This is a genomic window from Rhodanobacter sp. Soil772 (assembly GCF_001428385.1).
Taxonomy (GTDB): domain Bacteria; phylum Pseudomonadota; class Gammaproteobacteria; order Xanthomonadales; family Rhodanobacteraceae; genus Rhodanobacter.
The window spans coordinates 904,163-1,355,673 of sequence record NZ_LMSK01000001.1 but is presented as its reverse complement, the minus strand read 5'-3'; the positions used below and the strand labels follow the sequence as shown (position 1 = coordinate 1,355,673).

General features: G+C 67.1%; 421 protein-coding genes, 5 tRNA genes, 1 other RNA gene and 4 pseudogenes (2 of these 431 running past the window's edge). 259 read left to right on the top strand and 172 right to left on the bottom strand.

Features of this window, described 5'->3' with window-relative positions; all coding sequences use genetic code 11:
- From ASG75_RS16230 to rpsB, 16 genes are all read right to left on the bottom strand, one after another.
- Positions 1 to 130, bottom strand: the 5' portion of a protein-coding gene (locus ASG75_RS16230; RefSeq protein ID WP_157616903.1) for a hypothetical protein. It extends 47 nt beyond the left edge of the window; only the first 130 of its 177 coding nucleotides appear in the window; the start codon lies at positions 128 to 130; the stop codon falls past the left edge of the window.
- Positions 131 to 334: 204 nt separating this feature from the next.
- Entirely contained in the window at positions 335 to 535 is a 201-nt protein-coding gene (locus tag ASG75_RS06375; RefSeq protein WP_056386757.1) for a hypothetical protein, read from the bottom strand.
- 221 nt (positions 536 to 756) lie between these two features.
- The gene (gene rnhB, locus ASG75_RS06370; protein WP_200935609.1) at positions 757 to 1,362 is read right to left on the bottom strand and encodes a ribonuclease HII; all 606 of its coding nucleotides are present in this window, start codon (positions 1,360 to 1,362) and stop codon (positions 757 to 759) included.
- A gap of 43 nt (positions 1,363 to 1,405) precedes the next feature.
- The gene (lpxB, locus tag ASG75_RS06365; RefSeq protein WP_056386755.1) at positions 1,406 to 2,623 is read right to left on the bottom strand and encodes a lipid-A-disaccharide synthase; all 1,218 of its coding nucleotides are present in this window, start codon (positions 2,621 to 2,623) and stop codon (positions 1,406 to 1,408) included.
- Positions 2,624 to 2,686: 63 nt separating this feature from the next.
- Positions 2,687 to 3,460 carry an acyl-ACP--UDP-N-acetylglucosamine O-acyltransferase gene (gene lpxA / locus ASG75_RS06360; protein WP_056386753.1) on the bottom strand — a complete coding sequence of 258 codons (774 nt, stop codon included), beginning with the start codon at positions 3,458 to 3,460 and terminating at the stop codon, positions 2,687 to 2,689.
- The gene (fabZ, locus tag ASG75_RS06355) at positions 3,457 to 3,930 is read right to left on the bottom strand and encodes a 3-hydroxyacyl-ACP dehydratase FabZ (RefSeq protein ID WP_056386751.1); all 474 of its coding nucleotides are present in this window, start codon (positions 3,928 to 3,930) and stop codon (positions 3,457 to 3,459) included. The genes lpxA and fabZ overlap by 4 nt, the downstream gene beginning before the upstream one ends.
- Complete coding sequence (gene lpxD / locus ASG75_RS06350) at positions 3,923 to 4,951, bottom strand: UDP-3-O-(3-hydroxymyristoyl)glucosamine N-acyltransferase (RefSeq protein WP_056386749.1); 1,029 nt, start codon at positions 4,949 to 4,951, stop codon at positions 3,923 to 3,925. Before lpxD ends, fabZ begins: the two co-directional genes overlap by 8 nt.
- A 135-nt stretch (positions 4,952 to 5,086) precedes the next feature.
- A complete protein-coding gene (gene bamA, locus ASG75_RS06345; RefSeq protein ID WP_056386747.1) occupies positions 5,087 to 7,513 on the bottom strand; it encodes an outer membrane protein assembly factor BamA in 2,427 nt (808 codons plus the stop codon).
- Positions 7,514 to 7,711: 198 nt separating this feature from the next.
- Positions 7,712 to 9,058: an RIP metalloprotease RseP gene (gene rseP, locus ASG75_RS06340; RefSeq protein WP_056386745.1), complete on the bottom strand. Its 1,347-nt coding sequence runs from the start codon at positions 9,056 to 9,058 to the stop codon at positions 7,712 to 7,714.
- A 36-nt stretch (positions 9,059 to 9,094) separates the two neighbouring features.
- Positions 9,095 to 10,270: a 1-deoxy-D-xylulose-5-phosphate reductoisomerase gene (locus ASG75_RS06335; RefSeq protein WP_056386740.1), complete on the bottom strand. Its 1,176-nt coding sequence runs from the start codon at positions 10,268 to 10,270 to the stop codon at positions 9,095 to 9,097.
- A gap of 2 nt (positions 10,271 to 10,272) precedes the next feature.
- Entirely contained in the window at positions 10,273 to 11,091 is an 819-nt protein-coding gene (locus tag ASG75_RS06330; protein WP_056386738.1) for a phosphatidate cytidylyltransferase, read from the bottom strand.
- A gap of 9 nt (positions 11,092 to 11,100) precedes the next feature.
- Positions 11,101 to 11,835 (bottom strand): polyprenyl diphosphate synthase, encoded by a 735-nt coding sequence (uppS, locus tag ASG75_RS06325; protein ID WP_056386736.1) that lies wholly within the window; start codon positions 11,833 to 11,835, stop codon positions 11,101 to 11,103.
- A gap of 17 nt (positions 11,836 to 11,852) precedes the next feature.
- A complete protein-coding gene (gene frr, locus ASG75_RS06320) occupies positions 11,853 to 12,410 on the bottom strand; it encodes a ribosome recycling factor (RefSeq protein ID WP_056386734.1) in 558 nt (185 codons plus the stop codon).
- Positions 12,411 to 12,482: 72 nt separating this feature from the next.
- Positions 12,483 to 13,205 (bottom strand): UMP kinase, encoded by a 723-nt coding sequence (gene pyrH, locus ASG75_RS06315; protein WP_056386732.1) that lies wholly within the window; start codon positions 13,203 to 13,205, stop codon positions 12,483 to 12,485.
- Between the two features lie 218 nt (positions 13,206 to 13,423).
- Positions 13,424 to 14,305: a translation elongation factor Ts gene (tsf, locus tag ASG75_RS06310; protein ID WP_056386729.1), complete on the bottom strand. Its 882-nt coding sequence runs from the start codon at positions 14,303 to 14,305 to the stop codon at positions 13,424 to 13,426.
- A gap of 100 nt (positions 14,306 to 14,405) precedes the next feature.
- Complete coding sequence (gene rpsB / locus ASG75_RS06305) at positions 14,406 to 15,278, bottom strand: 30S ribosomal protein S2 (protein WP_056386728.1); 873 nt, start codon at positions 15,276 to 15,278, stop codon at positions 14,406 to 14,408.
- Positions 15,279 to 15,587: 309 nt separating this feature from the next.
- On the opposite strand from rpsB, the gene map reads away from it, so the two are divergent.
- The 3 genes from map (at position 15,588) to ASG75_RS06290 (ending at position 19,577) form a co-directional block, all read left to right on the top strand.
- On the top strand, positions 15,588 to 16,352 hold the full coding sequence (gene map / locus ASG75_RS06300) for a type I methionyl aminopeptidase (protein ID WP_056386726.1): 765 nt from the start codon (positions 15,588 to 15,590) through the stop codon (positions 16,350 to 16,352).
- Positions 16,353 to 16,420: 68 nt separating this feature from the next.
- Positions 16,421 to 19,066, top strand: a complete 2,646-nt coding sequence (gene glnD / locus ASG75_RS06295) for a [protein-PII] uridylyltransferase (protein WP_056386724.1) — start codon at positions 16,421 to 16,423, stop codon at positions 19,064 to 19,066.
- A 61-nt stretch (positions 19,067 to 19,127) separates the two neighbouring features.
- The gene (locus ASG75_RS06290; protein WP_056386722.1) at positions 19,128 to 19,577 is read left to right on the top strand and encodes a CopD family protein; all 450 of its coding nucleotides are present in this window, start codon (positions 19,128 to 19,130) and stop codon (positions 19,575 to 19,577) included.
- A gap of 1 nt (position 19,578) precedes the next feature.
- On the opposite strand, the gene ASG75_RS06285 is transcribed toward ASG75_RS06290, so the two are convergent.
- Complete coding sequence (locus ASG75_RS06285) at positions 19,579 to 20,586, bottom strand: NAD-dependent epimerase (protein ID WP_056386720.1); 1,008 nt, start codon at positions 20,584 to 20,586, stop codon at positions 19,579 to 19,581.
- A gap of 248 nt (positions 20,587 to 20,834) precedes the next feature.
- Here ASG75_RS06285 and thrS point away from each other — a divergent pair, with 248 nt between their 5' ends.
- The 9 genes from thrS (at position 20,835) to ASG75_RS06240 (ending at position 28,511) form a co-directional block, all read left to right on the top strand.
- Positions 20,835 to 22,736, top strand: a complete 1,902-nt coding sequence (thrS, locus tag ASG75_RS06280) for a threonine--tRNA ligase (RefSeq protein WP_056386718.1) — start codon at positions 20,835 to 20,837, stop codon at positions 22,734 to 22,736.
- A gap of 44 nt (positions 22,737 to 22,780) precedes the next feature.
- Positions 22,781 to 23,305, top strand: a complete 525-nt coding sequence (gene infC / locus ASG75_RS06275; protein ID WP_327213305.1) for a translation initiation factor IF-3 — start codon at positions 22,781 to 22,783, stop codon at positions 23,303 to 23,305.
- Between the two features lie 281 nt (positions 23,306 to 23,586).
- On the top strand, positions 23,587 to 23,784 hold the full coding sequence (rpmI, locus tag ASG75_RS06270; protein WP_056386713.1) for a 50S ribosomal protein L35: 198 nt from the start codon (positions 23,587 to 23,589) through the stop codon (positions 23,782 to 23,784).
- A 16-nt stretch (positions 23,785 to 23,800) separates the two neighbouring features.
- Positions 23,801 to 24,160 (top strand): 50S ribosomal protein L20, encoded by a 360-nt coding sequence (gene rplT, locus ASG75_RS06265; protein ID WP_056386711.1) that lies wholly within the window; start codon positions 23,801 to 23,803, stop codon positions 24,158 to 24,160.
- A gap of 110 nt (positions 24,161 to 24,270) precedes the next feature.
- Positions 24,271 to 25,266: a phenylalanine--tRNA ligase subunit alpha gene (pheS, locus tag ASG75_RS06260; protein ID WP_056386709.1), complete on the top strand. Its 996-nt coding sequence runs from the start codon at positions 24,271 to 24,273 to the stop codon at positions 25,264 to 25,266.
- 99 nt (positions 25,267 to 25,365) lie between these two features.
- Positions 25,366 to 27,744, top strand: coding sequence for a phenylalanine--tRNA ligase subunit beta (gene pheT / locus ASG75_RS06255; protein WP_056386706.1), 2,379 nt, complete (start codon positions 25,366 to 25,368; stop codon positions 27,742 to 27,744).
- A 1-nt stretch (position 27,745) separates the two neighbouring features.
- On the top strand, positions 27,746 to 28,045 hold the full coding sequence (gene ihfA / locus ASG75_RS06250; protein WP_007804491.1) for an integration host factor subunit alpha: 300 nt from the start codon (positions 27,746 to 27,748) through the stop codon (positions 28,043 to 28,045).
- Positions 28,026 to 28,382 carry a MerR family transcriptional regulator gene (locus ASG75_RS06245; RefSeq protein ID WP_056386704.1) on the top strand — a complete coding sequence of 119 codons (357 nt, stop codon included), beginning with the start codon at positions 28,026 to 28,028 and terminating at the stop codon, positions 28,380 to 28,382. The genes ihfA and ASG75_RS06245 overlap by 20 nt, the downstream gene beginning before the upstream one ends.
- A 52-nt stretch (positions 28,383 to 28,434) precedes the next feature.
- Positions 28,435 to 28,511, top strand: a tRNA-Pro gene (locus ASG75_RS06240).
- A 145-nt stretch (positions 28,512 to 28,656) separates the two neighbouring features.
- Here the strand turns inward: ASG75_RS06240 and serA are convergent.
- On the bottom strand, positions 28,657 to 29,889 hold the full coding sequence (gene serA / locus ASG75_RS06235) for a phosphoglycerate dehydrogenase (RefSeq protein ID WP_056386702.1): 1,233 nt from the start codon (positions 29,887 to 29,889) through the stop codon (positions 28,657 to 28,659).
- A 122-nt stretch (positions 29,890 to 30,011) separates the two neighbouring features.
- Here serA and ASG75_RS06230 point away from each other — a divergent pair, with 122 nt between their 5' ends.
- Together ASG75_RS06230 and pip are read left to right on the top strand one after the other, a co-directional pair.
- A complete protein-coding gene (locus tag ASG75_RS06230) occupies positions 30,012 to 31,403 on the top strand; it encodes an FAD-binding oxidoreductase (RefSeq protein WP_056386700.1) in 1,392 nt (463 codons plus the stop codon).
- A 63-nt stretch (positions 31,404 to 31,466) separates the two neighbouring features.
- Complete coding sequence (gene pip, locus ASG75_RS06225) at positions 31,467 to 32,426, top strand: prolyl aminopeptidase (protein WP_056386698.1); 960 nt, start codon at positions 31,467 to 31,469, stop codon at positions 32,424 to 32,426.
- 25 nt (positions 32,427 to 32,451) lie between these two features.
- Here the strand turns inward: pip and upp are convergent, their stop codons facing one another.
- From upp to ASG75_RS06210, 3 genes are all read right to left on the bottom strand, one after another.
- Positions 32,452 to 33,096, bottom strand: a complete 645-nt coding sequence (gene upp / locus ASG75_RS06220; protein WP_056386696.1) for a uracil phosphoribosyltransferase — start codon at positions 33,094 to 33,096, stop codon at positions 32,452 to 32,454.
- A 90-nt stretch (positions 33,097 to 33,186) separates the two neighbouring features.
- Positions 33,187 to 33,543, bottom strand: coding sequence for a PsiF family protein (locus tag ASG75_RS06215; protein WP_056386694.1), 357 nt, complete (start codon positions 33,541 to 33,543; stop codon positions 33,187 to 33,189).
- Positions 33,544 to 33,856: 313 nt separating this feature from the next.
- A complete protein-coding gene (locus tag ASG75_RS06210; RefSeq protein ID WP_056386692.1) occupies positions 33,857 to 35,353 on the bottom strand; it encodes an aminotransferase class III-fold pyridoxal phosphate-dependent enzyme in 1,497 nt (498 codons plus the stop codon).
- A 287-nt stretch (positions 35,354 to 35,640) separates the two neighbouring features.
- Here ASG75_RS06210 and ASG75_RS06205 point away from each other — a divergent pair, with 287 nt between their 5' ends.
- The 9 genes from ASG75_RS06205 (at position 35,641) to secF (ending at position 45,029) form a co-directional block, all read left to right on the top strand.
- Positions 35,641 to 36,570: an ABC transporter ATP-binding protein gene (locus ASG75_RS06205; RefSeq protein WP_056386690.1), complete on the top strand. Its 930-nt coding sequence runs from the start codon at positions 35,641 to 35,643 to the stop codon at positions 36,568 to 36,570.
- A gap of 1 nt (position 36,571) precedes the next feature.
- Positions 36,572 to 37,351, top strand: coding sequence for an ABC transporter permease (locus ASG75_RS06200; protein ID WP_056386689.1), 780 nt, complete (start codon positions 36,572 to 36,574; stop codon positions 37,349 to 37,351).
- Between the two features lie 44 nt (positions 37,352 to 37,395).
- Positions 37,396 to 38,616: a sensor histidine kinase gene (locus ASG75_RS06195; protein ID WP_056386688.1), complete on the top strand. Its 1,221-nt coding sequence runs from the start codon at positions 37,396 to 37,398 to the stop codon at positions 38,614 to 38,616.
- Positions 38,617 to 38,671: 55 nt separating this feature from the next.
- Positions 38,672 to 39,274: a response regulator transcription factor gene (locus ASG75_RS06190; protein ID WP_056386687.1), complete on the top strand. Its 603-nt coding sequence runs from the start codon at positions 38,672 to 38,674 to the stop codon at positions 39,272 to 39,274.
- Between the two features lie 50 nt (positions 39,275 to 39,324).
- Positions 39,325 to 40,356 (top strand): tRNA preQ1(34) S-adenosylmethionine ribosyltransferase-isomerase QueA, encoded by a 1,032-nt coding sequence (queA, locus tag ASG75_RS06185; protein WP_056386685.1) that lies wholly within the window; start codon positions 39,325 to 39,327, stop codon positions 40,354 to 40,356.
- A gap of 60 nt (positions 40,357 to 40,416) precedes the next feature.
- A complete protein-coding gene (gene tgt, locus ASG75_RS06180) occupies positions 40,417 to 41,544 on the top strand; it encodes a tRNA guanosine(34) transglycosylase Tgt (protein WP_056386683.1) in 1,128 nt (375 codons plus the stop codon).
- A gap of 184 nt (positions 41,545 to 41,728) precedes the next feature.
- Entirely contained in the window at positions 41,729 to 42,061 is a 333-nt protein-coding gene (gene yajC, locus ASG75_RS06175) for a preprotein translocase subunit YajC (protein WP_056386681.1), read from the top strand.
- Positions 42,062 to 42,173: 112 nt separating this feature from the next.
- Complete coding sequence (gene secD, locus ASG75_RS06170) at positions 42,174 to 44,057, top strand: protein translocase subunit SecD (protein ID WP_056386679.1); 1,884 nt, start codon at positions 42,174 to 42,176, stop codon at positions 44,055 to 44,057.
- 9 nt (positions 44,058 to 44,066) lie between these two features.
- Entirely contained in the window at positions 44,067 to 45,029 is a 963-nt protein-coding gene (gene secF / locus ASG75_RS06165) for a protein translocase subunit SecF (RefSeq protein WP_056386677.1), read from the top strand.
- Positions 45,030 to 45,175: 146 nt separating this feature from the next.
- Here the strand turns inward: secF and murU are convergent, their stop codons facing one another.
- Together murU and ASG75_RS06155 are read right to left on the bottom strand one after the other, a co-directional pair.
- Complete coding sequence (gene murU, locus ASG75_RS06160) at positions 45,176 to 45,880, bottom strand: N-acetylmuramate alpha-1-phosphate uridylyltransferase MurU (protein ID WP_056386675.1); 705 nt, start codon at positions 45,878 to 45,880, stop codon at positions 45,176 to 45,178.
- Entirely contained in the window at positions 45,877 to 46,920 is a 1,044-nt protein-coding gene (locus ASG75_RS06155) for a phosphotransferase (RefSeq protein ID WP_056386673.1), read from the bottom strand. Before ASG75_RS06155 ends, murU begins: the two co-directional genes overlap by 4 nt.
- A gap of 141 nt (positions 46,921 to 47,061) precedes the next feature.
- Here ASG75_RS06155 and ASG75_RS06150 point away from each other — a divergent pair, with 141 nt between their 5' ends.
- From ASG75_RS06150 to panE, 7 genes are all read left to right on the top strand, one after another.
- Complete coding sequence (locus ASG75_RS06150; RefSeq protein WP_056386671.1) at positions 47,062 to 47,550, top strand: SUF system Fe-S cluster assembly regulator; 489 nt, start codon at positions 47,062 to 47,064, stop codon at positions 47,548 to 47,550.
- Positions 47,551 to 47,558: 8 nt separating this feature from the next.
- Positions 47,559 to 49,025, top strand: coding sequence for a Fe-S cluster assembly protein SufB (sufB, locus tag ASG75_RS06145; protein ID WP_200935607.1), 1,467 nt, complete (start codon positions 47,559 to 47,561; stop codon positions 49,023 to 49,025).
- A gap of 134 nt (positions 49,026 to 49,159) precedes the next feature.
- Complete coding sequence (gene sufC, locus ASG75_RS06140) at positions 49,160 to 49,939, top strand: Fe-S cluster assembly ATPase SufC (protein ID WP_056386667.1); 780 nt, start codon at positions 49,160 to 49,162, stop codon at positions 49,937 to 49,939.
- Positions 49,936 to 51,255 carry a Fe-S cluster assembly protein SufD gene (gene sufD / locus ASG75_RS06135; RefSeq protein ID WP_056386665.1) on the top strand — a complete coding sequence of 440 codons (1,320 nt, stop codon included), beginning with the start codon at positions 49,936 to 49,938 and terminating at the stop codon, positions 51,253 to 51,255. Before sufC ends, sufD begins: the two co-directional genes overlap by 4 nt.
- 132 nt (positions 51,256 to 51,387) lie before the next feature.
- The gene (locus ASG75_RS06130) at positions 51,388 to 52,632 is read left to right on the top strand and encodes a cysteine desulfurase (RefSeq protein WP_056386660.1); all 1,245 of its coding nucleotides are present in this window, start codon (positions 51,388 to 51,390) and stop codon (positions 52,630 to 52,632) included.
- Positions 52,633 to 52,707: 75 nt separating this feature from the next.
- On the top strand, positions 52,708 to 53,622 hold the full coding sequence (locus ASG75_RS06125) for an acyltransferase (RefSeq protein ID WP_056386658.1): 915 nt from the start codon (positions 52,708 to 52,710) through the stop codon (positions 53,620 to 53,622).
- Between the two features lies 1 nt (position 53,623).
- Positions 53,624 to 54,556 carry a 2-dehydropantoate 2-reductase gene (panE, locus tag ASG75_RS06120; RefSeq protein WP_056386657.1) on the top strand — a complete coding sequence of 311 codons (933 nt, stop codon included), beginning with the start codon at positions 53,624 to 53,626 and terminating at the stop codon, positions 54,554 to 54,556.
- A gap of 64 nt (positions 54,557 to 54,620) precedes the next feature.
- Here panE and ASG75_RS06115 read toward each other — a convergent pair whose 3' ends face one another.
- Complete coding sequence (locus ASG75_RS06115) at positions 54,621 to 56,657, bottom strand: M13-type metalloendopeptidase (protein WP_082547504.1); 2,037 nt, start codon at positions 56,655 to 56,657, stop codon at positions 54,621 to 54,623.
- Between the two features lie 176 nt (positions 56,658 to 56,833).
- Between ASG75_RS06115 and ASG75_RS06110 the strand changes: the two genes are divergently transcribed.
- Both ASG75_RS06110 and ASG75_RS06105 read left to right on the top strand, forming a co-directional pair.
- Positions 56,834 to 57,382 (top strand): GNAT family N-acetyltransferase, encoded by a 549-nt coding sequence (locus ASG75_RS06110; protein WP_056386652.1) that lies wholly within the window; start codon positions 56,834 to 56,836, stop codon positions 57,380 to 57,382.
- Positions 57,379 to 57,693: a non-heme iron oxygenase ferredoxin subunit gene (locus tag ASG75_RS06105; protein ID WP_056386650.1), complete on the top strand. Its 315-nt coding sequence runs from the start codon at positions 57,379 to 57,381 to the stop codon at positions 57,691 to 57,693. The genes ASG75_RS06110 and ASG75_RS06105 overlap by 4 nt, the downstream gene beginning before the upstream one ends.
- 94 nt (positions 57,694 to 57,787) lie before the next feature.
- Here ASG75_RS06105 and ASG75_RS06100 read toward each other — a convergent pair whose 3' ends face one another.
- Positions 57,788 to 58,570 (bottom strand): MipA/OmpV family protein, encoded by a 783-nt coding sequence (locus ASG75_RS06100; RefSeq protein ID WP_056386649.1) that lies wholly within the window; start codon positions 58,568 to 58,570, stop codon positions 57,788 to 57,790.
- Between the two features lie 139 nt (positions 58,571 to 58,709).
- Here ASG75_RS06100 and ASG75_RS06095 point away from each other — a divergent pair, with 139 nt between their 5' ends.
- The gene (locus tag ASG75_RS06095) at positions 58,710 to 59,462 is read left to right on the top strand and encodes an MtnX-like HAD-IB family phosphatase (protein WP_235580150.1); all 753 of its coding nucleotides are present in this window, start codon (positions 58,710 to 58,712) and stop codon (positions 59,460 to 59,462) included.
- On the top strand, positions 59,459 to 60,862 hold the full coding sequence (locus ASG75_RS06090; protein WP_056386647.1) for an aminotransferase class III-fold pyridoxal phosphate-dependent enzyme: 1,404 nt from the start codon (positions 59,459 to 59,461) through the stop codon (positions 60,860 to 60,862). The genes ASG75_RS06095 and ASG75_RS06090 overlap by 4 nt, the downstream gene beginning before the upstream one ends.
- A 116-nt stretch (positions 60,863 to 60,978) precedes the next feature.
- Here the strand turns inward: ASG75_RS06090 and ASG75_RS06085 are convergent, their stop codons facing one another.
- Together ASG75_RS06085 and ASG75_RS06080 are read right to left on the bottom strand one after the other, a co-directional pair.
- Positions 60,979 to 62,211, bottom strand: a complete 1,233-nt coding sequence (locus ASG75_RS06085; RefSeq protein ID WP_056386645.1) for a beta-ketoacyl-[acyl-carrier-protein] synthase family protein — start codon at positions 62,209 to 62,211, stop codon at positions 60,979 to 60,981.
- A complete protein-coding gene (locus tag ASG75_RS06080; RefSeq protein WP_056386643.1) occupies positions 62,211 to 62,483 on the bottom strand; it encodes an acyl carrier protein in 273 nt (90 codons plus the stop codon). The genes ASG75_RS06085 and ASG75_RS06080 overlap by 1 nt, the downstream gene beginning before the upstream one ends.
- 68 nt (positions 62,484 to 62,551) lie before the next feature.
- Between ASG75_RS06080 and ASG75_RS06075 the strand changes: the two genes are divergently transcribed.
- Together ASG75_RS06075 and ASG75_RS06070 are read left to right on the top strand one after the other, a co-directional pair.
- Positions 62,552 to 63,622: a GNAT family N-acetyltransferase gene (locus tag ASG75_RS06075; RefSeq protein WP_056386640.1), complete on the top strand. Its 1,071-nt coding sequence runs from the start codon at positions 62,552 to 62,554 to the stop codon at positions 63,620 to 63,622.
- Complete coding sequence (locus ASG75_RS06070; protein ID WP_056386638.1) at positions 63,615 to 64,496, top strand: arginase family protein; 882 nt, start codon at positions 63,615 to 63,617, stop codon at positions 64,494 to 64,496. Before ASG75_RS06075 ends, ASG75_RS06070 begins: the two co-directional genes overlap by 8 nt.
- Positions 64,497 to 64,498: 2 nt before the next feature.
- On the opposite strand, the gene ASG75_RS06065 is transcribed toward ASG75_RS06070, so the two are convergent.
- The 10 genes from ASG75_RS06065 to ASG75_RS06020 all read right to left on the bottom strand — a co-directional run bounded on the left by ASG75_RS06065 (position 64,499) and on the right by ASG75_RS06020 (position 73,930).
- Entirely contained in the window at positions 64,499 to 65,710 is a 1,212-nt protein-coding gene (locus ASG75_RS06065) for a DegT/DnrJ/EryC1/StrS family aminotransferase (protein ID WP_056386636.1), read from the bottom strand.
- Positions 65,711 to 65,730: 20 nt separating this feature from the next.
- On the bottom strand, positions 65,731 to 66,129 hold the full coding sequence (locus tag ASG75_RS06060) for an EamA family transporter (RefSeq protein WP_056386634.1): 399 nt from the start codon (positions 66,127 to 66,129) through the stop codon (positions 65,731 to 65,733).
- Positions 66,126 to 66,503: an EamA family transporter gene (locus ASG75_RS06055; RefSeq protein WP_056386632.1), complete on the bottom strand. Its 378-nt coding sequence runs from the start codon at positions 66,501 to 66,503 to the stop codon at positions 66,126 to 66,128. The genes ASG75_RS06060 and ASG75_RS06055 overlap by 4 nt, the downstream gene beginning before the upstream one ends.
- Before the next feature lie 2 nt (positions 66,504 to 66,505).
- On the bottom strand, positions 66,506 to 67,342 hold the full coding sequence (locus tag ASG75_RS06050; protein ID WP_056386630.1) for an alpha/beta fold hydrolase: 837 nt from the start codon (positions 67,340 to 67,342) through the stop codon (positions 66,506 to 66,508).
- Between the two features lie 66 nt (positions 67,343 to 67,408).
- Complete coding sequence (locus tag ASG75_RS06045) at positions 67,409 to 68,386, bottom strand: HlyD family efflux transporter periplasmic adaptor subunit (RefSeq protein WP_056386628.1); 978 nt, start codon at positions 68,384 to 68,386, stop codon at positions 67,409 to 67,411.
- Positions 68,383 to 69,135 (bottom strand): ABC transporter ATP-binding protein, encoded by a 753-nt coding sequence (locus tag ASG75_RS06040; protein ID WP_056386626.1) that lies wholly within the window; start codon positions 69,133 to 69,135, stop codon positions 68,383 to 68,385. The genes ASG75_RS06045 and ASG75_RS06040 overlap by 4 nt, the downstream gene beginning before the upstream one ends.
- Before the next feature lie 5 nt (positions 69,136 to 69,140).
- Positions 69,141 to 70,271 carry an ABC transporter permease gene (locus tag ASG75_RS06035; protein WP_056386624.1) on the bottom strand — a complete coding sequence of 377 codons (1,131 nt, stop codon included), beginning with the start codon at positions 70,269 to 70,271 and terminating at the stop codon, positions 69,141 to 69,143.
- Entirely contained in the window at positions 70,271 to 71,725 is a 1,455-nt protein-coding gene (locus tag ASG75_RS06030; RefSeq protein WP_056386620.1) for a TolC family protein, read from the bottom strand. The genes ASG75_RS06035 and ASG75_RS06030 overlap by 1 nt, the downstream gene beginning before the upstream one ends.
- 94 nt (positions 71,726 to 71,819) lie before the next feature.
- Positions 71,820 to 73,244 (bottom strand): sensor histidine kinase, encoded by a 1,425-nt coding sequence (locus tag ASG75_RS06025; protein ID WP_056386618.1) that lies wholly within the window; start codon positions 73,242 to 73,244, stop codon positions 71,820 to 71,822.
- Entirely contained in the window at positions 73,241 to 73,930 is a 690-nt protein-coding gene (locus tag ASG75_RS06020) for a response regulator transcription factor (RefSeq protein WP_056386616.1), read from the bottom strand. The genes ASG75_RS06025 and ASG75_RS06020 overlap by 4 nt, the downstream gene beginning before the upstream one ends.
- Positions 73,931 to 74,352: 422 nt before the next feature.
- On the opposite strand from ASG75_RS06020, the gene ASG75_RS06015 reads away from it, so the two are divergent.
- On the top strand, positions 74,353 to 76,536 hold the full coding sequence (locus ASG75_RS06015) for a M1 family metallopeptidase (protein WP_056386614.1): 2,184 nt from the start codon (positions 74,353 to 74,355) through the stop codon (positions 76,534 to 76,536).
- Positions 76,536 to 77,456: a hypothetical protein gene (locus ASG75_RS06010; RefSeq protein WP_056386612.1), complete on the top strand. Its 921-nt coding sequence runs from the start codon at positions 76,536 to 76,538 to the stop codon at positions 77,454 to 77,456. Before ASG75_RS06015 ends, ASG75_RS06010 begins: the two co-directional genes overlap by 1 nt.
- Positions 77,457 to 77,500: 44 nt before the next feature.
- Here the strand turns inward: ASG75_RS06010 and ASG75_RS06005 are convergent, their stop codons facing one another.
- The 3 genes from ASG75_RS06005 to ASG75_RS05995 all read right to left on the bottom strand — a co-directional run bounded on the left by ASG75_RS06005 (position 77,501) and on the right by ASG75_RS05995 (position 78,985).
- Positions 77,501 to 78,040: a GNAT family N-acetyltransferase gene (locus ASG75_RS06005; RefSeq protein WP_056386609.1), complete on the bottom strand. Its 540-nt coding sequence runs from the start codon at positions 78,038 to 78,040 to the stop codon at positions 77,501 to 77,503.
- A 5-nt stretch (positions 78,041 to 78,045) separates the two neighbouring features.
- Positions 78,046 to 78,519 carry an SET domain-containing protein gene (locus tag ASG75_RS06000; RefSeq protein ID WP_056386608.1) on the bottom strand — a complete coding sequence of 158 codons (474 nt, stop codon included), beginning with the start codon at positions 78,517 to 78,519 and terminating at the stop codon, positions 78,046 to 78,048.
- A gap of 103 nt (positions 78,520 to 78,622) precedes the next feature.
- Positions 78,623 to 78,985: a helix-hairpin-helix domain-containing protein gene (locus tag ASG75_RS05995; RefSeq protein WP_056386607.1), complete on the bottom strand. Its 363-nt coding sequence runs from the start codon at positions 78,983 to 78,985 to the stop codon at positions 78,623 to 78,625.
- A 206-nt stretch (positions 78,986 to 79,191) separates the two neighbouring features.
- On the opposite strand from ASG75_RS05995, the gene ASG75_RS05990 reads away from it, so the two are divergent.
- The 4 genes from ASG75_RS05990 (at position 79,192) to ASG75_RS05975 (ending at position 83,014) form a co-directional block, all read left to right on the top strand.
- Positions 79,192 to 80,616: a M20 family metallopeptidase gene (locus ASG75_RS05990; RefSeq protein ID WP_056386605.1), complete on the top strand. Its 1,425-nt coding sequence runs from the start codon at positions 79,192 to 79,194 to the stop codon at positions 80,614 to 80,616.
- A 22-nt stretch (positions 80,617 to 80,638) separates the two neighbouring features.
- Positions 80,639 to 81,370 carry a YggS family pyridoxal phosphate-dependent enzyme gene (locus tag ASG75_RS05985; RefSeq protein WP_056386603.1) on the top strand — a complete coding sequence of 244 codons (732 nt, stop codon included), beginning with the start codon at positions 80,639 to 80,641 and terminating at the stop codon, positions 81,368 to 81,370.
- A gap of 182 nt (positions 81,371 to 81,552) precedes the next feature.
- Positions 81,553 to 82,260 (top strand): C40 family peptidase, encoded by a 708-nt coding sequence (locus ASG75_RS05980; protein WP_056386601.1) that lies wholly within the window; start codon positions 81,553 to 81,555, stop codon positions 82,258 to 82,260.
- A gap of 136 nt (positions 82,261 to 82,396) precedes the next feature.
- Complete coding sequence (locus tag ASG75_RS05975; protein WP_056386599.1) at positions 82,397 to 83,014, top strand: rhomboid family intramembrane serine protease; 618 nt, start codon at positions 82,397 to 82,399, stop codon at positions 83,012 to 83,014.
- A 4-nt stretch (positions 83,015 to 83,018) separates the two neighbouring features.
- Here the strand turns inward: ASG75_RS05975 and rapA are convergent, their stop codons facing one another.
- The 6 genes from rapA to ASG75_RS05945 all read right to left on the bottom strand — a co-directional run bounded on the left by rapA (position 83,019) and on the right by ASG75_RS05945 (position 94,122).
- Positions 83,019 to 85,853 carry an RNA polymerase-associated protein RapA gene (gene rapA, locus ASG75_RS05970; protein ID WP_056386597.1) on the bottom strand — a complete coding sequence of 945 codons (2,835 nt, stop codon included), beginning with the start codon at positions 85,851 to 85,853 and terminating at the stop codon, positions 83,019 to 83,021.
- Positions 85,854 to 85,956: 103 nt separating this feature from the next.
- Positions 85,957 to 86,634, bottom strand: coding sequence for a Fe2+-dependent dioxygenase (locus ASG75_RS05965; RefSeq protein WP_056386595.1), 678 nt, complete (start codon positions 86,632 to 86,634; stop codon positions 85,957 to 85,959).
- 38 nt (positions 86,635 to 86,672) lie between these two features.
- Positions 86,673 to 89,006, bottom strand: coding sequence for a catecholate siderophore receptor Fiu (locus ASG75_RS05960; RefSeq protein ID WP_056386593.1), 2,334 nt, complete (start codon positions 89,004 to 89,006; stop codon positions 86,673 to 86,675).
- A 368-nt stretch (positions 89,007 to 89,374) separates the two neighbouring features.
- Positions 89,375 to 91,495, bottom strand: coding sequence for a M13 family metallopeptidase (locus ASG75_RS05955; protein ID WP_056386591.1), 2,121 nt, complete (start codon positions 91,493 to 91,495; stop codon positions 89,375 to 89,377).
- 111 nt (positions 91,496 to 91,606) lie between these two features.
- On the bottom strand, positions 91,607 to 93,448 hold the full coding sequence (locus ASG75_RS05950; protein WP_157616902.1) for a M14 family metallopeptidase: 1,842 nt from the start codon (positions 93,446 to 93,448) through the stop codon (positions 91,607 to 91,609).
- Positions 93,445 to 94,122, bottom strand: a complete 678-nt coding sequence (locus tag ASG75_RS05945) for a DUF502 domain-containing protein (protein ID WP_056386589.1) — start codon at positions 94,120 to 94,122, stop codon at positions 93,445 to 93,447. The genes ASG75_RS05950 and ASG75_RS05945 overlap by 4 nt, the downstream gene beginning before the upstream one ends.
- Before the next feature lie 187 nt (positions 94,123 to 94,309).
- On the opposite strand from ASG75_RS05945, the gene ASG75_RS05940 reads away from it, so the two are divergent.
- The 6 genes from ASG75_RS05940 to ASG75_RS05915 all read left to right on the top strand — a co-directional run bounded on the left by ASG75_RS05940 (position 94,310) and on the right by ASG75_RS05915 (position 97,310).
- A complete protein-coding gene (locus ASG75_RS05940; RefSeq protein ID WP_056387070.1) occupies positions 94,310 to 94,510 on the top strand; it encodes a type II toxin-antitoxin system HicA family toxin in 201 nt (66 codons plus the stop codon).
- 5 nt (positions 94,511 to 94,515) lie between these two features.
- Positions 94,516 to 94,974, top strand: coding sequence for an XRE family transcriptional regulator (locus ASG75_RS05935; protein ID WP_157616901.1), 459 nt, complete (start codon positions 94,516 to 94,518; stop codon positions 94,972 to 94,974).
- A 295-nt stretch (positions 94,975 to 95,269) separates the two neighbouring features.
- A complete protein-coding gene (locus ASG75_RS05930) occupies positions 95,270 to 95,755 on the top strand; it encodes a hypothetical protein (RefSeq protein WP_056386587.1) in 486 nt (161 codons plus the stop codon).
- Between the two features lie 3 nt (positions 95,756 to 95,758).
- Positions 95,759 to 96,067: a hypothetical protein gene (locus ASG75_RS05925; protein ID WP_056386585.1), complete on the top strand. Its 309-nt coding sequence runs from the start codon at positions 95,759 to 95,761 to the stop codon at positions 96,065 to 96,067.
- Between the two features lie 53 nt (positions 96,068 to 96,120).
- The gene (locus tag ASG75_RS05920; protein WP_056386583.1) at positions 96,121 to 96,642 is read left to right on the top strand and encodes a sigma-70 family RNA polymerase sigma factor; all 522 of its coding nucleotides are present in this window, start codon (positions 96,121 to 96,123) and stop codon (positions 96,640 to 96,642) included.
- Between the two features lie 2 nt (positions 96,643 to 96,644).
- Positions 96,645 to 97,310 carry a hypothetical protein gene (locus ASG75_RS05915; RefSeq protein WP_056386582.1) on the top strand — a complete coding sequence of 222 codons (666 nt, stop codon included), beginning with the start codon at positions 96,645 to 96,647 and terminating at the stop codon, positions 97,308 to 97,310.
- 78 nt (positions 97,311 to 97,388) lie between these two features.
- Here the strand turns inward: ASG75_RS05915 and ASG75_RS05910 are convergent, their stop codons facing one another.
- Both ASG75_RS05910 and trxA read right to left on the bottom strand, forming a co-directional pair.
- Positions 97,389 to 97,841: a DUF4442 domain-containing protein gene (locus ASG75_RS05910; protein ID WP_056386580.1), complete on the bottom strand. Its 453-nt coding sequence runs from the start codon at positions 97,839 to 97,841 to the stop codon at positions 97,389 to 97,391.
- A 156-nt stretch (positions 97,842 to 97,997) separates the two neighbouring features.
- Positions 97,998 to 98,864: a thioredoxin gene (gene trxA, locus ASG75_RS05905; protein ID WP_056386578.1), complete on the bottom strand. Its 867-nt coding sequence runs from the start codon at positions 98,862 to 98,864 to the stop codon at positions 97,998 to 98,000.
- Positions 98,865 to 98,987: 123 nt separating this feature from the next.
- On the opposite strand from trxA, the gene ASG75_RS05900 reads away from it, so the two are divergent.
- The 9 genes and pseudogenes from ASG75_RS05900 to nadD all read left to right on the top strand — a co-directional run bounded on the left by ASG75_RS05900 (position 98,988) and on the right by nadD (position 107,775).
- On the top strand, positions 98,988 to 99,605 hold the full coding sequence (locus tag ASG75_RS05900; RefSeq protein WP_056386576.1) for a paraquat-inducible protein A: 618 nt from the start codon (positions 98,988 to 98,990) through the stop codon (positions 99,603 to 99,605).
- Positions 99,602 to 100,255, top strand: coding sequence for a paraquat-inducible protein A (locus ASG75_RS05895; RefSeq protein ID WP_056386574.1), 654 nt, complete (start codon positions 99,602 to 99,604; stop codon positions 100,253 to 100,255). The genes ASG75_RS05900 and ASG75_RS05895 overlap by 4 nt, the downstream gene beginning before the upstream one ends.
- Positions 100,248 to 101,948 (top strand): MlaD family protein, encoded by a 1,701-nt coding sequence (locus tag ASG75_RS05890; protein WP_056386572.1) that lies wholly within the window; start codon positions 100,248 to 100,250, stop codon positions 101,946 to 101,948. Before ASG75_RS05895 ends, ASG75_RS05890 begins: the two co-directional genes overlap by 8 nt.
- Positions 101,945 to 102,568, top strand: a complete 624-nt coding sequence (locus ASG75_RS05885; protein ID WP_056386571.1) for a PqiC family protein — start codon at positions 101,945 to 101,947, stop codon at positions 102,566 to 102,568. Before ASG75_RS05890 ends, ASG75_RS05885 begins: the two co-directional genes overlap by 4 nt.
- A gap of 100 nt (positions 102,569 to 102,668) precedes the next feature.
- Positions 102,669 to 104,768: pseudogene (gene leuS, locus ASG75_RS05880) on the top strand (leucine--tRNA ligase); the annotation flags it as partial.
- 174 nt (positions 104,769 to 104,942) lie between these two features.
- Positions 104,943 to 105,476, top strand: a pseudogene (locus ASG75_RS16755) (class I tRNA ligase family protein); the annotation flags it as partial.
- A gap of 5 nt (positions 105,477 to 105,481) precedes the next feature.
- On the top strand, positions 105,482 to 106,030 hold the full coding sequence (lptE, locus tag ASG75_RS05875; protein WP_056386567.1) for an LPS assembly lipoprotein LptE: 549 nt from the start codon (positions 105,482 to 105,484) through the stop codon (positions 106,028 to 106,030).
- Positions 106,030 to 107,040: a DNA polymerase III subunit delta gene (gene holA, locus ASG75_RS05870; RefSeq protein WP_056386565.1), complete on the top strand. Its 1,011-nt coding sequence runs from the start codon at positions 106,030 to 106,032 to the stop codon at positions 107,038 to 107,040. The genes lptE and holA overlap by 1 nt, the downstream gene beginning before the upstream one ends.
- A gap of 93 nt (positions 107,041 to 107,133) precedes the next feature.
- A complete protein-coding gene (nadD, locus tag ASG75_RS05865; RefSeq protein ID WP_056386563.1) occupies positions 107,134 to 107,775 on the top strand; it encodes a nicotinate-nucleotide adenylyltransferase in 642 nt (213 codons plus the stop codon).
- 9 nt (positions 107,776 to 107,784) lie between these two features.
- Here the strand turns inward: nadD and ASG75_RS05860 are convergent, their stop codons facing one another.
- Together ASG75_RS05860 and ASG75_RS05855 are read right to left on the bottom strand one after the other, a co-directional pair.
- Positions 107,785 to 109,626, bottom strand: coding sequence for a 3'-5' exonuclease (locus ASG75_RS05860; RefSeq protein ID WP_056386561.1), 1,842 nt, complete (start codon positions 109,624 to 109,626; stop codon positions 107,785 to 107,787).
- Between the two features lie 114 nt (positions 109,627 to 109,740).
- Entirely contained in the window at positions 109,741 to 110,664 is a 924-nt protein-coding gene (locus ASG75_RS05855) for an oxygenase MpaB family protein (protein WP_056386559.1), read from the bottom strand.
- 235 nt (positions 110,665 to 110,899) lie between these two features.
- Between ASG75_RS05855 and ASG75_RS05850 the strand changes: the two genes are divergently transcribed.
- Complete coding sequence (locus ASG75_RS05850) at positions 110,900 to 111,985, top strand: 3-deoxy-7-phosphoheptulonate synthase (protein WP_056386557.1); 1,086 nt, start codon at positions 110,900 to 110,902, stop codon at positions 111,983 to 111,985.
- Between the two features lies 1 nt (position 111,986).
- Here the strand turns inward: ASG75_RS05850 and ASG75_RS05845 are convergent, their stop codons facing one another.
- Positions 111,987 to 112,412: an OsmC family protein gene (locus ASG75_RS05845; protein WP_056386555.1), complete on the bottom strand. Its 426-nt coding sequence runs from the start codon at positions 112,410 to 112,412 to the stop codon at positions 111,987 to 111,989.
- A gap of 147 nt (positions 112,413 to 112,559) precedes the next feature.
- On the opposite strand from ASG75_RS05845, the gene ASG75_RS05840 reads away from it, so the two are divergent.
- The 7 genes from ASG75_RS05840 (at position 112,560) to ASG75_RS05810 (ending at position 116,784) form a co-directional block, all read left to right on the top strand.
- Positions 112,560 to 112,835 (top strand): GNAT family N-acetyltransferase, encoded by a 276-nt coding sequence (locus tag ASG75_RS05840; RefSeq protein WP_056386553.1) that lies wholly within the window; start codon positions 112,560 to 112,562, stop codon positions 112,833 to 112,835.
- 21 nt (positions 112,836 to 112,856) lie between these two features.
- Entirely contained in the window at positions 112,857 to 113,549 is a 693-nt protein-coding gene (locus tag ASG75_RS05835; RefSeq protein WP_056386551.1) for a DUF1345 domain-containing protein, read from the top strand.
- 10 nt (positions 113,550 to 113,559) lie between these two features.
- Positions 113,560 to 114,642, top strand: coding sequence for a nitronate monooxygenase (locus tag ASG75_RS05830; protein WP_056386549.1), 1,083 nt, complete (start codon positions 113,560 to 113,562; stop codon positions 114,640 to 114,642).
- A 106-nt stretch (positions 114,643 to 114,748) separates the two neighbouring features.
- The gene (rsfS, locus tag ASG75_RS05825; RefSeq protein ID WP_082547502.1) at positions 114,749 to 115,135 is read left to right on the top strand and encodes a ribosome silencing factor; all 387 of its coding nucleotides are present in this window, start codon (positions 114,749 to 114,751) and stop codon (positions 115,133 to 115,135) included.
- Positions 115,136 to 115,244: 109 nt separating this feature from the next.
- Positions 115,245 to 115,715 (top strand): 23S rRNA (pseudouridine(1915)-N(3))-methyltransferase RlmH, encoded by a 471-nt coding sequence (rlmH, locus tag ASG75_RS05820; RefSeq protein ID WP_056386545.1) that lies wholly within the window; start codon positions 115,245 to 115,247, stop codon positions 115,713 to 115,715.
- A 20-nt stretch (positions 115,716 to 115,735) separates the two neighbouring features.
- A complete protein-coding gene (locus ASG75_RS05815) occupies positions 115,736 to 116,185 on the top strand; it encodes a GNAT family N-acetyltransferase (RefSeq protein ID WP_056386543.1) in 450 nt (149 codons plus the stop codon).
- Positions 116,186 to 116,208: 23 nt separating this feature from the next.
- Positions 116,209 to 116,784 carry a Maf family protein gene (locus tag ASG75_RS05810; RefSeq protein ID WP_056386541.1) on the top strand — a complete coding sequence of 192 codons (576 nt, stop codon included), beginning with the start codon at positions 116,209 to 116,211 and terminating at the stop codon, positions 116,782 to 116,784.
- Here the strand turns inward: ASG75_RS05810 and ASG75_RS05805 are convergent.
- The gene (locus ASG75_RS05805) at positions 116,768 to 117,589 is read right to left on the bottom strand and encodes a type II CAAX endopeptidase family protein (RefSeq protein WP_056386539.1); all 822 of its coding nucleotides are present in this window, start codon (positions 117,587 to 117,589) and stop codon (positions 116,768 to 116,770) included. The two genes, ASG75_RS05810 and ASG75_RS05805, sit on opposite strands and share 17 nt — an antisense overlap.
- 185 nt (positions 117,590 to 117,774) lie before the next feature.
- Between ASG75_RS05805 and ASG75_RS05800 the strand changes: the two genes are divergently transcribed.
- On the top strand, positions 117,775 to 118,551 hold the full coding sequence (locus ASG75_RS05800) for a class I SAM-dependent methyltransferase (RefSeq protein WP_056386537.1): 777 nt from the start codon (positions 117,775 to 117,777) through the stop codon (positions 118,549 to 118,551).
- Positions 118,552 to 118,575: 24 nt separating this feature from the next.
- On the opposite strand, the gene ASG75_RS05795 is transcribed toward ASG75_RS05800, so the two are convergent.
- On the bottom strand, positions 118,576 to 118,968 hold the full coding sequence (locus ASG75_RS05795; RefSeq protein WP_056386534.1) for an MAPEG family protein: 393 nt from the start codon (positions 118,966 to 118,968) through the stop codon (positions 118,576 to 118,578).
- A gap of 120 nt (positions 118,969 to 119,088) precedes the next feature.
- On the opposite strand from ASG75_RS05795, the gene ASG75_RS05790 reads away from it, so the two are divergent.
- Positions 119,089 to 119,949: a neutral zinc metallopeptidase gene (locus ASG75_RS05790; RefSeq protein WP_056386532.1), complete on the top strand. Its 861-nt coding sequence runs from the start codon at positions 119,089 to 119,091 to the stop codon at positions 119,947 to 119,949.
- 166 nt (positions 119,950 to 120,115) lie between these two features.
- Positions 120,116 to 120,502, top strand: a complete 387-nt coding sequence (locus tag ASG75_RS05785) for a YkgJ family cysteine cluster protein (RefSeq protein WP_056386530.1) — start codon at positions 120,116 to 120,118, stop codon at positions 120,500 to 120,502.
- Positions 120,503 to 120,520: 18 nt separating this feature from the next.
- On the opposite strand, the gene ASG75_RS05780 is transcribed toward ASG75_RS05785, so the two are convergent.
- The 3 genes from ASG75_RS05780 to ASG75_RS05770 all read right to left on the bottom strand — a co-directional run bounded on the left by ASG75_RS05780 (position 120,521) and on the right by ASG75_RS05770 (position 124,957).
- A complete protein-coding gene (locus tag ASG75_RS05780) occupies positions 120,521 to 121,303 on the bottom strand; it encodes a class III extradiol ring-cleavage dioxygenase (protein WP_056387068.1) in 783 nt (260 codons plus the stop codon).
- A gap of 111 nt (positions 121,304 to 121,414) precedes the next feature.
- A complete protein-coding gene (locus ASG75_RS05775; RefSeq protein ID WP_056386529.1) occupies positions 121,415 to 123,031 on the bottom strand; it encodes a sulfotransferase in 1,617 nt (538 codons plus the stop codon).
- 81 nt (positions 123,032 to 123,112) lie between these two features.
- Positions 123,113 to 124,957 carry a DEAD/DEAH box helicase gene (locus ASG75_RS05770; protein WP_056386527.1) on the bottom strand — a complete coding sequence of 615 codons (1,845 nt, stop codon included), beginning with the start codon at positions 124,955 to 124,957 and terminating at the stop codon, positions 123,113 to 123,115.
- Between the two features lie 156 nt (positions 124,958 to 125,113).
- Between ASG75_RS05770 and fghA the strand changes: the two genes are divergently transcribed.
- On the top strand, positions 125,114 to 125,962 hold the full coding sequence (fghA, locus tag ASG75_RS05765) for an S-formylglutathione hydrolase (RefSeq protein ID WP_056386525.1): 849 nt from the start codon (positions 125,114 to 125,116) through the stop codon (positions 125,960 to 125,962).
- 69 nt (positions 125,963 to 126,031) lie between these two features.
- Here fghA and ASG75_RS05760 read toward each other — a convergent pair whose 3' ends face one another.
- Positions 126,032 to 127,357: a DEAD/DEAH box helicase gene (locus tag ASG75_RS05760; protein ID WP_056386523.1), complete on the bottom strand. Its 1,326-nt coding sequence runs from the start codon at positions 127,355 to 127,357 to the stop codon at positions 126,032 to 126,034.
- A gap of 168 nt (positions 127,358 to 127,525) precedes the next feature.
- Positions 127,526 to 128,182: a class I SAM-dependent methyltransferase gene (locus ASG75_RS05755; RefSeq protein WP_056386521.1), complete on the bottom strand. Its 657-nt coding sequence runs from the start codon at positions 128,180 to 128,182 to the stop codon at positions 127,526 to 127,528.
- Positions 128,183 to 128,287: 105 nt separating this feature from the next.
- Between ASG75_RS05755 and ASG75_RS05750 the strand changes: the two genes are divergently transcribed.
- Both ASG75_RS05750 and ASG75_RS05745 read left to right on the top strand, forming a co-directional pair.
- Positions 128,288 to 129,517 (top strand): MFS transporter, encoded by a 1,230-nt coding sequence (locus tag ASG75_RS05750; RefSeq protein ID WP_056386520.1) that lies wholly within the window; start codon positions 128,288 to 128,290, stop codon positions 129,515 to 129,517.
- Between the two features lie 53 nt (positions 129,518 to 129,570).
- Positions 129,571 to 130,056, top strand: coding sequence for a peptidylprolyl isomerase (locus ASG75_RS05745; protein ID WP_056386519.1), 486 nt, complete (start codon positions 129,571 to 129,573; stop codon positions 130,054 to 130,056).
- A gap of 185 nt (positions 130,057 to 130,241) precedes the next feature.
- On the opposite strand, the gene ASG75_RS05740 is transcribed toward ASG75_RS05745, so the two are convergent.
- The 4 genes from ASG75_RS05740 to ASG75_RS05730 form a co-directional block, all read right to left on the bottom strand.
- On the bottom strand, positions 130,242 to 130,787 hold the full coding sequence (locus ASG75_RS05740) for a C40 family peptidase (RefSeq protein WP_056387067.1): 546 nt from the start codon (positions 130,785 to 130,787) through the stop codon (positions 130,242 to 130,244).
- A 126-nt stretch (positions 130,788 to 130,913) separates the two neighbouring features.
- Positions 130,914 to 131,153 (bottom strand): energy transducer TonB, encoded by a 240-nt coding sequence (locus ASG75_RS15915; protein ID WP_235580149.1) that lies wholly within the window; start codon positions 131,151 to 131,153, stop codon positions 130,914 to 130,916.
- A 26-nt stretch (positions 131,154 to 131,179) separates the two neighbouring features.
- Positions 131,180 to 132,520: a hypothetical protein gene (locus ASG75_RS05735; RefSeq protein WP_056386516.1), complete on the bottom strand. Its 1,341-nt coding sequence runs from the start codon at positions 132,518 to 132,520 to the stop codon at positions 131,180 to 131,182.
- Between the two features lie 225 nt (positions 132,521 to 132,745).
- Entirely contained in the window at positions 132,746 to 134,098 is a 1,353-nt protein-coding gene (locus ASG75_RS05730) for a hypothetical protein (protein ID WP_056386514.1), read from the bottom strand.
- Between the two features lie 114 nt (positions 134,099 to 134,212).
- On the opposite strand from ASG75_RS05730, the gene hutG reads away from it, so the two are divergent.
- Positions 134,213 to 134,992 (top strand): N-formylglutamate deformylase, encoded by a 780-nt coding sequence (gene hutG, locus ASG75_RS05725; protein ID WP_056386512.1) that lies wholly within the window; start codon positions 134,213 to 134,215, stop codon positions 134,990 to 134,992.
- A 188-nt stretch (positions 134,993 to 135,180) separates the two neighbouring features.
- Positions 135,181 to 135,450, top strand: a complete 270-nt coding sequence (locus ASG75_RS05720; RefSeq protein WP_056386511.1) for a hypothetical protein — start codon at positions 135,181 to 135,183, stop codon at positions 135,448 to 135,450.
- Positions 135,451 to 135,537: 87 nt separating this feature from the next.
- On the opposite strand, the gene ASG75_RS05715 is transcribed toward ASG75_RS05720, so the two are convergent.
- From ASG75_RS05715 to asnS, 7 genes are all read right to left on the bottom strand, one after another.
- The gene (locus ASG75_RS05715) at positions 135,538 to 135,969 is read right to left on the bottom strand and encodes a Rid family hydrolase (protein WP_056386508.1); all 432 of its coding nucleotides are present in this window, start codon (positions 135,967 to 135,969) and stop codon (positions 135,538 to 135,540) included.
- The gene (gene can, locus ASG75_RS05710; protein ID WP_056386506.1) at positions 135,966 to 136,631 is read right to left on the bottom strand and encodes a carbonate dehydratase; all 666 of its coding nucleotides are present in this window, start codon (positions 136,629 to 136,631) and stop codon (positions 135,966 to 135,968) included. The genes ASG75_RS05715 and can overlap by 4 nt, the downstream gene beginning before the upstream one ends.
- 40 nt (positions 136,632 to 136,671) lie before the next feature.
- Positions 136,672 to 138,159, bottom strand: a complete 1,488-nt coding sequence (locus tag ASG75_RS05705; RefSeq protein WP_200935603.1) for an aldehyde dehydrogenase — start codon at positions 138,157 to 138,159, stop codon at positions 136,672 to 136,674.
- 103 nt (positions 138,160 to 138,262) lie between these two features.
- Positions 138,263 to 139,054 (bottom strand): SDR family oxidoreductase, encoded by a 792-nt coding sequence (locus ASG75_RS05700; RefSeq protein ID WP_056386504.1) that lies wholly within the window; start codon positions 139,052 to 139,054, stop codon positions 138,263 to 138,265.
- 11 nt (positions 139,055 to 139,065) lie between these two features.
- Positions 139,066 to 139,380 (bottom strand): hypothetical protein, encoded by a 315-nt coding sequence (locus tag ASG75_RS05695; RefSeq protein ID WP_056386502.1) that lies wholly within the window; start codon positions 139,378 to 139,380, stop codon positions 139,066 to 139,068.
- Positions 139,377 to 140,204: a MalM family protein gene (locus ASG75_RS05690; RefSeq protein WP_056386500.1), complete on the bottom strand. Its 828-nt coding sequence runs from the start codon at positions 140,202 to 140,204 to the stop codon at positions 139,377 to 139,379. Before ASG75_RS05690 ends, ASG75_RS05695 begins: the two co-directional genes overlap by 4 nt.
- A 14-nt stretch (positions 140,205 to 140,218) precedes the next feature.
- Entirely contained in the window at positions 140,219 to 141,634 is a 1,416-nt protein-coding gene (gene asnS, locus ASG75_RS05685) for an asparagine--tRNA ligase (protein ID WP_056386498.1), read from the bottom strand.
- 150 nt (positions 141,635 to 141,784) lie between these two features.
- Between asnS and ASG75_RS05680 the strand changes: the two genes are divergently transcribed.
- The 6 genes from ASG75_RS05680 to radA all read left to right on the top strand — a co-directional run bounded on the left by ASG75_RS05680 (position 141,785) and on the right by radA (position 146,841).
- A complete protein-coding gene (locus ASG75_RS05680) occupies positions 141,785 to 142,111 on the top strand; it encodes an iron-sulfur cluster assembly accessory protein (RefSeq protein ID WP_056386495.1) in 327 nt (108 codons plus the stop codon).
- A 244-nt stretch (positions 142,112 to 142,355) separates the two neighbouring features.
- Positions 142,356 to 142,787 (top strand): 30S ribosomal protein S6, encoded by a 432-nt coding sequence (rpsF, locus tag ASG75_RS05675; RefSeq protein ID WP_056386493.1) that lies wholly within the window; start codon positions 142,356 to 142,358, stop codon positions 142,785 to 142,787.
- 13 nt (positions 142,788 to 142,800) lie between these two features.
- A complete protein-coding gene (rpsR, locus tag ASG75_RS05670; protein WP_007081973.1) occupies positions 142,801 to 143,031 on the top strand; it encodes a 30S ribosomal protein S18 in 231 nt (76 codons plus the stop codon).
- 169 nt (positions 143,032 to 143,200) lie between these two features.
- On the top strand, positions 143,201 to 143,650 hold the full coding sequence (gene rplI / locus ASG75_RS05665) for a 50S ribosomal protein L9 (RefSeq protein WP_056386490.1): 450 nt from the start codon (positions 143,201 to 143,203) through the stop codon (positions 143,648 to 143,650).
- A 291-nt stretch (positions 143,651 to 143,941) separates the two neighbouring features.
- Positions 143,942 to 145,336 carry a replicative DNA helicase gene (locus ASG75_RS05660; protein WP_056386488.1) on the top strand — a complete coding sequence of 465 codons (1,395 nt, stop codon included), beginning with the start codon at positions 143,942 to 143,944 and terminating at the stop codon, positions 145,334 to 145,336.
- Between the two features lie 119 nt (positions 145,337 to 145,455).
- Complete coding sequence (gene radA / locus ASG75_RS05655) at positions 145,456 to 146,841, top strand: DNA repair protein RadA (protein WP_056386486.1); 1,386 nt, start codon at positions 145,456 to 145,458, stop codon at positions 146,839 to 146,841.
- A gap of 8 nt (positions 146,842 to 146,849) precedes the next feature.
- Here radA and ccsA read toward each other — a convergent pair whose 3' ends face one another.
- Positions 146,850 to 147,647 carry a cytochrome c biogenesis protein CcsA gene (gene ccsA, locus ASG75_RS05650; RefSeq protein ID WP_056386485.1) on the bottom strand — a complete coding sequence of 266 codons (798 nt, stop codon included), beginning with the start codon at positions 147,645 to 147,647 and terminating at the stop codon, positions 146,850 to 146,852.
- 97 nt (positions 147,648 to 147,744) lie between these two features.
- Here ccsA and ffh point away from each other — a divergent pair, with 97 nt between their 5' ends.
- From ffh to rplS, 5 genes are all read left to right on the top strand, one after another.
- Positions 147,745 to 149,124, top strand: coding sequence for a signal recognition particle protein (ffh, locus tag ASG75_RS05645; RefSeq protein ID WP_056386483.1), 1,380 nt, complete (start codon positions 147,745 to 147,747; stop codon positions 149,122 to 149,124).
- A 232-nt stretch (positions 149,125 to 149,356) separates the two neighbouring features.
- Positions 149,357 to 149,611, top strand: coding sequence for a 30S ribosomal protein S16 (rpsP, locus tag ASG75_RS05640; protein WP_056386481.1), 255 nt, complete (start codon positions 149,357 to 149,359; stop codon positions 149,609 to 149,611).
- Between the two features lie 3 nt (positions 149,612 to 149,614).
- Complete coding sequence (rimM, locus tag ASG75_RS05635; RefSeq protein ID WP_056386478.1) at positions 149,615 to 150,130, top strand: ribosome maturation factor RimM; 516 nt, start codon at positions 149,615 to 149,617, stop codon at positions 150,128 to 150,130.
- A 34-nt stretch (positions 150,131 to 150,164) separates the two neighbouring features.
- Positions 150,165 to 150,938 (top strand): tRNA (guanosine(37)-N1)-methyltransferase TrmD, encoded by a 774-nt coding sequence (gene trmD, locus ASG75_RS05630; protein ID WP_056386476.1) that lies wholly within the window; start codon positions 150,165 to 150,167, stop codon positions 150,936 to 150,938.
- 46 nt (positions 150,939 to 150,984) lie between these two features.
- Positions 150,985 to 151,386, top strand: coding sequence for a 50S ribosomal protein L19 (gene rplS / locus ASG75_RS05625; RefSeq protein ID WP_056386474.1), 402 nt, complete (start codon positions 150,985 to 150,987; stop codon positions 151,384 to 151,386).
- Positions 151,387 to 151,484: 98 nt separating this feature from the next.
- On the opposite strand, the gene ASG75_RS05620 is transcribed toward rplS, so the two are convergent.
- Positions 151,485 to 153,527 carry a GGDEF domain-containing phosphodiesterase gene (locus ASG75_RS05620; protein WP_056386472.1) on the bottom strand — a complete coding sequence of 681 codons (2,043 nt, stop codon included), beginning with the start codon at positions 153,525 to 153,527 and terminating at the stop codon, positions 151,485 to 151,487.
- 135 nt (positions 153,528 to 153,662) lie between these two features.
- Positions 153,663 to 154,673, bottom strand: coding sequence for an EF-P beta-lysylation protein EpmB (epmB, locus tag ASG75_RS05615; RefSeq protein ID WP_056386470.1), 1,011 nt, complete (start codon positions 154,671 to 154,673; stop codon positions 153,663 to 153,665).
- 87 nt (positions 154,674 to 154,760) lie between these two features.
- Here epmB and efp point away from each other — a divergent pair, with 87 nt between their 5' ends.
- The 7 genes from efp to folE2 all read left to right on the top strand — a co-directional run bounded on the left by efp (position 154,761) and on the right by folE2 (position 160,547).
- A complete protein-coding gene (gene efp, locus ASG75_RS05610) occupies positions 154,761 to 155,339 on the top strand; it encodes an elongation factor P (RefSeq protein WP_056386468.1) in 579 nt (192 codons plus the stop codon).
- 220 nt (positions 155,340 to 155,559) lie between these two features.
- Positions 155,560 to 156,897: a TRZ/ATZ family hydrolase gene (locus tag ASG75_RS05605; RefSeq protein ID WP_056386466.1), complete on the top strand. Its 1,338-nt coding sequence runs from the start codon at positions 155,560 to 155,562 to the stop codon at positions 156,895 to 156,897.
- 13 nt (positions 156,898 to 156,910) lie between these two features.
- Positions 156,911 to 157,165, top strand: coding sequence for a YciI family protein (locus ASG75_RS05600; RefSeq protein ID WP_056386463.1), 255 nt, complete (start codon positions 156,911 to 156,913; stop codon positions 157,163 to 157,165).
- Between the two features lie 92 nt (positions 157,166 to 157,257).
- Positions 157,258 to 157,962, top strand: coding sequence for a bifunctional 2-polyprenyl-6-hydroxyphenol methylase/3-demethylubiquinol 3-O-methyltransferase UbiG (gene ubiG / locus ASG75_RS05595; RefSeq protein ID WP_056387063.1), 705 nt, complete (start codon positions 157,258 to 157,260; stop codon positions 157,960 to 157,962).
- Positions 157,959 to 158,639 (top strand): phosphoglycolate phosphatase, encoded by a 681-nt coding sequence (gene gph, locus ASG75_RS05590; RefSeq protein ID WP_056386462.1) that lies wholly within the window; start codon positions 157,959 to 157,961, stop codon positions 158,637 to 158,639. Before ubiG ends, gph begins: the two co-directional genes overlap by 4 nt.
- Positions 158,636 to 159,490, top strand: a complete 855-nt coding sequence (locus ASG75_RS05585) for a squalene/phytoene synthase family protein (RefSeq protein WP_056386460.1) — start codon at positions 158,636 to 158,638, stop codon at positions 159,488 to 159,490. The genes gph and ASG75_RS05585 overlap by 4 nt, the downstream gene beginning before the upstream one ends.
- A gap of 109 nt (positions 159,491 to 159,599) precedes the next feature.
- Complete coding sequence (gene folE2, locus ASG75_RS05580; RefSeq protein ID WP_056386458.1) at positions 159,600 to 160,547, top strand: GTP cyclohydrolase FolE2; 948 nt, start codon at positions 159,600 to 159,602, stop codon at positions 160,545 to 160,547.
- A gap of 138 nt (positions 160,548 to 160,685) precedes the next feature.
- On the opposite strand, the gene yidD is transcribed toward folE2, so the two are convergent.
- On the bottom strand, positions 160,686 to 160,928 hold the full coding sequence (gene yidD / locus ASG75_RS05575; protein WP_235580148.1) for a membrane protein insertion efficiency factor YidD: 243 nt from the start codon (positions 160,926 to 160,928) through the stop codon (positions 160,686 to 160,688).
- A gap of 145 nt (positions 160,929 to 161,073) precedes the next feature.
- Here yidD and dksA point away from each other — a divergent pair, with 145 nt between their 5' ends.
- Positions 161,074 to 162,294, top strand: a complete 1,221-nt coding sequence (gene dksA / locus ASG75_RS16460) for an RNA polymerase-binding protein DksA (protein WP_162253093.1) — start codon at positions 161,074 to 161,076, stop codon at positions 162,292 to 162,294.
- A gap of 121 nt (positions 162,295 to 162,415) precedes the next feature.
- Here dksA and ASG75_RS05565 read toward each other — a convergent pair whose 3' ends face one another.
- Positions 162,416 to 162,847 (bottom strand): SufE family protein, encoded by a 432-nt coding sequence (locus ASG75_RS05565; protein WP_056386454.1) that lies wholly within the window; start codon positions 162,845 to 162,847, stop codon positions 162,416 to 162,418.
- A gap of 52 nt (positions 162,848 to 162,899) precedes the next feature.
- Complete coding sequence (gene cysS, locus ASG75_RS05560; protein WP_056386449.1) at positions 162,900 to 164,270, bottom strand: cysteine--tRNA ligase; 1,371 nt, start codon at positions 164,268 to 164,270, stop codon at positions 162,900 to 162,902.
- 190 nt (positions 164,271 to 164,460) lie between these two features.
- Here cysS and ASG75_RS05555 point away from each other — a divergent pair, with 190 nt between their 5' ends.
- The 12 genes from ASG75_RS05555 to ASG75_RS05500 all read left to right on the top strand — a co-directional run bounded on the left by ASG75_RS05555 (position 164,461) and on the right by ASG75_RS05500 (position 177,782).
- A complete protein-coding gene (locus ASG75_RS05555) occupies positions 164,461 to 164,988 on the top strand; it encodes a glycine zipper 2TM domain-containing protein (RefSeq protein ID WP_056386447.1) in 528 nt (175 codons plus the stop codon).
- A gap of 316 nt (positions 164,989 to 165,304) precedes the next feature.
- Positions 165,305 to 166,312 carry an N-acetylornithine carbamoyltransferase gene (locus ASG75_RS05550; RefSeq protein ID WP_056386444.1) on the top strand — a complete coding sequence of 336 codons (1,008 nt, stop codon included), beginning with the start codon at positions 165,305 to 165,307 and terminating at the stop codon, positions 166,310 to 166,312.
- A gap of 6 nt (positions 166,313 to 166,318) precedes the next feature.
- Positions 166,319 to 166,942, top strand: coding sequence for an FMN-binding negative transcriptional regulator (locus tag ASG75_RS05545; protein ID WP_056386442.1), 624 nt, complete (start codon positions 166,319 to 166,321; stop codon positions 166,940 to 166,942).
- The gene (locus ASG75_RS05540; protein ID WP_157616900.1) at positions 166,939 to 167,427 is read left to right on the top strand and encodes an OsmC family protein; all 489 of its coding nucleotides are present in this window, start codon (positions 166,939 to 166,941) and stop codon (positions 167,425 to 167,427) included. The genes ASG75_RS05545 and ASG75_RS05540 overlap by 4 nt, the downstream gene beginning before the upstream one ends.
- A 59-nt stretch (positions 167,428 to 167,486) precedes the next feature.
- Positions 167,487 to 168,740 (top strand): argininosuccinate synthase, encoded by a 1,254-nt coding sequence (locus tag ASG75_RS05535; protein ID WP_082547500.1) that lies wholly within the window; start codon positions 167,487 to 167,489, stop codon positions 168,738 to 168,740.
- Positions 168,741 to 168,876: 136 nt separating this feature from the next.
- Positions 168,877 to 170,010 carry an acetylornithine deacetylase gene (locus ASG75_RS05530; RefSeq protein WP_056386438.1) on the top strand — a complete coding sequence of 378 codons (1,134 nt, stop codon included), beginning with the start codon at positions 168,877 to 168,879 and terminating at the stop codon, positions 170,008 to 170,010.
- 15 nt (positions 170,011 to 170,025) lie between these two features.
- A complete protein-coding gene (locus ASG75_RS05525) occupies positions 170,026 to 171,342 on the top strand; it encodes an acetylglutamate kinase (protein ID WP_056386437.1) in 1,317 nt (438 codons plus the stop codon).
- Between the two features lie 3 nt (positions 171,343 to 171,345).
- A complete protein-coding gene (argC, locus tag ASG75_RS05520; protein WP_056386436.1) occupies positions 171,346 to 172,299 on the top strand; it encodes an N-acetyl-gamma-glutamyl-phosphate reductase in 954 nt (317 codons plus the stop codon).
- Between the two features lie 19 nt (positions 172,300 to 172,318).
- Positions 172,319 to 173,614 carry an argininosuccinate lyase gene (argH, locus tag ASG75_RS05515; protein ID WP_056386435.1) on the top strand — a complete coding sequence of 432 codons (1,296 nt, stop codon included), beginning with the start codon at positions 172,319 to 172,321 and terminating at the stop codon, positions 173,612 to 173,614.
- A gap of 15 nt (positions 173,615 to 173,629) precedes the next feature.
- Positions 173,630 to 174,814, top strand: coding sequence for a glutamate 5-kinase (gene proB, locus ASG75_RS05510; RefSeq protein WP_082547499.1), 1,185 nt, complete (start codon positions 173,630 to 173,632; stop codon positions 174,812 to 174,814).
- Positions 174,811 to 176,073, top strand: coding sequence for a glutamate-5-semialdehyde dehydrogenase (locus ASG75_RS05505; RefSeq protein ID WP_056386434.1), 1,263 nt, complete (start codon positions 174,811 to 174,813; stop codon positions 176,071 to 176,073). The genes proB and ASG75_RS05505 overlap by 4 nt, the downstream gene beginning before the upstream one ends.
- 830 nt (positions 176,074 to 176,903) lie before the next feature.
- The gene (locus ASG75_RS05500; protein ID WP_162253092.1) at positions 176,904 to 177,782 is read left to right on the top strand and encodes a DUF2971 domain-containing protein; all 879 of its coding nucleotides are present in this window, start codon (positions 176,904 to 176,906) and stop codon (positions 177,780 to 177,782) included.
- A gap of 122 nt (positions 177,783 to 177,904) precedes the next feature.
- On the opposite strand, the gene ASG75_RS16220 is transcribed toward ASG75_RS05500, so the two are convergent.
- The 5 genes from ASG75_RS16220 to ASG75_RS05480 all read right to left on the bottom strand — a co-directional run bounded on the left by ASG75_RS16220 (position 177,905) and on the right by ASG75_RS05480 (position 181,879).
- On the bottom strand, positions 177,905 to 178,201 hold the full coding sequence (locus tag ASG75_RS16220) for a hypothetical protein (protein ID WP_327213302.1): 297 nt from the start codon (positions 178,199 to 178,201) through the stop codon (positions 177,905 to 177,907).
- 127 nt (positions 178,202 to 178,328) lie between these two features.
- A complete protein-coding gene (locus ASG75_RS05495; protein ID WP_056386430.1) occupies positions 178,329 to 179,462 on the bottom strand; it encodes an acyltransferase in 1,134 nt (377 codons plus the stop codon).
- A 27-nt stretch (positions 179,463 to 179,489) separates the two neighbouring features.
- Entirely contained in the window at positions 179,490 to 180,221 is a 732-nt protein-coding gene (locus ASG75_RS05490; protein ID WP_056386428.1) for a LytTR family DNA-binding domain-containing protein, read from the bottom strand.
- A complete protein-coding gene (locus ASG75_RS05485; RefSeq protein ID WP_082547498.1) occupies positions 180,218 to 181,312 on the bottom strand; it encodes a histidine kinase in 1,095 nt (364 codons plus the stop codon). The genes ASG75_RS05490 and ASG75_RS05485 overlap by 4 nt, the downstream gene beginning before the upstream one ends.
- A 63-nt stretch (positions 181,313 to 181,375) precedes the next feature.
- Positions 181,376 to 181,879, bottom strand: coding sequence for a nuclear transport factor 2 family protein (locus tag ASG75_RS05480; protein WP_162253091.1), 504 nt, complete (start codon positions 181,877 to 181,879; stop codon positions 181,376 to 181,378).
- A gap of 545 nt (positions 181,880 to 182,424) precedes the next feature.
- On the opposite strand from ASG75_RS05480, the gene ASG75_RS05475 reads away from it, so the two are divergent.
- Positions 182,425 to 182,907 (top strand): hypothetical protein, encoded by a 483-nt coding sequence (locus ASG75_RS05475; RefSeq protein WP_157616898.1) that lies wholly within the window; start codon positions 182,425 to 182,427, stop codon positions 182,905 to 182,907.
- Positions 182,908 to 182,953: 46 nt separating this feature from the next.
- Here the strand turns inward: ASG75_RS05475 and kynU are convergent, their stop codons facing one another.
- The 6 genes from kynU to ASG75_RS05445 form a co-directional block, all read right to left on the bottom strand.
- The gene (gene kynU, locus ASG75_RS05470; RefSeq protein WP_056386421.1) at positions 182,954 to 184,237 is read right to left on the bottom strand and encodes a kynureninase; all 1,284 of its coding nucleotides are present in this window, start codon (positions 184,235 to 184,237) and stop codon (positions 182,954 to 182,956) included.
- 61 nt (positions 184,238 to 184,298) lie between these two features.
- On the bottom strand, positions 184,299 to 184,817 hold the full coding sequence (locus ASG75_RS05465) for a hypothetical protein (protein WP_056386419.1): 519 nt from the start codon (positions 184,815 to 184,817) through the stop codon (positions 184,299 to 184,301).
- Positions 184,814 to 185,848, bottom strand: coding sequence for an amidohydrolase family protein (locus ASG75_RS05460; protein ID WP_056386417.1), 1,035 nt, complete (start codon positions 185,846 to 185,848; stop codon positions 184,814 to 184,816). The genes ASG75_RS05465 and ASG75_RS05460 overlap by 4 nt, the downstream gene beginning before the upstream one ends.
- A gap of 62 nt (positions 185,849 to 185,910) precedes the next feature.
- Positions 185,911 to 188,010 carry an FUSC family protein gene (locus ASG75_RS05455; RefSeq protein WP_056386415.1) on the bottom strand — a complete coding sequence of 700 codons (2,100 nt, stop codon included), beginning with the start codon at positions 188,008 to 188,010 and terminating at the stop codon, positions 185,911 to 185,913.
- A gap of 172 nt (positions 188,011 to 188,182) precedes the next feature.
- Positions 188,183 to 188,746, bottom strand: a complete 564-nt coding sequence (gene yeiP, locus ASG75_RS05450; protein ID WP_056386413.1) for an elongation factor P-like protein YeiP — start codon at positions 188,744 to 188,746, stop codon at positions 188,183 to 188,185.
- Between the two features lie 159 nt (positions 188,747 to 188,905).
- The gene (locus ASG75_RS05445; RefSeq protein WP_056386411.1) at positions 188,906 to 189,673 is read right to left on the bottom strand and encodes an SDR family NAD(P)-dependent oxidoreductase; all 768 of its coding nucleotides are present in this window, start codon (positions 189,671 to 189,673) and stop codon (positions 188,906 to 188,908) included.
- Positions 189,674 to 189,881: 208 nt separating this feature from the next.
- Here ASG75_RS05445 and ASG75_RS05440 point away from each other — a divergent pair, with 208 nt between their 5' ends.
- A complete protein-coding gene (locus ASG75_RS05440; protein WP_056386409.1) occupies positions 189,882 to 190,307 on the top strand; it encodes an RcnB family protein in 426 nt (141 codons plus the stop codon).
- A gap of 48 nt (positions 190,308 to 190,355) precedes the next feature.
- Here ASG75_RS05440 and ASG75_RS05435 read toward each other — a convergent pair whose 3' ends face one another.
- The 10 genes from ASG75_RS05435 to ASG75_RS05390 form a co-directional block, all read right to left on the bottom strand.
- Complete coding sequence (locus ASG75_RS05435) at positions 190,356 to 190,937, bottom strand: GNAT family N-acetyltransferase (protein ID WP_056386407.1); 582 nt, start codon at positions 190,935 to 190,937, stop codon at positions 190,356 to 190,358.
- Positions 190,938 to 190,950: 13 nt separating this feature from the next.
- Positions 190,951 to 191,553: a YdeI/OmpD-associated family protein gene (locus ASG75_RS05430; RefSeq protein ID WP_056386406.1), complete on the bottom strand. Its 603-nt coding sequence runs from the start codon at positions 191,551 to 191,553 to the stop codon at positions 190,951 to 190,953.
- Between the two features lie 9 nt (positions 191,554 to 191,562).
- A complete protein-coding gene (locus ASG75_RS05425) occupies positions 191,563 to 192,051 on the bottom strand; it encodes a GNAT family N-acetyltransferase (protein ID WP_056386405.1) in 489 nt (162 codons plus the stop codon).
- Complete coding sequence (locus ASG75_RS05420; protein WP_235580161.1) at positions 192,048 to 193,310, bottom strand: amidohydrolase family protein; 1,263 nt, start codon at positions 193,308 to 193,310, stop codon at positions 192,048 to 192,050. The genes ASG75_RS05425 and ASG75_RS05420 overlap by 4 nt, the downstream gene beginning before the upstream one ends.
- Before the next feature lie 135 nt (positions 193,311 to 193,445).
- Entirely contained in the window at positions 193,446 to 194,492 is a 1,047-nt protein-coding gene (locus tag ASG75_RS05415; protein ID WP_082547520.1) for a hypothetical protein, read from the bottom strand.
- Positions 194,492 to 195,298 carry an SDR family oxidoreductase gene (locus tag ASG75_RS05410; protein WP_162253090.1) on the bottom strand — a complete coding sequence of 269 codons (807 nt, stop codon included), beginning with the start codon at positions 195,296 to 195,298 and terminating at the stop codon, positions 194,492 to 194,494. The genes ASG75_RS05415 and ASG75_RS05410 overlap by 1 nt, the downstream gene beginning before the upstream one ends.
- 62 nt (positions 195,299 to 195,360) lie before the next feature.
- Entirely contained in the window at positions 195,361 to 196,260 is a 900-nt protein-coding gene (locus tag ASG75_RS05405; RefSeq protein ID WP_056386398.1) for a hydroxymethylglutaryl-CoA lyase, read from the bottom strand.
- A 12-nt stretch (positions 196,261 to 196,272) separates the two neighbouring features.
- Entirely contained in the window at positions 196,273 to 198,261 is a 1,989-nt protein-coding gene (locus tag ASG75_RS05400; RefSeq protein WP_056386396.1) for an acetyl/propionyl/methylcrotonyl-CoA carboxylase subunit alpha, read from the bottom strand.
- 213 nt (positions 198,262 to 198,474) lie between these two features.
- Complete coding sequence (locus ASG75_RS05395; protein WP_056387053.1) at positions 198,475 to 198,993, bottom strand: cupin domain-containing protein; 519 nt, start codon at positions 198,991 to 198,993, stop codon at positions 198,475 to 198,477.
- Positions 198,990 to 199,796, bottom strand: a complete 807-nt coding sequence (locus tag ASG75_RS05390) for an enoyl-CoA hydratase/isomerase family protein (RefSeq protein ID WP_056386394.1) — start codon at positions 199,794 to 199,796, stop codon at positions 198,990 to 198,992. Before ASG75_RS05390 ends, ASG75_RS05395 begins: the two co-directional genes overlap by 4 nt.
- Before the next feature lie 102 nt (positions 199,797 to 199,898).
- On the opposite strand from ASG75_RS05390, the gene ASG75_RS05385 reads away from it, so the two are divergent.
- The 3 genes from ASG75_RS05385 to ASG75_RS05375 are packed head-to-tail and all read left to right on the top strand — an operon-like array spanning position 199,899 to position 202,278.
- A complete protein-coding gene (locus ASG75_RS05385) occupies positions 199,899 to 200,144 on the top strand; it encodes a FeoA family protein (RefSeq protein WP_056386392.1) in 246 nt (81 codons plus the stop codon).
- Positions 200,141 to 201,979, top strand: coding sequence for a ferrous iron transporter B (locus tag ASG75_RS05380; protein ID WP_056386390.1), 1,839 nt, complete (start codon positions 200,141 to 200,143; stop codon positions 201,977 to 201,979). The genes ASG75_RS05385 and ASG75_RS05380 overlap by 4 nt, the downstream gene beginning before the upstream one ends.
- Complete coding sequence (locus tag ASG75_RS05375) at positions 201,976 to 202,278, top strand: DUF6587 family protein (protein ID WP_056386388.1); 303 nt, start codon at positions 201,976 to 201,978, stop codon at positions 202,276 to 202,278. The genes ASG75_RS05380 and ASG75_RS05375 overlap by 4 nt, the downstream gene beginning before the upstream one ends.
- Before the next feature lie 79 nt (positions 202,279 to 202,357).
- On the opposite strand, the gene rpsT is transcribed toward ASG75_RS05375, so the two are convergent.
- Positions 202,358 to 202,621, bottom strand: a complete 264-nt coding sequence (gene rpsT, locus ASG75_RS05370) for a 30S ribosomal protein S20 (RefSeq protein WP_008435251.1) — start codon at positions 202,619 to 202,621, stop codon at positions 202,358 to 202,360.
- Between the two features lie 220 nt (positions 202,622 to 202,841).
- Here rpsT and murJ point away from each other — a divergent pair, with 220 nt between their 5' ends.
- From murJ to ispH, 5 genes are all read left to right on the top strand, one after another.
- Entirely contained in the window at positions 202,842 to 204,452 is a 1,611-nt protein-coding gene (gene murJ / locus ASG75_RS05365; RefSeq protein ID WP_056386385.1) for a murein biosynthesis integral membrane protein MurJ, read from the top strand.
- A 49-nt stretch (positions 204,453 to 204,501) separates the two neighbouring features.
- On the top strand, positions 204,502 to 205,455 hold the full coding sequence (locus ASG75_RS05360) for a bifunctional riboflavin kinase/FAD synthetase (protein ID WP_056386383.1): 954 nt from the start codon (positions 204,502 to 204,504) through the stop codon (positions 205,453 to 205,455).
- Between the two features lie 100 nt (positions 205,456 to 205,555).
- A complete protein-coding gene (gene ileS / locus ASG75_RS05355) occupies positions 205,556 to 208,417 on the top strand; it encodes an isoleucine--tRNA ligase (protein ID WP_056386380.1) in 2,862 nt (953 codons plus the stop codon).
- A gap of 140 nt (positions 208,418 to 208,557) precedes the next feature.
- Entirely contained in the window at positions 208,558 to 209,058 is a 501-nt protein-coding gene (gene lspA / locus ASG75_RS05350) for a signal peptidase II (protein ID WP_056386378.1), read from the top strand.
- A 105-nt stretch (positions 209,059 to 209,163) separates the two neighbouring features.
- Positions 209,164 to 210,126: a 4-hydroxy-3-methylbut-2-enyl diphosphate reductase gene (ispH, locus tag ASG75_RS05345; RefSeq protein WP_056386377.1), complete on the top strand. Its 963-nt coding sequence runs from the start codon at positions 209,164 to 209,166 to the stop codon at positions 210,124 to 210,126.
- Positions 210,127 to 210,278: 152 nt separating this feature from the next.
- On the opposite strand, the gene ASG75_RS05340 is transcribed toward ispH, so the two are convergent.
- Positions 210,279 to 210,354, bottom strand: a tRNA-Thr gene (locus ASG75_RS05340).
- 271 nt (positions 210,355 to 210,625) lie between these two features.
- Between ASG75_RS05340 and ASG75_RS05335 the strand changes: the two genes are divergently transcribed.
- The 7 genes from ASG75_RS05335 (at position 210,626) to ASG75_RS05305 (ending at position 219,868) form a co-directional block, all read left to right on the top strand.
- Entirely contained in the window at positions 210,626 to 212,491 is a 1,866-nt protein-coding gene (locus ASG75_RS05335; RefSeq protein ID WP_235580147.1) for a GGDEF domain-containing protein, read from the top strand.
- A 179-nt stretch (positions 212,492 to 212,670) separates the two neighbouring features.
- Positions 212,671 to 213,309: a GspH/FimT family pseudopilin gene (locus ASG75_RS05330; protein ID WP_056386374.1), complete on the top strand. Its 639-nt coding sequence runs from the start codon at positions 212,671 to 212,673 to the stop codon at positions 213,307 to 213,309.
- Positions 213,306 to 213,839, top strand: coding sequence for a type IV pilus modification protein PilV (gene pilV, locus ASG75_RS05325; RefSeq protein ID WP_082547497.1), 534 nt, complete (start codon positions 213,306 to 213,308; stop codon positions 213,837 to 213,839). The genes ASG75_RS05330 and pilV overlap by 4 nt, the downstream gene beginning before the upstream one ends.
- Positions 213,840 to 213,850: 11 nt before the next feature.
- Entirely contained in the window at positions 213,851 to 214,891 is a 1,041-nt protein-coding gene (locus ASG75_RS05320; protein WP_157616897.1) for a prepilin-type N-terminal cleavage/methylation domain-containing protein, read from the top strand.
- A gap of 94 nt (positions 214,892 to 214,985) precedes the next feature.
- The gene (locus tag ASG75_RS05315) at positions 214,986 to 215,519 is read left to right on the top strand and encodes a PilX N-terminal domain-containing pilus assembly protein (protein ID WP_056386373.1); all 534 of its coding nucleotides are present in this window, start codon (positions 214,986 to 214,988) and stop codon (positions 215,517 to 215,519) included.
- 71 nt (positions 215,520 to 215,590) lie between these two features.
- Positions 215,591 to 219,394 carry a PilC/PilY family type IV pilus protein gene (locus ASG75_RS05310; protein ID WP_056386371.1) on the top strand — a complete coding sequence of 1,268 codons (3,804 nt, stop codon included), beginning with the start codon at positions 215,591 to 215,593 and terminating at the stop codon, positions 219,392 to 219,394.
- 12 nt (positions 219,395 to 219,406) lie between these two features.
- The gene (locus tag ASG75_RS05305; protein WP_082547495.1) at positions 219,407 to 219,868 is read left to right on the top strand and encodes a type IV pilin protein; all 462 of its coding nucleotides are present in this window, start codon (positions 219,407 to 219,409) and stop codon (positions 219,866 to 219,868) included.
- Positions 219,869 to 219,986: 118 nt separating this feature from the next.
- Here ASG75_RS05305 and recD read toward each other — a convergent pair whose 3' ends face one another.
- The 3 genes from recD to recC are packed head-to-tail and all read right to left on the bottom strand — an operon-like array spanning position 219,987 to position 228,858.
- The gene (recD, locus tag ASG75_RS05300; protein ID WP_056386369.1) at positions 219,987 to 221,861 is read right to left on the bottom strand and encodes an exodeoxyribonuclease V subunit alpha; all 1,875 of its coding nucleotides are present in this window, start codon (positions 221,859 to 221,861) and stop codon (positions 219,987 to 219,989) included.
- Positions 221,858 to 225,433: a UvrD-helicase domain-containing protein gene (locus ASG75_RS05295; RefSeq protein WP_056386367.1), complete on the bottom strand. Its 3,576-nt coding sequence runs from the start codon at positions 225,431 to 225,433 to the stop codon at positions 221,858 to 221,860. The genes recD and ASG75_RS05295 overlap by 4 nt, the downstream gene beginning before the upstream one ends.
- Positions 225,430 to 228,858 (bottom strand): exodeoxyribonuclease V subunit gamma, encoded by a 3,429-nt coding sequence (gene recC, locus ASG75_RS05290; RefSeq protein ID WP_056386365.1) that lies wholly within the window; start codon positions 228,856 to 228,858, stop codon positions 225,430 to 225,432. Before recC ends, ASG75_RS05295 begins: the two co-directional genes overlap by 4 nt.
- A 177-nt stretch (positions 228,859 to 229,035) precedes the next feature.
- Between recC and ASG75_RS05285 the strand changes: the two genes are divergently transcribed.
- From ASG75_RS05285 to ASG75_RS05270, 4 genes are all read left to right on the top strand, one after another.
- Entirely contained in the window at positions 229,036 to 229,455 is a 420-nt protein-coding gene (locus ASG75_RS05285; protein WP_056386363.1) for a YciI family protein, read from the top strand.
- Between the two features lie 58 nt (positions 229,456 to 229,513).
- Positions 229,514 to 229,957 (top strand): YciI family protein, encoded by a 444-nt coding sequence (locus ASG75_RS05280; RefSeq protein WP_200935599.1) that lies wholly within the window; start codon positions 229,514 to 229,516, stop codon positions 229,955 to 229,957.
- Between the two features lie 89 nt (positions 229,958 to 230,046).
- Positions 230,047 to 231,324, top strand: a complete 1,278-nt coding sequence (locus ASG75_RS05275; RefSeq protein ID WP_056386360.1) for an RNA polymerase sigma factor — start codon at positions 230,047 to 230,049, stop codon at positions 231,322 to 231,324.
- Between the two features lie 122 nt (positions 231,325 to 231,446).
- A complete protein-coding gene (locus tag ASG75_RS05270; RefSeq protein ID WP_056386358.1) occupies positions 231,447 to 235,178 on the top strand; it encodes an EAL domain-containing protein in 3,732 nt (1,243 codons plus the stop codon).
- 317 nt (positions 235,179 to 235,495) lie between these two features.
- On the opposite strand, the gene ASG75_RS05265 is transcribed toward ASG75_RS05270, so the two are convergent.
- Positions 235,496 to 235,570, bottom strand: a tRNA-Val gene (locus ASG75_RS05265).
- 125 nt (positions 235,571 to 235,695) lie between these two features.
- On the opposite strand from ASG75_RS05265, the gene ASG75_RS05260 reads away from it, so the two are divergent.
- Positions 235,696 to 236,037 carry a lipid-A-disaccharide synthase N-terminal domain-containing protein gene (locus tag ASG75_RS05260; RefSeq protein WP_056386356.1) on the top strand — a complete coding sequence of 114 codons (342 nt, stop codon included), beginning with the start codon at positions 235,696 to 235,698 and terminating at the stop codon, positions 236,035 to 236,037.
- Between the two features lie 21 nt (positions 236,038 to 236,058).
- On the opposite strand, the gene metH is transcribed toward ASG75_RS05260, so the two are convergent.
- Genes metH through ASG75_RS05245 form a run of 3 tightly spaced genes read right to left on the bottom strand, consistent with a single transcriptional unit; the run spans position 236,059 to position 240,796 of the window.
- Positions 236,059 to 238,749, bottom strand: coding sequence for a methionine synthase (gene metH, locus ASG75_RS05255; RefSeq protein WP_056386354.1), 2,691 nt, complete (start codon positions 238,747 to 238,749; stop codon positions 236,059 to 236,061).
- 1 nt (position 238,750) lies between these two features.
- Positions 238,751 to 239,833 carry a homocysteine S-methyltransferase family protein gene (locus tag ASG75_RS05250; protein WP_056386352.1) on the bottom strand — a complete coding sequence of 361 codons (1,083 nt, stop codon included), beginning with the start codon at positions 239,831 to 239,833 and terminating at the stop codon, positions 238,751 to 238,753.
- Between the two features lie 33 nt (positions 239,834 to 239,866).
- The gene (locus tag ASG75_RS05245; RefSeq protein WP_056386350.1) at positions 239,867 to 240,796 is read right to left on the bottom strand and encodes a metalloregulator ArsR/SmtB family transcription factor; all 930 of its coding nucleotides are present in this window, start codon (positions 240,794 to 240,796) and stop codon (positions 239,867 to 239,869) included.
- A gap of 256 nt (positions 240,797 to 241,052) precedes the next feature.
- Here ASG75_RS05245 and ASG75_RS05240 point away from each other — a divergent pair, with 256 nt between their 5' ends.
- Positions 241,053 to 242,213, top strand: a complete 1,161-nt coding sequence (locus ASG75_RS05240; protein WP_056386348.1) for an acyl-CoA dehydrogenase family protein — start codon at positions 241,053 to 241,055, stop codon at positions 242,211 to 242,213.
- A gap of 187 nt (positions 242,214 to 242,400) precedes the next feature.
- Here the strand turns inward: ASG75_RS05240 and ASG75_RS05235 are convergent, their stop codons facing one another.
- Entirely contained in the window at positions 242,401 to 245,580 is a 3,180-nt protein-coding gene (locus ASG75_RS05235; RefSeq protein WP_056386345.1) for a multidrug efflux RND transporter permease subunit, read from the bottom strand.
- A gap of 12 nt (positions 245,581 to 245,592) precedes the next feature.
- Positions 245,593 to 246,780: an efflux RND transporter periplasmic adaptor subunit gene (locus ASG75_RS05230; RefSeq protein ID WP_056386344.1), complete on the bottom strand. Its 1,188-nt coding sequence runs from the start codon at positions 246,778 to 246,780 to the stop codon at positions 245,593 to 245,595.
- A gap of 518 nt (positions 246,781 to 247,298) precedes the next feature.
- On the opposite strand from ASG75_RS05230, the gene ASG75_RS05225 reads away from it, so the two are divergent.
- The 3 genes from ASG75_RS05225 to ASG75_RS05215 all read left to right on the top strand — a co-directional run bounded on the left by ASG75_RS05225 (position 247,299) and on the right by ASG75_RS05215 (position 254,183).
- The gene (locus ASG75_RS05225) at positions 247,299 to 252,224 is read left to right on the top strand and encodes an NAD-glutamate dehydrogenase domain-containing protein (protein WP_056386343.1); all 4,926 of its coding nucleotides are present in this window, start codon (positions 247,299 to 247,301) and stop codon (positions 252,222 to 252,224) included.
- A gap of 199 nt (positions 252,225 to 252,423) precedes the next feature.
- Positions 252,424 to 253,185: an NAD kinase gene (locus ASG75_RS05220; RefSeq protein WP_056386342.1), complete on the top strand. Its 762-nt coding sequence runs from the start codon at positions 252,424 to 252,426 to the stop codon at positions 253,183 to 253,185.
- 74 nt (positions 253,186 to 253,259) lie between these two features.
- A complete protein-coding gene (locus ASG75_RS05215) occupies positions 253,260 to 254,183 on the top strand; it encodes a 5'-nucleotidase (protein WP_056387047.1) in 924 nt (307 codons plus the stop codon).
- A 42-nt stretch (positions 254,184 to 254,225) separates the two neighbouring features.
- Here ASG75_RS05215 and ASG75_RS05210 read toward each other — a convergent pair whose 3' ends face one another.
- The gene (locus ASG75_RS05210) at positions 254,226 to 254,597 is read right to left on the bottom strand and encodes a hypothetical protein (protein ID WP_056386340.1); all 372 of its coding nucleotides are present in this window, start codon (positions 254,595 to 254,597) and stop codon (positions 254,226 to 254,228) included.
- 206 nt (positions 254,598 to 254,803) lie between these two features.
- Positions 254,804 to 255,679 (bottom strand): DMT family transporter, encoded by an 876-nt coding sequence (locus tag ASG75_RS05205; RefSeq protein ID WP_056386338.1) that lies wholly within the window; start codon positions 255,677 to 255,679, stop codon positions 254,804 to 254,806.
- 99 nt (positions 255,680 to 255,778) lie between these two features.
- Between ASG75_RS05205 and ASG75_RS05200 the strand changes: the two genes are divergently transcribed.
- Genes ASG75_RS05200 through ASG75_RS05180 form a run of 5 tightly spaced genes read left to right on the top strand, consistent with a single transcriptional unit; the run spans position 255,779 to position 260,918 of the window.
- Complete coding sequence (locus tag ASG75_RS05200) at positions 255,779 to 256,948, top strand: acyl-CoA dehydrogenase family protein (RefSeq protein ID WP_056386336.1); 1,170 nt, start codon at positions 255,779 to 255,781, stop codon at positions 256,946 to 256,948.
- Positions 256,949 to 256,964: 16 nt separating this feature from the next.
- Positions 256,965 to 257,513, top strand: coding sequence for a GNAT family N-acetyltransferase (locus ASG75_RS05195; RefSeq protein ID WP_056386334.1), 549 nt, complete (start codon positions 256,965 to 256,967; stop codon positions 257,511 to 257,513).
- Positions 257,510 to 258,007, top strand: coding sequence for a hypothetical protein (locus ASG75_RS05190; protein WP_056387045.1), 498 nt, complete (start codon positions 257,510 to 257,512; stop codon positions 258,005 to 258,007). The genes ASG75_RS05195 and ASG75_RS05190 overlap by 4 nt, the downstream gene beginning before the upstream one ends.
- Positions 258,004 to 258,606 carry a glutathione S-transferase family protein gene (locus ASG75_RS05185; RefSeq protein WP_056386332.1) on the top strand — a complete coding sequence of 201 codons (603 nt, stop codon included), beginning with the start codon at positions 258,004 to 258,006 and terminating at the stop codon, positions 258,604 to 258,606. Before ASG75_RS05190 ends, ASG75_RS05185 begins: the two co-directional genes overlap by 4 nt.
- A 41-nt stretch (positions 258,607 to 258,647) precedes the next feature.
- On the top strand, positions 258,648 to 260,918 hold the full coding sequence (locus ASG75_RS05180) for a thiamine pyrophosphate-dependent enzyme (RefSeq protein ID WP_056386330.1): 2,271 nt from the start codon (positions 258,648 to 258,650) through the stop codon (positions 260,916 to 260,918).
- Between the two features lie 9 nt (positions 260,919 to 260,927).
- Here the strand turns inward: ASG75_RS05180 and ASG75_RS05175 are convergent, their stop codons facing one another.
- From ASG75_RS05175 to ASG75_RS05160, 4 genes are all read right to left on the bottom strand, one after another.
- The gene (locus tag ASG75_RS05175) at positions 260,928 to 262,670 is read right to left on the bottom strand and encodes a diguanylate cyclase (protein WP_056386328.1); all 1,743 of its coding nucleotides are present in this window, start codon (positions 262,668 to 262,670) and stop codon (positions 260,928 to 260,930) included.
- 410 nt (positions 262,671 to 263,080) lie between these two features.
- Positions 263,081 to 263,797: a hypothetical protein gene (locus tag ASG75_RS05170; protein WP_056386326.1), complete on the bottom strand. Its 717-nt coding sequence runs from the start codon at positions 263,795 to 263,797 to the stop codon at positions 263,081 to 263,083.
- Positions 263,798 to 263,940: 143 nt separating this feature from the next.
- Positions 263,941 to 267,399, bottom strand: coding sequence for a transcription-repair coupling factor (gene mfd / locus ASG75_RS05165; RefSeq protein WP_056386324.1), 3,459 nt, complete (start codon positions 267,397 to 267,399; stop codon positions 263,941 to 263,943).
- A gap of 97 nt (positions 267,400 to 267,496) precedes the next feature.
- Entirely contained in the window at positions 267,497 to 268,102 is a 606-nt protein-coding gene (locus ASG75_RS05160; protein ID WP_056386322.1) for a GNAT family N-acetyltransferase, read from the bottom strand.
- 198 nt (positions 268,103 to 268,300) lie between these two features.
- Between ASG75_RS05160 and ASG75_RS05155 the strand changes: the two genes are divergently transcribed.
- Complete coding sequence (locus ASG75_RS05155; RefSeq protein WP_056386320.1) at positions 268,301 to 268,699, top strand: MmcQ/YjbR family DNA-binding protein; 399 nt, start codon at positions 268,301 to 268,303, stop codon at positions 268,697 to 268,699.
- The gene (locus ASG75_RS05150; RefSeq protein WP_056386317.1) at positions 268,696 to 269,088 is read left to right on the top strand and encodes a VOC family protein; all 393 of its coding nucleotides are present in this window, start codon (positions 268,696 to 268,698) and stop codon (positions 269,086 to 269,088) included. Before ASG75_RS05155 ends, ASG75_RS05150 begins: the two co-directional genes overlap by 4 nt.
- Before the next feature lie 4 nt (positions 269,089 to 269,092).
- Here the strand turns inward: ASG75_RS05150 and ASG75_RS05145 are convergent, their stop codons facing one another.
- Positions 269,093 to 269,632, bottom strand: a complete 540-nt coding sequence (locus ASG75_RS05145) for a DUF2058 domain-containing protein (protein WP_056386315.1) — start codon at positions 269,630 to 269,632, stop codon at positions 269,093 to 269,095.
- 216 nt (positions 269,633 to 269,848) lie between these two features.
- On the opposite strand from ASG75_RS05145, the gene ASG75_RS05140 reads away from it, so the two are divergent.
- Complete coding sequence (locus ASG75_RS05140) at positions 269,849 to 270,202, top strand: hypothetical protein (protein WP_157616896.1); 354 nt, start codon at positions 269,849 to 269,851, stop codon at positions 270,200 to 270,202.
- A gap of 123 nt (positions 270,203 to 270,325) precedes the next feature.
- Here the strand turns inward: ASG75_RS05140 and ASG75_RS05135 are convergent, their stop codons facing one another.
- From ASG75_RS05135 to rlmJ, 3 genes are all read right to left on the bottom strand, one after another.
- Complete coding sequence (locus tag ASG75_RS05135; RefSeq protein ID WP_056386311.1) at positions 270,326 to 271,237, bottom strand: cation diffusion facilitator family transporter; 912 nt, start codon at positions 271,235 to 271,237, stop codon at positions 270,326 to 270,328.
- 63 nt (positions 271,238 to 271,300) lie between these two features.
- Positions 271,301 to 271,816, bottom strand: coding sequence for a Slp family lipoprotein (locus ASG75_RS05130; RefSeq protein ID WP_056386309.1), 516 nt, complete (start codon positions 271,814 to 271,816; stop codon positions 271,301 to 271,303).
- A gap of 38 nt (positions 271,817 to 271,854) precedes the next feature.
- Entirely contained in the window at positions 271,855 to 272,769 is a 915-nt protein-coding gene (gene rlmJ, locus ASG75_RS05125) for a 23S rRNA (adenine(2030)-N(6))-methyltransferase RlmJ (RefSeq protein ID WP_056386308.1), read from the bottom strand.
- A gap of 186 nt (positions 272,770 to 272,955) precedes the next feature.
- Between rlmJ and ASG75_RS05120 the strand changes: the two genes are divergently transcribed.
- The 11 genes from ASG75_RS05120 (at position 272,956) to ASG75_RS16610 (ending at position 284,828) form a co-directional block, all read left to right on the top strand.
- A complete protein-coding gene (locus ASG75_RS05120) occupies positions 272,956 to 273,300 on the top strand; it encodes a hypothetical protein (protein WP_056386307.1) in 345 nt (114 codons plus the stop codon).
- A 59-nt stretch (positions 273,301 to 273,359) separates the two neighbouring features.
- Complete coding sequence (locus tag ASG75_RS05115) at positions 273,360 to 273,770, top strand: hypothetical protein (RefSeq protein WP_056386305.1); 411 nt, start codon at positions 273,360 to 273,362, stop codon at positions 273,768 to 273,770.
- 112 nt (positions 273,771 to 273,882) lie between these two features.
- Entirely contained in the window at positions 273,883 to 275,631 is a 1,749-nt protein-coding gene (locus ASG75_RS05110) for a copper resistance system multicopper oxidase (RefSeq protein ID WP_056386302.1), read from the top strand.
- Entirely contained in the window at positions 275,628 to 276,779 is a 1,152-nt protein-coding gene (locus ASG75_RS05105; RefSeq protein WP_200935597.1) for a copper resistance protein B, read from the top strand. Before ASG75_RS05110 ends, ASG75_RS05105 begins: the two co-directional genes overlap by 4 nt.
- Before the next feature lie 12 nt (positions 276,780 to 276,791).
- Complete coding sequence (locus tag ASG75_RS05100) at positions 276,792 to 277,829, top strand: c-type cytochrome (RefSeq protein WP_056386300.1); 1,038 nt, start codon at positions 276,792 to 276,794, stop codon at positions 277,827 to 277,829.
- Positions 277,830 to 277,843: 14 nt separating this feature from the next.
- Complete coding sequence (locus ASG75_RS05095; protein WP_056387042.1) at positions 277,844 to 278,296, top strand: DUF411 domain-containing protein; 453 nt, start codon at positions 277,844 to 277,846, stop codon at positions 278,294 to 278,296.
- An 86-nt stretch (positions 278,297 to 278,382) separates the two neighbouring features.
- The gene (locus tag ASG75_RS05090; RefSeq protein WP_056386298.1) at positions 278,383 to 278,805 is read left to right on the top strand and encodes a hypothetical protein; all 423 of its coding nucleotides are present in this window, start codon (positions 278,383 to 278,385) and stop codon (positions 278,803 to 278,805) included.
- An 82-nt stretch (positions 278,806 to 278,887) separates the two neighbouring features.
- Complete coding sequence (locus ASG75_RS05085; protein ID WP_056386296.1) at positions 278,888 to 280,159, top strand: TolC family protein; 1,272 nt, start codon at positions 278,888 to 278,890, stop codon at positions 280,157 to 280,159.
- Positions 280,156 to 281,457, top strand: a complete 1,302-nt coding sequence (locus ASG75_RS05080) for an efflux RND transporter periplasmic adaptor subunit (protein ID WP_056386294.1) — start codon at positions 280,156 to 280,158, stop codon at positions 281,455 to 281,457. Before ASG75_RS05085 ends, ASG75_RS05080 begins: the two co-directional genes overlap by 4 nt.
- Positions 281,454 to 284,630, top strand: coding sequence for a CusA/CzcA family heavy metal efflux RND transporter (locus ASG75_RS05075; RefSeq protein ID WP_056386293.1), 3,177 nt, complete (start codon positions 281,454 to 281,456; stop codon positions 284,628 to 284,630). Before ASG75_RS05080 ends, ASG75_RS05075 begins: the two co-directional genes overlap by 4 nt.
- 3 nt (positions 284,631 to 284,633) lie before the next feature.
- Positions 284,634 to 284,828 (top strand): copper-binding protein, encoded by a 195-nt coding sequence (locus ASG75_RS16610; protein WP_056386291.1) that lies wholly within the window; start codon positions 284,634 to 284,636, stop codon positions 284,826 to 284,828.
- 35 nt (positions 284,829 to 284,863) lie between these two features.
- Here the strand turns inward: ASG75_RS16610 and ASG75_RS05065 are convergent, their stop codons facing one another.
- Complete coding sequence (locus tag ASG75_RS05065; RefSeq protein ID WP_056386289.1) at positions 284,864 to 285,262, bottom strand: MerR family DNA-binding protein; 399 nt, start codon at positions 285,260 to 285,262, stop codon at positions 284,864 to 284,866.
- A gap of 40 nt (positions 285,263 to 285,302) precedes the next feature.
- Here ASG75_RS05065 and ASG75_RS05060 point away from each other — a divergent pair, with 40 nt between their 5' ends.
- The 7 genes from ASG75_RS05060 to ASG75_RS05030 all read left to right on the top strand — a co-directional run bounded on the left by ASG75_RS05060 (position 285,303) and on the right by ASG75_RS05030 (position 292,363).
- Positions 285,303 to 285,659, top strand: a complete 357-nt coding sequence (locus ASG75_RS05060) for a mercuric transporter MerT family protein (protein WP_056386287.1) — start codon at positions 285,303 to 285,305, stop codon at positions 285,657 to 285,659.
- A gap of 31 nt (positions 285,660 to 285,690) precedes the next feature.
- Positions 285,691 to 285,957: a heavy-metal-associated domain-containing protein gene (locus ASG75_RS05055; protein ID WP_056386286.1), complete on the top strand. Its 267-nt coding sequence runs from the start codon at positions 285,691 to 285,693 to the stop codon at positions 285,955 to 285,957.
- Positions 285,947 to 286,162, top strand: coding sequence for a GDCCVxC domain-containing (seleno)protein (locus tag ASG75_RS05050; protein WP_056386283.1), 216 nt, complete (start codon positions 285,947 to 285,949; stop codon positions 286,160 to 286,162). The genes ASG75_RS05055 and ASG75_RS05050 overlap by 11 nt, the downstream gene beginning before the upstream one ends.
- Positions 286,163 to 286,252: 90 nt before the next feature.
- Complete coding sequence (locus tag ASG75_RS05045; protein WP_157616895.1) at positions 286,253 to 286,642, top strand: hypothetical protein; 390 nt, start codon at positions 286,253 to 286,255, stop codon at positions 286,640 to 286,642.
- Between the two features lie 117 nt (positions 286,643 to 286,759).
- Positions 286,760 to 287,956 carry a TolC family protein gene (locus tag ASG75_RS05040; RefSeq protein WP_056386279.1) on the top strand — a complete coding sequence of 399 codons (1,197 nt, stop codon included), beginning with the start codon at positions 286,760 to 286,762 and terminating at the stop codon, positions 287,954 to 287,956.
- Positions 287,953 to 289,203, top strand: a complete 1,251-nt coding sequence (locus tag ASG75_RS05035; RefSeq protein WP_056386277.1) for an efflux RND transporter periplasmic adaptor subunit — start codon at positions 287,953 to 287,955, stop codon at positions 289,201 to 289,203. Before ASG75_RS05040 ends, ASG75_RS05035 begins: the two co-directional genes overlap by 4 nt.
- A gap of 10 nt (positions 289,204 to 289,213) precedes the next feature.
- On the top strand, positions 289,214 to 292,363 hold the full coding sequence (locus ASG75_RS05030; RefSeq protein ID WP_056386275.1) for a CusA/CzcA family heavy metal efflux RND transporter: 3,150 nt from the start codon (positions 289,214 to 289,216) through the stop codon (positions 292,361 to 292,363).
- Between the two features lie 47 nt (positions 292,364 to 292,410).
- On the opposite strand, the gene ASG75_RS05025 is transcribed toward ASG75_RS05030, so the two are convergent.
- The 7 genes from ASG75_RS05025 to ASG75_RS04995 all read right to left on the bottom strand — a co-directional run bounded on the left by ASG75_RS05025 (position 292,411) and on the right by ASG75_RS04995 (position 299,742).
- Positions 292,411 to 293,019, bottom strand: a complete 609-nt coding sequence (locus tag ASG75_RS05025) for a cation transporter (protein WP_056386273.1) — start codon at positions 293,017 to 293,019, stop codon at positions 292,411 to 292,413.
- The gene (locus ASG75_RS05020; RefSeq protein WP_056386271.1) at positions 293,019 to 293,663 is read right to left on the bottom strand and encodes a class I SAM-dependent methyltransferase; all 645 of its coding nucleotides are present in this window, start codon (positions 293,661 to 293,663) and stop codon (positions 293,019 to 293,021) included. Before ASG75_RS05020 ends, ASG75_RS05025 begins: the two co-directional genes overlap by 1 nt.
- A gap of 9 nt (positions 293,664 to 293,672) precedes the next feature.
- Positions 293,673 to 294,743 (bottom strand): DMT family transporter, encoded by a 1,071-nt coding sequence (locus ASG75_RS05015; RefSeq protein WP_056387040.1) that lies wholly within the window; start codon positions 294,741 to 294,743, stop codon positions 293,673 to 293,675.
- A 68-nt stretch (positions 294,744 to 294,811) separates the two neighbouring features.
- The gene (locus ASG75_RS05010) at positions 294,812 to 295,741 is read right to left on the bottom strand and encodes a DMT family transporter (RefSeq protein WP_056386269.1); all 930 of its coding nucleotides are present in this window, start codon (positions 295,739 to 295,741) and stop codon (positions 294,812 to 294,814) included.
- 67 nt (positions 295,742 to 295,808) lie between these two features.
- The gene (locus tag ASG75_RS05005; protein WP_056386268.1) at positions 295,809 to 297,959 is read right to left on the bottom strand and encodes an AsmA family protein; all 2,151 of its coding nucleotides are present in this window, start codon (positions 297,957 to 297,959) and stop codon (positions 295,809 to 295,811) included.
- 175 nt (positions 297,960 to 298,134) lie between these two features.
- Positions 298,135 to 298,728 (bottom strand): phospholipid methyltransferase, encoded by a 594-nt coding sequence (locus ASG75_RS05000; RefSeq protein ID WP_056386266.1) that lies wholly within the window; start codon positions 298,726 to 298,728, stop codon positions 298,135 to 298,137.
- Positions 298,729 to 298,806: 78 nt separating this feature from the next.
- The gene (locus ASG75_RS04995) at positions 298,807 to 299,742 is read right to left on the bottom strand and encodes a peptidylprolyl isomerase (RefSeq protein ID WP_056386264.1); all 936 of its coding nucleotides are present in this window, start codon (positions 299,740 to 299,742) and stop codon (positions 298,807 to 298,809) included.
- Between the two features lie 51 nt (positions 299,743 to 299,793).
- Here ASG75_RS04995 and ASG75_RS04990 point away from each other — a divergent pair, with 51 nt between their 5' ends.
- On the top strand, positions 299,794 to 301,197 hold the full coding sequence (locus ASG75_RS04990) for an ABC transporter permease (protein WP_327213299.1): 1,404 nt from the start codon (positions 299,794 to 299,796) through the stop codon (positions 301,195 to 301,197).
- A gap of 11 nt (positions 301,198 to 301,208) precedes the next feature.
- Positions 301,209 to 302,459 carry an FtsX-like permease family protein gene (locus tag ASG75_RS04985; RefSeq protein WP_056386262.1) on the top strand — a complete coding sequence of 417 codons (1,251 nt, stop codon included), beginning with the start codon at positions 301,209 to 301,211 and terminating at the stop codon, positions 302,457 to 302,459.
- Positions 302,460 to 302,867: 408 nt separating this feature from the next.
- Here ASG75_RS04985 and ASG75_RS16215 read toward each other — a convergent pair whose 3' ends face one another.
- From ASG75_RS16215 to ASG75_RS04980, 3 genes are all read right to left on the bottom strand, one after another.
- Positions 302,868 to 303,455 carry a hypothetical protein gene (locus ASG75_RS16215; protein ID WP_157616894.1) on the bottom strand — a complete coding sequence of 196 codons (588 nt, stop codon included), beginning with the start codon at positions 303,453 to 303,455 and terminating at the stop codon, positions 302,868 to 302,870.
- Positions 303,452 to 304,360, bottom strand: coding sequence for an RHS repeat-associated core domain-containing protein (locus tag ASG75_RS15900; protein WP_162253089.1), 909 nt, complete (start codon positions 304,358 to 304,360; stop codon positions 303,452 to 303,454). Before ASG75_RS15900 ends, ASG75_RS16215 begins: the two co-directional genes overlap by 4 nt.
- A gap of 190 nt (positions 304,361 to 304,550) precedes the next feature.
- The gene (locus ASG75_RS04980; RefSeq protein ID WP_056386260.1) at positions 304,551 to 310,124 is read right to left on the bottom strand and encodes a hypothetical protein; all 5,574 of its coding nucleotides are present in this window, start codon (positions 310,122 to 310,124) and stop codon (positions 304,551 to 304,553) included.
- 835 nt (positions 310,125 to 310,959) lie between these two features.
- On the opposite strand from ASG75_RS04980, the gene ASG75_RS04975 reads away from it, so the two are divergent.
- Genes ASG75_RS04975 through ASG75_RS04965 form a run of 3 tightly spaced genes read left to right on the top strand, consistent with a single transcriptional unit; the run spans position 310,960 to position 312,897 of the window.
- Positions 310,960 to 311,322 carry a PadR family transcriptional regulator gene (locus ASG75_RS04975; RefSeq protein ID WP_056387036.1) on the top strand — a complete coding sequence of 121 codons (363 nt, stop codon included), beginning with the start codon at positions 310,960 to 310,962 and terminating at the stop codon, positions 311,320 to 311,322.
- Positions 311,322 to 312,245: a sensor domain-containing protein gene (locus ASG75_RS04970; protein ID WP_056386258.1), complete on the top strand. Its 924-nt coding sequence runs from the start codon at positions 311,322 to 311,324 to the stop codon at positions 312,243 to 312,245. Before ASG75_RS04975 ends, ASG75_RS04970 begins: the two co-directional genes overlap by 1 nt.
- 43 nt (positions 312,246 to 312,288) lie before the next feature.
- Complete coding sequence (locus ASG75_RS04965) at positions 312,289 to 312,897, top strand: class I SAM-dependent methyltransferase (RefSeq protein WP_056386256.1); 609 nt, start codon at positions 312,289 to 312,291, stop codon at positions 312,895 to 312,897.
- A gap of 6 nt (positions 312,898 to 312,903) precedes the next feature.
- Here the strand turns inward: ASG75_RS04965 and nth are convergent, their stop codons facing one another.
- Positions 312,904 to 313,542, bottom strand: a complete 639-nt coding sequence (gene nth / locus ASG75_RS04960) for an endonuclease III (protein WP_056386255.1) — start codon at positions 313,540 to 313,542, stop codon at positions 312,904 to 312,906.
- A complete protein-coding gene (locus ASG75_RS04955; RefSeq protein ID WP_056386253.1) occupies positions 313,539 to 314,159 on the bottom strand; it encodes an RnfABCDGE type electron transport complex subunit B in 621 nt (206 codons plus the stop codon). Before ASG75_RS04955 ends, nth begins: the two co-directional genes overlap by 4 nt.
- A gap of 72 nt (positions 314,160 to 314,231) precedes the next feature.
- Here ASG75_RS04955 and ASG75_RS04950 point away from each other — a divergent pair, with 72 nt between their 5' ends.
- Entirely contained in the window at positions 314,232 to 314,522 is a 291-nt protein-coding gene (locus tag ASG75_RS04950) for a hypothetical protein (protein WP_056386251.1), read from the top strand.
- A gap of 49 nt (positions 314,523 to 314,571) precedes the next feature.
- On the opposite strand, the gene metG is transcribed toward ASG75_RS04950, so the two are convergent.
- Entirely contained in the window at positions 314,572 to 316,674 is a 2,103-nt protein-coding gene (gene metG, locus ASG75_RS04945) for a methionine--tRNA ligase (RefSeq protein WP_056386249.1), read from the bottom strand.
- A gap of 272 nt (positions 316,675 to 316,946) precedes the next feature.
- Positions 316,947 to 317,411: a DUF2147 domain-containing protein gene (locus ASG75_RS04940; RefSeq protein ID WP_056386247.1), complete on the bottom strand. Its 465-nt coding sequence runs from the start codon at positions 317,409 to 317,411 to the stop codon at positions 316,947 to 316,949.
- A 156-nt stretch (positions 317,412 to 317,567) separates the two neighbouring features.
- Here ASG75_RS04940 and apbC point away from each other — a divergent pair, with 156 nt between their 5' ends.
- From apbC to ASG75_RS04920, 4 genes are all read left to right on the top strand, one after another.
- Positions 317,568 to 318,662, top strand: a complete 1,095-nt coding sequence (gene apbC, locus ASG75_RS04935) for an iron-sulfur cluster carrier protein ApbC (protein ID WP_056386245.1) — start codon at positions 317,568 to 317,570, stop codon at positions 318,660 to 318,662.
- Positions 318,659 to 319,204 carry an NADPH-dependent FMN reductase gene (locus ASG75_RS04930; protein WP_056386243.1) on the top strand — a complete coding sequence of 182 codons (546 nt, stop codon included), beginning with the start codon at positions 318,659 to 318,661 and terminating at the stop codon, positions 319,202 to 319,204. The genes apbC and ASG75_RS04930 overlap by 4 nt, the downstream gene beginning before the upstream one ends.
- A 94-nt stretch (positions 319,205 to 319,298) precedes the next feature.
- Positions 319,299 to 319,865, top strand: a complete 567-nt coding sequence (dcd, locus tag ASG75_RS04925) for a dCTP deaminase (RefSeq protein WP_056386241.1) — start codon at positions 319,299 to 319,301, stop codon at positions 319,863 to 319,865.
- A gap of 96 nt (positions 319,866 to 319,961) precedes the next feature.
- Positions 319,962 to 320,462, top strand: a complete 501-nt coding sequence (locus ASG75_RS04920; RefSeq protein ID WP_056386239.1) for a hypothetical protein — start codon at positions 319,962 to 319,964, stop codon at positions 320,460 to 320,462.
- Positions 320,463 to 320,518: 56 nt separating this feature from the next.
- Here the strand turns inward: ASG75_RS04920 and ASG75_RS04915 are convergent, their stop codons facing one another.
- Together ASG75_RS04915 and ASG75_RS04910 are read right to left on the bottom strand one after the other, a co-directional pair.
- A complete protein-coding gene (locus ASG75_RS04915) occupies positions 320,519 to 320,947 on the bottom strand; it encodes an HIT family protein (RefSeq protein WP_056386238.1) in 429 nt (142 codons plus the stop codon).
- Entirely contained in the window at positions 320,944 to 321,612 is a 669-nt protein-coding gene (locus ASG75_RS04910) for a dienelactone hydrolase family protein (RefSeq protein ID WP_056386235.1), read from the bottom strand. Before ASG75_RS04910 ends, ASG75_RS04915 begins: the two co-directional genes overlap by 4 nt.
- Before the next feature lie 105 nt (positions 321,613 to 321,717).
- Between ASG75_RS04910 and rimO the strand changes: the two genes are divergently transcribed.
- The 3 genes from rimO (at position 321,718) to phnD (ending at position 325,005) form a co-directional block, all read left to right on the top strand.
- Positions 321,718 to 323,070, top strand: a complete 1,353-nt coding sequence (gene rimO, locus ASG75_RS04905) for a 30S ribosomal protein S12 methylthiotransferase RimO (protein ID WP_056386233.1) — start codon at positions 321,718 to 321,720, stop codon at positions 323,068 to 323,070.
- Between the two features lie 6 nt (positions 323,071 to 323,076).
- Positions 323,077 to 323,880 (top strand): DUF3025 domain-containing protein, encoded by an 804-nt coding sequence (locus tag ASG75_RS04900; protein ID WP_056386232.1) that lies wholly within the window; start codon positions 323,077 to 323,079, stop codon positions 323,878 to 323,880.
- A 132-nt stretch (positions 323,881 to 324,012) separates the two neighbouring features.
- A complete protein-coding gene (gene phnD / locus ASG75_RS04895; protein WP_268793527.1) occupies positions 324,013 to 325,005 on the top strand; it encodes a phosphate/phosphite/phosphonate ABC transporter substrate-binding protein in 993 nt (330 codons plus the stop codon).
- 68 nt (positions 325,006 to 325,073) lie between these two features.
- Here the strand turns inward: phnD and ASG75_RS04890 are convergent, their stop codons facing one another.
- From ASG75_RS04890 to ASG75_RS04880, 3 genes and pseudogenes are all read right to left on the bottom strand, one after another.
- Positions 325,074 to 325,505, bottom strand: a complete 432-nt coding sequence (locus ASG75_RS04890; protein WP_056386229.1) for a hypothetical protein — start codon at positions 325,503 to 325,505, stop codon at positions 325,074 to 325,076.
- A gap of 182 nt (positions 325,506 to 325,687) precedes the next feature.
- Positions 325,688 to 325,909: pseudogene (locus tag ASG75_RS04885) on the bottom strand (GreA/GreB family elongation factor); the annotation flags it as partial.
- Positions 325,910 to 326,050: 141 nt separating this feature from the next.
- On the bottom strand, positions 326,051 to 327,343 hold the full coding sequence (locus ASG75_RS04880) for a hypothetical protein (RefSeq protein WP_082547491.1): 1,293 nt from the start codon (positions 327,341 to 327,343) through the stop codon (positions 326,051 to 326,053).
- A gap of 221 nt (positions 327,344 to 327,564) precedes the next feature.
- Here ASG75_RS04880 and ASG75_RS04875 point away from each other — a divergent pair, with 221 nt between their 5' ends.
- Complete coding sequence (locus tag ASG75_RS04875; protein ID WP_162253088.1) at positions 327,565 to 329,889, top strand: winged helix-turn-helix domain-containing protein; 2,325 nt, start codon at positions 327,565 to 327,567, stop codon at positions 329,887 to 329,889.
- Positions 329,890 to 330,054: 165 nt separating this feature from the next.
- Here the strand turns inward: ASG75_RS04875 and greB are convergent, their stop codons facing one another.
- From greB to ASG75_RS04860, 3 genes are read right to left on the bottom strand one after another with little or no spacing between them, the layout of a single operon-like run.
- The gene (greB, locus tag ASG75_RS04870; protein ID WP_056386225.1) at positions 330,055 to 330,555 is read right to left on the bottom strand and encodes a transcription elongation factor GreB; all 501 of its coding nucleotides are present in this window, start codon (positions 330,553 to 330,555) and stop codon (positions 330,055 to 330,057) included.
- Complete coding sequence (locus ASG75_RS04865; protein WP_056386223.1) at positions 330,552 to 331,802, bottom strand: hypothetical protein; 1,251 nt, start codon at positions 331,800 to 331,802, stop codon at positions 330,552 to 330,554. Before ASG75_RS04865 ends, greB begins: the two co-directional genes overlap by 4 nt.
- 12 nt (positions 331,803 to 331,814) lie before the next feature.
- Positions 331,815 to 333,311, bottom strand: a complete 1,497-nt coding sequence (locus ASG75_RS04860) for a helicase HerA-like domain-containing protein (protein ID WP_056386222.1) — start codon at positions 333,309 to 333,311, stop codon at positions 331,815 to 331,817.
- 127 nt (positions 333,312 to 333,438) lie between these two features.
- Here ASG75_RS04860 and ASG75_RS04855 point away from each other — a divergent pair, with 127 nt between their 5' ends.
- Entirely contained in the window at positions 333,439 to 334,917 is a 1,479-nt protein-coding gene (locus ASG75_RS04855) for a transglycosylase SLT domain-containing protein (protein WP_056387034.1), read from the top strand.
- A 23-nt stretch (positions 334,918 to 334,940) separates the two neighbouring features.
- Here the strand turns inward: ASG75_RS04855 and ASG75_RS04850 are convergent, their stop codons facing one another.
- Positions 334,941 to 335,378, bottom strand: a complete 438-nt coding sequence (locus ASG75_RS04850; protein WP_056386220.1) for a hypothetical protein — start codon at positions 335,376 to 335,378, stop codon at positions 334,941 to 334,943.
- A gap of 145 nt (positions 335,379 to 335,523) precedes the next feature.
- A complete protein-coding gene (gene asd, locus ASG75_RS04845) occupies positions 335,524 to 336,363 on the bottom strand; it encodes an archaetidylserine decarboxylase (RefSeq protein ID WP_056386218.1) in 840 nt (279 codons plus the stop codon).
- 39 nt (positions 336,364 to 336,402) lie between these two features.
- On the opposite strand from asd, the gene prmB reads away from it, so the two are divergent.
- The 13 genes from prmB (at position 336,403) to accD (ending at position 349,507) form a co-directional block, all read left to right on the top strand.
- A complete protein-coding gene (gene prmB, locus ASG75_RS04840) occupies positions 336,403 to 337,362 on the top strand; it encodes a 50S ribosomal protein L3 N(5)-glutamine methyltransferase (protein ID WP_056386217.1) in 960 nt (319 codons plus the stop codon).
- 3 nt (positions 337,363 to 337,365) lie between these two features.
- Positions 337,366 to 337,911 carry a GNAT family protein gene (locus tag ASG75_RS04835; protein WP_056386216.1) on the top strand — a complete coding sequence of 182 codons (546 nt, stop codon included), beginning with the start codon at positions 337,366 to 337,368 and terminating at the stop codon, positions 337,909 to 337,911.
- A gap of 34 nt (positions 337,912 to 337,945) precedes the next feature.
- Positions 337,946 to 339,034, top strand: a complete 1,089-nt coding sequence (aroC, locus tag ASG75_RS04830) for a chorismate synthase (RefSeq protein ID WP_056386214.1) — start codon at positions 337,946 to 337,948, stop codon at positions 339,032 to 339,034.
- A gap of 31 nt (positions 339,035 to 339,065) precedes the next feature.
- Positions 339,066 to 340,058 carry a D-glycerate dehydrogenase gene (locus ASG75_RS04825; protein WP_056386212.1) on the top strand — a complete coding sequence of 331 codons (993 nt, stop codon included), beginning with the start codon at positions 339,066 to 339,068 and terminating at the stop codon, positions 340,056 to 340,058.
- 42 nt (positions 340,059 to 340,100) lie between these two features.
- Positions 340,101 to 341,132, top strand: a complete 1,032-nt coding sequence (locus ASG75_RS04820) for an aspartate-semialdehyde dehydrogenase (RefSeq protein ID WP_056386210.1) — start codon at positions 340,101 to 340,103, stop codon at positions 341,130 to 341,132.
- Between the two features lies 1 nt (position 341,133).
- Positions 341,134 to 341,430 carry a hypothetical protein gene (locus ASG75_RS04815; protein WP_056386207.1) on the top strand — a complete coding sequence of 99 codons (297 nt, stop codon included), beginning with the start codon at positions 341,134 to 341,136 and terminating at the stop codon, positions 341,428 to 341,430.
- A gap of 175 nt (positions 341,431 to 341,605) precedes the next feature.
- On the top strand, positions 341,606 to 343,978 hold the full coding sequence (locus ASG75_RS04810) for a FimV/HubP family polar landmark protein (RefSeq protein ID WP_056386206.1): 2,373 nt from the start codon (positions 341,606 to 341,608) through the stop codon (positions 343,976 to 343,978).
- A gap of 107 nt (positions 343,979 to 344,085) precedes the next feature.
- Positions 344,086 to 344,868, top strand: coding sequence for a tRNA pseudouridine(38-40) synthase TruA (gene truA, locus ASG75_RS04805; protein WP_056386204.1), 783 nt, complete (start codon positions 344,086 to 344,088; stop codon positions 344,866 to 344,868).
- Positions 344,865 to 345,488 carry a phosphoribosylanthranilate isomerase gene (locus ASG75_RS04800; RefSeq protein WP_056386202.1) on the top strand — a complete coding sequence of 208 codons (624 nt, stop codon included), beginning with the start codon at positions 344,865 to 344,867 and terminating at the stop codon, positions 345,486 to 345,488. Before truA ends, ASG75_RS04800 begins: the two co-directional genes overlap by 4 nt.
- 5 nt (positions 345,489 to 345,493) lie before the next feature.
- Positions 345,494 to 346,498: a cupin-like domain-containing protein gene (locus tag ASG75_RS04795; RefSeq protein ID WP_235580145.1), complete on the top strand. Its 1,005-nt coding sequence runs from the start codon at positions 345,494 to 345,496 to the stop codon at positions 346,496 to 346,498.
- Between the two features lie 67 nt (positions 346,499 to 346,565).
- Complete coding sequence (trpB, locus tag ASG75_RS04790) at positions 346,566 to 347,777, top strand: tryptophan synthase subunit beta (RefSeq protein WP_056386197.1); 1,212 nt, start codon at positions 346,566 to 346,568, stop codon at positions 347,775 to 347,777.
- The gene (gene trpA / locus ASG75_RS04785) at positions 347,774 to 348,586 is read left to right on the top strand and encodes a tryptophan synthase subunit alpha (protein ID WP_056386195.1); all 813 of its coding nucleotides are present in this window, start codon (positions 347,774 to 347,776) and stop codon (positions 348,584 to 348,586) included. The genes trpB and trpA overlap by 4 nt, the downstream gene beginning before the upstream one ends.
- 51 nt (positions 348,587 to 348,637) lie before the next feature.
- Positions 348,638 to 349,507 (top strand): acetyl-CoA carboxylase, carboxyltransferase subunit beta, encoded by an 870-nt coding sequence (gene accD / locus ASG75_RS04780; protein WP_056386194.1) that lies wholly within the window; start codon positions 348,638 to 348,640, stop codon positions 349,505 to 349,507.
- A 291-nt stretch (positions 349,508 to 349,798) separates the two neighbouring features.
- Here accD and ASG75_RS04775 read toward each other — a convergent pair whose 3' ends face one another.
- Positions 349,799 to 350,362, bottom strand: a complete 564-nt coding sequence (locus ASG75_RS04775; RefSeq protein ID WP_056386192.1) for a phosphatase PAP2 family protein — start codon at positions 350,360 to 350,362, stop codon at positions 349,799 to 349,801.
- Entirely contained in the window at positions 350,331 to 351,491 is a 1,161-nt protein-coding gene (locus ASG75_RS04770) for a glycosyltransferase family 1 protein (RefSeq protein ID WP_056386189.1), read from the bottom strand. Before ASG75_RS04770 ends, ASG75_RS04775 begins: the two co-directional genes overlap by 32 nt.
- A gap of 145 nt (positions 351,492 to 351,636) precedes the next feature.
- Here ASG75_RS04770 and ASG75_RS04765 point away from each other — a divergent pair, with 145 nt between their 5' ends.
- From ASG75_RS04765 to hisIE, 16 genes are all read left to right on the top strand, one after another.
- Positions 351,637 to 352,068, top strand: coding sequence for a DUF4399 domain-containing protein (locus ASG75_RS04765; RefSeq protein ID WP_056386187.1), 432 nt, complete (start codon positions 351,637 to 351,639; stop codon positions 352,066 to 352,068).
- Positions 352,069 to 352,153: 85 nt separating this feature from the next.
- A complete protein-coding gene (gltX, locus tag ASG75_RS04760) occupies positions 352,154 to 353,554 on the top strand; it encodes a glutamate--tRNA ligase (protein ID WP_056386185.1) in 1,401 nt (466 codons plus the stop codon).
- 35 nt (positions 353,555 to 353,589) lie between these two features.
- Positions 353,590 to 353,868 (top strand): hypothetical protein, encoded by a 279-nt coding sequence (locus tag ASG75_RS04755; protein ID WP_056386184.1) that lies wholly within the window; start codon positions 353,590 to 353,592, stop codon positions 353,866 to 353,868.
- Between the two features lie 31 nt (positions 353,869 to 353,899).
- Positions 353,900 to 354,415 (top strand): transcriptional repressor, encoded by a 516-nt coding sequence (locus tag ASG75_RS04750; RefSeq protein WP_056386181.1) that lies wholly within the window; start codon positions 353,900 to 353,902, stop codon positions 354,413 to 354,415.
- A 98-nt stretch (positions 354,416 to 354,513) separates the two neighbouring features.
- Positions 354,514 to 354,948, top strand: a complete 435-nt coding sequence (locus tag ASG75_RS04745) for a MerC domain-containing protein (RefSeq protein WP_056386179.1) — start codon at positions 354,514 to 354,516, stop codon at positions 354,946 to 354,948.
- 45 nt (positions 354,949 to 354,993) lie between these two features.
- Positions 354,994 to 355,950, top strand: coding sequence for a cation diffusion facilitator family transporter (locus ASG75_RS04740; RefSeq protein WP_056386178.1), 957 nt, complete (start codon positions 354,994 to 354,996; stop codon positions 355,948 to 355,950).
- Positions 355,951 to 356,017: 67 nt separating this feature from the next.
- A complete protein-coding gene (locus ASG75_RS15895; protein WP_015447337.1) occupies positions 356,018 to 356,179 on the top strand; it encodes a 30S ribosomal protein THX in 162 nt (53 codons plus the stop codon).
- Between the two features lie 203 nt (positions 356,180 to 356,382).
- Positions 356,383 to 356,721, top strand: coding sequence for a YerC/YecD family TrpR-related protein (locus tag ASG75_RS04735; RefSeq protein WP_056386175.1), 339 nt, complete (start codon positions 356,383 to 356,385; stop codon positions 356,719 to 356,721).
- Complete coding sequence (hisG, locus tag ASG75_RS04730; protein WP_056386174.1) at positions 356,718 to 357,611, top strand: ATP phosphoribosyltransferase; 894 nt, start codon at positions 356,718 to 356,720, stop codon at positions 357,609 to 357,611. The genes ASG75_RS04735 and hisG overlap by 4 nt, the downstream gene beginning before the upstream one ends.
- 13 nt (positions 357,612 to 357,624) lie before the next feature.
- Entirely contained in the window at positions 357,625 to 358,932 is a 1,308-nt protein-coding gene (gene hisD / locus ASG75_RS04725) for a histidinol dehydrogenase (protein WP_056386172.1), read from the top strand.
- Positions 358,929 to 359,996: a histidinol-phosphate transaminase gene (gene hisC / locus ASG75_RS04720; protein WP_056386170.1), complete on the top strand. Its 1,068-nt coding sequence runs from the start codon at positions 358,929 to 358,931 to the stop codon at positions 359,994 to 359,996. Before hisD ends, hisC begins: the two co-directional genes overlap by 4 nt.
- The gene (gene hisB, locus ASG75_RS04715; RefSeq protein ID WP_056386168.1) at positions 359,993 to 361,063 is read left to right on the top strand and encodes a bifunctional histidinol-phosphatase/imidazoleglycerol-phosphate dehydratase HisB; all 1,071 of its coding nucleotides are present in this window, start codon (positions 359,993 to 359,995) and stop codon (positions 361,061 to 361,063) included. Before hisC ends, hisB begins: the two co-directional genes overlap by 4 nt.
- Positions 361,063 to 361,653, top strand: a complete 591-nt coding sequence (hisH, locus tag ASG75_RS04710; RefSeq protein WP_056386165.1) for an imidazole glycerol phosphate synthase subunit HisH — start codon at positions 361,063 to 361,065, stop codon at positions 361,651 to 361,653. Before hisB ends, hisH begins: the two co-directional genes overlap by 1 nt.
- Positions 361,650 to 362,378 (top strand): 1-(5-phosphoribosyl)-5-[(5-phosphoribosylamino)methylideneamino]imidazole-4-carboxamide isomerase, encoded by a 729-nt coding sequence (gene hisA, locus ASG75_RS04705; protein ID WP_056386163.1) that lies wholly within the window; start codon positions 361,650 to 361,652, stop codon positions 362,376 to 362,378. The genes hisH and hisA overlap by 4 nt, the downstream gene beginning before the upstream one ends.
- Complete coding sequence (hisF, locus tag ASG75_RS04700; protein WP_056386161.1) at positions 362,372 to 363,142, top strand: imidazole glycerol phosphate synthase subunit HisF; 771 nt, start codon at positions 362,372 to 362,374, stop codon at positions 363,140 to 363,142. The genes hisA and hisF overlap by 7 nt, the downstream gene beginning before the upstream one ends.
- Before the next feature lie 16 nt (positions 363,143 to 363,158).
- Entirely contained in the window at positions 363,159 to 363,794 is a 636-nt protein-coding gene (hisIE, locus tag ASG75_RS04695; protein WP_056386160.1) for a bifunctional phosphoribosyl-AMP cyclohydrolase/phosphoribosyl-ATP diphosphatase HisIE, read from the top strand.
- Positions 363,795 to 364,164: 370 nt separating this feature from the next.
- Here the strand turns inward: hisIE and ASG75_RS16450 are convergent, their stop codons facing one another.
- The gene (locus ASG75_RS16450; RefSeq protein ID WP_162253086.1) at positions 364,165 to 364,839 is read right to left on the bottom strand and encodes a hypothetical protein; all 675 of its coding nucleotides are present in this window, start codon (positions 364,837 to 364,839) and stop codon (positions 364,165 to 364,167) included.
- Between the two features lie 142 nt (positions 364,840 to 364,981).
- Here ASG75_RS16450 and ASG75_RS04685 point away from each other — a divergent pair.
- Positions 364,982 to 366,745, top strand: a pseudogene (locus ASG75_RS04685) (carboxylesterase family protein).
- 95 nt (positions 366,746 to 366,840) lie between these two features.
- Here the strand turns inward: ASG75_RS04685 and ASG75_RS04680 are convergent.
- From ASG75_RS04680 to ASG75_RS04665, 4 genes are read right to left on the bottom strand one after another with little or no spacing between them, the layout of a single operon-like run.
- Positions 366,841 to 367,851, bottom strand: a complete 1,011-nt coding sequence (locus ASG75_RS04680) for a C13 family peptidase (protein WP_056386155.1) — start codon at positions 367,849 to 367,851, stop codon at positions 366,841 to 366,843.
- Between the two features lie 20 nt (positions 367,852 to 367,871).
- The gene (mtnC, locus tag ASG75_RS04675) at positions 367,872 to 368,558 is read right to left on the bottom strand and encodes an acireductone synthase (RefSeq protein ID WP_056386153.1); all 687 of its coding nucleotides are present in this window, start codon (positions 368,556 to 368,558) and stop codon (positions 367,872 to 367,874) included.
- Positions 368,559 to 368,617: 59 nt separating this feature from the next.
- Complete coding sequence (locus ASG75_RS04670) at positions 368,618 to 369,181, bottom strand: acireductone dioxygenase (RefSeq protein WP_056386151.1); 564 nt, start codon at positions 369,179 to 369,181, stop codon at positions 368,618 to 368,620.
- Positions 369,178 to 369,828 (bottom strand): methylthioribulose 1-phosphate dehydratase, encoded by a 651-nt coding sequence (locus ASG75_RS04665; protein ID WP_056386149.1) that lies wholly within the window; start codon positions 369,826 to 369,828, stop codon positions 369,178 to 369,180. The genes ASG75_RS04670 and ASG75_RS04665 overlap by 4 nt, the downstream gene beginning before the upstream one ends.
- Before the next feature lie 165 nt (positions 369,829 to 369,993).
- On the opposite strand from ASG75_RS04665, the gene ASG75_RS04660 reads away from it, so the two are divergent.
- Positions 369,994 to 370,326: a high-potential iron-sulfur protein gene (locus ASG75_RS04660; RefSeq protein ID WP_056386147.1), complete on the top strand. Its 333-nt coding sequence runs from the start codon at positions 369,994 to 369,996 to the stop codon at positions 370,324 to 370,326.
- A 407-nt stretch (positions 370,327 to 370,733) separates the two neighbouring features.
- Here the strand turns inward: ASG75_RS04660 and ASG75_RS04655 are convergent, their stop codons facing one another.
- Together ASG75_RS04655 and ASG75_RS04650 are read right to left on the bottom strand one after the other, a co-directional pair.
- On the bottom strand, positions 370,734 to 372,212 hold the full coding sequence (locus tag ASG75_RS04655) for an amino acid permease (protein ID WP_056386145.1): 1,479 nt from the start codon (positions 372,210 to 372,212) through the stop codon (positions 370,734 to 370,736).
- 91 nt (positions 372,213 to 372,303) lie between these two features.
- On the bottom strand, positions 372,304 to 373,833 hold the full coding sequence (locus ASG75_RS04650; RefSeq protein ID WP_056386143.1) for an amino acid permease: 1,530 nt from the start codon (positions 373,831 to 373,833) through the stop codon (positions 372,304 to 372,306).
- 169 nt (positions 373,834 to 374,002) lie between these two features.
- On the opposite strand from ASG75_RS04650, the gene ASG75_RS04645 reads away from it, so the two are divergent.
- Entirely contained in the window at positions 374,003 to 374,551 is a 549-nt protein-coding gene (locus ASG75_RS04645; RefSeq protein ID WP_056386141.1) for an NUDIX hydrolase, read from the top strand.
- A 60-nt stretch (positions 374,552 to 374,611) separates the two neighbouring features.
- Here the strand turns inward: ASG75_RS04645 and ASG75_RS04640 are convergent, their stop codons facing one another.
- The 4 genes from ASG75_RS04640 to msrA all read right to left on the bottom strand — a co-directional run bounded on the left by ASG75_RS04640 (position 374,612) and on the right by msrA (position 379,817).
- Entirely contained in the window at positions 374,612 to 375,133 is a 522-nt protein-coding gene (locus tag ASG75_RS04640; protein ID WP_056386140.1) for a 3-hydroxyanthranilate 3,4-dioxygenase, read from the bottom strand.
- A 68-nt stretch (positions 375,134 to 375,201) separates the two neighbouring features.
- Positions 375,202 to 377,091, bottom strand: coding sequence for a DNA topoisomerase IV subunit B (gene parE, locus ASG75_RS04635; RefSeq protein WP_056386138.1), 1,890 nt, complete (start codon positions 377,089 to 377,091; stop codon positions 375,202 to 375,204).
- A gap of 74 nt (positions 377,092 to 377,165) precedes the next feature.
- Positions 377,166 to 379,013, bottom strand: coding sequence for an ABC transporter ATP-binding protein (locus tag ASG75_RS04630; RefSeq protein WP_235580144.1), 1,848 nt, complete (start codon positions 379,011 to 379,013; stop codon positions 377,166 to 377,168).
- Positions 379,014 to 379,112: 99 nt separating this feature from the next.
- Positions 379,113 to 379,817 carry a peptide-methionine (S)-S-oxide reductase MsrA gene (msrA, locus tag ASG75_RS04625; RefSeq protein WP_056386137.1) on the bottom strand — a complete coding sequence of 235 codons (705 nt, stop codon included), beginning with the start codon at positions 379,815 to 379,817 and terminating at the stop codon, positions 379,113 to 379,115.
- Between the two features lie 130 nt (positions 379,818 to 379,947).
- Here msrA and ASG75_RS04620 point away from each other — a divergent pair, with 130 nt between their 5' ends.
- The gene (locus ASG75_RS04620) at positions 379,948 to 380,772 is read left to right on the top strand and encodes an arylamine N-acetyltransferase (protein WP_056386135.1); all 825 of its coding nucleotides are present in this window, start codon (positions 379,948 to 379,950) and stop codon (positions 380,770 to 380,772) included.
- A 74-nt stretch (positions 380,773 to 380,846) separates the two neighbouring features.
- On the opposite strand, the gene ASG75_RS04615 is transcribed toward ASG75_RS04620, so the two are convergent.
- Genes ASG75_RS04615 through ASG75_RS04605 form a run of 3 tightly spaced genes read right to left on the bottom strand, consistent with a single transcriptional unit; the run spans position 380,847 to position 381,968 of the window.
- Positions 380,847 to 381,083, bottom strand: a complete 237-nt coding sequence (locus ASG75_RS04615; protein WP_056386133.1) for an RNA-binding S4 domain-containing protein — start codon at positions 381,081 to 381,083, stop codon at positions 380,847 to 380,849.
- Positions 381,084 to 381,114: 31 nt separating this feature from the next.
- Entirely contained in the window at positions 381,115 to 381,558 is a 444-nt protein-coding gene (locus ASG75_RS04610) for a barstar family protein (protein ID WP_056386132.1), read from the bottom strand.
- On the bottom strand, positions 381,555 to 381,968 hold the full coding sequence (locus tag ASG75_RS04605) for a ribonuclease domain-containing protein (protein WP_056386129.1): 414 nt from the start codon (positions 381,966 to 381,968) through the stop codon (positions 381,555 to 381,557). Before ASG75_RS04605 ends, ASG75_RS04610 begins: the two co-directional genes overlap by 4 nt.
- Before the next feature lie 168 nt (positions 381,969 to 382,136).
- Between ASG75_RS04605 and ASG75_RS04600 the strand changes: the two genes are divergently transcribed.
- On the top strand, positions 382,137 to 382,505 hold the full coding sequence (locus ASG75_RS04600) for a VOC family protein (RefSeq protein ID WP_056386128.1): 369 nt from the start codon (positions 382,137 to 382,139) through the stop codon (positions 382,503 to 382,505).
- A gap of 138 nt (positions 382,506 to 382,643) precedes the next feature.
- Positions 382,644 to 384,203, top strand: coding sequence for an oligopeptide:H+ symporter (locus tag ASG75_RS04595; RefSeq protein WP_056386126.1), 1,560 nt, complete (start codon positions 382,644 to 382,646; stop codon positions 384,201 to 384,203).
- Here ASG75_RS04595 and ASG75_RS04590 read toward each other — a convergent pair whose 3' ends face one another.
- Complete coding sequence (locus ASG75_RS04590) at positions 384,204 to 385,037, bottom strand: DUF72 domain-containing protein (RefSeq protein ID WP_056386124.1); 834 nt, start codon at positions 385,035 to 385,037, stop codon at positions 384,204 to 384,206.
- On the bottom strand, positions 385,034 to 385,828 hold the full coding sequence (locus ASG75_RS04585) for a phosphatase PAP2 family protein (protein WP_056386122.1): 795 nt from the start codon (positions 385,826 to 385,828) through the stop codon (positions 385,034 to 385,036). Before ASG75_RS04585 ends, ASG75_RS04590 begins: the two co-directional genes overlap by 4 nt.
- A 154-nt stretch (positions 385,829 to 385,982) precedes the next feature.
- Between ASG75_RS04585 and ASG75_RS04580 the strand changes: the two genes are divergently transcribed.
- Together ASG75_RS04580 and ASG75_RS04575 are read left to right on the top strand one after the other, a co-directional pair.
- Positions 385,983 to 387,662 carry a serine hydrolase gene (locus ASG75_RS04580; protein ID WP_056386120.1) on the top strand — a complete coding sequence of 560 codons (1,680 nt, stop codon included), beginning with the start codon at positions 385,983 to 385,985 and terminating at the stop codon, positions 387,660 to 387,662.
- A 61-nt stretch (positions 387,663 to 387,723) separates the two neighbouring features.
- Positions 387,724 to 389,352: an alpha/beta hydrolase-fold protein gene (locus ASG75_RS04575; protein WP_056386117.1), complete on the top strand. Its 1,629-nt coding sequence runs from the start codon at positions 387,724 to 387,726 to the stop codon at positions 389,350 to 389,352.
- A gap of 9 nt (positions 389,353 to 389,361) precedes the next feature.
- Here ASG75_RS04575 and ASG75_RS04570 read toward each other — a convergent pair whose 3' ends face one another.
- From ASG75_RS04570 to ASG75_RS04560, 3 genes are all read right to left on the bottom strand, one after another.
- A complete protein-coding gene (locus ASG75_RS04570; protein WP_056386115.1) occupies positions 389,362 to 389,790 on the bottom strand; it encodes a VOC family protein in 429 nt (142 codons plus the stop codon).
- A 91-nt stretch (positions 389,791 to 389,881) separates the two neighbouring features.
- Positions 389,882 to 392,290 carry a DUF3772 domain-containing protein gene (locus tag ASG75_RS04565; protein WP_056386114.1) on the bottom strand — a complete coding sequence of 803 codons (2,409 nt, stop codon included), beginning with the start codon at positions 392,288 to 392,290 and terminating at the stop codon, positions 389,882 to 389,884.
- Between the two features lie 31 nt (positions 392,291 to 392,321).
- Positions 392,322 to 392,858, bottom strand: coding sequence for a GFA family protein (locus ASG75_RS04560; RefSeq protein ID WP_056387032.1), 537 nt, complete (start codon positions 392,856 to 392,858; stop codon positions 392,322 to 392,324).
- Positions 392,859 to 392,960: 102 nt separating this feature from the next.
- Between ASG75_RS04560 and ASG75_RS04555 the strand changes: the two genes are divergently transcribed.
- Positions 392,961 to 394,802 carry an ABC transporter ATP-binding protein gene (locus ASG75_RS04555; protein WP_056387030.1) on the top strand — a complete coding sequence of 614 codons (1,842 nt, stop codon included), beginning with the start codon at positions 392,961 to 392,963 and terminating at the stop codon, positions 394,800 to 394,802.
- 29 nt (positions 394,803 to 394,831) lie between these two features.
- Here ASG75_RS04555 and arsH read toward each other — a convergent pair whose 3' ends face one another.
- Positions 394,832 to 395,563, bottom strand: coding sequence for an arsenical resistance protein ArsH (gene arsH, locus ASG75_RS04550; RefSeq protein WP_235580143.1), 732 nt, complete (start codon positions 395,561 to 395,563; stop codon positions 394,832 to 394,834).
- 111 nt (positions 395,564 to 395,674) lie between these two features.
- On the opposite strand from arsH, the gene ASG75_RS04545 reads away from it, so the two are divergent.
- The 10 genes from ASG75_RS04545 to ASG75_RS04500 all read left to right on the top strand — a co-directional run bounded on the left by ASG75_RS04545 (position 395,675) and on the right by ASG75_RS04500 (position 406,264).
- Complete coding sequence (locus ASG75_RS04545) at positions 395,675 to 396,181, top strand: arsenate reductase ArsC (protein WP_056386112.1); 507 nt, start codon at positions 395,675 to 395,677, stop codon at positions 396,179 to 396,181.
- The gene (arsB, locus tag ASG75_RS04540; protein WP_056386111.1) at positions 396,178 to 397,257 is read left to right on the top strand and encodes an ACR3 family arsenite efflux transporter; all 1,080 of its coding nucleotides are present in this window, start codon (positions 396,178 to 396,180) and stop codon (positions 397,255 to 397,257) included. Before ASG75_RS04545 ends, arsB begins: the two co-directional genes overlap by 4 nt.
- A gap of 16 nt (positions 397,258 to 397,273) precedes the next feature.
- On the top strand, positions 397,274 to 397,645 hold the full coding sequence (locus tag ASG75_RS04535; protein ID WP_056386110.1) for a metalloregulator ArsR/SmtB family transcription factor: 372 nt from the start codon (positions 397,274 to 397,276) through the stop codon (positions 397,643 to 397,645).
- Between the two features lie 112 nt (positions 397,646 to 397,757).
- On the top strand, positions 397,758 to 398,183 hold the full coding sequence (locus ASG75_RS04530) for a heavy metal-responsive transcriptional regulator (protein WP_056386108.1): 426 nt from the start codon (positions 397,758 to 397,760) through the stop codon (positions 398,181 to 398,183).
- Positions 398,180 to 400,753, top strand: coding sequence for a heavy metal translocating P-type ATPase (locus ASG75_RS04525; protein WP_056386106.1), 2,574 nt, complete (start codon positions 398,180 to 398,182; stop codon positions 400,751 to 400,753). Before ASG75_RS04530 ends, ASG75_RS04525 begins: the two co-directional genes overlap by 4 nt.
- Positions 400,754 to 400,857: 104 nt before the next feature.
- On the top strand, positions 400,858 to 402,147 hold the full coding sequence (gene folC / locus ASG75_RS04520; RefSeq protein ID WP_056386104.1) for a bifunctional tetrahydrofolate synthase/dihydrofolate synthase: 1,290 nt from the start codon (positions 400,858 to 400,860) through the stop codon (positions 402,145 to 402,147).
- A 77-nt stretch (positions 402,148 to 402,224) separates the two neighbouring features.
- Positions 402,225 to 403,250: an SPOR domain-containing protein gene (locus ASG75_RS04515; RefSeq protein WP_056387027.1), complete on the top strand. Its 1,026-nt coding sequence runs from the start codon at positions 402,225 to 402,227 to the stop codon at positions 403,248 to 403,250.
- 39 nt (positions 403,251 to 403,289) lie between these two features.
- Entirely contained in the window at positions 403,290 to 403,913 is a 624-nt protein-coding gene (locus tag ASG75_RS04510; RefSeq protein WP_056386103.1) for a CvpA family protein, read from the top strand.
- Between the two features lie 28 nt (positions 403,914 to 403,941).
- Positions 403,942 to 405,417 carry an amidophosphoribosyltransferase gene (purF, locus tag ASG75_RS04505; RefSeq protein WP_056386101.1) on the top strand — a complete coding sequence of 492 codons (1,476 nt, stop codon included), beginning with the start codon at positions 403,942 to 403,944 and terminating at the stop codon, positions 405,415 to 405,417.
- 40 nt (positions 405,418 to 405,457) lie between these two features.
- Complete coding sequence (locus ASG75_RS04500; RefSeq protein WP_056386099.1) at positions 405,458 to 406,264, top strand: ferritin-like domain-containing protein; 807 nt, start codon at positions 405,458 to 405,460, stop codon at positions 406,262 to 406,264.
- A gap of 57 nt (positions 406,265 to 406,321) precedes the next feature.
- Here the strand turns inward: ASG75_RS04500 and ASG75_RS04495 are convergent.
- Positions 406,322 to 406,398 (bottom strand) — tRNA-Pro (locus tag ASG75_RS04495).
- 166 nt (positions 406,399 to 406,564) lie between these two features.
- Between ASG75_RS04495 and hisS the strand changes: the two genes are divergently transcribed.
- The 3 genes from hisS to ASG75_RS04480 all read left to right on the top strand — a co-directional run bounded on the left by hisS (position 406,565) and on the right by ASG75_RS04480 (position 410,402).
- Positions 406,565 to 407,938 carry a histidine--tRNA ligase gene (hisS, locus tag ASG75_RS04490; RefSeq protein ID WP_056386097.1) on the top strand — a complete coding sequence of 458 codons (1,374 nt, stop codon included), beginning with the start codon at positions 406,565 to 406,567 and terminating at the stop codon, positions 407,936 to 407,938.
- Between the two features lie 141 nt (positions 407,939 to 408,079).
- On the top strand, positions 408,080 to 409,975 hold the full coding sequence (locus ASG75_RS04485) for an aromatic amino acid ammonia-lyase (protein ID WP_056386095.1): 1,896 nt from the start codon (positions 408,080 to 408,082) through the stop codon (positions 409,973 to 409,975).
- A gap of 28 nt (positions 409,976 to 410,003) precedes the next feature.
- Positions 410,004 to 410,402, top strand: a complete 399-nt coding sequence (locus ASG75_RS04480; protein ID WP_056386094.1) for a DUF6165 family protein — start codon at positions 410,004 to 410,006, stop codon at positions 410,400 to 410,402.
- Positions 410,403 to 410,409: 7 nt separating this feature from the next.
- Here ASG75_RS04480 and ASG75_RS04475 read toward each other — a convergent pair whose 3' ends face one another.
- A complete protein-coding gene (locus tag ASG75_RS04475) occupies positions 410,410 to 411,453 on the bottom strand; it encodes a glycosyltransferase family 9 protein (RefSeq protein WP_056387023.1) in 1,044 nt (347 codons plus the stop codon).
- Positions 411,454 to 411,503: 50 nt separating this feature from the next.
- Between ASG75_RS04475 and ASG75_RS04470 the strand changes: the two genes are divergently transcribed.
- The 8 genes from ASG75_RS04470 (at position 411,504) to ASG75_RS04440 (ending at position 416,717) form a co-directional block, all read left to right on the top strand.
- The gene (locus tag ASG75_RS04470; RefSeq protein ID WP_056386092.1) at positions 411,504 to 412,235 is read left to right on the top strand and encodes a 3-deoxy-D-manno-octulosonic acid kinase; all 732 of its coding nucleotides are present in this window, start codon (positions 411,504 to 411,506) and stop codon (positions 412,233 to 412,235) included.
- Positions 412,232 to 412,990, top strand: coding sequence for an MBL fold metallo-hydrolase (locus ASG75_RS04465; RefSeq protein WP_056386089.1), 759 nt, complete (start codon positions 412,232 to 412,234; stop codon positions 412,988 to 412,990). Before ASG75_RS04470 ends, ASG75_RS04465 begins: the two co-directional genes overlap by 4 nt.
- A gap of 285 nt (positions 412,991 to 413,275) precedes the next feature.
- Positions 413,276 to 413,365: transfer RNA gene (locus ASG75_RS04460), tRNA-Ser, on the top strand.
- 82 nt (positions 413,366 to 413,447) lie between these two features.
- Positions 413,448 to 413,544, top strand: an RNA gene (gene ffs / locus ASG75_RS15885) — signal recognition particle sRNA small type.
- An 81-nt stretch (positions 413,545 to 413,625) separates the two neighbouring features.
- Positions 413,626 to 415,317, top strand: coding sequence for a DNA polymerase III subunit gamma/tau (dnaX, locus tag ASG75_RS04455; protein WP_056386087.1), 1,692 nt, complete (start codon positions 413,626 to 413,628; stop codon positions 415,315 to 415,317).
- Positions 415,317 to 415,640 (top strand): YbaB/EbfC family nucleoid-associated protein, encoded by a 324-nt coding sequence (locus tag ASG75_RS04450; RefSeq protein ID WP_056386085.1) that lies wholly within the window; start codon positions 415,317 to 415,319, stop codon positions 415,638 to 415,640. The genes dnaX and ASG75_RS04450 overlap by 1 nt, the downstream gene beginning before the upstream one ends.
- Before the next feature lie 108 nt (positions 415,641 to 415,748).
- Positions 415,749 to 416,348, top strand: a complete 600-nt coding sequence (gene recR, locus ASG75_RS04445; RefSeq protein ID WP_056386082.1) for a recombination mediator RecR — start codon at positions 415,749 to 415,751, stop codon at positions 416,346 to 416,348.
- A gap of 24 nt (positions 416,349 to 416,372) precedes the next feature.
- On the top strand, positions 416,373 to 416,717 hold the full coding sequence (locus tag ASG75_RS04440; RefSeq protein WP_056386080.1) for a histidine triad nucleotide-binding protein: 345 nt from the start codon (positions 416,373 to 416,375) through the stop codon (positions 416,715 to 416,717).
- Positions 416,718 to 416,780: 63 nt separating this feature from the next.
- On the opposite strand, the gene ASG75_RS04435 is transcribed toward ASG75_RS04440, so the two are convergent.
- From ASG75_RS04435 to ASG75_RS04410, 6 genes are read right to left on the bottom strand one after another with little or no spacing between them, the layout of a single operon-like run.
- Positions 416,781 to 417,368: a Slp family lipoprotein gene (locus ASG75_RS04435; RefSeq protein WP_056386078.1), complete on the bottom strand. Its 588-nt coding sequence runs from the start codon at positions 417,366 to 417,368 to the stop codon at positions 416,781 to 416,783.
- Positions 417,369 to 417,416: 48 nt separating this feature from the next.
- Positions 417,417 to 419,396 carry a DUF3488 and transglutaminase-like domain-containing protein gene (locus tag ASG75_RS04430; protein WP_056386076.1) on the bottom strand — a complete coding sequence of 660 codons (1,980 nt, stop codon included), beginning with the start codon at positions 419,394 to 419,396 and terminating at the stop codon, positions 417,417 to 417,419.
- Positions 419,393 to 420,346 (bottom strand): DUF58 domain-containing protein, encoded by a 954-nt coding sequence (locus tag ASG75_RS04425; protein WP_056387021.1) that lies wholly within the window; start codon positions 420,344 to 420,346, stop codon positions 419,393 to 419,395. The genes ASG75_RS04430 and ASG75_RS04425 overlap by 4 nt, the downstream gene beginning before the upstream one ends.
- Positions 420,346 to 421,287 carry a MoxR family ATPase gene (locus tag ASG75_RS04420; protein WP_056386074.1) on the bottom strand — a complete coding sequence of 314 codons (942 nt, stop codon included), beginning with the start codon at positions 421,285 to 421,287 and terminating at the stop codon, positions 420,346 to 420,348. The genes ASG75_RS04425 and ASG75_RS04420 overlap by 1 nt, the downstream gene beginning before the upstream one ends.
- A gap of 50 nt (positions 421,288 to 421,337) precedes the next feature.
- Positions 421,338 to 421,934 (bottom strand): Maf family nucleotide pyrophosphatase, encoded by a 597-nt coding sequence (locus tag ASG75_RS04415; RefSeq protein WP_056386072.1) that lies wholly within the window; start codon positions 421,932 to 421,934, stop codon positions 421,338 to 421,340.
- Positions 421,931 to 422,386 (bottom strand): hypothetical protein, encoded by a 456-nt coding sequence (locus ASG75_RS04410; RefSeq protein ID WP_056386069.1) that lies wholly within the window; start codon positions 422,384 to 422,386, stop codon positions 421,931 to 421,933. Before ASG75_RS04410 ends, ASG75_RS04415 begins: the two co-directional genes overlap by 4 nt.
- A gap of 184 nt (positions 422,387 to 422,570) precedes the next feature.
- On the opposite strand from ASG75_RS04410, the gene ASG75_RS04405 reads away from it, so the two are divergent.
- The 29 genes from ASG75_RS04405 to nuoN all read left to right on the top strand — a co-directional run.
- Entirely contained in the window at positions 422,571 to 423,044 is a 474-nt protein-coding gene (locus ASG75_RS04405) for a YceD family protein (protein ID WP_056386067.1), read from the top strand.
- A gap of 69 nt (positions 423,045 to 423,113) precedes the next feature.
- Complete coding sequence (gene rpmF / locus ASG75_RS04400) at positions 423,114 to 423,308, top strand: 50S ribosomal protein L32 (RefSeq protein WP_056386066.1); 195 nt, start codon at positions 423,114 to 423,116, stop codon at positions 423,306 to 423,308.
- A 161-nt stretch (positions 423,309 to 423,469) separates the two neighbouring features.
- The gene (locus tag ASG75_RS04395) at positions 423,470 to 424,444 is read left to right on the top strand and encodes a beta-ketoacyl-ACP synthase III (RefSeq protein WP_056386063.1); all 975 of its coding nucleotides are present in this window, start codon (positions 423,470 to 423,472) and stop codon (positions 424,442 to 424,444) included.
- 144 nt (positions 424,445 to 424,588) lie between these two features.
- Entirely contained in the window at positions 424,589 to 425,536 is a 948-nt protein-coding gene (gene fabD, locus ASG75_RS04390; protein ID WP_056387018.1) for an ACP S-malonyltransferase, read from the top strand.
- A 39-nt stretch (positions 425,537 to 425,575) separates the two neighbouring features.
- Positions 425,576 to 426,319: a 3-oxoacyl-ACP reductase FabG gene (gene fabG / locus ASG75_RS04385; RefSeq protein WP_056386061.1), complete on the top strand. Its 744-nt coding sequence runs from the start codon at positions 425,576 to 425,578 to the stop codon at positions 426,317 to 426,319.
- Positions 426,320 to 426,516: 197 nt separating this feature from the next.
- Positions 426,517 to 426,756 carry an acyl carrier protein gene (gene acpP, locus ASG75_RS04380; RefSeq protein ID WP_007805185.1) on the top strand — a complete coding sequence of 80 codons (240 nt, stop codon included), beginning with the start codon at positions 426,517 to 426,519 and terminating at the stop codon, positions 426,754 to 426,756.
- 241 nt (positions 426,757 to 426,997) lie between these two features.
- Positions 426,998 to 428,236, top strand: a complete 1,239-nt coding sequence (gene fabF / locus ASG75_RS04375) for a beta-ketoacyl-ACP synthase II (RefSeq protein ID WP_056386059.1) — start codon at positions 426,998 to 427,000, stop codon at positions 428,234 to 428,236.
- A gap of 13 nt (positions 428,237 to 428,249) precedes the next feature.
- Entirely contained in the window at positions 428,250 to 429,596 is a 1,347-nt protein-coding gene (locus ASG75_RS04370) for an aminodeoxychorismate synthase component I (protein WP_056386058.1), read from the top strand.
- On the top strand, positions 429,596 to 430,423 hold the full coding sequence (gene pabC, locus ASG75_RS04365; protein WP_056386056.1) for an aminodeoxychorismate lyase: 828 nt from the start codon (positions 429,596 to 429,598) through the stop codon (positions 430,421 to 430,423). The genes ASG75_RS04370 and pabC overlap by 1 nt, the downstream gene beginning before the upstream one ends.
- Complete coding sequence (gene mltG, locus ASG75_RS04360; protein ID WP_056386054.1) at positions 430,420 to 431,457, top strand: endolytic transglycosylase MltG; 1,038 nt, start codon at positions 430,420 to 430,422, stop codon at positions 431,455 to 431,457. Before pabC ends, mltG begins: the two co-directional genes overlap by 4 nt.
- Complete coding sequence (gene tmk / locus ASG75_RS04355) at positions 431,454 to 432,095, top strand: dTMP kinase (protein ID WP_056386053.1); 642 nt, start codon at positions 431,454 to 431,456, stop codon at positions 432,093 to 432,095. Before mltG ends, tmk begins: the two co-directional genes overlap by 4 nt.
- Positions 432,092 to 433,027 carry a DNA polymerase III subunit delta' gene (gene holB, locus ASG75_RS04350; RefSeq protein WP_056386051.1) on the top strand — a complete coding sequence of 312 codons (936 nt, stop codon included), beginning with the start codon at positions 432,092 to 432,094 and terminating at the stop codon, positions 433,025 to 433,027. The genes tmk and holB overlap by 4 nt, the downstream gene beginning before the upstream one ends.
- On the top strand, positions 433,018 to 434,010 hold the full coding sequence (locus ASG75_RS04345; protein WP_056386049.1) for a PIG-L family deacetylase: 993 nt from the start codon (positions 433,018 to 433,020) through the stop codon (positions 434,008 to 434,010). The genes holB and ASG75_RS04345 overlap by 10 nt, the downstream gene beginning before the upstream one ends.
- Positions 434,011 to 434,184: 174 nt before the next feature.
- Entirely contained in the window at positions 434,185 to 437,037 is a 2,853-nt protein-coding gene (locus ASG75_RS04340; RefSeq protein ID WP_056386047.1) for an EAL domain-containing protein, read from the top strand.
- Positions 437,038 to 437,155: 118 nt separating this feature from the next.
- Entirely contained in the window at positions 437,156 to 437,509 is a 354-nt protein-coding gene (locus ASG75_RS04335) for a PilZ domain-containing protein (protein WP_056386045.1), read from the top strand.
- A 273-nt stretch (positions 437,510 to 437,782) separates the two neighbouring features.
- Complete coding sequence (gene ndhC / locus ASG75_RS04330) at positions 437,783 to 438,139, top strand: NADH-quinone oxidoreductase subunit A (protein WP_056386043.1); 357 nt, start codon at positions 437,783 to 437,785, stop codon at positions 438,137 to 438,139.
- Positions 438,130 to 438,687 carry an NADH-quinone oxidoreductase subunit B gene (locus ASG75_RS04325; RefSeq protein ID WP_056386041.1) on the top strand — a complete coding sequence of 186 codons (558 nt, stop codon included), beginning with the start codon at positions 438,130 to 438,132 and terminating at the stop codon, positions 438,685 to 438,687. The genes ndhC and ASG75_RS04325 overlap by 10 nt, the downstream gene beginning before the upstream one ends.
- 24 nt (positions 438,688 to 438,711) lie before the next feature.
- Positions 438,712 to 439,446 carry an NADH-quinone oxidoreductase subunit C gene (locus ASG75_RS04320; protein WP_056386039.1) on the top strand — a complete coding sequence of 245 codons (735 nt, stop codon included), beginning with the start codon at positions 438,712 to 438,714 and terminating at the stop codon, positions 439,444 to 439,446.
- 2 nt (positions 439,447 to 439,448) lie between these two features.
- Positions 439,449 to 440,702 carry an NADH-quinone oxidoreductase subunit D gene (locus ASG75_RS04315; protein WP_056386037.1) on the top strand — a complete coding sequence of 418 codons (1,254 nt, stop codon included), beginning with the start codon at positions 439,449 to 439,451 and terminating at the stop codon, positions 440,700 to 440,702.
- A gap of 21 nt (positions 440,703 to 440,723) precedes the next feature.
- Complete coding sequence (nuoE, locus tag ASG75_RS04310; RefSeq protein ID WP_056386035.1) at positions 440,724 to 441,293, top strand: NADH-quinone oxidoreductase subunit NuoE; 570 nt, start codon at positions 440,724 to 440,726, stop codon at positions 441,291 to 441,293.
- A complete protein-coding gene (nuoF, locus tag ASG75_RS04305; RefSeq protein ID WP_056386033.1) occupies positions 441,293 to 442,603 on the top strand; it encodes an NADH-quinone oxidoreductase subunit NuoF in 1,311 nt (436 codons plus the stop codon). Before nuoE ends, nuoF begins: the two co-directional genes overlap by 1 nt.
- Positions 442,604 to 442,730: 127 nt before the next feature.
- A complete protein-coding gene (nuoG, locus tag ASG75_RS04300; protein ID WP_056386031.1) occupies positions 442,731 to 445,055 on the top strand; it encodes an NADH-quinone oxidoreductase subunit NuoG in 2,325 nt (774 codons plus the stop codon).
- Between the two features lie 5 nt (positions 445,056 to 445,060).
- A complete protein-coding gene (gene nuoH, locus ASG75_RS04295; protein ID WP_056386029.1) occupies positions 445,061 to 446,089 on the top strand; it encodes an NADH-quinone oxidoreductase subunit NuoH in 1,029 nt (342 codons plus the stop codon).
- Positions 446,090 to 446,097: 8 nt separating this feature from the next.
- Positions 446,098 to 446,589, top strand: coding sequence for an NADH-quinone oxidoreductase subunit NuoI (nuoI, locus tag ASG75_RS04290; RefSeq protein ID WP_056386027.1), 492 nt, complete (start codon positions 446,098 to 446,100; stop codon positions 446,587 to 446,589).
- Between the two features lie 9 nt (positions 446,590 to 446,598).
- Complete coding sequence (locus ASG75_RS04285) at positions 446,599 to 447,243, top strand: NADH-quinone oxidoreductase subunit J (RefSeq protein ID WP_056386024.1); 645 nt, start codon at positions 446,599 to 446,601, stop codon at positions 447,241 to 447,243.
- Complete coding sequence (gene nuoK, locus ASG75_RS04280; protein ID WP_007513213.1) at positions 447,240 to 447,545, top strand: NADH-quinone oxidoreductase subunit NuoK; 306 nt, start codon at positions 447,240 to 447,242, stop codon at positions 447,543 to 447,545. The genes ASG75_RS04285 and nuoK overlap by 4 nt, the downstream gene beginning before the upstream one ends.
- A 4-nt stretch (positions 447,546 to 447,549) precedes the next feature.
- Positions 447,550 to 449,583: an NADH-quinone oxidoreductase subunit L gene (gene nuoL, locus ASG75_RS04275; RefSeq protein ID WP_056386022.1), complete on the top strand. Its 2,034-nt coding sequence runs from the start codon at positions 447,550 to 447,552 to the stop codon at positions 449,581 to 449,583.
- A 13-nt stretch (positions 449,584 to 449,596) separates the two neighbouring features.
- Entirely contained in the window at positions 449,597 to 451,105 is a 1,509-nt protein-coding gene (locus ASG75_RS04270) for an NADH-quinone oxidoreductase subunit M (RefSeq protein WP_056386020.1), read from the top strand.
- Between the two features lie 12 nt (positions 451,106 to 451,117).
- Positions 451,118 to 451,511 carry the beginning of an NADH-quinone oxidoreductase subunit NuoN gene (gene nuoN / locus ASG75_RS04265; RefSeq protein ID WP_056386018.1) on the top strand. 1,061 nt of this gene lie beyond the right edge of the window, so the window shows 394 of its 1,455 coding nt (coding positions 1-394); it begins with the start codon at positions 451,118 to 451,120; its stop codon lies off the right edge, out of view.

The window sequence follows — 451,511 nt, the reverse complement described above, 5'->3', positions numbered from 1 at the left end:
CCTTCCCCCTTGTGTCGATGATCACGTAGTAATCAGGCCCGTGCAGCGGCAGCGGATGCAGGTTGCAGTCGACGGGCGAGGGGCGATTTTCGTCGGTGCCGGCCGGCGCGAAGATGACCGGTTTCGGCATGGGCGGGATGGTCTGATGAGCGGTACGGGCGGGCGCTTCCGTTGCGGCATCACGGCACGACTCCTGCGGGCTTGCGTGCGCTTGTGACCGTCGAATCGACTCCCGCACCCGACCCCGGCCCGCGCCGGACGCGCCGTGTCGATGGCGGCACCGGCTGCTGCCGCTGCTGCGTGGCGATCTCATCCATGAGGCGGCCGGCCGCCATCAGACCACGTGGAACCGTTCGTATTCATCGAGACGGATGACGTAGTGGTCGAGGCTGTCCACCGCCAGTGGACGGAGGTTGTAGTCGGCGTGCGGCGGCGTCACGGTGTCGTTGACGGCGTCGCACGCGTCGACCGCCAGCGGCATGAAGGCGGTGGTCGGCATCGGTGGCGCGATGGGACGATTGGTGGAAGGCATCATGGCACGACTCCTGCTGCTGTGAGTGCGCTTGTGACGGTGCCCGGCGAGCCTCGTCCGGACGGCAGGCCGGTGTTGCCGGTGCGTCCGTGCTGATCGCGATTCCTGTAGTGAATGATGCGCCCGCGCGGGGAAAAGTTGCATAGACGAATGGGCTATGCGGATCAATCTCAGCGGGCCCGCGACCAAGCTGTTCGGGTACGGGAATCCCCCGCGCAGATCGGTCAGAACAACCGCGCCTGGTCCAGCAGCAGGCGTACCGGCGCGAAGCTGCGGCGGTGTTGCGCGCACGGTCCAAGCTGCCGCAACGCAGCCAGGTGCGCCGGGGTCGGGTAGCCCTTGTGCACGGCAAAGCCGTAGCCGGGATGCACGCCGTCCAGCGTGACCATCACGCGGTCGCGGCTGACCTTGGCCAGGATCGACGCCGCGCTGATCGCCGGTTCCAGCGCGTCGCCGCCGACGATCGCGCGACCCGGACAGGGCAGGTCTTTCGGCAACCGGTTGCCGTCGATCAGGGCCTCGTGGGCGACCGGTACGAGGCCGGCCACGGCACGGCTCATCCCGGCCATGGTGGCCTGGAAGATATTCAGGCGGTCGATCTCGTCCGTTTCGATCAGCACGATGCAGTACGCCAGCGCGCGTTCGATGATCAGCGGATACAGCGCCTCGCGCTTCGCCGCGCTGAGTTTCTTCGAGTCGTTCAGCCCGACGATCGGGCGGGCCGGATCGAGGATCACCGCAGCCACCGCCAGCGGCCCGGCCAGCGGGCCGCGGCCGGCCTCGTCCACGCCGGCAATGAAGATGCTCTTTGCGTCCGCCGCTTCTTCCATGCGAAGAGAAGGCCGGGATGGGTGCGCGGTACCTGCCGGAAGGCTATCCATCGGCGCGCTTCGCGTCGATCAATTCGGCAATCGCCGCCGCCGCGCGATCCCCCGCATGGCCTTCCAGGCCGCCGCGCAGGGCCTGGTGCAACTGCTCGAACGCGGCGACGATCGCACCGCGCCGCTCGCTGTCCTTGAACAGCGCCAGCGTGGCGGCGGCCAGCTTGTCGGCGGTGCAGTCGTCCTGCATCAGTTCGGGCACCAGCAGGCCGTCGCCAAGTCCGGCGGCACGCGCCAGGATGTTCGGCAGCGCGTAGACGTCGGTCTTCAGCATCTTCAGCGCGCGGGCGATGCGGTAGCTCAGCGGCGCGACGCGGTAACCCACCACCATCGGCCGCTTGGCCAGCATTGCTTCCAGCGTGGCGGTGCCGGAGGCCAGCAGCACCACGTCGGCGGCCAGCATCGCTTCGTGCGCGTGGCCGTCCAGCAGCAACGGGGCGGTTTCATCGTGCGGCCCGCCGGCGAGCAGTTCGCCGAGCCTGGCGCGCACCTGCGGGTTGGCGGCGGGAATCACCACGCGCAGTCCCGGCACGGCGGCGGCCACGCGCTTCGCCGCGTCGATGAAGGCCTGGCCCAGCCGGCCGACTTCGGACAGCCGGCTGCCGGGCAGCACGGCCAGCACCGGCGCCTGCTGCGGCAGCTGCAGGATTTCGCGCGCGCCGACGCGGTCGGACACCAGTGCGAAACGGTCGGCCAGCGGGTGGCCGACGAAGCGGGCGTCGATGCCGTGCTTCGCGTAGATCGCCGGTTCCATCGGGAACAGGCACAGCACGCGGCTGGCGCTGCGGCCGATCTTCTCCGCGCGCTTCTCGCGCCAGGCCCACACCGACGGGCTGACATAGTGCACGGTGAGCACGCCGGCCTGTTTCAGGCGCTGCTCCACGCCGAGGTTGAAGTCGGGCGCGTCGATGCCGACCACCACGGCCGGCTGCGCCTGCAGCAGGCGTGCGACCAGCGCCTTGCGCAGCCGCAGCAGGCGGGGCAGGTGGCGGATCACCTCGCTGAAGCCGAACAGCGACAGCTCGCGGATGTCGTACCAGGAGTCGAAGCCTTCGCGCTGCATGCGCGCGCCGCCGATGCCGACGAAGCGCGCCTGCGGGTAGCGCTGGCGCAGCGCCACGATCAGGTCGGCGCCGAGCTGGTCGCCGGAGTCTTCGCCGGCGAGGATGGCGATCAAGGGGGGCTGCGTGGAGACGTCGATGTTTTGCATTTCGTCTCCTTCGTGAAGCAAGAGCCAGAGCGCGTATTTGATTTTGCGATAAGCGCGATGCGCTTATCGCGCCAGCGCTCGCTCGCTGTGGTCGATGAATTCCAGCATGGCGCGCACGTCGTCGCTTTCGCGCGCCTGCTCGACCAGCTTCTCGCGGGCCTCGGGCAGCGGCAGGCCGGCCATGTACAGCGTGCGGTAGGCGCGCTTGATCGCGGCGATGCGCGTGGCATCGAAGCCGCGGCGCTTCAGGCCCTCGCTATTGATGCCGCGCGGGCGGCCCTGCTGCTCGTTCGCCATCATCACGAACGGCGGCACGTCGTGGCCGACCAGGCAGCCCATGCCGATGAACGCGTGGGCGCCGACCTTGCAGAATTGATGCACGCCGGAGTAGCCGGAAAGGATCGTCCAGTCGCCGATCTCCACGTGCCCGGCCAGTGCCGAGTAATTGGAGAACACCACGTTGTTGCCGATCTTGCAGTCGTGCGCAACGTGCACGTAGCCGAGCACCCAGTTGTCGTTGCCGATGCGGGTGATGCCGCCGCCGTGGCCGGTGCCGCGGTTGATGGTGGCGAATTCGCGGATCAGGTTGCGGTCGCCGATCACCAGTTCGGTGCGTTCGCCCTGCCATTTCTTGTCTTGCGGCGCGCCGCCCAGCGAAGCGAACTGGGTGATGCGGTTGTCGCGGCCGATCTTGGTGGGACCTTCGATCACCACGTGCGGACCGATTTGCGTGCCGTCGCCGATCTCGACCTCGGCGCCGATCACGCTGTACGCGCCGACACTGACGTTGGCGCCGATGATGGCGGAAGGGTCGATCAGCGCAGTGGGATGGATCATTTGTGGGCCCTCGCGGCGCACATCAGTTCACAACTGGCCACTTCCTTGCCATCGACCAGGCTGCGTGCCACGAACAGGCCCATGCCGCGCACCAGGCGCTTCTGGCTGACTTCGAAGCGCAGCTGGTCGCCGGGAACCACCGGTGCGCTGAAGCGCGCGTTGTCGACCTTGACCAGGTAGAACAGCGGGCTGCCCTTGTCGCCCTTGAAGCGGCGGCTCAGCTGGGTCAGCAGGCCGGCGGCCTGCGCCATCGCCTCGATGATCAGCACGCCGGGCATCACCGGGTGGCCGGGGAAGTGGCCCTGAAAGAACGGCTCGTTGATGGTCACGTTCTTCAGCGCGACCACGCTGATGTCGGGCACGATCTCGACCACGCGGTCCACCAGCAGGAACGGGTAGCGGTGCGGCAGCAGTTCCTGGATCTGCTCCACGTTGATCGGCAGTGCCATGAAGTCGCTTTTTTCACTCATTGTTGCTGTCCTTCTCCAGCGCCGACAACCGGCGCGCGTACTCGTCCAGATGTTTGAAGCGCGCCGCGTTCTTCCGCCACTGGCGGTTGTCCTGCAGCGGCACGCCGGATGAATATTCGCCGGGCTCGCGGATCGAATGCGTGACCAGGCTCTTGGCGGTAATGGTAACCCGGTCGGCCAGTTCGAGATGGCCGAGCACGCCGGCGTTGCCGCCGATCATGCAGTAGCGGCCGATCTTCGCGCTGCCGGCCACCGCCGCACAGCCGGCCATCGCGGTGTGCGCGCCGACGTGCACGTTGTGGGCGATCTGGATCTGGTTGTCCAGCCGCACGTCCTCTTCCAGCACGGTGTCGTCCAGCGCGCCGCGGTCGATCGTGGTGTTCGCGCCGATCTCGCAGTCGTCGCCGATGCGCACCCCGCCGAGCTGCGGCAGCTTGACCCAATGATCCTTGTCGAAGGCGAGGCCGAAGCCGTCCGAGCCGATCACCGCGCCGGGATGCACCAGTACGCGCTGGCCAAGCGTGACCCGGGTGACCAGGGTGACCCGCGCCACCAGCCGCGACTGTGCGCCGACCGTGCAGTCCTCGCCGATGATGCAGTGCGGGCCGAGCACGACGCCGTCGCCGATCACCGCGCCGTCCGCGATCACGCAGCCGGGGCCGATACTGGCGCTGGCACTGACCTGCGCCCCGGCGGCGACCACGGCGCTGGGATGGATGCCCGCCGGCGCGGCCGGCAGCCGTTCGAACAACGCGGCGATGCGCGCATAGGCGACATACGGATCCCGCGCGACCAGTGCCGCCGTCGGGCAGTCGGCGAGGTTTTCCTCGCGCAGCACCACAACGCCGGCGCGGGCGGCGGCCAGCTGGGCGGTGTACTTGCTGTTGGAGAGGAAGCTCAACTGGCTGGGGCCGGCGCCGGCCAGCGTGCCGACGCCGTCGATGACCCGCGCGCCATCGCCGCTGAAGCTGAGGCCGAACCGTTCGGCCAGCTCGGCCACCGTGAAGTTGATTGCGCTCATGCTTGCTCCGGAACCTGCCGGCCATTGTAGGGGGTGGCGCCACGGCGTGCAGTGCGCCAGGCCGGCAAAAGCAGGCCGGCAAAAGAAAGCGCGGCGTGGCCGCGCTTTCTTCGGTCCCCCGACCTTCGGGTCAGGTCAGAACTGGCTGCCGAAGGTGAACTGGATGCGCTCCTCGTAGTGGCGGTCGGCTTCCTTCGAGCGAAGCGGGATGGCGAAGCTGATGATCAGCGGGCCGATCGGCGCCTGCCATTGCAGCGACAGGCCGGTGGAGGCGCGCAGCTCCTTGGCATCGAAGCTCTTGTAGTCCTTGTAGACGTTGCCGACGTCCATGAACCAGGACACGCGTGCGGTGTTGACGTCCTTCAGGAACGGCAGCGGCAGGAATACCTGCGCGGTGCCGAGCACCTTGAACGAGCCACCGATGGGTTGCGCGTAGTAGGCGCCGTTGTTGCACATGCCGTTGGCGCCGGGAGCGCTGCCGTCGATGCAGACCCGCGGCCCCAGCGTGTTGTCCTGGTAGCCGCGCACGTCGCGCACGCCGCCGGCGTAGTAGTTCTGCCAGAACGGCAGGTCCTGGCGCATGTCGGTGATGATGTGGCTCTGACTGGGGTTGTCGGCCTTGCTGGCCGCCGCCAGGGCATCGTAGGCATCGTCGGTGATGCCGTTCTTGCCGTAGGTCTTGCCGTAGCCGACCTGGCCATCGAGATACAGCACGAAGCCCTTGCCGATCGGCCAGTAGTGGTTGAGCTCGGTGGAAAGCTTCCAGTACTGCACGGTCGAGCCGGGCAGGGCGACGTCGGTCGAGGCCGAGATCAGGCCGCCGCGGGTCGGTGCCCAGTAGCCGTTGCGGGTGTCGTGGTTCCAGCCCAGCGTGCCGGTCCAGGTATGGATGGTCTTGTTGCCGATCTCGTTCTGGTAGTCGATCAGCACCAGCGGGCTGTAGCCCGGGAACAGGTTGACCTTGTTGCTGCTGATGCCCAGGCCCACGCGCACGCCGTCGGTCTCGCTGATCGGAATGCCGAGGTAGGTGGAGAAACTCTTCGCGCTGGTGGCGTAGTTCGCGAAATCGGTATTGCCGTAGTCGGTCTTCGAGTACGAGGCGCTGTAGCCGATACCGATGCCGCTGTCGGTCAGGTAAGGGTTGTAGTAGTTGAGGCCGAGGCGGGTGTAGTAGCTACTGCGCTCGCCGCTGATCGAGAAGCTGTCGCCGCTGCCGAACAGGTTGTTCTGCGACACCGAGGCATTCAGGATGATGCCGGAGTACTGCGAATAGCCGACGCCGAACTGCATGCTGCCGGCGGACTGTTCCTCGACCTTGACCGTGACGTCCACCTTGTCCTGCGTGCCCGGCACCAGTTTCTTGTCGACGTCGACCGTCTTGAAGTAGCCAAGCTTCTGCAGGCGGATCTTGGAGCGGTCGATCGCCGCCTGCGAGTACCAGGAACCCTCGAGCTGGCGCATCTCGCGGCGCAGTACGCCGTCCTCGGTGCGCGTGTTGCCCTGGAACACCACCCGCCGCACGTACACGCGCTGGCCGGGCTCGACGTACAGGGTCAGGTCGACCGTGCGCTTTTCCTTGTCCAGCTTCGGGATCGGGGTGACCTTGGCGTAGGCGTAGCCGATATTGGCCAGCACCGCCTTGATCGCCTTGCTGCTGGCTTCGACCGCGGCGCGGTTGAAGGTCTCGCCCGCCTTGACGAAGACCAGCTGGCGCATGGTCTTCTCCGGCAGGATCAGCTCGCCGAGCAGCTTGACGTCGGCGACCTTGTAGATTTCGCCTTCCTTGATGCTGGCGTCGATGTACATCGCGCGCTTGTCCGGCGCGATCGCCACCTGGGTGGAGTCGACGCCGAAATCGGCGTAGCCGCGGTCCATGTAGTAGGACTGCAACTTCTCCAGGTCGCCGGAGAGCTTTTCGCGCGAATACTGGTCGTCCTTCGAATACCACGACATCCAGTTGCTGGTGTCCGATTCGAAACCGTCGCGGATCTGCTTGTCGGTGAACGCGTGGTTGCCGAGGATGTTCAGTTCCTTGATCTTGGCCGCCTTGCCCTCGCGGATCTCGATCTCGACGGCGACGCGGTTGCGGTCCAGCCGGGTCACGTGCGGGTCGACCGACACGTTGTACTTGCCGCGGTTGTAGTACTGCCGGATCAGTTCCTGCTGCACGTTGTCCAGCGCCAGCCGGTCGAAGGTCTCGCCTTCGGTGAGGCCGATTTCCTTCAGGCCCTTCTTCAGGTCGTCGGTCTTGATGTCCTTGTTGCCGCGCAGGGTCAGCTTGGCGATCGACGGCCGTTCGACCACCTTGATCACCAGGATGCTGCCTTCGCGGTCGAACTCGACGTCGCTGAAGAACTTGGTCCGGTACAACGCGCGAATGGCCCGCTGGGCCCCGTCGTTGGTCAACTGGTCGCCCTTGTTGATCGGCAGGTAGTTGTACACGGTACCGGCGGAAATCCGGCTGAGGCCGTCGATGCGGATGTCCGACACCACGAACGGGTCGAACGCGAACGCATTGGCGGAGAGGGAGGCAAGCAGGATCAGCGCGGCGATACGCTTCATCGTCGATTCCGTTGGGTTATTTCGATGGAGCGGCCAGCGCGGCCGCCCCGATCAACGCATGAGGCAGGGACGAGCCCTGCCTCGAAAGAGAGTCCGCATTCCGCGGCAGGAATGCATCGCTTGACACGCCGCCGCGCCGTACTGCGGCTGGCGCGGGCTGGCGTGTCGTCGACATGCTGCAGTCACCGGACATCGGTGTCACGACAGCAGCATGCGGTGGATGTCGTTGTAGAACGCCAGCCCCATCAGGGTGAACAGCAACGCCAAGCCGATGTACTGACCGACAATCATCGCCTGTTCGCTGACCGGACTGCCTTTGATCAACTCCACAAGATAATACAGCAGGTGTCCGCCATCCAGGACCGGGATCGGCAACAGGTTGAGGATCGCCAGGCTCAGCGAGATCAGCGCGAGGAACTGCAGGAACCAGGGCAGGCCCATGCTGGCCGAGGCGTTTGCCACTTCGGCGATGCCGATGACGCCGGACAGGTTCCGGGTCGAAGCCTCGCCGGTGAGCATCTTGCCGAGCATGCTGAAGGTCTGCGTGGTGTTGCGCCAGGTGGTGTCGAATGAAGCGGCCAGCGCCTTGACCGGGCCGTAACTCACGGTAGCCGCTTCGGCCGGCGGGGCGCCGACGCCCATCACCCACTTCTGCGGCTGGCCTTCCAGCGATTCCCACTTGGCGGTGACGTCGAGTTGCTGCGGCCGGCCGGCGCGCTCGATGCCGATCGCCAGTTTGGGCGACTTGACGGCTTCGGCCTGGACCAGCTTGCCTAACGCGATGAAGTCGCTCACCGGCTGGCCGTTGACGCTGACGATGCGGTCGCCGCCCTGCATGCCGGCCAGCGCGGCCGGCTGGCCGGGCATCACGGTGGCGGCGATCGCCGGTGGCGGCGCCAGCTTCAGGCCGAGCTTGCCCAGGTATTGGTCCACGGCCTGGCCCGGCGGCAATTCGTCCAGCGGCAGCACCAGCTCGCGCGAGCGTCCATCCTGGCCGCGCACGGTAAACGGCAGCGGTGCCCGCCCGAGCAGGGCGTTGGCCACCGCGTCCATCGAATCGGTCCAGGTGGTGACGGCGCGGCCATCGATGCTGAGGATGCGGTCGCCCGGCTGGATACCGGCGCTGGCGGCGAGGCTCTGCGGCGTCGCGGTCACCACCGGTGCCACGTCCGGGCGGCCCAGCATGAACATCAGCCAGAACGCGGCGATGGTGAAGATCAGGTTGAAACCCGGTCCGGCGGCGACGATGGCGATGCGCTTCCACACCGACTTGCCGGTGAATTCCTGCCCGCGCAGCGCAGGGTCGACCTCGCCCTCGCGCGCGTCCAGCATCTTGACGTAGCCGCCCAGCGGGATCGCGGCGATCTGGTACTCGGTGCCGTCGCGGCCGACACGCTTCCAGATCGCGTTGCCGAAACCGACCGAGAAGCGCAGCACCTTGACCCCACAGCGGCGCGCGACCCAGTAGTGGCCGAATTCATGGAAGGTCACCAGCACGCCGAGCGTGACCAGCAACCAGAACACCGAGCCGAAGAAGGAAGTCATCAAGTACCGTGGCGAAAAGTCATCGAAGCAAGAATATCAGCAAGCATTGCGCAGAACGCGGCGAGCCGCCTCCCGGGCCGTGCGGTCGCGTTCACAAAGAGTTTCAACATCGACCACGGCTTGCGCCGGCAGTTCCGCAAGCACGGCCTCGACCACGTCGGCGATCGACAGGAACGGCAGCGCGCCGGCCAGGAAGGCTTCCACCGCCACTTCGTTGGCGGCGTTGAGCACGGCCGGAGCATCGCCGCCGGCACGCAATGCCTGGAACGCCAGCGCCAGGCAGCGGAAGGTGGCCAGGTCAGGCGGCTCGAACTGCAGCGGGGCGCAGGCGGCCAGGTCCAGCGACGGTACGCCGGATTCGACCCGCTCCGGCCACGCCAGCGCGTGCGCGATCGCGGTGCGCATGTCCGGGTTGCCGAGCTGGGCCAGTACCGAGCCGTCGACGTACTCGACCATCGAGTGCACCAGGCTCTGCGGGTGCACCACCACGTCGATCGCCGCCGCCGGTGCGCCGAACAGGTGGTGCGCCTCGATCACCTCCAGGCCCTTGTTCATCAGGGTGGCCGAGTCGACCGAGATCTTGCGCCCCATCACCCAGTTCGGATGCTTGCAGGCCTGGTCCGGCGTGATGTCGGCCAGCTCGGCGCGCGTGCGGCCGCGGAACGGGCCGCCGGAAGCGGTCAGGATCAACCGGCGCACGCCGCTGCGGTGCAGGCCGGGGCGCCCGCCCGGCAGGCACTGGAAGATCGCGTTGTGTTCGGAGTCGACCGGGATCAGCGCGCCGCCACCGGCAGCGACCGCTTCCAGCAGCAGCGGGCCGGCCATCACGATGGATTCCTTGTTCGCCAGCAGCAGGCGCTTGCCGGCGCGCGCGGCGGCCAGGGTGGATTCCAGCCCGGCGGCGCCAACGATGGCGGCGACCACGGTGTCGCACAGGTGGCCGGCGGCAGCTGCGGTCAGCGCGGCGTGGCCGCTGGCTACTTCGCAGCGCACGCCGGCGGCGGCCAGTCGGCGCGACAGGTCCGCTTCCAGCGCCGGGTCGGCGATCACCGCCAGGTCCGGCCGATGCTGCACGCACAGGGCCACCAGCGCCTCGACCTGGCGATGCGCCGTCAGCACGCTGGCGCGAAAGCGCTCCGGGTGACGCGCGATGACGTCAAGCGTATTGCCGCCGATCGAACCGGTGGCGCCGAGAACGGCGATGTTGCGCATCTTCAGATGTCCAGCAGGAGCAGGCCGGCGGCGAACACCGGCAGCGCGGCGAACACGCTGTCCAGCCGGTCCATCAGGCCACCATGGCCGGGGAAAATGGTGCCCGAATCCTTCACCTGGGCATGCCGCTTCATCAGGCTCTCGATCAGGTCGCCGACGATCGACACTGCCACCGTCACCGCGGCCAGCAACGCCAGCGCGAGCAGTGCGGCACCGCGCACGCCGAGCAGCCAGCCGCCGGCCTCGGCGACCAGCACGCCGGCCACCATCGCGCCGTACGCGCCGGCCCAGGTTTTGCCGGGGCTGATCTGCGGTGCCAGCTTGCGCTTGCCGAATGTACGGCCGCTGAAATACGCGCCGATATCGGACGCCCACACGATCACCAGCGCCAGCAAGGTCCACCAGTGGCCGTGCGGCGCGCGCGCGTGGATGCTGACCAGGGCGACCCAGGTCGGGAAGATCACGAACGCGCCGGCGAGCAGCTTCAACGCGAGATTCTCGCGGGTCGGCGCCGCGGCGAACGCGAAATGGCGCAGCCACAGGCAGGCCAGCAGCCACCAGGCTACGCCGGCTATCAGCAGCAGCGGGGTCAACGCCGTGGCATGGGCGCGCCACAGCAAGGCGAACACGGCCGCCGCCACGACGAGCAGGGCGATGCGCCATGGGCGGCTGCTCAGGCCGCTCAGCTGCGCCCATTCCCACCAGGCAGCCAGGAACGCCAGCGCAACGATGGTCGCGAAGATGCCGGTCGGCGGCAGCAGGATGATCAGGATCGCCAGCGGCGCGAGCACCAGGGCGGTGAGAATGCGCTGAAGCAGCATGGAAATCCTCTACGAAGCGGTGGCGACCTGCTCGCCGGTACGGCCATAACGGCGCTCCCGGCGGGCATAGTCTTCGATGGCCCGACGCAGGCAGGCCTGGTCGAAATCGGGCCACAAGGTGTCGGTAAAGTACAGTTCGGCGTACGCAACCTGCCACAACAGGAAGTTGCTGATGCGGCATTCGCCGCCGGTGCGGATGAACAGGTCCAGCGGCGGCAGTTCGGCCAGGCTCATCCACCGGGCCAGCCGGGCCTCGTTGATCTCGTCCGCGCGCAGTTCGCCGCGCGCCACTGCGGCGGCGGCCTGGCGGCTGGCCTGCACGATGTCCCAGCGGCCGCCGTAGCTCACCGCGATGTTCACCTGCAGCTTATCGTTGCCGGCGGTGCGGAGCATCGCGGCCTGCATGCGTTCGCGCAGCGCCTCGTCGAACGCGGCCAGATCGCCGATGAAGCGCAGGCGCACGCCGTGGCCGTGCAGTTCGTCCACTTCCTTGTCCAGCGCGCGCACGAACAACCCCATCAGCGCGCCGACTTCGTCCTGCGGGCGCTGCCAGTTTTCGCTGGAGAAGGCGAACAGGGTTAGTGCCTGCACACCCTCGCGCAGGCATGCCTCGATCACTTCGCGCACGGCCTTGCGGCCGGCGTTGTGGCCGAAACTGCGCGGACGGTGACGGGCCTTGGCCCAGCGGCCGTTGCCGTCCATCACGATGGCGATATGGCGCGGAACGGCCTCGGCGCCGGGCATGATGGGCGCGATGGCGCTCAGAGCGCCATCAGCTCCTCTTCCTTCGCCTTGACCACGGCGTCGACGTCCTTCACCGCGCGATCGGTGAGCTTCTGGATATCGTCGTCGATGCGGCGATCGTCGTCCTCGGTGATGAGCTTTTCCTTGAGCAGGTCCTTGACCTGCTGCAGGGCGTCGCGGCGCACGTTGCGGATCGCGATCTTGGCGTTCTCGCCCTCGTGGCCGACGTGCTTGGCCAGCTCCTTGCGGCGCTCCTCGGTGAGCGCAGGCATGTTCAGGCGGATCACGGTGCCGGCGGTGGTCGGCGTGATGCCCAGGTCGGAGGCCATCAGCGCCTTCTCGATCGGCGCCACCATGGTCTTTTCCCACGGCGTGATGAGGATCGTGCGCGAGTCGGACAGCGCCACCGAGGCGACCTGGGTCAGCGGCATGTCCGAACCGTAGTAGGCGACCTTGATGCCGTCCACCAGCGCCGTGCTGGCACGGCCGGTGCGGATGCGGGTGAGGTCGTGCTTGAGTGATTCGATGCTCTTGCCCATGCGGGTCTGGGCGTCGTTCTTGATGTCGTTGAGCATGTGGCGCTTCCCGGTGAATCTGGCAACGTTCGATTATAGCAGTGGCGGGGAACGGGGCTTGCTGCGGCGCGGTCAGCCGCCGTCGACCAGGGTGCCGATCGACTCGCCGCGCATGATCCGCATCAGGTTGCCGGGCGCGGTCATGTCGTAGATGCGCAGCGGCATCTGCTGGTCGCGGCACAGCGCGATCGCGGCGGTATCCATCACCGCCAGCTTGCGCTCGATCACGTCGTCGTAGCCGAGCCGGTCGTAACGGGTGGCGTTGGCGTGCTTGGCCGGGTCGGCGGTGTATACACCGTCGACCTTGGTCGCCTTCAGCAGCAGGTCGGCGCCGATCTCCACCGCGCGCAGCGCGGCGGCCGAATCGGTGGTGAAGAACGGGTTGCCGGTGCCTGCGGCGAACAGCACGATGCGGCCCTTCTCGATGTGGCGGATCGCGCGGCGACGGATGTAATCCTCGGCCACGTCGTGGATCTGGATCGCGCTGGTCACGCGCGCAAAGCCGCCGCGTTTCTCGATCGCATCCTGCATCGCCAGCGCATTCATCACGGTGGCCAGCATGCCCATGTGATCGCCGGTGACCCGGTCCATGCCGGCAGCGGCGAGGCCGGCGCCGCGGAAGATGTTGCCGCCGCCGATCACGATGCCGATCTGCACGCCGGCCTTCTGCACCTCGATGATCTCGTCGGCGAGTCGGCCGATCACCTTCGGGTCGATGCCGTAATCGGCCTCGCCCATCAGCGCTTCACCGGAGAGCTTGAGCAGGATGCGGCGGTACTTGGGCTGGTCGCTCATGGATTCTCCGGATTGTGTGGGGCAAACCGCCATATTGTAGCGGAGTGCTAGGGGGGGGGACGAGGAGTGAGTGGAAGGGAGTGAGAAATGAGAGTGTGCGCCGTCAGGCTCCGGTCATAAAAGAAAAGGACCGTGGTTTCCCACGGTCCTTGGTTCGAAGCGTTGCTTTTTCCAACAGTCCGGCCACGGATGGCCGGTTTGCCAGTCAGGGACGACTGTTACCTCAGACCGGCCTGCTTCATCACTTCGGCGGCGAAGTCCTCTTCCACCTTCTCGATGCCTTCGCCGACGGCCAGGCGGGCCACCGAGACGACGTCGGCGCCTTCCTTCTTCAGCGCCTCGGCCACCGTCACGTTGGTGTCCAGTACGTAGGGCTGGCCGAGCAGGGTCACTTCGGACACGATCTTGTGGATCTTGCCGGAGATGATCTTCTCCAGGATCTCGGCCGGCTTGGCCTTTTCCTTGTCGGACATCAGGCTCAGCGCGATCTCTTTTTCCTTGGCCAGGAATTCGGCCGGCACGTCTTCGGCGCGGATGTGCGCCGGGTTCATCGCCGCCACGTGCATCGCGATGCCCTTGGCCAGCTCCTCGGAGCCGCCCTTGAGCGCCACCAGCACGCCGATGCGGCCGCCGTGGATGTAGCTGCCGATCACGCCGTTGCTCTCGACGCGGGCCAGGCGGCGCACGTCGATCTTCTCGCCGATGGTGGCGATCAGCGTCTTGGCGGCCTCTTCCACGTTGGCGGCGCCCGGATAGGCGGCAGCCTTCAGCGCGTCGATGTCGGCGGCGCCGGAGTTCAGCGCGACGTCGGCGACGGTGTCGCTGAACTTCAGGAAGCTGGCGTCCTTGGCGACGAAGTCGGTCTCGCAGTTGATCTCGACCAGCACGGCCTTGCCGGCGGCCTGGGCGGTCACGATGCGGCCTTCGGCGGCGACGCGGCTGGCCTTCTTGTCAGCCTTGGCCAGGCCGGACTTGCGCAGCCATTCCATCGCGGCGTCGATGTCGCCGTTGTTCTCGACCAGCGCCTTCTTGCATTCCATCATGCCGGCGCCGGACCGCTCGCGCAGCTCCTTGACCAGTTGGGCGGAAATATTGCTCATCGGTAGTCCTCTAATGCTTGGATGCGCGGTGACGGCTGGGCGTCACCGCGCGGTTATCGCGTGCGGATGCGACGGCGGTGGTGAACCGCCGTCGTCGCGCTTACTTGGCGGCAGGCGCGCCGTCGTTGCGCGGGCCGCGGCCGCCGTCACGGCCGCCGTCGCGGCGCGGGGCGCTCTTGCGCGGGGCAGCGTCGCGGCGCGGGGCCGGCTTGCGATCGATCTTGGCGACCGGGTTGCCTTCCTCGTCCAGCTCGACGAAGTCGTTCGCGTCGCCCTGGGCGGCGGCCGGCGCGGCAGCCTTGCCTTCGAGGATCGAGTCGGCGGCGGCACGGGCGTACAGCTGGATCGCGCGGATCGCGTCGTCGTTGCCCGGGATGGCGTAGTCGACCAGTTCTGGGTTGTAGTTGGTGTCGACCACGGCGATCACCGGGATGCCGAGCTTCTTGGCTTCCTGCACGGCGATGTCTTCGTGGCCGATGTCGATCACGAACAGCGCGTCGGGCAGACGGTTCATGTCCTTGATGCCGCCCAGCGAGGCCTGCAGCTTGTCGCGCTCGCGGCGACGGGCCAGCACTTCGTGCTTGACCAGCTTCTCGAAGCTGCCGTCGGTCTCGGCCGCTTCCAGCTCCTTCAGGCGCGACACCGACTGCTTCACGGTGCGGAAGTTGGTCAGCATGCCGCCGAGCCAGCGCGAGGTGACGAACGGCATGCCGGCGCGGGCGGCCTCTTCGGCGAGCGGCTCGCGGGCCGAACGCTTGGTGCCGACGAACAGGATGGTGCCGCGCTTCTGCGCCAGCGCCGACAGAAAATTCATCGCGTCGGTGAACAGCGGCAGGGTCTTTTCAAGGTTGATGATGTGGATCTTGCCGCGGGCGCCGAAGATGTACGGGGCCATCTTGGGGTTCCAGTAACGGGTCTGGTGACCGAAATGGACGCCGGCTTCGAGCATCTGACGCATGGTGACTTGTGCCATGGGTGTAACTCCTTGCATGGGCCTTTGAAAGGCCTGGGGGTTGGGACCTCCACGCATCCCCGGCTTCGACCGCGACTGGCCCGATTCTTTTGGTGGGCAAGCCGCAGCACCCCGAAGGCGGTGCCGATACGTGTGTGGCGTTGGTTTGGGTGTTGTACCGCTGAGGGTTACAATCCCGGTTCGCTTTGCGCCGGCCGACACCGAAACGGATACGTCAGCCCTGCAAAACTCCGAAATTGTAGCCGGTACGCCGGCGGTGCGGCAAGTTGCTGGATTTCAAGGACTTCTGCCGCCCTATGAGTGGAACACATGGCCATTACCCTGAAATCCCCCGAAGACCTCGAAGGCATGCGCGTCGCCGGCAAGCTGGCCGCCGAAGTGCTGGCGATGCTCAAGGAGTACGTCAAGCCCGGCGTCACCACCGAGGAGTTGGACCGGCGCGCCTACGAGCACATCGTCAACGTGCAGAAGGCGATCCCCGCCAACGTCGGCTACCACGGCTTCCCCAAGACCCTGTGCACCTCGGTCAACCACGTGATCTGCCATGGCATTCCGAACGAAGGCAAGGTGCTCAAGGACGGCGACATCGTCAACCTCGACGTCACCGTGATCAAGGACGGCTGGCACGGCGACACCAGCCGCATGTACATCGCCGGCACGCCGTCGGTGCTGGCCAAGCGGCTGGTCGACACCACCTTCGAGGCGATGATGTGCGGCATCCAGGCGGTGCGCCCGGGCGCCACCCTGGGCGACGTCGGCCATGCGATCCAGCAGCACGCCGAGGCGGCCGGTTTCTCGGTGGTGCGCGAGTACTGCGGCCACGGCATCGGCAAGGTCTACCACGACGAACCGCAGGTGCTGCACTACGGCAAGCCCGGCACCGGCATCGAGCTGAAGAAGGGCATGACCTTCACCGTCGAGCCGATGATCAACGCCGGCAAGCCGCAGACCCGCCAATTGCCGGACGGCTGGACCGTGGTGACCAAGGACCACTCGCTGTCGGCGCAATGGGAGCACACGCTGGTGGTGACCGACGACGGCTTCGAGATCCTCACGCCCTGGCCTGACGTGTGATCGTGTGAGGATAGGGCGCGTCTGGCGCATCACCTCAAGCTTTCGCTAGTTAGGAGAGTCGCCCAGTCATGTCGTTGACCCATCCTGTCGCCTTGCCGCCGTTGCCGCGACTGCCGGTGGCGGTGCCGCGTTCGGGTGTCTCCGTCGAGGCACGACAGGCCTTGCGGCAGTTGTTGGGCGACGTCGACCGCGCGCTGGCCACCGCGTTTCGCGATGGCGCCGACGCCAGCGCGCTGGCGCGGCGCCGGGGCGAGTCGGTGGCGCGCATCGTGGCGCACGTATGGATGGCCTGCCTCGGCGACGTGGTCGGAGCGGCGCTGTTCGCGGTCGGCGGCTTCGGCCGCGGCCTGCTGTTTCCGTACTCGGACGTGGATCTGCTGGCCCTGGTGCAGGCGCCGGAGCCGGCGCGCCTGCGCGCGCTGGAGCAGTTCTTCGCCACGCTGTGGGACGTCGGCCTGAAGGTCGGCCATGCGGTGCGCGATCCCGCGCAGTGCCGCGCGCTGGCCGCGCAGGACGCCAGCGTGTTCACCAGCCTGCTGGACGCGCACCGGCTGGCCGGCGACCCGGCGTCCGATGCGCGGCTGCGGGCCATCGTCGAAGATCCGGCGCTGTGGCCGCCACAGGCATACCTGGCCGCCCGGTTGGCCGAGCGCAACGCGCGGCATGCCCGCTTCGACGACACCGCCTATAACCTCGAACCGAACCTCAAGGATGGCCCTGGCGGTCTGCGCACACTCGATTCGCTGCGCTGGATGGGGCGGCGGCTGGCGCATGCGAACGACTTGCCCGACATGGTGGTCGAGGGTTTGCTCGACCCCGCCGAGCAAGCCGCGCTGGAGCAGTCCGAGGCCGTCCTGCGCCGCTACCGCTACGCGTTGCACCTGGAGGCGGGCCGGGCCGAGGAACGGCTGCTGTTCGACTACCAGCGCGCGCTGGCCGCGCGGCTGGGCTTTGAGGACGAGCACGAGAAAAACCTCGGCGTCGAACAGTTCATGCAGGGCTATTACCGCGCCGCCAGCCAGGTCGAGCGGCTCGGCGTGCAGGTGGCCGAACGCTTCGAGGAGATGCTGGAGTTGCCCGGCGAAGCGGTGCCCGTAGGCGCCGACTTCATCCGCTATGGCAAGCGTCTGGCGGCGCGCGACCCGCAGCTGTTCATGCATCGGCCGGCGGCCCTGGTGGAGATCTTCATGGTCCGGATGGACCAGCCCGGCGTGCTCGGCTTCAGCGCCGACACCATGCGCCGCATCCACCAGGCCACCGCCGTGCATGGCGATGCGCTGGCCGACGACCGCGAGGTGCTGACCGTCTTCCTGCAACTGCTGCGTCGTGGCGCGCCGGCAGTGGAGGCGCTGTGGCGGATGAACCGGCACGGCCTGCTGGCGGCGATCCTGCCTGCGTTCGGTCAGGTGTTCGGGCGCATGCAGTACGACCTGTTCCATGTCTACACGGTCGACGAACACACCTTGCGCGTGCTGCGCAATCTGGCCCGTTTTGCCGACCCGGCGGCGCAGCGCGAATTTCCGCTGGGTTGCGAAATCTGGGCCGGCCTGCCCGCGCCGGAGGTGCTGCTGCTGGCGGGGTTGTTCCACGACATCGCCAAGGGCCGCGGCGGCGACCACTCGGTGCTGGGCGAGCAAGATGCGCGCGCCTTCTGCACCCGGCTGGGCCTGCCGCCCGGCGATGTCGAGCGGGTGGCCTGGCTGGTGCGCTGGCACCTGCTGATGAGCACCACCGCGCAGCGCCAGGACATCACCGACCCGGACGTGGTGCACCGGTTTGCGGAAGTCGTCGGCAATCGCGAGCGGCTCGGCCAGCTGTACCTGCTGACCATCGCCGACATCATCGGCACCAGCCCGCGGCTGTGGAACGGCTGGAAGGACCGCTTGCTGGCCGATCTGTACACCAGCACCCGTTACGCCTTGCGCAGCGACGTGGAACTGCCGCGCGACATCGGCGTGCGCGTGCACGAGTGTTCCGAATACGCGCTGGCGCTGCTGCTGAACGAAGGCCATGCCGAGGCCGACGTGATGCGCGTGTGGGCCGACTTTCCCCAACTCAGCTTCCTGCGGCATCGGCCCGAGCAGATCGCCTGGCAGACCACGGCGATCCTGCGCGCGCAGGGGGCGCTGCCGCTGGTGGCGGTGCATCCGCTGTCGGTGCGTGGCAGCACCGAGCTGTTCGTCTACACGCCCGATCGCGACGGCCTGTTCGCCACGGTGACTGCGGTACTGGACCGGCTGCGCTTCTCGGTGATGGAGTCGCGCATCCTCAGCTCACCGACCGGGATGGCGCTGGACACCTTCCTGCTGCTCGACGCGGACAGCCAGCAGCCGGTGAGCGCGGCGCGTGCGGAGGAACTGCAGCAGCGGTTGCAGCGCGCGCTGGCGCAATCGGCCGGCGTGCAGCCGAGCAAACGCGGCATGTCGCGCCACCAGAAGCATTTCCAGATGACCCCGAAGATCAGCTTCCACGCCGCCGGCGACCGCACCCAACTGGCCCTGGTCGGCACCGACCGCCCCGGCTTGCTGGCCGCGGTGGCGCAGGTGATGCTGGCCACCGAGGTGCGCGTGCACGACGCACGCATCGCCACCTTCGGCGAGCGGGTGGAGGATTTTTTCCAGCTCACCGACCGCCACGACGCGCCGCTCGACGCGGATCGGCAGGAGCGGTTGCTGCAGGCCTTGCTGGAGCGGATCGGGCCGGCGCGGGATTGACCGCCGGCCCCCGCGCTATCATCGCGACCGCTGCGTGCCGCAGCGGCCACATGTCTTTGCCATGACCTATCTGCTGATCAAGTCGCTGCACCTGCTGTTCGTCATCGCCTGGATGGCCACGGTGTTCTACCTGCCGCGGATCCTGGTGAACCTGGCTGAAGCGGCGAACGAGCCGGCGGTGCTGGCGCGGCTGCAATTGATGGGGCGGCGGCTGTACAAGTTCGGCCACAACATGTTCGGCATCGCGTTCCTGTTCGGGCTGACCCTGTGGCAAGGCTGGCGGGTATTTCCGCAGACGTTGCCGAACGTCACCGCCGGCACGCACTGGATCGATGCCAAGCTGACCTTTGTGGCCGTGCTGCTGGCCTACTTCATCTGGGCCGGGCGCATGCTCAAGCGCAGCGGGAAGGGCGGCGCGCTGCCATCCTCGCGCACGCTGCGCTGGCTCAACGAGCTGCCGGTGCTGCTGTTGCTGGGGGTGATCTGGCTGGTGATCGCCAAGCCGTTTTGAGTCAGTTGTGGTGGTACCCGCGGTACCACTCGACGAAGCGCGCCACCCCATCCTCGATTGAGGTATGCGGCGCGTAGCCCACGTCGCGGCGCAGTGCCGACACGTCGGCCCAGGTGTCCGGCACGTCGCCCGGTTGCATCGGCAGCAGGCGTTTCTCGACCGTGCGGCCGAAGTTCTGTTCCAGCAGTTCGATGAAGCGCAGCAGTTGCACCGGCTGGTCGTTGCCGAGGTTGTAGACGCGGTACGGCGCGTTCGAGGTGCCGGGGTTCGGCCGCTCAGCGTCGTACGCCGGATCGGCTTCGGCCGGATGGTCGAGCGCGCGGATCACGCCTTCGACGATGTCGTCGATATAGGTGAAGTCGCGGCTGTGGTGACCGAAGTTGAACACGTCGATCGGTTCGCCGCGGCTGATCCGGTCGGCGAACAGCATTGGCGACATGTCCGGCCGGCCCCACGGCCCGTACACGGTGAAGAAGCGCAGGCCGGTGGTGGGCAGGCCGTATAGATGGCTGTAGGTATGCGCCATCAACTCGTTCGCCTTCTTGCTGGCGGCGTATAGGCTGACCGGGTGGTCGACCGCGTCCTCCACCGCGAACGGCAGCTTGCGGTTGGCGCCGTAGACCGAGCTGGACGAGGCGTAGACCAGATGCTCCACGCCGCCGTGGCGGCAGGCCTCGAGGATGTTGACGAAGCCGACCAGGTTGCTCGCCACGTAGGCCTGCGGGTTTTGCAGCGAATAACGCACGCCGGCCTGTGCAGCGAGGTTCACCACGCGCTGCGGCTTGAACGTGGCGAATGCGCGATTCACTGCGTCGGCGTCGGCCAAGTCGGCGCGCTGATGGGTGTAGTTCGGATGATCGGCGAAGCGCGCCAGGCGGGCTTCCTTCAACGCCGGATCGTAGTAGCTGTTGTGGTTGTCGTAGCCATGGACCACGTCGCCGCGCGCCAGCAGGCGCTGCGCCAGGGCGGCGCCGATGAAGCCGGCGGTGCCGGTAACCAGGATGCGCATGGAGTGTCCTCGGAAGATCGCGGGCATTCTACCGCCCGAGCACCGCCGGTAAGGCCGCACCGGGTGAGGATTGACAGGCAATCTGGGCTAAACTAGCGTTTCGATATCGCCCAAGACCAAGGTGGCCCGCGCTTGCGCCGGCCGAGTGTGCGACATGGCAACTACCCGCTTCCACGACTGACCGCCACCACGCCTTCGTTTACAAAAAAAGGGCGTCATGCCCTTTTTTGCTTTCCAGAGAAGCTCCCATGATTGAAGTTACACTACCCGACGGCAGCAAGCGGCCGTTCGATCATCCCGTCACCGTGCAGGACGTGGCCGCCTCGATTGGCGCCGGCCTGGCCAAGGCAACGCTGGCCGGCAAGGTCGACGGCAAGCTGGTCGACGCCAGCTTCCCGATCGAGCACGACGCCAGCCTGCAGATCGTCACCGAGAAAAGCCCCGAGGCGCTGGAAATCCTGCGCCACTCCACTGCGCACTTGATGGGCCAGGCGGTGCAACGGCTGTTTCCGGGCGCGCAGGTCACGATCGGCCCGGTGATCGAGAACGGCTTCTACTACGACTTCGCCTACGAGCGTCCGTTCACTCCGGACGACCTGCCGAAGATCGAGGCGGAGATGCACAAGCTGGTCGCCGAGCAATTGCCGGTGACGCGCAGCGTGAAGTCGCGCGACGAGGCGGTGGCGTTCTTCCGCGGCCTGGGCGAGAGCTACAAGGCCGAGATCATCGAGGGCATTCCGGCCAACGAGGATCTGTCGCTGTACTCGCAAGGCGAGTTCACCGACCTGTGCCGCGGCCCGCACGTGCCGAACACCGGCAAGCTGCACTCCTTCAAGCTGATGAAGGTGGCCGGCGCGTATTGGCGCGGCGATTCCAACAACGCGATGCTCAGCCGCATCTACGGCACTGCCTGGCTCAACGACAAGGATCTGAAGGCTTACCTGTACCAACTGGAGGAGGCCGAGAAGCGCGACCACCGCAAGATCGGCAAGCAGCTCGACCTGTTCCACCAGCAGGAAGAAAGCCCCGGCATGGTGTTCTGGCACCCGAACGGCTGGGCGATCTGGCAGCAGGTCGAGCAGTACATGCGCGGCGTGTACAAGAAGAGCGGCTACCAGGAAGTGCGCTGCCCGATGGTGCTGGACGTGTCGCTGTGGAAGAAGTCCGGGCACTGGGACAACTACGCCGAGAACATGTTCTTTACCGAGTCGGAGAAGCATACCTTCGCGCTGAAGCCGATGAATTGCCCGGGCCACGTGCAGGTGTTCAATACCGGCCTGCGCAGCTACCGCGAGCTGCCGATCCGCTACGGCGAGTTCGGCGGCTGCCACCGCAACGAACCGTCCGGTGCGCTGCACGGCATCATGCGCGTGCGTGCGTTCACCCAGGACGACGGCCACATCTTCTGCACGCCGGAGCAGGTCGAGGAGGAAGTCACCGCGTTCCACCTGCAGGCGATGAAGGTGTATGCCGACTTCGGCTTCACCGACCTGGCGATCAAGCTGGCACTGCGACCGGACAAGCGCATCGGTTCCGACGAATTCTGGGATCGCACCGAGGAAATGCTGCGCCGCGCGCTGCGCGCCGCCGGCGTGGAATGGGAGGAATTGCCGGGCGAGGGCGCGTTCTACGCTCCCAAGATCGAGTACCACCTGAAGGATTCGATCGGCCGCGCCTGGCAGGTCGGCACCATGCAGGTCGATTTCATGATGCCCGAGCGCCTGGGCGCCGAGTACGTGGACGAGCACTCGCAGAAGCAGCATCCGGTGATGCTGCACCGGGCCATCGTGGGCTCGATGGAGCGTTTCATCGGCATCCTGATCGAGCACCACGCCGGCCTGCTGCCGGCCTGGCTGGCCCCGGTGCAGGCAGTGGTGCTCAATATCACCGATGCGCAGGCCGATTACGTTCGTGAAGTGACGCAAGCCCTTGTCGACAAAGGTTTCCGGGTACAATCGGATTTGCGCAACGAGAAAGTCGGCTATAAAATCCGCGAACATACGATGCAGAAAGTGCCTTATCTTCTCGTGATCGGTGATCGCGAGAAGGAAACGGGTGCCGTTTCTGTGCGTACCCGTTCCGGCGAGGACCTGGGCAGCATGCCGCTGGCCAGCTTCGTCGAACGACTGGAGACCGAAATCCGGCGCTGAGCGCCGGGCGGTCTGTTTCATTACTTCTTCTGGAGGATCGTGGTATCGCTACCACCGACAACAAGGGCAATCGTCGTAACCTGGAAATCCGCGTGCCGCGTGTGCGCGTGATTGGCGCTGACTCGGAACAGCTGGGCATTCTCAGTCGTGACGAGGCGCTCAGCCTGGCGCAGGAAGCAGGCATGGATCTGGTCGAGATCCAGCCGAACGGCGACCCGCCGGTCTGCCGCATCATGGATTACGGCAAGTTCAAGTTCGAAGCCCAGAAGAAGGCGCAGGCCGCCAAGAAGAAGCAGAAGCAGGTCGAGATCAAGGAAGTGAAGTTCCGCCCGGTCACGGACGTGGGCGACTACCAGATCAAGCTGCGCAACATGCTCCGCTTCCTGGAAGAGGGCGACAAGGTCAAGGTCACCATCCGCTTCCGCGGCCGCGAGATGTCGCATCAGGACCTGGGCCAGAACCTGGCCAAGAAGATCCAGGAAGACGTCGGCGAGAACGGCCAGATCGAGTCGTTCCCGCGGCTGGAAGGGCGCCAGATGGTCATGATGATCGGCCCCAAGAAGAAATAAGCCGCCACGACACCTTCGGGTGTCGTTGTGTAGGGGCGCACCCTGTGTGCGATGGCTCCGGGGCTTCAATCCAGGAGCCATCGCGCACAGGGTGCGCCCCTACTGGCATCAGCGCCATGAACTCCGTATAATCGCCGGTTCGACCCGCCTGGATGGGTCGTGCACCGATCGTGGCAGGACGGAAAGCGTGGCCGGATCCCTTCGGGGGTGCCGCCACCGCCAGATCAGTCAGAAACCGGGGCTGCCCGCGCAGGGCGAGCCCCCATACAAGGAGCATTCCCATGCCCAAGATCAAGACCAACCGGGCGGCTGCGAAGCGTTTTCGCAAGACCGCGTCGGGCAAGATCAAGTGCGGTCACGCCTTCCGGTCACACATCCTGACCAAGAAGTCGACCAAGCTGAAGCGCGGCTTGCGTTCCAAGAACCACCTCAAGGCGTGTGACGCCCCGGGTGTGGCCCGCATGCTGCCGTACTTGTAAGACGAGGAGATAAACCATGGCTCGTGTAAAGCGTGGCGTTACCGCCCGTCGTCGTCACAAGAAAATCATCGGCCGCGCCAAGGGCTACTACAACGCCCGCCGCAAGGTCTTCCGCGTTGCCAACCAGGCCGTCATCAAGGCCGGCCAGTACGCCTATATCGGCCGCAAGCAGCGCAAGCGCCAGTTCCGTGCGCTGTGGATCGTCCGCATCAACGCCGCCGCGCGCATGTTCGGGCTGTCCTACAGCCGCCTGATCAATGGCCTGAGCAAGGCCGGCATCACCGTCGACCGCAAGGTCCTCGCTGATATCGCCGTGCACGACATCAAGGCGTTTGAAGTGATCGCCGAGAAAGCGAAGGCCAGTCTGGCCGCTTGATCGTCGGACGCTCCTGCGTCAGCGCGATATGATGTAAAGCAAGCGGGGAGGAGGCCAACGCCTCCTCCCCGTTTTCGTTTCTGTGGGGTCCTCAAGTGGGAATCGTATCGATGGACGACCTGGACAGCCGCGCCGCGCAGGCGCTGGCCGATATCGACAAGGCCGACACGCTGGAGGCGCTCGATGCGCTGCGCGTCGGACTGCTGGGCAAGAGTGGCATCGTCACCGCCGCGCTGAAGACGCTTGGTGCGCTGGCGCCGGATGAGCGCAAGGCGCGCGGCGCCGAAGTGAACCGCGTGAAGGATCGACTCGCCGACGCGCTGGCCGCGCGCAAGCAAGTGCTGGAACAGGCCGAGCTCGATCGCCGCATCGCCTCCGAGAAACTCGACATCAGCCTGCCGGGGCGCGATGGCGAGCGCGGCGGCATCCATCCGATCACCCGTGCGCTGGAACGCATCGCGTCGATCTTCGCGCGGCTCGGCTACCAGCGCGCCGATGGTCCGGAGATCGAGGACGACTGGCACAACTTCGAGGCGCTGAACTTCCCGCCGCACCATCCGGCGCGCGCCATGCACGACACTTTCTACTTCGGCGACGGCCGCCTGCTGCGCACGCATACGTCGCCGGTGCAGATCCGCAGCATGGCCGGCCGCCAGCCGCCGATCCGCATCATCGCGCCGGGCAAGGTCTACCGCAGCGATTCGGATCAGACCCATTCGCCGATGTTCCACCAGATCGAAGGCCTGCTGGTCGACGAGACCTCCAGCTTCGCCGACCTGAAGGGCACCCTGGCCGAGTTCATCCGCGCGTTCTTCGAGCGCGATTTCGAGATGCGCTTCCGCCCAAGCTACTTCCCGTTCACCGAGCCTTCGGCCGAGGTGGACATCCGCTGGGATGCCGAAGACGGCTCCACCCGCTGGCTGGAAGTGCTGGGCTGCGGCATGGTCCATCCGAACGTGCTGAAGAACTGCGGCATCGACCCGGAGCGCTACACCGGCTTCGCCTTCGGCCTCGGTGTGGAACGCTTCGCGATGCTGCGCTACGGCGTTTCCGACCTGCGCGCGTTCTTCGAGAACGACCTGCGGTTCCTCAGGCAGTTCGCCTGAGGAGCGGGATTCGGGAATGGGGATTCGGGATTCGCAAGAGCCTCGATTCCACGCTTTCCGAATCCCGAATATTTAATCCCGAATTCCGGATTCCAAACCATGAAATTCTCCGAGAACTGGCTGCGCGAGCTGGTCGAGATCAAGGCCGACCGCGCCGAACTGGCCCATGCGCTGACCATGGCCGGGCTGGAAGTGGAAGAACTCACGCCGCTGGGCGACGACCTGGCCGGCGTGGTGGTGGCCGAGATCATCGCTGCCGAAAAGCACCCGGAAGCGGATCGGCTGCAGGTATGCAGGGTGAACGCGGGGCCGGGCGAACCGCTGCAGATCGTCTGCGGCGCACCGAACGCGCGCGTCGGTATCAAAGTGCCGCTGGCCATGGTCGGGGCGAAGCTGCCGGGTGGTGTCGCGATCAAGGCGGCGAAGCTGCGTGGCGTGGAATCGTTCGGCATGCTGTGCTCGGCGAAGGAACTGGGTATCGACGCCGACGCGTCCGGCCTGCTGGAACTGCCGCTGGATGCGCCGGTCGGCCAGTCGCTGGCCGACTACCTCGGCCTGCCCGACGCCAGCTTCGAGCTCAAGCTCACTCCGAACCGGCCCGACTGCCTCGGCCTGGTCGGCCTGGCGCACGACGTGGCCGCGTTGTTCGGCAGCACGGTGAAAGTGCCGATACAGGCGCCGGCGCCGGTCACCGGCGCCGCGCGTCGCGGCATCCGGCTGGAAGCGGGCAAGGATGCGCCGCGCTATCTCGGCCGTATCGTCGAGGGCATCGATCCGGCCGCACGCACGCCGCTGTGGCTGGCCGAACGTCTGCACCGCGCCGGCCTGCGCCCGATCAGCGCGGTGGTCGACGTCACCAACTACGTGATGCTCGAACTGGGCCAGCCGCTGCACGCGTTCGACAACGACACGCTCGAAGGCGACATCGTGGTGCGCCACGCGCGTGCCGGCGAGACGCTGAAGCTGCTCGACGGCAACGAGGCGAAGCTGGATGACGGCTTCGTGCTGATCGCTGACGAGAAGAAACCGCTCGCGGTCGCCGGCGTGATGGGCGGCTTCGACTCGCGCGTCACCGATGCCACGCACGACATCTTCCTGGAATCCGCGCACTTCGCGCCGGCCGCGATCATGGGCCGCGCGCGCAAGCTCGGCCTGCACACCGATGCCTCGCACCGCTTCGAGCGTGGCGTCGATCCGGAACTGCCGCGCCGCGCGCTGGAGCGCGCCACCGAACTGCTGCTGGCGATCGCCGGCGGCGAGGCCGGGCCGGTGCTGGTGGCGGAGAACCTGGCCGACCTGCCGCTGCCGGCGGCGGTGGCATTGCGCCGCGCGCGCCTGAAGCGCGTGCTCGGCGTGGACGTGGCGGATGCCGAAGTGGCGCGCATCTTCACCGCGCTCGGCATGCAGGTGGCAACGACAACCGACGGCTGGCAGGTCATCGCGCCGAGCAGCCGCTTCGACATCGAGCGCGAGGAAGACCTGATCGAGGAAGTTGCGCGGATCTTCGGCTACGACAACATCCCCACCGCGACGCCGGCTGGCGCGCTGACCCTGGCGATCGAACCGGAGGCACGCATCGGCGAGCTGGCGCTGCGCGAACAGCTGGCCGCGCGCGGCTACTACGAGGCGGTGAATCTGTCCTTCGTGGCGGCCGACCTGCTGGCGGACTGGGGCTTCACCGAGCGCCTGGTGGCGCTGGCCAATCCGCTGTCGGCCGATCTGGCGGTGATGCGGCCATCGCTGCTGCCGGGGTTGATCGAGGCGCTGCGCCACAACCGCGCGCGCCAGCAGGAGCGGGTGCGCCTGTTCGAGGTCGCGCGGGTGTTTGGTGAAGGCGATCCCCCGGTGGAGACGCCGAGCCTGGCCATCGTCGCCTGCGGCAATGCCCGTGCCGAGCAGTGGGGCGAGCCGGCAAGGGCGCTGGATTTCCACGACCTCAAGGGCGACCTGGATGCCTTGATCGCCTGGGGCGGCGAGCCGCAGCGCTGGTCGGTGCATGCCGATGGCCTGCCGGGCTGGCTGCACCCGGGACGTGGCGCGCGGGTGGTACGCGATGGCGCGACCGTGGGCTATCTCGGTGCGCTGCATCCGCAGTTGGCCAAGGCGCTGGACCTGGCCGCCGACGTACACGTGCTGGAGTTGGCCCTGGAGCCGCTGCTGGCGCGTCGCCTGCCGCAGGCACGGGCGGTGCCAAGGTTCCCCACGGTACGCCGTGACATCGCGGTGGACCTGCCGGAAACGGTCAGCTGGTCACAGATCGAGCAGACGGTTCGCCACACGCTGGGCGAACGGCTGAAGGAATTGCGCCTGTTCGACCGTTACAGCGGCAAGGGAGTCGAAGCGGGCCGAAAAAGTCTCGCTATGGGCTTGATTTTACAGGACGCTTCACGCACGCTTACCGACGACGACGCGGACCGTTGTGTACGAGAAGCGCTAGCTGCGTTGGAGCAATCATGCAAGGCAAAGCTGCGAGGATGAGATGGCGCTGACCAAGGCGGAAATGGCCGAGCGGCTTTTCCTCGACGTGGGCCTCAACAAGCGTGAGGCGAAGGAATTCGTGGACGCCTATTTCGAGGTGGTCCGCGGGGCACTGGAAAATGGCGAACAGGTGAAGTTGTCCGGTTTCGGCAATTTCGACCTGCGGCTGAAGAACCAGCGGCCTGGACGCAACCCGAAAACCGGCGAGGAGATTCCGATCTCCGCCCGGCGCGTGGTGACGTTCCGACCGGGACAGAAACTCAAGGTAAGAGTCGAGGGCTATGCTGGATCAAGGGAATAACACCGAACTGCCTGCCATCCCGGCCAAGCGCTACTTCACCATCGGTGAGGTCGGCGAGTTGTGCGGTGTGAAGCCCCACGTGCTGCGCTACTGGGAGCAGGAGTTTCCTGCGCTCAATCCGGTCAAGCGCCGCGGCAACCGCCGTTACTACCAGCGCCACGACGTGCTGATGATCCGCCAGATCCGCTCGCTGCTGTACGACGAGGGTTTCACCATTACCGGCGCGCGCGCACGGCTGGAAGGCCCGCAGGCACGGATGGAGGCGAGCATCTCGCACCAGATCGTGCGCCAGGTGCGGATGGAACTGGAAGAAGTGCTGACTCTGCTGCGCCGCTGAAGGCTTCCGGACGCGCCGCACAAGCTGCTAGACTTGCCAGCTTGCCGTATGTCGGGGCGTAGCGCAGCCTGGTAGCGCATCTGCCTGGGGGGCAGAGGGTCGTCGGTTCAAATCCGGCCGCCCCGACCAATTCGGCTTGGACATGAAAAAAGCGCCCCTCGGGCGCTTTTTTCATGTCGGGATTTGGCATTCGGGATTCGGGATTCGGAAGAGCTGAGTTGCGGCTTCGCTGTTGCTTTTCCGAATCCCTAATCCCTAATCCCGAATCCCCGCCTCAATACAGCACGCGGCTGCGCAAGGTTCCGGGAATCGCCGCCAGCTTGGTCTTCAGTTCGTTCGCCTGGGCTTCGTCGGCGCTGACGTCGATCACCACGTAGCCCACTTCGCCATCGGTCTGCAGGAACTGCGCGTCGATGTTGATGTTGCCGGCCGAGAACAATTCGTTGATGCGCGACAGCGTGCCTGGCACGTTGCGGTGGATGTGCAGCAGGCGGCGGCTGTGCGGGTGCTCGGGCAGGGCGACTTCGGGGAAATTCACCGCCGACAGGGTGGAGCCGTTGTCGCTGTAGCGAACCAGCTTGCTGGCCACCTCGATGCCGATGTTGTCCTGCGCCTCCAGCGTGCTGCCGCCGATGTGCGGGGTCAGGATCACGTTGTCCAGGCCGATCAGCGGCGAGACGAAGGGGTCGTCGTTGCCTTTCGGTTCGAGCGGAAACACATCGACTGCGGCGCCGGCCAGGTGGCCTGCGCGCAGCACCGCGGCCAGCGCGTCGATGTCCACCACGCTGCCGCGCGAGGCGTTGATCAGCATGGCGCCGGCGCGCATCTTCGCCAGTTGCTCGCGGCGGATCATCAACTGCGTGGCGGGGGTTTCCGGCACGTGCAGGGTGACCACGTCGGCGCGTTCCAGCAGTTCGTCCAGGCTGGACACGGCGCGTGCATTGCCCAGCGCCAGCTTGGTCTCGATGTCGTGGAAGATCACCCGCATGCCCAGGCTCTCGGCCAGCACGCCGACCTGGGTGCCGATGTGACCGTAGCCGACGATGCCGAGCACCTTGTCGCGCGTCTCGTAGCTGCCGCTGGCCGACTTGGTCCAGCCGCCACGGTGGCACAGCGCGTTCTTCTGCGGGATGCCGCGCAGCAGCATGATCGCCTCGGCGATCACCAGCTCGGCCACGCTGCGGGTGTTGGAATAAGGCGCGTTGAACACCGGCACGCCGAGCTTGCGCGCCGCGCCCAGGTCCACCTGGTTGGTGCCGATGCAGAAGCAGCCCACCGCGATCAGCCGCTTGGCCTGTGCCAGCACCTCGGCGGTGAGCTGGGTACGCGAGCGGATGCCGACGATGTGCGCGTCGCTGATGCGCCGCTTGAGCTCATCCTCCGGCAACGATTTCGCATGCAACTCGACCTGGCTGTAGCCGGCGCGGCGGAAGTTCTCGACCGCACTGGCACTGACGCCCTCCAGCAGCAATACCTTGATGTCCTGGCGGGGGTAGGAGGTCTGCATGCGTCGGTCCTGGCTGGGGTGGAGCGCCTACTATGCCAGAGCCGGCGACAGATTGCGGCACTGCAACACTGGACGCGGCACGACGCGGCTGGCAGGCTGTGGGGATGATCCCGGAGCCCCGCATGTCCGATCCCCGTCTCGCCGATTTGTCCCGCCGTTTGCCCGAGCTGCGCCTGCTCACCGCGCCTGCCGATCTGGAGCATTACGGCCGCGACTGGACCCGCCGCTGGGTCCCGGCGCCGCTGGCGATCGCGCTGCCGACCAGTGCGGACGAGGTGCAGGCCATCGTGCGCTGGGCGAACGAACAGCGCGTGGCGATCGTGCCGTCCGGCGGCCGCACCGGTCTGTCCGGCGGCGCCGTGGCGGCCAATGGCGAGCTGGTGCTGAGCCTGGAGCGGATGAACCGGGTGCTGGATTTCAATGCGGTCGACCGCACGCTCACCGTGCAACCCGGGATGATCCTGCAACACGTGCATGAAGCCGCACGCCAGCACGGTCTGGTCTATCCGGTCGATTTCGCCGCGCGCGGCTCCTGCTCGATCGGCGGCAACATCGCCACCAATGCCGGCGGCATCCGGGTGATCCGCTACGGCAACACGCGCGAATGGATCGCCGGGCTGAAGGTGGTCACCGGCAACGGCGAGCTGCTCGAACTCAACCGCGGCCTGATCAAGAACTCCAGCGGCTACGACTTCCGCCAGTTGCTGATCGGCTCGGAGGGGACGCTGGGCATCGTGGTCGAAGCCACGCTGAGGCTGACCGATCCGCCGTCGCCGTCGCAGGTGATGCTGCTGGCGCTGCCGGACATGGATGCGCTGATGCAGGTGTTCGCACTGTTTCGCGCGCGGCTGGCGTTGCAGGCGTTCGAGTTCTTCACCGATCATGCCTTGCGGCACGTGCTGGCGCACGGCGCGCAGCGCGCTATCGATGGCGACTACCCGTACTACGTGGTGACCGAGTTCGACGCGGCCGACGAGCGGCAGCAGGAGGCGGCGCTGGCCGCGTTCGAGCAGGGTATGGCGGAAGGCTGGATCGGCGATGGCGTGATCGCGCAGAGCGAGGCGCAGGCCGCCGCGTTGTGGCGGCTGCGCGAAGGCATCACCGAAAGCCTGGCGCCGCGGCGGCCGTACAAGAACGACGTGTCGGTGCGGGTCAGCGCGGTGCCGGCGTTTCTGCACGAGATGCAGGCGCTGCTGGCGCGCGAGTATCCACAGGCCGAAGTGGTCTGGTTCGGGCATATCGGCGACGGCAACCTGCACATCAACGTGCTGCGCCCGGATGGTCTGGCCGAGGACGCGTTCATCGCCCAGTGCGAACACGTCACCAAACTGCTGGCCGCGACTCTGCAGCATCACGGCGGCAGCATTTCGGCCGAGCACGGCATCGGCCTGGTCAAGCGGGCATACCTGGAAAGCACCCGCAGCGCGGCGGAAATCGCGCTGATGCACGGCGTGCGCAAGGTGTTCGATCCCAACGGCATCCTCAATCCCGGCAAGCTGTTCGTGGCTGATTGAGAGCCCGCAAAGCCGCGCCCGTGCTAGGCTTGGCGGCTTGTCTGTTGGTTCGAAGGAGCCGTCATGCCGTCGTCGCCGCTGCGTTCGCTGTATCCCGAAATCGAGCCGTTCGACAGCGGGTTCCTGCCGGTGTCCCCGCTGCACACGCTGTACTACGAGCAGAGCGGCAACCCGAACGGCAAGCCGGTGGTGTTCCTGCATGGCGGCCCGGGTGGCGGCACCAATGCGAAGTGCCGGCGCTTCTTCGATCCGGCGGTCTACCGCATCGTGCTGTTCGACCAGCGCGGCTGCGGCAAGTCCACGCCGCACGCGGAATTGACCGACAACACCACCTGGGATCTGGTCGCCGACATCGAGCGCGTACGCGAGCACCTGGGCGTCGACCGCTGGCAGGTGTTCGGCGGTTCGTGGGGTTCCACGCTGGCGCTGGCGTACGCGCAGACGCACCCGGACAAGGTCAGCGAACTGGTGTTGCGCGGCATCTTCATGCTGCGCCGCTGGGAACTGGAGTGGTTCTACCAGAAGGGCTGCGACGCGCTGTATCCGGATGCGTGGGAGACCTATCTCAACGCGATCCCCGAAGTCGAGCGCGGCGACCTGATGAGCGCCTACCACCGCCGCCTGACCAGCACCGATGCGAAGACGCGTACCGACGCGGCGCGCGCCTGGTCGGTGTGGGAAGGCGCCACCAGTTTCCTGTGGCAGGACAAGTCGCACATCGAATCCAGCGCCGAGGACGAGTTCGCGCTGGCGTTCGCGCGCATCGAGTGCCACTACTTCGTCAACGGCGGCTTCTTCGAACACGACGACCAGTTGCTGCGCAACGTCGGGCGCATCCGCAACATCCCGGCGGTGATCGTGCAGGGCCGCTACGACGTGGTTTGCCCGCTGCGCAGCGCGTGGGACCTGCATCGCGCCTGGCCCGAGGCCGACCTGCACATCGTGCAGGACGCCGGCCATTCCGCGTTCGAGCCGGGCATCGTGCACGAGCTGGTGGAGGCGACCGACCGCTTCGGCCGCTGAACCTCCGGCGGCTGCCGGAATCGCTTCAGTCGCTCGCCGGCAGCTGCTTGGTGCCGAAGATCTTGTCGCCGGCGTCGCCGAGGCCGGGCAGGATGTAGCCGCGTTCGTTCAGGCGTTCGTCGATCGCGGCGGTGTAGATCTCGATGTCGGGGTGGACCGCCTCGACGCGCTCGAGGCCTTCCGGCGCGGCAACGAGAAACAGGCCCTTGATGCGCTTGCAGCCGGCCGCCTTGAGCATGTCGACGGTGGCGATCAGGGTGCCGGCAGTGGCCAGCATCGGGTCGACGATCAGCGCGATGCGTTCGTCCATGCGGCCGCTGAGTTTCTCGTAGTAGGTCGTCGGCTTCAGCGTGTGCTCGTCGCGCTGCAGGCCGACCACGCTGACCTTGGCAGCGGGGATCAGGTCCAGCACGCCGGGCAGCATGCCCAGGCCGGCACGCAGGATCGGCACGATGGTGATCTTCTTGCCCTTGATCCGCTGCACCTGCAGCGGACCGGCCCAGCCCTGGATCTGTTCCTCGACGGTCTCCAGGTCCTTGGTGGCCTCGTAGGTGAGCAGGGCGGCGACCTCGGAGGCCAGCTCGCGGAACTCCTTGGTGCTGATGCCGGCGCGGCGCATCAGGCCGAGCTTGTGCTGGATCAGCGGGTGGCGCACTTCGACGATCTTCATGGGTGACTGTCTTCAGGGGCGGCGCAGGGCGCGCGAGAAGCGGCTTCACCCGCGCACGCACAGGCGTGCGTGCGCGGGCTGGCTGGTGGATCAGGCGGCGGCGTGGCCTTTCAGGCATTCGCTCATGAAGGCCTTGCGCTCGGCACCCTTGAGCGCCTTGGTCTTGGCGTCGGCATTGCAGGTTGCCATCTTGCCCTGCTGGGTGGGCTTGGCCGCTGGCGCGGCTGCGGTGCTTGCACCTTTCAGGCAGGAGCTCATGAAGGTCTTGCGCTCGGCGCCTTTCTTGCCGGTCGCCTGCTTGTTGCAGTCGATCATGCGCTGCTGCTGGGCGGTATGCGGCTTGGCAGCCGGTGCGGTGGCGGGGGTGGCGGCCGGGCTGGCCGCGAAGGCGGCGCCGGCAAAGGCGAAGGCAGCGCTGACGGCGAGCAGACGTAATGACAGTGACATTGTGAGTCCTCCCTGGGTGACCGGCAGCTGCCGGCCGGATCAGTCTATGCAGGGGGCAACCCTCACGGGAGTCGGCAAGATCTTACGTGCATGAAGTATTCAGCTGCGGCGACGTGTCGTGCATCGCCGCGGCCGGTGTGGGCCAGGAGCGTGGGCGGTAGAAGCCGTTCGGGCTGCAAAGCCCTCTGCACGGTCCATTTTTCCGTCGCTTCTTGGCCCATAGAACCACTATGGGCCGGCAAATCGCCGAAAAACTGTCCTCGCGCAGAGGACTTTTCGCCGCGAACGTTTCTACCGCCCACGCTCCCGCCGCTCAGGCGGCCTCGGCCTTGGCTTTGCGCGGGCCTTCGAGCAGCGCCTTGCGCACGTGGGCGATGATCAGGTCGACCTCGGCGCTGGTGACGTTGAAGTGCGGGGTGAAGCGCAGCGAGTTGGCGCCGCCATGGATCACGCCGACGCCATGCTCGCGCATGTATTCCTCGGTGGAGTCGGCGCCGTAGCACTTGTACTCAGCGGCCAGTTCGCAGGAGAACAGCAGGCCGGTGCCCTGCACCTTGGTGATCAGGCCGCCCAGTTCGTTCTTCAGCGTGTTGAGCTTGTCGACGAATTCCTTGCCGCGCTCGCGGATGTTGTTGCGCACCTCGTCGCTGAGTTCGCCCAGCGTGGCCAGGGCCACGTCCAGCGCGCGCGGGTTGGCGGTCATGGTGTTGCCGTAGATGCCTTTGCGGTACAGCCCGGCGGCGCGTTCGCTGACGGCCAGCACCGACAGCGGATACTGGCCGGCGTTGAGCGCCTTGGAGAAGGTTTCCATGTCCGGCGGCGGCAGTTGCTCGAAGCCGGGGTAGTCGACGAACGACAGTACGCCGTGTGCGCGCAGGCCGGCCTGGATCGAGTCGACCAGCAGCAGGGTGCCGTGCGATTCGGTGAGCGCGCGCGCGGCCTTGTAGAACTCCGGCGTCACCGCGCGGCCCGGGTCGCCTTCGCCCATCACCGGCTCCAGGAACATCGCCTCGATGAACCAGCCGTGCTTGTCGGCGTCGGCGAACGCCGCCTCCAGCTGCGCCACGTCGTACGGCGCCACGGTGATCAGGGTGTCCTCGTGGCGATAGCTGGCGAGGTTCTGCTGATAGGTCTTGCGGCTGGAATCGGAATACAGCGCCGGCGCCTCGGTGCGGCCGTGGAACGCGCCTTTCACCGCCAGACGCTTGATCGTGCGGCCGGCGTAGCGGGCGCCGGCATCGGTCATCGCCTTGGCGTTGACGTCGGCGATGCGGCAGGCCAGCGAGACCGACTCGGAACCGGAGTTCAGGCACAGGTAGCGCGCGTACGGGCTGCCGCCGCGGCGGCGGCCCAGTTCCTTGTCCAGCGCCGCGGTGAAGCGCAACTGCGACACGCTGGGCGACATCACGTTCGCCATCACCTGCGGGCGCGCCAGCGCGGCCAGGATCGCCGGGTCGTTGTGGCCGAAGCCGAGCATGCCGTAGCCGCCGTTGTCATGCACCACGGCACCCTTCAGGGTGACGACCCACGGGCCGCGAGCGGCGGCCGGCAGGTACGGGTTGATCGCGTCGTCCGGGTAGAAATTGACGAAGCCGGCCTGCACCCGGGTGAGCTGTTCGGCTTCGTCCAGTTTCAGGAAGTCGCCCAGTTCGGCGCGCAATTCATGGTGGCGTGCCACCGCTTCGGTGATCGCCTGACCCAGCAGGGGATCGTTCGCCGCCATCCGCTCGATGCTGGCGTCGTCCAGGCCGGTGGTCCGCGGCTTGCCGCCGAATTCGCGCAGTTCGCGCAGCTGGTTGATCACACCCATGATGAATCCTCCGTAGCTCCGCCGGTCGGCATGCCGTGCCTGTGCGGAATTGGTGAATGCGTGGCGGGAAGCGCGAAAGCCGGCGCTTCCTCAATGTTTTCAGGCGTTTCACGCCGCTGGACGGGCGCTTCCGGTGCGCCTTTATCCCTCACAGGATACCTTGCGGCGGCGATGGCCGTAACCCCGTGCCGGGGCCATGGGTGACGGCTGTCACTCCGGATGGCTGACGCCGGCGACTGCCGGCCGCGGCTGGCCACGCGCACGATGCACGGCACCGGAGGATTCCCATGCCGCATTCCCACGATCTCATTGCCAGCCTCGATGGCGCCATCAAGCGCTACGGCCGGCTCACCGCGCTGGATGGCGCCGACCTGCAACTGCACCGCGGCGAACTGCTGGCGCTGCTCGGCCCCAACGGCGCCGGCAAGACCACCGCGATCGGCCTGCTGCTCGGTCTGATCCGGGCCGAGGCCGGCACGGTCGAATTGTTCGGCCAGGACCCGCAGCGGATCGAGGCGCGCCGCCGCATCGGCGTGATGCTGCAGAGCGCCGAGCTGCCGCCCACGCTGCGGGTCGGTGAACTGCTGCGGCTGACCGCCAGTTATTACCCGGCGCCACGGGCTCTGGCTGAAAGCGCCGAACTGGCTGGTGTCACCGATCTGCTCAAGCGGCCCTACGCGAAACTTTCCGGCGGCCAGCAGCGGCGCGTGCAGTTCGCGTTGGCGCTGTGCGGCCGGCCCGAGCTGCTGTTCCTGGACGAACCCACTGTGGGCATGGACATCGAGGCGCGGCGGAAGCTGTGGGCGGCGATTCGCCAGTTGATTGCCGAGGGCTGCTCGGTGCTGCTGACCACGCATTACCTGGAAGAGGCCGAGGCGCTGGCCGATCGCGTCTGCGTGATGTCGCATGGCCGGATGGTCCATGAAGGCACGGTCGACGAGCTGCGCGCGCGGGTGGCGCTGAAGCGCATCCGCTGCCGCAGCAGCTTGCCGCTCGACACGGTGCGCGGTTGGCCCGAAATCAATGAGGCACGCTTGGAAAACGAACGGCTGCACATCACCGCGGCCGAAGCCGAAGTCGTGGTGCGTCACCTGCTCGCTGCCGACCCGTACCTGCGCGAACTGGAGGTGCACCGCGCCGGCCTGGCCGAGGCCTTCACCGAACTCACCCGCGACGCCGACGAGGTTGCGGATACCGATCAGCGCGAGGCTGCCTGAAATGAATACCGTCATGCTTTCCGCCGCACCCGCGATGCCGCGTGGCCGCCTCATCGGCGCTTATCTTGAGGAGGCGCGCAGCGAATGCCTGCGCTACATGCGCGCCCCCGGCTTCATGCTGCCGATCATGCTGTTCCCGGCGATGTTCTACCTGCTGTTCGGCGTGCTGATGGCGAAGTCCAATGGTGCCGAGGCGGCGCGTTACCTGCTGGCCAGCTACGGCGTGTTCGGCGTGATGAGCCCGGGCCTGTTCGGCTTCGGCGTGTCGCTGGCGCTGGAGCGCGACGGCGGGTTGCTGACATTTAAGCGCGCGCTGCCGATGCCGCCCGGTGCCTACCTGCTGGGCAAGATGCTGATGGCGATGGCCGCCGCTGGCGTGGTGATCCTGTTGCTGCTGACGATGGCGCTGACCCTGGGCCACGTGAGCTTGAGCCTGAGCCAGGCCGCCGCCTTGCTGCTCACCGGCATGCTCGGCGTATTGCCGTTCTGCGCACTGGGCATGTTCGTCGGCACCCTGATCAAGGGCCAGGGCGCACCCGGCATGCTGCAGCTGATCTATCTGCCGATGTCGTTCCTGTCCGGCCTGTGGTTTCCGCTGCCGATGCTGCCGAAGTTCCTGCAGCAGATCGCGCCGGTGTGGCCGAGTTATCACCTGGACATGCTGGCGCTGGCGGCGGTGGGCATGAACAAGGGGCCACTGCTGGGCCATGTGCTGGTGCTGATCGGCTTTGCCGCGGTATTTCTTCTGATGGCGGCGCGGCGCTTGCGCAGGCACGGTTGAAGTAGCATGTCCTGCAGACCGAACCTTCAGCGGCAAACCACGCCATGACTCCCGCTTTCATTGCCCGATGGTTTGTGCCGGCCCCCGATTCCGCGGTGGCCGACGACCTGCGCCGCGGCAAGTCGCCATGGGCCGACAGCGTGCACTTGCTGTGGTCGTTGTGGATCTTCATCACGCCGCTGTTCGACAACGGCCTGCGCGGCTACACCCTGACCTGGCTGCTGTGCACGCTGGGCTCGTATCCGGTATTCCTGCTGCTGTTCGCCAAGCTGCGGTTGGCTCCGCGGCGGAGCGCGCATCTTTATGCGTGGGGCATGGCGGCGCTGTGTTTCGGCCTGATGCGCTGGTATCCCAGTGGCCTCAGCTATTTCGTGTATGCCTGCGTGATGCTGAGCCATGGCGACATACGGCACTTCCGCAGCTATGTGATCCAGATATTGCTGCTCAACGTCGTCTACGTGGCGCTGGCCTGGTGGATCGGCTACCCGCAGTCGTTGCTGGTGATCATGCCGGTCACGGTGTTCGTCATCTGCACCATCGTCACGGTCGAGCAGATTCACCATGAAAAGGACGCGGCCCTCAGCCTCTCGCACGACGAGGTGCGCCGGCTCGCCGCCACGGCGGAGCGCGAACGGATCGGACGCGATCTGCACGACTTGCTCGGCCACACCTTGTCGCTGATCACGCTGAAGCTGGAGTTGTCGCGCAAGCTGTTCGACCGCGATGTCGCCGCGGCCAAACGTGAAGTGGAGGAGGCCGAGAAGGTCGCGCGCCACGCGTTGGCCGAGGTGCGCAGCGCGGTCACCGGCATCCGCGCCACCGATCTGGCCGCCGAACTGGCGGCGGCGCGCCTGCTGCTGGAATCCTCCCACGTGCATCTGGAGTACGGCTCGCCGCCGCTCGACATGCCCGGCGAGATCGAGCGCGGCCTGTCGCTGGTGCTGCGCGAGGCGGTCACCAATGTCGCCCGTCATGCCGATGCCAGCCGCGTGCGGATCGAGCTGGTGCGGGAGCAAGCCGCCGTCTGCATGCAGATCAGCGACAACGGCCGCGGCGGCATCGCCGGCGACGGCAACGGCATGAGCGGCATGCGCGAGCGCGTGCGAGCCATGGGCGGCAGCCTGAGCGTCGAGTCGCCGCGGGGAAACGGCACGCGTTTGCGGGTGGTCGTGCCGGTGCCGGTGCTGCGCCTGGTGGAGACCCCGCGGCATCCGCAGGCAGCCGCATCGTCGGCACAGGCCACACCCGGATATCCTGCGGCTTGATCGGCGCGGCGCTGTCCTCCGGCCCGCCTTCCTTTTTCGACGAGCAGGTGATGGCATGATTCGCGTATTGCTGGCCGAAGACCAGGCGATGGTGCGGGGCGCACTCTCGGCCCTGCTCAAGCTTGAATCCGACATCGAGGTGCTCGGTTCGTCCGCGGACGGCGAAGCGGCGTGGCGGGATATTCAAAGGCTCCAGCCCGACGTGCTGGTCACCGACATCGAGATGCCCGGCCTGACCGGCCTGGAGCTGGCGCAGCGCATCCAGCGCCAGGAACTGCCGATCAAGGTGGTCATCGTCACCACCTTCGCGCGCCCCGGGTTCCTGCGCCGCGCGCTGGATGCCGGCGTGTCCGGCTACCTGCTGAAGGACGCCCCCGCCGAGAACCTCGCCGAAGCATTGCGCGCGGTGCATCGCGGCGGCCGCGCGATCGATCCACAGCTGGCGCTGGAGGCGTGGTCCGAAGCCGATCCGCTAAACGACCGCGAGCGCCAGGTGTTGCGTCTGGCTGGCGAAGGACAGTCTGCCGGTGACATCGCCGCGCAACTGAACCTGTCGCACGGCACCGTGCGCAATTATCTTTCCGAGGCGATCGGCAAGCTCGGCGTCGCCAATCGCATCGAGGCGTATCGGTTGGCGCGACAGAAAGGCTGGCTGTAGGCCGCCGCTGCAGGATAATGGTCCGCTTACGTGCGCTGGCCGAATCCCCCTTGAAGAAATCCGATTTCGATTTTGAACTGCCGCCCGAGCTGATCGCGCAGGCCCCGCTGCCCGAGCGTTCGGCCAGCCGCATGCTGCTGCTCGACGTGGCGGCGCAGTCGCGCCAGGACCGCATGTTCCGCGAGCTGCCCGACTTCCTGCGTCCCGGCGACCTGCTGGTGTTCAACGACACCCGTGTGCTGCCGGCGCGGCTGTACGGGCGCAAGGACACCGGCGGCGCGGTGGAGATCCTGATCGAGCGGGTTACCGGCGCGCACGAGGCCACCGTGCAGCTCGGGGTCAGCAAGAAGCCGAAGGAGGGCGGCCGGATCGAGCTGGCCGACGGCAGCCATGCAGTGGTGCTGGGCCGCGACGAAGGTTTCTTCCGGCTGCGTTTCGAGGCGCCGGAGCCGCTGGAAAAACTGCTTCTGAAGCTGGGCGAAATGCCGTTGCCGCCGTATATCGAGCGGCACGCCGACGCCAGCGACATGGAGCGCTACCAGACCGTGTTCGCACGCGAACCCGGTGCGGTCGCCGCGCCCACCGCCGGCCTGCACTTCGACGAGGCAATCCTGGCCAAACTGCGCGAGCGCGGCGTCGAGTTCGGCTACGTCACCCTGCATGTCGGCGCCGGCACCTTCCAGCCGGTGCGCGTGGATGACCTGAAGGATCATCACATGCATACGGAGTGGCTCAACGTCGGCGCCCATCTGATCGGGCAGATCCGCCGCACCCGCGCTGCGGGAGGTCGGGTGATCGCGGTCGGCACTACCGTGGTGCGTGCGCTGGAAAGCGCGAGCAAGGACGGCGAGCTGCATCCGTTCGCCGGCGAGACGCAGATCTTCATCTTCCCCGGCTACCGTTTCACCAGCGTCGACGGCCTGCTCACCAACTTCCACCTGCCGCAGTCGACCCTGCTGATGCTGGTGTCCGCGCTGGCCGGGCGCGAATACATGCTTGACGCGTACCGGCATGCGGTCGAGCAGCGTTACCGGTTCTTCTCGTATGGCGACGCGATGCTGATCCTGCCCAAAGGCCTTTGATCCCCCCGCGGGCTCCTACGGGTGGTGGGCGGAGTTTGGCAAACCCGCGATAATAGCTGGATGACTTCCCTTCAGTTCGATCTGCACGCCACCGACGGCGCCGCCCGCCGTGGCCGCCTCACGTTTGCCCGCGGCACGGTGGAGACGCCGGCGTTCATGCCGGTGGGCACCTATGGCTCGGTCAAGGCGATGACCCCGCGCGACGTCGTCGACGTCGGCGCCGAGATCATCCTGGGCAATACGTTCCACCTGTTCCTGCGGCCGGGGCTGGAGATCGTCGAGCAGTTCGGCGGACTGCACAAGTTCATCGGCTGGGACAAACCCATTCTCACCGACTCGGGCGGCTTCCAGGTGTTCTCACTGGCGCACAAGCGCAAGATCACCGAGGAAGGCGTGACCTTCGCCTCGCCGGTGGACGGCTCGAAGGTGTTCCTGTCGCCGGAAGTGTCGATGCGGATCCAGAAGACGCTGGATTCGGACATCGCGATGATCTTCGACGAGTGCACGCCGTATCCGGCCACCGAGAAGGTGGCGTCGGACTCGATGGAACTGTCGCTGCGCTGGGCCGGGCGCTCGCGTCAGGCCTTTGACGATCTGAAGAATCCCAATGCGCTGTTCGGTATCGTGCAGGGCAGCGTGTACGAGAACCTGCGCCGGCGTTCGGCAGCGGGTCTGGTGGACATCGGTTTCGACGGCTATGCGGTGGGCGGCCTCGCCGTCGGCGAGCCGGAGGCCGAGCGCAACCACACGCTGGACTTCACCGTGTCGCTGCTGCCGGCTGACAAGCCGCGCTACCTGATGGGCGTGGGCCGGCCGGAGGACATCGTCGAGGCGGTGCGTCGCGGCGTCGACATGTTCGACTGCGTGATGCCCACCCGCAACGCGCGCAACGGCTTCCTGTTCACCGCTGCGGGTACGCTGCGCATCCGCAACGCGAAGTACGCCGCCGATACCGGCGTGATCGAAGAAGGTTGCGACTGCTACGCCTGCAGCCACGGTTTCAGCCGGGCCTACCTGCGCCACCTCGACCGCTGCAACGAAATCCTCGGCAGCCAGCTCGCCACCATGCACAACCTGCGCTACTACCAGCGCCTGATGACCGGCCTGCGCGAGGCGATCGCCCGCCGCACGCTGGAGGCGTTCGTGGCGGAGTTCTACGCCCGCCGCCAGGGCGCCTTGATTTCGTAGGGGCCGGGCCCGCCGGGGGTGGCCTTGCAACGGGCGTTGCCCGCCCTCAGTAGTGATCGGCCGGCCGGCTGCGATGGAACTGATGGCGCCGTGCACGGCCCGGAGGTGCATGGCATAATCGGGAATCTTTTATCAGGCGTCCGGCCGAAATCCTCGGTGGCGTCATAACTTGCGAGACAAATCCATGAGTTTTCCGATCTCTCCCGTGATCGCCCAGGCCGCTGCTCCGCAGCCCGCCGGTGGCGGCATGTCCATGATCATCATGATGGTGGTGCTGTTCGGCCTGATGTATTTCATGATGATCCGCCCGCAGATGAAGCGGCAGAAGGAGCATCGCGCGCTGATCGCCGGCCTGGCCAAGGGCGACGAGGTGGTCACCAACGGCGGCATCGCCGGGCGCGTGGAAGAAGTGGGCGAGACGTTCATCACGGTCGAGATCGCGGCCAACGTGAAGGTCAAGGTGCAGAAGGGTTCTGTCCAGCAGGTATTGCCCAAGGGTTCGCTGAAATCCGTCTGAGGACGGGTGTGAGGCGCCGCCCGGCAGCTTGCGGCGGTGCCCTCCCACGCGGCCATTTCCCGATTGTTGCTACCGCCGCGGCCTGCTGCCGCGACTTTGATGGATGCAAGGCATGAGTGATTTTCCTCGCTGGAAGTACGCGCTGGTCGCGTTGGTGATGTTGTTCGGCATCATCTACGCGTTGCCGAATGCATTCCCGCCGGTGCCGGCCGTGCAGGTTACGGCCAACCGCGACGCGCCGCCGATCAACCAGGCGGTGCAGCAGAAGGTGACGGCGGCGCTGACGGCGAAGAAGATCGCGGTCACCGACGTGTTCGTGGAAGGCGACCACCTGCTGGCGACGTTCGCCAACTCCGACGTGCAGAAGAGCGGCGCCGACGAGATCAAGGCGGTACTGGGCGACGGCTACACCGTGGCGTTCAAGCTGCAGTCCAACGTGCCGGGCTGGCTGGGCGCGATCGGCGCCCGCTCGATGCCGCTGGGCCTGGACTTGCAGGGCGGCGTGCACTTCCTGATGCAGGTCGACCAGAAGGACTCGATCGAGAAGCAGGAAAACAGCTACGCGGACGATATCCGTTCCCTGCTGCGGGACAGGAACATCCGCTATGAGTCGGTCACGCGCAGCCCGGTAAGCGGCCAGGGCATCGCGGTGATCCTGCGTTCGGACGCCGACCGCAAGACCGCGTCCGACGCGATCGGCAACGAATACACCGACCTCAACGTGGCCGATGGCGCCAGCACCGGCGATCGCTTCGTGCTGAACGTGGTGATCAAGCCGGAAAAGCTGCGCGAGCTGTCGCGCAGCGCGATCACCCAGAACCTGGGCACGCTGCGCAACCGCATCAATGCGCTGGGCGTGTCCGAGCCGCTGATCCAGCAGCAGGGCGACAGCCGCATCGTGGTCGAGCTGGCCGGCGTGCAGGATCCGACCGAGGCGAAGAAGCTGATCGGCGCGGTAGCCACCCTGCAGTATCGCCCCGGTATCGGCCAGCCCGGCGATCCCCGCGCGGTGGAGGCGGCGCGCACCGGCAACATCCCGCCGGAGGCGAACCTGTACTACATGCGCGGCGACAACCGGCCGGTGCTGGTGAGCAAGCAGATCATCGTGACCGGCAACCAGCTGGTGGACGCCTCGTCGGGCATCGACCAGCAGAGCGGCACGCCGAAGGTCGACGTCACCCTGAACGCCGCCGGCGCCAAGAAGATGGGCGACTTCACCAACGCCAACGTCGGCAAGCCGATGGCGGTGCTGTACGTTGAGCAGGTCTACGAGACCAAGGTGATCGACGGCAAGGAAGTGCGCGTGCCCAAGGTCACCGAAACGGTGATCAACGACGCGACCATCCAGAGCCCCTTCAGCAAGCAGTTTCAGACCACCGGCCTGGGCAGCGCGAAGGAAGCCTCCGACCTCGCCCTGCTGCTCAAGGGCGGCGCACTGGCGGCGCCGATGGACATCGTCGAGGAAGGCGTGATCGGCGCCAGCCTCGGCCAGGACAACATCGACAAGGGCTTCAAGGCGGTGCTGCTGGGTCTGGCCCTGGTGCTGCTGGCGGCGGCGATCTACTACAAACTGTTCGGCCTGGTCGCGGATATCGCGCTGTTCTTCAACCTGGTGGTCCTGGTGGCGGTGATGTCGCTGATCGGCGTCACCCTGACCATGCCGGGCGTGGCCGGCATCGTGCTGACCCTGGGCATGGCGATCGACGCGAACGTGCTGATCTGCGAACGCGTGCGCGAGGAATTGCGTAACGGTTCAAGCCCGCACGCCTCGATCCGCGCCGGCTACGAGAAGGCCTGGTCGACCATTCTCGATGCCAACGTCACCCACCTGATCGCCGCCCTGGCGCTGACCACGATGGGTACCGGTGCGATCAAGGGCTTCGGCGTGACCCTGATGATCGGCATCCTGACCTCGTTGTTCACCTCGGTGACGCTGACCCATGCGTTCACTGCGGCGATCCACGGCCATCGCAAGCTCAAGACGCTGTCGGTCTAAGGAACCCCCATGGAAATTTTCAATCACGACAGCAACATCCACTTCCTGGGGATGCGCAAGTACACCGTGACGCTGGCCATCCTGCTGATGCTCGCGTCGATCGGACTGATCGCGTTCAAGGGCCTCAACTACGGCCTGGATTTCACCGGCGGCGTGTCGATGGTGATCGACTACGAGCGGTCGGTGGAAATCTCCGAGGTGCGCGGCGCGCTCGAGAAGGGCGGCATCCACAACGCGATGGTGCAGAGCCTGGGCGGTACCCGTGAGGTATCGATCCGCCTGCAACCCAAGGACGATCCCGGCGCCGTCGATGCCGTCGGCAAGTTCAATCTCGACCGCATCGCCGCCGACGTCATCAAGGTGCTGCACGTGTCCCGTCCGGACGCGAAGCTGAAGAGTCGCGACTACGTGAGCGCCCAGGTGGGTCAGGAATTGCGCAGCGACGGTACCGTCGCTGCGGTGTTCGTGATCCTCGGCATCATGGCCTACCTGTGGATCCGCTTCGAGCGCCGTTTCGCGATCGCCGCAGTGGCCACCGAAATCCATGACACGCTGGTGACGCTGGGTATCCTGGCACTGGTGCAGCGCGAGTTCGACATGACCGTGCTGGCCTCGGTGCTGGCGGTGATCGGTTACTCGATCAACGACAAGGTGGTGGTGTTCGACCGTATCCGCGAGCTGTTCCGGCTGGCGCGCAAGGCCGAGCCGGAGGAAATCCTCAACCGCTCGATCAACAACACGCTGTCGCGAACCATCATCACCTCGCTGTTCACCGGCATCACCATGGGCGCGCTGTACTTCTACGGCGGTACCGCGGTGCACGGCTTCGCCGTCACCATGCTGATCGGCATCGTGGTCGGCACGCTGTCCTCGATCTTCGTGGCCAGCCCGATCCTGCTGTGGCTGGGCGTGTCGAAGAAGGACCTGATGCCGGTCACCAAGGAAAATCCGGAACTGGCAAGAAGGCCATAAGTCATCATCGCCCGCTCCGCGGGCGATTCCGATGATCTCTCCCCCTGCAGGCAGGGGGAGATGCCCGCAGGGCAGAAGGGGTAATCCCCACAAAAAGAAACGGCCCGGTTTGTACCGGGCCTTTTTATTCAGACCATCCGCGCGCGCTATCCGCGCAGTTCCGCTTCCAGCTCCGCCAGTCGCGCCGGTGTCCCGACGTCGGTCCATGCGCCACGATGATGCGAGCCATCGACCCTTCCGCACGCGATCGCCGCTTCCAGCAGTGGCCGCAGCTTGAAGCGCGGTGGTTTCGCGTCGGCGCCCGGCGCGTCACCGACAGCCTCGGGCCAGCCGTCCAGCAGCTCGCGGCGGAACACGCCGATACCGCTGTAGGTGAGCCGAGGTTCGCCGTCGTCGTGCAATCGGCCTAGTGCGTCCAGCCGGAAATCGCCATGGGGATGATGCACGGGATTGTCCGTCATCAGCAGATGCGCCAGGCCCCGAGGCTCGGTGGGCAGGATGGTGAAATCTGCATCGCACCACACGTCGCCACTCACCACGAGGAACGGTTCTGAACCGAGCAGCGGCAGCGCGTTCAACATGCCTCCGCCGGTTTCCAGCGGCGTCGGGCCTTCGTAGGCGTAGCGGATGCGCAGGCCCCAGCGTGAACCGTCGCCGAGCGCATCGGGAAACTGTTCGGCCAGGTGCGAGGTGTTGATCACCACGTAATGCACGCCGGCTGCGGCGAGTTTCTCCAGGTGCCACACGATCAGCGGCTTGCCGCCCACGTTCAGCAGCGGCTTGGGCGTGCGGTCGGTCAGCGGACGCATGCGCTCGCCGAGGCCGGCGGCGAAGATCAGCGCGTGCCTCATGCGGTCACCGGCAAGCGCAGATCGCGCGCGCCGACGTGGCGCCGCAGCAGCGCCACGAAATCGGCCAGCTCGGGGTAGCGCCCGGCCACGTCGACCACGTAGTCGTACACGCGGGGCAGGTCGTCGAGATAGCCGTGCTTGCCGTCGCGGTAGCACAGCCGGCAGAAGATGCCGAGCACCTTGATGTGGCGCTGCAGGCCGATCAGGTCGAACCAGCGCAGGAAGCGTTCGCGGCCGACGTCCGCGGCGATCAGCCGTGCGGCCTGCAGGCGCTGCCGATAACTTTCGGCCCAGGCTTCCACGCGGGCACGATCCCACACGATGTAGCAGTCGCGCAGCAAGGAGGCGAGGTCGTAGGTGATCGGGCCGAGCAAGGCTCCCTGAAAATCGATAATGCCGGGGCTCAAGAGCCCCGGCGCGATGATTCCGGGGTTGTTGCTCGCGACGATCAGCAGGTTGCGGCTGTGGTAGTCGCGATGCACGAAGCAGCGTGGCTGCTCCAGCGCGTTCTTCAGCAGCACGGTGAACGCCGATTCCAGCACGTCCCATTCCTCGCACTCGGGCGTGTAACCCAGGTGCCGCCGCAGAAACCACTCCGGCATGATCTCCAGCTCGCGTTGCAGGAAGGCGTGGTCGTAGGGCTGCATGCCGGCGGTGTCCACGTCGCGCTGCATGCGCAGCAGGGCGTCCATCGCGTCGTCGTACAGCGCATCCACCGTGTGGTCGTTCAGGGCGGGCAGGTACAACCTCGAACCGAGATCCTCGATCAGCAGGAAACCCTGTTCGAGGTCCTGTGCCTGCACCGCCGGCACGTGCAGGCCGGCGGCGGACAGCCGGGTCCCAATTTCCAGCCAAGGCCGCGGATCCTCCTGCGCCGGCGGCGAGTCCATCACCACCCAGCTGCGCCCGGCATGCCGGGTGCGCCAATAGCTGCGGAAACTGGCGTCGGCCGAGGCGGATTCCAGGGTCAGGCTGGCGTCGTCCAGCACGTGGCGGGTCCAGGCGAGGCGGGCGGCGGCGCGGTCGGGAATCGGGGTCATGGCAACCATGGGCAAAGGGATGGCGCCAGCTTAGCGATCCGTCGGCGTCGTGACGAGGCGGTGAACACCGCGGCATTGACCGCGCGGTGTCGAATCAGTACCATTTTAGTCCCGATTCAAGTATCCAGCCCGAGCGCCCCCATGCTCCGCGTCAGCCGACTGACCGATTACGCCACCGTGGTGATGACCTGCATCGCTGCGCACCCGACCGAGGTGCTCAGCACAGTGCAGATCGCCGACGAGGCGCGGCTGGAACTGCCCACGGTAAGCAAGCTCCTGAAGGCGCTCAGCCATGCCGCGCTGGTCGAGTCGTTCCGCGGCGTCAACGGCGGCTACCGGCTGGCCCGGCCGGCCAGCGAGATCTCGCTGGCCGAGATCGTCGAGGCGCTGGAAGGCCCGATTGGCATGACCGAGTGCAGCGTGGCCGAAGGCCAGTGCGACCGCGAGTCGCAGTGCGGCGTGCGCGGCAGCTGGCAGCTGGTCAACAACGTGCTGGACAACGCGCTGCGCGCAGTCAGCCTGGCCGACATGCTCAAGCCGCAACCGCCACGGCCATCGCGCAGGATCGCCGCCGTACCCGTGAGCGAGATCGCCATGCCGGCGAAAGCCCGCCGGGTCACCACCGAATGAACGAGATCATGAACAACCAGAGCAGCACCGCCGCCACGCTGCGCGACAACGCGGGCGTGGCCGAGGTCCTTGGCCGCAGCTACAGCGCCGGCTTCACCACCGAGATCGAGATGACCGGCCTGCCGCCGGGTCTGGACGAAGGCACCGTCCGTGCCATCTCCGCCATCAAGCACGAGCCCGAATGGATGACCGAGTGGCGGCTGGAAGCCTACCGCCACTGGCTGACCATGCCCAAACCCGACTGGGCCAAGCTCAACATCGACCCGATCGACTACCAGGCGATCAGCTACTACGCCGCACCCAAGGTGGCGCCGAAGTCGCTGGCCGAAGTGGATCCGGCGCTGCTGGAAACCTACGAGAAGCTGGGCGTGCCGCTGCACGAGCGCGCCGCGCTGGCCGGTGTGGCGGTGGATGCGGTGTTCGACTCGGTCTCGGTCGGCACCACCTTCCGCAAGCAGCTGGCCGAGGCCGGCGTGCTGTTCTGCTCGATGAGCGAGGCGATCCGCGAGTACCCGGACATCGTGCGCAAATACTTGGGCAGCGTGGTGCCGACCGGCGACAACTTCTTCGCCGCGCTGAACTCGGCGGTGTTCTCCGACGGCAGCTTCGTGTTCATCCCCAGGGGCGTGCGCTGCCCGATGGAGCTGAGCACGTATTTCCGCATCAACGCGCAGAACACCGGCCAGTTCGAGCGCACCCTGATCGTGGCCGAGGAAGGCGCCCACGTCTCCTACCTCGAAGGTTGCACCGCGCCCAAGCGCGACGAGAACCAGCTGCATGCGGCGGTGGTGGAATTGGTCGCGCTGGAAAAGGCGCAGATCAAGTACTCCACCGTGCAGAACTGGTATCCCGGCGACGAGAACGGTGTCGGCGGCATCTACAACTTCGTCACCAAGCGCGGCGACTGCCGCGGCGACGATTCCAAGATCAGCTGGACCCAGGTGGAAACCGGCTCGGCGATCACCTGGAAATATCCCAGCGTGGTGTTGCGCGGCGACCGCTCGGTGGGCGAGTTCTACTCGGTGGCGCTGACTCATCATTTCCAGCAGGCCGACACCGGCACCAAGATGATCCATCTCGGCAAGTACACCAAGTCGAAGATCGTCTCCAAGGGCATCAGCGCCGGGCGCAGCTCCAACAGCTACCGCGGCCTGGTGAAGATGGAGAAGGGCGCCGAAGGCGCGCGCAACTACACCCAGTGCGACAGCCTGCTGATCGGCAAGAAGTGCGGCGCACACACCTTCCCGTACATGGAAGTGAAGAACCCCACCGCGATCGTCGAGCACGAGGCCACCACCTCGAAGATCTCGGACGACCAGATGTTCTACTGCCGCGCGCGCGGCATCCCGGAAGAGGACGCCGTGTCGATGATCGTCGACGGCTTCTGCAAGCAGGTCTTCCGCGAACTGCCGATGGAGTTCGCGGTGGAGGCGAAGAAATTGCTTGAGGTGTCGCTGGAAGGCGCGGTGGGCTGATCTGTACCAACAACGCACCGGAAGGCGTCATTCCCGCGAAAGCGGGAACCCATTTTGACTTTGTCGCAAGGGTGCCCATGGATTCCCGCGTTCGCGGGAATGACGGCAGTCAAGGCAGTAAAAGGCACGAAACCATGCTGAAAATCGAAAACCTGCACGCCCGCGTCGAGGGCAAGGAAATCCTCAAGGGGCTCAGCCTCACCGTCAACGCGGGCGAGGTGCACGCGATCATGGGGCCGAACGGCGCCGGCAAGTCGACGCTGGGCCATGTGCTGTCCGGCCGCGACGGTTACGAGGTAACCGCCGGCACGGTGACCTACAACGGCATCGACCTGCTCGCACTGGCGCCGGAAGAACGTGCCGCGACCGGCGTGTTCCTGGCGTTCCAGTACCCGGTGGAAATTCCCGGCGTCAACAACACCTATTTCCTGCGCGCGGCCTTGAATGCGCAGCGCAAGGTGCGCGGCGAGAAGGAACTCGATTCCATGCAGTTCCTCAAGCTGGTGCGCGAGAAGCTCAAGGTGATGCAGATTTCCGACGAGCTGCTGCATCGCGCGGTCAACGAGGGCTTTTCCGGCGGCGAGAAGAAGCGCAACGAGATCTTCCAGATGGCCGTGCTGGAGCCGCAGCTGGCGATCCTCGACGAGACCGATTCGGGCCTGGACATCGACGCGCTGAAGCAGGTCGCGCAAGGCGTCAACACGCTGCGCTCGCCCGAGCGCGCGTTCCTGATGATCACCCACTACCAGCGCCTGCTCGACTACGTGGTGCCGGATTTCGTGCACGTGCTGGCCGATGGCCGCATCGTCGAGAGCGGCGACAAGTCGCTGGCGCTGAAGCTGGAAGAGCACGGTTATGCCGGCATCGCCGCAAGCCATCCGGCGGGCTCGCATCAAGCCGGAGCGGTGGCATGAGCCAGCCGGCATCCCTGCCGTTGGTCGCGTCGCTGCTCGACGCGCCGCTGCCGGCCAGCGGCATTGCCTGGCTGGACGCGTCGCGGCGCGAGAACCGCGCGGCGTTCGCCGCCGGCGGCCTGCCCGACGCGCGGGTCGAGGCGTGGAAGTACACCGCGCTGCGCGGACTCGGCCAGCGCAGCTTCGCCGGTGGCGATGCGGCGGCTGCAACGCGTGTCGTCGATGCGGCGGCGTTCGCGTTGCCCGGCGTCGACGGGCCGCGGCTGGTCTTCGTCAACGGCGTGTTCCGCGCCGACCTGTCGGCTTCCGATGCGCTGCCCGACGGTCTTTCGCTGCAGCCGCTGTCGCAGGCGTTGCGCGGCGATGCGGAGCCGCTGCGCTTCGCGCTGTCGCGGCCGGCTCTGGTCGGGCATGTCCGCGAAGCCGCCGATGCATTCGTGCGGATCAACGCCGCCAGCGCCGGCGACGGCGTGGTGCTGCGGGTCGCTGCCCGCGCGCAAATCAGTGCGCCGGTGCACCTGGTCTTCGTCGGTGCCGCAGCCGAAGCCGAACTGGCCTGGCATGCACGCAACGTGATCGAGCTGGGCGAGGGCGCCTCGCTGAGCCTGGTCGAGCACTACGTGAGCAGCGGCGAGCAGGCCCAGCTGGCCACCCTGGTCAGCGACATCGAACTGCGCGAGGGTGCTCGGCTTCATCACACCGTGCTGCAGAACGCCGCGCTCGGCGCCAACCTGATTCGCCGCAGCGGCCTGCGCCTGCACGCGCGCGCGCAGGCGCTGCTGCACGTGCTGGAACTGGGCGGCGCGCTGGTGCGGCACGACCTGCAGGCCGAGCTGATCGGCGACGAGGCGCAGCTGCATACCCGTGGCGCGTTCATGCCGCACGGCCGCCAGCATGTCGATACCCAGCTGGCGATCCGCCACCAGGCGCTGAACACCACTTCCACGTCCAACTGGCGCGGCGTCGCCAACGACCGCGCGCGCGGGGTATTCCGCGGCGCGATCGTGGTGGCCCCCGGCGCCGACGGCAGCGATGCCAGCCTCAACAACAAGAACCTGCTGCTGTCGCCGACCGCCGAGATCGACACCAAGCCGGAACTGGAAATCTACGCCGACGAGGTGAAGGCCGCGCACGGCGCCACCGTGGGCCAGCTCGACGAACGCTCGCTGTTCTACCTGCGTTCGCGCGGCATCCCGTTGACCGAGGCCCGCGCGCTGCTGACCGCCGCGTTCTGCCGCGCGGTGCTGGACGATCTGCCGAACAAGGCGCTGCGCGAACATCTGTCGGGTTTGCTGATCGCGCAATTGCCTGCTTGATGCTTTCTCCTCCCCCTGCTTGCAGGGGGAGGCTGGGAGAGGGTAAGGCTTTCGCCTTTCAGATCAAGAGCGAACCCCTCCCCAACCCTCCCCTGCGAGCAGGGGAGGGAGCCACCTACGGAACCGTCAACGATGAATGCACAAGCCAGCACGCCCACCGTCTTCGACGTCCAGCGTATCCGCGCGGATTTCCCGCTGCTGGCGCGCCGCGTGCACGACAAGCCGCTGGTGTACCTCGATAACGCGAATACCAGCCAGAAGCCGTTGTCGGTGATCGAGGCGGTGGACAACCACTATCGCGAGCACAACGCGAACGTGTCGCGTGCGGTGCATCAACTCGGCGAAGAGGCCACCGCCGCCTACGAGGGTGCGCGCGACAAGCTGGCGCGCTTCATCAACGCGCCGTCGCGCAACGAGGTGATCCTCACTTCCGGCACCACCCATGCGATCAACCTGGTCGCCTACAGCTACGCGCTGCCGCAGTTGAAGCCCGGCGACAGCATCCTCACCACGGTGATGGAGCACCACGCCAACATCGTGCCGTGGCAACTGGTGGCCGCGCGCAGCGGCGCCACGGTCAAGGCCGCGCCGATCGACGAGCGCGGCGAGCTGATCGTCGAGAAGTACGTCGAGATGCTGACGCCGGAGGTGAAGCTGGCCTGCGTCACCCACGTCTCCAACGTGCTGGGCACGGTCAACCCGGTGCGCGAGATCGCGCGCGAATGCAGGAAGCGCGGCATCGCGCTGCTGGTCGACGGCTCGCAGGCGGTGCCGCACCGGCCGGTCGACGTGCAGGCGCTGGGCTGCGATTTCTACGCGCTCACCGGGCACAAGATGCTCAGCCCCACCGGCACCGGCGCGCTGTGGGCGAAGCGCGAACGTCTGCAGGCGATGCCGCCGTTCTTCGGCGGTGGCGACATGATCCGCGAGGTGCGTTTCGACGGAACCACCTTCGCCGACGTGCCGCACAAGTTCGAGGCCGGCACGCCGAACATCGCCGGCTTCGTGGGCCTGGGCGCGGCGATCGACTATTACGAATCGGTGGGTTTCGCGGCGATCCACGCGTGGGAGCAGCAGTTGCTGGCCTACGCCACCGAGCGCCTGCGCGCGATTCCCGGTCTGCGCATCGTCGGCGAGGCGGCGGAGAAGGAGCCGGTGATCTCGTTCCTGCTGGAAGGTGCGCAAGCCAGCGACATGGCCACCCTGCTTGATCTGCAGGGCGTGGCCGTGCGTTCGGGCCACCACTGCGCGCATCCGTTGATGCAGTTCTACGGCGTGCCCGCCACGCTGCGCGCCTCGCTGGCGTTCTACAACACGCGCGAGGAGATCGACGCGTTCATCGTGGCCCTGCTCAAGGTGCGCAAGCTGCTGATGTGAGGCGGCGCAAGGTCGCATGGCCTTGTCGCTGCCGCCGGCATTATGCTTCCCGTTCCTTCCGCCACGACCGACCCTATGTTCGCCAAGCTTCCCGGCCTGATCCGCATCCCGCTGGCGCTGCTGCTGCTCGCCCTCAACATCCTGCTGCACGTGACGCTGCTGTTCGCGTTCACCCTGGTCAAGGTGATCGTACCGCTGCGCGTGGCGCGGCTGGCCTGTTCGCGCGTGCTGGTGGTGATCGCGGAGAGCTGGATCGGGGTCAACAACATCCTGTTCGGCGTGTTCACCCGCATCCGCTGGCAGGTCGAGGGGCTGGACGGCCTGCGCCGCGACGGCAATTACCTGGTGCTGAGCAACCACCAGAGCTGGGTGGACATCCCGGTGCTGCAGAAGGTGTTCAACCGGCGCATCCCGTTCCTGCGCTTCTTCCTCAAGAGCCAGCTGATCTGGGTGCCGTTGCTGGGGCCGGCGTGGTGGGCGCTGGATTTTCCCTTCATGAAACGCTATTCGAAGGAAGCCCTGGCCAGGCACCCCGAGCTGCAGGGCAAGGACCGGGAAGCCACCCGACGTGCCTGCGAGAAATTCCGCCACATGCCGGTGTCGGTGATGAACTTTGTCGAAGGCACCCGTTTCACGCCGGCCAAGCACGATGCGCAGTCTTCGCCCTACCGCCACCTGTTGCGGCCGAAGGCCGGCGGCCTGGCGTTCGTGTTCGACGCGATGGGCGAGGCGCTGCATGCGGCCCTCGACGTCACCATCGTTTACCCGCAGGGCCGCCCCACGATGATGGATCTCATCGCCGGCCGCGTGCGCGATATCCGCGTGCACGTGCGCGAGCTTCCGATCGACGCGGCACTCGTGGGCAGCTACGACGAAGACACGGCGTTTCGCGGGCGCGTCAAGCTGTGGGTGAATACGCTGTGGAGCGAGAAGGACGCCCAGGCCGAACGCATGCTGATGGCGGCGGATGCCGCACCGACTGGAGATTGATATGCGCATTCTGATCGTTGGCGCCGGCGCCACCGGTGGTTACTTCGGCGGCCGCCTGCTGCAGCACGGGCGCGACGTGACGTTTCTGGTGCGCGAAAAGCGAGCGGCGCAACTGGCGCAGCAGGGCCTGCTGATCCGCAGCGCCACCGGCGACGCCGACCTGCCGTCGCCGCCCACCGTGCTGGCGAGCGGCTTGCGTACTCCCTACGACCTGATCCTGCTGAGCTGCAAGGCGTATGGCCTGGAGCAGGCGATGGCCGACATCGCGCCGGCGGTGGGACCGCAGACCGCGATCCTGCCGCTGCTCAACGGCATGCGCCAGCTGGATCTGCTGGACGCGCGCTTCGGTGCGCAACACGTGCTGGGCGGGCAGTGCGTGATCGCCGCCACGCTGGATGCGCAGGGTGTCGTCCGGCATCTCAACACGTCGCACAGCCTCACCTTCGGCGAGCGCGACGGCGGCGCGTCCGGGCGCATGCAGCAGATCACGCAGGCGCTTTCCGATGCGGGCTTCGACGCGCGCCCCAGCAGCACGGTCCTGCAGGACATGTGGGACAAGTGGATCTTCCTGGCCACGCTGGCCGGGATCACCTGCCTGATGCGCGGCTCGGTCGGCGAGATCGTGGCTGCGCCCGGCGGCACCGCCGCGGCGCTGGACCTGCTGGAGGACTGCCGCGCGGTGGCGGAGCGATCCGGCCATGCGCCGGGCGAGAAGACCCTGCAACGCGCCCGCAGCGTGCTGACCGAGGCCGGTTCCACGCTGACCGCCTCGATGCTGCGCGACCTGCAACATGGGCATCCGATCGAGGCCGACCATGTGGTCGGCGACATGCTGGCGCGCGCAGACCGGTCGCGCGACGAGCGTTCGCTGCTGGCCGTGGTCTACACCCACCTGAAGGTCTACGAGGCAAGCCGGACATCCCCGCCGGCGTGATGCGGCATGCACGAAAAAGCCGCGGCCTTGCAGCCGCGGCTTGGGGTGACTCGGGTGCCTGGGCTTACCAGATCTTCACTTGCGTCTCGCTGTCGCGCACCATCGCGTCGCCGCCCTTGCACTGGAACGCCCTGGCGAATTCCGGCATGTTCGACGGCGCACCGATCGCGCGGAATTTCGCCGGTGCGTGCGGGTCGGTGTTGAGCAGGGTCAGCTGCGCTTCGGGACGGATGCTGCCGCGCCAGACGCGGGCCCAGTTCAAGAAGAAGCGCTGATCCTGGGTATAGCCGTCGATCTTGCGGCTCGCTTCGGCCGGGTTCTTCGACAGCGCCATCTGCAGCGCGGTGTACGCCGCGTTCAGGCCACCCAGGTCGCCGATGTTCTCGCCCATGGTGAGCTGGCCGTTGACGTGCTTGCCGGGCAGCGCCGCGTAGCCGTCGAACTGCGCGCCGAGCTTCGCGGTGCGCGCCTCGAACGCCGTGCGGTCGGCCTCAGTCCACCAGTTGACGTTGTTGCCGTGGGCGTCGAACTTGCTGCCCTGGTCGTCGTAGCCGTGGCCCATCTCGTGACCGATCACCGCGCCGATGCCGCCGTAGTTGATCGCGTCATCCGCGCTGGCGTCGAAGAACGGCGGCTGCAGGATCGCTGCCGGGAACACGATCTCGTTCTTCTGCGCGTTGTAGTAGGCATTCACCGTCTGCGGGGTCATGCCCCATTCGGTGCGGTCGACCGGCTTGCCGATCTTGGCGACCGTGTAGTCGTAGTTGAACTTGTTCGCCGCCTGCACGTTGGCGAAGTAGTTGTCCGGTGCCAGCGTGAGGCCGGACCAGTCGCGCCACTTGTCGGGGTAGCCGATCTTCGGCACGAAGGTGGCCCATTTCTGCAGCGCCTTCTGCTTGGTCGCGTCGCTCATCCACTCAAGCTGCTCGATACGCGTGCGGAAGGCCGCGCTGAGGTTGGCGACCAGTTCCTCGGCACGCTGCTTCGAGGTCGGCGAGAAATTGTCGGCCACGTACAACTGGCCCAGCGCCATGCCCATGCTGTCGTTGGTGCTGTCGAGCACACGTTTCCACAGCGGCTTCATCTCCTTCTGGCCGTTCAGGGTCTGCGCATTGAACGCGAAGTCTTCCTGCTGGAACGGCGTGGACAGGTACGGCGCCGCGTTGGCGATCGCGTGGTAGCGCAGGTAGGCCTGCCACTGCGCCAGTGGCACGTCGTGCAGCATCTTCTGCGCCTCGGCGAAGAACTTCGGCTGCGACAGCGAGAAGCCGTCCCGCACGTCGGCTTTCTGCGCCTTGAAGAAGGCCGCCCAGTCGAAGTTCGGCGTCACCTTGTCGGCGTCGGCGATGCTGACGTAGTGGTAGCGGTTTTCCGGCTTGCGCATCTGCACCGGCGGCAGCGAGGCTGCGGCGAGGCGCGTCTCGAATGCCAGCACCGCCTTGGCCTGCTGCTGCGCGTGGGCAGCGCCAACGCCAGTCAGCTCCAGCAGCTTGGCGATGTGCGCCACGTAGGCGGTGCGGATCTTCGCGTAGTCGGGCTTGCTGTAGTAGTCGACGGTGGGCAGGCCGAGGCCGCCCTGGCCGGCGTAGGCGATCTGCCGGTTGGAGTCCTTGAAGTCGGCGTTGCCGTAGAAGCGGAACAGTACCGGTTCGCCGCGGGCGTAGCTGTCGCGGATGTAGCCAACCACGTCGGTACGGTTCTTCAGCCCGTCGATGCGCGCCAGCTGCGGCTTGATCGGATCGAAGCCGGCCTTGTCGATGGCCGCCGCGTCCATGCCGGAGGCGTACAGGTAGCCGATCTTCTGCTCGATCGAACCCGGCGCGGCGGCAGCCGCTTCGCGCGCGGCCTTCTCGACGATCTTGCGCTGCACGTCGAGGCTGTCCTCGCGCAGCGCGTCGAACGAACCCCAGCGCGTGCGGTCGGCGGGGATCGGATGGGCGGCCACCCACTTCGCGTTGACGAAGCCGTTGAAGTCGGTGCAGGCGTTGATGCTGCCGTCGATCTCGCTCACGTCGAACGCGGTGGTGGATGCGGCCAAGGCGCTGGTGCCCAGCGTCATCGCCACGGCGAACGCCAGTGGCTTCACAAAACGGTGCTTCATGGGTGGGTTCCTTCGGTGGGCACGCGGGCACGCCCGGCCGTCCGGGCATCGCAGAATTTTGCGTAAACGGCAGGCTAGGCAAGCCGGTCGCGTGCTGCCCAGTGTCGAAAGTCACACGCGGGCGCGACTGTTCCAGGTCATGGTGGGCGAAACGGGCGAGGCTTTATCATCCGCCCATGACTGCACAACCCTTAACCGTGTTCCGCGCGGCGACCCTCGCCGACGTCGATGCCATCGTGGCCCTGGTCGAGTCGGCCTATCGCGGCGAATCCGGCCTGCGCGGCTGGACCACCGAGTCGCACCTGCTCGACGGCCGACGCACCGACGCGGCCGATGTGCGCGCGCTGATCGAACGCCCCGACAGCCGCGTGCTGCTGGCCGAGTCCGCCGGCCGGCTCAAGGCCGGCTGCCATGTCGAGCGCCAGGGCGACGCCGGCTACTTCGGCATGTTCGCCGTCGACCCGGCCGAGCAGGGTAGTGGCCTGGGCAAACAGGTGCTGGCCGAGGCGGAGCGGATCGCGCGCGAGGAGTGGCGTTGCCGCGCGATGCGCATGACGGTGATCGTGCAGCGCGAGGAACTGATTGCCTGGTACGGCCGTCGCGGCTACCGGCGCACCGGCGAATACCAGCCGTTCCCGTACGGCGACGAGCGCTTCGGCATTCCCCGCCGCGACGACCTGCGCTTCGAGGTGCTGCTGAAAGACTTCGACGGGGCCGCGGCATGAATGGCTGGGTCCGGGTCGGCACCCGCAGCGACTTCCTGCCGGGCGAATACAAGGTGGTGTGGGACGGCGACACGCCGATCGCGGTGTACAACATCGACGGTGCGCTGTACGCGGTCGAGGACACCTGCACCCACGACGGCGGCGACCTGGCTGGTGGCGAGGTGTTCGGCTTCGAAGTGGAATGCCCGCGCCACGGCGCGCGCTTTGACCTGCGCACCGGCGCAGTGACGAAACCGCCGGCGTACGAGCCGATCGCGAGTTTCCCCGTGTGCGAGGAAGACGGCGCGATCTGGACGCGCGACGATCGCTGAAATCCGTCGGGCTTCGCCGTACGACGCTACGGCAACAGAAGGCAGAATGACTTGTCCGTGGCTGGTGCCTGCCTTGCCGAAATCGCGCGCGGCCTCACAGGTGGTACATGAACGCCAGTGATTCGGACAGCTGCGTGCGCGAGCCGTAGCGGCTGACCAGCGGGCTGTCGGCGGCACCGCCGAGCAGGCGTCCGTAGACCAGCACCAGCGCCACGCCAGTGTGCTTGCTGGTGGGCATGAACAGGTCGTACTCCAGCGAGGCCAACTGGCTGCCGGCGCCGGGCTGCCACGCCGGCGCCGACAAGGCGCGCGCGGCTTGCGGGCCGATGCCGAAGAAGCGATTCATCGCCGGCGCGTTCATCGCCTGCCAGTGCAGCGCGACGGCCTGTTCGAGCAGGCCGGCCGGCGGCAGATCCCATTCGGCATACAGCTCGAGATAAGCGCCGGCGCCGTTGATGTCGTGGCCGAGGTTGCCGCCCACGTCGATCTGTCGGGTGAGCTGCCACTCCAGGTAACCGCCCAGGTTGATGCGCGGCGGCAGCGACGCGATTTTTCCGCGCAGGCTGCCGAGGTCGTCGCGCGAACGCCCCCACTGGTAATCGCCATGGATGCCGCCGTGCCACGCAGTGCCGCGGATCAGGTCGATCTGCAGACCGTCCAGCGTGGAGAAACTGCCGCGACCGGGCAGTTCGATGTCGAGGTACGGTACCGGCTCGCTGTGCTGGTTCTTTGCACCGGGCCAGCTGGGCATGCGCTGCATGCCGGCGCCGACGGCAAACACCGCAGGGTCGGTCGCCGCGATGCAGCCCAGCGGCCACAGCAGGCATGCCGCCAGCAGCGGGCGAAGTCGCAACGGAGTGAGGCGGTGGTCGCGCATGGGACAGCAGCATAGGTGCTGCCGACGTGCTTCGGCAGACGCCACGGCGCGTGTACTCAGCATCCGTTCGGAAAGGGGAAAGGGCGCCGAAAGACAGCCTTCCTACGCTGCGCCCTATTGTCATTCGAGCGCGCCATCGATGCCCGTTTCCGGCTGGACCATCCTGTGTGATTTCGACGGCACCATTTCCGTCGAGGACGTGATCGACTCGCTGCTCGACCGTTTCGGCCGCCCCGGCTGGGAAGTGCTGGAGCGGGATTGGCGCGCCGGCCGGATCGGTTCGCGCGAGTGCATGGCCGGGCAGGTCGGCCTGCTGCAGATGAGCCGCGCCGAACTCGACGCGCACCTGGCCGAGGTATGGATCGACCACGCGTTTCCGGGCTTCGTGGCAAAGGCGCGCGAGCTCGGCGTGCCGATCCGCGTGGTCAGCGACGGTCTCGACTACGCGATCCGCCGGATTCTCGATCGCTATGGCTTGAACGACCTGCCGCTGGCGGCGAACCACCTGGCGCCCGGCACGCCGCCGAAGCAGTGGCAGTTGACCTCGCCGTTCCAGGCCGAGGGTTGCCGCAGCGGTACCTGCAAGTGCGCGTGCGTGGCGCAGGCCCGCGACAGCGGTGCGAAGACCTTGCTGATCGGCGACGGCGCCTCGGATTTCTGCGCTGCCGACCGCGTCGACTTCGTGTTCGCCAGGCATCGCCTGATCGAGCATTGCCGCGCCACCGGCATTCCCTACGTGCCGATCACCGGCTTCGAGGATGCGCTCGAGTTCCTGCCGCAACTGCTCGACGGCAGCCTGTTCGACCGTCCCCCCCGTGCCTGCGCTGGCGACGTCGGCCTGACCGGCGCCGGCCTGCGCGATCCCTCTTCCCCGACTCCGGACTTCCGATGAATGTTTTCGACAAGAACGCTTCCGTCGTGATCGACGACGCCCAGCTGCTCGCCGACGAGGCGAAGTACAGCTCGTTCGGCGACACCGTGCACTACGTGGATCCGCCGAAGATCTTCCGCACCTGCGAAGGCAGCTACATGTATGACACGGCCGGCGTGCCGTTCCTCGACCTGCAGATGTGGTACTCCGCGGTGAATTTCGGCTACCGCAATCCGCGCCTGGACAACGTGCTGAAGCGGCAGATCGACATCCTGCCGCAGGTGGCCAGCCAGTACCTGCACCAGACCCGCATCGAGCTGGCCAAGACGGTGGCGCTGGACGCGAAGAAGAAGTTCGGCCTGGACGGCCGCGTGCACTTCAACGTGGGCGGCGCGCAGGCGATCGAGGATTCGCTGAAGATCGTGCGCAACGCGCGCAACGGCAAGAGCCTGATGTTCGCGTTCGAAGGCGGCTACCACGGCCGCACGCTGGGCGCCTCGTCGATCACCTCCAGCTACCGCTATCGCCGCCGCTTCGGTCACTTCGGCGAGCGCGCGATGTTCATCCCGTTCCCGTACCCGTTTCGCCGCCCGAAGGGCATGACTCCCGAAGAGTATTCCGACGACTGCGTGCGCCACTTCGCGCGCCTGTTCGAGACCGAGTACAACGGCGTGTGGGACCCGAAGGTGAAGCAGGCCGAATACGCCGCGTTCTACGTCGAGCCGATCCAGGGCACCGGCGGCTACGTGATCCCGCCGATGAATTTCTTCAAGGACCTGAAGAAGGTGCTCGACCAGTACGGCATCCTGCTGGTGGTCGACGAAATCCAGATGGGCTTCTGGCGTACCGGCAAGCTGTGGTCGATCGAGCATTTCGGCGTCAAGCCCGATGTGCTGGTATTCGGCAAGGCGCTCACCAATGGCCTCAATCCGCTGTCCGGCCTGTGGGCGTGCGAGGAGCTGATCAACCCGACGATCTTCCCGCCGGGCTCGACCCATTCCACCTTCAACTCCAACCCGCTGGGCACCGCGCTGGGCCTGGAAGTGATCAAGATGGGTTATGAACTGGACTACGAGACCAGCGTGCCGAAGAAAGGTGCGCACTTCCTCGAAGGTCTGCGTGACCTGCAGAAGCGCCACAAGGAAATCGGCGACGTCGACGGCCTCGGCCTGGCGCTGCGTGCGGAGATCTGCACCGACGATGGCTTCACGCCGAACAAGGCGCTGCTCGACCGGATGGTCGACATCGGCCTGGCCGGCGACCTCGAGCACAACGGCAGGAAGATGGGCCTCGTGCTCGACGTGGGCGGCTGGTACAAGAACGTGATCACGTTCGCACCGTCGCTTGAGATCACCCATGAGGAGATCGACCTGGCGATCGCGCTGCTGGACCAGTTGCTGACCAAGGCCAAGAAGGGCTGATGCTGAAGAGCGGCTGGGACGATCGCCCTTTTGTAGGAGCGCACCCTGTGCGCGATGCTTTTCCGTCACGTGACGAAGGGCTATCGCGCACAGGGTGCGCTCCTACGGGTGCAGAGCTACGGCGCGCGCCTGAGCGCCAGCACCGCGTTGAGTCCGCCGAACGCGAACGAGTTGGAGAGCGCGGCACGCACCGGCATCGGCCGGGCGACATTCGGCACGTAGTCCAGGTCGCAGGCCGGATCGACCTGGTCGAGATTGGCGGTGGGCGGCACCACGCTGTCGCGCAGCGCGCCGATCACCGCCACCAGTTCCAGCGCGCCGGAGGCGCCCAGCGCATGGCCGTGCATCGACTTGGTCGAGGACACCGCGAGGCGTTCGGCGTGCGCGCCGAAGGCGAGCCGGATCGCGCGGGTCTCGGTCACGTCGTTGGCCTGGGTGCCGGTGCCGTGGGCGTTGACGTAGTCGACGTCCTGCGGTGCGAGGCCGGCATCGTCCAGTGCCTGGCGCATCGCGGCGGCGGCACCGTCGGCGCTGGGCATCACGATGTCGGTGGCGTCGGCGGTCATGCCGCTGCCGGCCAGCTCGGCCAGGATGGTGGCGCCGCGCGCCTGCGCGTGTTCCATGGATTCCAGCACGAAAATGCCGGCGCCCTCGCCGAGCACCAGGCCACGCCGGTTCACGCTGAACGGACGGCAGGTGTCGTCGGCGAGCACGCGCATGGCTTCCCAGGCGCGCAGCGCGCCATAGGTGAGGCAGGCCTCGGTGCCGCCGGTAATGGCGGCGTCGGCGAGGCCCCAGCGGATCATCTGCGCCGCCTGGATGATCGCGTGGTTGGCCGAGGCGCAGGCGCTGGCCACGGCGAACGTAGGGCCGCGCAGGCCCCAGGCGATGCTGATCTGGCTGGCCGAGGCGTTTGTCATCAGCCGCACGATGGTCAGCGGGTGCGCGCGGGCGGCATTTTCCCCGTACAGGCGCCGGCTCTGTTCGTCCTGGGTGGTCTCGCCGCCCACGCCGGTGCCCACGATCACCGCGGTGCGCAGGCCGAGCTGGTCCTGGCGGAAGTCCAGTCCGGATTGTGCGACCGCTTCGCGTGCCGCATGCAGCGCGAATTCCGAAGTGCGGTCGAGCATCGGCAGGGTGCGCTCGTCGATGTTTGTCGCCGGGTCGAAGCTGTCGGGCACCTGCGCGGCGACCTTCACGCGCAACCGTTCGGCATCGGGGTGGCGCAGCGGGCCGATCGCGCTGCGGCCTTCGCGCAGGCCCTGCCACAGCGCCTCGGCACCGACGCCGAGCGGACTGATCGCGCCCATGCCGGTGATCGCCACGCGGCGCAACGGAAGGCCCTGCATCAGTTCGACCCTGCGTCGGCGGCGACCTTGTCGGCCAGCGCCTTTTGCACCGCGTCGACCAGGTTCTGTACGGTGTCGCTATCGAAGTTGGCGCCCTGCTGGTCGGGGAAGTTGATGTTGAAGTGTTCCTCGATGTCGAAGATCAACTCGATCGCTTCCAGCGAAGCCACGCCCAGATCCTTCAGGGTGGACTCGGGCTTCACATTGGCCACGTCGGTCTTGGCCTGTTTGGCGATGATCTCGAACACTTGCTGCTGGGTGGTGTCGTTCATGGCGGAGAGATCCCTGGCGGCTGGCGGCAATGTCATGTCCCATGCAGTCTAGGCAGGCTGGCTTACGCATGCCTTTCATCGCCCAACTCGAACCCGATGCCCTGCTCGGTGCCTTCATGGCGCACCCGCCGGCCGGCTTCGCGGCCGGCCATTCGGTGCAGGGCATGCCGGTGTTCGTGGCGCCGTTCGACCTGCTGACCACAGCCGACGACGCGCTGCGCCGGCGCATGGTTGGCCTGCCGGGCTACCGTTGGTGGGGCCGCCTGCTGCGCTGGCGCACGCGCTTCGCCGGCAGCACCGTGTCCGAATACGCGCCCTTGCCGTCGGCGCTGGCACCCGCTGACCTGGCGCAGGGATTGAAGGCGGCGTACGGGCGCGAATGCCGGCTGCTGATCGTGAAGGACATCGCCCGGGATTCGCCATTGCTGAGCGACGCCGACAATGCGTATGCGTGCGCTTTCGCCAGCGCCTGTGCGGTGGCCGGTTTCGTGCTGCTGGAGGGCCAGGCGCTGGCGTGGGTGCCGATCGACTTCGGCTCGAACGACGAGTATCTGGCGCGGCTGTCGTCCGGGCGTCGGAAGAACATCCGGCGCAAGCTGCGCTCGCTGACCGACCTGCAGATCGAGTCGATGCCAACCGGCGATGCGCGTTTCCGCGACGAGGCGACGCTGGCCGCGTTCCAGGCACTGTTCGACAACGTGTACGCGCAGAGTGAAATCCATTTCGACCGACCGGCCGCGGCGTTCTTCCGCGCCTTGTTGCAAGATGGCGGGAGCGGCGGCGTGGTGTTCGTCTATCGCCATGCTGGCGAGATGATCGGCTGGAACCTCTGCTACGAGTACGCCGGCAAGCTGGTCGACAAGTACGTCGGCTTCGCCTACCCGCAGGCGCGCGAACACAACCTGTACTTCGTCAGCTGGATGCACAACCTCGACTACGCGCGACGGCGCGGGCTCAGCCATTACGTGGCCGGCTGGACCGACCCGCAAGTGAAGGCCTTCCTCGGCGCGCGCATGACCCTCACCCACCACGCGGTGTATGCGCGCAACCCGCTGCTGCGCGCGCTGCTGCGCCGGCTGGGCCGCCATTTCGAAAGCGATCGCAGCTGGCAGGCAGCCACGGAGGCGAACGATGAGTAATCTGGCCCATCGCCCGGTCGTACTCGACATCGACCACTCGGTCGGGCCGCTGCCGAATCGCCTGGTACTGCCGCTGGAACACTGGCAGGAATCGATCCGCTTCGGCTGCTCGCTGGCGGCCATCCGGCGTTTCGGTGCGATGCTCGACGAATTGCTGCCTGCCGACTACGGCACCGTCTTCACCGGCAGCGGCGACTTCCATCACCTCAGCTGGCCGCTGATCGCGCGCCTGCAGGCGCAGGCGCCGTTCCAGGTCGTGGTGCTGGACAACCACCCGGACAACATGCGTTTTCCGTTCGGCGTGCATTGCGGTTCATGGGTGCGCCGGGTGGCGACGCTGCCGCAGGTCAGCCACGTACACGTGCTCGGCATCACTTCGTCCGACATCGGCGCTGGCCATGCGTGGGAGAACTATCTAACCCCGTTGCGGCGCGGCAGGTTGAGCTACTGGAGCATCGGCGTGGACACCGGCTGGTCGCGCCGGCTCGGCCTGGCGCAGGCCTTCCGCAGCTTCGACACACCGGCAGCGATGGTCGACGCGTTCGTGGAGTCGCAGCGCACGCAGGTCACGCCAAGCTACCTGTCGATCGACAAGGACGTGTTCGCCCCCGTCGTGGCGCATACCAACTGGGACCAGGGCCGGCTGCTCACCGACCACGCCCTGGAACTGATCGGCAGCTTGCGCCACGGGCTGATCGGCAGCGACATCAACGGCGAGGTGTCGCACTACCGCTACCGCAGCTGGTGGAAGCGCCGGCTGTCCGCGCTGGATGCGCAACCGGACATCGATACGGCGCGACTGAACGACTGGCAGGCGCAACAGCATGCGCTGAACCTGCAGCTTCTGGCCGCCGTCGCGCGGCGCTCCGGTTGAGTTCAGCGCAGTACGGCTTCCAGCGCACCGCAGACTGCCTCGAAATCCGCGTCGGTCATCCATGGACTGTTGCCGATGGTGAGGCTGCGTGCGGCGAAATCACGGGCGCGCGGCACGTCCTGTGCAGGCACGACGCCGGCAAGATAGGCGTAGTCGGGCAGGGCGTGGATGAACAGGCGGCTGACGCCGTAGCCGGATGACCAAAGTTCATCCAGCGCGGCATCACGGTGTTTTTGATCCGGCAGCAACAGCAGTAAAAACGGCCAGATGCCGCTGGCGCCGGCGGGATCATCGAGCAGCTCGACGCCATCGATCTGGTGCAGCCGCGGCAATCGCCGTTGCGCCTGCGCCGACAGCCGGTCGAGAAACGCCGGCAGGCGGGCGGCGGCGTGTGCGCCGACGCCTTGGCGCCAGCGGCCGACACGGTGCAGCGGAATCGTCAGCGGGAAGTCGTCGCCCACGGCGGCCACCGGATCGCCACGGCGCAGGGCACGACGAAGGGGGTTGCCATACGCCAGTCGCAAGCCTCGCGGTTGGTACAGCGCGGCGTAGCCGAGCAGTTCGAGGCTGCGTTTGCATTCCCAGCTGAGATTGCGCGGCACGAGGCGTGCGGCGGTGCGCGCCAGTTGTTCGCGCAGTTGCGGATCGTGCGCCAGCAGCAGGCCGCCTTCGTAGATCGATAAACCCTTGCCGGCGGCCAGGCTGAAAAATCCCACGTCGCCGGCCAGCCCCACGCTGACGCCGTTGCGGCGTGCGCCCAGCGCCTGGGCGGCGTCCTCGATCACGTACGCGCCGACCTGGCGTGCGACGGCAAGCGCATCGTCGACGTCGGCGACACGGCCGGCGAGGTGGGTGGGAATGATCGCCAGCGTGCGTTCATCGCAGGCGGCGCGCAGTGCGACGGAGTCCATGTCGTAATGGCCGTGGCGCAGGTCGCACAGTTCCAGTTCCAACCCGGCCTGCTGTACGGCGATCGCCACCAGCGGACAGGTGAAAGCCGGCACCACCACGCGACGGCGCTGCGGCTGCAGTTCGCGCAGCGTGGTCAGTGCGATCAGCAGTGCAGCGGTGCCGGAGCATTCCAGCTGCAGCGGTGGCGTGCCCAGCAGCGCGGCGAGGTCGGCGGCCAGGGTCGGCGCGCCCGGGCGCAGATCGCCCAGCCGCAGCGGCAGGCCGGCGGTGGGCGGCAGTTCGTGAGGGCGGCGGGGCAGCATGAGCGCAGCTTAGCGGGTGCTCAGGTAGCGACGGTTTGCGCCGCATGATGCTCGCGGTCCTCGGCCACGCCCAGGCAGACGATGCCGGCGATGATCGCGATGGCACCCACGACGCGAGCAAGGTCGAGGTGCTCGTCGAACAACCAGATCGACAGCAGCATCACCGACACCACTTCCAGGTGCGAGGCGGCGAAGGCGGGGCCGATCGGCGCGTGTTTCAGCAGGGCTATCCAGGTGAAGAACGCGCCGACGTAGCCGATCACGGCGCCGTAGACCCATGGCTGGCCGAACACGCGCAGCAGCCACGCCAGGTTGGCTTCCACCGGCAGCGCCTGGCTACCGGCGTATTTGAAACTGATCTGGGCGAGGGTGTCGAAGCCCATCAGCAGCAGGAAGCCGAACAGGTAGAAGCGCTTCATCCGCCGACTCCCACGATCACCACGCCAAGCGTGACCAGCAGGATGCCGGCGACCCGCAACCGGGTCAGCTTCTCGCCGAACAGGAAACGCCCGGCGAGCATGATCGCCACGATGTTGATCGAACCCAGCAGCACGCCTTCGGACAGCGGAATCAACGACAGGAACGCGATCCACACCAGGAATTCGACCACGTAGCTGCCGATGCCGAGCCACAACCATGGCCTGGAAGCCATGTATTTCCAGCGCGCCAGGCCGTCGCCGGCGGCCCGATCACCGGCGGCCGCCTTGAACGCCAGCTGGCCACCGGTGTCGAGCACGATGTTGAGCAGCCACAGGCCCGCAACGAGAGTGGAGATGGAGCCTCCCGCCGGCATCGTCAGGCCGCGGCGCGCTGCGTGCCGTTCGACGCGACGATGCTGTCGAAGAACGCGGCCGAGCGATCGATCAGGGTGCGCCGTTCCTTGTCGATGGTGATCATGTGGTAACTGTCGTCGAGCAGCAGCAGTTCGGCCGGCGCATTGACTTCGCGCATCACCAGCTCGGCGTTCTTCAGGCTGGCGACGTCGTCGTCGCTGGCGTGCGCGACCAGGCAGGGCGAGGTGACCTGGCGCAGCTGGCGGCGCACGCTGGCGGCGAGGCCGTACATCTCGGCCAGCGAGTACCACGGGTTGCCGGGCAGGCCGGCGGCGGCGCTGTCGCCGCTGAGCATCGCCGTGCTGACTTGTGCGCGCAGGCGTTCGTCGCGGATGCCGTAGGGCGGTTGTTCCATGAAACTGCGAGTGCGGCCGATGCCGAATTTCTTCAACAGCGGCAGCAGGAACGACAGCCGCGCCAGCGGCGGAATGCTCCAGCCGTCGTAGCGGAAGGTGGCGCCGTACACGCCCACGCCGGCGATCTGCCGCGGCCGGTCCGCGGCCAGTTTCAGCGCCAGCAGCGCGCCCATCGACAGGCCGCCGACGAACAGCTGGTCGACCTTGCCGAGCATCGCGTCGGCGGCCTGTTCGACGCTGGCATACCAGTCGCGCCAGCCGGTGGCGAGCAGGTCGTCGACGTCGCCGCAATGGCCGGCCAACTGCATACCGTGCACAGTGAAGCCGGCGCGGTTCAGGCCCTTGCCGAGCAGGCGCATTTCCATCGGCGTGCCGGTGAGGCCGTGGATCAGCAACACGCCGCTGCGTCCGCCCTCGAAGAAAAAGTCAGTCTGCTGGATCACGCGGTTGCCCTGTGGGATGGATCGCGGCGGCTTTCATGCGAACGATGTTCGCAGCCGGCGGTTTCCTCAGTCTTTCGACACGGCGGCGGCCGGCGCCGCGGCATGGCCGAAGCGCACCATCACGCGCTGGCCGATGCGCAGGTCGCGGGTCTGGTCGGGCTGGTCGAACGCCAGCACGCATTCCACCGTGCGCGCGTTGGCGCGTACCTGCGGGTCGTTCTCCAGCGTGGCCGGCCCGTAGACTTCGCCGATGCGCAGCACGTGCGCGTTCCAGTGGACATGACCGCCATCGCTGTCGGCGACCACTTCGGCCGGCATGCCCGGGCGGATCACCCCGACGAAGCTGTCGTTGAGTTCGGCGCGGACGATTCGCGGTTTCTGTGGCAGCAGGGTGAACAGGGGGCCGGATGCGGGCGACACGCTGGCGCCGGGTTGGGCCGATACCTGCACCACGTCGGCGTCGAACGGGGCGAGCAGGCTGCGCTGCTTCAGCTCGTAGCGGGCCTCGTCCAGCTTCTGGTCGGCCATGTTCAGCGCCGCGTGGGCGGACTGCTGCTCGGCGTCGACCTGTGCCGCCGCTTCGCGTGCATCGTCGGCGCTCTGGCCGTCGCCGGCACCGGCGGCGGCGGCGGCGGTCAGGCGCCGGGCGCGCTGTTTCGCCGCGACCTGTTTGATCGCGAGCAACTTCAGCTGCGCTTGTGCCTGTTCCAGTTGCGCCTGGGCGGCCTCGACCGCCAGCGTGGCCGGCCGAGTGTCCAGTTCGGCGAGCAGCTGACCTTGCCTGACGTGGTCGCCTTCATGCACGGCGACCCTGGCGAGCGTGCCTTCGCGCGGCATCGCCAGGTTCAGCAGGCCGCCTTCGATGTCGACCTTGCCGCGTGCGACGGCGGCATAGGCGGTTGCGGGTTGCGCGGTGGCGCCGCTCGGCGCATCGGCGGAGCGGGAGCAGGCAGCCAGCCATGCCAGCGTCAGCGCAAGACAGCTGCACCCGAGCAGCCGCATGCCGATCGAATGCCGTGACGGATGGGCGGCGGGCAGCTTCATGACGGTATTTCCTTGCTGTCGATGCGCGGCGCATGGGTACGCCGGTCGCTGAGGATGCGGCCGTCTTCCATCGCCAGCACGCGGTCGGCGTGGACGACCAGACGCGGGTCGTGGCTGACGCACAGCACGGTGGTGCCGTGGGCGTGGGCGATTCGGTGCAGGATGTCGATGATGATCTGGCCGTTGGCGGCGTCCAGTGCGCTGGTTGGTTCGTCGGCGAACAGCAGCTCGGGCTGCTTGGCCAGCGCGCGGGCGATCGCCACGCGCTGCTTCTCGCCGCCGGACAGCTCGGACGGGCGCAGCCGCATGCGGTGCGCCAGGCCGACTTCCTCCAGCGATTGCTGCGCGCGCCGACGCGCCTCGTCGCGCGACAGGCCCATGTGGTTCAGCGGCAGCTCGACCTGCTCGAACGCGGAGAGCGCGGGGAACAGGTTGAAGCCCTGGAACACGAAGCCGGTATGCTGCAGGCGGAAGCGCTCCAGCGCGCGCAGGTCGAGCTGACCCAGCTCGCTGCCGAGCGCCCGCACGCGGCCGCTGTCGACCTTTTGCAGGCCGCTGAGGATCGCCAGCAGGGTGCTCTTGCCGCAGCCGGACGGGCCGGAGATCAAGGTCAGTTCGCCGGCGTCGATGCTCAGCGAGAAGCCGTCCAGCACCTGCGTGCGCTGGTGGCCGGAGACGAATGCCTTGCTGACGTTGTCGGCCTGCAGGGCAGGCGCGGGCACCGGTTCGCTGGCGGGGGCGGGAGGCATCGTGACTATCTCAGCAAGGTGGCGGGGTCGGCGCGGCGCAGGCTGCGCATCGCGGCCAGGCCGGAGACGGCGGCGAGGCCGAGCACCAGGACAATGCACGCCAGTGCCGCCGGAACATTCAGAACCACCGGCACGTCCTGGCTGCGCGCCAGCAGCATCAGCACGATGCCGAGCACGCTGGCGCCGAGCAGGCCCAGCGCGCCGACCCAGAACGCCTGCTCCAGCACCACCTTGCGCAGTGCGCCCACGCCCACGCCGAGCGCGTTGAGGGTGGCGTACTCGCGCACCGAGCCGTTGACTGCGGCGATCAGGGTCTGGCTGGTGATCACCGCGCCGACCAGGAACACGATGCCGGCCAGGAACAGCACGCCGGCGCCGGCGCCGGTATCGAACAGCCAGTAGCGCACCGAGAGCTTGGCGAAATCGCCGGCGCTCCAGGTCGTGTACGGACCGAAGGCGGTGTCGCCGCGCAGGCGCATGGCCACCGCTTCGGCCTGGGCCGGGTCGCGCAGTTTCGCCACCAGGTAGGTCGGGCCGGTGTCGGTCGGGTCGTTGTCCAGCCGGCGCGCGGTGTCCAGCGAGCACAGCACGTTGACCCCGCCGAGCGCGCGCAGGCCGCTGCTGATGCCGACCACGCGCACCTGCTGGCCGTTGATGGTGGCGGTCTGGCCGATGTCGACGCCAAGCTGATCCTGCGCGGAGCGGTCGATCACGATCGCATCCGGTTCGGCCAGCCGCGCGCGCAGCGCCGGCGAAAGTGCCTTGGCGAACATCAGCCCGTCGGCGGCCGGATCGATGCCGGAGACGAACACCGAGACGCCGCCGGTCTCGCGCGGCCCGCGCCAGTCGCCATCGACCCACAGATACGGCTCGACCCGCTGCACCGCCGGGTCCATCAGCAGGCGCGATTCCACGTCGGCGTCGATCGCGCGGCCCAGGCCCACGCTCTGCGTGCCGGGGTAACCCACCCATACGTCGGCCGACGAGCCGGTGATGTACAGACTGGTGCTGCCGAAAATGCCCAGCACCAGCGCGATCTGCAGCAACTGCAGCAGGCCGGCGAAACCGACCGCCAGCATCGCCGGCAGGAAGCGCCGCCATTCGTAGACCAGCGTCTTGCGCGCGAGGGCAACCATCAGCGCGGCATTCCGTGCGTGTCGGCGGACGCCTGCGGCGCGGCCGGTTCCGTTTCCGGCATGGGCAGCGGTGCGCCGCCCAGTGCCTTGAACAACGCCACGTAGGCGAGGCTGTGCGCGGCGCGGGCATCGGCCAGTTCGAGCGCGGCCTGGTCGGTGGCGACCTGGCTTTCGACGCGGTCGAGCGGGCTGTCCAGCTGCAGCCCGGCGCGCACCTGCACGGCCTGGTCGGCGTGCTTCAGCGCCTGCCACGCCAGCGTGTCCTGCTGCTCGCGCTGGCGTTGCTGCTGCAGGCTGCCCAGTGCGGTTTCCACCTCGGCCACGCCTTGCAGCACGGCTTGCCGGTAAGCCAGCACGCTGGCCTTCAGCTCATGCGCCTTGGCGTGCGTGGCGGCCAGCCGCATGCCCCAGTCGAACAATGGAATGTCGATCACCGGGCCCAGCGACGCGATGCCGTTCGGGGTGGTGGAAAAGCGGTGGTTGTTGTTGATGTCGGTGGCCCAGACCATCGAGGCGCCGAGGCCGATGCTGGGGAACAGGTCGGCGTGGGTCAGCGCCAGTTCGCCGGCGGTGCGCAGCACGTCTGCCTCGGCGCGGCCGATCTCGGGGCGCGTGCGCAACAGCTCGGCCGGGGTGCCGTCGAGCCGCCAGGCGCCCAGCTCGGGCGGCGTGCCCGCTTGCAACCACGCCGGGTCGGGATGGTTCTGCCCGAGCAGGACGGCCAGGCGTTGCGCGCTGGCGTCGATCGCCTGGCGTGGCGCGGCCAGCGCGGCTTCAGCCTGCGCCCAGGCGGCCTGCGCCTGGTCCACCGCCCCGGGTGCCGCCAGCTGCAGGCGTTGCTGCGTCCGCTGCAGTTCCCATGCGTGCCGGCGCAACTGGCTGATCCGCTGCAGCAACTGTTCCTGCTGCTGCGCGGTGCGCAGGTCGATCCACTCGCGCACCACTTCGGCGACCAGGGTGACCCGGGCGGCGTGCAGGTCGGCGACGCCGGCGTCCAGTGCGCCCTGCGATTCGCGTCGGGTACCTTCGGCGCGGCCGAACAGGCCCAGTTCCCAGCTGGCGTCGAAACCGGCCACGAAGAACGAGGCGCTGGCGTCCGGGTCGATCGCGTCGTTGGTGCGTGCGTCCAGCGCCGGCAGGTAGCGGGCGTGGGCGCGTTCGTGCAGGGTGCGCACGGCGCGCAGCCGTTCGACCGCCTGCGCCACGTCGAGGTTGTTGGTCAGCGCACGATCGACCAGCGCGTCGAGATTGGGGTCGGCGAACGCGTGCCACCAGCCGTGCAGGTCGGTCGGCCGGGCCGGGTCCTCAGCGACTGCGTGCTGCCATTGCGCGGGCACCGGTGGCGCCAGCTTGGGCAGCGGTGCGGCACAGCCGGTCAGCCCGGACAAGACGACACCCAACACGCACAGGCGCAGCCAGCGGTCGTCAGTTGTCTTGCTCAGTCGAAGGGGCACGGTGCGCGGTTTTCCATGGCGACGGTCCGAGGCAGTGGCGCAGTCGGCATTGCGAGGTGGTCATCCCGCGTCATTGTCGTGGCGGAATCTTTCTTTACCCTGAGACGGGAAGTGGCCGGCCGGTCGAGGAAGGCGCGGGGAAGCGCACTTCCACGCACAGTCCGCGCACTTCGCCAAGCCGATAGATCACTTCGGCGTGATGTCGCTCGGCGATGCGCTGGACGATCGCCAGCCCCAGCCCGCTGCCTTCCTCGTTGCTGCCGGCGGCGCGGAAGAAACGCTCGCTCAGCCGCGGCAGCAATTCGGGCGGCACGCCGGGACCGTTGTCCTCGACGCCGAGGCTGGCGCCGCCGTCGACGCGCGCCTGCAGCCTGACGGTGACGGTGCTGCCGCGGCCGGCATAGCGCACGGCGTTATCGATCAGGTTGTCCAGCAGGTCCTGCACGCTGGCGGCGTCGCCAAGCACGGGCAGTGCCCGCTCGGTGCCTTCGTAGCCCAGGTCCACGCCGGCCCGGATCGCCTCGTGAACGCGTTCGGCGACCGCCTCGGGGATGAACCGGCTCAGGTCGAGCAGCCTGCGTTCCCCGGCGTCCAGCGACGGTGCCTGCGCGCGCGTCAGCGCCAGCAGCTGGGTAGAGGTGCGTGCGGCGCGCTGGGTCAGCCGCCGGATGTGGACCAGGGCGTCGGCTACGGTCTCCGGCCGCGGGTCGGCCATGGCGTGCTCGACGTGCAGGCTCAGTCCAGTCAGTGGCGTGCGCAGCTGATGCGCGGCATCGGCGATGAAGCGGTCGTGCAGGGCCAGCATGCTGCGCAGTCGACCGAACAGCGCGTCGATGGTGTGTGTCAGCGGCCGGATCTCCAGCGGTACATCGGGGCCGTCGATCGGCGTCAATTCATCGGTGCGTGCGGCGAGCCGCGCGGTCAGTGGGTCGAGCACGCGCAGGCCGCGACCGACGCCGAACCAGACCAGCGAAAGCACGCCGATGATCAGCAGCGTCTGCGTCACGCTGGCCAGCAGCAGGATTTCCCGCGCCTGGCGGTGCCGGTCGTGCAGGGTTTCGGCGACGGTGACGACCAGGCTGTCGCCGGGGTCGCTGCGCATGGCGATATGCACCGTGGCGGCGCGCAGGGCGCGCTTCGCCAACTGCGCGTCGTACAGCACCGGGCGGGCGCCGATCGCCGGTACCTGCGCGGGCTGCGGCAATTGCCCGTTGCTGGTCAGCAAGCCATGCCTGGTACTGCTCACGGTGAAGTAGCTGTGGCCGTCCGGGTCGTATTCGAGCAGGAAGCGCGCTTGCGGGGTCAGTTCGCCATCGAGCTGGTCGTTGCCGAGCATCGTCGCCAGGGTCAGCGCATCGTCGCTGAGATCGCGGTCGTGCACCCGGTTGGCATAGGTCAGCGCCACGCCATAGGTCAGCAGCGCGTCCAGCAGCAGCAACACACTCACCGGGATCAACAGGACCAGCAGCAGGCGCCGGCGCAGGCTGGGGCGCAGCGAATGCGCGCGCGGCGGGTTCATGCGTGGCCGTTCCCGGTGTCGTCCATTTCCTCCAGCAGGTAACCCAGCCCGCGGATCGTGCGCACGCCGGTGCCGCTGCCGTGCAGTTTGCGGCGCAGGCGGTGGATGGCGATGTCCAGGCCGTTGTCGGTCAGTTCCTGGTCCCAGTCGCACAGCGCCGCGATCAGCTGGGCGCGGCTGGTGACGCGGTCCACGCGCAGGGCCAGCGCTTCGAGCAGGCCGAATTCGCGCGCGGTCAGTTCCAGCGGTGCCTGGTCGATCCACGCACGATGCCCGGGCAGGTCCAGCCGCAATCGGCCCAGCAGCAGTTCCGGCTTGCCCTGGCTGCTGGCCCGGCGCAGCAGCGCCCGCACGCGCGCCTCGAACTCGGCCAGTGCGAAGGGCTTCACCAGATAATCGTCGGCGCCCAGGTCGAGCACGCGGATGCGCTCGGCCAGGCCATCGCGGGCCGTCACCACCAGCACCGGCATACCCGTGCCGCGACGGCGCAGGCGGCGCAGCACTTCGCTGCCGTCGAGCGAGGGCAGGCCCAGATCCAGTACCAGCAGATCGTAGTCGTGATCGCGCAGCGCCGTGTCGGCCAGGTTGCCCTTGGCGGCATGGTCCACCGCGTGGCCACCGTGCCGCAGCGACGCGCAGATGCCCTCGGCGATGGAGGGGTCGTCCTCGGCCAGAAGAATACGCATTTGCAGGGTACTCCCGGGGTGCATGGAGGGTGGTCGGTCGCCAAGCCAAGTGGCGATTCGTTATCGACCAGTGATGCTTGTTTGCTGCCTGATGGATCGTCGGTGCCGCCCGGAACCCGGACCCTGCGCTCATCCAGACCATCCGTGCCTGCCACAGTTCCCCGGGGTGGCACGTGGGCGCGATTCACGGGCAACCAGGGGTCAGTCGCCGCCACGGCGCGGTGCCTTCCGGACGAGGCAGTTGCGCCAGTGGCACTGATCGGCAGCGCAATCGCTGCAACGTCTACTGAGCTGGCGGACAAGCTTGCCGGCATGACCTATGGCCTATGCCGGCGATGGCCGCTTGGGTGCACTCTGCGGGGATTGCTCAGGGGAGTAGCAAGATGCGGCGAATCGTACGCAAGTGGGGATGTCTGTGCGCCATGGCCGCGTTCTGGCCCTGGCTGGCGATGGCGCAGCAGGCCGCTCCGGCGGCGGCAGCCTCGGTACCGGCCAGCGCTGCCAGCGCGGCGCTTCCCGACATTCCCTTCGCGGCCGCCGATGCCGCCGCGGTCACCGTGCCCAGCGCCGCGAATGCGTGGGGCGGCGAGCGCAGCGGCAGCGAGCCGACCTTGTCCGATCGCGTGGCGAGCTATCGCATCGACGCCGAGCTGGACGCGGCGAAACACACGGTGAGCGGCAAGCAGCACATGACCTGGCGCAACCGCAGCGATCGCCCGGTAAGCAAGGTCTACTTCCATCTGTACCTCAACGCGTTCCAGAACGAGGGCAGCACCTGGTTCACCGAGCGCAAGGTGCTCACCGCGCACGGTCGTTCGCGCGGCGCGGCGGCCTTGAAGAAAGGCGAGTGGGGCTGGATCGAGCTGACGCAGGTGAAGCAGGGCGACGCCGCGTTGAAGTGGCAGTTCGTGCAGCCCGACGGCGGTCCGGCCACCGACCAGACCGTGGTGCGCATCGACCTGGCCGAGCCGGTGCCGGCCGGCGGCACGCTGACCCTGGACATCGACTTCCTCAGCCAGCTGCCGCGGGTGGTCGAGCGCACCGGCTGGTTCGGCGACTTCAACCTGGTGGCGCAGTGGTTCCCGAAGATCGGCGTGCTGGAACTTCCCGGCGAGCGCGGTGCCACCGCGCCGCGCTGGAACGTGCACGAGTTCCATTTCAACAGCGAGTTCTACGCCGACTTCGGCCTGTACGACGTGCGCCTCACCGTGCCCGGCGACTACACCGTCGGCGCGGTCGGCAAGCTGCAGGGCCCGCCCGAGACGGCGAACGGCAAGAGCACGTACCACTTCGTGCAGGGCGACGTGCACGATTTCGCTTGGGTCGCGGCCAAGGGCTACAAGACGCTGGACGGCAGCTGGCAGGGGCCGGACAGCCCGAAGGTCGACGTGCGGGTGATCTATCCCGACGAATACGTGGCCAGCGCGAAGCCGGCGCTGCAGGCCACGATCGACTCGCTGACGTTCTTCTCGAACTCGCTGGGTGCCTACCCGTACGAGACGGTGACGGTGGTGGTGCCGCCGTACAACGCGTCGGAGGCGGGCGGCATGGAGTACCCGACGTTCTTCACCGCCGAGGGTTACGCCAAGGTCGAGCCGGGCACGCTCACGCAGTACATGCTCGATTTCGTCACCATCCACGAATTCGGCCATGGCTATTTCTACGGGCTGCTGGCCTCGAACGAATTCGAGGAGCCGATGCTCGACGAGGGCATGAACGAGTATTGGGACGGCCGCATGACGCGCGACAGCGGCGAGAAGATCGTGCTGGCGTCGGGCTGGATGAAGCGCCTCGGCATGACGCCGGCAATGACCGGCTTCGAAGCGGCGCGGCGCGGCGCCGGCCTGCATCAGCCGCCCGACCCGCTGGGCGCGAATGCGTGGAACCGCTTGTCCAGCAGCAGCTACGGCACGGTGTATTCGCGCACCGCCACCGCCATGCACGACCTGGAGGAGCGCCTCGGCAAACCGGTGCTGGAGCGTGCGATGCACGAGTACTACCGGCGCTGGCGTTTCCGCCACCCGTCGTCGGCCGACCTGCGCGCCACCCTGGCCGAGGTCTCCGGCAACCCGCAGGTGGTCGACGCAATTTTCGACCAGTACGTCTACGGCACCGCGCAGATCGACGACCGGGTCGCCAGCATCGACACCGCCGAAGTACTGCCGCAGGCCGGCAGCACGCTGAAGGACGGCAAGCGCAGCGAGCTCGACAGCGACGCTCTCGACAAGCAGGTCGACAGACAGCGCGAGGACTGGGACAAGGCCCATCCGAACGCGAAGCCGGGCGGCGGGCCGTTCCCGTGGCACAGTACCGTCACCGTGCGCCGCGACGGCGTGCCGGTGCCGCAACTGCTGCGGGTGAAGTTCGCCGACGGCAGTAGCGAGGACGTGCACTGGAACGATGACCGCCGCTGGGCCCGCTTCGACTTCACCAAGCCGGCCAAGGTGGTCTCGGCCACGCTCGATCCCGAGCAGAAGATCTACCTGGATGCGAACAAGCTCAACGACAGCCGGACGAGCAAGGCCGACGGCAGCGCCTCGCGCCGCTGGAGCGCGGATGCCGCGTCCTTGTTGCAGGCCTTCTATGCCTTGGTGGGGTCGCTGTGATGATGAACAAACATGCTTCCCGTCCGGTGGACCTTGGCGCCGCCATGCGCGCCCCGCTGGCGGCCATGCAATGGCGCCTGCTGCTGCTGTGGACGCTGTTGCTGTTGCTGCCGACCGCGGTGGTCAGCCTGCCGTTGTGGCGCAGCCTGAGCGGGTTGCTCGACCACTCGGTGCATGCGCAGGCATGGGCTGCGCAGTTCAGCCCGCTGATGTTCGGCGACACCATGTCGGCGCTCGGCGACGATACCGGCTGGATCAGCGGCGTAGCGATCCTCGGCCTGCTACTGACCTTGCTGCTGTCGCCGTTCCTCAACGGCATGCTGGTCGGCAGCGGACGCGCCAGCCGCGTGCTGGGTTTCGGCCACCTGCTCCAGTGCGGCATCGTCGAATATGGCCGCATGTTCCGCCTGATGCTGTGGTCGATCGTGCCGTATGCGGCGATGGTGGCGCTGATCGGCGTGGCCTTCGACGCGGTGGACCGGGTCGACGCCAGGGCCGTGTTGGAGTCGCAGGCGGACCGCACGTCGTACCTGGCGATCGGGCTGGCCGTGCTGCTGTTCGTGCTGGCGCAGGCCATCGTGGAGTCGGGGCGTGCCGCATTCATCGCCGACGGCAACCTGCGTTCGTCCACCCGCGCGTTCGGTCGCGGCTTCATGCAGTTGCTGCGGCGGCCGTTCAGCACGCTGCTGTGCTATTTGCTGATCAGCGCGATCGGTTATGCGCTGGCACTGGCGCTTGGCGTGGGCCGCGTGCACACCCCGGCGCTCGGCGTGACCGGCCTGGTGCTGGCGATACTGCTGGCGCAGCTGGTGGTGCTGGTGCTGGGCTGGGTGCGCGTGGCCCGCGTGTTCGCCCTGGCCGAAGTGGCGCGCTCGCTGTCGTCGTCGCGACGCGGCAGCGGTCTACCGCAGGCGTTGTAGGCCGCTCTTCATCGTCTTGCCGGCAGCTGCCGGCGGGCGATGGATCAGCCGTAGGCGCGGCGGTGTTCGCGGTGCGGCGGGTAGTAGGCGAACACGTGGCTGTGGCTGCCGTAGAAATCCATATCCTCGATGTGCTCGCCGCCGAGTCGCTCGGCGACCCGGTCGGAGGCTTCGTTGCCGATCCGCACCAGGCTGATCACGCGCTGGGCGTGCAATTGGTTCCAGGCGAAGTCGAGCACGGCATTGCCCGCCTCGGTGGCGTAGCCGTGGTGGCGATGCTCGGGCTTCAGCATCCAGCCCATTTCCAGGTCCGGCCAGCCGTCGGGGTACATCAGGCCGGCGCGGCCGATGAACTCGCCGCTGCCTTTCAGTTCCAGCGCCCACATGCCGAAGCCGCGCAGCTGCCAGTGGCCCAGCAGCATCGCCAGCGAACGCCAGGCGTTGGTGCGGTCCAGCGGTTCGCCGTCGCCGACCCAGCGCGTGCTGTCCGGGTCGGCCAGCATCGCGGCGTAGTCGTCGAAGTGCCGCTCGGTCAGTGCGGTGAGGCGCAGGCGCGCCGTTTCAATGGTTGGAATATCGAACATCACGATCAACGGTGGGCGGCAGCCAGCAGTTCGGCCAGTGCACGGGTGCTGCTGGCAAGACTCTCTTGCCAGGACAACCCAGTGATTGTCTCACCTGTGACCGAATCGACAAAATCCTCGGCCTGGCCGGGCGGCAACAGGTGCCGGTAGTCCACGGTGATCTCGCTGCCGGCGGGCAGTTCGGCCAGGGCAAACACGAAACCCAGGTGCCACAGCCCGTTCGGCGTGAAGCTGTGGTTGATGTAGCACTCGTCCGGCCAGTCCGGCGACAGCGTGTAGCGATCCTCGAACCAGCGCGCGCTGGCGTGGAACTGTGCGCGGAGCTCCGGCGAGGCCATGATGTCGGCGTAACGGAACGTCTGCTCGATGTCGTCCGGCGCGGTGATGATGCGCCCCGCCGCCACGGTTTCGTCGAGGAACAGGCCGTTGCCGGCGCCACGGATGGCGGAGGCGGCGATGTGGTAATGCGGCAGGATCATGGCAGGGCGGCAACAGGATGGGCGCGCGAGTGTAACGCAAGCGGCGCAGCCCGCCGTGGGCCGCGCCGCCCGGGTTCCCGGCTGGCGGGAACCGTCCTGCCGGCTACTTTTCGGCCGCTGCCTCCGCAACGGCGGCCTTTTTGCTTTTGTGCGCCGTCCTGGCGGGTGCGTCCGCTCCGGCGTCGGCCGTGGCAGCTTCGTCGGTGAGCAGGATCGCGCTGCGGTTGCGCTCGATCGTGGCCTTGCCGATGCCCTTGACGTGGTTGAGGTCGTCGGCCTTCTTGAACGGGCCGTGGGCTTCGCGCCAGGCCACGATGGCCTCGGCCTTGGACGGGCCGATGCCATCCAGCGATTTGGCGATGGCGGCTGCATCCGCCTGGTTGATGTTGACCGGTGTGGCGGCGAGCAGCAGGCCCGGTACGGCGAGAGCGAGTGCAAGGGCGATCGCGACGAGTTTGTTGAACATGGCCTTTCTCCTTGGGCGGTGGTGACGGCATCCCGGTGCCGCCAGCGCACTATGGCGCCGGGGTGCAGGGCCGCGCAGTCGGAGGCGCCGCAAGGTCGGCGTGCGCGATGCTCGCTTTCGTCTGTGGGCGGCTTCCGATCGCGTGTCGGTGTGGCCGAAGTGCGGCTGTTACAATGCCGGTCTTGTCCGCCTGATGGAGCTTCACCATGGATACTGCCCGCCTTTCGCGCTTTGTCAGCGGCTTGTGGGACGACGAAATCGTGCCGCAGCTGGTTGAATACATCCGTATTCCCAACAAGTCGCCGATGTTCGACAAGGACTGGGTGGCGCACGGCTACATGGACGCCGCGGTGAAGCTGATGGAAACCTGGGCGCGCTCCAAGCTGAGCCAGCTGCCGGGTGCCACGCTGGAAGTGGTGCGGCTGGAAGGGCGCACGCCGCTCATCTATATCGAGGTGCCGGGCCAGGGCGACGACACCGTCATGCTGTACGGCCACCTCGACAAGCAGCCGGAGATGACCGGCTGGGCCGACGGCCTGGGTCCGTGGACGCCGGTGATCAAGGGCGACAAGCTGTACGGTCGCGGCGGCGCCGACGACGGCTACGCGATCTTCGGCTCGCTGGCCGCGTTGCTGGCGCTGCACGAGCAGGGCATTCCGCATGCGCGCTGCGTGGTGATGATCGAGGCGTGCGAAGAATCGGGCAGCTACGACCTGCCGTTCTATGTCGACCACCTGGCCGCGCGCATCGGCAGCCCGTCGCTGGTGGTGTGCCTGGATTCGGGCTGCGGCAACTACGACCAGCTGTGGCTGACCACTTCGCTGCGCGGCATGACCGGCGGCAACCTCACCGTGCAGGTGCTGGAAGAAGGCGTGCACTCGGGCGATGCGTCCGGCGTGGTGCCATCCAGCTTCCGCATCCTGCGTGATCTTTTGTCGCGACTGGAGGATCCGGAAACCGGCACGATCAAGCCGAAGGAACTCTACGTCGAGATCCCCGCGCAGCGGGTCGAGCAGGCGAAGCTGTCGGCCGAGGTGCTGGGCGACGACATCTACGACAAGTTCCCGTGGGTGGAAGGCATGCAGCCGGTCACCAAGGATCTGGCCGAGCTGGTGCTCAACCGCACCTGGCGTCCGCAACTGGCGGTGACCGGCATCGGCGGCATTCCGCCGCTGGAAAGCGCCGGCAACGTGCTGCGCCCGCAGACCTCGGTGAAGCTGAGCCTGCGCGTACCGCCCACGTTGAACGGCGCCAAGGCCGGCGAGTTCGTCAAGCAGCTGCTGGAGAAGAATCCGCCGTACGGCGCCAAGGTCACGTTCACGCTGGAGAAGGACGGCAGCGGCTGGAACGCGCCGGCACTGTCGCCGTGGCTGGAGCAGGCGGTCGGCGACGCCTCGCAGAATTACTTCGGCGCGCCGGCCACCTACATGGGCGAAGGCGGCAGCATTCCGTTCATGGGCATGCTGGGCGAGAAGTTCCCGAAGGCGCAGTTCCTGATCACCGGCGTACTCGGCCCGCATTCCAATGCGCATGGCCCGAACGAATTCCTGCACATCCCCACCGGCAAGAAGGTCAGCATGGTGGTGGCCGAGGTGGTGGCGCGCCATCACCAGCAGGGCGGCAAGGCCTGAGCGCGATCGTCGGGCCATGAGCATGGACACCGGCTGGCTGGCCGACAACTGGGCGCAGATCCGCCGCCGCGTCGACGCGGCGTGCCGCGAGGCCGGCCGCGACCCGGCCGACGTAGGCATCCTGCCGGTCAGCAAGACGTTCGGCCCGGAACTGATCCGGGCCGGCGTGGCTTTGGGCATGCGCCGCTTCGGCGAGAACAAGGTGCAGGAGCTCCGCGACAAGTCCGCGCCGCTGGCGGACTGCGGCATCGACTGGGTGATGATCGGCCACCTGCAGACCAACAAGGCCAAGGACGTGGCGCGGCTGGCCAGCGAAGTGCAGTCGCTGGACCGGCTGGAACTGGCCGAGGCGCTGGACCGCCGACTGCAGCACGAGGGTCGCGCGATCGACGTACTGGTGCAGGTGAAGACTTCGTCCGAGCCCAGCAAATATGGACTGCCGCCTGAACAGCTGCCGGGTTTCCTGAACGTCCTGCGCGGCTACGACACTTTGCACGTGCGCGGCCTGATGACCCTGGCGATCCACTCCAGCGAGCCGGCCGAAGTGCGTGGCTGTTTCCGCCTGCTGCGCGAGCTGCGTGATCGGGCCATGGTGCAAGATCATGATTTGACGAAGCTTTCCATGGGTATGAGCGGGGATTTCCCGCTTGCCATCGCGGAAGGGGCGACCGAGGTGCGGATCGGTACGGCGATCTTCGGTAGCCGGCCCTATCCGGATTCGTATTACTGGCCGGAGTCGCCTGACGCGGCATAAATCCAGTTGAATCAACGGTTTGAATGGAATGTGCGCCGCGTCGCCGTTTTTTGAAACGGCAGGGTTCAATTAACCTCAATCGAACATCTGGCCGGTCTCTTCTTGTTAAGTTCACTACTTCGTCACGTCGTCAGCTTCAGCTGGGCGGCTAATCCTGTGAACAACAAGGGATTTTTCCCAGCATGCCCATCAAGCAACTGACCGTCGCCGCCGCGCTCGTTTCCGTGCTGCTGGTATCCGGCCCGCTTCAAGCCAGAAACACCCCGGCCGTCATCGACAGCGCGGTCGTTGCCCACCTCGGTTCACCCTTGTTGAGCCAGTTGCCGGCATTCAACCCGGCGCCGGCGCTGGCGCAGTCCGTGGTTCCCGACGCGGCCTCGGTGCTCGCCGGCAACCGTGCCGCGACGGAACAGGCTGCCGTGGCCGACGTCGCCGCGACGGACGAACAGGACGTGGCAGTGGCCACCGCCAGCGCGGACATCACCGACCTGCGCAAGTCGCTGATCGCGATGGCGATGAAACTGCGCGACACCCGCTACGTGCGCGGCGGCCGCGATCCCTCCACCGGTTTCGATTGCAGCGGCTTTGTCCGCTATGTGTTCGCACACGCCGTCGGCATGCAGCTGCCGCGCAACTCCGCTTCGCAGTTCCTGGCTGGCCTCAAGGTCAATCGGGCCGACATGCAGCCGGGCGACCTGGTGTTCTTCCGCACCCATGGCAAGCGGCGCATCTCGCACGTCGGCATCTACATCTCGAACGGCCGCTTCATCCACTCGCCGGCCAGCGGCAAGTCGGTGGAGATCTCCAGCTTGCACGAGAGCTACTGGGCCAAGCGCTTCGCCGGCGCCAAACGCCCGGAAGCGATGGCGCAGGTGGTCGACAAGGGCTGAGCTGTCTTGCCGGTCTCTCCGCAAAGCCGCCGCAAGGCGGCTTTTTGCTTGCCGCGGCGGGTGAACGATTGCCGCCGGGTGCGGTCAGCTGCCCGGTGCGCCGTTATGCTGTCGCTGATCCCACGGAAACTGCCTGATGCCTTTTGACTTGCCGCCCGTCACACGCAACCTGCTGATTGCCAACGTGGCGGTGTTCCTGCTGCAGCAGGTGATGGGCCAGCTTCTGATGGTGTATTTCGCGCTGTGGCCGCTCGGCTCCGGCCTGTTCGGGGTGTGGCAGATCGTCACCAGCGCGTTCATGCATGGCAGCATCACCCACATCATGTTCAACATGCTCGCGCTGTACATGTTCGGTGGCGCGATCGAGCGCACCTTCGGCGCACGCAATTTCACCGTCTACTACTTCGTCTGCGCGATCGTCGCCTCGCTGCTGCAGCTGGCGGTGCTGTGGTTCTTCCCGCCACCCCAGTACGGCCCCACGCTGGGCGCTTCCGGCGCGATCTTCGGCCTGCTGCTGGCGTTCGGCATGCTGTATCCGCACGAGAAGGTGATGCTGATCTTCCTGCCGATCCCGATGCCGGCGTGGCTGTTCGTGACCCTCTATGCCGCTGCCGAACTGACCATGGGCGTGACCGGGATCGAGCCGGGCGTCGCCCATTTCGCCCATCTCGGTGGCATGCTGGGTGGCCTCGTGCTGATCCAGTACTGGCGCGGGCGGCTGCCGTGGAAGCCGAAACGGCGCCTGCTGCGCTGAGGCTTCAGCGCAGCGCCAGGAAATCCGCGCTGACCACGAAGCGCACTGCATCCAGCCGCAGGCGCGACTGCGGCAGTGCGGTGAGCAGATCGGAGCGCTCGGCGGCCACGGCGGCGATTTCCGCCTCGCTGACCGACGGGTTCACCGCGTGCAGCGCCCGCAGGCGCGACAGCTCCGCATCCAGCGTCTCCGTGGCCAGGCTCACGGCCTCGTCGATGCGCGCTTGCCCGCGCGTACCGGCCAGCGTCTCGGCGCGCTCCAGCATCGGCGGCACCAGCTTGCCGAGGAACTTGCGGTAGCGCGCCACTTCGATGTTGCGGTCGCTGGCCTTGCGCAGTGCGATCTCGCTGGGCGCGAAATCGGCGCGCTCGGCCAGCCGGGTGTCGACGGTGACCACGATCGGCAGGATCGGCAGGAAGCGCTCGGCGTCGAGCCGGCGATCGGCCACGCATTCCAGCACGAACACCGCCTGCAGCAGCGCCGTGCGCGGCGACAGCACGTCGTCGACCATGAAGGCGGCGTTGCCCTGCTCGCCGGACAGCGCCAGATCCATGGCGCCGGCGACCAGCGGGTGATCCAGTCGCAGCAGCGGCAGCTCTTCGCGCGCCAGCGCCACCTCGCGCGCGAACGTCACCGACTGCGGGCCGTCGGCGAAGCCGGGCAGGGCGTCGGTGGACAGGTATTGCGGATCGAGCAGCAGCACCTGGCCGCCGAGCTCCTCGGCGTGGATGCCGAAGGCTTCCAGCAGGCGTTGCACGAAGGCGTCGCGGCCGGGGTCGTGGTCTTCGCGGGCGAACGCCTGCTGCAATTCGTCGGCGTGCAGGTCGCGGCTGGCGGCGAGTTCCAGCAAGTGGTCGCGGCCGCCGCGGATCAACTCGGCCATCTGCTCGTGGCTGGCGTGGGTGTCGGTGAGCAGGGCGTCCAGTTCCTGGTCGCGGTTGTCGTCGCCGCGGGCGTGCTCATCGGCCAGCCGGGTCAGCGGCTCGCCGTAGCGGCGCAGCAGCTCGCGGCCGTCGGCGGGACTCATGCGGAACGCATCGACGCCTTCGTCGTACCAGCGCGCCAGCACGTGCTGGGCGCTGTCGGCGACGGCGAGGATGTGGATGTCGATGTCGTGCTTCTGGCCGATCCGGTCGAGCCGGCCGATGCGCTGTTCGAGCAGGTCCGGGTCCAGCGGCAGGTCCCACAGAATCAAGCGGTGCGCGAACTGGAAGTTGCGGCCTTCCGAGCCGATCTCCGAACACAGCAGCAGGCGCGCGCCGTCGGGCTGGGCGAAGTACGCGGCATTGCGGTCGCGCTGGATGATGCCGAGGCCTTCGTGGAAACGCGCCACGCCGACGCCGCTGCGGGTGCGCAGCGCTTCTTCCAGCGCCAGCACTTTCGCCTGGCTGCGGCAGATCAGCAGAAACTTGTCCTGCGGGTGGCGTTCGAGCAGGGCGATCAAGGTGTCGATGCGCGGGTCGGCGGCGTAGTCGATTTCGATCAGTGCCGGCGGCTGCTGGATGTCGGCGTGGAACTCGGCCAGCAGCGCCTGGCGCGTGCTTTCCTCGATGGTGTCGGCGTCCAGCAGATGCCACTCGGGCAGGCGTTTCGGAAAGCCGCCGACACCGGCGCGGTTGTTGCGGAACATCGCGCGGCCGGTGCCGTGACGGTCGATCAGTGCGGCCAGCAGTTCGCGGGCGTGGGCGGGTTGGGTCGAGTCGTTCAACTGCGCGGTGAGCGTCGCGTCGCCGTGGAACGCTTCGGCGAGGGTGATGCGCTGGGCATCGTCGAGCGCTTCGCCGTCGAGCAGGCGGTCGGCGATTTTCGACAGCGCCAGGTAGGTATCGGCTTCGGCCAGATAGCCGTCCAGATCGTGGTAGCGCTGCGGATCGAGCAGGCGCAGGCGAGCGAAGTGGCCACTGCGGCCGAGCTGTTCCGGGGTGGCGGTGAGCAGGATCACGCCGGGGATCGCCGCGGCCAGCTTCTCCACCATCGTGTAGCGCGGGCTGGCCGCTTCCGGCGACCACGCCAGATGGTGGGCTTCATCGACCACCAGCAGGTCCCACGGCGCATCCAGCAGTTGCTGCGCATGTTTGGGTGAGTTTTCGAGAAAGCCGAAATCGGCGATCACCAGTTGCTCGTCCTCGAACGGATTGCCGCCATCGGCTTCCAGCGCCTCGCAGCGCTCCTCGTCGTAGATCGCGAAGCTGAGGTTGAAGCGGCGCAGCATCTCCACGAACCACTGGTACACCAGCGTGTCGGGCAACAGCAGCAGCACGCGCGAAGCGCGCCCGGTGGCGAGCTGGCGCGCGATGATCATGCCCGCCTCGATGGTCTTGCCCAGGCCGACTTCGTCGGCCAGCAGCACCCGTGGCGGACGCCGCGCGGAGGCGATGCCGGCCACGCGCAGCTGGTGCGGCACCAGTCCGATGCGCGCGGCACCGAGGCCCCACATCGGCGAACGGCGTGCCTCGGCACGCCGCTTGAGGCCTTCCAGGCGCAGCTCGAATTGCGCCACGGCGTCGGTGCGGCCACCGACCAGGCGGTCGTCGGCCTGGCTCACGCTCTGCTCGTCGTCGAGCTGGCCTTCGTGCAACTCGCGGCCCTCGCCACGATAGATCAGCAGTTCGTCCTTGATCTCGACGCGCTCGACCAGGAACGCGATGCCCTTGCCGGCGACACGCTGGCCGGCGCGGAACTCGGCGCGCAGCAGCGGCGCCGAGTCGATCGCATACGGGCGCAGCACGCCGGCCTTGGCGAACAGCACCTGCACCCCGCGCCCTTCGACGCGCAGGACGGTGCCGAGGCCAAGCTCGGGTTCGGCGGAGGAGATCCAGCGTTGACCAGGAACGAACATTTTTCAGCCGGGTTGCTTCAGGGGGCCGACGATTATCCGCCGCGGGGCGCGCGCTGGGAACCATCGCCGGCTGCGACGGCCATCCGGCCGCCGCGTCGTGCGCTCAGGTTTCGGCCCACTGGCGCAGCAGGTTGTGATAGACGCCGGTCAGCTGCAGCAGCGCGGCGGCATCGGCACCGGTCTGGGTCAGGCGCTGGATCGAGGCGTCCAGCTCGAACAGCAGGCGCCGCCGGCTATCGTCGCGAATCAGGCTTTGCACCCAGAAGAACGAGGCCACGCGCGCGCCGCGGGTCACCGGCGCGACGCGGTGCAGGCTGCTGGACGGGTAGACGATCAGGTCGCCGGCCGGCAGTTTCACTTCGTGTTCGCCGTAGGTGTCGTTGACGATCAGTTCGCCGCCGTCGTATTCGTCCGGCTCGCTGAGGAACAGCGTGCAGGAGACGTCGCTGCGCAACTGCGCATCGCCCGACAGCGCCATCACGGCGCCGTCGACGTGGAAACCGTACTGGCCGCCGCCCTGGTAGCGGTTGAAACGCGGCGGCAGGGTGCGCAGCGGCAACGCCGCCGCGTGGTAGAGCGGGCTCCTCGCCAGCGCCGCCAGCACCGCTTCACCCAGTTGCCGGCGCAGCGGCGAGGCCTCCGGCAGCTGCTGGTTGCGTTTCACCTGGGCACCTTGCGCGCCGACGGTCTCGCGGCCGTCGGTCCAGTCGGCCGCGTCGAGCACGGCGCGCATCTGCGCGATCTGTTCGCAGCTGAGGACGTCGGGTATGTGCAGCAGCATGGCGGGTTCCTGAGGAGCCGGGCGGTGAAGCCTGAGGATCAGAAGCGGATGTTGGCGGTGAGCATCGCCGCGCGCGGCGTGCCCGGGGTGTAACGGTAGCCGCTCTTGTTGATCGCCGCGACGTAGTCCTTGTCGAACAGGTTGTACAGGTTCAACTGCAGGTCGACGTGCTTGTTGACCGGGTAACTGGCCATCGCGTCGAACACCCAGTACGCCTCGGTGTAGGCCGGCGTGCCGACCGCGCCGTCGGTGCCGCGCTTCATTTCGCCGGCGTAGCGGGCGCCGCCGCCGATGGTGAGGTTGAACGGCAGGTGGTAGGTGGTCCACGCGGTGAACGCGCTCTTCGGCGTGTAGGCCAGGTCGCTGGAACCGTCGTTGGCGACGGCATTGCCGTTGATCACCTTGGCATCCATGAGGGTGTAGCCGGCGCTGACCGCCCAGTTGTCGCTGAGCTTGCCGATCGCGCTCAGTTCGATGCCCTGCACGCGCTTCCTGCCGATCTGGTAGTACTGCAGGTCGACCGGATCCTGCACCAGATCGTTGCTGACGGTGGTGCGGTACAGCGCGCCGGTCAGCAGCAGCTTCTCGCCGAGCAGGTCCCACTTCGTGCCCAGCTCGATCGTGCGCGCCTTCTGCGGGTCGAGGTTCGGGTTGTCGGCGCTGTTGGCGGCGCTGCTGAGGGTGAGCGTGTTGCCGCCCGGCGGCTCCTGCGACACGGCGAAGTTCGCGTAGATGCTGCCGTTGGCGGCCGGCTTGTACAGCACGCCGAGCTTGTAGTTGGGCAGGTTGCCGGATTTGCTGCTGTCCACGCCGGGCAGCACGCTGCCGGCCGGCAAGGCGCCGCAAGCCGGACCGTTGCGGGCGCCGCAGACCACCATGCTGCTGAAGTCGGTGGTGTAGTGGTCCAGCCGCATGCCGGCGTTGAGCTGCCATTGCTCGTTGAACTTCAGCGTATCGAACAGGTAGGCGGCCGCGGTATCGGTCTGGCCCGCGCTGTGCGCCCCGGTGCGGCCGTAGACCAGGCCGCTGACGTCGGCGTTCGGGCGGTACAGGTTCGCCGCCGGCCACGTGCTGCCGTTGAGCGCGGCCAGGCCGACCGTGCCGGCTTTTTCGCGGGTCAGCTCGATGCCGGCGCTGAGATTGTGCGTGATGCCGCCGGTGTCGAAATTCGCGGTGACGTTGCTCTGGTTGGTGAGGATGCGGTTGGTCTGGTCCTTGAAGGTCGGCAGGCTGCGCGCGATGGTCCAGGTCGAGAGATCGGCGGCGTCCGGCGTGAGCAGGTTGGCGGTATCGCCCCGGAACGAGGTCAGCAGGTAGTCCTGGTGCGTGCGGCCCCAGCGGGTGGTGTTGTGCAGGACCACGTCGGGCGAGACGTCGTGTTCGACGATGGCGGTGAACATGTCCGCCTCGACGTCGTCGTGGTCGGCCCGGGTGCCGTAGAAGTTCTGCGGGTCGACCATGGCGGCGTCGGCGAGGAACGGGCGCGCCGGATCGGGACTGCCGTAGCCGGGCAGGCCGAGGGTCGGCACGCCGCCGTCGGGCAGGTTGTCCTGCCGCACGTGCAGGAAGTCGAGGTAGACGCGGGTCGGCGTCTTCAGCCCGAACGCCAGCGACGGGGCGATGCCCCAGCGGTTGTTCTCGACCTTGTCGCGTCCCGGCACGCCGCTGTCCTGGCCCATCGCGTTGAGGCGGAAAGCGGAGTGCTCGCCCAGCGTCTGGTTCCAGTCGGCGGTGGCGCGCCGGTGCTGGCCGCTGCCGTAACCGATCGAGCCGGAGATGCCGTTGCCCAGCTGCGGCTGCTTGCTGACCAGGTTGACCGAACCGGTGGGCGCGGTGCGACCGTAGTCGGTGCCGGCCGGGCCCTTGGCGACTTCCACCTGCTCGACGTTGAACACGTCGCGCGAGATCGAGCCGAGATCGCGCACGCCGTCGACGAAGATGCTGCCGGACGTATCGAAACCGCGCATGTAGATGCCGTCGCCGGTGCTGGTGGTGCCGTTCTCGCCGACGTAGAACGTGCCCACGCCCGGGCTGTTGCGCAGCGCCTCGGTCAGCGTGGTGGCGCCCTGCTGCTGGATCAGTTCCTTGGTGATCACGCTGATGGTCTGCGTGGTGTCCAGCAGCGGCTGGGTGAATTTCGGCGAGGACAGCTTGTCGACGCGGTAGTCGTTGCCGGTGGTGGCTTCCACCTTCACGCCCGGCAGGTTCTTCGCGGTAGCGGTCTGGGCGTCGGGGGAAGCGAGCACGTCGGCGGCTGCCGCGGGGTGGGCCCATGCCAGGCCGGTGAACAGGGTCGCGGCCGTCAGCATGCCCGCCGTCGATGGCTGTTTGCGGGAGTTGACGACGTGCTTGCGCGATTTGATGGGTGACATGGAGATTCCGTTGGCAAATGTTGCGTGCGTGTCGACAGGGCCTGGCGGGTCTGGCGCATGCAGGTGTTTCGCAATGGCTGGATGCAGGTTTCGGATGGATCGGGAGCGCGGCCGATTGGCTGCGTGCGTCGCGTGGACCGGCGCGCTGTCCCCCGAAGTCCGGCCGGTACGTGGCTTGCGAAGCGCACCGGCCGGTGCAGCTGCATACGATATTTTTAATGAGAATGATTTGCAATACCTTCGAGTGAACTCCGCGCTTCCGTGCTCGCGAAGTGCGCCGGGTGCCCTTCCACGAAAAAGGCCCCGCATTCGCATGCGGGGCCTTTGGGTTCATGCCGCGATGGGTTGCGGCATCGGGTGGCGTCGGCTTACCAGATCTTCACCTGCTTGTCGGCCGGAGCCACCATCGCGTCGCCCGGCTTGCACTGGAACGCGCTGGCGAAAGCCGGCATGTTCGATGGCGCGCCGATCGCGCGCAGCGCGGCCGGTGCGTGCGGGTCGGCATTGAGCTGCAGCAAGGCCTGCTTCTCGCGGATGGAACCACGCCACACGCGAGCCCAGTTCAGGAAGAAGCGCTGGTCCTGGGTGTAGCCCTCGATCTGCTTGCCGGCTTCCTCGGGATTCTTCTTCAGCGCGACCTGCAGTGCGTCGTAGGCCGCGTTCAGGCCGCCCAGGTCGCCGATGTTCTCGCCCAGGGTCAGCTTGCCGTTGACGTGCGCGTCCGGCTTGTCCTTGATCGGCGTATAGGCATTGAACTGGGCGACCAGCTTGTCGGTGCGCGCGTCGAACTTCTCGCGGTCGGCCTTGCTCCACCAGTTGACGTTGTTGCCGGCACCGTCGAACTGGCTGCCTTCGTCGTCGAAGCCGTGGCTGGCCTCGTGGCCGATCACCGCGCCGATGCCGCCGTAGTTGATCCCGTCGTCGGCCTTGGCGTCGAAGAACGGCGGCTGCAGGATCGCGGCCGGGAAGTTGATCGTGTTGTCGGTCGGGTTGTAGTACGCGTTGACCGTCTGCGGGGTCATGCCCCATTCCTTGCGGTCGGTCGGCTTGCCGATCTTGGCGATGTCGTAGTCGTAGTTGAACTTCGCCGCCGCCATCACGTTGCCGTAGTAGTTGTCGCCGGCGACGTTCAGGCCCGACCAGTCGCGCCACTTGTCCGGGTAGCCGATCTTCGGCAGGAACGTATTCCACTTGGCGATCGCCTTGGTCTTGGTCTCGTCGCTCATCCAGTCCAGGTTCTGGATGCGCGCCTTCAGTGCGTTGCGCACGTTGTCGACCAGTTCCTGCGCACGCGCCTTCGCTTCGGGCTTGAACATCTCGGCCACGTACAGCTGGCCCAGCGCTTCGCCCATCGAGCCGTTGACGGCGCCCAGCACGCGCTTCCAGCGGGCCTTCTGTTCCGGCTGGCCGGACAGGGTCTTGCCGTAGAACGCGAACTTGTTGTCCTGGAAGTTCTTGCCCAGGTAGTTCGACGCGTCGTCGATGGTGTGGAAGCGCAGATAGGCCTGCCACTGGGCGATCGGTGCCTTGGCGAGCAGCTTGTCGAATTCGGCGAAGAACTTCGGCTGCGACAGCGAGAAGCCCTTGTCTACGGTCACGCCCTGGGCGGCGAAGAATTTCTCCCAGTTGAAGTGCGGGGTGGCCTGGTCGGCGTCCTTGACGCTGACGAAGTGGTACTGGTTCTCCGGCGTGCGTGCGTCGACCGGCGACAGCGAGGCGGCCGCAAGCTTGGTCTCGAACGCCAGCACGTCGGCCGCCTGCTTCTTGGCGTCGGCCTCGGCCACGCCGGTCAGTTCCAGCGCCTTGGCGATGTAGGCGACGTAAGCGTCGCGGATGTCCTGGTACTTGGCGTCGCTGTAGTAGTCCTTGGTCGGCAGGCCCAGGCCGGCTTCGTTGGCGTACGCGATCTGCATGTCGGCGTGCTGGAAGTCGGCGCCGGAGCCGAACGCGAACACCTGGCCGTCGCCCTCGACGTAGCTCTTGCTGATGTAGTCGGCCACGTCGCCGCCGTTCTTCAGGCCGGCGATGGCGTCGAGCTTCGGCTTGATCGGATCGAAGCCGGCCTTCTCGATGGCCGCTTCGTCCATGCCGGACTGGAACAGCAGGCCGATCTTCTGCTCGATCGAGCCGGCCTTGGCCGTGGCGGCGCCCTTGGCGGCCTTGTCGACGATGTCGTGCTGGGTGTTCAGGCTGGACTCGGCCAGCTGGTCGAACGCGCCCCAGCGGGTGCGGTCGGCCGGGATCGGGTTGGCGGCAACCCACTTGGCGTTGACGAAGCCGTTGAAGTCCTGGCACGCGTTGATGTTCGTATCGATCTCGCTGACATCGAAGATGCTCTTGCCGAGGTCGGCGGCGGCCGTGCTGCTGGCGGCCGCGGCGGTGCTGGCCGGTGCGGGTGCGTTGGCGGCCGGTTCCTGCTTGCCGCAGGCGGTCAGCGCCAGGCTTACGGCCAGTGCCAGCGCCAGGGGCTTCAGATACTGCTTGGTCATGGATGTCCCTCTGTAAGTGATGTGTGGTTGTTGTCTGGCCGCGCCGTCGGATCCCCCCGGAACGCGGACATGGCCGTTCACGCTAGGTCAAACGTCATGGGTGGCACAGTGTCAAAGGTCAGGGGTGCCATGGCCGCCAGCAGGCTGGACAGGCGTCGACAAATGCTGCAGCTGTGCGGCGTCCAGGCGCAGCACGGGGTAGGCGCCGACGTGCTGGGTGGCGTACCAGGGCGAGCGTTCGAAGAAGAACGCCAGCCGGGCGCGCGGATCGGCGGCGAAGGCCGGATCGTCATGCAGCTTCTGCGCGAACGCGGCCTTCAGCGCCGGGTCCTTCGCCAGCATCTCGCGCGCCAGCTGTTCCACCACGCGCGGCTCGCCGTATTCCTTGGCCTCGAACACCGCATCGAGGTAGCCCCAGCGCAGCAGCGAGTCCGGCGCCTGCGGTTCGAGCAGTTCGATCGCCACGTTGGCGGCGCGCTGGTCCAGCGGCACGATCGCCGAGCCGGCCGGCAGGGTCGCCTCGCGCGGCACGGCGTGCAAGGTGAAGTCGCGCAGCATCAGGTGGCCTTCGAACGGCTTGTCGGCCCACGTCGGATCGTCGAGCTGGTAGCCCTCGGCGCGGAGCGTCTGCACTCGTTCGGTGCGCCGGTAGCGAATGCCGTGGGCGTCGAGCTTGTCGATGATCGTGGTCCACTGCGCCGGCACCACGTAGGCGGCCGGCGGGGCGATCGACAGGTCCGGCAGCAGGCCGTTCCAGTTGTCGATGCGGTAACTCTTCGGCTGGCCGGGGTCGTAGCGGATCCACTCGCTGTTGGAAATGTCGCTGTGGCTCAGCGTGAACGCGTAGCCCTTGAGTTCGTACTTCGTCGATTGCGGATCCGGCTTGAACGTTAGTGGCACCAGCGCATGCGCCTGGTGGGCACGGGCGATGGTGTCGGCATCGGCTTTGGCGGTAGTAGCCAGCAGGTCGGCCGGATGCTGGTTGATCTGCTCCAGCAGCGACTCGACCAGGTCGTAGACGGCCCGCACGCGGTTCGCGTACGGCTTCAGCATGTGCGTCTCGATCAGCAGCGCGGGACGGTTCTGCAGCGCGGCGTAGCCGGTGGAGAAGCGCGGGCCGGAACCGAAGTTCACTAGCCCCAAGCGCGGGTCGCGGCCGTCCTTGAACTCCAGGTAGATCGAGGCGAGGTGGCCGCGTTTCTCGTACGCGGGTAGTGCGTGGTTGACGATGGCGTCGTGCTGCCATGCGCTCACCGCCGGGTCGAGCTTGTGTGGGTCTTCGGTGTACCAGGTGAGGTCGTACTGATAGTCGGCGCCGTCGGTGGTGTGCACGTCGATCAGGAAGTCCGGCAGCCAGCGCTGCCACAGCTTCAGCCATGCGCGCATTTCCGGCGCATCGGCTTTCACATAGTCGCGGTTGAGGTTGAGGTACTGCGACTGGCCGCGGAAGCCCATGCGGTCCGGGCCGTTCTGGTTGATGCGGTGGTACGGCGAAGCATTCTCGTGGCCGTCCACGCTGAACACCGGGATGTAGACCAGCACCACGTGGTCGAGCAGGCGCGGGTACTTGCCGGTGACCGCGATATCGCGCAGCAACATCAGCCCGGCGTCCTTGCCCTCGATCTCGCCGGGGTGGATGCCGGCCTGCAGCAGCACCACGGGTTTGTGCGCGGCGCGCGCGGCGGCGGGGTCGAACGTGCCGTCGCCGCTGGCGATCACCACCGTCATCGGCCGGCCTTCGGGCGTACTGCCGAAGGTTTGCAGACGGATCACGTCCGGCGCCGCCCGTTGCAGGCGTTGCAGATACGCCAGCGTGTCGGCGTAGCTGGGCGTGCTGCGGAAGTGGGTGGCTTCGGCCGGAGTGATCCAGTCGGCCGCACCCGGGCCAGCTGCATGGGCGGACGAGACGGCAACACCAAACAGGAGGGACAACAGGACGCGGCGCAGGCTCATGCAGGGGTCCCGGTTTCGTCGCGATGCGGCAGCGCCGGCGAAGCAGGCAGCGTATCGGGCGCCACCGCGCCGCCGGAGATGATGAAGGCCATCGCCTGGTCCATCGTCCAGTCGGTCGGGGTCAGTTCGCCCAGCGGCAGCACGACGAGATAACCGCCCGTGGGATTCGGCGTGGTCGGGATGAACACCGCCGCCATCTCGCGGCCGCTGCCTTCCTCGATCATCACCCGGGTGACGAAGCCGACCACCTTCATGCCGCGACGGGGGAACTCCACCAGCACCACGCGCTGCACCCCGGACGGCTTGTTCTGCAGCACCGCCATCAGCTTCTTGGTGCCGCCGTAAATCGTCTGCACCAGCGGAATGCGCGCCAGCAGGGCGTCGAAGCCACTGAGGAAACGCTGGCCGATCACCCGGTTCGCCACGAAGCCGAGCAGGTACAGCGCGACCAGGGTGATCACCAGCGCGACGATGAAAACCAACCACTCCATCTTCAGCGATTCGGCCGTATGCGGCGCCACCAGCGCCAGGCCATTCAGCAGTGCGGCCACCAGCGGCGCGCCGATGCCGGCCAGCACGCCCAGCACGAACTTGAACACCAGCCAGGTTACCCACAGCGGGATGAAGGTGAGCAGTCCGGTCAGCAGGTAGCGTTTGAGGCGCAGGCGGGGCATGGAGTGGTCCGCGTGTGAGGGGATTCCGCATTGTAGGCGACGGCGGCGGGGCCTTGTGGGAGCGACTTCGGTCGCATTGCCATGGCTTGTTCCGGCATGCGGAGCGCAGAGCTTCCCGCAGGCCTTCGTCCACGCATGCATCAAATATGATGCTATGGTGCCGTCACACCATGGAAGGGACGTGCGGATGAAGTACAGCGAGTTCATCCGGTGGCTGAAGCGGCAAGGTGTGACATTCGAGCCCGGCAAAGGCAGCCATCAGCTGGTGCGGTATCGAGGGCGCACCTCGGTGTGTCCCAGCCACGGCTCGAAAGAGATGCCCGAGCCCTTGCGCAAGGCGATCCTGAAAGACCTTGGCCTGCAAGGGCCGAGGCAATCTGCGGAGTGAGCAGCATGGCGAAAAATCGCACGATCATTGACGCGGTGCCGTCCGGCTATGCGGTAGCGCTGGAGCGGCACGGCGACGCCGTGTTGGTGTCCTGCCCGGACATTCCCGAAATGCACGCGGTGGTCTACGAGCATCAACGAACCGAAGAAGAAGTGCTGGATGCCATCGAAACGGCCCTGTACGGCTACATGCAGGATCGACGCCCCATCCCGGCGGCCAGGGCGAGCACGCGTCGGCGGCTGATGATCTACCTGCCAACCCTCACCAAGGCCAAGCTCGCTCTATACGGTGCCGTGCTGGATCAGGACTTGAGCAAGGCCGAACTGGCACGCAGGCTTGGTTTGCCGCGTCCGTCGGTGGATCGCCTGCTGGACGTGCGCCACGGCTCGCGGATGGAACAACTGGACGCGGCGCTGGAGTTGCTCGGGCGTCGTCTGGAAGTGCAAGTGAGCGAGGCCGCCTGAACCGGCATGACCGGGTCGGTATGGAAGACAACCCCGTTTGGCGCTTGCCGGGTATCGGGCAACCGCTCCTGCGTTGCCTCCACTCGGGCATCCATGCCCTCGTCATGCGCTCGCCTGCCTTGGCGAAAAGGAGCCGACGTCCTGTCGTCCCCGACCCACCGCCGCACAGAGGCCCCGGGTAGGGCAGCTGGCCATCCATCCCCTACACCACGACGCGCTCCAAGCCCGCAGCGGCGGGTTGTTACCCTCCTCGCGCCGCCGATCGGGCGGCTTGCGACATACAAGGAGTGTTTCCATGTCCAGTGACAATCGAATTTCGGCGGAGCTGTCGGATGAGCGGGTGGCTTCGGTGCAGGGGGCGCTGGCGGCGATCCGTGCGGCGCTGCCGTTTCTGGTGACGCTGTCGGCGCAGGAGCGGCAGGCCTTGCCGCGGCTGGGGCCGAAGTCGGTGGGTTTCGACGAGAAGTGCGTGACCTACATGGCGAACCGGGCGCAGTTCGTGCCGGGTTTCGTGGAGCTGGCCGAGGTGCAGAAGGATCGCGCCCTGCGCAGCCAGTTGTTGCGCTTCGCGGCGGAGCTGCAGACGCTGGCCGCCAGCGTGGACGACACGCTGCAACTGGTGGCCAGCGAGGTGTGGATGGCGGACCTGGCGTACTACCAGAGCGTGCGCGAGGCGGCCCATCGCGGCCGTGATGGCGCGCAGGACGTGTACGACGACCTGCGCCAGCGCTTCCCTGGCCCGCGCGCCAACCGCGCCGCGCCGGAGCCGGCCGCGGCCTGAGTCGTGAACCCCGGCGGGGCGGTCGCCGACCGCGCCGCCGGGACTTTGCAGGTCGACACGGACCTGCGCTACCGCGGCATCGCGGTTCGCCACCCCGGCGCCGCGCTTCGCTACATCCCCGTCGACTTTCCGAACCTCCCCGCCGACCTGGGGCACGTCCCCGTCGAGGCTCGGAACCTCTCCGTCGAGCTTCGCAACCTCCCCACCGGGGTTCCGTACCTCCCGCCCGACCTGTGGAGCCTCCCGGTCGGGGTTCGCCATGTCCTCGCCGACCTTCGGAACCGCACCCGTTTCCACATCGGTGTCCTGTGATTTTTTTCCGTACCCTGCGAATCATGGGGTGAACCGCGGGGAAGCAGGCGTCCATGACCGGCAGACAACACCAGCAACGTTTCGAGTCGCTGCTGCACGAGCATCGCAGGATCGTGTTCAAGGTGGCCGGCCTGTACAGCCGCAGCGCCGCCGACCGCGACGACCTGGTGCAGGAGATCGGCGCGCAGTTGTGGCGGTCGTTCGGTGGCTATGACGAAAGCCGCGCGAAGTTTTCCACCTGGATGTACCGCATCGCGCTGAACGTGGCGATCTCGCAGGCGCGGCGCTGGCCCGATGCCGACCGTTTCGAGCCGTTGGACACGCATCACTTGGAAACCGTGGGCGGTGGCGAACCGATCGCCGAACAGGACGAGCGGCTGACCGCGCTGTACGCCTTCATCGGCCAGCTCGACCCGCTGAACCGCGCGCTGATCCTGCTGTACCTGGAAGACCGCAGCTACGCCGAGATCGCCGACGTGCTCGGCATCAGCGAAACCAACGTGGCGACCAAGCTCGGTCGCATCAAGCAGAAGCTGCGCGAGCAGATGACCGCCGCGGAAATCACTGGAGCATGACGATGGAACTCGACGACATGAAACAGGCGTGGGCGCACATGGACCTGCGCCAGGACGGCATGGAGGTGCTGCTGCGCCAGGACTTCCGCGAGCGGCGGATGGACAAGGTGCGTTCGACGCTGCGCTGGAGCCTGTTGGGACAGGCGGTCGAGATCGCCTGCTGGCTGGCTTTCGTGGTGTTCGTCGCCTCGTTCTGGGTGGCGCACCGGCACGTCACGCATTTGCTGGTGATCGGCCTGCTGTTGCACGTCTATGGCATTGCCGGCATCTGGTCGAGCGTCACCCAGCTGTTCCTGCTCAGCCGCATCTACCTGTTCGATGCGCCGGTGCTGGTGCTGCAGCGGCGGCTGGCGCAACTGCGCCGATTCCGCATGGTCAGCACGCTGGCGCTGGGCCTGCCGTGGTGGTTCCTGTGGCTGCTGGTGCCGCTGGTACTGCTGACCTGGTGGTCCGGGGTGGACATGTTTGCCGGGGCAGCGGGATGGATCTGGGCGAACATGGCGGTGGGCGCCGTTGGCGTCGGCTTCAGCCTGTGGCTGGCGCGGCGGCTGGCCGGTCGTCCGATCGAGTCGCCGTGGCTGCAACGCGTGGTGAACGACCTGTCCGGCTGCACGCTGGCGCGTGCCTCGCGGCAACTGGATGAGATCGCCTGCTTCGAACGCGAGTGACGCGAAAGGCGAAGAGCGAAGAACGTGGGATGCGTGCAGTGCTCCTTCTCCTCCGAGCTGCGCCAGGGGGAGAGGGGCTCAGCGCGCCTTCGGCTTCAGCCGCACGTAGAGCTGCTTGCGCACGATCGCGATGACCTCGCCGGAGGCGGTCTTTACTTCGGTTTCGAACCAGCGCAGCACCTTCCCGCCGCCGGCGGCGGCTGCGCGCAGTTCGTCGACCACGGCCGGCTCCAGCTTGAAGTGCGCGTAGACGTCCTCGCGGCCCGGCGCCACGAAGTCGATCGTGCCGGCCTTGTCCCATACGTAGTAGTCGTTGCCGAGCTGGTGCATCGCCAGCAGCATCCAGAACGGGTCGACCATCGCGAACAGGTTGCCGCCGAACTGGCTGCGTACGTAGTTGCGGTTCCACGGGCGCAGCCGCAGCACCACTTTTGCCTCGGAGAAATCGTCGCTGAGCGACTGCACGCGGATCGCGTTGATCAGGAACGGCGGCCACAGGTTGAGCAGCCGGCGGAAGGTGGAAGCGCGCATGCGGGGATTTGTCCGGGCGGGGAGGTCCGATCATACCCGAGCGTACGCGGCAGTATGGACTGTGCTTTCCCGCAGGGCGGACACCGTCCGCCGCTTTTCGTGTTGCCGGAAAGCAAGAGCCGGCGGGCGGTGCCCCGCGCGTTCGGGGGGGCGGAATCAGAACAGCAGCGAAGCCATCCGCCGCCGGTAGCGGCCCACCAGTTCGGCGTCGTCCAGCGTGGCGAAGGCGGCGAGCAGGCGCTTCTTCGCCTGGCCGTCGTTCCAGTCGCGGGCTTTCTGCAGGATCACCAGAAACTGCTCGAAAGCGGCATCGGCGTCGCCTTCCAGCAGCAGGCGCACGCCGAGCTGGTCGCGTGCGGCCCAGTCGCTGTCGTCGGCCTGCACGCGCTGCTGCAGTTCGGCAAGGGCGGGCGCGTCTTTCAGTGCGTGGGCCAGATCCAGCTCGCTGCGCAGGCGCACGGCGCGGGCGTCGGTGGCCAGGTTCGCCGGCAGGGCGGCGAGTTCTGTTTCCGCGGCGGCGATCTGGCCGGCGTGCATCAGCGCCAGCGCCAGGTCGAGTTTGAGTTCGGGCTTGTCTGGCCCGGTGGCGATCGCCTGCTGCAGCCGGTCGACCGCCTGCTCCGGGGTTTCCTGCACGGCTTCTTCTTCGGCCGGTTCGGCGGGCGCCTCCAGCGGCTGCACGTGACGCGACAGGAACTCGCGCAGCTGGCCTTCCGGCAGCGCGCCGGTGAAACCGTCGAGCACCTGGCCGTCCTTCACCAGCACCACGGTGGGAATGCTGCGGATGCCGAACATGCCGGCCAGTTCCTGCTGGGTGTCCACGTCGACCTTGCCCAGCCGGAACGCGCCGTTGTATTCGGCAGCGAGTTTTTCCAGCATCGGGCCGAGCGTCTTGCATGGCTCGCACCAGGTCGCCCAGAAATCCACCAACACCGGCGTGGTCAGCGAAGCCTGCAGGACGTCGGCCTCGAAGGCCTGCTGGTCCACGTCGAAGACATGGGAAACGGTGGCGGCATCGGTCACGGGAAACTCCAGCTCGGCGGATGCCGGTTCAGATCGGGGCACCGCCGAGCATATCAAGCGGCGCGTTCACGATAGATTTGCGAGAATCCACGGATCGTCACGCCGAAGCAAGGCACCGGCTGCATGGGCATGAGCTCACCTGAAGCGCTGTTGATCTGCGAGCACTGCGACACGGTCTACCGCCGGCGCACGTTGGCGCGCGGCGACGTGGCGCGCTGCGCACGCTGCGAGGCGGAGCTGGAGCGTTACCACGCGCTGAGCGTGAACGCGATGCTGGCGCTGATCCTGACCGCGATGATCGTGTTCGTGCAGGCGAACATGTGGCCGATCGTGACGCTGGGCCTGAGCGGCCAACAGAGCAGCACCACGCTGTGGGGCATGATTCTCGCGATGTGGCGCGAGCAGGCCCAGGTCGTCTCGGTGCTGGTCGCCGCCACGCTGTTCTTCTTCCCGCTGCTGAAGATGCTGCTGCTGGGCTGGCTGCTGTGGTTCGCCCGGGCCGGGCGGCGCGCGCCCGGCTTCGTGCGGCTGATGGTGATCCTGCATTACCTCGGGCCGTGGACGATGAGCGAGGTGTTCGTGCTGGGCGCGCTGGTGGCGATCGTCAAGGCGCACACCTATTTCGACGTGACGCCGGACCCGGGCATCTACGCGTATGCGGCGCTGACCCTGCTGATCACCGTTTTCGCCGGCGTGGACCTGCGCCAGCTGTGGGACGATGTGCCGGAGGAGACCGCGTGAGCGCCCTGCCGCGCGCCAGCGAGCTCGGCCTGATCGCCTGCACGGTCTGCGGGCTGGTGTGCCGCAACGTGCCCGGCGACCCGCGGCTGGATGGCGACGGCGTGGGCGACGACATGGCGTGCCCGCGCTGCGGCACCACCCTGCGCCGGCGCAAGCCGAACAGCTACGTGCGGACCTGGGCGCTGCTGATCGCCGCGTTCATTCTGTACATCCCGGCCAACGTGCTGCCGATCATGCGCACCGCCAGCCTCAACGACGTCGACGACAACACCATCATCAGCGGAGTGGTCGAGTTGTGGCGCGCCGGTTCGCCGAACCTGGCGGTCATCGTGTTCACCGCCAGCATCGTGGTGCCGGTGCTGAAGTTCCTCGCGCTGGGCACCTTGCTGGTGAGCAGCCAGCGCGGCAGCGGCTGGGCGCGGGTGCAACGTGCAAAACTCTACCGGCTGGTCGAGCTGATCGGCTACTGGTCGATGCTGGACGTGTTCGTGGTGGCGTTGCTGACGGCGCTGGTGCGCTTCAGCGTGTTGAGCCTGGTGGAACCGTTGCCCGGCGTGATCTTCTTCGGCCTGACCGTGGTGCTGACCATGCTGGCCTCGATGAGTTTTGACCCCCGCTTGATCTGGGATGGCAAGGATACCGATGACTGACGACAACCCCATCGAACAGGGCCCGCCGGGTGGCGAGCTGCCGCGGCCGGTGGTGAAACGGCGCCGTTTCAATGCCTCGCTGATCTGGCTGATCCCGGCGCTGGCGGCGCTGGTCGGCCTGTCGCTGGTGATCAACAACTGGCTGCAGGCCGGCCCGCAGATCACCATCAGCTTCCAGAGCGCCGAAGGCCTGGAGGCCGGCAAGACTCCGGTGAAGTACAAGAACGTGGTGATCGGGCGGGTCAACAAGATCCATCTCAGCGGCGACCGCAGCCACGTGCTGGTCAATGTGGCGCTGGAGAAAAGCGCCGAAGGCTTCGCCAGCAAGGACACGCGCTTCTGGGTGGTGCGCCCGCGGATCGGGCTGGGCGGGGTGTCCGGCATCGACACCTTGCTGTCGGGCGCGTTCATCGGCGCCGACGTGGGCGACTCGAACGAATCCGAGGACGAGTTCCAGGGGCTGGAGACGCCGCCGGCGGTGAACCACGGTGCGCCCGGCCGCAGCTTCATGCTGCACAGCGACGACCTTGGCTCGCTCGATATCGGCTCGCCGGTGTACTACCGGCGCATCCAGGTCGGCCGGGTGGTGTCCTATCAGCTGGACAAGGACGGCAAGGGCGTCTCGCTGCAGATCTTCGTCGACGGCCCCAACGACAAGTTCGTCACCCGCGCCTCGCGCTTCTGGAACGCCAGTGGCGTGGACGTGTCGATCGGCGCGAACGGGTTGAAGCTCAACACCCAGTCGCTGGCCACCGTGCTGGCCGGCGGCGTGGCGTTCCAGGATCCGCCCGGGCCGCACGACAGCACGTCGGCGCCGGAGGACAACGAGTACACGCTGTTCGGCGACCAGGCCACGGCGATGGCGCCGCCGGACGGCACGCCGCACTACATCCGCATGCGCTTCGAGCAGTCGGTGCGCGGGCTGGCGGTGGACGCGCCGGTGGAGTTCCTCGGCATCAACATCGGCAAGGTGGTGTCGGTGCGGCTCGACTACGACGAGCAGAAGCAGCGCTTCCCGGTGCTGGTCGGCGCGGTGGTCTATCCGCAACGCCTGGGCGCCGCCTACGACAAGCTGGAGGCCATGGCCAAGGCGCGTGGCGAGAATGCCGACCTGTCGCAGTTGATGGGGCGCCTGGTCGAACACGGACTGCGCGCGCAGGCGCGCACCGGCAACCTGCTCACCGGCCAGTTGTACGTGGCGCTCGATTTCATACCGAAGACGCCGAAAGTGGCGTTCGACCCGCAGGCCAAGCCGCTGACCCTCCCGACGGTGCCGGGCAGCTTCGACAAGCTGCAGGAGCAGATGGCGGAAATCGTCGACAAGCTCAACAAGGTTCCGTTCGACAGCATCGGGCGCAACCTGGACCAGACCCTGGCTGGCCTCAACGCCACGCTGAAGCAGGTCAACGGCGAGACCCTGCCGGCATTCAAGGACACCTTGCACGGCGTGCAGCAGACCATGGGCACGGCGAACGATGCGCTGGCCGGCGACTCGCCGCTGCAGCAGAACCTGGGCGCCACGCTGGAACAGGTGCAGCGCATGGCGCGTTCGCTGCGCGTGCTGACCGATTACCTGGGCGGCCATCCGGAGTCGCTGATCCGCGGCCGTCGCCCGGACGCGAAGCCCGCCGACGCGAAACCCGCCAACATCACGCCGGCGGCGATCCAGCCGGCGCAAGGGAGCAAGCCATGATTCGTACCGGAAGGCATCTGTGGGTCGCGGCGGCCGGCCTGCTGCTGGCGGCCTGCGCCTCGGCGCCGCTGCACTACTACACGCTCGTTGCGCCGGCGGACGAGTCCGCCGGCGGCCTGGTGGCGCCGTCGGTTGCGCCATCGCTGCCGTTCGAGTTGCTGGCGGTCGGTGTGCCGGCACAGGTCGACCAGCCGCAACTGGTGGTGCGCGAGGGCGGGCAGGGCGTGGCCCTGCTCGGCAGCGAGCGCTGGATTGCCCCGCTCGGCGACGAGGTGCGCAGCGCGCTGTCGGCCGACCTCGCGCGCGAACTGCACAGCGCGGACGTCAGCGGCTTGCCCGGCAACGGCAAACCGCTGCTGCGGATCAAGCTGGACGTGCGCCGGTTCGACTCCGCGCCCGGCAGCTATGCCTTGATCGAGTCCGCCTGGAGCGTGCGCCTGCTGCACGGCGCCCGGCCCGCCACGCTGGCCTGTACCAGCCGCGTCAGCGAAGCGGTGGGGCCGGGTTACCCCGCCCTGGTGCAGGGCCATCAGCGCGCGATCGCCCGGTTGGCGGTGCAGATCGCCACCGCGGCGCGGGCGCTCGGCGATGGCCAGGCGCCTGCCTGCCCACCCGGCTGAAGGTCGCCAGCTTGGCGCCCGGCCTGCGCTGGGCTAGTCTGACCAGTTCACTCAGCCGGCTTGGGCCGGCTCGCACCAACCGCACAACGGCACCGGAATCATGCAGGACATTCAAGCCCCGACCTCTCTCGAACAGGATGAAGCTGCCTATCGCCCCCAGGCAGTGGAAGCCGCCGCGCAGCAGTACTGGAATGCGCAGCGCGCCTATGAAGTGAAGGAGGATGCCTCGCGGCCGAAGTTCTACTGCCTGTCGATGCTGCCGTACCCGTCCGGCGCGCTGCACATGGGCCACGTGCGCAACTACACCATCGGCGACGTGATCAGCCGCTACCAGCGCATGCAGGGCAAGAACGTGCTGCAGCCGATGGGCTGGGACGCGTTCGGCCTGCCGGCGGAGAACGCCGCGATCAAGAACCACACCGCGCCGGCGAAGTGGACCTACGCGAACATCGACCACATGCGCAGCCAGCTGCAGTCGCTGGGCTACGCGATCGACTGGAGCCGCGAGTTCGCCACCTGCCGCCCGGACTATTACCGCTGGGAACAGCTGATGTTCACCCGCCTGCTGAAGAAGGGCATGGCATACCGCAAGAACGCGGTGGTGAACTGGGACCCGGTCGACCACACCGTGCTGGCCAACGAGCAGGTCGTCGACGGCCGCGGCTGGCGCTCCGGTGCCGTCGTCGAGAAGCGCGAGATCCCGCAGTGGTTCTTGAAGATCACCGGTCACGCACAGGAATTGCTGGACGGCCTGGACACGCTGCCGGGCTGGCCCGATGCGGTGAAGACCATGCAGCGCAACTGGCTGGGCCGCAGTGAAGGCCTGGAAATCCACTTCGCTGTTGAAGGCGAAAGCACGCCGCTGAGCGTGTTCACCACGCGCCCCGACACGCTGATGGGGGTGACCTTCGTCTCGATCGCCGGCGAGCATCCGCTGGCGCTGAAGGCGGCGCAGGGCAACCCGCAACTGGCGGCGTTCCTCGAAGAGTTGAAGCACGGCGGCGTCTCCGAGGCCGAGCTGGAAACCCAGGACAAGCGTGGCATGGCCACCGGCCTGTGCGCGATCCATCCGGTCAGCGGCGAGCGCGTACCGGTATGGGTCGCCAACTTCGTGCTGATGGGCTACGGCACCGGCGCAGTGATGGCGGTGCCGGGGCATGACGAGCGCGATTTCGAGTTCGCGCACAAGTACGGCCTGCCGATCAAGCAAGTGATAGCCGCCGGCGACGAGAGCTACGACGCGGCAACCTGGCAGGACTGGTATTCGGACAAGACCCGCGCCGACATGCGTGTCGTGAACTCCGGCGCGATGGACGGCAAGGACTACCGCGCCGCGTTCGACTACATCGCCGGCGTGCTCGAGGCAGCCGGCAACGGCCAGCGCCGGGTCAACTGGCGCCTGCGCGACTGGGGTGTCAGCCGCCAGCGCTACTGGGGTTGTCCGATCCCGGTGATCTACTGCTCCGCCTGCGGCGCGGTGCCGGTGCCGGAAGACCAACTGCCGGTGGTGCTGCCCGAGGACGTGGCGTTCAGCGGCGTGCAGTCGCCGATCAAGGCCAACCCGGAGTGGCGCAAGACCACCTGCCCGCAGTGCGGCGGCCCGGCCGAGCGCGAGACCGACACGTTCGACACCTTCATGGAGTCGAGCTGGTACTACGCGCGCTACACCAGCCCCGGCGCGGAGGCGCAGATCGACGAACGCGCGAATTACTGGCTGCCGGTCGACCAGTACATCGGCGGCATCGAACACGCGATCATGCACCTGCTGTATTTCCGCTTCTATCACAAGCTGCTGCGCGACGCCGGCATGGTGCGTTCGGACGAGCCGGCGCAGAACCTGCTGTGCCAGGGCATGGTGATCGCCGAGACGTTCTACCGCGACAACGCCGACGGCTCGAAGGACTGGATCAACCCGGCCGCGGTCGATGTGCAGCGCGACGAGCGCGGTCGCGTCGCCGGCGCGGTGCTCAAGGCGGATGGCCAGAGCGTGCACATCGGCGGCACCGAGAAGATGTCGAAGTCGAAGAACAACGGCATCGACCCGCAGACCATGGTGAGCAAGTACGGCGCTGATACGGTGCGCCTGTTCTCGATGTTCGCCGCGCCGCCGGAGCAGTCGCTGGAGTGGAGCGAGGCCGGCGTTGAAGGCATGGCGCGCTTCCTCAAGCGGCTGTGGCGCGAGGTCACCACGCACGCGGCGGGTCCGGATCATGCACGTATCGGTGGCGTGGCCGCAGGCCACTCCGACTCGTCCCTTCCCCTGCAGGCAGGGGAAGGTGCCGACCTGCAGGCGCAGGGGCGCCTGCGGAACAGCGTAGCTGGCCCCGACAGGGGTGAGCCCCAAGGATGGGGCGAATCTGGCGGAAGGGGTGACGCCGCAGGCGTCGTCGATCCCGCTACGCTGGATGCAGGCCAGAAGGCCCTGCGCCGTCAGCTGCACGAGACGATCCAGAAGGTCAGCGACGATTTCGGCCGGCGCCACGCGTTCAACACCGCGATCGCCGCGCTGATGGAACTGCTGAACGCGCTGGGCAAGTTCAACGACCAGAGCGAGCAGGGCCGCGCCGTGCGCCACGAGGCGCTGGAGGCGATGGTGCTGCTGCTCAACCCGGTGGTGCCGCACGTCAGCCACGCCTTGTGGCAGGTGCTCGGCCATGTCGAGGCCGTGCTGGAGGACCAGCCGTGGCCGCAGGTGGATCGGACCGCGCTGGTGCGCGACACGGTCACCCTGGCGGTGCAGATCAACGGCAAGTTGCGCGCTACCATCGAGCTGGCCGCACAGGCCTCGAAGGAAGAGGCCGAGGCGCTGGCGCTTGCCCAGCCGCAGGTGGCGCACTTCCTGGAGGGCATGACGGTGCGCAAGGTCATCGTGGTACCCGGCAAGATCGTCAACATCGTCGCAGGATGAAACCCATGAGCTTCACGAAAGCGCGCCGCCTGTTCCAAGCCTCGCTGCTGCTGGCCACGGCGCTCGCGCTGGGCGCCTGCGGTTTCCACCTGCGCGAGAACGCGACCCTGCCGCCCGAAATGCAGCGGGTGCACCTCGCCGTCAACAGCGGCGGCGAGCTCGAGCGCCACCTGACCCGTGCGCTGCAGACATCCGGCGTCACCGTCGAGGACGACAGCGGCACGGGCATCGCCGAGCTGCGCGTGCCGGTGGCGGCGTTCAGCACCGAGACGCTGAGCGCCGGCGGTTATGCGCGCATCACCGAGTATGCGGTGCGCTACCAGGTGCAGTTCGACGTCCTCGATGCCGCCGGGCAGGTGCTGGTGCCGCACCAGCGCCTCGACATGTCGCGCGAGTACAGCTACGACGCCAGCAACACCGTCGGCAACGCCTCGCAGGTCGAGGAGATCCAGCGCAGCCTCAACGACGACATGGTGCAGGCGATCCTGTTCCGCCTGCAGGCCGCCGGCAAACATGAGCTGGCTGCGCCGGCAAGCGCCGCCAGCACGCACTGATGCCGCTCAGTCCCGGCCAATGGCAGAAGGCGCTGGCGGCGGACAGCCTGCAACCGGTCTACCTGCTCGCCGGCGAGCAGTTGCTGGTGCTGGAAGCCGCCGATGCGTTGCGCGCGCAGGCACGCAAGCTGGGTTACAGCGAACGTGAAGTGCTCGAGGTCGGCCAGCATTTCGACTGGAACGACCTGGCCCGTGCGGCGGCCGGCATGTCGCTGTTCGCCACCCGCCGGCTGATCGACCTGCGCCTGCCCACCGGCCGCCCCGGCATCGACGGCGCCAAGGCGATTGGCGCGTTCTGCGCCGATCCGCCGCCGGACGTCACCTTGCTGGTCACCGCGATGGAGTGGAGCAACAAGCACGACGGCGCCTGGAGCAAGAAGCTCGACGCCAGCGGCACGATGGTGGTGTTCAATTCGCCGCGACCGGATCAATGGGGCGCGTGGATCAGCGCGCGGCTCGCCTCGCGCGGCCTGTCCGCCACGCCCGATGCGGTGGCGCTGCTGGCCGAGCGCGTCGAAGGCAACCTGCTTGCTGCGGCGCAGGAAGTCGACAAGCTCGCCGTGCTGCACGGGCAGGGCCGCGTCGACGCCGCCGAGATGGAGAACCTGGTTGCCGACAGCGCCCGCTACGACGTGTTCAAGCTCACCGATGCCGCCTTCGTCGGCGACGGCGCGCGGGCGCTGCGCATCCTCGCCGGACTGCGCTCCGAAGGCGATGAACTGCTGGCGCTGATGGGCTGGCTGGTGAACCAGCTGCAGCTGGCGCTGCGCCTGGCGAATGCCACGGACCTCGCCGCGCAGATCCGCGCCGAACACCTGTGGCAGGCGCGCGAAACCCTGTTCCGCCAGGCCCTGCGCCGCGCGCCGCGCGAGCACTGGCTGCAATGCCTGGCCCGCGCCTCGCGCATCGATCGCATGGTCAAGGGCCGCGAGCAGGGCAACCCGTGGCAGGAGGCCGAACGGCTGATCGCCGCGATCGCCGAGCCGCGCGCCGCCCGGGCGCTCGCATGAAAAGGTCAGCCCGCCTGATTGCCAGCGTTCCCGTTTTCGCGGGGATGACGGCTTTGGGAGCGGCTACCGTTCACATGCAGGCGATGTAGCAACGTGAAGCCCCTGGCCATCTTCGGCGGCACCTTCGACCCGGTGCACCTGGGCCACCTCAGCGTGGCGTGGGAAGCGGCCGAACTGCTCGATGCCGAGGTGCGCCTGCTGCCGGCCAGCGTGCCGCCGCACCGCATGCCGCCACTCGCTTCGGCGGCACAGCGCGTGGCGATCCTGCGCACCGCGCTGCACGGCCAGTCGCGGCTCACGCTCGACACGCGCGAACTGGATCGCGCCGGTCCGTCGTGGACCATCGACACCTTGCACGAACTGCGCGCGGAGCAGGGCGAACGCCCGCTGGTGCTGCTGCTCGGTGCCGATGCATTTGCCGGCCTCGCCAGCTGGCATCGCTGGCGCGAATTGTTCGAGGCGGCGCATATCGGCGTGCTGAGCCGGCCGGGGGTTTCCGCCGATCTGCCGGACGCACTGGAACGCGAAGTGGCTGGCCGGCGCATCGCCGACGCAGCGAGCCTGCGCGCGCTGCCCGCGGGCAAGGTCGTCGAGGTTACGGTGACCCCGCTGGAAATTTCCGCCACGCGCATCCGCGAGCTGCTCGCCGCCGGGCGCGATCCGCGCTACCTGCTGCCGGCGGGATTGTTCGACGATCCCGCGTTGCTGGCGCCGTACCGGAACCCGACCGCGTAAGATCCGGGCTCAGGCGCCGGCCAGCTGCGCCGTCACGTCGTTGATCGAGGCGCGGATGCGGGCGCTGAACACCGAATCCTCGTGATGGATCAGCAGCAGGTGCTCGGTGGCGCGGGTCATCGCCACGTAGAGCAGGCGCGCCTCGTCGGCTTCGGACTGACCTTCCTTGGGCAGGCCGCCGATCCCCGGGATGATCACGAACGGGAACTCCAGACCTTTGCTCGAGTGCATGGTCACCAGCTTGACGCTGTCCCCGACCACGAACAGGGTTTGCTTGCCGGTGTTGTCGGCGAGGCGACTGGGAATGTCCAGGCGCTTGAGCACGTCGTGCAGCTTTTCGCCCTCCCACTGGTTGCGGTAGATCACCGCCATGTCGGAGTACGGACGGCCATGCGCATGTTCGTCGCGCAGCCGGGCGATCAGTACATCCATCTGTGCGCGGGCGGTGTCGGTGCGCACCAGTTCGGGCACGGCGCCGCGCCGGCCGGCGCTTTCCGGCGCGATCAACGGCACGCCGTCGCCGTCGGCATCGTCGCTGCGCGAGGCCAGCAGGTCCTGCGCGAAGGTGCGCGCGACCGAGAGGATTTCCAGCGTGTTGCGGTAGTTGAGCTTGAGGATGGTGGTGCGGCCCTGCGCCTGCACGCCGAGGCTTTTCCAGCTGATTTTCCGGCGATTCGGATTGCCGTAGATGTTCTGCGCGTCGTCGTACAGCACCAGCAGCGAGTTGGTGTGCGGGTCGATCATCTGCACGATCAGCTTGTACCAGTCCGGCTCGAAGTCGTGGCCTTCATCGACCAGCACGGCGCCGTACTGCGCGCGCGGAATCCGGCCTCGGTCCACGCCGGCGATCACCGCCGGCGGCAGGGCGTCGATAAAGGCCTTGCCGCTGCCCGCTGGCAGGGGTTCGTTGTAGGCCACCAGCATCTTGCGGCACCACTTGTGGAAGTTGTAGACCTGCACCTTCTCGCCGAGACCGCGCTCGCCGATCAGCTGTTCCAGTCGCGCCGCCAGCGTCTTGTTGTAGCAAAGCACCAGAATGGGCTTGCCCATTTCGCGCGCCAGTTGCATCGCGCGGAAGCCGAGGATCATCGTCTTGCCGGAACCGGCGACGCCGTGGATGACCCGATGCTCGCCGCCGATCGAGCGCGCCAGTTGCTCCTGCTGCGCGTCCATCACCTTGATCAGGTCGGGAATCTCCAGCGGCCGCACGGCGGCGTCGGTGGGGCCGAACAGGCCGAACAGGCCGAACTGGCCGCTGCCGGCTTCCACGCGCAACTCGGGGAACAGGTGCCAGCGCACGCGGTCGATCTGCGGCAAGGTGAGCGCCACCGGATACACCTGCGGGAACATCGCCCACAGCCGCTCCTGGAACGCCTCGGCCTCGACCGTCTCGTACAGCTCGTCGCGGCAGATCACCAGGTGCTCGGGCAGTACCTCGCCCAGCGCGCCCTCGTCGAACTGCTTGCGGGTGATGTTCGCCAGCACCACGCCCCATCCCCACGGCATGATCAGCTTGCCGGCGTAGCGCGAGCCATCGGGGTGGCGCAGCGCGGGGTCGCGCTCCAGCACCACGCCGATCTCCAGTGCGTAGGCGCGTGCCTGCAGCAGCGGGTTGTTCTCCTTCACCAGGCCGCGCTCGGTGACCAGGGTGAACTGGGTGCTGTCGGCGTGGCGGATGGTGTCGGCCTTCCAGTCCTTCACCTCCAGCACCAGCAGGCCGCGGCGCGGGTGGAACACCACGAAGTCCGGGTGGCGCTGTTTCAGCCCGACCGGTACGTCGTACCACAGCAGGTAGTCGTCCTCGAGCTTCTGTTCGAGTCGCTCGGAAACGCGTTTCTCGCCGCCGGTCATCCGCGGCAGGCAGCTGTTGCGGGTGGGAATGAGTGTTGCCACGAGAACCCCTGACTGAGCTTGCCCGTCGACGTTAGCCGATGGAGCGGGGCTGTCAATGCCGCGCCGGGCTTGCTAGCCCCAGTGCTGCAATTGCTCCGGTGGCATGTCCACGCGCCGGCAGGCGCGGCTGGCGATGCCGTCCTTCAACGCGGCGCGAAATACCGGCGCGACCGACCACAGCGCGTGCGCCGCCAGCCGCGCCTGGCGCTGCCGGTGCGGCGTGTGGCCCAGCATCCGGATCGCCCAGTCCGGCAGTAAGGCGTGACCGGCGAGCAGAAACAGGTCGCGCGAGAGGCTGGCCGCCGGTACCGGCAGGCGCACCTGTCCCAGCAGGCCGAGCACCACGCGCGAGCGTTCGGTGAAAGCCAGTTCGGGCTGGATGCGCCGGAAGTACTCGGTCACCTCGCGTTCGGACGCGGGCACGTCGCGCGCGCCGAGCGCCTCGGCGATCCGCCGCACTTCGTCGTAGTAGCGGTCGGCCGCACCGGCCGGCATCGCGATGTGGCTGTAGCGGCGGTAGCCGTGCAGGAAGCAGTACGCCTCGCTGACGTGGACCCAGGTCAGCAGGTCGGGGTCGTCTGCCGAGTACGGACGACCATCTTCCCCATGGCCGGTGATGTGCGCGTGGATCTGCCGCACGTGCTCGATCAGCGCCTCGGCCTGCGCGCGCGGCGCGTAGGTGGTGCCGCCGACGAAGGCGGTGGTGCGACGCAGCCGGCCGAGCAGGTCGCCGCGGAAGTTGGAGTGGTCCCATACCCCGGCCAGCGCCAGCGGGTGCAGGGTCTGCAGGGTCAGTGCGGCGAGGCCGCCGGCCAGCATGCCGGGGAAGTCCGAGTGCACGCGCCAGGTCGCGCTGTGCGGCCCGAACAGGCCGGGATCGCCGTGCGGATGGTCGTAGTCGACGCTGCCAGTATCGGCGCGCGGGAAGGCCTTGAGCACCCAGCGGCGGATCGGTTCGCGGGCAGGGCGGGTCAGCAGGTCGAGGGGCGAAGGCATGCCGTCAGTCTAGCCTCCTGCCGGCCGGGAGTTTGATTTGGACGTCCATTGTGTTATCTATGTCGGCATGCATTCCGCCACCGCCCGCCTGTATTTCTGGTTTTACGGCTATCCGAAGCCAACGGCGGCGGCGCGGGCGCGATCGTTTTGAACTGATCGACACAACCACACCGAACCGCCACCACAGGGCGGTTTTTTTATGGCCGCCGCCTGAAAATCCTCCAGGAGAGCTGCCATGCACACCACCGACGACTTGCGCATCCGCGCCATCACCCGCCTCAGCACACCGGCCGAGGTGATGCGCGACTGCGCCATCAGCGACGCGGCAATGGCCACCGTCGATGCCTCGCGGCAGGCACTGCACGGCATTCTCACCGGCAGCGACGACCGCCTCGCGGTGGTGATCGGGCCATGCTCGATCCACAACACCCACGCCGCGCTGGAGTACGCCGGCCGGCTGGCGCCGCTGCGCCGCGAGCTCGGCGATGCGCTGGAGATCGTGATGCGGGTGTACTTCGAGAAGCCGCGCACCACGGTCGGCTGGAAAGGGCTGATCAACGACCCCGACCTCGACGGCAGTTTCCGGATCGACAAGGGGCTGCGCATCGCCCGCGGCCTGCTGCGCGACATCAATGCGCTGGGTGTGCCGGCCGGTTGCGAATTCCTCGACATGATCACGCCGCAGTACATCGCCGACCTGGTGGCGTGGGGCGCGATCGGCGCGCGCACCACCGAAAGCCAGGTGCATCGCGAGCTGGCCTCGGGGCTGTCCTGCCCGGTCGGTTTCAAGAACGGCACCGACGGCAACGTGAAGATCGCGGTGGACGCGGTGCAGGCCGCGTCGCAGCCGCATCATTTCATGGCGGTGACCAAGGACGGCCAGGCTGCCGTCGCCACCACCAGCGGCAATGGCGACTGCCACGTGATCCTGCGTGGCGGCAAGGCGCCGAACTACGATGCGGCCAGCGTCGACGCCGCCTGTGCCGCGATCGGCAAGGCCGGCCTGCAGGTCGGGGTGATGATCGACGTCAGCCACGCCAACAGCGGCAAGAATCCGGAGAACCAGCCGCGGGTGGTCGAGGACCTCGCCGTGCGGATCGCCGCCGGCGAGCGGCGCATCCTCGGCGTGATGGTGGAAAGCCACCTGCTCGGCGGCCGCCAGGAACTGCAACCCGGCCAGCCGCTGCGTTACGGCCAGAGCATCACCGACGGCTGCCTCGACTGGGACAGCTCGGTGCAGGTGCTGCAGCGACTGGCACAGGCGGTGCGCCAGCGGCGCCGGGCCGCGGCCCCCGTGCTCCGTGCGGAGGCTGCCGCCTGAATCAGCTTTCCAGCCGGGCATCCAGCGTGATCGTGGCCTTCAGCACCTTGGACACCGGGCAGGCCAGCTTGGTCGCCTGCGCAATGCTGTCGAACGTGGCCGCGTCGATGCGTGGCACCTTGGCCCGGCAAGTCAGTTCCACCGTGGTGATGGTGAAGCCGTCGCCGTCCTTGGCCAGGGTCACCGTCGCCTTGGTGTCGATGCCGTCGGCGGTGAAGCCGGCGTTGCCCAGTCCCAGCGAAAGCGCCATCGAATAGCAGCCGGCGTGCGCCGCCGCGATCAGTTCCTCCGGGTTGGTGCCGGGGCCGTCTTCGAAGCGCGACTTGAAGCCGTACGGCGACTCGTGCAGTACGCCGGTGTCGGTCGACATCGTGCCCTGTCCATCCTTGATGCTGCCGGACCAGTGTGCGGATGCGGATCGTTTCATGGGATTCTCCTGTGGGGTGGTGCAGACAAGAGCCCACGGTGCCCGACGGCGCATGCAGCCGGCGCGAACGAACCGGCATCCCGACTTCACGCCCGGCTGCCCCCACACGTCGTATGCTTGTGAATCGTCTTCCGATCGGGAGTTTGCATGCCGCTCGCCATCCGGCACGACCGCGTCGCCCGTCGCTTCGAAGCCCGCGTGGAAGACATGCCGTGCCTGCTCGACTACACCCTGGACGCCGGCGTGATGACGATCACCCACACCGAAGTGCCGGCCGCGGTCGGCGGGCGCGGCATTGCCGCCGCGCTGGTGCAGCAGGCGCTGACGACGGCGCGCGCCGAAGGCTGGAAGGTGGTGCCGGCCTGCTCGTATGCTGCGGTGTGGATGCAGCGGCATCCGGAATACCACGACCTGCTCGGTTGAAACCCTGACGCGGAGGCATGCATGGACGAATCATCGGAGCGCTCGGGTGAGCGCGCGGCGCGGCGTCGCGGCTGGCGGCCATGGCGCTTCGTGAAGGGGCGCCCGTGGACGGTCCTGTCGCTGCTCATCTTCCTCGTCGCGATGGCACTGCTGCTGCATGCCGGCTTGCGCGTGGCCAATGCGGTGCTGCTGGGTTTCGACCTAGCCGCGCTGGTGTTCCTGGGCATCTTCGCGCGCCTGTTCAACCAGGCCACGCCGAGTCGCATGCGCAGCCAGGCGCAGGCGCTGGATACCGGGCGCTGGGGCGTGCTGTGGGGCGGCGTGCTGGTTTCGGCGGTGGTGCTGGCGGCGCTGGGCAACGAGCTGCATGCGGCCAGAGGCGGCGGCCTGCCGGAACTCGCGGTCGGCGTGCTGAGCGTGGTGCTCAGCTGGCTGTTCCTCAACGTGATGTTCGCGGTCCACTACGCGCATGGCTACTACGGCGATTTCGGCGAGAAGCACGCCGGCCTGGAATTTCCCGACACGCCCGAGCCGGACTACTGGGATTTCGCCTACTTCTCGATCGTGATCGGCATGACCTTCCAGGTCTCGGACGTGCAGATCACCAGCAAATACCTGCGCCGCGTGGTCCTGCTGCACAGCGTGATCGCGTTCTTCTTCAACGTGTTCATCATCGCGATCACGGTGAACATCGTGGCCGGGCAGAGCGGCTAGGTAGCGCCGCGTGAGCACGTCCTTCGCCCACCGGCTTGGCATCGAACACCCGCTGATCCAGGCGCCGATGTCCGGTTCGACGCCGCCGGCGCTGGTGGCGGCGGTGTCGAATGCCGGTGGGCTGGGTTCGCTCGGCGCCGGTTACCTGGAGCCGGCGGCGATCATCGCGCAGGCGGCGCAGATCCGTGAGCTCAGCACCCAGCCCTACGCGATCGGCCTGTTCGTGCTGCCGGACGAATTCGAGGCCGACATGGCAGCGGTGGCGAAGGCACGCGCGCAGCTCGATGCGCTGATGGCGCACGAAGGCCTCGACGTGCGCACCAGCCTGCCGCCGCGCTGGGCGCCGCGTTTCTCCGAGCAGTTCGCCGCGCTGTGCGAGGCGCGTCCCGCGGCGGCGATCTTCGCGTTCGGCGTGATCAGCCCCGTACAACTGCACGAGCTGCACCGGCGCGACATCTATGTGATCGGCACCGCCACCACGGTGGCCGAAGCGCGCGCCTGGGCCGATGCCGGTGCCGACGCGGTGTCCATGCAAGGCGCCGAGGCTGGCGGCCATCGCGGCAGCTTTCTGCACGAGGCCGGGGACGCGATGATCGGCCTGTTCGCGCTGCTGCCGCTGGCCGCGCGCGCGATGACGACACTTGTGCGGGATGTTCCGGTGATCGCCGCCGGCGGCATCATGGATGGCCGCGGCATGCTGGCCGCGGAAGTGCTCGGCGCGGCGGCCAGCCAGCTCGGCACCGCCTTCCTCACCTGCCCGGAATGCTCGGCCGCCGAGGCGTGGAAGCGGGACCTGCCGCAGGCCGAGGAACACCGCGTCACCACCATCCGCGGCTTCTCCGGTCGCGCCGCCCGCGGCCTGCGCAACCGCTTCGTCGAGGCCATGCCGCAAGCGGCCGCTGGCCTGCCGTATCCGGTGCTGAACGCGCTCACTGCGCCGTTGCGCCGTGCTGCTGCCGAAGCCGGGCGCGGCGACCTGTTGTCCGAATGGTGCGGCCAGGCTGCCGGCCTGGTGCGCCCGCAACCCGCCGCCGAACTGGTGGCGCGGCTGATGCACGAATACCGGCTGGCCAGGCGCTCGCTGGCACATTGAACCGCCGCGCTGCGGGCCGACCGCGCCTTGACGTGCCGTTGCGGTTGGGCGGTTATACTGCGCCCGCGCCATATTGCGCTGCGATCCCGCATCGAGGCCCATCCTCTTGAGCACAGCCCGCACCAACAAGGCCGTTACCACGGCCACCCTGCGCAAGTCGGTCATCGACGCGCTCGAAGAACTGAAGGCCAAGGACGTGCGCGAGATCGACGTCCGCGGCAAGACCTCCATCGCCGACCTGCTGGTGATTGCCTCGGGCACCTCGGCACGCCACGTCAAATCCATCGCCGACGAAGTGGGCAAGTTCGCCAAGAAGGCGGGCGTGATGCCGCTGGGCGTGGAAGGCGAGCAGGAAGGCGAATGGGTGCTGGTCGATCTGGGCGACGTGATCGTCCACGTGATGCTGCCGCGCATCCGCGAGTTCTATGGCCTGGAGCGGCTGTGGACGGTGGGTGACCACGGGCACGAAATCGACGCTGCGCAAGCGAGCTGAATTTCGTGTGGGGTGCGTCGCAAGAGTGGCCCCTCACCTCAGTCCTCTCCCCGCAGGGGAGAGGAAGCGAACGCGGCGCCGCGCGCGTGTTATTTCATAAGAGCGGACCATGCGTGCGCGCCTGATCGCGGTCGGTGAACGCATGCCCGGCTGGGTGGCGGAAGGCTTTGCCGAATACCGCAAGCGGCTGTCGCACGAGTTGCCGCTGGAACTGATCGAACTGAAGCCCGGCAACCGCGGCAAGGGCCGCGACGATGCGCGGGCGATCCAGGACGAGGGGGTCGCGATCCTGGCGGCGTTGCCGCACGATAGCCATGTGGTCGCGTTGGATGGTCGCGGCAAAACCTGGTCCAGCGAGGAACTGGCCGAACAGCTGGCGAAGTGGCGCATGGCCGGGCGCGACTTGGCGTTCCTGATCGGCGGCCCGGACGGCCACGCGCCCGAGGTGCTGGCGCGCGCCGACCAGCGCTGGTCGCTGGGCCCGCTGACCCTGCCGCACATGCTGGTGCGGCTGGTGCTGGCCGAACAGCTGTATCGCGCCACCACGATCATGACCGGCCACCCTTACCATCGCGCCTGACGCCCAACGGAGTCTCCGCCATGTCCTTCCAGATCCGCCAAGCCACGATCCTCGACCTCGACACGCTGGCGCCGCTGTTCGACGGCTACCGCCAGTTTTATGGCCAGCCGGCGGACCTGGCACGGGCGCGAGATTTCCTGGCGGAGCGTTTCCGCCACCACGAGTCGCTGATCCTGCTGGCGCGGGACGAGCATGGCGCGGGACTCGGTTTCACCCAGCTGTATCCGCTGTTCTCCTCGGTGCGCACCGTGCGCACCTGGTTGCTCAACGACCTGTTCGTGGCCGCGCAGGCCCGGCGTCAGGGCGTGGCCGCGGGGTTGCTTCGCGCGGCGGCGGAGCATGCGCATGCGCTGGGCGCGGCCAGTCTGTCGCTGTCCACCGCGCTGGACAACGCACCGGCGCAGGCGCTGTACGAATCGCTGGGCTGGCAGCGCGACCGGCAGTTCTGCGAGTACAGCCTGACGCTGTGAATTTCCCCCGAAGCGGAATCCCGATGCTTTACCTTGCCTCGCAGTCGCCGCGCCGGCGCCAGCTGCTGGAACAGCTCGGCGTGGACTTCGCCGTGCTCGATGTCGACGTGCCCGAACGGCGCGCGCCGGGCGAATCGCCGCCGGACTATGTGAGCCGGGTGGCGCGCGACAAGGCGAGCGCCGGACTGGCCGCGTTGGCGCACACGGGCGATGCGCTGGTGCTCGGCGCGGACACCGAGGTCGTACTGGACGACGAGGTATTCGGCAAACCGCAGGATGCCGCCGCTGCGGCCGCGATGTTGCGCCGGCTGTCGGGGCGCACGCATGCGGTGATCTCGGCGGTATGGCTGGTCGGCGCGACCGGCGAGCAGTGCGAAGTCTGCGTGTCGCAGGTGCGTTTTGCCACGCTGGACGAGCCGGCCATCGCTGCCTACGTGGCCACCGGCGAGCCATTCGGCAAGGCCGGCGCGTATGCGATCCAGGGCCGCGGCGCGACGATGGTCGAGCACCTCGACGGCAGTTATTCCGGAGTGATGGGCTTACCGCTGTTCGAGACGGCGCGACTGCTGCGTCGTGGTGGAATCAGCCCGGCGGATTGATCGCCACGAACCAGGCGGCGACGGCCAGCAGGTTGTTGACCCCATGCGCCAGCACTGCCGGCCAGATGGAACCCGAACGCAGCCGCAACCCGGCCAGCAGCAACGCCAGCAGGATCAGGTTCGGCAGCGCGTACCACTGGTATTGCAGTCCCGGCAGATGGACCAGCGCAAACAGCAGCGAGCTGCCGGCCACCGCCCAGCCGACATGCACGCGCTTCATCAGAGCCGACAGCAGCACGCCGCGGAACAGCAGCTCTTCCACCAGCGGCCCCACGCACACCACCACCAGCACCAGCGGAATGCGCAGCCCCAGCGGCGTGTTGCTTCCGATCTGCTGGATGTCCTGGGTCACCGTGTGGCCGTGGGCCAGCCACTGGGTCAGCAGCGAGCCCAGGATCGGCGCCGCCAGCCCGGCCGCCACCGCCAATGCAAAGAACAGCAGGTGGCGCGGCGGCGTGAAACCGAAACCCGGCGGCTGTGCCAGCGACCACAGCGCTGGCCATGTGCGGCGTGCCAGCCACAGGGTCAGCGGCGCGGCCACGCCAAGCGAGAGAATCGCCACCAGCGCCTGCGTGGCGGGTTGCGCCAGGGTCGTGCGGATCGCGGCGTCGATGCCTGGCCCGGTGGGACTGAGGGCCGCCATCACCCCGAGCGCCAGCGCGAACGCGATGCCGACCGCGAGCTGCAGCACGAAGTAGGTGGCGATGATTCCTGCGCTGGCTCGCAGGCCGGGCGCGGATCGGCCGGTCTCCGGCAGGGAGAGCACCGGCGGCAAGGGCGGAACCTCGGTGCAGCTGATGTCCATGCGGCAAGCGTACCTGTGGCAGCGAATGGCGAAAGCGGACGCCGCGGGCGGCATGTGCGGCCTCCACGCTAGTGCCTTGCAGGCCGCTTGCGCAATCCTGCCGACCGGCATGGCGGCAGGCATTCGCTTGCAGCGCAAGACCATCCCGGTACCATCGGCCTGCAGACGATCACAGGGGAGTGTCGATGACTACCGATTTCGGCAGGACTGCCAGCGATTACGCGCGCCATCGGGCCGGGTTTCCGGATGCCTTCTTCGAGCGCCTGTTCGCCGACGGCAGCGTGCGCAAGGGTAGCCTCGTTCTCGACCTGGGCACCGGCACCGGCACGGTCGCCCGCGGCCTGGCCGTGCGCGGCTGCGAGGTGACCGGGCTGGATCATTCCGCGCCGCTGCTGGCGCAAGCCGCGGAGATGGACCGGGCCGCCGGCGTGCAGGTGAAGCAGGTGCGTGCGCGGGTCGAGAATGTCGACTTCGCGCCGGCCTCGTTCGACGCGATCACCGCCGGCCAGTGCTGGCACTGGTTCGACCGGCCGCGCACGGCGGCCCTGGTACGCAAGTGGCTGCGGCCGGGCGGGCGGCTGCTGATCGCGCATTTCGACTGGGTACCGCTGGCCGGCAACATGGTGCAGGACACCGAACGGCTGATCCTCACCTACAACCCGGCCTGGACCCTGCACAGCGGCAGCGGCCTGTATCCGGCGTGGCTGAAGGACGTGGCCGAAGCCGGCTTCAGCGACTTGCGTACCTACTCGTTCGACCTGGACATACCGTACAGCCACGCGGACTGGCGCGGCCGCATCCGTGCCAGTGCCGGCATCGGCGCCACCCTGGACGAAGCGAAGGTGCAGCGCTTCGATGCCGAACTGGCCGACATGCTGGCCGCCCACCATGCAGCCGAGCCGATGGCGGTGCCGCATCGCGTGTGGGTATTGAGCGCGATCGCTCCCGGCCTGCTGGTCTGAGAGCGTCGAGCAGGCTCCGAGCGCTCAGCCGACCAGCATGGCCCGGCCGACGCCGATGCAGGCCAGCACCAGCAGCGCCGCCCAGCCGGACATGCCGACCACATAGCCGGGGCCACGTTTGGTGGGATCCTTCAGGTAGGCCAGCGCGTACCACACGCGGCCGACGATCCAGACCAGCCCCGCCACGCCGGCCCAGCCGCTGAAGCCGTAACTCGCCGCCAGCCACAGCGTGGGCAGGAACATCACCGTGTTTTCCAGGGTGTTCATCTGCACCCGGTAGGCGCGCTCGAACGCCGGGTCGCCGCTGGTGGCCGGCGCCTTGATGCCGTACTTGCCACGGGCGTGACCGACGGCCCACATGGTGCCGAACTGCAGCAGCACGGTGAGCAGGGTGACCAGGGCGGGCAGGTGAGTCATGCTGGATCCTCGATAAAGACGCCCACTTTAGCGGTAGCGCGTGCTTGGCGTCGCCGCGATCGACGCGTTATCGTCGCCACGCGGCATCGGGGCGCGTGCATCAGTCAACGAGGGGTTCCTATGGATTGGCGAAAAGGCGGCAGCAGCAGCAATGTCGAGGTCGACAGCGGCGGTGGTGGCGGTCCGCGTTTCGGTGGTGGTGGCCGCATGGGTCTGGGCGGCCTGATCGTGCTGGCGCTGCTGGGCTGGATCTTCTTCAAGAATCCGCTGGCGCTGCTGGACCAGAGCGGCGGCCTGCCGGGCGCGCCGACGCAAAACAGCGCGCCGGCCCAGGTCGATCCCGAGCAGCAGGCCTTCGTCAGCGCGATCCTGCATTCGACCGAGCAGAGCTGGGGCGAGATCTTCCAGGCGCACGGCGCGACCTACGTCGAGCCCAAGCTGCACCTGTTCAGCGGCGGCGTGAACACGGCCTGCGGCGGCGCCACCACGGCGGTGGGCCCGTTCTATTGCCCGGGCGACCAGAAGGTGTACCTGGACCTGGCGTTCTTCCAGCAGTTGCAGGACGAACTGCACTCCTCCGGCGACTTCGCCCGCGCCTACGTGATCGCGCACGAGGTCGGCCATCACGTGCAGAAGCTGACCGGCGTGTTCGACAAGGTCGACGAGGCGCGTCGTCGCGGTACGCCGATGGACGGCGCCGACGGTCTGTCGGTGCGGCAGGAACTGCAGGCGGATTGCTACGCGGGCGTGTGGGCAAATCACAGCCAGCAAAGCCTGCAATGGTTGCAGCCGGGTGACATCGAAGAAGCCCTGAACGCGGCCAGCCACATCGGCGACGACGCGTTGCAGCAGCAGGCGCAGGGCCGCGTGCGACCGGATACGTTCACCCACGGCACCTCGGCGCAGCGGGTGAAGTGGTTCAAGGCCGGCTTCGGCAGCGGCGACATCGCCCAGTGCAACACCTTCGCCGGCGAACCATGAGCAATCAAGCTGGCAGTCGCAAAGCGATTGCCAGCTTTCCAATTTCCTCCCCTGCTCGGCAGGGGAGGGCAAGGGAGGGGTAGCTCTTGCCTCCGCTGCTGCGCAACGGATCCCCGCTGCTCTAGAATTCGCGTTCTGCGCGCCTCGGGGCGCCCCGGTCGCTTCGATGGAACATCCCTGCTTGCGTTGCGGTGCCTGCTGCGCGTTCTTTCGCGTGGCGTTTCATTGGTCGGAGGCGGAAGCCTTCCTTGGCGGCAAGGTGCCGCCGGAGCTGACCGAAAAGCTGGATCCGCACCGCCTGGCGATGCGCGGCACCAACGCCGCGCAGCCGCGCTGCGTGGCCTTGCACGGCACAGTGGGTGAAGCGGCGCATTGCGGCATCTACCCGCAGCGGCCGTCGGTGTGCCGCGAAGTGCAACCGTCGTGGGAGTTCGGCGCGGTCAGCCCGCAGTGCGACAAGGCGCGCCTGGCGCATGGCATGTCCGTGTTGACGCCGGGGGACTGGCTCGACCCGTTCGATGCCGGTGAGCCGCCGCTGCCGCAGAGCGCCTGAGCGGCGCTGCTGCCTGCTTCAATCGAAGCGATAGATGTCCATCGCCAGGAAACCCATGTCGATGCCGGCGTCGATCCGTTGCGCATGGGCGTCCGCGCCGGCGGCGCCGAGCGCCACGAACAGCGGCAGCAGGTGCTCGTCGGTGGGATGGGCGCGTTCGGCGAACGGTGCCTGGCGGCGATAGTCGAGCAGGGCGTCGACGTCAGCGGTGGCGAGTTTGTGCTCGATCCACTCGATGAACGGCTTCACGTACGGCGCCTGCCGCTCGTCGCTGTAGCCGGCGGCGAAGTCGTGCAGGTTGTGGGTGATGCTGCCCGAGCCGATCACCAGCACGCCCTCCTCGCGCAACGGCGCCAGCGCCTGGCCGAGAGCGTACTGATGCGCGGGGCCGAGTTCGGGCTGGATCGAGACCGGCACTACCGGGATGTCGGCCGCCGGATACAACAGATGCAGCGGCACCCACGCGCCGTGGTCGAGCCCGCGTTCGGGATTGATGGTCGACGCCAGGTTCGCTTGGCCCAGCAAGCGGGCGACGCGTTCGGCCAGTGCCGGTGCGCCGGGTGCGGGGTAGCGCATCTGGTACAGCGGTGCGGGAAAGCCGCCGAAGTCGTGGATGGTTTCCGGCATCGCCGCGGCGCCGACCTGCGGCCGGCGCGACAGCCAGTGCGCGCTGGCCAGCACGATGGCCTTGGGACGCGGCAGCACGGCGGCCAGCTCGGCCAGCCGCTGGCCGGTGAGGCCGGGCTGCAGCGCGGTCATCGGCGAACCGTGCGAGATATACAGGCTGGGCAGGGTAGTCACGCGCGTCGCTCCGTTGAAATCCATCCTGCCATGATGAGGGCGTGGCGGCGGTTTGCGAGCGTCTGCACGGGGAACGCTGCGTTGCCCGCGCCGAACGACCGGCGTTGGCTTCTACCGGCCGGGCATCGGCAGGCCGAGGCCCAGGCGCAGCGGATCGAGCAGGGCGCCATAGTGGCCGGCACGCGCGGTGTCGTGCTGCAGCGGCTGGCGCACCTGCGCCGCGCTGGCGGTGCGCACGCTGCGCTTCGCGTGGTGGTAGTCGAGGCAGGCTGAGTTGAACGGCAAGCCGCAGAACGCCAGTAGCGCGCGGATCTCACCCTCCGGCTCGGCCAGCAACGCCTCGTAGCGCTGGGCGCGGATGCGCTGCGGGGCGGCCGCCTGCCACGCGCCCATGATCCGCTCGTAGTCGCGGATGTAGGCGGCGATGTCGGTCAGCGTGCAGGCGAAATGCGGCAGCCGGTAGAACTGCTGCTTGTAGCAGGACCAGCCGGCCTCCAGCGCGTCGCGTCGCGCGTCGATGATGCGCGCGCCGGGCAGCATCGCGCCGAGCACGCCGCCGAGCAGCCAGTTCGACGGCAGCTTGTCGGTATGTCGCGGCTTGTGCCGGCGCCAGCGCGCAGTGCGTTCCAGGTAACGACGCCCGAGCCGCTGCCAGTCGTCGGCCGTTGCCGCGGCGATCCATTGCAGCAGCGGCTGGCGACGGCGGGTGGATTCCTCGCCGAGCACCTGTTCCAGATCCGGCAGTTCGCTGGCGCCTTCGACGTCGGGATGGGCGGCGAGGATCTGCTCGAACAGGGTGGAGCCGGAGCGCGGCAGGCCGACGATGAAGATCACTTCGTGGCCCAGGGCCGGATCCGTCGGTGCCGGCAGCCGGGCCGAAGCGGCGAACAGGGCATCGGCGTGCGCATGGAACGCGTCGGCGTTCCACGGATGGAGCTGGCGCAGCTCGGCGTTGGCCTGGCTCAGTGCGGCGAAGGCCTGCTCGTAACGACCCTGGTCTTCGCACACCTTGCCCAGCGCGAAACCCATCGCGATGCGGTCGGCGGCGCCGAGTCCAGGCTGGTGCAAGGCGGTCGCCAGCCGCTCGCGGTCGCGTTCGGACAGCGGCCGCGTCTTCATGTTCGCCAGCCCGCGCCAGGCGTCGCCGCAGGCCGGATGCAGCGCCAGCGCGGCGCGATAGCGCGCATCCGCTTCGTCGAAGCGGCCGGCATGCACCAGCGCATCGCCGAGCAGGATCAAGGCGGGCAGGAAGTCCGGCGCCAGCGCGTGTGCCTGCTGCAGTGCCTCGATCGCTGCCGCGGTGTCGCCGTGCAATTGCAGGTTGCGGCCGAGGTTGAACCACGGCATCGGCGCTTGCGGTGCCAGTGTGCAGGCCTGCCGCCAGCTGGCGAAGGCCGCGTCCAGTTCGCCGGCGGCCTGCTGCACGTTGCCCAGGTCGGAATGGGCCAGTACGTAGTCGGGCCATTGCGCGATCGCCTGTTGCAGCGCCGCCTTCGCCTCGGCATGGCGGTGCGCGCGGGCGTGCAGGATGGCGTAGAGGCGCAGCGCCTCGGGATGTCCCGGCGTCATCGCAAGGACGGCGTCCAGTGCCTGCGTGGCGGTAGCCTCGGCGCCGTCGCGGATCGCATGTGCCGCTGCCTGCATTTGCTGCATGGCCGCCGGCGCGAGCCCGTCGAGTCGCGGCTCGGCGCCGCTGGGCGGGCGGTGTTCGGCAATGGGGCTGGACATGCGGCGGGTTCGTGGCGACGACGATCCCGCCGATGTTACGTCGTCGCGCCGTTGCTTATCGAGCGGCGCGACGCAGGGCGCTTACTTGCGCCGCGGCGGCTTGGCGCCGCCGGGCCGCGGCTTGAAGCTGCCGGGCTTCTTGAAACCGCCCGGCTTGTGCGCCGGCGGTGCGCTGGTGCCGGTGTCGCTGCCGTCCCACTCGTGGATGCGCAACTGCTGCTGCACCACCCACACCTTCTTCAGGTGCTCGAACACTTCCTTCGGCATGCCGTCGGGCAGATCGATCAGGCTGTAGTGGTCGCGGATGCTGAGGCGGCCGATGAACTGGCTGTCCAGGCCGGCCTCATTCGCGATCGCGCCGATGATGTTGCCCGGCTTCACGCCGTGCTCGTGGCCGACCTCGACGCGATAAGTGCGCTTGCCTTCCTCGGTAGCGTGCGCACGCACCGGGCGGTGGCCGAACTCGCGCGGCGGCGCGCTCTCTGGCGCGTGCGGCTTGTGCTCGCGCGGGGCGCGGGCGGGTGTGCCTTCGCGCTCGCGTGGTTTGTGTTCGCGCGCGGCCGGCTCGTACTTCTCGCGCTTCGGCGGCGGCGCCAGCAGCAGCGGCTGGTCGCCCTGGGCGATGCGCGCCAGCGCGGCGGCGATCTCGATCGCCGGCACGTTGTGCTCCTGCTCGTACTGCTCGATCAGCTGCTGGAACTGGCCCAGCTCGCCCTGCGCCAGCATGTCGCTGATGCGCTGCTTGAACTTGCCGATGCGCACGTCGTTGACCACCTCGACCGACGGCAGCTGCATCTGCTCGATCGGCTGCTTGGTGGCGCGCTCGATCGCGTTCAGCATGCCCCGCTCGCGCGGGCTGACGAACAGGATCGCCTCGCCGCTGCGCCCGGCACGGCCGGTGCGGCCGATGCGGTGCACGTAGCTTTCCGTGTCGTACGGAATGTCGTAGTTCAGCACGTGGCTGATCCGGTCCACGTCGAGGCCGCGCGCGGCCACGTCGGTGGCCACGAGAATGTCCAGCTTGCCGTCCTTCAGTTGCTGGATCACCCGCTCGCGCTGCGGCTGGGCGATGTCGCCGTTGATCGCGGCGGCGGCCAGGCCGCGCGCCTGCAGCTTGCCGGCCAGCTCGTCGGTGGCCTGCTTGGTGCGCGCGAAGATGATCATCGCGTCGTACGGCTCGGCTTCCAGGATGCGCGTCAGTGCATCGAGCTTGTGCATGCCGCTGACGAACCAGTAGCGCTGGTGAATGTTCGGCGTGGTGGTGGCGGAGGACTTGATGATGACCTCGACCGGATCCTTCAGATGCCGCTGCGCGATCTTGCGGATCACCGTGGGCATGGTCGCCGAGAACAGCGCGACCTGACGCTCCGGCGGGGTTGCGTGCAACACCTTCTCGACGTCGTCGATGAAGCCCATGCGCAGCATCTCGTCGGCTTCGTCGAGCACCAGGTACTTCAGCTCGGACAGGTCCAGCGTGCCCTTGTCCAGATGATCGATCACGCGACCGGGCGTGCCGACCACGACGTGCACGCCGCGCTTCAGCGAATGCAGCTGCGGGCCGTAACTCTGGCCGCCGTAGATCGGCAGCACCTGGAAACCGGGGATGTGTGCGGCGTAGCGCTGGAATGCCTCGGCCACCTGGATCGCCAGTTCGCGCGTGGGCGCCAGCACCAGCGCCTGCGGCTTGCCGGCGCGCGGACTGATCCGCGACAGGATCGGCAGCGCGAACGCGGCGGTCTTGCCGGTGCCGGTCTGCGCCTGGCCGAGCACGTCGCGGCCTTCCAGCAGTGGCGGGATGGTGGCGGCCTGGATCGGTGAGGGCGATTCGTAGCCGACATCGGCCAGTACGCGCAGAACGTCGGGATGCAGCGCGAGTGCGCCAAAACCGGACGGAACCGGGGCGTGGTCGGAGACGGGGGATGACATGGGAACCTCGGAACAGAAGGCAGCGCCGGGAATGCGACGCGCAGATCGTGGATTCTACCAGTCTCCACGCCTGCGCGTGGCAGTTCTTGCTGAACGCGAAAATGATGGCCGTGCGGTTATCCTTCGCGCTGCCTTGCCAGAGGGCCGAGGACCACGATGGGCATGCTCGAAACGATCTCCGAACAGCGCCTGCACGGCGGCGTGCAAGGCGTTTACCGTCACCACTCGAATGCCTGTGCCGGCCCCATGCGCTTTGCCGTGTACCAGCCGCCGCAGGCCACCCGGCAGTTGTGCCCGGTGCTGTATTTCCTGGCCGGGCTGACCTGCACCGAGGAAACCGCCACGATCAAGGCCGGCGCGCAGCGGTTGGCGGCCGAGCTGGGCCTGGTGCTGGTGATGCCCGACACCAGCCCGCGCGGCACCGGCATCGACGGCGCCACCGGCGACTGGGAGTTCGGCGAAGGCGCGGGCTTCTACGTCGACGCCACGGCGGCGCCGTGGTCGGCGCATTTCCGCATGCACAGCTACGTAGCGGACGAATTGCCCGCGCTGATCGCCGCGCAGTTTCCGGTGGACACGGCACTCAGCAGCATCTGCGGCCATTCGATGGGCGGCCATGGCGCGTTGACCCTCGCCCTGAAATACCCGAAACGCTACCGTTCGGTGTCGGCGTTCGCGCCGATCGTGGCGCCCAGCCAGGTGCCGTGGGGCAGGAAGGCATTGCCGCGCTATCTCGGCGACGATCCGGCGGCCTGGGCCGACTACGACGCCTGCGAGTTGGTACGGCGGCAGACCTTCGGCGGCACGATCCTGATCGACCAGGGCGAGGCCGACCCGTTCCTCGAAGCCCAACTGAAGCCGGAGCTGTTCGACCAGGCCTGCGCCGAGGCAGGGCAGCCGTTGCTGCTGCGCCGGCACGCCGGCTACGACCACAGCTACTGGTTCATCACCAGCTTCATCGACGATCACCTGCGCCATCACGCGACGGCGCTGGGCCTGCTCTGAATTTTCGGGCGTCCGAAACAAATGTGGCGGCCCTCGGGCCGCCACATTCGGTGTCATTCAAGCAATCGCTCAGGCCTTGGCGGCCGGGCGATGGCTGGAGCGGCGGCGCTGGTTGCCGGCGGCATGATCGCCGCGGCCTTGCGGCGCATAACCGTTCGGCCGGGCCGCGCCGGCGGTCTTGCCCTGTCGCGGCGCACGCGGCTGACGCTGACCGCCACCACCTTGCTTCGGACGCGGCGCACCGGCATCCACGCGCAGCGGGGCGGACGGCTCGTAACCGCTCACTGGCGTGATCGCGATGTCCTGCTTCAGCAGTTTGCGAATGTCGAACAGCAGGCCGGATTCGTCGTGACTGACCAGGGATACCGCGAGGCCTTCCATGCCGGCGCGACCGGTGCGGCCGATGCGGTGCACGTAGTCTTCAGCAACCGACGGCAGGTCGAAGTTGATCACGATCGGCAACTGCTCGATGTCGATGCCGCGGGCGGCGATGTCGGTGGCCACCAGCACGGTGACGCGGCCGCTCTTGAAATCGCTGAGCGCACGGGTGCGGGCGTTCTGGCTCTTGTTGCCGTGGATCGCGGCGGTGCGCAGGCCCGAGGCGTTGAGGAAGGTCACCAGCTTGTCGGCGCCGTGCTTGGTTCGGCTGAAAACCAGCGACTGGCGACGGCTGTCGACCGAGAGCAGGTGCAGCAGCAGGTCACGCTTGCGCGCGGCGTCGACCGGATGCACCTGATGGCTGACCAGGGTGGTGACGGTATTCGGCGCGGAGACCGAGATCTCGCGCGGGTTGTGCATGAAGTCCATCGCCAGCGTCTTGATCGCCGGCGCGAAGGTGGCCGAGAACAGCATGGTCTGGCGCTTCTTCGGCAGCGCCTGCAGGATGCGCTTCAGTGCCGGCAGGAAGCCCATGTCGAGCATGCGGTCGGCTTCGTCCAGCACCAGCGTTTCCACGGCGGACAAGTCCAGCGTGCGCTGCTGCATATGGTCCATCAGCCGGCCCGGGGTGGCGATGACGATGTCCACGCCGCGGCGCAGCGCGTTGATCTGCGGGCCCATGCTGACGCCACCGAAGATGGTGGTGGCGCTGACCTGGATGTGCTTGCCGTAGTCGCGCATGTTTTCGTGGATCTGCGCGGCCAGCTCACGGGTGGGGGTGAGGATCAATGCGCGCGGGCGGCGCGTCATGGTCTGGCCGCTGGTCGACAGCTTCTGCAGCAACGGCAGCGCGAACGCGGCGGTCTTGCCGGTACCGGTCTGGGCGGCGGCGAGCAGGTCGTGACCTGCCAGCGCGGGCGGAATCGCGGCGGACTGGATCGGGGTGGGCTGCGTGTAGCCGTAATCGGCAAGCGCACGCAACAACGCGGGCGCAAGGCCCAGCGAATCAAAAGACATGTAACACTCCTGAGCAACCCGGAGTGTTCATACCGTGTTGCAGACTAAGGGGAAGGGGCGGCGGTGTGCCGCAACAGTCATGAGGACGACTGCGCCGGCAAGTATAGCCGATCCGGCGGGATGGCGTGCGTTGGCGTGGTGTCAAGCTGAATGGGTGGCGAAATCGCTTCAGTGATGCGGTCGCGCCACGATCAGGTAACTGTTGAACGGGGTGCGCCCGCGCAGCGGCTCGATGCGCACGTGGAGCCCGGCATCCTGCAGCGGCGCGCGCAGTTCGTCGGCGCTCGGATAGTGTTGCGCGCCGCCGGGAATCCAGCCGGAGGTGCGCAGGAAGAACTCCTCGACACGCGTGACATGGAAGCGCCAGTTCGGCTCGCGCAGCACGTTGCGGATGATCAGGCAGCCCTCGGGCGCCAGGTGCCGGGCGGCTTCCCGCAGCAGGATGGGCTGGCGTTCGGCGGGCAGGTAGTGCAGTACGTCGAGCAGCGCGACATGGCCGTGCATCGGTGGCAACTCGGCCACGTCGGCATGGCGCAGGCTCATCAGCGCATCGAGTCCGGCACGCTGCACGGCCTGTTGCCCGGCGGCAATCTTGCGCGCGTCGTGATCCACGCCGAGGTAGGGCTGAGTGTGACCTAGCGTGTGCAGGTACAACCCGAGCAGGCCGATGCCGCAGCCGATGTCGAGCAGGGGTAGCGTCGTGCCGGCGACCAGCGTGGCCGTGGCCGCATAGACCGGGTCCCCGGCCAGCTTGCCCCGGACGTAGCCGCGTTGCAGGTGGCCGTCGTACAGATTGGCGATGTGTTGACGGCTGCGGCGGTCCATCCGGATCCCGGTTTTCGGCGATGGCGGCAGCCTAGGTCATCGGATGCACGAGTACCATCGTCGCCGGCGCGCCTTGTGCGTGAGGTCCCGTTCGGGGAGAGACCGATGTCGTTGCTTGCACCCTTGCGTGAACTCGATAGCGTCCAGCGGCACACGGTGCTGGCCAGTTTCCTGGGCTGGACACTGGATGCGTTCGATTATTTCCTGCTGACCTTCGTCATCGTCACGGTGGCGAAGGAGTTTCAGGTGGGTACGGCCGAGATCACCTACGCGCTGTTCCTGACCCTGGCCGCACGACCGTTGGGCGCGCTGCTGTTCGGGCGGCTGGCCGATCGTTTCGGGCGGCGGCCGATCCTGATGCTCGACGTGATCCTGTTCTCGTTGTTCGAGTTCGCCACGGCATTTGCCTCGTCGCTGACCGCCTTGCTGGTGCTGCGCTTCCTGTTCGGCGTCGCGATGGGCGGCGAATGGGGCATCGGCGCGTCGCTGGCGATGGAGTCGATACCGGCGAAAGCCCGCGGCGCGGTGTCGGGCCTGCTGCAAAGCGGCTACCCGTGCGGCTTCTTCCTCGCCGCGCTGGCGAACTGGTTGCTGGTCGACCATATCGGCTGGCGCGGCCTGTTCGTGATCGGTGCGATCCCGGCGCTGCTGGTGCTGTACATCCGCCGCAAGGTGCCGGAGTCGGCGGTCTGGAAGGAAGGCGCGCAGGCGAAGCGGCCCGGCCTGCTGGAGGCCATGCGCGGGCACTGGAAGCTGGCGATCTACCTGATGCTGCTGATGATGGCGTTCAACATGTTCAGCCACGGCTCGCAGGACATGTACCACACCTTCGAAGAGGTGAACCTGCACCTGCCCACCGGCTCGGCCGCCGCCTTTGTGCTGGTGGCGCTGCTGAATCTTGGCGCGCTGGTGGGCGGGCTGTATTTCGGTGCGTTGTCGGAACGGATCGGCCGGCGCAAGGCGATGATGATCGCCGCGCTGTTGGCGATACCGGTGATTCCGCTGTGGATGTACGGCGGCTCGCTGATCCTGCTGGGGCTGGGCGCGTTCCTGATCCAAGTGATGGTGCAGGGCGCCTGGGGCGTGGTGCCGACGCATCTGAACGAGTTGTCGCCGGCAGCGGTGCGCGGCACCCTGCCGGGGTTTGCCTACCAGATGGGCAACCTGCTGGCGGCGATCACTGCCACCGCGCAGACCTGGCTGGCGCAGCGGCATGGCGGCGATTTCGCGTTCGCGATGGCACTGTGGATGGTGCTGGTGGCGCTGCTGCTGGCATTGTTGCTGTGGCTCGGTCCGGAGGCGCGTGGCGTGGGCTTCGGCCATCATGAATCCTAGCCCGTCGGGCTACTGCTAGAATCCGCCGTTTGATCCCATCGACGAGACAGGCAATGAAGGCTGGCAAGGACAAGGTCATCGCAATCCACTACACGCTGACGGTGGATGGCGAAAAGGTTGAGAGCTCGCACGATCGCGACGAGCAGCTGTGGATCCTGCTTGGCCACGGCCAGCTGATCCCGGGCCTGGAAGCGGCGCTGGAAGGGCATGAAGCCGGCGAGACGCTGAGCGTGGACGTGGCGCCGGCCGATGGCTACGGCGAGCGCGAGGAAGGCCAGATCCAGCGCATGTCGAAGAAGTACTTCCCGCAGGCCAACCGGCTCAAGCCGGGCATGACCGCCGTGCTGCAGCTGAAGCAGGGCGGCCAGCGCGCGGTGACCGTGCACAAGGTCGGCATGAGCGCGATCGACGTGGACCTGAACCACCCGATGGCCGGCAAGACCCTGCGCTTCGATGTGGCCATCGGCGAAGTGCGCGATGCTACCGAGGAAGAGGTCACCCACGGCCACGCCCACGCGCCAGGCGCCGAAGCGCACTGAGTACGCTTCGATAAAGCAAAGCCACAACGGCGCCCGCTTCAATGAAGTGAAACCAAAACGGCACCCATGGTGCCGTTTTTCGTTTGCCCTCTCCCCCTGCGGGGGAGAGTTGGGGAGGGGATCTCCAAGCCTCCAAAAACTTGTTGACCGCCCCCGCGAAAGCGTTGCGCGCGAGAGCTCCACCCTCAATCCAGCACCCGCCGCCCATAAGCGAAATGATCCCCCCAGTACGGCCCGTCGATATCGTCCAGCCGCACCGTGCCGCCGCTGTTCGGCGCGTGCACGAAACGGCCCTTGCCGACGTATACGCCGACATGGCTGATCGCGCCGCCGATGTCGAAGAACACCAGGTCGCCGCTGGCCAGTTGAGCCATCTTGCGCACCTTGTGGGCGTCCATCGAGGCCATCTCGTGCGAGGTGCGCGGCAGCTTGATGCCGGTGGCGGTGCGGTAGATGTAGTCGATCAGGCCGCTGCAGTCGAAGCCGCCGGCGGGGGTATTGCCGCCCCAGCGGTACGGTGTGCCGACCAGCCCGATCGCGCGGAACAGGATGTCGTTCGCCTCCCCGGCGCTGGCGGCCGAGGGTGCGCGCGGCGGCAGATCGGCCAGCGCCGAGTGCGAGGTCTTGTAGGTGGGCTGGCGCCGCTGCGGGCTGCTGGCGCAGGCGGCCAGCAAGATGATCGCAGAGAAAAGCAGCACCCAGCGCGCGACCTGCGGTAGCGGTAACGACAGGGGAAATCGGGCGACGGGCTGCGGACTCACGAGACAACCTCGGCGTGGGGCGTGCCGAGGTTATCAATTCAATAATTCATATGCAAATCAATACACTTTTTTGCATTTTAAATTCAGTTTCTCAACTTAATCCTTGCCGGTCCCGCCTGGAAGCGGCGTCAGGTCGAATTTGACCGGCACGCGCGCGTAGCCGTCGATCGGCTTCCCGCCCTTCATCTGCGGATTGAAGTGCCATTGCCTTGCCGCATCACTGGCGGCGGCGATCAGGTCGGCGGACGTGGTGGTGCTGTGCTTTGGATAAGCGGCTTTGTGTCGCCCCGCGAGGTGCCGGGTATCGCGCCCGTGGCGCCGGTGCCGATCCGGCATGCAAGCGTGCTTGCCGAGGCCTGGGACTAGTGCACCGTGATGATCTTTTGGGATAAGGTTCTCCCGCGGATGTCCCAGGCGCGCAGGCGATAGCGTCCGGGGCGAAGATAGAGCTTGCTCGCGGCGTCGCCCTGCATGAACGCGTAGCGGTCGGCAGTGATGGCTTCGTCGGGCTCGTTGACGTAATGCGCATCGACGACGCAAGGGAAGCGTGTCTTGCACAGTGTCGTCCTGATCGCATACGGGATGCGCCCGTTGCTCAGGGTCAACCAGTCGGGGCGCTGCTTGTTGAGGTGATTCGCCAGCATGAGATGGTCGCGATCGGTGTCGCGCACGGTCGTCAATAGCTGGATGTAACCACTCTCGACGCCGCCTGTGTCGGCGGGAGGCAGCAATACGTTGAGGTCATACCGCTCGGGATGATCGCTCCAGGGCCTGCCTGTGGTGCGGTTGACCAATACGGTGGGGCCGTTCGGCGGGAAATCCCTGATCAGTTTCTGATAGGCATCCGGTTTGCCGGGAAGCTGCTCGCGAAACTGGGTCTGGTCGATCGACAGCGGTTCGATGCCGGTCAGTTGCTGCAGGTGCATGGCCATCGGCGCCGTATTACCCAAGCGTCCCTTTGCCTTGTCGATGTGCGCGTAACCGGCATGCACGAAGAGCCGGGCGTGGGGATCCCTTGCGAATACCTTCCGGTACAGGTTGTTCGCTTGTCCGGCTTCGCGATCCTGCATCGTGCCGGTGTCCGCGTCGTAGGACACCAGAGTGAACCCCAACTTGATCGCTGTCCGCACGATGTCGCCGTAGGTGGGTTCGTGCAGGTACTCGGTGCCGCTGTCCTTGACCGGATAGCCGCGCTGCATCAGCTGGTCATCTTTGTTCGAGAGAGCTTCCACGGCGAAGTAATTGAACCCGAGTGCACGCAGCCGAGGTAGCAGGGCCAGCGTCAGCTGCCGGGTGTGGGCGTCGTGATGTGCTTCGTTGATCAGCACGATGCGGCGGTCGGCGGCGAGTTCCGTAATGACCTCGGCGGCATCGGCGGGTTTCCACTCGGCCGGCGTCGGCAAAGTGGCGTCCACCGCGATATAGCTCTTCAGCGGGAAGTCGTGGACAGCCTCGTTGTAAAGCCCCAGTTCGTTCTCGACCGAAGCGAACATCTGCATCGCCAGCTGCTGGTCGGAGACAGGAAGCTTCGGTATCTCCCTGATCAGATATGCGTAGCGTGCCAGGTCGTTGGGCTGTTGCTTCAGCTCGTGGAACATGCTGACCGCGTCCGGGCTGTAATCCTGCGCGGATACGGGCGCAGTCGGCGACATGGCAAGGCCGACCGCGATGAAAGCCACTCGGGGAGCCATCCAGTTCGGCATGGTCGAGTCTCGGGATGATTTACGGCCAGCGTGCCCCTGAACCTGCCGCCGGGCAAGTACCAATCAGATCGAATCTGTCTGCTGCAACAGCCCGATGAATGCCTCGCGCAGTGATGTGTTGTCGAATCGGTTTGGCGGGAGTTTCCGGAAGCCACACAAAATCGGTGCGCACGGACCGGCGGAGGGGGCGAGCCGAACCGGCTTCATATATGCCAGGACCCGGGATCAGCGTTCCCTGATCGTGATGACCTGCTGAGACAAGGTCCTGCCGCGGATATCCCAGGCGCGCAGTCGGTAGCGACCGGGCCGCAGGTACAGCTTGCTCACGGTATCGCCCTGCATGAAGGCGTAACGGTCAGCGGCGATGGCGTCCTCATCTTCGTCGACGTAGTGCGCATCGACGACGCAAGGCGTGGTGACCCGGCACAGCGTCGTGCTGATCGTGTACGGGAAACGCTCGTCGTTCAGAGTGAGCCACTCCGGGCGCTGCGTATTGACGAAGTGCGCCAGCATGGACTGCTGATTGCGAACCATGTCGTGCACGATCGTCGATGGCTGGGTATAGCCACTCTCGACGGCACCCTGGCCGGCAGCGGGTGGCAGCAGCACGTTGACGTCGTATTGCCCCGGATGGGCGCTCCATGGTTTGCCGGTGGTGCGATCGATCAGAACGAAGGGGCCTTTGGAAGGGAAGCTCTTGACCAGCTCCGTGTAGGCGTCCGGTTCGCTCGGGATCTGCTCGCGGAATTGGGTCTGATCGATCGACAGTGGCACGATGCCGGTCAGCTGCTGCAGCTGCATGGCCATCGGTGCAGTGTTGCCCAGGCGCCCTTTTGCCTTGTCGATATGTGCGTAGCCGGCGTGGACGAACAGTCGGGCGCCAGGATCCTTGGCGAACACTTTCCGGTACAGGTTTTTGGCTTGCCCGGTTTCGCGTTCCAGTGTGGTGCGGCTGTCCACGTCATAGGACACCACTTTGAAGCCCAGCTTGATCGCCATGCGCACGATCTCGCCATACGAGGGCTCGTGGAGGTATTCGCTGCCGCTGGTCCCGGTTGGGTAGCCGCGGTTCATCAACCTGGTGTCTTTGTCGAGCAGCGCCTCCGCCGCGAAATAGTCGAATCCGAGCGCGCGCAGATGTGGCAACAGGGCCAGGGTGAGTTGCCGGGTATGGGCGTCGTGGTGCGCCTCGTTGATCAGGACGATGCGATGGTCAGCAGCCTGCTGGGTGATGACGTCGATGGCGTCGGCAGCCTTCCATCGTGCCGCCGTGGGGATGGCGGTATCCGCCGCCACATGGCTCTTGAGTGGAAAGTCGCGAAGCGCTTCGTTGTAAAGGCCCAGCTCGTTCTCGACCGAGGCGAACATCTGCATGGCGAGCGGCCGGTCGGCGGCGGGAAGCGCCTGCACCGTCTTGACCAGGTAGACGTAGCGGGCCAGGTCGTTGGGCTGTTGCCTCAGCCCGTGGAACATCTCGATGGCGGCAGGGCTGAAGTCCTGCGCCAGCGCCGACGGGACAAGCGGCGTGATCATGCAGAGCGCAATGGAAACCATTCGAAACGGCACGCTGACCGGCATGTTCAACCCCCGTGGATGACCCGTGGCTAGCGTGCCTGCGTACGCTCCGGCAGGCAAGCCTCCGTCCGGTCCCGGCGGAAACGAGACTGATGAAGCATTGAGTACAATGCGCCGATGACCACATTCACCTTGCAGCGTGGCCGCGTGCCGATGCTGATCAGCCTGCCGCACGACGGCAGCTTCATTCCCGACGACATCGCCGCGCGGATGCAGCCGGTGGCGCGTCGTGCGCCGGACACCGACTGGCATGTCGGCCGGCTGTACGAACCGTTGGCCCAGGCGCTGGGCGCCAGCGTGCTGAAGCCGAAGGCTTCGCGCTACGTGATCGACCTGAACCGCCCCGCCGATGGTCATGCGCTGTACCCGGGGCAGCGCGAGACCGGTCTGGTACCGGCGATCGGCTTCGACGGGGAGCCGTTGTACCGGAGCGGCAGCGAACCGGATGCTGCCGAAATTCAACGGCGCATAAACGATTACTGGCGGCCTTACCATCAGGCCATCGCGCAGGAACTTGCACGGCTGTGCGCGGAGCACGGTCGGGCGGTGCTGTGGGAAGGGCATTCGATCCGCAGCCGGGTACCCATGCTGTTCGAGGGGCGGTTGCCGGATTTCAACCTCGGCACGGCAGCCGGCACCAGTTGCGACCCGGCGCTGCAGGCGCGCCTGCAGGCTTGTCTGGAGTCGCAATCGCGTTTCAGTTTTGCCGTCAACGGCCGCTTCAAGGGCGGTTACATCACGCGTCATTACGGCACGCCGGCGACCGGCGTGCAGGCCGTGCAACTGGAGCTGGCGCAGCTCAACTACATGGACGAGGAAAGCTTCGCGTACGACGAGGCGAAGGCGCCGGCGGTGCAGGACTTGATCGGCCGGATGTTGCAGGCCTGTCTGGCCTGAGCGTAAGTAATTGCGAGCGTAATCGGGCGCGGCAAAAGTCAAGATCCTGTGTGCGTGTTGCGCAGGAAACCGCGTGTTGCATTCAGCCTTGGTATCCCATCGGCGTCGCATCGTCGGTTTGTCGCGCCACCCGAGTCGCCGGGTTCCGGCCGGGTTCGCGATACCTTAATCGTCCGAGGCTCGACATCATGATGCGTAAACTTCTGATCGCTTCCCTGCTTGTGGCGGGCGTTGCGCTTTCCGGTTCCGTGCTGGCCCAGGCTGCTGCCCCGCAGACGGCTGCTCCGGCGGCACAGGAAACTCCTGCGGCGACTCCCGCTGCGGCGGCCGACACCGCGCCGAAGACCACCATGCACCACAAGTCGCACCACAAGTCGCACCACAAGTCCCATCACAAGAGCCACAAGGCGGCGGCCCCTGCCGCGAACCCGGCTCCGGCGGCGACGTCGGCTGGTTGATCGTGTTGTCGTGAATCGAGACCCCGCCGGTGCAGACCGGCGGGGTTTTTCATGCATGCGGCTTGCCCGCGTGCCGATCGAGGCGGATCAGCGCGGCTGCGCCGGCAGGGCGGCAACGCACTTCAGCTCGATCGCGATCGGCGTCGGCAGCGCGCTGATGCCCAGCGTGGTGCGGCAGGCGTCGACGCCGGCGAAATATTCCGCATACAGCCGGTTGTAGATGGCGAAGTCGCGCTGCATGTCGGTGAGGAACACGGTGACGTCGACCAGGTCGGTCCAGGCGGCGCCGCTGGCTTCGAGCACGGCGCGCACGTTGGCGAACACTTGCCGGCACTGTGCTTCGATGTCGTAGTCGACCAGCCGGCCATCCGCGTCGCAGACGTTGCCGGGAATCGCGTTGCTGCCGGGTTGGCGCGGACCCACGCCAGACAGGAACAGCAGGTTGCCGACACGCCGGGCGTGCGGGTAGGCGCCGACCGGCGCGGGGGCGGCGTCGGTGCGGATGCTGTCGCCGTTCATGCGGCGCCTGCCCAGCGCCGGGTGAGCTCGGCCACGGCCTGGTGATAGGCCTCGGGCAGTTGCTCGCGTCCGCGCACATCGAGGCCCAAGTCATGGATGTGGCCATTGTCCAGGCCGTAAATCCACGCATGCACGGCCAGCTGCTGGCCGCGCTCCCACGCTTCGCGCACCACCGTGGTGTGGCACACGTTGAGCGCCTGTTCGAGCGCATTCAGTTCGCACAGGTGCGCATGGCGCATCGCGAACGACTGCGCCGGATCGAGCTTGTCGGCATGCTTCATGGCAATGTCGGTGATGTGCCTGAGCCAATTGTCGATCAGGCCCAGGCGGCTTTCCTTCAGCACGGCGCCGACGCCACCGCAACCGTAATGACCCACCACCAGGATGTGCTTTACCTGCAGCACGTCGACCGCGAATTGGATGGTGCTCAGCGCGTTCAGGTCGGTATGCACCACCACGTTGGCCACGTTGCGATGCACGAAGATCTCGCCCGGCGGCAGGTCGACGATCTGGGTGGCCGGTACGCGCGAGTCCGAGCAGCCGATCCACAAGTAGCGCGGCGCTTGCTGCTGCGAGAGCTGTTCGAAAAAGGTCGGGTCTTGCGCGGTGACCTGTTCGGCCCAGCGCCGGTTTTTGGCAAGCAGGTCTTTCAGTGAATTCATCGGGATTCCGAATGTTCGGGCTCGCGCATGCGCGTGCGCCCTAGGGTTGTACGGACGACGCGCCGTAGGCGATGCAGATGTTTTTCGGCTCGGTGAAGAAGTGCAGCGCTTCGCTGCCGCCTTCGCGACCGAGCCCGGATTGCTTGGCGCCGCCGAACGGCGTGCGCAGGTCGCGCAGCAGCCAGCAGTTGATCCACACGATGCCGAATTCGAGCTGGCCGGCGAGCCGGTGCGCGCGGGACAGGTCCTGCGTCCACAGCGAGGCGGCCAGGCCGTAGCGGCTGTCGTTGGCGATCGCCAGCGCCTCGGCCTCGTCCTCGAACGGGATCAGGCTGACCACCGGGCCGAAGATCTCCTGCTGGTTGGTCTGCGCCGCGGACGACAGGCCTTCGATCACGGTCGGCGCGATGAACCAGCCGTCGGCGCAGCGGCCGGGCAATGTGATCGCCTCGCCGCCGCACAGCACGTGGCCGCCTTCGGCGCGGGCCTGTTCGATGCAGCCGAGCACCTTGTCGTAGTGCGCTTGCGAGACCATCGCGCCGAGGTCGCTGTCGGCGTCGCCCGGATCGCCCACGCGCAGCGCCTGCACGCGCGCGAGGTAGCGTTCGCGGAAGGCTTCGAGGATCGAGCGCTGCACCAGCAGGCGCGAGCCGCACAGGCAGATCTCGCCCTGATTGGCGAAGCCCGAGCGCACGATGGTGTCCAGGTTCGCGTCGGAAAGATCGGCATCGGCGAACACGATCGCCGGATTCTTGCCGCCCATTTCCAGCGAGACTTTCTTGAACTGCGCGGCGGCCGCGCTGGCGATGCGCGTGCCGGTGGCCGTGCTGCCGGTGAAGGAGATTGCCTTCACCGCCGGATGCTCCACCAGCGCCTGGCCCACGCTGGGGCCGCGGCCCTGCACGATGTTCAGCACGCCGGGCGGAAAGCCGGCCTCGATGCTCAGCTCGCCGAGCAGGGCGGCGGTGCACGGCGTCACTTCCGACGGCTTGGCCACCACCGTGTTGCCGGCGGCCAGGGCCGGCGCGATCTTCCAGGTGAACAGGTACAGCGGCAGATTCCACGGACTGATGCAGCCGACCACGCCGAGCGGCTGGCGCAAGGTGTAGTTGATCGCGCCGGTGCCCATGGCGCCGGCTTCCATCGCGTGCGATTCGCTGCCCCAGCCGATGATCGCGGCGGCGAAGTAACGCAGGTTGCTGACCGCGCGCGGGATGTCGAGCCGGCGCGCGAGGCTCAGCGGCTTGCCGTTGTCGCGCGATTCCAGCGCGGCGAACTCCTCCAGCCGCGCCTCGACCAAGTCGGCCAGCCGCTGCAGCAGGTGTGCGCGCTGTTCGATCGGCGTGCCGGCCCAGCCAGGCGCGGCACGGCTGGCGGCGGCGACCGCAGCGGCGACGTCCGCCGCACCGGAATCGGGGCAGTGCGCAAATACCGCACCGGTGGCCGGCTCGTGCACCTCCAGCCATGCATCGTGGTGGGGCGCCTGCAGGCGACCGTCGATCAGATTGGCTAGGCGCGGGATGGACATCGGGACAAGCTTAAAACCAGCGTGCCGCAATTGCACCGGACGCCGGCGTATGCGCGGGGCGAGATGGGAAGCGGGTGGCGCGCGCCGAAGCGTTGGCCCGGGCTCAACTCAACGCGCGCGTGCGGCCGCCATCCACCGCGATGCTGACGCCGTTGACGTAGGCGGCGGCGGGAGTGCACAGGAACGCGATCACGGCGGCCACTTCGCTGGCTTCGCCGAAGCGGCGGGCGGGTACCGTTGTCAGCATGGCCTGGGCGATCACGTCGCCGTCGCGGCCGCTGGCGGCGGCTTGCGCGGCGAGCAGGCTGTCGAGGCGGCTGGTGCGGGTGTAGCCGGGCAGCACGTTGTTGACCGTGATGCCGTCGGCGGCCAGTTCGGCGGACAGGGTCTTGGCCCAGCCGGCGACGGCGGCGCGCACGGTGTTGGACACGCCCAGCCCCGCGATCGGTTCCTTCACCGAGGTGGAGATCACGTTGACGATGCGACCGTAGCCACTGGCGCGCATGCCGGGCAGCAGCGCCTGCAGCAGGGTCTGGCCGGCTAGCAGATGCTGGCGGAACGCGATCTCGAAGGCCGCGGGTTCCGCGCTGTGCGCCGGGCCGTTGGGTGGCCCGCCGGTGTTGTTGATCAGGATATGCACCGCGGCGCCGGCGGCGATGTCGATAGCCGTCGCCTGCAGGCTGGCGGTGTCCAGCATGTCCACGCTGCGCCAGTCATGCCGTTGCCCGGCATGCGTCCGCGGCAGGCTTTCGGCAACCAGCTTGAGCCTGTCGGCCGAGCGCGCCAGCAAGGTGACGCTGGCACCCAGTTCGGCCAGTTCGATCGCGCTGGCCTGACCGATGCCTTGCGAGGCGCCGCAAACCAGCGCATGACGTCCACTCAGATCCAGTTGCATGTCTTGTTCCCTCAGTGCAGCCACAGCCGCATCGCCAGCGCGGCGAGCCAGCAGAGCCAGCCCATCCACTGACTGTAACGCCATACCAGGCACCAGCGGTCGATGGCGGTGTCGCCCAGCGCGGGCAGGGCCGGGGAGCGCAGGATCTGCTGCATGCGGGCCCAGACGCGGAATCCGGAAAGCCGGCCCTGCGCGGCGGCGACGATGACCTGCCAGTGTTGCGGATAGCGTTTGCGCAGCAGCGCGGCGACCCGGAACGGCGCCACGTACGACAGCACGAACAGGCCGACGCCGCTGGCCAGCAGCGCGAGATAGAGGACGATCATGGCGAACTGGGGTGGTTGGCCTTGCCGTTGTTGCCGTTGCTCCAGGGCAGCGGCAACGCGGTGCGCAGGGTGTTGAGCACGCCGCCGCCCTTCGCCGCCTTCTTGCAGATCGCGTTGGCCAGGGCCTTTTCGTAGGTCTTGTTCATCATGCCGACCCACAGCGCGCCGTCCGGGCCGTGCGGGATGCTGAAGCTGCCGGCGGAGTTCATCTGCAGCGACGCGGTGGTGGAACTGGAGATCGAGGCGGGCGACTGTTCCCAGTAGGTCTTGCCCGACTGCTGCTCGGCCGAGCTGTAGACCAGCAGGTAACGCGCCTGCGCGCTGTCGATCTTCAGGCTGCCGAAGGCGCCGCTCGTCTCGTCACTCCAGCCCATGTGTTCGCACAGCCCGATGTCCTCGGAGCGGATCGGCTGAAAGCCCTCGTCCAGCAGTACCACGGTGGGCGCGAACAGGTAGCTGGCGTGCAGCCAGCGGCCGTTCAATTCCGACTTCAGGGCGACCTTGTACGGCAGTTTCACGTCGGCCGGCAGGCGGAAGGCGAGGAAGTAGCTTTGCGTGCCATTGAGGTTGGCGACCATGCTGCCGCTGCCCAGCACGAACTTCTGCGGCTGCCACGGCAGCATGCTGCGGTAGGAGAAGTCGGCGAAGCTGCTGCAGCACGGCGCGGCCTGCATCAGCTGCAACTGGGCCAGCTTCAGCGCGTCGCCGGTATTTTCCGACGGCGGGCGCAGGTTCGGCGGCAGCAAGGCCTTGGCCGTGTGGCAGCCGCCCAGCAAGGCAGCGAGGGCCAGCACGGCGGCGATGGCGGGGGGTCGAAGCGACATGGCGGTTGGGTTGCTCAGAATTCGGCCGTTCCGGCGGCGCGGGGGTAGGGGATGGCATCGCGGATGTTGGACAGGCCGCAGATGTAGACCAGCAGGCGCTCGAAGCCGAGGCCGAAGCCGGCATGCGGTACCGTGCCATAACGGCGCAGATCGCGGTACCAGCCATAGGTCGCCGGATCGAGTCCGAACTGGATCATGCGGCGGTCGAGGTAGTCCAGCCGCTCCTCGCGTTGGCTGCCGCCGATGATCTCGCCGATGCCCGGCGCCAGCACGTCCATCGCCGCGACCGTCTTCTCGTCATCGTTCAAGCGCATGTAGAAGGCCTTGATCGCCTCGGGGTAGTTCATCACGACCACGGGACGGCCGATATGTTTCTCGGCCAGGTAACGTTCGTGCTCGGTCTGCAGGTCGATGCCCCAGGCCACGGGGTATTCGAACTTCTGCCCGGACTTCTGCAGGATCGTGATGGCGTCGGTGTAGTCGATGCGCTCGAACGGCTTGGCGATGAACGCCTCCATCCGGCTGATCGCATCCGGCTGCACGCGCTCGGCGAAGAACGCCATGTCGTCCGGACGCTCGTCCAGCACGGCCTTGAAGATCGCTTTCAGGAACGCCTCGGCGCAGTCCGCGTCGGCGGCGAGGTCGGCGAACGCGATCTCCGGCTCGACCATCCAGAACTCGGCCAGGTGACGCGGGGTGTTGGAGTTCTCGGCGCGGAAGGTGGGACCGAAGGTGTAGACCTTGCTCATCGCCAGCGCGTACGCCTCGACGTTGAGCTGGCCAGACACGGTGAGGAACGCCTCGCGGCCGAAGAAATCCTTGCGGAAGTCGATCTTGCCCTTGTCGTCGCGCGGCAGGTTGGCCAGGTCCAGCGTGGACAGCCGGAACATGTCGCCGGCGCCCTCGGCATCCGAGGTGGTGATGATCGGCGTGTTGATCCAGAAAAAGCCCTGCTCGGTGAGGTGGCGATGGATCGCCGTCATCATGGTGTGGCGCACCCGGGTCACCGCGCCGAACAGGTTGGTGCGCGGGCGCAGGTGGGCGACCTCGCGCAGGAATTCCATGGTGTGCTGCTTGGGCTGGATCGGGTAGGTTTCCGGATCGTCGACGAAGCCGGTGACGATGACCTCGTTCGCCTGCAGTTCGAAGGCCTGGCCCTTGCCCTGCGACGCCACCAGGATGCCGCTGACGATCACGCCGGCGCCGGCGGTGAGGTGCTTCACCTCGCTGTCGTAATTGGCCAGGGTGGCCGGTACTACCGCCTGGATCGGGTCGAAGCAGGAGCCGTCGGTGACGTTGACGAAGGACAGGCCGGCCTTGGAGTCGCGGCGGGTGCGCACCCAGCCGCGCACGGTCACCGCGCTGCCGGCGTCGAGCTTGCCGGAAAGAGCCTGCTTCACGCTGCATAGCGTCGGACTGACCACGGCCATCGATTGAAACTCCTGCAGGAGCGCCGCATGTCGGCGCGTGGATAGATGAACGGCGGTGCGTGGCGGCACGCAAGGCCAAACCGGCATGATAATGTAGCTGTTGCCTGCGCCGCGACTTTCCGGGCCACTTGTCGAGGTCGATCCACCGCCATGAGCATCACCATCACCCCCGCTGCCAACGAACGCATGCGCCACTTCCTGGCCGGCACGCCGACGGCGGCCGGCGTGCGCTTCGGCGTCAAGCGCACCGGCTGTTCCGGTTTCGCCTACGTGGTGGACCTGGCCGAGGTAGTCGGCAAAGACGATCAGCTGGTCGAGGTGGACGGGTTGCCGCTGATCGTCGACGGCAAGAGTCTGGCCATGGTCGAGGGCACCGTGATCGACTTCCAGCGGCAGGGCCTCAACGCCAGCTTCGTGTTCCACAACCCGAATGCCACCGGTGAATGCGGCTGCGGCGAGAGCTTCACGGTCAGTTGAGCCAGGGGTGCAGGGCGAGCGGCGGGAGCCGGTTTCCGACGTGGCATGGCGGCTCGTACCGGTTTTGACGCCTTCGTTACCCGCCTCTGGCCCCTTTATCCTTCAATAACTTGCGCGTGGCCACCTGGCCCGCTTACAATCCCGCTTCTGTCCGCACCGAAAAGTGCCGGCAGGACACTTGCCTCACCGCACCAGCGGGAGGCTGCGAGGCCGCAAGGCCGCATCCACAAGGAGTCAACCCACAATGACCCTGCGTCATTACGAAGTTGTGTTCATGGTCCACCCTGACCAGAGCGAGCAGGTTCCGGCGATGCTCGAGCGCTACAAGGCGCTGATCGAGACCGACGGCGGCAAGATCCACCGCCTGGAAGATTGGGGCCGCCGTCAGCTGGCGTATCCGATCGTGAACCTGGCCAAGGCACATTACGTGCTGCTCAACATCGAAGTAAGCCAGAACGCACTGAACGAGCTGGAGTCGGGCTTCCGCTTCAACGACGCCGTGCTGCGCCATCTGGTGATCCGTCGCGACGAGGCCGATACCGAGCCGTCCTTCATCCTGAAGTCGAAGGAAAAGGATGATGCCAAGTCCACCCGTCGCCGCGACGACGAGGGTGATGGCGAAGGCCGCGGCCGTGACCGCGATGACCGCGACAACCATCGCGACAGCGACGACTGATCAGGAGCACAACATGTCCAAGTTTTTCCGCCGCCGCAAATTCTGCCGCTTCACTGCCGAAGACGTGAAGGAGATCGACTACAAGGATCTCAACACCCTGCGCCAGTACGTCACCGAGAACGGCAAGATCGTGCCGAGTCGCATCACCGGCACCAAGGCCCGCTACCAGCGTCAGCTGGCGACCGCGATCAAGCGCGCGCGCTTCCTCTCGCTGCTGCCGTACACCGACAACCACGACGTCTGATGACGTCGTTCGGGATTCGGGATTGGGGATTCGGGATTAGGTAAAAGCAGCGGGTTCGCCGCATCGCGCTTTTCCGAATCCCGAATCCCGTCTCCCGAATCCCGGCCCTTCGGACAACCGTCCTCTGGCTGCGCCGGGCCACACCGGTGCTAACGAACAGGAAAGCATCATGGAACTCATTCTTCTGCAGAAAGTCCGCAACCTCGGCACGCTCGGCGACAAGGTCGTCGTGAAGCCCGGTTACGGCCGCAATTACCTGCTGCCGCAGGGCAAGGCCGTGCGCGTCAACGCCGCCAACCTGGCCGCGTTCGAACAGCGTCGTGCCGAATACGAGGCCAAGGCCAACACGGCACTGGCCGATGCCGAAGCACGCAAGGCCAAGCTGGCCGATGTCTCGGTGACCATCTCCGCGCACGCCAGTGCGGAAGGCAAGCTGTTCGGTTCGGTCGGCCCGCGCGATATCGCCGAGGCGCTGGCTGCTGCCGGTCAGGCCGTGCACAAGGGTGAAGTGATCCTGGGCGAAGGCCCGCTTCGCAACACCGGCGAGTACGACGTGGTGGTGAGCCTGCACGCCGACGTGCAGACCACGGTCAAGGTGATCGTGGTCAGCGACAAGTAAGCGCGAGCCGCTGTTCCAGATTGCAAGTCGACGGGCGCCCCAGGGCGCCCGTCGTCTTTCTGCGGAAGGGATCGCGGGGGTGATCGCCGGCGGGAAGCCCGGAAGTGGTTCGCTCCAGCGCGTCGCGGTGTGTTTGTCGCGCCGATTTATCCCCAGCAACGCACAGCTTATCCACAGACTTATTGTCTCGACGGGTGAGACGTCGCCGCGCATGATGGTGTCGGTATGACTACCCGCGAGGTGTCGGCGTGTCGCGTGCCGGTCGTGGGGCAATTCTCCTGAGGTAAGTCGATGTCCTTCGTGCCCGAGCGCAAACCTTCCTCTCCTGCCATCGAGGCGCTGCGCGTACCGCCGCATTCGATCGATGCCGAACAGGCGGTGCTGGGCGGCCTGATGCTGGCGCCGGATGCGCTGGACAAGGTTGCCGACCGGCTTGCCGAGAACGACTTCTACCGCAAGGACCACCGGCTGATCTGGCGCGCGATCAACGAGCTGGCGAACAAGGGCATGCCGTGCGACGCGGTGACCCTGGGCGACTGGTTCGAGAGCAACGGCATGGCCGAGATGGTCGGCGGCGCCGGTTATCTGATCGAGCTGGCCAACAGCACGCCCAGCGCGGCCAACATCGCCGCGTACGCCGAGATCGTGCGCGAGAAATCGGTGCTGCGCCAGCTGATCGACGCCGGCACCTCGATTACCGAGGACGGCTATCGACCCGAGGGCAAGAGCGTGCACGAGGTGCTGGAAAGCGCCGAGCAGCGCGTGTTCCACATCGCCGAATCCGGCGCGCGCGGCAAGAAGGATTCCGTCACGATGCGCGAGGCGGTGAAGGACGCGTTCCGCCTGCTCACCGAGCGCTACGAAAACCGCGGCCAGCTCACCGGCGTCAGCACCGGCTTCACCGACCTGGATGCGCTCACCTCCGGCCTGCAGCCGTCGGACCTGATCATCGTGGCGGCGCGTCCGTCGATGGGCAAGACCGCGTTTGCGCTGAACATCGCCGAGGCCGCCGCGCTGGGCGGCAAGAAGGCGGTGGTGGTGTTCTCGATGGAGATGTCCTCATCGCAGCTGGCGTTCCGCCTGATTTCCTCGGTGGGTCGCATCCACCAGCAGCACCTGCGCAACGGCACTCTCGAAGAAGAGGACTGGCCGCGTGTCTCCAACGCGATCGCGCTGCTCTCCGACGCCAAGATCTTCATCGACGACACGCCCAGCCTGTCGCCGGTGGAGCTGCGCTCGCGCGCACGGCGCCTGCACCGCGAGCACGGCGGGCTGGGCCTGATCGTGATCGACTACCTGCAGCTGATGCAGGTGCCCGGCAACAAGGAAAATCGCGCCACCGAGATCTCGGAAATCTCGCGTTCGCTGAAGGGGCTGGCCAAGGAACTGAACGTGCCGGTGGTTGCCCTGTCGCAGTTGAACCGCTCGCTGGAGCAGCGCGCCGACAAGCGCCCGATGATGTCCGACCTGCGCGAGTCCGGCGCGATCGAGCAGGACGCCGACGTGATCATGTTCATCTACCGCGACGAGTACTACAACAAGGAATCGCCCGACAAGGGCGTCGCCGAAATCATCATCGGCAAGCAGCGCAACGGTCCCACCGACACCTGCAAGCTGACTTTCCTCGGCCACTACACCCAGTTCGTGAACTACGCGTCGGATTCGTTCGTCGGATCGTTCGATTGAGCGCGGGGACTCGCGTGGTCGGCGGCGAAAGCTGACAGCTTCCTGCGCTGAAGCGTCTCGCCGTTTGCGATGATCGCGGGCTAAGCTCGCTTCTTTCACGTATCCAGCTGGAAATCCGCATGGCCAAAGCCAAGACCGCCTATGTCTGCACCGACTGCGGGGCCGAACATCCAAAGTGGCAGGGCTCGTGCGTCGAGTGCGGGGCATGGAACACGCTCAGCGAGATCGTGCTGACGCCGGCCTCGGCAGCGAAGTCGTCGATGGGGGCGCAGCGTTCCAGCTATGCCGGCGCGGCCGCGGGCGCACCGCGCATCACGCCGCTGACCGCGGTGGCGTTGACCACCGAGGCGCGCACGCTGACCGGCATCGGCGAACTGGACCGGGTGCTCGGCGGCGGCCTGGTGCAGGGTTCGGTGGTGCTGATCGGCGGCGACCCGGGTATCGGCAAGTCGACCCTGTTGCTGCAGATGCTCGGTACGCTGGGCGCACATCTGCCCAGCGTGTATGTCACCGGCGAGGAGTCGCTGTCGCAGGTGGCCGCACGTGCGCAACGTCTCGGCCTGCCGCTGGAGCCGCTGCAGGCACTGGCCGAGACCTGCATCGAGCGGGTTCTCGAACAGGCGATGGCGACGCGTCCGCGGGTGCTGGTGATCGACTCGATCCAGACCATCTGGACGGAATTGCTGACCGCCGCACCGGGCTCGGTATCGCAGGTGCGCGAGTCGGCGGCCAAGCTCACGCGCTTTGCCAAGGAAACCGGCACCTCGGTATTCCTGGTCGGCCATGTCACTAAGGAGGGCGGCATCGCCGGTCCGCGCGTGCTCGAGCACATGGTCGACGCGGTGCTGTACTTCGAGGGCGAATCCGGTTCGCGCTTCCGTGTGCTGCGCGCGTTCAAGAACCGCTTCGGCGCGGTCAACGAACTGGGCGTGTTCGCGATGTCGGACAAAGGCCTGCGCGAGGTGCCGAACCCGTCGGCGATCTTCCTGTCGTCGCACTCGGGGCCGACCTCGGGCAGCGCCGTGATGGTCACGCGCGAAGGCACCCGGCCGCTGCTGGTCGAGGTGCAGGCGCTGGTGGACCAATCCTCGCTGGGCAATCCGCGCCGGGTCACCCTCGGGCTGGAGCAGAACCGGCTGGCGATGCTGCTGGCCGTGCTGCATCGGCACGGCGGCGTGGCAGCCTACGACCAGGACGTGTTCGTCAACGTGGTCGGCGGCATCCGCGTGCAGGAAACCGCGGCGGACCTGCCGGTGCTGCTGGCGGTGCTGTCGTCGCTGCGCGACCGGCCATTGCCGGAGCACACGGTCACCTTCGGCGAAGTGGGCTTGTCCGGCGAGATCCGTCCGGTGCCGAACGGCGAGGAGCGCCTTAAGGAAGCCGCCCACCATGGCTTCCGCCGCGCGATCGTGCCGAAGGCGAACGCGCCGAAGAAGGGCAAGGTCGGCGAAATGGACGTGGTCGGGGTGGAGCGCTTGGGCGAGGCGATCGACGCCTGCCGCTGAGCGTGCGGCTACATGCCGCGATGCAGGATCAGTTCCAGCACCGCCTTGCTGCCGAAGAACGCCAGCACCAGTGCTGCCATCCCGATCAGGGTCAGGTTGACCGCGCGCGCGCCGCGCCAGCCGTGTCGCCAGCGGCCGTACAGCAGCACGCCGAACATCAGCCAGGCCACGATCGACAGCACGGTCTTGTGTGCCAGGTGCTGGCTGAACAGGTCGTCGACGAACAGCACGCCGGTGAGCAGGGTCAGCGTGAGCAGCACGAAGCCGGCGCTGATCAGGCGGAACAGCAGGGCTTCGGTCAGCGTCAGCGGCGGCAGCGCGCGCAGCCAGCGGCCGAACTGGCGGTGGCGCAGCGCACGCTCCTGGATCGCCAGCAAAATCGCCAGCGCGGCGGCGATCGACAGCACGCCGAACGCCACCAGGGCCACCGTGACATGCAGCTTGATCTGCCAGCCCATCGGTTGCGGCAGGGTCGCCGGCGCCAGGAAGCTGTCCACCGCGACGAGCGCGGCGGTCAGCGGAAACACGATCACGCCGAGTGCGGCAACCGGGCGCGAGGCGTTCACCAGCAGGGTCAGCGCCGAGACGACGAACGCCACCAGCGACAGCGCCGCGAAGAAGTGCAGGTCCAGCGCGCCGCGGTGCATGCCCAGCAGGATCCCGGCATGCACCAGCACCGCGGCGCCAGCCAGCCCCAGTGCCAGCCGGTTCAACGGTTTGCCGCCACTCAGCAACGGACGGGCCAGCCCTCCCGCGGCGGCGAGGTAGAGCGCGATGGCGGTCAGGGCCAGAACGTGGATGGTCATAGCCGCGCAGTGTCGCACAGGGCCATGCCGGCGTGCATGCGGAGCGGGGGCGATCCGTCCGCTATAATCGCGGACTTTCCTGTTTGCCGGTTCCGTCATGTTCGAGTCGCTCAGCCAACGTCTTTCCACCACGGTCAATCGCCTGCGCGGTCGCGGCCGGCTGACCGAGGAAAACATCCGCGAGGCCCTGCGCGAAGTGCGCATCGCCTTGCTGGAAGCGGATGTGGCGCTGCCGGTGGTACAGGCGCTGATCCAGCGGATCAAGGTGCGCGCGGTCGGCCAGGACGTGATCAAGAGCCTGTCGCCGGGCCAGGCGCTGGTGAAGGTGGTCAGCGACGAGCTGACCGTGGTGATGGGTACCGCCAACACCGAACTGAACCTGGCCCAGCAGCCGCCGGCGGTGGTGCTGATGGCCGGCCTGCAGGGCGCCGGCAAGACCACCACGGTGGCCAAGCTGGCGCGCCTGCTGACCGAGCGCAAGAAGAAAAAGGTGATGGTGGTCAGCTGCGACGTCTACCGTCCGGCCGCGATCGAGCAACTGCGTACGCTGGCCGAGCAGGTCGGAGTGAAGTTCTTCCCGTCCGAGGCGGGCCAGGACCCGGTCGCCATCGCGAAGGCCGCTGTTGCCGCGGCCCGCCGCGAAGTGGTCGACGTGCTGATTGTCGACACCGCCGGCCGTCTGCACGTGGACGAGGCGATGATGGCCGAGATCAAGGCGCTGCATGCCGCGATCACGCCGATCGAAACCCTGTTCGTGGTCGACTCGATGACCGGCCAGGACGCCGCCAACACGGCCAAGGCGTTCAACGAAGCGCTGCCGCTGACCGGCGTGATCCTGACCAAGACCGATGGCGACGCCCGCGGCGGCGCAGCGCTGTCGGTGCGTTACGTGACCGGCAAGCCGATCAAGTTCCTCGGTGCCGGCGAGAAGACCGACGCGCTGGAACCGTTCCATCCGGATCGTCTGGCCCAGCGCATCCTCGGCATGGGCGACGTGCTGTCGCTGGTCGAGGAAGTCGAGCGCAAGGTCGATCAGGACAAGGCGCAGAAGCTGGCCCAGAAGGTGATGAAGGGCAAGCGCTTCGACCTGAACGACATGAAGGACCAATTGGAACAGATGGGCAACATGGGCGGTCTGGCCGGGCTGATGGACAAGCTGCCGGGCGTGTCCGGCCTGCCGGACAGCGTCAAGTCCAAGGTCAACGACGGCGAAATGAACAAGATGATCGCGATCATCTGTTCGATGACCAAGAAGGAACGCCGCCACCCGGACCTGCTGAACGGCTCGCGCCGCGCCCGCGTGGCGCGCGGTTCGGGCACCCAGCCGGCCGACGTCAACCGCCTGCTCAAGCAGTACATGCAGATGGAAAAGATGATGTCCAAGCTGTCCAAGGGCGGCACGAAGGGCCTGATGCGGCAGATGCGCGGCGCCATGAAGGGCATGGGCGGCATGGGCGGGCTGCCGCCGATGCGCTGAAGATCGCCGGAGTTAGCCTGAAGCCGGTCGTCATTCCCGCGAAAGCGGGAACCCATTTTGACTTTTGCAGCCAACAGCAAGATGGATTCCCGCTTTCGCGGGAATGACGCCAGTGACGTGGCTGCCAGGTCGCGCCGCTCTTCCCTTTTCCCGAAAAACCGCTAAAATGCCCCGTTTACCGCGCACGTCTCTCGTGTGCCTGCCGCTCATTCGGCAATTCTGGAGTTTTACCATGGTCAAGATTCGTCTTTCGCGCGGTGGCGCCAAGGGCCGTCCGTTCTACCACGTCGTCGTGACCGATCAGCGCAGCAAGCGCGACGGCCGCAACATCGAGAACATCGGCTATTACAACCCGGTCGCGTCGGGCAAGGACAAGCGCCTTGAGCTGAACGTCGAGCGCGTCAAGGAATGGGTGGGCAAGGGTGCGCAGCTGACCGACAAGGTCGCCGCCCTGGTCAAGGAAGCCGGCAAGCAGCAGGCTGCCTGAGTCATGACGGCAGCCGGTCGGCGCGTCCTGATCGGGCGCATCGTCGGGCTGTACGGCGTGCAGGGCTGGCTCAAGATCGAATCCTGGGCCGAGCCGCGCATGCGGATCTTCGACTACCAGCCGTGGCTGCTCGGTGCAGCGCCGGGTGTGGAGACGCAGATCACCGGAGTGAAGGGTCGCACGCAGGGCAAGGGCATGGTGGCCCAGCTGCCCGGGGTGGACGACCGGGAACAGGCCGCGGCGTTGATCGGTACCGACATTTATGTCGCCCGTGAGCAGCTGCCGCCTCCGGCGGAAGGTGAGTATTACTGGGTCGATCTCGAAGGACTCGAGGTCGTCACCACGGAAGACGTGAAGCTGGGGCGGGTCAGTCACCTGTTCGCCACCGGCGCCAACGATGTCGTGGTGGTGAGGGATGGCGAGCGCGAGCGGCTGATTCCTTTCGTCCAGGGTTCGTATGTGCGTTCGGTGGACTTGTCCGCAGGGCGCATGGTGGTGGACTGGGATCCTGAATTCTGACGTCGCCGGGTTGCGGGCTTAAGGGTCAAGGATCATGCGCATCGATGTCGTCAGCCTGTTTCCCGACTTCGTGCGCCAGTGCGCCGCCGTCGGTGTAGTGGGACGCGCGCAGCAACGCGAGCTGCTGCAGGTGGAAGCCTGGAACCCGCGCGACTACGCCACCGACAAGCACCGCAGCGTGGACAGCAGCTCGTATGGCGGCGGTCCCGGCATGGTGATGATGATCGAGCCGTTGCGCACGACCCTGGCGGCCATGCGTGCGGCGGCACCGGAACCGGTGCATCTGATTTATCTCAGTCCGCAGGGAGCGCGGCTGACGCAGGGCAGGGTGGAAGCGCTGGCGAAGCTGCCGCGCATCGGCTTGCTCTGTGGGCGTTACGAAGGTGTGGACGAGCGTCTGCTGGCGCACGAGGTCGACGAGGAGCTTTCCATCGGCGATTATGTGCTGTCCGGCGGCGAGCTCGCCGCCGCGGTGATCATCGACGCGGTGGGGCGCTTGCAGGACGGCGCGTTGAACGACGCGCAGTCGGCCGAGCAGGATTCATTCTCGGATGGCCTGCTGGATTGTCCGCATTATGGAAAACCGGTGCACGATGCACTGGGTGATGTACCGGACGTGTTGCTGTCCGGCGACCATGCGGCGATCGCCCGCTGGCGCCTCAAGCAATCGCTGGGACGAACCTGGTTGCGCCGCCCGGACTTGTTGTCACAGCGTGGGCTGGATGCTGCATCCCGTGCGCTGCTGGACGAATTCCGCCGCGAACATGCCTCACAAGGGCGAGCGCGGCAAGACGATGCGGCCAAGTGACGGCCGCAGCCCTTGATACCGATTTACGTGAACCGACAGGTGCGCCATGAACAAGATCATTGAACAGTTCGAATCCGAGCAGATCACCCGCCAGCTGCCGGACTTCGGCCCCGGCGACACCGTGGTGGTCAACGTCAAGGTGAAGGAAGGCAACCGCGAGCGCGTGCAGGCGTTCGAGGGCATCGTCATCGCCAAGCGCAGCCGCGGCCTGCATTCGGCCTTCACCGTGCGCAAGATTTCGCACGGCACCGGCGTGGAGCGCGTGTTCCAGGCGCACAGCCCGGCCATCGACTCGGTGACCGTGAAGCGCAAGGGCAAGGTGCGCGGCGCCAAGCTGTATTACCTGCGTGGCCTGGAAGGCAAGGCCGCCCGCATCAAGGAAGACATCGCCGCCGCTGCCGCCGCCAAGGCGAACGCGAAGGCCGCCGCTGCCGCTGCTGCCGAGTAATCCGCTCCGCAGTTGCCGCCGCATGAAAAAACCCGCGGAGCGATCCGCGGGTTTTTTGTGGCCGGAACAAAAGTCCGGGCGCGATGTGTCGGAACGATTTATTCCAGCCGCTGCGGCTGCTGCAGGAAGTTGCCCTGCACGAAATCCACGCCGCAGGCGAACAGCAGCGAGGTGCTGGTGGCGTCCTCGACCCATTCGGCGATGGTCTGGCGCTTCAGTTCGCGTGCCTGCTGGCAGATCTCGGCAATTTTCTTCTGGCTTTCCGGGTGCTGCGGCAGGTCGGCCATGTAGCTGCGATCGATCTTCAGGTAGTCCGCGTCGATGTGGTTGAGCAACTGGAACGAGTTCAGGCCCGAGCCGAACTGCTCCAGCGCGAAGCGGCCGCCGACTTTCTTCCAGCCGTTGACGAACTCCTGGGCCGGACGCAACAGGGTCATCACCTTGCTCTCGGTCATTTCCAGTACCAGCTGGCCGCGCTTCAGCGCCGCCTGCTTGAGTCGGGTGCCCAGCCACGCCAGCAGCGTGTCGTTCTGCAGCGAGGCGGCGGTGAGCTTGACGAAGAACGTGGTCTGCTGGCCCTGGCTCTCGCGTTCCTGCAGCGCCTTGATGGCCTGGTCGAGTACCCAGCGGTCGATCGCGCCGGTGAGGTTGTGCTTCTCGGCGATCGGCATGAAGAAACCGGGCAGCACCTCGCCCTGCGGGCCGTTCATGCGCAGCAGGATTTCCGAGTAGTCGCCTTCGGCGTCCTGCAGGCTGATGGTCTGCTGGTGGTAAAGCACCAGGCCCTCGCCGGTGAGCGCCTTGCGCAGCAGTTCCAGCCAGTAGCGCTCGCGCTCCTCGTCGGCCTTCTCGCGCGCGGCCGGATCGTGCAGCTCCACCTGGCTGCCGCCGAGGCTCTGTGCGGTGCGCAAGGCCTGGCTGGCCTGGTTGAGCAGCAGTTCGGTGTTCGCGTTCTTCTCGCCCAGCAGGCTGCCGCCGATGCTGGCGGTGACCGTGATCGAACGCGAGCCGGCATCGAAGATCTCGTTGCTGACGCTGTGTTGCAGCTTGGCGATCCACTCCTTGATCGTCTCGTCCGGGCGCGAATCGAGCACCACGCCCAAGGTGTGTTCGGCGAGCATGCCGGCCACATCGTCGGCGCCGAGCAGCATGCGGATGCGGTCGGCGAAGCCGGACAGCAGTTCGTCGGCCTTGCCCAGGCCGATGCCGCCCACCAGCGAGGCCCAGTTGTCCGGCTCGATCAGCAGCAGCGACTGGCCCTTCTTGCCCTTCGCCGCCGCGGTGACGGCGTCGTCGATGGATTCCAGCATGCGGGCGCGGTTGAACAAGCCGGTGACCGGGTCGCGCTGCAGCTGTTCCAGCACGGCCTGGTCGACCAGTTGCCGGCGGAACACGATCTGCAGGCAGGGTTCGCCCTCGAACGTGGCCGGCGCGAATTCCACCGTGGCGTCGAACTGGCTGCCGTCGGCGCGGCGCGCATGCAGGGTGAGCTGGGACGGCGTCTTCTCCTGCCGCGCGTGGCCGCGCAACAGCGCCTTGAACTCGTCGGCGTTGGCCGAATCGATCATGTCCAGTACCGGCAGCCCGAGCAGGTCGTCGAAGCTGTCGTAGCCGAACGTTTCCAGGTAAGCGTGGTTGGCCCGCACGTGCATGCCCTCGTGCACGTACGCGATCGCATCGGTGGAAGAGTCGAGCAGCGCGTCGCAGCGCCGCTCCGATTCGCGCAGGGCGGTCTCCAGGCGGCGTACCTGACGGCGCGTCTGCAGCGATTCGAATTCGCGCTGCAGCACCGCGATCAGCTGCTTCGGCTGGCTGCGCGAGGCGACGCCGCGGGCGCCATGCACGAACAGGTCCGCCACGATCTGGTTGTCGATCGAGTTGACCAGGCCCAGCAGCGAGTAGTCGCGACCGTACGCATCGAGCACCTTGACGGCGTCTTCCAGGCTGATGCTGGTGATCGCCGGGTCGAACATCACCACGTCCGGTTCCAGCTCGTTCACCGCAGCCTGCATCTGTTCCACGTTGGTGGCACGGGCCGGCCGCACGGCAATGCCGGTATTGCGCAGCAGGCTGATGATCTGCTCGGCCTCTTCGAGCGAGCTTTCGACGAAGAGGATCTTGATGACGAAATCTTTTTTCATGAGGCGTGATGCTGTCCGTTGATCATCGCAGGCGCTGCGGGGGAGGTTTGTGCGATCAGCCGCGATCAGTGTTTGTAACGGATTCCGCCAGCAGCCGCCAGCGGAAAAACCACGGAACAGTGACCGCAGCCCGGTTTACAGCGGCCGCTTGGAGGCGTCGCCGCCCACCTCACGCACCAGCCGGGGCACCAGATAACCCGGCAGGCGAGCGCGCAGTGTCTCCATCAACGCCAGCGCGTGGTTGTCGTTGACCTCGAAATGCGCGGTGCCCTGCACGCGGTCGAGCTGGTGCAGGTAGTACGGCAGCACGCCGGCGGCGAACAGCCGTTCGGACAGGTCGGCCAGCGTGTCGGCGTCGTCGTTGATCCCGCGCAACAGTACCGACTGGTTGAGCACGGTGGCGCCGGCCGCGCGCAGGCGGGCGCAGGCGGCGTCGACGCTGGCGTCCAGTTCGTTGGCGTGGTTCGCATGCAGCACCACCACCTTCTGCAGCGGCAGGTCAGTCAGCCAGCCGATGAAGTCGTCGTCGATCCGCTCAGGCAGCACCACCGGCAGGCGGGTGTGGATGCGCAGGCGGATGACGTGCGGCAGGTCGGCCAGGCCGCGGGTCAGTTCCTCCAGCTTGTGCGTGGCCAGTGCCAACGGGTCGCCGCCGGACAGGATCAGTTCGCGGATCGACGGGTCCGCCTTCACATGGGCCAGCGCCTCGTGCCACTGCGATGCGGCGGCGATTTCCTCGCCATAGGGAAAGTGCCGGCGGAAGCAGTAGCGGCAGTTGATCGCGCAGCTGCCGCTGGCGATCAGCAGCGCACGGCCGTCGTACTTGTGCAGGACGCCATGCCCGGCCTTCGAGGCCATGTCGCCGACCGCGTCGAGCGTGAAGCCCTCGGCCTGGTCGTGTTCGGCCCGTTGCGGCAGTACCTGCAGCAGCAACGGGTCGGATGGGTCGTTGCGGCGCATCCGCGCCACGAACCCGCGCGGAACGCGCAGGGCGAAGCCGGCGTCGTCCGGCGGCAGCAGGTCGGCACGGTCGCCCAGGCCCACGGCCTGCAGCAGTTCTCGGGGATCGGTGATGGCGTCGCGCCACAGTTCGCGCCAACCGGGTGTGGGTGACGATAGGCGGGCGTGGGGGCTTGCGGTTATCATGGCGGGCCTTGGAGCGGGCGGCAAAGCCCGTGACAGACACTCATTTTAGCCGCCCATTGGGCGAAATTGACTCCGGAGCACTAACGCATGGCGACCCTTGGCCTCAATGACGTCAAAACGGGCAAGAAGATCCTTCATAACGGTGACCCCTGGGTCATCACTGAAGCGGACTTCGTCAAGCCGGGCAAGGGCCAGGCGTTCACCCGCATTCGCATTCGCAACTTGAAGGACGGGCGCACCACCGAGCAGACGCTGAAGTCCAGCGACTCCTTCGAGGAAGCGGATGTCACCGACACCGACATGCAGCTTTCGTTTATCGATGGCATCGGCAAGGACCGGTTGTGGCACTTCATGAACATGGAAACCTTCGAGATGGTGCCGGCAACGCTGGCCGCGATGGGTGACGCATGGAAGTGGCTCAAGGGCGAGGAAGAGTGCGTGGTCACGCTGTTCAACGGCGGCGTGGTCGCCGTGCAGCCGCCGAAATTCGTCGACCTGAAGATCACCGAGACCGATCCCGGTGTACGTGGCGACACGTCCGGCGGCGGCGGCAAGCCGGCCACGTTGGAGACCGGTGCCGTGGTGCGCGTGCCGCTGTTCGTCAACCAGGACGAAATCATCAAGGTCGATACCCGCACCGGCGAGTACGACAGCCGCGTCAAGTGACGAACTGGCGCGCGAGCTTCGCTCGCGCCTTTGCCAGTTCGTCATCCTTGCGAAGGCAGGGATCCAGTGAAGTACTCGTGCGAAGCACGCAAAACCTTTTGCGTTCCGGCGAGGGTAAAGGCACTGGATTCCAGCTTTCGCTGGAATGACGATTCAGAGGGGCGGCTGCCGCAAGGTACCGCCCTTTTTCGTATCCGGATCGACACAGAGCGAGTTGAAGATGAGCGAGATGATCCCACAGCCACAGCCCGTCGACCTGATGATCGAAGCACGCTGGGTCGTGCCGGTCGAGCCGCATGCGGTGGTGCTGGAGAATCATGCGGTGGCGGTGCAGGACGAGCGCATCGTGGCGCTGCTGCCGATCGCCGAGGCACGGCTTACCTATGCGCCGCGCGAGCGCGTCGAACTGGGCGAGCACGCGCTGATCCCCGGCCTGGTCAACAGCCACACGCACAACCCGATGACCCTGTTGCGCGGCCTCGCCGACGACCTGCCGCTGATGGTGTGGCTGCAGCAGCACATCTGGCCGGCCGAGGCGAAGGTGATCGGGCCGGAGTTCGTGCGCGACGGCGTCGAGCTGGCGGTGGCCGAGATGCTGCGCGGCGGCACCACCTGCGCCAACGAGAACTACTTCTTCCCCGACGTGATCGGCGCGACCTACCGCAAGCTGGGTTTCCGCGCCGTGGTCGGCCTGCCGGTGATCGAGTTCCCCACCGCGTGGGCGAAAAGCCAGGACGAATATTTCGAGCGTGCCAGTGAAGTGCACGACAGCTTCCGCGGCGACAACCTGGTCAGCACCGCGTTCGCGCCGCACGCGCCGTACACGGTGTCGGACGAGAGCTTCGAGCGCATCCGCATGCTGTCCGACCAGCTCGACATCCCGGTGCACCTGCACACGCACGAGACCGCGCACGAAGTCGAGGACGAGAAGGCCAAGAGCGGGCTGCGCCCGTTTCAGCGTCTGCAGAAGCTGGGTCTGGTCAACGACCGCCTGATCGCCGTGCACATGACCCAGCTGACCGACGGCGAGATCGCCGCGTGTGCCGCCGCCGGCGTGTCGGTGGTGCATTGCCCGGAGTCCAACCTGAAGCTGGCCTCCGGCTTCTGCCCGGCGGAGAAGCTGCGCCTGGCTGGCGTCAACGTGGCGCTCGGCACCGACGGCTGCGCCTCGAACAACGACTTGGACATGTTCGGCGAGATGCGCACCGCCGCGCTGCTGGCCAAGGCGGTGGCCGGCGACGCCGCGGCATTCGACGCGGCGTTCGCACTGCGCGCGGCCACGCTCAACGGCGCGAAGGCCATCGGGCTGGAAGCGAAGATCGGCTCGATCGAGGTCGGCAAGCAGGCCGACTTCGCCGCCGTGCGGTTGAGCGAGCTGGAGACCCAGCCGATGTTCCACGTCATCTCGCAGCTGGTCTACGCTACCGGCCGCCACCAGGTCAGCGACGTGTGGATCGCCGGCCGGCGCAAGCTGGCCGGGCGCGAACTGGTCGGCATGGATGTCGCCGCGATCCTGGAGCGCACGCGCGCCTGGCGCGAACGCATTGCCTCGGCCTGACCCGGAGTCTTCGATGAACCGTTACCTGATCCTGCTGATCCGCCGGCCGCACCTCGACCCGGCCGTGGTGCCGCTGCATCTGGCGTTCCTGGAGGGTTTGCGCGAAGAGGGTCGGGTGGAACTGTCCGGCGGCTTCAGCGACAAGTCCGGCGGCGCCTACCTGTTGCACGCCGCCGACCTCGCCGAGGCGACCGCGATCGTGCAAAACGACCCGGCCCACGTCAGCGGCGGCTGGGACATCACGGTGTACGAATGGCAGGCGCATTAACTTTTGCGCTCATCCGTGAGCGCAAAGATCAAAAGGCGGCCATCCCTGGCCGCACTTTTCAATAAACTCATGTACTCACCGTGGACTCGAACATGATCGCCGCCAACGTAAGCCCCGAGGAAATCGCCCGCTTCGACAGCCTGGCGGCGCGCTGGTGGGACCCCGACGGCGAGTCGCGCCCGCTGCACGACCTCAACCCGGTACGCGCCGCCTATATCGCCGCGCGCGTCGACTTGCGCGCGGCGAAGGTTGCCGACGTCGGCTGCGGCGGCGGCCTGCTCAGCGAGACGCTGGCACGTGCCGGCGCGAAGGTGACCGGCATCGACCTGGGTGGCAAGGTGATCGAGGTCGCGAAGTTGCACCTGCATGAGTCCGGCCTCAGCGTCGACTACCGCGTGCAGTCCTCGGCCGCGCTGGCCGCGGCCGAGCCGGAAAGTTTCGACGCGGTGTGCTGCATGGAACTGATCGAGCACGTGCCCGACCCGGCCGCGCTGGTGAACGACCTGGCCGCGATGCTGAAGCCGGGCGCGCGGCTGTTCATGTCCACCATCAACCGCACGCCGGCCGCGTTCGGCGCGGCGATCGTGGGCGCGGAATACGTGATGCGCATGCTGCCGCGCGGCACTCATCACTATGCGCAGTTCCTGAAGCCGTCCGAGCTGAGCCGCCTGCTGCGCCACGCCGGGCTGGAGCTGGAGGACGTCTCCGGGCTCGCCTACAACCCGCTCAACCGCAAGGCCTGGCTGAGCCGGATCACCGCAGTCAATTACGTGCTCAGCGCATACAAGCCGACATGAAGTCCCTGCCCGAAAACATCCAGGGCGTGCTGTTCGACCTGGACGGCACCTTGCTCGACAGCGCTCCCGATCTCTACGCCGCCTTGCTGGCGCAGTGCACGGAAGAGGGCGTGCCGCCGCCGCCGTACGCGCCGGTGCGCGAGGTGGTCTCGCGCGGCGCGCGTGCCGTGCTGCGTTGCGCGTTTGCCGAGCGCGGCGAAGCTGCGCTGGAAGCGCTGGTGCCGCGCTACCTGCAGCTGTACCAGGACATGATGGCGCAGCAGACGCGCTCGTTCGACGGCGTCGACGAGCTGCTGGTGCGGATCGAGGCGCACGGACTGCGCTGGGGCATCGTCACCAACAAGGCGGCTTTTCTCACCGACGAACTGGTCGCCCGCATCGGCTGGGCGCAGCGCGCCAGCGCGGTGGTTTCCGGCGATACCCTGGCAGTGAAGAAGCCTGATCCGGCCCCGGTGCTGCTGGCCTGCGAGCGCGCCGGCGTCGCGCCTGCGCAAAGCCTGTTTGTCGGCGACGACCGCCGCGACGTTCTGGCCGGCGCCGCCGCCGGCCTGTACACGGTGGCGGTGAGCTGGGGTTATCTCGATGGCGGCGATCCGCATACGTGGGGCGCCGACAAGGTACTGGATCATCCGGCCGAACTGGCCGAACTGCTGCAGCTGCAGCCGGTCACGGCATGATCGAACTGGTCGAACAGAACGCGGTGCTGCAAGGCTTCATCGACAAGTGGCTGGCGGTGCAGCCGCAGCAGCGCGTCGCGCTGGTGTTCGTCGATGGCCGGCGCTATCCCGGCCACGTCGCGCTGGCCGCGCTGGAGCAGGAACTGCTCGGCGCTGCCTACGGCATCCGCGAGCCGCAGGTGGCCGCGGCCAAGCTCAACTGGTGGGCCGAGGAGCTGGCCGGTGCGCCGGCCAGCGGCGGCCGCCATCCGCTGACCCAGGTGTTGTTCGACGACGAGCGCGCGCATGCCATCGCCAACAACCTGTGGCTGGCGCCGGTGCTGGCGGCCATGGCGCAACTGGAACAGGGCACCGCCGCGGATTTTGCCGCACAGATCGAGGCGGCGATGCCGCTGCATGGCGCGTTGGCCGCGCTGGAAACCGCCTGGTGGTACGGCGCCGATGCGTCACCGCTGCGGGCGTCGCGGATCGCCGTGCTGAATCACTTGCTGTATGCGCTGCTGCGGCTGGAACAGGATGCCGAGCGCGACCGCCTGCCGCTGCCGATGGCGCGGCTGGCGCGGCATGGCCTGAGCCGCGCGCAATTGCGCAGCCACGGCACGGCGCGACAGCAGGCGGTCAAGGCGCAACTGGACGACCTGCTGGCCAGTTGGGCGGAGTCGGCCACGCTGGCCGGGCCGCTCAGCGTGTTTCGCGCGCTGGAATCGCGCCACGCTAACAAGCTGGCGCAGCGCGCGGCGCGGACAGGCGATGCGCTGGCGGTATTGCAGGCCGGCCAGTCGCGCACCGGTTTGGCGACCTCGCTGCAGGCGTGGCAGGCCGCCCGCGCGTGGCGCCGGCAGATGGCGTAAAACGACCCAAGACGCAGTGTTTCCGTCACGCCACTATTGCGCGGAAGCCTGCTTGCCCCAAGATGGTTTGCTTCACGGCGACCGGTTCGCCGATGTCAGGACTCCCACCATGCCGAATCAGGAAAATACCGCCCGCCTGCTGCCCGACGTTGCCGTGCACGCGCAGCCGCATCTTGCCGGCGCGCTGGACTGGGTCGGCATGGCCGACATCCAGGTGCCGGTGCTGTTCGATGCCGGCGATGGCCAGGCGCAGCGCGCCAGCGCCCGGGTCGGCGCCTTCGTCAACCTGAACCGGCCGGACAAGCGCGGCATCCACATGTCGCGCCTGTACCTGCAGGTCGAGCAGGCGCTGAGCACGCAGACGCTGAGTGCCGACATGCTGCACGCGCTGCTGCGCGGCTTCCTCGACTCGCACAAGGATTTGTCCGACCGCGCCTGCCTCAGCATCCATTTCGAACACCTGGTGCGCCGCCCGGCCCTGAAAAGCGCCAACAGCGGCTGGCGCGCGTATCCGGTATGCATCGAGGCCAGCCTCACCGGCGACGAATTCCTGCTGGAGTTCGGCACCGAGGTGGTCTACTCCTCGACCTGTCCGGCCTCGGCCGCGCTGTCGCGCCAGCTGATCCAGGACCAGTTCGCCAGCGACTTCGACGCCGGCAAGCCGCTCGACCACGCTGCGGTGCTGGCTTGGCTCGGCAGCGAGAAAGGCATCGTCGCCACTCCGCACGCCCAGCGCAGCGTGGCGCGCCTGCGCATTCGCCCGGCGATCGGCGCGGGCTTCCACCTGATCGGCCTGATCGATCGCGTCGAGCACGCGCTCGGCACGCCGGTGCAGACCGCGGTGAAGCGCGAGGACGAACAGGCTTTCGCGCTGGCCAACGGCGGCAACCTGATGTTCTGCGAGGACGCCGCCCGGCGCATCCAGAAGGCGCTCGACGCCGACGCCGCGCTCGGCGACTTCCACGTCCGCGTCGAACACCAGGAAAGCCTGCACCCGCATGACGCGGTGGCATACGCCAGCAAGGGCGTGGAAGGCGGCTACGGCTCCACGCCGTGACGCCCGCTTCGTAGGGCGGGCACCGTCCGCCGCTGCTGTCTATCGAAAACCGGCGATCGCTTCGATGCAGTCGCGCTTCACGCGGGGTTGGCGTGGCGGCGAGGACCTTGCGTCGACGAGTTCGGCATTCCCGAACAGTCAGTGGACGTCAGGGGGATCTTCCTGGCAGCGACAGCGGGAAAAATGGAAGTGTTCGGGTACCGGGTCTTCGCCACCCGTGCACAATGGCTGGCAGCGTAGCAGCCGCCAACCGGTCAGCAGGCTGCCGCGCCACGGGCCGAAGCGGGTGACCGCAATCCGTGCATAATCGGAACACGTGGGGTGGAAGCGGCAACGCGGGCCAAGCAGGGGACTGAGCCAGCGCTTGTACAAACGCAGCATCCACAGTATCAATCGGGTCAGGACATTCACGGTGCCGGAGCGGCTTGCGGCGGGTAGTGGTACAAGTATTCCAGAAGCGAGCTTGCTGGTGTAGGACACATGGGCTATAACACCCGGCCGCCACGGCCAAAAACGGTGAAGGGATATGGCGAAAACGACGCGTAGTTCGACCGCCGCGAAGGCGCAGAAGGGCAAGACTTCGGCTGACGTCAAGGCCGGCAAGTCGAAGACAGCTGGAAGCAAGGGGCGGGCCGTGAAGAGCGCCAGCAAGGCACCTGCAAAGGCCGGCCGCGGTGCGGCCAGCAAGAAGACTGCGACGAAGAAAGTCGCGGCCAGGCCGGCAGCTGCGAAGAAACCGGTCGCCAGGCCCGCGGTCAAGAAAGCTGTCGCCAAGTCGCCGGCGAAGAAGGCCAGCCCGGCGAAGAAGCCTGTTGCGAAGAAGGCCGCCGTGAAGAAAACGGCCGTGAAGAAAGTGGCGGCCAGGAAGGTCGTTGCGAAGAAGCCGGCGCCGAAGAAGGCTGCCGTCAAGAAGGTCGTCGTCAAGAGCACCAAACCCAAGAGCGCCGCAGCCAGGAAACCGGCAGCAAAACCGGTGACCAAGGTGGTCGCCAGGAAAGCACCGCCGGCCAAACCCGTGACCAGGCATGCCGCGAAGCCCGTGGCCAAACCGCCGGCCAAGCCGGTCACCCCATCGACCGCGAAACCCGTTGCCAAACCGGCACCGGTGGCGGTTGTCAAAAGCGCATCCCCGGCACCCGCCAGCACCCTGTTCAAGGGCAAGGTGGCGAGTGCAACCGCCATGGTGACCCCGCGTGCGGCCCCAGCCGCCGCGCACCATGCCTCTTCCCACAAAAATCAGAAAAACTCGTCGTCCTCAATGAATAAACTTGCTTCAAAAAAACTCGATAACGGCATCACCCGCGAAGACGGGCGGTACGCGTTACCTTCCACCAGCAACATCACGTTGCCCAAGGGTTATCACCCCTCGCCGAACGAGGAGTACATGAGCCCCATGCACCTGGCCTACTTCCGCAACAAGCTGCGCGACTGGCGCGATCAGCTGGTGGAAGAGTCGCGCCAGACCATGGACAACTTGCGCGAGGAGGTACGTGACGTCGGCGATGAAGCGGAGCGCGCCACCCGCGAGACCGAAAATTCGCTGGAGCTTCGTACCCGCGACCGTTACCGCAAGCTGATCTCGAAGATCGACAAGGCACTGCGCCGGATCGAGGAAGGCAGCTACGGTTTCTGCGAAGAGACCGACGAGGAGATCGGCATCGACCGTCTCGACGCGCGTCCGATCGCCACGCTGTCGCTGGATGCGCAGGAGCGTCGCGAGCACCTGCAGAAGCAGATGGGCGACTGAGGTCGGTTCTTTTGCGCTCCTCCGTGGGCGCAAGGATCAAGCCGGCATCCGTGCCGGACTTTTCAAACAAAGCCCCGCTTCGTGCGGGGCTTTGTCTTTCAGCGTATCGGTGCGGGAGCGCTCAGGCCAGCGCCTGCGCAGCGTGGTTCTTCAGCTTCGCCAGCATCGCCGCCAGCCCGTTCGAGCGCGTGGGCGAGAGATGCTTGGCCAGGCCGATCGTGCCGATGAAGCTGGGTTCGGTGGCGACGATCTCCGCGGCCGGACGGTCGGAATAGACGCGCAGCACCAGGGCGATCAGGCCGGACACGATCGCCGAATCGCTGATCGCCTCGAAGTGCATTTTCGACGCGTCGCCGCTGGGCACCAGCCAGACCATCGACTGGCAGCCGTGCACGCGGTGTTCCTCCGTCTTCCATGCTTCGGGGAAGGCCGGCAGCTGCTTGCCGAGATCGATCAGGTACTGGTAGCGCTCGGTCCAGTCGCCGAAGAAGGCGAATTCCTCGGCGATGTCCTGCTGGGTCTGCTCGGCGCTGGTGGTGGCAATGGCGTTCATGCGGACATTATCGCGCGGACAAGCTGAATTCACGAATGCACGCAGGCGTCGTTCAGCCCTTCGCCACACTCCAGCGCGTGCCCTGGGCACTGTCCTCGATCGCGATGTTCATGGCCGCCAGCTCGTCGCGGATCGCATCGGCGCGCGCGAAATCGCGGGCGGCGCGGGCGGCCTGGCGCTGTTGCAGCAGATCCTCGATGTGCGCCGCGTCGATCGTGCTCTCGCCGCGCCTGAACCAGGCTTCCGCATCCTGCTGCAGCAGGCCGAGCAGGGCGCCGCCGCCGAGCAGGGCGGCTTTCGCTTCGGCGCTGCCGGACTGGCGCGCGGCATCGGCCAGCACGGACAGCTCGGCCAGCGCCTGCGGCGTGTTGAGGTCGTCGCACAAGGCGGCCTCGACGCGTTCGGACACCGGCAGTTCGCCGGCCGGCAGTTCGACCGCGGCCAGGTCGCGCAGCACGCGATACCAGCCATCCAGCGTGCTGGTCGCCTGGGCGATGGCCGCCTCGGACCAGTCCAGCGGTTGCCGGTAGTGGCCGCTCAACAGGCGCAGGCGCAGCGCCTCCGGCGGGTGCAACTGCAGCAGCTCGTGCACCAGCAGCACGTTGCCCAGCGACTTGGACATCTTGCGACCGTCGAAGGTGAGCATGCCGTTGTGCATCCACCAGCGTGCGAACACCTTGCCGCCGTGCGCGCAGGTGGACTGGGCGATTTCGTTCTCGTGATGCGGGAACAGCAGGTCGACACCGCCGGCGTGGATGTCGATGGTGTCGCCCAGGTGCGCCGCGCTCATCGCCGAGCACTCGATGTGCCAGCCCGGGCGGCCGAGGCCCCACGGGCTGTCCCAGCCGGGCAGCTCGGGCGTGGAGGGTTTCCACAGCACGAAATCGCCGGCGTTGCGCTTGTACGGCGCCACCTCGACGCGGGCGCCGGCGATCAGTTCCTCGGGGTCGCGGCCGGACAGCTCGCCGTAGGCCGCGAACGAGCCGACGTCGAACAGCACATGGCCTTCGGCGGCATAGGCGTGGCCGCTGTCCAGCAGGCTCTCGATCATCGTGATGATCGGGCCGATGTGGGTGGTGGCGTGCGGCTCGACGTCCGGCGGTGCCACGCCGAGCCCGGCCATGTCTTCGCGGTATGCCTGCGCGAAGCGGTCGGTGATCGTGCCGATCGGCACGCCCTGCTGCTGGGCGGCGGTGTTGATCTTGTCGTCGACGTCGGTGATGTTGCGGGCGTACAGCACCTGCGGGTAGTGCCGGCGCAGCAGGCGCACCAGCACGTCGAACACCACCGGCCCGCGCGCATTGCCGATATGCACGTAGTTGTAGACGGTGGGGCCGCACAGGTACAAGGTCACGCGCTCGGGGTCGAGCGGGGTGAAGGGCTCGGTGCGGCGGGTCAGGCTGTTGTAGAGCGATATCGACATCGGTGGAATCCGCAACGTGGGGCCGCGCAGGGCAGGGCGCGGCCAGCCCGGCATCTTAACAAGGTGTAAGTGGCCGAGTCGCGCAAGCCCCGCCCGGAACGGTTTCTAAGCGTGTATTCAGCGTGAATTTGCTGGAATGCTGCCAGTACGCGTGCAAACGCGCCTGTGGTTCCGAGATTGGGAGGTCGTGATGACCAAGTTATGGCTTTCCGCACTGGTACTTGCCGTGATGGCTACCGGCGTCCATGCGCAGGATGCGCGCTACGCCAATGCCGATGACAACGCCCACTACGGCTGGGCCGACGTGCTGCGCGCGGACCCGGTGCAAGGGGTTACCCGCACCGAAGTGCCGCGGCAGGAGTGCTACGAGCAGCCGGTGGTTCGCCGCGAAGGCGGCAACAGCACGGCCGGTACGGTGCTCGGCGCCGTGATCGGTGGCGTGCTGGGCAACACCGTGGGCAAGGGTGACGGGCGCAAGGCGGCTACCGTCGCCGGTGCCGTGGCCGGCGGCGCGGTGGGCAACCGGGTGTCCAATCGCGGCGGCGAGTACGAGACCACCCAGACCCAGTGCCGCGAGGTCAGCTCGGTCAGCGAGCAACGCCGGATCATCGGCTACGACGTGGAATACCGCTATCGCGGCGAGGTCTACACCTCGCGCCTCAACTACGACCCGGGCGAACGCCTGCGCGTGCGCGTGCGGGTCGACCCGGCCGACTGATCCCGCTTTCGCCGGTCAGCAGCAGCGCCGCCACCCGTTGGCGGCGCTGCCGTTCGTGGGGTCCGATTTTTTTGTTGCATGGCAGCGAAATTGCCGCCATCATGCGCACTCGTTACTTGGAACTCCGCATGTCCACAGCCGTCTATACCGCCACCGTACTGACCAGCGCCCGCGCGGCTGCCGGCATGACGTCGCGTGCGCGCCGACCGTTGTATGGACACTCGGCCGGGTAGGCAGTCGCACGCGTTTCATGTGCATCGACGATAAACCCGGCCCGCGTGCCGGGTTTTTTGTGTTTTGGATCTGGAGTTGTCCCATGACCATCAGGCATTTCATTACCACCCAGGATTACAGCCGCGCCGAGATCGACGCGCTGCTGGAGCAGGCGGCCGCGTTCAAGCGTTCGCCGCGCGGACAGCAGCTGGACGGCAAGTCGATCGCGCTGCTGTTCTTCAATCCGTCGATGCGCACCCGCACCAGTTTCGAGCTGGGCGCGTTCCAGCTAGGCGGCCACGCCATCGTGCTGGCGCCGGGCAAGGACGCATGGCCTATCGAGTTCGAGGTGGGCAGCGTGATGGACGGCGACACCGAGGAGCACATCGCCGAGGTGGCGCGGGTGCTGTCGCGTTACGTCGACCTGATCGCGGTGCGCGCGTTCCCGAAATTCCAGGACTGGGCGGTGGACCGGCAGGACAAGGTGATCAAGGCGTTTGCGCAGTACGCCACGGTGCCGGTGATCAACATGGAGACGATCACCCACCCCTGCCAGGAACTGGCCCACGCGCTGGCATTGAAAGAACACCTGGGCGACCTGCAGAACAAAAAGTACGTGCTGACCTGGACCTATCACCCGAAGCCGCTGAACACCGCGGTGGCGAACTCCGCGCTGCTGATCGCGACCAAGCTGGGCATGGACGTGACCTTGCTGTGCCCCACGCCCGACTACGTGCTGGACGAGCGCTACATGGCGTTTGGCCGTCTGAACGCCGAGCAGAACGGCGGCTCGCTGAAGGTCAGCCACAACATCGAGGAAGCCTACGCCGGCGCCGACGTGGTCTACGCCAAGAGCTGGGGCGCGTTGCCGTTCTTCGGCCAGTGGGAGCAGGAAAGGCCGGTTCGCGAAGCGAGCAAGCACTTCATCGTCGACGAGGCGAAGATGGCGCTGACCAACCACGGCCTGTTCAGCCACTGCCTGCCGCTGCGCCGGAACATCAAGGCCACCGACGCGGTGATGGATTCGCCCGCCTGCATCGCCATCGACGAGGCCGAGAACCGCCTGCACGTGCAGAAGGCGGTGATGGCTTCGTTGATCGGGCAGGGCTGAGCGGCCATGTATACGCCGAGGCATTTTGTGGAAACCCGCGCCGAAGCCCTGCACGGGCTGATCCGCGCGTATCCGTTCGCCACCGTGGTGACCCGCGCGGCCGATGGGTTGGCGGCCAATCACCTGCCGTTCGAGCTGGTCGGCGAGGTGCTGCACGGTCACGTCGCCCGCGGCAACGAACTGGTGCAGTTGGATGGCGCCGAGGTGCTGCTGGTGTTCCAGGGACCGGACGGCTACATCAGCCCGAACTGGTACCCGAGCAAGCACGAGACCGGGCGCGAAGTGCCGACCTGGAACTACGCGGTGGTGCACGTGCACGGCCGGCTGCGCGTGATCGATGACGCGACCTGGCTGCGTCGTCTGCTGGAAACCTTGACTGATCACCATGAAGCGGGCCAGCCGCAGCCGTGGAAGATCAGCGATGCGCCGGAGGACCACATCGAGAAGTCGCTGCGCGCGATCGTCGGCCTCGAAGTCTCGATCGATCGCATCGAAGGCAAGTTCAAGCTGAGCCAGAACCACCCCGCGCGCAACCGCGCTGGCGTGATCGCCGGGCTGCACGAGCGTGACGGCGAGGGCGACGCGGAACTGGCTGCATGGATGACTCAACAAGAGGAGTCGAAACCGTGAACCATCAGCATCACTATCGCGTCGACGTGGAGTGGACCGGCAACCTCGGCAGCGGCACGGATGGCTATCGCAACTACAGCCGCGACCACGTGATCCGCATCGACGGCAAGCCGGCGATCGCCGGTTCCTCCGACCCCGCGTTCCGCGGCGATGCCGCGAGGCACAACCCCGAGGACATGCTGGTAGCCGCGCTGTCGACCTGCCACATGCTGTCGTACCTGCACATGGCTACCGTGGCCGGCGTGGTGGTGACGGCGTATGCCGATGCCGCCGAAGGCACGATGGCCACCGAGGGCGACGGCGGCCGCTTCGTCGAGGTGGTGCTGCGCCCCACGGTGACGATCAGCGCCACCAGCGACCCGGCCAAGGCCGAGGCGGCGCACGAAACGGCGCATCACGCCTGCTTCATCGCCAATTCCGTGAATTTCCCGGTGCGCTGCGAGCCGCGAATTGTTGTGGAGCCGGGATTGGGGATTGGGGATTAGGGATTCGTAACGGCCAGACCTCGCACGCCACATATCTTTCGTTCTTACAGGAATCTTCCATGTCGTTCCAGCCTGCTTTTCCGAATCCCGAATCCCGAATCCCGAATCCCGCTACCGGAGAAAGCCGAGACATCGTCTTGGCTTTCTCCGGTGGCTTGGACACCAGCTTCTGCGTGCCTTATCTGCAGGAGCAGGGCTGGGCCGTGCATACCGTGTTTGCCGATACCGGCGGTGTCGACGCCGAAGAGCGCGCCTTCATCGAGGCGCGCGCGAAGGAACTGGGCGTGGCCAGTCACGTCACGGTCGACGGCGGTCCGGCGATCTGGGCGGGCTTCGTCAAGCCGTTCGTGTGGGCCGGCGAAGGCTACCAGGGCCAGTACCCGCTGCTGGTGTCCGACCGCTACCTGATCGTCGAGGCCGCGCTGAAGCGTGCCGCCGAACTGGGCACGAAGGCGATCGCGCATGGCTGCACCGGCATGGGCAACGACCAGGTGCGCTTCGACCTGGCGGTGAAGGCGCTGGGCGACTACGAGATCGTGGCGCCGATACGAGAGATCCAGAAGGAACACACGCAGACGCGCGCCTACGAGCAGAAGTACCTGGAAGATCGCGGCTTCGGCGTGCGCGCCAAGCAGCAGGCGTACACCATCAACGAGAATCTGCTCGGCCTGACCATGTCCGGCGGCGAGATCGACAAATGGCAGGCGCCCGGCGTTGGCGCGGTGGGCTGGTGCAAGTCGCGCGCCGAATGGCCGTCCAAACCACTGCAGGTGAAGGTCGGCTTCGTCAACGGCGAGGCGGTGACGCTGGACGGCGAGGCGATCGCCGGACACACCATGCTGGCGAAGCTCAACGGCCTGTTCGCGCAGTACGGCGTGGGCCGCGGCCTCTACACCGGCGACACCACGATCGGCCTGAAGGGCCGCATCATTTTCGAAGCGCCGGGCCTGACCGCGCTGCTCGTCGCGCACCGCGCGCTGGAAGAGGCCGTGCTCAGCAAGCAGCAGAACCGCTTCAAGCCGGACGTGGCGCGCAAGTGGGTGGAGCTGGTCTACGAAGGCTTCTTCCACGATCCGCTGAAGACCGACCTGGAGGCGTTCCTGGCGTCCAGCCAGTCCACCGTCAACGGTACGGTGACGCTGGAGACGAGCGGCGGCAGCGTCGGTGCGGTCGCCGTCGAGTCGAAGCATATCCTCAACGCCAAGGGCGCCACCTACGCGCAGTCGGCCGACTGGGGCGTGGAAGAGGCCGAGGGTTTCATCAAGCTGTTCGGCATGAGCAGCACGCTGTGGGCCGAGGTCAACCGCGCATGACGCGGAACTCCGTCATCCCAGCGAAAGCTGGGACCCAGTGTCTTGAACGCCCAAGGCAGAGGCGTTGGATTCCGGCTTCCGCCGGAATGACGCATTCGGGAGCGCTTTGGTCACCACGCATCGATACAGGGATCGCATGAGCACATTACTGGACGCGACGCTGGAGCATCTGCGTGCGCTGGTCGGTTTCGACACGCGCAACCCGCCGCGCGCGATCGACACTGGCGGCATCTTCGACTACCTGCGCGCGCAATTGCCCGGCTTCGCGGTGACGGTGACCGACTTCGGCGCCGGCGCGGTGGCCTTGCACGCGGTGCGTGGCCAGCCGAAGTACCTGTTCAACGTGCATCTGGACACCGTGCCGGACTCGCCGGCGTGGACGGCCGACCCGCACACGCTGCGGGTCACCGCCGATCGCGCGATCGGCCTGGGCGCGTGCGACATCAAGGGCGCGGCGGCGGCATTGCTGGCGGCGGCGAATGCCAGCGACGGCGATCTGGCGCTGCTGTTTTCCACCGACGAGGAGGCCAACGATGCGCGCTGCATCGCCGGCTTCCTGCGCGAGCCGCATGCCTATGAGGCGGTGATCGTGGCCGAACCCACGAAGGGCGAGGCGGTGCTGGCGCATCGCGGCATCCAGTCGGTGCTGATGCGCTTCGCCGGCCAGGCCGGACATGCCTCGGGCGAACAGAAGCCCAGCGACAGCGCGCTGCACCAGGCGGTGCGCTGGGGCGACGCGGCGCTGGATTTCGTGGCGGCGCAGTCGCACGAGCGCTTCGGCGGACTGACCGGCCTGCGCTTCAACATCGGTCGCATCGAGGGCGGCATCAAGGCGAACATGATCGCGCCCACGGCGGAAGTGCGCTTCGGTTTCCGCGCGCTGCCCACGATGGATCCGGACCAGTTGCTGGCGCACTTCCGCACCCTGGTGGAACCGCAGCCGGCAGAGTTCGCCGAGACTTTTCGCGGCGCTTCGCTGCCGGCCGGCGACACGGCGAACGCCGAGGCGAACCGCTTGGTCGCGCGCGACCTTGCCGACGAGCTGGGCATCCCGGTCGGCAACGCGGTGGACTTCTGGACCGAGGCCGCGCTGTTCTCCGCTGCCGGCTACACCGCCTTCGTCTACGGCCCCGGCGACATCGCCCAGGCGCACAGCGCCGACGAGTGGGGCGCGCTGGACCAGTTGCAGCACTACGCAGAGACGGTTCATCGGATTATTGAGAAGTCCGGCCAGGGACGGCCGCTTTTTGACTCCCGTGTTCAAGGATGAGCGCAAAGGACAAACATGGAAACGCATAAGCACACCCGCAAGACCATCGTGCGCCTGCTTTCGAGCATGGGCAGCGCGAAGGAAATCCAGCAATACCTCAAGCGCTTCTCCGAACTGGACGCCAAGCGCTTCGCCGTGGTGAAGGTCGGCGGCGCGGTGCTGCGCGACGAGCTGGCCGATCTCGCCTCGTCGCTGACCTTCCTGCAGCAGGTCGGCCTGACCCCGATCGTGCTGCACGGCGCCGGCCCGCAACTGGACGAGGAACTGGCCGCCGCCGGCATCGAGAAGCAGACCGTCAACGGCCTGCGGGTGACCTCGCCGAAGGCGCTGGGCATCGTGCGGCGCGTGTTCATGCAGCAGAACCTGAAGCTGGTGGAAGCGCTGCAGTCGATGGACACCCGCGCCACCGCGGTGCCGTCGGGCGTGTTCATGGCCAGCTACCTCGACCGCGACACCTACGGCCTGGTCGGCAAGGTGGAAAGCATCAACCTGGCGCCGATCGAGGCCAGCCTGCGCGCGAACTCGATCCCGGTGATCGCCAGCCTCGGCGAAACCGACGAGGGGCAGATCCTCAACGTCAACGCCGACGTCGCCGCCAACGAACTGGTGCGCGTGCTGCAGCCGTACAAGATCGTGTTCCTCACCGGCACCGGCGGCCTGCTCGACGAAAACGGCAAGCTGATCGATTCGATCAACCTCAGCACCGAATTCGAGCAGCTGATGGCGCAGCCGTGGATCAACGGCGGCATGCGCCTGAAGATCGAGCAGATCGCCGACCTGCTGGCCGACCTGCCCCTGACCTCGTCGGTGTCGATCACCCGCCCGTCCGAACTGGCCAAGGAGCTGTTCACCCACAAGGGTTCCGGCACCCTGGTGCGGCGCGGCGAGAAGGTGCTGCGCTTCGAGGCCTGGGAAGGCGTGGACCGCGCACGCATGCGCGAGCTGATCGAGTCCAGCTTCGGTCGCACCCTGGTGCCGGACTATTTCGAGCGCACCCGGCCGATGCGCATCTACGTCAGCGAGAACTACCGCGCCGCGATGATCCTCACCGAAGAGGACGGCTTGCCGTATCTCGACAAGTTCGCCGTACTCGACGACGCCCAGGGCGAAGGCCTGGGCCGCGCGGTGTGGCAGGTGATGCGCGAGGAAAATCCGCAGCTGTTCTGGCGCTCGCGCCACGGCAACCCGGTCAACCATTTCTACTACGCCGAATCGGACGGCTGCATCAAGCAGCCGCGCTGGAAGGTGTTCTGGTACGGCATCGACGAGCTCGACACGATTTCCCGCTGCGTGGCGCATTGCGCGCAACGCCAGCCGACACTGGTGGATTGAAGCATGGACACGAACAGGAAAACGGTAGGCATCGTCGGCGCACGCGGCCATACCGGCACGGAACTGATCCGCCTGATCGCGGCGCATCCGGTGCTGCAGCTGGCCTTCGTCTCCTCGCGCGAACTGGATGGCCAGCGCGTGGCCGATCACGTCGACGGCTTTGCCGGCGAACTGCGCTATGCCAGCCTGGACCCGGCCGCGGTGGCGGCGCAGGGTGCCGAGGTGGTGATCCTGGCGTTGCCGAACGGCAAGGCGGCCCCGTACGTGGCGGCGATCGACGCGGCGAAGCCGGACACGTTGATCCTCGATCTCTCCGCCGATTACCGCTTCGACCCGTCGTGGTACTACGGCCTGCCGGAACTCACCCGCGGGCAGTGGCGCGGCGAGAAGCGCATCAGCAATCCCGGTTGCTACGCCACCGCGATGCAGCTCTCCATCGAGCCGTTGAAGGATCTGCTGGCCGCGCCGCCGGTGTGCTTCGGCGTCTCCGGCTATTCCGGCGCCGGCACCACGCCATCGGACAAGAACGACCCGGACAAGCTGCGCGACAACCTGATGCCGTACGCGCTCACCGGCCACATGCACGAGAAGGAAGCCTCGTTCCGGCTCGGCGTGCCGGTGGAGTTCATGCCGCACGTGGCGCCGCATTTCCGCGGACTCACCGTCACCACCAACCTGTATCTCACCCGCCCACTGAAGCGGGAAGACGTGCTGCAGCGTTTCCATGCCGCATACGACGGCGAGAAACTTGCCGTCGTGACCGACGAGGCGCCGTGGGTCAGCCGCATCGCGCACCGCCACCACGCCGAGGTCGGTGGCTTCGCGGTGTCGGCCGACGGCAAGCGCGTGGTGATCGTGGCCACGCTGGACAACCTGCTCAAGGGCGCCGCCACCCAGGCGATGCAGAACATCAACCGCGCGATCGGCGTGGACGAATACACCGCGATTCCGCTCTAGCCGATTTCAGGACACCACCATGACCCAACCCCTCTGGCAAAAATCCGGCATCCAGATCGACGCGAAGATCATGCAGTTCCTCGCCGGCGACGACGTGCTGCTGGATCGCGAGTTCTTCCTGCACGACATCACCGCCAGCAAGGCGCACGTGGAGGGGCTGGCCAACATCGGCGTGGTCAGCGCCGACGAAGCCGCCGCGCTGAAGCGCGAGCTGGATGCGCTGGCCGAAGATTTCCGCAGCGGCGCGTTCGTGCTGGACGGGCGCTACGAGGACGGCCATTCGGCGATCGAGGCGCGGCTCACCGAGCGCCTCGGCGACGCCGGCCGCCGCGTGCACACCGGGCGCAGCCGCAACGACCAGATCCTGGTCGCCACGCGGCTCTGGTTGAAGGACAAGCTGACCGTGCTGGAAGCGCATTGCCGCGCTATCGCCGGAGTCTGCCTTGAGCGCGCGTCGCAAGAAGCCGTGCCGATGCCCGGTTACACCCACCTGCAGCGCGCCGTGGTGTCGTCCACCGCAATGTGGTTCGCCGGTTTCGCCGAAGGCTTCATCGACAACGCGCTGCGCGCGCGGCAGACGATGACGCTGATCGACGCCAATCCGCTCGGCACGGCCGCCGGCTACGGCGTGAACATGAAACTCGATCGCGAGCACACCACCCGTGCGCTCGGCTTCGCACGCGTGCAGATATCGCCGATCTACGCGCAGCTGTCGCGCGGCAAGTTCGAGATGGCCGTGCTGGAAGCGATCGGCGGTGCGCTGCTCGACCTGCGCCGGCTGGCGTGGGACCTGTCGCTGTTCACCACCGCCGAATTCAACTTCGTCAAGCTGCCGGCCGAGTACACCACCGGCAGCTCGATCATGCCGAACAAGCGCAACCCCGACGTGATCGAACTGCTGCGTGCCAGCTACGCCAGCGTCGCCGCCGCGCGTACCGAGATCGAACAGCTGCTGTCGCTGCCGTCCGGCTACCAGCGCGACTTGCAGTTCTCCAAGGGCTCGATCTTCCACGGCGTGCGCCATGGCCTGATGGCGCTGGAACTGGTGCCCGACCTGCTGGCGCGGTTCGAGTGGAACGAGGCGCCGATGCGCGCCGCGATCGAGCCGGCGATGTATGCCACCGACGTGGCGATCGAGCAGGCCGCCGCCGGCGTGCCGTTCCGCGATGCGTATCGCGCGGCGGCGGAGACCGCGGCATCCGCAGGGCAGGGGCGCACGCCCGAAGGCAGCCTCGCCGCGCGCGTCTCGCCGGGTGCCGGCAACGACCTGCGGCTGGATGAACTGCGCGCCCGGTTGCACGCGCTCGACGACTGAAATGGAGGCCCGGACATGACGGTGATCGACACGATGAGCGCGCGCACCGAACTGCCCGGCCAAGACCTGCCGCGCTGGCGCCGCGCAGTGCTCAAGGTGGGCAGCAACCTGCTTGCCGCGGACGGCGGCGGCCTCACTTCGCGTTACGCCGAAGCGCTGGCCGCGTTCATCGCCGCCAGCCATGCCGAGGGCCGCGAGGTGGTGCTGGTGTCCTCCGGCGCAGTGGCGGCCGGGCGTGCGTTGTTGCGCGAGCATGCGAGCGGCGGCGGCCTGGCCGCACGCCAGGCGCTGGCCGCGCTGGGCCAGGCGCCGATGGTCGCGCTATGGCAATCGCTGTCCGCACGGCCGGTGGCGCAGGTGCTGCTGACCCACGACGACCTGCGCAACCGCCGCCGCTACCTCAACGCGCGCGCCACCCTGCGCGAGTTGCTGCAGCTCGGCGTGCTGCCGGTGATCAACGAGAACGACACCGTCTCGGTGGATGAATTGAAGCTCGGCGACAACGACAACCTCGCCGCCATCGTGGCCGCGCTGGTCGACGCCGACCTGCTGCTGATCGCTTCCGACGTCGATGCGCTATACAGCGCCGACCCGCGGCGCGATCCCGCGGCGGTGCCGATCATGCAGGTGGCCGCGCTGACCCACGAGATCGTCGCGATGGCCGGCGACAGCGGCAGCGCGGCCGGCACCGGCGGCATGCGCACCAAGCTGCAGGCGGCGGCGAAAGCCGCAGCCGCCGGCATCCCCACGGCCTTGTTCAGCGGGCGCGAGACGGCCACCGTGCAGGCGCTGCAACGCGGGCAACTGCGCGGTACGCTGATCGCCGCGGCTTCCACACGATTGCAGGCGCGCAAGTACTGGCTGCGCCACGCACCCGCCGCGCCGGGCCGCATCCGTATCGACGCCGGCGCCGTGAAGGCGCTGGCCGGCGGACGCGTCTCGCTGCTGCCGGGCGGTGTGCTCGGCGCCGATGGCGAGTTCCACCGCGGCGACCTGGTCGAGATCGTCGACGTGGATGGTGCCGCCATCGCACGCGGACTCAGCCAGTACGGCGCCGTCGAGGTGCGTCGCCTGGCCGGCCGGCACAGCCGCGAGATCGACGGCGTGCTCGGCTACAGTTACGGCGACGAGGTGGTGCATCGCGACGACCTCGTCAGCATCGACCGTCCGGTCGCCTCCGGGCAGGAGATCAACGCATGAGCACGATCCGCGAACAGGCACTGGCTTGCCGCGACGCCGCCCGGGTCGTGGCGGCACTCGGCAGCGAGGCGAAGCGCACGCTGTTGCGCGACATGGCCGCGGCGCTGGAAGCGCAGTCCGCTGCGGTGCTGGCAGCCAACGCCGAGGACATGCGCCAGGCCGCGGCGAAAGGCGTGCAGGGCGCCATGCTCGATCGCCTGCGCCTGGACGAGGCGCGCGTGGCCGGCATCGCCGGCGCACTGCGCGAGGTGGCCGAGCTGCCCGACCCGGTCGGCGTGACGACCCGCCGCGAGACACGGCCGAACGGCCTGTCGGTGGAACGCGTGCGCATCCCGCTCGGCGTGATCGCGATGATCTACGAGGCGCGTCCGAACGTCACCGCCGACGCCGCGGCGCTGTGCCTGATGGCCGGCAACGCGGTGATCCTGCGCGGCGGCTCCGAGGCGATCCACTCCAACCTCGCCATCGCCGCGGCCTTGCATGCCGCGCTGCGCGCGCACGACGTGCCCGAGGCCGCGGTGACGGTGCTGCAGGATCTCAGCCGCGAGGCGATGGTCGAGCTGCTGCAACTCAGCGACCTCGTCGACCTGGCCATCCCGCGCGGCGGCGAAGGCCTGATCCGTTTCGTCGCCGAACACGCGCGCGTGCCGGTGATCAAGCACTACAAGGGCGTCTGCCACTTGTACGTGGACCGTGCCGCCGACCTGGACCTTGCGCTGAACCTGCTGATCGACGGCAAAACCTCGCGCCCCGGCGTGTGCAACGCGCTGGAGACGCTGCTGGTGCATCGCGACGTGGCCGATGCGTTCCTGCCGCGCGCGGTGGCTGCCTTGCGCGAACGCGGCGTCGATCTGCGCGGCGACGAACGCAGCCGCGCGCTGGTACCCGACCTGCGCGCGGCAACCGACGACGACTACGCCGCCGAGTTCCTCGACCTGATCCTCGCCGTGCGCGTGGTGGACGACCTCGACGCCGCCATCGCCCACATCCGGCGCTACGGCTCCGACCACACCGAAGTCATCGCCACCACCGACGAAGCCGCCGCGCAACGCTTCGTGCAGGCCATCCGCTCCGCCGTGGTGATGGTCAACGCCTCCTCGCGCTTCAGCGACGGCGGCGAACTCGGCCTCGGCGCCGAGATCGGCATCTCCACCACGCGCCTGCACGCCTATGGACCGATGGGGGCCGAAGCGCTGACGGTGGAGCGCTTCGTGGTGCGTGGGGAAGGGCAGGTGAGGCATCCGCAGAGCCGGGCATGACGCGCTGGCGGTTCGGAGCTTTTGCAGGTTGAGCTGAGCGCAGCGATGCCCAACACCTTCGCTTGCGCCCCCCTGACCTGGCGCGCAACGCCACAACCCCGGCATCAACTTCTCCCGCCTTCGCGCGCAAAGGACCAGGCTCCATCCGCAACGGTTTCCACGACGCGCGCAACCCTTTGACCTTCGCCCGCACTCGCGCCAGCTTTGCCCGCAAGCGGAAAAACCCGAAGCGCAAGGTCCAAAGCCTCGGATCGCGAAGGTCAACCACTGCAAGCGCGAAGGTCAAACCAGCGTCCGTGCCCGAAATACCCTCGCGACCGTCCCGGCAGGCGTCGCGCGCGACGCTCCGGCCCTTGCCGCTACGAGGTCGTGAGGCTTGCGCGCGAAGGTTCGGGGTGGGACAGAGAGCACGAAGTGCCTTGCGCGCAACGGTTTTGGCATCGCGCCCAAGCCTCGAGAGGTTCGCGCTTGGGAGTTTTGAGGTTGCGAGTACGCTGGAGCACCTCGGTTCCGGCTTCGATGGATCCCGCGCGTTGCGGTTTGTGATCTGAAGATGTCGGTTCCGACGCATCCATTGCTGGGACGCAGCTTCAAACCAACAGCAAGCGGTCATACCTATGCATGCGACGCATACACCTGCTTAGGAACCGCTTCGCCTCAGAGTCGATTGCCGCTCCAGTTGGCATGAGGTTAGCTAGCCAAAAATGGGAAGAACGAAACGGGTGGCTCAAGCTCGATGCCAGCATTGCCTGCTGACGGGCTTGCTCTACGGCTTTACGATTCACCTGGAAGCACTGGCAAACGACTGCTTTATACGAATCAGGGACATCATGATGGACCGCTATTTCAAGTACCTCAGCCCCGCCGGCGCGCGACCTACGCTGATCGACTCCACGTTGCGCTGGTCTCGGCCGTCGAAGTTCAATGATCTATTTGACATGGCCGTTCCGTATTCGACCGACTTCGACGCGGACCACGTGACGCAGCGTGCGCTCGATCTAATGTGGGAGCGTATACAGCATCCAGGACAACGGCCGCCGATGAATCAAATGGGCACTTTGCTTGAAGATTTGTGGGCGCATTTTCTCCGTCAGGGGCGTGAGCAGTTCGACAGGGATATGCGCCCAGGGATAAGAGAAACTCTGGCTAAGCTTCCCGGGTACATGGACGTATTCGGCAAGGAGATCGTCAGAAGCCTGAAAATGATCAAGGTTCTCTGCTTGAGCGGAGCACACGACGACAACACGATGTGGGCTTTGTACGCCGACAACCATCGTGGTTTAGTCTTGGAGTTCGCAAATGCTGATGGCGTTGACAGTGTCTACCGTCTCGCGGAGCCAGTAAATTACAGCGATCACGCGCCCCCGCTACTGGACGACGAAGGGCTGGCGAATTTTTTGGCGGGCAACATCACGTTGACCCCCGACCTTGCTGACCCACTCATGCTCCTCAAGTCCACTCATTGGCGCTACGAACAGGAGCTGCGGATCGTGACGGGAGAGGGGCGAAATCCAGATGCCGAGTTCGAGGATGTACCGTTTCATCCGTGTGAACTGGTTGCCGTCTACTTCGGCGCGCGGGCCGCAGAGCTTCGCGCCGAACTTGAGCCGATAATTTTTGAGAAATACCCCCATGCGCAGCGTTGGCAGGCGTCGCAGGGGAAGGGATTTCAGATTGACTTCACGCACTTGGACAAAGTGCCGGCGTAGCGCCCAAAGCGCCCCAGTGCGACTGTAGATGCTGTGAGGGCTGAACACGCTTGGCCCGTAAGCAATGTCCAGCTCACAGACCGCTTTGAGTGGCGGACATAAGTAGTCAGGACGTCGGTCGGTCAGCCGCGGCGCCATGCCAGCACTGCCTCGGCAAACACCAAACAATCCGCAAACCGGTTGTACAGCGGTGCGGGCGAGATGCGGATCACGTCGGGTTCGCACCAGTCGCCGATGATGCCATGGGCCATCAGGTATTCGAACAATGCGCGGCCGCGCTCGCGGCCGCCGGTCACGCGGATCGACAGCTGGGCGCCGCGACGAGTTGGGTCTGCACCGGCCATTCCAGGTAGCCGGTGAGTTGCCGCGGTTTTTCGCAGAGAGCGAACGCCGGCGCGGCAGAAGATTTCCAGCGACACGCGCAGCAGCGCCAGCGCGAGGATCGGCGGATCGGGCAGCTGCCAGCCGTCGGCGCCGGAGGTGGGTTTATCTGGAAGCCAAACCCCGAGTTTCGTTACCCGGGTTTCGCTTTGGATTGGAGCCCCACTAACCCGTAACCTCGCCTGCCGCATGCATCCGCGGAAGGAGTCGGCTGCGTATGTCGCGCCAACGCAGGAACGGCCGCTCTACCGCGTAGTACAGCAACGCCCCGCCGGCCAGCGTCGCCATGGCATATACACAGAAAAGCACGAAGCCGTGCTGCTGCAGGCGCCCGTTCCACGTTTCGTGCACCAGATGGAACACGCCTTTGTGGCTCAGGTACAGACTGTAGGAGATGGCGGCCAGCCAGGCGGCGCCGGGTACGCGCATGCGGGCAAGCAGCGAGGGGCCGCCGCTTGCCGCCGCCACCACGGCCATCAGGGCGAGTGACAGCAGTGGGTAGCCCACCACCGTGGCGGCGAAGCCGACACGCCGGGTAAAAAGTGCGACGGATACGGCCAGCAGAATCAAGCCAAGCAGGAGCACGAGGTTGCCGTGACGCTGCACCCGTTCCATCCATGCCGGTCGGTACACGGCGCAGGCGGCAAGCGCCACGCCGGCGACCAGGCCATCCAGGCGCGAGTAGGTCGGGTAGTAGATGTAGCGCAGGAACATCAGGCCCGGGGTGCCATCGTCGGCCGTACGCGCCGGCAGGTAGTAGTGCAGCCAGAGCCATGCACGAAGCGCCATGCCGCCCAGGACGATCACGCTGCACAGTCCAGCGAAACGTGTGACGGATGGCTTGCGCAGCATCACCAGCGCAGCAAACGGGAACACCAGATAGAAGTGCTCCTCCACGCACAGCGACCATGCGTGCGAGAACGCATAGTTCTCGCTGCGATCAAACAGCAGGTTGAAGGTGAACGTGGGGAACTGCCACAACGGCTGCATGCCCCGCGTTTCGCGCCATGCCGTCCACAGGGCGTACAGGGCGAGCACCACGAAGAATGCGGGCAGGATGCGGAACGCACGCCGGCGATAGAAACCGTAGAGGTCAAGGGTCTGGCCGGCTGCCATCGGCCGCAGCACCTGGGTGCCGATCAGAAACCCGCTCAGTACGAAGAACAGGTCAACGCCCATCCAGCCGTACGTTTCCACGCCCGCCAGGCTGTCGCCCAGGCCTCCGACGAGGTAGGAGTGGAACAGCATGACCCAGATGATGGCGATGGCACGGAGGAGGTCGAGACCGGGAAGGCGCATGGCGTAATGATGGCGGGAGAGAAAGAATCAACGCGCCGCAAGCGCGGCGTGCAGTTGGTCGACGTAGGTGCGGCTGGCGCGCAACGGCGTGCCGTCATGAAGGCGAAGCAGGCAGTCGCGGTTGGAAAGCGCCTCAAGCTCGGCAATGCGGTCGATGCGTACGATGGTGGAGCGATGAATGCGCAAGAAGCGATTGGGGTCGAGTCGTTTGGCCAGCTGGTGCAGTGGCTCGCGCAACAGGTACGCGCGCGACCCCACATGCAGGCCGGCGTAATCGTCGTTGGCTTCGATCCAGTCGACCTGTGCCGCCTCGATGACGGCGATGCGCTGACCCACCCGCACCGTGAAGCGTTCGGCCCAGGCCTTTTGGGGCTCGACATACCCATCGTGGGTGCGCTGGCGAAATGCCGCGCGTGCCCGATCCAGCGATTCGCGAAAGCGCTGGTCGTCGATCGGCTTGAGGAGATAATCCAGCGCGTGAATCTCGAAAGCGGCCACCGCGAAGTTGTCGTAAGCCGTGAGCAGAATCGAGAGTGGGCGCGCTTGCGATGTGACGCGACGCAGTGCATCGATGCCGCTCATGCCGGGCATCTGCACGTCCATGAACACCAGGTCAGGCTGCAGGGATTCAATCGCCTGTATCGCCGACTCACCGTCACCGGCCTCGCCAACCCAGCGCATATCTGCATGCGAAGCCAGTCGCGCACGCACGCCGTCGCGGGCGAGTGGTTCATCGTCGACCACCATCACACGCATCATGCGGTGCGCACCATGGGGCTCGCCGTCGTCGCGGCGAGCCGAAGCGGCAGGGTGATGCGAACCGTACATGCACCGTCGGCCGCAACCGTGAAATCCAGCGTGTGGTTGCCGGGATACAGTGCCGTCAGGCGCTGCCGCACGTTGCTCAGGCCAATGGGCGTGGAGCACCGCGGGTGATCGTCCTCCAGCGAGGGCACGCCATCGTTGCGAAGTTCGATCGTCAGCACGTCCCGCTCGCGGTCGATGCGCAGGTTCACGGCTCCACCCGTCGCGCGCAGCGCAATGCCGTGGCGGATCGCATTTTCCACCAACGGTTGCAGCAGCAATGGCGGCACCAGCGCCTGCAGCACTCCCGGCCCCACGCGCATGTCCACCTGCAAACGGCGTCCGAGCCGGGCCCTTTCGATGTCCAGGTAGTGTTCGGTGAGTGAAAGCTCTTCGGCAAGCGTCACTTCGCGCGTGTCGCTGCGTTCCAGCGTGGCGCGCAAAAGATCGCCGAGCAAGGCAATCATGCGCGTGGCGTCGTTGCCTCGGCCGTCCGCCACCAGCGCCGAGATGCTGTTGAGAGTGTTGAACAGGAAGTGCGGGTGCAGCTGATACTGCAGCGCGCGCAGTTCCGCCTCGCGGGCCAGCGCCGTGGCCTCGGCTTCGCGGCGGCGCGAGTATTGCAGTGCGTTGTGGTGGTGCAGCAGGGCATGGATGGCGCAGAAGGCGATAAGGGCCAGCCAGCAGCCGTCCAGCCCGGCAAAGATGCGACGGAACTCGTAGCCCGGCACGAGGCCCCAATGCACCGCCGCGGCCTGCGCCAGGGCGTTGTTGATGACCGAAGGAATGTAGGTGGCCAGCAGCAGCACCGAAATGCTTGTGCGTGCCGGAACGCCGCGTTGCCACATGGCGCGCTGGAGCAGGCTGAGCGGCGCGATCCAGAACAGGTAGCAGGCAGCATAGAACGCGCGGTACTCACCCGCGTAGGCATGGCCGAGCTCGGGTAGCGCCATCACACCCATGCACATGGCGATGGGCAGGCTTGCCAGCAGAGATACCCGCAGTGGCAGGCCGGTGGGCTGCTCGGGGAGTGAAGCGCGCGTCATCGTCGTACTCGTGAAGGGGCGCCGACCCCGCTGCCGGACGCACGGTGCACCCTATATCGACAGTCAGCGGATGTCATCAGGGATGGCGGAGTACAGCATGGCGCTGATTTTCCAGCCACCGTCCGTATGCACCAGCTGCCAGGTTTCGACGCCGTGGTTCAGCAGTTTGCCTTCCGCCAGGAACCGGTAGTCGAAGTAAACGGTGCCGATGATGCCGTCGGTTTCGATACGCACGTTATCGAAGGTTTCCTCGATCGCCTTCGGCGCCGTGCCGACGAACTTCGCGAACTGCTCGTAGCTGCCCGGCGCGAACTGCTGGGCATCGGGTTTCTTTGCACGCACCCTGGCCAGTGATTTCTTGTCCATGCCCTGCAGCCACGATCCACCGGGCAGGAACATGGCGTGCATGGCTTCGCCATCCCTGGCGAGGATGGCGCCCTTGAAGCGCTCGACCAACTGCTGGATCTGTGCCCGGTCAGCAGCATGCGCGTCGGTGGCTGTGTTCTCGGCGTGCAGTGGCGCCGCAAGCGAGATGGCGAGCAGTAGGGCGGACAACACGAACTTCATGGTGCACTCCATCGGTGGTGGGCGGTGTGCACGATTAGACCGGCGGCCCGCCGAAGGGGCCAGCGTTATGCGGCTGGCCGTGCATCGAATGCGGTGAACCGTGGTGGGGAATGGGGGCCGCTGGCCTGGATCTTCCTGGCTGCCTTGTCTTCAAGCCATTCCGGCGGCGAATGTTTTTCACCCCGGTCGGTCGAAAGCGGACGTCTGCCGATGGACCCCCAGCGCTTGACGGCTCCGATGACACCCGGACACTAAAGCCGACTGCTACTCGAAGCAGGGGGTGTCGACATGATACTTAAACGAGTCGTTGATTCTGTCTAAACGCGCTGGAGTCCATACTGGTGTGTAGCGTGACCGTTCATGGCATGGTCGGTCATAAGCAGGGGATGACCGCCGTAGTTGACATGCTTGGTACTCGAACGGTCCGCCCCCGGCGGCCGTGAGAGAGTGCGTCATGCCATGTGAAGGCATGAGGACACAAGATCGATGTTGCGACTCCACGAGTGCCCGGCCGGGAACTCAACAGTCTGTATGTGGAGGCAACAATGAAGACGACAAACGTTTTGATCGCCACCCTGCTGGCGGTGGGAGCCGGAATGAGCGCAGGGACGGCCATCGCGGCTAACGGCATCGTCGCTTCGGCGACAGGTTCGGGGCAAACCACGATCGGCACCAATCTGCGCACGTTCAGCTTTACGGCGGGGACGGATGGCAACAACAACTCGAGAGGTCAGGCTGAGCTTTTCAATCGCGATTCGGGCACTCGGCTGCACATGGCCGTTGACTGCCTCAGTGTTGCAGGCAACGTGGCGACGATGAGCGGTACGGTTACCCAGGACAACGTTGCGGGAGCCTATGTCGGGGACCCGGTCTGGTTCCAGGTCGTCGACAACGGAGAAGGCGCGGGGGCTCCACCGGATCTGATTTCGCTGGTGTTTATCTTCTTGGGGCCGCCGGGAGTGCCGTGCACCTCTCCGCTTGAGCCGGCATCGATTCCCGTCGAGGGCGGCAATATCCAGGTTCACTGAGCGAGTCATCGCGCCTGCGATCTGCCCCGTGAGGGGCAGATCGTTTTCAGGTCCGAACGCCAGACCACTTCCGCGTCACGTCCATGAACTGCAGGCAATCCACGAAGCGGTTGTACAGCGGCGCGGGCGAGATGCGGATCACGTCGGGTTCGCGCCAGTCGCCGATGATGCCGTTTGCCATCAGGTGTTCGAACAGGGCGCGGCCGCGTTCGCGGCCGCCGATTACGCGGATCGACAGCTGGGCGCCGCGACGTGCGGGGTCGGCGGGGGTTACCACCTGCAGCACGTCGGCGAGTTGGGTCTGCACCAGCCATTCCAGGTAACCGGTGAGCTGCAGCGATTTTTCGCAGAGGGCGGGCATACCGGCGCGACGGAAGATTTCCAGCGACACGCGCAGTGGGGCCAGCGCGAGGATCGGCGGGTTGGACAGCTGCCAGCCGTCGGCGCCGGGCGTGGGGACGAACTCCGGGCCCATCTGGAAGCGGGTGGTCTTGTCGTGGCCCCACCAGCCAGCGAAGCGCGGCAGCATGGCCTTGGCATGGCGCTCGTGCACGAACGCGCCGCCGACGGCGCCGGGGCCGCTGTTGAGATATTTGTAGCTGCACCAGATCGCGAAATCGGCGCCGCTGTCGTGCAACTGCAGCGGCAGGTTGCCCACGGCGTGGGCGAGGTCGAAGCCGACCGCGCAGCCGTGCCGGTGGCCGAGCTCGGTGATCGCCTTCAGGTCGAACGCCTGGCCGGTGCGGTACTGCACGCCGGGCAGCATCACCAGCGCAATGCGCGAGCCGTGTTCGGCCAGCGCGCGCTCGATCGCGGCGAGCGAGGTGGTGCCGTTCGGTTCGTCGGGCTGCAGTTCGATCAGTGCGCTGGCCGGGTCGAAGCCGTGGAAGCGGATCTGCGATTCCACCGCGTAGCGGTCGGTGGGAAACGCGCCGCCTTCGATCAGGATCGCCGGGCGTTCGGCGGTGGGACGATAGAAGCCCACCATCATCAGGTGCAGGTTCACGCCGAGGGTGTTCATCGCCACCACTTCGGATGGAAGCGCACCGACCACGGCGGCGAGGTCGTCGCGCACGAACTCGTGGTAGTCCATCCACGGCAGGCGGCCCTTGAAATGGCCTTCGACGCCGAGTTCGCCCCAGTAATCCAGTTCCGCGTTGACCGCCTCGCGCACCGCGCGCGGCTGCAGGCCGAGCGAGTTGCCGCAGAAGTACGTACTGTCGCGGCCTTCGTGCGGCGGGATCAGGAACTCGTCGCGGAACGCGCGCAGCGGATCGGCAGCGTCGCAGGCGTTGGCCCAGTCGAGGGTGGCTTCGAAACTTGCGGGCATCGGGTATCTCTTTGCAGTGTTGATCCCTCCCCTGCGAAGCAGGGGAGGGATCAACGCGGACTTACTTCAGTTGCGCGGCGATCGCGTCGCAGCCCTTGTCGAAGGCGGCCTTCCAATCGGCGCCGGCTTCGGTCTGGCTGGGGCGCACGCAGCGCAGCTGGATCGCGCGGCCGTTCTTGAGCCAGTAGTGTTCGGTGTAGTTGAAGCCGGTGGCGTTTTCCTGCGCGGTATAGACGTTGCTGTTCGGGCTCGGCGGCACTGCGGCGGCCTTGTAGCCGGGCAGGGCCATGGCTTTCGCGGTGGCTTCGCTGCGGTACTGGTTGAAACCGTTGACGTCGGCCACCTGCTTCACCGTCACGGTGACGCGGGCGAGACTGTTCTTGCCGGTGGGCGAGGGGTCGGGCACCTGGAACACGCGGGCTTCGGGGTCGCCCTGGGTTTCCATGATGCCGAGCCAGCTGTCCGGCGCGGTGAAGTGGACGCTGCCGTCGGCCATGCTGACGTCGGCGGCGTGTGCGCCACCGGCCAGCAGGGCGGTGGCGAAGGCGATCGCGAGGGTGGTGGTGCGCAGGAAGCTCATGCGGGTTCCTTCGGAATGGGGTCGGGGGCGAAGCGGTGGCGGGGCAGGCCCAGCCATTCCAGCGCCGTGCCGTGGAACAGCCGCGCGCGGTCGGCTTCGTTCAGGCCCAGCGCCTCGATGCCGCTGCCGGGTTCCTGCTCCCCCAGCGGGAAAGGATAGTCGGTGCCGAGCATCACCTGGCGGGCACCCGTCACATCCAGCAGATATCGCAGCGCCTGGTCGTCGTGCACGCAGGAGTCGAAGTAGAAACGCTTGAGGTACTCGCGCGGGTTGCGCGGGTTGTCGGTGGCGACCAGGTCCGGGCGCATCCGGAAGCCGTGTTCGATGCGGCCGATCGTCGAGGGGAAGCTGCCGCCGCCGTGCGCCAGCATCACGCGCAGCTTCGGCAGCCGCTCCAGCACGCCGCCGAAGACCAGGCAGCAGGCGGCGCGCGACTGTTCGGCGGGCATGCCGACCAGCCACGGCATCCAGTATTTCGGCATGCTGGCCATGCCCATCATGTCCCACGGGTGCACCAGCACCGCCGCGCCGAGATCGGCGGCGGCCTCGAAGAACGGGAACAGTTCCGGCGCATCCAGGTTCCAGTCGCCGCAGTGCGAGCCGATCTGCACGCCTTGCAGGCCCAGTTCGTCGATGCAGCGTTCCAGTTCGCGCACGGCCAGCTGCGGCGCCTGCAGCGGCACCGTGCCGATGCCGGCGTAGTGGCGCGGGTGGTCGCGGCAGATGCCGGCCATGTGGTCGTTCAGATGGCGATGCAGTTCCAGCGCCTGGTGGCCCGGCGCCCAGTACGTGAACAGCACCGGCACGGTGGAGATCACCTGCACGTCGACGCCGAAGCGGGCGTAGTCGTCGATGCGCGTCTGCGGGTCGAACGCCGAATCCCACACTTCGCGGAAGAACCGGCTGTCCTTGTAGATACGGTGGCGCCCGTCGGTGTGGGTCATCACCGGGAAGCGGTCGTCGCCGTATTTGGCCGCCAGGTTCGGCCAGTCGCGGGGCAGGATGTGCGCGTGGGTATCGATCTTGAGCATCCGTGCAGTGTAAAACCTCCGCGCGGTGGCGTCGCGTTGCGCTCGCACATGCTGCGCGCGGCTTACGTCGGTGACTGTTCCGCGGCAGCGGCTGGCGTCTGGGAGCTGCGCTTCGTCACGTAGGCCAGCGTATCGACGTTGTCGACCAGGCGGTCGCTGATGCGCGCCAGCAGCTCGAGTGCGGCGCGGTCGCCGACGCCCTGCATCGAGGTGACCAGCTCGCGCTGCATGGCGCGCAGCGTGGGCAGGGCGCCCAGCGGCTGCTGTTCGCGCAGCGCCGTGGCGATGGCCTGCACGGCGTCGGCGTTGTGCTCGACGAAACGGCCGATGGCGTCTGCCGCGGGCAGCACGGCGAGATCGTCGAGGGTAGCTTCCAGCGCCATCGCGGTGCGCGCCAGGCGATTGCCGTTGGCGAACAGTGCGCGCGCAAGCGCCAGCAGTTCCGGCGGCGTGGCCGGCTCGGTGCGCATGCGGTCGATCGAGGCCTGCGCATTGGTGCGCGCGGTGCGCGCCGCGGTGCGGGTGTCGTTGCGGTTGCCGCCCCGGTCGGGTTGCGCCAGGGCGCGCAGGTAACTGGCGTAGGCATCCAGCATCACCGCCAGCGCGGCGCGAGCGCGGCCGCGCTCCCAGGTCGGCCAGGCCACGTAGGCGAGCAGGGCCATGCCGCAGCCGAGCGCGGTGTTGAGCACCCGGTCCGACACCGCCAGGCCGGGGCTGACCCCTTCGAACGACAGCAGGATCACCACGGTGCCGGTCAGCGTCGCCACCGCGATGCCGTAATGCGCGCCGGCGAGGTAGCGGAACGCCATGCACAGCACCGCCATCAGCGCCAGGTGCGCCCACGGTTCGTCCGGCGTGACGTGCAGCAGCACCGTGGTGAGCACCAGCCCCAGCACCGTGCCGAGCACGCGCAGCAGGCCGAAGTTGAAGGTGGCGGCGAAGTCCGGGCGCAGCACGATCGCGGCGGTCATCGGCAGCCAGTAACCGTGCGGCAGGTGCAGCAGGCGCGAGATCCACAGCGCCGCGCTGAGGCAGACCGCCATGCGCACGGCGTGACGGAACGCCACCGAACGCGGCGTGAGGTTGGCGCGCAGGGTGGCCCAGGTGGAGCTGCTGCGCAGTGACGTGGGCAGTCGGGTTTCCGCCGCGCTGGCGCGCAGTTCGCCGCGGCTGCCGGCCCAGTCGGCGTTGCGCACCGCGGCGGCCAGCTGGCCGGCCAGCGCATGGATGTGCGCAGCCAGGCCGTCGGCGTTGCCGCCGCCGTCGAGCAGGGCGCGCTCGCTGGCGCGCAATGTCTGCAGCGCGCGGTCGGCCCGCTCGGGCGGATCGCCCTGCTGCAGTGCCTCGGCGATCGCCGCCAGTACGCGCGCGGCGTCGTCGCGGAACATCGCATGGATGGCCGGGTTGGCGTGCAGCTCGGCCATCGCCGTGAGTTCCAGCCGGATCCGCTCGGCCAGCTCCAGCAGCACGCCGAAGGCTTCCATCGCACGGCCGTGCGCGCGATGACGGCCCAGCAAGGTGTGCTGCAGGCTGGTCATCGCCTCGGTCAGCGCCGGCACCTCGGCATCGTCATGCGCCTGTTCGCGGGCCAGTGCGGCGAGCCCGGCGTATACGCGTGCCAGCTCGATGCGCTCGGGCCAGTAGCGCTGCAACGGCCATGCCGCCAGCGAGAACGCGGTGAGCAGCAGGCCGCCGGCGAAGATCAGCGCGGCGCCGCCGAGCGCATGACCAAGCGAGGCCGGCGTCGACGCGGTGATCACCAGCAGGATCATGCTGGTCATGCCGACCCGCGCGGTATCCGCGCCGAACACCACCAGCATGCCGCCGAAGAAACCGCAGGCGGCGGTGGCGAGAAGGATCGGCAGCAACTGGCCGCCGATCAGGAAACCCACCAGCGCGGCGAGGCCGGCCGCCAGCGACGCCAGCAGCAGTTGCCGCATGCGCTGGCGATACGGCCCGGGCTGGTCGGAGAACATCGTGTCCAGCGCGCCGGCCGCCACGCCCAGGCCGATCTGCGGATGGCCGGTCGCCATGCCCACCGCCAGCGGCAGGATCACCGCTGCGGTATTGCGCAGCACCACCCGCAGCGGCACGTCCGGCCGCTTGACGTTGGTCAGGCTCTCGATCGCATGGGCGCGTAGCGAATAACCGCTGGGGGGCATGGGGCGGGCCAGGAGCGAGTGAAGAGGAGTGAGAAGTGAGAGAAGTGCCGTGGCTCGGGCAAGGTTACCGTGCCGTCCGATCCGATGCTCTATGGCCCGCGTGGAACGAGAAGCGGAGCAACCTCGAACCGCTTTTCTCTCGTTTCTCACTCCTCTCCCCTCACTCCTGCTCTCAGGCCCTGCCGGCGAACTCGCCGGTGAGCGTGTTCACCCACACCTTCTCGTCGTTGCTGATGTACTCGGGCACCTGGATTTCGATGCCGGTGTCGAGCTTGGCCGGCTTGTTGCGCTTGGTGGCGCTGGAACCCTTCATTTCCGGTGCAGTGTCGACCACGGTGAGGATCACGCTGGTCGGTACCTGCAGGCCTACCGGCGCGTCGTCGATCAGCTGCACGTAGTAGCCCTCGACGCTCTCGACGATGTAGCCGGCGTTGTCGCCCACCAGTTCCGGCGACAGCGGGTACTGGGTGTAATCCTCGGCATCCATGAACACGAATGCGCCGTCGTCCATGTAGGAGAAGTTGGCGGCGCGGCGCACCAGGTCCATCTCGCGCAGTTCGTCGTCGGCGCGCAGGCTGAGGTCGAACTTGCGTCCGCCGGGAATCGAATACAGGGTGAAGCGGAACGTGACGTTGCCGCCACGCGCACTCGGCGAGCTGCGCTCGATGTCGCGCACCTGGTAGACGGTGCCGTCATGCTCGACCACGTTGCCTTTCTTGACGTCGGAAGCTTTCATGGGATTCAGGTCAATTGGATGCTAATGGATGGTTGCGTTCGGGGGTGATGCGTGACCTCTCCCATCGTCATTCCCGCGAAAGCGGGAATCCATCGTCGTGCCGTATTGCCGAAGGCAAAATGGGTTCCCGCTTTCGCGGGAATGACGGGGAGGGCGTATTTACTTGGGCTGCAACCGCACCGCGCCGTCGAGGCGGATCGTTTCGCCGTTGATGTAGCGGTTGCCGAGGATGAAGGCGACCGTCGCGGCGAACTCCGCCGGCTGGCCCAGCCGCGAGGGGAACGGGATCGAGGCGCCGAGCGACTGTTGCACGGCCTCGGACATGCCATCGACCATCGGCGTCCAGAAGATGCCCGGCGCGATCGTCGCCACGCGGATGCCGAAGCGGGCCAGCTCGCGCGCCATCGGCAGGGTCATGCCGACCACGCCGCCCTTGGAGGCGGAGTACGCGGCCTGGCCGATCTGGCCTTCGTAGGCGGCCACGCTGGCGGTGTTGATGATCACGCCGCGCTCGCCGTCTTCGCCCGCCTCGTTGCCCTGCATCAGCGCCGCGCCGGCCTTGGCCACGTTGAAGCTGCCGACCAGGTTCACCATCACCGTGGTGGCGAAGTTGCCCAGCGGCATCGGGCCTTCCTTGCCCAGCACACGGCCGGCGCCGAGGATGCCGGCGCAGTTCATCACCACGTTCAGGCCGCCCATCGCGTGGTGTGCGGCGGCCACGTTGGTGGCCACGCCTTCCTCTGAGGTGACATCGGTGCGGAAGAAACGCGCGGCGTCGCCCAGTTCCTTCGCGGCGGCCTGGCCCTTGTCATCGTTGACGTCGAACAGCGCGACCTGGCCGCCGTGGGCGACGATGTGCTGCGCCACCGCGTGGCCGAGACCGGAGGCGCCGCCGGTGATGATTGCCTTGACCTGATCGAGCTGCATGGGGAATCCTTGATAGCCAGTGCCGAAAGGCCGCCATGGTAGCCGACCGGCGCGCACTGCTGCAGGCTGAACGCGAAACCTGCCATGGCAGCGAATTCACGCCGCGTTGTGGTAACGGCGGCCATCGTGGCCTCGAACCGCCGGCGCGAGCCGGTCAGTGCCGGGAGTGGCCCGGCGGAACCAATCCATCAACAGTGGGGAGCAATGCATGAAGAAGCTACTGAGTCTGTCTGCCGTGTTGGGTGCGATGCTGATGCTGGCCAGTGGCTCCGTGCTGGCGCAAGGTCACGGCCATGGTCGGGGCCACGGAAACGGAAACGGGAACGATCGCTACGAGCAGGACGATGGTGATCGCGGCCATGGCCACGACCGCGGCCGTTATGTACAGGACGACCGTGGCCCCGGTCGTGGTCACTACAAGAGCTGGCACGATCGCGGCCGCCACGAGGGCTGGTACAAGCGCGGCGGTTACCTGCCGGTGGAATATCGCACCCGCTACGTGGTGACCGACTGGCGCCACGACCGCCTGCGCGAACCGCCACGCGGTTATCACTGGGTGCGCAGCGACAATGGCGACTTCTTGCTGGTGGCGATCGCCACCGGCGTGATCGTCGACCTGCTGCTCAACCAGTAAGCCGCTTCGTCGGCATGACGGCGCGTCCGCATCGCGGGCGCGCCGTTTTCATGCGCGGTGTGCGGCTCGGCTCAGCAGGGCGTGCAGCGCCGGCGTGTCGGCGAGCGCCTGGAACGGCGTTACGGCTTGCGGGGGGATCGCGGCAGGCTGCAGTTCCTTTTGCCACACCCCCACGTCCCACCATTGCCCCAGCTTGTAGCCGCACTGACGCCATACGCCGGCGGAAGTGAAGCCCATCGCCTCGTGCATCGCCACGCTGGCGGTGCCGGGCAGGGTGATCACGCCGACCGCCTGGGTGATGCCCTGCAGCCGCATCGCGTCCAGCAGCACGCCGTAGAGCCGGCGCGCGATGCCGCGACGATAGGCATCGCTGCGCACGTAGATCGAGGTTTCGGCGATCCAGTCGTACGCAGCGCGCTCGCGGAAGCGCCCGGCATAGGCGTACGCCAGCACCTCGCCGGCCTCCTCCCACACCAGCCACGGGTAGTGCTGCAGGCGGGTGCGCAGGCGTGCGCGCATCGCGTCCACGCCGGGCAGTTCGGTCTCGAAGGTGGCCACGCCGTCGGTAATCGAAGGGGCGTAGATCGCGTGGATGGCGGCGGCGTCTTCGTCGCGGGCGGTGCGGATCATCGGGCGGTGGCCTTCAGCATTTTTCGTACTTCCAGTGGCGCCGCTTGCCTTCGGCCAGCCATTCCAGGGTGGTGGCCAGGCGTTTCTGGCGGGTGGTATCTGTTTTGGCTTCGCCAATCCACTCGACGTATTCGCGTTGCGCGCCGGGCGGGAAGCTCGCCCATGCCTTGCGTGCGGCGGCATGTTTCTTCTGCGCGAGCAGGGCGGCCAGATCGTCCGGCGGTGCCGGTGCGGGTTTCGCGGCGGCCTTGGGACGCGCCTTCTTCACACCGGCCTCGTTCAGCGCCATCGCCTTCTTCAGGTGGGCGGCGAGCTGCTTGTCCGAGGGCAGGTCCTTCAGCGTGGCGAGCTTGCCGAACTGGCCCATGCCGTCCTCGTCGCTGCCGCCGGTGACTTCCTTCGACAGCCAGAAACCGAAGCTGCAGTGCTGCTTGAACGCGGCCATCATGCACATCGGCGCGCTCTTGTAGCTGAAGAACGGCATGCTCCACTTGATGCCTTCTTCCACCTCGGGACAAGCGGCATGTATGCGACTGCGCAAGTGTTCCAGGATCGGCCGGGCGAACTCGGCGGATTTCGCGATATAGGCGTCGATGCGGGGATCGTGGTTCACCATCGCGTTACCTCACAGTTCGCGAATGAAGTAGCGGTCACAGCCGTGGTGACCGGTGCCGCCCATCGCGCTGCACAGGGCGGTGAAACCGCTGCGCTTGTACAGCGCCTGCGCCGCATCCATGCCGGTCAGGGTTTCCAGGTAGCAGCGCTTGAAGCCGTGTGCGCGCGCCGCGTCGAGGCAGCGCTGCATCATCGCCGTGCCCGCGCCGATGCCGCGCGCCGTGGGCAGGAAGTACATCTTGCGCAGCTCGCACACTCCCGGCTCGCCGCCTTCCAGCGGCGCGATGCCGCCGCCGCCGATCACGACACCGTCGCGTTCGACCACGAAATAGCTGCAACGCGGTTGCGCGTAGGCCTGGTACATCGTGTCGACCTCGGTGTCGTGGATCGCGAAGCCGGGACCGTCGGCGCCGAACTCGGGCATCACGCTGCGGATGATCGCAGCCATCGCCGCGTTGTCGGAAGGCTCGATCGGGCGGATCAGGAAGGTGTCGGTCATGGGGTCATGTCGGGGGTGCGGTAGGGAACGCCGGCCTTCATCACGAAGACCGGTTTCTTGAGAGCGTCGATCTGCGCGCTGGGATCGCCGCTGAACGCGGCGAGGTCGGCTGCCATGCCGGGCGCGATGCGGCCGAAGTGCTGCGACTGGCGCAGGATCTTCGCCGCCACGTCGGTGGCCGCGTGCAGCGCCTGCGCCGGCGTCATGCCGTCGCGCACCATCGCCGCGGGCTCGCGCCAGTTGGTGCCGTGCGCGAACACGCCCACGTCGCTGCCGTTGCCGATGGTGACGCCGACTTTCAGCGCGGTGCGAAACGCGTGCTCGGCCTCCTTCATGGCGGGCGTGGGTTCGGACTTGCCCGGCACGTAGTGCTGGAAATACTCCGAGGTGGCGTCGACCGCGGTGAGCGTGGGTTCATACGCCACACCCCTCTGCTTGAGCAGACGGAAGGTCGCCTCGCTGGCGCCGTAGCCGTGTTCGATGGTGTCCACGCCGGCCTCGACCGCCATCCGCACACCGGCATCGCTGGCCGCGTGCGCTGCGACCGGGCGGCCGATCTGGTGCGCCGTATCGACGATCGCCTTCAGTTCCGCCGGGTTGAGGGTGGGCGCGGTTTCACCGCTCGGGCCCACCCGATAGTCCGCGTACAGCTTGATCCAGTCGGCGCCGCGGGCGGCTTGCTCGCGCACCGCGGCGATGGCCGCATCCACGCCGCTGACCGGCTGCGCGCCTTGCGGCAGGTCGAGATCCGGACGGAAGCCGCGCGGCCCCGGTCCATAGCTGGCGGTGGCGACGATGGCGCGCGTGGCGACGAACATCCGCGGCCCCGGGATCAGCCCTTCGTTGATCGCACGCTGGATCGACACGTCGGCAAAGCCCGCGCCCTCGGTGCCGAGGTCGCGCAGGGCGGTGAAGCCGGCCATCAGCGTGGCCTTCGCGTGGGCGGCAGCTTCCAGCGTGCGGTAATCCTGCGGCTCGGTCAGCACCTGGTCGTTCCACAGCGTCTCGTTGTACGGATGCAGGAACAGATGCGAGTGCAGGTCGATCAGGCCGGGGGTGAGCGTGGCGCCGGGCAGTTCGACGCGTTGCGTGCCGGCCGGTGCCTGGATCGATGCGGCCGGGCCCACCGCGGCGATCGCGCCGTCGTGCACCAGCACCGCCCAGCCGCTGTGCGCGGCGTCGCCGTCGGCGGTCCACACGCGCTCGGGCAGCAACAGCCAGTCGCCTTTCGCCGTGGTGCCGGTGCCGTGCGCGGCCATCGACAGCAGCAGGCACAGCAGCGGGAGCAGGGCGGCGAAGCCTTTCGATGCCTTGCGCATGGCCGGTTCCGGATCGGAGAGAAACCCGATTCTAGCCAGTCCGCGCCGGGTGTCGATGATCCGTGGCGGGGCCGCTCAACCCGGCCGAGTCAGGCGGCCATGCACGGCGTGTTTCACCTGGAACGCGGGCCGCGTGCCGGGGAACAGCCAGAACGGCGTGAGCTCGGAGGACGGGAACATGTTGGGGTAGCGCGCATCCCGTTGCGACGGCCCGGCGATGGTCAGTTCCTGCACCATCGAGATGTACTGGTCGACGGAGTTCTCCAGCGTGTTGCCGTTGATGACTACCTCGGTGCCGATGGCCCTGGCGTATTTCGCCACGCCCCACAGCGTGGAGTGCTGCGGCGCGTAAGCGTCCACGCTGATGCCGTTCTCGCTGATCACCCACAGCCCCTCGTCGGTGTTGACCACGATCGAATGGTTGCCTTCGGTGTGGCCGGGCGTGTGCACCAGGGCGACGCCGTCGCCGAGCATCACGCTGCCGTCGAAGCGGATCGCCTTGTCCGCGTCGATGCCGGCGACGCCGTGCGGGCAATACCAGTCGCGCTGGTACGGGCTGAGATCCTGCGCATTGGCCCATTCGCGCCGGTGCACCAGCAGTTTCGCGTTGGGCAGCATGGCCGGCTGGCCATCGCTGCCCAGCCAGCGGCGCACGTCCTGCGTGTGCAGGTGGTCGTAGGTGATGTAGTCGATGTCGGCGTTGCGCAGGCCGATGCGTGCGAGCACCTCGGGCACGCTGGCGTAGCGGGTGACCAGGCGGTCGACGATGAACTTCGGCGTGCTGTCCTGCAGCCGGCGGAAGAATGGCGTCTCGCCGCCGCGCTCGTGGTCGGACGGCGAAACCAGCAGCGTCTTCAGGCCGTCCGGCGTGTCGTACTGCACCACGAACAGGCGGTTGTGGATGTGCAGGTATTCGTTGAGCCGCTCGGCCGAATAGGCGTTGCGCAGGCCGTAGCGGGCGGGGTAGATCAGCTTGATCAGGTCGAACGATTCGAAGTAGCGCACCTTGGGGCCGGCCAGCATGTGCCGGCGGAAATCGAGTGCGGCGGCGCGGGTGTCCTCGACGCGGGCCTGCTGGCCGGGTGCGTTGCGCGCGCCGTCGAAATGCGTGATCGGATGCATCATGGCTCCTTGCGATAGTTCGGCGACGAGAAGTTGCGCCGGCCACGGGCGCGTGCCTTGTCGAGCTGGCTGAGGAAGAAGCGCGGGAAGGCGTTGCTGATCTTGCCCAGCACCTCGTCGCGGAACGGCAGGAAATATTCCACCGGGCGCTTGCGCAGTACCGGGCCGAGGATCGCCGCGGCCACTTCCTCGGGGCTCAGGGCGCGGGAGCCGGAAAAGGTCAGCGCGGCGTCCTCGTCGCCGCGCTGCTGCTCCAGCATCGCGGTCTTGACCGGGCCGGGGCCGAACAGGGTGACGGCGATGCCGTACGGGCGCAGGTCGCCGGCCGCCGCGATGCTGAAGCCGCGCACCGCGAACTTGCTGGCCGCGTACATCGTGTTGCCCGGCGTGGCGTACAGCGAGGCGACCGAGCCGATGTTGACGATGTGGCCGCGCCGGCGCGGCTTCATCACCGCGGCGACGGCGTTGCTGCCGTAGATCGTGCCGCGCACGTTGACGTCGAGGGTAAGGTCGATGTCCTCGGGTTTCAGCTCGCCGGTCTGGCCGCTGCGCAGCACGCCGGCCACGTTGATCAGCACATCCAGCGCGCCGTTGTCCGACTCCAATCGGGCGACCAGCGCCCTCCAGGCATCGGCCTGGGTCACGTCCAGTACCTCGCACTGCACCGTGGGGTGGTCGCGCCAGCGTGCGCGCAGGGCCTCGCCGTCACGATCGGCGGCGACGACGCGGTGGCCCTGGCTGGCGGCCATCGCGGCAATCGCCGCGCCGATACCGTTGGCGGCGCCGGTGATCAACATCAGCATCATCATTCCCCTCGATTCGATCGACCCCGGTCTGTCGGCACGGGCGGCAACAGCCCTGGCGCGGCTCAAGTCGCGGTGCGCGCCCGGGTGACCCGGCTGGCGGTTTCCTTGTGCAATTGCGCGGCCAGCCAGGCGCCGGTGGCGATCAGCAGGTCGAGGTCGATGCCGGTCTCGATGCCCATGCCGTGCAGCATGTAGACCACGTCTTCGCTGGCCACGTTGCCGGTCGCACCCTTCGCGTACGGGCAGCCGCCGGTGCCGGACACGGCGCTGTCGACCACGCGTACGCCTTCTTCCAGGCAGGCCAGGATGTTCGCCAGCGCCTGGCCGTAAGTGTCGTGGAAGTGCACCGCCAGCGCCGCCATCGGCACTTCCTGCGCAACCGCGTGCAGCATTGCGCGCGCCTTCGCCGGCGTGCCCACGCCGATGGTGTCGCCCAGCGAGATCTCGTGGCAGCCCAGTTCGTGCATCCGGCGCGCCACGCGTACCACGTCGCCGACCGGCACCTCGCCCTGGTACGGGCAGCCGAGCACGGTGGAGACATAGCCGCGTACCTGCACGCCGTCAGCCCGGGCCTGTTCCATCACCGGGATGAAGCGCTCGATCGACTCGTCGATCGAGGCGTTGATGTTCTTGCGGTTGAACGCTTCCGACGCAGCGGTGAACACCGCAATGTCCGTGGCACCGACCTCGCGTGCGCGCTGGTAGCCCTGCAGGTTCGGCACCAGCACCGGGTAGCTCACGCCCGGTACCTTGCGGATGCCGCGGAACACCTCGGCTGCGTCGGCCAGTTGCGGCACCCACTTCGGGCTGACGAAGCTGGTCGCCTCGATCGTCTTGAGGCCGGTGGAGGAGAGCCGGTCGATCAGTGCGATCTTCACCTCGGCCGGCAGCAGGGTCTTCTCGTTCTGCAGGCCGTCGCGGGCGCCGACTTCGACGATGCGGACGTGGTTGGAGGGGTTCATGTCGTGCTCCGTTCAGTCGGCGAAACGCACCAGCACGGCATCCGCTTCGACGAACTCGCCTTGCGTGGCGTTCATGCTTTCGATGGTGCCGGCGCGTGGCGCTTTCAATGCCAGTTCCATCTTCATCGCCTCCATCACCAGCAGTTCCTGGCCTTGTTCGACCACGTTGCCAACCTTTGTCTTGACCAGCACGATGCGGCCGGGCATCGGCGCGATGACCTGATTGCCGCCGGCGGCGTCCTTCGATTCCCACGCGAACGCGACGGCGCGGGTGAAGCGGTAGCGCTGGCCGTTGGCGTCGTGCAGCAGCACGCGTTGGGCGTCGGCGCGCAGCGGCACGCGCAGGGATTCGCCGTCGAAGCGGGCGCTCAGGCTGCCGTCGAGCAGGCGCGCGCCACGTACTTCGCAACGGGCTTCGCCGTGACGCAGCTGGTAGTTGCCGCTGTGGCCGTGCGCTTCGATATCGTGGCGCTGCTCACGCAGGGTCAGCGCGATGATGCGCTTGCCGGCGTGGCCGATGCGCCAGGCATCGGCGCGTGCCCAAGGCGAGTGCGGATCGCTGGCCGCGGCGCCGACGCTTTGTTCGTCGTGCAGCAGGGCGGCGATGGCGGCGGCGAACAGTGCGTGGTTGTCGGGTGTGGCGTCACCGACCAGGAATTCGTCGAGGTGGCGATCCAGGTAGCCGGTGTCGATGCGCCCCTCGACCACCGCCGGGTGCCGCGCCAGCCGTTCGAGGAAGCCGATGTTCGATTTCGGGCCGACGATCTCGCTGGCCGCCAGCGCCTCGCGCAGCCGCTGCAGGGCCTGCGGCCGGTCCTCGTCCCACACGATCAGCTTGGCGATCATCGGGTCGTAGAAGATCGTCACGCTATCGCCTTCGATCACGCCGCCATCGAGGCGCACGTGCGCCGATGGCGCGGGCAGGCGCAGGGTTTGCAGCTTGCCGGAGCCGGGCAGGAAGTTCTGGTCCGGGTCTTCCGCGTACAGGCGCACCTCGATCGCGTGGCCGCGCGAGACCACCTGTTGCTGGGTGAGCGGCAGGGGTTCGCCGTGGGCGATGCGCAACTGCCACTCCACCAGGTCCACGCCGTGGGTGAGCTCGGTGACCGGGTGCTCTACCTGCAGCCGCGTATTCATTTCCATGAAGTGGAAGTCGCCAGCCGGCCCCACGATGAACTCCACCGTGCCTGCGCCCACGTAGCTCACCGCGCGGGCTGCGGCCACGGCAGCTTCGCCCATCGCGGCGCGCTTCTCGGGGGTGAGGAAGGGCGAGGGGGTTTCCTCCAGCACTTTCTGGTAGCGGCGCTGTGCCGAGCATTCGCGCTCGCCGATGTGGATGATGTTGCCGTGGCGGTCGCCGAAGATCTGGAACTCGATATGGCGTGGCTGCTCGATGTAGCGCTCCAGCAACATGCTGGCATCACCGAAGGCGGCCTGCGCCACGCGCTGGGCGGTGGCCAGCGCCTCGGGAAATTCGGCGTCGCTGCGCACGATCTGCATACCCTTGCCACCGCCGCCGGCCGAGGGCTTGATGATGAGCGGGTAGCCGACCTTGTGCGCCTCGCCGGCGAGAAAGGCGTTGTCCTGATTGTCGCCGTCGTAGCCGGGTACCAGCGGCACCGCATGTTTGGCCATCAGATGCTTGGCGGCGGCTTTCGAGCCCATCGCCTCGATGCTCTCGGGATCGGGGCCGATGAACACGATGCCGGCGTCCTGGCAGGCCCGCGAGAAGGCGGTGTTTTCGGACAGGAAGCCGTAGCCGGGGTGGATGGCCTGGGTGCCGCTCTTTTTCGCAGCATCGAGGATGGCCTCGATGCGCAAATAGGATTCGGCCGGCAGCGGCCCGCCGATCGGCCACGCCTCGTCGGCCAGCCGCACGTGCTGCGCGTCGCGGTCGGCTTCCGAATACACCGCGATGGTGTGGATGCCGAGGCGGCGGCAGGTGCGGATCACGCGGCAGGCGATCTCGCCGCGGTTGGCTATCAGTACGCGTTCGAACATGCAGGATCCCTGGAACCGTAAGGAAATCTCGAATAACCAGCTTTTGGGTCGTCATTCCCGCGAAGGCGGGAATCCATTTAGACCTTGCGTAACAGCAATTTGGATTCCCGCCTTCGCGGGAATGACGTCATCGGGGTTTTTCGAGGTTCCCGTTAGTGTTGATGCAAAGCCGTTGAAGTTAGCAGATTGCGGTGTGGCAGCCGATGCCGGCGCCTATTCGCCGTCCCAATAATCAAGTGATTCCGCTTCGCGCCCGAGCACCCGGAATTTGCGCGGCTTGCCGTCCGCGTCACGCAGGTTGTCGTCGAACACGAGGTACTTGCCGGAGTCCGGGTATTCGCAGATGTCCGGCGCTTCGTTGGTGCCGATCGCCAGGTAGCGCAGCTCGACGTCGCCGGTGTTGATGATCTGGTGCGCGGTTTCCGGGCCGCCGGGCGGGCAGGCGATGAGGTCGCCGGCGCGCAGTGGATGGCGCGCATCGCCGTAGCGCAGTTCGCCGCTGCCTTCGAGGATGAAGAACAGCTCTTCTTCCACGCGGTGGTTGTGGAACGGGCAGTTGCGCTTGCCCGGCGCCACCACGGTGAGGTTGTAGCCGAGCTTGCGTGCGCCGATGCGGCTGGCGATCTCGCCCCAGCGGATGTCGTAGCTTGCCGCGTTCTTGCCGGTGGGCGTCATGGCCGGGTCGACCGAGCGCAGTTCGATCTGATCGAGGTTGATGATGGGCCCGCTCATGGCAGGTTCCGGGCGGCGGCGACCCACGCCGGCGCACGCTTGTCGAGGAAGGCGCTCAGGCCATGCTGGCCTTCCGGCGACACGCGCAGGCGGGCGATCAGTTCGGCGTTGGCGCTGTCGATGCGCTCGGCCTGCACCGGGTCGACGCCGCCGATGCGCAAGGCCAGCTGTTTCGCTTCGCGCTGGGCCAGCGGGCCGGCCTTGGCCAGCAGATACAACTGGCGCTCGATCGCTTCGTCCAGCTCGCTGGCGGATACCACCGCATGCAGCAGGCCGATGCGTGCCGCGGTGGCGGCATCGAACACCTCGCCGGTGATGAACAGCCGGCGCGCCTCGCGCAGGCCGATCGCGGCGATCACGTACGGCGAGATCACTGCCGGCACCAGGCCCAGCTTCACTTCCGACAGCGCGAACTTGGCGGTGTCCACGCCGATCGCGATGTCGCAGCAGGCGACCAGGCCCACGCCGCCACCGTAGGCGGCGCCGCTGACGCGGGCGATGGTCGGCTTGGACAGGAACTGCAGGCTGCGCATCAGCCGCGCCAGCCGCAGCGAATCCTCGCGGTTTTCCTGCTCGCTGGCGCTGGCCATGCCGCGCATCCAGTTGAGGTCGGCGCCGGCCGAGAAGCAGCTGCCGTTGCCGCTCAGCACCACGGCGCGCACGGCCGGGTCGGCGTCGGCGACCGCCAGCGCGTCGGTGAGCGCGGCGATCAGCGTGTCATCGAACGCGTTGTGGATCTGCGGGCGGTTCAGGGTGAGCCAGGCGACCGTGCCGCGGCGCTCGCTCAGGATGGAGTCGGTCATCGGTGATCCCGTTGGCAAATGACACGATGATAAACCGGGCGTGGTGCAGCGGGCCGAGTGTAGGTCTACAATGCGAACTATTCTTATTTGAGAATCCAGCCTGTGCGTCTGTCCGATTTGCCCAAGGGTGCACCTGCCGTGGTCGACCGCGTCGATGACGCGCACGCGGCCGACCCGATCGCGCAGCGCCTGCGCGACCTGGGCTTCGTCGATGGCGAGCCGGTGCGCGTGGTGGCGGTGGGGCCGATGGGCGGCGATCCGTTGCTGATCCAGATCGGTTTCACCCGCTTTGCCTTGCGTCGCGCCGAGGCGGCCCGGATCAGCGTGCGGGCCGGGGTGGCGGCATGAGCGCCTCGACCCTGCGCATCGCCCTGGTCGGCAACCCGAACTGCGGCAAGACGGCGCTGTTCAACCAGCTCACCGGCGGCCGGCAGAAGGTGGCGAACTACGCCGGCGTCACGGTGGAGCGCAAGGAAGGCCGCTTCACCGCGCCGTCGGGTCGCGTCCTGCAGATCCTCGACTTGCCGGGCGCCTACAGCCTCGACGCGAACAGCCCGGACGAGCAGATCACCCACGATGTCTGCGCCGGCAACTACCCGGGCGAGGCGCCGCCGGATTTGATCGTCTGCGTCGCCGACGCGACCAATCTGCGCCTGCACCTGCGTTTCGTGCTGGAAGTGCAGCGGCTGGGCCGGCCGGTGGTGCTGGCGCTGAACATGATGGACACCGCACGCCAGCGCGGCATCGTCATCGACGTGCCGGAGCTGCAGCGGCGGCTGGGCCTGCCGGTGGTGGAAACCGTCGCGGTGAAGCGCGGCGGTGCGCGGGGACTGATCGAGCGGGTCGACGGCGAAGTGCCGCCAGCGGCGCCGGCGCAGGTGGGCGACGCGGCCGGCCGCGCCGACCTGCATGCACAGGTGCGTGAATTGCTGACGGCAACGGTAACGATGCCGCGCACCACCGCGGAACTCGACGATGCGCTGGACCGCTGGACCCTACATCCGGTGTTCGGGCTGGCCATCCTGGCGGTGGTGATGTTCCTGGTGTTCCAGGCGGTGTACTCGATCGGCAAGCCGATGACCGACGCGATCGCCGATGGCTTCGACTGGATGGGCGGGCATGCCGCCACGCTGATGCCGGCCGGGCCGCTGCAGAGCCTGGTCACCGACGGCCTGTTCGGCGGCCTCGGCACGGTACTGGGCTTCCTGCCGGAAATCCTGGTGCTGTTTTTGTTCATCATCGTGCTGGAGGAATCCGGCTACCTGCCGCGCGCCGCGTTCCTGCTCGACCGGCTGATGCTGTCGGTAGGGTTGACCGGGCGCTCGTTCATTCCGCTGCTGTCGAGCTTCGCCTGTGCGATCCCCGGCATCATGGGCACGCGCAGCATCACCGACCCGCGCGACCGGCTGACCACGATTCTGATCGCGCCGCTGATGACCTGTTCGGCGCGGCTGCCGGTGTATGCGCTGCTGATCGGTGCCTTCATCCCGATCCACTACGTGTTCGGCGTGTTCAACCTGCAGGGCGTGGTGCTGTTCGCGCTGTATCTGGCCGGCATCCTCGGCGCGATGCTGGTGGGCTGGGTGATGAAACACATCCGCCGCGACAAGAGCGAGCACGCGCTGATGATGGAGCTGCCGTCGTACCGCATGCCCAAGCTGCGCGACGTGGCGATCGGCCTGTACGAGCGCGGCATGATCTTTCTGAAGCGGCTGACCGGCGTGATCCTCGGCCTGACCGTGCTGATGTGGTTTCTGTCGACTTTCCCGGGCGCGCCGGAGGGGGCGACCCAGCCGGCGATCGAGTACAGCTTCGCCGGCTACATCGGCCGCGCGCTGCAGTATGTGTTCGCGCCGATCGGCTTCAACTGGCAGATCAGCCTGGCGCTGATCCCGGCGTTTGCCGCGCGCGAGACTGCGGTGGCCGCGCTGGCTACCGTCTATTTGGTCGGTGGCGAAGCGGCCGGCGGGCTGGGCCATGCGCTGGCCGGGCAGATCCCGCTGGCCAGCGCGCTGTCGCTGCTGGTGTGGTTTGCGTACGCGCCGCAGTGCATGTCCACCTTGGCGATCATCAAGCGCGAGACCGATTCCTGGCGCAACGTGGCGATCTCGTTCAGCTACATGTTCGTGATGGCCTACGCCGCATCGTTCATCGTCTACCAGGTGGCGAGGATGCTGACATGAGTGCCGGCCTGCTGGTGCAGTACGTGGTGGTCGGCCTGATCGTGCTGGCCAGTGTGCTGATCGTGTTCCGCAAGCTGGCGCCGAAACTCACCAACCGCTGGCTGGCCGCCGCGTCGATCCGCTTCAACCAGCCCGGCCGCAACTCGCTGGCGCGGGCTCTGGGGCGTCGCCTGCAGCCGAAGGAAGCCACCGGCGATTGCAGCGATGGCTGCAGCACCTGCGGCGCCTGCGGGCCGAAGCCGCCGGCGGCGGCGCGGACGAGCAAGCCGATGCCGCTGGAGTTTCGTTCGCGGCAGTGACGCCATCCGGTGTCGTGTGGGGCGGGCATGAAAAAGCCGGCTTGCGCCGGCTCTTCGTCAACTCGAATCGCGCCCCGGCTTACGCCAGTTCGCGGATTTTCGCGTTGAGGCGGCTCTTGTGGCGGGCGGCCTTGTTCTTGTGGATCAGGCCGCGGGCGGCGTAACGATCCATCACCGGCTGGGCAGCGGCGAACGCGGCGACGGCGGCAGCCTTGTCCTTGGCCTCGACGGCCTTGACGACCTTCTTCAGGGCGGTGCGGACCATGGAGCGGGCGCTGATGTTGCGCAGACGGCGCTGTTCGGACTGGCGCGCGCGCTTCTTCGCGGACTTGATGTTGGCCAAGGTAGAACTCCGGAATGCAGGGTTGAGGGTGGAAAAAGACGCCAATTATGCGGTCGATTCGCCGATGCGTCAATCATTTAGGCGGCCACGCCGAGGGCCGGCATGGGCACGTGGCGGCCGTCGTGCCGCTATTCTGCCATATCCGCGCTGTCATCCTGCCCGCGTGGGCTGTCAAACTACGCGCCCCGCGTGATCGACGCCGAAGGTAACGAACCGCCACATGAAGTCCCCCAGCATGCTCCGCGGGCTGCTCTCGTTCAGCAGCATGACGATGGTTTCGCGGGTGCTCGGCCTGGTGCGCGACATGTCGATCAACGCGGCGTTCGGCGCCAACAGCGCCACCGACGCGTTCTGGGTGGCGTTCCGCATCCCCAACTTCATGCGCCGGCTGTTTGCCGAGGGCTCGTTCTCCACCGCCTTCGTGCCGGTTTTCACGGAAGTGAAGGAAAAAGGCACGCATGCGCAGCTGAAGGACCTGATGTCGCGGGTATCGGGCACGCTGGGCGGCGTGCTGCTGCTGATCACCGCGTTGGGGATCATCTTCGCGCCGCAGGTGACCGTGCTGTTCTCGCCCGGCGCGATCGACGAGCCGCAGAAGTTCGAGCTGACCGTCGAGCTGCTGCGGCTGACCTTCCCGTTCCTGCTGTTCGTGTCGCTGACCGCGCTGTCCGGCGGCGCGCTGAACAGTTTCCATCGCTTCGGCCTGCCGGCGCTGACGCCGGTGATCCTCAACCTGTGCATGATCGCCGGCGCGCTGTGGCTGTCGAAGCGGCTGCAGACGCCGATCATGGCGATGGGCTGGGCGATCCTGGCGGCCGGCATCCTGCAGCTGCTGTTCCAGTTGCCGGCGCTGCGCGGGCTGGACCTGCTGACCCTGCCGCGCTGGGGCTGGAGCCACCCGGAGGTGCGCCGGATCATGCGGCTGATGGTGCCGACCCTGTTCGGCTCGTCGGTGGCGCAGATCAACCTGCTGTTCGATACGGTGATCGCCTCGCTGCTGGTGGTCGGCTCGCAGAGCTGGCTGTCGCAGGCGGATCGTTTCCTGGAACTGCCGCTGGGCGTGTTCGGCGTGGCGCTGGGCACGGTGATCCTGCCGTCACTGTCGCGTCATCACGTCACCACCGACACCGCCGGTTTCTCGCGCGCGCTGGACTGGGGCCTGCGCGTCACCCTGCTGATCGCGGTGCCGGCGATGTTCGCGCTGATGCTGCTGGCCGGGCCGCTAGTGGCCACGCTGTTCCAGCATGGCCACTGGACCGCGCACGACACCGCCATGGCGACGCTGTCGATCACCGCGCTGAGCTTCGGCCTGCCCGCATTCGCGCTGGTGAAGGTGTTGCTGCCGGCGTTCTACGCACGCCAGGACACGCGCACGCCGGTGCGTGCGGCGGTGGCTTCGCTGCTCACCAACATGCTGCTGAACGTGGTGTTCCTGGCGCTGCTGTTCGAGCTGTGGGCGCCGGTCGAGCTGAAGCGGCTGGCGTGGCTGGACGGCCTGGCCCGGCTGCCCGGCCTGCACATGGCGCTCGGCATGGCCAGCGCAGTGGCCGCCTACGTGAACCTGTGGCTGCTGTGGCACTGGTTGAAGAAGGCCGGCGTCTACCAGCGCCAGCCGGGCTGGTCGCGGCATCTGCTGCGGCTGGCCGCGGCCTGCGCGGTGATGGTGGCGGTGTTGTTGCTGGGCCGCTGGCTGTGGCCGAACTGGACCCACGGAGTGCCGGTGCTGACCCGGCTGTGGCATCTGACCGTGCTGGTGCTGACCGGCGGGGCCAGCTATGTCGCCGTGCTGTTTGCCGGCGGCTTCCGTCTGCGCGACCTGCGCGGTGCGTGAACCCGCCGGAGGCTCTTATCGCGGGCAGCCGGGCCGTTATACTCACGCGATGATGAGACTTTCCAGGGATGTCGCAGGCCCCTGCCTGGCGCCGCGCGGCAGCGTCATCGCGGTCGGCGCGTTCGACGGCTTGCACCGCGGCCACCAAGCCTTGCTGGCGCAGGTGCGCGAGCGCGCGCAGGCGCTTGGCTGCAGCCCGGTGGTGGTGAGCTTCGAGCCGCTGCCACGTGCGTTCTTCTCGCCCGCGCCGGTGCCGCGGCTGTCCAGCGTGCGCGAGAAGCTGCGCGGTTTTGCCGCCGCCGGCATGCAGCACACCTTGCTGTTGCGCTTCAACAAGGCGCTGACTGCGATGTCGGCCGAGGCGTTCGTGCAGCGCGTGCTGGTCGAACGGCTGGCCGCGCGCGAAGTGTGGGTGGGCGGCGATTTCCGCTTCGGCCACAAGCGCGGCGGCGACATGGCGCTGCTGGAGCGGATGGGCGCGCAGCTCGGCTTCACCGCCTGCAGCATGCCGATGGTGCAGCTCGACGACACCCGCGTCTCGGCCAGCCGGGTGCGCGCCTTGCTCGCGGCGGGTGGGTTTGCCGGCGCGGAGTCGCTGCTGGGCCGGCCGTTCGTGATCGAAGGCAAGGTGGAGTACGGCAACCAGCTCGGCCGCACGCTGGGTTATCCCACCGCCAACATCCACCTGTCGCAGCGGGTCAGCCCGATCCAGGGCATCTTCGCGGTGCGCGTGGGGCTGGGCGAGGGCGAGTGCAGCTGGCCGGGCGTGGCCAGCCTCGGCGTGCGCCCCACCGTGAACGAGGTCGCCGAGCCGCTGCTGGAAGTGCACCTGTTCGACTTCGAAGGCGACCTGTACGGCCAGCGCATGGCGGTGCAGTTCGTCGCCAAGCTGCGCGACGAGCAGAAATTCGACGGGCTGGAACCGCTCAAGGCGCAAATGGCGCTGGACTCGCGCCAGGCGCGCGAGCTGCTGGGCATGAACCCGCGACTGGCCGAGGCGTGAGGACACGGGCATTACGGCACGGGTCGAAATCGACTAACTTTCCCTTCTTTGCCTGCCATCATCTGGCGGGCGGCAACACCTCAGTGACGGCATCCACGCAATGACCCACGATTACAAAAGCACGATCAACCTGCCGCAGACGGCGTTCCCCATGCGCGGCGATTTGCCGAAGCGTGAGCCGGGCTGGCTGGCGGAGTGGGCGCGGGTCGATCGCTACGCGCAGATCCAGCAGAAGACCGCCGATCGCGACAGCGTGTTCGTGCTGCACGACGGTCCGCCGTACGCGAACGGCCCGATCCACATCGGCCACGCGGTGAACAAGATCCTCAAGGACATGGTGGTCAAGTCCAAGCTGCTGGCCGGCCATCGCGCGCCGTACGTGCCGGGCTGGGACTGCCACGGGCTGCCGATCGAGATCGCGGTGGAGAAGAAATTCGGCAAGCCGGGCGACAAGCTCGACGCCGCCGCGTTCCGGCAGAAGTGCCGCGAGTACGCGACCGAGCAGGTCGATACCCAGCGCGCCGACTTCAAGCGGCTCGGCGTGCTCGGCGACTGGGACCACCCGTATCGCTCGATGGATTTCCACTTCGAGGCCGACATGCTGCGCGCACTGGCGCGCATCGTTTCCAACGGCCACGTGGTGCGCGGCGCCAAGCCGGTGTACTGGTGCTTCGACTGCGCCTCGGCGCTGGCCGAGGCGGAGATCGAATACGGCGACAAGGTTTCGCCCGCGGTCGACGTGGCGTACGACGCGGTCGAGCCGAACGCGCTGCTGGCAAAGTTTGGCGTGGACGCCGGCGACGCCATCGCTGCCATCCCGATCTGGACCACCACGCCGTGGACCTTGCCGGAAAGCCAGGCGGTGTCGCTCGGCGCCGATCTGGAATACGCGTTGATCGAAGGCCCGTCGCGCGACGGCAAGCGCGTGCTGCTGGTTGTCGCCAGCGCACTGGTCGACAAGGCGGCGCAGCGTTACGGCATCGGGCAGGCGACCGTGTTGGGCCATGTCGAAGGCAAGGCACTGGAAGGCCTGCAACTGCACCATCCGTTCTACCCGCGCGAAGTGCCGGTGATCCTCGGCGAGCACGTCAGCGCCGAGGACGGCACCGGCGCGGTGCATACCTCGCCCGACCACGGCGTCGAGGATTTCGTGGTGGCGCGCGAATACGGCATCGGCCTGCTCAACTACATCGAGCCGCGCGGCACCTATCGTGCCGACACGCCGGTCGCCGATTCGCTCGCGTTGGGCGGCATGCATATCTGGAAGGCGAACGACGCCATCGTCGACCTGCTGCGCCAGCGCGGCGTACTGCTGGCGTTTGCGAAGATCGAGCACAGCTACCCGAACTGCTGGCGGCACAAGACGCCGGTGATCTACCGCACCACGCCGCAGTGGTTCATCTCGATGGAGCAGCAGGCACTGCGCGAGACCGCACTCACCTCGATCAAGTCCGTGCATTGGGTACCGAGCTGGGGTGAAGAGCGCATCGCCGGCATGGTCGCCGGCCGTCCGGACTGGTGCATCTCGCGCCAGCGCACCTGGGGCGTGCCGATCGCGCTGTTCGTGCACAAGGCCACGCAGGAGCCGCACCCGGATTCCGTGGCGCTGCTGGAGCAGGTCGCGAAAAAAGTGGAGCAGGGCGGCATCGACGCGTGGTTCACGCTGGATGCGGCCGAACTGCTCGGCGCCGATGCGAACGACTACGAGAAAGTCACCGACGTACTCGACGTCTGGTTCGATTCCGGCGTGACGCATTTCGCGGTGATCGGCCAGCGCCAGGAACTGCAGCAGGGCACGGCGTCGCACTACAAGGTGATGTACCTGGAAGGCTCCGACCAGCACCGCGGCTGGTTCCAGTCGTCGCTGCTGACCTCGGCGGCGATCCACGGCCGCGCGCCCTACGACGAAGTGCTCACCCACGGTTTTGCGGTGGACGCGAACGGCCGCAAGATGTCCAAGTCGCTGGGCAACGTGGTGGCGCCGCAGAAGGTGATGGATACCCTGGGCGCGGACGTGCTGCGGCTGTGGGTGGCCTCGGCCGACTACCGCAACGAGATGACCGTCTCCGACGAGATCCTCAAGCGGGTCTCCGACACCTACCGGCGCATCCGCAACACCGCGAAGTTCCTGCTCGGCAACCTGGACGGCTTCGATCCGGCCAAGCATCTGGTCCCGGTGGAAGACAGCCTGTTGCTGGACCAGTGGGCGGTGCAGCAGGCGTACGACGTGCAGCAGGCGGTCACCGCCGCGTACGAGCGCTACGACTATCCCGAAGTGGTGGCGCGCATCCAGAACTTCTGCACCAACGAACTGGGCGCGCTGTACCTGGACATCACCAAGGACCGGCTCTACACCATGCCGACCGACAGCCGCGGCCGGCGCAGCGCGCAAGGCGCGATGTACCGCATCGCCGAAGCGCTGGTGCGCTGGCTGGCGCCGATCCTCAGCTTCACCGCCGAGGAAATCTGGCAGGCCATGCCGGGCGAGCGCGGCGACAGCGTGCTGTTCGAAACCTGGTACGACGGCCTGGCCGCCACCCAGGCTTCGCCGGAGCAGCGGCGTTACTGGGCCGACCTGCTGGCGATTCGCGACAGCGTTTCGCGCGTGCTCGAAGGCATGCGCAAGGCCGAGCAGATCGGCGCGGCGCTGGAAGCGAAGCTGGTGGTTCATGCCGACGCTGCGGTCCAGTCGCGTTACGTTGAAGTCGCCGACGAATTGCGCTTCTTCTTCATCACCTCCGACTTCACCCTGGCACCATCGACGTCGCGCGCGGACGATGCGGTGAAGGTGGAGCTGGACGGTGTTGAAGCCTGGGTCTGCGCCGACGTCAGCAGCGCCGCCAAGTGCGTGCGCTGCTGGCACCGCCGCGACGACGTGGGCAGCCACCCGGAGCACCCGGAGCTGTGCAGCCGCTGTGTGGAGAACGTGGCGGGGCGGGGCGAGACGCGCCGCTGGTTCTAGGCTTCGAAAAAAATACCCGTTCGCCCTGAGCGTAGGCCCGCAGGGCCAAAGTCGAAGGGCCTGCCGCGCGCAAGGCCCTTCGACTTCGCTGCGCTACGCTCAGGGCGAACGGTCTGGATACTCCGCTCAGGATAGGCCCCATGCACCCCAAACCCAACGCTCTCTCCTGGCTCTGGCTCTCCGCCGCCGTCATCGTGCTCGACCAGCTCAGCAAGTGGTGGGCAGTGCATGCGCTGCAGCCGATGGGCGTGCCGCATCCGGTGATCCCCGGTTTCCTGAACTGGACGCTGGCGTTCAACAGCGGCGCCGCATTCAGTTTCCTGGCCAGTGGTGCCGGCTGGCAGCGCTGGTTCTTCGTGCTGCTGGCGCTGGCGATCAGCGCGGTGCTGGTGACGTGGCTGGCGCGCACGTCGCGGCGCGACTGGCGCACCAGCCTGCCGCTGGCGCTGATCGTGGGCGGCGCCATCGGCAACCTGATCGACCGCCTGCACGCGGCCCAGGTCACCGATTTCATCCACGTGTACTTTCGCCAGTGGAATTACCCGGTGTTCAACATCGCCGACTGCGGCATCACCGTGGGCGCCGTGATGCTGATCGCGTTCGGCCTGTTCACCGGCAAGCCCGGGGACGGCGTGCGATAATCGCAACCTTCGTAGGAGCCCGCTCGCGGGCGATGCGTTTATCGCCGCATCAGAAGATGCATCGCCCGCGAGCGGCCTCCTACAGAGTTCTGAATCGAGGTCAGCTTGGATATTTTGCTCGCCAACCCCCGCGGCTTCTGCGCCGGTGTCGATCGCGCCATCGCCATCGTCGAGCGCGCGCTGGAGTCGTACGGTGCGCCGATCTACGTACGGCACGAGGTGGTGCACAACCGCTACGTGGTCGACAAGCTGCGTGCCAACGGCGCGGTGTTCGTCGAGGAACTGCACGAGGTGCCCGACGGCGCCACCGTGATCTTCAGCGCCCACGGCGTGTCGCAGGCGGTGCGCGAGGAAGCCGGACAGCGCCACCTCAAGGTGTTCGACGCCACCTGTCCGCTGGTCACCAAGGTGCACATGGAAGTGGCGCGGCTGGGCCGCATCGGCCGCAGCGTGGTGCTGGTCGGCCACGCCGGCCATCCGGAAGTCGAGGGCACGATGGGGCAGTGGAACCCGGCCAACAGCGGCGAGATCCTGCTGGTCGAATCGCTGGAAAACGTCGCCACACTGGCGCCGGCCTTCCCGCACGAACTGTCCTACGTCACCCAGACCACGCTGTCGGTGGACGACACCAAGGCGATCATCGAGGCGTTGCGTGCCAGGTTCCCCGACATCGAGGGGCCGCGCAAGGACGACATCTGCTACGCCACGCAGAATCGCCAGGACGCCGTGCGCCGACTCGCCGACGCGGTCGACCTGATGCTGGTGGTCGGCTCGGTCAACAGCTCCAACTCCAACCGCCTGCGCGAGCTGGCCGAGAAGCAGGGCGTGCGCTCGTTCCTGATCGACAGTGCCGAACACATCGAGCGCAGCTGGCTCGACGGCGTCAAGCGCATCGGCCTCACCGCCGGCGCCTCCGCGCCGGAGAAACTGGTACGCGACGTGATCGCCCGCCTGCAGTCGTGGGGTGCCGGCGACGTGCGCGAACTGGACGGCAAGCCGGAGAACATCACCTTCGCCCTGCCGAAGGAACTGCGCGTGGTCGGCAGCAACGGTTCCGCCAGTCTGTAACCCGGATTTGCAGGGCGGGCAGTGTCCACCGCTCTTCATCATCTCGCAGCAAAGGCCGGCGGGCAGTGCCCGCCATGCGAAGCTGTGTGTTGTCGGCGCAACAGAAAGCCCCGGAGAGCGTGGCTTTCCGGGGCTTCGGGTGTTGCATGAACTGGTGCCGGAAATAGGAATCGAACCTACGACCTACGCATTACGAATGCGCCGCTCTACCAACTGAGCTATTCCGGCAAAGAGCCGAGGATTTTACGGGGCGCACCGCGATGGCGCAAGCGACGGTTGTGGCGCCGGCAAGGCCAGGCGGCCATGAAACGGTGGCGCCGGACCCGCAGGGCGTCGTTGCCGGGCCGTGATCCTGCAAGCGGGTCGTGCATACTTCAGGTTTTTCAAGGCGAGGCCGATAACGAGACGATGGCCTGCGCCGTCCGGACATGGAGAGCCTGTATCGACTTTCTTGGGGGGCGTGTTGTCCGGACTATTTCGTGGTTTGCCAGGTTTGCTGGTGTTGCTGTTGGCGGCGACGCCGTGTGCGCATGCCGAACCGGCAGCGCAGGCATCGGTGCGCGACACGGCAGCGTTCGACCAGCTCATCCGGCAATTGGACAACGGCGACGTAGCCCTCAACACCCGGGCGTCCGTCGACCACACCCTCGATCGCCTGCGTGCCCTGCTGCCGCCTGATGACGCCTATCGGCAGCGCCGGTACGGGTACATGTACTGCTTCCTGGCGTTCGACAACGACGCCAACGGCGGTTACGCCTATGCAGGCAGCGGCATCGAACAGGCCCGCCAGGCGGGCGACCTGGAGGCGGAGGCCAACTTCCAGATTTGCCGTGGCCTTTACCAGGGCCGGGTTACCACGGAGCGCGACGCGCTGCCGGCTTACGAGGAGGGCATCCGGATTGCCCGGCGTCTGGAAAACGCTCGCCTGATCGCCGATGGGCTGACCTGGCGCGGCAGTGCCCAGTCGCTGCTGGGCGAGCAGGCGAAGGCCCTGTTCGATTTCCTGGAAGCGCAGCGCCTCTATGAAGTGGCGGGCAACACGACGGCCGCGCAGTCCAATCTCATCAGCATCGCCACCATCTACCGGCGATTGGCGGAGTACGACAAGGCTGGCGAGTACTTGCGGCAGTCGATGGTCTTTGCGCAGCGCAAGCAGGATAAGCAGGAACAGATGGTGGTCAACCTGCAGCTGGGGTTTCTGGCGACCGAGCGGGGCGATGCCGCGGCCGCCGTTGCGCCCCTGCAGCAGGCGCTGGCGTTGGCGCGTGAAACCGGTTCGCGGCAAAGCGTGGGATCTGCCCTGCTGGCATTGGCGGAGAGCAGCAATGCCCGGCACCAGTACGCCGAGGCACTGCGGTATCTGGAGCGCGCCGCCGGGGAATTTCAGGCCGTCTCGGACAAGTCCAACACCGACATGCTGGCCCTGCAGTTGGCCGAAGCCCACGCGGGTCTGGGTCAGCGCGAGCTGGCTGCGCGCGAGTTCGACGTTGCCGAGGCGAACGTCAGGCACAGCAACAACATGCGTTACCTGGCCGAGCTGTACGAGGAGCGCTCGAAGAACCAGGAGGCGTTGGGCAAGCCTGCGGCCGCACTGGCCGATCTCAGGCTCAAGATGAAGGCCGATGCCGCGCTGGCGCGCATGGCCAAGACCCAGATCACCACGCTGATGAGCTATCAGTTCGACACCGAGCGGCGCGAGCTGGAGAACCGCAAGCTGGCCGCCGACAAGGCGCTCAAGGAGCAGCAACTGGCCGCGCTGGAGCGCGTCCGCAGCTGGCAGCGCCTGGCCATCCTGCTTGCCGGCGTGCTGCTGTTGCTGATGCTCTGGCTGGCGTGGCGGCAATGGCGCCAGAGCCGTCGCCTGCACCGGCTGGCACTCACCGATCCGCTGACCGGCATCTCCAACCGACGCCACATCGAACACGTGCTGCGCATGGCCGTCGACGAGGCCCGTCGTGCCCATCGCGGGCTGGCCGTGATCATGCTCGACATCGACCACTTCAAGCGCGTCAACGACAACCATGGCCACCCGGCCGGCGATCAGGTGCTGGAGCAGATCGTCAACGCCTGCCAGGGTGCGCTGCGCCAGTTCGATCGGCTCGGTCGCATGGGCGGCGAGGAGTTCCTGGTGGTGCTGCCCGACACCGATCTCGACGGTGGCTTGCAGGTGGCCGAGCGCCTGCGCGCTTGCGTGGCTGCCGCGCGGCCGACGGTCGCCGACGTCGAACTGCAACTCTCGATCAGCCTCGGTGTCGCCCAACTGGAGCCTGCCGATACGGGGGCGACCTCCCTGGTGCGGCGCGCCGACGCGGCGCTGTACCACGCCAAGGACAACGGCAGGAACCGGGTCGAGGCGGCTCCGTAGCGATCCGGGAATGGTCGTGATGCGACCGCAGCCGTCCCGGTCGGCCGCGCGTGAACCCGATCACCTTTTCCGCGCCGCCATCAGCCGCTTGTCGGGCAATTGCTACCGCTGGTCGGCTGGAGGCTGGCCGGGGCAGGAGCGATAGGTACAGTGACTGCAGGGGTATCAGGGAGAATTCCATGCAAGTCTTGTCGCGTCAGCGAGGCGTCTCGCTGATCGAAGTGCGCAGGCCGGGGAATACCGGCGGTCGCTCGCCGAAGTGCGGATCGGTACGCGTTGCGGCGCGGCGGCACGAGCGCGGCTTCACCCTGGTCGAGCTGATGATCACCATGGCCGTGGCCCTGGTGCTGATCATGATCGCGGTGCCGAGCTTCAAGAGCCTCACGCTTTCCAACAAGCTCAACACCGCCGCCAACGACATCATCAACGCGATCCACGTGGCGCGGATGGAAGCCGTCAAGCGCAACGCGAATGCCCAGCTATGCAGCAACTCGGCCAGCGTCAACACCACGACCGACGATCTGGGTAAAGCGTGCACCACGCAGACGGGTGCGGTCTACGCGTTGGCCGGTGCCACGCCTTCCCAGGTACTGACGGGCACGGTCGGCATTACGGGGGCCGTGCAGCTGTCCGGCAACGTGAAGGCGATCCGTTTCGGCGGGCAGGGGCTGGGGCAGGCTGTCGGTGTTGCCGGCCCTTATTCCGGCACGGTCGCGGATATCTGCACCAGTCAGATGAGCACCAACAATCATCGCGTGATCACGATGACGGCCGGCTCGATCCTCGTGTCCACCTCCAGTTCGGGAGCCTGCCCATGATGAACTTTCCTGTTTCGGCCGCGTCGCGGGCTGGTGCGCACCGGGCTGCGCGGCAAGTCGTCTGCTTGCGCGCCCAGTCCGGCGTCGGACTGATCGAGGTGCTGGTGGCCGTGCTGGTGCTGTCCATCGCCTTCCTCGGCATCGCCGCGCTGCAGGCCATGTCGCTTTCCACCAACAACAGCGCGATGGCGCGCAGCATGGTCACGGTCGCCAGCTACTCGATCCTGGATGCGATGCGGGCGGATATCGGTGGTGCCCGCAACGGCGACTACAACACGTCCACGCCGATTGCGGCCAGCGCCTGCCCCGCGGCGGGTGGTTCCCTGGCCAGCGTCCAGCTCAACCAGTGGTGCAGCCAGGGGCTCGGCAACAAGAGCCTGGGCGCAGTTGCCAGCACCACCGGCAGCATCGCCTGCACGGCCGTCGGCACGGCCAGCGCCGACTGCACCGTCACCATCACGTTCGACGACAGCAGGGCGGGCGCAGGCGGCACCAGCCAACAGCAAGTCGTCACCAGGGCCATGCTATGAGCAGTCATTCCATGATCAGCCGTGGCGCAGCCCGGCGCATGCCCACGTCGGCGAAGCCGCCGGCGGGTTTCACCCTGATCGAGCTGATGATCGCGATGCTGCTGGGTCTGATCGTGATCGCCGGCGTGGCCAGCGTGTTCCTGGCCAACCAGCGCACCTACCGCACCAATCAGGCGCTCGGCGACGTGCAAGACAGTTCGCGTATCGCGTTCGAGCTGATGGCGCGCGACATCCGCAATGCAGGGCTCAATCCCTGCAACAACGGTGACCGTATGGCCAACGTGCTCAACAACAGCGGCACCGACTGGTGGGCCAACTGGGCCAATGCCTTGCGCGGGTATAGCGGCAATCAGGGTGATCCGGCGACGGGAAGCGTCTTCGGTACCGGCGTGGGCCAGCGGGTCATCAATACCGATTCGCTGCAGGTGCTTGGCGCCATCGACGCAGGCCTGAGCGTGGCGGAAGACAAGGAACCGGCGGCGAACTTCAAGCTCAACGACAAGACCACCGATCTGCAATCCGGCGACATCGTCATCGTGTGCGATCCCGACCATGCGGTGATGGTGCAGATCAGCAACTACAACAACAGCACCGTCACCTTCGTGCACAACACCGGCAATACGGTCACGCCGGGCAACTGCTCGAAGGGTTTGGGCTACCCCAGTGATTGCAGCAGCACCAACGGCAATCTCTACCAGTTCGGCAACAATTCGCAGATCGCCAAGCTGGGTGCCGCCGACTGGTACATCGGCAACAACCCGGTCAAGGGCCGTTCCCTGTATCGGGTCGCGATAGCTACCGCCGTTTCGGAAAACGTAGGCCTTGGCCCGGCGCAGGAAATGGTGCGCGACGTCACCGGCATGGCCATCAACTATCACGCGAAGGGCAGCGCCGCGTTCGTGCCCGCCAGTTCGATCGCCAACTGGGCCGTGGTCGATGCCGTGCAAGTCACCTTGACGCTGCAGAGCGCCGACCAGCGCGCCGGCACCGACGCCAAGCCGCTGACACGCACCTTCACCGCGACCACCACCGTGCGCAACCGGGTGAACTGACATGAACCGTGCTTCTGCATCCTCGCTCATGTTCGCGACGCAATCGTGCTGCCGAGGCGGTTTTCCACGGTCCCGCCGTGCCGGTCAGCGTGGCGTGGCGCTGGTGGTGGCGCTGATCCTGCTGGTGGTGATCACGCTGGTCGGGCTGGCCGCCGTGCGTGGCACCATCATGCAGCAGAAGATGGCAAACAACCTGTATGACCGACAGGTCGCCTTCCAGAATGCCGAGGCGGCCATGCGCGCGGCCGCCGCCCTGGTTTCCACCAACCCCGGCATCATCGCCCGCAACTGCCAGGCCGCCAGCGTGGTGTGCCTGGGCAATCCGTTCACCGATCCCCAATTCCCGACCGGCAAGATCCAGACGGTGGCTACCGGTACCGCGGCGGGGCAGTTCAAGGTCGGCAGTGTCGCCACCGGCCAGCCGCAGTACGTGGTGGAGAACATGGGCAACTGGGTGGATACCACCTCCAGCACCGGCTTCAACCAGAGCGCCAACTCGCAGAACTACGGCGCGCAGGGAACATCCACCACGGCGGTGTACTACCGCATCACCGCGCGCAGCGGCGACCCCGCCGTGGTCGGCGACCGTGCCGTGGTGATGCTGCAGGCGATGATCAAGCAGCGTTGATCGGCAAGCACAGACAAACAGACAGATCGCATGGGACGACCCATGCCGCACCATCCAGGAGCGGAACCGCCATGAACATCATCTCCCGCCTGCATCGCAAGCCCGGCCGCTTTCTCAGCAGGGTGCTGTCGGCCGGCTTGTCCGTGTGGATGCTGGGTGTTGCCTTCTCGCCTGCCTTGGCCACTGTTCCCGTCGACCAGGCGCCGCTGATCATCCAGAAACCACTGCCGCCCAACATCGTGCTGATGCTGGACGATTCGGGGTCGATGGCGTGGGACTTCATGCCGGATGCCGGCTACCTGGCCGGCAACCTTACGGCACGCGACGAGAACTGGAGCAAGAGTACGTACGAGAGCGCCGATGCGTTGCGCAGTTCAGATGTCAACGGTACCTATTACAACCCGGGCGTCACCTATGCGCCACCATTGAAAGCCGACGGTTCCAGTTATCCAACGCCGACGACACTGAACGCCGCCTACAGCGACCCGTTCAGCAGCACGAGCACAACGGTGGATTTGACGCGGCACCTGTCGCCGTGGATGTGTGACTACAACAACTACAACAGATCGCAATCCGGCCAATATCCTTGCCCGAATTCGCTGTACTACGCCTTCCCCTACTACACGGCGTTTCCGGCAGGCAGCACCACTTATGCGCCAAGCCTGTCGTGCCCTTACGGCGGGAGTGTGCAAGGCGGCTTCTGCAAATCTTCGTATTACGGGTATTACGTCCCGACGGCCAGCTGCAAGTCCGGCACGAACGACAGCTACAACGCAGGCACGGGTTGGTGCGAGACCGGCAACACCACCTACACCTACCTATTCACCTACGCCATGCCGGGCAGCACGGCGGGCACCTATGTGCGGCGTTATGTGGGCCAGTCGTCCACGGATTGCGCGGTGGCGCCTGCGGGCACCTGTGTCTACGACGCGGCGACACAGCAGAACGTCGCCACCTGGTTCTCCTATTACCGCAAGCGCATCCTGATGGCCAAGAGCGGCCTGATGAATTCGTTTACCTCCATCGACCCCATGTTCCGAGTCGGCTTCGGTTCGATCAACGGCAATAACGACGCCAACTTGCCGACACCGAACGACAAGTACGGCAGCAACGATAACTACATAGCGAAGGTCCTGCCCTTTGGCGATGGATCGGCCGGTACCCAGAAAGCCAATTTCTGGAATTGGATTGCCGGAAGCAGTGCCAATAACGGCACACCCTTGCGCAGGTCCCTGGATGCCGTCGGCAAGTACTACCAGACGAACCAGCCTTGGCAGACATCGTCGGCCGACACGACCGAACTGGCTTGCCGGCAGTCGTATACCATCCTGACCACGGATGGTTTCTGGAATGGTGATACGCCAAGCAATATCGGCAATGTGGACAACACCAGTGCGACGTTGAGCGGCAGCAATAATCAAACCTATACCTACACGCCTGCCGCGCCGTATTCGGACAGCACGTCGGACACGCTTGCCGACGTGGCGATGAAATACTGGGTGACCGACTTGCGCAGCAGTGCGCCCAACGAGGTGCCGACCAGCACGGAAGACCCGGCTTTCTGGCAGCACATGACCACGTTCACTCTGGGCATGGGCTTCGCGCCGACCGGCATCTCGCCTGCGGGCACGACGGTCAAGCAGATTTTCGACTGGACCAATGGCGGCACGGCCGTTCCCAATTTCAGCTGGCCGCAGCCGGCATCCAACTCCATCAACAATATCGCCGATCTTGCGCACGCTGCCGTCGACGGCCATGGCGGCTTCTATTCCGCCACCAGCCCCGAGGCGTTCGCCAGCGGCATGAAGGATGCGCTGAAGCGCGCCTCCGAACGCGTGGGTACCGGCGCCAGCCTGGCGGCCAATTCCACCCAGTTGAAAACCGGCACGGTGGCGTACCAGGCCAACTACTACACCGCCAAGTGGAAGGGCGACCTGAAAGCCTTGGCGGTGGACCCCAACACCGGGGCAATCGCCGCGACGCCGACGTGGACTGCGGCAGGCTCGCTGCCGGCGGCGACCAGCCGGAACATCTGGACTTACAACGCCACGGCAACGGGGAGCAATCCGAAGTATGTCGCGTTCAAGAACAGCACCAGCACCACGCCGCCGGTGCTGTCATCTCCACAACTCGATGCGCTGGGTAGCACCGCTGCTGCCCGGGCGAACATGGTCAACTACCTGCGCGGCGATGCTGCGCAGGAGCAGAAGAACGGCGGCGGTTTCCGCAACCGCGACACGCCGCTGGGCGACATCGTCGACTCGCAGCCGATCTATGTGGGTTCACCCGATCCGAACCTGTTCGCCAACCAGACGTTCACGGGATCCTCGACGTACTTGGAATTTGCCAGCGGCAAGACCAGCAGTAATGGAACCTTCACGGCCAGTCCCGCTTCTACGCGTGCCGGGCTGATCTATGTCGCCGCCAATGACGGGATGCTGCACGGGTTCAACGCCGCCACCGGCGCGGAGGCGTTCGCCTATATTCCCGCAGCAGTGATCACTGCCGGCGGCATTGCCAGTGGGCTGAGCCAGCTGTCGAATCCCGACTACGGTTCGACAACGAGCGCGCCGCACCAGTATTTCAACGACGGCGAGCTGACGGTGGCGGATGTCTACATGGGCAGCGCGTGGAAAACCGTGCTGGTGGGCACTACCGGTCGCGGCCTGGCCAAGGCGGTCTATGCTCTCGACATCACCGATCCGGCAGCAATCAAGTTTCTGTGGGAGCGCTCCGCTGCCGACGGCAAGACCAACAGCAACTACATCGGTCAGATGTCCGGCAAGCCGGTGATTGCGCAGACGGCGGACAGTACCTGGTCGGTATTGATAGGCAACGGCTACAACAGCGCAGCAGGCGTGTCGGCCTTGTTGCAGTTCGATCTCGGCACCGGCTCGCTCGACGTGCATGCGACCACTGATACGACTGCCGACAGCGGCCTTGCCGCTCCGGGCGTGTGGATGGACCCGGCGGGCACCGGCGTCAGCACGCTGGCCTATGCCGGCGACCTGCGCGGCAACGTGTGGTCGTTCACGCTCAACACGGGCAGCAGTACGACCACCGCCACGCCGAGCAGCACCGGCAGCCTGCTGTTCGTGGCCAAGGACGGCAGCGGCAACTTGCAGCCGATCACCGGCGGCATGCTGGTGGGCAAGGATCCGGCGAACGGCAACACCTGGGTGTTCTTCGGCACCGGCCAGTACCTGAGCACGACCGACCTCGCCAATACGGCCACCCAGAGCTGGTACGGCCTGATCGTGCAGACCACCAATGCCACCAACAGTCCGGTGATCGCCTCCACCATGACCCGCACCGACAACCTCGTGCAGCGCGCCATCGTGGCGGAAACTGCTGGCGACCCCAGCGCGACGCCGCCGGTGTCGCCGGCGCGGGCGGTGACGCCCACGCCGACCTCGTCCGACATGACGGGCAAGTCGGGTTGGTATATGGATCTGCTGTCGCCGACCGGCACGGGCGGCGCCCTCGTGGCCCAGGGCGAGCGGATCGTGACCTCCAACCAGTTCCAGGGCAACCTGCTGCTGGGCACCACGCGGATTCCGCAGGCCGCCGACGTGTGCAACCCGTCCGGCAGCGGTTGGATCATGGCGATCAACCCGTTCACCGGCACCAACCCGTCCGACAACTTCTTCGACGTCAACGGCGACGGCATGGTGAACGCATCCGACACGGTCAGCGTGGGCGGCAAGAGTTATCCGGCGGCCGGCATCGGCTTCAGTTCGCTGCCCAACAACCCGATCTTCGTGGGCGGCAGCATGCTGGTGAGCTTCGACAACGGTTCGAACAGCAGCATCACTACATCGGGCTCGACCGGCAGCATCCAGCGGGTCTCGTGGCGCGAACTGATCAGCCAGTAAAGGAATGGAACGATGAAACGATTCTCACCGGTTGAAAGTGGCGCGATGGCGGCCATGCGCATGCGCCGCAGCGCCGGCTTCACCCTGATCGAGTTGATGATCGTGGTGGCGGTCATCGCGATCCTGGCTGCGATCGCCTTGCCCACGTACACCAACTACATCACCAAGACCAAGCGCGTGGCGGCGGAGGGCTGCCTGTCGGAGCACGCTAACTACATGGAGCGCTACTACACCACCAACCTCAGCTACAAAGCGGCGACATTGCCGGGGTTGGATTGCGCCAGCCCCCAGCGCACCGGCGCCAACTACAGCTACGACTTGCCGTCCTCATCGCTGAGCGTGTCGAAGTACAAGCTGACGGCCACGCCGACCGGTGCGCAGCTGACCCGTGACGCCAAGTGCGGCACGCTCTCGCTCGACCAGACCGGCAAGCGTGATGTCACTGGTTCCGCTGGTGTGGCTGGTTGCTGGTGATGCCGTGAGGTCTTCTGCGCGGGGTTGGCGGAAGATCAGAGCGATCCCACCCCAGCCCTCCCTACGGCCGAAGGAAGTCCCTTGAGGGACAAGCGAGGGAGGGAGAAGAGCTGGGGCGTTATACCGGTCCTGGAGTCAGTCGTTCGCGCAGGCCGCCTTGCCGCTGGATCGGCCGCGCCAGCGCGGCGCGCAGCGAGTCGTCGGTAGTCCAGATTTCGACGTGGGCCTTGGCGCGCGAGATGGCCGTGTAGACCAGTTCGCGGGTGAGCACGCGGTTGTCCGGGTCGGGCGGCAGCAGCACGGCCACGTCGTGGTATTCCGAGCCCTGGCTGCGGTGGATGGTGATCGCCCAGGCGCTGTCGTGGGCGGGCAGGGCGCGTGGCGAGTAGCTGCGCAGGCCGGCGTTGCCGTCGCGGTCGCTGAGCTCGAACCACACGCGCAACCCTTCCGCGCCTTCCAGCGCAATGCCGACGTCGCCGTTGAACAGGCCGCGGGCGTAGTCGTTGCGGGTGACGATGACGGGGCGGCCGTGGTACCAGGCGCGGCTGCCGTCGATGCCGAAACGGGCGGCGAGCCGGCGCGCGATCAGGTCGTTGAGGCCTTGCGCACCGAACGGGCCGTCGCGCAGCGCGCACAGGATCTGCAGCTGGCGCAGTCGCTGCAGCGCCTCGGCCGCGTCGATGGTTGGCGTCAGCAGCGATTGCAGCAGCTCGGCGTGGCGTTCGATCCAGCCGTCGACGCAGGCGCGCAAGGCGTGGGCATTGGGGCAGTGGCGCAGGTGCAGGTCGCCGTCGCTGCGTGCACTCAGCAGAGCATCCAGCCAGGCGGGGTCGGGCGTATCGCGCAATGCCTCGACGCCGCGCTGCAGGCCGCTGCCGGCACGCCAGGTGTGGCTGAGCGTGAGTACCTGGCCGGCCAGCGGGACGGCGTCGGCAGCGAGGTCGGGCGCCTGTTGCAGCAGCGGCGCGAGCAGGTTGGCCAGCGGCGGCGGCAGATGATTGCGTGGCGTGCCGGCGACGATGTCGGCCAGCACGGAGCCGGCGTCGACCGAGGCCAGCTGGCCCGGGTCGCCGAGCAGGATCAGCACCGCCTCGGGGCGCAACGCCTGCAGCAGCTGGCGCATCATCGCCAGGTCGACCATCGATGCCTCGTCCACCACCACGATGTCCTCGGCCAACGGATTGTGCGGGCCGCGGCTGAAGCTGTTGTCCATCGGCCGGTAGCCGAGCAAGCGATGCAGCGTGCGCGCGTCGGCATGCGGGATGTGCTGCAGCAGATTCGACAGGTTGGGTCGAAGCGGATTCGTGGAATGGACATTGCCCGCCGGCTGTTGACCTTCGCCCAACGCCACCTGCAACTCGGCCTTGCCCTTGGCGATGGCCTGCACCAGGCGCTGCGCGGCCTTGCCGGTGGGGGCGGCCAGCGCGATGGACGGCTGCGCCGGCAGGCCGCAGGCTTGCGCGTGATGCAGCAGCATCAGCAGCATGCGGACGACGGTGGTGGTCTTGCCGGTGCCGGGGCCGCCGGTGAGCACGAAGAAGCGCGCGCCGGGCACGGCGGCTACGGCGGCGCGCTGCCCGTCGGTGGGGCCGGGCGGCATGCCGGCGAACAGTGTGTCCAGGTCGATGGTCAAGGTGTCGGCGGCGATCGGCAGCGTGCGTTGCGCGCAGCGCTGCAGGATCGCGTCGGCGAGCTTCACTTCGTGCTGCCAGTTGCGCCACAGATAGAAGCGGTGCTGCGCGTCGAGCACGAACGGGGTGAAGCGGGTGCCGTCGCCGACCCAGTCGTGCCGGCGCAGGGCGGCCAGCGCCTCGGTATCGAAACCGGCTTCGGTATCTGGGTCGGCCAGCCATGCGCAGGAATGGCCGTGGCCTTCGGCGGCACTGGCTGCGCGCACGGCCTGGGCGAGCAGGGCCGAGCCGGAGCGCTGCTGGACCCATTGCGCCAGGGTCTGGTCGATCGCGCGCTCGTCGGCGGTGGGCATGGGGTTCATGCGGCCGCCTCCTGCATGCCGGCGAAGGCATTGTCCAGCGCCTCGATCAAGGCTGCCGGCCAGCGCCGTCGCCATACGCCCAGTCCCGGCGCCAGGCCTATGGCACGCACGAACAGGTACCAGCTATCGCCGAGTTGGTGTTCAGCCGTATAGCCGTCCATTCGTTGGCCGAGGTAGCGATGCAGCGCCACGGTGTAGAGCAGTGCCTGCAGCGGATAGTGGTGCACGGCCATGGCGGCATCGAGCGAATCGCCCTGGTAGTCGTGCAGGTGCGCACCGAGCCAGTTGGTCTTGTAGTCGAGCACGTGGAAACGGCCGTCCCAGGCGCAGATCAGGTCGGCGAAGCCGACCAGCATGCCGTTCAGCGTGGTGGCGTCGAGGCTGGCCGGCACCACGTCGGCGTGGCCGTGGGCGGCGCAGATCCGGCGCAGCCGCGCCAGCGGCACCTGTTGTACCGGGAACTGGAATTCGAATTCGGTGATGCGTTGTCCGGTGGGCAGATCGACCAGCCGCAGGCCGTCGCCGAGATCGGCCTGGCGCACGCGGTCGATCATCCGGCCCACGCGCTCCAGCGCTTCGTCCGGCGCCAGGCCGTTGGCCTTGATCGCCTGCGCGGCCAGCTGGCCGTACAGCAGCTGGCGTTGCGCGGGCCAGACCGGGCCGGGCTGGGCCAGTTCCAGCACGTGATGCACGGCGTCGCCGAAGCGCGGGCCGCGCAGCGGGTACAAGGCCAGCAGGCGGCTGTCTTCGACAGTTTCGGCGGGTGGTTCCGCGCGGTCGGATTCTTCGGCGCCGTCGTCGTCGATCACCACCGCAGCTGCCGCGTAGCGGGTGAGGCCACTGAAGCTGTGCAGCCATTGGAACGGCCGCAGTTGCGGCAGCGGCGCCTGGGTGGCGCGCGGCGCGGTTATCTCGACGGGTGCCCGGTAGCGGGTGAAGACCTCGGCGAACGGCGGCGACAGTTGCATGCCGCCCAGAGCTGCGGCCAACCGGCCGAGCGAAGCCTCGCCTTCGGGCAACCCCAGCCGCCGCTGGGCCTGTCCGATCAGCAGGTCGATCGCCGCCCATTCCCATGCTTGCGCCTCGCCGCCGGGCAGCGGACCGCGGTCGACCCAGTACACGTGCACCGCGTGCACGGCGCGGGTCAGCGCCACGTAGAGCAGGCGCAGGCGTTCCTCCAGTTCCTCGCGGAAGTGCCGGCCGCGATGCTCGACGAAGTCGACCGAGCCGAGGTCGACGCAGCGTCGGCCGCTGGCGTCGTGGTAGCGCAACAGCTTCGGCGCGTAACTGCCGTTGCGGCTGCCGATGCGCCACACCAGCGGCAGGAACACGATCGGAAACTCCAGCCCTTTGCTGGCGTGGATGGTGAGCAGTTGCACCCGGCGCGCATCGCTCTCGATGCGCAACTGGCGCTCGTCAGCCGCCTCGGCGTCGCCGTCGCTGCCTTCCTGGCGCATTTCGAGCAGCCACGCGTACAGTCCGTCCAGTCCTTGCCGGGCGGCTTCTTCCGCGGCCAGCAGTTCGCCCAGGTGACGCAGGTCGGTGAGCACGCGTTCGCCCTCGGGCAACGCCAGCAGGGCGGTGGCGCGCGCGGCCAGCAGGGCTTCGATCAGCGCCAGCACGCCGCGCGTGCGGACCAGATCGCGCCACGTCTCGAAGCGCTCCAGCTCGCGCTCGAACGCGGCGGGTTGATCCTGCCAGGTGCGGAATTGTTCCAGCGTGGCGCCGAGCAGGGCGGTGGCCAGCGCGCCGCGCACGGCCTGGTCGTCGTCGGGGTGCAGCACGGCGTACAGGATCAGCTCCAGCTCGCGCGCGACCTCGCCGGCGAAGATGTTGCCGCGACCACTGCCCACGCAGGGCACGCCGCGCGCGACCAGCCGCGTGCGCAGCGCCACGATCTGGTTGTTGGTGGTGAGCAGCACGGCGATGTCGCTGGGTGTCACGCGTTGGCCACCGATCTGTTGTCGCGGATCGTTGAGCAGCTCGGCGATGCGGTTGGCGCAGTCGTCCAGCGCCAACGCTTCGAGTTCGCCGAGTGCCTTCAGCGGGTTGCCTTTCCGGTCGACTGCGTCGCCGCGAAACGGATGGATCACCAGAGGTTGCGCCACGGTTTCATCGTTGACGGTATACGGTTTTTCGTCCGCCTTGCCGGCCGGCGCAACCGACTGGTAGCGGATCTGCGGCCGGCCGAAGCCACCTTCGGTGTGGCCGTACCACGCGTTCAACGCCTCGACCAGGGCGCGGCTGGAGCGATGGTTGGTCCCCAGCGAAAAGCGCTGACCTGCCTGTTCGCTGGCGCGCAGGTAGGCGGCGATGTCGCCGCCGCGGAAACTGTAGATGGCCTGCTTGGGGTCGCCGATCATCACCAGCGTGCCGCGAGCGCGGTAGATCCGCTCGAAGATCGCGAACTGGCGCTGGTCGGTGTCCTGGAATTCGTCGATCAGCGCGACCGGGAAGGCTTCGTACAAGCGGTCGGCCAGTACGTCGTCGGCCTGTTCGCCGCAAAGCCGCTGGTACACCGCGTCGATCAGCATCGAGAACGTCATGACGTGGCGCTGGCGCGCGCGCTGCGGCATTTCCTCGCGGCAGGTTTGCGCTGCTTCGGCCAGCACGGCGCCGCGAGTGAAGGTGGTGCGCAACTGCAGCAGCGGACGCAGCGCCTGCAGGGTCTCGATCAAGGGATGGGCGTTGAGCGTGCCGGCGCTGGCGGGGGCTTCCTGTGCGAGTACCTGGTCGGGGTCGAACGTGTCGTCGAGTGCGGCAGCCAGCTGTTCTTCATCGTCGTCCTGCAGCGCGCGGGCGATCTTGTCGAGCCGGTTCGACAGCGCGCTCTTGCGCGGTGCGTAGAGGGTTTTGTCACCGGCCAGCCGCTGCAGTTCGGCGATGTTGTCGGGCGTGTGCAGCGCGGCCAGCCGGCGTTCGAGTTCGGCCAGGCCGCCGGCCTCGATCCGTGCGTCGGCGCTGTTCGCCAGCCCGCCGAGGTCACGCAGCAGGCCTTCGGGACCGTCCTTCAGCAGCAGCTCGGCTTCGCGCGGGTCGACGTTGCCGACGAGATAGCGGCGGCGCCAGAAATCCTCCACGCATTCGCGCATCAGCTGCTGTTCGTCGAACAGTTTGTCGTTGGCGAAGGCGGCGCCGCTTTCCAGTGGATAGTCGCGCTGGATGCGCTGGCACAGTGCGTGGATAGTGGAGACCGGCGCGCGGTCGAGGTCGCTGCGGGCGAGCTGGATCCGGCGCAGCGCGCGGCGGATGCAGTCTTCGTCGGGGCACAGTGCGGCCAGCCAGCTTTCCAGTGGATCGTCGCTGGCCATGTCGAGGGAGGCGGATGCGAGCAGCCGCTCGGCCTCGACCAGGCGCCGGCGCAGGCGTTCGCGCAATTCCTGCGCGGCGGCATCGGTGAAGGTGGTCACCAGGATCTGCTCCACCCGCAACTCGCGTTCGAGCAGCAGGCGCAGGTAGATCACGCCGATGTTCCAGGTCTTGCCGGTGCCGGCGCTGGCCTCGATCAGGGTGCGCCCATGCAGCGGCATGGCGCGCCAGTCGAGCGGGGGCAGGGCGTCGGCGGCGGTCATGATCGGAGGTCCTGCGCAACTTTCATCAATGCCGTATGTCCAGGGTCCAGCACGTCGCAGACCAGTTCGGTGGCGGCGACGAAGGCACGATGCGCGGAGCCGGCTTCGTCGAAAAGATCCAGGCCGCGACTCAGCAAGGCTGCGTAGCCGGGTGCGTAATCGCGTTCGCCGCCGTTGAAATCGTCGCCTTCCCAGACGGCGGCGGCCTTGGCGAGGCGGTCTTGCGGCGCGCTGGCGGCATAGGCTTGCGCGGTGCGCGGGAAGAACAGCAGCGGTTGCTGTTCGGCAGACAGGTACGCCTCGATCAGGCGGCGCAGCCCGTGGCGCAGTTGCGCGGCATCCTGCGCCAGCACGGGGACGAGCAGCCCCGCGCTGCGTGATTTCTTGTTGTTGGACGTGGGCTCCAGGTACTCGCCGTGCACGGCGTCGGCGTGGGTCAGCCGCAACGCGGCCCAGTCGATGTAGAAGGCGAGGATGTCCTTCAGCCCCGCGGCGCGCGAGGGTTGCGCGTCGAACAGCACGGGGCCGTCGACGCCGTGGAACACCCGGTCGACCACGCCGGTCAGGCGCAGGCCATCGCCGAGATCCAGGTCGACCGCCTGCGCCACGGGCTGCGCCCGGCCGTCGGCAAACAGCTTGTGCGCACCGTCGAGCAGGGGATGCAGCGAGTCGCGCAGTTGCGCGTAGGTCTGCTCGCCGATCGCGCCGCCGGCGAGCATGCCGGAGTGGGCCAGCCAGGCGGGCGGTTCATCGGGCAATTCGCGATGACCGGCGGCGAGCGCCTCGAACAGCAGCCGGTGATCGACGCGCTCGATGCGGTCGAGCCCGGTCTCCAGCGGTTCGCGATCGGGCCAGCCGGCGTTGTCCAATGCCTGAAGGCTGATGCCGTGACCGCGCAGCAGTGCGTCCCGGGCGGGGTCGCGCCAGTAGCGCTTGAGTGCGGCCAGCGCGATCTCGCCACCGGTGGGCAGGACTTTCGTGGCGGTCGGTGCGGGCGTGATGAAGCACTGGCCGTCGTCCGCCGCGGGCGTGGCGAGGAAGGCCGGGTCGTACGAGAACAGCCGCGGATCGTGCCGCGGTTGGCCTTCGGCGTCGCGTTCGTAGTAGCGCGCGTCGAACGGCTGCAGTGGGTGGCGGATGCGCCATGGCCGTTCGGCCTTGTCGTCGTCGGCGATGGCGTGCTGCTCGTCGAGGAACTGCAGCAATTCGGCCAGCGGCGCGGCGGGATTGCGCGGCTTGCCGTCGCGCACGCCTTCGCCGACGTAACTGATGTGCAGCACGTCGCGCGCCGACATCAGCGCTTCCAGGAACAGGTAGCGGTCTTCGCTGCGGGTGTCGCGGTCGCCGCGGCGCGGCTGGCTGAGAATTTTGTTGAGGCCGGCGTCGTTGCCGGGGCGTGGGAACTCGCCCTCGTTCATGCCGAGCAGGCAGACCACGCGGAACGGGATCGAGCGCTGCGGCACCAACCCGCAGAAGGTCACCCCGCCGAGCAGGAAGGCTTGCCGCTCCGGCACCGCGTCGAGCGCACCGCGCAACGCCTCGCGCGCCACGCTCCATGGCAATGCTGCGTGGACGTCGGCCTCGGCGGCCTGGCTGGCAAGACCGGCGACGAGCCGGCGCAGGGCGTCGAGCGCGTTCTGCTCGGCGTCGTCACGCGGGTCGGCGAAAAACAGCGCGTCGATCCGCTCCAGCAGCCATTCGCTCCACGCGGCCAACGGGCGCGCGCTGGCGAAGGCGTGGCGCGCCTGGCGCAGTTCGCCGAGCAGGCGGTCAAACTGGCCCAGCGCTTCCACCGCGCTGCCGGCGACGCCCTGCAGCGGCAGGACGCCGTCGAGCAGTTCGTCATCCGCATCCTGGCCCACGATCAACCCGGCATACATGCGGTCGAAGCCGAACTGCCACGAATTCGTGTCGACCGCCGCCGCGCCGGCCTCGGCCTTCATCGCGGCATCCAGGCCCCACGCCACGCGGGCGCGGCGCAACCAGCGCTCCAGCGCGTTGCGGCCGCCGGCGTCGATCGCGAAACGCCGCGCCACCGCCGGCACGTCGAGGAAGTCCAGCACCTCGCTGACCGTGAAGCGGCTCTCGGCCAGGTCCAGCACCTGCGCAAACGCGCTCATCAGCGGATGCGCACGGGCCAGCCCCACGTCGGCCAGGTGCCAGGGAATGTGCAGCGGATCGCTGCGGTACTGCGCCGGCTCGCCGAACACCGCCGCCAGGTAGGGGGCGTACGCGCTAATGTCCGGTGCCATCACCACGATGTCGCGATGCTGCAGCGTAGGGTCGTCGGCCAGGCAGCGCAGCAGGCTGTTCTTCAGCACTTCCAGTTCGCGCAGGCGGGTGTGGCAGGCGTGCACGCGCAGGCTGGCGTCGTGGCGCAACGCGGGCAGGATGTCGCGCAGGCTGGCGCCGCTGGCTTGTTGTTCGCGAATCGGCGCACCGACCAGTTCCGGCTGCAGGCAGCGGATGCTCGACTGCAGCCGGGCGAGCAGCGCGGTGGCTTCGTCGAGCGGCTCGGCTTCGTCGAGCGGGTCGCGCTCGTCGATCGCGTCGCACTCGTCCAGGGTGAGGCAGAAATCCTGCGCGATGCGGCCGAGCGCCACCAGCAGCGGATGGCCGACCTCGTAATACAGCGCTTCGGGATCGTCCGCGTGGGCAAGCAGGAAGCGCTGCTTGCGCAGATACACCCAGTGCTCGCGGCAGGGATCGGGAAAATACAGGTGCACCGGCGTGTGCAGCGCGGTCGCCTGCAGTGCTGCCAGCACGTCGGGCGGCAGATGGCTGACGCCGAACACATGCAGCGGCGGGTCGCTGGCCAGGTCGTTGCCGGTACGCAGCGCATCGAGCAGGGCGGCGCTGCGCTGCGCGCGGTGCGGACGCTGGATCGAGGTTCGCAGCCGATGCCACAGCGTCGCCTGCCAGTCGCCGTCGTGGCGGGCCGGATGCTGTTCCCAGTCGAGGATCCAGTCCGGCCGGTAGATCAGGTACTGGGTGTACAGGCCGGCGAGGTGCTCGGCCAGCTGGAAACTGCGCCGCGCGGCATCGTCGCCGGCCAGGTAGGCGCGGACTTCCGCCGCGTTCGACGTGGACAACACCTGCAGCAGGCGCCAGCGCAGCACTTCGTGCCGATACGCGCCGCCGATCAGTGCCTCGTCGCCCAGCATGCGGCGCGCGCAGCGCTCGAACCACTGCCACGGCAGGATCATCTCGACGTTGGCGGCGATGCCGTGCCCGCCTTGCGGACCACGACGCTGCGCCAGGCGGCCGAGCAGCCAGCGCTGCAACCCCGGGTGCGCCACCACCACGGTCTGCGCGGCCAGCGGATTGGCCGGCCGCTGCGCTTCCAGCTGCAGCGCCAGTGTATCGGCCAGCCGTTCGGTGCGGCTGCCGCGATGGACGATCAGCCCGCCTGGGTTTTCCTTCATCCCTTCCTGCCCTGATGACGCAATGCGTACAGCATAGCGAGCCGCGGCTCATCGTTTGCGATTGTGGTTTCGGTCGCCTGCAGGCTGCCGTGTCGATTTGCCGGTTCGCCGTTCGTCGTCTGGATAGAGCCAGGGTTGGCGTGCCTGGCTCCCGCCTCATTCGAAGGAGACACGACGATGCGATGCATGGTGATAGTGAAGGCGACTTCGGACTCGGAAGCCGGCGTGATGCCCGGCAAGCAGCTGCTGACCGAGATGGGCAAGTTCAACGAGGAGCTGGTGAAGGCCGGCATCATGCTGGCGGGCGAGGGTCTGCATCCCAGTTCGAAGGGCGTGCGGGTGAGGTTCTCGGGGCGCACGCGCACGGTCACCGACGGGCCGTTCGCAGAGACCAAGGAACTGGTTGCCGGGTTCTGGCTGTGGCAGGTGAAGTCGATGCAGGAGGCGATCGAGTGGCTCAAGCGCGCGCCGTTCGACGACGATGCCGAGATCGAGATTCGGCAGGTGTTCGAGGCCGAGGATTTCGGCGCCGAGTTCACTCCCGAACTGCGCGAGCAGGAGGAGCGGCTGCGCGCGCAGGTCGCGGCGAAATCATGAGTCGGACCATGGACCGGTTCTGGCGCGGGCATGCCGGGGAGCGACCGTCGTGCGTTTCATGATGTGGCTGATCCCCGGTGCTGGCGAAAGCGGGGCGCCGGGAAGTGGGTTCGATACCGCTGGCGTGGACGCGATGGCGCGGTACAACCAGGCGCTGTGGCGGGCCGGCGTGCTGCTTGCGCTGGACGGATTGTGCCCGCCGTCGATGGGCGCGCGCGTCTTCTTCGCCGGCGGCAGGCCCGAGCTCGTCGATGGCCCGCGCGCCGGGGCGGTGGATGCGCCCGCCGGCTACTGGATCATCGATGTCGCGTCGCTGGACGAGGCCATCGCCTGGGCTTCGCGTTGCCCGGCAGCGGCCGGCGAGGCCATCGAAGTGCAGCGGGTGCAGGAGTTCGCGGACCTTGCCGCCGACGTGCGGCAGGCGTTGGCCCGGGACAACGACGAACGGGTGGATGACGCGAAGCAGGACGGTCTCCGCCGCCATCCCGTCGGCGCGTCCTGACGGAAGGCTTCAAGAGTCGAAATGGGAAACAGGGAAGGCGTGGCCTGCGGCCTTGCGCCGGCGCAGCGGGGATGGTGTGATCGGTCGCCATGAGCGTGACCGATACCCATCGCACCATCGACGCCGTCTGGCGGATCGAGTCGGCCCGGCTGATCGCCGGCCTCACCCGCATGCTGCGCGACGTCGGCTTGGCCGAGGAGCTGGCGCAGGATGCGCTGGTAGTGGCGTTGGAGCAGTGGCCGCAAACCGGCGTGCCGGACAATCCCGGCGCATGGCTGATGACCACCGCAAAGCATCGTGCGATCGACCGGCTGCGCCGCAGCAAGCTGCTCGAACGCAAGCACGAGCAACTGATGCACGAGCTGGAGCACGAGCAGGAATGCGCAAGGTCCGCGGACGAGGCGGCGCTGGACGACCCGTTCGGCGACGACCTGCTGCGGCTGATCTTCACCGCCTGCCATCCGCTGCTGTCCATGGAAGCGCGCGTGGCGCTGACCCTGCGCCTGCTCGGCGGCCTGACCACGGAGGAAATCGCGCGCGCCTTCCTGGTGCCCGAGCCGACCATCGCGCAGCGCATCGTTCGCGCCAAGCGCAGCCTCGGCAAGGCCGCGGTGGCGTATGAGGTGCCCCGCGGCGACGAGCTTGCCGCACGCCTTTCGTCGGTGCTCGGGGTGATCTACCTGATCTTCAACGAAGGCTACTCGGCTACCGCCGGCGACGACTGGATGCGCCCGGCCTTGTGCGAGGACGCCCTGCGCCTGGGCCGGGTGCTGGCCGGCCTGATGCCGCGCGAGCCCGAGGTGCATGGCCTGGTGGCGCTGATGGAGCTGCAGGCCTCGCGTTCGCGCGCACGGGTGGACGCGCGCGGCGAGCCGATCCTGCTGCTGGAGCAGGATCGGGCGTTGTGGGACCGGCTGCTGATCCGCCGCGGTCTGGCCGCGCTGGAACAGGCCCGCAGGCTGGGAGGTGCGCTGGGTCCGTATGCGCTGCAGGCGGCGATCGCCGCCTGCCATGCGCGTGCGCTGACCAGCGAGGAGACCGATTGGTTGGGTATCGCGGCGCTGTATGCGACGCTGGCCCGGGTGATGCCGTCGCCGATCGTCGAACTCAACCGCGCGGTGGCCGTGGGCATGGCCGGCGGTGCGGCGGCGGGCCTCGAACTGGCCGATGCCCTGGTCGACGAGCCGAGCCTGCAGAGGTACCACCTGCTGCCCGCGGTGCGGGGCGATTTGCTGGCCCGGCTGGGCCGCGTCGACGAGGCGCGCCGGGAGTTCGAGCGGGCGGCCAGGCTGGCCATGAACCGGCGCGAGCGCGAGCTGATGCGCAAGCGCGCCCGGGTATGCGGGGAGAGCGCGTCGCCCGGGTGAAGGGTCCAGTCCGGGGCATGTGCGCGGCACCGCGACGGATGATGGATTAATGCGGGCTCCCGTGATGAAGTATGACCACGGTCGACGCACCGTTTGTTCGTTCTAGGGGAGTTCGCAAGCGGGTGAGCAGCCAGGAGCAGGCACGTGGCGAACTTCGCGAACGCTTCTACCGGAGCGTGGCGGAAACCCTCGCGCTATTGCATGCGACGCCGGATCGCGACCGCCGCCTGGTCATGGTCACGATCGCGGGCATTCTGGCCTCGACCATGGATCTTCCGCTGGTCTGGATCGGGCGGCGCAAACCGGGGCACAGCGCCATCGAGGTACTGGCGGCGGCAGGACCCGCCGCGGCTTACGCGGCTGCGCTGCGCCTCAGCACGGATGAATCCGCCCCCGGCGGGCGCGGGCCGGTGGCGATGGTGCTGCGCCAGGAACGGGCGCGGGCGACCCCGGTCGACGCGCCGGAGTTCGCGCCGTGGCGGGACGCCGCGCGGCGGCACGGTTTCGGTTCCTGCATCGTGGCTGCATCGCGGACGCGTGACGATGGCCAGCTGGTGCTGGCCGCCTACTCCCGCGACGACGGCCCCAGCCTGAGCGGGGAACTGCTCGATTGGGCGCAGCGGCTGGTCGACGAACTGAGCCGGTTCTGGGACCACCAGCTGCTGCTGGAGCGCAGCACGCGGATGAGCCGCTACCGCGATGCGCAGCGCACGATCCAGCGGGCCCTGCTCGAGCAGCCCGACCCGGAATCGGTCTATCGCACGCTGGCCCGGGCGCTGGCCGACATCGCCGGCGCCGCCGGAGTCGACGTGTTCGCCGCCGATGGCGCCGACCACATGCTGCGGCGGGTGGCCCTGGTTGGCCCGATCGCGAACATCCTGCGCGGCCTGCCCCTGCCGCCGCGGCACGACGACAGTCCGACCGTGCTCACGCCGACGCAAGCCTTCATGCAGGGCGCGCCGGTCATCCGGCGGCATCCCCGCGGTGCACCGCAGTCCGACCGGGCGTTCCGCAAGGAGCTGCTCGAACATGCCGGTGCGGTGGGGTGCTGGCCGTTGTTTGCGTCCTCTGCCGATACGGTCGGCGCGGCGCGGGTGCCGACCGGCGTATTCGTCGTGGTCACCGTCGAGTCGGATGCTTTTGACGACGAGATGTGCCGCCTGCTGGACGAGATCGCCGACGCGACCGGCCTGGCGCTGCGGCAGCACGCGCAGCGGCACGCCCTGCTGCAGGAGAAGGAACGGCAGACCTACCTGGCCCTGCACGACGATCTCACCGGCCTGCCCAACCGCCGCGCGCTGGATCGGCACCTCGAGACCGTGCTGGCCCGCGCCCGGCGGCGCGGGCGACTGGTGGCGGTGGGGCTGCTCGACCTGGACGATCTGAAGCCGATCAACGACCGCCACGGCCATGCCGTGGGCGATCGCCTGCTGGTCGAGATGGCGGGCCGGTTCCAGCAGATGCTCCACGCCGGCGACTACGTGGCCCGACTGGGTGGCGACGAGTTCGTGCTGGTGTTCGAGGATCTCGAAGCCGAGGCGGACGTCGACGGGTTGCTGGAGCGCATCGGTGGAGTCCTGCAGCTCCCGGTGACGATCGACGGCACGGCCATGTCCGTGGGCGCCAGCCTGGGCATCGCGATGTATTCCGGCGAAGTCCAGGCGACCGGCGAGCAGCTGCTGCGCCGCGCCGACCAGGCGATGTACCAGGTGAAATCGCGCAAGCGGTACCGCTCGCACTGGTGGTCGCTGGTTTCGCCCAATGGCGTGACGGACCAGGCCGACGAGCTGGACGCCGCCGCCTCGCCCTATGGCGAACAAGCCGCCATGCTGCTGGGCGCCTGCAGCAAGGCGTGGGAGCCACGGTTGCCCGGCATCGTGGAAAGCTTTCATGCCGGGCTGCGTTCGCATGACGGCATTGCCCGGCTGCTGGACCTGCTTCCGGCCGCGGATGTGAAGGCGTTCGGGGAGCATCAGCTGCAGCACCTGCAGGCCCTGCTGCAAGCGGATCTCGACATGGCCGGCCACCGCGCCCGGGCGACCCGGACCGGCCTGTTCCACGCGGCCTGCGGGCTCGAGGAAGTCTGGCTGCTGGAGGCGATCGAGCAGTTGCGCGACATCCTGGCGACCACGCTGGCCGGCGTCGGCCGGACCGACCATCGTGCGCTGGGCATCCTGCTGCAGCGGTTGGGCATGGAGCGGCAGTGGCAACTGGAAAGCATGCGCGAACTGCAGCGCCGCCGGGTGGCCTTGCTGGCCAGGGTCAACGCACTGGCGTGGTCGGCCGAAGGCTACCTGGAACTGATCCAGGGCGTGGCCGACATCCTGGTATCGCACGATGAAGTCATCGCTTGTTCGGCGGGGCGCCCGGACGCGTCGGGCCAGCTGACCTACGAAGCGGTGGCGGGAACGGCCTTTGCCGAATACCTGCACGCGCTGGTCAGCGGCAAGGCAGTGCCGATCCGGGTCGAGGCTGGCCGGCCGGAGGGACAGGGTCCCAGCGGGCGCGCCTGGCGCACGGCGACGATCCAGCGTTGCGCCCACTACGGCAGCGACCCGTCGATGACGAATTGGCGCGACATCGCGCTGGGTCTCGGGGTGGTTTCCAACGTTGCCATTCCGCTATGCCCGTCGCCGCTGAAACCGGCGGTCGTGCTGACCGTGTACAGCCCGTACGCCGGCGGCTTTCACAGCGAAGACCAGCGGGCTTTCCTCGAACAGATCAAGACCGTGCTGGACCTCGCCCTGGCGCGCCTGGCACCGCCGCGCCAGGGCACCGAACTGCTGCCGTTCTTCGTGCGCGAACGCTGGCGCGCAACGGTTGCGACCGATGCGCTGCAGATGCACTACCAGCCGCTGGTCAGGCTTGCCGATGGCCGGGTTACCGAGGTCGAGGCGCTGGCGCGGTTGCGCGACGATGACGGCGACCTGCTGGCGCCGGCCAGGTTTCTTCCCGCGCTGGGCGCGGACGATTTGCTCGTGCTGTTCCGCCAGGGGCTAGTCCAGGCCGCCGCCTGCCGCGAATTGCTGTTGCAGGCGGGCCATGCGTTGGACATCTCGGTGAATGCACCCGCGGCCGCGCTGGAGGACCCGCGCTATGCCGAAGTGGCGGCGGCGGTCATCGCCAGCAGCGGCTGTGCGGCGCAAGCGCTGTTGTTCGAGATACTCGAATCGCCGATCGGCACCGAGCATGCCGCCGTGCCGCAGGGCTCGGGCATGCAGTCGCTCAAGACCCTGGGCGTACGCCTGGTCGAAGACGACCTCGGCGCGGGCTACAGTTCGCTCATCCGCCTGCGCCAGTGGCCGTTCGACCGGATCAAGATCGACCAGGCCATCGTCAGCCAGGCCCGGCAGGATCCGCTGGGCACGTTGCGTTTCATCCGTCAGCTGATCCGGATCGGGCACGACCTGCGGCTCGAAGTGGTCGTCGAGGGGCTGGAGTCGCCCGAACTGATCGAGGCCGCAACGATCCTTGGCGCGGATTTCGGCCAAGGTTATGCGCTGGCGCGACCGATGCCTGCCGACGCGTTGCCCGCCTGGCTGGCGCGGTACCGGTGCGAGCGAGACTCCACATGGCCGCGAACCGGGCTGGGCGCACTCGCCGGCGAGCTGCGCTGGGAGGAACAGTTCATCGCCTTGCCGGCCGAGCCGGCGTTCTGGGCCCGGCATGCGCAGGTAAGTTGCGACCCGGGTGAATACCTGCATGACCCGGGACTTGGTGCCGTGCTGAATGCCAGTCACCAGGCCATGCACACGGCGGCCAAAGCCGGCCCGTCCGACCCCGACTACCGACGCGAGCGCGAAACCTTCCTTGCGCTGCTCATCGAGCGCGTGCTCGGCGACGTTCATCCCTGAGGAAGCGCGTGCCCGGCAGAAACGAACAAGAGCCCGGCAATGCCGGACCCTTGTTCGTCGGATTCGATGGTGGGCGGTACAAGGGTCGTTGTGTGACACCTGCCGTGTGAAGTGCCCGTTGCTACATGCACGCTGCGCRTTTGASGGTGCCCAAACGACGAAACCGGCCGTGGGGCCGGTTTCYGGATTCGATGGTGGGCGGTACAAGGATCGTTGTGTGACACCTGCCGTATGAAGTGCCCGTTGYTACACGCACGCTGCGCATTTGACGGTGCCCARACGACGAAACCGGCCGTGGGGCCGGTTTCYGRATTCGATGGTGGGCGGTACAAGGATCGAACTTGTGACACCTGCCGTGTGAAGGCAGTGCTCTACCGCTGAGCTAACCGCCCACTGCGAGCGCGCAATTTTAGGGGCAGTCGCGGGGCGGGTCAATGCCTCGGATGGGTCGTGATGCGGCAAGGGTAGGGGTGCGGGTTGCTAGACTTGCCTCCCCTTACGTCAAAAGCGCACCACCATGGAACTCTTCAGCGTTCACCTGGCCAGCATTCTCCGCGCCTTGCAGCAGTTCGAGCTGACACCGTGGAAGGCTGTCGGCCTGCTCGGCTCGGTAATGTTCACCAGCCGCTGGTTCGTGCAGTTGTACTACACGCGCAAGCTGAAACGGGTGGTGATGCCGCTGGCGTTCTGGTGGCTGTCGGTCTGCGGCAGCATCCTGCTGCTGGCGTACTTCATCATCGGCAAGAACGATTCGGTGGGCATCATCTCGAACTTCTTCCCCGCGTTCGTCTCGGTCTACAACCTGGTCGTGCACCTGCGCCACCGCAAGAACAGCATCACCGGCGACGCCACCGTGTGATGGCGTAACCGGGATTCACGGTCATTCCGGCTCGTAATCGAGGTTCGAGGCGAGCCAGCGTTCCGCTTCGGCGAGGGTCCAACCCTTGCGCTTGGCGTAATCCTCGACCTGGTCCTTGCCGAGCCGGCCGACCACGAAGTACTGGCTGCCTGGGTGCGAGTAGTACCAGCCGGAGACGGCGGCGGCGGGGTACATCGAGAAACCTTCGGTGAGTTCGATGCCGGTGTTGCGGGTGACGTCGAGCAGTTCGAACAGGGTGGCTTTCTCGGTGTGCTCGGGGCAGGCGGGGTAGCCGGGCGCCGGGCGGATGCCGCGGTATTTTTCGGCGATCAGCGCGTCGTTGTCGAGCGCCTCGTCCGGCACGAAGCCCCAGAACTCTTTGCGCATGCGCTCGTGCATGTGTTCGGCGAACGCTTCGGCGAGGCGGTCGGCCAAGGCCTTGAGGATGATCGAGGAGTAGTCGTCGTAATCGGCCTGAAAGCGGGCCAGATGTTCCTCGATGCCGAGGCCGGCGGTGACCGCGAAACCGCCGATCCAGTCGGGTTTGGCGAACTCCTTCGGCGTGATGAAGTCGGCGAGACAGAGGTTGGGGCGCTCGATCGGCTTGTCGGCCTGCTGGCGCAGGCTGCACAGCGTGGCGAGCCGCTTCGTGCGACTGGTGTCGGTGTAGACCTCGACGTCATCACCGATGTTGGCGGCCGGCCACAGGCCGATCACGGCGCGGGCGGTCAGCCACTTCTCGGCGATGATCTTGTCCATCATCGCCTGCGCATCCTTGAACAGCTCGCTGGCCTGCGGGCCGACCACTTCGTCGGTGAGGATGGCCGGGTAGTGGCCGGCCAGCTCCCACGCCTGGAAGAACGGCGTCCAGTCGATGTAGCGGCGGATCGTGGCGAGGTCGTAATCGTGAAATACGGTGACGCCCGGCTGCTTCGGCTGCGGCGGATCGTAGGCCGCCCAATCGCAGCTGAAGCGGTGTGTGCGCGCATGTTCCAGTGATACCAGTTTCTTGCCGGGGCCGCGATTGCGGTGGCGTTCGCGCACGTCGGCGTATTCGAGACGGATCTTTTCGAGGAATGCTTCGACCAGATCCTTGCTGACCAGCGACTGCGCCACGCCGACCGCGCGCGAGGCGTCCTTCACCCACACGGTGCCGGCCTTGTAGTGCGGCTCGATCTTCAGCGCGGTGTGCGCGCGCGACGTGGTGGCGCCGCCGATCAAGAGCGGGATGTGGAAGTTCTGCCGCTGCATCTCACGGGCGACCTGGCCCATTTCCTCCAGCGATGGGGTGATCAGGCCGGACAGGCCGATCATGTCGGCGTTCTCGGCAATCGCGGTTTCCAGGATCTTCTGCGCCGGCACCATCACGCCGAGGTCGATCACCTCGAAGTTGTTGCAGCGGAGCACCACCGCGACGATGTTCTTGCCGATGTCGTGCACATCGCCCTTGACTGTGGCCATCACGATCTTGCCGTTGTTCTTGCCGGTGTCGCCGGTGCGCAGCTTTTCCGCCTCGATGTAGGGCAGCAGGTAGGCCACCGCCTTCTTCATCACGCGGGCGGATTTCACCACCTGCGGCAGGAACATCTTGCCGGCACCGAACAGGTCGCCGACCACGTTCATGCCGTCCATCAGCGGGCCTTCGATCACGTCGAGCGGGCGTGTCGACAGCTGGCGCGCTTCTTCGGTGTCCTCGACCACGTACTGGTCGATGCCGTGCACCAGCGCGTGACTGAGGCGCGCGCGCACGTCCTTTTCGCGCCAGGCCAGGGTCTCGACCACGGCTGCGCCGCGCTTGCCCTTGTAGTTGTCGGCGATCTCCAGCAGCCGCTCGGTGGCGTCCTCGCGGCGGTTCAGCACCACGTCCTCGACGCGCTCGCGCAGCGGCGGGTCGATGTCGTCCATGATCGTCAGCGCACCGGCGTTGACGATGCCCATGTCCATGCCGGCCCTGATCGCGTGGTACAGGAACACCGAATGGATCGCTTCGCGCACGGTGTTGTTGCCGCGGAACGAGAACGACACGTTGGAGACGCCGCCGGAGATGTGGCAGTCGGGGAAGCGCTGCTTCAGCTCGCGCGCGGCGTTGATGAAATCCACCGCGTAGTTGTTGTGTTCCTCGATGCCGGTGGCGATGGCGAAGATGTTCGGGTCGAAGATGATGTCTTCGGGCAGGAAGTCGAGTTCCTTCGTCAGCAGCTCGTAGGCGCGTGAGCAGATCGACACCTTGCGTTCGCAGGTGTCGGCCTGGCCTTGCTCGTCGAAGGCCATCACCACGGCGGCGGCACCGTACTGCTGCACCTTGCGCGCGTGTTCGAGGAACTGCGCCTCGCCTTCCTTCATCGAGATCGAGTTGACGATGCCCTTGCCCTGCAGGCAACGCAGGCCGGCCTCGATCACCGTCCACTTGGACGAGTCGATCATGAACGGCACGCGGGCGATGTCGGGTTCGGACGAGATCAGGTTGACGAAGCGGGTCATCGCCGCCTCGGAGTCGATCAGGCCCTCGTCCATGTTGATGTCGATCACCTGCGCGCCGTTGGCGACCTGCTGGCGGGCGACCTCGACGGCTTCGTCGTAGCGGTCTTCCTTGATCAGCTTCTTGAACTGTGCCGAGCCGGTGACGTTGGTACGCTCGCCGACGTTGATGAACAGCAGGTCGGGCGTGATGACCAGCGGTTCGAGGCCGGACAGGCGGGTGTGACGCGCCATGTTATGCGGCCTCCGCTTGATCGGCGGAAGGCAGCACGCGCGGTGCGACGTCGCACACCGCGTCGGCGATCGCCCTGATGTGCGCCGGCGTGGTGCCGCAACAGCCGCCGACCAGGTTCAGCAGACCGTCGCGGGCGAAGCCGCCGATCACGCTGGCCATGTGTTCGGGAGTCTCGTCGTATTCGCCAAAGGCGTTCGGCAGGCCAGCGTTCGGATGCGTGCTGACGTAGGTTTCGGCGAGGTTGGCCAGGGTCTGTACGTGCGGGCGCAGGTCTTCGGCGCCGAGCGCGCAGTTGAAGCCCACCGACAGCGGTCGCGCGTGGCGCACCGAGTAGTAGAACGCCTCGGCGGTCTGGCCGGACAAGGTGCGCCCGGAGCGGTCGGTGATGGTGCCGGAGATCATCACCGGCATCCGTGCGCCACGCTGGTGGAACAGTTCGCTCAGCGCGAACAGCGCGGCCTTCGCGTTCAGGGTGTCGAAGATCGTCTCGACCATGATCACGTCGGCGCCGCCGTCGATCAGGCCGTTGGCGGATTCGGTGTAGTTCTCCGCCAGTTCCTCGAACGTGACGTTGCGGAAGCCCGGATCGTTGACGTCCGGCGACAGCGAGGCGGTGCGGCTGGTGGGGCCGAGCACGCCGATCACGAAGCGCGGCTTTTCCGGTGTCTTCGCGGTCATCGCATCGCAGGCGGCGCGCGCGAGCCGGGCGCCTTCGCGGTTCAACTCCTGTGCCAAGTGCTGCAGCTTGTAGTCGGCCTGGCTGATCCGGGTGGAGTTGAAGGTGTTGGTTTCGACCAGGTCGGCGCCAGCTTCCAGGTAGGCGTCGTGCACGCCGCGGATGATCTGCGGCTGGGTCAGCGTGAGCAGGTCGTTGTTGCCGCGCAGGTCGCAGCCTGGATGATCGTGGGCATGCGCGTGACCGTCGTGGCCGTGTTCGAAGCGCTCGCCGCGGAAGCCGCCTTCATCCAGCTCGTGTGCCTGCAGCATGGTGCCCATGCCGCCGTCGAGGACCAGGATGCGTTGGCGCAGCGCCTGCTCCAGCAGGGCGACGCGGTCGGGGTGGAGCCAGGGCAGGGTACTCATCGAACTTCCTTTGGTTAAGCGGTGCAACGGTGTTCACGCGGGCTTGCGCGCCAGCAGGCTGATCACTTCGAAATGCGGCGCCTTGCGCTCGCGGCTGAGCCGGTTGCAGCTCAGCACGTCGAGGCCGGCGGCGCGGGCATAGCCGTCGAGCTGCTCGTTGCTGAAGCCGAGGTTGCGGTGGTCGAACGGTTCGACCGCGGCGCGGTGATCGTGCTGGCCCAGCGTCACGGCGAGCAGGCGGCCGCCGGGGCGCAGCAGTCGTGCGGCTTCCGCCACGGCTTTCGCGGGGTGTTCGGCATAGGTCAGCGCGTGCAGCATCAGCACCAGGTCGAAGCGCTGTTTGCCCAGCTCCAGCGCGTGCATGTCGCCCTGGACCACGCGCACGTTGGCGAACGCCTTCAGCCGCTTGGCGGCGGCCTCGACGACGCGCTCACTGGAGTCCACACAGACGATTGAATGCGCGTGCGGGGCCAGCAACTCGGCGGTGATGCCGTCGCCGGAGGCGATGTCGAGCACGTCGCCGGTGCCCAACAGCTGCAGCAGCGAGCGCGCCAGGGTTTCCCAGGTACGGCCGGGTGAGTAGTGGCGCTCCATGTCGCCGGCCACGGTGTCGGCCCAGCCCTCCTCGCGGGCGCGGTTGGCGAGCACGCCGGGCAGGCGCGCCGAATCCTCGCGCAGCAGCGCGTCGTCGATGCTGGCGCGCAGCGAGGCGAGCAGGTTGTGCTGCGCCTCGTCGCCCTCGTTGTTGGCGCGGTAGTAGGCCGACACGCCGGCGCGGCGGTCGCGCACCAAGCCGGCTTCCTTGAGTTTGGCCAGGTGAGTGGACACGCGCGGCTGCGCCAGGTGCAGCACCGCGGCCAGCTCAGCCACGGTGAGTTCCTCGTGTTCGAGCAAGGCCAGCAGGCGTACGCGGGTGGGGTCGGCCAGTAGCCGGAGCACGCTGGAGGCGGTGGACAGGTCCATCGGCATCCTTTTATCGCGATATAAAGATGTATAGGCTAGGCGCGGTTTGCCGGGGCGTCAAGCGGCGCGCCTTTTGTGGCTTTCGGATGGTGAGGGGTGGTTGCGCAAGGCGGCACTGCCCGCCCTGCGCAACGGGGTAGCGTCTGTTCGCCGCGCACGACGTCGGTGGCGCGGGCCGCTAGAATAGTCGGCTGGCCTGTGGCCTCCACCAGTTTTCGCCTTGATCAGCCGTCGTACGCGGCGCCGGGAGTAGTGCATGGATTTCCGATTTACCGAAGACCAGTTGTCGATCCAGTCGATCGCCCGCGACTTTGCGCAAAAGCGCATCGTGCCGGTGGCGGCCGAGCTGGACGCCAAGGGCGAGTTTCCGCTGGACAACATCCGCGAGATGGGCCAGCTCGGCCTGATGGGCATCGAGGTGCCGGAAGCGTACGGCGGCGCCGGGATGGACCCGGTCGCCTACGTGCTGGCGATGATCGAGATCGCCGCGGCCGACGCAGCCACCGCGACCGTGATGTCGGTGAACAATTCGCTGTTCTGCAACGGCATCCTCAAGCACGGCAACGAAGAGCAGAAGCAGAAGTTCGTGCGCGCAATCGCCACCGGCGAGGCGATCGGCGCGTACGCGCTGACCGAGCCGCAGTCCGGCTCCGACGCTTCGGCCATGCATACCCGCGCCACGAAGAACGCCAACGGCGACTGGGTGATCAACGGCAAGAAAAGCTGGATCACCTCCGGTCCGGTGGCGCGCTACATCGTGCTGTTCGCCATCAGCACGCCGGGCATCGGCGCCAAGGGCGTGTCGGCCTTCATCGTCGACACCCAGCTGCCGGGCTTCCACGCCGGCAAGACCGAGCCGAAGCTGGGCATCCGTGCGTCGGCCACCTGCGAGATCGAATTCACCGACTATGTGCTGTCGAAGGAAAACCTGCTCGGCGAAGAGGGCAAGGGCTTCTCGATCGCGATGGGCGTGCTCGACGCCGGCCGCATCGGCATCGCCTCGCAGGCGGTCGGCATCGCCCGCGCTGCGTACGAGGCGACCCTGCAGTGGTCGCGCGACCGCAAGGCCTTCGGCGCGCCGATCGGCACGTTCCAGATGACCCAGTCGAAGATCGCCGACATGAAGTGCAAGCTGGATGCGGCGACCCTGTTGACCCTGCGTGCGGCGTGGATGAAGGGCGAGACCGAGAAGCACGGCGGCCGTTTCGGCACCGAGGCGGCGGTGGCCAAGCTCACCGCGTCGGAAGCGGCGATGTGGATCAGCCACCAGGCCGTGCAGATCCACGGCGGCATGGGCTACTCGAAAGAGATGCCGCTGGAGCGCTACTTCCGCGACGCCAAGATCACCGAGATCTACGAAGGCACCAGCGAGATCCAGCGGCTGGTGATCGCGCGGGCGGAGACGGGTCTGCGCTGAAGAGCAAGGAGTGAGTGGAGAGGAGTGAGAAACGAGAGACAGCCCACACCTCAAGCATCTCCATCAGCGTGAAGCAGGAAACAAAAGGCCCCGGCTTGCACCGGGGCCTTTTGTTTTAGTCCTGCCGTGAAGTGATGAGCAGCGAGCTTTCTCTCTTTCCTCACTCCTCTCCACTCACTCCTCGCGCTTACGCGCCGCGGCGCGGATCCGAATCGAACGACTGCATGCCGTTGTGGCTCGTTGCCGGCGGTGCCGGCGTATCGCCATCCAGCTTGTCGCCGAGCAGGCGCCGTACCACCACGTAGAACACCGGGATCAGCAGCACGCCGAGGAAGGTGGCGAACAGCATGCCGCCGATCACGCCGGTGCCGATCGCATGGCGCGCGTTGGCGCCGGCGCCGCTGGAGATGAACAGCGGGAGCACGCCGAGGATGAAGGCCAGCGAGGTCATCAGGATCGGCCGCAGTCGCAGTCGTGCCGCTTCGATCACGCTCGCGCGCAGCGTCTGTCCGCGTGCCTGCTGCTCCACCGCGAACTCCACGATCAGGATCGCGTTCTTCGCCGCCAGGCCGATCACCGTGATCAGGCCGATCTTGAAGTAGATGTCGTCGGGCAGGCCGCGCAGCAGGGTGAACACCACCGCGCCGAGCATGCCCAGCGGCACCACCAGCAGTACCGAGACGGGAATCGACCAGCTTTCGTACAGCGCGGCCAGTGCCAGGAACACGATCACGATCGACAGCACCATCAGCAGCGTGGCGGCATTGCCGGAGAGGATTTCCTGGTACGACTGGCCGGTCCAGTCGAAGCCGAAGCCCGTGGGCAGGTCGTCGGTGACGATCTTCTCCATCTCGCTCATCGCCTCGCCCGAGGCGTGCCCCAGCGCCGGCGAGCCGACGATCTCCACCGCTGCGTAGCCGTTGTAGCGGGTCAGCGAGGGCGAGCCTACTTCCCACTTCGCGTGCACCACGTTGGACAGCGGGATCATCGCCGGCGTGCCGGCGGCGGTGACCTGCGTGCTGGGCGTGAAGAAGTGCTGCAGCGCGTCCGGGCTCATGCGATAGGGCGCGTCGGCCTGCATGATCACGCGCTTCACGCGGCCGCCGTAGGTGAAGTCGTTCACGTACACCGGCGCCAGCATCAGGCCGATCGCGTTGTAGATGTCGCCCACCGACAGACCCATCGATTGGGCCTGGATGCGGTCGACGTCCAGGCGCAGCTGCGGGGAATCTTCCAGCGCGTTGGGGCGCACGCCGGTCAACAGCGGGTCCTGGCTGGCCTTGCCCAGCAAGGTGTTGCGGGCCGAGGTGAGTGCGTCGCGGCCGGCGCCGCTGCGATCCTGCAGGTACATGTCGAAGCCGCCGAACTGGCCCAGACCCTGCACGGTGGGGATGTTCGCCACGAAGATGCGCGCGTCGCGGATGCCGTGCAGCTCCATGTTCGCGCGCTGGATGAACTCGGCGGCGGTGACGTCGCGCTTGTCCCAGTCCTTGAGCTTGATGAAGGCCATGCCGGCGTTCTCGCCGGCGCCGATGAAGCTGAAGCCGGTCACCTGGATCACGCCTTCGACGGCGCTGTCCTTGTCGAGGATGGCGCGCATCTGCGCCATCACCTCGCTGGTGCGTTGCCGGGTGGCGCCAGGCGGCAGCTGGATCACCGACAGGGCATAACCCTGGTCCTCTTCCGGCAGGAAGCTGCCGGGCAGGCGGGTGTACAGGAAGCCGCCGAGTATCGCGATCAATACGAACACCAGCATCCAGCGCGGCGCGTGGCGCACCGCGGTGCCGATGTGGCCGGTGTAGGTATGCGTGGTCCAGCTGAAGAACTCGTTGAACTTGCGGAAGACGATGTTCTTCTTCTTGTGGTGCTCCGCCTGCAGGAAGCTGGCGCACAGCGCCGGCGTGAACGACAGCGCGAGGATCGCGGAGAACGCCATCGACACCGCGATGGTCAGCGCGAACTGCTTGTAGATGATGCCCGAGGCGCCCGGCTGCAGCGCCGAGGGGATGAACACCGCCGCCAGCACCACGGTGATCGCCACGATCGCGCCGGTGATCTGGCCCATCGCCTTCTTGGTGGCTTCCTTGGGCGAAAGGCCCTCCTCGGTCATGATGCGTTCGACGTTTTCGATCACCACGATCGCGTCGTCGACCACGATGCCGATCGCCAGCACCATGCCGAACAAGGTCAGCTGGTTGATGGTGAAGCCCAGCACCAGCATGCCGAGGAAGGTGCCCAGCAGGGCCACCGGAATCACCAGGGTGGGAATGATGGTGGCGCGGATGTTCTGCAGGAACAGCAGCATCACCAGGAACACCAGGATGACCGCCTCGATCAGGGTGTGCACCACCTCGTTGATCGAGATATTCACGAACGTGGTGCTGTCGTACGGGCTGAACCAGCTCACGCCCTGCGGGAAGCTGGGCGCGATCTCGTCCATCTTGCCGCGCACGGCAGTGGCCACATTCAGCGCGTTGGCGCCGGGCAGCAGCTGGATCGCGAAGGCGCCGATCGGCTTGCCGTTCCAGGTAGTGTCGAAGCCATAGTTGCCCGGGCCGAAACTGATCTTCGCCACGTCGCCGAGGGTGACCGTGGTGCCGTCCGGGTTCGCGCGCAGGATGATGCCGGCGAACTGCTCGGGTGTGGTGAAGCGGCCCTCGGTGGTGACGGTGGCGGTGAAGCCCTGGCCGGCCGGCGCGGGGTCGGCGCCGATCGAGCCGGCGGCGAACTGCACGTTCTGCGCCTTGATCGCGGCCAGCACCTGCGAGGCCGACAGGCCGTAGCCCTGCAGCTTGTCGGGGTTCAGCCAGATGCGCATGGCGTATTCGGAGCCGAACTGCTGGGTGCTGCCGACGCCGGGCACGCGCGAGATCTGGTCGAGCACGCGCGAGCCGACGATGTCGCTGAGGCGATCACGGTCGATGTTCGGGTTGTCCGACTGCAGCGCCACCACCATCAGGAAGCCGGCGTTGGCCTTGGCCACCACCACGCCCTGCTGGGTCACTTCGGACGGCAGGCGCGGCGTGGCCAATGCCACCTTGTTCTGCACCTGCACCTGGGCGATGTCCGGGTCGGTGCCGCTCTCGAACGTCAGCGTGATGCTGGCGCGGCCACTGGCGCTGGACGACGAGCTGAAGTACAGCAGGTGGTCGATGCCGGTGAGCTGCTGTTCGATCACCTGGGTGACCGATTTCTCGGTGGTGTCGGCGCTGGCGCCGGGATAGGTCGCATTGACCACGACCTGCGGCGGCGCGATCGACGGGTACGATTCCACGCCCAGGTTGAGAATCGCCAGGACGCCACCCAGGGAAATCAGGATGGCGACCACCCAGGCGAAAATCGGGCGGTCGATGAAGAAACTCGGCATGTCCGGACTCCCTTACTTGCCGCGCGCCGGCGCGCTGGCGGCCGCGGGGCCGTGGTTGCCCGCGGTGCTGGGTTGCCACGGCGAGGCCTTGGCCGGTTCGCCTTCCTTCACGTTCTGCACGCCCGAAACGATCACCTGCTCGCCCGCGGCGAGGCCGGCGGTGACCACCCAGTTGCCGCCGCTCGCGGCACTGGTGGTGACGTCGCGGCGCGCGACCTTGCCGTCCTTGCCGACGGTGAACACGTAGGCGCCCACGGTGTCGCGCAGGACCGCCAGCTGCGGCACCAGGAATACCTTGTGCTGCTCGCCGAGCTGCGCTTTCAGCGTCACGTACATGCCCGGCAGCAGGCCGTGCTTCGGGTTGGGAATCTGCGCGCGCAGGTTCACCGCGCCGGTGGCCGGGTCGACCGTGGTGGAGGAAAAATCGAGCGTGCCCGCCTCAGCATAGGCGCTGCCGTCGGGCAGGGCGATCTGCACGCTGGCCTTGTTCGGGTCGGCCAGGGTGACGTTGCCGCTGCTCTGCGCGTGGCGCATCTGCTCCATGTCGGCCACGCTCATGGTGAAGTTCACGTACAGCGGGTCGATCTGGTCGACGGTGGTGAGCAGGGTGGCTTCGCCGTTGCCGACCAGCGCGCCCTCGGTCACCTGCTGCTGGCCGGCGCGGCCATCGATCGGTGCGGTCACGCTGGCGTAGCCGAGGTTGATGCGGGCGGTCTGCACGTTGGCCCGCGCGGCCTGCACCGCGGCGGCGGCACTGCGTTCGGCGGCCAGCGCGTTGTCCAGGTCGGACTTCGAGACGTAGCCCTTCGGTGCCAGCTCGCGCACGCGCTGTGCGGTGACCTTGTTGTTGGTATAGGTCGCCTGGGCCTGCGCCAGTGATGCCTGGGCCGCATCCAGCGTGGCCTTTAGCGGCGCCGGGTCGATCTGGAACAACAGCTGGCCCTGCTTGACGTCAGTGCCTTCGGTATACGCACGCTTGAGCAGCACACCGGCCACGCGGGCGCGCACGTCGGCGCTGCGGTAGGACGACAGGCGGCCGACCAGGTCCTTGGTCAGCGGCGAGCTTTGCGGCTGCACCCGGATCACGCCGACTTCCGGCGGCGGCATCTGCGGTGGGCCTTGTTCCTTGCCTTTGCCGCAGGCGGCCAGCGCCAGCAGGCCCAGGCACAGCAAGGGTGTGCGCAGTGATGAGGACTTCATGGGAGCTCCAGAACTTGCTTGAATGGGGATAGGGGGCTTGCCGGGGCGCGCTGCGGCGATGCGGTGAACGGAATACTGCATCGCGCTCCGTGTGTCCTGTGTCATAGGTTTGCCTGGCTGCGGGCGGCCGCGGTTCTAATCGCGTCGCCGTTCCGCAAAAGCGCCATGCCAGGCGGCCCACGGATCAGACTATACCGATCAGTTTACATTTTATCGGTGGCATGAATCCAGCCATTGACAAGTGGGGCGATGATCTGCACAGCCTTGCGCGGGCAGGCGGCGACGGCGCTTTCGGAAGCCGTCGCGGGACGTCCGGCACCTGGGTTGCTTCGCGGCATGTCGCGCGGTCGAGTGACCGGTGCGGGTTTGCACGAAGATCCCTCGCGACCCGTCGGAACCATGCGCCCGGGCATGGTTGCCGCAGGGGTGCGCGGCTGGATTCACCTTGTCGCGCGGCGTATCCTTCCAAGGCTTTTTACCTGCTTCTCCACCATCGTCTCCACTAACCAGTAGATGCCATGAATGCGACCCATGCGGCGAACGACCCTTCCCTTCCGTCAGTAGTATTCGCAGAGCTGAAAAAGGGCGGTTTTTCGCCCGAGCGCCTGAACGAGGCGCAGGTTTTCTGCGAGGCTTTCTTTGCACGTATCGGGGGCGGCGACGCGCATCTGCACACACCGGTGCAATGGGCGGCGCTGGTCGGCAGCCTGCTGGAGTTCATGCGGCAGCGCCAGGGTGGCCGTGCCAGCGTGCGCGTGTCCAGCCCGGCGGACATGCATGCCGGACGCAGCCTGCTGCAGATCGTCACCGACGACATGCCGTTCCTGGTCGACACGGTCAGCATGATCGTCTCGGCGAAGCTGCAGATCCATGCGGTGATCCACCCGGTGCTGAAGGCGGCGCGTGACGCTTCCGGCAAGCTGCTGGGCCTGGGCGGCGACGCCGGCAGTGCCGAGTCCCTCATGCATTTCGAGATCGACCGCGTCGCCGACGCTGCCGAGCAGGCGCAGTTGTCGGCGCAGGTCGAGGCCGCGCTGGACGACGTGCGTGCGGCGGTGAACGACTGGTCGGCGATGCGCGACAAGGCGCTGGCCGTCGCCAACGAACTGCCGCAGCGCAAGCTGCCGCTGGATGCCGCCTCGGTGCAGGAAGCCAGCGAGTTCATGCGCTGGATCGCCGCCGAGAACTTCACCTTCCTCGGCTATCGCGAATACGAAGTTGCCGATGCCGACGGCGATCGCGTGCTGCGCGCGGTCGACTCGTCCGGCTTGGGCATCCTGCGCAACAACGAGCGCTCGATGGCGCCGCGTTCGCTGCGCACGCTGGCCGCCAGCGAGCTGCCGCAATCCGGCGCCACCGACGCGATCATCCTGACCAAGACCAACGCGCGCTCGCACGTGCACCGCACCGGCTACATGGATTACATCGGCGTGCTGCAGTTCGGTGCCGATGGCCGTGCCGTGGCCGAGCAGCGCTTCCTTGGCCTGTTCTCCTCCAATGCCTACATGGCCCGTCCGCAGGACGTGCCGCTGGTGCGGCACAAGGTGGAGACCGTGCTGGCGCGCTCGGGCCTCAAGCGCGATTCGTATTCCGGCAAGTCGCTGCGCCACATCCTGGAAACGCTGCCGCGCGAGGAGCTGCTGCAGAGCACCGAGGACGAGCTGTTCGCCACCGCGATGGGCATCCTCGAGCTGCGCCAGCGCGCACGCACGCGGCTGTTCATGCGCCGCGACCGCTACGGCCGCTTCTTCACCTGCATGGTGTTCGTGCCGCGCGACCGCTTCAACACCTCGGTGCGCGAACGCATCGAAGCGCTGCTGGGTTCGGCGCTGCACGCCGAGCAGAGCGATTCCTCGGTGCAGATGGGCGAGGCCGCGCTGGCGCGGCTGACCATCGTGCTGCGGCCGAAGATCGGCGACCAGCCCGCGTACGACCTCGCCGAACTGGAGCAGGGCGTCGCCAGCATCGTGCGCAACTGGCATGACGAGGTGCGCGATGCACTGGTGCAATTGCGCGGCGAACATGAAGGCGTGGTGCTGGCCAACCGTTACGCACGCTCGCTGCCGGCCGGCTACGTCGAGGACGTGAGCCCGGCGGTGGCCGCCGAGGACGTGCACCAGCTGTCGCAGCTGGCCGGCGTCAACGCGTTGCGGATGTCGTTCTACCACCCGCCGAAGGAACCGGAGACGCTGCGCTTCAAGGTCTACCGTTCGGGCGGCGACATCGCGCTGTCCGAAGTCCTGCCGCAGCTGGAAAACCTCGGCCTGCGCGTGCTGACCGAGCACGTCTACGACATTTCCGGCGACGCGCCGCTGTCGATCCAGGATTTCGAAGTGCAGCCGGTCGGCAAGCTCACCTTCAGCGTGGAGCAGGTCGGTGCGCTGTTCGAGGATGCGTTCGAGCAGATCTGGCGCGGCAACGCCGAGAACGACGGCTTCAACCGGCTCGTGCTCGGTGCCCGGCTGAGCTGGCGCCAGGTGGCGATACTGCGCGGCTACTGCAAGTACCTGCTGCAGACCGGAGCCACCTTCTCGCAGTCGTACATGGAAGAAACCCTCAACCGCTATCCGGCGGTTGCCGGCCTGCTGGTGGAGTTGTTCCTGGCCAAGTTCGATCCGCGCCGCGAGTCGCTGTCCGCCGACGAGTTGAAGGCTGCCGGCGCCACCCTGGCTGCCGAGATGCAGGCGCTGATCCCGGCCAACGTGCAGGCCGCCCAGCCGGCGCTGATCGATGGCCTCGGTGCGATGCTGGCGAAGCCACGCGACGAGCAGATCCAGGCCGTCGAGAGCGCGGTCGGGATCCTGCTGGAGAACGTGGCCAGCCTCGACGAGGACCGCATCCTGCGCAGCTTCGTGAAGCTGATCCGCGCCACCTTGCGCACCAGCTTCTTCCAGCAGTGGGACGGCGCGCACCGCGACTACATCAGCTACAAGCTCGACTCGCACATGCTGCCCGACCTGCCCAAGCCGGTGCCGTACCGCGAGATCTGGGTGTGCGCCCCGCGCGTCGAGGGCATCCACCTGCGTTTCGGCGCGGTGGCGCGCGGCGGCCTGCGCTGGTCTGACCGGCGCGAGGATTTCCGCACCGAAGTGCTCGGCCTGGTCAAGGCGCAGATGGTGAAGAACACGGTCATCGTGCCGGTCGGTTCCAAGGGCGGCTTCTTCGTCAAGAAGTCGCCGACCAGCGGCGATCGCGATGCGGTGCAGGCCGAGGGCATCGCCTGCTATCGCCTGTTCATCAACGGCATGCTCGACATCACCGACAACCTGGTCGACGGCAAGGTGGTGCATCCGCACGACGTGGTGCGGCACGACCAGGACGACCCGTACCTGGTGGTCGCGGCCGACAAGGGCACCGCGAAGTTCTCCGACATCGCCAACGCGATCTCGATCGAGCACAACTACTGGCTGGGCGACGCGTTTGCTTCCGGCGGCTCGCACGGCTACGACCACAAGGGCATGGGCATCACCGCGCGCGGCGCGTGGGAGTCGGTCAAGCGCCACTTCCGCTCGCTCAACCGCGACTGCCAGAGCCAGGACTTCACCTGCGTCGGTATCGGCGACATGTCCGGCGACGTGTTCGGCAACGGCATGATGCTGTCCGAGCATATTCAGCTGGTGGCGGCGTTCGACCATCGCCATGTGTTCCTCGATCCGAACCCGGACGCGGCGCGCTCCTTCGTCGAACGCAAGCGCATGTTCGACGTGCCGCGTTCGAGCTGGGACGACTACGACAAGTCGCTGATCTCGGCCGGCGGCGGCGTCTATCCGCGCAGCGCCAAGTCGATTCCGATCTCGCCGGAAGTGCGCGTGGCGCTGGGGCTCAAGCCCGACGTCGAGCACATGGCGCCGACCGACCTGCTCAGCGCGGTGCTCAAGGCGCCGGTCGATCTGTTGTGGAACGGCGGCATCGGTACCTACATCAAGTCGTCCGGTGAAACGCATGCCGAGGTGAGCGATCGCGCCAACAACGGGCTGCGCATCAACGGCGCCGACGTCCGCGCGAAGATCATCGGCGAGGGCGGCAACCTGGGCATGACCCAGAAGGGCCGCATCGAGGCGGCGCAGAAGGGCGTGCTGCTGAACACCGACTTCATCGACAACTCCGCCGGCGTGGACACCTCCGACCACGAGGTGAACATCAAGATCCTGCTGAACGACGCCGTGCAGCGTGGCGAGCTGGGCTTCGATGCGCGCAACACGCAGCTTGCCGCGATGACCGACGAAGTGGGCCAGCTGGTGCTGTGGGACAACTACCGGCAGAACCAGGCGATCACCCTGATGGAGCACCAGTCGGTGCATCGCCTCGGTTCGATGGCGCACTTCATTCGCACGCTGGAGGCCGAGGGTACGCTCGATCGCCAGGTCGAGAACCTGCCGTCCGAGGCCGAGCTGACCGAGCGCAAGAGCCGCGGGCTGGGCCTGACCCGGCCGGAGCTGGCGGTGCTGCTGTCGTACGACAAGATGCGCCTGTTCCAGCAACTGCTGGACTCGGACGTGCCGGAAGATCCGTACCTGTCGAAGGAACTGGTGCGCTACTTCCCCGTGCCGTTGCACGAGAAGTACGCCGCGCACATGCAGCGCCACCGGTTGAAGCGCGAGATCATCGCCACCGCGGTGACCAACTCGACGATCAACCGCATGGGCGCCACCTTCATGATGCGCATGCAGGAAGATACCGGGCAGGGCCCGGCGGCGATTGCCAAGGCGTACACGGTGGCGCGCGAGGTCCTCGATGCACGCGAGCTGTGGTCGCAGATCGAGGCGCTCGACAGCAAGGTCGCCGAGGACACCCAGATCGACGCGATCAAGCAGATCTGGTCGCTGCTGCGTCACATGACCCGCTGGCTGTTGAACCGTCCAGGTGGTTCGCTGGACATCGCCGCCAACGTCGAGCGCTACCAGACCGGCGTGTCGGCTCTGCGCAAGGCGTTGCCGGACGTGCTGACGCCGACCGGCAAGGGCGATTTTTCCTCCAGCCAGGAGAAGTGGGAAGGCCTGGGCCTGCCTGCGGATCTGGCGCTGCGGATGGCCCGCATGCCGGAACTGCGCGCGGCGCTGGACATGGTCGAGGTGAGCCAGCAGAGCGGCCAGCCGATCGAGAAGGTGGCCGGCGTGTTCTACGAGCTGGGCGAGGCGCTGGACCTGGAGTGGCTGCGCGACCAGATCGAGGCGCTGCCGGTGGAAGGCCACTGGCACGCGCAGGCTCGCGGCTCGCTGCTGGACGAGCTCAACCACCAGCACCGGGCGCTGTCGCTGCAGGTGCTGAACCTCGGTGGCGGCGGCAAGGATGTCTCGCCGGTGCAGGCATGGCTGCAACGCGACGACGCCACGCTGCAGTACACCCGCGGCATGCTGGCGGAAATCCTCACCCAGAACGCGGACTACCCGATCGCCTCGGTCGCGGTCCGTCGCCTGGCGCAGCTGGCGCAAGTGCCGGTCTGAGCAAGCTCGCATCATCGTAAAGCGGTATGAAACGCCCGGCGCCCGCAAGGCCGCCGGGCGTTTCGTTTTACGGCACAGCCGCAGCTTTCCGTAGGAGCCCGCTGGCGGGCGTTGCTCTCCTGTCGGGATTCGAAAGAGCATCGCCCGCCAGCGGGCTCCTACGGTAAGCTGATCGGATCGCCACCACGGGCCGATTCCCATGCGCTTTGCCTTTGTCGCCAGTGACATCAGCGTCGCCCAGCAGGCGCGGCGCAAACTGGCGGAGCGCTATGGCGACGTGCCGCCGGAGCAGGCCGAGCTGATCGTGGCGCTGGGCGGCGACGGCTTCATGCTGCGCACCCTGCATGCGTATCGCGCGCTGGAAGTGCCGGTCTACGGCATGAAGCTGGGCCGGGTCGGCTTCCTGATGAACAAGCACAGGCTCGACGGCTTGCCGGAACGGATCGCGCGCGCGCATACGGCGTCGCTGTTCCCGCTGCAGATGGAGGTCACCGATGCGGCCGGCAACGAGCACAGCGCGCTGGCGTTCAACGAGGTTTCGCTGCTGCGCCAGAGCAACCAGGCCGCGCACCTGGAAGTGCAACTCAACGGCACCGTGAAGCTGCCGAACCTGATCTGCGACGGCATCATGGTGGCCACTCCGGCCGGCTCCACCGCCTACAACCTGTCCGCGCACGGCCCGATCCTGCCGCTGGATGCGAACGTGCTGGCGCTCACCCCGATCAGCCCGTTCCGCCCACGCCGCTGGCGCGGCGCGATCCTGCCGCACCGCACCGAGGTGATCCTGCGCGTGCTCGACCCGGGCAAGCGCCCGGTCAGCGCCACCGCCGATTTCCATGAAGTGCGCGACGTGCGCACGGTGGCGATCCGTCAGTCCGGCGGCGAGGGCGTGCGGCTGTTGTTCGACCCCGAGCACAATCTTGAACAGCGCATCCTCGACGAACAGTTCGCGGCGGAATGAATCGGGCCGCGTGCTAGATTGACCGGCAACGACCTTGCGTCGATCAACTTCTGCCCTGTCCCGTGAACACGTCCGTGTCGTCTTCCGATATCCATGATCCCGCCGCCGTCGGCGACAACCGGCTGGTGGTCGCGATTTCCTCGCGCGCATTGTTCGACCTCGGCGACAGCCACGCGTTGTTCGAGCGCGAAGGCCTCGACGCCTACCGCGCGTTCCAGATCGACCACGAGAACGAGATCCTGCAGCCCGGCGTGGCCTTCCCGTTGGTGCAGAAGCTGCTCGGGCTGAACAAGCTGGCCGGCGACGTGCCGCCGGTCGAGGTGATCCTGCTGTCGCGCAACTCCGGCGACACCGGCCTGCGCATCTTCAACGCGATCCAGCATTACGGCCTGGAAATCAGCCGCGCCGCGTTCACCAGCGGTGCGCCGACTTCCGATTACATTGCGCCGTTCAAGGCCGACCTATTCCTCTCGGCCAACGCCGAGGACGTCGGTCGCGCGCTCGCTGCCGGCGTGGCCGCTGCGACCATCCTGCCCAGCACCGCACCACCGCGCGCCGGCGAGCAACTGCGCATTGCGTTCGACGGCGACGCCGTGATCTTCGGCGACGAAGGCGAACGCGTATCGCGCGAGGAAGGCCTGGAAGCCTTCCATCGCAGCGAAACCGAACACGCCGCCGAGCCGCTGTCGGTCGGCCCGTTCCGCGGCTTCCTCACCGCGCTGCATCACCTGCAGACCGCGTTCCCGGCCGAGGACTCGCCGATCCGCACCGCCCTGGTCACCGCCCGTTCGGCGCCCGCGCACAAGCGGGTGATCCTCACCCTGCGTCGCTGGGGCGTGCGCATCGACGAGGCGCTGTTCCTCGGCGGCCGCGACAAGGGGCCGTTCCTCGACGCGTTCGGCGCCGACATCTTCTTCGACGACTCGCCGGCGAACGTGGAGTCCGCGCGCAGGCACGTGGCGACCGGGCACGTGCCGCACGGGGTCAGCAACCGCTGACACTCGACGAATGAGACGCGGCCTGAATGTCCGCCAGTTGCGTCAGCGCACTTCGACCCGCACGTCCGCACGTACACTCTGGCCTGCGCCGCAGGCGAAGGCGGGCGCGATACCAAGTACTGAGCGCGTAGGGATGTGGGTGCCGGTGACTACGGTGGCGGGGCTCAGTACATCGAGCCGGTAACGTTGACCACTGGCGTCCACGGGCAGATCGGCGAATGCGAATGCGGCATCCGCGTCGGCTGCGCGATAGGCGACCTGGTGTGTTTGTTGATCGACCAAACGGATTACTGCCGTAGGCAGCGGATGTCCGGTGTAGTCGTAGGCGGTGCCACGGATGTGGCAGGTGTCGGGTGCCGCCTGCGCATCGAGTGCCAAGGTTGCGAGCAGGGCAATCAGAACTGGGCGGATCATGGTGATACCTCCGGCTGAGAGGAAGGCATCCCTGCGCGGTGGATTCCGTGCCTGATTTTAGCGCTTGAACTGCCGCCCGGCACGAGTTGCCGTGGCCTGTGACGTGTTGCACGTATTGGCCAGGATGGGCGGCAAATGAACAGCACGGAAACCTGGTTCTCTCGCCTGAATATCCACGGACAATCATGGGGCAAGGGAATGATCGGTCAGATCATCCGGATCTTTTGCCACCAGCGGGTGACCTGCTCCTCGCGCACGAAGGTGAACAGGCCGGCGCCGAGGATGATCGCGATGCCGATCGCCATCGGCCAGTCCAGGCGGTCGTGGAACAGCACATAGCCGAGCAGCACGGCCCACAGCATCTGGCTGTACTGGGTGGGCGCGACGTGGTTGGCGGGCGCCCTCTGAGTGGCCAGCATCAGCAACACCGAGGCGAGCGCGGCCAGCAGGCCGTAGCCGAGCAGGAGCAGCCATTGGTGCAGGGACGGCCAGACGAAGGCCGGCAGCATCAGCACGCCGGTCAGCAGGATCGAGCCGACCACGCCGGCGCCGTACAGGGTGACGCGTTTTTCGTGCGAGCCGGACAGGCGCAGGGCGATCATCGAGACGGCGCCGCAAAGGCCGCAGACGATCGCCGCCAGATGGCCGAGGCCGAGCACCCGGAAGCCCGGCCGCAGCACCACCAGCACGCCGATGAAACCGGCCACCACCGCCGACCAGCGGCGCCAGCCCACGTGTTCCCCCAGCACCAGTACCGACAGGATGGTGACGAAGATCGGCAACAGGAAGATCAGCGCGAACGCCTCGGCCATCGGCAGCGCGGTGAAGGCGATCACCGCCGCCGTGCTGCCCACCGCACTGGCGAGCGCGCGCACCAGCCACAATCCCTGGCGCTGCGCGACCAGCACCTCGTGCCAGCGGTCGTCGCGCTTGCGGATGAAGGGCAGGGCGCTCAGGCCCAGCACGGCGCCGAAGAACACCGCCTCGTAGGCCGGCAGCGAGCCGCGCAGCGATTTCACGAATGCGTCGCTGATGGCGTAGGCGGCAAATGCCGCGAAACCGAGCAGTACACCTTTGAACATGGGTTTTTCGTCAGGGGAAAGTGGCGTGGGGCGGGAGTCGTAGGGCCATCGTCGGCCGCGCTACAATACCGGTTTTTACGCGTCCTCTCCGGAGCTCCCATGGCTGTCAGTCTGAATCCGCTCGATCTGTACGATGTCCGTTCGCTGCTCACCGACGAGGAACGCATGGTGCAGGACACCGTCGGCCGTTTCGTCGACGAGCGCGTGCTGCCGATCATCGGCGACTGCTTCGACCAGGGCCGTTTCCCGAAGGAACTGATTCCGGAGATCGCCGCGCTCGGCCTGCTCGGCGCCACGATTCCCGAGACCTACGGCGGCGCCGGCATGAACGGCGTGAGCTACGGCCTGATCTGCCAGGAGCTGGAGCGCGGCGATTCGGGCCTGCGCAGCTTCGCCTCGGTGCAGAGTTCGCTGTGCATGTATCCGATCTACGCCTACGGCAGCGAGGAGCAGAAAAAACACTACCTGCCGCGGATGTCGGCCGGCGAGGTGATCGGCTGCTTCGGCCTGACCGAGCCGCACGGCGGTTCCGATCCAGCCAACATGAAGACCCACGCCAAGAAGGACGGCGGCGACTGGATCATCAACGGCGCCAAGATGTGGATCACCAACGGCAACCTGGCGCACATCGCGATCGTGTGGGCGCAGACCGAGGACGGCATCCAGGGCTTCGTGGTGCCGACCGACACGGCCGGCTTCAAGGCGCAGGAAATCCACAAGAAGATGAGCCTGCGCGCCTCGGTCACCAGCGCGCTGTTCTTCGACAACGTGCGCGTGCCGGACAGCGCGCGGCTGCCGAACGTGAAGGGCCTGAAGGGGCCGCTGGGCTGCCTGACCCAGGCGCGCTACGGCATCACCTGGGGCCCGATCGGCGCGGCCCAGGCCTGCCTCAAGGAAGTGCTCGACTACACGAAGGAGCGCATCCTGTTCGGCCGGCCGCTTGCTTCCAACCAGGCGGTGCAGCTGAAGATGGCCGACATGGCCCGCCGCATCACCACGGCGCAGCTGTTGTCGCTGCAGCTCGGTCGTCTGAAGGACGCCGGCAAGATGCAGCCGACCCAGGTCTCGCTGGCGAAATGGAACAACTGCCGCATGGCGATCGATATCGCGCGGCAGTGCCGCGACATCCTCGGCGGCGCCGGCATCACCACCGAGCACGGCGCGATCCGCCACGCACTGAACCTGGAATCGGTGATCACCTACGAGGGCACTGAAACGGTGCACGAGCTGGTGGTGGGCCGCGAGCTGACCGGCATCAACGCATTCTGAGCGGAGTGTGGCGCGCATGGACTTCGATTCGCTGCGCATCGAAACCGATCGGCTGATCCTGCGTCCGCCGCGGGCGGAGGATTTCGATGCCTACGCGGCGAACATGGCCGACGCCGAGGCGGCGCAGTTCATCGGTGGCCAACAATCGCGTGCCGCCGCCTGGCGCGGTTTCCTGACCCTGGCGGGTGCCTGGTCGATCCAGGGTTTTGCGATGTTCTCGGTGATCGAGAAAAGCAGCGGTCAGTGGATCGGCCGGCTCGGGCCATGGCATCCGGCCGACTGGCCCGGCACTGAGGTAGGCTGGGGCCTGGCGCGCGCTGCCTGGGGCAAGGGCTACGCGCTGGAAGGCTGCGTGGCGGCGGTCGACTGGACGTTCGACCGACTGGGTTGGAGCGAGATGATCCATTCGATCCATCCCGACAATCACGCCTCGCAGGCGCTGGCGCAGCGGCTCGGTTCGAGCTGCCGCGGCCCGGGCAAGCTGCCCGCGCCGTACGAGAATTCACCGACTGAAATCTGGGCGCAGACGCACGAGCAATGGCGCCGGCGTCGCGCGCAGTCATGAAAGCATCCGTCCGCGTCGACACGGTGGCGGTATGGCGCGAGGTACTTGCTGCGGCGGTACCGGACCTGCATCGCCTTTGCCGCGATCCGTGGACCCTGATCGGCAGCGCCGCGGCGCGCCTGGCCGGTGCCGAGGTGGTGGTGGCCGATCTCGATGTGCTGACCAGCGTGCGCGATGCGGAAACCCTGATCGGGCACTGGAAGGCAAGGCGCGATGACACCTATGTGCCGCCCGGCGAAGATCGCTTCCGCTCGCGTTTCGCCCGGTTCCTTTTTCCTGGCTTGCCGGTGGAAGTGATGGGTGGCCTCGAGTTGTGCGGCGAACGCGGATGGGAGCTGGTGCGGATCGACGCGATCGTCATGCTGGATGTGGCCGGCCTCGCGGTTCCCATTCCCGCGGTGACGGAGCAGATCCGCGTGCTGGAAAGTTTCGGACGTCCAAAAGATCTGCAGCGTGCGGCGCTGCTGAAGCGCCTGAGCGAGGAACGGCAATGATCACGATCTACGGCATGCGTGCCTCCGGCAACTGCTACAAGCTGCAACTGCTGCTGGACCAGACGGGCCGCGACTACCGCTGGGTCGACGTGGACAGCGCACATGGCGAGACGCGCACGCCGGGCTACCTGGCGAAGAACCCGAACGGCAAGGTGCCGCTGCTGGAGCTGGAGGACGGCCGCCGGCTGGCCGAATCCGACGCGATTCTCTGTTACCTCGCCGAAGGTACGTCGTTCCTGCCGGACGATCGCTGGCTGCGCGCGCAGACGCTGCAGTGGCTGTTCTTCGAGCAGTACAGCCACGAGCCGTGCATCGCGGTGGCGCGCTTCATCCGCGGCTGGCTGCCGGTCGATCATCCACGCCAGGCCGAGGTACCCGCGCTGCTGCAGAAGGGCGCGCAGGTACTCGGCGTGATGGAACAACATCTGGCCGGGCGCGAATGGTTCGTCGGCGACCGCTACGGCATCGCCGACATCGCGCTGTACGCGTACACCCATTGCGCCGGCGATGGCGGGTTCGATCTGTCCGTGTTCCCGAACATCCGTGACTGGCTCGACCGCGTGCAGGCTCAGCCGGGCCATACTCCGATGCAGCATTGACCTTCCTGCAAAAACACTCCCCTACCTTGCCGATTACCGCCATGTCCCTACCGTTCACCATCAGCGCTCGCCACAAGGGTTTCAACCGTGCCGAGGTCGTCGACCAGAACTTCATCGAGTTCGTACAGCTGTGGCAGGGCGACGTGCGCGCCGCGCCGCGCGACAGCGAGGCGGTGCTGCCGGGCAGCGCGCTGGATGCGCGCGGTTTTCGCGAGCTGCTGGAATCGCAGCTGATCTCGCGCCACCTCGACCTGATGGCGCGCGTGCTGCGCGTGCAGAACAAGGTGTTCTACACGATCGGTTCCAGCGGCCACGAGGGCAACGCGATGGTGGCCAGGCTGGCTCGGCATACCGATCCGGCGTTCCTGCATTACCGCTCCGGCGGCTTCATGGCCGAGCGCTTCCGCAAACTTCCCGGAATGGATCCAGTCGTCGATTCGGCGCTGAGCTTCGCCGCCAGCAAGGACGATCCGGCTTCCGGCGGCCGCCACAAGGTATGGGGCAGCAAGCCGTTGTGGGTGCTGCCGCAGACCTCGACGATCGCCTCGCACCTGCCCAAGGCGCTGGGCACCGCGGTGGCGATCGAGCAGGCGCGCCGCATCGGCCACCAGCTGCCGATTCCCGACGACAGCATCACGATCTGCTCGTTCGGCGATGCTTCCAGCAACCACGCCACCGCACAGACCGCGTTCAACACCGCGGCGTGGACGGCGTACCAGAAGTTGCCGGCGCCAGTGCTGTTCGTGTGCGAGGACAACGGCATCGGCATCTCGGTGAAGACGCCGAGCGGCTGGATCGCGAACAACTACCAGCATCGCGCGAACCTGGATTATTTCTTCGCCGACGGCCTCGACCTGGCCGAAGGCTACGCCCAGGTGCAGCGCGCGGTGGAACATTGCCGCAGCACGCGCCGGCCGACCTTCCTGCACCTCAAGACCACTCGCGTGATGGGCCACGCTGGCACCGACTTCGAGATCGAGTGGCGCTCGATCGAAGAACTCTTTGCGGTGGAGGCGACCGATCCGCTGCTGCGTTCGGCCGGCATCGCGCTGGAGTCCGGCCTGTACTCGAAGGATGAGCTGCTGAACCTGTACGAGGCCACCCGCAAGCGCTGCTTCGCCGCCGCCGAGGATGCGGATTCGCGCCATCGGCTGACCTCGCTGGAAGACGTGATGAAGCCGCTGGCGCCGTACACGCCGGCCGCGGTGAAAGCCGAGGCCACACGTGCCGACTACGCGAAGAAGCGTCTGGCCGTGTTCGGCGGCGAGGCGAAGCTGCCGGAAAACCTGCCGCCGCGGCATCTGGCGATCCAGATCGGCCAGGCCCTGCACGACTTGCTGGCGAAGTATCCCGAGGCGCTGCTATTCGGCGAGGACGTGGCGCAGAAGGGCGGCGTGTACACCGTCACCAAGGGGCTGAACAAGACCTTCAAGGGCAGCCGCGTGTTCAACACGCTGCTGGACGAAACGATGATCCTGGGCCTGGCCCAGGGTTACGCGAACATGGGCATGCTGCCGCTGCCGGAGATCCAGTACCTGGCGTACTTCCACAACGCCTGCGACCAGATCCGCGGCGAGGCGGCGTCGCTGCAGTTCTTCTCCAACGGCCAGTATCGCAACCCGATGGTGATGCGGGTGGCATCGCTCGGCTACCAGCGGGGTTTTGGCGGCCACTTCCACAACGACAACTCGATCACCGCGCTGCGCGACATTCCCGGCCTCGTGGTCGGTTGCCCCAGCCGCGGCGACGATGCGGCGATGATGTTGCGCACGCTGATGGCGCTGGCGAAGGTGGACGGCCGCGTGTGCGCCTTCCTCGAACCGATCGCGCTGTACATGACCAAGGACTTGTACGAAACGGGCGACGGTCAGTGGCAGTTCGACTATCCGGCGCTGGATCAGGCGATGACGCTGGGCGAAGGCCGCATCTACAACCAGGCGGCGAACGACCTGGTGGTGTTCACCTTCGGCAACGGCGTGCCAATGGCGCTGCGCGCCGCGCGCACGATCGAGAAGGAACTGGGCTGGCAGGTACGCGTGGTCGACCTGCGTTGGCTGGCTCCGCTCAACGATGCTTTCATCGCGGCACAGGCGAAGACGGCCAAACGCATCCTGGTGCTGGACGAAGGCCGCAAGAGTGCCGGCGTGGGTGAGGGTGTGATCACCGCGATCGTCGAAGGTGGTTGCGGCGCCACGCCGATCACGCGGGTGGTCGGCGCCGATACCTTCACTCCGCTGGCCGGGGCGGCGCTGCTGGTGTTGCCGGGCGAGGCCGAGGTCGTGGCGGCGGCGCAGGAACTGGCGAAGCGCTGACGGCAGCGGTCAACGCTCGCGCTTTTCCACCACGTGCAGGCGCGGGCCGGTCGGTGCCGGCATGCTGCTGGCGTGCAGCGAAACCCGGTTGCGGCCGCCCAGCTTGGCGTCGTACATGGCCTGGTCGGCGCGATCGACCAGTGACTCCACGTCGTCGCCTTCCTGGCGGATGGCGACGCCGATGCTGACGCTGAGCAGCCGCGATTCGTCGCTGGTGGGAATTTCCAGCCGGTGCACGCGCCGGCACAGGCGGGTCGCCACGTGCATGGCCTGTTGTGCGTGCGTGCCGTCGAGCAGGGCGACGAACTCCTCGCCACCGTAACGGCCGAGCAGATCGCCCGGGCGCAGTTCGGTGGTCAGCGACTTGGCCACGGCGACCAGCGCGCGGTCGCCGGCGTTGTGGCCCTGGCGATCGTTCAGCAGCTTGAAATGATCGAGGTCGAGGAACAGCAGCGCGATCGGCCGCGGCGGCCCGCTGGACAGCAGGGCGCTGGCACGTTCGGTCCAGGCGCGGCGATTGAGCACGTTGGTGAGTGCGTCGTGGTCGGCCAGCACCCGCACGGTGTCGCGGTCGTGGCGCAGCCTGAGCGCACGGTCGGCCAGGCCGATCGACAGCACGACCGCCTCGAACGCACCGCCGGCCAGACTGGCGTCGTTGAGCCAGTCCAGCTGCGGCAGCGCGCCGCCGACCTGGGCGCTGGTCAGCGCGGTAAGCAGCAGCAGCGGCGTCCAGCCGGCCAGGAAAAACCACGCCTGGCGCGAACCGCGCGCCGCGGCGACGATGGCGGCCACCAACAGCAAGGCGGCGCCGATCATCAGCAACGGGTTGAGCAGGGTCTGCGCCACCTCGACCAGCAATGGAACCTGGCTGCTGCGCATCAGCACCAGCTGAATCATGCCCACCGCCAGCGCCATGACCGGCACCCGCAGCAGCGGCGCGTAACGCTGCAACTCGCAAAACCGCATCATGAACAGCGAGGCGAACGCGACCGACAGCGCCACCGCGGCCGAGCCGGCCAGCAAGGCCGTGCCCGACAGCAACTCCCACTCCATCGGATGAAACACGAAGCCGGTCTGGATGCCCTGGATCAACGCGTAACTGATGACGTAGCCGGCGTACCAGGCGTAGGTGACGTCGCGCAGCATCAGCGCGAAGCAAAACGCCATCAGCACCATCGCCAGCATCACCGCGAAGCAGGCGCTGGCGAAGACCAGCCACTGCGCGTCCTGCTGCATGTACTCGCCCCAGGATTCCAGATGGAAGCGCACCGGTGCGCTCAGCGTCTGCGAGGGCTCGAATTTCAGCAGGATCGGCGTCGACGCGGCCACGCCGGCGGGTAATTGCCAGGCCAGCCGACCGTGGCCGTGGGTCGATGCGTTGAAGTCGTCCAGCGCCAGGGTCTGCGGCTGATCGCTGCCGAACACGGTGACCGTGCCCAGTGTGGGCGGGTAGATCGTCAGCACCCGCGCCGTGTTGTCCCAGGGCGGCTGCGGCGTGATCACCACCCAACTGCCGGTGCCGTTCTGCGGGAACCGCTGCAGCAGGGACGGATCGAAACTCTTCAGCAGGCCGGCATGGTATTCGTCCAGCACGGTCTGCGGCGTGTCGCCGGTGCGTGCCTCGCGCCAGGCGCCGTTCAGTGGAGTGGAGGCGTGGGCCGCGCCCAGCCCGAGCCACAACAGGCCCAGCACGAAGCCGCACCATGACCGCCTGGAGCGGATCGATGTCGGCGTTGTGACAAGCCTCTCCATTTGCTTCTCCCCGCTATGCGACCATCCTGCAGGGCTACATGCGGATGACGCGCACTGCCGAGCCAATGAGACCTGCGGCCGGACACTTCCCGTGCCGCCGAACGTCCCGCCCGATGGATCACCACTGCAGTTGCCGTGCGGCGCGCATGGCAACTCGCGAAGTTGCACCATCTTTCATCCTGGTGTCAAGCACGGGCCGTGCCAGTGTGGCTGTATATGCCCCAGGGCTTCCCTCCACTTGATCACGGGCGTCTGTTCCGGCCGCCGGTCGGTCGCGGGCTTGGCCGAAGTGGTTCATTCCGGACGCGGAGGGTCATCCGTGGCGATTCGGGGCATGCTGCGGAGCGGCGACATCGACGGCCAGTGAGGGTCGCCAGCCCGGTGCCGGGAGAGTGTCGGCACCAAGCCGCTCAGCCGACCAACCAGCCCGCAAAAGCCATCCAGGCCGGGGTGCCGGCCAGCCACAGGCGCAGCGGTTGCGACACGATGATCACGGCGGCTCCCCAGCCGAACGCCGGATGCAGGCGGCGCTGCCGGATCGTGTCGATGGCGATGCAGGCGAGGATGAGCAGGTCGGCAAGGCCGAAGAACGCGAGCGGCCCGCCGTGGCGGATGAAATCCAGCGGCAGCCGGGCGATCGCCGCCGTGAGGATGCCGAGCGTGGCCAGCAGCATCAGCCGCCGGTGGAAGTCGCTGCGCCGGCGCAGCAGCAGGCCGCTGCCGGCAATGCCGGCGAATACCAGGATGTCGAAGATCGGCACGCTGAGGAAGATCAGCGGCGGGATCCCCGGCGGTCCGGCATGGCGCCGTGCGCCTTCGATCGCGGTGGCGATGCCGAGGATCGGGATCAGCACCACCAGTGCGGCGCCGAACAGGCCGAGTCGCCGGTGCAGGCGGATGCGATGCGATTCGACCAGCCAGACCTGGGTCGCGAACACGACGAACCACGCGCTCATCACCAGGCCGTGCACATGCACCAGCGTGGGCAGCGTGGGCGTGCCGAACCAGGCCTTCAGGTAATAGGTTTGCGCGAAGCCGGCGAACACCACCAGTGCCGCGACGATGGCGGCCCATCGGTACAGGCGTTGCAGGGTACCGGGACGACGGCTTTCAGGAACGGCGACCATGGCATCACTCTCCAGCCGGGCAATGGATGGCCGGCATCGACGAACCGATTCGGGATGGATGCGCGCCCCCGTCGCACCGCCGCGATGCTAGGCCGATTGCCGGGGGCAGGCAAGCCGCGGGAGCAGCGGCGCCATGGAACTACTCACGCGGGCCGGCGCGCGCCCAGCGTCACCAGCAATTCCTGCGCGCTGCGGATGCGCTCGCTGGCGCCGGGGAGATCCAGGATCACCTTCAGCTTGTCCTGGCCGTCCAGCTTGTACACGCGCGGCTGGCGCTGGATCAGCTGGATGATGGTCATCGGGTTCACCTCGGGCTTCTCGCGGAACACGATGCGGCCGCCGTTCGCGCCGAAGTCGAGTTTGCGGATGCCGAGCGGGGTGGCCATCAGCTTCAGGCTGGCCACGGCGAACAGCTGCTTGGTGGGAGCGGGCAGCAGGCCGAAGCGGTCGATCATCTCCACCTGCAGGTCGCGCAGGTCGTCTTCGTGGCGGGCGCTGGCGATGCGCTTGTACAGGGTGAGACGTGCGTGCACGTCGGGCAGGTAGTCGTCGGGAATCAGTGCAGGCAGATGCAGCTCGACTTCGGTTTCGTGCTCGGAACTCAAGTCGAAGTCCGGCACCTTGCCCGACTTCAGCGCGCGCACCGCGCGGTCGAGCAATTCGGTGTACAGGCCGAAGCCGATCTCCTGGATCTGCCCGGACTGTTCGTCGCCCAGCAGCTCGCCGGCGCCGCGGATTTCCAGGTCGTGCGTGGCCAGGGTGAAGCCGGCGCCGAGTTCTTCCAGCGAAGCCAGCGCTTCCAGCCGCTTCTGCGCATCGGCGGTGATCGAACGGCGGTCGGGCACCACCAGGTACGCATACGCGCGGTGGTGCGAGCGCCCGACGCGGCCGCGCAACTGGTGCAGCTGGGCCAGGCCGAAGCGGTCGGCACGGTCGATGATGATGGTGTTGGCGGTGGGGATGTCGATGCCGGTTTCGATGATGGTGGTGCATACCAGCACGTTGAAGCGCTGGCGGTGGAAATCCGCCATCACGCCTTCCAGTTCGCGCTCGGGCATCTGGCCGTGGGCGATGCGGATGCGCGCATCGGGCACCAGTTCCTCCAGCTCGCGCACGGTGCGTTCGATGCTCTGCACCTCATTGTGCAGGAAGTACACCTGGCCGCCGCGCGACAGCTCGCGCTGCAGCGCCTCGCGGATCGTCGCCGGGTCCCACGCCGAGATGAAGGTGCGCACGGCGGTGCGGTGTGCCGGCGGCGTGGCGATCAGCGACAGGTCGCGCAGGCCGGCCATCGCCATGTTCAGCGTGCGCGGAATCGGCGTGGCGGTCATCGTCAGAAGGTCGACTTCGGCGCGCAGTTTCTTCAACTGCTCCTTCTGGCGCACGCCGAAGCGCTGTTCCTCGTCGACGATGACCAGGCCGAGATTCTTGAACTTGACGTCCGGCTGCAACAGCTTGTGCGTGCCTACGATCACGTCGATCTGGCCGTCGGCCAGGCGTTTCAGCGCGTCGTTCACTTCCTTGGTGGACTTGAAGCGCGACAGCACGTCCACGCGCACCGGCCAGTCGGCGAAGCGGTCGGCGAAATTGCGGTAGTGCTGCTGGGCGAGCAGGGTGGTCGGCACCAGCACGGCGACCTGCTTGCCGGCGGTGGCGGTGGCGAACGCGGCACGCAGCGCGACTTCGGTCTTGCCGAAGCCGACGTCGCCGCAGATCACCCGGTCCATCGCGCGCGGCGCGGCAAGATCGTCCAGCACCGCCTCGATCGCGCTTTCCTGGTCGGGAGTTTCCTCGAACGGGAAGGTGCTGCCGAATTCCTCCACCAACTGGCGATCGATCGGCAGCGATTCGCCGCCACGCGCCTGGCGCTGCGCATAAATCGCCAGCAGCTCGGCGGCCACATCGCGTACTTTCTCGGCGGCCTTGCGGCGTGCGCGTTCCCACGCGTCGCCGCCCAGCGAGTGCAGCGGCGCCAGCTCCGGCGCGGTGCCGGAGTAGCGGCTGACCAGGCCGAGCTGCGCCACCGGCACGTACAGCTTGTCGCCCTTGGCGTACTCGATGGTGAGGAACTCGCCATCCATGCCGCCCACGTCCATCGAGACCAGGCCCTGGTAGCGGCCCACGCCGTGATCGACGTGCACGATCGGCGCGCCCGGAGTGAGTTCGGTGAGGTCGCGGATGATCGCTTCGGGGTCGCGTGCGGTGCCGCGGCGGCGCTTGCGGTCGCGCTCGCTGCGCACCCGCTCGCCGTACAGCTCGCGCTCGGTGAGCACGGTGAGCGCGGGTTTGGTGACGGCGAAGCCCTGTTCCAGGCTCGCGATGGTGATGGCAAAACGTTGTGCATCTTCAGCAAGGAAGGACGTCCAGCCGTCCACGTTATCCGGTTTCATCCCGGCGCCGGCCAGCGTCTCGATCAACGCCTCACGCCGCCCCGCCGAATCCGCGGCGATCAGCACCCGGCCCGGATAGCTGGCCAGGAAATGCCGCAGCGACGTGCCCGGTTCCTCGCCTTTGCGATTCAGCGGCAGCTCCGGCGCCGGCTGGGTGCCGGTGTCGACAGCGTGCTCGTGGCCGGCGTCGACCACCTCCACGCGCAGCCGCTTGTTGAGTCGCTCGCGCAACTGTTCCGGCGGCAGGTAGAGTTCGGCCGGCGGCAACACCGGGCGCTCGATGTCGTGCGCGCGCTGGTCGTAGCGTTCGGCGGTTTGCATCCAGAACTGGTCGGCCGCTTCGCCGGCGCCTTCGCCGAGCACGAACAGCGCATCGTCGGCGAGGTAATCGAAAAGAGTTGCCGTCTGTGCGAAGAACAGCGGCAGGTAGTACTCGATGCCGCCGGGCGTGACGCCTTCCTTCATGTCCTGGTACAGCGGGCAGCGGCGCACGTCGATCGGGAAGCGCTCGCGCAGGTTGCCGCGAAACTCCTTCGCTGCCTCGTCGGTGAGCGGAAACTCGCGCGCAGGCAGCAGCTCGACCCGGTCCACCTGCTGCTGCGAGCGCTGGGTTTCCGGGTCGAAGCTGCGGATCGACTCCACTTCGTCGTCGAACAGCTCGATGCGGTACGGCTCAGCCGTACCCATCGGGAAAATGTCGAGCAGGGCGCCGCGCACCGCGAAGTCGCCCGGCTCGGCCACCTGCGGCACGTTGCGGTAGCCGGACGCTTCCAGCCGGCGCTGTTCGCCGGCGAGGTCGAGCTTCTGCCCCTTCGCCAGCACCAGCCCGGAGCCGGTGATGTGCGAGTGCGGCGCGATCCGCTGCATCAGCGTGGCCACCGGCACGACGAGCACGCCGCGCTTCACGTTCGGCAGCTGGTACAGCGTGGCGATGCGCTGCGAGACGATCTCCGGGTGCGGGCTGAACGCGTCGTAGGGCAGGGTTTCCCAGTCCGGGAAATGCAGCACCGGCAGGCCGCCGGCGAAGATCTTCAGCTCGGACTCCAGCGCCTGCGCGCGCTGGGTATCGCGCGCCACCACCACCAACAGGCCCTCGTGCGTGCGTGCCGCTTCGGCAAGCAGCAGCGCCCGGGCGGAGCCGTGTGGCGGCGTCCAGTAGCGGCGTTGCTTGGGGGTGGTCGGCAGGGGCGGGTGTTTGATCGGGCTGGGCATAGGGACGCATGTTCAAGGCGCCGCCATCGAGCCGCGCCGGGGAAAGCGGGCAAGTGTAACGCGATGGCTCCGACAGGCCCCGCCCGCAGTTGCGGCCTTACAGCTTCAACGTGATCTGTGCCGTGCCCGGTTCGTCCGGCATCACCCGTTGAGTGAAGCCCAGTTCCTTGCACAGCTGCAGCATCGGCCGGTTTTCCTGCAGCACGTAGCCCCACAGCTCGGCGAGGCCGCGGCGGCGGCAGTCGTCGACCAGCCGCTGCATCAGCAGCGCGCCGAGGCCGAGCCGGCTCCAGTCCTGTTCCACCAGTACAGAGAACTCGGCGCTGTCGGTGGCCTCGTCGACGAAGATCCGACCCACGCCACGCATCTCGGCCGGCTTGATGGACTCGTCCATCAGCACATAGGCGGTCTCCAGCGCAGGGTCGATGCGGCACAACCGTTGCGCCATCGGCGCGGGCAGCTCGGACATCGCATGCAGGAAGCGCCGGCGGATGTCCTCCGGCGACAGCCGGGTGAAGCAGCGCTGCATTGCGGCCACGTCGCCCGGCTCGATCGGCCGCAACACCAGCTCGCGACCGTCCTGGGTACGCACCTGCTCGCCGTGCGACGACGGCGCCACCTTGGGGCGCGCGAAGCGCTCGCTGCTGCGTGGCGGCAACGAGGCGTAACGGGACGGGGCAGAGAAGTCGATGGCAGGAATCATGGCAGCTCCATACTTTTGCGTATTGTGTGCAATGCAACATGAATTTGCAATGACGAACCCCGCGGTGAGCTGTCGCATAGGTGTGGAGCCATCGCTGTGATCGGTCGGCCCATGTTGCAGTACGGGGTAGTGTGGGCGTGGCAGACAGGAAGCGCACCACCCCGCACAATGCGAGGCTGGATTTCTTCGGAGCACGGCATGACCCGTAAACCGGCAAGCGGACTCACCGCGGCCCAGTTGAAAGCGCTGTGCGGCCACTGGCCCGGCGTCACCCGCGATACCAAGTGGGGCGTCGACATGGTGTTCAGCGTGGGCGGCAAGATGTTCGCGGTGATGCCGTCGGACGGCAGTGAAGGCGGCCGGCTGTCGTTCAAGGTGGCCGACGAGCGCTTCCTCGAACTCACCGATCAGCCCGGCATCATCCCTGCACCGTATCTGGCACGCGCGCACTGGATCTCGATCACCGAGCCGCAGCGTTTCGCCACCGCGGAACTGGAGACCTTCATCCTCGACGCCTATACGCTGATCCGCGCGAAGCTGACGAAAAAATTGCAGGCGGAGCTGGGGCCGCTGCCGACAGTCAAGGCGGGAAGATGAAACAGCATCTCGGCGCATTGGCGCTGCTGGTCGCCGACTACGACGCGGCGATCGCCTGGTACACCCGCGCGCTCGGCTTCGAGCTGGTCGAAGACACCGACATGGGCGACGGCAAGCGCTGGGTGCTGCTGGCGCCGCCCGGTTCCAGCGAAACCCGCTTGCTGCTGGCCAAGGCGAAAGGCGACGAGCAGGCCTCGCGCATCGGCAACCAGACCGGCGGCCGCGTGTTCCTGCTGCTCCACACCGACGACTTTCAGCGCGACTGGCAGCGCATGCGCGCCGAAGGCGTGCACTTCCGCGAGGAACCACGCCACGAGGTTTACGGTACCGTCGCGGTATTCGAGGATCTGTACGGCAATGGCTGGGACTTGCTGGAACTGAAGCGCTGACGCGTTACCAGATCAGGTCGTCCGGCACCTGGAACTGTTTGTAGTACTCGTCGTCCGCGTCGTTGCCGCTGCCGGCTTCGGCGTGGCCGTGATCGAGTACGATCATCGCCGCGTCGCGCTCGGCCACCTTGTCCGCGGCGACCCGTGGCAGCAACTCGTAGCCCTGGTCGTGACGCACGATCACCAGCGTGCCGCTGGCCAGCTGCGCACGCAGCGCCTCGTTCACCAGCACGTCCCGGATCTTGTCGCCGTCGGTAAAGCGATAGGCGATCTCGCCCTCGCGCTTCACCTTGTGCGCCTCGACAATCTGCCGCACCTGCGCGCGCGCCTCGTTCACTCGCACCTGCGCATTGCGCTCGGCGGCCATGGCACGATCGCGCTCGGCCTTCTCCGCCTGCAGCCGCCGCGCCTCCGTCTCCTCAGCACTCGGCGCCGCCGGCCCCTTGCCCTTGTGCTTCTTCGCCTGCTCGCGCACGACTTGCGCGGCCTTGGCCTTGTTGACCAGACCGGCCTTGAGCAGTTGTTCTTGCAGGGGATTGCGCATGGGGATCGTGGATGGCTGGGTGAAGTAATGGGCGGGATTGTAGCGTGGGCGTTGGCATGCGCCCGCCGCAGTGACGATCGGGTTGAGGGCTGAGCACGTTCGCGATTGCCGGGTGACCCTGCGGGAAGCCTGGGGATTCGGCGCATCGGTGCGGTTCGTGGCCTTCGTCGCGAAGCGCATAATGCCGGCAGTGAAATGTGGCTAAAGGAGCATGCGGTGGAAGCGAATTCAGTGACTGGGCAACCACACGGGGCGGCGGTGCCGGCTACGCAAGCCGGGCGGATGCGGGCGGCGGTCGATCGGGCTGTTGCCGTCGGGCCAGGCTTTCTGCGCGGCGACATCGATGCGGATCACATGGCAAACACGATGGTCCAGGCGGTGCGCAACTACACCGAACAGGAGCAGGCTGCAGGCAGTGACGGTGTGTCGCGGGGCGCGGAAACCCAGGCGTTGCAGGGTGTCCTCACGGAGCTGATGGCGTGTGGCTCGGGCTACCTCGCGGGTCGTTACGACGCTGCCTGCGTCGCACGCACGATGACGCAGATAGTCCACGAGTTCGGGCCGCACTGACGATCAGGGGTACATCACCGACTGGCTTCGGATCGCAGCCCGGGCCGGCGGTGATGTGCGGAGTTGTCTATGCCGCGTGCTTCCGGCCGAGGGATGAAGTCCCTGCCGTTCGCATGCCGTCATTCAATCCGCGTTGTCCGGTTCGAAAAAGCTCCACCGCACATCGGCGAACTCCGCCTTCATCGCGGCCTCGACGGTATTGATGGCGGCGATCAGTTGCTGATTGTCGGCGGCCGGCTGCATGCGCGCCTTCACCGCCACCATCACGTCAGGGCCCATCTGCAGGGTGAGCAGGTTCAGCACTTCGGCGACTTCCGGGCGCGTGTCGAGGAAGGCCAGCAGTTCGTCGCGGCGGCGCGGTTCGACACCTTGGCCGATCAGCAGCGCCTTCACCTCGATCGCCACCAGCACCGCCACCACGATCAGCAGCACGCCGATCGCGATGGTGCCGGCGGCGTCGAACATCAGGTTGCCGGTGAGCATGGTGGCGCCCACGGCGATCGCGGCCAGGCACAGGCCGAGCAGGGCGGCCAGGTCTTCGCCGAAGATCACCAGCAGTTCGCTGGAGCGGGTCTGGCGGAACCACGTCCACAGATCCTGCTCGCCGCGGGCCTTGTTCACTTCCTGCAGGCAGCCGCGCATCGAGATGCCTTCGACCACGATGCCGAACACCAGCACGCCCAGCGCCAGCCACGGCCACTTCAGCGGTTCGGGGTTGGACAGCTTGTGGATGCCTTCGTAGATCGAGAACATGCCGCCCACGCTGAACAGCAGGATGGCGACGAGGAACGACCAGAAGTACAGCGCGCGACCCCAGCCCAGCGGAAATTCGTCGGACGGTGGGCGCTTGGCTTGGCGGATGCCGAGCAGCAGCAGGCCCTGGTTGCCGCAGTCGGCCAGCGAGTGCACGGCCTCGGCCATCATCGCGCCGGAACCGGTGACGAAGGCGGCGAACAGCTTGGCCACGAAGATGGCGAAGTTGGCGCCCAGCGCGAGCAGGATGGCCTTGATCGGGTTGGCGTGACCGGATGACATGCGGCTTCAATCCTCGGGAATGAGTCGCGCAGTCTACCGGTCGCGTCGCCGACTGCGAATGGATCAGCGGATACCGACGCCCAGGCCCACGCCGAAGCGGACGTTGTTGCGGCCCTTGTTCATCTCGTCGGCGGTCCACACATGCGACTGCGCCACGCTGACCAGCGGGAATACGTAGTCGGCCTCGCCGACCTTGCCGGCGCGGCTGCCGCTGAGCTTGCCGTCGACCGTCATCAGCGCGCCGGACGGGTAGTCCAGCGGTTCCACGTAACCGGGCATCACCGCGATGAAGCGGCCGTTGCCGCTGTCGTTCGCCTTCGGCCGCTGCGAGGAGTCCAGCGGGTAGGCCAGCAGTTCGATCTCGCTGTGGTCGCTGAACACCTTGACCTGCACGATGCGCCCGCCCCAGATCACCTCGCTGTTGCTGAAGTTTTCCGGTGATTGCGCTACCTGGAACGGCGCGGCGGTGACCGCGGCGCCGGTGGTCTTGTAGATCGGCGCCGGGGCGCAGGCGGCCAGCATCAGCAGGGCGGCCGGCGCGGCGAGGCGGGTCAGCATGAAGGCGGGGCGGGTGCGCATGGTCGTGCTCCTGGAGGAAGCCGGTGGATGTGCCGAGCTTAGCGGCGACCCGGCGGCCGCGGTAGTCGCGAGGCGGGCAACGGGCTGGGCGTGTTCAGCATGCTGCCGGCTTCGTCCAGCAGCCAGTCCAGCTTCCATTCGGCCGGGCGGTCCTGCGACAGCAGGCTGGCCAGCACGCGCAGCGGTTCGCGCAAGGTGTCGTCGAGGTTCCACGGCGCGTTGAGGATGACCATGCCCGAGCCGTTGAGGCGCAGCGGCGAATCGTCCGGATGCACCAGCAGCTCGGCGCGCAGGATGCGCTTCACTCCGCTGTGCTGCAGCTTGCGCAGGAACGGCTGCACCTGGCTGCGCAACTTGATCGGGTACCACACCGCGTAGACGCCGGTGGGCCAGCGCAGCAGGGCCGACTTCAGCGCCTGCTCGATCAACTTGTACTCGGCGTCCTGCGCCTCGTACGGCGGGTCGATCAGCACCAGGCCGCGCTTCTCCTTCGGCGGCAGCAGCGCCTTCAGTGCCTCGTAGCCGTCGCGCTGATGCACGTGCACCTGTGGATTGCCGCGGAACAGGTCGCGCAGCTTGGACGCTTCCTCGGTGTGCAGTTCGCACAACTGCGCGCTGTCGTCCGGGCGCAGCAGGCGGGCGACCTGCAGCGGTGAGCCGGGATAATGCTTCAGGCCTTGCTCGTTGTCTTCGCTCTTGAGGATGCTGGCGCGCCAGCGCTGCAGCAGCGGCGGCACTTTCTCGGCCGGGTGCAGGCGCGCGATGCCGTCCTTGTGCTCGCCGGTCTTGCGCGCCTCGAAGCCGTCCAGCGGGTAGTTGCCGCTGCCGGCGTGGGTGTCGATGTAGCAGAACGGCGAGGATTTGGCCTGCATCGCCTCGATCAGCGCGAGCAGCACGGTGTGTTTCAGGACATCGGCGAAATTGCCGGCGTGATAGGCGTGGCGGTAATTCATGGCGGTCACGGCGGGCGGGGTGGCCCAGTATAGAGGGCCGTGTCGGGGCATAACGGTGTGGCGAACGCCGGCGCGGCGGTTGGCGTGTAACCATCCCTACACATGGGCTGGTGCACGCTCGGCCCGTTGCCTTGCGCAACCGGTCGGGCGTGACGGCCTGATTGCCCACTTCAGCGGAGAAACATCATGAAGTTTTCGCCGAAATTGATCGCCGCAACGACGGCGCTTGGTCTGTGCATGGCAGCCGGCACGGTGTACGCCCAGGACGCCACACCGATGACGCCCGCGCCAGCCGCCAGCAGCATGGGGCACATGAGTAGCGGCTCGATGCAGCACAAGATGATGAAGCACGACCGGAATGGCAGCATGCACAAGATGCCGGCCACGGTGACCTCGGCCGATGCCAAGACGGGTGTCGTGGAGGTGACTACCGCGGGCATGTCGCTGAAAGTGCACTTCCCACCGGCGTCGATGGCCAAGCTCAAGGCCGGCGACAAGATCGTCCTGCACATGGGTTACAGCACGCCGTGACCGGTCTGTACCGGCGTCCAGGGTTGAGCGATGCGCGATTGCGCGGTTAAGCTCCGCCGATGACGTTCTCGCTACGCCAGTTCGCCCGCTCGCGTCGCCTCCGTGCGATGGGCGTGCTGGCGTGGCTGATGCTGGTCATCAGCTCACTGGCGGCTGCGCCGCCGGGAACCGCCGTGGTGCCGCACGCCCACGCCATGGCCGCGACGGTGGCGATGGTCGGTGGCGAGCGTGCCGATCAAGCCGCACCCGTGACGGCAGCTGCGTCCGCTGGTGCCGAGCAGGTGGATTGCTGCGGCGACCTGACCGCCCACCATTATTGCGTCTGCGCGGCGATGTGCGTTACTGCGCTGACGCCGATGGTGGCGTTGACGCTTGCTCCGGTGGCGGCGACCGCGGTTTACGCAATGCCGCGGCGGATCACCCCGCCCGCGCTGGTTACCGCGCCTCCGCTGCGACCGCCGGCGGCCTGAACTCTCCCTCGTTGTTGCCGAGCTTTGCTCACGCCGGTCGCGTGCCGATCGGTGTGTCCCGTGCTTGCGATCGGTGTCGATGCGCTCGATGCCGTCGCATTGGAGAGATTCCATGAACCTGTTTTCCCCGTCGCCGCTCGATCTGTCGCGACGCCGTTTCGTGCAGGGCGTCGCCATTGGCACCGCCGCGGCCGGCCTCGGCCTGCTGCGTCCGTCGAATGCCTGGGCGCTGACCAGCCCCGGCCAACCCACCGTGCTCGGCGGCACCGATTTCGCGCTGGACATCGCCGAGACCGCCGTCAACTTCACCGGCGCGGCGCGGCCGGCGACCACCGTCAACGGCAGCGTGCCCGGCCCGCTGCTGCGCTGGAAGCAGGGCACCACGGTGAACCTGCGCGTGACCAACCGCTTGCGCGTGCCCACCTCGATCCACTGGCACGGCATCATCCTGCCGTTCCAGATGGATGGCGTGCCTGGCTTCAGCTTCGACGGCATCGCGCCAGGCGAAAGCTTTCTCTACCGGTTCCAGGTGCGCCAGAGCGGCACCTACTGGTATCACTCGCATTCGGGGTTCCAGGAACAGAACGCGTTGTACGGCCCGCTGGTGATCGAGCCAGCCGGCCCCGAGCGCTACCCCACGGATCGCGACTACGTGGTGATGCTCAACGATTGGACCGACGAGGATCCCGAGCGCATCTACGCCAAGCTGAAAAAGCAGAGCGACTACTACAACTTCGCCCAGCCCACCGTGCCGGATTTCTTCCGCGATGTGCGCGAGCAGGGGCTGGGCCGGGCGCTGGCGATGCGCAGGATGTGGAACGCCATGCGCATGAACCCGACCGACTTGGGCGACGTCTCCGGCTACACCTATACCTACCTGATGAACGGCGCCGCGCCGGCCGGCAACTGGACCGGCATCTTCAAGCCCGGCGAGAAGATCCGGCTGCGCTTCATCAACGGTTCGTCGTCGACCATCTTCGACGTGCGCATTCCCGGCCTGAAGATGACGGTGATCGCCGCCGATGGCCAGGACGTGCAGTCGGTGCCGGTCGACGAATTCCGCATCTCGGCGGCCGAAACCTACGACGTCATCGTCGAGCCGCAGGACGAGCGTGCATACACCCTGTTCGCCCAGTCGATCGACCGCAGCGGTTATGCGCGCGGCACGCTGGCGCCGCGGCAGGGCATGTCCGCCGAGGTGCCGGCGCTGGACCAGCGCGTGTGGCTGGGCATGCAGGACATGATGGGCGCGATGCCGCACGCGGACCACGGCGGTGGCCATGCCGCGATGCCCGGCATGGATCACGGCAACATGGTCGGCATGACGGCTGCATCCGCACCCGTCGTACGCCACGCCCGCACCGAATACGGCCCCGGCGTGGACATGCATGTCGACATGCCGCGCAGCAATCTCGACGATCCGGGCATCGGCCTGCGCGACAACGGACGCCGCGTGCTGACCTACGCCGACCTGCACACCATCGGCGGGCCGATCGATGCGCGTGAACCCGGCCGCGAGATCGAGCTGCATCTGACCGGCAACATGGAGCGCTTTATCTGGTCGTTCGACGGCGTGAAGTTCTCCGACGCCAAGCCGGTGCATTTCAATACCGGCGAGCGGCTGCGCATCGTGCTGGTCAACGACACCATGATGAACCACCCGATCCACCTGCACGGCATGTGGAGCGAACTGGAAAATCCGGACGGCCAGTTCCAGGTGCGCAAGCACACCATCAACGTGCAGCCGGCGCAACGCATCACCTATGCGGTGTCGGCCGATGCACCGGGGCGCTGGGCCTACCACTGCCACCTGCTGTACCACATGGAGGCGGGCATGTTCCGCGAAGTGGTGGTGTCATGAGGATGCTTCGCCGCAATACCTCGATCGTTCCGCTTCGTTCGGCGTTGCTGGCTGCACTGCTGCTGGCGTTGCCGCTGGCAGCAGTGGCGCAGAGCGCTCCCGCCTCGTCGAGCAGCACGGCGCCGACGGGCATGGGTGCCATGCCGGGCATGGATCACGCCGGCATGCACGACATGGCGATGCCGGCCACCGCAGACAGCGCCACGAAACCGGCGATGAAAACGCCGGTCGAGAAGACGCCGCATGCTCCGGCCACACCGGCACCTTCGTCCGTCGGAGCGCATGACATGGGCGGCATGGATCACGGCACGGTGCTGCAGATGGATCACGGCCCGATGCACGGCATGGATCACCAGGCGATGCCTGGCATGAGCCGCGGCGCGACGCACAACATGGATTCGATGCCGGGCATGACGATGGGGCCGATGCAGGGCGGCCGCGCGCCGGCGGATGCACGCAGCGGCGATTATTCCGACGGCATCGCCGCCAGCCCCGCGCATGAGCTGCACATGCACGGCGGCGCACCGGCCGGCATGCTGCTGATCGATCAACTGGAGGCGTTCCGCGGCCGCGACGCCAACGGCCAGAGCTGGGAAATCCAGGGCTGGTACGGCAACGACAGCGACAAGCTGTGGCTGCGCAGCGAAGGCGAACGCAGTCGCGGCAAGCTCGAAGACGGCAACGTGGAGGTGCTCTGGAATCGCAACATCGCCACGTTCTGGAGCACGCAACTGGGCGTGCGCCACGACTTCGGCGAAGGCCCGGCGCGCAATTGGGCCGCGTTCGGCGTGCAGGGCCTGGCGCCGTACTGGTTCGAGCTGGAGGCGACCGGTTACGTCGGCACTGGCGGCCGCACGGCGGCACGCCTGCGCGCGGAATACGAGTTGCTGTTCACCCAGCGGCTGATCCTGCAGCCGGAAGCGGAGATCAACCTGTACGGTAAAAGCGATCCGCAGCGACGCATCGGCCGCGGTATCTCCGATGTACAGTTCGGCCTGCGCCTGCGCTACGAGATTCGCCGTCAGTTCGCTCCGTACGTCGGGGTGAACTGGGTACGCCGCGTTGGCACCAGCGCCGACTACGCACGACAGGATCGCCAACCCGTGCTCGACCGGCAGATCGTTGCCGGCGTGCGCATCTGGTTCTGAGGAGAACGCAGCATGAAACAGCAGATCAAGCAGCATGGCATCACCGTCGCCGTTGTCCTGGGCGTTTTTGTCATCGGCGCGGGCGTGTTCGTGTACTCGGGCCGCTACGACATGGGTGCCGATGCCCCTCACACCAAACCCGTCTTCGCCGTCATGCAGGCCATGCGCGAGCGTTCGATCGAGGTGCACTCGAAAGACATCCAGGTGCCCAACCTCAATGATGAGCAGCTGATCCTCAAGGGAGCCGGCCAGTACGCGGCGATGTGCACCGAGTGCCATCTGAAGCCCGGCATGAAAGATTCGGAAATCCGCCCGGGCCTGTACCCGCAGCCGCCGAACCTGTCGCAGGTGCGGGTCGCGCCGAAGGAAGCGTTCTGGGTGATCAAGCACGGCATCAAGATGAGCGCGATGCCGGCGTGGGGACTCAGCCACGACGATCCCACCATCTGGAGCATGGTCGCCTTCCTGCAGAAGCTGCCCGACATGACGCCGGCGCAATACAGGGACATGGTGGCAAAGGCTCCGCCGGATGAAGACATGGACATGGACGACGAGGGTGGCCACAGCCACAGCCGTGCGGCGACCGCCGCGGATAGCGATGCTCACGAACACGCCGCCGGCACTCCGGCGGTCGAGACGCCGCTGTCGATGGAGGGAATGAAGCCGAACGCGGCACCCGCGGCCGAAGCCGTGGCGCGGGCGTTCCAGGCGGCGTTGCAGCGCGGCGATCGCGCCGCCGTGCTTGCGTTGCTGGCGCCCGATGTCAGCATCAGCGAAGGCGGCCAGACGCAGACGCGCGACGACTATGCCAGCGGTCACCTGGGCGAGGACATCGCCTTCCTGAAAACCGCGCGGATCACGCCGGTCTCGCTGGGCTCGATGCCGATGGGCGATACCGCGATGGTCGGCAGCGAAAGCGACATGCAGGCCACGGTCAAGGGCAAGCCGGCCACGCTGCGCAGCCGCGAGATGCTCAACCTCAGAAAAGACGGCGACAGCTGGAAGATCGTGTCCATCCAGTGGCAAACCACCCCCGTGCCAGAAAAATGACCAGGAGAATGACGATGAAACGATGGCTTTCCCGCCTGGGCATCAGCCTGCTGTTTGCCGCGCTGTTCGCGCCGGTGGCGATGGCGGCGAACGCGTTCGATGTATACAGCGATCCGTCCTGCGGCTGTTGTGGCGCGTGGGTCGGTTACATGCGCGCGCAGGGCTACACCGTCACCGTGCATCAGGATCAGCCGATGGCGGCGGTGAAGGCGCGGTTCGGCGTGCCGCCGGGCGCCATGTCCTGCCATACCGCGCTGATCGACGGCTACGTGATCGAGGGGCATGTGCCGGTGGAGGACATCCGCCGCCTGCTGGCCGAGCGACCGGACGCGCGTGGCCTGGCCGCGCCCGGCATGCCGATGGGTTCGCCCGGCATGGAGATGGGCGCGTCCGAACGCTATGACGTGGTGTTGATCGGTCACGATGGCTCGACCCGCGTTTATGCGAGCCACGGCCCGGGCGCGTGAACAACGCCGACGCGTCATTGGCGTTGCTGCTCGCTTGACCCGCGTCAATCGCCGGCTCGACCCGTTTGCATTACAGTGGCGTCGGCATGAAGCGCGCATTCCACCTCCGCCCGCGTACCCGCCGCCGCCTTGCGTGGCTGGTGGCCTTGCTGCTGTTGTGGCAGCAGGTGGCGGTGGCTGCGTACGCCTGTACCACCATGCCGGCATCGCCGGCTGCGGTGGCGACGCAGGCGAATGCGCCTTCGATGGCGGCGATGGGCGACGGCTGCGCTGAAATGCCGGCGGCTCCGGTCGCCCCGATCTGCCAGCAACACTGCCAACCCGAGCATGCCACCCAGGTCGACGTCCGCACCGCCTCGGTGCCGTTCAATGCGCTGGCCGCGCTGCCGCCGATGTCGTTGTCCGTGGCGGCCGTGACATTGCCGTCGCATCGAACCCTGGCGCATCTCGAGCGTTTGCGCACGCCGCCACCCACACCCACGTTGTTGTACTGCTCGCTCCTGATTTGATCTGACACGTCGCGGTATTCACCGACGTGGCGTCGTGCCCGCTTTGGCAAGACGCAAATGCAGATCGACGGAGTGTTCACCCATGTTCTCCCTTCACTTTGCCCGGCACCTGATGGTGACGGGTCTGGCCGCGCTCCTGTGGGGAGCCGTGGCTGCGACGGCGCGTGCCGCCGAACCGCCGCTGACACTGGAAGCGGCTGTCCAGCAAGGCCTGGCGCGGGCGCCGCAACTTGAAGCGCGCGCCGCCGACATCGCGGCGACGCGCGAGGAAGCGGCGCGTGCCGGCCGACTGCCGGACCCCACCCTGACGTTCGGGCTTGCCAATTATCCGGTCACCAGCCCGGGCGCTTTCAGCCTGCGTTCGGACGAGATGACCGCGCGTACGGTCGGCGTGATGCAGGCCATTCCGTCGCGCACGGCGCGTCGCGCGGAGCGTGCCTTGGCCAGCGCGCGGATCGATGCGGCGCAGGCCGATCGCGTGGCCACCGCGCAGAGTGTGCGCGAGCGCATTGCCGATGCCTGGATCGACGCGTGGGCGACCGAGCAGCAGCGTGCGTTGCTGGCCGGCTTGCATGACGAGGCGGCGTTGGCCGTGCGGATCGCGCAGGCCCGTTTGCGCGGCGGCGAAGGCAGTGCGGTCGATGCGCTGGCGGCGCGGGCCGAGAGCGCCACGCTGGACAATCGGCTGGAAGCGGTCGAGGCCGATCTCGCCGCCGCGCAGGCAGGCCTGCAACGCTGGCTGGGGACGCCGCCCGGCGCGCTTGGTACGGCGCCGGACTTCGGTCAATTGCCGATGGATGCCGATCGCCTGGTGTCCGCCGTCGACCGGCAGGCGCCGTTGCAAGCGTGGGCTGCACGCGAACAGGTGGCGCAGGCGGCACTCGAACAGGCGCGCGCGGCCAGGCAGCCGGACTGGAGCGTGAGCGCCAGCTATGGCAAGCGCGCCGCGGGTTTGTCGGACATGGTGATGCTGGAGGTGGGCGTCAGCCTGCCGCTGTTCACGCGCAACCGGCAGGACCGCGGCATCAGCGCCAGGCAGGCGCAATGGGACGCCGTGCAGGCCGATCACGAGGACGCGCGCCGCGCCCAGCGCGAGGCGGTGACGCGGGCGGTGGCTGGCTGGCAAGGCTGGGGGCGACAGATCGCGCGCTATCAGCAGGTCCTGTTGCCGCTGGCACGCGATCGCGCACGAACCGCGCTGGCCGGCTATCGCGGCGGTGGTTCGCTGCAACCGTGGCTGGATGCCCGCCGCGCCGAGATCGAACTGCGCCTGAGCTATGCCGATGCGTTGGCCGCACGCGCACGGCTGTGGGCTTCGCTTGCCTACCTGCTGCCTTCGGAGGTGACGCCATGAAGCGTCTGTTGGTCATCTTTGTCGCCGTCGTCGCGGCCGTTGTCTTGTTCGTCGTCGGTTATCTCGGCGGCCGTCGCCAGGCCGCCACCGCTCCCGCATCGGCGCACCCGTCGGCGACCGCGCCGGACACGGCCGGCAAGGTGCTGTACTGGTACGACCCGATGGTGCCGGAGCAGCATTTCGACAAACCTGGCTTGTCGCCGATGGGCATGGAAATGGTGCCCCGGTATGCCGATACCGGGACGGCCGATGGTGTCGTGCGGATCGATCCGGCGACCGTGCAGAACCTGGGCGTGCGCACCGCGCTGGTCGAGCGCCGCGTCCTGTCGACCGCGCTGCGTGTGCCCGGCACAGTGGCGTGGAATCCACGCGAGGCCACCACGGTCAGTGCCCGCGTCGATGCGGTGATCGGCAAGCTGCGGGTGCGTGCGCCGTACACGCAGGTGACGGCGGGCGAGCCGCTGGCCGACCTGTTGGCGCCGCAGTGGAGCAGCGCGCTGGCTGAGTACGACGCGCTGCAGGGCGCGCAGTCGGCCGACGCGAAGGCCTTGCGCGGCGCCGCGCGCGAGCGCCTGCAGGTACTCGGCCTGACCTCCGCGGATATCCGCGCGGCACGCCACGGTGCGGGCGCGGCGATCACGCTGCATGCGCCGCAGGCCGGCGTGGTCACCACGCTGGATGTGCGCGAAGGGCAGCGGGTCAGTGCCGGGCAGACGCTGATGACGTTGAACGGTCTGGCCACGGTCTGGGTCGAGGCGGCACTGCCGCAGGCGGTTGCCGGCGCGGTGCGCGGCGGTACGCCCGTCACCGTCACGGTCGACGCACTGCCGGGCCAGGAGTTTCACGGCAGCGTGGAGGCGCTGTTGCCGGATATCGACAACGCCACACGCACCCGGCGCGCCCGCATCGTGCTGGCCAACCCGGACGGTCGGCTGAGCCCGGGCATGTTCGTCACCGTGCAATTGCGTCCGGCCGATGGCAAGGCGGTAACGGTGGTACCGGACGATGCGCTGATCGCGACCGGCCAGCAGACGCGGGTGATCGTGGCGGAAACGGACGGCCATTTCCGTCCGGTCGCCGTGCATGCCGGTCGCTCGGCCGATGGCTACACGGAGATTCTGGATGGCGTGCGCGGCGGCGAGAAGGTCGTCGTGTCCGGCCAGTTCCTGATCGATTCGGAGGCCAGCCTGTCCGGCGCGCTGGAGCGTCTGGGTGATGGCCGGGACGCACCCGCAGCGGCCACCAGCGCAGCGGACCATGCGCTGTCCCACCCGATGCCGACGGGAGGCCACCCATGATCGCCGCCCTTATTCGTGCCGCGATCGCGAATCGCATGCTCGTCTTGCTGGCCGCGCTGGTGCTGGCCGCGGCTGGCGTGTTCTCGCTCATGCGCACGCCGCTCGATGCCTTGCCGGATCTGTCGGACACCCAGGTGATCATCCGCACCAGCTGGGCCGGGCAATCGCCGCAGGTGGTCGAGGATCAGGTCACCTATCCGCTGGCCACCACCATGCTGTCGGTGCCTGGCGCCCGGACGGTGCGCGCGTATTCGTTCTTCGGCGACTCTTACGTCTATGTGCTGTTCGACGACAGTACCGACCTGTACTGGGCCCGCTCGCGCGTGCTGGAGTACCTGAGCCAGGTGCGCGGCCAGCTGCCGGCCGGGGTCAATCCGTCGCTGGGCCCCGACGCCACCGGCCTGGGCTGGGTTTACGAATACGCGCTGGTCGACTGCACCGGCAAGCATGATCTTGGCGAACTGCGTGCATTGCAGGACTGGTTCCTGCGCTATCAACTGAAGACCGTGCCCGACGTGGCCGAGGTGGCCAGCCTCGGCGGCATGGAACGCGCCTGGCAGATCGTGCCGGACCCGCAGGCGCTGGCCGCGCGCGGCATCACCGTGGCGCAATTGGCGGATGCGGTGCGCGCGGCCAACGGTGCCAACGGCGGCTCGGTGATCGAGCAGGGCGAGGCGGAGCTGATGGTGCGCAGCGAAGGCTATCTGCGCAGCCGGGCGGACTTCGAGAATGTGCCGATCACCACCCCTGCGAGCGGTGTGCCGGTGCTGCTGCGCGAGGTCGCTGCGGTGCGGCGCGGCCCGACCTTCCGGCGCGGCATCGCCGAGCTGGATGGCCAGGGCGAAGTGGCCGGCGGCATCGTCGTGCTGCGCTCGGGCAAGAACGCGAAGGCCGCGATCGTGGCGGTCAAGGCGAAGCTCGCCGAGCTCAAGCGCAGCCTGCCGGCCGGCGTCGAGATCGTGCCGACCTACGACCGCGCACAACTGATCGACGCGGCGGTGAGCAACCTGTGGGGCAAGTTGTTCGAAGAATTCCTGGTGGTCGCGCTGGTCTGCATACTGTTTCTTGGCCACCTGCGCTCGGCGCTGGTGGCGGTGGTCAGCCTGCCGCTGGGCGTGCTCGTCGCGTTCATCGCGCTGCACCTGCAGGGCGTGACGGCGAACCTGATGTCGCTCGGTGGCATCGCCATCGCGATCGGCGCGATGGTCGATGCGGCGGTGGTGATGATCGAGAACGCGCACCAGCATCTGGAACACTGGCGCGACGCACACGACGGCAAGGAGCCGCAAGGTACGGCACGCTGGTCGCTGATCGCCGACGCGGCGGCGGAGGTCGGCCCGGCGCTGTTTGTCAGCCTGCTGATCATCGCGCTGTCCTTCATCCCGGTGTTTGCGCTGCAGGGGCAGGAGGGCAAGCTGTTCAAGCCGCTGGCGTTCACCAAGACCTACGCGATGGCGGCGGCGGCCGGGCTGGCGGTGACCCTGGTGCCGGTGCTGATGGGCTACCTGATCCGGGGGCGCATTCGCCCGGAGCGCGCCAACCCGCTCAACCGCGGCTTGATCGCGCTGTACCGCCCGATCCTGGAAGCGGTACTGCGCTACCCGAAAGCGACCCTGGCGCTGGCCGGGCTGTTGCTGCTCACCGCGCTGCTGCCACTCGACCGGCTCGGCAGCGAGTTCATGCCGGCGATGGACGAAGGCACGCTGCTGTACATGCCCACCGCGCTGCCCGGGTTGTCCTCGGGCAAGGCTGCGCAATTGCTGCAACTCACCGATCGCATGATCAAGACCGTGCCCGAGGTCGATCACGTGTTCGGCAAGGCCGGGCGTGCCGACACGGCCACCGATCCGGCGCCAATGGAAATGTTCGAAACCACGATCACCTTCAAGCCGAAGGACCAATGGCGGCCGGGCATGACGATGGACAAGATCAAGGCGGAACTGGACCGGGCAGTGCAGGTGCCGGGCTTGACCAACCTGTTCGTGCCGCCGCTGCGCAACCGCATCGACATGCTCGCCACCGGCATCAAGAGTCCGATCGGCATCAAGGTGCTGGGCAGCAACGTCGACAGCCTGCAGGCAGTCGCTGACCGGATCGAGGCGGTGGCGCGCGGCGTGCCCGGGGTGAGTACGGCGATTGCCGAACGGGCCGCCAACGGGCGTTATGTCGACGTGCGCATCCGGCGTGCCGATGCCGCACGCTACGGTCTGACCCAACAGCAAGTGCAGCAGCTGGTAGCGACCGTGGTCGGCGGCGATCCGATTGGCCAGACCGTCGAGGGGCGCGAGCGCTATCCGATCGTGTTGCGTTATCCGCGGGCGGCGCGCGATTCGCTGGCCGCGCTGAGGCAGCTGCCGATCGTCGCGGCAAACGGCGCGCAGCTGACGCTGGGGCAGGTGGCCGATATCAAGGTGGTCGCCGGGCCGTCGATGCTGAAAAGCGAAAACGGGCAGCTGGCGACTTACGTGTACGTCGACACCGCCGGCCGCGACCTCGGTGCGGTGGTAGCGGATCTGCAGCGCGCGGTAGCCCGCGAGGTTCGGTTGCCGTCGGGTATCACTGTGGCGTGGTCGGGCCAGTTCGAATATCTGGCGCAGGCCATGCAGCGACTGACCCTGGTGGTGCCGGTCGTGCTGCTCATCGTCTTCGTGCTGATCTTCGCGGTGTTTCGCCGCTGGAGCGAGGCGGCGCTGATCATGGCCAGCGTGCCGCTGGCGCTGGTCGGCGGACTATGGCTGATCTGGCTGCTGGGCCATGCGGTGTCGGTGGCGACGATGATCGGCTTCATCGCGCTGGCCGGCGTCGCCGCCGAATTCGGCGTGGTGATGATGCTGTACCTGCGTCACGCGTGGGATCGCCAGTTGGCCATCGATCCGCGGTCGGGTCCGGCCGAACTGGATGACGCGATCCGCGAGGGCGCGGTGCAGCGCGTGCGGCCGAAGGCGATGACCGTGGCGGTGATTCTCGCCGGCCTGTTGCCGATCCTGCTCGGCCACGGCGCCGGCTCTGAAGTGATGCAGCGCATCGCCGCGCCGATGATCGGCGGCATGCTCACTGCACCGCTGCTGTCCATGCTGGTCATCCCCGCCGCGTTCCGTCTGCTGGTGCTGCGCCGGTTGCGCCGGGCCGGCCAGGCGCACGCCTCGTTTCACTCCGACCCGCAAGGAAACTGATTCATGAAAAAGCTTCTCGTCGCCCTCGTGCTCACCGGTGCGCTGATCGCCATTTCCGCCATGGCTGCCGCCCGGCAAATAGGCTCTCTGGCTTCGCCCGGGTTGCTGAAACACGTGAAGGTCGGCGACAAGGTGCGGTTCACCCTGCGCCCGGCCGGCATGGCCAGCACGGTGACGTCGATCGCAGTGTTGCCGTAAACAGGTGGGCGTGCACCTGCACGAGCAGGCGCGCACTAGGCCTGTCGCAGAAAATCCAGTGTCGGGCAGTGTCCGCCACGCGGAGTGTGTACGCAGTCGTCGGCGAGCTGTACCAGCTCCTGCTCCAGACGCTTCAGGTCCTCCAGCTTGCGGCGCACATCGAGGAGCTTGTGCTCGGTCAGTTGGCGGGTCTGTGCGCAGGCCCGCTGACCCTTGAGTTGCAGCAGTCCGGCAATCTCCTCCAGCGTGAAGCCCATGGTCTTGGCGCGGCGGATGAACTGCAGACGCGCCACGTCCGGCGGCCCGTAGCGACGCACGCCGCCCAGCGGCCGCGCGGGCTCATGCAGCAGGCCCACACGCTGGTAATAGCGCACGGTTTCGACGTGCACGTCGGCGGCCAGGGCCAGTCGGCCAATGGTGAGTGCGGCAGCCATGCTTGACTCCGTAGTCGGGTACGGAAGTTAGTATGCGCCCATGACTACGCTGCCGGCCAAATCGTCGCTGCCTGCCGTGATCGTTGCGCTGCTCGCCGCGATCGGCGCCTCCGTGTGTTGTGTGGTGCCGCTGTTGCTGGTGTTGCTGGGCATCAGTGGCGCGTGGATCGCCCAGCTCACCGCGCTCGATCCCTGGCGCCCATGGTTCATTGCGGCCACGCTGCTTTGCCTGGGCCTGGCGTTCTGGACGCTGTATGGCCCCTCGTCGCGTTGCCGCACCGAGGGCGTCTGTGTCGAACCCTCCGTCTTGCGTCGGCGCCGGTTCTGGCTGTGGGTAGCCACGGTATTGATCGTGCTTTTGTTGCTGTTTCCCTATGTCGTGGGCTGGTTTTTGTAGGAGACGAACGATGCGTCAGTGGATATGTGCAATGAGCGCCATCCTGTGGCTGGGCGTGGCTCATGCGGCAACGCCCACTACGGCGGTGTTGCATGCGGCGAACATGACCTGTCCGACCTGCAGCATCACGATCGAGAAGGCGTTGAGCCGCGTGCCCGGCGTGACGCGCACGGAGATCGACCTCAAGGCCGGCACGGTCACCGTGGCGTTCGATGCGGATCGCACCACGCAGCCGGTGTTGGCGCGCACGATTACCGAGGCGGGTTTCCCGGTCACGGACGAAGCCCATGGCGGCTGAACTCATCCTGCGCAGCACGCTGATCTGTCCGCATTGCGGTCATCAGGTCACCGAGACCATGCCGACTGACGCCTGCCAGTTTTTCTACGACTGTCCCGGCTGCGGCAAATTGTTGCAGCCCAAGCCGGGCGACTGCTGCGTGTTCTGTTCCTGGGGCAGCGTGCCGTGCCCGCCGATCCAGCAGCAGAAGGCCTGTTGCGGTTGATGATCGGGCCGCGGGCGCCGGGTGAACGGCGAGTGTCGCTTCACGTCCCCGGTTGCCTTTGCCGCTCGCCCTGCGCATAGTTGGCCGGCCATGCCAGCCTTTCGCATCCTCCGCCGCTTGCCGCAGCACCACCCCGTCGTGGTGCGTGGGGTGCTGCTGCTCCTGCTGGCGATCGTGACCTTTGCCTCGATGCCGAAATGGATCGTGCACGGCCATGACGGTGCGCACGAAACGGCTCCTTCGCTCGCCATCGGCACGTCCGCCGACCATCATCACAACGATGCCGGCGAACCGATCGTGCCGCTTCCGGACGGGTCGCACGTCCATGCGCATTACCTGGCCGGGGCGACGGCGACGTTGCCGGCGACGCTCACCGGCCTGTGTCAGCTGGCACCGCCGGGCGACGCATGCCCGCCCTGGCAAGATGCGTCGATAGCCGGCGGTTCACTGACGCGCCTGCACCGCCCTCCCATCGTCTGACGGCAACGTCCCGACGGCCGCATTGCGGCCTGAAATCGTTGACTGTGCATTCGATGGGAGAACGTCGTGCTTTCTTTACGTTGTTGGTGCCTCCTGCTATTGGCAGGCGGATTTGGCATGCCTGCGGTCGCGGGCGAGGCCCTTTCGCTGCCGCAGGCGGTAACCCGTGCGCTTGCGCACAACCCGGCCATCCGCGCCGGTGACCGGACGGTCGTCGCTGCCGAACGGCAGGCGGATATTGCCGGGCTGGCGCCACCCTGGGTGGTGGGGGCGGATGTGGAAAATCTGGGCGGTACCGGATCGGTAGCCGGCGTCCAGGCTGCGGAAACCACGGTGCGGCTGGGCCGTGTCCTCGAACGGGGCGGCAAGCGCGACGCACGCCGGGCGGTGGGCGCCATCGACGTCGAGCGGTCGCGCAATGCGCTGGACCAGACCCGCCTGGAACTGGCCACCGAGACGGCCAGGCGCTTCGTCGAAGTGCTCGCCGATCAGGCGCGCACCACCGTGGCAGCGCAGGATCTCGCCCTCGCGCACGAGCTGACCGCGACCGTGCGCCGCTGGGTGCAGGCCGGTCGCAGTCCGGAATCGGACCTCAGCCTGATGCAGATCGCCGAGGAACGAGCTGATATCGAGGTGGAGCACGCGGCGCACGAGCTGGCCAGCGCCAGGGTTTCGCTCGCTGCCTTGTGGAATACCGTCGAGCCCGATTTCGATACGGCCGCCGGCGATCTGTTCGAGCTGCCGGCGGCACCGCCGTATGAAACCCTGGTGGCGCGCTTGCCCGAAAACCCGACCTTGCGCGGCCTCGTTCTGGACACGCGCGCAGCGCAGGCGCGCGAGCGCGTGGCCGCTGCCAGCGCCAAGCCGGATGTCAGCGTGCACGTCGGCGTGCGGCGGCTGTCTGCATTCAACGACACGGCGCTGATTGCCGGGGTCTCGCTGTCGCTGGGCAGCGCCGGGCGCTCGGCGCTGAGCGTGGCCCAGTCCGTGGCCGAGACCGAGGCGGCCGATGCGCGCGCGCAGGCGCAGCAGATGGACGTGCGCCAGCGGCTGTTCACGGCGTACCAGGAGCTGGTCCACGCGCGCACCGCCTTCGAAGCGCATCGCGACCGCATGATTCCGAAAGCCGAGACCGCACTGGCGTTGACCCGCAAGGGTTTCGAGGCCGGGCGCTTCAGCTTCGTCGCGCTGTCGCAGGCCCAGCGCACGCTGCTCGAACTGCGCAACGCGCAGATCGACGCGGCCGTCCGTTACCACACCTTGTTGACCGACATCGAACGGATGACGGTCACTGCCGGAGTTCCATCCCCATGAAAACCGCTCACCTCAAGCGCGCCGCACTGGCGCTGCTGATCCTCGCTTCCCTTGCTCTCGGCGCCTGCAGCGACCGCGCTGCGCAGGCACCGGCCGAAGGCGAACACGCGGCGGCCGACGCGTTCGAGCGCGGCCCGCACAACGGCCGCCTGCTGCGCGACGGTTCGTTCGCGCTCGAAGTCACCGTCTACGAAGCCGGCGTGCCGCCGGAGTTCCGTCTGTACGGCTATCGCGACGGCAAGCCGTTGCCGCCGGGCGTGCTGCAACCGGTGGTCGAGGTCAGACGTCTGGACGGCGAAACCACCCGGTTCACGTTCCGGCCCGAAGGCGACGCGCTGATCGCCAACGGCACGGTGGTCGAGCCGCATTCGTTCGACGTCAAGGTCAGCGCCGCCTACGACGGCAAGACACACGCGTGGACCTACGCCTCGTACGAAGGGCGCGTCACGATCCCCGCCGCGACCGCGGCGACTGCGGGCGTGAAGACTGCTGTCGCCGGCCCGGCCACGATCCGCAACGCGCTGCCGCTGATGGGGCGCGTGGCGATCGACCGCAGTCGCCAGGCCACGGTGCGCGCCCGCTTCCCGGGCATCGTCCGCAGCGTGGCGGTGAATCTGGGCGATCGCGTGCGACGCGGGCAGACGCTGGCCACGGTGGAAGGCAACGACAGCATGCGCAGCTATGCCGTCACCGCGCCGCTGGATGGCGTGGTGCTGGCGCGCAACACGAATGTCGGCGACGTCGCCGGCGAGGCGCCGCTGTTCGAGATCGCGGACCTGTCCTCGGTCTGGATCGAACTCCATGCGGTCGGGCGCGACGCCGACCGCCTGCGGCCGGGACAAACGGTGAACGTGCGCCCGGCCAGCGGCGGCGAAGCGTTGGCGACCCGTATCGACGCCCTGGTGCCGGTGACCAACGCGGGCATGAGTGTGGTGGCCCGTGCGCGGATTCCCAATCGGGACGATGCCTGGCGCCCGGGCATGGCGGTGGCCGGCGAGGTCGTCGTCGCCCGGCGCGACGTGCCGCTGGCGGTGAAGATCTCGGGCCTGCAGCGCTTTCGCGACTTCACCGTGGTGTTCGCCAAGGTCGGCGACACCTACGAGGTGCGCATGCTTGAGCTGGGCGATCGCGACGACGCTTCGGCCGAGGTGCTCGGCGGTCTCAAGCCCGGCACGGCCTACGTGAGCGAGCAGAGTTTCCTCATCCGCGCGGACATCGAGAAGTCCGGCGCCAGCCACGACCACTGAGGACGCCCGCATGCTTGAACGACTTGTACGTGCCGCGATCGCGCACCGCCTGCTGGTGCTCGTGCTGGCCCTGGGGCTGGGCGCGCTGGGCGTCTGGAACTATTCGAAGTTGCCGATCGACGCCGTGCCCGACATCACCAATGTCCAGGTGCAGATCAACACCGAAGCGCCCGGCTATTCGCCGCTGGAAGCGGAGCAACGCCTGAGCTATCCGATCGAGACCGCGCTGGCCGGCCTGCCGCATCTGCAGCAGACGCGCTCGATTGCCCGTTACGGATTGTCCCAGATCACCGCGGTGTTCGAGGACGGTACCGATGTGTATTTCGCACGGCAGCAAGTGGCCGAGCGGCTGAAGGAAGTCAGTGCGCAATTGCCGGCAGGCATGCAGCCGACGCTGGGGCCGGTGACCACCGGCCTGGGCGAGATTTTCATGTACGTGGTCGAGGCCGCCCCCGGCACGCGGCGTGCCGACGGCGGGTCGTGGACGCCGACGGATCTGCGTTCGCTGCAGGATTGGGTGATCCGGCCGCAGCTGCGCAACCTTGCCGGGGTTACCGAGGTGAACACGATCGGCGGCTTCGTGCGCCAGTTCCACGTCACCCCCGACCCGGCCCGGCTGGCCGCCTACGGGGTGAGCCTGGTCGACGTGCAACAGGCGCTGGAACGCAACAATGCGAATGTCGGCGCCGGTTACATCGAGCGCTTCGGCGAGCAGTACCTGATCCGCGTGCCCGGGCAGATCGCCGACCTCGATGGCTTGCGCGAGGTCGTGGTCAAGCAGCGAAGCGGCGTGGCGTTGCGTGTGCGCGACGTGGCCGAAGTCGCCGAGGGCGAGGAACTGCGTACCGGTGCGGCGACCGAGAACGGCCACGAGGCGGTGCTTGGCACCGTGTTCATGCTGGTCGGCGAGAACAGCCGCATCGTGGCCCGGCGGGTCGCGGCCGAGCTGCAGGACATCAACCGAAGCCTGCCTGCCGGGGTCAGCGCACGCGCGGTCTACGACCGCACGCAGCTGGTCGATCGGGCCATCGCCACGGTGCGGAAGAACCTGGTCGAAGGCGCGCTGCTGGTGATCGTGGTGCTGTTCCTGCTGCTGGGCAACCTGCGTGCGGCGCTGATCACCGCGGTGGTCATTCCGTTGACCATGCTGATGACGATCAGCGGCATGGTCGGCAACGGCATTTCCGGCAACCTGATGAGCCTGGGCGCACTCGACTTCGGCCTGATCGTCGATGGCGCGGTGATCATCGTGGAGAACTGCCTGCGCCGCTTCGGCGAGGCGCAGCATCGGCTGGGCCGCATGTTGCGCCGGGACGAGCGTTTCGCGCTGGCGGCCAGCGCCACCACCGAAGTCATCAAGCCGAGCCTGTTCGGCCTGTTCGTCATCGCCGCCGTGTACCTGCCGATCTTCAGCCTCGCGGGGGTCGAGGGAAAGATGTTCCATCCGATGGCGTTCACCGTGGTGATCGCGATCACCGCCGCGATGGCCCTGTCGCTGACCTTCGTGCCTGCGGCGGTGGCGATGTTCATGACCGGCCGCGTGGCCGAGAAGGAGAACCGCGTGATGCTCGCTTTCCGCCGTGTCTACGCGCCGCTGCTGGAGCGGGTGATCGCGTGGCGGGTGGCGGTGGTCGCCGCGGCGGCCGTGCTGGTGGTCGCCACCGGGCTGCTGGCCGGCCGGCTCGGGGCCGAGTTCATCCCCGACCTGGACGAGGGCGACATCGCCCTGCATGCGCTGCGCATCCCCGGTACCGGCCTGACCCAGGCGATCGGCATGCAGCAGCAGCTGGAAGCGCGCATCAGGCAATTTCCCGAGGTCAGCCACGTGTTCGCCAAGCTGGGTACGGCCGAGGTGGCGACGGACCCGATGCCGCCGTCGGTCGCCGATACCTTCATCATGATGAAGGAGCGCAAGGACTGGCCCGACCCGCGCAAGCCCAAGGCCGAGCTGATCCGCGAGATGGATGCGGCGGTGCGCGCGATACCCGGCAACAACTACGAATTCACCCAGCCGGTGCAGATGCGCATGAACGAGCTGATCGCCGGCGTGCGCGCGGAAGTGGCGATCAAGGTCTTCGGCGACGACCTCGACACGCTGGTGAACCTGGGCGAGCGGGTGGAGCAGGTCGCCGCCGGCGTGGCCGGGGCGGCCGACGTCAAGCTGGAGCCATCCACCGGCTTGCCGTTGTTGACGATCCAGCCCGACCGCATCGCGCTGGCGCGCTATGGCCTGTCGGTCGCCGACGTGCAGGACACGGTGTCCATCGCGTTGGGCGGCGGTCCCGCCGGCCAGGTGTTCGAGGGCGACCGGCGCATCGACATCGTGGTGCGCCTGCCGGAGGCGCAGCGCAGCCGGCTGGAGGCGTTGGGCGCCTTGCCGATACCGCTGCCGGCACGCGATGACCCGTCCGCCCCCACCACGGTGCCGCTGGGCGAGGTGGCGCGCATCGAGTTGTCCACCGGGCCGAACCAGATCAGCCGCGAAAGCGGCAAGCGGCGGGTGGTGATCACCGCCAACGTGCGCGACCGCGACCTGGGTTCGTTCGTGGACGAGTTGCGCGACGCCGTGGCCGCCGAGGTCGTCCTGCCGCAGGGCTACTGGATCAACTACGGCGGCACCTTCGAACAGCTGATGTCGGCGAGCCAGCGCCTGCAGGTCGTGGTGCCGGTCGTGTTGCTGCTGATCTTCGGCCTGCTGTTCATGGCGTTCGGTTCGGCCCGGGATGCCGCGGTGATCTTCAGCGGCGTGCCGCTGGCGCTGACCGGCGGCGTGCTGGCGCTGTGGCTGCGCGGCATACCGTTCTCCATTTCCGCCGGCGTGGGCTTCATCGCGCTGTCGGGCGTGGCGGTGCTCAACGGCGTGGTGCTGGTGTCGTTCATCCGCCGTCTGCTCGACGAAGGCCGTGACCTGGACGGCGCCATCGTCGAAGGTGCGCTGACCCGCCTGCGGCCGGTGCTGGTGACCGCACTGGTGGCGTCGCTGGGCTTCGTGCCGATGGCGTTGAACGTGGGTACCGGCGCCGAGGTGCAACGCCCGCTGGCCACGGTGGTGATCGGCGGGATCCTGTCCTCGACGTTGCTGACCCTGCTGGTGCTGCCGGCGCTGTACCGGTGGGTGCACGGCGCCGGCAAGGCGCGCCGGCTGGCTTCAGCCGGCTGAAGAAGCCATCGGCCACCCGAGCGGGTGGCCGATGGCCTGGGCACGTTTCAGCGGGTGCTGCGTGCGGCGTCGCGCAGAACGCCGAACCCGGAGCGCAGCAACAGCACGGCCAGCCCGAGGGCGACGAGCCGGTCGGGCCAGGCGGCGTCGAACGCCCACACGCCGGCAGCGGCGAGCAGCACCGACAGGTTCGCGGCCACGTCGTTGCGCGAGCAGATCCAGACCGACGACATGTTGAGGTCGTCGTCGCGGTGCCGGTACAGAAGCAGCAGGCACAGGCCATTGGCGAACAGGCCCAGCAGGCTGAACGCGCCCATCCACGCAAACAGCGGTTCGGCCGGGTGCCACGCGCGCCAGCCCAACTGCGCCAGCACGAGCAGCCCGGCCGTCACGATCAGGCCGCCCTTGATGCGCGCGACCTGCGTCTTGGCGTGCACGCTGCGGCCGACGGCCCACAGGCTGGCCAGATAGGTCAGCGCGTCGCCCAGGTAATCGAAGCTGTCCGACAGCAGCGCCGAGGAGCGTGCCTGCATGGCGGCCACGATCATGATTGCGAAGGCGGCGGCGTTGATGACGAGCACGGTCTTCAGCACGCCACGCTGGCGCAGCGCCAGTTGCGCGGCCGCGGCGCCGCAGCATTCGTCGCAATTGGCCATCAGCGCGTGTCTCCCATGGTGTCAGCGGACGTCCGCCGGAACAGGGCGTAGACGAACTGCTGGGTGGTGTCGAACGGAGTCGCGTGGAACTCCAGCGTGCTGTCGAGCAGCGTGAAGCCGTCGCCGAGTGCGCGGGCAAGTTCCCCGGCATCGTAGCGAACCGTATCCAGCCCGCTGCATTTCAGCGGGCCCTGCGGACCGAACGTGGCCAGTACCGCGTGGCCGCCCGGCTTCAGCGCACGGGTCAGTTGCTGCAGGTAGTGCGCGCGTTGCTCCGCCTCGGTCAGGAAGTGGAACACGGCGCGGTCGTGCCACAGGTCGTAGCGTGCTTCCTGCAGCGGCGCGTCGAGCAGGTCGGCCGCAAGCCAGGTCACCGTATCCGCCGCTTCGCCCAGGCGTTCGCGGGCAACATGCAGGGCCGCCGCGGAAATGTCGAGCACGCTGAGGTCGCGGTAGCCGCGCTCGAGCAGGTCGTCGACCAGGGTCGATGCGCCGCCGCCGACGTCGAGCACGGCGGCGCCGCGGTCGGGTGCGGCGCGCTCGATCAGCGCCAGCGAGGTATCCAGATGCGGGCGGTACCAGCTGACCGCATCCGGCGCCTTGGTCCGGTAGACCGTTTCCCAGTGCTGCTGCTTGTCGGTCATGGCGGGCCCTCAAGAGTGCCGGTGGCGATGATGGATATCCGGATAATGCGGATGGCTGTGCACGAGCGGTTCGTGCACGTGCGGGTGCGTGTGGGGTTCCTTGCCGTCCCACGGGAAGTCGTGAGCGTGCTGGTGATGTTCGTCGTGGTAGTGGCGATGATTGTGCGCCAACGCCTCGTGCGCGTGTTCGTGTGCGTGCCGCTCGCTGACGTGCAGCCACACGCCGAGCGCCATCAACGCGCCGGCCAGCCAGAACGTGAGGTGCGGGTGTTCGGCGATCAGCAACAGCGACAGGCCGGCACCGACAAACGGCGCGGTGGAGAAGTACGCGCCGGTGCGCGCCGTGCCCAGGCTGCGCAGGGCGAGCACGAACAGCACCAGGCTCAGGCCGTAGCCGACGAAACCGAGCAGGCCGGTGGCCAGGAGGGGCAGTGCCGGTGGGAAGCGGTAGCCCATGACGAGCGCGAGAGTGAGGGTGATGGCGCCGGCCGCGCCACCCTTGATCGCCGCGATCTGCACCGGGTCACCGCCGGCGACGGGCCGGGTCAAGTTGTTGTCGATGGCCCAGCACAGGCATGCGCCGGCGATCGCCAGCGCGCCCCACGGAACGTCGCTGCCAGCTTGGCGCTGCCAGGAAAGCAGCACGCTGCCGGCGACGATCGCCAGCATGCCGAGAAGCACGCGCCGGTCCACGTTTTCGCGAAACACCACCCAGGCGAGCACGGCGGTCAGCACGCTTTCCAGGTTCAGCAGCAACGAGGCGGTCGATGCCGGTGTTTGCGCCAGCCCCAGCATCAGCAGGATCGGGCCCAGCACGCCGCCGAACAGCACCGCACCCGCGAGCCACGGCGCGTCCCGACGCACCAGCGGTGCCTCGGTCGCTGGCTGGCGGCGCATCCTGCGCAGCAGCATCCACAGCGACAGGCCCAGCCCTGAGCCGGCATACAGCAGCCCGGCCAACAGCAGCGGAGGCATCGTGCCCACCAGCAGCTTGGCCAGCGGCGTGCTCAGGCCGAACAAGGCCGCTGCCGCCAGTGCCTGCAGGATGCCGCGGGTGTGATCGTGCTTCGCTGTCGTCATGAATTCCACTCCCGGGCGGTTCGACGCTGGCGGCGCGTGCTGCGGTTGCCCGAACACACGAGGCTTGGTCAGTCGACCATGCTGTGGCTTTCGGCGGTGCCGAGCAGTTCGGGTTGCGTGGCGGTACGCGCCCGCCGGTTCAGCAGCGGGTGCATGAACACCGCGGCCAGGATCACCGCCACGCCGGCATAGAACCAGCCGTCCAGCTCATGCTGCTCGCCCAGCAGCACGATCGCCAGCATGATCGCGTAGACCGGTTCCAGGTTGGTCACCATCTGCGTGCCGAACGCGCTCATGTGGCGCAGCGCCACCAGCGCCAGCGCAAACGGCAGCAGGGTGCAGCCGAACGACAGCGCCAGCAGCAACAGCGCATCGTGCGTGCCCGGCAGCATGAACGCCGGGCCGGCATGCGGAATGAGCGGCGCGAGCAGGGTGAGGAAGACGGTGCCGGTGCCCAGCTCGATGAAGGTCACCGTGAGCGGGTCGCCATGCTCGACCAGCCGCTTGTTGAGCGAACCGAAGAACGCCACGAACAGCGCCGACAGTACGCCCACCGCGATGCCCAGGCGCATGTCGTGCGGCACGCCGCCCACCACCATCACCACGCCCGGCACCACCGCCACGCCGATCAGCAGCTCGCGCGGATCGAACTTGCGCTTGGCGATCCACGGCTCGATGAAGGCCAGGAACACCGGCCCCAGCGCGATGCAGGTGGCGCCGACTGAGGCGTTCGACAACTTGATCGCCGCATAGAAACTCAGCCAGTGCAGCGACACCAGCACGCCGATGCCGGCGTACGCCCAGATCAGCCGCGCCGGCATCGCGCGCAAGCCGCGCCAGACCCGCGGAATCAGCAGCAGCGCCACCACCACCAGCAACATGCGCCACCACACCAGCGGCAGCGCGGGCAGCGTGATCAACTTGCCGAGAATCGCGGTGAAGCCCCACAGCAACACGCAGAAATGAATCTGCAGACGGGCCTGGTTGACGGGTTGCATGGGGAATTCGCACGAAGAGGAGTGCCGGCATTCTAGCGCCGGCCACCGTGTGCGACGTGCCCGGTGCCTACTTCTTCGCCGCCGGCTTGCTTGCCGGCATCATCGTGCCGGAGCTGCGCAGCTGCTGCAGCACGGTGCGGCAGGTGTTGTCGCCGGCGTCGCCGTGGCTGGGCGCGACCAGGGCGAGCAGGGCGGCGGCCGGGGCGGCGACCACGCCCAGCGCGACCGCGCCGGCGCCGCGTGCCAGCAGCGGGCCGGCCTGCACGCCGACGTTCGGGTTCTTCAGCGTGCCGCGGATGTACAGCGGCGAGCGCAGCGAGAACACGCGGAAGCCCTTGGTGTGCGGTTTCACGTCCAGGTCGAGTTTCTCGCTGGCGAAGTTCACCGTGCCGGTCACGTTGACTACCGCGTCGTCGGTGTCGAACACGAACAGGCGCATGTCGAACAGGCCGTTGCTGGCGGCCATGTCGGCGGCGGCGCAGTTGATCTGCACGGTCTTGTCGCCGAACAGCTTGCCGATCACGATGTTGCCGACGTTGAGGCCGGCGGTTTCCAGCAGGGTCTTGCTGATCGCGCCATCGTTCATCAGCAGCTTCAGCTCGCCGTTCGCGCTGCCGAGCAGGGCGGCGATGGAGTTGCCTTGCGCATCGAGCGCGGCGTCGCCGTTGATCTCGCCGAAGCTGGTGCGCATCGGCTCGAAAGTCGGGAACAGCTGCTTGAGCTTGAGGTGGCGCGCGTCGAGTTTCAGCACGCCGCGCATCGGCGCCCGGCTGCCGTCGAGGGTGATGTTGCTGCGCACGGTGCCGCCGGCCAGCCCGAAGCTCAGCGGGTCCAGATACAGGGCGCCGTTGTTCAGGACCAGGTGGGTGCTGAGCGAATCGATCGGCAGCGCCGCGCCGCGCACGATGCGCGCGCCGGTGAAGGTCACGTCCGCATCCATCGCTTGCCAGCGGTCGGTGCGGAACGGTTCGACCGGCAGCAGTTTGTCGGCGGGTTGCGGCGTGGCGTCGCCGCGCTGCTTTTTCTCGGCGTTGGCATCGGCGCCGATCAGCGGGGCCAAGTCGGCGATTTGCAGCAGCTTCGAGTGCACGTCGCCGCTCAACTTGGGACGCTTGCCGCCGGTGACGAACACCAGGTTGCCAGCCAGGTCGCTACCGCCGACGCGGCCGCGGAAGTCCTGGTAGCTGTAGCGGCTGCCGCCGCGGTGCAGTTCGGCCTTCAGGTGGCCTTCGGTCGCGTACGGCGGGGTGTCGGGCAGGGTGATGCCGGTGATCGGATACAGCCTGGCCATGCTGGAGCCGGAGAACCACAGGCGTACGTCGAGTGCGCCCAAGTGCAGCGGATCGGTCAGCGTGCCGACCAGGGCGATGCGGCTGTCGCCGATGCGCACGTCGGCTTGCAGCGGGAACGGCGTGGTCGTGTCCTGCAATGCCAGCACGGCGCCGGTCTTGCCGTGCCCTTTGAGCGGGCTGCCCTGGTAGCTACCTTCGGCGGTCCAGCCGAACTGATAAGTCGTCGATGCGGTTGCCTGACCGATCTGGGCCGGTTTGGCGTCGCTGCCGGCCATGATCTTTTTCGCCGCGGTGCCGACCGTCTTGCCGACCTCCTCGCGCGCGGCTCTGGATTGCTGGGCCACGATCTGGTCGTACGGGATCGCCGCCTGCAGCGGTTCCACCACCAGCTTGAGCTTCACGCGGCTGGCCGCGTCGTCGAGCGTGAGCAGCCCCTGGTCGAAGCCGATCGTGCCCAGCTGCAGCTTCCAGGCGGAAGGCGCCGTGTTTTCCGGCAGCGTGAAATCCCAGCTGGCACGCCCCGATTTGTCGCGCTCGAGATCGGCGGTGGGATGCACCAGCTGCAGCGTGGGCACGTCGATGCGGTGCGCCAACAGCGGCAGCGGCGACAGCCGGAAACGCAGCGCATCGAGGTGGGCGAACTGCGGCTGCGCTGCCCAGTCCGGGTTGGCGATGCTGATGTCGCGCGCGGTGAACTCGGGCCACGGCAACCATGAGCCGGGCCAACTGCCGCCGCGGTCGCGCTGCCAGTCCACGGTCAGCTCGCCGTTGATCGCGAACGGTCGACCGATCGCCTGGCTGACCTTGTCGCCGATGAACGGCTTCATGCGGTTCCAGTCGAACGTGGCGACCACGATCAGCAGCACTGCGACCAACGCGAACAATATGCCCGCGATCCAGCTGAGTATTTTTCGGCTGCGTTGCATCCGTCACTCCTGCGGCGGTTGGCCCGCACGTCATCCGGACGCGCTGGGGCACCGGCCCAAGTGATAGCTGGAGAGATGCAAAGGTTTTGTGGTGATGGCCTGGTGCTTTCAGACCTCGTTCACGCGCAGTCGACAGGCGAACCCTGTTCGACGCGCCTCGGCTATCGGCCGCGGATCAAGCCGCGACCTGGTGGTCCGGTCGCCGGCTGATGCAGTAGACCGCCGCGGGCGGCAGGTTGAGCAGGGCGTTGCCGACCCGGCGGGCCTGCAGGTTCAGCCGCGCAAGCAGGGCCGGCGGCAGCGGGCAGCGCAGGCCGTAGGTGAACTGATAGAACATGCCGTCACTGTGCAACTGGCGCTCGAACACGCCCTGCACGATCGCGGCGACCTGGGCCGGCGGCATCGACAGCAGCGGCAGGCCGCTGACCACGGCACAGGCGCGTTCGTCGCCGAACAGCGACTCGGTATCGCCGAGCCGGGCGGCGTCCATGCGCAGGATGGTTGCCTCCGGATAGCGTCGGCTCAGCGCATCGGCGAAGTGCACATCGGCCTCGATCAGGGCCAGCCGATGCGGCGGCACGCCGCGCGCCAGCAGGGCGCGCGTCAACGCGCCGGTGCCGGGCCCCAGTTCGATCACCGGCCCGCCCAACGCACTGACGTGGCTGGTCATCAGCCGCGCCAGCGCAGCGCCGGACGGCGTCACCGCGCCGATGCCGCGCGGGTCGCGCAGCCAGGCGCGCAGGAAGGCCAGGGTGTCGTTCAACGGCATGTCACGGTTTCCGCAGTCGGCCAGAAGGGCAAGGTAACCGACGCGGGTGAACAAAATGTTCGCCGTGGCGTCGTGGCATCAATGCGCCGGCTTCGCCTCGCGTACCGGCACGTCGATGCCGCACAGGTCGACCTTGCCGGCCGGCTTGGGATAGAACGCGTTGCGGCCGTTGCGTTTCGCCTCGACCAGCGCGGCGAAGCTGGCGCTGTCGGTGCGCAGCACCTGGATCGCCGGGCGGTCTTTCGCCGGCATGTCGGCCGCCAGTCGCACCGATTCGATGGTGACGCGCTGAGCAGGATCGGCGTAGAAGCCCATCGGCTCCGGGCCGCGCGGCAGCCCGGACAGCAGCGGCATGCCCTCCAGCACGCGGCCGGCCACGGCGAGGTTGTGGTCCAGCCGGCGCGCCTGACCAATCACCGCGTACAGCGAGCTGCCGCTGCCGGTCTCTGGCGCCACGTCGCGCGCCACGCCGACCGTGCCGTAGCAGTGCGCCACCCACTCCTGCCCGCTGGCCGGGTCGCGCCCCACCGGAAAGCCTTCGCTGAAACCGACCTCGGGCGCGTACACGTCGCCATCCGGCAGCGCCGTCCACGCCAGCTTCGGGTCGATCGCACGGGTGAACTCCGGCGGCAGCGTCTTGCTGGCCTTGCCCAACGAACGGAGCTTGCTCTTGTCGCCGTTCTCGTCGTCGTTCGGGTCGCCCCACTGGGTGACGAAATTATCCTGCACGCGGATGATCGCCAGCCCGTCGAAGTAATGCGCACGCACCAGGGTGCGGATGTTTGCCGCGTGCAGCGGGGTGAAGTCCGGCGCCAATTCGATAACCACGCGCCCGGTCGGCAGCTGCATGAACAACAGGTTCTGCGGGTCCGGTGTGCGCCACTCGACCGGTGTGGATTTGGCCAGGATTTCCTTCGCCGTCGGCGTGGGCTTGTCCTGCTCGGCGGCGATGGAGGGAAGTGTCAGCAGGGCGCTGGTCAGCGCGAGTGCGGCGATGAGATGGCGGCGAAGCATGGAGTTCCCCTGTGCAACGGACTGGCAAAGACGCAACTTAGCAGGAGGCGCATGGGCATGACATCAAAGTGTGCAATTCTTGGGATCGGCAGACTAGGCATCTGCCGATTGTCGAACGACGTCACAGGGGGCGTTATGTGGGGGTATTACGTTGCGTTGGCGTTGCGAAGCAGTGGACGAAGCAAGGCTTTGACCGCGCTGGTGATCGTGCTGCTGGCTTTCGGGGTGTCGGCCTGCATGGTGTCTTATGCCGTGTTCCGGGCGACCACGAGCGATCCGCTTCCCGGCAAGTCTTCCCGGCTTTACGTGCCGCTGATCGACAACCTTGGCCCGTCCTATAACTGGTATGGCGAACCAGGTGACACGCTGAGTTACATTGATGCGATGGTGCTGTGGCAGGCACACAAGGCAAGCCGGCAAACACTGCTCTATCCCACGAAGTGGCAAGTGGAATCGGATAATCCATCGGTTCCTGCCATGACCGAAACAGGCGACGCGGTAACCGCCGATTTCTTCTCGATGTTCGACGTGCCTTTTCGCTTTGGCAGCGGGTGGACGGCGAATGACGATGCACAGCACGCCACCGTGGCGGTCATCAGTCGGCACTTGAACGAAGCGCTGTTTGGCGGACAAAACAGTGTCGGGCAGGAGATCCGGCTGGATGGGCAACTCTTCCGGATCGGCGGTGTGCTGGAGGACTGGAACCCGAGACCCCGCTTCTTTGACGTTGGCGATGACGTGCGTCCATTCGATGACGTGGGAGATATCTACATCCCGTTCACCCGCGCGACCGATATGAAGAAGGACAGCACATTCTCATTGTGCCCGACGGATTCGCAGGCTTTTGATGAGTCCAACTGGGGTGCCTATCTGCACAGCGAATGTGACCGGATCGTTGCCTGGGTGGATCTGGCGACGCCTGCCGACGCGGATCGCTACCGCGAATACTTGCGCCACTATGCCGCGGAGCAGCAACGGCTCGGGCGCTTCTCGTGGCCGCCAAACATACGCCTGCGCAATCTGACGGTCTGGCTGGCGTACTTGCAGGTCACGCCCAGGGCATCAAGCTTGTCCATGCTGGTTTCTGCCAGCTTTCTGCTGATTGTCCTGGTCAACGTCGTCGGGCTCATGCTTGCACGATTTATGCGGCGAGCACCGGAAATCGGCATACGCCGCGCCTTGGGTGCTTCGCGAGCGGCCATCTACCGGCAGTTCCTGATCGAGGCGGCCACCATGGGGTGTGTCGGCGGCCTGCTCGGCGTGGCACTGACGCTGCTAGGCGTATGGGGAGCCGGGGGACTTTTCGAGCCGAACATTGCACGGCTCGTGCATGCCGATAGCTCGTTGATCGCACTGACCGTGCTGCTCGCCATCGCTGCCACGGTGGCTTCCGCCCTGTACCCGACCTGGCGGGCGGCGCAAACCCAGCCCGCCTGGCAAATCAAGATCAATTGAGGTTTCCCGTCATGGCACTCACCAGGACATTCGTGCAGCTGCGCCCGATCCTTGCAGCTCTGGGGCGACACAAGGTGGCCACCGCGCTCATCGTGCTGCAGGTAGCGCTGACGCTGGCGGTGGCATCCAACGCACTGTTTATCGTGGCCACGCGCATCGTCCATCTGTCTCGCCCTACCAGCACGGACGAAGCCCATCTCTTCGTTATCCGCAACGTGTGGAAGCTGGGTCAGAATGCAACCCAGATGAATGCGAATATTCGCGCCGACCTGGACGCCTTGCGTCATGTCGCGGGCGTGCGTGACGCGTTTTCCAGCCAGGGGTTTCCACTGGGAGGATTCAAAGATGACATCATCCTGAGACTGAAGCTCAAACCGGACCAGAAGACAAGCGGGCAACTGGTCACGTTCTTTGCTTCCGACGAGCATGCGATCGATACGCTGGGCATATCGCTAGTCGCTGGGCGCAATTTTCGTCCCGATGAAATTACCGCCATCGGCCCCAACGACAAGATGTCTCCTTCAGGCATCATCGTCACCCGCAGTCTTGCCGACAAGCTGTTTCCCGATGGTTCGGCCCTGGGCAAGACGGTATACCTGCCGGATGGGCCTGCCGCCATCATCGGTATCCTCGCCAGCCTGCAGGGGCCATTCAGAAATGGGGGGCAGTTAGATGGCTATACCGTGCTGGTCCCGACGCATTATCTCGATCCAGCGGGTGTTGTGTATCTGGTGCGTACTGACTCCACCGCGATGAAGCCGGTGATCAGTGCCGCACTGAAAGCGCTGCAAGAACGCGGCGGCGTACGCATCATCGATCCGAAAGAAGGCGTCGTTACCATGGCCCAGGTACGTGAGCGCGCTTACGCAGCCGATCACAGCGTGGCGACACTGCTGAGCATCGTCTGTGGATTGCTGCTGTTGGCTACGGCAGGCGGCATTGTCGGGTTGAGCAGTTTCTGGGTCAGCCAGCGACGCAAACAGATCGGTATCCGCCGTTCGCTCGGCGCAACCACCGGCGATATCCTGCGCTACTTCCATACCGAGAATTTCCTGATCGTCAGCGGCGGCATCGTACTCGGAGCGTTGCTCGCGTTCTTTGCGAATCTCGGCCTGATGCATGTCTATGAATTGCCGCGCATGCCGCTTTACGTGCCACTACTGGGTGCGCTGCTGTTGTGGCTGCTCGGTCAGCTGGCCGTATGGGGACCGGCACGCTATGCCGCCAAAGTGCCGCCCGTGGTCGCGATTCGCACAGAGTGAATGGAATCGCCCAAGTCGTGTCGCCGATTCATCGGTTCCGTGAAAGGCAGAGTGGGTGGCGGGTTCAACTGGGCTGCCTGCCGGCAATGCCAGTTGTTCACTGAAGGCGAGCACCCCTCGGGCCCGCATAGCTATCTCGGCAACACCTATGCAAGCGCCCAGAAATTGTCCCTGACACCTTTTCTGACACCTTTTCTGCAGATTCCACGATGAGCGATGAGTGTTCGGCAACAGCGGGGCTGCGATGCGGCCCCAATTAGAAGACGACTAGCGCAATCTTGGCGCCACACGAAACACAATGGCGGCTGCTGAGCGGTAGGACAGGCCTTTTCGCTTCGGTAGCGCCGGGGAAGAGCAAGTACGTGCCTGTTGATGCAGGCGGCAAAATGGCGCCTCCCTTTTTCGCGATCATCCCTTTCGTGTAGTTCTTAAACCACCGAAGATTGCAAATAAAGGCGACACTACGGTTGCAATGATATGCATAAAAACTCCGCCAATAATGTTGTTTGATTTCATCATCGACATTGCATGTTTACGCAAACCCCAAGCAGAACCTGAAAAAAACGACTTCAGATACGCGCTTCTTGCTAATTTATATTCAGGCGGAATATATAATTCTTCATAAACATTTCCAAGAAGAAGAAATGCGAGATGCTTCAAGCGCCCCTTGGTTGCCCCAAGGCAGTATTCAATCGCCTTATCCCGGTTTGATAGATCGCGTCTAGCTAAAAAAATTCGAACGCAACCAAGATAACCTTCTTCGTCGTTAAATTTTAGTACTAAGTCGCGATAAAAATATAAGGCACGGTCAAAATCTTTATTGCCATGCAGCCAGCCCTTCTCCATGATTAGACCACAAGTGAATATGGCCGAAGGTATATTTTCTTTGGCTAGCCGTTCCGACAAAGTAAATGCTTGTTCAAAATCCCTATTATTGAACGCAGCATCCGCTTCTTTCTTAAGTTCTCTAAGAGATTCTCTTTCCATATTCTTCAATTTTTACCGTCTTGAAACACCTGTTTAAAGGCTTGGTAGCCAACAATTTTTGCTTCTTCATACATTTCCTGAAGTATCTTGCGATCTGCGACATATTGATCAGGTAAATCTTCCCCATGGCAGGAAACAGATAGACATCCAATCATAGCTGCTCGCCCTCCATAGCGTAGCATCACGTCACCCGTTACCCCAGCGACCACGCCTCCCGCATCTACGGCAACTGGAGCAACAGACCCACCGACAAGCCCTGCGTAGGGAGCGAGAGCCACTATTTCGCCTGCCGCACCAGTCATGAACAATTCATGCGCCAATTTGTCAGGTATTTTTGTTGGGTTCTCTGGACGTTTTATTAGATTGAAACGGGTGCCAAACAGAGCAGAGCCTATTGCGTCTGTTGCACGCCCGGTCGCCGTAGCCCTTCCTACCAGTATTCCTCCTCCAGTGTATGGGGCATTACGTCTACGCCGGTCTTGTTCTTGTCGCTGTCTTTTGCACTCTATGTCACATGTCTCACGGCCCGATGGATCAAAATTTATAATTGGGTTATTGTTTGCATATGTGTATGGATTAAAGTTGAATGCATTTCCTGGCGTCGGTTTTACCGGATCTGAACTCAAAAACCGCCCCACCGCAGGGTCGTAATACCGCGCCTGCATATACACCAACCCGGTATCCGGATCGTTCACGTGCCCGGTATACCCCGGCCCATTCGGCGCCGGACTCATGCTCGCCACTGCCATGCCGTACGGCGCGTAGTCGTACGTGGCGACGATGGCGCCGCTGGCGTCAGCCTTAGCCAGCACCGTGCCCTGCGGGTCGGTGTAGTAGTAATGGTGCGTGCCAGCCCGCGCGACGGTCGTTACACAGGCGAGCAGCAACACGACGGCATACTTCATGAGGTTCATGATCGACGATCCCTGATCGATGGTTGCCGCATGGCGCCACGCGTGTAAAGGGCATGCTCCCCTGGTGCTCGCCGGCACTCTCGCCTGCATAGCCAGAACCAGGGGAGCAACCTGCCGCCTGACGACTCATTTCTGGAGGCAAGCCTACTGAACCACTGTGGCGCCCGTGTCACGGGATGCGGTGCCGGCTTCAAAACAAGCGCTCCCACGCCGAACACCCTGCGTCGTTACAGGCCCTGAGGTTGTAGCTGTATTGCGGCTCGAAACCAACAGAGCCACTTTCCAATGGAGTGGACAAGCCTGTTCCGCTGTAGATGGTTGACGACGTCTGCACGCGCAACACTTCATAACGTGTTGCATTGCTGACTGCGCTCCAGCTACCGCCATACGTCTCGATCTTGCCCGCGACAGTATCGGTGACAGTTGGATTGGCGGGTGGTGCCGGCACGAGGGCGACACTGACGCTGCCGACGCCACTCCATGGCCCGCAGCCGCCCGCATTGCACGCCTGCGCATGGTAGCCGTAGGTGCCGTTGCTCTTGCCGCTGATGCTCCAGCTCGTATTACCGTTGGCCTGCACCGTGGCCCAGGCGCCGCCGTTGACCTGCTCCTGCAGGGTGTAGCTGGTCGCCGCGGTGACCGCGCCCCAGCTCACCGTGTAGCTGCCGTTGCTGCTGCTCGACGGCACGCTCAGGCTCGGCGCGCTGGCCGGCGGAATCGTCACCGCCACTGTGCTGCTGGCCTTGTATGCACTGCAGCCGCCCGCGTTGCACGCCTGCACCTGGTAGGTGTAGCTGCCGCTGGTGGTGACCGTGCGTGTGCTGTTGGTGGCCGCGCCGGTGTAGACAGTGCCCCAGCTGCCCGTTCCGAGACGCTGCTGCAGCGTATAGCTGGTCGCCGTGGCGCTGGCCACCCAGCTCACCGCGATGCTGCCGCTGCTGGTGGCCGGCACGCTGATGCTGGCCGGCGCAGCCGGCGGCAGCAGCACCGTGGTGCTGCCGGTGGTGCTCCACGGCCCGCAACCGCCCACGTTGCAGGCCTGTACTCGGTAGCCGTAGGTGCCATTGCCGTGGCCGCTGGTACTCCAACTGGTCAGGCTGTTGGCCTGCACCGTGGTCCAGGCGCCGCCGTTGACCTGCTCTTGCAGGGTGTAGCTGGTCGCTCCGCTCACGCCGCCCCAGCTCACCGTGTAGCTGCCGCTGGCGCTGCTGGCCGGCACGCTAAGGCCGGGTGCCGTCGCCGGTGGGTGGGTCACCACCAGTGTGGCGCTGCCGGCGGTCCAGGCACTGCAGCCGTAGGTGTTGCAGGCTTGCACGCGGTAGACGTAGCTGCCATCGGCCAGCCCGGTCAGGGCCGCACTGGGGGCGCTGCCGGTGTACGCCGCGCTCCAGCTGGTGCCGCCGTTGCTGCTCTGCTGGAGGGTATAGCTCGTGGTGAGGCTGGACGCGCTCCAGCTCAGCGTGGCACTGCCGGTGCTGCTGCTGGCCGGCACGCTCAGGCTGGCCGGCGCCGTCGGCACCACCCCGTAGGTGGTGTCCACCGTCACCGCCCCGGAGGCGGCCCAGCCGCGGCTGCCGTAGGCGTTGTTGGCCGAGACCTGGTAGGTGTAGCTGCCGCTGCTGGTCCCGGGGCGGCTGATCGCGGTCGCTGCGGTGTTGCTGGCGATCGTGGTCCAGCCGCCGCCGTTCACCCGCTCCTGCACGTCGTAGCCGGTGGCGCTGGCCGGCGTCGTCCAGCTCACCGTATAGGTGCCGTTGATGGTGCCCGTGGGCACGGTGACCGTCGGCAGGGCCGGACGCACGCCCAGCGTGGCCGAGGTGGTCCAGCCGCCGCAGGTAGCGCCGATGCACCCTTCGACCCGGTAGACGTAGCTGCCGCCAGCCCGGCCGCTCAGCACCGCGCTGGTGGCCGCGCCGTTGTACGCCGTGGTCCAGCCGCCGCCGTTGGCGCTTTCCTGCAGCAGGTAGCTGGTCGCCCCCGGCACGGCGCCCCAGCTCACCGTGTAGCTGCCGTTGTTCGGGTTGGCGTCGAAGCCCACCGAGGCCGACGCGCTCAGGATGATCGTCTCGTTGTCACCGATCAGCTTGCTGCCGAGGTAGACGAAGCTGGTGGACAGCGCACTGCCGGGTGCCCATTGGTACATCAGCTGCCCGGCCTGGTTGTAGAAATAGTAGGTGGTGGCACCACCCACCGTCTTCGATACCCGACGCCCCGACGCGTCATAGGCGTACGTGCCGCCACCGGCGATCCGGGTCAGCTGGTTCTTCTGGTCGAACACCAGCGTGGTCGCGTTCTTGCCGGTGACGTTGCCGCGGGTGTCATAGAGGTAGCTGGTCAGCGTGGTGGCGCCACTGCTGATGCTGGTCAGCTTGTTGGTGGTGTCGTAGTGGTAGGTGGAAACCTGGCTGCCGGTCTGCAGCGTGCGCAGGTTGTTGAGTGCGTCGTAGGTATAGGCTTGGGTGCCCCACAGGCCGGCCGCATTGGCGCTGGCCAACCGATTCAGAGCGTCATAGCCGAACGACTTGTTGCGCGGACCGCCGGTCAGGTCGGCCACCGCGGTGATGTTGCCGTTGGCGTCGTAGCTCAGATCCTCGCTCAACTGCATCGTGCTGCTCACGCCGTAGCTGAAATTGCGCAGCAGCTGGCGCGCGTTCTGCTCAGCGACATAGCTGGTGCCATTGGCGTAGGCAAACTGCGCGATCTGTCCGTTCGGGAAGTAGCCGATGCCGGTGGCATAGCTGCCTGCTTGGGTCGGGCGACCCAGCGCATCCGGGGCATAGCTGACGTTCTCGCCATCCGGGTAATGGATCAGGGTGAGGCTACCGTAGGCGTCGTGGGCGTAGCCGAGGCCCCAGGCATTCTGCCCGGTCAACTGCAGGCTCTCGCCGGTGAGCATGCCGCGGAAGTTGTAGGTGCCGCTCCACGTGCTGATGCCGGATACGGCGCTGGTGAGCCGACCGACCGGATCGTAGCCGTAGGTGGTGCTCTGCGTGCCCGCCGGCGGCAAGAGCGTCTTCACCCGGTTCATCGCATCGTAGGTGCGCGTGGTCTGGGCCCCGGCAGCCACTTGCTCTTGGCCACAGCCGGTGCCGGTAATGGCCAGGCCTTGCGCACTCCACGCCAGGTTGTTGGCCGCGTCGTAGGCCATCACCTCGCTGCCGCTCTCCGGCTCGGTGGTGCGGCACAGGCGGTGGTAGCTGTCGTAGGTCAGCGTCTTGGTGACGCTGTCGCTCTCGGTGCTGTACAGACCGGACTGGGTGATCGAGAGCGGGTTGCCGTACAGGTCGCGGGCAATGCTCTGAGTAATGCCGGTGGGGGCCTGCACCTGGATCGGTGCGTCGTCACTGGGCGAGTCGAACACCTGGTAGCTGGTGGTGGTGACGTTGCCCTTGGGGTCGGTCACCTGTTGCCGGGCACCGGACAGGTACGCGGTGCTGCTGGTCAGCACCCCCAGTTCGGAGTCCTGCTGGACCTGAACCACCCGCTCCAGCGCGTCATAGGTAGTGGCCACGCCTTTGATGCCGGCCGCGGCGGGCGTCTGCGTGAAGGTCAGTGCCGTCGCACTCGGATAGGCGCTGAAGGTCTTCTGCCCTTTGGCATCGTAGGTGGTCAGTGTGCTGACCTGGACATTGGCACCGATGTCGCTGTCGGTCAGCACCGGGCGCAGCATCGCATCGAAGTAAGTCACCCCCACCGCACTGCCGGTGGTCGTGGTGCGGCGCCAGTGGTTGGCGGGGACGCCACGCTCGTCGCTGGTGACGAAGTCGTAGCTGAAGGTCTTGGGCAGCCAGGCCTCCTCGTCCCCGCCGGGATAGGTGATGCCGGTCATGCGGCCGACGCTGTCGTAGCCGTAGCTGGTGGTGTGCCCCGCCTGATCGGTGATGGCACTGATCTGGCCGAAGTCGTCGACGACCAGGGTCTCGCTGATGCCGTCCGGATAGCCGATCGTCTGCGGGATGCCGCGCTTGTAGTTGCTCAGGCTGGTGGTGTGGCTGTTGCTGTCGGTGAAGCTCGCCAGCTGGCCGGCGCTGTTGAACGTGTAGTTCATCAGCGTCTGGCCGAAGCGCGCGCGCGACTGCAGTGTGTCGTTGCTGGTGCTGTAGGTGTTGAGGCTCTCGACCTCGCCGGTGGCGAGGTTGGTCACCTGTTGCGGCAGGCCCAGTGCCCACAGGCTGGTATCGTTGAGATACGTGGTGGCCTCCTCGATCGGGTTTTGCCCGGCGATCGAATTGAAGCGCTTGGTCTGGGTCACCTGCGCGTACTGGTCGAACGCCTCCGCCTGCCAGGTGTAGGTGTCGCCATCCTGGGTGATGACGCGCTGGTTGAGCGGCGAGTACTTGGTCGTCTGGTCCGCGTTGAGGAGGCTCTGAAGATTGACGCCCGCAATCGCCGGCAGCGGCGCAGTCGTTGGTGGGGCGTAACTGTCGTCTTCTGAGCGCAGCAAGGTCGACGAGCCCGCGGCTCCGGCGTAGTACTCCGTTCGCAGCAACTGGCTCTCGGTCATGCCAAACCGATTGCTGAAAATATGCCGCACGGTGCTGCCATCCGGCGCCACGACATCGCTCCAGATCGTCGTGGGGCAGCTGCCCGTGCAGTCGGCCCAACTGTCGTTGGCGGGCGAGTAGTTGTAGGACCAGGTCTGGCTCGGGATACCGGCGCCCGATGTAGTCAGCTGGGTGGCCGTCAAGCTGTACCACGCGTCGGGAACCAGCGCGTAGCTGCCCGCTGTACTCGGATCGTTGTTCTGCATCCCCACGCATCCTCGCGTAACATACGAGCGGCCGTGCTTGAGCGGCATCACCGTGAAGGTTCCCGTCAACCCCGAGGGGTGGGTGATCGTGCCCGTCGTCGGACCGAGGTTGCCGGGGACAGCCAGCGCGATGCAACTGGAGCTATTGGCAGAAGACAAGGTCGCCGCATCGAAGCCCGTCAGGTTGTAACGCCATTGGGTGCCATCGGGCAGGGTGACGGCATTGAGAGAGGTGCCGTCGCTCCAGGAACTATAGGCATAAGTCCAGGTTCGGGCTGCACCCGACAATGGCTGCAAAGTCACGCTCTGGATCAGATGGGTATTCGGCACGTAGGTCACGCTGAGCGCGCGACCATCGCTCGCCGTGATGCCCGTGAGATATCCGTTGGTGTCGTAGCTGTAGTTGAGCGTGTTGCCAAATCGGTCCTGGACCTTGGTGACCAGTAACAGGCCCAAGCTCCGCGAGATGCCGTCGGAAGTTGTTACGGCATGCGCCATGGTCGAACCGGACAACACGCTGATGAGCGTTTCGACGGACCGGTTCGCAAAAGCCACCATGCCGGAAGAGTGCGACTCCACGCTCGCCCCGCTGTAATAGAGTGGACGTGTCATACCCGGTGCGCCGCGATAGACCAACTCATCGAACCAATACAACGTGCCGTCGGGTGCCTGACCCAGGAAAGCCTCGCCGGGTTGGCCATTCGACGTGGTCGGAAGGCAGCTGAATCGCCAATGGCTCTTGGTGACCACCGGATAGCTGCTTTTCGTCGAGGCATCGACGTTGGAAAGCATGTCCTGGCCTGATTCGCCAGGGATCACGAGGTGATAGCCCTTCCACCAGTCCTCGGGATCCCACGGCGAAAGCGCGGGATCACCCAGTTGCCTGACGAACGTGGGAGGCACGTCGAAGTGGCTGCACCGTGCATTGAGATCGATGCCCGATGCCGTGGAGTTGTCGATCTGCCAGCCGTAGATCTTTTGCGGCAGATTGGTATACGCGTTGTAGTTCCACATCGGCGTGCCGTTAGGGTCGCTCGCCGATGGAGGAATGCCCGCTGTCAGGGTTTCCAGGTGGGGAAGCGCAAGGTGCCAGTCGCCAAAGACGAGGTCGCCCGATGGCCCGCTGGGTCGATCACCCTCAGCATCGAACCGACGGACCAGCTGCAGCAGCGGGCCAGTGCCCGCTAAGCTGATGTCCGTCTGGGTAAAGGATAGGGTGCCGTCGTAAAGACTGATGTTCTCGCCGAATGGGTGCTCGCCCAGTGGCTGAATGTCTTCATTCACCCGGATCAGTTGCTTGTATTCCGCCTCGGGGGTCGATTGCGCGTGCGCCGAGACGTTGTAAAAAACACACACGACAAAAAACAGGCAGATCCCTCGCCAACGACTACGCATTTCCTTCCCCTTGGTTCCGGCATTGCACACGGACTGGAACGAGAACTTTCTCCCGGGAGTGGCCTTACGTCAACCAGCAAATTCTTGCGAAGAATTGTTGCTCGCCTAGACAGCCAACAGTGAGCGGCTCCAAGCCGATCTGCGCAGCTCATCCGGACACTGGACTGCTGCCGGCTTCATCATCAAACCTAAGTTGATGTCCGTGAAACTGGCAGCAGTCTGTGTCACCACGGATGGAGCGCCGGTGATGCGCGCGTCGTCCGCAGTCTTCTTGGTGGACTTGGGTCTATGAGAATGGTCCGGGTCTTTGCCAGTCATTCCTGCTGCGTCATCAGCTTGACGCGAGAATGAGCCACGGGTGCTGCCTGACGAAGGCATTACTTCAGGCCCATGCACTAGTATCAAGTTCACACTATGGTTCACTCAACTACAAGCGGTAGTGCAGGTGAGCAAAGTGGACGACAGCGTCAGCCAGTTGAAGAAGTTCCAGAAGGAGCTTTCCAGCGGTACCGTGTCGCTGGTGCTGCTGGCGGTGCTGGGGCAGTCGCGCCAGCCGATGTACGGCTACCAGATCGCCAAGCGGCTGGAAGAAGTGGGCGAGGGTGTGCTGGCCGGCAAGCAGAGCGCGTTGTATCCGGTGCTGCGCAACCTGGAGGGCGCCAGCCTGCTCGCCAGCGAGGTCGAGCCATCCGTCAGCGGGCCGCCGCGCCGCTATTACCGCATCACCAAACCGGGGCGCGAGGTATTGCGCGAATGGATCGCCGCCTGGAACGCCACCCGCGATTCCGTCGATAACGTCTTGCAAGGAGGGGTGTAATGAACGCGCCACGCACCATCGTCGAATACCTTGAGCAACTGCGTGCCGCGCTGCGCGGTGCCGACCCGGCCCTGATCCAGGACGCGCTGTACGACGCGGAGGAACACTTGCGCGCTGAACTGGCCGAGCAACCCGGCCGCGGTGAAGCGGAGATGCTGGAACACGTCGTCGGCAGCTACGGCGCGCCGGACGAGGTGGCCGAGATCTACCGCGACCAGGAGATCAAGATCCAGCGCGCGCTGCGTCCACCGCCGCCGCCGAAACGTCGTTCGCTGGTCGGGCGCTTCTTCGGCGTCGCCGCCGATTCGCGCACCTATGGCGCGCTGTTCTACATGCTGCTGTCGCTGGCCACCGGCATCTTCTACTTCACCTGGGCGGTGACCGGGTTGTCGCTGTCGGCGGGGTTGTCGGTGCTGATCATCGGCCTGCCGTTCATCGTGCTGTTCTTCGGCAGCGTGCGCGTGTTGTCGCTGGTGGAAGGACGCATCGTGGAGGCGATGCTCGGCATGCGCATGCCGCGCCGGCCGGTGTACCCGACCCAGGGCATGAGCCTGATGAAGCGCATCGGCAGCATGTTCACCGACGTGCACACTTGGACCACTCTTTGCTACATGTGGCTGATGCTGCCGCTGGGCATCGTGTACTTCACGCTTGCCGTGACTTTGCTCAGCGTGTCGGTGGCCTTCATCGGCGCGCCGCTGGCGATGCTGTTCCGCAACGACTGGTTGCCCGGACTGTACGTGAACCACCAGGTCGTCGTGGACTGGGGCTTCGGTACGCATGCGCCAGGTTGGGGCGACGCGATCGCGATGTGCGTGATCGGCATCGTGCTGCTGTTCGCCACCCTGCACCTGGCGCGTGGCCTGGGCCGCCTGCACGGGCATATCGCCAAGCACATGCTGGTGCCGCGCGCGGCGGATTGAAGGTCGCCCGGTTACCATGCAGCCTTTGCCGGACTGACTGCCGATGCCCAAAACTTACGACCGCGCCTATTTCGACAAGTGGTACCGCAACCCGCGGCATGCGGTCGGTTCGCCGGCGGAACTGCGGCGCAAGGTGGCGATGGTGGTGGCGCAGGCCGAGTATTACCTCGGCCGGCCTATCGGCAACGTGCTCGACGTGGGTTGCGGTGAGGCGACCTGGCGCGCGCCGCTGCGCGCGTTGCGGCCGGACATCGCGTATCGCGGGCTGGATGCCAGCGAGTACGTGGTGGCGCGCTACGGGCGCAGCCGCAACATCGGCCTGGCGCGTTTCGGCCAGCTGGAACAGCTGCGTTTCGACACACGCTTTGACCTGATCGTGTGCACCGACGTGCTGCATTACCTGAAGCCGGCGGAGATCCGTGCCGGGCTGCAGGGCATCGGCGAGATGCTCGAAGGCGTGGCGTTCCTGGAGGTGTTCACCAGCCGCGACGACGTGGCCGGCGACCACCACGGCTTCGTCTCGCGCGCGCCGGCCTGGTACCTGCGTGAGTTCGGCAAGGTGGGCTTGCTGCCGTGCGGCTCGCATTGCTATCTGGGGCCGCGGCTGGAACGCCACATCGCGGCGCTGGAACGGGCGCAGTTGCCGGCCTGATCGGATTCAGTCGGCCACGGTCTTGTGCTTGTAGCGGCACAGATCACGGATCACGCAGTGCGGGCAATCCGGTTTGCGCGCCTTGCACACGTAGCGGCCGTGCAGGATCAGCCAGTGGTGGGCGTCGTGCTTGAACTCGGCCGGGATCGTCTTCTCCAGCTTGTCCTCGACCGCACGCACGTCCTTGCCCGGCGCGAGCCCGGTGCGGTTGGCGACGCGAAAGATGTGCGTGTCGACCGCGATGGTCGGCTCATTGAAAGCTGTATTCAAAACCACGTTGGCAGTCTTGCGGCCCACGCCGGGCAGCGCTTCCAGCGCCTCGCGCGTGCGCGGCACTTCGCCGCCGTGTTTTTCGATCAGCAGTCGGCACAGCGCGATGACGTTCTTCGCCTTCGCGTTGAACAGCCCGATCGTGCTGATGTAGCGCTTCAGGCTGTCCTCGCCGAGGTCGAGGATCGCCTGCGGCGTGTTCGCCACCGGATAGAGTTTTTTCGTGGCTTTGTTGACGCCCACGTCGGTGGCCTGTGCCGACAGCACTACCGCGACCAGCAGCTCGAATGGCGTGCTGTAGACGAGTTCGGTGGTGGGATGCGGGTCGAGTTCGCGCAGGCGCGAGAACAGTTCGATCACGTCGGCACGCTTCACGGTTTCGGTTCCTGCTGTTTCGCCCTTGCGCGGGCCAGCGCGGCCAGTACGGGATTGACCGGGTCGGCGGAGGTATCCACCGCGGCCTTGCGCGCGGCCAGTTCGGCCTCGCGTTCGTCGCGTTGGCGTTGCAGGCGCGCTTCGCGGCGCTGGAAGTGCGTGCGCGCCGCGTCGGCGTGCGCCATGTCGATCTGCGCGGGCGACATCGGTTCGAGCACGATGCAGTCGACCGGGCAGGCCGGCACGCACAGTTCGCAGCCGGTGCAATCGTCGGCGAGCACGGTGTGCATCAGCTTGGACGCGCCCACGATCGCGTCGACCGGACAGGCCTGGATGCATTTGGTGCAGCCGATGCAGTCGGCCTCGATGATGCGCGCCAGCATGCGCGACTTTGCCACACCATGTTCGGGATCCAGCGGCAGCACCGGTTGCTGCAGCAGTGCGGCGAGCTTTTCGATGCCGGCCGCGCCGCCGGGCGGGCACTGGTTGATTTCCGCCTCGCCGCGCGCGATCGCCTCCGCATACGGCCGGCAACCGTGGTAACCGCATTGCTCGCACTGCGTCTGCGGCAGCACGGCGTCGATGCGGTCGGCCAGAACGGTGATGGGATCACTCATGCGTGGATGCTGGGCGGGCGATAATCAGCGCTCATTGTCCCGCAATTGATCGTCGCCTGTTGGAGTGCTGCCATGAAATCGTCGTTTCTCGCCTCGCTGTTGCTGGCTGCCGTGCTCGGTGCCGGCGGCTCGATCCTGGTTGCCCACGCCGGTCCGGCGCAGGCCGAGACGGCCGGTGTCTCCGGCGACACGGTAACGGTGTTCGTCGACGCCACGCTCGGCTTCCGCAAGAAGCATATGGCGAACCAGCTCACCAAGTCGCATGCCGAATACGCGGCACGCGGCTACCGCTACGTGGACATGGCACCGTACAACGAGAACGGCGACCTGGTCGGTTTCTTCGTGACGTATACGAGGCAGTAGCGGTTCCGCTTCGCAGGGCGGGCAGTGCCCGCTCTACGACGCTGTTGATTCAGCGCACGGTGGCGCCGGGCTGCGCGCCTTGGTCGGCGTCGAGCAGGAACAGGTCGCTGCCGCCGTCGCCGGCCGAGAGGATCATGCCTTCGGACAGGCCGAAGCGCATCTTGCGCGGGGCCAGGTTGGCGATGAACACCACGTTGCGGCCCACCAGTTTCTCCGGCTCGGCGTAGGCGGCGCGGATACCGGAGAAGATCTGCCGCGTGCCCAGCGCGCCGGCGTCCAGTTCGAAGCGCAGCAGCTTGTCGGAACCGTCCACGAGTTCGCAGGCGGTGACCTTGCCGATGCGCAGGTCGAGCCGGGCGAAGTCGTCGATGCCGATGGTGGCGGGCGTGGCCGGGGCCGGCTCGATAATCGCGGCGGCGGGCTTGGCGGTGTCGTTCATGGCTTTCTTCTTTTTCGGGGCGGCGGGGGCTTCGGCCGGGCCGCCCAGCGAATCCTTCGAGGCCTCGACCATGGCCTCGATGCGCTTGGGATCGATGCGGCCGAGCAACGGCTCGAAGGCATGGATGGCGTGGTTGCGCAGCGCGGCGCGGGCGTCGTCGAAGTCGGCGATCGGTGCGGCCAGGAACTGTTCGGCCGCAGCCACGGTAATCGGCAGGATCGGCTTGAGCATGCCGGCCAGCAGGCGGAACGCGGTCAGCGCGAACGAGCACACCTGGTGCAGTTCATCGCGGCGGCTTTCGTCCTTGGCCATGCTCCATGGCGCCTTGGCGGCGATGTGGCCGTTGACCAGGTCGGCCATCAGCACGAAGCGGCGGGTGACCTCGGCGAAGTCGCCGCTGTCGTACAGCGCGGCGATGCCGTCGTAGTGTTCCAGCAGGGTGTTCCACAACGCGGTCTCTTCCGCGCAGAACTGCGGCGCCAGGCGGCCGCCGAAATATTTGTGCACGAAGCCGGCGGTGCGGCTGGCGATGTTCACCCACTTGCCGACCAGGTGCGAGTTGACGCGCTCCTCGAACGCCTTGAGGTCGAGATCCACGTCGACCGGCGCGGCGCTGAGCATGCTGGCGAAGTAGTAGCGCAGGAATCCCGGATGCAGGCCGGCGTCCAGGTAAGTGCGCGCCTGGATGAAGGTGCCGCGCGACTTGGACATCTTCGCGCCGTTCACCGTGAGGTAGCCGTTGACGTGCAGCGCGGTCGGCGTGCGGAAGCCGGCGCCGTGCAGCATCGCCGGCCAGAACAGGCCGTGGAAGTTGATGATGTCCTTGCCGATGAAGTGGTGCATCTCGGTCGTGCTGCCAGGGGCGAGGAAATCGTCGAACTTCAGGCGGGTGCGGTCGCACAGCGCCTTGAAGCTGGCCAGGTAGCCGACCGGCGCGTCCAGCCACACGTAGAAGAACTTGCCCGGCGCGTCGGGGATCGGGAAGCCGAAGTAGGGCGCGTCGCGCGAGATGTCCCAGTCCTTCAGGCCGCTGTCCAGCCACTCGCGCAGCTTCGCCGCCACGCCGCTGTTCGCCACCGGCTTGCCATGGGTGAGCTTGCCGGCGAACCAGTCGCGCAACAGTCCCTCGAACTTGCCCAGTTCGAAGAAGTAGTGCTCCGAGTCGCGCAGCACCGGCGTGGCGCCGGACATCACCGAGTACGGGTTGATCAGGTCGGTCGGCGCGTAGGTGGCGCCGCAGTGTTCGCAGTTGTCGCCGTACTGGTCCGGCGTGCCGCAATTCGGGCAGACGCCCTTGATGTAGCGGTCCGGCAGGAACATCTGCTTTTCCGGATCGAACAACTGCTGGATGCTGCGCCTGGCGATGTAGCCGGCGTCGCGCAGGCGCGTGTAGATCAGCGTCGCGAGCTCGCGGTTCTCTTCCGAATGGGTGGTGTGGTACTGGTCGAACGCCACGCCGAACGCGGCGAAATCCGCCTCGTGGCCCTCGCGGATGCCGGCGATGAAGGCCTCGGGCGTCATGCCGGCCTTCTCTGCGGCCAGCATGATCGGCGTGCCGTGCGCGTCGTCGGCGCAGACGTAGACCACCTTGTTGCCGCTCATCCGCTGCGCGCGCACCCAGATGTCCGCCTGGATGTAGCCCAGCAGATGGCCCATGTGCAGCGGGCCATTGGCATAGGGCAAGGCGTTGGTGACGAGCAGGCGACGACTCATGAGGCGTATTCCGGTGATGACTGCGCATTATGCCATGCCTGTTTGCCGGCCCCGCCCGCGGGGGCAAGGCTTCCGGCCGGGCCGCATGACGGATGCGAAGCTTCATTCGGCTTGTTGCTGCTGACGCGGCTTCGGCCGGGCTGGCAGAGGCATGAGCGTGCCGGTGTGTCGCACGTCGTTTTTTCGTGGCAGGCGGGGCGCCGCGCCAGGCACGAAAACGCCCCGGACCGGCGGGCGGTGCGGGGCGTTCGGTCAGACGCGGTGAGGGTAGATCAGTTCTGCCGTTCCCAGATCTGCGAACGGCCGAGCAGGGCGAAGCCGATGTAGCCGTGCACGTCGAGCTTCTGGCCGCCGTCCTTGAGGGAGAGCTTCACCTTGTAGACCTTGCCGTTCTTCGGGTCGAGGATCCTGCCGCCGTCCCACACGTCATCGTCCTTGCTGACGCCCCACATGATGGTCATGCCCACGATCGGCTGATTCTTGCGTTCGCCGTCGCATTTGGTGCAGACCGGGTGCTCGCCGTCGCGGGCCACGTCTTCCGGCGTGCGGTTCAGCAGTTGCACGATCTTGGCCTGAAACTCGCCGTTGTGCTCGGTGATCTCGACGATCGACTTCGGCTGATGGGTGGCGTCGTCGATGGTTTTCCAGGTGCCGGCCGGGGTGTCGTTGGCGGCCAGCGCGGTACCGGCGGCGAGCAGCAGGCCGGCGGCGAGGGTGAGGCGGAAAGCATGCTTCATGGATGGTCCTCCCGTACGAGTGCGTATGGATGTGAGACTGGCGAGGTTTGGCGGGAGCGTCAAGCTGCATTGCGCCATCCTCGCCGCTGATCCAGGTCAGCGGGCCGGCTTCGGCGGGCTGGCATAATAGGCGTCCCCGCACATACCCGAGATGACATGACACAGGCGAATGAAGCCCTGGTCCGCCAGATCCTTGGCGACCTCATCGACACCCATACCGGCGCGCCGATGGGCGAGGCCGTGCGCGCGATCGGCGTGGACGGCGCGAAGGTGTCGGTGGACCTGCAACTGGGCTATCCGGCCGCCAGTGCGATCGACGATCTCACCGCACGCGTGCGCCAGGCGCTGGAAGCCGATCCGGCGATCGCGTCGGCGGCCGTGTCGATCACCAGCCGCATCCACGTGCACAAGGTGCAGGGCACGCTGGGTCCGTTGCCGAACGTGAAAAACATCATCGTGGTGGCGTCGGGCAAGGGCGGCGTGGGCAAGTCCACGGTGTCGGCGAACCTGGCGCTGGCGTTGCAGGCCGAAGGCGCGAAAGTCGGCGTGATGGACGCGGACATCTACGGTCCCAGCCAGCCGACCATGCTGGGCGTGCACGGCAAGCCGGCCTCGCCGGACGGCAAGAGCATCATCCCGATGCAGGCGCACGGCATGCCGGTGATGTCGATCGGCTTCCTGGTGGAAGAGGACACGCCGATGATCTGGCGCGGCCCGATGGTCACCCAGGCGATGATGCAACTGCTGACCGACACGCGCTGGGAACAGCTCGATTACCTGATCGTCGACCTGCCGCCGGGCACCGGCGACATCCAGCTCACGCTGTCGCAGAAAGTGCCGGTGGCCGGCGCGGTAATCGTCACCACGCCGCAGGACATCGCCCTGCTGGATGCGCGCAAGGCGCTGAAGATGTTCGAGAAGGTTGGGGTGCCGGTGCTCGGCGTGGTGGAGAACATGGCCACCCACATCTGCTCGAACTGCGGCCACGAGGAACACATCTTCGGCGAGGGCGGCGGCGAGCGGATGTCGACGCAGTACGGCGTGCCGTACCTGGGTTCGCTGCCGCTGGATATCCGTATCCGCGAGCAGGCCGACGGCGGCAATCCCACGGTGGCGGCGATGCCGGATTCCGACCTCGCCGCGCGCTATCGCGAGATTGCCCGCAACGCGGCCGGCCGGCTGTCGCGGCAGCCGCGCAACAAGTCGCTGGGGCTGGGCAAGATCGTGGTGCAGGGCGCGCCCGCCGCATGACGGCGCCGGCACGGCGCGTGCTGTGCCTGTCCGGCAGCCTGCGCCGGGTGTCCTCGAATACGGCGGCGCTGCAGGCCGCGAGGCAACTTGCACCGTCGACGATCGACCTCGAATTGTACGAAGGACTCGGCGCCTTGCCGCTGTTCAATCCCGACGATGAGACGGCGGCCGTGCCCGCGTCGGTATTGGCCTTGCGCGAAGCCGTCGGTCGCGCGGATGCCTTGCTGATTGCCTGTCCCGAGTATGCGCATGGCGTGCCCGGCGCGTTCAAGAACCTGCTCGACTGGCTGGTCGGCAGCCTGGAATTTCCGGGCAAGCCGGTGCTGCTGCTGAACACGGCCGCGCGCGGTTCGTACCATGCGCAGGAGGCGCTGGCCGAAATACTGGTCACCATGTCCGCGCAGTTGCTGGCACCACAGCCCGTGCTGGTGGCGTTGCCGGGGGCCGGTTGCAGCGCCGCGCAGGTGCTGGCCAGCGCGGAACGTTGTGCGGAATTGCGCACTGCGCTGGACGTTTTGCTCGAGGCTTTGCCGGTGGCGTGAAACCGCCCGGCTGGCGCGGCGGCGCCCCGACCATGTATTTTTGCTGTTTTGCGCCTGGCCCGACTGGGCGATATCGCTACCGACCGGAGTCCGCGTGAGCATCAAACCCGACAAGTGGATTCGCCGCATGGCCGAAAGCCACGGCATGATCGAGCCGTTCGAACCCGGCCAGGTCAAGCTGCGCGACGACACCAAGCTGATTTCCTACGGCACCTCCAGCTACGGCTACGACGTGCGTTGCGCGCGCGAGTTCAAGATCTTCACCAACATCAACTCCACCATCGTCGATCCGAAGTCGTTCGACCCGACCAGCTTCGTCGACGTGGAGGCGGACGTGTGCATCATCCCGCCGAATTCGTTCGCGCTGGCGCGCACGGTCGAGTACTTCCGCATCCCGCGCAAGGTGCTCACCATCTGCCTCGGCAAGAGTACTTACGCGCGCTGCGGCATCATCGTCAACGTGACGCCGCTGGAGCCGGAGTGGGAGGGCCACGTGACGCTGGAGTTCTCCAACACCACGCCGCTGCCCGCAAAAATCTACGCCAACGAAGGCGTGGCGCAGATGCTGTTCCTCGAATCCGACGAGGAATGCGAAACCAGCTACAAGGACCGCGGCGGCAAGTACCAGGGCCAGCAGGGCGTGACTTTGCCGCGCACCTGATCGGCCCCCTGAACGGGTGGCATCCCGGGCTGCTCACGATCACGGCCGGGCGTTACACTCCGCCGAGTGCACCGACATGTTTTCCAGGAGACACAGATGATCCGTTTACCGACCCTGCTGACCCGCGCAGCCGCGGCTGCCATGTTGGGCAGCCTGCTGGTGCTGGCCGGCTGCCATCGCGGCAATACCAAGGACGAAGTCAGTGCCGCCCAGGCGCAAGGCCAGTTCGACACCGTCGTCAAGGCCTACAAGAGCGGCCAGTTCCTGGTGGATGGCGCCGTGTTGTCCGCGCTGGATACCGGCAGCCATTTCGCCTATCTGAAGGATCAGGGCAAGCTGCCGAAGACTGTGCTGCTGGAGCGCAGCGATGACTCGAAGGTGCGCAAGCAGCACCTGCAGTACATGGCGCGCATGCAGCTCGACTATGGCTTCACCGTGTACTACGACGACGGCGGCACGCTGAAGAAGATCAACCCGGTAGCCACCAAGGCCCGCAGGCTGGAGGATTACCACGCGCCGGTGCAGATGAACGACGAGCAGAAAGGCAAGTCCGCGGCCGACAGCACTTACGGCGATCCGACACAGCAGCAGCACTAACGGCAGAGTGCTGTTCATCGAAGGGCCCGCGAAGAAATTCGTGGGCCCTTTTGGTGTCAGGTGCGCTCCGGGTTGGCCAGTTGTCGTTGCAGCGCTGCGGTCAGGACCCTTGCCTCGTTGTCGCCACGGGCCACGGCCTGGCCGTTCCCCCACACCGGCCCCGGCCACGCTGGATCGCCTTCGACCCGCGCGACCACATGTACGTGCAGCTGGCGCACGATGTTGCCCAGTGCGCCGAGGTTGAGTTTGTCGCAGGGGGCGACGGCGCGCAGGGCGGCGGCGGCGCGATTCACCTCCTGCCACAGCGCGGCCTGTTCGTCGTCGCGCAGGTCGGCGATCTCGACCAGGCCGGCGCGACGCGGCACCAGGATCAGCCACGGGTAGCGCGCATCGTTCATCAGCAATACGTCGCACAGCGGCAGCGAAGCGACCGGGCGGGTATCCGCCGCGAGTCGGGGATCGAGCGCGAAGCCGGCCTCGCTCATGCGCCGGCCAGGTGATGGTCGAAGAAGGCCAGCGTGCGCTGCAGCGCCAGCTTCGCGCTGGCTTCGTCGTAGGGGGCGCTGCCGTCGCGGTTGAAGGCGTGGTCGGCCGGGTAGGTGAAAACTTCCATCTGCGGCAGCGCCTCGCGATGCTTCGCTACCATCTCCGGCGTGATGCTGTGGTCCTTCTCGCCGAAGTGGAACATCACCGGCGCCTGCGGCGTCTCGTGCAGGAACGGCAGGTTGCGCGCGCCGTAATAACTCACCGAGGGCAGGCCCAGGCGCAGCGCGGCAAGCAAGGCCACCGTGCCGCCCCAGCAGTAACCGACGGTACCGATCTTTCCGGCCGAGGCGATCGATTCGGCGGCGCTGGCGACGTCCTCGAGCGCGCGCTCCAGTCCCAGCTCGGCGATCAGCTGCTTGCCCTTGTTGGCACCGACCTGGTCGTAACCCAGTTCCACGCCGCTTTCCAGGTGATCGAAGAACGCCGGCGCGATCGCGGTATAGCCGTATTCGGCGAAGCGGTCGGCCACGTGGCGGATGTGCGCGGTGACGCCGAAGATTTCCTGGATCACCACGATGCCGCCCTTCGGCTTGCCCTGCGGCTGGGCAAGGTAGCCGCCGATGCACTGGGTGCGGGTGGTGGGAATGTTGATGTGCTGGCCCATGGCTGGCTCCGGCGAGGGGATGGCGTGAAGTCTAGCCGTGCCGGTGGCCGGGCCGCACTGCCGTATAATCGGCGGTTACTTCGCAGGTTCCCGGCAGCGCCCCCCATGTCCCAGACCGCACACAAGATCGGCTTCGTCAGCCTCGGCTGCCCCAAGGCGCTGGTCGACTCCGAGCGTATCCTCACCCAGCTCAAGGTCGAGGGCTACGAGATCGTGCCCAGCTACGGCGCGGCCGATGCCGTGGTGGTGAACACCTGCGGCTTCATCGACGCGGCGGTGCAGGAATCGCTGGACTCGATCGGCACCGCGCTGCACGAGAACGGCAAGGTGATCGTCACCGGCTGCTTGGGCAAGCGCGAGGCGCTGATCCGCGAGGCGTATCCGGACGTGCTGTCGATCAGCGGCCCGCAGGACTACGCCAGCGTGATGAGTGCGGTGCACGCCGCGCTGCCGCCGCAGCGCAACCGTTTCCTGGACATCGTGCCGGACACGGGCGTGAAGCTGACTCCGAAGCACTACGCCTACCTGAAGATTTCCGAAGGCTGCAATCATCGCTGCAGCTTCTGCATCATCCCGTCGATGCGCGGCAACCTGGTGTCGCGCCCGGTCGACGAGGTGCTGGTCGAGGCCGAGAAGCTGGTCAAGGGTGGCGTAAAGGAGCTGCTGGTGATCTCGCAGGACACCAGTGCCTACGGCGTCGACCTGAAATATGCCGAACGCGAGTGGCGTGGCAAGGCGTACCGCACGCGCATGACCGAGCTGTGCGAAGGCCTGTCCGAACTCGGCGTGTGGACGCGGTTGCACTACGTCTACCCGTACCCGCACGTGGACGAGGTGATGCCGCTGATGGCCCAGACCCACAACGGCATGCCCAAGCTGCTGCCGTACCTCGACATCCCGTTCCAGCACGCCAGCCCGCGCATCCTCAAGCTGATGAAGCGGCCGGGCAACATCGACAAGACGCTGGAGCGCATCCAGAACTGGCGTGCTCAAGTGCCGGACCTGACCATCCGCAGCACCTTCATCGTCGGCTTCCCCGGCGAGACCGATGCGGAGTTCGAGGAACTGCTGGATTTCCTGCGCGAGGCCGAGCTCGATCGCGTCGGCGCGTTTGCCTATTCGCCGGTGGACGGCGCCAAGGCGAACGAGCTGCCCGATCCGGTCTCCGAGGAGCTGAAGGAAGACCGCCTCGAACAGTTCATGGCGGTGCAGGCGGAAATCTCCGCCGCGAAACTGCAGCGCAAGATCGGCCGCACGATCAAGGTGCTGGTCGACGAGGCCGGTGCCGACGGCGCGGTGGCGCGTTCGGCCGCCGATGCGCCGGAGATCGACGGCAGCGTGCTGATCGCCGACGGCCAGTCGCTGAAGCCGGGCCAGTTCGTCGAGGTGGTGGTCGAATCCGCCAGCGAGCACGACCTGCACGCGCGGCTGGCCCATCCGCAGCTCAAGGTGGTGTAGGCGTCCATGCGCTACGTCGCGCCGGCCCGCGGTACGGTCGACCCGATGGTGTTCGGCCGGCCGCCGCTGGCGGCGTGGCGCGAGTACGCCGACCTGCTCGAAGGCACGGCGTGGCCGTCGATCGACGAGCTCAACCGCCGCCTGCCCGCAGGCATGACCCAGCGCTTCGTGGCGCAGACGCCGGCCCTGCTGGCCGATGGCCGGCACTACGAGCAGCGCATTGCCGACTGCGGCCAGATCGCCACCCGCGCAGACAACTGGCACGACCTGCTGAATGCGCTGGCATGGCTGCGCCATCCGGCGTTGAAGCAGGCGCTGAACCGGCGCCAGATGGACGAGATTGCCCACATGGGGCCGAAGCTGCGTTCGCGCGCGCAGTACGCACTGACCCACTTCGACGAGGCCGGCGTGATCGTCGGCATACGCGACCCCGCGCTGCTGGCGCTGTGGGATGCGCACGACTGGCATGGGCTGTTCTGGCGTCGGCGGCAGGCGTGGCTGGACGGCTCGATCCAGTTGGAACTGTTTGGCCATGCCCTGCTGGAGTTGGCGCTGAATCCGGGCAAGCTGCTGGTGGGCAAGGCGCTGGTGTTCCAGACAGGCGGCGGTGCCGACCTGCCGGCGCGCTGTGCCGCCGCGATCAATGCAGGCCGCGTGCTGCTCGATCCACTGGAACTGCGCCCGTTGCCGTTGTCGGGCATTCCAGGCTGGCATCCCGACAACGCCGACGAGGCCTTTCACCGCCGTGCCGTCTGCTACCAGCCACGCCGCGCCGGGCGTGAATACCCGCCGCCATCCCCGGCTTTCTGAGCGGACAGGCCGGACCTTGCCCCGACCGGCGATCACGACTATATACGTGACATCGGCGCAGGTCAGGGGGTACGGGCATTGGACATCGCAAGGTCTCGGTGGCGCCATGGACATCGCAATCGTTGCCTGGCGGTGATCGCCGCGGGGCTGTCGGCGGCATTGCTGTGCGCCGGCAGTGCGGTGGCGGAAAGCAAAGGGTCCGGCCAGGCAACGCCAGTCCGCTTCGGCATCCTGCCGATCGGCAGTGCGGCCGAATCGCTGGAGCAGTGGCGCCCGCTGCTGGACGACCTGCAGAAGCGACTGGGGCGCCCGGTGGCCACGGTATCGGTGGGCAGCTACGCCAGTCTTTCCAATGCGATCGACGCGCAGCGGGTGGACATCGCCTTCCTCTCCGGCAAGCTGGCGGTCGAGGCGGTGACGCACCAGCACATGCAGGTATTCGCCCAGTTCGTGCGCAGCGACGGCGCCAGGGGCAACGTGGCCATGCTGGTGGTGCGCGGCGACAGCACCATCCGCCATCTCGACGACCTGCTGACGCCCGGCAGCGGTTGGCGTTATGCCCGCAGCGAGCTTCTGTCGGTCACCGGTTACATTGCGCCGGAGGCCTATGTATTCGCACCGCACGGCCTCAATTCCGACACGTTCTTCGGCAGCGTGCGGGTGGGCGACCATCAGAGCAACCTGCTGGCAGTGGTCAACCGCGACGCGGACGTGGCCAGCAGCAACAATCCGGATATGGACCTGTTCCGTCGCAACTTTCCGCGCGAAGCGGAGCAGCTCCGGGTGATCTGGCGCTCGTCGCTGATTCCTTCCGGGGTGCTGGTGATCCGCGACGGCATGCCCGCATCGCTGCGCCGGAAGCTGACCGCGTTCCTGCTCGGCTACGGCAAGGCTCACGGCGAAAACGGTGCGCGCGAGCGAGCGAAGCTGGCCCGCATCCCCGACCTCGGCGGGTTCGCGCCGGAGGACAATTACGTGCTGGAACCCTTCGTGGACATGCAGTACACGCTGCTGCGGCAGCAGGCCGAGCACGGCCAGTGGGTCACGCCGCAGGCGCGACAGGCCCGGCTGGAACAGATCGAGGGCGACCATCGGCGCGCCGTGCGGCAGCTGCAGCCGCACTAGGTTGCCAGGGCGCGCAGGGAGCCGAAGTGCGGGGCGGAGGCCACTGCCGTCCGCCCCGCAGGCATCGTTCAGGGATTGCCCACCATGGACGACAACTCGCTGGCCGTCATCGGCCCGGAGCTCAGCGTGTCGGTGTGCGACGCGATGAATTCGCGGAACTCGATCGACGCCTTCGGTCCCGTGGCGAGGCCCTTGGCGTGCGCGGCGGCGTCCACCTTCTTCTGCTGCGCGTCGGTCAGGTCGGGTGCGATGGCGATGTAGTCCCAAGAGTCGCCGTCCAGGTGCGCGTACCACTGCGCCCGCGGCAGGCCGAGCTGCTGATCGATGGTATCCCGCGCGGCCATCCATTTGAGGAAATCGGCCTGCTTGCCGGGAGCGACCCGATAGAGCGAGATCATCGCGTGGCCGGGTTCCTGCGTCGGCGTCCGGTTCTGCGCCATCGCGGCGGGCGCGGCCAGCACGAAGCCGAGCAGCACGCATTTGCTGAGTACACGGTACATAAAACCCTCTCATGGCACTTTCGTGCCCGTCATGCCGGCCCAAGGGCGACCGGAAAGCGCCGGCAACGCGTTCCAGTGGGGCGGAATATCGTTCGGAGTGGAGGGAATTCCGGTGCACGCTACACCTGCCGGATGCCGCCGGCAATGCCGGCGCAACGGCGTGCGTGCGGGCTGCGGGTGGCCTAGTCGTAATCCACCGCGAGCAGCGCAAACTCCGCAGGGCCGCCCGGTAGTTCGGCCAGGAACTCGTCGTCGACGCGCCTCTTCAAGACGGCGCGGGCCAGTGGCGAATCGATGCTGATCCAGCCGCGTTTCGCGTCGGTCTCGTCGGGGCCGACGATGCGGTAGTGGTGGATCTCGCCGGTGTCCACGTTCTCCAGCTCGATGCGGGCGCCGAAGAACACCATGTCGACATCGCTCGGATTCTGCCCCGATCGCTGCGCGGTACGGGGCAGAATGATGGCTGGGCTACGCGACTTGCATCCAGCGAGATATGGAAAGCAGGCCGCTCGCGCTCACCGAGCATGGCCCGGTGCGAATCCGCGTCACTTTGCCAGACGCACGCCGATACGCTTGGCGTGCACCCAAACCCCGATCTGCCGACGGGCTTGCGCCGACAACATGGGTTTTGCCTGGTGCGCACGGACCTGGACGGCTGTACTGCCGCCGTTATCGAGGTTCGCCAGGAAGCCGTGCACCTCGCCGGTGACCAGTTGCACGGCAAGCCCCACGACCTGTCCGTGGTCGTTGATCCCGAAGCCATCCAGGATGTACATGCCGGAATCGGCCGGGATCAGGTCGTTGAGGTTGTACATCCTGCCGTGCTGCCAGAGGAAGCCGGTGGTGTCGCCTTGGGCGTCCACCGAAACGCCGGTCGCCTGGGCGTAGTTGTTGATACCGATCGCAGCGCTTTGCTGGTCGCCAGGCAGCGTACCCAGATCGGTCATCACGCCGCGGCGCCACAGAAAGGCATGCTGGAAGCCGCTGGTCGGCGTATCGCCCGCCAGCTCGGACGCACCTACGACTTCGGAGTGTTCGTTGATGCCAAAGGCCGCGTTGTTGAACTTTCCGCCCAGATTGCCGAGGTCGATAGCCCGCCCGAGCCGCCACAACAGCGCGTGGTCGGGCCGGAATGGCATCGAGTAGCGCGCGTCGAAGGTCGCACACACGCCGGATGCGCCCACGCTCTCACCCAGATCGTTGAGCCAGAACGCCGCGCCTTCGGTGTCTCCCTGGTACAGGGGAAGCGTGAGCGCCTTCGTTCCTGCCCATACCGCCGGGCGATAGTGCAGGACCTGCGGTGGCGGGCAGGCCGCGTCCGGCACGGCGGTCTCGGCGTACCCGGCGACTACGCCGAAATTGTTCACCATGGCGGCGGCGCTGTTGTGGCCGCCCAGGGTATCCAGCGGCAGCATGAGGCCGTCGCGCCAGACGAAGCCCCGGCAGATCAGGTGGGTCCCGAAGCCGCAGAAATCCTCGCCGCTGGGATCGGGTGTGTCCAGTTCGGCTGCGCCGGTCGCCATGCCGAGTTCGTTGATGCCTGCCAGGGACTGGCTGTGCGGGCCGCCCAGTGCGCCGAGGTCGATCATTCGGCTGGATTTCCGCACGAACGAGTGCTCGACCGTGTCGCCCGCCAAGGTGGAGAAGCCGGAGATCTGACCGCGGCTGTTGATCCCGTAGGCGAGGCTGAAGGTTCCGCCCAGGGTGCCCAGGTCCGTGATGGTGTAATGAGGTGTCGGTGGGCTCGGAGCGGCCTGCGCCGCCGCTCCGAAAGCGCCGAAGGCCATCGCCATGACGAGCAGGCGGCGCCGTAGAGAGAGCGAATGTATGCGTTGCATGGGTTTTCTCCCGTGGTCGCTGTTCACGCCGACAGCGTGCGGCGGACCGGCCACTCGGCCGGACGTGCTGCGAGGTTGGTCGGTGGCAGCTTCAAAAGTCCTTGGAGCCAGTTCAAATCTGCTCAAATTTCTTCAAGACCCCGCCATGGCGGGGCGGTGCTACATTGGCGCCGGCGATGATCAAGGGTGCCGGCGACGAGCGCCGTCCGCGTGGAGTCCGCATGGAAACCGCACCGAAAACCCTCTACGAGTTCGGGCCGTTCCGGATCGATCCCGATCAGCAACTGCTGTTGCGCGATGGCCGTGCCGTGGCGGTGACGCCCAAGGTGCTGGAAGTGCTGTTGGTGCTGGTTCGGCGCAGCCGCGAAGTGGTTTCCAAGGACGAATTGATGCGGACGGTCTGGCCGACGACCGTGGTCGAGGAAGCCAATCTCAGCCAGAGCGTCTTCATGCTGCGCAAGGTGCTCGGCGACACGCGCGGGGAGCAGCGCTACATCGTGACGTTGCCCGGCCGCGGCTATCGCTTTGCGGCGCCGGTGCGGGTGATCGCGCGCGAGGTCGCGGAAGACGTTGCCGTCGCGCCGACGCCAGCGACCCGCAGACGACGGTTGGGATCACCAGCGATATGGCTGGTGGCCGGCGGCATACTCGCGCTGGCGGCCGGCGCGATGTATTTCCTGTCGGGTCGGTCGGCGTCGATGCTGCGCGCGGAAGATCCCGTGCTGGTTGCCGATTTCGTCAATGCCACGGGCGACCCGGTGTTCGATGACACGCTGCGGCAGGGGCTTGCGGTGCAGTTGCAGCAGTCGCCGCTGTTGAGCCTGATTTCGCAGGATCGAATCCAGCAGACGCTACAGCAGATGGGGCGTCCGGCCGGCGCCTCGCTCACCCCCGAGCTTGCCCGCGAAATCTGCGAGCGCACCGACAGCGCGCTGGTGCTGGATGGCTCGATTGCCAAACTCGGCAGCCAGTACGTGCTGGGGTTGCGCGCGCGCGACTGCCGCAGCGGCGATGTGCTCGACGAGGAACAGGCGCAGGCGGGCAGGCGCGAAGACGTACTGCAGGCGCTGGACGAAATGGCCGCCAGGTTTCGCCACCGCGTAGGGGAGTCGCTGCCCACGATCGCCCGGCACAACGTGCCCCTGGCGGAAGCGACCACGACGTCACTGGACGCGTTGAAGGCCTACAGCACCGCATCGCGCGTGCACGCTGCGGCCGGTTCCGCGGCGGCGCTGCCCTTGTTCAGGCGCGCGGTCGAGATCGATCCGCAGTTCGCCATGGCCCACGCGATGCTGGGGCGCATGTATGGCGACCTGGGCGATTTCGTGCTCGCCGCACAAAGCACCGAGCGGGCGTGGCGATTGCGCGGGCGCGCCAGCGATGCGGAGAAGTTCTTCATCGATGCGTCGTACCAGCTCCAGGTGACCGGCAACCTGCAGGCCGCGCAGGCGGTTTGCGAATCCTGGGCGAGCACCTACCCGCGCGCAGCGGGGCCGCATGCCTTTCTCGCAGGCATCGTGCTTCCGGTGCAGGGCAACTACCGCGCAGCCGTCGAGCAGGCGCGCATGGCGCTTGGCCTCGATCCCGATTTCGTCATCGGCTATCAGATCCTCGCTTACGCCCAGCAGTACCAGGGCGATCCGGGCGCCGCGGGAAGAACGCTGGATTCGGCCGCCGCGCGTAAATTGGCCACGCCCGACTTCGCGTTGCAGCGTTACGACCTTGCTTTCCTGCGCTCTGACAGCGACGGCATGCAGCGCCAGGTGGCGGCCGCACTGGACGATGGCGAAGTGCAAGGCGGCATCGCCTATCACCGGTCGCTCGCCTTGGCATACGTGGGGAAGTTGCAGGACGCGCGCGCTGCGTCGGTCCAGGCCGGAGCATTGTCGTTGCAGTCTTCACAGCAGGAACAGGCGGCCCTGTTTGCGGCGGGTGCGGCATTGCGCGAAGGGCTGTACGGTCATGCGGCTGAGGCGCGGCGCCAAGCCGAGACGGCGCTGACGCTCTCGGACGACCGCCATGTCGAATTCGGCGCGGCATTCGCGCTGGCACTTGCCGGCGATTCCGCGCAGGCCGGCAAACTGGCGGACGATCTGGTGTCGCGGTTTCCGCAGGACACCTCGGTCAACTTCAGCTATCTGCCGGCGCTGCGCGCACGGCTTGCCTTGAATGAGCATGCGCCGGAGCGGGCCATCGATATCCTGCAGATGGCCGCGCCGTACGATCTGGGTACGCCTCGCAGCAGCATGCATGGGTCATTTGGCGCGCTCTACACGGTGTACCTGCGCGGAGAAGCGCAACTGGCGTCGCACCGCGCCGTGGAGGCCGCGGCGGAGTTCCGCAAGGTGCTTGCGCATCCGGGGGTGGTGGTAACCGACCCGATCGGCGCGCTGGCACGATTGCAACTGGCACGCGTCTACGCCATGCAGGGAAATCCCGTGCGGGCACGAGCTGCCTATCGGGATTTCTTCATGCTGTGGAAGAACGCCGATCCCGATATTCCCGTGCTGGTACAGGCCCGGCGCGAATACGCCAGCCTGCATTGACGGCCTGATCAACCAGCGCCTTGCGCACTTCGGGACACGGTTTCTTTCTCCAGCCCCATGGCCACGGCCGGGCCGGAGTGGGAAGCCAGCGCCTGCTCGAGTAGCAGAAGGCACGGACGTCCGAACGATCGGTTCCAGCGCGACGGCGTTCGCCCCCGCAGCGCGCTAGTCGTAATCCACCGCGAGCAGCGCAAACTCCGCAGGGCCGCCCGGCAGTTCGGCCAGGAATTCGTCGTCGACGCGCCGCTTCAAGACGGCGCGGGCCAGTGGCGAATCGATGCTGATCCAGCCGCGTTTCGCGTCGGTCTCGTCGGGGCCGACGATGCGGTAACGGTGGATCTCGCCGGTGTCGGCGTTTTCCAGTTCGATGCGGGCGCCGAAGAACACCATGCTGCGGTCGCCCGGTGCGCCTTCGGCCACCTTCAGCGAGGGAATCCGCTTGCTGAGGTAACGCGCGCGCCGGTCGATCTCGCCGAGCTGCTTCTTGCGGTAGGTGTACTCGGCGTTTTCCGAGCGGTCGCCTTCGGCCGCCGCCGCGGCGAGCGCCTTCACCACCTCCGGACGCAGCACGTGCCAGAGGTGGTCGAGTTCGGCCTTCAGTCGCTCGAAACCCTCGCGGGTGATGATCGCGGTGGAACTGGGCGAGGGCGGACGCCAGCGACTCACGCGAGGCTGGCCAGCTGTCGCCGCTGCGCGTCGATTTCGGCGCGCAGCGGGTGGTCGGGCCAGGCGGCCGCGAGCCGATCCAGCAAGGCCGTCGCCTCGGCGTGCTGGTCGGCGTGTGCGGCGAGCTGGCGTGCGGCCAGCAGGCCGTAGTGCGGCGCCTGCGGATCGCGCGGCCAGTGCGCGAGATAGCCGCGGCACAGCTGGATCGTGAGCCGGCTCATGCCCAGCCGTGCGGCCAGGTCGGCCAGTTCGCCACAGGTGCGCGGATCGTCCGGAACGAACCCGCTGTCGATGCCGCCGCATTCCTGCAGCACGCCGAGCGCCCGGCGCGGTTCGCCCTGGGCGATCAGCGCGGCGATCCAGATCTGGCCGTGCACCAGCAGGTCGTCGCGCAAGCCTTGCCGATGCAGCAGCTCGCGATACAGCTGGTGCACGGACGTCGGCGCAGTGCGGTCCTGCAGGCGGGCGGCCAGCTGCCGCAGTGCCGCCACCGGGTCGTCGGTGGCAAGCCGGCGCGCCTCCTCGAGCAGGCGGCTGTCGGCATCCTGGTTGGAGGCTGCGACGAGTTTCTCGGCCTCCAGCTCGATGCCGAAACGCTCGTGGCGCTGGTGGATCATCGCGCCCATCAGATGGAAGGCAAGCACGATCAGGTAGGTATAGGCGAAGGCAAACAGCGGCAACGCCAACAGCCTGGGCAGCAGCGCGGTGCTGATCGAGGCCAGCACGATCAGCGCACCCAGCAGCAGGTTGATCGCCACGGGGATCAGGTAGGCCGCGCCGAAGCTGCCGATCACGCGCTTCCAATTGAACGGGTTGAGTGCCAGCGCAAGGTTGCCGTCGAACGCCAGCGACATGTCGATCGCCGGCAGCGCCAGTGCAGACACGATCAGCACCGGCCACAGCAGGCGCGGAAAGAACACGATGGCGATCACGCAAAGCGCGACGAGCAGCAGGTGGATCGCGGTCAGCCCCCAACCGCTGGCGTCGTTGCCATCGCTGCCGACATCGGGCGGATCGGCGTAGCCATGGGCGGTATGCAGCAGGCAGTCGGCGGCGTAACGCCAGGTGGCGGCCCACACCAGCGCACTGGCCAGGGCACCGATGTACGAGGGCAACAAGCCGACGTAGTGCAGCAAGGCGATGACCACGCAGGTGGGCAGCGCCGCGCCACGCAACGGGTAACCGAGGCCTGTTCTCAGGCGTTCCCCAAACGGCGTGTCGGCAGCGACGATTTCAACGCGAGGCATGCCGTCGCGCGCTCAGCGCTTGCCGCCGAAGATGCCGCCCAGCACGCCACGCAGGATCTGCCGGCCGAGCTGGCTGCCCGCCGTGCGTACCATCTGCTTGCCCATCGTCTCGATCATGCCCTGGCGGCGCTTGGTGCCGAACAGCGCGTCGTGCACAGCGCCACCCCAGCCCGCCTCAGCATCTTTGGCGGGCGCGTCGGCGGCCACGGTGGCCGCATCGGCGGCCTTGTCGCTGGCGCGTTTGGCCAGCATCTCGGCGGCCGATTCGCGATTGACGGTGGTGTCGTACTTGCCGCCGACCGGCGAGCGCTGGCGGATGGTGGAGCGTTCGGCGTCGGTGATCGCGCCGATGCGGCAGCACGGTGTCGTCACCAGGACCTGTTCCACCGGCGTCGGCACGCCGCCGTTGGCCAGGGTGGAAGCCAGCGCCTCGCCCACGGCAAGCTTGGTGATTGCCTCGGTGACGTCGAGCTTCGGGTTCGCCACGAAGGTTTCCGCCGCCGCCTTGACCGCTTTCTGGTCGCGCGGGGTGAACGCGCGCAGCGCGTGCTGGATGCGGTTGCCGAGCTGGCCCAGGATCACGCCGGGCACGTCGTCGGGGTTCTGCGAACAGAAGTACACGCCGACACCCTTGGAGCGAATCAGCCGCACCACCTGTTCGACCCGCTGCTGCAGCGCCGGCGAGGCGTCGTCGAACAGCAGGTGCGCCTCGTCGAAGAAGAACACCATCTTCGGCTGGTCGAGGTCGCCCACTTCCGGCAACTGCTCGAACAGTTCCGACAGCAACCACAGCAGGAAGGTGGAGTACAGCCGCGGCTTCATGATCAGCTGGTCGGCGGCGAGCACGTTGATGATGCCGCGCCCGCTCATGTCCTGGCGCATCAGGTCGGCCAGTTCCAGCGCCGGCTCGCCGAAGAACTGATCGGCGCCGTCACCTTCGAGTTTCAGGATCGCGCGCTGGATCGCGGCGATGCTTTGCGTGCTGATCAGCCCGTACTGGGTCGAGATGGCCTTGGCGTTCTCGGCGGCATAAGTGAGCAGGGCGCGCAGGTCGGCCAGGTCGAGCAACAGCCAGCCCTGGTCGTCGGCCGCCTTGAACACCACTTCCAGTACGCCTTCCTGGGTGTCGTTCAACTCCAGCACGCGGCCGAGCAGGGTGGGGCCCATTTCGCTGATGGTGGCGCGCACCGGGTGACCGAGCTTGCCGTAGATGTCCCAGAACACCACCGGGTTGGCCTGTGCCTTCCAGTCGGCGAGCTTGAGCTTGGCCAGGCGCGCCTTGAGCTTGTCGCCCGGTTCGCCCGCGGCCAGCGCGAGGCCGGCCAGGTCGCCCTTGGCGTCGGCCAGGAAGCACGGCACGCCCAGCCGCGAGAAACCTTCGGCCAGCACCATCAGCGAAACGGATTTGCCGGTGCCGGTGGCGCCGGCGATCATGCCGTGGCGGTTGCCGTAATGCGGGTCGAGGTTGACGCTGGTGCTGTCGTTGCGGCCGATCAGGATCTCAGTCATGGCGTTCCGTCCGTTGCTGGTCGAGCGATTGTAGCCAAGACGGCGAGGCTGTCGTGGCGTGATGTGGCGCGTTGAGTCGAGGCCCTGCGCCCGCTATGGTGGACGTTTTCCGCGGGTGAAGTTCGTGATGTCGTCGTGCTCGGTGATTCGTTCCATGCGCCTGGTGCCGTTTGCCGTGGCGATCGGCCTGCTCGGTGCCTGTGTCAGTGCCGGCGGCGGCAAACCTTCGACCCGGGTGGATGCGCTGTACGGCCAGCTCGACCTGGCCAGCAAGGGCTACGAGACCGCCCTGCAGCAGTCGCGCGAAGGCAACCAGCAGGCTTCGCAGCTCACCCTGACCCAGTCGCTGGACCGCCTGAAGGAAGCCTCGGCGCACTGTGGCACGACACCCGGCTGCGATCCGCAGCGATTCTTCTCGGTGTTCGATCGCCTGCTGCGCCTGAAGGATGGCGATTTCGACGACGGGCAGAACCTGGGTAGCGATGTCGACCTGTCGCAGGCCGCGCTTGCCGCCGGCACCACCGGCGCGGCCAGCCTGCCGCAGGCGCAGCGCAGCGTGACCCTGCTGCACGGGCAGAAGCTGTCGCAGCTGATCGCGATGAACGGGCCGGTGAAGGCAGCGCTGGAGATGTGGCTGACCCAATGGCGCCCGCAGCTGATGGACGCCTGGGTCAATTACCAGTACCTGCGCTACCAGATGTGGCCGCAGTACGAAAAGGCGGACCTGCCTGAGGCGCTGCTGTTCGGCATCATGGCGAAGGAATCCGGCGGCAAGGTGCACGCCGTTTCGCGCTCGGGCGCGTCGGGGCCGCTGCAGTTCATGTACGCCACCGGCATGCGCTTCGGCCTGGTCAGCGACAACGGTTTCGACCTGCGCTTCGATCCCGCGGCATCGGCGCGGGCGAATGCCGAGTACATCAACGAGCAGCTGCGGATCTTCAACAACAACCTCGAAATCACGCTCGGCGCCTATAACGGCGGCGAAGGGCGCATGCGCCGCACGGTCGGCGACGACACCTCGGTGAGCTTCTACGATCCGCGCATCTACAACCAGCTGTCGCAGGAAACCCGTGATTACGTGCCGGCGGTGCTTGCTGCGGCGTGGTTGTTCCAGCATCCGGACAGTTACAACCTGCGTTTCCCGAAGATCGACGGCGCGCCCGGCACGGTCACCCTGAAACGGCCGGTCTCGCTGTCGGAGCTGACCGTATGCCTGGGTTCGGCCGGCGGCATGCGGGATGGCTGGTTCCGCACCCTGCGCAACCTCAACCCACGGCTGGACCCGCAGGTGACCCAGCCGGCAGGCGCGCAGCTGCAGTTGCCGAAGCTGCTGGAGCAGGCCTACGCAGCGCGCTGCGTCGATGGCCCGTGGCCGATTCTCGCCGCCGACCTGCATCGCGCGGTGGTGCCGGTGGTGCAGGCGCCGACGGTGCAGGCACCGGCAGCGAGGGGAACCAGCCGCTACAAGGTGCGCCGTGGCGATACGTTGATCAGCATCGTGCGCAAGCTGCATTGCTCCAGCGTGCAGGAAGTCGCCGAGATGAACGGGTTGAAGCACCACCACATCAGCATCGGGCAGACGTTGAAACTGCCGGTCTGCCGCTGAGCGGCCATGGCGGTCGCCGGGCTTCAGGCGACCGCGCTTTCCTGCACCCAGCTGTTGGCGGTACCGCCGCCGCCGTGCACTTCCTTCAGTTCGCGCAGCAGCTGCATCAGCTGGCGGTGTTGCGGCTGCAGGCTGGCGTGCGGGGAGTTCTTGGTTTCGTGGTAGGCCACGGCCAGCCATAGCGCGATGCCGCGCAGCGCCACTTCGGCGTTGTTCGAACAGGCGCGCTCGTAACCTGCCTCGGTGCCCTGGCCCCAGGGCAGGTAGCGCGCTTCCGGCGCGGTGCCGTACAGGTGCGGGAAATCGCTGCGCGAGGCTTGTCCGATCTCGCGCAGGGTCAGCGTGCTCAGGCGCTCGCGGCTACGCTTGGGCAAGGCCCGCACGCTGCGTTCGATGTCGCGGAATTGGCGGCCAAGCTGGCGCGCGCGCACCATCACAAGGAGTGGCGTCAGTATTTGCATGAGATCCCCTCGGCGCTGGAATTCGACGGCGCGCAAGACGCGCGGCGAAGCCACGAGCGTAGCGAAGCCATCAGCCGAATAGCGCCTAGGGCGTCACAAAATGACCTGCCGCGTCAGGTTTCAGGGTGCGTGGAAGTACTGGCTCTCAGCCGCGCCCAAGCCGCTGGCCCACCTGCACGGCCTGTTGCGGCTGCAGGGCGTCCAGTTCGGCCGCCCCCTCGGGCAGCAGCAGGATCACGGTGGAACCCATGTTGAAGCGCGCCATCTCGGCGAAGCGTTCCAGCGTGATGTTCTGGTCGGCGAACGACTTGCGCCGGATCGATGACGCGTACGGCGGGATCACCAGGCCGTCCCACACCGTGGCCACCGACGACACCAGAATCGCGCCCACCATCACCACCACGAACGGGCCGTGTTCGCCCTCGAAGTGGCAGACCAGTCGCTCGTTGCGTGCGAACAGTCGCGGGATCGCCGCGACCGCGAACGGCGCCACGCTGAAGATGCGCCCGGGCACGTGCACGGTTTCCTTCAGCGTGCCTTTCAGCGGCATGTGCACGCGGTGGTAGTCGCGCGGCGACAGGTACACGGTGACGAAGCGGCCGTTGCGGTACGGCACGGCGGCGGCCTCGTCGCCGCCGAGCAGTTCGGCGGCGGTGTATTCCTGACCCTTCGCCTGGAAGATGCGCCCGTCGACGATCGTGCCGGCCTGGCTGATGCGGCCGTCGGCCGGCGAGAGCAGGGTGGTCGGATCGGCATCCGCGCGGCGCGCGTCTGGTCGCAGCTTGCGCGTGAAGAACGCATTGAAATGCTGGTAGGCCAGCGGATCGGACTGCGCCGCTTCGGCCATGTTCACGCCGTAGTTGCGCACGATGGTAGAGATCAGCCAGTTCTTCCACGGCGCGAAGGTCCAGCGCGTAGCCCAGTAGACCACTCGCGACAAGGCGCGGTGCGGCAGGATGTATTGGAGGAATACGTTGAAAGTCATCCGCCCAGTATACGGGGTGGCGCCGCTGCAGGCCTTATAATGTCCGGCCAATCCGCCGCACCCTGGATCGCCGTGACCGCCGAGCTTGCCACCATCATCGACTTCATCCGTTATGGCGCCAGCCGCTTCTCGGCGGCCGGGCTCACTTTCGGCCACAGCCACGACAACCCGATCGACGAAGCCACTCATCTGGTGCTGGCCAGTCTGCACCTGCCGCCGGACATTCCGCCGGCGTACGGAGCCGGCAGGCTCACCACGACCGAGCGCACGAACGTGCTGGCGCTGATCGAGCGCCGCGTCAGCGAACGCCTGCCGGTGGCCTACCTGGTCGGCGAAACCTGGTTCGCCGGGCTGAAGTTCAAGAGCGACCGCCGTGCGCTGGTGCCGCGTTCGCCGATCGCCGAGCTGATCGAATCGGGCTTCGCGCCGTGGCTGGACGAGCGCCGCATCGAGCGCGCGCTGGACCTGTGCACCGGCTCGGGCTGCATCGGCATCGCGATGGCCGAGTACAACCCGGACTGGCAGGTCGACATCGTCGACGTCAGTGGCGAGGCGCTGTCGCTGGCGCGCGAGAACATCGCGTTCCAGCACGTCGAGAGCCGCGTCGAGGCGATCCAGTCCGACCTGTTCGCCGGCGTGGCCGGGCGTGAGTACGACCTGATCGTCTCCAACCCGCCGTACGTCACCGAGGACGAATACGCCGCGCTACCGGGCGAGTACGCGCACGAGCCGAAGCTCGGCCTGACCTCCGGCGTGGATGGGCTGGACCTGTGCCTGCGCATGCTGGACGAGGCGGCCGGCTACCTCACCGACGACGGCCTACTGATCGTCGAGGTGGGCGAGAGCGAGCACGCGCTGGCCGCGTTGCTGCCGCAAGTCCCCTTCATATGGATCGAATTCAAGGTCGGCCCGATGGGCGTGTTCGCGCTGGAACGGCGCGACCTGGTCGAGCACGCGGCGGCGATCCGCACGGCGGCCGCCGCACGCCGCCCGGGCTGAACGATGGAGCTGGTCACGGCGCGATTGCAGATCGACGCGTTGCGCCCGGCCGATGCCGAGGCCCTGTTCGCCTGTCGCGCCGATCCCGCGGTGGCCCGCTACCAGGGCTGGCGCCCGGCCGATGTCGCCGCCGCGCGCGAGTTCATCGCCGCGCAGCCGCTGAGGCCCGCGCACGGCTGGTTCCAGCGCGCGATCCGCCTGCGTGAAGACGGCCGGCTGATCGGCGATCTCGGCCTGAACCTGCCGGAGGATGCCGGGGCATCGGTCGAGTTCGGCATCAGCATCGCACCAGCCGGGCAGGGCCGTGGTTATGCCGGCGAGGCGGTGCGCGCCGTGTTCGACCAGGTGTTCGGCCCGTGCGCCCGGCATCGCGTTCACGCCTCGGTCGACCCGCGCAACCTGGCCTGCATGGCGCTGCTGCGCGGGCTCGGCATGCGCCAGGAGGCGCATCACCGCGAGAGCCTGTGGCTGCGAGGCGAGTGGGTTGACGACGTGATCTTTGCCCTGCTGGCGCGCGAATGGCAGGCAACCGAACGCCATCGCGGGTAAGCTGCCCCGATCACCTAATGGACGTCCAAACCCCGTGTCCAGCAATTCTTTCGGCAAACTGTTCACCGTCACCACCTTCGGCGAAAGCCATGGGCCGGCGATCGGCTGCGTGATCGACGGCTGCCCGCCGGGGCTGGCAATCAGCGCGGAGGAATTCCGCAGCGACCTCGACCGCCGCGCCACCGGCAAGAGTCGCTACACCTCGCAGCGGCACGAGGCCGACGAGGTGGAAATCCTCTCCGGCGTCTACGAAGGCAAGACCACCGGCACGCCGATCGCGCTATTGATCCGCAACACCGACCAGCGCAGCAAGGATTACGGCGACATCGCGTCGAGCTTTCGCCCCGGCCACGCCGACTACACCTACTGGCAGAAGTACGGCATCCGCGATCCGCGCGGCGGCGGGCGTTCCTCGGCACGCGAAACCACCATGCGCGTGGCCGCCGCGGTGGTGGCGAAGAAGTGGCTGGCCGAACATCACGGCGTACGCGTGCGCGGTTACCTGGCGCAGATCGGCGACGTCGTGCCGGATGCGTTCGACTGGGACGCGGTGGAACAGAACCCGTTCTTCTGGCCCGATACGGCCCAGGTGCCGGCGCTGGAAAACTACATCAACGCGCTGCGCAAGTCCGGCGACTCGGTCGGCGCGCGCGTCAACGTGGTCGCCGACGGTGTTCCACCGGGTTGGGGCGAACCGATCTACGGCAAGCTCGACGGCGACCTGGCCAGCGCGCTGATGTCGATCAACGCGGTCAAGGGCGTGGAGATCGGCGACGGCTTCGCCGCCGTCGCCCAGCGCGGCAGCGAGCATCGCGACGAGATGAGCCTGGACGGCTTTGCGTCCAATCACGCCGGCGGCATTCTCGGCGGCATCAGCAGCGGCCAGCCGGTGATCGCCTCGATCGCGTTGAAGCCCACTTCCAGCATCCTGATCCCCGGCCACAGCGTGAACCTGGCCGGSGAGCCGGTCGAGGTGGTGACCAAGGGCCGCCACGATCCCTGCGTCGGCATCCGCGCCACCCCGATCGCCGAGGCGATGGTGGCGCTGGTGCTGATCGATCACGCGCTGCGCCATCGCGCCCAGTGCGGCGACGTGGGTGCGGTGGCGCCGCGCATTCCCTGATGAGTCGACTACTGCAAGCGGAACCGTGCCGATGACTGACAAGCCCCGCGTCTGGGTCTCGCGTCCCACCTTTCCGGGCATCGTCGTCCGGCTCGAACCGCACTTCGAGGTGACGGTCGAGCCGGAGGAGCGCAAGTTCAGTCCATCCGAGCTGGCGACCAGGCTGGCGACGCAGGATGCCGCGATCGTGGGCCTGAAGGACCGCATCGGCGCGGCGGAAATCGCCCAGGCGACACGGCTGCGCATCGTCGCCAATCTCGGCGTCGGCTACGACAACCTCGACCTGGACGCACTCAGTGCCGCCGGCATCGCAGCCTCCAACACCGCCGACGTGCTCAACGAAAGCGTGGCCGACTATGCCTGGGCGCTACTGCTCGGCTCCGCGCGGCGCATGAATGCGGCCGAGCGTTGGCTGCGTGCCGGGCACTGGAAGGCCACCGAGTTCAAGGCGTGGCTGGGCACCGACGTGCGCGGCCGCACCCTGGGCATCCTCGGCATGGGTCGGATCGGCCAGGCGATCGCGCACCGCGCGGTCGGCTTCGGCATGCCGGTGCTGTATCACAACCGCTCGCCGCTGCCCGAGGCGACCGAGCGGGCCTGCAACGCGCGCTTCGTCGACAAGGCGCAGTTGCTGCGCGAATCCGATTTCCTGATGCTGGTGCTGCCGTTGACGCCGCAGACCCGGCACGCCATCGGCGCACCCGAACTGGCGCTGATGAAACCGACCGCGGTGCTGGTAAACGTGGCCCGCGGCGGCATCGTGGATGACAAGGCGTTGACGGCGGCCCTGCGCGAGCGGCGGCTGGCCGCGGCCGGGCTGGATGTGTTCGAAGGCGAGCCGGCGCTGCATCCGGGCCTGCTCGAACTGGACAACGTCGTGCTCAGCCCGCATATCGCCAGCGCCAGCACCGAAACGCGCCGCGCGATGACTGCCCTGGCCGTGGACAATGTGCTGGCGCTGTTCGGTCATGGCCCGCATGCCGGGCGGCCGCCCACGATCCTCAATCCCAACGTGCTGGCCTGACGACCGGCACGGCCTCCCCACCCTGAACGAAGAACACCACCCATGAGTCAGAAGAGCAGTTACAAGGTCGCCATGGTCGGCGCCACCGGCGCGGTCGGCGAGGCCGTGCTGGCGATCCTCGCCGAGCGCGAGTTCCCGATCAGCGAACTGGTGCCGCTGGCCAGCGAGCGTTCGGCCGGCGGCAAGGTCAAGTTCGGCGGCAAGGACATCACCGTGCAGCTGCTGGACACCTACGATTTCGCCGGCGTCGACATCGCGTTCTTCTCGGCCGGCGGCTCGGTCAGCCGCGAACACGCGCCGCGCGCGGCGGCGGCCGGCGCGGTAGTGATCGACAACACCTCGGAGTTCCGCTACCAGGACGACATCCCGCTGGTGATCAGCGAGGTCAACCCGCACGCGATCGCCCAGTACACCCACCGCGGCATCATCGCCAACCCGAATTGCTCGACCATGCAGATGCTGGTGGCGCTGGCGCCGATCCACCGCGCGGTGCAGATCGAGCGGATCAACGTGGCCACCTACCAGTCCGTCTCCGGTGCCGGTCGCACCGGCATGGAGGAGCTTGGCAAGCAGACCGCGGCCTTGCTGAACTTCCAAAGCGTGGAGCCGGGCAAGAAATTCCCGGCCCAAATCGCGTTCAATGTGATTCCGCAGATCGACGACTTCCAGCCGAACGGTTACACCAAGGAAGAGATGAAGCTGGTGTGGGAGACCCGCAAAATCCTGGAGGACGAGTCGATCCAGGTGAACCCGACCGCGGTACGCGTGCCGGTGTTCTATGGCCATTCCGAGGCAGTGCACATCGAAACCAGCGACAAGATCACTGCTGAACAGGCCCGCGAACTGCTGCGGCAGGCACCGGGCGTGGTGTTGATGGACGAGCGCAAGCCGGGCGGCTATCCGACCCCGGTGGGCGAGGCGGCCGGCAACGACGCGGTGTTCGTGGGGCGCATCCGCGAGGATATCTCGCACGAGCGCGGGCTGGACCTATGGATCGTCTCGGACAATATCCGCAAGGGCGCGGCGCTGAATGCGGTGCAGATCGCCGAACTGCTGATTGAGGATTATCTCTAAGATGCGTTTGATGCAACTCATTGTCATTGTTGGATTTATGCTTGTTTCGACAGCCTGGACCAGTGACCGGGCGAAGTCGCCGTCGGCGGTACCGGCAGCGGTGATATCGCCGGCAGCCGCCCAGCAGCAGCTGGTCAATCGCCAGGCCGAAGTGAAACGGTTGAAGCAGGACCTCAACCGGCAGGAATCGGACAGCGAGCGGGCCAGTGAGCGTCTGCAGCAGCAGGACCAGGCCATCGCCGAGCTGCAAAAACAGCTGCATGAGCTGCAGACCGAGCCGACCTCGGACTCGCGTTAGAAAGCGCCGCGGCGGTGAGAACACACCGCAGCAATGTACTGCAAGTATTCGCTGCAGCTATTGTTGATTGGCCTGCATATAACTAAAGTGGCACCTCAGTTTGGGGTAGTCGCCGTCATTGCGGCAACACCATAACCATAAAGAGTTGCGCCAGGATCGTTCGGGGGAACACGCAATGAATCGTTCGTTGAAGTTGTCGATGCTGATCGCGCTGGCACTGGGCAGCAGCCAGGTCATGGCTGTGGACCTTGGCCAGATTCAGGTCAAATCGGCGCTGGGGCAGCCACTGCTGGCCGAGATTCCCGTGCATCCCGACAGCCCGGCGGAGTTGCAGAATCTCACCGTCCAGCTGGCCTCCAGCGAGGAATTCGCGCGCGCAGGCATCGTCGGCGGGCGCACCACGATCCCGTTGCATTTCAGCGTGGCCGATGCCGGCGCCGGTCATCCGGTCATCCGCATCACCAGCAGCACGCCGGTGGATGATCCCTTCCTCGACCTCCTGATCGAAGTGAACGGCAAGGCCGGCAAGAGCGTGCACGAGTACGCCATCCTGCTCGACCCGCCGAATGCGCCGGCAGCAACTGCCGTCGCGGCTGCGCCGACGCCGAGCCAACCCCAGCCGGCGCAGCGCCCGAAGGCCCCGGCCGCGGCGCCGGTGGCCGCCCGGCCCAAGCCGGCGGCACCCGCGCCTGCGCCAGTCCCGACCCCGGCCTCGAAGCCGGCCCCGAAGCCGGCGGCGCCGGTGGTCAGCAACGGCCAGTACGGTCCGGTCGAGCGCGGCCAGACGCTGTCGGGCATCGCGCGCAGCGTGGCGCCGGCCGGCGCCGACGTGCAGCAGGTGATGCTGGCGCTGCAGCAGGCCAATCCTGGCGCGTTCTACCGCGACAACATCAACGCGCTGAAGAGCGGCGCGGTGTTGCGCGTGCCGACGTCGGCCGAGACGCAGGCGATGACGATCGCTGCCGCCGTCGCCGAAGTGCGCCGGCAGAACAGCGACTGGCGTGCCGGCGTGCCGGGCAAGCCCACGGTCGTGGCCGACGCCGCAACCCGCGCCCCCAGCTCCGGTGCGCCGGTCCGTGCGCCGGACACCGGCGACCGGCTTGCGCTGGTGCCGGCAAAGGAAGGCACCAGCGCGGGAACCCGGGGCGGCGGTGCCGGCGACAAGGCCAGCGCCAGCCTTCGCCAAGACCTCCTGCGCACCCGGGAAAGCCTGGCCAGCCTGCAGCAGCAGAGCACCGATCTGAAGACCCGCCTGAAGGATCTGGCGGACATCAACAACAAGAACGAGCGCCTGTTGTCGCTGAAGGACAACGAGATCGCCGAGCTGCAGGCCAAGCTGGCCGCTGCGCGCAAGGCCACCGGTATGCCGCCGGCTGCTGCGGCCAGCACGGCGAAGGCTGTCGCGGCGGCGACGCCGGCGGAAGCCAACCTGGAAACCGCCACTGCCAGCACCGCCGCCAATGCTGTCGTGGCTCCGGTCGCTGCGGGTTCGACCGCGGTGGCAGTCACCACGCCGGCGGGCACATCCAGCCTGGCCAGTGCACCGACCAGCGGTGCGTCCGTGGTCACCACGCCGATCGCGACGCCGGCACCGGTCAAGCCGGTGGAGAAGCCGGCCAGTCAACCGGCCGCCGCACCGGCGGTCGAGCAGCCGTGGTACATGCAGACCTGGGCCTGGGCGGCCGGAGCCGGCGCGATCGTGCTGCTGATCCTGCTGGCGATGCTCGGCCGTCGGCGCAAGCCGGGTGCTGCCGCCCCGCAATCCGCGTCGTCGCTGGCGGACCGTTTCGGCTCGACGTCTGCCGCCGACCAGGATCTTCTCGGCGACGATGTCGACCAGGACGAATTGCTCGACCAGCTGGCCGAACACCCGGACGACATCGACCTGCATCTGGAACTGGTCACCCTGTACTACTCGCGCCGCGACGTCGAGCATTTCGAGGCGGCGGCCGAGGCGATGCACGCCCACATCACCGACCCGCAGCAGGACGAGTGGCAGGACGTTTTGCACATGGGCGAGGACCTGGTGCCCGGCCACCCGCTGTTTGATCATCACGCCGAGCCGGCGGCGCATGACAACGCGGAGGCACGCGGCGAGTTCGACATCGACGACTATGCCGACGAGGGCGATGCGCCCACGGTCGCTTCCTCGATGCCGCCGTTGCCGTCGAGCGGGCCGAAGCGGGTCAGCGAGTACAACTTCAACTTCGACCTGACCCAGACTGCGGCCGAACCGGCGTCCCGTCCTGCGCCGGCATCGGACGACGCCACCGTGGCCGCGCCGTTGGCGAAGGATCGGCCGGCCCCTGCCGAGCCGGCCGCGAGCTGGCATTTCGACGAAGCGGACAGCGCGCGCCAGACGGCCGACGAGGGCCACGACCTGGGCGAGTTCAACGACGATCCGGTGGACACCAAGCTCGACCTGGCCCGCGCGTATATCGACATGGGCGACGCCGAAGGCGCCCGCGCCATGCTGGGCGAGGTGATCAAGGAAGGCAGTCAGATGCAGAGGGACGTCGCCAAACGTCTGCTCGACAGCCTGCACTGAATCGTCGGGCACAACCCGCAGGATGAATCGGGCCGGCTCCTGCCGGCCCGATGCCGTTGCGGCCTGCTAATCTTTCTTCTTCTTTCGGCGGATTCCTGCACGACCCCATGCGCATCGCTCTCGGCATCGAATACGACGGCACCGATTTCAACGGCTGGCAGCGTCTGAAGGCGGACGTCAGCGTGCAGGGAGTGCTGGAGCAGGCCTTGTCGAAAGTCGCCGACCATCCGGTCGAGGTCAGTTGCGCGGGACGCACCGACGCCGGCGTGCATGGGCGCTGCCAGGTCGTGCACTTCGATACCGAGGCGCGCCGCGACATGCGCGGCTGGGTGCTGGGTACCTGTTCCAATCTGCCGGCCAGCGTGGCGGTGCTATGGGCGCAGCCGGTGCTGGACAGTTTCCACGCGCGTTACGCGGCACGCAGCCGGCGTTACCGCTATCACATCCTCAACCGGCCGGTACGTGCGGCGCTGGATGCGCGCTACGTCACCTGGGAACGCTTGCCGCTGGACGCCGAGCGCATGCACGCGGCGGCGCAGGCGCTGCTGGGCGAGCACGATTTCAGCGCGTTCCGCGCCTTGTCCTGCCAGGCTGCGCATCCGCGTCGCAGCGTGCTGGCGGTGAGCGTACGGCGCGAGGGCGAGCAGTTGTTCGTCGACATCGAGGCGAACGCGTTCCTGCATCACATGGTGCGCAATATCGTCGGCTCGCTGCTGCTGATCGGCCGCGGCGAACGGCCGGTGGAATGGCTGGCCGAACTGCTGGCCGGCCGCGATCGCCAGGTGGCCGGCCCGACGGCGTTGGCTTCGGGGCTGACCTTCGTCGGCCCGCGCTACGAGGCGCACTGGGGCCTGCCGCCGGAAGTCTGCCTGATGGGTGCCGGCCAGTGACCCGCATCAAGTGCTGCGGCATGACCCGGGTCGGGGATGCGCTGCTCGCTGCGCGCCTCGGTGCCGATGCGATCGGATTGGTGTTCAGCGCGCGCAGCAAGCGGCAGGTGACGCTGGCGCGGGCGCGCGAGATCGTCGCGGCGTTGCCGCCGTTCGTCGCCACCGTCGCGCTGTTCATGGACGACGAAGCGAATCTGGTACGGCAGGTGCTCGACGAAGTGCAACCCGCGTTGCTGCAGTTCCACGGCGACGAAAGCGACGGTTGGTGCGCACAGTTTGGCCGTCCGTTCCTGAAAGCCATCGCGATGGGCGAGGGCGCGGCGGCATTGCCGCGCCTGCACGACTATCCGCATGCCGCCGGCCTGTTGCTGGACGGCCACGCTGCCGGTGAGGCCGGTGGCAGCGGCAAGACCTTCGACTGGTCGTTGCTGCCGGGCGAGCTGGCGCAGCCGCTGATCCTGGCCGGCGGCCTGCATGCCGGCAACGCGGGCGATGCCGTGCGCACGGTGCGCCCGTGGGCGGTGGACGTGGCCAGCGGCGTGGAGTCGGCACCGGGGATCAAGGACCCGGCGCGGCTGGCAGCCTTCATCCGTGCGGTGCGCGCGGCCGACGCGGAGTGAGCGACATGCCCGCTGCGATCGAGGAACATCGCGATGCCGGCCAGCCGATCGCACTCGCCGAGCTGGTCGGCCGCGCGCGCCCGCTGGTCATCCGCGGCCTGTGCCGCGACTGGCCGATGGTGGCCTGGGCGCGGCGGTCGGACACCGCATTTGCCCAGGGTCTGGCCGCGCTGGACGACGGCAGCGAGGTCGATGCGCTGCTGATGCCGCCGGAGGAGGGCGGGGTGATCGGTTACAACGCGGCGTTCGACAGCTTCAACTACGCGCATCACCGCGTCTCGATCACCCAGGGTCTGCAGCGGCTGGCGCAGTACAGCCGCCAGCCGGACGCGCCGGGCCTGGCGATGCAGAGCGCGTTGATTTCCGCCTGCCTGCCGGGGTTGCTGGACGATCACGCGGTTCCGTTTCTCGAGCGCAGCATCCAGCCGCGCATCTGGATCGGCAACCAGGTCACCACGCCGGCGCATTTCGACGAATACCACAACGTCGCCTGCGTGGTTTGCGGCGTGCGGCGCTTCACCCTGTTCGCCCCGGAGCAGGCGCGCAACCTGTACGTCGGGCCGCTGGATTTCGCGCCCACCGGCGCGGCGATCAGTATCGCCCGGCTCGATCGCCCGGACGATCCGCGCTATCCCCGCCTGAAGCTGGCCCTGGCCGAGGCGCAGGTGGCGGAGCTGCATCCCGGCGACGCGATCTACATCCCGCCGATGTGGTGGCATCACGTCGAGTCGCTGGAGCGGATCAACGCACTGGTGAATTACTGGTGGAAACCCGTGCCTGCCGGCGGTTATGCACCGAACACCGCGCTGGGCTGCCTGATGCGTTGCATCCTCGCCTTCCGCTCGCTGCCGCCTGCGGAACGGGCCGCGTGGAAGGCGTTGCTGGACCATTACGTGTTCGACGACGAGGATCCCGCCGCGCACATCCCTGCCGACCGGCGCGGGATACTCGGTCCGCTCACGCCCGAACAGCTGGCCGAGTTGCGCGAAACCATCCGGCGCTATCTGTGACCCCTTCTGCCGGGCTTGCCGTTAAGATGGCCGCCTGCCGCAGTGCGGCATGCCAACGAGTGAGGACATGAGCAAGATCGTGGATTACAACGCCTACCCCGACGCGCACGGCCGCTTCGGCAACTACGGCGGCAGCTACGTCGCCGAGACCCTGATGGCGCCGCTGGCTGAACTGACCGAAGCCTACCTGCGCCTGCGCGACGATCCGGCGTTCATCGCCGAACTCGACCGCGATCTCAAGCACTACGTCGGCCGCCCCAGCCCGATCTACCACGCCGAGCGGCTGTCGCAGCATGTCGGTGGCGCGCGCATCCTGTTCAAGCGCGAGGATCTGAACCACACCGGCGCGCACAAGATCAACAACACCGTCGGCCAGGCGCTGGTGGCGCGCAACATGGGCAAGACCCGCATCATCGCCGAGACCGGCGCCGGCCAGCACGGCGTGGCCAGCGCCACCGTGGCGGCACGGCTGGGCCTGAAGTGCGTGGTCTACATGGGTGCGGTCGACATCGAGCGGCAGAAGATCAACGTCTACCGCATGAAGTTGCTCGGCGCCGAGGTGGTGCCGGTCACCTCCGGCTCGAAGACGCTGAAGGACGCGCTGAACGAGGCGATGCGCGACTGGGTCACCAACGTCGCCGACACCTTCTACATCATCGGCACGGTGGCCGGGCCGCACCCGTATCCGTTGATGGTGCGCGACTTCAATGCGATCGTCGGGCGCGAGGCGCGCGCGCAGATGCTGGAGCAGTACGGTCGGCTTCCCGATGTGCTCACCGCCTGCGTCGGCGGCGGCTCCAACGCGATCGGCCTGTTCCACGCCTTCCTCAACGATGCCGACGTGCGCATCGTCGGCGCCGAGGCGGCGGGCGAGGGCATCGCGACGGGACATCATGCCGCGTCGCTGGCGGCCGGCCGGCCCGGTGTGCTGCACGGCAACCGCACCTACGTGCTGTGCGACGACAACGGCCAGATCACCGAGACGCACTCGGTTTCGGCCGGCCTCGACTATCCAGGCGTCGGCCCCGAGCACGCGTTCCTGAAGGACGCCGGCCGCGCCGACTACGTCGGCATCACCGACGACGAGGCGCTGGCCGCGTTCCATCTGCTGGCACGCACCGAAGGCATCCTGGCCGCGCTGGAATCCAGCCACGCGGTGGCACAGGCGATCAAGCTGGCGCGTGAATACCCGAAGGACGGCATCGTGCTGTGCAACCTGTCCGGCCGCGGCGACAAGGACGTGCACACGATCGCGGCACGCGAAGGAGTCGAGGTATGAGCCGTATCGACCGTCGCTTCGCCGCACTGAAAGCTGCCGGCCGCACCGGCCTGATTCCGTTCGTCACCGCCGGCGATCCGTCGCCGCAGCACATGGTGGCGTTGATGCACGCGCTGGTCGACGCCGGCGCCGACCTGATCGAGCTGGGCGTGCCGTTCTCCGATCCGATGGCCGATGGCCCGGTGATCCAGCACGCCAGCGAGCGGGCGATCGCGAAAGGCGTGGGCCTGGCCGACGTGCTGGACTGGGTCGCCGCGTTCCGCCAGCGCGATGCGGACACGCCGATCGTGCTGATGGGCTATCTGAACCCGGTCGAGATCCACGGCTACGCGCGCTTCGCGCAGGAGGCCGTGCAGGCCGGCGTCGACGGCGTGCTGCTGGTCGATTGCCCACTGGAGGAATCCGCCGTCCTGCAGCCGTTGCGCGACGCTGGGCTGCAGCAGATCCTGCTCGCCGCGCCGACCACCGAACCCTCGCGTATGGCGCAGTTGTGCGGTTCGGCCGAGGGTTTCCTGTACTATGTCTCGTTTGCCGGCATCACCGGTGCGGCACACTTGAGCACCGGCGACATCGCGTCACGCGTGGCCGATATCCGGGCTCATGCGAAGGCGCCGGTGGCGGTGGGTTTCGGCATCCGCGATGCAGCGAGCGCGCAGGCGATTGCCGGTTTCGCCGATGCGGTGGTGATCGGCAGCGCGCTGGTCGAGCGGCTGGCCGGGGCGACGGATGCCGCGGAAATCGCCACGCGCGCGCAAGCGTTCCTGGCGCCGATCCGCACCGCGCTGGATACGCCGCTCGCTAGGCATTGAGGACGCGCACCGCCTGATCGCGGCGCGCTCACGAACAGTCAGGGTGATGCAATGAATTGGCTGCAGAAAATCATGAACCCGCGCACTCGCCCGCAGAGTCCGAATGGCGGCAAGGGTTCGGTGCCTGAAGGCGTGTGGGAGAAGTGCGGCGGTTGTGGCACCGTGCTGTACAAGCCGGAGCTGGAGCGCAACCTGATGGTCTGCCCCAAGTGCGGCCATCACCACTACATCAGCGCGCGTGCGCGGCTGGGCGCGTTGCTGGATGAAGGTTCCGCGCAGGAACTGTGGGCCAGCCTCGAGCCGACCGATCCGCTGAAGTTCCGTGATTCCAAGAAGTACCGCGACCGCATCGTCGCGACCCAGAAGAAGCTCGGCGAGAAGGACGCGATGGTCGCGATGAGCGGCAAGCTCAAGGGCCGTCCGCTGATGGCGGTGGCGTTCGAGTTCGCCTACATGGGCGGCTCGATGGGCTCGGTGGTCGGCGAGAAGTTCGCGCGTGCCGCCGAGCGCGCGCTGGCCGACAGGAGTGCGCTGGTGTGTTTCTCCGCCACCGGCGGCGCGCGCATGCAGGAGGCGCTGTTCTCGCTGATGCAGATGGCCAAGACCTCGGCCGCGCTGGCGCGCCTGCGCGACGCCGGCGTGCCGTACATCAGCGTGCTGACCAACCCGACCACCGGCGGCGTCTCGGCCAGCCTGGCGATGCTCGGCGACATCAATATCGGCGAGCCGAAGGCGCTGATCGGCTTCGCCGGCCCGCGCGTGATCGAGCAGACCGTGCGCGAGACCTTGCCGGAAGGCTTCCAGCGTTCGGAGTTCCTGCTCGACCACGGCGCGATCGACCTGATCGTCGACCGCCGCGAGATGCGCGACAAGCTGGCCGACCTGCTCGGCATCCTGATGAAGGCGCCGCGCGCAGCCTGATCGGTCACGCTTGCTGCAGCGATGCGATGCCGCCCTCGGGCGGCATCGTCGTTTGTGCGACCGGGTTTTCCACAGCTGCTGTGGAAGTGTCACGGTAAAGCCTGTGGACAAGCGACATTCGCCACTTGTCCATCAAGCACTTGCTACGCGTTGTCGAGATGTTGCGCAGTCGGGCGAAGTTCTCCACAGCGATTGTGGAGCGTGCGCGGTAAAGCCTGTGGACAAGTGCGCTATCTGTCTGAGTGCAAAGGCACTGCCGACGGCGTGCACATATTCTGTGCAGTGCAAGGCTCAGTTGAATGAGGACAGCAGCCACAGCGATGCGCTGCCCAGACCGCCGCCGATGACGATCGCGGCGAGCACGTCGCTGGGATAGTGCAGCCCGAGGATCACTCGCGAGACGGCGACCAGCGCAGTGAAACCCAGCAGCAGCGGTGCCAGCGACGGATACCAGGCCAGCGCCACGACACTGAAACCCACTGCCTGCAAGGTATGCCCGGACGGAAAACTGAACTCGTCCAGCGGCGGCACGTGCGCGATCACGCCGGGGCAGGCGCGGTAGGGACGCGGGCGGCGTGTCCAGCGTTTCAGCAGGCGATACAGCAGCAAGGCGGCGAGTCCGGTGACCGCCATGTGCGCGGCCGCGGCGATGCCGCGCTGGCCGCCGAGCACGGCCAGCGCGGCCATCAGTGCATACCAGAACACGCCGTCGCCGAGCCGGCTGACCATGCCGAAGAACAGGCCCACCAGACGCCGGGCACCCCAGTGGTTGGCGATCACGCAAACGCGTCGGTCCAGCGCGAAACGCGGCCCGGGAAGAAGCTCAGATGTGGGCAGCGATGGAGGCGTGTTCATGCAGGTTCTCCTCGGCCATGTCGCGCAGCAGGGTTTCGAAATCGCGGATCACCGCGTCCGGCGAAAGCCCGGCCATGCCGGCATGGCCGGCGCGGCCCATGTGCCGGATCAGCGCCGGATTGCCGGCCAGTTTCGCCGCCGCCTCGATGAAGGCCGCTGCGTTGCCCGATGCGATGCAGTAACCGTTGACGCCGTCGACGAGATGCTCGCGCGCGGCGCCTTCGGCGTACGCCACCACCGGCAGGCCGGCGGCCAGCGCCTCGATGATCACGTTGCCGAAGGTCTCGCTGAGGCTGGGGAACGGGAACAGGTCCGCGCTGGCGTAGTGCCGCGCCAACGCCTCGCCGCGTTGCACGCCGGCGAAGATGAAATCCGGATGCGCGGCCTGCAGCGCGGCGCGGGCCGGGCCGTCGCCGACCCATACGTAACGCGCTTGTGGCACCTGCTGGCGGATCGCGCGAAAGGACTGCACGGCCAGTTCGAGATTCTTCTCCGGCGCGATGCGTCCGACGTACAGCACCACCGGCGTGGCGGCGTCCACGCCCCAGCTGGCGCGCAAGGCTTCATCGCGCCGGTTCGGGTGGAACAGCTGCGTGTCCACCGCGCGGCGCAGCAGGCAGGCGTTGGTGATACCCATGGCGTGCAACTCCTGTGCGAGCGCGTCGGTCGGCACCAGCGTGGCGGCGGCACGCTGGTGGAAGCGGCGCAGGTAGCCGCGCACCAGCGGCGTGAGCAGGCTCAGGCCGTAGTGGCTGGCGTAGTTGTCGAAGCGGGTATGAAAGCCGCTGCTGAGCGGGATGCCCAGTCGCTTGGCGGCACGCATGGCCGACCAGCCGAGTGGCCCTTCGGTGGCCACGTAGACCGCGTCGGGGCGCTGCTTCGACCAGTGCCGGCGCAGCGTGCGGCCGGCCGGCAGGCCGAAGCGCAGGCCCGGGTAACGGGGCAGGGCGCCCCCGCGCAGTTCGAGCGCGTCGATGCCGGCTTCATCGCCATATGGCTGCGGTTGGCGCGGGCGGATCAGGTCGATGCTGTGGCCCCGCGCGGCAAGTCCGGCGGCGAGGCTGTGCACGGTCAGCGCGACGCCGTTGATTTCCGGTGGATAGGTTTCGCTGACGATGCCGATGCGCATGACGATACCCGTGCTGGCTGGGCACAGCTTCGCCGGCCAGCGTTGCGGCGACGTGGCGGGCGCATGACGTCGCGGTGACGTTGCGGGTGCCGCGAGGGCGTCGCAGCGCTTACACTGGGTCGTCCTTTACCGCTGGAGACCGACGATGAAACGTATCCTGCTCGCACTTGCCCTGACCGGGCTGACCGGTGCCGCGCTGGCCGCCGACGCTGGCCTGCCGATCACCCCGGCACCCGGCGGCGCCGCGGTCTACATCATTTCGCCCGCCAACGGCGCCACCGTGGGCCAGGACGTCACCGTGCGCTTCGGCCTCAAGGGCATGGGCGTGGCGCCGGCCGGGGTGACCAAGGAACACACCGGCCACCATCACCTGCTGGTCGACGTGAAGGAACTGCCCGCTGCCGGCCAGCCGATCCCGAACGACGCCAACCACATCCACTTCGGTGGCGGCCAGACCGAGACCACGCTGAAGCTGAAACCCGGCACGCACACCTTGCAGCTGGAACTGGGCGACCAGAACCACGTACCGTTCGATCCGGCGGTGGTGTCGAAGAAGATCACCATCCACGTGAAGTAATCCCGGGTGAAGTGAGCGATCCGCGGGCTGCCGGCGGCAGATCGGTTAAAATCGGCAGCTTCGCTCCCACGCTGCCGATATCCCGATGACCGTTCGCACCCGCTTCGCCCCCAGCCCCACCGGTTTCCTGCATATCGGCGGCGCGCGCACCGCGCTGTATTGCTGGCTGGAGTCGCGCCGTCGCGGCGGTGAATTCATCCTGCGCATCGAGGATACCGATCGCGAGCGTTCCACCGACGCGGCGGTGCAGGCGATCCTCGACGCGATGCACTGGCTCGACCTCGACGCCGACGAAGGCCCGTTCTACCAGACCCAGCGGCTTGCGCGGTACAAGCAGGTTGCCGACGAATTGGTCGCTGCCGGCAAGGCGTACTACGCCTACGAGAGCAAGGAAGAGATCGAGGCGATGCGCGAGGCTGCGATGGCGAAGGGCGAGAAGCCGCGCTACAACGGCTACTACCGTGACCGCAACGAACCTTGCCGCGACAACCCGAACCGCGTGATCCGCTTCCGCAATCCGAGCGAAGGCTCGGTGGTGTTCGACGACAAGGTGAAGGGCCGCATCGAGTGGGCCAACAGCGAGTTGGACGATCTGGTGATCTTCCGCTCCGACGGCTGGCCCACCTACAACTTCGCAGTGGTGGTCGACGACATCGACATGGGCATCACCGAGGTGATCCGCGGCGACGACCACGTCAACAACACCCCGCGGCAGATCAACATCTATCACGCGCTAGGTGCGAAGGTGCCGGAGTTCGCGCACCTGCCGATGATCCTCGACAAGGAAGGCAAGAAGCTGTCCAAGCGCACCAACTCGGTCAGCGTGATGGAGTACCGCGCCGACGGCTTCCTGCCGCACGCGATTCTCAACTACCTCGTGCGGCTGGGCTGGTCGCACGGCGACCAGGAGATCTTCTCGCGCGAGGAGATGATCGCGCTGTTCGACATCGCCGACGTCAACAAGGCCGCCTCGCGCTTCGACACCGAGAAGCTGGCCTGGCTCAACCAGCACTACCTGAAGACGGATGATCCGCAGTCGCTGGCCGCCGAATTCGAGTGGCACCTGCAGCGCGCCGGCATCGATACGTCGCACGGCCCGGCGCCGGTCGACGTGATCGTGGCATTGCGCGACCGCGTGCACACGCTGAAGGAAATGGCCGAGCGCGCGAAGATCTGGTACGCGCCGATCGCCGAATGGGACGACAAGGCGGTCGCCAAGCATCTGAAGAACGACGGCGCGGTTGCCGTGCTCGACGCGGCCAAGTCGCTGCTGACCGGGTGCGAATGGCAGCCGGAGCCGATCCACCAGGTGATCGAGCAGGTGGCCGCGAAGCTTGAGCTGGGCATGGGCAAGATCGCGCAGCCGCTGCGGGTGGCGATGACCGGCACCCAGGTCTCGCCGTCGATCGAGTACACGATCTACCTGACCGGCCGCGACGAAGCGCTCAAGCGCATCGACGCCGCGATCGTCATCGCTCGGGGGTGAACTTCCCGCCATGACGATGACGCGCTGAACTCGACGTGGACGAACTGCTGGCCAGGGCCACTCAGGGCGTCGACCCCGACGCGCCGGGTGCGTTCTGGCACATTTTCTTCAACCTGTTGAATATGCTGCCGTGGGCAGCCATGTTCTGGTGGAGCCTGCTGTTCGTCGCGGTGGGCGCACTGCTCGGCTGGTGGCGTGGACGCCTGTTCGAAGGCATCGTGTGGGCGTGGGTGCTGGGGCCGATCGGCTGGATCGTGATCCTGGCCAGGCCGCGCCCTGCGCCACGCCCGCAGCCGCCGCCACTGCGGCGTTGAGCCTTGCCTGGAGCGATGCGGTTGCCAGTGTATGATCCACCCTGAGGTGAAACGCGTGAGCCACGAAGTCGCCCACAATCCACACGCGCACCATCCGCATCATCATCATGAGGATGCGAAGGGGTTCGTGCGTGCCGTGGAGCATGCCAGCGAAGAGCGCGGCCTGCGCCTGACCCCGCTGCGCAAGGAAGTGCTCGAACTGGTCGCGACCGCGCACAAGCCGGTCAAGGCCTACGATCTGCTCGACCAGCTGCGCGAGAAGCACGGCAACGCCGCGCCGCCGACGGTTTACCGTGCGCTCGACTTCCTGCTCGAGAACGGCTTCATCCACAAGCTGGAATCGATCAACGCGTTCGTCTCCTGCCACCACCCGGCCGAGGCGCACCAGGTGCCGTTCCTGATCTGCGATATCTGCTCCAGTGCCCAGGAAGTCTGCGACGAACGGGTCGCCGAGCTGATCGAGGCGCAAGCCAAGGCACTCGGCTTCCGTCCGCAGGCGCAAACCCTGGAAGTGCACGGTACCTGCAGGAACTGCCGCAAGGCCTGAGCCCGGGTTCACGGGGTATGGCGGTCGATAGTGTTATAAAGTAACATACAGGCGACCGGGTACAGAGTCGCCACGTCTGGCGACGCCGGGGCAGGTCGATGGATTCCGAGCAGGCGAACAAATCCCGTTGGTGGCATACCGCCGATCGCGTTGGCGCGATGGCTTCTTTCCTGTGCGCGATCCACTGCGCGCTGTTGCCCTTCGTGCTCGCGTTGCTGCCCTTGCTGGGCCTGGAATTCCTCGCCGACCATCGTTTCGAGCGCGTTTTCGTGCTGTGCGCCTGCGTGCTGGCCTCGTTCGTGCTGGTCCGCGGCTATCGCCGGCACCAGCGCCAGCTGCCGTTGCGGCTGGCGGTGCCGGGGCTGGCCTTGCTGCTGCTCGGCGTCATCTACATCGATGGCTCCTTGCTGATCCTGCACAGCGTGCTGGTGACCTGCGGCGGCCTGCTGCTGGCCGCCGCGCATTTCGCCAACCTGCGGCTGGACGGCCGCAACGGCAACGCCCACGTGCATGGCCCGCAATGCGCGCACTGAACGTGGTGATTGTGTAACGGCGGCGGCCGTTCCTAGCATGCGCGCATGAGCACGCCACACACCCACGCCCACCCGCACAACCACGCACACGACCATGCGCATGGACACGCCCTTGCGTCCGGCGGGCGCAGCCGCAAGCTGTTGTTTGCGTTCGTCCTGACCAGCGTGATGATGGTGGTCGAGGTGGTCGGCGGCGCATGGTCCGGCTCGCTGGCCTTGCTGGCCGACGCCGGTCACATGATGGTCGATGCGCTGGCCCTGCTGCTGGCGGTGATCGGCGCGTGGATGGCAACCAGGCCGGCCGATGCGCGGCGCAGTTACGGCTATGGCCGGGCGGAAGTGCTGGCAGGTTTCGTCAGTGCACTGGGCCAGTTCGTGCTGGTCGGCTGGATCGTCTACGAGGCCGTCGCGCGGCTGCTGCATCCCGGAGAAATCCTGTCCGGGATGATGCTGGCCGTGGCGATCGCGGGGCTGCTGGTGAATGCGCTGGTGCTGCGCACCTTGCACGGGCATGCGCATGACGACGTCAACCTGGCCGGCGCCAGCCTGCATGTCCTGGGCGACCTGCTCGGTTCGCTGGCAGCGGTGCTGGCGGCGCTGGCGATCCGCTGGTTCGGCTGGCTGTGGGCCGATCCGGTGCTGTCGTTGCTGGTCTCGCTGCTGATCCTGGGCAGCGCATGGCGGTTGCTGCGAATGTCCGCGCACATCCTGCTGGAAGGCGTGCCCGACGGCATGGACAGCGCGCTGGTGGAGGCGTCGCTACGCACGGCCGATCCTGGCATCCGCGATATTCACCACCTGCACGTGTGGCAACTGGCGTCGGGTTCGCGCATGGCCACCGTGCATGCCGAACTGGATGAGCATGCCGACGGCGCGCAGGCCTTGCAGGCGATCAAGCGGATGTTGCTGGAGCGCTTCGGGATCCAGCATGTGACCGTGCAGATCGACCCCGGCAAGTGCCTCGATGCCAGCGGAGACTGCGCCGGGCACGGTCAGCCCTGACTATCCCGTACGGCTCCGACACTGCTATGATGGCAGGCCGTTCATCTAATAAATCAAGGAGTTCCCCATGGGTAAGGGCGATCGCAAGACCCGTCGCGGCAAGACCTATCGCGGCAGCTACGGCAATACCCGTGCACACGGCGTGCTGCCGGCCGTGGTGGGCGCCAAGCCGACCGTGACCAAGCCGGCCGCCGCCAAGAAGGCCGCGCCGAAGAAGAAGTCGGCCTGAGCCGACTCCGGCCTGCACCAGGTTCACAAGACCCCCGCCTCGGCGGGGGTCTTTGTTTATGGGGAGGAGAAAGCTGCCGGAGCCGCCCCGAGCGCTTCGGACAACCGCCGCTGAACCCGAATTGATACCGGCGAAAAGCAGGTTTGCCGCAGTGCCGCATGCCGTGTATGATGCGCACCACTGTGTTAATGCATTAGTACATTATGAAGCGTCGATCACGCGATCCGGAAACTCCTGACGAATCCGCCGAGCAGAGCCTTTACGAGGCGCTGCTCTCGTTGAAGAACAGCGAGGAGATGGGCGCCTTCCTGAGCGACCTGTGCACGCCGGCCGAGCTCGAGGTGCTGGTGGATCGCTGGCGGGTGGTTCCGTACCTGCTGGAAGGCGTGTCGTACCGCGAGATCCACGAGCGCACCGCAGTCAGCATCACCACCATCGGGCGGGTGGCGCGCTACCTCAACCAGGGCAGCGGCGGCTATCTGGCGGCCGCGGCCCGTGCGGCGCGGCGGCAGTCGCTGGCAGCGAAAAAGGCAAAGGCATGAAAACGCGCGACCGCTTGCGCATCGCGATGCAGAAATCCGGCCGGCTGACCGAGCCGGCGCTGGAGCTGCTGACCCGTTGCGGACTCACCTTCCGGCAAAGCCGCGACAAGCTGTTCTGCTTCGGCGAGGGCGAGCCGGTCGACCTGTTGCTGGTGCGCGACGACGATATTCCCGGCCTGATCGCGCAAGGCGTGTGCGACCTCGGCATCGTCGGGCGCAACGTACTGAGCGAGTTCCAGCTCACCACGGGGCGCGATGCCGAACCGCTCAGCGAGCTGCGTCCGCTCGGCTTCGGACGTTGCCGGCTGTCGATCGCGGTGCCGCAGGAACTGGACTACCACGAGCCCAGGCAACTGCAGGGCCGGCGCATCGCCACGTCGTATCCGGGCCTGCTGGGCGAATGGCTGCGCACGCAGGGGATCGATGCCGGCGTGGTGACCCTGACCGGTTCGGTCGAGATTGCGCCGAAGCTGGGCACCGCCGACGCGATCTGCGATCTGGTGCAGAGCGGCGGCACTCTGGTGGCGAACCAGCTGCGCGAAGCCGATGTGCTGCTTGAAAGCGAGGCCGTGCTGGCCGGCCCGCTGACCCTGCCGGTGGACGAGCGCGGCGACATGCTGGAGTTGCTGCTGAAGCGGCTGGACGGGGTGATCCAGGTGCGCGAATCGCGCCTGCTGCTGTTGCAGACCTCGCGCCACACGCTGGAAGCCGTCACCCGCCTGCTGCCGGGCGGCCCGCAGCCGACCCTGCTGGCGGTGGCCGGCCAACCGGATCAGCTGATGCTGCAGGCGCTGTGTGCCGGCGAGGTGAGCTGGCGGCAACTGGAAGAAATCAAGAAGGCCGGTGCGCGCGAGATGTTCGTGCTGCCGGTGGAGAAGATGCTGGCATGAAGAGCAGGTTCGCATGAAACGTCTGGACTGGAACGCACTGGATGAAGCGGCGCGCCGCGATGCGCTGGCGCGGCCCGCGCAGTCGCGCGCGGACGAACTGCGCCGGGGCGTCGAGCAGATTATCGCCAGCGTGCGCGAACGCGGCGACACGGCGTTGCGCGAGCTCAGCGCGAAATACGACGGCTGCACGCTGGGCGCGATCGAGGTGGACGAGGCCGAATTCGCTGCGGCCGAAGCCATTCTCGATCCGGCCCTGAAGGCGGCGATCCGCGAAGCGGCCGCACGCATCGAGCTGTTTCATCGCGCGGCGGCACCGCAACCGTTAGCGGTGGACACCGCGCCCGGCGTGCGGGTGGAGCGGATGTTGCGCCCGATCAGCCGGGTCGGCCTGTACGTGCCGGCCGGCAGTGCGCCGCTGCCGTCGACCGCCTTGATGCTGGGTGTGCCGGCGCATATCGCCGGTTGCCGCGAGGTGGTGTTGTGCTCGCCGGCGCGCGCCGATGGGCGCTGCGACGAGGCGGTGCTGTATGCCGCGCGCCTCACCGGCGTGCACAAAGTGTTCAAGCTGGGCGGCGCGCAGGCGATCGCCGCGATGGCCTACGGCACCGCCAGCGTGCCGAAGTGCGACAAGCTGTTCGGCCCCGGCAATGCCTGGGTCACCGAGGCGAAGTTGCAGGTGTCGTCCGACCCGGACGGCGCCGCGATCGACATGCCGGCGGGCCCGTCGGAAGTGTTGGTGATCGCCGATGCCGAGGCGAACCCGGTGTTCGTCGCCGCCGACCTGCTGTCGCAGGCCGAGCACGGGCCGGATTCGCAGGTGATCCTGCTGAGCCCGTCCGCCGAATTGCTGGACCGGGCGGCCGCCGAGGTCGAACGCCAATGCGCCGAATTGCCGCGCGGTGCGATCGCCAGCCAGGCGCTGGCGCAGAGCCGGCTGATCGCGGTCGACTCGCTGGCGCAGGCGGTCGACGTGAGCAACCGCTACGCGCCCGAGCACCTGATCCTGCAGGTGGCCGCGCCGCGCGCCTTGCTCGATGGCATCGACAGCGCCGGCTCGATCTTCCTCGGCCAGTGGACGCCCGAATCGGTGGGCGACTACTGCAGCGGCAGCAACCATGTGCTGCCGACCTACGGCTACGCGCGCAGCTACAGCGGCGTATCGGTGGCCAGTTACCAGAAGCAGATCAGCGTGCAGGAAGTCAGCGAGGAAGGCTTGCGCAACATCGGTCCGTGCACGGCGACGCTGGCGGCGGCCGAACAACTGGAGGCGCACCGCCGCGCGGTGACCTTGCGATTGGCAGCCTTGGAGGCAAAGTCATGAGCGTGCTCGATCTGGCGCGGCCGGAAATCCGTGCGATGCAGCCGTATTCCTCGGCGCGGATGGAGGCTAGCGGCGGCGAGGTCTTCCTCAACGCGAACGAATCGGCGTGGACCCCGGTGGGCGACGACGGCCTCGGCTGCAACCGCTATCCCGAACCGCAGCCCGCGGCGCTGGTCGATGCGCTGGCGGCACTCTACGGTGTGCGGCGCGAGCAGCTGCTGGTCGGCCGCGGCAGCGACGAGGCGATCGACCTGCTGGTGCGCGCGTTCTGCCGCGCCGGCCGCGATGCGATCCTGATCCAGCCGCCGACGTTTGGCATGTACGCGGTGTGCGCACGAGTGCAGGATGCAGGCATCGTCGAGGTGCCGCTGGCGGCGGATTTCAGCTTGGACGTGGACGCCGTGCTGGCGGCGCTGACTCCCGCGGTGAAACTGGTCTTCATCTGCACGCCGAACAACCCCACCGGTCAGCCGGTGCCGCGCGCCAGCGTCGAGCGGCTGGCGCAGGCACTGCGCGATCGCGCCTTGCTGGTAGTGGACGAGGCCTATGTGGAGTTCAGCGACGCCGGCAGCGTGGCGGACCTGATCGACCGCTACGACAACCTGGCCGTGTTGCGCACCTTGTCCAAGGCCTGGGCACTGGCCGGTGTACGCGTCGGTAGTTTGCTGGCGAATGCTGAGGTGATCGCGCTGTTGCGCCGGATCATGGCGCCATACCCGTTGCCGCTGCCGTGCGTGGACGCCGCGTTGTTGGCGTTGTCCGGCTGGGGCCAGGCGAATGCACGAGGGCATGTCGCCATCGTGCGCGAGCAGCGCGCGCGGATGCAGACTGAACTGCGCCGGTTGCCTGGCGTGCGCGAGGTGTTGCCGTCGCAGGCGAACTTTCTCGCCGTGCGCTTCGACGATGCTGCTGCCATGTACCAGCGCCTGCTCGCGGCCGGCATCGTGGTGCGCGACGTGCGCCGTTACTCGAACCTCGGCGATGCACTGCGCATCACCATCGGCACGCCCGCGGAGAATGATCGGGTGCTGGCCGTGCTGGCTTCCGGTCAAGGGTCGGCATGAATAGCAACCGCAAGTTACTTTTTGTCGACCGCGACGGTTGCCTGATCGAGGAGCCGACCGACGAGCAGATCGACAGCTACGAAAAGCTGGCCCTGCTGCCGGGCGTGATCGCCGCGCTGCAGCGTTTCGTCGCGGCCGGTTACGAACTGGTGATGGTGACCAACCAGGATGGCCTGGGCACCGACAGTTTCCCGGAGTCGCATTTCACCGGACCGCACGAACTGCTGCTGCGCATCCTCGCCTCGCAGGGCATTCGCTTCCGCGAAGTGCTGATCGACCGCAGTTTCCCGCACGACGGCAAGGACACGCGCAAGCCCGGCATCGGCATGCTGCGGCACTACCTCGCCGACGACGGCTGGAGCCGCGCGGCATCGGCGATGGTGGGCGACCGCGAGACCGACCTGCAATTTGCCGCAAATCTTGGCGTGCGCGGTTTTCGTGTAGGCCCACTTGGACTCGACTGGGCGACGCTGGCGCACCAGCTGCTGGACGCGCCGCGCACGGCCACGGTGGTGCGCAACACGAAGGAAACCCGCATCACGGTCAGCGTCGATCTGGACCGGGCGGTCGAGCCGAAGGTACATACCGGGCTGGGTTTCTTCGACCACATGCTGGAGCAGATCGGCAAGCACGGCGGCTTCGCACTGGAGCTGCAATGCGACGGCGATACCCACATCGACGAGCACCACACCATCGAGGACTGCGCGCTGGCGCTGGGCGGGGCCTTGAAGCAGGCGCTCGGCGACAAGCGCGGCATCGGCCGCTACGGCTTCACTCTGCCGATGGATGAGGCGCAGGCCAGCGCGGCGCTGGACCTGTCCGGCCGGCCGTACTTCGTGTTCGAGGGCAGCTTCCCGCGTGAGCGCGTGGGCGAAGTGCCGACCGAACTGGTGCCGCATTTCTTCCGCTCGCTGTGCGAGAGCCTGGGCGCAAACCTGCACCTGTCCGTGCACGGCGACAACGCGCATCACATGGTCGAAGCCTGCTTCAAGGTGGTGGCACGCACGCTGCGCCAGGCGATCCGCCGCGAGGGCAGCGAGCTGCCCAGTACCAAGGGCGCGCTGTGATGAGCGTGGTCCTGGTCGACGCCGGTGGTACCAATATCGGTTCGGTGCGTTACGCGTTGCAACGGCTGGGCGTGGATGCCGCGCTGACCGCGGACGCGGCGACGATCCGCGCCGCCGACAAGGTGATCCTGCCCGGCGTGGGCGCCGCTGGCCCCGGCATGGCACGGCTGCGCGAGCTGGACCTGGTCGAGCTGTTGCGTTCGCTGAACCAGCCGGTGCTCGGCGTCTGTCTGGGCATGCAGCTGTTGTGCGCGCATTCGGAGGAGGGCAATACCGAATGCCTCGGGTTGATTCCGGTGCCGGTGCGCCGTTTCGCCGAAACTCCTGGTTTGCGCGTGCCGCACATGGGCTGGAACCGCTTGAGCGCGAAGCAGGCGCATCCCCTGCTGGCCGGGCTGGGCGACGATGAGCAGGCGTACTTCGTGCACAGCTATGCGGTGTCGGTGAGCGACTGGACCCTCGCCACCAGCGACTACGGCGAGGCATTTTCCGCCGTGATCGCGCGCGACAACTACTACGGCATGCAATTCCATCCCGAGCGCTCCGCTGCCGTCGGCGCGAAGCTGCTCAAGAACTTCCTCGAACTATGAACTTCGACGTGATCCCCGCGATCGACCTGCGCGGTGGCCAAGTGGTGCGCCTGAAACAGGGCGACTATGCGCAGCAGACCACGTATGCGGCCGATCCGCGTGAACTGGCGCGGCGTTATGCCGATGCCGGCGCACACTGGTTGCACCTGGTCGATCTGGATGGTGCGCGCTCGGGTCGGCTGGACAATCTCGCGGTAATCCGTTCGATCGCGGCAGATGGCATGCAGGTCCAGGCCGGCGGTGGGGTACGCGACGAAAATGATCTGCAACGATTGTTCGACGCCGGCGTGGATCGCGTGGTGCTGGGCAGCGTGGCGATCCGCGATCCCGAACTCGTGGCCGGCTGGCTGGACGGGTACGGCGCCGAACGATTGACTCTCGCGCTCGATACGCGTCGTATCGACGGCCGCTGGACCTTGCCGAGCGCCGGCTGGACCGAAACCGAGACGCGTACGCTGGACGAGTTGGCGCCGTGGTATGCCGCGCGCGGCGCGCGCCACCTGCTGTGCACCGACATCGATCGCGACGGCATGCTGGCCGGTTTCAACCTCGATCTTTATCGACACCTCGCCGACAGCGTGCCGTCGCTGGCCGTGCAGGCGTCCGGCGGTGTGCGCTCGCTGGACGACATTCGTGCCGCGCGCGAAGCCGGCGCACGTGGCGTGATTCTCGGTCGTGCGCTGCTGGAAGGGCGCTTCACCGTCGAGGAGGCATTGGCATGCTGAGTCGACGCATCATTCCCTGCCTGGACGTGCGCGCCGGCAAAGTGGTCAAGGGCGTGCGCTTCCGCGATCACGTGGTGATGGGCGAGATCGTCGATCTCGCGCTGCGCTACCGTGACGAAGGCGCCGACGAGCTGGTGTTCTACGACATCACCGCCAGCCCCGAGGGGCGCAGCGTGGATCGTACCTGGGTCGAGAAAGTCGCCCGGGTGATCGACATCCCGTTCTGCGTGGCCGGCGGCATCCGCTCGGTCGACGAGGCGCGTGCGGTGCTGTACGCCGGCGCGGACAAGATCTCGGTGAATTCGCCGGCGCTGGAGCGGCTCGGGTTGATCGACGAGCTGGCTGCCGCGTTCGGCGTGCAGTGCGTAGTGGTCGGCATCGACTCGCTGTGCGATGCCGATGGCGAATGGCGCGTGCGCCAGTACACCGGCGACCCCGCGAAGACGCAAGTCCTGCCGCGCCGTACGCTGGACTGGATGGCCGAGGCGCAACAGCGCGGCGCCGGTGAGATCGTGCTGAACTGCATGGGCAGCGACGGCGTGCGTCGCGGCTACGATCTGGAACAGCTGGCAGCGGCGCGCGCAGTTTGCCATGTGCCGCTGATCGCCTCGGGCGGCGCCGGCGAGTTGGAACATTTCCGGGATGTCTTCATCGATGCCGACGTGGATGGTGCGTTGGCGGCCAGCGTGTTCCATTCGGGCGCCATCGCGATCCCGCAACTCAAGCACTATCTGCGCGGCCAGGGTGTGGCCGTTCGCCTCTAAGCCTCTGGAGCCTGCCATGGCCACCGAATCCATCATCGATGTCAGCCGTCTCGACTGGGCCAAGGGCGATGACCTGCTGCCGGCGATCGTGCAGCACTGGCTCAGCGGCGAAGTGCTGATGCTCGGCTACATGAACGCCGAAGCGCTGGCGCAGACGCAGGCCAGCGGCCAGGTGACGTTCTACAGCCGCAGCAAGCAGCGGCTGTGGACCAAGGGCGAGAGTTCCGGCCACGTGCTGGCGCTGAAGTCGATTCGCGTCGACTGCGACGCCGACACCTTGCTGGTGCAAGCCGAGCCGCATGGCCCGACCTGTCACCTCGGCACGTCGAGTTGCTTCGGCGAGGCCGTACGGCCACCGCTGGGTTTCCTCGCCGAGCTCGACGCGCTGGTCGCGCAACGCCATGCCGAGCGCCCGACAGGCAGCTACACTACCAAGCTATTCGAAGGCGGCATGCGCCGGATTGCGCAGAAAGTGGGTGAGGAAGGTGTCGAGACGGCGCTGGCTGCCGTGGCACAGGACGATGCCGAACTGCTTGGCGAGGCGGCGGACCTGGTCTTCCATCTCACCGTGGCGCTGCGCGCGCGTGGGCTGTCGCTGATCGATGTCGTGGCGTTGTTGGCCAAACGGCATAATGTGGGCCGCGGGGATTGATCGGAACCTCGAGCGTTCACAACGAAGGGCTGGCATACGCCGCCTGATCGGAGCGGTTGGCCAGCCACGTCTTCACCGGTTTGCAGTGATGCACGCCCGGGTTGAAGGGGAGGATGGGCTCGCACCTCCAGTCTTTAGGGTTTGCCTCGGATGAATAACCTACTGAGCGATCACGCCTAGCTCTCACTCCACCGCCGAACCACCTCGTCGCGGTAGCTGCGGCTCATGCGCAGTTCGTGGCCATTCCGCAACCGCAGTAACGCGTCACCATTTGGTAGCGGTTTCATCTCTTCGATGCGATCGATAGCCACGATCAAACGTCGATGGATGCGGATGAACCTGCTTGTATCCAGATCTTTCTCGAAGTCGGTCAAGGTTTGGCGGACGAGCTGCGTGTTAGGTCCGGAATGCAGAGCAAGGTAGTTTCCCTGCGTCTCCAGCCAGTCGATGCTGGCCTGCTCCAAGAAGCGCAAGCGTCCCCTTGCTTGATCGGGATGCGCTCGCCGCGCGTGGTCTCTGCGGCGGCTGCATTTGTTGCGGTGGCAGCAGTCACGCCATCCTTGCGTCGAATAAACCGGGCTAGATGGACGATGGTTGTGAATGCGCACAGTGCGAATACGAGAAGCGTCCAGTTCGCAGCAAGTTGGCTGTTGACTTCGGCAAACGACGGAACGATTTGCTGTTCGAACCCCCATGCTGCGAGAAAACAACTGATGACGATCAGCAGGAGGGCCAGACACGTATTGCAGATCAGGTGGATCAAGGCACGCTGCCAAAGACGGGTGCCCTCAGTAAGGGGCAGCCGGTTGGTGAGCCACGCGAGCAGTGGCGTTACCGTGGCCCCGAGGACTGCAGCACCTGTGATGCGGGCAGTCTCGAGGCCGAGAGGCAGCGCGTAACCCGCCTGTGACGCGCGCAACACGTTGCCGGGTTCGAGTACCAGCAGAAAAACCAGCCAATATAGAAAGCCGCTGAAGAGCGGCGCCAGCCGGTGCCGCGGCGGGTCGAACAGGCGGCGAAATTCGAGTGCGAAGTGGTCGGTCATGACCGCGCCAGTTTGCAAGGGCCGCTACGGGTTGTCCACACAATGCACCTGTTCGTCCCATTTGTGACGAACCGGGCTGCTCGCGAGATGATTCGGGCTATCCGCCACCATCGGGCTCGTACAGACTTTGGCGCTCCGTCGCATGCGGGAGCAGGCCGTGCAGTGGTTGATGAGTCATCGATTGACAGATTCTTTGGAAGCACCCGCCGGCGCTGATAGCTGCCCGCGCGGCGGCCGGTGGAAGCGCCACTTCCGGCATCGCGCGTTGCTGTGCCTGGCTGCTCTTGCGGTTATCGGGTTATCGGTGTCGGTTGCCACACCAGTCCGCATCGACAGTGGCCTGGTCGAGGGTATACAGGTGAACGGTGTAACTGTGTTCAAAGGCATACCTTTCGCAGCGCCACCCATCGGGCCGTTGCGATGGCGTGCTCCCTAAGCGCCTGCAGCGTGGACAGGCATCAGATCGGCCAACCAGTTCGCACCGATCTGCATGCAACACGGCTCCTATCCCGAAGACGCGCCACCGGAGCCCATGAGCGAGGACTGTTTGTACCTCAATATCTGGGTACCGCCACATGTAACAGGCGATCCCCTGCCGGTCATGGTGTGGATATATGGTGGCGGTTTGATGAATGGTTCGGCGTCGACACCGTTGTACGCGGGCGACATGCTCGCGCGCAAGGGCGTCATCGTGGTTACCGCCAATTATCGGCTCGGCGTGCTGGGATTTCTGGCGCATCCCGATCTGAGTCGCGAATCACCACAACGGGCGTCAGGAAACTATGGCCTGCTCGACCAACTCGCGGCATTGCGCTGGGTGCAGCGCAATATCGGCGCGTTCGGCGGCGATGTTGCACGTGTGACCGTGTTCGGACAGTCGTCGGGTTCGATTTCGATCAGCGCGTTGACAACCTCACCGCTGGCCAGGGGGCTGTTTCAGCGCGCCATCGGCGAGAGCGGCGGGTTGTTCGAACCGATAGAGCTGGCTCCCGATTTCAAGTTGGTCGATGCCGAACAGGTTGGTAGGGCGTTCCTTGCCAGGAGCGGTGCACGTACGTTGCAGGATCTGCGTGCGATGCGGGCGGAGGAGGTGATCAAGACTCGTTTCAATCCGCACATGGTCATCGATGGCTACGCTTTGCCACAAGCTCCGTACGACGCTTACCGCGAAGGCCGACAGAACGATGTTGATCTCCTGGTTGGCTCAAACGCGCGCGAAGGCCAACTGTTTCTCGTCAACAGAACGATTACGGCCGCCAATCTTGACGAGGTGCTCGATAGCGACTTCTCCCATCCGATTGTCTCGTTGATTGGCCCTGGATCAATGGCCAACGACCAGCAAGCGCGCTCGGCCTTCGTAAAGTTCGAGGGCGAAATGCGGTTCGGTTGGGACATGTGGACATGGGCGCGCCTGCAAGCCGACACAGGAGAACGCCGTGTATTCCTCTACCGATTCACGAAGAGTTCGCCTTATGGTGTTGACGACAAATACTATGGTTGGGGTGCCAGCCATGGCATGGAAATGCCTTATGTATTTGACCATCTTGATCAACAGAGATTGCCGTGGGCACCGGCGGATCGTCGGCTTGCGCTCGTCATGTCGACGTACTGGACCAATTTCGCGAAATCCGGCGATCCTAATGGGGCTGGACTGCCGGTCTGGCCACCATTCACTACGCCGAATTCGCAAGCAATGCTGTTGGGCGAAACGATCGCGCCAGGACCCATTCCGGATGTAACCGATCTACGACGTATAGACCGCCTATATGGGACAGCACGTTTCGTAGCGCATCACGCCTATTTACTCCTCGCTGGGACAGCATTGGGCGTGCTGGCTTTGATCGTGGGTACCGTCAGGTTTTTTCGCAAGCGATACCGACGGTTATCAAAAGAAGTAAGTACGTAGGCTACGCAGTCAGTGAACGTTGCCTTCTGTTGCAGGTGGCGTCGATGGCTACTCGCCTATACGTGCTTCTAGTGGTTTAGATATTCTCGGGAGGGCTACTGCGCCACCGCCGTTGTGCTGGCTGGCGCCGGCGTTGCCGGCTTGAACGGCAGCGTCGGCCCGGGCGTGAAACCCTTGCGCCACAAGGCGAGCTGCCCCGCGATGCCGCTGCCGATGTCGATCTGCGGTTCCGACGGCGTCAGCTTGTCCTTCTGCTCCCACTGGCTGATCTCGCCGCTGGCCTGCTTGAAGGCTTCGATGAAATCCGGGGTGCGGTTCAATGCGTCGACCAGCCAGGCCTTGCCGAAGTAGGTGATGTCCGAGTCGCTGCCGCAGCCGAACGAACTGCGGTCGCTGCGGGCGGCGGTGAGTACCAGGGTGCCGGAGCCGCGCAGCGGCGGCACGAAGCCGCCGGAATAGCAGGCGTTGACCACGACCACCTTCCACTTGAACGGGTGCATCGCCAGGATGCCGGCCAGGTCGCTGGCGCCGAGCTGGTCCAGCGGCAGCGGGTCCATGTCGACCAGCAGGCTGTGGTCCTCGCTGCCGTGGCTGGTGAGGTATAGCAGCAGGATGTCCTGGTCCGGTTGCATCACCTTGCCCAGACTTTCGAGTGCAGTTTCCAGGTTGCTCCAGCTGGCCAGCGGACGGGTGGTCAGGCTGGCCGGGTTGTTCTCCAGCACCAGGCTGTGGGTGGTGGCGCCGAAGCGCTGCGCGAACAGCCGCGCGGCGTATTCGGCTTCGTTGCGGAACACGTCCTCGCTGCCGTCGCCGGCGAAGACGAGCAGGTACAGGTTCGGTTTGCCGGGTACGCGCGGGCCGAGTTGCGCCAGCGCGTCTCGCATCATCCGCGGTTGCGCGTACAGCACCTGCTCCGGGGTTGGAGCCTGGCTGGGCCAGCTGTCGACGTCGGCGTCGCTGTCCAGCGCGGCATCCGGGTCCACGCTGGCGAGTGCCGCGGGCGCGGGATGGCCAACGAGCGATGGCATCGCCGGCTGACCAGGCCACCACGTCGCCAGCAGCACCCCGGCGGCGAACGCAAGCAGGACGGTCAGGGCGCTACGCATGGCGGGCTCGCGCGGCAGGTTCAGGGTGTGATCGCGTCGAAGTCGCGATAGACCGAGTGGCGCGGCGATTCAGGCAAGTCCTGCGGCGCACGCACCAGCCAACCGGTGTGGAAACCGGCGGCCTGCGCGGCGTCGAGCTCCTCCACGATGTCGGACAGGAACAGCAGGTGCCGTGGCTGTTCGTCGATCGCCTCGGCGATGCGCCGGTAGGATTCCGATTCGCGCTTCGGGCCGGTTTCGGTATCGAAGTAGCCGGCAAACAGCGCGCTCAAGTCGCCCGCCTCGCTGTGCTGGAAAAACAGCTGCTGCGCCGGCACCGAGCCGGAGGAGTAGACGTACAGCCGCAGCCCGTCGGCGCGCCAGTCGCGCAGTCGCGCGGCGACCTCCGGATAGATGTGCGCGCGATAGTCGCCGGCCTCGTAGCCATCCTTCCAGATCATGCCCTGCAGCGCCTTCAGCGCGGTGGACTTGCGATCCTGGTCGATCCACTGCAGCAGCAGTTCGATGATGTCCTGGCGGCGGGCTTCCACCAGCCCGGCTTCCCTGGCTGCCTCGTGCAGCCAGTGCTGCACCTCGGGCTTGGTGCCGTGGGTTTCGACGAAGGCCGGCAGCCGCTTGCGCGCGTACGGAAACAGCACGTCGCGAACGAAGTCGATCGAGCTGGTGGTGCCTTCGATGTCGGTGACGATGGCGCGAATTTCGATCATGGCGGCGGCAGCTTGGGTGGGTAGGCCAGCATAAAGGAACGGCGCGCCGGCGGCCGTTATCAGCCCGGCGTAGCCTGGTGCGGCTGCATCCGCGAGAACTGCTGCGCGATGTCGTCGCCGGTGAAGTTGGCCACCCAGCCTTCCTTGTTGGTGAACAGCCGGATCGCCACGAAGCAGGGCGATTCGCTCATGTCGAACCAGTGGCGGGTGCCGTCCGGCACGCCGATCAGGTCGCCCTGTTCGCACAGCACGTCGTACACCTTGCCGTCGATGTGCAGGGTGAACTGGCCGGCGCCGGCGACGAAGAAGCGCACTTCGTCCTCGCTGTGGGTGTGCTCGCTGAGAAACTTCTGGCGCAGCACGGCGCGGTCGGGATGATCGGGGGCGAGGCTGATCACGTCGACGGCCTGGTAACCCTTCTCGCCCATCAGGCGGTCGATGTCGCCGCGATAGGCCGCGATCACCTCGTCCTGGCTGGCGCCCGGCGCGATCGGCTGGCTGGCGTCCCATCGTTCGAAGCGGACGCCGACCTTGCCCAGCTCGGCGGCAATCGTGGCGTGCTCGTCGATCGCTGCCAGCGGCGATTGCGGTCGGGTTTCGTCGAAGATGCGCAGTCGGCTCATGATGCCCTCAGCTTTTTCAGGTCAAGTTCGCAGCCGAGCAGGAACTCCAGCGCCTCCAGATGGCGTTGGGTCTCGGCCATGTCGCGGCCCCAGGTGTAGATGCCATGGCCGTCGATCAGATAGGCGTGCAGCGGCTTGCCCGCGTCCAGCCAGGCGTCGACCCGGGCCACCAGTTCGGGCATGTGCTGAGTGTTCGGGAACACCGGGATCTCCAGCACGCTCTCGTGGGTGTGATAGCCGGTGATCGCCTTTTGCAGCTCCCAGCCTTGCAGGCGCACGGCGCCCTCGGCGGCGAACAGCCGCGACGCCACGCTTTGCGTGCGCGAGTGGGTGTGCAGCACCGCGTTCATCTCCGGCCAGCGCCGGTAGACCTGGGTGTGCAGCGCCGTTTCGGCGCTGGGGCGGGCATCGGTGCCGACGGCATTCCCGTCCAGGTCGATCAGCATGATGTCGTCGCGGCCGAGCCTGCCCTTGTGCCGGCCGGAGATGGTGATCGCCGCGTGATCGGCATCGACCCGCATCGAGAAATTGCTGCTGGTCGCCGGCGTCCAGCCGAGCATGGACAGCTCACGGGCGGCGTCGGCAATGGCGTCGGCGCACTGCTCGAACACGCTGGCGGGGATCGTGGCTGGAAGGATCTGGCTCATGCGGTTTGGACGTCCAAATGAGCGTCGACTATACCATGCGCCAGGCCGCAGCCCGGCTGGAATGAGAGCCATTCTCGCAAGTCAGGAAAAATTGGGGCGGTGGGCGTAACATCGGCGTGAGTCCGGCGCAGGGTGCGCCGGACAGATCCCGACGGAGGCTTGCCCATGTCGAAAGAACAAGATATCGAATCGCGTCGCCGATTCCTCAAGGTGGCTGCCGGCACCACGGCGGCGGCGGTGGTGTTCGGTGGCTTGCCGCGCTTCGCGCGTGCGGCGGACCTGCCGCCGGTGAGCGAGTCGGACCCGACCGCGAAGGCCTTGGGCTACGTGGAAGATGCCAGCAAGACCGCCAACGCCAAGTACAAGGCCGGCGACGATTGCGCGAACTGCCAGTTCTACAGCGGCGGCGCCACTGGTCGCGGGCCGTGTCAGTTGTTCCCCGGCAAATCGGTGAACGCGAAAGGCTGGTGCGTGTCGCACACGCCGAAGAAGGCCTGATCGCCTCCCGACAATATCGGGAATCCCGTCATGCAAAAGGCCGGCTGATGCCGGCCTTTTTGTTTTCGCTGACGGAGAGCGGGCGGAAAGAGCGGCACGCGGACAAAAGTGCGGCCCGGACACATCAGGCTGAGGAGCTTACCCACCTGACACGCCGAGCCGCGATCCGGGGCCCACTGCCAAGTGATCAACCCGCGGACTGAGGATGATACTCCCGAGTTCGGCGAAAGGGCGACCAGCCCCTCGATTTCTCTTGAAAAGTTCTCGTTAAATATTGCAAAAACAATGACTTGCCATTGAATTTGTAAGATTTATAAAGAACTTTGCCATTTCATGATGATGGGCGAAATTTGCCATTATTAAGCAAAATTTGGCGATTTTCGCCGACATTCACGGAAATTGATGAATCAGGGCTTCGGGGCGTCGGCCATGGTGCGGCGCAGGTGGCTGTGCCGGTTGCCGTAACCGAAATAGATCACCAGCCCGAGGATGGTCCAGGCGATCATCAGCGACCAGTTGTACCAGGCCATCGTGGACAGCAGGGCGAGGCAGCTGAGGATGCCGAGCGTGCAGATCACCGGTGCGAACGGCACGCGGAAGGTGCGCGGCAGCTCAGGCCGGGTATGCCGCAGGATCCACACGCCGGCGCAAACCGCCATGAACGCGATCAGCGTGCCCATCGACACCAGGTCGCCCAGCACATCCAGCGGGAAGATCGCCGCGAGCAGGGCGATGCCGGCGCCGGTAATCAGCGTGTTCAGGTGCGGCGTGCGATAGCGCGGGTGGATCCGCGTGAATATCTTCGGCAGCATGCCGTCGCGGCCCATGATCATGAAGATGCGCGGCTGCGCGATGATCATCACCAGCACGACCGACGACAGGCCGAGCAGCGCGCCGACCTCGACCAGCCAGCGCAGCCATTCCAGTTGCGGGTGCCCGTGCAGGGCGGTCACCACCGGCTCGTTGGTGCCCAGCAGGGTGTACGAACTCAGCCCGGTCATCACCGCGGCCATCGCGATATACAGCACGGTGCAGATCGCCAGCGAGGCGAGAATGCCGATCGGCAGGTCGCGTTGCGGGTTGCGCGATTCCTGCGCCGCCACCGAAGTGGCCTCGAACCCGATGTAGGCGAAGAACACCATCGCCGCGCCGCGCAGCACGCCGCCCCAACCGTATTTGTATTGGCCTTGCGACTCAGGCACGAACGGAGTCCAGTTGGATGGGTCGACGTAACGCCAGCCAACCACGATCACCAGGGTGATCAGGCCGACCTTGAGCGCCACCATTACCGCGTTCGCCAGGCTCGACTCGCGGATGCCCACGTAGCAGATCCAGGTCAGCAACAGAATGAGTACCACCGCCGGCAGGTTGAACAACGCGCCGGTGGCGACCAATTCGTGGTCGGCGGTGAAAGCCAGCGGTGCATTGGTCAGCGCCGCGGGCAGACCGAGATCCATGTTGAACGTCGTGCCGATGTGCTCGAGCAGGCTGAGGAAATAACCGGTCCAGCTCACTGCCACCGCCGAGGCGGACACGCCGTATTCCAGTACCAGGTTCCAGCCGATGAACCACGCCATCAGTTCGCCCAGCGTGGCGTAGGCGTACGAATAGGCGCTGCCGGAAACCGGGATAAGCGTCGCGAACTCGGCGTAGCACAGCGCAGTGAACGTGCTGCAGATCGCCGCCAGGATGAAGGACAGGATCACCGCCGGGCCGGCATGGTCGGCCGCTGCCTGGCCGGTGATCACGAAGATGCCGCCGCCGATCACTGCGCCGATACCCAACGCGGTCAGTCCCCACGGACCGAGGGTGCGGCGCAGGGTGGGGCCATGGGTGTCGTCGGGTTCGTTGAAATCGGTCTTGCGGGCGAGCAACTGCTTGAGCATGGTAGGTCGTCTTCGAAAGCGGCGGTGTTCGGCTCTGTTTGAGGGCATCACAAACGCGGCGGCCGGCGCTGTTGGCGCCGGCCGCCGGGTGTCAATGCATGCCCTGGCGCAACTTGCTGTTGCGGTAGCCGTAGAAGGCGTAGATCAGGAAGCCGATGGCGATCCAGCCAACCATCAACGGCCAGCGCACCTGGAATGCCTGCCAGAACAGGAACAGACAGGCGAGCGCGCCCAGCGGGCAGACGAGCCACGGCAGCGGCACGCGGAACGCGCGCGGCAGATCCGGGCGGGTGCGTCGCAATACCAGCACGCCGATGCACACGGTGGCGAAGGCCAGCAAGGTGCCCATCGAGACCAGGTCGCCGAGCACATCCACCGGGAACAGACCCGCCAGCACGGCAGCGATTGCGCCCACGATGATGGTGCCGATGTACGGTGTACGGTGCTTCGAATGCAGCTTGCCCAGAGCCTTGGGCATCAGGCCGTCGCGTGACATCGAGTAGAAGATGCGCGGCTGGCCCATCAGCATCACCAGCACCACCGAGCTCAGGCCCGCCAGTGCGGCGAAGACCACCAGGATCTTCAGCGTGCCCAGGAGGTAGCTGGCGCCGCTGCCCGCGGTAACCGTGCCGAGCACGTAGTTGATCGCGGTGGCCACCGGCTCCGGCGTATTGAGCATGCGGAACGGCGTGGTGCCAGTCATCACGGCGGCCATCGCCACATACAGCACGGTACAGATCAGCAGCGAACCGAGGATGCCGATCGGCATGTCGCGCTGGGGATTCTTCGCCTCGCCAGCGGCGGTGGAAACCGCGTCGAAACCGATATAGGCGAAGAACACCAGGGTGGCGCCGCGGTAGATGCCGCTCCAGCCGAACTTCGAACCGCCCTCGTTCGCCGGAATGAACGGATGCCACAGGTCGGCGTTGATGTAATTGAACATGACGATCAGGAACAACACGATCACGGTGACCTTGATGGCCACGATGATCGCGTTGACGGTTGCCGACTGGGTGATGCCGAGATAGCACAGCCAGCTGATCGCACCGACGATCAGGATCGCCGGCAGGTTGATCAGGGCGCCGGTGAACACCAGCGCGTGGCCGCCTTCGGCAAACGTGAGTGGGGCTGAGGAGAGCGCCGCCGGCAGGTTGAAATTCAATCCCGACATGGAACTGAGCATGCGCAGCATTTCGCCGAAGTACCCCGACCACGCCACCGCGACGGTCGATGCCGCGAACAGGTATTCGAGCACCAGGGCCCAGCCGACGAACCAGGCAACCACTTCGCCGAGGGTTGCGTAGGAATACGAATAGGCGCTGCCGGACACCGGCAGCATCGCGGCGAACTCGGCGTAGCACATGCCGGCCAGTCCGCAGGCGACGGCAGCAATCAGGAAGCTGATGATCAGCGCGGGGCCGGCAAACTGGGCGGCGGCGGTGCCGGTGATGGCGAAAATGCCCGCACCGATCACGGCACCGATACCGAGCATGACCAGATGCCGAGCGGTCAGCACGCGCTTGAGGGTTACCTCGCCCTCCGGGCCACCCTCGACTGGTTCGCCCGCGTCCACACGAGGCATCGCCTCAATGCTGTGAGTGGCAAATAGACCCTTTATCATCTAGCTCCCCTTCGGTGATATCGCCCGTCGTCCGCTCTGTGGCGGTTGACGCAGGTACGGGCAAGGCAATGGCGGGCCAACATAGCCCAGCATCCGAGGTAGTACAAGTTTCGTTCCAGTCGCGCAAAAAGCTGCCGCGACGAGCTTTCAACCACTCCAGCGGATGTCCATGCAACAGCCCACCATCTTCATGATCCGTGCGCTCCAGCGCTACCGTGACCAATGGCAGGGGGAGTCGGCGGTGGTCGCGCAGTTCGATGCATTCCTACATACGCAGGCGGATGTTTTCTCGCGCAGCAACCGCAGTGCTCACTTCACCGGTTCGTCGTGGCTGGTCAGTGCGGACGGTGCGCGCGTGCTGTTGATGCACCATCGCAAACTGGATCGTTGGCTGCAGCCAGGCGGCCACGCCGACGGTAATCCGGAGCTGGCGCGAGTCGCATTGCGCGAGGCGCAGGAGGAAACCGGCGTGGCCGGGCTGCATGTCGAAGGCGACATTTTCGATATCGATCGCCACCGCATTCCTGTACGAGGGGATGAGCCGGAGCATTGGCACTACGACGTGCGTTACGTGGTGCGTGCGGGTGCCGACGAACGCTTTTCGATGAACCAGGAGTCGCGCGCGCTGGCATGGCGATCGGTGGCCGAAGTGGCTGCCGACGACAGCCTGGATGCCTCGTTACGACGCATGGCGCGCAAGTGGCTGGCGAACGCGTAAGGCGCGCATTGCCCGCGGACATTCGATGCGTCGGCGCAGAAGCGGCGGGCAGTGCGCGTCCTACGCGTATTTCGCCGGCGCCGGGTTGAGGTGGCCGCAGGCGTCGCAGGTGCGCGCCTCGCGCGAGCCGTAGAAGCGCTCGAACACCGGCGGAAAATCATGCTCGATGCTGTCGAGCACGAAGTACTCCTCGTACAACTTGTGGTTGCACTGTTCGCAGAACCACATCAGGCCGTCTTTTTCGCCCGCGACGCGGCGGCGCTCGATCACCAGCCCGATGGAGCCGGCGGCACGGTTTGGCGAATGCGGCACGCGTGGCGGCAGGTAGAAGATTTCGCCGGCGCGCAGCGGGATGTCGCGGGCCACGCCGTCGACCTGCACCTTCAGCGTGATCTCGCCCTCGAGTTGATAGAAAAACTCGGGGCCTTCGTCGTAGTGGTAGTCGGTGCGCGCGTTCGGGCCGCCCACGATCATGATGATGAAGTCGCCGTCGACGATGCACTTGTTGCCCACCGGCGGCTTCAGCAGGTGACGGTGTTCGTCGATCCAGCGCTCGAGGTTGATGGGCGGCAGCAAGGCCATGGCGGTGGTTCCTGGAGAAGTAACGGACACCTTAGCGCCGCCGTGGCCGCAAAAAAAGCCGCGGCGGCTCAGACCTCCAGCGTCGCCAGGTCGCCCTTTTCCTCCAGCCAGGCCTTCCGGTCGCCGGCGCGTTTCTTGGCCAGCAGCATGTCCATCAGCTTGGCGGTGCCATCGTCGTCGCCGACGGTGAGCTGCACCAGGCGGCGGGTGTCGGGGTGGATCGTCGACTCGCGCAGCTGCGGCGGGTTCATCTCGCCCAAGCCCTTGAAGCGGGTGGTGCTGACCGCGCCCTTCATCTTCTCGCGCTCGACCCGCTGCAGCATCGCTTCCTTCTCGCTTTCGTCGAGGCAGTAGAACACCTGCTTGCCCACGTCGACGCGGAACAGCGGCGGCATCGCCACGAACACATGGCCTTCGCTGACCAGTTTAGGGAAGTGCCGCAGGAACAGTGCCGCCAGCAAGGTGGCGATGTGCAGGCCGTCGGAGTCCGCATCGGCGAGGATGATCACCTTGCCGTAGCGCAGGCTGGACAGGTCGTCCTTGCCCGGGTCGCAGCCGATCGCCACGGCCAGGTTGTGCACTTCTTCCGAGGCCAGCACCGAGGTCGATTCGACTTCCCAGGTGTTGAGGATCTTGCCGCGCAGCGGCAGGATCGCCTGGAACTCCTTGTCGCGCGCCTGCTTGGCGCTGCCGCCGGCGGAGTCGCCCTCGACCAGGAACAGTTCGGTGCGGCTGAGGTCGGTGGCGGTGCAGTCGGCCAGCTTGCCGGGCAGCTGCGGGCCCTGGGTGATCTTCTTGCGCACGATCTGCTTGGCGGCCTTCAGGCGCGCGCTGGCCCGCTCGATCGCCAGCTGGGCGATGCGCTCGCCCATCTCCACGTTCTGGTTCAGCCACAGGCTGAAGGCGTCGTGGATGACGTTCTCGACCATGCCGGCGGTCTGCCGCGAGGACAGCCGCTCCTTGGTCTGGCCGGCGAACTGCGGATCCTGCAGCCGGGTCGACAGCACGAACGACAGCCGCTCCCATACGTCTTCCGGCGCCAGCTTCACGCCGCGCGGCAGCAGGTTGCGAATGTCGCAGAACTCGCGGATCGCGGTGGTCAGGCCGGTGCGCAGGCCGTTGACGTGGGTGCCGCCCTGCGCGGTGGGGATCAGGTTGACGTAGCTCTCCTGCACTAGCTCGCCTTCCGGCAGCCAGGCCAGCGCCACTTCCAGACCTTCGACGTCGCGTGCCATGTGGTGCACGAACAGTTCGTTCGGCAGCGCCTCGATGCCGTCGAGTTCGCCGCGCAGGTAGTCGTGCAGGCCGTCCTCGTAGTGCCACTCGATGACTTCGCCGGAAGCCTCGTCGGTGAGCTTCACGTTGAGGCCGGCGCACAGCACCGCCTTGGCGCGCAGCAGATGCTTGAGCTTGCCCAGCGAGATCTTCGGCGAGTCGAAATACTTCGCTTCCGGCCAAAACTGCAGCGTGGTACCGCTGCGCCGTTTCGACACCGTGCCGATGACTTCCAGCTCGCTGACCTTGTCACCGTGCTCGAATGCCATGCGGTATTCGGAACCGTCGCGGCGGATCGTCACCTCGACCCGGTCGGACAGCGCGTTGACCACCGACACGCCGACGCCGTGCAGGCCGCCGGAGAAGTTGTAGTTCTTGCCGCTGAACTTACCGCCCGCATGCAGCCGGGTCATGATCAGCTCGACGCCGGACACGCCTTCTTCCGGGTGGATGTCCACCGGCATGCCGCGGCCGTCGTCGCTCACTTCCACCGAGCCGTCGTCATGCAGCACCACCTCGATCGTCTTCGCGTGGCCGGCCAGCGCCTCGTCCACCGAGTTGTCCACCACCTCCTGCACCAGATGGTTCGGGCGGGTGGTGTCGGTATACATGCCGGGGCGGCGTTTGACCGGATCCAGGCCGGAAAGGACTTCGATATCGGCGGCGTTGTAGCGACTGCTCATGCGTGTGTTTCGATCCAGACAAGACAACGAAGCATGGGGCGCGCGGGCGGCGATGGTCAAGCCGACCGGCTGGATCAGCGGTAGCCCTGCGCCTGCAGCGAGAACAGGTGCGCATAGTGGCCGCCCAGCGCCATCAGCTGTTCGTGGCTGCCGTGTTCCACGATGCGGCCGTCCTGGATCACGATGATCTGGTCGGCCATGCGCACGGTGGAGAAGCGGTGCGAGATCAGGATCGCGATGCGGTTTCCGGCCAGTTCGCGGAAGTGTTCGAAGATGGTCGCCTCGGCGGCGGCGTCCATCGCGGCGGTGGGTTCGTCCAGTACCAGGATGTCCGCGCGCGAGCGCATGAACGCACGCGCCAGCGCGATCTTCTGCCATTGCCCGCCGGACAATTCGCGGCCGTCGCGGAACCACTTGCCGAGCTGGGTCTCGAAGCCGGCCGGCAGGCTGTCGATGAAGTCGCTGGCCATGCCCTTGTCGCTGGCCTCGCGCCAGCGCGCGGCATCCTCGAAGTGGCTGACATCGCCGGCGCCCACGTTCTCGCCCACGCGCATCTGGTAGCGCGCGAAGTCCTGGAAGATCACGCCGATGCGTTGCAGCAGGGTGCTTTCGTCCCAGTCGCGCAAGTCGGTGCCGTCGAGCAGGATGCGGCCGCTGTCCGGCGCATACAGTCGCGTCAGCAGCTTGATCAGGGTGGTCTTGCCCGAACCGTTCTGGCCGACCAGGGCCAGCGATTCGCCGGGTCGGATGTGCAGGTTGATGTCGTGCAGCGTCGGTTCGCTGGCGCCGGGATAGGTGAAACCGACATGCTCGAAGCGGATGCCGTCGTCGGGCTTTGCGCCGCGTTGCGCGACACCCAGCGAAGGCGGCACCGGGGTTTCCAGGTATTCGTAGAGGGTGGACAGGTACAGGTTGTCCTCGTACATGCCGCCGATCGCCGACAGCATCGCCGACACCGCCGACTGGCCCTGGCGGAACAGCATCAGGTACATCGTCATCTGGCCCAGCGTGATGCGCGCGACGACGGTGCTGGCGGCGATCCACGCGTACGCGCCGTACAACGTGAGCGTGCCGAGCAGGCCCAGCCCGAAACCCCAGCTCTCGCGGCGCACGGTGAGGTCGCGGTCGTCGCTGTAGAGCTTGTCGAAGATGTCGCGGTAGCGGCCCAGCAGCAGCGGGCCGAGGCCGAACAGCTTTACTTCCTTGGCGTGGTCCTCGCGCGCCAGCACGGTTTCCAGGTACAGCTGCATGCGCGTTTCCGGCGAGCGCCAGCGGAACAGCCGGAACGCGTCGCCGGAGAACTTCGTCTCGGCGAAGAACGACGGCAGCCCGGCCAGCAGCAGCACCAGCACGGCCCACGGCGAGAACTGGAACAGCAGGCTGCCGTAGCTGAGCAGCGAGATCGCGTTCTGGCCCAGCCCGAACGTGCGTGTCACCAGCGACAGCGGCCGGCTCGACGCCTCGCGGCGGGCGCGGGTGAGCTTGTCGTAGAACTCCGAATCCTCGAAGTGCGCCAGCTGCAGGGTCAGCGCCTTCTCCAGGATCATCACGTTGACGCGCTGCCCCAATTGCGCACGCAGCAGCGACTGGCACATCGACAGCCCGCGCTGCGCACCGGCCAGCGCCGCCACCAGCAGGCCTTCCAGCGCCACCCATTCGAATACCGGCCGCAACGAGGCATGGCCGCTGGCGGTCCATGACCGGCTGGCGTTCACCACCGCGTCGACGATGTGTGCGCCGACGTACGCCACGCCGGCCGGCAACAGGCCGGCGACCAGGGTCAGCAGCGCCAGTGCGACGGTCAGCGGCCGGCTGGTACTCCACACCAGTTCCAGCGCGCGCCCGCTGTAGCGGAACACGCCCAGGAAACTGCGCGTGAGCTCGGTCGATTCGGCGGGTTCGGGGGAATGGTGGGGCGGCACGTGGGAAGTCGTCAGGCCGTGGGCGCCGTTTGCGCGGAACTCCCGAGATGGGGGCCGTGCCGCTTCACGCAAGATGGGAGCCGTGCCGCCTCGCGCAAGTCAGCGCAGCTGAACTTCCACGACCTGCCGGTCCGGCTGGTACAGCGCCGGGAACAGCTGCTTCAGCTGCGCCACCTTCGGCGCGTCGTTGTAGACGATGTACGGGTTGTTCGGGTGCAGGCGGAAATAGTTCTGGTGGTAAGCCTCGGCCGGGTAGAACGCCTTCAGCGGCACCACCTGGGTCACGATCGGCGCCGGGAAGGATCTCGCTGCGGTCAGTTGCGCGATGTAACTGCTGGCGATCCGCTGCTGCTCGGCGTTGTCGTAGAAGATCACCGAGCGGTACTGCGTGCCGCTGTCCGGGCCCTGCCGGTTGAGTTCCGTGGGGTCGAGCGCAACCGAGAAGAACACCTGCAGCAAGGTGCCGTAGCTGACCTGGGTCGGGTCGTAGTGCACCTGCACCGATTCGGCGTGGCCGGTATCGCCCTCGCTGACTTCGTCGTAGTGCGCCGTGTCGGCGTTGCCGCCGGAGTAGCCGGCGATCACCTGGTGCACGCCCTTGACGTGCTCGAACACCGCCTCGATGCCCCAGAAGCAGCCGCCGGCCAGTACCGCGACCTGCTCGCCGTGGGCGGTGGTTTTCGGAGCATCGACCGTCGGCGCCGGGAGCGCGTCGCTGGCGGCGGACACCGGCTGGCACGCGCTCACGCCAAGCATCAACAGAGCGGCCAGCGGTATGACATGGAGTGTGCTGTGACGGATCATGCTGCGCCTCGCTGGAATGCTCATCGGGTGGCCCGATACCTGTTCTTCGCCCGCCGTATGCCATCGGTTACCTGTGCGGCGCCGGCTGGCCCGGTACCATCACTGCCGGTCGGTTTTCGTGGAGTACGGGATGCACGGTTCCATTGATCTGGACGCTTATCTGCGGCGCGTCGGCTGGCAGGGTGCCGTCGCTGCCGACCTGGCGACCTTGCGCGGGCTGGCCATCGCGCATGTGGCTGCGATCCCGTTCGAGAACCTCAACCCGCTGCTCGGCCTGCCGGTCGCGCTCGATCCGGCCGCGCTGGAGCAGAAACTGGTGCACGACGGCCGTGGCGGCTACTGCTTCGAGCAGAACCTGCTGTTCGCCGAGGTGTTGCGGGCGATTGGTTTCAATGCGTCAGGGCTGATCGCGCGCGTGCTGTGGCGGCATCCGGAAGATACTGTCACCGCGCAGACCCACATGCTGCTGCGCGTCGAGCTGGACGGCGAGAGCTGGCTGGCGGACGTCGGCTTCGGCAATCAAGTGCTGACCGGCGCGTTGCGGCTGCAGGCCGACATCGAGCAACCGACCGGCCACGAACCGTTTCGGCTGGTCGTGCGCGACGGCGACTGGCGCATGCAGTCGCTGGTGCACGGACAATGGCTGACGCTGTACCGTTTCGACCTGCGGCCCAGCCAGCTGATCGATTACGTGGTGGCCAACCACTACGTGTCCACGCATCCGGCGTCGCGCTTCCCGAGCAACCTGATCATGGCGCGCACCACCGCCGACCGGCGCATGAGCCTGCTCAACCATGAGTACACCGTGCGCCGGCTCGGCCTGGAGCCCGAGCGACACATCTTGCGCGACAGCGCCGCGATACGGCGCGTGCTGGAAGAAGAATTCCTGTTGCGCCTGCCCGAACACGCGGGCCTGGACCGGCGGCTGGATGAGTTGCCCAAGAGCGAGGAGTGAGTGAAGAGAAGTGAGGAGTGAGAGAAAGCCGGCCTCGGCTTCACGCTCTTCTCTCTTTTCTCACTCCTCGCCACTCACTCCTCGCTCTTCGTTCCTTCCGCCAGCACGCGGATCTCCACGTCGTCGATGCCGACCACCTGGCCCGCATGGATCTTGCAGGTCTTGCGCAGCTCCATGGCGCCGTCGACGTGCACTGCGCCGCTGGCCACGATCGCCTTGCCGGCGCCGCCGCTGTCGCACAGGCCGATCAGCTTCAACAGCATGTTGAGCTCGACGTAGTCGCCTTCCAGTTCAAAATCGATGGTTTGCATGGTTTTCCAGGGTGAAGGAAGCGGCCCGCGTTCAGGCGGACGGATGATGATCGTCGAACGCGCTGTCGGGCAGCGCCAGGAACGCGAACCACGGCATGTCGTGGTCGCTGCCGAAGGTGGCTGCATCATCGAGGATGCCGAGCAGGATGTCGTAGTCCGCTGCGGCGGACTGGCGCAATTCGTTGGTGTGCCCGAACAGCAGCACGTAGCCCCAGGCGGGCATCCAGCCGAGGTCGCGCAGGCAGTCGGCCAGCGCGTCCCAGTTGTGGCCGAACGTGGCCGGCAACTGCAGCGACACGGSGAGCCGACGCAGCAGTTCATCCTTGTCGTGACAGCCGGCGAGGTCGGTGCGGCAGACGCGCAATTCGTCGCGGGCGGCGGCGCGCGCGAGCCGGTCGAGATCGTTGACGCCAACGAAGTACACCCCGCTCTGGGTGGGCTTGGTCAAGTCCAGATCGAAACCGTGTTGACTCATCGGTCCACCTCGAAACGGCGGAAGCTGCGGTAATGATCGTCGGTGTAGTACCAGGCCACCGGCGGCGTGCCGCCAGTGATGATGCGCCGCGCGCCGCGGTTGCGCGCGCCGGGCGTTTCCACCGTGTACTCGTGGTAGTAGCCGCGCGGCTGTTGCGGCAGCAGGCCCTCGTAGTTGCCGAACACGCCGCCGTCCTGGTTGTGCTCGAACGGGCCGCCGCGGGCGATCCGATCCAGCGTGGCGTGCGCCTCCGCCGGCAGGAACTCCGGCAGGGTGCTGGCCGGTGCGGTGACGGTTGTAGCGGTGCGCTCCGGTGCCAGGGCGGAGGATGACGGCGGCGCGCGGTGGTTCCAGAACAAGGCTGCGCCGACCAGCAGCACGAGCCATGGCAGTGGTTTCAATCGACCCATGAGTAAATCGTACCTGCTGCCCCGACGGGCGGATGGCGAAAGTGTAGAGCCTATCCTGGTGACTCCGTGCCGGAAGCGCGCGGCGAGGCGAGCTGTTGCCCGATCCCGATGTCGCCTAACATGCTTCGCGGCAAACGATGTTCTCTCTTTCGAATCCAGGAATTCATCATGATTGGCTATGTCACCCTCGGTAGCAACGATCTGCCGCGTGCGGCGCTGTTCTACGACGCCCTGCTGGGCGAGCTCGGCGCGAAGCGGCTGATGGAAACGGACCGCTTCATTTTCTGGGGCGTGTCGTTGCAGCAACCGAGCGTGGTGCTGATCAAGCCGTTCGACGGCAAACCGGCCAGTGTCGGCAACGGCGCCATGGTGGCGCTGGCGATGGACAGCCGCGACAAGGTCGATCGCCTGTACGCGAAGGCAATGGCACTGGGCGCCAGCGACGAGGGCGCACCGGGCGACCGCGGCGGCAGCTTCTACGCGGGTTATTTCCGCGACCCGGAAGGCCACAAGCTCAATGCGTTCTTCATCGGCTGACCCGGCATCGGCGGGGCCGCCGTGGCGGCCATCGCGCAGGGAGGGGTTTCACATTCGCAGGAAATTACGCACACTCGGGGATTGAATGCCGGTATCGCAGCCTGCTGCGTGCCGGTTTCATGACCTTCAGGAGTGTGGATGAGTACCGCCACCGACACCGCGCCCCACGGCGGGCGCCTGCCGCGGCAGATTGCCTACATCATCGGCAACGAAGGCTGCGAGCGTTTCTCGTTCTACGGGATGCGCAACATCCTCACCCCGTTCCTGATCACCACCTTGCTGCTGTACATGCCGGAAGGCCAGCGCACGCTGGCGGCGAAGGATGTATTCCATACCTTCGTGATCGGTGTGTACTTCTTCCCGTTGCTGGGCGGCTGGCTGGCCGACCGCTTCTTCGGCAAGTACAACACCGTACTGTGGATGAGCCTGGTGTATTGCCTGGGTCACGCCTGCCTGGCGTTCTTCGAGCACAACCGCCTCGGCTTCTTCACCGGCCTGGGCCTGATCGCGCTGGGTGCGGGCGGCATCAAGCCGCTGGTGGCGTCGTTCATGGGCGACCAGTTCGACCGGTCGAACAAGCACCTGGCGAAAATGGTGTTCGACGCGTTCTACTGGATCATCAACTTCGGCTCGTTCTTCGCCTCGCTGCTGATGCCGCTGTTCCTGCACCACTTCGGCGCGGCGGTGGCGTTCGGCATTCCCGGCGGCCTGATGTTCATCGCCACCGTGGTGTTCTGGCTGGGCCGCCGGCAGTACGTGATGCTGCCGCCGACGCCGCCGGACCCCAACGCGTTCTCGCGGGTGCTGCGCACCGCGTTGCTGACCCATCGGCCCGGACAGGCGCGGCCCGGCTTGTGGATCGCGGTCGCCGGCGTGCTGGTGGCGCTGGGCGGCTTCAGTCTGATCGGCTCGCTCGGCTTCGTGATCGTGGCCTGCCTCGCGCTGGTGGCGCTGATCGGCGGCGTCGGCGGCGGCGCCTGGCTGCAGATGGAGCGTGCCCGCGGCCTGCATCCGGACGCGGCGGTGGACGGCGCGCGCAACGTGCTGCGCGTGCTGGTGATCTTCGCGCTGACCACGCCGTTCTTCTCGCTGTTCGACCAGAAGGCCTCGACCTGGGTGGTGCAGGGCCACGAGATGACCATGCCGTCGTGGTTCCATTCCGCGCAGATGCAGGCGCTGAACCCGATGCTGGTGATGCTGCTGATTCCGTTCAACAACCTGGTGCTGTATCCGTTGCTGCGCCGCCTCGGCTACGAGCCCACCGCGCTGCGCCGGATGACCGCCGGCATCGCGTTCAGCGGCCTGGCGTGGATCGTCGTGGGCGGGCTGCAGGTGGTGATCGACGGCGGCGATCCGCTGTCGATCGTGTGGCAGGTGCTGCCGTATGCGCTGCTGACCTTCGGCGAGGTGCTGGTCTCGGCGACCGGGCTGGAGTTCGCCTACAGCCAGGCGCCGGCGTCGATGAAAGGCGTGGTGATGAGCTTCTGGAACCTCACCACGACCATCGGCAACCTGTGGGTGCTGCTGGCCAACGCGGCGGTACGCAACGGCACAGTGACCGGTTCGATCGCCCACACTGGACTCAGCGTCACCGCGTTCCAGATGTTCTTCTTCGCCGCGTTCGCGTTGCTCGCCGCGCTGGCGTTCGGACTGTATGCGCGGCGCTATCGCGAAGTGGACAACTACCGCTCCGGCTGATCAGGCCAACGCATCCACGCGCGACTGCAGCGCCATCGCCGCGGCCGGGTTGCGGTGCTTGGCGGCGCTGATGAAGAACACGAACACGTCGCGTGGCGGCCCTGGCGGCTGCAGCGCGGCGGCGTGCGGCAGGTCGGCGATGTCGTTGCCCGCGGCCCAGGTGCGCGCATGGCTGGCCCAGCGATCCAGCTCGGTCGGCGCATAACCGGTGGGGATCTCGTCGGCGCTGCGCATCAATCGTGCGTAGCCGAAATCGCCGGTGAGGTCGGCCAGCGAGGGGTAGTCGGGCGAGTCGGTGAATACGGTCGGCACGCGTTGCGTGCGTGCGAGTTCCACGTAGCGTGTGCTCAGGAAACTGGGATGGCGCACTTCCAGCACGTGGCGCAGCGGTTGGCCGTTCAGTTCGCGCGGCAGCGCATCGAGAAAGGCGGCGAGGTCGCCGGCGTCGAACGGCCGCGATGGCGGCAACTGCCATAGGATCGGCCCCAGCCGGTCGCCCATCTCCGCCAGGCCACCGTGCACGAAGCCGCTGACGCCCTTGCCGGTATCGGCCAGCCGCTTGCCCTCGGTGATGTAGCGCGGCGCCTTCAATGAAAAGATGAAGCTGGCCGGCGTCTCTGCCGCCCACTTCGCGTAGGTGGCCGGTTTCTGCGCGCCGTAGAACGTGCCGTTGATCTCGATCGCGCGCAGCTGGTGGCTGGCGTATTCCAGCTCGCGCCGCTGCACCAGTTTGGCCGGGTAGAAGTTGTCGCGCCACGGCGCGTAGTTCCAGCCGCCGATGCCGACGCGGATGCGCGGGCCGGCGGGACTGGCCGGCGCGAACAGGTCGTTCATGGCTGCGCTCCCGCGGCCGGCTTGCCCAGGTGTTCGGCGGCGCCGATGCACAGCACCAGCCACGCCGCGCCGGCGGCGTAGCCGGCCATCACGTCGCTGAAATAATGCACCTGCAGCAGGATGCGGCTGATCCCGACCACGCCGACCAACAGCACCGCAGCGGCGATCACCGCGCGGTGGAATCGTGGCGGCAGCAGGCGCAGCAGCACGTAGGCGAGCATGCCGTAGAACACGATGGCGCCGAATGCATGGCCGCTGGGGAAACTCCAGCCGGGTTCGACGACGAAGCCGTGGTCGTGCAGCGGCCGCACCCGCTGGAACAGCGCCTTGAGGCCGCCGTTGATCGGCATGATGCCGAGCAGGGCCACCACCCAGATGCCCGCCAGCTGCCCGTGCCGGCGCAGCAGCAGGAGCAGCGCGACCACAGCCGCCGCCGGCGCCACCCACAGCAGGTCGCCGAGATGGGTGACCACGGCAATGCCACGCAGTATCGGCAGCGGCAGCTGCGCGCGCAGGTTCTCGGCCAGGCCGGCGTCGAAGCGCACCAGCTCGCCGGCCTGTTGCCCGGCGATGGCGGAGGCGATGGCGAGGAACAGCAGCGCCAGCGCCGCCAGCAGGATCAGCCCGACCTGCCAGCGCAGCGCGGTCGACGCACGGCCGCGGGCGAGCGCATGGCGCTGCCAGCGCGCGTTGTGTTGCCAGGCGAGGTCGCCGGCCAGTACGGCCAGCAACAGCAGCAGCGCCCACAGCCGCAGGGCATGGGCGGCGATCCATTCCAGCATGGGGTCCATCGCGTTCCTCGGTTCGACGTGGCCGCGCTGCGCGGCACGATGGCGCCATGATCGGCGTTGCCGTGTGTCGCGTCGAGCCGGCTATGACTTCCAGCGCTGGCCTTGCCTCCGGTTTGCCGCGATAGTGGCGCGATTGTCATCCGCGGAGCCTTCGATGTCCCAGCGACCCCTCTCCCTGCGCCTGGCGCTCTGCTGCGCGCTGCTCGTTTCCACCACCGCCACGTGGGCACAGGCTCCGGCCGCGCAGTCGCCGCCGCCGGTTTCGACCGGCGACCTCGTGCGGCCGATGCTGCCCGAGCAGCTGCAGGATTTCGGCGCCTACGTCGACAGTGCGCGCAAGACCTTTGACGTGCCGGGCATCGCCGTGGCGATCGTCAAGGACGGCAAGGTGGTGATGGAGCAGGGCTTCGGCCTGCGCGAAATCGGCAAGCCGAACCCGGTCGACGCGCGCACGCTGTTCGCGATTGCCTCCAACACCAAGGCGTTCACCGCCGCCGCGCTGCAGCAGCTGGCGGGCGCCGGCAAGCTGAAGATGGACGACCGCGTGATCGACCACCTGCCGTGGTTCCGCATGTCCGATCCGTATGTGACCCACGAGATGCGCATCCGCGACCTGCTGGCGCACCGCAGCGGCCTGAGCCTCGGCGCGGGCGATCTGCTGTACTGGCCGCCGACCTCGTACAGCACCAAGGAAGTAGTGCAGCGGCTGGCCCACGTGCCGATCAAGAACGGCTTCCGCAGCGGCTACGCCTACGACAACATCCTGTTCGCGGTGGCTACTCTGGTGATCGAGCAGGCGTCCGGTCAGAGCTATGCCGACTACGTGCGCGAGCACCTGTTCAAGCCGGTCGGCATGGACGAGTCGCTGGTCGACATGACCTACCTGAAGTCGGGCATGGACGTGGCCACCGGCCACGCCAAGGCCGACTTCAAGGATCTCAAGCCGGTGCCGCCGATGGCCTGGCTCAACGACCCTGGCGCCGGCGGCATCTATTCCAGCGTGCACGACCTGGCGAAGTGGATGAACGTGCAGCTGGCCGGCGGCGTCTTGCCCGCGATGGGCGCCGACGGCAAGCCGGCGCGGCTGTTCTCCGAGGACAGCCAGCGCGAGATGTGGAGCGTGCTGACCCCGATCAAGGTCGGCAAGCCGCCGATTCCCGAACTGGCGCCGCTGGTGCCGAATTTTTCCGGCTACGGCGAAAGCTGGTTCCTGTCCGACTACCTCGGCAAGAAGCTGGTCTGGCATACCGGCGGCTGGCCCGGCATGGTCTCGCGGGTGACCCTGGTGCCGGAGCTGAAGCTCGGCGTGGTGGTGCTGACCAACGCCGAATCCGGCGCTGCGTTCAACGCGGTGACCTACCGCGTGCTCGACGCGTACCTGAATCCCGACCACAAGACCGACTGGGTCGGCGCGTACGACAAGGCGGTGAAGAAATCCGAGGCCAAGGCCGACGACAGCCTGGCCAAGCACGCGGCGGCGCGCGACAAGCGCAGCAAGCCCTCGCTGGCGCTGGCGAAGTATGCCGGCACCTACCGCGACCCATGGTACGGCGACGTCATCGTCAGCCATGAGAACGGTAAGTTGCGCCTGCGTTTCTCGAAGACTGCGCAGCTGGTCGGCACGATGACGCCGTGGCAGCACGACACCTTCACCGTGCGCTGGGACGACCGCACGCTCAACGCCGATGCGTTCGTCACCTTCAGCCTGGACGTGGACGGCCATGTCAGCGAAGTGCGCATGCAGCCGATCTCGCCGCTGACCGACTTCAGCTTCGACTTCCAGGACCTGCGCATGGTGCCGGTGGCGGACAAGCCGGATACCGACAAGCCTTGAACAGGCGCCGGGGTCGATCGCGGCCCCGGCCTTTCCACCGCCGTGATGTTGGGGAATCGACATGCGTGACATGCATCGTGCAGTAGCGATCGTGCTGGGCTGCGGCCTGTTCGCCGGCGTGGCATTGGCGCGCACCGACGCGCCGGCGGCGCACAGCCAGTTCCATGTCCAACTGGGCAGTACGCTGACCCAGCCGGCGTCGGGCCGGCTGCTGCTGTTCGCCACCGATGCCAAGGCGGCCATCGCCGCGGCGAAGGACGGCAAGGTCGACGAGGTGGATGCCAATCCATTCGGCGCCACGCAGGCCTCCGTGGCCGCACGCGAAGTGAGCCGGTTGGCACCAGGGCAGGGCGTGGACATCGACGCCGATGCGCTGGCGTACCCGGCCGGCTGGTCGCAGCTGCCGCCCGGCGATTACTTCGTGCAGGCCGTGCTCGACGTCGATCACAACTACAACTACACCGGACGCGATGCCGGCGACCTCGTCAGCGAGGTGGTGCGGATGCATCTTCCCGCCAGCACCACGCCGACCCTGCCGTTGACCCGGGCGGTACCGGCGCATGAGCCGTGGACGCTGGCGCCGTCGGCGCCGGAGGCGGTGCGCGCGGCGTTGCCGGAAGCGCGTCGTCATACCGAGTCGATCGACTTCATCAGCCCCGCGCTGAGCGCGTTCTGGGGCCGGTCGATCCCCATGCGCGGCTGGGTGCTGCTGCCGCCCGGCTATGACGCGAAGAAGCCGGAACGCTACCCGGTGGTCTACAGCACGCACGGTTTCGGCGGCAACGTCGACCGCTTCACCGGCAGCATCGTCAATACCTGGGCGGGCATGGCCAGCGGGCGGATGCCGCCGATGATCTGGGTGTTCCTGGACGAGTCCAGCGCCACCGGCACGCACGAATTCGCCGACTCGGTGAACAATGGCCCGTGGGGCCAGGCGCTGACCGCCGAGCTGATCCCGCAACTGGAATCGCGTTACCGCATGGACGGCCAGCCGAGCGGCCGCTTCCTCACCGGCCATTCCTCCGGCGGCTGGGCCACGCTGTGGCTGCAGACGCGCTATCCGCAGGTCTTCGGCGGCACCTGGTCGACCTCGCCCGACTCCAGCGACTTCCACGATTTCACCGGCGTGGATCTGTACGCGCCGAACGCGAACGTGTATCGCCGGGCAGACGGTTCCGCCTACCCGCTGGTGCGCGACAAGGGCAAGGTGCTGGCCAGCTTCGAGGCGTTCGCGAAGCTCGAGCGCGTGCTGGGCGAGTACGGCGGCCAGATGGCCTCGTTCGACTGGGTGTTCTCGCCGCGCGGTGCGGCCGGCCGGCCGATGCCGATGTTCGATCGCGACACCGGCGCGGTCGACCCGGCGGTGGTCGCCTATTGGCGCGAGCACTACGACATCGCCCACCTCGTGCAGGCGAACTGGCCGCGGCTGAAGGCCGACCTGGACGGCAAGATCCACGTGGTCGTGGGCACCGCCGACACGTTCTATCTCGACGGCGCCTCGCACAAGCTCAAGGCCGTGCTGGACGGCCTGGGTGCGAAGTCGGACTTCCGCTTCCTGCCGGGCAAGACCCACTTCGACCTGTACGCGCAGGGCGACGACCGCACGGCCCTGCTCAAGCAGATCAGCTGGGAAATGTACGCGGTCGCGCGGCCGGATTCGAAGTTGAAGCGGGTCGCTACGGCGCTGTAACGGGCGTCGTCACTCCGGCTGCCATGGGTCGTAGCTGCCGAAGTACCACAGGTGGCCTTCCGGGTCGTGGCAGCTGTAGCCGGCGCCGCCGTAGTCCTTCTCGGCGTAGTCGTCGACGATCACCGCGCCGGCGGCTTTCGCCTGCTGGTAATGCGACTTGCAATTGCTGACGATCACGCAGGCGCATTGCGTTTCGCGGCCGCCGATCTCGTCGGGCTGGGCGATATGCCGGCCGAACTCGTTGTCGCGCACTTCGCCGAGCATGACCATGCCGCTGCCGAAGATGAGCTGGGCGTGTTCCACGCCGCCGTCCTCGTTCTCGTAGACCGCCTGCTTCTCGAAGCCGAACGCCTTGCACAGCCACTCGATCGCGGCGTGTGCGTCGCGGTAGCGCAGGCAGGGAATGATGGTGCTGCCGTGGGGATGGGATGCCGACATGACGGGACTCCATTGGCGGGAACCGCACACAGGCTAGCGCGCCCATCGCTTCCTGTCCTGGCCGGGAGCGACCGCCGCGACAGGCGTCGACTCAGCCGGTGCTGTCGTCGCTTTCGACCGGCGGCGGCAAGGTGCGCACCAGCATGCTTTGCGGGCTGGTCATCGGCAGCCGCTCGCTGCGCAGGCGTTCGAGGATCTCGAACAGCAGATCGCTCTTCACGCTGCTGACTTCACGCGGGCTGCCGACGTAGGCGACGCAGTTGAACGTCATCACGCCGGCGGCGACGTTTTCCAGCTGCACGTACGGCGCCGGCGTGGCCAGCGTGCCCTGGTGCGCGCGCAGAATTCCCAGCACCAGCTCGCGCACCTTGCCCGCGTCGGTATCCAGCGGCATCGGCAGCTTGATCTGCACGCGGCCTTGCGCGTTGGCCAGGGTCACGTTGCGCACGTTCTGGGTGATCAGCTGCGAATTCGGCACGATCACGGTGGAGCGGTCGCCCATCTGGATCTCGGTGGCGCGCACGTTGATGCGGCGGATGTCGCCCTCGACGTCGCTCGACAGGCTGACCCAGTCGCCCACCTTCACCGGCCGCTCGACCAGCAGGATCAACCCGGAGATGAAGTTCTGCACGATTGCCTGCAGGCCGAAGCCGATGCCTACCGACAGCGCGCTGACGATCCAGGCGATGCTCTTCAGGTCCACCTGCAGCGCGGCCAGCGTCAGCACGAACACCAGCATGCCGCCGAGGTAGCCGAGCAGAGTGGCGATGGAGTCCTGCATGCCCGGTTCCATCGTGGACTTCGGCAGCAGTTGCTCGCGTAGCCAGCGCTTGAGCATGCGCAGCACGAACAGCCCCGCCACCAGCACCAGCGCGGCGCTGAAGATGCTGCCCGGGTTGATCGCCAGGTCGCCGAGCCTGAAACTGCCGAGGGTCTGTTCGGCGCTCGCCAGCAGGTCCTTCGGGCCGGCGCCGAACGGGGTCAGCACGGTCGCCAGCGCCAGCAGCGCCAACCCCACGCGACAGATACCGGCGAGCAGAATGGCGGTCTGTTCCAGCGTGTGCGGCGCCAGCTGGAAGGTGGTCTGCAACCGCTGGCCGCTGCGCCCGCGCGGCGACAGCAAGGTGTCGATCAGGTCGGTGATCAGGTGGATCAGCAGATACACCGTGGCCACGATCACGCCGACCCACAGCATCTGCACGGCGACGAAGAACGCCAGCGCGATGAAACCGGTGGCCACGCCCAGCCAGCTGACTGCCACGCCGAGCGTGGCGGCCGCGCTGAGCAGGCCGATCCATACCGGTCGGTGCTCCGGCTCGGCGCCGCTGGCGGCCAGTTCCCGACGGGTGCGGTGCAGGCGCAGCAGGGCCAGGCCGATCAGGCCGCTGATGGCCAGCGCGAACAGGCCGCGCGTGGCCACCGTCGCCGGCAGGCTGATGCCGATCGCGCGGCTGGTGCGGTCGAGCAGGCCGAACAGCAGCGCCGCCGCGGCCAGCAGCCAGGGGAACAGGCGCAGCCGCTGCGCCGCCAGGTCCGCCAGCGCCGGCAGACGCCAGGACGGCCGCCGTACCGACAGCAGCGCGCGGCCAAGCCCCGTCACGTACGCGGCAAAGCACACCAGTCCGACGACGCTGGTGGCCAGCGCCGCGAGGTCATCGTCCAGGATGTCGTTCCAGTTCAGTCCCAGGTAGGCCAGTTGCGCGGCCAGCCCGGTGGTGAGGACCGCGGTCAGCGCCACCGCGACGGCCATCGCGCTGCGCCGCAAGTGGCCGTCCGGTACATGGCGTGCGGCCAGCAGCAGCAACAGCCGTTCCAGCACCCAGCGGCCGCCGCCCAGCAGCAGCGCGGCAGCGATCAGGCACCACGCTAGCGGCTGCCGGTTCGGCGGTTGCCATGCCTGCTCCACGGTGCCGGCGAAGCGTGCGCCGAGGCGCCTGAGCCGCACCATGTCATCCGGAAACGCCCGCACCGGATCGGCCCAGAACGTGCGGCTGAACGGCGTGGCCGTGCGCGACGCAAGCTTTGCCTGGAACTCGTCGTTGCGCAGGCCGGTGATCTGCGCCGCCAGTTGCGCCGCGTTCTGGCCGAGCAGTTGCGCCTGTTTGATCTGCGCGTCCAGGTCGGCCTGTGCCTTGTCCAGCTTGCGGCGCTGCGCGGCGACCTCCGGTGCTTCCGCCGGTGCGCCCTTCGCCGGCGCCGGACCCAGCACGGCAAGTTGCGCCTGCAAGGCGGTCATCTGCGGCGCGAGGTTGGTGGCCAGTTGGCGCGACTGGTCCTGCACGCCGAGCGCGGTGGTGCGCAGGTCGGCCAGCGGCACTTCGGATTTCTTGTCCTTCAGCGCGGCCTTGACGGTGTCGAGCTGGCTGCCCAGCTGGTCGAGTGTTTGCGCGGGCGTCGCCGCCGGCACGGCAGTCGATGACGGGTCGCTGCTCTGGGCAAGCGACGCGGTGCTGCCGAGAGTCAGCAGCAGGAGCAGGAGGCAACGGAGCAGGGTAGGCATCCGCCCATGATCGGAGCGCCGCCGCAGGCGGTCAATCGCGCCGGCCGGATGGGCGGCTGCCTTCGCGGCTGGCGTTCAGATTTGACGAAGGCCGCGCCGCCCGCAGCGCCGCGCGCCGTTTCAGGCTGGCCGGCGACCAGACCTGGTCGATGTCGTAGAACTCCTGCACGGCGGGAATGCCCGGTGGCAGTGTCACCCAGGGCTGTCTGGTCGAGGTGTAGATGTGGATGTCCGGCGGCAATCGCCACGGTTCCTTCAGCGTGCCCACGCGCACGAACGCGACCGCCTTGCCGCCGCCGGGGTAGTGGCTCCATAGCGCCACGTGGCATTGCGCGCAGCGTGCGATCTGCTGACCCTTGCCGCTCTCCGACGGCGTGTCCACCATGATCGGCTCGCCTTGCAGCAGCTGCAGCCGGTCGGTCTCGATCATCGCGTTCACGGCGAATGCGCTGCCGGTCTCGCGCTGGCACCAGCTGCAGTGGCAGCAGTGCACGATCATCGGCGCGCTGGTCAGTCGATAGCGGATCGCGCCGCAGGTGCAGGCGCCTTCGAGGGTTTCGGTGGTCATGCTGCTGATCCCGTGCGTCACGACGGAGAGGCCGCATCGTCACACCGCATCGTTCGGGCTTCAAGCACAATAGATGGCTCCCGCAGGTCCGGAATGCTCATGATCTTCCGCTGGTTCGAATCCCTCATCGACGCGTTCAAGGAACCGGTCGACGGCATGCCTCCGGCGTCGGTGTGGCGCTTCTACGCGTTCTACCTGCGCCAGGTGTGGCCGGTGTTCGCCGTGGCGATCGCGGTGGGTTTCGTGGTGGCGATCGTCGAAGTGTCGCTGTTCGGCTTCATCGGCAGCATTGTCGACATGGCCAAGGGCGCGCCGGCGGCGGATTTCTTCCAGCGGCACGGCAACGAGTTGTTGTGGATGGGTTTCGTGGCGCTGATCCTGCGGCCGCTGTTCATCGGCCTGCACGACCTGCTGGTGAACCAGGCGATCGTGCCCAGCCTGACCAACCGCATCCGCTGGCAGAACCACCGCTACGTGATCCGCCAGAGCCTGGGCTTTTTCCAGAACGACTACGCCGGGCGCATCGCCAACTGCATCATGCAGACCGGCGGCGCGCTGCGCGAGTCGGCGGTGCAGATCGTCGATGCGATCTGGTACGTCACCATCTACACCGGCAGCGCGATCGTGCTGTTCGCGCAGGCGGATGCTTGGCTGGCGGCGCCGCTGATCGCGTGGGTGTTCGCCTATGTCGGCTTGCTGGCGTTCTTCATTCCGCGCATCAAACAGCGTTCGTGGCTGGCCTCGGAGGCGCGCTCGAAGCTGATGGGGCGCATCGTCGACGGCTACAGCAACGTGTTGACGCTGAAGCTGTTCGCGCATACGCGCCGCGAGGAAGCCTACGTCGCCGACGCGATGGCCGAGCAGACCGACAAGCTGCGCCGGATGACCCGCGTCACCACTGCGTTGGACGCCAGCATCACCACACTCAACGGCTTCCTGATCGTGGGCACCTCGGCGCTGGCGCTGTGGCTGTGGAGCGAGGGCCGGGTGACGGTGGGCGCGATCGCGCTGTCGACCGGACTGGTGATCCGCATCAACAACATGTCCGGCTGGATCATGTGGGTGGTCAACGGCATCTTCGAAAACGTCGGCACGGTGCAGGACGGCATCACCACGATCTCGCGGCCGCGCGCGGTGCAGGACCGCGAGGGCGCGATGCCGCTGGAGGTCACCAACGGCGGCGTGCATTTCGAGCACATCCACTTCCACTACGGCAAGCAGGGCGGGGTGATCGCCGGGCTCGACCTCACCGTGCGCGCGGGCGAGAAGATCGGCCTGGTCGGCCCGTCCGGCGCCGGCAAGTCCACCCTGGTCAACGTGCTGCTGCGGCTGTACGACCTCGAGGCCGGACGCATCCTGATCGATGGCCAGGACATCGCCCACGTCACCCAGGAAAGCCTGCGTTCGCAGATTGGCGTCGTCACCCAGGACACCTCGCTGCTGCATCGTTCGATCCGCGACAACCTGCTGTACGGCCGCCCCGATGCCAGCGAGGCGCAGGTGATCGAGGCCGTGCGCAAGGCGCGCGCCGACGAATTCATCCCGAACCTCAGCGACGGCGAAGGCCGTCGCGGCTACGACGCGCTGGTCGGCGAGCGCGGCGTGAAACTCTCGGGCGGCCAGCGCCAGCGCATCGCGATTGCCCGCGTGCTGCTGAAGGACGCGCCGATCCTGGTGCTGGACGAAGCGACTTCGGCACTCGACTCCGAAGCGGAAGCGGCGATCCAGGACAGCCTGGACATCCTGATGCAGGGCAAGACGGTGATCGCGATCGCGCATCGCCTGTCCACCATCGCGCGGATGGACCGGCTGGTGGTGCTGGACAAGGGGCAGATCGTCGAGACCGGCACGCATGCGCAGCTGATCGCGCATGCGGGTCTGTACGCGCGGCTGTGGAAGCGGCAGACCGGCGGCTTCGTGGCGGCGGAGGATGCGCCGGCTTAGTCAGTGGTTGGCAGGCGTGAGTCGCAGGCTCAACACGTTCCGCTGCTGCAGCAGGCGGGTTTGCTCGTCGTCGCGGCACTTTCCAGCACCTCGGCCGCGGCCGCCAGCGCATGTGCCGCGGCGGCGCCCTTGCGCTCGCTGTAGCGGTCGACCAGGTAGTCGCTGCGCCCGCGCACCATCAGGGTGAACTTGAACAGCTCCTCCATCACGTCCACCACGCGGTCGTAGAACGGCGACGGCTTCATCCGGCCGTCGTCGTCGAACTCCTGCCAGGCCTTGGCCACCGAAGACTGGTTCGGGATGGTCACCATGCGCATCCAGCGGCCCAGCACCCGCAGCGCGTTCACCACGTTGAACGACTGCGACCCGCCGCTGACCTGCATCACGGCGAGCGTGCGTCCCTGCGTGGGCCGCACGCTGCCGTCTTCCAGCGGCAACCAGTCGATCTGGTTCTTGAACACGCCGGTCACCGCACCGTGCCGCTCGGGGCTGACCCAGACCTGGCCTTCGGACCACAGCGACAGCGCGCGCAGTTCCTGCACCTTGGGATGGCTGGCCGGCACGCTGTCCAGGAGCGGCAGTTCGTGCGGGTCGAACACCCGCGTCTCGGCGCCGAACTGGCGCAGGATGCGCTCGGCTTCCAGCGCCAGCTTGCGGCTGAACGATGGTGCGCGCAGCGAGCCGTACAGGATCAGGATGCGCGGCGGATGGTCGGCGTCGGCCGGTAAGGCCAGTTTGGCCAGGCTGGGGGTGTCCAACATATCGGCGGCTATATGAGGCAGGTCCTGGATCGGCACGGGCACGTTTCCGGTTGCTTTGGTTTAATGATTCTATCATTATGGAAATATAGAAACCAATCCGGAATCGCCGCCATGCATCCGTGTCGCGTCCTGTTCATCTGCACCGGCAACTCGGCTCGCAGCATTTTGTCCGAGGCCACCCTCAACCATCTGGGCAAGGGACGCTTCGAGGCGTTCAGCGCCGGCAGCCAGCCGACCGGGCGCGTCAATCCGTACGCGATCGAGGAGCTCAAGGCCCTGAGCATCGCCACCGAGGGGCTCAGCAGCAAGTCGTGGGACCGTTTCACCGAAGCGGGCGCGCCGCCGCTGGATATCGTGATCACGGTTTGCGACAACGCCGCGAACGAGACCTGCCCGGTGCTGTTCGGCGACTTCGTGAAAAGTCACTGGGGCCTGCCGGATCCGGCCGCCGCCCAGGATGCGGGCGCCGCGGTCGCGGCGTTTCGGCGCGCCCACACGCTGATCCTGTACCGGATCGCAGCGCTGCTGAAGCTGCCGGTGGAAACGATGGGGCGCGACGAGCTGAAGCAGGCGCTCGATCACATCGGCAGCATCACCGACGAAGAAGCGGACGCATGAACCAGGCATCGGCAGAACTGACCGCTTGTCCGGTGCCTTCGGAGGGCGCCCGCATCGGCTTCTTCGAGCGCTGGCTCACCCTCTGGGTACTCTTGTGCATCGTGGCCGGCACGCTGCTGGGCCACCTGCTTCCCGGCAGTTTCGAGGCGCTGGGTGGCATGCAGGTGGCCCAGGTGAACCTGCCGGTCGCCGTGCTGATCTGGCTGATGATCATCCCGATGCTGCTGAAGATCGACTTCGGCGCGCTCGGCGGCGTGCGCCACCAGTGGAAGGGCATCGGCGTCACGCTGTTCATCAACTGGGCGGTGAAGCCCTTTTCGATGGCGCTGCTGGGATGGATTTTCATCCGCCATGTCTTCGCCGGCCAGCTGCCGGCCGCACAGCTCGACTCCTACATCGCCGGCCTGATCCTGCTGGCTGCCGCGCCGTGCACGGCGATGGTGTTCGTGTGGAGCAACCTGTGCAACGGCGAGCCGGCATTCACGCTGAGCCAGGTCGCCTTGAACGACGCCATCATGGTGGTGGCGTTCGCGCCGATCGTGGCGCTGCTGCTGGGCATCTCCTCGATCACGGTGCCGTGGAACACGCTGCTGCTGTCGGTGCTGCTGTACATCGTGGTGCCGGTGGTGCTCAGCGTGTTGCTGCGGCGCCGGGTGCTTGCGCATGGTGGCGAGGCGCGGTTGCAAAGGCTGCTGCAGCGGCTGGGGCCGGCGTCCCTGTTCGCGCTGCTGGCCACCCTCGTGCTGCTGTTCGGTTTCCAGGGCCGGCAGATCATCGCGCAGCCGGCGATCATCGCGCTGCTGGCGGTGCCGATCCTGATCCAGGTGTATTTCAACGCCGGCCTGGCGTACTGGCTCAATCGCCGCTTCGGCGTGCCGCACTGCGTGGCCGGTCCCTCGGCGCTGATCGGCGCCAGCAATTTCTTCGAGCTGGCCGTGGCCACCGCGGTGGGCTTGTTCGGCGTGCATTCCGGTGCGGCGCTGGCGACCGTGGTGGGCGTGCTGATCGAGGTGCCGGTGATGCTTTCGGTGGTGCGCATCGTCAACCGCAGCAAACGCTGGTATGAATCAGCATAGACAGCCGGAGCGAGCCATGCAGAACAAGCAAGCCATCACGATTCTCGCCGCGCTCGCCCAGGAGTCGCGGCTGGCGGTCTATCGGTTGCTGATCGAGCATGCGCCGGAAGGACTGGCGGCCAGCGCGATCGCGGAGAAGCTGGGCCTGCCCAACGCCACGCTGTCCTTCCACTTGAAGGAACTGTCGCATGCGGGCCTGGTGAGCAGCCGGCAGAGCGGGCGCTTCATCTACTACGCGCCGGTGATCGAGGCGATGAACGATTTGATCGGCTACCTGACCGATCACTGCTGCAGTCAGTCTGATGGCACGTGCTCGACGGCTACTGCCAAGTGCGCCCCAGGCAAGCGGCCGGCCGCGACCACCAGGCGCCGGCCGACGTCCGCTTGAGTCGCCGCCGACGCGGCGGGCCGCACTTTCGGCACCGTCGATGTTGGCGACGATGCGACAGGCACTTGGGCACTTGACCTTGGACCTTGATCAAAGGTCTAGACTACGCGGCATGAACACGCAAACCTCCTCCCTGACCATCGGTGCCGTCGCCAAGCGCGTCGGCGTGGCGATCGACACGATCCGTTATTACGAGCGCGAGGGCCTGTTGCCCGAGCCGCAGCGGCGCGCTTCGGGCTATCGCAGCTACGGCGACAGCACGGTGGCGCAGCTGCGTTTCATCCGGCGAGCCAAGGATCTCGGCTTCACGCTGGAGGAGATCCGCGAGTTGCTGGCGTTGTCGGCGGATCGCCAGCGCGGAGTGAAGGCGGTAAAGCAGCGCGCGGAGAAACGGCTGGCGGCGATCGAGCAGCGCATCGCTGAACTGCAGCGCGTGCGCGACGGGTTGGCGCAATTGGTGGCGTCGTGTCCGGGACATGGCAAGCCGGAGGAATGTCCGATCCTGCGTGCGCTCAGCGACGAGCAGGTGTCGGCATGAACGCTCATGCGTGCTGCCACGGCGACGACAACACGCCCGTGAAGGCAACCGATCCGGTCTGCGGCATGTCGGTGGATCCGGCTACCTCGAAACATCGGTCCACGCATGACGGGCAGACGTTCCATTTCTGCTGCGGCGGTTGCAAAGCGAAGTTCGACGCCGCGCCGGCGACGTACCCGATTGCTGGCGAAACCAAGGGTGAGTCGGCGGGCTGCTGCGCAGCGAAGCCTGTGCCGATGGCGATGCACGATCATGCGCATGTCCATCACGACCACGCGCACACCGTGAAGGATCCGGTGTGCGGCATGGCGGTGGATCCGCAGACCGCGAAGCATCGCGCCGAGCATGACGGCCACGCGTATCACTTCTGCTCCGCGCGCTGCCGCGAGAAATTTGTGGCCGATCCGCCGGCTTGGCTGGAGGATCGCCCGGCACCGCCAGCGGCGCCGCCCGGCACGATCTACACCTGCCCGATGCACCCCGAGATCCGGCAGGTCGGCCCTGGCCATTGCCCGATCTGCGGCATGGCGCTGGAACCGGTGATGCCGACGCTGGACGCGGACGACGGCGGCGAGCTGTCTTCGATGACACGGCGTTTCTGGACGCTGCTGGTGCTGACCGTGCCGGTGTTCGCGCTGGCGATGGGGCCGCATCTGTTCGGCTGGCATCTGCCCTTGCCGTGGGGTGGCGTGGCCGGTTGGGTCGAGGCGCTGCTGGCGAGCGTCGTGGTGCTGTGGGGCGGGGCACCGTTCTTCGCGCGCGGCTGGCGTTCGCTAAAACCGTGGTTGCCGAACATGTACACGCTGATCGCGCTGGGCACCGGCGTGGCATGGCTGTACAGCGCGGTGGCGTTCCTGCTGCCGGGGATCTTCCCGGACGGTTTCCGCGACATGCACGGCCGCGTCGCGGTGTATTTCGAATCGGCGGCGGTGATCGTTACCCTGGTCACGCTGGGCGATTTCCTGGAGCTGCGTGCGCGCCGGCGCACCGGCGCGGCGCTGAAGGCGCTGCTCGGGCTGGCGCCGAAGACCGCGCGGCGGATCGCCGCCGACGGCAGCGAGAGCGACGTGGCGTTGGACGCCGTGCATGCCGGCGACGTGCTGCGCGTGCGCCCCGGCGAGAAGGTGCCGGTCGACGGCGTGGTGCTGGAAGGCGAAAGTCACGTCGACGAGTCGATGCTCACCGGCGAGCCGATGCCGGTGGCCAAGGCATCGGGCGACCTGGTGACCGGCGCCACGGTGAACCAGGATGGTGCGCTGACCATGCGCGCGCAGAAGGTCGGCGGCGAGACGATGCTGGCGCAGATCGTGGCGCTGGTGGCGCAGGCGCAGCGCAGCCGGGCGCCGCTGCAGCGCGTGGCCGATCGGGTCGCGGCGTGGTTCGTGCCTGCGGTGGTGGTGGTCGCGCTGCTGGCGTTCGCGGCGTGGGCGCTGCTGGGGCCGGAGCCACGGTTCACGCATGCGCTGATCGCCGCGGTGTCGGTGCTGATCATCGCCTGTCCGTGCGCCTTGGGCCTGGCCACGCCGATCTCGATCATGGTGGCCAGCGGCCGCGGCGCGCAGCACGGCGTGCTGTTCAAGGATGCCAGTGCGATCGAAGGCATGCGCGACATCGACACTCTGGTGGTCGACAAGACCGGCACGCTGACCATGGGCAAGCCGGCGTTGACCGAGCTGATGATCATGGACGGCCAGCCGCACGAACGGCTGCTGGCGCTGGCTGCCGCGCTGGAACGGCCGAGCGAGCATCCACTGGCGCGGGCGATCGTGACGGCGGCGGATGCCGAAGGCGTGCCGACGCTGGCAGCGACGGATTTTCGTTCGCTCACCGGCCGCGGCGTCAGCGCGAAGGTGGACGGCAGCGCGGCGGCACTGGGTAACGCGAAGCTGATGGCCGAGTCGCACATCGCGATCGGCGACGACGCCAACGCCCGTGCCGAGCAGTTGCGCGGGCAGGGCGCCACGGTGATGTTCCTGGCCGTCGACGGCGCGCTCGCTGCCTTGCTGGCGGTGGCCGATCGGATCAAGCCGGACACGCACGCCGCGATCGCGGCGCTGCATGCGGCCGGCCTGCGCATCGTGATGCTCACCGGCGACAACGCCACCACCGCGCAGACGGTGGCGCGCACGCTGGGCATCGACGAGGTGCACGCCGACGTGTCGCCGGCCGACAAGGCCGTGGTGGTGAACCGGCTCAAGGCTGAAGGCCGCCGCGTGGCGATGGCCGGCGACGGCGTCAACGATGCGCCCGCACTGGCTGCCGCCGACATCGGCATCGCGATGGGCAGCGGCACCGACGTGGCGATGGAGAGTGCGCAGGTGACCCTGGTGAAGGGCGAGCTGGGCGCCATCGTGCGGGCGCGCAAGCTGTCGCAGGCGACCGTGCGCAACATTCATCAGAACCTGTTTTTCGCCTTCGTCTACAACGCGGTGGGCGTGCCGCTGGCGGCGGGCGTGCTGTATCCGTGGTTCGGCATCACGCTGTCGCCGATGATCGCCGCGCTAGCGATGAGCCTGAGCTCGGTGTCGGTGGTGAGCAACGCATTGCGGCTGCGCAAGGCGACGTTGTGACGCCGTGTCCGCGATGAGCATGGTGTGCGCTGCGGCAGCATGCATTCGTTCGTTTGAGGCGATGCTTTAAGCTTGGTGCTTCCCAATTTGCACGAAGTCACCGCATGAGCCGCACTCTCGCCGAATGGCTGGCGTACCAGGAACGCGTCAACGTCCACACCATCGAGTTGGGACTCGATCGGGTGCGCGAGGTGTGGCAGCGGATGGGTGCGCCGGCGCCGGCGAAGCAGGTGATCACGGTCGGCGGCACCAACGGCAAGGGTTCCACCGTTGCCTTGCTGGAGGCGATGCTCACCGCCGCCGGCCTGCGCGTGGGCGCGTTCACCTCGCCGCACCTGCTGGAATACAACGAGCGCGTGCGCATCGATGGCGCGAATGCCGATGACGCCGCGCTGATCGCCTCGTTCGAGCGGATCGAGGCGGCGCGGGAGGGCGCTCTGGGTAATTCCGTTCCGCTGACCTATTTCGAATTCGGCGCGCTGGCGGCCATCGACCTGTTCGCCCGTGCCGGCGTCGACGTGGCATTGCTGGAAGTGGGGCTGGGCGGGCGGCTCGATGCGGTCAACATCATCGACGCCGACGTGGCGATCATCGTCACGGTGGACCTGGACCACATGGACTGGCTCGGCCCGGACCGCGACAGCATCGGTCGCGAGAAGGCCGGCATCGCGCGGTTCGGGCGGCCGGCGATCGTGGGCGAGCTGGACCCGCCGACCGGCCTGCTCGATGCGTTGGCTGCCTGCGGCGCGCGGGTCGAGCGGGCCGGCGTCGATTTCGGCGTCGAGCGGCATGAAGATGGCTGGCGCTGGCGTCACCGCGACGGCAGCGCGATGGAACTACCCGATCCCGCGCTGGCGGCGCCGGTGCAGTACGCGAACGCGGCGGCGGCAATTGCCGCGCTGCACGCGCTCGACCTGGGCACGCTCACGCCCAGCGCCTTCTTCGCGGCGGTCAGCGCCGGCCTGCATGAGGTGCGTGTACCGGCGCGGCTGCAGTCGATCGGCGGCGAACCGCCGGTGATCGTGGACGTGGGCCACAACCCGCAGGCCGCCCGCGTGCTGGCCGAGTGGCTGGATGCGCAGCCGCCGGCGCGGGTGCACGCGGTGTACGGCGCGCTGGCGGACAAGGACGTGGCCGGGGTGATCGGAGCGCTCGGCACGCGCATCGACCACTGGCACCTGGCCGGGCTGGATCGAGCCACGCCGCGCGGCATGGCGGTGGCGGCGCTGGCCGCGATCCTGCAGCAGACCTTGCCGCAGGCTTCGTTCGACATGCATGCCGACGTGGCTGCCGCGCTGGCGGCAGCGCGCGCGACAGCGCAGCCTGGCGAACGCATCCTGGCGTTCGGCTCGTTTTTCGTGGCCAGCGCGGTGCTCGCTGAACGCATCGGCTGAGGGCGACTCATGGCGCCCGGCGCAGGCAGGTATAATCGCGCCGTTGTGCACCGCGTTTGCCGCCCTGGAGCGAAAACTTGAAAACACGCCTGCTGGGAGCCGCCGTCCTGATCGCGTTGGCGGTTCTGTTCGTGCCGATGTTCTTTTCCAGTACGCCACCGGCTCCGGGTGGCGACCAGGCGGTCAGCCTGGCGATTCCGCCGGCGCCGGATCGCGACCTGCAGACCCGCACCATGAGCCTGACCCCGGATGCCGCCGCCAGCGGGTCGAGTGCCGCCACGGCATCGGCGCAGTCGGTGACGCCGGCATCCGGTGATCGTTTGGCCACGGTGGACATCGGTTCCAACCGCCCGCGCGACGTTGAGACCGACCCTGAAGCCGGCAAGCCGCCGCAGCCGACCACGGTGACCACCGGTTCGGGCGCGTCGTCGAGCCAGCCGGTGATCCCGCAGCAGACCACGGCAAACACCAGCGCACCACCGGCGACCAAGCCGCCGCCGACGGTCGCCACGCCGCCCCGGCCGACTCCGGTCGCGGCGCCTGCCCCTGCAGCGGTGGCGCCCGTCGCGGGACGCGGCAGCTACACGCTCAACCTCAGCGCCTACGCCAGTGCGGCCGGCGCCGCCAACCTGGAGCGCCGCGTGCGCGAGCTGGGCTATCCGGTCAGCGGTCATGCCATCACCCAGGCCGGCAAGTCGCGCACCCTGGTCATCGCCGGGCCGTTCGAAACGCGCGCCGCGGCCGAGGCCGCGCGGCTGAAGATCACCCAGTCGATCCCCGGCGTGCCGGCCCGGCTCGAACAGGACGCCAGCCGCGAAAGCAGCGCAGCGGCGACACAGCCGCCTGCGGCCACGACCATCGCCAAGGCGGGCGGCTGGGCCGTGCAGCTGGCGGCGATGAGCAACCAGGCGGATGCGAATGCGCTGCGCGACAAGCTGCGCGCGAACGGTTTCGACGGCTTCGTCGATTCGGTGCAGTCCAGCGGCAAGCGGTTGTGGCGCGTGCGCGCCGGCCCGCAGACCCAGCGCAGCGACGCGCAGCGCGTGCACGACCAGATCAAGGCGAAGCTGGGCATCGACGGCAACGTCGTGTCGGTACCCTGAGCGTGCCGGTACCGGCACACGGACCAGGCGGATGAACGGATGAACTGGACCGACTACATCATCATCGGCGTGCTGGCCCTGTCGGTATTCGTGGGGTTGTGGCGCGGCCTGATCTCCGAAGTGATGGCGCTGGCGATCTGGATCGCCGCGTTCTGGGTGGCGTGGACGTTCGGCCCGATGGTGGCGGAGCATTTCAGGCAGGTGATCGAGCTGCCGTCGGCGCGGATCATCGTGGGCTACGGGCTGTGCTTCGTCGTGGTGCTGATCCTCGGCGCCTTGCTGCGCTTCGTGATCGGCAAGCTGATCGAGAGCACCGGGCTGTCCGGCACCGACCGGCTGCTGGGCATGCTGTTCGGCTTCGCGCGCGGCGTGCTGCTGGTGACCCTGCTGGTGTTCCTGATCGGTTTCACCGCGTTCACGCGCGATCCGTGGTGGCAGCGGTCGGTGCTGTTGCCGCGCTTCCAGCACGTGGCGGCCTGGCTGAGCCAGCAGGTGCCGCCCAGCGTTCGCGAGTACCTCCATCCGCCGGCGGTGCTCGGCCGCCTGCACGGCTTGCCGGCTGCGTTGCCGACCCCCATATCGCGCACGACGCCCGCGCCCGCGGCGAGTGCGATGCGCCCGGCGGTGGCGGCCAGCACGGCCGGCCCGTCCCAAAATTTCTGAACATATCCTCTGAAGCAGGCAACAAACCATGTGCGGAATCATCGGCATTGTCGGTACCACCGAAGTGGCATCGGCGCTCTATGACGGCTTGACGGTGCTGCAGCACCGTGGCCAGGACGCGGCCGGCATCGCCACGGTGGACGGCTCGCGGCTGCGTCTGCACAAGGGCAACGGACTGGTACGCGACGTGTTCGGGCAAGCCGCGATGAGCGGCCTGCGCGGGCGCATCGGCATCGGCCATTGCCGCTATCCCACCGCCGGCTCGGAAGGCTCGGCCGAGGCCCAGCCGTTCTACGTCAACTCGCCGTACGGCATCGCGTTCGCGCACAACGGCAACCTGGTCAACACCGACACGCTGCGCCGCGAGATGTTCCAGGACGACCGCCGCCACATCAACACCGAGTCCGATTCCGAGGTACTGCTGAACGTGCTGGCGCACGAGCTGCAGATCCAGGACCGGATGGCGCTGACCCCGGACCACATCTTCAAGGCGGTGGCCGGCGTGCATGCGCGCGCCCGCGGCGGCTACGCCTGCATCGCCTTGCTGCTGGGCTACGGCCTGATCGCGTTCCGCGATCCGAACGGCATCCGCCCGCTGGTGCTGGGCGAGCGGATCACCGCGGAAGGTCACGAGTACGCGGTGGCGTCCGAGTCGGTCGCGCTGGATATCCTGGGTTTCAAGCGCATCCGCGACGTGGCGCCGGGCGAGGCGGTGATCATCACCGACGCCGGCCAGCTGTACACCCGCCGCTGCGCCGAGGGCGCGCCGCACACGCCGTGCATCTTCGAATACGTCTACCTGGCGCGGCCGGATTCGATGATCGAGGACGTGTCGGTGTACAAGGCGCGCCTGCGCATGGGCGAGAAACTGGCCGAGAAAATCCTGCGCGAGCGACCCGACCACGGCATCGACGCGGTGATCCCGATTCCCGACACCGCGCGCACCGCCGCCAGCGCGTTGGCCGGCGCGCTCGGCGTGCCGTTCCGCGAAGGCTTCGTCAAGAATCGCTACATCGGCCGCACCTTCATCATGCCGGGGCAGGGCGAGCGGGTGAAATCGGTGCGCCGCAAGCTCAACGCGATCGGCCTGGAGTTCCGCAAGAAGAACGTGCTGCTGGTGGACGACTCGATCGTGCGCGGCACCACCTCGAAGCAGATCATCCAGATGGCCCGCGACGCCGGCGCGAAGAACGTCTATTTCGCCTCCGCCGCGCCGCCGGTGCGCTACCCGAACGTGTACGGCATCGACATGCCGTCGGCCTCGGAGCTGGTCGCCGCGGGGCGCACCGAAAAGGAGATCGAGAAGACGCTCGGCGCCGACTGGCTGATCTACCAGGACCTGAAGGACCTGATCTGGGCGGTGCAGGACGGCAACGAGGAATTGAAGCAGTTCGACACCTCGTGCTTCTCCGGCGAATACGTCACCGGCCTCGACCAGAGCTATCTGGAGCAGATCGAGATGCTGCGCTCGGACGACGCCAAGGCCGCGCGGCGAGTGGTTTGAACGCAGGGACGAGCCTGCAGCTCGCCCCCGTCTTGTCGAAATGAACGATCTCCACGCCGCCGCCAAACGCTGCCTGGACGCCACCGAGCCGGCCGAAAAACTGCGCCTCACCCACGAGACGTGGCAGGCTTTCCTGGCCGGCGATTTGCGCGCCGACCCGGCGTCGCCGCCCGAACCGATCGGCCCGCCCGGCCGTCCCGCGAAACCGCAGCTGGTCAACGCCCGCCAGCTGCCGCAGCGCGGACTGGGCAGCGACGAAGGCCGTGCCGCCCTGGTGCACGCCGTGGCGCATATCGAATTCAACGCGATCAACCTGGCCTGGGACGCGGTCTATCGCTACCGCGGCAAACCCGCGGCGTACTACCGCGACTGGGCCAGCTGCGCCCACGACGAGGCGCGCCACTTCGCACTGCTGTCCGACCGGCTGGCCGAGCTGGGCCACGCCTACGGCGATTTCGACGCGCATAACGGCTTGTGGGAGATGGCCGAGAAGACCGCCGGCCGCGACACCGCGCGAATGGCGCTGGTGCCGCGCGTGCTGGAGGCGCGCGGGCTGGACGTCACCCCTGGCATGATCGAGCGACTGCGTGGGCTCGGCGACGAACGCACGGTGGCGATCCTGGAAGTGATCCTGCGCGAGGAAGTGGCCCACGTCGCCGCCGGCACCCGCTGGTACCGTCACTGCTGCGAGCGCGACGGCATCGACCCGATCGAGACGTTCTTCGCCCTGTTGCGCGACTACATGGGGGTGAGCCTGCGCGGCCCGTTCAACCGCCCGGCGCGGCTGGAGGCCGGCTTCGTCGAGGAAGAGCTCGACCGGCTGGCCGCACTGGCCCTGGCTGGCTGACGAAGCCGCACCGGGCGCACAAAAAAGCCGGCGCAAGGCCGGCTTCTTCATCGAATTTGGTCGGGGTGACAGGATTCGAACCTGCGACTTCTACGTCCCGAACGTAGCGCTCTACCAGGCTGAGCTACACCCCGTGGGAAGCCGCGTATCTTAATCGTCGATCGGGGGCTTGGCAACAGGTTCGATGCATCCGCTGGACGATCCGCTGGGGAAGGGCGGCGGCGTTCTGTTAATCTTGACGGCTGCCGTCGTGCGGCCTGCCGCGCGACGGAATGTCTCCCATCGTCAGTAGAGGATTCCATGGCGCTTACCCCGGCCCGCACCATGCCCGGCGTGCTCGAGCTGCTGCCGCTCGACCAGATCGCGTTCCAGCGCATGCTCGACGTGATCCGCCGCAACTACGAGCGCTTCGGCTTCCTGGCGGTGGAGACGCCGGTGATCGAATACTCCGACGTGCTGCTGACCAAGACCGGCGGCGAGACCGAGCGTCAGGTGTACTTCGTGCAGTCCACCGGCGCGCTGGAGCAGGGCGAGAAACCGGACCTGGCGTTGCGCTTCGACCTCACCGTGCCGCTGGCGCGCTACGTGGCCGAGCACGAGCGCGACCTCAGCTTCCCGTTCCGCCGCTACCAGATGCAGAAGGTGTACCGCGGCGAACGCGCGCAGCGCGGGCGTTTCCGCGAGTTCTACCAGTGCGACATCGACGTGATCGGCAAGGACACGCTGTCGGTGCGCTACGACGCCGAGATCCCGGCGGTGATCTACAGCGTGTTCCGCGAACTGGACATCGGCCCGTTCACCATCCAGCTCAACAACCGCAAGCTGATGCGCGGCTACTTCGAGAGCCTGGGCATCGTCGATGGCGAGCAGCAGATGCTGGTGCTGCGCGAGGTGGACAAGCTGGACAAGCGCGGTGCCGACGCCGTGCGCGCTACGCTGACCGGCGAGGCATTCGGACTCGCCGTCGACGTGGTGCAAAAAATCCTCGCCTTCGTGCAGGTGCGTTCGACTTCATTGCAGGACGCGCTGGACAAACTCGATGCGCTGGGCGCCGGCCCGGAAGCGATGGAGCAGGGTCGCAGCGAATTGAAGGAAGTACTGGGCCTGATCCACGCATTCGGCGTGCCGCAGACGCACTACGCGCTGAACCTGTCGATCGCCCGCGGCCTCGACTACTACACCGGCACGGTCTACGAGACCACGTTGAACGACCACCCGCAGATCGGCTCGATCTGCTCCGGCGGCCGCTACGAGAACCTGGCCGGCCAATACACCAAGTCGCACTTGCCCGGCGTCGGCATCTCGATCGGCTTGACCCGGCTGTACTGGCAACTGCGCGACGCCGGCCTGATCGATATGGCAAAGAGCACCGTCGACGTGCTGGTGACCCAGATGGACGAGGCGCAGCTACCCGCCTACCTGGCGCTGGCCAGCGAACTGCGCGGCGCCGGCATCGCCACCGAGGTGGTGCTGGAAGGCGGCAAGCTGGGTAAGCAGTTCAAGTACGCCGACCGCGCTGGCATCCGCTTCGTGGTGGTGCTGGGCGAGGAAGAAATCGCCAAGGGCGTGGTCACGGTAAAGGACCTGCGCCGCGAGGACCAGTTCGAAGTGGCGCGCAGCGAACTGGTCAAGACGCTGCGGGTGGAGCTGGAGCAAGCGGCGGCGATGGGCTGAGCAATAGCGAGCAGCTCTCACAGCCGTCATTCCCGCGAAAGCGGGAATCCACTTTGATCTTGAGCCTACGCTAAGAATGGATTCCCGCTTTCGCGGGAATGACGGCAGTGGTTGGTATGACAACAGGTCTGGAGCAATTTTGTGAGTGAAACGATTCTTCTCGACGGCAGCAGCCTGACGCGTGCGCAGCTGGTGGCGGTGGCACGGCAGGGTGCGTCGGTGGCGTTGGACCAGACGCAACTCAAGCGCGTGCAGCGTGCCGCCGATTTCCTCGCCGAGAAAGTCAGCTGCGGCGAACCGACCTACGGTGTCACCACCGGCTTTGGCAGCAACGCCGACAAGCTGCTCGGCGCGCATCGCGTGCGCGACGAGTTGCCGGGAGGGAATCCACACGCGCCCGAGGGCACGCTGCTGGAGGAACTGCAGCACAACCTGATCATCACCCACGCGGTATGCGTGGGCAAACCGTTCGGCGAGGACGTGGTGCGGGCGATGCTGCTGATCCGCATCAACACGCTGATGCGCGGGCACTCCGGCATTCGCGTGAGCACGCTCGAAGCGCTGGCGGCGATGCTCAACGCCGGCGTGGTGCCGGTGGTGCCGGAGAAAGGCTCGGTCGGCGCCAGCGGCGATCTGGCGCCGCTGTCGCATCTGGCGATCGTGTTGCTCGGCGGTGGCGAGGCGTTCTATCAGGGCGAGCGGATCAGCGGCGCCGAGGCGCTGAAGCGCGCCGGGCTCACGCCGATCCGGCTGTCGTTCAAGGAAGGCCTGGCGCTCAACAACGGCACCGCGCAGATGCTGGCGACTGCCGCACTGGCGCTGGACAAGCTGGAGCAACTGCTGGATACCGCCGACCTCGCCGCGGCGATGACGCTGGATGCCTTCGCCGGCCGCAGCGGCGCCTTGCGGGCCGAGGTGCATGCGCTGCGTCCGCACCCGGGCCAGGTGGAAACCGCTGCGCACGTGCGCGAACTGCTGGCCGGTTCGACTCTGCTCGATATTCCGTATCACTTGGTGCCGCGCTTCAAACCGTGGCGGGCCGAGGCGTGGAACGAAGCGGACGACCAGGCGCTCAGCTTCGACATCGGCTGGGACTGGGTGCCGGCGAACCAGCGCCACGGCCGCGAGACGTTCTACCGCCGCTTCCTGCCGTTCAAGGGCGGCAAGAAACACCAGCCGCAGGACGCCTACAGCCTGCGCTGCATGCCGCAGGTGCACGGCGCGGTGCGCGATGCCTGGGCGCAGGCGTGCCGGGTGATCGACATCGAGCTGAACTCGGTCACCGACAACCCGCTGATCTTCCCGGACAACGCCGACGCACAGTTCATCGAGGAGCAGGTGATCTCGGCCGGCCACTTCCACGGCATGCCGCTGGCGCTGGCGATGAGCTACGTGAAGGCGGCGATTCCGGTGCTCGCCTCGATCTCCGAGCGCCGGCTCAACAAGCTGGTCGATCCGGCCACGAATGACGGTTTGCCGGCCTTCCTCACCGGCAACGAGGATGGCACCGATTCCGGCTTCATGATCGTGCAATACACCGCCGCGGCGCTGGTCAACGACCTGGCCACGCGCGCGCATCCGGCCAGCGTGTATTCGGTGCCGACCAGCGCGAATGCCGAGGATCACGTCTCGATGGGCGCCAACGAGGCGCGCCACGTGCTGGAGATGATGGAGGACCTCGGCCACGTGCTGGCGCTGGAGCTGTACACCGCCGCGCAGGCGCTGGATTACCGCCAGGAAATGCTGAACGCGGCGCGGCGGCTGGCCAGTCGCGGCGGCTGGCAGGCGCTGGCGGCGAAAATCGCCAACGCGCCACGCGAAGACCAGCCGCACTACGAACAGTTCGTCGCCGAAGTGCAGCAATTCGCCGCAGCGCTGGCCAGTGCCGGCGATTTCCATGCCGGCGCCGCCGTGCGCGCCGCCCACGCGATCCTGCGCCGGCATATCGGCTTCATGCATCGCGACCGCGCGATGGACGGCGACGTGCGCACGGTCTGTGCGCTGGTGCAGCAGGGCGCACTTCGCCCGGCGGCGTGACTCATCCTTTTTGACGGAAGCCAAGACCATGAGCCTGATCCAGACCCCGGTGTCCTACGGCGAATTGATCGACAAGATCACCATCCTGGAAATCAAGTCACGGCGGATCGCCGACGCGGCCAAGCTGGCCAACGTGCGCAACGAGCTCGACCTGCTCAACGCGACCTGGGCCAATGACGCGGCTTCGCGCACCGACATTTCCGGCGAGCGTGCGCATTTGCTGGCGGTGAACGAGCTGCTGTGGGACATCGAGGACCGCATCCGCCTGAAGGAGCGCGCGCAGGCGTTCGATGCCGAGTTCATCGAGTTGGCGCGCTCGGTGTATTTCCGCAACGACGAACGCGCCGCGTTCAAGCGCGAGATCAACCTCAAGCTCGGCTCGCAGCTGGTCGAGGAAAAGTCGTACCAGGATTACCGCGCGGTCTGATGCACGTCTACAGCAGCCGCATGTCGCGCGCGGCGGCTTCATAGCGCTCGATCACCTCGTCGACGCCGATCAGGTCCATCACGCCGGGCTTCTCGATCTTGCTGCCCCACGGGATTTCGCTGGCCGGCTTGCCCAGGTATTTGCGTGCGGCCTCGTCGTACTTGTCCACGCACCAGCGGCGGTCGGAATACGGGCCGGAGCGGTGCGGGTTGCTCGCCGCGTGCAGGCCGAGCACGCGGGTGCCCACCGCGTTGGCCATGTGCATCGGGCCGGAGTCGGGTGTCAGCAGCAATTGCGCGCGGCCGAGCAAGGCCAGCAGTTTCTTCAGCGTGTCCTTGCCGGTGAGGTCGAGCGGTGGCGATTTGCATGCCGCCAGCACGGCATCGGCCATCTCGCGCTCGAAGGCGGACGGGCCGCCGACCAACGCCACGCGCCAGCCGCGGGAGGCGGCGTGGTCGATCACCGCGGCGTAACGCTCCGGCCGCCAGTTGCGCAGCGCGTGGCTGGAGGTGGGACTGACCAGCAAGGTCGGCGTGTCGCCGGGCAACTGCTCGGCGGCCCAGGCGTGTGCCTCGTCGGGGATCGGGATGTCCCAGCGTACCTGGGTCTGCTGCAACCCCAGCGGCTCGCAGAAGCTGCCGATCGCATCCAGCACGTGCTCGCCGGTGCGCGCCGGGATGCGTTCGTTGACCACCAGTCCGTGCAGGTCCTTCGCGCGGGCGCGGTCGTAGCCGATGCGTCGGTCGGCCTTGATGCCCAGGCTGAGCAGGTTCGAGCGCAGCGCCACCTGCATCTGCAGCAGCGCATCGAAACGCCGCCCGCGCAAGGCCGCATGCACGGCGCGCATGCCGGCCCAGCCGGCGGCCTTGTCGAAAGTGACGAACTCCACGCCGGGCAGGTCGCCGACCAGCTTGCGTTCCAGCTTGCCGACGATCCAGGTCAGCGAAGTTTGCGGCCACGCCTGCTGCAGTGTGCGCAGCAGCGGCACTACGTGGGTGACGTCGCCGATGGCGGAGGTGCGCAGCAGGCAGATCGAGGCAGCGGCAGTGATCGGGTTCGGGGTCATAGGGCCTGGGTTAGAATCGTGGGCAATCACTGGGCATGATGATGCAGGAACGAACCCACAAGGATGCCGAAGGCGCGATTCTGTTCGACGCCGAGGTGTCGCCACAAGTCGGACACGACTGGTTCGCGCCAGGCTACTGGCGCGAGCGCGGCGCATTGCGCACGCAGGCCGGTGGTCGCGGCGGCGTCGCGATCGTTGCCACGCCGGTGGGCGAATGCGTGCTGCGGCACTATCGTCGCGGTGGCCTGGTTGCCGCGCTGATGGGGGATCGGTATCTGTGGACCGGCGCCGATCGCACGCGTCCGTTCGCGGAATTTCGCCTGCTCGCCGAGATCGCCCGGCTGGAGTTGCCTGGTCCGGCGGTGGTGGCCGCGCGGTATGGCCGGCATGGCTTGTTCTACGCCGCCGACCTGATCACCCGCCGCATCGCCGACGCGCAGACGCTGGCCGAATGCCTGGCGGCGGGGCGGCTGGCTGGCGAGCTGGCGGAGGAGGTCGGGGCGCTGGTGGCGCGCTTTCATCGCGCCGGTGTCTGGCATGCCGACCTGAACGCACACAACGTGCTGGTGACGCCAGGCGCGCTGTACCTGATCGACTTCGACCGGGGCCGCATGCGCATACCGGCCACCGCCTGGCAGCGGGCGAACCTGCAGCGTCTGCGCCGGTCGCTGCTCAAGCTCGGCGCGGCCGCCGACGGCGAGGCGGCGTTCGAGAAAAATATCTGGCAGCCCCTGCTGTATCGCTACGGGCGTACGCTGACCCCATGAACTGGCATCTGCATTTTCTTGGCGTGGGCGCCGCGCACGCGGTGGAACTGGGTTCGTCGGCCGTGGTGCTGGAACGCGCCGGCGTACCGCTGCTGCTGGTCGACTGCGGGCCCGACACGCTCGACCGCTACATGGCGGCGTACGACGCGTTGCCGCCGGCCGTGTTCATCACGCATACCCACATGGATCACGTGGCCGGACTGGAGCAGTTGTTCATCCGGCTGTGGTTCGACCCGCACCTGCGTGGCACGACCCGGCTGTTTGCCCACGCCGCGCTGATTCCGTGGCTGCAGGCGCGCGTCGCCGACTATCCCGGCGCACTCGCCGAGGGCGGCGCGAATTTCTGGGAAGCGTTCCGACTGGTGCCGTGCACGCGTGGCTTCTGGCTGGACGGGTTGTGGTTCGACATATTCGCCACCCGCCACCACGTGCCCGGAACCTCGTACGGCTTGGCACTGGATGGCAGCTTCGCCTATACCGGCGACACCCGGCCGATCCCCGAAGTTCTGGCACGCTACGCCGGCGGCAGCGAGCTGGTCGCGCACGACTGCAGCTTGGTCGGCAACCCCTCGCATACCGGCATCGACGATATCGAACGCGAGTATCCCGATGCCTTGCGCGCCCGGCTGCTGCTGTACCACTACGGCAGCGGGGCGGACGGCACGGCGCTGGCCGCGCTCGGCTATCGCATCGCCAGTCCGGGCGAGCGTGTCGCCTTGCGCGCCCCGGTGGAACCGCGGGCCGACGCTGGCTGAATCGGCGCCTATTCGCTTGCCTGTATGGGGCCCTGCCGCTATTCTTACCGACTCTTTGATGGCTGGATTGCCGGCAAAGACAGTTTTATGCGGAGAGGTGTCCGAGTGGTTGAAGGAGCACGCCTGGAAAGTGTGTATAGGGTAAAACCTATCGCGGGTTCGACAAATTCGTCTGGAACGACAAGGACAGCCGCCAGAGAAGGTTCGAACGCCAGTGAGGGGTGAGGCTCATGATGAGCCAAACAATCCCGCTCGGTGGTCGTGGTGCGAAAAGTAAAGTTATGCGGAGAGGTGTCCGAGTGGTTGAAGGAGCACGCCTGGAAAGTGTGTATACGGTAAAACGTATCGCGGGTTCGAATCCCGCTCTCTCCGCCAGTTTCTGAACAAATGCGACAGCTTGAAGCTGGCGCAACAGCAAAATCAGCAAGCGTGCATCGCTTGACGTCCATGGTGGCCCCGTCGGTCCCCCCGCGACGATAGTTCGCAAACTCCGCCAGGTCCGGAAGGAAGCAACGGTAGCGAATGATTCGGGTGCCGGGGTGTGGCTGGCGGGGCCGCCGCCATTTTTGGGCACGCTTTACTGACTTACCTCCCGCGACTTGGCACAATCAACGTTCGCCCCAAGGTAGTCAGGCATGTCTTATCAGGTACTCGCCCGCAAGTGGCGTCCGCGCAAGTTCGCCGAACTGGTCGGGCAGGAACACGTGGTGCGCGCGCTCACCAATGCGCTCGACACCGGGCGCATGCACCATGCCTATCTGTTCACCGGCACCCGCGGCGTCGGCAAGACCACCATCGCGCGCATCTTCGCCAAGTCGCTGAACTGCGAGCGCGGGCAGTCGGCCGATCCCTGCGGCGAGTGTTCGGTGTGCACGGCGGTGGACGAGGGTCGCTTCGTCGATCTGCTGGAGATCGACGCGGCCAGCAACACCGGCGTGGACGACGTGCGCGAGGTGATCGAGAACGCGCAGTACGCGCCGTCGCGCGGCCGCTTCAAGGTGTACCTGGTCGACGAGGTGCACATGCTGTCGAAGAACGCGTTCAACGCGTTGCTGAAGACACTGGAAGAGCCGCCGCCGCACGTGAAGTTTCTGCTCGCCACCACCGACCCGCAGAAGCTGCCGGTGACGGTGCTGTCGCGCTGCCTGAAGTTCAACCTGAAGCGGCTGCTGCCGGACCAGATCGCCGGCCAGATGCGGCACATCCTGGCTGCCGAAAACATCGCCTACGACGACAGCGCGATCGGCGAGCTGGCCCGCGCGGCGGACGGCTCACTGCGCGATGGGCTGTCGCTGCTGGACCAGGCGATTGCCTATGGCGGCGGCGCGCTGCACGCCGACGACGTGCGCACGATGTTGGGCAGTGTCGCGCGCGGACAAGTGCTCGGCGTGCTCGACGCGCTGGCCGCCGGCGACGGCGAACGGCTGCTGGTCGAGTGCACGCAGATCGCCTCGTACTCGCCGGACTTCGGCGGCGTGCTGGACGACATCGCCAGCGTGCTGCACCGGCTGCAGCTGATCCAGCTGATTCCCGGTTATCGGCCGGAGGAAGACAGCGACGATGACGGCGCGCTGGTGGCACTGGCCGGGCGAGTGACGCCGGAAGACGTGCAGTTGTATTACCAGATTGCGACCTCGGGCCGGCGCGACCTGGCGCTGGCGCCGGACGCGCGTACCGGCTTCGAGATGGCGCTGCTGCGCATGCTGGCGTTCCAGCCAGGCGGTGGCACGCCGGCGACGGCAAGGGTCGAACGGCCGGCCGCAAGCGGTGCGTCGGCGGTACCGCCACGATCGGCGGCAGCGCGCCCCGCCGCCGTCTCCGAACGCCCGAAGGATTCCCCCTCGCCGCCGGCAGCGCGTGCGGAGCCGGAGGTGCGTCCGGTGCCTGCTCCCGCGGCAGCTCCGCTGGAGCGGGATGCCAGCGGCCTGCCGAACTGGGAGGCCCTGATCGAGCGTGCCGGTTTGCGCGGCCCGTTCGGTCTGCTGGCGCAGAACGCGGTATTGCGCGAGCGCGACGGGCAGACCCTGGTGCTGGCGCTGCAGCCGGCGCACATGAGCCTGGCGGTGGAGCCGATGGTGAGCCAGATGGAGGAGCGCATCGGCCAGGCGCTGGGCGAGCGCATCCGCCTGCGCTTCGTCAACAGCAGCCAGACTGCCGCCGCGCAGACCCCGGCGGCGCGTGCCGCGCAGGCGCGCGATGCGGCGCAGGCCGCGGCCGAGCAGGCGATCGAGGGCGATCCGCTGGTGCAGTCGCTGAAGCGCGAGTTTGGCGCGCGCGTGGTGCCGCAGTCCATCAAACCCTTTGACAGCGAATCCGGAGCAGTGTGATGAGAGGACAGATCGGCCAGCTGATGCAGCAGGCCCAGCGCATGCAGGAAGACATGAAGCGTGCGCAGGAGGAAATCGCGAAACTCGAAGTCACCGGCAGTGCCGGCGGCGGCCTGGTCAGCGTGGTGATGACCGGAGCGCACGAAGTGCGTCGCGTGCAGATCGACCGGCAGACCTTTGCCGACGACCCCGAGATGGCCGAGGACCTGGTCGCCGCCGCGATCAACGACGCGGTGAACAAGGTGGCCGAAGTCAGCAAGAACAGGCTCGGCGGCGTCACCGCCGGGATGAACCTGCCGGCCGGCTTCAAGATGCCGTTTTGAGCCGGGAATCGGGAGTAGGGAATCGGGAATGGTAAAAGCGGAGCGCGGCACCTCTATGTTCTTGATCCTGCGATTCCCCATTCCCGATTCCCCATTCCCGGACGTCCAATGAGCGGTTCTCCCCTCCTCGCCGACCTGATCGAAGCGCTGCGCTGCCTGCCCGGCGTGGGCGGCAAGAGTGCGCAGCGGATGGCCTTCCATCTGCTGGAGCGCGAGCGCGAGCGCGGGCTGAAGCTGGCCGCGGTGATGGAGCAGGCGATGCGGCGCATCGGCCGTTGCGAGCGCTGCCGCAACTTCAGCGAGGAGCCGCTGTGTTCGCTGTGTTCCAGCTCCAGCCGCGACCGCCAGGTGCTGTGCGTGGTGGAGTCGCCGACCGACTTGGCGGCGATCGAACAGGCTACCGGCTACCGCGGCCAGTACTTCGTGCTGATGGGCCGGCTGTCGCCGCTGGACGGGCTGGGCCCGGAGGAACTGGGCCTGGCGCAGTTGACCCAGCGCCTGGGCGAGGGCGAAATCGAGGAGCTGATCATCGCCACCAACCCCACCGTGGAAGGCGAGGCGACCGCGCACTACCTGGCCCAACTGGCCCGCGCCGGCGGCGTGCGGCCGACCCGGCTGGCGCACGGCGTACCGCTGGGCGGCGAGCTGGAATACGTCGACCGCAGCACGCTGGCGCACGCGTTCGGCGGGCGGCAACTGCTCGATTGAGCCATCACCCTCAGGAAACCGATCATGAGCGACACGATTTTCAGCAAGATTGTCCGCCGCGAAATTCCGGCCGACATCGTCTACGAGGACGACGAGGTGCTGGCGTTCCGCGACCTGAATCCGCAGGCGCCGGTGCACCTGCTGTTCATTCCGAAGCGGCCGCTGGCCACGCTCAACGACGCGACGGCGGGTGACGCCGAGCTGCTCGGCAAATTGCTGCTGGCTGCGGCGGCGTACGCGAAGCGGGAGGGTTTCGCCGAGCAGGGCTACCGCACGGTGATCAACGTCAACGAGGACGGCGGGCAGACCGTGTACCACCTGCACGTCCACCTGCTGGCGGGGCGCCGCATGCACTGGCCACCGGGCTGAGCACGGAGGCGCCGCATCCCGCACACGAAAACGCCGGCTTCGAGCCGGCGTTTTCGTGTGCGCTTACTTCTTCGGCGGGGGCGGCGGAGGCGGCCGCACCACGATCACCCGGTGGGGATAGTAGCCGCCGTAGTAGGGGTAACCGCCCCAGTACGGACCGAAGCCCGGGCCCCAGAACGGGTCATAGAAGCCCGGCGGGTAATTCACCATGATCGGACGCTTCGGCCACAGGTAGACCACGTCGGCCTCCACGCGCGGGTAGGCGTAGTCGAACTCGCCCACTTTCTGCGACACCGTGCCGTGCAGCGTGCCGGTGACGGTCAGCTCGCGGCCGCGCACGAACACTTCCGGATCGTAGAAGCCCTCGCGGCAGGCGACGAAGCGGCCCAGGTTCTCGCCGGTGTTGCCGGCTTTCGGGCGCGCCTGGCTGTCCAGCGGACGCGACAGCAGATAGAAACAGGTCTGCTGCGGACCCGGTTCGGTCTTGATGATCTCGCCACCCCAGCGCACGCGGGTGCCACCCGCACCGCCTTGCTGGGCGCTGGTGGTGGATACGTCGGTATAGGTGCCTTCCAGCGGTTTTGGAATCGTCGCGCACCCGGCCAGCAGGGCGAGCGCGGCGGCGAGGGTCAGTGGGCGGTACAGGGACATGGGGATCTCTCCATACATGGGCGACGGCCTGCGCCGTCGTGTCGGCTCTTATTTGACCACGTTGACGATACGGAAATCCCGCACGGCGTGCTGAAACGCGCGCAATGGTTCAGTCGGCGGTTCGTCATGGGCATAACGCAGTTCCAGGTAACTCCTCATCAAGCTTGCCAGTTCGTCGCGTTGACCCGGCAGCGCGCGGGCGGCGCGGCTCAGGTAATGCTGCGGGCCTTCGGCGGGGCGGCGCGCAATGCCCTTGCGCGCCAGCTTCCGCTCCAGCTCGCGCAGCGCGCCGCGCAACGGATCGCGCGGCTGCCGCCGCAACAAGGCCCACGCCAGCCCGATCGCGATGAACAGCACGCTGCTGATCGCCAGCAGCACGCCGAGCGTCGCCGTATCGGCGTCGCGGATACCGAACGGTGTCAGCAGGCCGCGCTGGCGTAGCGCATCGAAACCGATAACGCCTTGGTCCCACCAGCGGTTGACGATGTCCCAGCGATTGCGCAGGCCCTGCAGCCAGTCGTTGCGGTACCAGGACAACTGGTCGCCGGCGGCTGCGGCCGCGCCCAGCGAAACCCGTTCCGGGCGCACCGCACCGGTGGGGTCGACGCGCACCCAGCCGCGTCCGGCCAGCCATACTTCGCTCCACGCATGCGCGTCGGAATAGCGCACCAGCAGGTAGTTGCCGTACTTGTTCCAGTAGCCGCCCTGGTAACCGGTGACCACCCGCGCCGGGATGCCGGCGGCGCGCATCAGCACGGTGAACGCCGACGAATAGTGTTCGCAGAAACCTTCGTGGGTGTCGAACAGGAAGTCGTCCACCGAGTTGCGCCCCAGCGGCGCCGGCGCCAGCGTGTAGCGGAAGCCGCCATCGTGGAACAGGCCCAGCGCCGCCTGCACGATCGCGGCATCGTCGCTGCCGTAGCGCTGCCGCCATTGCGCGGCCAGTGCGTGCGTGCGCGGGTTGAAATCCGCCGGCAGGCGCAGGCCGAGCCGGCGCGAGCGCTCGTCCAGATCAGGCTGCAGCCGGTACTGCAGCGCCGAGCGTGCGGCGTAGTTGAGCTGGTCGTTGACCGGCTTGTCGGCCATCACCTCGCGGTCGGCTTGCAGGGTGGCCTGCGCCGGCGCTTGCAGCGGTACGTCCAGCATCGGCAGCACGCGTCGCCGGGTGGGTTGCAGGCTGATCTGGTAGCGGATCGAGCTGGCGACCTCGAGCGGCGCCGGCTGTCGTGGCGGGGCGTATCGCGGATCGAGATGGCGCCAGCTGCGGCCGTCGAAATTCCACATCACGTAGGCGCGGAAATAGCGCCGATCCGGTGGCGGCGGCGTGCCGTCGAAGCTGACCCGCATCGCCGGATGATCGTCGGTGAGCAGGTCGGTGAAATTGCCCGGCGTCATGCTGTCGCCGAGGCCGGTGCGTGCCTGGTCCTGGGAAGGGGCGCCCCACAACGGCGAACTCAGTCGCGGCACCAGCAGGAAGGCCAGCAGGGCCAGCGGCAGGGCCGCCGCCGACAGCGCCAAGCCAGGCAGCAAGGCGCGCGGCAGGCTGGTCGGCAGCTGGCCCGGTTCCAGCGCGCGCAAGGTGGCCAGCGCCGGCAGCAGGCCCAGCGCGACCACCACGGTGGCGATCAGGCCCTGATCGAACAGCAGCGCGGCCATCAGCGCGAAGCAGGCGAAGCTGATGCCGACGCGGACGTCGCGCGCGGCCTCGGTTTCCAGCAGCTTCAGGATCAGCAGGCCGACTGCCAGCGCCGCCCCGGGTTCGCGGCCGAAGATGTTGCCGTACTGCACGATCACCGCCAGCGTCAGCAGAACCAGCAACGGCAACTTGAGCCAGCGCGGCACCCGCCCGGCCTGGCGCCGTCGCTGCCACCAGCGCCAGCCGAGGATCAGCGCCAGCGCGATGCCGAGCCACCACGGCAGGTGCGGCGAATGCAGGCCCAGCACCAGCGCCATGGTCAGGCTGAGCAGATCGAACGCGCGGGCGTCGATCGGCCGCTCGCTCGGTGATTTTGGCCGTGGTGGCGTCATGGCAGTTGCGCCAGTGCGCTCATGCAATGCGCGTAGTGCAGCGGCCCGCTGCCGCCTGGAATTTCGTTGCCGGGCAGCCACAGGCTGTAATGGCCACGCTGAGCCTGCGCCTCGTTCAACCAGCGCGCCAGCCGGGCGATGCGTGCCTCGTTGTCCAGTCCGCCCAGCCGGCGCCAGTCCAACTGCCATTGCGGGCGACTTTGCGGCTGCTCGAAATCCTTCACCAGCAGGTGTTCGTGGCGGGCGCTGGCTTTCCAGGCGATATGTCGTTGCGGATCGCCGGCGCGATAGTCGCGCAACGCGGCCAGTTCGTCGCCGCGATGCAGACGCATGTGGCGGGCGTCGTCGGCGGGGGCGTGCGGCTGCGGCCCGGCCAGTTCCGCACGCGGCCACACCAGTACCGACTGTTCGGGGTGCAGCCAGCTCCATGCGCGGAACAGGCCCAGCGGCCAGCTGGTCCATACCCGTATCCGCGGCAGCGGCTGCCAGCCGCGCTGCGCGGTGGGCAGGGCCAGCTTCACCTGGGCGCTGGCGCGACCGTCGAGCGCGAAGGCGAGGGTGCGGTCGCCGAGGTCGACGCGGATGGCGTTGCGTGGGCGCCGGGAGTCGAACGCCAGGGTGAGTTCGAGGGGTTGGCCGGCGACCGCATGGCCGGCGCGGATATGACCCAGGCGCAAGCCGTCGAGGCTGCGGAACGCCACCAGCATGCTGGCGGCGCTGGCCGCGCCGAGCAGGCAGGTGAGCAGCAGGGCGGCGTTGTTGGCGTAGTTCAGCGCGCCGACCAGCATCACCAGCAGCAGGACGGAGAAGCCGAGGCCGAAGCCGGTCGGCACGATATAGATGCGTCGCCGATGCAATTCGATCGGCAGGCTTTCCGGGCGGCGGTAGCGGGTGAGTGCGGGCAGCCGGTGCTCGGCCCATCGTTGCAGGCGCTGCAGCAGATCGCGCATCAATCCACCGCCACCTCGGCCAGCAGCTGCCGCGCCAGCATGTCGCCGTTGGCGCCGCGCGTCGGCAGCAGGCGATGCGCGGCCAGCGGCACGAACAGCGCCTGGATGTCTTCCGGCAGCACGTGGCCACGGCCGCTGAGCAGTGCCCACGCGCGCGCCGCCGCGAGCAGCGCCAGGCCGGCACGCGGCGACAGGCCCACGCGGATGTCGGCGTGGCGTCGGCTGGCGGCGAGCAGGGCCTGCAGGTAGTCGAGCAGGGCGGTGCTGGCGGTGATCGCCTGCGCCTGCCGGTGCAGCGCGAGCAATGCTGCGCTGTCGAGTTGCGGCATCAGCTGGGCCAGCAGGTCGCGGCGGTCGCTGCCGGTGAGCAGGGCGCGTTCGGCCGTGGCATCCGGGTAGTCCAGCGACAGCCGCAGCATGAAGCGGTCGAGCTGCGAGTCGGGCAGCGGGAAGGTGCCGTTGAGATCCAGCGGATTCTGCGTGGCGACCACGAAGAACGGCTGTGCCAGCGTATGCGTCTGGCCGTCCACGGTGACCTGGCCCTCGGCCATCGCCTCCAGCAGCGCGCTCTGCGTCTTCGGGCTGGCGCGGTTGATCTCGTCGGCCAGCAGCAGGCCGGTGAAGATCGGGCCGGGGTGGAAGCGGAACTGGCCGGTCTCGCGCTCGTACACGCTGACTCCGATGATGTCCGACGGCAGCAGGTCGCTGGTGAACTGCACGCGCTGGAACTCCAGCGCGAAGGTGGCCGCCAGCGCGTGCGCCAGGGTGGTCTTGCCCACGCCGGGCACGTCCTCCAGCAGCAGATGGCCGCCGGCGATCAAGCAGGTAAAGGCGAGCTTCACCTGGCGCGGCTTGCCCAGCAGCACGCGATTGACCTGGGCCATCGCGGCATCCAGTCGCTGCTGCAGGGGTTCGTCGTGGGGCTGGGTGATGGCGGACATGGTGCAGGGTTCTTCGCTCAAGGTGGGTCAAGGGGCAGTGTAGCCGGCGCTCAGGGCAGCACGACGCCGGCTTCGCGCAACAGCCGCGCCAGCGCGATCAGCGGCAGGCCGATCAGCGCGCTGGGGTCGGAGTTGTCGATCGCCTCGAACAGGCTGATGCCGAGGCCTTCGCACTTGAAGCTGCCAGCGCAGTCCAGTGGCTGTTCGCGTTCGACGTAGCGGGCGATTTCCGCTGCATCCAGCACGCGGAAGCGCACGCGGGTGTGATCGACGTGGGTATGCCGACGGCCGTTGCGGGTGTCGAGCAGGCACAGCGCGGTATGGAAGTGCACCTCGCGACCGGAGCTGGCGGCGAGCTGGGCGCGGGCGCGTTCGGTGGTGCCGGGCTTGTCGAGGATCAGGCCGTCGAGCTCGGCGACCTGGTCGGAGCCGATCACCAGGGCATCCGGATAGTCGCGCGCGACCGCTGCGGCCTTGGCGATCGCCAGGCGCAGGGCGCGCGCCGCGGGTGCCTCGTTCGGCAACGGGGTTTCGTCGGTTCCGGGTGCGGCCTGTTCGAAGTCCGCGAGCAGCCGGCGCAGCAGTTCGGCGCGGTAGCGCGAAGTCGAACCCAGCACGATGCGCGGCGGTTGGCGAGTCGGGATCATGTATCCGACTCGCGCCGAATGTGTTCGCGCATCGCGCTGTTCAGGTCGGTCTGGGCCTGGTCGAGGGCTTTCAGCAGGGGTTGCAGGCGGTCGCGGGCGCTGCGCATCGACGCGGCGGCCTCGTCCAGTTCGTGCTGGCTGGCGTGCGGCGAACGGTCGCGGATCCACAAACGCTGCTGCAACAGCGCGCGCAGGCCGGCGTCGATCGCGTGCTGGGCGTCCTGTTCGCTGGCGGCGGGCAAGTCGGGGTTGAGCGACATCACCGCATGCGCCTGCTGCAGGCCGCTGCGGCAGGTCTTCAGGTCGGTCTCCAGCCGGTCGGCCAGATCGAGCAGGGTCTTGAGGCTGCTGCCGCGCAGTGTCTGGCGCCGGCGCAACAGCAGGGCTGTGCCCACCAGGGCAATCAGCAGCGCCAGCAATACGGCAGTGCCGAGCGTCAGATAAGCGTTCAAGGGCGGTGGCTCAGGCGACAGGGAGATTCAGTCTGCCGCATCGGGGCCGGATCAGGCAAAATAAGCGGCCGCCAGCGCGAGGCGAGGCCGCTCCGGCGTCGTGCCGGTTGACTTCGGGCGGCTTCGAACCTAACATTTCGCGATTATGTCCGTGACACTGCCAGAGTCCGTGGACGCTTGGCGCATGGTCTCGGCGCGGCGTTCGTTCGAGGGAACGCTACCCATCGCGACCATGTCCCGCCTGTGCGAGATGCTGGCAAGTGCCGATGGGCTGCTGCAGTTCGAGCTGGATTTCGGACGCGACGAGCTGGGTATCAGCTACGTCGACGTTCGCGCCCGGGCGTCGCTGAGCCTGGTCTGCCAACGCACGCTGGAACCGTTTGTGCTGCCGGTCGCGGTGGATACCCGGCTTGGCCTGATCAGGCAGGAACGCGATGAGGCTGGCTTGCCGCCTGATTGCGAGCCGCTGTTGGTGGCCGAGGATGGCCGGTTGAATCCGGCGGATGTGATAGAAGACGAATTGCTGTTGGCGCTGCCGCTGATTCCGGTCAATCCGGACAGCAGCCTGCCCGACGAAGTGACAGGCCACGACCCGGACTCTGCCGGCAAGGGGCACTCCGAAAGTCCGTTCGCGGTGTTGCGCGAACTGAAGAAGTAACCGCCGACCCGGGTCATCCGACCCGGGTCATGACGCCACAGATCATCAAGTTTCAGTTGGAGAACTACCATGGCAGTTGCCAAGAGCCGCCGTACCCCGTCCACCCGCGGCATGCGTCGTGCGCACGACGCGCTGAAGACCGTGCAGCTGTCCACCGATCCGACCAGTGGCGAAGTGCACCTGCGCCATCACGTCACCAAGGACGGCTACTATCGCGGCAAGAAAGTGATCGAGACCAAGAGCGCGGTGTCGGTCGAGGATTGACCGGTTTCGCGGAACCCCGCGGGGTTCCCGGACTTCGGTCAGGCGAGACGGCGCGGCGACGCGCCGTTTTGCGTTGACGGACACACTGAATGCCGCGTGGGACGGTTGCGCTGGCGCCGCCCAGGGCGTTCAATCCTTCGTTTACGTTGATGGACAGCTGAATGGCCCAGATCTACTCCCGCATCATCGCCACCGGCAGTGCGTTGCCCGAGCGCGTGGTAACCAACGCCGACCTGGAAAAGATCGTCGACACCAGTGACGAGTGGATCCGCACCCGCACCGGTATCCGCCAGCGCCACATCGCCGCCGACGGCGAGACCACCGGCGACCTGGCGTTTCTTGCCGCGCAGCGTGCGCTGGAAGCGGCGGGCGTCAAGGCGTCCGAACTCGATCTGATCATCCTCGGCACGACCACGCCGGATATCATCTTCCCGTCCACCGCCTGCCTGGTGCAGCATCGGCTCGGCGCGAACGGCTGCGCCGCGTTCGACGTCAATGCGGCGTGCTCGGGCTTCGTCTATGCGCTGGGCATTGCCGACAAGTTCATCCGCAGCGGGCAGTCGAAGAAGGTGCTGGTGATCGGTGCCGAGACGCTGACCCGGATGGTCGACTGGACCGAACGCGAAAGCTGCGTGCTGTTTGGCGACGGCGCCGGCGCGGTGGTGCTGGAGGCGTCCGCCGAGCCGGGCATCTACGCCACTTGCCTGCATGCCGACGGCGGCTACAAGCACCTGCTGTACAACCCGGTCGGCGTGTCGGCGGGTTTCAAGGACGAGCCGAACCACGGCGTGCGCATCAACATGGCCGGCCGCGAAGTGTTCAAGGTCGCGGTGAAGACGCTCGACGCGCTGGTCGGCGAGACCCTGCAGGCCGCCGGCATGGACGAGACGCAGATCGACTGGCTGATCCCGCACCAGGCCAACCTGCGCATCATCGAGGCGACCGCCAAGCGGCTGAACATGTCGATGGAGCGGGTCATCGTGACCGTCGACAAGCATGCCAACACCTCGTCCGGTTCGGTGCCGCTGGCGCTGGATTACGCGGTGCGTTCGGGCAAGGTGCAGCGTGGCCAGAACCTGCTGTTGGAAGCGTTCGGCGGCGGCTTCACCTGGGCCTCGGCGCTGCTGCGTTACTGAACCGCCACACGTTCGAAGCGTTCTCCGCGATGCCGCCCACCCGGGCGGCATCGTGCTTTGTGTCCCGAAAAACGGTGAATACAGCTGCGTATGGGCGGTGATGCTGGCACCATGGCGGTTTTCGTCGACGGGATCTGCGCATCCATGAGTTCCACTTCCGCTTCGCTCGCTTTCGTTTTTCCCGGCCAGGGCTCGCAGTCGGTCGGCATGCTGGCCGAGCTGGCCGCCGCGCATGCCGAGGTGCAAGCCACGTTCGAGGAGGCCTCGCAAGGCGCCGGCGTCGATCTGTGGAAGCTGAGCGCGCAGGGCCCGGAAGATCAGCTCAACCGCACCGAGAACACCCAGCCGGCGCTGCTGGCCGCCAGCGTGGCGGTGTGGCGGGTGTGGCAGAAGCTGGGCGGCGCGCGGCCGGCGCAGCTGTCCGGCCACAGCTTGGGCGAGTACAGCGCACTGGTCTGCGCCGGCGCGCTGTCGCTGCATGACGCGGCGGCGCTGGTGGCCGAGCGCGGCCGGCTGATGCAGGCGGCGGTGCCGGCCGGCGTGGGCGCGATGGCGGCGATCCTCGGCGGCGACGACGCGCAGATCGCGCAGGTGTGCGAGGACGTGGCGCAGGGCCAGGTGGTGGCGCCGGCCAACTTCAATTCGCCGGGGCAGCTGGTGATCGCCGGCAACGCCGAGGCGGTCGATCGCGCGCTGGCGAAACTGGCCGAACTGGGTGTGAAGAAGGCGATCAAGCTGGCCGTGTCGGTGCCGTCACATTGCGCGCTGATGCGCGGGGCGGCCGACCGCCTGGGCGAGCGGATGGCCACGATCGACTGGCGGCAACCGTCGATTCCGGTGATCCAGAACGCCGACGCGCGCAGCCATGGCACGGTCGAGGAGATCCGCGGCGCGCTGCAACGCCAGCTGTACCTGCCGGTGCGCTGGACCGAGTGCGTGCAGGCGCTGGCCGCCGGCGGCGCCGTACGCATCGCCGAATGCGGTCCGGGCAAGGTACTGGCCGGTCTGATCAAGCGCATCGACAAGAGCATCGAGGCACGTGCCATCGGCACCCCGACCGAACTCGACGCTGCTCGCGCCGAGTGGGCGTGAGCGCAACCCCGATTCCCGATTCAGCAAGGAACGATTCAAATGAGCAAACCACTGCAAGGTGAAATCGCGCTGGTCACCGGCGCCAGCCGCGGCATCGGCGCGGCGATCGCGGACGAGCTGGCGGCGATGGGCGCCACCGTGATCGGCACCGCCACCAGCGAGAACGGCGCCGCCGCGATCGGCGAGCGGCTGGCCGCGCATGGCGGCCACGGTCGCGTGCTGAACGTCACCGACGGCGCGGGGGTCGACGGGCTGATCGACGGCATCGCGAAGGAATTCGGCGCGGTCTCGATCCTGGTCAACAACGCCGGCATCACCCGCGACCAGTTGCTGATGCGCATGAAGGACGAGGACTGGCAGGCGATCATCGACACCAACCTCACCTCGGTCTACCGCACGTCCAAGGCGGTGATGCGCGGCATGATGAAGGCGAAGAAGGGCCGCATCATCTCGATCGCCTCGGTGATCGGGCTCACCGGCAATCCGGGGCAGTCCAATTACGCCGCGGCCAAGGCCGGCATCATCGCGTTCTCCAAGTCGCTGGCGCGCGAGATCGGCAGTCGCGGGATCACCGTCAACGTGGTGGCACCGGGTTTCATCGACACCGACATGACCCGCGCCCTGCCGGAAGAATCGAAACAGGCGCTGCTCGGCCAGATCGCGCTGGGGCGGCTGGGCGAGGCGACGGACATCGCCAAGGCGGTGGGTTTCCTGGCCTCGCCGGCGGCGGCCTACATCACCGGGGAAACCATGCACGTCAACGGCGGCATGTACATGCCGTAGGACATGTGGACGCAGTTGTCGCCAGCGGCCCCGTTTTAGGCGACAATTGCGCTTTCGCGCCGGTCATCGGGGGCCGCGCCCTCGTGTCACCGGCGAATCGTGGCGGCCTAGCGGTTTAGCCACTACAATGCGCCGGCCTTTTGCAGGCCTTACGCCGGCACAAACAAATCAATTACTCCTTGAGAGGTATGGGCAACATGAGCACCATCGAAGAGCGCGTCAAGAAAATCGTCATCGAGCAGTTGGGCGTGAAGGAAGATGAAGTCACGGCGAACGCTTCGTTCGTGGACGATCTGGGCGCAGATTCGCTGGACACGGTGGAACTGGTGATGGCGCTCGAAGAAGAGTTCGAGACCGAGATTCCCGACGAAGATGCCGAGAAGATCACCACCGTGCAGCAGGCCGTTGATTACATCAAGGCCCACTCCAAGGATTGATCGATCCGGGATTGATCGCCGCGCATTTGGACTGGCACGCGCCCGCTGGCCAGTCCAGTTACATGCGGCGATACCGAACGCTGCGCCATCTTGGCGCAGTTTTCGTTTCTGTTTGTTGTAACGTCCGACCCCGTATGGTGGGCAGGATGCCTGCCAGGCTCGACCGGGCGACGTCCCCACGACCCGTACGAGGTGGCTGCCGGCAGCGGCAGATCCACGCAATCACGTAAGGAACATCAGCATGAGCAAGCGACGTGTGGTAGTGACCGGCATGGGCATCATCTCGCCGGTCGGCAACGACATCGCCAGCGCCTGGGAGCGTGTCCTCAAGGGCGTCAGCGGCATCGGCCCGGTCACCCATTTCGACACCTCCGCTTATTCCACGCGTATCGCCGGCCAGGTCAGCGGCTTCGATCCGGCCGAGTGGATGCCGCTCAAGGACGTCAAGAAGATGGACCCGTTCATCCACTACGGCGTGGCGGCGGGCACCCAGGCCTTGCGTGATTCCGGGCTGGAAGTGACCGAGGCGAACGCGCCGCGCATCGGCGTGGCGGTCGGCGCCGGCATCGGCGGCCTGTACACGATCGAGGCGACCACGCTGGAACTGGCGGCGAAAGGCCCGCGCAGGGTCTCGCCGTTCTACGTGCCCAGCTCGATCATCAACATGGTTTCGGGCCAGTTGTCGATCATGTTCGGGCTGAAGGGCCCGAACATCGCCTGCGTCACCGCCTGCACCACCGGCGCGCACAACATCGGCCTGGCCGCGCGGATGATCCAGTACGGCGATGCCGACGCGATGATCGCCGGCGGCGCCGAGTTCGCCACCACCGGTACCGCGATGGCCGGCTTCTGCTCGGCCAAGGCGATGTCCACCCGCAACGACGAGCCGACCAAGGCCAGCCGTCCGTGGGACAAGGACCGCGACGGCTTCGTGCTGTCCGACGGCGCCGGCGTGCTGATGCTGGAAGAGTACGAACACGCCAAGGCCCGCGGTGCGCGCATCTACGCCGAGCTGGTCGGCTTCGGCATGAGCGGCGACGCGTTCCACATGACCGCGCCGAGCGAGGGCGGCGAAGGCGCGGCGCGCTGCATCCAGACCGCACTGAACGATGCCGGCCTCAATCCGACCGACGTGCAGTACATCAATGCGCACGGCACCTCCACGCCGCTGGGCGACCTGGGCGAGGTGATGGCGGCGAAGAAGGTGTTCGGCGATCACGCCTACAAGCTGGCGATGAGCTCGACCAAGTCGACCACCGGTCACCTGCTCGGTGCGGCCGGCGGCGTCGAGGCGATCTTCAGCATCCTGGCGCTGCGCGATCAGGTACTGCCGCCGACGATCAACCTGGACGAGCCGGGCGAAGGCTGCGACCTGGACTTCGTGCCGCATACCGCGCGCGAGGCGAAGGTCGACGTGGCGATCTCCAACTCGTTCGGCTTCGGCGGCACCAACGGCACGCTGGCATTCCGCCGCGTCTGACCGATCGCTCGGCGTGACTTGCCATCGCCGTATCCTGGACGGCCGGCGCGACTTGCTCGCGCCGGCCGCTGCTTTTCCCCAGCGTTATCCGTGCCTGCTGGAAAGCGTGGTGCACGGCACCGCGCAATCACGCTACGACATCCTGTTCGCGTTCCCGCGCGAGCGGCTGACCCTGCACGCCGACGGCTGCCTGCGCGATGACGCGGGTGTGGTACGGGAAGGGCGTTTCCTCGATGCACTGGATGCCGCCTGGCAGGCCGAGCGCCTGCCGCCGGAAAGCGACGGGCTGCCGTTCCACGGCGGCTGGGTGCTGCTGTTGGCGTACGAACTGGCCGGCGAGATCGAACCGACGCTGAAACTGCGGCCACCGCCGACACTGCCGCTGGCGCTGGCCGTGCGCTGTCCGGCCGCGGCGATCGTCGACCACGTGCGCGATTGCACGATCCTGGTCGCCGAGGCCGGCCACGAGGATCTGCTTGATGTGCTGGAAGCCGATCTTGCGGCCGCGTCGCCGATTCCGCCGCTGGCCGCCCCGACCGCTTGGGACGAGGATGCGCCGCAGCGGTTCCTCGATGGCGTGGCGCGCATCCACGAGCATCTCTACGCCGGCGACATCTTCCAGGTGAACCTGTCGCGTGCCTGGCGGGCGCGCTACGCGCAACCGCCCGTGCCGGCGTCGCTGTATGCGGTGCTGCGCCAGGCCAATCCGGCGCCGTTCGCCGGCCTGCTGCAACAGCCGGGCTGGGCGGTGGTGAGCTCCTCGCCGGAGCGGCTGGTCGAGGTGCGCGGTGGCGTGGCGCAGACTAGGCCGATCGCCGGCACGCGCCCGCGCCTGCCCGGCGATGACGAGCTGGCGCGCATCCGCGAACTGAGTGCACATCCGAAAGAACGTGCCGAGCATGTGATGCTGATCGACCTGGAGCGCAACGACCTCGGTCGCGTCTGCATGCCGGGCTCGGTCGAAGTCGACGAGCTGATGGCGGTGGAGAGTTACGCCCACGTTCACCACATCGTCTCCAATGTACGCGGGCGCCTGCGCGCCGACGTGACGCCCGGCGAGGTGATCGCCGCCACCTTCCCGGGCGGCACCATCACCGGCTGCCCCAAGGTGCGCTGCATGGAAATCATCGCCGCGCTGGAAGACGCTCCGCGTGGCGCGTATACCGGCGCGCTGGGCTATCTCGATCGCAACGGTGAGCTCGACTTGAACATCCTGATCCGCACCCTGACCCTGGCCGGCGATGAAGTGAGCCTGCGCGCGGGTGCCGGCATCGTGGCCGACTCGGTGGCTGCCAACGAACTGGACGAGACCCGCGCCAAGGCGCGCGGCCTGCTGCGCGCGCTGGGAGTGCCGGACTGATGACGGCGCGCATGCTGGTCAACGGCGTGGCGGCGGCGCAGGTGTCGGCGCTGGATCGTGGCCTGGCCTATGGCGACGGCCTGTTCGAGAGCATCCGTCTGGTCGGCACGGTGGCGCCGCTGTGGTCGCGCCATATGCAGCGGCTGACCGAAGGTTGCGCGCGCCTGCAGATACCGGCACCCGATCCGGTGCAGCTGTGGCGCGAGGCGCTGGATGTCAGCCGGGGCATGCCGCAGTCGGTGCTGCGCATCACCGTCACCCGCGGCCTGGGTGAACGCGGCTACGCCTTGCCGGCCTCGCCGCAACCGACGCGAGTGGTGGCTGCGTTCACGCCACCGACGGTTGCTGCCGAGGTCTATGCGCAAGGCGTGCGCATGCGCGTGTGCGATATTCGTCTGGCGGAACAGCCGCTGCTGGCCGGTATCAAGCACCTGAACCGGCTGGAGCAGGTGCTCGCGCGCGCCGAATGGAACGATCCGGCGATTGCCGAAGGCGTGCTGCTCGATAGCCACGGGCGGGTGATTTCGGCGACCATGGCCAATCTGTTTTCGGTGGTCGACGGCGAACTGCTGACGCCGTCGCTGGACCGCTGCGGCGTGGCCGGGGTAGCCCGTGCCGAAGTGCTGGCGGCGTATCCGCAGGCGCGGGTCGGTGAGCTGACGCTGGATACACTGCTGGGTGCCGGCGAGGTCTTCCTCAGTTCGAGCGTGCGCGGCATCCTGCCGGTACGTTCGCTGGATGGCCGCAGCTACGCGCCGGGCGCGACGACCCGTCGGTTGCAGCAACATTGGCGGGACTTGGGATTTTCGATGGAGCAGGACGGATGAGCGACAAACCGATGCGCGGGCGCGCATGGCCACGGATGCTGTTGCTGATCGCGCTGTTGGCATCAGTCGGCGCGCTGGTCTATGGCTGGAACGACTTTGCCCGCTTCAGCACGGCCCCGCTGAACGTGGCGACGCAGGGCGACAGCATCGACATCAGTCGCGGCAGCAGCTTCAAGGGCATCGTCGGCGAGTTGCGCCAACGCGGGTTCAGCACGGCCAACCCGCTGTACTGGCGCCTGCTGGCCGAGCAGATGCACGTGGCCGGCAAGCTGCATGCCGGCGAATACGCGCTGGAGCCCGGCATCACCCCGCGCCAGCTGCTCGCGAACATGGCGGCCGGCCGGGTGTTGCAGCGCAATTTCACCATCGTCGACGGCTGGACCTTCGGCGAGTTGCGCCAGGCGCTGGCCAGGGCCGAGAAGTTGAACCACGACAGTGCCGCGCTGGACGATGCCGCGGTCATGCAGAAGATCGGCGCCGGCGGCGAAGCGCCGGAAGGTCGTTTCCTGCCCGAAACCTACGCCTATGTGAAGGGTGACAGCGACCTGGACATCCTCCGGCGCGCGCATGCCGCGATGGTGAAGACGCTCGACGAGCTGTGGGCGGGACGCGCGCAGGGCCTGCCGCTGGCCACGCCGTACGAGGCACTGATCCTGGCCTCGATCGTGGAGAAGGAAACCGGCATTCCGGCGGAGCGCGCGCAGATCGCCGGCGTGTTCGTGCGGCGCCTCGAGGAACACATGCTGCTGCAGACCGACCCCAGCGTGATCTACGGCATGGGCGCGAACTACGCCGGCAATATCCGCCGCAGCGACCTGACCACCGACACGCCGTACAACACCTATACCCGGCCCGGCCTGCCGCCGACGCCGATCGCATTGCCGGGCAAGCCGGCGCTGGTGGCGGCGCTGCACCCGGCTGCCGGCGACGCGCTGTATTTCGTGGCGCGCGGCGACGGCGGCCACGTGTTCGCCCGTACGCTGGAGGAACACAATCGCAACGTCGACTGCTACCAGCGGAAGCGTTGCCGATGACGGCCCCGCGCGGAAAATTCATCAGCCTCGAAGGCGGCGAGGGCGCCGGCAAGAGCACCTTGCTGACCGGCTTGCGCGAGCACGTCGAACGGCGCGGCATCGCGCTGGTGCAGACGCGCGAACCCGGCGGTACCGCCGTGGGCGAAGCGGTGCGCGCGATCGTGCTCGATCCGGCCCTGCATGGGCTGGCTGCCGAGACCGAGCTGCTGCTGATGTTCGCCTCGCGCGCGCAGCTGGTACGCGAAGTGATCGAGCCGGCCTTGAGTGCGGGCCAGTGGGTGCTGTGCGATCGCTTTGCCGACGCCAGCTATGCCTACCAGGGCGGCGGTCGCGGCCAGCCGACGCCGCGCATCGCGGAACTGGAACGCTGGGCCTGTGCCGGCGTGAAGCCCGACCTGACCTTGCTGCTCGACCTGCCGGTGGCGACCGGCCGTGCGCGCGCGGCCGGCCGCGGCGACGCCGACCGCATCGAGGTCGAGGCCGATGCCTTTTTCGAACGTGTGCGCGCGAGTTATCGCGAGCGTGCTGTGGCCGAGCCGGAGCGTTTCCGGGTGATCGACGCCAGCCAGTCGCCGGCTGCCGTCCTGCAGGCTGCGACACAGGCGTTGGCGGCCCTGCTGGGAGAAGCACAGGCATGAACGGATTGCCCGGGCACGCCGAACATTGGGCGCGGCTGCAGGCGCGCCGGCAGCGCGATGCGCTGCCGCATGCCTTGCTGTTGTGCGGCGCTGCGGGCCTGGGCAAGCGCGCGTTCGCGCGGCGCTTCGTGCAGGGGCTGCTGTGCGCCGAGCCGATCGGTGGCGATGCCTGCGGGCACTGCCGCAGCTGTCTGCTGCTCGCCGCCGGTTCGCACCCGGATGTAGTCGCGCTGGGCTTCGGCCTGCGCAAGGACGGCGTGCAGCGCAGCGAGATCGTAGTCGACCAGATCCGCGAACTGTCGGCGCGGCTGGCCATGAACAGCCAGTTCGGCGGCTGGCAGGTGGCAACCATCGACCCGGCCGACGCAATGAATCCCGCCGCCGCCAACGCATTGCTGAAGACGCTGGAGGAACCGGCCGCGCAGACCATGCTGATCCTGCTGGCCGACGCCCCGTGGCGCCTGCCGCAGACCATTCGCAGCCGCTGCCAGCGGATCGAGTTCCATCTGCCGGCCAGCGCCGACGCGCTGACCTGGCTGCAGGTCGAAGGCGTGCGCGATGCGGCGGGCGCGCTTGCCGCGGCCGGCGGCAATCCCGGCCTGGCCAGGGCCTGGGCCGGGGAAGGCGCGCTGGAGCGGCGGCAGGAAGTGCGCAAGGACCTGGCCGCGCTGGCCGCCGGTCGCGGCCAGCCGACCGAAGTGGTCAAGCGCTGGCTGGACAGCGAACCGGCGCAGCGGCTGTGGTTTGCCGCCCAGGCCACCGCCGACGAGATCAAGGCGCGCTCGGCAGCCGGCCACGGGCCGCTGGCCAGCGCGATGGACGTCGAGGCGCTGGGCCACTGGTACGACGCGGCCAATCGCACCCGCGAGGGTTTGCGCGGCCCGTTGCGTGCCGACCTGCTGCTGCTGGAACTGCTGGCGCAGTGGCGATGAGCGGAACCGGTGCCCGCTCATCGCCGACCGCGGCGAACGGGTTGCCGGCATTTTCCGCGCAGACCCGCCTGCTGGTGGTGGCGCCGCACCCGGATGACGAGACCATCGCGACCGGCCTGCTGATCCAGCAGGTGCGGGCGGCCGGCGGCGAGGTGCGGATCCTGCTGCTGACCGAAGGCGACAACAACCCGTGGCCGCAGCGCTGGCTGGAACGGCGCGTGCGCATCCGCGTTGCCGATCGCCAGCGCTGGGGACAGCGCCGCCATGCGGAGATGCTGCAGGCGCTGCAGTGTCTGGGCGTGCCGGCGCAGGCGCTGCAGCCGCTGGGTTGGCCGGACATGGGCGTCACCGATCAGCTGCTGCAGTCGTGCGGCGCCTCGGTATCGGCGTTGGCCGCGGCGATCGGCCAGTTCGGCCCCAGCCTGGTGGTGGCACCGGCGCTGGCCGACCGCCATCCCGACCACGCTGCGGCGCATGTGCTGGTGCGCCTGGCGCTGGCGGAGCAGGCCGATCCGCCGCCACTGTTGAACTACCTCGTGCATGGTCGCGCCGGCGACGGCGATTCCCGGGAAATCCATGGCACGGCGGCGCAATCGGCGTGCAAGCGCGCCGCGCTGGCTGAACATCGCAGCCAGATGGCGTTGAGCGGCAAGCGCATGCTGCGCCTGGCTGCCCGCCCCGAACGTCCTGCCGGATTGGCGTCGCCGCTGGCGGCTCTGCCGTGGCAGCCGCCGGTCTGGCTGCGGCCCTGGTTGCGGCTCAGCGTGGCCGGTCCGGCGGGCACGCACAGCTGGCGTTGGCGCGACGCGCCGCTGCGGCGCGACCCGTCCGGCCGGTTGCACTTGTCGGTGCCGGTGGGGAGTCCGTGTTTCGTGCGGCTGGCGCTGACCTTGCGCTCGCCGTGGATTTTCGACCACTGGGGCTGGTGCGAGCTGTCGGGTCCTTCCGGCGGCACTGCGGCGGGTCTTGCGCAGGCCGATTGACCGGACTAGCTTCGCGCCAGGGGGAGATGGCTGCGACACGGCCCGTCGTCGCGGCTTGCCGTGCGCGATACGGCCGGCACCAGCCGATCCAAGGCTCGTCTGAAGCAAGGCAGTAGCGGCTGAATCCGCTCATCTGGCTGACCCAAGCGAATGCATACACCGGATCCGAATTCGATGCAGGTCGATACAGGGGCGACGGCGGCGTCCAGCGAGAGTTTCTATGCCGCGTTGTCCGAGATCGGCCAGCTGCTGGTGCGCTCGCTGGAGCCGCCGGTGCTGTACGAGGCGGTGATCGAGGTGCTCGAGCGGCGGATCGGTGCGCGGCTGGTGATGGTGGGGGAGCTGGATCGAAGCAGCGGGTGGCTGCGGCGGATCGCGCCCGCGCAGGTGGCGCCCGAGATGGCCGACATCTACCCCGAGCGCATTCCGTTCTCGCTGGCGCGGCCGGCGTTCTGGCAGGGCGAGCCGCAACTGGAGGCCGATGTCCGCCATGCCGAAGGCCTGGAGATGTTCCGGCCGGCCTATGTGCGGCATGACGTGCACGCCGTGGTCGCCGTACCGGTGCTGAAGTTCGGCGAGGTATGCGCGGCGCTGGTGATACGCGCTTCCCGGGCTGGCTTTTTCACGGCGCGGATGATCGAGCTGCTGCAACAGGCGGCGGCGAGCATCGGGCTGGGGCTGGAAGCGCATGAACAGCGCACGCGGCTGCTGCAGTCCGTGCAGGACGAGGCGCGCCAGCGTCGCGCGCTGCGCTTGCTCAGCGAGATGATCAAGCTGGTCACCCACAGCGCGGACGAGCAGGCGCTGCTGGCCGGGGCCTGTCGCGTGGCGCGATGCATCGGCGGCTACCGCGTCGCCTGGATCGGCTTGCTCGATGAAGATGACCCGGCAAGTTTGCGGGTGCGGGCGCAGGAGGGACTGGCCGACGGCATCGCGGCGAATTTCCGTTTCGCCCCGGGCGACGGCGCGCATGCCGGAGACGCCGTGACGCATGCGCTGTCGAGCGGCCAGGCGCAGGTCAGCCATCCGGCGGGGGCGCATCACCTGGATTGGACGCCCGGCGCCGGCATGTCCGGTGTGCGTGCGCTGCTGGCGCTGCCGTTGCGGACGGACGGGGCGATCGTGGGCTGCTTCGTCATCGGCGCGGATGAGGTCGACGCGTTCAGTGCGATCGAAGTCCAGGTCTTTGCGGAAATGGCGGTCGAGCTGGGCCTGGGTATCCAGATGCAGTGCGCACAGGCGGCCCGTCTGGCGGCGGAGCAGGAGCTGCGCTTCAACCTGCAGCATTTTCACACCATCCTGTCCAAGCAGTACGCGGGCATCCTGGTGATGTCCGAAGAGCATCGGGTGAGCTTCGCCAACGAGGCGTTCTGCACGCTGTTCGGCCTGTCCGAGACGCCGGCGGAACTGGAAGGGCAGCCGATGGAAGCGCTCTATGCGCGTCTGCAACCGGTTTACCGGGACCCCGAACGCGAATGGCGCAGGATTCAGGAGATCATGGCCGCCGACGCGCCGGTCAAGGGCGACGAGGTGGCGATCAAGGGCGGGCGCACCTTCCTGCGCGATTTCACTCCGATCCGGATCGATGGCGTAGCGCAGGGGCGGCTGTGGCACCAGCGCGACATCACCGAGCAGAAGATGCACGAGGCGCGGGTCGAGCGGCTGGCCTTCTACGACGTGGTCACCGGCCTGCCGAACCGGCGGCTGCTGTTCGAGTTGCTGGAGCAGGCGCGCACGCGGGCCACGAAGCAGGGCACCCTGCTGGCGGTGGGCGTGCTCGACCTCGACCGCTTCAAGAGCGTGAACGACACGATCGGCCATGGCGGCGGCGACCACGTACTGGCCGAAGCCTCGGCACGGATCCTGGGCATGTTGCGCGAGGCCGACGTGCTGGCCCGTTTCGGCGGCGACGAGTTTGCGCTGGTGATCTCCGGGCTGGACAGCCGCGAGCAGCTGGACGTGATCAGCCGCTGCATCCTGCAGGCGCTGCGGGCGCCGCTCAACCTGATGGGCGAGCAGTTGTACCTGTCCGCCAGCGTAGGCTGGACCCTGTACCCGCTGGACGAATCCGATGCGGAAGGCCTGGTGCGGCACGCCGACCTGGCGATGTACGCGGCGAAGGAAGAGGGCAAGGATCGCGGCTTGCTGTACGAGCCGGCGATGGAACTGGAGCAGGTGCGGCTGCAGGCGATGCGCGAGCGGATCGCGCAGGCGCTGCTGCAGTCGCGCCTGCAACTGCTGTTCCAGCCGATCGTGTACATCGACGGTTTGCCGGGCCTGCACGGCGTGGCCGGGATGGAGGCGCTGCTGCGCCTGAGCGACACCGATGAGCTGATCGAGCCCGCGAAGTTCATGCATGTACTGGACGACCCGCAACTGGCCCGGCCGATCGGCCGCTACGTGCTGGACGAGGCGCTGCGCTGCTGCCAGTCGTGGATGCGCTCGGGCATCTCGGTCCCGGTCTCGATCAACATCAGCACCCGCCATCTGCTGCATCCGGCGTTCTTCATCGACATCGACGCGGTGCTCGACAACTACCCGGACGTGATGGACGTGGGTTTCGGCATCGAGGTGACCGAAACCGGCCCGTCGATGGATCACGCCCGCGCCAAGGTCGTCATCGAGGAATGCCGCCGGCGCGGCATTCGCGTGGGCCTGGACGATTTCGGCACCGGCAGCGCGTCGCTGAGCCACATCCAGAAACTCGACATCGAGCACATCAAGCTCGACCAGAGTTTCGTGCACGACATCCTCAGCGACGAGCGCAACGTGGCGATCGCGGCGGGAGTGATCACCACCGCGCGCATGCTGGCCAAGACGGTGATCGCCGAAGGCGTCGAGACGGCGGAGCAGGGCGACCTGCTGGCTTCGCTGGGATGCCACCAGTTGCAGGGGTTCTCGATCTCCCGGCCGATGCCAGCCGCGGCGGTGCCGGAGTGGGTCGCCGGCTGGGTGCCGCCGGCGTCGTGGGGCAGTCTCGTCAACGAGCGCCAGTCACTGCTGGCCAGCCAGACGGACGGAGTCTGAAAGTGTTGCGCGTCATGGCTGCGGCAAGGCGGGCGCCACAACGGTGGTGCGGGCGGATCACAACATCTAAGATCCAGGTCATCGCTCGGGCGGTTCGCACGCCCGGCAGGAGCCCAGCATGAAACCCGTGAACGCCCGTCAGGGCATCATTTCGTTGAAAATCAAGGATGCGGCCTCGCTGTACAACGCCTACATGCCGTTCCTCAAACATGGTGGCCTGTTCGCGGCGACGGCGCAGTCCTATTCGCTGGGCGACGAGGTGGTGCTGCTGGTGACCCTCGCCGAGGAAACCGAGCGCCTGTCGGTGGTCGGCAAGGTGGTCTGGATCAGCCCGGTTGGCGCGCAAGGCAACCGCACCGCCGGCATCGGCATCCACTTCAACGAGTCGGGCGATGCCGAAGCCGCCCGCAGCCGGATCGAGAACATCCTGGCCGGCACGCTGAACTCCGAGCGCCCTACCCACACGATGTGATGCGCGTATCGCGCAGGCATCACGAAATTGCGGCGTTAATCCGCACGCGGTCGGTCGTCAAGGCTTGTTGTACCCCCGCGCACTGATACAATGAGGAGATTCGCGAATTCATCTCGCGAAATGTCGGACGCGCGCGGCTGCCACGCCTGCGGGCGGGGCTGTGCAGCCCATGGCCGTGCCGGCCTGCCGAATCGAAATCGTCGGACCGTGAATGGCTGAATTCAGACCCCCACGGTCACTGATGCGCCCTCGGGTGCGGAGGTAAGTTGCATCGTGCTTGCCGAATACTGGCCTGTCCTGTTGTTCATCGGCGTCGCCGCCGGTCTTGGCCTGGTGCTGCTGGTCATCGGCCTGCTGGCCGGACCGCGCCGCCCCGAGGCCGACAAACTCTCGCCCTACGAGTGCGGCTTCGAGGCGTTTGAAGACGCCCGCATGCGCTTCGACGTGCGCTACTACCTGCTCGCCATCCTGTTCATCATCTTCGATCTGGAAATCGCCTTCCTGTTTCCGTGGGCCGTGGTGTTCCAGCAGATCGGCATGATCGCGCTGATCGAAATGGGGCTGTTCCTGTTGCTGTTGGTGGTCGGTTTTGCCTACGTGTGGAAGAAGGGAGCACTCGAATGGGAGTGATCGATTCCGTCAGCCGGGTGATGCACAACCCGGATCCGCTGAACCTGGTCGACGACATCCTGCTGCCGGCCAGCGACAACCCGGTGGTACAGCGCGGCTTCGCCACCACCAGTGTCGATGCGCTGATGAACTGGGCGCGCACCGGCTCGATGTGGCCGATGACGTTCGGCCTGGCCTGCTGCGCGGTGGAGATGATGCACGCCGGCATGTCGCGGCTGGACCTGGACCGCTACGGGGTGATCTTCCGCCCCAGCCCGCGCCAGTCCGACGTGATGATCGTGGCCGGAACCCTGGTCAACAAGATGGCCCCGGCGCTGCGCAAGGTCTACGACCAGATGCCCGAGCCGAAGTGGGTGATCTCGATGGGCAGCTGCGCCAACGGCGGCGGCTACTACCACTATTCCTATTCGGTGGTGCGCGGTTGCGATCGCATCGTGCCGGTGGACATCTACGTGCCGGGCTGCCCGCCCACGGCCGAAGCGCTGATCCACGGCATCCTGCAGTTGCAGAAGAAAATCCGCCGTACCAGCACCATCGCGCGCTCTTGAGCGGCACACTCTGAAGGCGCAGTCATGACTGACACGCAAAAGACCTCGCTGGCCGGGCAGCTCGCTGCGCGATTCGGCGATACGCTGACCATCACCACGGTACGCAACGAGACCGTCGCCGAACTGGCCGCCGCCGATCTGATCGCCGTGGCCACGGCGCTGCGCGACGAACCGGCGTTCCGTTTCAGCGAGCTGATCGACCTGTGCGGCGTCGATTACCTCGGCTACGGCCAGACCGAGTGGGATACCGAAACCGTCTCCGGCACCGGTTTCTCGCGCGGCGTGGAAGGCCAGGCGCAAGGGCGCTTCGACTGGGCCGGACGCCCGCGCGGCGACGGCGAGAACCAGCCGCGCCGGTTCGCCGCGGTGATCCAGCTGCTCTCGATCGAACACAACCGCCGCCTGCGCCTGCGCGTGTTCTGCGCCGACGACAGCCTGCCGGTGGTACCGTCGCTGACCCTGGTGTGGCCGGGCGTGAACTGGTTCGAGCGCGAGACGTTCGACCTCTACGGCATCATTTTCGATGGCCACCCCGACCTGCGCCGCATCCTCACCGACTACGGTTTCGTCGGCCATCCGTTCCGCAAGGACTTCCCGCTGATCGGCAACGTCGAAGTGCGCTACGACCCCGAGCAGAAGCGGGTGATCTACGAGCCGGTGTCGATCGAGCCGCGCGTGCTGGTGCCGCGCACCATCCGCGACGATGCCGACCTGATGCAGGCCAAGGCCGAAGCCGCCGACCACTGGCGGGAGAATTGAGCATGCAGGAAATCCGCAACTACACGATGAACTTCGGCCCGCAGCATCCGGCCGCGCACGGCGTGCTGCGCCTGATCATGGAGATGGACGGCGAGACCATCGTCCGCGTCGATCCGCACGTGGGCCTGCTGCATCGCGGCACCGAGAAGCTGGCCGAGTCCAAGCCGTTCAACCAGTCGATCGGCTACATGGACCGGCTCGACTACGTGTCGATGATGTGCAACGAGCACGCCTACGTGCGCGCGATCGAGACCCTGCTGGGCATCGAGGCGCCGGAGCGGGCGCAGTACATCCGCACCATGTTCGACGAGATCACCCGCATCCTGAACCACCTGATGTGGATCGGCTCGAACGCGCTCGACCTCGGCGCGATGGCGGTGATCCTGTATGCGTTTCGCGAGCGCGAGGAACTGATGGACGTCTACGAGGCGGTGTCGGGCGCGCGCATGCACGCCACGTACTACCGTCCGGGCGGCGTTTATCGCGACCTGCCCGAGCAGATGTCGAAGTACCGCGAGTCGCCGTGGCACAAGGGCGCCGACCTGAAGCGCATCAACAGCTGGCGCGAAGGCTCGATGCTCGACTTCCTCGACGCATTCACCGCCGACTTCCCCTCGAAGGTGGACGAGTACGAGGAACTGCTCACCACCAACCGCATCTGGAAGCAGCGCACCGTCGGCATCGGCGTGGTCAGCCCGGAGCTGGCCCAGCAGTGGGGCATGACCGGCGCGATGCTGCGCGGCTCGGGCGTCGAGTGGGATCTGCGCAAGAAGCAGCCGTACGCGAAGTACGCCGAGATGGATTTCGACATCCCGGTCGGCGTCAACGGCGATTGCTACGACCGTTACCTGGTGCGCGTGGAAGAGATGCGCCAGTCGAACCGCATCATCCGGCAATGCGTGGAATGGCTGCGCGCCAACCCCGGCCCGGTGATGGTGCAGAACTTCAAGGTGGCGCCGCCGTCGCGGGTCGAGATGAAGGAGAGCATGGAAGCGCTCATCCACCACTTCAAGCTGTTCACCGAAGGCTACTGCGTGCCGGCCGGCGAAACCTACTGCGCGGTCGAGGCGCCGAAGGGCGAGTTCGGCTGCTACCTGGTTTCCGACGGTGCCAACAAGCCGTTCCGCGTGCACCTGCGCGCCCCGGGCTTTGCCCACCTGTCATCCATGGACACCATCGTGCGCGGCCACATGCTCGCCGACGTGGTGGCCATGATCGGTACCTATGACCTCGTGTTCGGCGAAGTGGATCGCTGAGCCGGCACGACGGAGAAACGCATGAAAGCCACCGGACATTTCGAGCAGGTCAGGAACGTCGACCCCCTCGCCGTACTCACCGAGCGCACCCGCCATCACATCGATGCATGGGTGGCCAAATTCCCGCCGGATCGCAAGCGTTCGGCGTTGATCCAGGCGCTGTTTGGCGCGCAGGAGCAGAACCAGGGCTTCCTCACCGACGAACTGATCACCGCCGTCGCGAAATACCTCGACGTGCCCTCGATCTGGGCGTACGAGGTGGCCAGCTTCTACTCGATGCTGGAGACCAAGCCGGTCGGCCGCAACAACGTGGCGATTTGCACCAACATCTCGTGCTGGCTCAACGGCGCCGAGGGCCTGGTGCGCCATTGCGAGAAGAAGCTGGGCATCAAGGTGGGCGAGAGCACGCCGGATGGCCGCGTCTACCTGAAGCAGGAAGAAGAGTGCATTGCGGCTTGCGTGTACGCGCCGGCGGCGACGGTGAACGGGCATTACCACGAGCACCTCACCATCGAGAAACTCGACGCGATCCTCGATGGCCTGACCCTCGATGGTCCCGCCGCGCACGGCCATGATGGGGAGAACCACTGATGGCTGTCGGACCCGCCCCGCAGGAACACCAGGTCGTCTACACCACGCTGCATTTCGACACGCCGTGGTCGATGGACAGCTACCTCCAGGTCGATGGCTACAAGGCGTGGAGGAAGATCCTTGCCGAGAAGCCCGATCCGGCGTCGCTGATCGACGAGATCAAGAAGAGCAGCCTGCGCGGCCGCGGCGGCGCGGGCTTCCCGACCGGTCTGAAGTGGTCCTTCATGCCGAAGGGCGACATGCAGAAGTACATTCTGTGCAACTCGGACGAATCCGAGCCGGGTACCGCGAAGGACCGCGACATCCTGCGCTACAACCCGCATGCGGTGATCGAAGGCCTGGCCATCGCGTGCTATTGCACCGGTTCGACCGTGGCCTACAACTATCTGCGCGGCGAGTTCCACCACGAGCCGTTCGAGCATTTCGAAGCTGCGTTGAAGGAAGCCTACGCAGCCGGCTTGCTCGGCAAGAACGTGCAGGGCACCGGGCTGGACGTGGACATCTACGCCGCGCTCGGCGCCGGCGCGTACATCTGCGGCGAAGAAACCGCGTTGATGGAGTCGCTGGAAGGCAAGAAGGGCCAGCCGCGCTTCAAGCCGCCGTTCCCGGCCAACTTCGGCCTGTATGGCAAGCCGACCACGATCAACAACACCGAGACCTACGCCTCGGTGCCGGCGATCCTGCGCAACGGCGCCGACTGGTTCCTCAATCTGGGCAAGCCGAACAACGGCGGCCCGAAGATCTTCTCGGTCTCCGGCCACGTCAACAATCCAGGCAACTTCGAGATCCGCCTCGGTACCCCGTTCAAGGATCTGCTTGAGTTGGCCGGCGGTGTGCGCAACGGCCACAAGTTGAAGGCGGTGATCCCCGGCGGTTCCTCGATGAAGGTGCTGCCGGCCGACATCATGCTCGAGAGCACGATGGACTACGACTGCCTGCAGAAGGCCGGTTCGGGCCTGGGCTCCGGCGCGGTGATCGTGATGGACGAGACCACTTGCATGGTCAAGGTTTGCCACCGCATCGCGCGCTTCTACAAGGCCGAGTCCTGCGGCCAGTGCACGCCGTGCCGCGAAGGCACCGGCTGGATGTACCGCGTGCTGACGCGCATCGTCGAGGGCAAGGGCACCGAGGACGACCTGCATCGCCTGAAGGCGATCGCCGGCCAGATCGAAGGCCACACCATCTGCGCGTTCGGCGAAGCCGCGGCGTGGCCGGTGCAGGGCTTCCTCGCGCGCTTCTGGAATGAATTCGAATACTTCGTGCAGCACGGTCACTCGATCGTCGATTCGCGCGAGGAAGTGACGGCATGAACGAGATGCTCGTACGCGCGAATCGGGAATCGGGAATCGGGAGTCGGGAATCGCAAACCGAAGCACGCTCGCTTCTCCCATTCTCCATTCTCCATTCCCCATTCCCGGTTTTCGAAGGAGTTGCTGCATGAGTACGCAGCCAACCAGCACCGCGCCCGACCTGGTCAACATCGAAGTCGACGGCAAGCCGACGCAGATCCGCAAGGGCGCGATGATCATCGAGGCGGCCGACGCGATCGGTGTGTCGATCCCGCGTTTCTGCTACCACCGCAAGCTGCCGATCGCCGCGAACTGCCGCATGTGCCTGGTCGACGTGGAGATGGGCGGCAGGCTGATGCCCAAGCCGCAGCCGGCGTGTGCTACTCCAGTAGCGGAGGGCATGAAGGTGATGACGCGCTCGGACAAGGCGCTGAAGTTCCAGAAAGACGTGATGGAGTTCCTACTGATCAACCATCCGCTGGACTGCCCGATCTGCGACCAGGGCGGCGAATGCGAGCTGCAGGACGTGGCGCTGGGCTATGGCCGCAGCGTCTCGCGTTTCACCGAGCGCAAGCGCACCGTGGCCGACGAGAATATCGGGCCGCTGGTCGCCACCGAGATGACCCGCTGCATCCAGTGCACGCGCTGCATCCGCTTCACCAGCGAGATCGCCGGCACCTACGAACTGGGTGGCATGAACCGCGGCGAGAACCTGCAGATCGGCACGTATATCGGCAAGACGGTGGAGACCGAACTGTCCGGCAACATCATTGATGTCTGCCCGGTCGGCGCGCTGACCAACAAGCCGTTCCAGTTCAAGGCACGCGCGTGGGAACTGATCGCCAAGCCCTCGATTGGCTATCACGACGCGCTCGGTTCCAACCTGTGGTTGCATACGCGCCGTGGCGAAGTGCTGCGCACGGTGCCGCGCGACAACGACGCGATCAACGAATGCTGGCTGTCCGACCGTGACCGCTACAGCCACCAGGGCATGTACGCCGCCGATCGCATCGGTGCGCCGGAAGTGAAGCGCAACGGCCAGTGGCAGACGACCACCTGGGAAGATGCCTTGCAGTTTGCCGGTGAGGCGTTGAAGAAGGTGCCGGGCAGCGACCTGGGCATCCTGGTGCACCCGGCCACCTCGAACGAGGAGGGCGACCTGCTGGTGCGGCTGGCCCGCGGCCTGGGCAGCGCGCACGTCGACCATCGCCTGCGCCAGCTCGACTTCGCCGACAACGCCGTGGCCCAGCCGTTCACGCTGCCGGTGGCGGAAGTCGAGCAGATCCGGGCCGCCTTGCTGGTCGGCTCCGATCTGCGCCACGAAATGCCGCTGCTGAACCATCGCGTGCACCAGGCGACCAAGAAGGGCGCCAAGGTCTACGCGGTCAATCCGGCGCATTTCGATTTCAACTACAAGCTGGCCGGTGAGGCGATCGTGGCACCGCAGGCACTGGTCGATGCGCTGCTGGCGCTGGCCAGGGCCGCCGTGACCGCAGGCGTGACCGCACCGGCTGCACTGGCCGACGCGATCGCTGCGGCGCAGAGCGACCAGGGCGACAGCGACGCGATCGCCGCGCTGAAGTCGGGCAAGGCGGTGGTGATTCTCGGCGAAGCCGCGGTGACTCATCCGCAGGCGTCCTGGCTGCGCGCGATCACCCGTTTCATCGCCGACGCCACCGGTGCCGGTTACGACGAACTGCCGGTCGGCGCGAATGGCGTTGGCCTGGCGCGACTCGGCGTGGTGCCGGGCAACGGCGGGCTGGATGCGCAGGCGATGCTGGCGCAGCCGCGCAAGAGCTACGTGCTGTACGGCGTCGAACCGCCGCACGATTTCGCCGATGGCGGTGCGGCCTTGAAGGCGCTGCGTGGCGCAGACCAGGTGGTGGCGTTCAGCGCCTACGCCAGCGCCGCGCTGCGCGAGGTGGCCGACGTGATCCTGCCGATCGCGCTGCTGCCGGAGATCGATGCGACCTTGGTCAACGTCGATGGACTGGCCCAGGGCGTGGCGGCCGGCGCGAAGGCGCCCGGTCAGGCGCGACCGGGCTGGAAGGTATTGCGCGCGCTGGGCGGTGCCCTGCAACTGGCCGGTTTCGAGTTCGACGATCTCGCCGGTTTGCGCGACGGCATCGTCGAGCGTACGGCGGCGCCGCGCAGCGGCCTGGCCGCACGTGCGGCCGTCACCGGCCTGACCCGCCTGGCCACCTGGCCGATCTATCGCACCGACGCGGTGCTGCGTCGCGCGACGGCACTGAATGCGCATCCGCTCAATCGCGCCCCGGCGGTACGTCTGAATGCGGATGAGGCACAACGGCTCGACCTTTCCAGCGGTGGTCAGGTGCGCGTTGCGGACGTGTTGCTGCCGCTGGTGATCGATGCGGCCGTGCCGGATGGCACGGCATGGATCGAGGCCGCGCAGGACCTCACCGCCACGCTGCCGCCGTATGGCGCGTCCATCACCCTGAGCAAGGCTTAAAGCAGATGCTTGATCAACTCATCCATCAGCTCGTCGTGCCGGTCCTTTACATCCTGGCGATCGTGTTGCCGCTGGTACTGGCCGTGGCGATGTTCGTGTACTGGGAGCGCAAGGTGCTCGGCTGGATGCACGTGCGCATGGGGCCGAACAAGATCGGTCCGTTCGGCCTGCTGCAGGCCTTCGCCGATGTGACCAAGCTGCTGATCAAGGAAGTGATCCTGCCGACCAAGGCGAACCGCTTCCTGTACTACATGGCGCCGATGATCGCGTTGATCCCCGCGCTGGCGGTGTGGGCCGTGGTGCCGTTCAGCAGCACGATGGTGCTGTCGAACGCCAACGCCGGCGTGCTGTACCTGCTGGCGATGACCTCGATGGGCGTGTACGGCATCATCATCGCCGGTTGGGCGTCCAACTCGCGCTATGCGCTGCTCGGCGCGATGCGTTCGGCGGCGCAGGTGATCTCCTACGAACTGGCGATGGGCCTGTGCCTGGTCTGCGTGCTGGTGCTGGCCGGTTCGCTGAACCTCACCGAGATCGTCAACGCGCAGGCCGGCAGCAAGGGCATCTTCGACTGGTTCTGGCTGCCGCTGCTGCCGGTGTTCGTGATCTATTTCATCTCCGGCGTGGCCGAGACCAACCGCGCGCCGTTCGACATGGCCGAGGGCGAGTCGGAGATCGTGGCCGGCTTCCATGTGGAGTATTCCGGCTCGGCGTTCGCACTGTTCTTCCTGGCCGAATACGCGAACATGATCCTGGTCAGCTTCCTGGCCGCGGTGCTGTTCATGGGCGGCTGGCTGTCGCCGTTCCCGGCCTCGTGGGGTTTCATCGGCCATGGCGGCTTCCCCTGGCTGCTGATCAAGGCGTTCCTGTTCTCGTTCATGTTCCTGTGGTTCCGCGCCACGTTCCCGCGCTATCGCTATGACCAGATCATGCGGCTGGGCTGGAAGGTGTTCATTCCCATCGCCATCGCATGGGTTTTCGTGGCTGGCCTGCTGAAGTACTACGGCCTGGTCAGCATTGGCACGGGGGCTTGAGGCATCCGATGAATCGCATTACCGCCTATTTCAAGAGTCTGCTGCTGGTCGAGCTGTTCCAGGGCATGGGCCTGACTTTTCGCTACCTGTTCAAGCCGAAGTACACGATGCGCTACCCGATGGAGCACATCCCGAAGTCGAACCGTTTCCGCGGCCTGCATGCGCTGCGCCGCTACGCGAACGGCGAGGAACGCTGCATCGCCTGCAAGCTGTGCGAGGCGGTGTGCCCGGCATTGGCGATCACCATCGACTCGGCCCCGCGCGAGAGCGACGGCCAGCGTCGTACCACGCGTTACGACATCGACCTGTTCAAGTGCATCTTCTGCGGCTTCTGCGAAGAGAGCTGCCCGGTCGACTCGATCGTCGAGACCTCGATCCACGAATACCACTTCGAACACCGTGGCGAGAACGTGGTGAACAAGCAGCAGCTGCTTGCCATCGGCGATCGCTTCGAACAGCAGATCGCCGCCGACCGCGCGCAAGACGCGGCGTACCGCTGAGGCCTTTCGATGAATCCCCAACTGTTCCAACTCATCTGTTTCTATGCCTTCGGCTTTGTCACCGTCGCAGCAGCGTTGTCGGTGATCACGCTGAGGAACTCCGTGCATGCGGTGCTGGCGCTGGTGCTCACCTTCTTCAGCGCGGCCTGCCTGTGGATACTGCTCGAAGCCGAGTTCCTCGCGCTGGCGCTGATCGTGGTCTACGTCGGTGCGGTGATGGTGTTGTTCCTGTTCGTGGTGATGATGCTCGACATCGACCAGGCAAAAATGCGCGAGGGCTTCGTGAAATTCCTGCCGGTCGGCCTGATCGTGGCCGCGGTGATGCTGGTGGAGATGCTCGGCCTGATCGGCGTGCGTGCGATGCAGGCGCAGGTGATGGGCGCCGATCCCGCCATCGCCGCGGGCATGTCCAACACCGAGTGGCTGGGCCACGCGTTGTACACGACGTTCCTGCTGCCGTTCGAGATTGCCGCGCTGATCCTTACCGTGGGTATCGTGGCAGCGGTGGCGTTGACCCTGCGCGAGCGCCGCGCTGCGCGCTGGGAGCCGGCCAGTCAGCAGGTCAAGGTCAATCCGCGCGACCGTGTGCGCATCGTGAAGATGGCCGCGGTCCGTCCCGATGAACCGACCGCCCCACAGGAGCCGCAGCCATGATTTCGCTCGCGCATTACATCGTGCTCGGCGCGGTGCTGTTCTGCATCGCTGTCGCCGGCCTGTTCATCAATCGCAAGAACGTGATCGTGCTGCTGATGTCGATCGAGTTGATGCTGCTCGCCGTGAACATGAACTTCGTGGCGTTCTCGCGTTTCCTCGGCGACGTCTCCGGGCAGGTGTTCGTGTTCTTCATCCTCACCGTGGCCGCGGCGGAAGCCGCCATTGGCCTGGCGATCCTGGTGCTGCTGTTCCGTACGCGCAGCACGATCAATATCGCCGACATCGACAGCATGAAGGGTTGACCCGATGCAGCTTTCGACATCCATTCTGCTGATCATCGCGCTGGCGCCGCTGGTCGGCTGCGTGCTGGCCGGCTTCCTGGGCAGGTTCCTCGGGCGTGCCGGTTCGCATACCGTCACCATCCTCGGCGTGGCGGTTTCCTGCGCGCTGTCGTTCCTCGTGCTGTATCAGCTCACCCTGGGCGGTGCGGTCGAGTACAACCAGAACATCTACACCTGGTTCCAGATCGGCCCGTTCAACGCCAGCGTCGGTTTCATGGTCGACCGGCTGACCGCGATGATGCTGGTGGTGGTGAGCTTCGTGTCGCTGCTGGTGCACGTCTACACCATCGGCTACATGGCCGACGACGACGGCTACACGCGCTTCTTCAGCTACATCTCGCTGTTCACCTTCTCGATGTTCATGCTGGTCATGAGCAACAACTTCATGCAGCTGTTCTTCGGCTGGGAAGCGGTGGGCCTGGTGTCGTACCTGCTGATCGGCTTCTGGTACAAGCGGCCGACCGCGATCTTCGCCAACCTGAAGGCGTTCATGGTCAACCGCGTGGGCGACTTCGGTTTCCTGCTCGGCATCGCGGCGGTGCTGTATTTCCTCGGCACGCTGGACTATGCCACCGCATTCAGCACGGCGCCGTCGCTGCTCGGCAAGACCCTGCAGATCACCGCGAACACGCAGTGGGATGCGGCCACGGTGATCTGCATCCTGCTGTTCGTCGGCGCGATGGGCAAGTCGGCGCAGGTGCCGCTGCACGTGTGGCTGCCCGACTCGATGGAAGGCCCGACCCCGATCTCCGCGCTGATCCATGCCGCGACGATGGTCACCGCCGGCATCTTCATGGTGGCGCGCATGTCGCCGCTGTTCGAGCTGTCGGCTACCGCGCTGAGCTTCGTGCTGGTGATCGGCGCCACCACGGCATTGTTTACCGGCCTGATCGGCATCGTGCAGAACGACATCAAGCGGGTGATCGCGTACTCCACGCTGTCACAGCTGGGCTACATGACGGTGGCGCTGGGCGTGTCGATGTACAGCGGCGCGGTGTTCCACCTGATGACGCACGCGTTCTTCAAGGCGCTGCTGTTCCTCGGCGCCGGTTCGGTGATCATCGCGATGCACCACGAGCAGGACATGCGCTACATGGGCGGCCTGCGCAAGTACATGCCGGTGACCTGGCTGACCATGTGGGCCGGCTCGGTGGCGCTGGTGGCGGTGCCGTTCACCTCCGGCTTCTATTCGAAGGACGCGATCATCGAGGCGGTCGGCGAGTCGCATCGCTGGGGCGCGCATTACGCCTACTTCTGCGTGATGGCCGGCGTGCTGGTGACGGGGCTGTACACGTTCCGCCAGATGTACCTGACCTTCCACGGCAAGGAACGCTTCACCGTGGTCGAGCAGCATGGACACGGGCATGACGATCACGGCCATCACGAGCCGGGCGTGCTGGCGCATGCGCCGAAGGAGTCGCCGTGGGTGGTGACGGTGCCGCTGGTGCTGCTGGCGATCCCGTCGCTGCTGGTCGGTTTCTTCACCGTCGGGCCGACGCTGTTCGGCAACTGGTTCGGCAGCGCGATCCATGTGGAGGAGGCGAACAACGTGCTGGCCGAGATGGGACAGCACTTCCACGGTTCGCTGGCCATGGCGCTGCATGGGTTCACCCAGCTGCCGTTCCTGCTGGTGCTCGTCGCCTTCGTGATCACCACCTACATCTACCTGTTCAACCCGGCGCTGGCGGACCGGATCAAGTCCGCGCTGAAGCCGCTGTGGACGATGCTCGACCGCAAGTACTGGGTCGACGACGTGTACTTTGCGCTGTTTGCCCGTGGCGGCGTGCTGCTGGGTCGCGGGTTCTGGAAGGCCAGCGAGACGGCGGTGATCGACGGTGCGATGGTCAACGGTTCGGTGAATGTAATCCATCGCACCGCCGCGCTGATGCGTCGCCTGCAGTCGGGTTACCTCTATCACTACGCCTTCGCGATGATTCTCGGCTTGATCCTGCTGCTTGGCGGGTACTGGCTCATCGGTTCCGGGCCGGTCGGGCCATAAGGGAAACAGATCCATGTTCAATCACTTGCTCAGCCTGCTGATCTGGCTACCCGTCGTCGGAGCCATCCCGGTGCTGCTTGCCGGTTCGGCCCGACCCAACCTGGCGCGCTGGCTGTCGCTGCTGGTGGCGGTGCTCGCCTTCGTGGCCAGCCTGTTCCTGCTGGTGCAGTACAACCCCGACGGCGCCGCGATGCAGCTGGTCGAAAGCCACCTGTGGATCGCCTCGTGGGGTGTCCATTACGGCCTGGCGGTCGACGGCATCTCGGTGGCGCTGATCGTGATGACCACCTTCGTCGGCATCCTGGTGATCGCCGGTGCGTGGGAAGTCATCCAGGACAAGCCGCACCAGTACATGGCCGCGATGCTGATCCTCGAAGGCCTGCTGATCGGCGTGTTCTGCGCCACCGACGCGCTGCTGTTCTACGCGCTGTTCGAGGCCATCCTGATCCCGATGTTCATCCTGATCGGCGTCTGGGGCGGTCCACGCCGCGTGTACGCGACGCTGAAGTTCTTCATCTACACGTTCTTCGGCTCGGTCTTCATGCTGATCGCGCTGCTGTACCTGTACCAGAAGGCGGGCACGTTCGATCTCGCCACGCTGGCCGCGCTGCCGCTGACGTTCAAGGAGCAGACCTGGATCTTCTTCGCGTTCCTGATCGCGTTCGCGATCAAGGTGCCGATGGTGCCGGTGCACACCTGGCTGCCGGATGCCCACGTGGAGGCGCCCACCGGCGGTTCGGTGGTGCTGGCGGCGGTGATGCTGAAAGTGGGCACGTACGGCATGCTGCGCTTCATCCTGCCGATCGTGCCGGACGCGGGCGCGCATTTCGCCTGGCTGATCATCGTGCTGAGCCTGATCGCGATCGTCTACATCGGCTACGTCGCGCTGGTGCAGGAAGACATGAAGAAGCTGGTGGCGTATTCGTCGGTGGCCCACATGGGCTTCGTCACGCTGGGCATCTTCATCGCGTTCATGCTGGTGCGCGAGCAGGGCAATACCGACATGGCGCTGCTCGGCATGCAGGGCGCGATGATTCAGATGATTTCGCACGGCTTCGTCTCCGGCGCGATGTTCACCTGCATCGGCGTGATGTACGACCGCACGCATACGCGCCTGATCAAGGACTACGGCGGCGTCATCAACGTGATGCCGTGGTTCGGCTTCTTCTACGTGCTGTTCGCGATGGCCAATTGCGGCCTGCCAGGCACCAGCGGTTTCGTGGGCGAGTTCATGGTGATCCTGTCCAGCTTCAGCGCCAATCCGTGGATCGCGCTGTTCGCCGCGTTCACCTTGATCATCGGCGCGGCCTACACGCTGTGGCTGGTCAAGCGCGTGCTGTGGGGCGAGATCACCAACCCGCACGTGGCCGAGATGAAGGAAATCAACGCGCGCGAGACGTTCGTGCTGGGGGCCTTTGCCGCTGCCGTGCTGGCGCTGGGCATCTGGCCGCAGCCGCTGGTCCACCTGATGGACGGCTCGGTGGCGCAGCTGGTGCAGCAGCTTGCCATTCACAAGATTTGATCGGGACCGAACATGCCAACTTTGAATGACATCCTGATCCTGCTGCCGGAGTTCTATCTGGTGGCGGCGGCGTGCCTGCTGTTGCTGCTGGACGCCTTCATGAAGCCTGCGCAGCGTCCGCTGCTGCACTGGATCTCGATCGCGGTGCTGCTGGTGGCGATCTACCTGGTGATCGCCGGCCAGCCGCCGCAGGCGGTGACCGCGTTCGGCAGCATGTTCGTGCGCGACGACGTGGCCGAGATCCTCAAGGTATTCGCGCTGGGCACCACCGCCATGGTGTTCGTCTACGCGCGCCCGTACCTGATCGACCGCAAGCTGCTCGGCGGCGAGTTCTACACGCTGATGATCTTCGCGGTGATCGGCATCATGCTGCTGGTCTCGGCCGGCAACCTGGTGACCGTGTACC

Coding starts and splice junctions, on each gene's coding strand:
- ASG75_RS04320 (WP_056386039.1), top strand. CDS start 438,712: ATGACTGACACGCAAAAGACCTCGCTGGCCGGGCAGCTCGCTGCGCGA.
- lspA (WP_056386378.1), top strand. CDS start 208,558: ATGCACCCCAAACCCAACGCTCTCTCCTGGCTCTGGCTCTCCGCCGCC.
- ASG75_RS06245 (WP_056386704.1), top strand. CDS start 28,026: ATGCTGGATCAAGGGAATAACACCGAACTGCCTGCCATCCCGGCCAAG.
- ASG75_RS05730 (WP_056386514.1), bottom strand. CDS start 134,098: ATGCCGGTCAGCGTGCCGTTTCGAATGGTTTCCATTGCGCTCTGCATG.
- ASG75_RS05750 (WP_056386520.1), top strand. CDS start 128,288: ATGTCGTTGCTTGCACCCTTGCGTGAACTCGATAGCGTCCAGCGGCAC.
- ASG75_RS05930 (WP_056386587.1), top strand. CDS start 95,270: ATGTCCAGTGACAATCGAATTTCGGCGGAGCTGTCGGATGAGCGGGTG.
- radA (WP_056386486.1), top strand. CDS start 145,456: ATGGCCAAAGCCAAGACCGCCTATGTCTGCACCGACTGCGGGGCCGAA.
- ASG75_RS05280 (WP_200935599.1), top strand. CDS start 229,514: ATGATGTGGCTGATCCCCGGTGCTGGCGAAAGCGGGGCGCCGGGAAGT.
- map (WP_056386726.1), top strand. CDS start 15,588: ATGGCCATTACCCTGAAATCCCCCGAAGACCTCGAAGGCATGCGCGTC.
- ASG75_RS05990 (WP_056386605.1), top strand. CDS start 79,192: ATGGATACTGCCCGCCTTTCGCGCTTTGTCAGCGGCTTGTGGGACGAC.
- ASG75_RS06100 (WP_056386649.1), bottom strand. CDS start 58,570: ATGCGCGACCACCGCCTCACTCCGTTGCGACTTCGCCCGCTGCTGGCG.
- ASG75_RS05045 (WP_157616895.1), top strand. CDS start 286,253: ATGCCAGCCTTTCGCATCCTCCGCCGCTTGCCGCAGCACCACCCCGTC.
- rpsB (WP_056386728.1), bottom strand. CDS start 15,278: ATGGCACAAGTCACCATGCGTCAGATGCTCGAAGCCGGCGTCCATTTC.
- lpxD (WP_056386749.1), bottom strand. CDS start 4,951: ATGAGCGCAATCAACTTCACGGTGGCCGAGCTGGCCGAACGGTTCGGC.
- tgt (WP_056386683.1), top strand. CDS start 40,417: ATGACTTCCCTTCAGTTCGATCTGCACGCCACCGACGGCGCCGCCCGC.
- apbC (WP_056386245.1), top strand. CDS start 317,568: ATGACACAGGCGAATGAAGCCCTGGTCCGCCAGATCCTTGGCGACCTC.
- msrA (WP_056386137.1), bottom strand. CDS start 379,817: ATGATCCGTCACAGCACACTCCATGTCATACCGCTGGCCGCTCTGTTG.
- ASG75_RS04480 (WP_056386094.1), top strand. CDS start 410,004: ATGAGCCTGATCCAGACCCCGGTGTCCTACGGCGAATTGATCGACAAG.
- ASG75_RS04325 (WP_056386041.1), top strand. CDS start 438,130: ATGGGAGTGATCGATTCCGTCAGCCGGGTGATGCACAACCCGGATCCG.
- ASG75_RS04605 (WP_056386129.1), bottom strand. CDS start 381,968: ATGGGTCGATTGAAACCACTGCCATGGCTCGTGCTGCTGGTCGGCGCA.
- ASG75_RS06005 (WP_056386609.1), bottom strand. CDS start 78,040: ATGTTCGATATTCCAACCATTGAAACGGCGCGCCTGCGCCTCACCGCA.
- ASG75_RS05720 (WP_056386511.1), top strand. CDS start 135,181: ATGATGCGTAAACTTCTGATCGCTTCCCTGCTTGTGGCGGGCGTTGCG.
- hisA (WP_056386163.1), top strand. CDS start 361,650: ATGAACTTCGACGTGATCCCCGCGATCGACCTGCGCGGTGGCCAAGTG.
- fabD (WP_056387018.1), top strand. CDS start 424,589: ATGAGTTCCACTTCCGCTTCGCTCGCTTTCGTTTTTCCCGGCCAGGGC.
- ASG75_RS05185 (WP_056386332.1), top strand. CDS start 258,004: ATGATCACGATCTACGGCATGCGTGCCTCCGGCAACTGCTACAAGCTG.
- argC (WP_056386436.1), top strand. CDS start 171,346: ATGGACACGAACAGGAAAACGGTAGGCATCGTCGGCGCACGCGGCCAT.
- ASG75_RS04880 (WP_082547491.1), bottom strand. CDS start 327,343: ATGCAACGCATACATTCGCTCTCTCTACGGCGCCGCCTGCTCGTCATG.
- ASG75_RS05835 (WP_056386551.1), top strand. CDS start 112,857: ATGGACGAATCATCGGAGCGCTCGGGTGAGCGCGCGGCGCGGCGTCGC.
- ASG75_RS04835 (WP_056386216.1), top strand. CDS start 337,366: ATGGAGCTGGTCACGGCGCGATTGCAGATCGACGCGTTGCGCCCGGCC.
- ASG75_RS05150 (WP_056386317.1), top strand. CDS start 268,696: ATGAAACAGCATCTCGGCGCATTGGCGCTGCTGGTCGCCGACTACGAC.
- ASG75_RS05460 (WP_056386417.1), bottom strand. CDS start 185,848: ATGCTCAAGATCGATACCCACGCGCACATCCTGCCCCGCGACTGGCCG.
- ASG75_RS05785 (WP_056386530.1), top strand. CDS start 120,116: ATGGAACATCCCTGCTTGCGTTGCGGTGCCTGCTGCGCGTTCTTTCGC.
- rpsP (WP_056386481.1), top strand. CDS start 149,357: ATGGTCAAGATTCGTCTTTCGCGCGGTGGCGCCAAGGGCCGTCCGTTC.
- ASG75_RS06055 (WP_056386632.1), bottom strand. CDS start 66,503: ATGCCGGCGGGAGGCTCCATCTCCACTCTCGTTGCGGGCCTGTGGCTG.
- ASG75_RS05940 (WP_056387070.1), top strand. CDS start 94,310: ATGAAGTACAGCGAGTTCATCCGGTGGCTGAAGCGGCAAGGTGTGACA.
- ASG75_RS06015 (WP_056386614.1), top strand. CDS start 74,353: ATGGCCGCGTTCTGGCCCTGGCTGGCGATGGCGCAGCAGGCCGCTCCG.
- ASG75_RS05180 (WP_056386330.1), top strand. CDS start 258,648: ATGTCCCTACCGTTCACCATCAGCGCTCGCCACAAGGGTTTCAACCGT.
- hisIE (WP_056386160.1), top strand. CDS start 363,159: ATGGCCACCGAATCCATCATCGATGTCAGCCGTCTCGACTGGGCCAAG.
- nuoK (WP_007513213.1), top strand. CDS start 447,240: ATGATTTCGCTCGCGCATTACATCGTGCTCGGCGCGGTGCTGTTCTGC.
- ASG75_RS06195 (WP_056386688.1), top strand. CDS start 37,396: ATGACTCCCGCTTTCATTGCCCGATGGTTTGTGCCGGCCCCCGATTCC.
- ASG75_RS04565 (WP_056386114.1), bottom strand. CDS start 392,290: ATGCCTACCCTGCTCCGTTGCCTCCTGCTCCTGCTGCTGACTCTCGGC.
- ASG75_RS05815 (WP_056386543.1), top strand. CDS start 115,736: ATGTCCTTCCAGATCCGCCAAGCCACGATCCTCGACCTCGACACGCTG.
- ASG75_RS05735 (WP_056386516.1), bottom strand. CDS start 132,520: ATGCCGAACTGGATGGCTCCCCGAGTGGCTTTCATCGCGGTCGGCCTT.
- ASG75_RS04855 (WP_056387034.1), top strand. CDS start 333,439: ATGTCGTCGTGCTCGGTGATTCGTTCCATGCGCCTGGTGCCGTTTGCC.
- ASG75_RS04950 (WP_056386251.1), top strand. CDS start 314,232: ATGAAATCGTCGTTTCTCGCCTCGCTGTTGCTGGCTGCCGTGCTCGGT.
- ASG75_RS04660 (WP_056386147.1), top strand. CDS start 369,994: ATGTCGAAAGAACAAGATATCGAATCGCGTCGCCGATTCCTCAAGGTG.
- ASG75_RS05530 (WP_056386438.1), top strand. CDS start 168,877: ATGAGCACATTACTGGACGCGACGCTGGAGCATCTGCGTGCGCTGGTC.
- ASG75_RS05920 (WP_056386583.1), top strand. CDS start 96,121: ATGACCGGCAGACAACACCAGCAACGTTTCGAGTCGCTGCTGCACGAG.
- pheT (WP_056386706.1), top strand. CDS start 25,366: ATGAAATTCTCCGAGAACTGGCTGCGCGAGCTGGTCGAGATCAAGGCC.
- ASG75_RS04890 (WP_056386229.1), bottom strand. CDS start 325,505: ATGTACCGTGTACTCAGCAAATGCGTGCTGCTCGGCTTCGTGCTGGCC.
- nuoL (WP_056386022.1), top strand. CDS start 447,550: ATGCAGCTTTCGACATCCATTCTGCTGATCATCGCGCTGGCGCCGCTG.
- ASG75_RS04990 (WP_327213299.1), top strand. CDS start 299,794: ATGGGCATGACATCAAAGTGTGCAATTCTTGGGATCGGCAGACTAGGC.
- metG (WP_056386249.1), bottom strand. CDS start 316,674: ATGAGTCGTCGCCTGCTCGTCACCAACGCCTTGCCCTATGCCAATGGC.
- ASG75_RS05770 (WP_056386527.1), bottom strand. CDS start 124,957: ATGTCATCCCCCGTCTCCGACCACGCCCCGGTTCCGTCCGGTTTTGGC.
- ASG75_RS05275 (WP_056386360.1), top strand. CDS start 230,047: ATGAGCGTGACCGATACCCATCGCACCATCGACGCCGTCTGGCGGATC.
- ASG75_RS05690 (WP_056386500.1), bottom strand. CDS start 140,204: ATGTCGCTTCGACCCCCCGCCATCGCCGCCGTGCTGGCCCTCGCTGCC.
- ASG75_RS05430 (WP_056386406.1), bottom strand. CDS start 191,553: ATGGTGAACCACGATCCCCGCATCGACGCCTATATCGCGAAATCCGCC.
- ASG75_RS05230 (WP_056386344.1), bottom strand. CDS start 246,780: ATGAAGTCCTCATCACTGCGCACACCCTTGCTGTGCCTGGGCCTGCTG.
- hisG (WP_056386174.1), top strand. CDS start 356,718: ATGAAAACGCGCGACCGCTTGCGCATCGCGATGCAGAAATCCGGCCGG.
- ASG75_RS04750 (WP_056386181.1), top strand. CDS start 353,900: ATGATCCACCCTGAGGTGAAACGCGTGAGCCACGAAGTCGCCCACAAT.
- folE2 (WP_056386458.1), top strand. CDS start 159,600: ATGCCGAATCAGGAAAATACCGCCCGCCTGCTGCCCGACGTTGCCGTG.
- yajC (WP_056386681.1), top strand. CDS start 41,729: ATGAGTTTTCCGATCTCTCCCGTGATCGCCCAGGCCGCTGCTCCGCAG.
- ASG75_RS05845 (WP_056386555.1), bottom strand. CDS start 112,412: ATGAAACGATCCGCATCCGCACACTGGTCCGGCAGCATCAAGGATGGA.
- ASG75_RS04980 (WP_056386260.1), bottom strand. CDS start 310,124: ATGTGGAACTACAACGCGTATACCAATCTGCCGCAAAAGATCTACGGC.
- ASG75_RS06210 (WP_056386692.1), bottom strand. CDS start 35,353: ATGGGTGTGATCAACCAGCTGCGCGAACTGCGCGAATTCGGCGGCAAG.
- ASG75_RS04640 (WP_056386140.1), bottom strand. CDS start 375,133: ATGGCCTTGCTGCCGCCCATCAACCTCGAGCGCTGGATCGACGAACAC.
- bamA (WP_056386747.1), bottom strand. CDS start 7,513: ATGAAGCGTATCGCCGCGCTGATCCTGCTTGCCTCCCTCTCCGCCAAT.
- ASG75_RS05380 (WP_056386390.1), top strand. CDS start 200,141: ATGAGCGCCTCGACCCTGCGCATCGCCCTGGTCGGCAACCCGAACTGC.
- cysS (WP_056386449.1), bottom strand. CDS start 164,270: ATGTCGATATCGCTCTACAACAGCCTGACCCGCCGCACCGAGCCCTTC.
- gph (WP_056386462.1), top strand. CDS start 157,959: ATGAAGTCCCTGCCCGAAAACATCCAGGGCGTGCTGTTCGACCTGGAC.
- upp (WP_056386696.1), bottom strand. CDS start 33,096: ATGAAGATCGTCGAAGTGCGCCACCCGCTGATCCAGCACAAGCTCGGC.
- ASG75_RS15895 (WP_015447337.1), top strand. CDS start 356,018: ATGGGTAAGGGCGATCGCAAGACCCGTCGCGGCAAGACCTATCGCGGC.
- ASG75_RS04470 (WP_056386092.1), top strand. CDS start 411,504: ATGATGATGCAGGAACGAACCCACAAGGATGCCGAAGGCGCGATTCTG.
- ASG75_RS04315 (WP_056386037.1), top strand. CDS start 439,449: ATGCAGGAAATCCGCAACTACACGATGAACTTCGGCCCGCAGCATCCG.
- ASG75_RS05975 (WP_056386599.1), top strand. CDS start 82,397: ATGCCTTTTGACTTGCCGCCCGTCACACGCAACCTGCTGATTGCCAAC.
- rpmF (WP_056386066.1), top strand. CDS start 423,114: ATGGCAGTTGCCAAGAGCCGCCGTACCCCGTCCACCCGCGGCATGCGT.
- ASG75_RS15915 (WP_235580149.1), bottom strand. CDS start 131,153: ATGCCGGATCGGCACCGGCGCCACGGGCGCGATACCCGGCACCTCGCG.
- ASG75_RS05220 (WP_056386342.1), top strand. CDS start 252,424: ATGCGCTTTGCCTTTGTCGCCAGTGACATCAGCGTCGCCCAGCAGGCG.
- lptE (WP_056386567.1), top strand. CDS start 105,482: ATGAGCTTCACGAAAGCGCGCCGCCTGTTCCAAGCCTCGCTGCTGCTG.
- ASG75_RS04765 (WP_056386187.1), top strand. CDS start 351,637: ATGAAACGTATCCTGCTCGCACTTGCCCTGACCGGGCTGACCGGTGCC.
- ASG75_RS05285 (WP_056386363.1), top strand. CDS start 229,036: ATGCGATGCATGGTGATAGTGAAGGCGACTTCGGACTCGGAAGCCGGC.
- mfd (WP_056386324.1), bottom strand. CDS start 267,399: ATGCCCAGCCCGATCAAACACCCGCCCCTGCCGACCACCCCCAAGCAA.
- ASG75_RS05065 (WP_056386289.1), bottom strand. CDS start 285,262: ATGGCTGCCGCACTCACCATTGGCCGACTGGCCCTGGCCGCCGACGTG.
- ASG75_RS04860 (WP_056386222.1), bottom strand. CDS start 333,311: ATGACTGAGATCCTGATCGGCCGCAACGACAGCACCAGCGTCAACCTC.
- ASG75_RS04425 (WP_056387021.1), bottom strand. CDS start 420,346: ATGCGCGATCTGCTGCAGCGCCTGCAACGATGGGCCGAGCACCGGCTG.
- ASG75_RS04775 (WP_056386192.1), bottom strand. CDS start 350,362: ATGAACACGCCTCCATCGCTGCCCACATCTGAGCTTCTTCCCGGGCCG.
- ASG75_RS04665 (WP_056386149.1), bottom strand. CDS start 369,828: ATGAGCCAGATCCTTCCAGCCACGATCCCCGCCAGCGTGTTCGAGCAG.
- ASG75_RS05120 (WP_056386307.1), top strand. CDS start 272,956: ATGAAGTTTTCGCCGAAATTGATCGCCGCAACGACGGCGCTTGGTCTG.
- ASG75_RS05260 (WP_056386356.1), top strand. CDS start 235,696: ATGGAACTCTTCAGCGTTCACCTGGCCAGCATTCTCCGCGCCTTGCAG.
- ASG75_RS05555 (WP_056386447.1), top strand. CDS start 164,461: ATGACCAAGTTATGGCTTTCCGCACTGGTACTTGCCGTGATGGCTACC.
- tmk (WP_056386053.1), top strand. CDS start 431,454: ATGACGGCCCCGCGCGGAAAATTCATCAGCCTCGAAGGCGGCGAGGGC.
- ASG75_RS05550 (WP_056386444.1), top strand. CDS start 165,305: ATGACCATCAGGCATTTCATTACCACCCAGGATTACAGCCGCGCCGAG.
- ASG75_RS06010 (WP_056386612.1), top strand. CDS start 76,536: ATGATGAACAAACATGCTTCCCGTCCGGTGGACCTTGGCGCCGCCATG.
- rpsF (WP_056386493.1), top strand. CDS start 142,356: ATGACCCTGCGTCATTACGAAGTTGTGTTCATGGTCCACCCTGACCAG.
- ASG75_RS05425 (WP_056386405.1), bottom strand. CDS start 192,051: ATGACCGACACCTTCCTGATCCGCCCGATCGAGCCTTCCGACAACGCG.
- ASG75_RS06105 (WP_056386650.1), top strand. CDS start 57,379: ATGAATGGCTGGGTCCGGGTCGGCACCCGCAGCGACTTCCTGCCGGGC.
- ASG75_RS06090 (WP_056386647.1), top strand. CDS start 59,459: ATGAATGTTTTCGACAAGAACGCTTCCGTCGTGATCGACGACGCCCAG.
- ASG75_RS05240 (WP_056386348.1), top strand. CDS start 241,053: ATGGATTTCCGATTTACCGAAGACCAGTTGTCGATCCAGTCGATCGCC.
- ASG75_RS05205 (WP_056386338.1), bottom strand. CDS start 255,679: ATGTTCAAAGGTGTACTGCTCGGTTTCGCGGCATTTGCCGCCTACGCC.
- ASG75_RS16610 (WP_056386291.1), top strand. CDS start 284,634: ATGAAAAAGCTTCTCGTCGCCCTCGTGCTCACCGGTGCGCTGATCGCC.
- ASG75_RS05500 (WP_162253092.1), top strand. CDS start 176,904: ATGATGGACCGCTATTTCAAGTACCTCAGCCCCGCCGGCGCGCGACCT.
- ASG75_RS05390 (WP_056386394.1), bottom strand. CDS start 199,796: ATGACCGACTCCATCCTGAGCGAGCGCCGCGGCACGGTCGCCTGGCTC.
- rplS (WP_056386474.1), top strand. CDS start 150,985: ATGAACAAGATCATTGAACAGTTCGAATCCGAGCAGATCACCCGCCAG.
- ASG75_RS05110 (WP_056386302.1), top strand. CDS start 273,883: ATGAACCTGTTTTCCCCGTCGCCGCTCGATCTGTCGCGACGCCGTTTC.
- ASG75_RS05945 (WP_056386589.1), bottom strand. CDS start 94,122: ATGCCCCGCCTGCGCCTCAAACGCTACCTGCTGACCGGACTGCTCACC.
- ASG75_RS05415 (WP_082547520.1), bottom strand. CDS start 194,492: ATGCATCCGATCACGCATTTCGACGGCGCGCGCAACGCACCCGGCCAG.
- ASG75_RS06200 (WP_056386689.1), top strand. CDS start 36,572: ATGAATACCGTCATGCTTTCCGCCGCACCCGCGATGCCGCGTGGCCGC.
- ASG75_RS04825 (WP_056386212.1), top strand. CDS start 339,066: ATGACTGACAAGCCCCGCGTCTGGGTCTCGCGTCCCACCTTTCCGGGC.
- nuoG (WP_056386031.1), top strand. CDS start 442,731: ATGAGTACGCAGCCAACCAGCACCGCGCCCGACCTGGTCAACATCGAA.
- ASG75_RS05145 (WP_056386315.1), bottom strand. CDS start 269,632: ATGCGCAATCCCCTGCAAGAACAACTGCTCAAGGCCGGTCTGGTCAAC.
- parE (WP_056386138.1), bottom strand. CDS start 377,091: ATGAGCAGTCGCTACAACGCCGCCGATATCGAAGTCCTTTCCGGCCTG.
- ASG75_RS04865 (WP_056386223.1), bottom strand. CDS start 331,802: ATGCCTCGCGTTGAAATCGTCGCTGCCGACACGCCGTTTGGGGAACGC.
- tsf (WP_056386729.1), bottom strand. CDS start 14,305: ATGAGCAATATTTCCGCCCAACTGGTCAAGGAGCTGCGCGAGCGGTCC.
- murU (WP_056386675.1), bottom strand. CDS start 45,880: ATGAGGCACGCGCTGATCTTCGCCGCCGGCCTCGGCGAGCGCATGCGT.
- rplT (WP_056386711.1), top strand. CDS start 23,801: ATGGCTCGTGTAAAGCGTGGCGTTACCGCCCGTCGTCGTCACAAGAAA.
- ASG75_RS04545 (WP_056386112.1), top strand. CDS start 395,675: ATGCATCCGTGTCGCGTCCTGTTCATCTGCACCGGCAACTCGGCTCGC.
- ASG75_RS05400 (WP_056386396.1), bottom strand. CDS start 198,261: ATGTTCGAACGCGTACTGATAGCCAACCGCGGCGAGATCGCCTGCCGC.
- rlmH (WP_056386545.1), top strand. CDS start 115,245: ATGCGTGCGCGCCTGATCGCGGTCGGTGAACGCATGCCCGGCTGGGTG.
- nuoH (WP_056386029.1), top strand. CDS start 445,061: ATGCTTGATCAACTCATCCATCAGCTCGTCGTGCCGGTCCTTTACATC.
- ASG75_RS04930 (WP_056386243.1), top strand. CDS start 318,659: ATGACGGCGCCGGCACGGCGCGTGCTGTGCCTGTCCGGCAGCCTGCGC.
- ASG75_RS05795 (WP_056386534.1), bottom strand. CDS start 118,968: ATGACTCACCTGCCCGCCCTGGTCACCCTGCTCACCGTGCTGCTGCAG.
- fabF (WP_056386059.1), top strand. CDS start 426,998: ATGAGCAAGCGACGTGTGGTAGTGACCGGCATGGGCATCATCTCGCCG.
- ASG75_RS06215 (WP_056386694.1), bottom strand. CDS start 33,543: ATGTCACTGTCATTACGTCTGCTCGCCGTCAGCGCTGCCTTCGCCTTT.
- ASG75_RS04965 (WP_056386256.1), top strand. CDS start 312,289: ATGCCCAAAACTTACGACCGCGCCTATTTCGACAAGTGGTACCGCAAC.
- ASG75_RS04405 (WP_056386067.1), top strand. CDS start 422,571: ATGGTCTCGGCGCGGCGTTCGTTCGAGGGAACGCTACCCATCGCGACC.
- ASG75_RS06075 (WP_056386640.1), top strand. CDS start 62,552: ATGCCTTTCATCGCCCAACTCGAACCCGATGCCCTGCTCGGTGCCTTC.
- hisC (WP_056386170.1), top strand. CDS start 358,929: ATGAGCGTGCTCGATCTGGCGCGGCCGGAAATCCGTGCGATGCAGCCG.
- hisH (WP_056386165.1), top strand. CDS start 361,063: ATGAGCGTGGTCCTGGTCGACGCCGGTGGTACCAATATCGGTTCGGTG.
- purF (WP_056386101.1), top strand. CDS start 403,942: ATGTGCGGAATCATCGGCATTGTCGGTACCACCGAAGTGGCATCGGCG.
- hisF (WP_056386161.1), top strand. CDS start 362,372: ATGCTGAGTCGACGCATCATTCCCTGCCTGGACGTGCGCGCCGGCAAA.
- lpxA (WP_056386753.1), bottom strand. CDS start 3,460: ATGATCCATCCCACTGCGCTGATCGACCCTTCCGCCATCATCGGCGCC.
- recC (WP_056386365.1), bottom strand. CDS start 228,858: ATGAAGGAAAACCCAGGCGGGCTGATCGTCCATCGCGGCAGCCGCACC.
- ASG75_RS05505 (WP_056386434.1), top strand. CDS start 174,811: ATGAGCACGATCCGCGAACAGGCACTGGCTTGCCGCGACGCCGCCCGG.
- ASG75_RS04595 (WP_056386126.1), top strand. CDS start 382,644: ATGAGTACCGCCACCGACACCGCGCCCCACGGCGGGCGCCTGCCGCGG.
- ASG75_RS05015 (WP_056387040.1), bottom strand. CDS start 294,743: ATGACGACAGCGAAGCACGATCACACCCGCGGCATCCTGCAGGCACTG.
- accD (WP_056386194.1), top strand. CDS start 348,638: ATGAATTGGCTGCAGAAAATCATGAACCCGCGCACTCGCCCGCAGAGT.
- ASG75_RS05565 (WP_056386454.1), bottom strand. CDS start 162,847: ATGAACGCCATTGCCACCACCAGCGCCGAGCAGACCCAGCAGGACATC.
- ASG75_RS05805 (WP_056386539.1), bottom strand. CDS start 117,589: ATGGACATCAGCTGCACCGAGGTTCCGCCCTTGCCGCCGGTGCTCTCC.
- thrS (WP_056386718.1), top strand. CDS start 20,835: ATGATTGAAGTTACACTACCCGACGGCAGCAAGCGGCCGTTCGATCAT.
- truA (WP_056386204.1), top strand. CDS start 344,086: ATGCGCATCGCTCTCGGCATCGAATACGACGGCACCGATTTCAACGGC.
- ASG75_RS05755 (WP_056386521.1), bottom strand. CDS start 128,182: ATGGACCGCCGCAGCCGTCAACACATCGCCAATCTGTACGACGGCCAC.
- metH (WP_056386354.1), bottom strand. CDS start 238,749: ATGGCGCGTCACACCCGCCTGTCCGGCCTCGAACCGCTGGTCATCACG.
- ASG75_RS05090 (WP_056386298.1), top strand. CDS start 278,383: ATGAAGCGCGCATTCCACCTCCGCCCGCGTACCCGCCGCCGCCTTGCG.
- ASG75_RS05170 (WP_056386326.1), bottom strand. CDS start 263,797: ATGGTCGCCGTTCCTGAAAGCCGTCGTCCCGGTACCCTGCAACGCCTG.
- ASG75_RS04810 (WP_056386206.1), top strand. CDS start 341,606: ATGAATCGTTCGTTGAAGTTGTCGATGCTGATCGCGCTGGCACTGGGC.
- ASG75_RS05660 (WP_056386488.1), top strand. CDS start 143,942: ATGTCCTTCGTGCCCGAGCGCAAACCTTCCTCTCCTGCCATCGAGGCG.
- ASG75_RS04560 (WP_056387032.1), bottom strand. CDS start 392,858: ATGACCACCGAAACCCTCGAAGGCGCCTGCACCTGCGGCGCGATCCGC.
- ASG75_RS04465 (WP_056386089.1), top strand. CDS start 412,232: ATGAACTGGCATCTGCATTTTCTTGGCGTGGGCGCCGCGCACGCGGTG.
- ASG75_RS04510 (WP_056386103.1), top strand. CDS start 403,290: ATGAACTGGACCGACTACATCATCATCGGCGTGCTGGCCCTGTCGGTA.
- ASG75_RS05705 (WP_200935603.1), bottom strand. CDS start 138,159: ATGTCCATCCCGCGCCTAGCCAATCTGATCGACGGTCGCCTGCAGGCG.
- ASG75_RS04940 (WP_056386247.1), bottom strand. CDS start 317,411: ATGAAGCATGCTTTCCGCCTCACCCTCGCCGCCGGCCTGCTGCTCGCC.
- ASG75_RS05950 (WP_157616902.1), bottom strand. CDS start 93,448: ATGAGCCTGCGCCGCGTCCTGTTGTCCCTCCTGTTTGGTGTTGCCGTC.
- ASG75_RS05330 (WP_056386374.1), top strand. CDS start 212,671: ATGCAAGTCTTGTCGCGTCAGCGAGGCGTCTCGCTGATCGAAGTGCGC.
- ASG75_RS05605 (WP_056386466.1), top strand. CDS start 155,560: ATGAGCGAGATGATCCCACAGCCACAGCCCGTCGACCTGATGATCGAA.
- ASG75_RS06115 (WP_082547504.1), bottom strand. CDS start 56,657: ATGAAGCACCGTTTTGTGAAGCCACTGGCGTTCGCCGTGGCGATGACG.
- ASG75_RS05955 (WP_056386591.1), bottom strand. CDS start 91,495: ATGACCAAGCAGTATCTGAAGCCCCTGGCGCTGGCACTGGCCGTAAGC.
- ASG75_RS05305 (WP_082547495.1), top strand. CDS start 219,407: ATGAAACGATTCTCACCGGTTGAAAGTGGCGCGATGGCGGCCATGCGC.
- ASG75_RS05935 (WP_157616901.1), top strand. CDS start 94,516: ATGGCGAAAAATCGCACGATCATTGACGCGGTGCCGTCCGGCTATGCG.
- ASG75_RS05535 (WP_082547500.1), top strand. CDS start 167,487: ATGTCGTTCCAGCCTGCTTTTCCGAATCCCGAATCCCGAATCCCGAAT.
- ASG75_RS05000 (WP_056386266.1), bottom strand. CDS start 298,728: ATGCCGTTGAACGACACCCTGGCCTTCCTGCGCGCCTGGCTGCGCGAC.
- ASG75_RS05850 (WP_056386557.1), top strand. CDS start 110,900: ATGCACACCACCGACGACTTGCGCATCCGCGCCATCACCCGCCTCAGC.
- pilV (WP_082547497.1), top strand. CDS start 213,306: ATGATGAACTTTCCTGTTTCGGCCGCGTCGCGGGCTGGTGCGCACCGG.
- yeiP (WP_056386413.1), bottom strand. CDS start 188,746: ATGAAAGCTTCCGACGTCAAGAAAGGCAACGTGGTCGAGCATGACGGC.
- serA (WP_056386702.1), bottom strand. CDS start 29,889: ATGCAGACCTCCTACCCCCGCCAGGACATCAAGGTATTGCTGCTGGAG.
- ASG75_RS05545 (WP_056386442.1), top strand. CDS start 166,319: ATGTATACGCCGAGGCATTTTGTGGAAACCCGCGCCGAAGCCCTGCAC.
- ASG75_RS06130 (WP_056386660.1), top strand. CDS start 51,388: ATGAATGCACAAGCCAGCACGCCCACCGTCTTCGACGTCCAGCGTATC.
- ASG75_RS05190 (WP_056387045.1), top strand. CDS start 257,510: ATGAAAGCATCCGTCCGCGTCGACACGGTGGCGGTATGGCGCGAGGTA.
- ASG75_RS05435 (WP_056386407.1), bottom strand. CDS start 190,937: ATGATCCGCACCGCCCGCGACGAAGACGCCGCCGCCATCCACGCGATC.
- sufC (WP_056386667.1), top strand. CDS start 49,160: ATGCTGAAAATCGAAAACCTGCACGCCCGCGTCGAGGGCAAGGAAATC.
- ASG75_RS05695 (WP_056386502.1), bottom strand. CDS start 139,380: ATGATCGTCCTCTATCTCGCGCTGCTGGCCAGCGGCGTCGGCCTGTTC.
- ASG75_RS04525 (WP_056386106.1), top strand. CDS start 398,180: ATGAACGCTCATGCGTGCTGCCACGGCGACGACAACACGCCCGTGAAG.
- ASG75_RS04900 (WP_056386232.1), top strand. CDS start 323,077: ATGCGCTACGTCGCGCCGGCCCGCGGTACGGTCGACCCGATGGTGTTC.
- ASG75_RS05485 (WP_082547498.1), bottom strand. CDS start 181,312: ATGACGCGCGCTTCACTCCCCGAGCAGCCCACCGGCCTGCCACTGCGG.
- ASG75_RS06110 (WP_056386652.1), top strand. CDS start 56,834: ATGACTGCACAACCCTTAACCGTGTTCCGCGCGGCGACCCTCGCCGAC.
- ASG75_RS05105 (WP_200935597.1), top strand. CDS start 275,628: ATGAGGATGCTTCGCCGCAATACCTCGATCGTTCCGCTTCGTTCGGCG.
- ASG75_RS05985 (WP_056386603.1), top strand. CDS start 80,639: ATGGACACCGGCTGGCTGGCCGACAACTGGGCGCAGATCCGCCGCCGC.
- secF (WP_056386677.1), top strand. CDS start 44,067: ATGGAAATTTTCAATCACGACAGCAACATCCACTTCCTGGGGATGCGC.
- murJ (WP_056386385.1), top strand. CDS start 202,842: ATGAAGTCCCCCAGCATGCTCCGCGGGCTGCTCTCGTTCAGCAGCATG.
- ASG75_RS04670 (WP_056386151.1), bottom strand. CDS start 369,181: ATGAGCCGACTGCGCATCTTCGACGAAACCCGACCGCAATCGCCGCTG.
- ASG75_RS04920 (WP_056386239.1), top strand. CDS start 319,962: ATGATCCGTTTACCGACCCTGCTGACCCGCGCAGCCGCGGCTGCCATG.
- ASG75_RS05800 (WP_056386537.1), top strand. CDS start 117,775: ATGACTACCGATTTCGGCAGGACTGCCAGCGATTACGCGCGCCATCGG.
- nuoF (WP_056386033.1), top strand. CDS start 441,293: ATGGCTGTCGGACCCGCCCCGCAGGAACACCAGGTCGTCTACACCACG.
- pip (WP_056386698.1), top strand. CDS start 31,467: ATGCCGTCGTCGCCGCTGCGTTCGCTGTATCCCGAAATCGAGCCGTTC.
- ASG75_RS04915 (WP_056386238.1), bottom strand. CDS start 320,947: ATGAGCGAGGCCGGCTTCGCGCTCGATCCCCGACTCGCGGCGGATACC.
- ASG75_RS05525 (WP_056386437.1), top strand. CDS start 170,026: ATGGAAACGCATAAGCACACCCGCAAGACCATCGTGCGCCTGCTTTCG.
- pyrH (WP_056386732.1), bottom strand. CDS start 13,205: ATGAGCGACCAGCCCAAGTACCGCCGCATCCTGCTCAAGCTCTCCGGT.
- ASG75_RS05480 (WP_162253091.1), bottom strand. CDS start 181,879: ATGAAGTTCGTGTTGTCCGCCCTACTGCTCGCCATCTCGCTTGCGGCG.
- ASG75_RS04655 (WP_056386145.1), bottom strand. CDS start 372,212: ATGCTCAAGCAGTTGCTCGCCCGCAAGACCGATTTCAACGAACCCGAC.
- rapA (WP_056386597.1), bottom strand. CDS start 85,853: ATGTTCGTTCCTGGTCAACGCTGGATCTCCTCCGCCGAACCCGAGCTT.
- ASG75_RS05075 (WP_056386293.1), top strand. CDS start 281,454: ATGATCGCCGCCCTTATTCGTGCCGCGATCGCGAATCGCATGCTCGTC.
- ASG75_RS04535 (WP_056386110.1), top strand. CDS start 397,274: ATGCAGAACAAGCAAGCCATCACGATTCTCGCCGCGCTCGCCCAGGAG.
- ASG75_RS04650 (WP_056386143.1), bottom strand. CDS start 373,833: ATGATAAAGGGTCTATTTGCCACTCACAGCATTGAGGCGATGCCTCGT.
- ASG75_RS04395 (WP_056386063.1), top strand. CDS start 423,470: ATGGCCCAGATCTACTCCCGCATCATCGCCACCGGCAGTGCGTTGCCC.
- ASG75_RS06150 (WP_056386671.1), top strand. CDS start 47,062: ATGCTCCGCGTCAGCCGACTGACCGATTACGCCACCGTGGTGATGACC.
- ASG75_RS05395 (WP_056387053.1), bottom strand. CDS start 198,993: ATGAGCGGGCCCATCATCAACCTCGATCAGATCGAACTGCGCTCGGTC.
- ASG75_RS05855 (WP_056386559.1), bottom strand. CDS start 110,664: ATGCCTTCGCCCCTCGACCTGCTGACCCGCCCTGCCCGCGAACCGATC.
- fghA (WP_056386525.1), top strand. CDS start 125,114: ATGGGCATGCTCGAAACGATCTCCGAACAGCGCCTGCACGGCGGCGTG.
- ASG75_RS04600 (WP_056386128.1), top strand. CDS start 382,137: ATGATTGGCTATGTCACCCTCGGTAGCAACGATCTGCCGCGTGCGGCG.
- mltG (WP_056386054.1), top strand. CDS start 430,420: ATGAGCGACAAACCGATGCGCGGGCGCGCATGGCCACGGATGCTGTTG.
- ASG75_RS06230 (WP_056386700.1), top strand. CDS start 30,012: ATGTCCGATCCCCGTCTCGCCGATTTGTCCCGCCGTTTGCCCGAGCTG.
- ASG75_RS04270 (WP_056386020.1), top strand. CDS start 449,597: ATGTTCAATCACTTGCTCAGCCTGCTGATCTGGCTACCCGTCGTCGGA.
- asnS (WP_056386498.1), bottom strand. CDS start 141,634: ATGGCCGTGGTCAGTCCGACGCTATGCAGCGTGAAGCAGGCTCTTTCC.
- ASG75_RS05235 (WP_056386345.1), bottom strand. CDS start 245,580: ATGCCGAGTTTCTTCATCGACCGCCCGATTTTCGCCTGGGTGGTCGCC.
- holB (WP_056386051.1), top strand. CDS start 432,092: ATGAACGGATTGCCCGGGCACGCCGAACATTGGGCGCGGCTGCAGGCG.
- ffh (WP_056386483.1), top strand. CDS start 147,745: ATGTTCGAGTCGCTCAGCCAACGTCTTTCCACCACGGTCAATCGCCTG.
- ASG75_RS05885 (WP_056386571.1), top strand. CDS start 101,945: ATGATTCGTACCGGAAGGCATCTGTGGGTCGCGGCGGCCGGCCTGCTG.
- ASG75_RS05210 (WP_056386340.1), bottom strand. CDS start 254,597: ATGATCCGCCCAGTTCTGATTGCCCTGCTCGCAACCTTGGCACTCGAT.
- arsH (WP_235580143.1), bottom strand. CDS start 395,563: ATGTTGGACACCCCCAGCCTGGCCAAACTGGCCTTACCGGCCGACGCC.
- ASG75_RS04580 (WP_056386120.1), top strand. CDS start 385,983: ATGTCCCAGCGACCCCTCTCCCTGCGCCTGGCGCTCTGCTGCGCGCTG.
- holA (WP_056386565.1), top strand. CDS start 106,030: ATGCCGCTCAGTCCCGGCCAATGGCAGAAGGCGCTGGCGGCGGACAGC.
- ASG75_RS06060 (WP_056386634.1), bottom strand. CDS start 66,129: ATGAAGCGCTTCTACCTGTTCGGCTTCCTGCTGCTGATGGGCTTCGAC.
- ASG75_RS05495 (WP_056386430.1), bottom strand. CDS start 179,462: ATGCGCCTTCCCGGTCTCGACCTCCTCCGTGCCATCGCCATCATCTGG.
- ASG75_RS05995 (WP_056386607.1), bottom strand. CDS start 78,985: ATGTTCAACAAACTCGTCGCGATCGCCCTTGCACTCGCTCTCGCCGTA.
- ASG75_RS05030 (WP_056386275.1), top strand. CDS start 289,214: ATGCTTGAACGACTTGTACGTGCCGCGATCGCGCACCGCCTGCTGGTG.
- ASG75_RS04435 (WP_056386078.1), bottom strand. CDS start 417,368: ATGTCCCTGTACCGCCCACTGACCCTCGCCGCCGCGCTCGCCCTGCTG.
- epmB (WP_056386470.1), bottom strand. CDS start 154,673: ATGATAACCGCAAGCCCCCACGCCCGCCTATCGTCACCCACACCCGGT.
- argH (WP_056386435.1), top strand. CDS start 172,319: ATGACCCAACCCCTCTGGCAAAAATCCGGCATCCAGATCGACGCGAAG.
- rseP (WP_056386745.1), bottom strand. CDS start 9,058: ATGACTTCCTTCTTCGGCTCGGTGTTCTGGTTGCTGGTCACGCTCGGC.
- ASG75_RS04985 (WP_056386262.1), top strand. CDS start 301,209: ATGGCACTCACCAGGACATTCGTGCAGCTGCGCCCGATCCTTGCAGCT.
- mtnC (WP_056386153.1), bottom strand. CDS start 368,558: ATGATCGAAATTCGCGCCATCGTCACCGACATCGAAGGCACCACCAGC.
- rpmI (WP_056386713.1), top strand. CDS start 23,587: ATGCCCAAGATCAAGACCAACCGGGCGGCTGCGAAGCGTTTTCGCAAG.
- ASG75_RS06065 (WP_056386636.1), bottom strand. CDS start 65,710: ATGCTGCCCCGCCGCCCTCACGAACTGCCGCCCACCGCCGGCCTGCCG.
- trpB (WP_056386197.1), top strand. CDS start 346,566: ATGAGCAAGATCGTGGATTACAACGCCTACCCCGACGCGCACGGCCGC.
- ASG75_RS05115 (WP_056386305.1), top strand. CDS start 273,360: ATGACGTTCTCGCTACGCCAGTTCGCCCGCTCGCGTCGCCTCCGTGCG.
- ASG75_RS05700 (WP_056386504.1), bottom strand. CDS start 139,054: ATGCAACTGGATCTGAGTGGACGTCATGCGCTGGTTTGCGGCGCCTCG.
- ASG75_RS05160 (WP_056386322.1), bottom strand. CDS start 268,102: ATGATTCCTGCCATCGACTTCTCTGCCCCGTCCCGTTACGCCTCGTTG.
- hisS (WP_056386097.1), top strand. CDS start 406,565: ATGGCGCTTACCCCGGCCCGCACCATGCCCGGCGTGCTCGAGCTGCTG.
- efp (WP_056386468.1), top strand. CDS start 154,761: ATGGCGACCCTTGGCCTCAATGACGTCAAAACGGGCAAGAAGATCCTT.
- ubiG (WP_056387063.1), top strand. CDS start 157,258: ATGATCGCCGCCAACGTAAGCCCCGAGGAAATCGCCCGCTTCGACAGC.
- pheS (WP_056386709.1), top strand. CDS start 24,271: ATGGACGACCTGGACAGCCGCGCCGCGCAGGCGCTGGCCGATATCGAC.
- ASG75_RS04420 (WP_056386074.1), bottom strand. CDS start 421,287: ATGTCCGCCATCACCCAGCCCCACGACGAACCCCTGCAGCAGCGACTG.
- uppS (WP_056386736.1), bottom strand. CDS start 11,835: ATGCCCGGCGCCGAGGCCGTTCCGCGCCATATCGCCATCGTGATGGAC.
- ASG75_RS05195 (WP_056386334.1), top strand. CDS start 256,965: ATGGACTTCGATTCGCTGCGCATCGAAACCGATCGGCTGATCCTGCGT.
- ASG75_RS05060 (WP_056386287.1), top strand. CDS start 285,303: ATGACTACGCTGCCGGCCAAATCGTCGCTGCCTGCCGTGATCGTTGCG.
- ASG75_RS06085 (WP_056386645.1), bottom strand. CDS start 62,211: ATGCAGGGCCTTCCGTTGCGCCGCGTGGCGATCACCGGCATGGGCGCG.
- recR (WP_056386082.1), top strand. CDS start 415,749: ATGAGCGGTTCTCCCCTCCTCGCCGACCTGATCGAAGCGCTGCGCTGC.
- ASG75_RS06330 (WP_056386738.1), bottom strand. CDS start 11,091: ATGCTGCTTCAGCGCATTCTCACCGCCCTGGTGCTCGCGCCGCTGGCG.
- pabC (WP_056386056.1), top strand. CDS start 429,596: ATGACGGCGCGCATGCTGGTCAACGGCGTGGCGGCGGCGCAGGTGTCG.
- ASG75_RS04820 (WP_056386210.1), top strand. CDS start 340,101: ATGAGTCAGAAGAGCAGTTACAAGGTCGCCATGGTCGGCGCCACCGGC.
- ASG75_RS04620 (WP_056386135.1), top strand. CDS start 379,948: ATGCACGGTTCCATTGATCTGGACGCTTATCTGCGGCGCGTCGGCTGG.
- ASG75_RS04995 (WP_056386264.1), bottom strand. CDS start 299,742: ATGCTTCGCCGCCATCTCATCGCCGCACTCGCGCTGACCAGCGCCCTG.
- rlmJ (WP_056386308.1), bottom strand. CDS start 272,769: ATGAATTACCGCCACGCCTATCACGCCGGCAATTTCGCCGATGTCCTG.
- ASG75_RS04575 (WP_056386117.1), top strand. CDS start 387,724: ATGCGTGACATGCATCGTGCAGTAGCGATCGTGCTGGGCTGCGGCCTG.
- ASG75_RS05810 (WP_056386541.1), top strand. CDS start 116,209: ATGCTTTACCTTGCCTCGCAGTCGCCGCGCCGGCGCCAGCTGCTGGAA.
- ASG75_RS06070 (WP_056386638.1), top strand. CDS start 63,615: ATGAGTAATCTGGCCCATCGCCCGGTCGTACTCGACATCGACCACTCG.
- ASG75_RS04910 (WP_056386235.1), bottom strand. CDS start 321,612: ATGGGCCAGCACATCAACATTCCCACCACCCGCACCCAGTGCATCGGC.
- ASG75_RS04740 (WP_056386178.1), top strand. CDS start 354,994: ATGAGCACGCCACACACCCACGCCCACCCGCACAACCACGCACACGAC.
- ASG75_RS05745 (WP_056386519.1), top strand. CDS start 129,571: ATGAAGGCTGGCAAGGACAAGGTCATCGCAATCCACTACACGCTGACG.
- dksA (WP_162253093.1), top strand. CDS start 161,074: ATGGCGAAAACGACGCGTAGTTCGACCGCCGCGAAGGCGCAGAAGGGC.
- ASG75_RS05035 (WP_056386277.1), top strand. CDS start 287,953: ATGAAAACCGCTCACCTCAAGCGCGCCGCACTGGCGCTGCTGATCCTC.
- ASG75_RS05890 (WP_056386572.1), top strand. CDS start 100,248: ATGACTGACGACAACCCCATCGAACAGGGCCCGCCGGGTGGCGAGCTG.
- acpP (WP_007805185.1), top strand. CDS start 426,517: ATGAGCACCATCGAAGAGCGCGTCAAGAAAATCGTCATCGAGCAGTTG.
- ASG75_RS04570 (WP_056386115.1), bottom strand. CDS start 389,790: ATGTCGGCATCCCATCCCCACGGCAGCACCATCATTCCCTGCCTGCGC.
- ASG75_RS05680 (WP_056386495.1), top strand. CDS start 141,785: ATGAGCATCACCATCACCCCCGCTGCCAACGAACGCATGCGCCACTTC.
- panE (WP_056386657.1), top strand. CDS start 53,624: ATGCGCATTCTGATCGTTGGCGCCGGCGCCACCGGTGGTTACTTCGGC.
- ASG75_RS05010 (WP_056386269.1), bottom strand. CDS start 295,741: ATGCAACCCGTCAACCAGGCCCGTCTGCAGATTCATTTCTGCGTGTTG.
- ASG75_RS05155 (WP_056386320.1), top strand. CDS start 268,301: ATGACCCGTAAACCGGCAAGCGGACTCACCGCGGCCCAGTTGAAAGCG.
- ASG75_RS05860 (WP_056386561.1), bottom strand. CDS start 109,626: ATGACCGGCGGCGAGAAACGCGTTTCCGAGCGACTCGAACAGAAGCTC.
- ASG75_RS04430 (WP_056386076.1), bottom strand. CDS start 419,396: ATGACGCCACCACGGCCAAAATCACCGAGCGAGCGGCCGATCGACGCC.
- ASG75_RS05960 (WP_056386593.1), bottom strand. CDS start 89,006: ATGTCACCCATCAAATCGCGCAAGCACGTCGTCAACTCCCGCAAACAG.
- ASG75_RS06285 (WP_056386720.1), bottom strand. CDS start 20,586: ATGCGCATCCTGGTTACCGGCACCGCCGGCTTCATCGGCGCCGCCCTG.
- ASG75_RS05320 (WP_157616897.1), top strand. CDS start 213,851: ATGATCAGCCGTGGCGCAGCCCGGCGCATGCCCACGTCGGCGAAGCCG.
- ASG75_RS04955 (WP_056386253.1), bottom strand. CDS start 314,159: ATGAGTGATCCCATCACCGTTCTGGCCGACCGCATCGACGCCGTGCTG.
- ASG75_RS05600 (WP_056386463.1), top strand. CDS start 156,911: ATGAACCGTTACCTGATCCTGCTGATCCGCCGGCCGCACCTCGACCCG.
- ASG75_RS06290 (WP_056386722.1), top strand. CDS start 19,128: ATGACCTATCTGCTGATCAAGTCGCTGCACCTGCTGTTCGTCATCGCC.
- ASG75_RS06045 (WP_056386628.1), bottom strand. CDS start 68,386: ATGAAGCTGCCCGCCGCCCATCCGTCACGGCATTCGATCGGCATGCGG.
- hisD (WP_056386172.1), top strand. CDS start 357,625: ATGAAACGTCTGGACTGGAACGCACTGGATGAAGCGGCGCGCCGCGAT.
- ASG75_RS05585 (WP_056386460.1), top strand. CDS start 158,636: ATGATCGAACTGGTCGAACAGAACGCGGTGCTGCAAGGCTTCATCGAC.
- ASG75_RS06000 (WP_056386608.1), bottom strand. CDS start 78,519: ATGATCCTGCCGCATTACCACATCGCCGCCTCCGCCATCCGTGGCGCC.
- ASG75_RS05295 (WP_056386367.1), bottom strand. CDS start 225,433: ATGACCGCCGCCGACGCCCTGCCCCCGCTCGACTGGCGCGCCATGCCG.
- ASG75_RS05025 (WP_056386273.1), bottom strand. CDS start 293,019: ATGGCCAATTGCGACGAATGCTGCGGCGCCGCGGCCGCGCAACTGGCG.
- kynU (WP_056386421.1), bottom strand. CDS start 184,237: ATGCCCGCAAGTTTCGAAGCCACCCTCGACTGGGCCAACGCCTGCGAC.
- ASG75_RS06125 (WP_056386658.1), top strand. CDS start 52,708: ATGTTCGCCAAGCTTCCCGGCCTGATCCGCATCCCGCTGGCGCTGCTG.
- ihfA (WP_007804491.1), top strand. CDS start 27,746: ATGGCGCTGACCAAGGCGGAAATGGCCGAGCGGCTTTTCCTCGACGTG.
- ASG75_RS05310 (WP_056386371.1), top strand. CDS start 215,591: ATGAACATCATCTCCCGCCTGCATCGCAAGCCCGGCCGCTTTCTCAGC.
- fabZ (WP_056386751.1), bottom strand. CDS start 3,930: ATGAGTGAAAAAAGCGACTTCATGGCACTGCCGATCAACGTGGAGCAG.
- ASG75_RS05775 (WP_056386529.1), bottom strand. CDS start 123,031: ATGTCCAGCCCCATTGCCGAACACCGCCCGCCCAGCGGCGCCGAGCCG.
- ASG75_RS05245 (WP_056386350.1), bottom strand. CDS start 240,796: ATGGACCTGTCCACCGCCTCCAGCGTGCTCCGGCTACTGGCCGACCCC.
- ASG75_RS04770 (WP_056386189.1), bottom strand. CDS start 351,491: ATGCGCATCGGCATCGTCAGCGAAACCTATCCACCGGAAATCAACGGC.
- ASG75_RS04285 (WP_056386024.1), top strand. CDS start 446,599: ATGAATCCCCAACTGTTCCAACTCATCTGTTTCTATGCCTTCGGCTTT.
- ASG75_RS04530 (WP_056386108.1), top strand. CDS start 397,758: ATGAACACGCAAACCTCCTCCCTGACCATCGGTGCCGTCGCCAAGCGC.
- ASG75_RS16450 (WP_162253086.1), bottom strand. CDS start 364,839: ATGACCGACCACTTCGCACTCGAATTTCGCCGCCTGTTCGACCCGCCG.
- ASG75_RS05405 (WP_056386398.1), bottom strand. CDS start 196,260: ATGAACCCCTCCAACCACGTCCGCATCGTCGAAGTCGGCGCCCGCGAC.
- ASG75_RS05135 (WP_056386311.1), bottom strand. CDS start 271,237: ATGTCATCCGGTCACGCCAACCCGATCAAGGCCATCCTGCTCGCGCTG.
- rimM (WP_056386478.1), top strand. CDS start 149,615: ATGACGGCAGCCGGTCGGCGCGTCCTGATCGGGCGCATCGTCGGGCTG.
- ASG75_RS05475 (WP_157616898.1), top strand. CDS start 182,425: ATGAAGACGACAAACGTTTTGATCGCCACCCTGCTGGCGGTGGGAGCC.
- trpA (WP_056386195.1), top strand. CDS start 347,774: ATGAGCCGTATCGACCGTCGCTTCGCCGCACTGAAAGCTGCCGGCCGC.
- ASG75_RS05420 (WP_235580161.1), bottom strand. CDS start 193,310: ATGGCCGCGCACGGCACCGGCACCACGGCGAAAGGCGACTGGCTGTTG.
- ASG75_RS05980 (WP_056386601.1), top strand. CDS start 81,553: ATGCCCATCAAGCAACTGACCGTCGCCGCCGCGCTCGTTTCCGTGCTG.
- ASG75_RS05085 (WP_056386296.1), top strand. CDS start 278,888: ATGTTCTCCCTTCACTTTGCCCGGCACCTGATGGTGACGGGTCTGGCC.
- dnaX (WP_056386087.1), top strand. CDS start 413,626: ATGTCTTATCAGGTACTCGCCCGCAAGTGGCGTCCGCGCAAGTTCGCC.
- asd (WP_056386218.1), bottom strand. CDS start 336,363: ATGACTTTCAACGTATTCCTCCAATACATCCTGCCGCACCGCGCCTTG.
- ASG75_RS06040 (WP_056386626.1), bottom strand. CDS start 69,135: ATGCCTCCCGCCCCCGCCAGCGAACCGGTGCCCGCGCCTGCCCTGCAG.
- ASG75_RS04875 (WP_162253088.1), top strand. CDS start 327,565: ATGGAAACCGCACCGAAAACCCTCTACGAGTTCGGGCCGTTCCGGATC.
- ASG75_RS05900 (WP_056386576.1), top strand. CDS start 98,988: ATGGGCATGAGCTCACCTGAAGCGCTGTTGATCTGCGAGCACTGCGAC.
- ASG75_RS04680 (WP_056386155.1), bottom strand. CDS start 367,851: ATGCGTAGCGCCCTGACCGTCCTGCTTGCGTTCGCCGCCGGGGTGCTG.
- sufD (WP_056386665.1), top strand. CDS start 49,936: ATGAGCCAGCCGGCATCCCTGCCGTTGGTCGCGTCGCTGCTCGACGCG.
- ASG75_RS05445 (WP_056386411.1), bottom strand. CDS start 189,673: ATGCAGCTCGATCAGGTCAAGGCAATCATCACCGGCGGCGCCTCCGGT.
- ASG75_RS04795 (WP_235580145.1), top strand. CDS start 345,494: ATGCCCGCTGCGATCGAGGAACATCGCGATGCCGGCCAGCCGATCGCA.
- ASG75_RS05050 (WP_056386283.1), top strand. CDS start 285,947: ATGGCGGCTGAACTCATCCTGCGCAGCACGCTGATCTGTCCGCATTGC.
- ASG75_RS06025 (WP_056386618.1), bottom strand. CDS start 73,244: ATGAACCCGCCGCGCGCGCATTCGCTGCGCCCCAGCCTGCGCCGGCGC.
- nuoE (WP_056386035.1), top strand. CDS start 440,724: ATGAAAGCCACCGGACATTTCGAGCAGGTCAGGAACGTCGACCCCCTC.
- ASG75_RS04500 (WP_056386099.1), top strand. CDS start 405,458: ATGAACGATCTCCACGCCGCCGCCAAACGCTGCCTGGACGCCACCGAG.
- yidD (WP_235580148.1), bottom strand. CDS start 160,928: ATGCTGCGTTTGTACAAGCGCTGGCTCAGTCCCCTGCTTGGCCCGCGT.
- ASG75_RS05360 (WP_056386383.1), top strand. CDS start 204,502: ATGATGAGACTTTCCAGGGATGTCGCAGGCCCCTGCCTGGCGCCGCGC.
- ASG75_RS06095 (WP_235580150.1), top strand. CDS start 58,710: ATGCCCGTTTCCGGCTGGACCATCCTGTGTGATTTCGACGGCACCATT.
- ASG75_RS05455 (WP_056386415.1), bottom strand. CDS start 188,010: ATGCCCCCCAGCGGTTATTCGCTACGCGCCCATGCGATCGAGAGCCTG.
- ASG75_RS05465 (WP_056386419.1), bottom strand. CDS start 184,817: ATGAGCTTCCTGCGCACCACCACCCTCGCGATCGCCTTCGCCACCGCC.
- rplI (WP_056386490.1), top strand. CDS start 143,201: ATGGAACTCATTCTTCTGCAGAAAGTCCGCAACCTCGGCACGCTCGGC.
- ASG75_RS05375 (WP_056386388.1), top strand. CDS start 201,976: ATGAGTGCCGGCCTGCTGGTGCAGTACGTGGTGGTCGGCCTGATCGTG.
- ASG75_RS04440 (WP_056386080.1), top strand. CDS start 416,373: ATGAGCGACACGATTTTCAGCAAGATTGTCCGCCGCGAAATTCCGGCC.
- ASG75_RS05790 (WP_056386532.1), top strand. CDS start 119,089: ATGGATTGGCGAAAAGGCGGCAGCAGCAGCAATGTCGAGGTCGACAGC.
- rnhB (WP_200935609.1), bottom strand. CDS start 1,362: ATGGAAGAAGCGGCGGACGCAAAGAGCATCTTCATTGCCGGCGTGGAC.
- ASG75_RS05410 (WP_162253090.1), bottom strand. CDS start 195,298: ATGATGCTGATGTTGATCACCGGCGCCGCCAACGGTATCGGCGCGGCG.
- sufB (WP_200935607.1), top strand. CDS start 47,559: ATGAACAACCAGAGCAGCACCGCCGCCACGCTGCGCGACAACGCGGGC.
- rimO (WP_056386233.1), top strand. CDS start 321,718: ATGTCCCAGACCGCACACAAGATCGGCTTCGTCAGCCTCGGCTGCCCC.
- ASG75_RS05080 (WP_056386294.1), top strand. CDS start 280,156: ATGAAGCGTCTGTTGGTCATCTTTGTCGCCGTCGTCGCGGCCGTTGTC.
- ccsA (WP_056386485.1), bottom strand. CDS start 147,647: ATGACCATCCACGTTCTGGCCCTGACCGCCATCGCGCTCTACCTCGCC.
- can (WP_056386506.1), bottom strand. CDS start 136,631: ATGAATTCACTGAAAGACCTGCTTGCCAAAAACCGGCGCTGGGCCGAA.
- ASG75_RS05965 (WP_056386595.1), bottom strand. CDS start 86,634: ATGCTGCTGCACATACCCGACGTCCTCAGCTGCGAACAGATCGCGCAG.
- ASG75_RS05200 (WP_056386336.1), top strand. CDS start 255,779: ATGGCTGTCAGTCTGAATCCGCTCGATCTGTACGATGTCCGTTCGCTG.
- glnD (WP_056386724.1), top strand. CDS start 16,421: ATGTCGTTGACCCATCCTGTCGCCTTGCCGCCGTTGCCGCGACTGCCG.
- ASG75_RS06155 (WP_056386673.1), bottom strand. CDS start 46,920: ATGACCCCGATTCCCGACCGCGCCGCCGCCCGCCTCGCCTGGACCCGC.
- ASG75_RS04450 (WP_056386085.1), top strand. CDS start 415,317: ATGAGAGGACAGATCGGCCAGCTGATGCAGCAGGCCCAGCGCATGCAG.
- trmD (WP_056386476.1), top strand. CDS start 150,165: ATGCGCATCGATGTCGTCAGCCTGTTTCCCGACTTCGTGCGCCAGTGC.
- ASG75_RS05100 (WP_056386300.1), top strand. CDS start 276,792: ATGAAACAGCAGATCAAGCAGCATGGCATCACCGTCGCCGTTGTCCTG.
- ASG75_RS05440 (WP_056386409.1), top strand. CDS start 189,882: ATGAAGAAGCTACTGAGTCTGTCTGCCGTGTTGGGTGCGATGCTGATG.
- ASG75_RS04970 (WP_056386258.1), top strand. CDS start 311,322: ATGAACGCGCCACGCACCATCGTCGAATACCTTGAGCAACTGCGTGCC.
- ASG75_RS04590 (WP_056386124.1), bottom strand. CDS start 385,037: ATGAACGACCTGTTCGCGCCGGCCAGTCCCGCCGGCCCGCGCATCCGC.
- rpsR (WP_007081973.1), top strand. CDS start 142,801: ATGTCCAAGTTTTTCCGCCGCCGCAAATTCTGCCGCTTCACTGCCGAA.
- ASG75_RS05130 (WP_056386309.1), bottom strand. CDS start 271,816: ATGCGCACCCGCCCCGCCTTCATGCTGACCCGCCTCGCCGCGCCGGCC.
- ASG75_RS05095 (WP_056387042.1), top strand. CDS start 277,844: ATGAAACGATGGCTTTCCCGCCTGGGCATCAGCCTGCTGTTTGCCGCG.
- ASG75_RS04815 (WP_056386207.1), top strand. CDS start 341,134: ATGCGTTTGATGCAACTCATTGTCATTGTTGGATTTATGCTTGTTTCG.
- ASG75_RS05250 (WP_056386352.1), bottom strand. CDS start 239,833: ATGAGTACCCTGCCCTGGCTCCACCCCGACCGCGTCGCCCTGCTGGAG.
- ASG75_RS06080 (WP_056386643.1), bottom strand. CDS start 62,483: ATGAACGACACCACCCAGCAGCAAGTGTTCGAGATCATCGCCAAACAG.
- ASG75_RS05760 (WP_056386523.1), bottom strand. CDS start 127,357: ATGTCTTTTGATTCGCTGGGCCTTGCGCCCGCGTTGTTGCGTGCGCTT.
- folC (WP_056386104.1), top strand. CDS start 400,858: ATGAGCCGCACTCTCGCCGAATGGCTGGCGTACCAGGAACGCGTCAAC.
- nuoI (WP_056386027.1), top strand. CDS start 446,098: ATGAATCGCATTACCGCCTATTTCAAGAGTCTGCTGCTGGTCGAGCTG.
- ASG75_RS04745 (WP_056386179.1), top strand. CDS start 354,514: ATGGATTCCGAGCAGGCGAACAAATCCCGTTGGTGGCATACCGCCGAT.
- ASG75_RS04850 (WP_056386220.1), bottom strand. CDS start 335,378: ATGCAAATACTGACGCCACTCCTTGTGATGGTGCGCGCGCGCCAGCTT.
- ASG75_RS05715 (WP_056386508.1), bottom strand. CDS start 135,969: ATGAACGGCGACAGCATCCGCACCGACGCCGCCCCCGCGCCGGTCGGC.
- secD (WP_056386679.1), top strand. CDS start 42,174: ATGAGTGATTTTCCTCGCTGGAAGTACGCGCTGGTCGCGTTGGTGATG.
- ASG75_RS05040 (WP_056386279.1), top strand. CDS start 286,760: ATGCCTGCGGTCGCGGGCGAGGCCCTTTCGCTGCCGCAGGCGGTAACC.
- ASG75_RS05225 (WP_056386343.1), top strand. CDS start 247,299: ATGAATGCGACCCATGCGGCGAACGACCCTTCCCTTCCGTCAGTAGTA.
- ASG75_RS05840 (WP_056386553.1), top strand. CDS start 112,560: ATGCCGCTCGCCATCCGGCACGACCGCGTCGCCCGTCGCTTCGAAGCC.
- ASG75_RS05175 (WP_056386328.1), bottom strand. CDS start 262,670: ATGGAGAGGCTTGTCACAACGCCGACATCGATCCGCTCCAGGCGGTCA.
- proB (WP_082547499.1), top strand. CDS start 173,630: ATGACGGTGATCGACACGATGAGCGCGCGCACCGAACTGCCCGGCCAA.
- ASG75_RS06205 (WP_056386690.1), top strand. CDS start 35,641: ATGCCGCATTCCCACGATCTCATTGCCAGCCTCGATGGCGCCATCAAG.
- ASG75_RS05910 (WP_056386580.1), bottom strand. CDS start 97,841: ATGCGCGCTTCCACCTTCCGCCGGCTGCTCAACCTGTGGCCGCCGTTC.
- ASG75_RS05915 (WP_056386582.1), top strand. CDS start 96,645: ATGGAACTCGACGACATGAAACAGGCGTGGGCGCACATGGACCTGCGC.
- ASG75_RS04645 (WP_056386141.1), top strand. CDS start 374,003: ATGCAACAGCCCACCATCTTCATGATCCGTGCGCTCCAGCGCTACCGT.
- ASG75_RS04415 (WP_056386072.1), bottom strand. CDS start 421,934: ATGATCCCGACTCGCCAACCGCCGCGCATCGTGCTGGGTTCGACTTCG.
- ASG75_RS04340 (WP_056386047.1), top strand. CDS start 434,185: ATGCAGGTCGATACAGGGGCGACGGCGGCGTCCAGCGAGAGTTTCTAT.
- ASG75_RS06190 (WP_056386687.1), top strand. CDS start 38,672: ATGATTCGCGTATTGCTGGCCGAAGACCAGGCGATGGTGCGGGGCGCA.
- ASG75_RS04615 (WP_056386133.1), bottom strand. CDS start 381,083: ATGCAAACCATCGATTTTGAACTGGAAGGCGACTACGTCGAGCTCAAC.
- ASG75_RS04735 (WP_056386175.1), top strand. CDS start 356,383: ATGAAGCGTCGATCACGCGATCCGGAAACTCCTGACGAATCCGCCGAG.
- ASG75_RS05620 (WP_056386472.1), bottom strand. CDS start 153,527: ATGAAAAAAGATTTCGTCATCAAGATCCTCTTCGTCGAAAGCTCGCTC.
- recD (WP_056386369.1), bottom strand. CDS start 221,861: ATGAACCCCATGCCCACCGCCGACGAGCGCGCGATCGACCAGACCCTG.
- ASG75_RS05490 (WP_056386428.1), bottom strand. CDS start 180,221: ATGATGCGTGTGATGGTGGTCGACGATGAACCACTCGCCCGCGACGGC.
- frr (WP_056386734.1), bottom strand. CDS start 12,410: ATGCTCAACGACATCAAGAACGACGCCCAGACCCGCATGGGCAAGAGC.
- ASG75_RS06020 (WP_056386616.1), bottom strand. CDS start 73,930: ATGCGTATTCTTCTGGCCGAGGACGACCCCTCCATCGCCGAGGGCATC.
- ASG75_RS05020 (WP_056386271.1), bottom strand. CDS start 293,663: ATGACCGACAAGCAGCAGCACTGGGAAACGGTCTACCGGACCAAGGCG.
- arsB (WP_056386111.1), top strand. CDS start 396,178: ATGAACCAGGCATCGGCAGAACTGACCGCTTGTCCGGTGCCTTCGGAG.
- fabG (WP_056386061.1), top strand. CDS start 425,576: ATGAGCAAACCACTGCAAGGTGAAATCGCGCTGGTCACCGGCGCCAGC.
- ileS (WP_056386380.1), top strand. CDS start 205,556: ATGACCCACGATTACAAAAGCACGATCAACCTGCCGCAGACGGCGTTC.
- gltX (WP_056386185.1), top strand. CDS start 352,154: ATGACCGTTCGCACCCGCTTCGCCCCCAGCCCCACCGGTTTCCTGCAT.
- hisB (WP_056386168.1), top strand. CDS start 359,993: ATGAATAGCAACCGCAAGTTACTTTTTGTCGACCGCGACGGTTGCCTG.
- ASG75_RS04585 (WP_056386122.1), bottom strand. CDS start 385,828: ATGGACCCCATGCTGGAATGGATCGCCGCCCATGCCCTGCGGCTGTGG.
- lpxB (WP_056386755.1), bottom strand. CDS start 2,623: ATGCAAAACATCGACGTCTCCACGCAGCCCCCCTTGATCGCCATCCTC.
- prmB (WP_056386217.1), top strand. CDS start 336,403: ATGTCCGGCCAATCCGCCGCACCCTGGATCGCCGTGACCGCCGAGCTT.
- hutG (WP_056386512.1), top strand. CDS start 134,213: ATGACCACATTCACCTTGCAGCGTGGCCGCGTGCCGATGCTGATCAGC.
- ASG75_RS06335 (WP_056386740.1), bottom strand. CDS start 10,270: ATGCGCAACATCGCCGTTCTCGGCGCCACCGGTTCGATCGGCGGCAAT.
- ASG75_RS04335 (WP_056386045.1), top strand. CDS start 437,156: ATGAAACCCGTGAACGCCCGTCAGGGCATCATTTCGTTGAAAATCAAG.
- ASG75_RS06035 (WP_056386624.1), bottom strand. CDS start 70,271: ATGGTTGCCCTCGCGCGCAAGACGCTGGTCTACGAATGGCGGCGCTTC.
- ASG75_RS06375 (WP_056386757.1), bottom strand. CDS start 535: ATGATGCCTTCCACCAATCGTCCCATCGCGCCACCGATGCCGACCACC.
- ASG75_RS15900 (WP_162253089.1), bottom strand. CDS start 304,360: ATGAACCTCATGAAGTATGCCGTCGTGTTGCTGCTCGCCTGTGTAACG.
- ASG75_RS05055 (WP_056386286.1), top strand. CDS start 285,691: ATGAGCGCCATCCTGTGGCTGGGCGTGGCTCATGCGGCAACGCCCACT.
- ASG75_RS05005 (WP_056386268.1), bottom strand. CDS start 297,959: ATGCAACGCAGCCGAAAAATACTCAGCTGGATCGCGGGCATATTGTTC.